At 64.9% G+C, this 461,373-nt stretch carries 393 protein-coding genes, 2 pseudogenes and 1 riboswitch (2 of these 396 only partly in view); of the genes and pseudogenes, 230 read left to right on the top strand and 165 right to left on the bottom strand.

Annotated elements, in window-relative coordinates:
* The 13 genes from BJI69_RS08270 to BJI69_RS08210 form a co-directional block, all read left to right on the top strand.
* Positions 1–789 carry the 3' portion of an SAM-dependent methyltransferase gene (locus BJI69_RS08270; RefSeq protein WP_046969431.1) on the top strand. 48 nt of this gene lie to the left of the window's left edge, so only the last 789 of its 837 coding nucleotides appear in the window; its start codon lies beyond the left edge, outside the window; its stop codon occupies positions 787–789.
* Between the two features lie 48 nt (positions 790–837).
* A complete protein-coding gene (locus BJI69_RS08265) occupies positions 838–1,041 on the top strand; it encodes a hypothetical protein (protein WP_052767375.1) in 204 nt (67 codons plus the stop codon).
* 24 nt (positions 1,042–1,065) lie between these two features.
* The gene (locus BJI69_RS08260; protein WP_046980348.1) at positions 1,066–1,290 is read left to right on the top strand and encodes a hypothetical protein; all 225 of its coding nucleotides are present in this window, start codon (positions 1,066–1,068) and stop codon (positions 1,288–1,290) included.
* Positions 1,291–1,378: 88 nt separating this feature from the next.
* Positions 1,379–1,603 (top strand): hypothetical protein, encoded by a 225-nt coding sequence (locus BJI69_RS08255; protein ID WP_071924907.1) that lies wholly within the window; start codon positions 1,379–1,381, stop codon positions 1,601–1,603.
* 88 nt (positions 1,604–1,691) lie between these two features.
* Complete coding sequence (locus BJI69_RS08250; protein ID WP_071924906.1) at positions 1,692–1,916, top strand: hypothetical protein; 225 nt, start codon at positions 1,692–1,694, stop codon at positions 1,914–1,916.
* Positions 1,917–2,004: 88 nt separating this feature from the next.
* On the top strand, positions 2,005–2,229 hold the full coding sequence (locus BJI69_RS08245; RefSeq protein ID WP_052767256.1) for a hypothetical protein: 225 nt from the start codon (positions 2,005–2,007) through the stop codon (positions 2,227–2,229).
* 89 nt (positions 2,230–2,318) lie between these two features.
* A complete protein-coding gene (locus BJI69_RS08240) occupies positions 2,319–2,546 on the top strand; it encodes a hypothetical protein (RefSeq protein ID WP_046968361.1) in 228 nt (75 codons plus the stop codon).
* Between the two features lie 86 nt (positions 2,547–2,632).
* Entirely contained in the window at positions 2,633–2,857 is a 225-nt protein-coding gene (locus tag BJI69_RS08235; RefSeq protein WP_052767256.1) for a hypothetical protein, read from the top strand.
* Between the two features lie 89 nt (positions 2,858–2,946).
* Positions 2,947–3,165, top strand: coding sequence for a hypothetical protein (locus BJI69_RS08230; RefSeq protein ID WP_052767257.1), 219 nt, complete (start codon positions 2,947–2,949; stop codon positions 3,163–3,165).
* 69 nt (positions 3,166–3,234) lie between these two features.
* A complete protein-coding gene (locus tag BJI69_RS08225; protein WP_052767258.1) occupies positions 3,235–3,444 on the top strand; it encodes a hypothetical protein in 210 nt (69 codons plus the stop codon).
* A 238-nt stretch (positions 3,445–3,682) separates the two neighbouring features.
* Positions 3,683–3,901: a hypothetical protein gene (locus tag BJI69_RS08220; RefSeq protein WP_046968362.1), complete on the top strand. Its 219-nt coding sequence runs from the start codon at positions 3,683–3,685 to the stop codon at positions 3,899–3,901.
* Between the two features lie 221 nt (positions 3,902–4,122).
* Complete coding sequence (locus tag BJI69_RS08215; protein ID WP_046968417.1) at positions 4,123–4,428, top strand: hypothetical protein; 306 nt, start codon at positions 4,123–4,125, stop codon at positions 4,426–4,428.
* Positions 4,429–4,469: 41 nt separating this feature from the next.
* Complete coding sequence (locus BJI69_RS08210) at positions 4,470–6,206, top strand: tetratricopeptide repeat-containing diguanylate cyclase (protein WP_244465289.1); 1,737 nt, start codon at positions 4,470–4,472, stop codon at positions 6,204–6,206.
* Positions 6,207–6,212: 6 nt separating this feature from the next.
* Here BJI69_RS08210 and BJI69_RS08205 read toward each other — a convergent pair whose 3' ends face one another.
* The 3 genes from BJI69_RS08205 to BJI69_RS08200 all read right to left on the bottom strand — a co-directional run bounded on the left by BJI69_RS08205 (position 6,213) and on the right by BJI69_RS08200 (position 10,422).
* Positions 6,213–7,916 (bottom strand): hypothetical protein, encoded by a 1,704-nt coding sequence (locus BJI69_RS08205; RefSeq protein ID WP_244465290.1) that lies wholly within the window; start codon positions 7,914–7,916, stop codon positions 6,213–6,215.
* A gap of 88 nt (positions 7,917–8,004) precedes the next feature.
* The gene (locus BJI69_RS22500) at positions 8,005–8,154 is read right to left on the bottom strand and encodes a hypothetical protein (protein WP_154670739.1); all 150 of its coding nucleotides are present in this window, start codon (positions 8,152–8,154) and stop codon (positions 8,005–8,007) included.
* A gap of 42 nt (positions 8,155–8,196) precedes the next feature.
* A complete protein-coding gene (locus tag BJI69_RS08200) occupies positions 8,197–10,422 on the bottom strand; it encodes a tetratricopeptide repeat protein (protein WP_244465291.1) in 2,226 nt (741 codons plus the stop codon).
* A 247-nt stretch (positions 10,423–10,669) separates the two neighbouring features.
* On the opposite strand from BJI69_RS08200, the gene BJI69_RS08195 reads away from it, so the two are divergent.
* From BJI69_RS08195 to BJI69_RS08165, 7 genes are all read left to right on the top strand, one after another.
* A complete protein-coding gene (locus BJI69_RS08195; RefSeq protein WP_052767259.1) occupies positions 10,670–11,800 on the top strand; it encodes an efflux RND transporter periplasmic adaptor subunit in 1,131 nt (376 codons plus the stop codon).
* A complete protein-coding gene (locus tag BJI69_RS08190; protein ID WP_046968366.1) occupies positions 11,800–15,000 on the top strand; it encodes an efflux RND transporter permease subunit in 3,201 nt (1,066 codons plus the stop codon). Before BJI69_RS08195 ends, BJI69_RS08190 begins: the two co-directional genes overlap by 1 nt.
* Positions 14,997–16,472, top strand: a complete 1,476-nt coding sequence (locus BJI69_RS08185) for an efflux transporter outer membrane subunit (RefSeq protein WP_046968367.1) — start codon at positions 14,997–14,999, stop codon at positions 16,470–16,472. The genes BJI69_RS08190 and BJI69_RS08185 overlap by 4 nt, the downstream gene beginning before the upstream one ends.
* Before the next feature lie 74 nt (positions 16,473–16,546).
* The gene (locus tag BJI69_RS08180) at positions 16,547–17,005 is read left to right on the top strand and encodes a hypothetical protein (RefSeq protein WP_046968368.1); all 459 of its coding nucleotides are present in this window, start codon (positions 16,547–16,549) and stop codon (positions 17,003–17,005) included.
* 114 nt (positions 17,006–17,119) lie between these two features.
* A complete protein-coding gene (locus BJI69_RS08175; RefSeq protein WP_046968369.1) occupies positions 17,120–17,887 on the top strand; it encodes a bestrophin-like domain in 768 nt (255 codons plus the stop codon).
* Positions 17,884–18,228 carry an MliC family protein gene (locus tag BJI69_RS08170; protein ID WP_046968370.1) on the top strand — a complete coding sequence of 115 codons (345 nt, stop codon included), beginning with the start codon at positions 17,884–17,886 and terminating at the stop codon, positions 18,226–18,228. Before BJI69_RS08175 ends, BJI69_RS08170 begins: the two co-directional genes overlap by 4 nt.
* A gap of 177 nt (positions 18,229–18,405) precedes the next feature.
* Complete coding sequence (locus BJI69_RS08165; protein ID WP_046968371.1) at positions 18,406–19,308, top strand: LysR family transcriptional regulator; 903 nt, start codon at positions 18,406–18,408, stop codon at positions 19,306–19,308.
* Here the strand turns inward: BJI69_RS08165 and BJI69_RS08160 are convergent.
* The gene (locus BJI69_RS08160) at positions 19,305–20,231 is read right to left on the bottom strand and encodes an AraC family transcriptional regulator (protein ID WP_046968419.1); all 927 of its coding nucleotides are present in this window, start codon (positions 20,229–20,231) and stop codon (positions 19,305–19,307) included. The genes BJI69_RS08165 and BJI69_RS08160 overlap by 4 nt on opposite strands.
* Positions 20,232–20,326: 95 nt before the next feature.
* Between BJI69_RS08160 and BJI69_RS08155 the strand changes: the two genes are divergently transcribed.
* Entirely contained in the window at positions 20,327–21,157 is an 831-nt protein-coding gene (locus BJI69_RS08155) for an SDR family oxidoreductase (RefSeq protein ID WP_046968372.1), read from the top strand.
* Position 21,158: 1 nt separating this feature from the next.
* On the opposite strand, the gene BJI69_RS08150 is transcribed toward BJI69_RS08155, so the two are convergent.
* Together BJI69_RS08150 and BJI69_RS08145 are read right to left on the bottom strand one after the other, a co-directional pair.
* Positions 21,159–22,196, bottom strand: a complete 1,038-nt coding sequence (locus BJI69_RS08150) for a L,D-transpeptidase (protein WP_125903013.1) — start codon at positions 22,194–22,196, stop codon at positions 21,159–21,161.
* A gap of 77 nt (positions 22,197–22,273) precedes the next feature.
* Positions 22,274–23,488, bottom strand: coding sequence for an FAD-dependent oxidoreductase (locus BJI69_RS08145; protein ID WP_046968373.1), 1,215 nt, complete (start codon positions 23,486–23,488; stop codon positions 22,274–22,276).
* A gap of 132 nt (positions 23,489–23,620) precedes the next feature.
* On the opposite strand from BJI69_RS08145, the gene BJI69_RS08140 reads away from it, so the two are divergent.
* Genes BJI69_RS08140 through BJI69_RS08130 form a run of 3 tightly spaced genes read left to right on the top strand, consistent with a single transcriptional unit; the run spans position 23,621 to position 25,674 of the window.
* Positions 23,621–24,280, top strand: a complete 660-nt coding sequence (locus tag BJI69_RS08140) for a glutathione S-transferase family protein (protein WP_046968421.1) — start codon at positions 23,621–23,623, stop codon at positions 24,278–24,280.
* Positions 24,281–24,295: 15 nt separating this feature from the next.
* On the top strand, positions 24,296–25,003 hold the full coding sequence (locus BJI69_RS08135) for a DUF899 family protein (protein WP_046968374.1): 708 nt from the start codon (positions 24,296–24,298) through the stop codon (positions 25,001–25,003).
* Positions 25,004–25,056: 53 nt separating this feature from the next.
* Entirely contained in the window at positions 25,057–25,674 is a 618-nt protein-coding gene (locus BJI69_RS08130) for a helix-turn-helix transcriptional regulator (RefSeq protein ID WP_046968375.1), read from the top strand.
* 8 nt (positions 25,675–25,682) lie between these two features.
* Here BJI69_RS08130 and BJI69_RS08125 read toward each other — a convergent pair whose 3' ends face one another.
* From BJI69_RS08125 to BJI69_RS08100, 6 genes are all read right to left on the bottom strand, one after another.
* Complete coding sequence (locus BJI69_RS08125; protein WP_052767260.1) at positions 25,683–27,254, bottom strand: methyl-accepting chemotaxis protein; 1,572 nt, start codon at positions 27,252–27,254, stop codon at positions 25,683–25,685.
* A gap of 106 nt (positions 27,255–27,360) precedes the next feature.
* On the bottom strand, positions 27,361–29,154 hold the full coding sequence (locus tag BJI69_RS08120; protein WP_046968376.1) for a GGDEF domain-containing protein: 1,794 nt from the start codon (positions 29,152–29,154) through the stop codon (positions 27,361–27,363).
* A 109-nt stretch (positions 29,155–29,263) separates the two neighbouring features.
* Complete coding sequence (locus BJI69_RS08115; protein WP_046968377.1) at positions 29,264–30,094, bottom strand: SDR family oxidoreductase; 831 nt, start codon at positions 30,092–30,094, stop codon at positions 29,264–29,266.
* Between the two features lie 132 nt (positions 30,095–30,226).
* Positions 30,227–30,835 (bottom strand): histidine phosphatase family protein, encoded by a 609-nt coding sequence (locus BJI69_RS08110; RefSeq protein ID WP_052767261.1) that lies wholly within the window; start codon positions 30,833–30,835, stop codon positions 30,227–30,229.
* A gap of 46 nt (positions 30,836–30,881) precedes the next feature.
* Positions 30,882–31,148 (bottom strand): DksA/TraR family C4-type zinc finger protein, encoded by a 267-nt coding sequence (locus BJI69_RS08105; RefSeq protein ID WP_046968378.1) that lies wholly within the window; start codon positions 31,146–31,148, stop codon positions 30,882–30,884.
* A gap of 160 nt (positions 31,149–31,308) precedes the next feature.
* Positions 31,309–32,202 (bottom strand): LysR family transcriptional regulator, encoded by an 894-nt coding sequence (locus BJI69_RS08100; protein ID WP_046968379.1) that lies wholly within the window; start codon positions 32,200–32,202, stop codon positions 31,309–31,311.
* Between the two features lie 108 nt (positions 32,203–32,310).
* On the opposite strand from BJI69_RS08100, the gene BJI69_RS08095 reads away from it, so the two are divergent.
* Positions 32,311–33,135 (top strand): oxidoreductase, encoded by an 825-nt coding sequence (locus BJI69_RS08095; protein WP_046968380.1) that lies wholly within the window; start codon positions 32,311–32,313, stop codon positions 33,133–33,135.
* Positions 33,136–33,212: 77 nt separating this feature from the next.
* On the opposite strand, the gene BJI69_RS08090 is transcribed toward BJI69_RS08095, so the two are convergent.
* The 3 genes from BJI69_RS08090 to BJI69_RS08080 form a co-directional block, all read right to left on the bottom strand.
* Positions 33,213–34,697 carry an alpha-L-fucosidase gene (locus BJI69_RS08090; protein WP_052767262.1) on the bottom strand — a complete coding sequence of 495 codons (1,485 nt, stop codon included), beginning with the start codon at positions 34,695–34,697 and terminating at the stop codon, positions 33,213–33,215.
* Positions 34,698–34,780: 83 nt separating this feature from the next.
* Entirely contained in the window at positions 34,781–35,536 is a 756-nt protein-coding gene (locus BJI69_RS08085; protein ID WP_046968381.1) for a DUF4339 domain-containing protein, read from the bottom strand.
* A 65-nt stretch (positions 35,537–35,601) separates the two neighbouring features.
* Entirely contained in the window at positions 35,602–36,483 is an 882-nt protein-coding gene (locus tag BJI69_RS08080; protein WP_046968382.1) for a LysR family transcriptional regulator, read from the bottom strand.
* A 99-nt stretch (positions 36,484–36,582) separates the two neighbouring features.
* On the opposite strand from BJI69_RS08080, the gene BJI69_RS08075 reads away from it, so the two are divergent.
* Positions 36,583–37,461 (top strand): SDR family NAD(P)-dependent oxidoreductase, encoded by an 879-nt coding sequence (locus BJI69_RS08075; RefSeq protein WP_046968425.1) that lies wholly within the window; start codon positions 36,583–36,585, stop codon positions 37,459–37,461.
* A 10-nt stretch (positions 37,462–37,471) separates the two neighbouring features.
* Here the strand turns inward: BJI69_RS08075 and BJI69_RS08070 are convergent, their stop codons facing one another.
* Positions 37,472–37,948 carry a VOC family protein gene (locus tag BJI69_RS08070; protein WP_046968383.1) on the bottom strand — a complete coding sequence of 159 codons (477 nt, stop codon included), beginning with the start codon at positions 37,946–37,948 and terminating at the stop codon, positions 37,472–37,474.
* Between the two features lie 129 nt (positions 37,949–38,077).
* On the opposite strand from BJI69_RS08070, the gene BJI69_RS08065 reads away from it, so the two are divergent.
* Positions 38,078–38,668, top strand: coding sequence for a methyltransferase family protein (locus BJI69_RS08065; RefSeq protein ID WP_244890715.1), 591 nt, complete (start codon positions 38,078–38,080; stop codon positions 38,666–38,668).
* Between the two features lie 25 nt (positions 38,669–38,693).
* Here BJI69_RS08065 and BJI69_RS23020 read toward each other — a convergent pair whose 3' ends face one another.
* Positions 38,694–38,828 carry a hypothetical protein gene (locus BJI69_RS23020; RefSeq protein WP_280136195.1) on the bottom strand — a complete coding sequence of 45 codons (135 nt, stop codon included), beginning with the start codon at positions 38,826–38,828 and terminating at the stop codon, positions 38,694–38,696.
* Between the two features lie 93 nt (positions 38,829–38,921).
* Here BJI69_RS23020 and BJI69_RS08060 point away from each other — a divergent pair, with 93 nt between their 5' ends.
* A complete protein-coding gene (locus BJI69_RS08060; protein ID WP_046968385.1) occupies positions 38,922–40,460 on the top strand; it encodes a DHA2 family efflux MFS transporter permease subunit in 1,539 nt (512 codons plus the stop codon).
* 162 nt (positions 40,461–40,622) lie between these two features.
* On the opposite strand, the gene BJI69_RS08055 is transcribed toward BJI69_RS08060, so the two are convergent.
* From BJI69_RS08055 to BJI69_RS08040, 4 genes are all read right to left on the bottom strand, one after another.
* Positions 40,623–42,302, bottom strand: coding sequence for a ShlB/FhaC/HecB family hemolysin secretion/activation protein (locus tag BJI69_RS08055; protein ID WP_053057107.1), 1,680 nt, complete (start codon positions 42,300–42,302; stop codon positions 40,623–40,625).
* Positions 42,303–42,354: 52 nt separating this feature from the next.
* The gene (locus BJI69_RS22730) at positions 42,355–47,256 is read right to left on the bottom strand and encodes a beta strand repeat-containing protein (RefSeq protein ID WP_244465296.1); all 4,902 of its coding nucleotides are present in this window, start codon (positions 47,254–47,256) and stop codon (positions 42,355–42,357) included.
* Positions 47,234–50,635 carry a YDG domain-containing protein gene (locus BJI69_RS22725; RefSeq protein ID WP_052767264.1) on the bottom strand — a complete coding sequence of 1,134 codons (3,402 nt, stop codon included), beginning with the start codon at positions 50,633–50,635 and terminating at the stop codon, positions 47,234–47,236. The genes BJI69_RS22730 and BJI69_RS22725 overlap by 23 nt, the downstream gene beginning before the upstream one ends.
* Positions 50,636–50,865: 230 nt before the next feature.
* The gene (locus BJI69_RS08040; RefSeq protein WP_244465293.1) at positions 50,866–51,798 is read right to left on the bottom strand and encodes a LysR family transcriptional regulator; all 933 of its coding nucleotides are present in this window, start codon (positions 51,796–51,798) and stop codon (positions 50,866–50,868) included.
* 83 nt (positions 51,799–51,881) lie between these two features.
* On the opposite strand from BJI69_RS08040, the gene BJI69_RS08035 reads away from it, so the two are divergent.
* A complete protein-coding gene (locus BJI69_RS08035) occupies positions 51,882–52,586 on the top strand; it encodes an SDR family NAD(P)-dependent oxidoreductase (protein WP_046968388.1) in 705 nt (234 codons plus the stop codon).
* Positions 52,587–52,590: 4 nt separating this feature from the next.
* On the opposite strand, the gene BJI69_RS08030 is transcribed toward BJI69_RS08035, so the two are convergent.
* The 3 genes from BJI69_RS08030 to BJI69_RS08020 form a co-directional block, all read right to left on the bottom strand.
* Entirely contained in the window at positions 52,591–53,571 is a 981-nt protein-coding gene (locus BJI69_RS08030; protein WP_244465294.1) for a copper resistance protein B, read from the bottom strand.
* Complete coding sequence (locus tag BJI69_RS08025; protein WP_046968389.1) at positions 53,568–55,256, bottom strand: copper resistance system multicopper oxidase; 1,689 nt, start codon at positions 55,254–55,256, stop codon at positions 53,568–53,570. The genes BJI69_RS08030 and BJI69_RS08025 overlap by 4 nt, the downstream gene beginning before the upstream one ends.
* An 89-nt stretch (positions 55,257–55,345) precedes the next feature.
* Entirely contained in the window at positions 55,346–56,287 is a 942-nt protein-coding gene (locus BJI69_RS08020; protein ID WP_046968390.1) for a fimbrial protein, read from the bottom strand.
* Between the two features lie 142 nt (positions 56,288–56,429).
* On the opposite strand from BJI69_RS08020, the gene ligD reads away from it, so the two are divergent.
* Positions 56,430–58,991, top strand: coding sequence for a DNA ligase D (ligD, locus tag BJI69_RS08015; protein ID WP_046968391.1), 2,562 nt, complete (start codon positions 56,430–56,432; stop codon positions 58,989–58,991).
* Between the two features lie 47 nt (positions 58,992–59,038).
* Positions 59,039–59,929 carry an acyltransferase gene (locus BJI69_RS08010; RefSeq protein ID WP_046968392.1) on the top strand — a complete coding sequence of 297 codons (891 nt, stop codon included), beginning with the start codon at positions 59,039–59,041 and terminating at the stop codon, positions 59,927–59,929.
* Positions 59,930–60,068: 139 nt separating this feature from the next.
* Here the strand turns inward: BJI69_RS08010 and bla are convergent, their stop codons facing one another.
* The 3 genes from bla to BJI69_RS07995 all read right to left on the bottom strand — a co-directional run bounded on the left by bla (position 60,069) and on the right by BJI69_RS07995 (position 62,863).
* Positions 60,069–60,890: a subclass B3 metallo-beta-lactamase gene (gene bla / locus BJI69_RS08005; protein ID WP_052767265.1), complete on the bottom strand. Its 822-nt coding sequence runs from the start codon at positions 60,888–60,890 to the stop codon at positions 60,069–60,071.
* A gap of 162 nt (positions 60,891–61,052) precedes the next feature.
* Positions 61,053–62,132: a PepSY-associated TM helix domain-containing protein gene (locus BJI69_RS08000; RefSeq protein ID WP_046968393.1), complete on the bottom strand. Its 1,080-nt coding sequence runs from the start codon at positions 62,130–62,132 to the stop codon at positions 61,053–61,055.
* Between the two features lie 89 nt (positions 62,133–62,221).
* Positions 62,222–62,863, bottom strand: a complete 642-nt coding sequence (locus BJI69_RS07995; protein ID WP_046968394.1) for an HD domain-containing protein — start codon at positions 62,861–62,863, stop codon at positions 62,222–62,224.
* Between the two features lie 84 nt (positions 62,864–62,947).
* Here BJI69_RS07995 and BJI69_RS07990 point away from each other — a divergent pair, with 84 nt between their 5' ends.
* Complete coding sequence (locus tag BJI69_RS07990; RefSeq protein ID WP_046968395.1) at positions 62,948–63,940, top strand: GlxA family transcriptional regulator; 993 nt, start codon at positions 62,948–62,950, stop codon at positions 63,938–63,940.
* A gap of 18 nt (positions 63,941–63,958) precedes the next feature.
* Here the strand turns inward: BJI69_RS07990 and BJI69_RS07985 are convergent, their stop codons facing one another.
* Entirely contained in the window at positions 63,959–64,579 is a 621-nt protein-coding gene (locus BJI69_RS07985) for a response regulator (protein ID WP_046968396.1), read from the bottom strand.
* A gap of 51 nt (positions 64,580–64,630) precedes the next feature.
* Here BJI69_RS07985 and BJI69_RS07980 point away from each other — a divergent pair, with 51 nt between their 5' ends.
* Together BJI69_RS07980 and BJI69_RS07975 are read left to right on the top strand one after the other, a co-directional pair.
* The gene (locus BJI69_RS07980) at positions 64,631–65,461 is read left to right on the top strand and encodes a DUF72 domain-containing protein (protein WP_046968397.1); all 831 of its coding nucleotides are present in this window, start codon (positions 64,631–64,633) and stop codon (positions 65,459–65,461) included.
* Between the two features lie 27 nt (positions 65,462–65,488).
* Complete coding sequence (locus BJI69_RS07975) at positions 65,489–66,136, top strand: DUF6348 family protein (protein WP_046968398.1); 648 nt, start codon at positions 65,489–65,491, stop codon at positions 66,134–66,136.
* Between the two features lie 12 nt (positions 66,137–66,148).
* Here the strand turns inward: BJI69_RS07975 and BJI69_RS07970 are convergent, their stop codons facing one another.
* Positions 66,149–66,859 carry an SDR family oxidoreductase gene (locus BJI69_RS07970; RefSeq protein WP_046968430.1) on the bottom strand — a complete coding sequence of 237 codons (711 nt, stop codon included), beginning with the start codon at positions 66,857–66,859 and terminating at the stop codon, positions 66,149–66,151.
* A 102-nt stretch (positions 66,860–66,961) separates the two neighbouring features.
* On the opposite strand from BJI69_RS07970, the gene BJI69_RS07965 reads away from it, so the two are divergent.
* Positions 66,962–67,864 carry a LysR family transcriptional regulator gene (locus tag BJI69_RS07965; RefSeq protein WP_046968399.1) on the top strand — a complete coding sequence of 301 codons (903 nt, stop codon included), beginning with the start codon at positions 66,962–66,964 and terminating at the stop codon, positions 67,862–67,864.
* A 147-nt stretch (positions 67,865–68,011) separates the two neighbouring features.
* Here BJI69_RS07965 and BJI69_RS07960 read toward each other — a convergent pair whose 3' ends face one another.
* Both BJI69_RS07960 and BJI69_RS07955 read right to left on the bottom strand, forming a co-directional pair.
* Positions 68,012–68,464 (bottom strand): putative toxin-antitoxin system toxin component, PIN family, encoded by a 453-nt coding sequence (locus tag BJI69_RS07960; RefSeq protein WP_125903011.1) that lies wholly within the window; start codon positions 68,462–68,464, stop codon positions 68,012–68,014.
* A gap of 4 nt (positions 68,465–68,468) precedes the next feature.
* Positions 68,469–69,476, bottom strand: a complete 1,008-nt coding sequence (locus tag BJI69_RS07955; protein WP_046968401.1) for an LLM class flavin-dependent oxidoreductase — start codon at positions 69,474–69,476, stop codon at positions 68,469–68,471.
* A gap of 198 nt (positions 69,477–69,674) precedes the next feature.
* Between BJI69_RS07955 and BJI69_RS07950 the strand changes: the two genes are divergently transcribed.
* On the top strand, positions 69,675–70,376 hold the full coding sequence (locus tag BJI69_RS07950) for a pirin family protein (RefSeq protein ID WP_046968402.1): 702 nt from the start codon (positions 69,675–69,677) through the stop codon (positions 70,374–70,376).
* Between the two features lie 41 nt (positions 70,377–70,417).
* Positions 70,418–71,839 (top strand): nicotinate phosphoribosyltransferase, encoded by a 1,422-nt coding sequence (locus BJI69_RS07945; protein WP_046968431.1) that lies wholly within the window; start codon positions 70,418–70,420, stop codon positions 71,837–71,839.
* 111 nt (positions 71,840–71,950) lie between these two features.
* On the opposite strand, the gene BJI69_RS07940 is transcribed toward BJI69_RS07945, so the two are convergent.
* Positions 71,951–73,924, bottom strand: coding sequence for an LTA synthase family protein (locus BJI69_RS07940; protein WP_046968403.1), 1,974 nt, complete (start codon positions 73,922–73,924; stop codon positions 71,951–71,953).
* Positions 73,925–74,175: 251 nt separating this feature from the next.
* On the opposite strand from BJI69_RS07940, the gene mprF reads away from it, so the two are divergent.
* The 4 genes from mprF to BJI69_RS22605 all read left to right on the top strand — a co-directional run bounded on the left by mprF (position 74,176) and on the right by BJI69_RS22605 (position 78,348).
* The gene (mprF, locus tag BJI69_RS07935; protein WP_244465295.1) at positions 74,176–76,746 is read left to right on the top strand and encodes a bifunctional lysylphosphatidylglycerol flippase/synthetase MprF; all 2,571 of its coding nucleotides are present in this window, start codon (positions 74,176–74,178) and stop codon (positions 76,744–76,746) included.
* Entirely contained in the window at positions 76,743–77,537 is a 795-nt protein-coding gene (locus BJI69_RS07930) for a virulence factor family protein (protein WP_046968404.1), read from the top strand. The genes mprF and BJI69_RS07930 overlap by 4 nt, the downstream gene beginning before the upstream one ends.
* Positions 77,538–77,659: 122 nt before the next feature.
* Positions 77,660–77,839: a hypothetical protein gene (locus tag BJI69_RS07925; protein ID WP_046968405.1), complete on the top strand. Its 180-nt coding sequence runs from the start codon at positions 77,660–77,662 to the stop codon at positions 77,837–77,839.
* A gap of 347 nt (positions 77,840–78,186) precedes the next feature.
* A complete protein-coding gene (locus BJI69_RS22605; protein WP_169749265.1) occupies positions 78,187–78,348 on the top strand; it encodes a hypothetical protein in 162 nt (53 codons plus the stop codon).
* A 108-nt stretch (positions 78,349–78,456) separates the two neighbouring features.
* Here the strand turns inward: BJI69_RS22605 and BJI69_RS07915 are convergent, their stop codons facing one another.
* Positions 78,457–79,233 (bottom strand): transporter, encoded by a 777-nt coding sequence (locus BJI69_RS07915; protein ID WP_052767266.1) that lies wholly within the window; start codon positions 79,231–79,233, stop codon positions 78,457–78,459.
* A gap of 43 nt (positions 79,234–79,276) precedes the next feature.
* Complete coding sequence (locus tag BJI69_RS07910) at positions 79,277–81,493, bottom strand: glycoside hydrolase family 3 C-terminal domain-containing protein (RefSeq protein WP_046968407.1); 2,217 nt, start codon at positions 81,491–81,493, stop codon at positions 79,277–79,279.
* A gap of 147 nt (positions 81,494–81,640) precedes the next feature.
* Between BJI69_RS07910 and BJI69_RS07905 the strand changes: the two genes are divergently transcribed.
* Positions 81,641–85,930 carry a DEAD/DEAH box helicase gene (locus BJI69_RS07905; RefSeq protein WP_046968408.1) on the top strand — a complete coding sequence of 1,430 codons (4,290 nt, stop codon included), beginning with the start codon at positions 81,641–81,643 and terminating at the stop codon, positions 85,928–85,930.
* A gap of 126 nt (positions 85,931–86,056) precedes the next feature.
* Here the strand turns inward: BJI69_RS07905 and BJI69_RS07900 are convergent, their stop codons facing one another.
* The 3 genes from BJI69_RS07900 to BJI69_RS07890 form a co-directional block, all read right to left on the bottom strand.
* Positions 86,057–88,333 carry a family 20 glycosylhydrolase gene (locus tag BJI69_RS07900; RefSeq protein WP_046968409.1) on the bottom strand — a complete coding sequence of 759 codons (2,277 nt, stop codon included), beginning with the start codon at positions 88,331–88,333 and terminating at the stop codon, positions 86,057–86,059.
* A gap of 147 nt (positions 88,334–88,480) precedes the next feature.
* Complete coding sequence (locus BJI69_RS07895) at positions 88,481–91,213, bottom strand: TonB-dependent receptor (protein ID WP_046968410.1); 2,733 nt, start codon at positions 91,211–91,213, stop codon at positions 88,481–88,483.
* Between the two features lie 118 nt (positions 91,214–91,331).
* On the bottom strand, positions 91,332–92,357 hold the full coding sequence (locus BJI69_RS07890) for a glucokinase (protein WP_046968411.1): 1,026 nt from the start codon (positions 92,355–92,357) through the stop codon (positions 91,332–91,334).
* Between the two features lie 396 nt (positions 92,358–92,753).
* Here BJI69_RS07890 and BJI69_RS07885 point away from each other — a divergent pair, with 396 nt between their 5' ends.
* The 3 genes from BJI69_RS07885 to BJI69_RS07875 all read left to right on the top strand — a co-directional run bounded on the left by BJI69_RS07885 (position 92,754) and on the right by BJI69_RS07875 (position 96,048).
* Positions 92,754–94,043, top strand: a complete 1,290-nt coding sequence (locus tag BJI69_RS07885) for a sugar MFS transporter (RefSeq protein ID WP_046968412.1) — start codon at positions 92,754–92,756, stop codon at positions 94,041–94,043.
* Positions 94,044–94,107: 64 nt separating this feature from the next.
* Positions 94,108–95,136: a LacI family DNA-binding transcriptional regulator gene (locus BJI69_RS07880; RefSeq protein ID WP_046980368.1), complete on the top strand. Its 1,029-nt coding sequence runs from the start codon at positions 94,108–94,110 to the stop codon at positions 95,134–95,136.
* Between the two features lie 249 nt (positions 95,137–95,385).
* Positions 95,386–96,048, top strand: a complete 663-nt coding sequence (locus BJI69_RS07875) for an NYN domain-containing protein (protein ID WP_052767389.1) — start codon at positions 95,386–95,388, stop codon at positions 96,046–96,048.
* Between the two features lie 11 nt (positions 96,049–96,059).
* Here BJI69_RS07875 and BJI69_RS07870 read toward each other — a convergent pair whose 3' ends face one another.
* From BJI69_RS07870 to zwf, 5 genes are all read right to left on the bottom strand, one after another.
* Complete coding sequence (locus BJI69_RS07870; RefSeq protein WP_046969560.1) at positions 96,060–96,902, bottom strand: DMT family transporter; 843 nt, start codon at positions 96,900–96,902, stop codon at positions 96,060–96,062.
* A gap of 191 nt (positions 96,903–97,093) precedes the next feature.
* Positions 97,094–97,738: a bifunctional 4-hydroxy-2-oxoglutarate aldolase/2-dehydro-3-deoxy-phosphogluconate aldolase gene (gene eda, locus BJI69_RS07865; protein WP_181016749.1), complete on the bottom strand. Its 645-nt coding sequence runs from the start codon at positions 97,736–97,738 to the stop codon at positions 97,094–97,096.
* Positions 97,739–97,757: 19 nt separating this feature from the next.
* Positions 97,758–99,569 carry a phosphogluconate dehydratase gene (gene edd / locus BJI69_RS07860; RefSeq protein ID WP_046969561.1) on the bottom strand — a complete coding sequence of 604 codons (1,812 nt, stop codon included), beginning with the start codon at positions 99,567–99,569 and terminating at the stop codon, positions 97,758–97,760.
* Positions 99,570–99,676: 107 nt separating this feature from the next.
* Positions 99,677–100,378: a 6-phosphogluconolactonase gene (gene pgl / locus BJI69_RS07855; protein WP_046969562.1), complete on the bottom strand. Its 702-nt coding sequence runs from the start codon at positions 100,376–100,378 to the stop codon at positions 99,677–99,679.
* Positions 100,378–101,850: a glucose-6-phosphate dehydrogenase gene (gene zwf, locus BJI69_RS07850; protein WP_046969569.1), complete on the bottom strand. Its 1,473-nt coding sequence runs from the start codon at positions 101,848–101,850 to the stop codon at positions 100,378–100,380. The genes pgl and zwf overlap by 1 nt, the downstream gene beginning before the upstream one ends.
* A 238-nt stretch (positions 101,851–102,088) precedes the next feature.
* Between zwf and BJI69_RS07845 the strand changes: the two genes are divergently transcribed.
* The 5 genes from BJI69_RS07845 to BJI69_RS07825 all read left to right on the top strand — a co-directional run bounded on the left by BJI69_RS07845 (position 102,089) and on the right by BJI69_RS07825 (position 110,799).
* On the top strand, positions 102,089–102,841 hold the full coding sequence (locus BJI69_RS07845; protein ID WP_046969563.1) for a GntR family transcriptional regulator: 753 nt from the start codon (positions 102,089–102,091) through the stop codon (positions 102,839–102,841).
* Positions 102,842–102,856: 15 nt separating this feature from the next.
* Positions 102,857–103,891 carry an SIS domain-containing protein gene (locus tag BJI69_RS07840; RefSeq protein ID WP_046969564.1) on the top strand — a complete coding sequence of 345 codons (1,035 nt, stop codon included), beginning with the start codon at positions 102,857–102,859 and terminating at the stop codon, positions 103,889–103,891.
* 18 nt (positions 103,892–103,909) lie between these two features.
* Positions 103,910–105,055 carry an N-acetylglucosamine-6-phosphate deacetylase gene (nagA, locus tag BJI69_RS07835; RefSeq protein WP_046969565.1) on the top strand — a complete coding sequence of 382 codons (1,146 nt, stop codon included), beginning with the start codon at positions 103,910–103,912 and terminating at the stop codon, positions 105,053–105,055.
* Between the two features lie 46 nt (positions 105,056–105,101).
* Positions 105,102–105,338: riboswitch (cobalamin riboswitch) on the top strand.
* 137 nt (positions 105,339–105,475) lie between these two features.
* Positions 105,476–107,359, top strand: coding sequence for a TonB-dependent receptor domain-containing protein (locus BJI69_RS07830; protein ID WP_071924905.1), 1,884 nt, complete (start codon positions 105,476–105,478; stop codon positions 107,357–107,359).
* 239 nt (positions 107,360–107,598) lie between these two features.
* The gene (locus BJI69_RS07825) at positions 107,599–110,799 is read left to right on the top strand and encodes an efflux RND transporter permease subunit (RefSeq protein ID WP_046969203.1); all 3,201 of its coding nucleotides are present in this window, start codon (positions 107,599–107,601) and stop codon (positions 110,797–110,799) included.
* 177 nt (positions 110,800–110,976) lie between these two features.
* On the opposite strand, the gene BJI69_RS07820 is transcribed toward BJI69_RS07825, so the two are convergent.
* The 3 genes from BJI69_RS07820 to BJI69_RS07810 are packed head-to-tail and all read right to left on the bottom strand — an operon-like array spanning position 110,977 to position 113,903.
* Positions 110,977–112,389, bottom strand: a complete 1,413-nt coding sequence (locus BJI69_RS07820; RefSeq protein ID WP_046969202.1) for an MATE family efflux transporter — start codon at positions 112,387–112,389, stop codon at positions 110,977–110,979.
* Positions 112,386–112,946, bottom strand: a complete 561-nt coding sequence (locus BJI69_RS07815; RefSeq protein WP_046969201.1) for a DUF2239 family protein — start codon at positions 112,944–112,946, stop codon at positions 112,386–112,388. Before BJI69_RS07815 ends, BJI69_RS07820 begins: the two co-directional genes overlap by 4 nt.
* Before the next feature lie 54 nt (positions 112,947–113,000).
* Entirely contained in the window at positions 113,001–113,903 is a 903-nt protein-coding gene (locus BJI69_RS07810) for a LysR family transcriptional regulator (protein ID WP_046969200.1), read from the bottom strand.
* A 110-nt stretch (positions 113,904–114,013) separates the two neighbouring features.
* Between BJI69_RS07810 and BJI69_RS07805 the strand changes: the two genes are divergently transcribed.
* Positions 114,014–114,790 (top strand): SDR family oxidoreductase, encoded by a 777-nt coding sequence (locus BJI69_RS07805; RefSeq protein ID WP_046969207.1) that lies wholly within the window; start codon positions 114,014–114,016, stop codon positions 114,788–114,790.
* Positions 114,791–114,913: 123 nt separating this feature from the next.
* Here the strand turns inward: BJI69_RS07805 and BJI69_RS07800 are convergent, their stop codons facing one another.
* Together BJI69_RS07800 and BJI69_RS07795 are read right to left on the bottom strand one after the other, a co-directional pair.
* On the bottom strand, positions 114,914–115,687 hold the full coding sequence (locus BJI69_RS07800) for a DODA-type extradiol aromatic ring-opening family dioxygenase (protein ID WP_046969199.1): 774 nt from the start codon (positions 115,685–115,687) through the stop codon (positions 114,914–114,916).
* 144 nt (positions 115,688–115,831) lie between these two features.
* The gene (locus BJI69_RS07795) at positions 115,832–118,822 is read right to left on the bottom strand and encodes an EAL domain-containing protein (RefSeq protein WP_078023096.1); all 2,991 of its coding nucleotides are present in this window, start codon (positions 118,820–118,822) and stop codon (positions 115,832–115,834) included.
* A gap of 222 nt (positions 118,823–119,044) precedes the next feature.
* Between BJI69_RS07795 and BJI69_RS07790 the strand changes: the two genes are divergently transcribed.
* Positions 119,045–119,578: an acyloxyacyl hydrolase gene (locus BJI69_RS07790; protein WP_046969198.1), complete on the top strand. Its 534-nt coding sequence runs from the start codon at positions 119,045–119,047 to the stop codon at positions 119,576–119,578.
* A 113-nt stretch (positions 119,579–119,691) separates the two neighbouring features.
* Here the strand turns inward: BJI69_RS07790 and BJI69_RS07785 are convergent, their stop codons facing one another.
* From BJI69_RS07785 to BJI69_RS07765, 5 genes are all read right to left on the bottom strand, one after another.
* A complete protein-coding gene (locus BJI69_RS07785) occupies positions 119,692–121,218 on the bottom strand; it encodes a DHA2 family efflux MFS transporter permease subunit (RefSeq protein WP_046969197.1) in 1,527 nt (508 codons plus the stop codon).
* Positions 121,219–121,230: 12 nt separating this feature from the next.
* Positions 121,231–122,442 (bottom strand): HlyD/EmrA/EmrK family protein, encoded by a 1,212-nt coding sequence (locus BJI69_RS07780; RefSeq protein WP_046969196.1) that lies wholly within the window; start codon positions 122,440–122,442, stop codon positions 121,231–121,233.
* 23 nt (positions 122,443–122,465) lie between these two features.
* The gene (locus BJI69_RS07775; RefSeq protein WP_046969195.1) at positions 122,466–123,926 is read right to left on the bottom strand and encodes an efflux transporter outer membrane subunit; all 1,461 of its coding nucleotides are present in this window, start codon (positions 123,924–123,926) and stop codon (positions 122,466–122,468) included.
* Positions 123,927–123,949: 23 nt separating this feature from the next.
* Positions 123,950–124,408: a MarR family winged helix-turn-helix transcriptional regulator gene (locus tag BJI69_RS07770; protein ID WP_046969194.1), complete on the bottom strand. Its 459-nt coding sequence runs from the start codon at positions 124,406–124,408 to the stop codon at positions 123,950–123,952.
* 78 nt (positions 124,409–124,486) lie between these two features.
* Positions 124,487–124,729: a hypothetical protein gene (locus BJI69_RS07765; protein ID WP_046969193.1), complete on the bottom strand. Its 243-nt coding sequence runs from the start codon at positions 124,727–124,729 to the stop codon at positions 124,487–124,489.
* A 143-nt stretch (positions 124,730–124,872) separates the two neighbouring features.
* Here BJI69_RS07765 and BJI69_RS07760 point away from each other — a divergent pair, with 143 nt between their 5' ends.
* The gene (locus BJI69_RS07760; protein WP_046969192.1) at positions 124,873–125,667 is read left to right on the top strand and encodes an AraC family transcriptional regulator; all 795 of its coding nucleotides are present in this window, start codon (positions 124,873–124,875) and stop codon (positions 125,665–125,667) included.
* 86 nt (positions 125,668–125,753) lie between these two features.
* Here the strand turns inward: BJI69_RS07760 and BJI69_RS07755 are convergent, their stop codons facing one another.
* The 11 genes from BJI69_RS07755 to BJI69_RS07710 all read right to left on the bottom strand — a co-directional run bounded on the left by BJI69_RS07755 (position 125,754) and on the right by BJI69_RS07710 (position 138,901).
* The gene (locus BJI69_RS07755) at positions 125,754–126,146 is read right to left on the bottom strand and encodes a hypothetical protein (RefSeq protein ID WP_046969191.1); all 393 of its coding nucleotides are present in this window, start codon (positions 126,144–126,146) and stop codon (positions 125,754–125,756) included.
* Between the two features lie 276 nt (positions 126,147–126,422).
* Complete coding sequence (locus BJI69_RS07750; RefSeq protein WP_046969190.1) at positions 126,423–127,121, bottom strand: response regulator; 699 nt, start codon at positions 127,119–127,121, stop codon at positions 126,423–126,425.
* On the bottom strand, positions 127,118–129,778 hold the full coding sequence (locus tag BJI69_RS07745; RefSeq protein WP_046969189.1) for a sensor histidine kinase: 2,661 nt from the start codon (positions 129,776–129,778) through the stop codon (positions 127,118–127,120). The genes BJI69_RS07750 and BJI69_RS07745 overlap by 4 nt, the downstream gene beginning before the upstream one ends.
* Before the next feature lie 159 nt (positions 129,779–129,937).
* Positions 129,938–130,387 carry a potassium-transporting ATPase subunit KdpC gene (gene kdpC, locus BJI69_RS07740; protein ID WP_244890718.1) on the bottom strand — a complete coding sequence of 150 codons (450 nt, stop codon included), beginning with the start codon at positions 130,385–130,387 and terminating at the stop codon, positions 129,938–129,940.
* Complete coding sequence (locus BJI69_RS22840) at positions 130,348–130,512, bottom strand: hypothetical protein (protein WP_244890714.1); 165 nt, start codon at positions 130,510–130,512, stop codon at positions 130,348–130,350. Before BJI69_RS22840 ends, kdpC begins: the two co-directional genes overlap by 40 nt.
* Before the next feature lie 9 nt (positions 130,513–130,521).
* Positions 130,522–131,940: an outer membrane beta-barrel protein gene (locus tag BJI69_RS07735; protein WP_046969187.1), complete on the bottom strand. Its 1,419-nt coding sequence runs from the start codon at positions 131,938–131,940 to the stop codon at positions 130,522–130,524.
* Positions 131,941–132,016: 76 nt separating this feature from the next.
* Entirely contained in the window at positions 132,017–132,223 is a 207-nt protein-coding gene (locus BJI69_RS07730) for a hypothetical protein (protein ID WP_046969186.1), read from the bottom strand.
* 13 nt (positions 132,224–132,236) lie between these two features.
* A complete protein-coding gene (kdpB, locus tag BJI69_RS07725) occupies positions 132,237–134,315 on the bottom strand; it encodes a potassium-transporting ATPase subunit KdpB (protein WP_046969185.1) in 2,079 nt (692 codons plus the stop codon).
* Between the two features lie 3 nt (positions 134,316–134,318).
* Positions 134,319–136,040, bottom strand: a complete 1,722-nt coding sequence (kdpA, locus tag BJI69_RS07720) for a potassium-transporting ATPase subunit KdpA (RefSeq protein WP_046969184.1) — start codon at positions 136,038–136,040, stop codon at positions 134,319–134,321.
* The gene (gene kdpF, locus BJI69_RS07715) at positions 136,037–136,129 is read right to left on the bottom strand and encodes a K(+)-transporting ATPase subunit F (protein ID WP_071924904.1); all 93 of its coding nucleotides are present in this window, start codon (positions 136,127–136,129) and stop codon (positions 136,037–136,039) included. The genes kdpA and kdpF overlap by 4 nt, the downstream gene beginning before the upstream one ends.
* A 366-nt stretch (positions 136,130–136,495) precedes the next feature.
* Positions 136,496–138,901, bottom strand: a complete 2,406-nt coding sequence (locus BJI69_RS07710; RefSeq protein ID WP_046969183.1) for a S9 family peptidase — start codon at positions 138,899–138,901, stop codon at positions 136,496–136,498.
* A gap of 83 nt (positions 138,902–138,984) precedes the next feature.
* Here BJI69_RS07710 and BJI69_RS07705 point away from each other — a divergent pair, with 83 nt between their 5' ends.
* The 4 genes from BJI69_RS07705 (at position 138,985) to BJI69_RS07690 (ending at position 143,172) form a co-directional block, all read left to right on the top strand.
* The gene (locus tag BJI69_RS07705) at positions 138,985–141,087 is read left to right on the top strand and encodes a prolyl oligopeptidase family serine peptidase (protein ID WP_071924903.1); all 2,103 of its coding nucleotides are present in this window, start codon (positions 138,985–138,987) and stop codon (positions 141,085–141,087) included.
* A 90-nt stretch (positions 141,088–141,177) separates the two neighbouring features.
* Complete coding sequence (locus BJI69_RS07700) at positions 141,178–141,582, top strand: DUF350 domain-containing protein (protein WP_211258537.1); 405 nt, start codon at positions 141,178–141,180, stop codon at positions 141,580–141,582.
* Between the two features lie 10 nt (positions 141,583–141,592).
* Complete coding sequence (locus tag BJI69_RS07695) at positions 141,593–142,072, top strand: hypothetical protein (RefSeq protein ID WP_052767340.1); 480 nt, start codon at positions 141,593–141,595, stop codon at positions 142,070–142,072.
* A complete protein-coding gene (locus tag BJI69_RS07690; RefSeq protein ID WP_046969181.1) occupies positions 142,072–143,172 on the top strand; it encodes a glutathionylspermidine synthase family protein in 1,101 nt (366 codons plus the stop codon). Before BJI69_RS07695 ends, BJI69_RS07690 begins: the two co-directional genes overlap by 1 nt.
* Positions 143,173–143,267: 95 nt before the next feature.
* On the opposite strand, the gene BJI69_RS07685 is transcribed toward BJI69_RS07690, so the two are convergent.
* Complete coding sequence (locus BJI69_RS07685; RefSeq protein ID WP_046980562.1) at positions 143,268–143,837, bottom strand: hypothetical protein; 570 nt, start codon at positions 143,835–143,837, stop codon at positions 143,268–143,270.
* Between the two features lie 110 nt (positions 143,838–143,947).
* Here BJI69_RS07685 and BJI69_RS07680 point away from each other — a divergent pair, with 110 nt between their 5' ends.
* The 4 genes from BJI69_RS07680 to hemC all read left to right on the top strand — a co-directional run bounded on the left by BJI69_RS07680 (position 143,948) and on the right by hemC (position 147,404).
* Complete coding sequence (locus BJI69_RS07680) at positions 143,948–144,616, top strand: alpha/beta hydrolase (RefSeq protein ID WP_046980561.1); 669 nt, start codon at positions 143,948–143,950, stop codon at positions 144,614–144,616.
* A 44-nt stretch (positions 144,617–144,660) separates the two neighbouring features.
* Positions 144,661–145,728: a sensor histidine kinase gene (locus BJI69_RS07675; protein WP_046980560.1), complete on the top strand. Its 1,068-nt coding sequence runs from the start codon at positions 144,661–144,663 to the stop codon at positions 145,726–145,728.
* Entirely contained in the window at positions 145,706–146,419 is a 714-nt protein-coding gene (locus BJI69_RS07670) for a LytR/AlgR family response regulator transcription factor (protein WP_046968058.1), read from the top strand. Before BJI69_RS07675 ends, BJI69_RS07670 begins: the two co-directional genes overlap by 23 nt.
* Before the next feature lie 64 nt (positions 146,420–146,483).
* Positions 146,484–147,404, top strand: coding sequence for a hydroxymethylbilane synthase (gene hemC / locus BJI69_RS07665; protein ID WP_046968059.1), 921 nt, complete (start codon positions 146,484–146,486; stop codon positions 147,402–147,404).
* 121 nt (positions 147,405–147,525) lie between these two features.
* On the opposite strand, the gene BJI69_RS07660 is transcribed toward hemC, so the two are convergent.
* Positions 147,526–148,581 carry a DUF481 domain-containing protein gene (locus BJI69_RS07660; protein WP_078023095.1) on the bottom strand — a complete coding sequence of 352 codons (1,056 nt, stop codon included), beginning with the start codon at positions 148,579–148,581 and terminating at the stop codon, positions 147,526–147,528.
* Positions 148,582–148,621: 40 nt separating this feature from the next.
* A complete protein-coding gene (locus BJI69_RS07655) occupies positions 148,622–149,551 on the bottom strand; it encodes a hypothetical protein (RefSeq protein ID WP_046968060.1) in 930 nt (309 codons plus the stop codon).
* A 224-nt stretch (positions 149,552–149,775) separates the two neighbouring features.
* Between BJI69_RS07655 and BJI69_RS07650 the strand changes: the two genes are divergently transcribed.
* Positions 149,776–150,768 (top strand): helix-turn-helix transcriptional regulator, encoded by a 993-nt coding sequence (locus tag BJI69_RS07650; protein WP_046968061.1) that lies wholly within the window; start codon positions 149,776–149,778, stop codon positions 150,766–150,768.
* A gap of 13 nt (positions 150,769–150,781) precedes the next feature.
* Positions 150,782–151,729: a patatin-like phospholipase family protein gene (locus BJI69_RS07645; protein ID WP_181016748.1), complete on the top strand. Its 948-nt coding sequence runs from the start codon at positions 150,782–150,784 to the stop codon at positions 151,727–151,729.
* Positions 151,730–151,815: 86 nt separating this feature from the next.
* Here the strand turns inward: BJI69_RS07645 and BJI69_RS07640 are convergent, their stop codons facing one another.
* From BJI69_RS07640 to BJI69_RS07610, 7 genes are all read right to left on the bottom strand, one after another.
* Positions 151,816–152,529, bottom strand: coding sequence for a glycosyltransferase (locus tag BJI69_RS07640; protein WP_046968062.1), 714 nt, complete (start codon positions 152,527–152,529; stop codon positions 151,816–151,818).
* A 79-nt stretch (positions 152,530–152,608) separates the two neighbouring features.
* A complete protein-coding gene (locus tag BJI69_RS07635; RefSeq protein WP_046968063.1) occupies positions 152,609–153,346 on the bottom strand; it encodes a DUF3379 family protein in 738 nt (245 codons plus the stop codon).
* A complete protein-coding gene (locus BJI69_RS07630; RefSeq protein WP_046968064.1) occupies positions 153,343–153,876 on the bottom strand; it encodes a sigma-70 family RNA polymerase sigma factor in 534 nt (177 codons plus the stop codon). Before BJI69_RS07630 ends, BJI69_RS07635 begins: the two co-directional genes overlap by 4 nt.
* 38 nt (positions 153,877–153,914) lie before the next feature.
* On the bottom strand, positions 153,915–154,787 hold the full coding sequence (locus BJI69_RS07625) for a ParB/RepB/Spo0J family partition protein (RefSeq protein ID WP_046968065.1): 873 nt from the start codon (positions 154,785–154,787) through the stop codon (positions 153,915–153,917).
* 10 nt (positions 154,788–154,797) lie between these two features.
* A complete protein-coding gene (locus BJI69_RS07620) occupies positions 154,798–155,649 on the bottom strand; it encodes a ParA family protein (protein WP_046968066.1) in 852 nt (283 codons plus the stop codon).
* A gap of 119 nt (positions 155,650–155,768) precedes the next feature.
* A complete protein-coding gene (gene rsmG / locus BJI69_RS07615; protein ID WP_046968067.1) occupies positions 155,769–156,398 on the bottom strand; it encodes a 16S rRNA (guanine(527)-N(7))-methyltransferase RsmG in 630 nt (209 codons plus the stop codon).
* Positions 156,399–156,468: 70 nt separating this feature from the next.
* Positions 156,469–156,903: an SPFH domain-containing protein gene (locus BJI69_RS07610; protein WP_125903009.1), complete on the bottom strand. Its 435-nt coding sequence runs from the start codon at positions 156,901–156,903 to the stop codon at positions 156,469–156,471.
* A gap of 275 nt (positions 156,904–157,178) precedes the next feature.
* Here BJI69_RS07610 and BJI69_RS07605 point away from each other — a divergent pair, with 275 nt between their 5' ends.
* The 12 genes from BJI69_RS07605 (at position 157,179) to BJI69_RS07550 (ending at position 173,132) form a co-directional block, all read left to right on the top strand.
* On the top strand, positions 157,179–158,447 hold the full coding sequence (locus BJI69_RS07605) for a hypothetical protein (RefSeq protein ID WP_052767228.1): 1,269 nt from the start codon (positions 157,179–157,181) through the stop codon (positions 158,445–158,447).
* Positions 158,444–158,821: a hypothetical protein gene (locus BJI69_RS07600; protein ID WP_125903008.1), complete on the top strand. Its 378-nt coding sequence runs from the start codon at positions 158,444–158,446 to the stop codon at positions 158,819–158,821. Before BJI69_RS07605 ends, BJI69_RS07600 begins: the two co-directional genes overlap by 4 nt.
* A gap of 112 nt (positions 158,822–158,933) precedes the next feature.
* Positions 158,934–159,203, top strand: a complete 270-nt coding sequence (locus tag BJI69_RS07595; RefSeq protein WP_046968069.1) for a hypothetical protein — start codon at positions 158,934–158,936, stop codon at positions 159,201–159,203.
* Positions 159,203–159,466, top strand: coding sequence for a hypothetical protein (locus BJI69_RS07590; protein WP_046968070.1), 264 nt, complete (start codon positions 159,203–159,205; stop codon positions 159,464–159,466). The genes BJI69_RS07595 and BJI69_RS07590 overlap by 1 nt, the downstream gene beginning before the upstream one ends.
* A gap of 4 nt (positions 159,467–159,470) precedes the next feature.
* The gene (locus BJI69_RS07585) at positions 159,471–161,084 is read left to right on the top strand and encodes a PepSY-associated TM helix domain-containing protein (protein ID WP_046968071.1); all 1,614 of its coding nucleotides are present in this window, start codon (positions 159,471–159,473) and stop codon (positions 161,082–161,084) included.
* A gap of 422 nt (positions 161,085–161,506) precedes the next feature.
* On the top strand, positions 161,507–162,496 hold the full coding sequence (locus BJI69_RS07580) for a LacI family DNA-binding transcriptional regulator (RefSeq protein ID WP_046968072.1): 990 nt from the start codon (positions 161,507–161,509) through the stop codon (positions 162,494–162,496).
* Between the two features lie 210 nt (positions 162,497–162,706).
* Positions 162,707–165,730, top strand: a complete 3,024-nt coding sequence (locus BJI69_RS07575) for a TonB-dependent receptor (protein ID WP_046968073.1) — start codon at positions 162,707–162,709, stop codon at positions 165,728–165,730.
* Positions 165,731–165,897: 167 nt separating this feature from the next.
* Positions 165,898–167,379 carry a glucoamylase family protein gene (locus tag BJI69_RS07570; RefSeq protein WP_046968074.1) on the top strand — a complete coding sequence of 494 codons (1,482 nt, stop codon included), beginning with the start codon at positions 165,898–165,900 and terminating at the stop codon, positions 167,377–167,379.
* Entirely contained in the window at positions 167,376–168,665 is a 1,290-nt protein-coding gene (locus BJI69_RS07565) for a sugar ABC transporter substrate-binding protein (RefSeq protein WP_342016346.1), read from the top strand. The genes BJI69_RS07570 and BJI69_RS07565 overlap by 4 nt, the downstream gene beginning before the upstream one ends.
* Positions 168,662–169,540: a carbohydrate ABC transporter permease gene (locus BJI69_RS07560; RefSeq protein WP_046968075.1), complete on the top strand. Its 879-nt coding sequence runs from the start codon at positions 168,662–168,664 to the stop codon at positions 169,538–169,540. The genes BJI69_RS07565 and BJI69_RS07560 overlap by 4 nt, the downstream gene beginning before the upstream one ends.
* Entirely contained in the window at positions 169,537–170,358 is an 822-nt protein-coding gene (locus BJI69_RS07555; RefSeq protein WP_046968076.1) for a carbohydrate ABC transporter permease, read from the top strand. Before BJI69_RS07560 ends, BJI69_RS07555 begins: the two co-directional genes overlap by 4 nt.
* 5 nt (positions 170,359–170,363) lie before the next feature.
* The gene (locus BJI69_RS07550) at positions 170,364–173,132 is read left to right on the top strand and encodes a glycoside hydrolase family 15 protein (RefSeq protein ID WP_046968077.1); all 2,769 of its coding nucleotides are present in this window, start codon (positions 170,364–170,366) and stop codon (positions 173,130–173,132) included.
* 28 nt (positions 173,133–173,160) lie between these two features.
* On the opposite strand, the gene BJI69_RS07545 is transcribed toward BJI69_RS07550, so the two are convergent.
* The 9 genes from BJI69_RS07545 to BJI69_RS07505 all read right to left on the bottom strand — a co-directional run bounded on the left by BJI69_RS07545 (position 173,161) and on the right by BJI69_RS07505 (position 180,270).
* Entirely contained in the window at positions 173,161–173,532 is a 372-nt protein-coding gene (locus tag BJI69_RS07545) for a hypothetical protein (protein WP_046968078.1), read from the bottom strand.
* Between the two features lie 215 nt (positions 173,533–173,747).
* A complete protein-coding gene (locus BJI69_RS07540) occupies positions 173,748–174,578 on the bottom strand; it encodes a pirin family protein (protein ID WP_046968079.1) in 831 nt (276 codons plus the stop codon).
* 262 nt (positions 174,579–174,840) lie between these two features.
* A complete protein-coding gene (locus BJI69_RS07535) occupies positions 174,841–175,512 on the bottom strand; it encodes a YecA/YgfB family protein (protein ID WP_046968080.1) in 672 nt (223 codons plus the stop codon).
* Entirely contained in the window at positions 175,509–176,276 is a 768-nt protein-coding gene (gene xth, locus BJI69_RS07530) for an exodeoxyribonuclease III (protein ID WP_046968081.1), read from the bottom strand. Before xth ends, BJI69_RS07535 begins: the two co-directional genes overlap by 4 nt.
* 49 nt (positions 176,277–176,325) lie before the next feature.
* Positions 176,326–178,374: a M3 family metallopeptidase gene (locus tag BJI69_RS07525; protein ID WP_046968082.1), complete on the bottom strand. Its 2,049-nt coding sequence runs from the start codon at positions 178,372–178,374 to the stop codon at positions 176,326–176,328.
* Positions 178,375–178,422: 48 nt separating this feature from the next.
* The gene (locus BJI69_RS07520; protein WP_046968083.1) at positions 178,423–178,956 is read right to left on the bottom strand and encodes a gamma carbonic anhydrase family protein; all 534 of its coding nucleotides are present in this window, start codon (positions 178,954–178,956) and stop codon (positions 178,423–178,425) included.
* 40 nt (positions 178,957–178,996) lie between these two features.
* Positions 178,997–179,305 carry a hypothetical protein gene (locus BJI69_RS07515; RefSeq protein ID WP_052767229.1) on the bottom strand — a complete coding sequence of 103 codons (309 nt, stop codon included), beginning with the start codon at positions 179,303–179,305 and terminating at the stop codon, positions 178,997–178,999.
* Positions 179,306–179,382: 77 nt separating this feature from the next.
* Positions 179,383–179,916, bottom strand: coding sequence for a hypothetical protein (locus BJI69_RS07510; RefSeq protein ID WP_046968084.1), 534 nt, complete (start codon positions 179,914–179,916; stop codon positions 179,383–179,385).
* A 156-nt stretch (positions 179,917–180,072) separates the two neighbouring features.
* Positions 180,073–180,270, bottom strand: coding sequence for a darcynin family protein (locus tag BJI69_RS07505; RefSeq protein ID WP_046968085.1), 198 nt, complete (start codon positions 180,268–180,270; stop codon positions 180,073–180,075).
* Positions 180,271–180,297: 27 nt separating this feature from the next.
* Between BJI69_RS07505 and BJI69_RS07500 the strand changes: the two genes are divergently transcribed.
* Together BJI69_RS07500 and BJI69_RS07495 are read left to right on the top strand one after the other, a co-directional pair.
* A complete protein-coding gene (locus tag BJI69_RS07500) occupies positions 180,298–180,489 on the top strand; it encodes a TetR family transcriptional regulator (RefSeq protein WP_211258515.1) in 192 nt (63 codons plus the stop codon).
* A 96-nt stretch (positions 180,490–180,585) separates the two neighbouring features.
* On the top strand, positions 180,586–181,044 hold the full coding sequence (locus BJI69_RS07495) for a membrane protein (RefSeq protein WP_046968087.1): 459 nt from the start codon (positions 180,586–180,588) through the stop codon (positions 181,042–181,044).
* 20 nt (positions 181,045–181,064) lie between these two features.
* Here the strand turns inward: BJI69_RS07495 and BJI69_RS07490 are convergent, their stop codons facing one another.
* Positions 181,065–183,368, bottom strand: coding sequence for a TonB-dependent receptor (locus BJI69_RS07490; RefSeq protein WP_046968088.1), 2,304 nt, complete (start codon positions 183,366–183,368; stop codon positions 181,065–181,067).
* A 243-nt stretch (positions 183,369–183,611) separates the two neighbouring features.
* On the opposite strand from BJI69_RS07490, the gene BJI69_RS07485 reads away from it, so the two are divergent.
* A complete protein-coding gene (locus BJI69_RS07485; protein WP_046968089.1) occupies positions 183,612–184,226 on the top strand; it encodes a LysE family translocator in 615 nt (204 codons plus the stop codon).
* 52 nt (positions 184,227–184,278) lie between these two features.
* Positions 184,279–184,590, top strand: coding sequence for a hypothetical protein (locus BJI69_RS07480; RefSeq protein WP_125903007.1), 312 nt, complete (start codon positions 184,279–184,281; stop codon positions 184,588–184,590).
* Positions 184,591–184,600: 10 nt separating this feature from the next.
* On the opposite strand, the gene BJI69_RS07475 is transcribed toward BJI69_RS07480, so the two are convergent.
* The 3 genes from BJI69_RS07475 to BJI69_RS07465 are packed head-to-tail and all read right to left on the bottom strand — an operon-like array spanning position 184,601 to position 186,322.
* Complete coding sequence (locus BJI69_RS07475; protein WP_046968091.1) at positions 184,601–184,864, bottom strand: YkgJ family cysteine cluster protein; 264 nt, start codon at positions 184,862–184,864, stop codon at positions 184,601–184,603.
* Between the two features lie 20 nt (positions 184,865–184,884).
* Positions 184,885–185,715 carry a shikimate dehydrogenase gene (gene aroE, locus BJI69_RS07470; RefSeq protein ID WP_046968092.1) on the bottom strand — a complete coding sequence of 277 codons (831 nt, stop codon included), beginning with the start codon at positions 185,713–185,715 and terminating at the stop codon, positions 184,885–184,887.
* A gap of 58 nt (positions 185,716–185,773) precedes the next feature.
* Positions 185,774–186,322, bottom strand: coding sequence for a lipocalin family protein (locus tag BJI69_RS07465; RefSeq protein WP_052767230.1), 549 nt, complete (start codon positions 186,320–186,322; stop codon positions 185,774–185,776).
* Positions 186,323–186,429: 107 nt separating this feature from the next.
* Between BJI69_RS07465 and BJI69_RS07460 the strand changes: the two genes are divergently transcribed.
* A complete protein-coding gene (locus BJI69_RS07460; protein ID WP_046968093.1) occupies positions 186,430–186,648 on the top strand; it encodes a hypothetical protein in 219 nt (72 codons plus the stop codon).
* 176 nt (positions 186,649–186,824) lie between these two features.
* Here the strand turns inward: BJI69_RS07460 and BJI69_RS07455 are convergent, their stop codons facing one another.
* Positions 186,825–188,309, bottom strand: coding sequence for a RimK family protein (locus BJI69_RS07455; protein WP_046968094.1), 1,485 nt, complete (start codon positions 188,307–188,309; stop codon positions 186,825–186,827).
* 243 nt (positions 188,310–188,552) lie between these two features.
* On the opposite strand from BJI69_RS07455, the gene BJI69_RS07450 reads away from it, so the two are divergent.
* The 14 genes from BJI69_RS07450 to rbsB all read left to right on the top strand — a co-directional run bounded on the left by BJI69_RS07450 (position 188,553) and on the right by rbsB (position 199,882).
* Positions 188,553–189,023 (top strand): GNAT family N-acetyltransferase, encoded by a 471-nt coding sequence (locus BJI69_RS07450; RefSeq protein WP_046968095.1) that lies wholly within the window; start codon positions 188,553–188,555, stop codon positions 189,021–189,023.
* 43 nt (positions 189,024–189,066) lie between these two features.
* Positions 189,067–189,282, top strand: a complete 216-nt coding sequence (lptM, locus tag BJI69_RS07445) for an LPS translocon maturation chaperone LptM (protein ID WP_046968096.1) — start codon at positions 189,067–189,069, stop codon at positions 189,280–189,282.
* A gap of 5 nt (positions 189,283–189,287) precedes the next feature.
* The gene (dapF, locus tag BJI69_RS07440; RefSeq protein ID WP_046968097.1) at positions 189,288–190,118 is read left to right on the top strand and encodes a diaminopimelate epimerase; all 831 of its coding nucleotides are present in this window, start codon (positions 189,288–189,290) and stop codon (positions 190,116–190,118) included.
* Between the two features lie 49 nt (positions 190,119–190,167).
* On the top strand, positions 190,168–190,854 hold the full coding sequence (locus BJI69_RS07435; protein WP_046968098.1) for a DUF484 family protein: 687 nt from the start codon (positions 190,168–190,170) through the stop codon (positions 190,852–190,854).
* Entirely contained in the window at positions 190,851–191,729 is an 879-nt protein-coding gene (locus BJI69_RS07430) for a tyrosine recombinase XerC (protein WP_046968099.1), read from the top strand. Before BJI69_RS07435 ends, BJI69_RS07430 begins: the two co-directional genes overlap by 4 nt.
* A gap of 294 nt (positions 191,730–192,023) precedes the next feature.
* Positions 192,024–192,557, top strand: a complete 534-nt coding sequence (gene hslV, locus BJI69_RS07425) for an ATP-dependent protease subunit HslV (protein ID WP_046968100.1) — start codon at positions 192,024–192,026, stop codon at positions 192,555–192,557.
* Positions 192,558–192,561: 4 nt separating this feature from the next.
* Complete coding sequence (gene hslU, locus BJI69_RS07420) at positions 192,562–193,899, top strand: ATP-dependent protease ATPase subunit HslU (RefSeq protein ID WP_046968101.1); 1,338 nt, start codon at positions 192,562–192,564, stop codon at positions 193,897–193,899.
* Between the two features lie 38 nt (positions 193,900–193,937).
* Complete coding sequence (locus BJI69_RS07415; protein ID WP_046968102.1) at positions 193,938–194,558, top strand: hypothetical protein; 621 nt, start codon at positions 193,938–193,940, stop codon at positions 194,556–194,558.
* 176 nt (positions 194,559–194,734) lie between these two features.
* Positions 194,735–195,088, top strand: a complete 354-nt coding sequence (locus BJI69_RS07410; protein ID WP_046968103.1) for a gamma-butyrobetaine hydroxylase family protein — start codon at positions 194,735–194,737, stop codon at positions 195,086–195,088.
* Between the two features lie 115 nt (positions 195,089–195,203).
* Positions 195,204–196,100, top strand: coding sequence for a ribokinase (gene rbsK, locus BJI69_RS07405; protein ID WP_046968137.1), 897 nt, complete (start codon positions 195,204–195,206; stop codon positions 196,098–196,100).
* Complete coding sequence (gene rbsD / locus BJI69_RS07400; protein WP_046968104.1) at positions 196,097–196,495, top strand: D-ribose pyranase; 399 nt, start codon at positions 196,097–196,099, stop codon at positions 196,493–196,495. The genes rbsK and rbsD overlap by 4 nt, the downstream gene beginning before the upstream one ends.
* Positions 196,495–197,976: a sugar ABC transporter ATP-binding protein gene (locus tag BJI69_RS07395; protein ID WP_046968105.1), complete on the top strand. Its 1,482-nt coding sequence runs from the start codon at positions 196,495–196,497 to the stop codon at positions 197,974–197,976. The genes rbsD and BJI69_RS07395 overlap by 1 nt, the downstream gene beginning before the upstream one ends.
* A 1-nt stretch (position 197,977) precedes the next feature.
* Positions 197,978–198,922, top strand: a complete 945-nt coding sequence (locus tag BJI69_RS07390) for an ABC transporter permease (RefSeq protein WP_046968106.1) — start codon at positions 197,978–197,980, stop codon at positions 198,920–198,922.
* Positions 198,923–198,946: 24 nt separating this feature from the next.
* On the top strand, positions 198,947–199,882 hold the full coding sequence (gene rbsB, locus BJI69_RS07385; RefSeq protein WP_046968107.1) for a ribose ABC transporter substrate-binding protein RbsB: 936 nt from the start codon (positions 198,947–198,949) through the stop codon (positions 199,880–199,882).
* 162 nt (positions 199,883–200,044) lie between these two features.
* Here the strand turns inward: rbsB and BJI69_RS07380 are convergent, their stop codons facing one another.
* Positions 200,045–202,594 carry a DNA translocase FtsK gene (locus BJI69_RS07380; protein WP_052767233.1) on the bottom strand — a complete coding sequence of 850 codons (2,550 nt, stop codon included), beginning with the start codon at positions 202,592–202,594 and terminating at the stop codon, positions 200,045–200,047.
* Positions 202,595–202,746: 152 nt separating this feature from the next.
* Positions 202,747–203,541: an SDR family NAD(P)-dependent oxidoreductase gene (locus BJI69_RS07375; protein WP_046968108.1), complete on the bottom strand. Its 795-nt coding sequence runs from the start codon at positions 203,539–203,541 to the stop codon at positions 202,747–202,749.
* Positions 203,542–203,620: 79 nt separating this feature from the next.
* Here BJI69_RS07375 and BJI69_RS07370 point away from each other — a divergent pair, with 79 nt between their 5' ends.
* Positions 203,621–204,061, top strand: a complete 441-nt coding sequence (locus BJI69_RS07370) for a winged helix-turn-helix transcriptional regulator (RefSeq protein ID WP_046968109.1) — start codon at positions 203,621–203,623, stop codon at positions 204,059–204,061.
* 13 nt (positions 204,062–204,074) lie between these two features.
* Here the strand turns inward: BJI69_RS07370 and rtcA are convergent, their stop codons facing one another.
* The 3 genes from rtcA to BJI69_RS07355 all read right to left on the bottom strand — a co-directional run bounded on the left by rtcA (position 204,075) and on the right by BJI69_RS07355 (position 208,202).
* On the bottom strand, positions 204,075–205,088 hold the full coding sequence (gene rtcA, locus BJI69_RS07365) for an RNA 3'-terminal phosphate cyclase (protein WP_046968110.1): 1,014 nt from the start codon (positions 205,086–205,088) through the stop codon (positions 204,075–204,077).
* 42 nt (positions 205,089–205,130) lie between these two features.
* Positions 205,131–206,351: an RtcB family protein gene (locus BJI69_RS07360; RefSeq protein ID WP_046968111.1), complete on the bottom strand. Its 1,221-nt coding sequence runs from the start codon at positions 206,349–206,351 to the stop codon at positions 205,131–205,133.
* A gap of 294 nt (positions 206,352–206,645) precedes the next feature.
* The gene (locus BJI69_RS07355) at positions 206,646–208,202 is read right to left on the bottom strand and encodes a vWA domain-containing protein (RefSeq protein ID WP_046968112.1); all 1,557 of its coding nucleotides are present in this window, start codon (positions 208,200–208,202) and stop codon (positions 206,646–206,648) included.
* Positions 208,203–208,375: 173 nt separating this feature from the next.
* Between BJI69_RS07355 and rtcR the strand changes: the two genes are divergently transcribed.
* Positions 208,376–209,965, top strand: coding sequence for an RNA repair transcriptional activator RtcR (gene rtcR, locus BJI69_RS07350; protein WP_046968113.1), 1,590 nt, complete (start codon positions 208,376–208,378; stop codon positions 209,963–209,965).
* A 5-nt stretch (positions 209,966–209,970) separates the two neighbouring features.
* On the opposite strand, the gene BJI69_RS07345 is transcribed toward rtcR, so the two are convergent.
* Together BJI69_RS07345 and BJI69_RS07340 are read right to left on the bottom strand one after the other, a co-directional pair.
* On the bottom strand, positions 209,971–211,143 hold the full coding sequence (locus BJI69_RS07345; protein ID WP_046968114.1) for an MBL fold metallo-hydrolase: 1,173 nt from the start codon (positions 211,141–211,143) through the stop codon (positions 209,971–209,973).
* 174 nt (positions 211,144–211,317) lie between these two features.
* Positions 211,318–212,367, bottom strand: coding sequence for an NAD(P)-dependent alcohol dehydrogenase (locus BJI69_RS07340; protein ID WP_046968115.1), 1,050 nt, complete (start codon positions 212,365–212,367; stop codon positions 211,318–211,320).
* A 113-nt stretch (positions 212,368–212,480) separates the two neighbouring features.
* On the opposite strand from BJI69_RS07340, the gene BJI69_RS07335 reads away from it, so the two are divergent.
* From BJI69_RS07335 to BJI69_RS07320, 4 genes are all read left to right on the top strand, one after another.
* On the top strand, positions 212,481–213,377 hold the full coding sequence (locus tag BJI69_RS07335; protein WP_046968116.1) for a LysR family transcriptional regulator: 897 nt from the start codon (positions 212,481–212,483) through the stop codon (positions 213,375–213,377).
* A gap of 100 nt (positions 213,378–213,477) precedes the next feature.
* Entirely contained in the window at positions 213,478–214,704 is a 1,227-nt protein-coding gene (locus BJI69_RS07330) for an MFS transporter (protein WP_046968117.1), read from the top strand.
* 31 nt (positions 214,705–214,735) lie between these two features.
* The gene (locus BJI69_RS07325; protein WP_244465278.1) at positions 214,736–215,275 is read left to right on the top strand and encodes a GNAT family N-acetyltransferase; all 540 of its coding nucleotides are present in this window, start codon (positions 214,736–214,738) and stop codon (positions 215,273–215,275) included.
* A 72-nt stretch (positions 215,276–215,347) separates the two neighbouring features.
* Positions 215,348–216,259 carry a LysR family transcriptional regulator gene (locus BJI69_RS07320; RefSeq protein ID WP_046968119.1) on the top strand — a complete coding sequence of 304 codons (912 nt, stop codon included), beginning with the start codon at positions 215,348–215,350 and terminating at the stop codon, positions 216,257–216,259.
* 18 nt (positions 216,260–216,277) lie between these two features.
* On the opposite strand, the gene BJI69_RS07315 is transcribed toward BJI69_RS07320, so the two are convergent.
* The 3 genes from BJI69_RS07315 to BJI69_RS07305 form a co-directional block, all read right to left on the bottom strand.
* Positions 216,278–217,036, bottom strand: a complete 759-nt coding sequence (locus tag BJI69_RS07315; RefSeq protein WP_046968120.1) for an SDR family oxidoreductase — start codon at positions 217,034–217,036, stop codon at positions 216,278–216,280.
* A gap of 215 nt (positions 217,037–217,251) precedes the next feature.
* On the bottom strand, positions 217,252–217,899 hold the full coding sequence (locus tag BJI69_RS07310) for a glutathione S-transferase family protein (protein ID WP_046968121.1): 648 nt from the start codon (positions 217,897–217,899) through the stop codon (positions 217,252–217,254).
* A gap of 31 nt (positions 217,900–217,930) precedes the next feature.
* Positions 217,931–218,689, bottom strand: a complete 759-nt coding sequence (locus BJI69_RS07305) for an SDR family NAD(P)-dependent oxidoreductase (RefSeq protein ID WP_046968122.1) — start codon at positions 218,687–218,689, stop codon at positions 217,931–217,933.
* A 155-nt stretch (positions 218,690–218,844) separates the two neighbouring features.
* Between BJI69_RS07305 and BJI69_RS07300 the strand changes: the two genes are divergently transcribed.
* A complete protein-coding gene (locus tag BJI69_RS07300) occupies positions 218,845–219,720 on the top strand; it encodes a LysR family transcriptional regulator (RefSeq protein ID WP_046968123.1) in 876 nt (291 codons plus the stop codon).
* 22 nt (positions 219,721–219,742) lie between these two features.
* Here BJI69_RS07300 and mnmE read toward each other — a convergent pair whose 3' ends face one another.
* The 4 genes from mnmE to rpmH all read right to left on the bottom strand — a co-directional run bounded on the left by mnmE (position 219,743) and on the right by rpmH (position 223,432).
* A complete protein-coding gene (gene mnmE / locus BJI69_RS07295; RefSeq protein WP_046968124.1) occupies positions 219,743–221,086 on the bottom strand; it encodes a tRNA uridine-5-carboxymethylaminomethyl(34) synthesis GTPase MnmE in 1,344 nt (447 codons plus the stop codon).
* A 51-nt stretch (positions 221,087–221,137) separates the two neighbouring features.
* On the bottom strand, positions 221,138–222,832 hold the full coding sequence (gene yidC / locus BJI69_RS07290) for a membrane protein insertase YidC (RefSeq protein WP_046968125.1): 1,695 nt from the start codon (positions 222,830–222,832) through the stop codon (positions 221,138–221,140).
* Between the two features lie 70 nt (positions 222,833–222,902).
* Positions 222,903–223,283 (bottom strand): ribonuclease P protein component, encoded by a 381-nt coding sequence (gene rnpA, locus BJI69_RS07285; protein WP_052767231.1) that lies wholly within the window; start codon positions 223,281–223,283, stop codon positions 222,903–222,905.
* Between the two features lie 14 nt (positions 223,284–223,297).
* Entirely contained in the window at positions 223,298–223,432 is a 135-nt protein-coding gene (rpmH, locus tag BJI69_RS07280; RefSeq protein WP_008211413.1) for a 50S ribosomal protein L34, read from the bottom strand.
* Between the two features lie 189 nt (positions 223,433–223,621).
* On the opposite strand from rpmH, the gene dnaA reads away from it, so the two are divergent.
* From dnaA to BJI69_RS07235, 9 genes are all read left to right on the top strand, one after another.
* Positions 223,622–224,971: a chromosomal replication initiator protein DnaA gene (gene dnaA, locus BJI69_RS07275; RefSeq protein WP_046968126.1), complete on the top strand. Its 1,350-nt coding sequence runs from the start codon at positions 223,622–223,624 to the stop codon at positions 224,969–224,971.
* 211 nt (positions 224,972–225,182) lie between these two features.
* The gene (dnaN, locus tag BJI69_RS07270; protein WP_046968127.1) at positions 225,183–226,283 is read left to right on the top strand and encodes a DNA polymerase III subunit beta; all 1,101 of its coding nucleotides are present in this window, start codon (positions 225,183–225,185) and stop codon (positions 226,281–226,283) included.
* 88 nt (positions 226,284–226,371) lie between these two features.
* Positions 226,372–227,454: a DNA replication/repair protein RecF gene (gene recF / locus BJI69_RS07265; RefSeq protein ID WP_046968128.1), complete on the top strand. Its 1,083-nt coding sequence runs from the start codon at positions 226,372–226,374 to the stop codon at positions 227,452–227,454.
* A gap of 67 nt (positions 227,455–227,521) precedes the next feature.
* Positions 227,522–229,963: a DNA topoisomerase (ATP-hydrolyzing) subunit B gene (gene gyrB / locus BJI69_RS07260; RefSeq protein ID WP_046968129.1), complete on the top strand. Its 2,442-nt coding sequence runs from the start codon at positions 227,522–227,524 to the stop codon at positions 229,961–229,963.
* A 326-nt stretch (positions 229,964–230,289) separates the two neighbouring features.
* Positions 230,290–231,603, top strand: a complete 1,314-nt coding sequence (locus tag BJI69_RS07255; protein WP_244465279.1) for a tetratricopeptide repeat protein — start codon at positions 230,290–230,292, stop codon at positions 231,601–231,603.
* 197 nt (positions 231,604–231,800) lie between these two features.
* Positions 231,801–232,463, top strand: a complete 663-nt coding sequence (locus tag BJI69_RS07250) for an energy transducer TonB (RefSeq protein ID WP_071924901.1) — start codon at positions 231,801–231,803, stop codon at positions 232,461–232,463.
* A gap of 53 nt (positions 232,464–232,516) precedes the next feature.
* Positions 232,517–233,287 carry a MotA/TolQ/ExbB proton channel family protein gene (locus BJI69_RS07245; RefSeq protein ID WP_046969086.1) on the top strand — a complete coding sequence of 257 codons (771 nt, stop codon included), beginning with the start codon at positions 232,517–232,519 and terminating at the stop codon, positions 233,285–233,287.
* A gap of 11 nt (positions 233,288–233,298) precedes the next feature.
* Positions 233,299–233,712 (top strand): ExbD/TolR family protein, encoded by a 414-nt coding sequence (locus BJI69_RS07240; protein ID WP_046969085.1) that lies wholly within the window; start codon positions 233,299–233,301, stop codon positions 233,710–233,712.
* A gap of 5 nt (positions 233,713–233,717) precedes the next feature.
* The gene (locus tag BJI69_RS07235) at positions 233,718–234,125 is read left to right on the top strand and encodes an ExbD/TolR family protein (RefSeq protein ID WP_046969084.1); all 408 of its coding nucleotides are present in this window, start codon (positions 233,718–233,720) and stop codon (positions 234,123–234,125) included.
* 184 nt (positions 234,126–234,309) lie between these two features.
* On the opposite strand, the gene BJI69_RS07230 is transcribed toward BJI69_RS07235, so the two are convergent.
* Both BJI69_RS07230 and BJI69_RS07225 read right to left on the bottom strand, forming a co-directional pair.
* Positions 234,310–235,053, bottom strand: coding sequence for a pyridoxine 5'-phosphate synthase (locus BJI69_RS07230; RefSeq protein ID WP_046965930.1), 744 nt, complete (start codon positions 235,051–235,053; stop codon positions 234,310–234,312).
* Between the two features lie 147 nt (positions 235,054–235,200).
* On the bottom strand, positions 235,201–235,830 hold the full coding sequence (locus BJI69_RS07225) for a 4'-phosphopantetheinyl transferase family protein (RefSeq protein WP_046965929.1): 630 nt from the start codon (positions 235,828–235,830) through the stop codon (positions 235,201–235,203).
* Between the two features lie 62 nt (positions 235,831–235,892).
* Between BJI69_RS07225 and BJI69_RS07220 the strand changes: the two genes are divergently transcribed.
* Positions 235,893–239,378, top strand: coding sequence for a hybrid sensor histidine kinase/response regulator (locus tag BJI69_RS07220; RefSeq protein WP_046965928.1), 3,486 nt, complete (start codon positions 235,893–235,895; stop codon positions 239,376–239,378).
* An 8-nt stretch (positions 239,379–239,386) separates the two neighbouring features.
* Here the strand turns inward: BJI69_RS07220 and BJI69_RS07215 are convergent, their stop codons facing one another.
* Together BJI69_RS07215 and acs are read right to left on the bottom strand one after the other, a co-directional pair.
* A complete protein-coding gene (locus tag BJI69_RS07215) occupies positions 239,387–240,055 on the bottom strand; it encodes a response regulator transcription factor (protein WP_046965927.1) in 669 nt (222 codons plus the stop codon).
* 6 nt (positions 240,056–240,061) lie between these two features.
* Complete coding sequence (gene acs, locus BJI69_RS07210; RefSeq protein ID WP_046965926.1) at positions 240,062–242,002, bottom strand: acetate--CoA ligase; 1,941 nt, start codon at positions 242,000–242,002, stop codon at positions 240,062–240,064.
* Between the two features lie 167 nt (positions 242,003–242,169).
* Between acs and BJI69_RS07205 the strand changes: the two genes are divergently transcribed.
* Positions 242,170–243,660, top strand: coding sequence for a hypothetical protein (locus BJI69_RS07205; protein WP_046965945.1), 1,491 nt, complete (start codon positions 242,170–242,172; stop codon positions 243,658–243,660).
* Positions 243,661–243,672: 12 nt separating this feature from the next.
* Positions 243,673–245,337: an MFS transporter gene (locus tag BJI69_RS07200; protein WP_046965944.1), complete on the top strand. Its 1,665-nt coding sequence runs from the start codon at positions 243,673–243,675 to the stop codon at positions 245,335–245,337.
* 81 nt (positions 245,338–245,418) lie between these two features.
* Here BJI69_RS07200 and mug read toward each other — a convergent pair whose 3' ends face one another.
* Complete coding sequence (gene mug, locus BJI69_RS07195) at positions 245,419–245,967, bottom strand: G/U mismatch-specific DNA glycosylase (protein WP_046965925.1); 549 nt, start codon at positions 245,965–245,967, stop codon at positions 245,419–245,421.
* Positions 245,964–246,575: a TetR/AcrR family transcriptional regulator gene (locus BJI69_RS07190; protein ID WP_078023091.1), complete on the bottom strand. Its 612-nt coding sequence runs from the start codon at positions 246,573–246,575 to the stop codon at positions 245,964–245,966. Before BJI69_RS07190 ends, mug begins: the two co-directional genes overlap by 4 nt.
* A 106-nt stretch (positions 246,576–246,681) precedes the next feature.
* On the opposite strand from BJI69_RS07190, the gene BJI69_RS07185 reads away from it, so the two are divergent.
* The 8 genes from BJI69_RS07185 (at position 246,682) to BJI69_RS07150 (ending at position 254,669) form a co-directional block, all read left to right on the top strand.
* Positions 246,682–247,797, top strand: coding sequence for an HlyD family secretion protein (locus BJI69_RS07185; RefSeq protein WP_071924900.1), 1,116 nt, complete (start codon positions 246,682–246,684; stop codon positions 247,795–247,797).
* The gene (locus tag BJI69_RS07180) at positions 247,794–249,290 is read left to right on the top strand and encodes a DHA2 family efflux MFS transporter permease subunit (RefSeq protein ID WP_046965923.1); all 1,497 of its coding nucleotides are present in this window, start codon (positions 247,794–247,796) and stop codon (positions 249,288–249,290) included. The genes BJI69_RS07185 and BJI69_RS07180 overlap by 4 nt, the downstream gene beginning before the upstream one ends.
* A gap of 15 nt (positions 249,291–249,305) precedes the next feature.
* Positions 249,306–250,775: an efflux transporter outer membrane subunit gene (locus BJI69_RS07175; RefSeq protein ID WP_046965922.1), complete on the top strand. Its 1,470-nt coding sequence runs from the start codon at positions 249,306–249,308 to the stop codon at positions 250,773–250,775.
* Positions 250,772–251,722, top strand: coding sequence for an aldo/keto reductase (locus tag BJI69_RS07170; RefSeq protein WP_046965921.1), 951 nt, complete (start codon positions 250,772–250,774; stop codon positions 251,720–251,722). Before BJI69_RS07175 ends, BJI69_RS07170 begins: the two co-directional genes overlap by 4 nt.
* 146 nt (positions 251,723–251,868) lie before the next feature.
* A complete protein-coding gene (locus BJI69_RS07165) occupies positions 251,869–252,156 on the top strand; it encodes a hypothetical protein (protein WP_046965920.1) in 288 nt (95 codons plus the stop codon).
* Positions 252,153–253,685 carry a PepSY-associated TM helix domain-containing protein gene (locus BJI69_RS07160; RefSeq protein WP_046965919.1) on the top strand — a complete coding sequence of 511 codons (1,533 nt, stop codon included), beginning with the start codon at positions 252,153–252,155 and terminating at the stop codon, positions 253,683–253,685. Before BJI69_RS07165 ends, BJI69_RS07160 begins: the two co-directional genes overlap by 4 nt.
* On the top strand, positions 253,682–253,954 hold the full coding sequence (locus BJI69_RS07155) for a DUF3325 domain-containing protein (RefSeq protein WP_046965918.1): 273 nt from the start codon (positions 253,682–253,684) through the stop codon (positions 253,952–253,954). Before BJI69_RS07160 ends, BJI69_RS07155 begins: the two co-directional genes overlap by 4 nt.
* Before the next feature lie 28 nt (positions 253,955–253,982).
* A complete protein-coding gene (locus BJI69_RS07150) occupies positions 253,983–254,669 on the top strand; it encodes an MgtC/SapB family protein (RefSeq protein ID WP_211258449.1) in 687 nt (228 codons plus the stop codon).
* A 9-nt stretch (positions 254,670–254,678) separates the two neighbouring features.
* Here the strand turns inward: BJI69_RS07150 and BJI69_RS07145 are convergent, their stop codons facing one another.
* A complete protein-coding gene (locus BJI69_RS07145; protein WP_046965916.1) occupies positions 254,679–255,452 on the bottom strand; it encodes an alpha/beta fold hydrolase in 774 nt (257 codons plus the stop codon).
* Between the two features lie 316 nt (positions 255,453–255,768).
* Between BJI69_RS07145 and pilV the strand changes: the two genes are divergently transcribed.
* The 11 genes from pilV (at position 255,769) to BJI69_RS07090 (ending at position 269,088) form a co-directional block, all read left to right on the top strand.
* Positions 255,769–256,287, top strand: a complete 519-nt coding sequence (gene pilV, locus BJI69_RS07140) for a type IV pilus modification protein PilV (protein ID WP_052767004.1) — start codon at positions 255,769–255,771, stop codon at positions 256,285–256,287.
* A complete protein-coding gene (locus tag BJI69_RS07135; RefSeq protein ID WP_046965915.1) occupies positions 256,284–257,582 on the top strand; it encodes a PilW family protein in 1,299 nt (432 codons plus the stop codon). Before pilV ends, BJI69_RS07135 begins: the two co-directional genes overlap by 4 nt.
* Positions 257,579–258,163, top strand: a complete 585-nt coding sequence (locus BJI69_RS07130; protein ID WP_052767003.1) for a pilus assembly PilX family protein — start codon at positions 257,579–257,581, stop codon at positions 258,161–258,163. The genes BJI69_RS07135 and BJI69_RS07130 overlap by 4 nt, the downstream gene beginning before the upstream one ends.
* A gap of 11 nt (positions 258,164–258,174) precedes the next feature.
* Positions 258,175–262,143, top strand: coding sequence for a pilus assembly protein (locus BJI69_RS07125; RefSeq protein ID WP_046980004.1), 3,969 nt, complete (start codon positions 258,175–258,177; stop codon positions 262,141–262,143).
* Between the two features lies 1 nt (position 262,144).
* The gene (locus tag BJI69_RS22600) at positions 262,145–262,579 is read left to right on the top strand and encodes a type IV pilin protein (protein ID WP_046965913.1); all 435 of its coding nucleotides are present in this window, start codon (positions 262,145–262,147) and stop codon (positions 262,577–262,579) included.
* A complete protein-coding gene (locus tag BJI69_RS07115; protein ID WP_244465189.1) occupies positions 262,579–263,193 on the top strand; it encodes a GspH/FimT family pseudopilin in 615 nt (204 codons plus the stop codon). Before BJI69_RS22600 ends, BJI69_RS07115 begins: the two co-directional genes overlap by 1 nt.
* Before the next feature lie 76 nt (positions 263,194–263,269).
* The gene (locus tag BJI69_RS07110; protein WP_046965939.1) at positions 263,270–264,334 is read left to right on the top strand and encodes a PA0069 family radical SAM protein; all 1,065 of its coding nucleotides are present in this window, start codon (positions 263,270–263,272) and stop codon (positions 264,332–264,334) included.
* Between the two features lie 110 nt (positions 264,335–264,444).
* A complete protein-coding gene (gene paoA / locus BJI69_RS07105) occupies positions 264,445–265,083 on the top strand; it encodes an aldehyde dehydrogenase iron-sulfur subunit PaoA (RefSeq protein ID WP_046965912.1) in 639 nt (212 codons plus the stop codon).
* Positions 265,080–266,039: an FAD binding domain-containing protein gene (locus BJI69_RS07100; protein ID WP_046965911.1), complete on the top strand. Its 960-nt coding sequence runs from the start codon at positions 265,080–265,082 to the stop codon at positions 266,037–266,039. Before paoA ends, BJI69_RS07100 begins: the two co-directional genes overlap by 4 nt.
* Positions 266,036–268,234, top strand: coding sequence for an aldehyde oxidoreductase molybdenum-binding subunit PaoC (gene paoC, locus BJI69_RS07095; protein ID WP_046965910.1), 2,199 nt, complete (start codon positions 266,036–266,038; stop codon positions 268,232–268,234). The genes BJI69_RS07100 and paoC overlap by 4 nt, the downstream gene beginning before the upstream one ends.
* A 224-nt stretch (positions 268,235–268,458) precedes the next feature.
* A complete protein-coding gene (locus BJI69_RS07090) occupies positions 268,459–269,088 on the top strand; it encodes a hypothetical protein (protein WP_046965909.1) in 630 nt (209 codons plus the stop codon).
* 876 nt (positions 269,089–269,964) lie between these two features.
* Here BJI69_RS07090 and BJI69_RS07085 read toward each other — a convergent pair.
* A complete protein-coding gene (locus tag BJI69_RS07085) occupies positions 269,965–270,459 on the bottom strand; it encodes a hypothetical protein (protein ID WP_046965908.1) in 495 nt (164 codons plus the stop codon).
* Between the two features lie 191 nt (positions 270,460–270,650).
* Between BJI69_RS07085 and BJI69_RS07080 the strand changes: the two genes are divergently transcribed.
* From BJI69_RS07080 to BJI69_RS07045, 8 genes are all read left to right on the top strand, one after another.
* Positions 270,651–270,971, top strand: coding sequence for a metalloregulator ArsR/SmtB family transcription factor (locus BJI69_RS07080; protein WP_046965907.1), 321 nt, complete (start codon positions 270,651–270,653; stop codon positions 270,969–270,971).
* Positions 270,972–270,999: 28 nt separating this feature from the next.
* Positions 271,000–272,424, top strand: coding sequence for a DUF2867 domain-containing protein (locus BJI69_RS07075; RefSeq protein WP_046965906.1), 1,425 nt, complete (start codon positions 271,000–271,002; stop codon positions 272,422–272,424).
* A 70-nt stretch (positions 272,425–272,494) separates the two neighbouring features.
* Positions 272,495–273,910, top strand: coding sequence for an NAD-dependent succinate-semialdehyde dehydrogenase (locus tag BJI69_RS07070; RefSeq protein WP_046965905.1), 1,416 nt, complete (start codon positions 272,495–272,497; stop codon positions 273,908–273,910).
* Positions 273,911–273,970: 60 nt separating this feature from the next.
* Entirely contained in the window at positions 273,971–274,579 is a 609-nt protein-coding gene (locus BJI69_RS07065; protein WP_046965904.1) for a TetR/AcrR family transcriptional regulator, read from the top strand.
* A 97-nt stretch (positions 274,580–274,676) separates the two neighbouring features.
* Positions 274,677–275,357, top strand: a complete 681-nt coding sequence (locus tag BJI69_RS07060) for a type 1 glutamine amidotransferase domain-containing protein (protein ID WP_046965903.1) — start codon at positions 274,677–274,679, stop codon at positions 275,355–275,357.
* A gap of 51 nt (positions 275,358–275,408) precedes the next feature.
* Positions 275,409–277,616 (top strand): YfhO family protein, encoded by a 2,208-nt coding sequence (locus BJI69_RS07055; RefSeq protein ID WP_046965902.1) that lies wholly within the window; start codon positions 275,409–275,411, stop codon positions 277,614–277,616.
* A gap of 126 nt (positions 277,617–277,742) precedes the next feature.
* Entirely contained in the window at positions 277,743–278,477 is a 735-nt protein-coding gene (locus BJI69_RS07050; RefSeq protein WP_046965901.1) for an SDR family oxidoreductase, read from the top strand.
* A gap of 39 nt (positions 278,478–278,516) precedes the next feature.
* Positions 278,517–278,804, top strand: a complete 288-nt coding sequence (locus BJI69_RS07045; RefSeq protein WP_046965900.1) for a DUF1330 domain-containing protein — start codon at positions 278,517–278,519, stop codon at positions 278,802–278,804.
* Between the two features lie 66 nt (positions 278,805–278,870).
* On the opposite strand, the gene BJI69_RS07040 is transcribed toward BJI69_RS07045, so the two are convergent.
* Positions 278,871–279,464 carry an ATP-dependent Clp protease proteolytic subunit gene (locus BJI69_RS07040; protein ID WP_046965899.1) on the bottom strand — a complete coding sequence of 198 codons (594 nt, stop codon included), beginning with the start codon at positions 279,462–279,464 and terminating at the stop codon, positions 278,871–278,873.
* Positions 279,465–279,520: 56 nt separating this feature from the next.
* Between BJI69_RS07040 and BJI69_RS07035 the strand changes: the two genes are divergently transcribed.
* The 3 genes and pseudogenes from BJI69_RS07035 to BJI69_RS23145 all read left to right on the top strand — a co-directional run.
* On the top strand, positions 279,521–280,300 hold the full coding sequence (locus BJI69_RS07035; RefSeq protein ID WP_046965898.1) for an RNA polymerase sigma factor: 780 nt from the start codon (positions 279,521–279,523) through the stop codon (positions 280,298–280,300).
* A gap of 120 nt (positions 280,301–280,420) precedes the next feature.
* Positions 280,421–281,830, top strand: a complete 1,410-nt coding sequence (locus tag BJI69_RS07030) for an amidase (RefSeq protein WP_046965897.1) — start codon at positions 280,421–280,423, stop codon at positions 281,828–281,830.
* Positions 281,831–281,921: 91 nt separating this feature from the next.
* A pseudogene (locus BJI69_RS23145) lies at positions 281,922–282,029 on the top strand (hypothetical protein); the annotation flags it as partial.
* A 431-nt stretch (positions 282,030–282,460) separates the two neighbouring features.
* On the opposite strand, the gene BJI69_RS23140 reads toward BJI69_RS23145, so the two are convergent.
* Positions 282,461–282,610 (bottom strand): pentapeptide repeat-containing protein, encoded by a 150-nt coding sequence (locus tag BJI69_RS23140; RefSeq protein ID WP_425477397.1) that lies wholly within the window; start codon positions 282,608–282,610, stop codon positions 282,461–282,463.
* Positions 282,611–282,678: 68 nt separating this feature from the next.
* On the bottom strand, positions 282,679–283,632 hold the full coding sequence (locus tag BJI69_RS07020; RefSeq protein WP_052767001.1) for a LacI family DNA-binding transcriptional regulator: 954 nt from the start codon (positions 283,630–283,632) through the stop codon (positions 282,679–282,681).
* Between the two features lie 228 nt (positions 283,633–283,860).
* Here BJI69_RS07020 and BJI69_RS07015 point away from each other — a divergent pair, with 228 nt between their 5' ends.
* Positions 283,861–286,293, top strand: coding sequence for a membrane-bound PQQ-dependent dehydrogenase, glucose/quinate/shikimate family (locus BJI69_RS07015; RefSeq protein ID WP_046965895.1), 2,433 nt, complete (start codon positions 283,861–283,863; stop codon positions 286,291–286,293).
* A gap of 170 nt (positions 286,294–286,463) precedes the next feature.
* Here the strand turns inward: BJI69_RS07015 and BJI69_RS07010 are convergent, their stop codons facing one another.
* Complete coding sequence (locus BJI69_RS07010; protein WP_046965894.1) at positions 286,464–286,787, bottom strand: hypothetical protein; 324 nt, start codon at positions 286,785–286,787, stop codon at positions 286,464–286,466.
* Between the two features lie 96 nt (positions 286,788–286,883).
* Here BJI69_RS07010 and BJI69_RS22245 point away from each other — a divergent pair, with 96 nt between their 5' ends.
* The 5 genes from BJI69_RS22245 (at position 286,884) to BJI69_RS06985 (ending at position 290,350) form a co-directional block, all read left to right on the top strand.
* Positions 286,884–287,078, top strand: a complete 195-nt coding sequence (locus BJI69_RS22245; protein WP_125903005.1) for a hypothetical protein — start codon at positions 286,884–286,886, stop codon at positions 287,076–287,078.
* Between the two features lie 192 nt (positions 287,079–287,270).
* Complete coding sequence (locus tag BJI69_RS07005; protein WP_046965893.1) at positions 287,271–287,465, top strand: hypothetical protein; 195 nt, start codon at positions 287,271–287,273, stop codon at positions 287,463–287,465.
* A 90-nt stretch (positions 287,466–287,555) separates the two neighbouring features.
* Positions 287,556–287,867 (top strand): hypothetical protein, encoded by a 312-nt coding sequence (locus tag BJI69_RS07000; RefSeq protein WP_046965892.1) that lies wholly within the window; start codon positions 287,556–287,558, stop codon positions 287,865–287,867.
* Between the two features lie 582 nt (positions 287,868–288,449).
* Positions 288,450–289,802, top strand: coding sequence for a TolC family outer membrane protein (locus BJI69_RS06990; protein ID WP_046965890.1), 1,353 nt, complete (start codon positions 288,450–288,452; stop codon positions 289,800–289,802).
* 41 nt (positions 289,803–289,843) lie between these two features.
* The gene (locus BJI69_RS06985; protein WP_046965889.1) at positions 289,844–290,350 is read left to right on the top strand and encodes a GNAT family N-acetyltransferase; all 507 of its coding nucleotides are present in this window, start codon (positions 289,844–289,846) and stop codon (positions 290,348–290,350) included.
* A 4-nt stretch (positions 290,351–290,354) separates the two neighbouring features.
* Here the strand turns inward: BJI69_RS06985 and BJI69_RS06980 are convergent, their stop codons facing one another.
* Entirely contained in the window at positions 290,355–291,095 is a 741-nt protein-coding gene (locus tag BJI69_RS06980; RefSeq protein WP_046965888.1) for an SDR family NAD(P)-dependent oxidoreductase, read from the bottom strand.
* A gap of 116 nt (positions 291,096–291,211) precedes the next feature.
* Between BJI69_RS06980 and BJI69_RS06975 the strand changes: the two genes are divergently transcribed.
* Positions 291,212–292,102: a LysR family transcriptional regulator gene (locus BJI69_RS06975; protein WP_046965887.1), complete on the top strand. Its 891-nt coding sequence runs from the start codon at positions 291,212–291,214 to the stop codon at positions 292,100–292,102.
* A 460-nt stretch (positions 292,103–292,562) separates the two neighbouring features.
* Complete coding sequence (locus tag BJI69_RS22065; protein WP_052767000.1) at positions 292,563–301,814, top strand: autotransporter-associated beta strand repeat-containing protein; 9,252 nt, start codon at positions 292,563–292,565, stop codon at positions 301,812–301,814.
* A 132-nt stretch (positions 301,815–301,946) separates the two neighbouring features.
* Here BJI69_RS22065 and BJI69_RS06965 read toward each other — a convergent pair whose 3' ends face one another.
* Positions 301,947–303,257: an epoxide hydrolase family protein gene (locus tag BJI69_RS06965; protein ID WP_244465188.1), complete on the bottom strand. Its 1,311-nt coding sequence runs from the start codon at positions 303,255–303,257 to the stop codon at positions 301,947–301,949.
* 294 nt (positions 303,258–303,551) lie between these two features.
* Here BJI69_RS06965 and BJI69_RS06960 point away from each other — a divergent pair, with 294 nt between their 5' ends.
* A complete protein-coding gene (locus tag BJI69_RS06960; RefSeq protein ID WP_078023088.1) occupies positions 303,552–306,551 on the top strand; it encodes a sensor histidine kinase in 3,000 nt (999 codons plus the stop codon).
* A 14-nt stretch (positions 306,552–306,565) separates the two neighbouring features.
* Here the strand turns inward: BJI69_RS06960 and BJI69_RS06955 are convergent, their stop codons facing one another.
* Positions 306,566–307,144, bottom strand: coding sequence for a LuxR C-terminal-related transcriptional regulator (locus BJI69_RS06955; protein WP_046965935.1), 579 nt, complete (start codon positions 307,142–307,144; stop codon positions 306,566–306,568).
* 303 nt (positions 307,145–307,447) lie between these two features.
* On the opposite strand from BJI69_RS06955, the gene BJI69_RS06950 reads away from it, so the two are divergent.
* Positions 307,448–307,963, top strand: coding sequence for a helix-turn-helix transcriptional regulator (locus BJI69_RS06950; RefSeq protein ID WP_071924897.1), 516 nt, complete (start codon positions 307,448–307,450; stop codon positions 307,961–307,963).
* On the opposite strand, the gene BJI69_RS06945 is transcribed toward BJI69_RS06950, so the two are convergent.
* From BJI69_RS06945 to BJI69_RS06930, 4 genes are all read right to left on the bottom strand, one after another.
* Positions 307,960–310,206, bottom strand: coding sequence for an alpha-galactosidase (locus BJI69_RS06945; RefSeq protein ID WP_244465187.1), 2,247 nt, complete (start codon positions 310,204–310,206; stop codon positions 307,960–307,962). The genes BJI69_RS06950 and BJI69_RS06945 overlap by 4 nt on opposite strands.
* 20 nt (positions 310,207–310,226) lie before the next feature.
* Positions 310,227–311,102: an aldose 1-epimerase gene (locus tag BJI69_RS06940; protein WP_052766999.1), complete on the bottom strand. Its 876-nt coding sequence runs from the start codon at positions 311,100–311,102 to the stop codon at positions 310,227–310,229.
* Positions 311,103–311,128: 26 nt separating this feature from the next.
* Entirely contained in the window at positions 311,129–313,924 is a 2,796-nt protein-coding gene (locus tag BJI69_RS06935) for a TonB-dependent receptor (RefSeq protein ID WP_071924896.1), read from the bottom strand.
* 201 nt (positions 313,925–314,125) lie between these two features.
* Complete coding sequence (locus tag BJI69_RS06930) at positions 314,126–314,830, bottom strand: FadR/GntR family transcriptional regulator (RefSeq protein ID WP_046965802.1); 705 nt, start codon at positions 314,828–314,830, stop codon at positions 314,126–314,128.
* A gap of 140 nt (positions 314,831–314,970) precedes the next feature.
* On the opposite strand from BJI69_RS06930, the gene BJI69_RS06925 reads away from it, so the two are divergent.
* From BJI69_RS06925 to BJI69_RS06885, 8 genes are all read left to right on the top strand, one after another.
* On the top strand, positions 314,971–316,050 hold the full coding sequence (locus BJI69_RS06925; protein WP_046965801.1) for an NAD(P)H-dependent flavin oxidoreductase: 1,080 nt from the start codon (positions 314,971–314,973) through the stop codon (positions 316,048–316,050).
* 198 nt (positions 316,051–316,248) lie between these two features.
* Positions 316,249–317,262, top strand: a complete 1,014-nt coding sequence (locus BJI69_RS06920) for an HlyD family secretion protein (protein WP_244465183.1) — start codon at positions 316,249–316,251, stop codon at positions 317,260–317,262.
* Positions 317,259–318,794, top strand: a complete 1,536-nt coding sequence (locus tag BJI69_RS06915; RefSeq protein WP_046965799.1) for a DHA2 family efflux MFS transporter permease subunit — start codon at positions 317,259–317,261, stop codon at positions 318,792–318,794. Before BJI69_RS06920 ends, BJI69_RS06915 begins: the two co-directional genes overlap by 4 nt.
* Positions 318,784–320,241 (top strand): efflux transporter outer membrane subunit, encoded by a 1,458-nt coding sequence (locus tag BJI69_RS06910; RefSeq protein ID WP_046965798.1) that lies wholly within the window; start codon positions 318,784–318,786, stop codon positions 320,239–320,241. The genes BJI69_RS06915 and BJI69_RS06910 overlap by 11 nt, the downstream gene beginning before the upstream one ends.
* Before the next feature lie 3 nt (positions 320,242–320,244).
* Positions 320,245–320,832, top strand: coding sequence for a TetR/AcrR family transcriptional regulator (locus BJI69_RS06905; protein ID WP_046965797.1), 588 nt, complete (start codon positions 320,245–320,247; stop codon positions 320,830–320,832).
* Positions 320,833–320,862: 30 nt separating this feature from the next.
* Positions 320,863–321,522, top strand: a complete 660-nt coding sequence (locus BJI69_RS06900) for a M24 family metallopeptidase (protein ID WP_046965796.1) — start codon at positions 320,863–320,865, stop codon at positions 321,520–321,522.
* Between the two features lie 1,036 nt (positions 321,523–322,558).
* Positions 322,559–324,679 carry a TonB-dependent siderophore receptor gene (locus BJI69_RS06890; protein ID WP_046965794.1) on the top strand — a complete coding sequence of 707 codons (2,121 nt, stop codon included), beginning with the start codon at positions 322,559–322,561 and terminating at the stop codon, positions 324,677–324,679.
* Positions 324,680–324,752: 73 nt separating this feature from the next.
* Positions 324,753–325,742 (top strand): glycoside hydrolase family 43 protein, encoded by a 990-nt coding sequence (locus BJI69_RS06885; protein WP_078023085.1) that lies wholly within the window; start codon positions 324,753–324,755, stop codon positions 325,740–325,742.
* 5 nt (positions 325,743–325,747) lie between these two features.
* On the opposite strand, the gene BJI69_RS06880 is transcribed toward BJI69_RS06885, so the two are convergent.
* The gene (locus tag BJI69_RS06880) at positions 325,748–326,749 is read right to left on the bottom strand and encodes a zinc-dependent alcohol dehydrogenase family protein (RefSeq protein ID WP_046965793.1); all 1,002 of its coding nucleotides are present in this window, start codon (positions 326,747–326,749) and stop codon (positions 325,748–325,750) included.
* Positions 326,750–326,862: 113 nt separating this feature from the next.
* Between BJI69_RS06880 and BJI69_RS06875 the strand changes: the two genes are divergently transcribed.
* Positions 326,863–327,702 carry a LysR family transcriptional regulator gene (locus BJI69_RS06875; RefSeq protein WP_181016746.1) on the top strand — a complete coding sequence of 280 codons (840 nt, stop codon included), beginning with the start codon at positions 326,863–326,865 and terminating at the stop codon, positions 327,700–327,702.
* Between the two features lie 138 nt (positions 327,703–327,840).
* On the opposite strand, the gene BJI69_RS06870 is transcribed toward BJI69_RS06875, so the two are convergent.
* Positions 327,841–329,265, bottom strand: coding sequence for a chitinase (locus tag BJI69_RS06870; protein WP_052766990.1), 1,425 nt, complete (start codon positions 329,263–329,265; stop codon positions 327,841–327,843).
* A gap of 279 nt (positions 329,266–329,544) precedes the next feature.
* Between BJI69_RS06870 and BJI69_RS06865 the strand changes: the two genes are divergently transcribed.
* The 4 genes from BJI69_RS06865 to BJI69_RS06850 all read left to right on the top strand — a co-directional run bounded on the left by BJI69_RS06865 (position 329,545) and on the right by BJI69_RS06850 (position 334,327).
* Positions 329,545–330,129, top strand: a complete 585-nt coding sequence (locus tag BJI69_RS06865; RefSeq protein ID WP_046965791.1) for a TetR/AcrR family transcriptional regulator — start codon at positions 329,545–329,547, stop codon at positions 330,127–330,129.
* Positions 330,130–330,261: 132 nt separating this feature from the next.
* The gene (locus BJI69_RS06860; RefSeq protein ID WP_046965790.1) at positions 330,262–330,756 is read left to right on the top strand and encodes a (2Fe-2S)-binding protein; all 495 of its coding nucleotides are present in this window, start codon (positions 330,262–330,264) and stop codon (positions 330,754–330,756) included.
* A complete protein-coding gene (locus BJI69_RS06855) occupies positions 330,753–333,026 on the top strand; it encodes a xanthine dehydrogenase family protein molybdopterin-binding subunit (protein ID WP_125903003.1) in 2,274 nt (757 codons plus the stop codon). The genes BJI69_RS06860 and BJI69_RS06855 overlap by 4 nt, the downstream gene beginning before the upstream one ends.
* Complete coding sequence (locus tag BJI69_RS06850; RefSeq protein ID WP_046965789.1) at positions 333,023–334,327, top strand: c-type cytochrome; 1,305 nt, start codon at positions 333,023–333,025, stop codon at positions 334,325–334,327. The genes BJI69_RS06855 and BJI69_RS06850 overlap by 4 nt, the downstream gene beginning before the upstream one ends.
* Positions 334,328–334,337: 10 nt before the next feature.
* Here BJI69_RS06850 and BJI69_RS06845 read toward each other — a convergent pair whose 3' ends face one another.
* The gene (locus BJI69_RS06845; protein ID WP_046965788.1) at positions 334,338–335,258 is read right to left on the bottom strand and encodes a patatin-like phospholipase family protein; all 921 of its coding nucleotides are present in this window, start codon (positions 335,256–335,258) and stop codon (positions 334,338–334,340) included.
* Positions 335,259–335,364: 106 nt separating this feature from the next.
* On the bottom strand, positions 335,365–336,390 hold the full coding sequence (locus tag BJI69_RS06840) for a class 1 fructose-bisphosphatase (protein ID WP_181016745.1): 1,026 nt from the start codon (positions 336,388–336,390) through the stop codon (positions 335,365–335,367).
* A gap of 134 nt (positions 336,391–336,524) precedes the next feature.
* Here BJI69_RS06840 and BJI69_RS06835 point away from each other — a divergent pair, with 134 nt between their 5' ends.
* The 7 genes from BJI69_RS06835 to BJI69_RS06805 all read left to right on the top strand — a co-directional run bounded on the left by BJI69_RS06835 (position 336,525) and on the right by BJI69_RS06805 (position 341,972).
* Positions 336,525–336,710, top strand: coding sequence for a hypothetical protein (locus tag BJI69_RS06835; RefSeq protein ID WP_046965786.1), 186 nt, complete (start codon positions 336,525–336,527; stop codon positions 336,708–336,710).
* Positions 336,707–337,345 carry a glutathione S-transferase family protein gene (locus BJI69_RS06830; protein WP_046965785.1) on the top strand — a complete coding sequence of 213 codons (639 nt, stop codon included), beginning with the start codon at positions 336,707–336,709 and terminating at the stop codon, positions 337,343–337,345. The genes BJI69_RS06835 and BJI69_RS06830 overlap by 4 nt, the downstream gene beginning before the upstream one ends.
* Before the next feature lie 69 nt (positions 337,346–337,414).
* On the top strand, positions 337,415–338,119 hold the full coding sequence (locus BJI69_RS06825) for a helix-turn-helix transcriptional regulator (protein WP_046965784.1): 705 nt from the start codon (positions 337,415–337,417) through the stop codon (positions 338,117–338,119).
* 44 nt (positions 338,120–338,163) lie between these two features.
* The gene (locus tag BJI69_RS06820; RefSeq protein ID WP_125903002.1) at positions 338,164–339,900 is read left to right on the top strand and encodes a DUF885 domain-containing protein; all 1,737 of its coding nucleotides are present in this window, start codon (positions 338,164–338,166) and stop codon (positions 339,898–339,900) included.
* Between the two features lie 201 nt (positions 339,901–340,101).
* Positions 340,102–340,503, top strand: coding sequence for an MbcA/ParS/Xre antitoxin family protein (locus BJI69_RS06815; protein ID WP_046965783.1), 402 nt, complete (start codon positions 340,102–340,104; stop codon positions 340,501–340,503).
* A gap of 116 nt (positions 340,504–340,619) precedes the next feature.
* On the top strand, positions 340,620–341,246 hold the full coding sequence (locus BJI69_RS06810; protein ID WP_342016328.1) for an RES family NAD+ phosphorylase: 627 nt from the start codon (positions 340,620–340,622) through the stop codon (positions 341,244–341,246).
* Between the two features lie 18 nt (positions 341,247–341,264).
* Positions 341,265–341,972, top strand: a complete 708-nt coding sequence (locus BJI69_RS06805) for an SGNH/GDSL hydrolase family protein (RefSeq protein WP_046965782.1) — start codon at positions 341,265–341,267, stop codon at positions 341,970–341,972.
* 330 nt (positions 341,973–342,302) lie between these two features.
* Here BJI69_RS06805 and BJI69_RS06800 read toward each other — a convergent pair whose 3' ends face one another.
* Together BJI69_RS06800 and phhA are read right to left on the bottom strand one after the other, a co-directional pair.
* Complete coding sequence (locus tag BJI69_RS06800; RefSeq protein WP_125903001.1) at positions 342,303–342,560, bottom strand: hypothetical protein; 258 nt, start codon at positions 342,558–342,560, stop codon at positions 342,303–342,305.
* Positions 342,561–342,621: 61 nt separating this feature from the next.
* A complete protein-coding gene (gene phhA / locus BJI69_RS06795) occupies positions 342,622–343,509 on the bottom strand; it encodes a phenylalanine 4-monooxygenase (RefSeq protein WP_046965780.1) in 888 nt (295 codons plus the stop codon).
* Positions 343,510–343,648: 139 nt separating this feature from the next.
* Between phhA and BJI69_RS06790 the strand changes: the two genes are divergently transcribed.
* The 9 genes from BJI69_RS06790 (at position 343,649) to BJI69_RS06750 (ending at position 349,527) form a co-directional block, all read left to right on the top strand.
* Positions 343,649–344,128 (top strand): Lrp/AsnC family transcriptional regulator, encoded by a 480-nt coding sequence (locus BJI69_RS06790; protein ID WP_046965779.1) that lies wholly within the window; start codon positions 343,649–343,651, stop codon positions 344,126–344,128.
* An 83-nt stretch (positions 344,129–344,211) separates the two neighbouring features.
* Positions 344,212–345,012, top strand: a complete 801-nt coding sequence (locus tag BJI69_RS06785; protein WP_046965778.1) for a lysophospholipid acyltransferase family protein — start codon at positions 344,212–344,214, stop codon at positions 345,010–345,012.
* A complete protein-coding gene (locus tag BJI69_RS06780) occupies positions 345,009–346,010 on the top strand; it encodes a YheT family hydrolase (RefSeq protein ID WP_046965777.1) in 1,002 nt (333 codons plus the stop codon). The genes BJI69_RS06785 and BJI69_RS06780 overlap by 4 nt, the downstream gene beginning before the upstream one ends.
* A gap of 20 nt (positions 346,011–346,030) precedes the next feature.
* Positions 346,031–346,654, top strand: a complete 624-nt coding sequence (locus tag BJI69_RS06775) for a YbhB/YbcL family Raf kinase inhibitor-like protein (RefSeq protein ID WP_046965776.1) — start codon at positions 346,031–346,033, stop codon at positions 346,652–346,654.
* A gap of 119 nt (positions 346,655–346,773) precedes the next feature.
* Complete coding sequence (locus tag BJI69_RS06770) at positions 346,774–346,932, top strand: DUF1328 domain-containing protein (protein WP_046965775.1); 159 nt, start codon at positions 346,774–346,776, stop codon at positions 346,930–346,932.
* 200 nt (positions 346,933–347,132) lie between these two features.
* Positions 347,133–347,522: an ElaB/YgaM/YqjD family protein gene (locus tag BJI69_RS06765; protein WP_244465182.1), complete on the top strand. Its 390-nt coding sequence runs from the start codon at positions 347,133–347,135 to the stop codon at positions 347,520–347,522.
* Between the two features lie 59 nt (positions 347,523–347,581).
* On the top strand, positions 347,582–348,031 hold the full coding sequence (locus BJI69_RS06760) for an ABC transporter ATP-binding protein (RefSeq protein WP_125903000.1): 450 nt from the start codon (positions 347,582–347,584) through the stop codon (positions 348,029–348,031).
* A 3-nt stretch (positions 348,032–348,034) separates the two neighbouring features.
* A complete protein-coding gene (locus BJI69_RS06755) occupies positions 348,035–348,364 on the top strand; it encodes a hypothetical protein (protein WP_046965774.1) in 330 nt (109 codons plus the stop codon).
* On the top strand, positions 348,361–349,527 hold the full coding sequence (locus BJI69_RS06750) for an AI-2E family transporter (protein ID WP_052766988.1): 1,167 nt from the start codon (positions 348,361–348,363) through the stop codon (positions 349,525–349,527). The genes BJI69_RS06755 and BJI69_RS06750 overlap by 4 nt, the downstream gene beginning before the upstream one ends.
* A 20-nt stretch (positions 349,528–349,547) precedes the next feature.
* Here the strand turns inward: BJI69_RS06750 and BJI69_RS06745 are convergent, their stop codons facing one another.
* Positions 349,548–350,570, bottom strand: coding sequence for a LacI family DNA-binding transcriptional regulator (locus BJI69_RS06745; protein ID WP_052766987.1), 1,023 nt, complete (start codon positions 350,568–350,570; stop codon positions 349,548–349,550).
* Positions 350,571–350,794: 224 nt separating this feature from the next.
* On the opposite strand from BJI69_RS06745, the gene BJI69_RS06740 reads away from it, so the two are divergent.
* From BJI69_RS06740 to BJI69_RS06715, 6 genes are read left to right on the top strand one after another with little or no spacing between them, the layout of a single operon-like run.
* A complete protein-coding gene (locus BJI69_RS06740; RefSeq protein WP_052766986.1) occupies positions 350,795–352,345 on the top strand; it encodes a sugar ABC transporter ATP-binding protein in 1,551 nt (516 codons plus the stop codon).
* Entirely contained in the window at positions 352,342–353,337 is a 996-nt protein-coding gene (locus BJI69_RS06735) for an ABC transporter permease (protein ID WP_046965773.1), read from the top strand. The genes BJI69_RS06740 and BJI69_RS06735 overlap by 4 nt, the downstream gene beginning before the upstream one ends.
* Positions 353,334–354,353: an ABC transporter permease gene (locus BJI69_RS06730; protein WP_052766985.1), complete on the top strand. Its 1,020-nt coding sequence runs from the start codon at positions 353,334–353,336 to the stop codon at positions 354,351–354,353. Before BJI69_RS06735 ends, BJI69_RS06730 begins: the two co-directional genes overlap by 4 nt.
* 29 nt (positions 354,354–354,382) lie before the next feature.
* A complete protein-coding gene (locus BJI69_RS06725) occupies positions 354,383–355,378 on the top strand; it encodes an autoinducer 2 ABC transporter substrate-binding protein (protein WP_046965772.1) in 996 nt (331 codons plus the stop codon).
* Between the two features lie 24 nt (positions 355,379–355,402).
* Complete coding sequence (locus BJI69_RS06720) at positions 355,403–356,293, top strand: NAD-dependent epimerase/dehydratase family protein (protein WP_046965771.1); 891 nt, start codon at positions 355,403–355,405, stop codon at positions 356,291–356,293.
* Positions 356,294–356,312: 19 nt separating this feature from the next.
* On the top strand, positions 356,313–356,996 hold the full coding sequence (locus BJI69_RS06715; RefSeq protein ID WP_046965770.1) for an aspartate/glutamate racemase family protein: 684 nt from the start codon (positions 356,313–356,315) through the stop codon (positions 356,994–356,996).
* A 1-nt stretch (position 356,997) separates the two neighbouring features.
* On the opposite strand, the gene otnC is transcribed toward BJI69_RS06715, so the two are convergent.
* Entirely contained in the window at positions 356,998–357,669 is a 672-nt protein-coding gene (gene otnC, locus BJI69_RS06710; RefSeq protein WP_046965769.1) for a 3-oxo-tetronate 4-phosphate decarboxylase, read from the bottom strand.
* Positions 357,670–357,734: 65 nt separating this feature from the next.
* Between otnC and ltnD the strand changes: the two genes are divergently transcribed.
* The 3 genes from ltnD to otnK are packed head-to-tail and all read left to right on the top strand — an operon-like array spanning position 357,735 to position 360,788.
* Positions 357,735–358,724, top strand: coding sequence for an L-threonate dehydrogenase (gene ltnD, locus BJI69_RS06705; protein WP_244465181.1), 990 nt, complete (start codon positions 357,735–357,737; stop codon positions 358,722–358,724).
* A gap of 10 nt (positions 358,725–358,734) precedes the next feature.
* The gene (otnI, locus tag BJI69_RS06700; RefSeq protein WP_046965768.1) at positions 358,735–359,523 is read left to right on the top strand and encodes a 2-oxo-tetronate isomerase; all 789 of its coding nucleotides are present in this window, start codon (positions 358,735–358,737) and stop codon (positions 359,521–359,523) included.
* The gene (gene otnK / locus BJI69_RS06695; RefSeq protein ID WP_046965767.1) at positions 359,520–360,788 is read left to right on the top strand and encodes a 3-oxo-tetronate kinase; all 1,269 of its coding nucleotides are present in this window, start codon (positions 359,520–359,522) and stop codon (positions 360,786–360,788) included. The genes otnI and otnK overlap by 4 nt, the downstream gene beginning before the upstream one ends.
* Before the next feature lie 7 nt (positions 360,789–360,795).
* On the opposite strand, the gene BJI69_RS06690 is transcribed toward otnK, so the two are convergent.
* The 4 genes from BJI69_RS06690 to BJI69_RS06675 are packed head-to-tail and all read right to left on the bottom strand — an operon-like array spanning position 360,796 to position 367,407.
* Positions 360,796–361,569: an SDR family NAD(P)-dependent oxidoreductase gene (locus tag BJI69_RS06690; protein WP_078023078.1), complete on the bottom strand. Its 774-nt coding sequence runs from the start codon at positions 361,567–361,569 to the stop codon at positions 360,796–360,798.
* A complete protein-coding gene (locus tag BJI69_RS06685) occupies positions 361,566–362,999 on the bottom strand; it encodes an efflux transporter outer membrane subunit (RefSeq protein ID WP_046965766.1) in 1,434 nt (477 codons plus the stop codon). Before BJI69_RS06685 ends, BJI69_RS06690 begins: the two co-directional genes overlap by 4 nt.
* Before the next feature lie 2 nt (positions 363,000–363,001).
* Positions 363,002–366,193, bottom strand: coding sequence for an efflux RND transporter permease subunit (locus BJI69_RS06680; RefSeq protein WP_046965765.1), 3,192 nt, complete (start codon positions 366,191–366,193; stop codon positions 363,002–363,004).
* 5 nt (positions 366,194–366,198) lie between these two features.
* Positions 366,199–367,407 (bottom strand): efflux RND transporter periplasmic adaptor subunit, encoded by a 1,209-nt coding sequence (locus tag BJI69_RS06675; RefSeq protein WP_052766984.1) that lies wholly within the window; start codon positions 367,405–367,407, stop codon positions 366,199–366,201.
* A gap of 194 nt (positions 367,408–367,601) precedes the next feature.
* Between BJI69_RS06675 and BJI69_RS06670 the strand changes: the two genes are divergently transcribed.
* Both BJI69_RS06670 and BJI69_RS06665 read left to right on the top strand, forming a co-directional pair.
* Complete coding sequence (locus BJI69_RS06670) at positions 367,602–368,585, top strand: LysR family transcriptional regulator (protein ID WP_046965764.1); 984 nt, start codon at positions 367,602–367,604, stop codon at positions 368,583–368,585.
* 86 nt (positions 368,586–368,671) lie between these two features.
* On the top strand, positions 368,672–369,781 hold the full coding sequence (locus BJI69_RS06665; RefSeq protein ID WP_046965763.1) for a serine hydrolase domain-containing protein: 1,110 nt from the start codon (positions 368,672–368,674) through the stop codon (positions 369,779–369,781).
* On the opposite strand, the gene BJI69_RS06660 is transcribed toward BJI69_RS06665, so the two are convergent.
* Together BJI69_RS06660 and BJI69_RS06655 are read right to left on the bottom strand one after the other, a co-directional pair.
* Positions 369,754–371,346 (bottom strand): winged helix-turn-helix domain-containing protein, encoded by a 1,593-nt coding sequence (locus BJI69_RS06660; RefSeq protein WP_046965762.1) that lies wholly within the window; start codon positions 371,344–371,346, stop codon positions 369,754–369,756. The genes BJI69_RS06665 and BJI69_RS06660 overlap by 28 nt on opposite strands.
* 10 nt (positions 371,347–371,356) lie before the next feature.
* Complete coding sequence (locus BJI69_RS06655; RefSeq protein ID WP_046965761.1) at positions 371,357–372,151, bottom strand: undecaprenyl-diphosphate phosphatase; 795 nt, start codon at positions 372,149–372,151, stop codon at positions 371,357–371,359.
* Positions 372,152–372,274: 123 nt separating this feature from the next.
* Between BJI69_RS06655 and BJI69_RS06650 the strand changes: the two genes are divergently transcribed.
* From BJI69_RS06650 to BJI69_RS06635, 3 genes are read left to right on the top strand one after another with little or no spacing between them, the layout of a single operon-like run.
* Positions 372,275–373,792, top strand: coding sequence for an efflux transporter outer membrane subunit (locus BJI69_RS06650; protein WP_078023075.1), 1,518 nt, complete (start codon positions 372,275–372,277; stop codon positions 373,790–373,792).
* On the top strand, positions 373,789–375,228 hold the full coding sequence (locus BJI69_RS06640) for an HlyD/EmrA/EmrK family protein (protein WP_078023072.1): 1,440 nt from the start codon (positions 373,789–373,791) through the stop codon (positions 375,226–375,228). The genes BJI69_RS06650 and BJI69_RS06640 overlap by 4 nt, the downstream gene beginning before the upstream one ends.
* A gap of 3 nt (positions 375,229–375,231) precedes the next feature.
* Complete coding sequence (locus BJI69_RS06635) at positions 375,232–376,782, top strand: DHA2 family efflux MFS transporter permease subunit (RefSeq protein WP_046965759.1); 1,551 nt, start codon at positions 375,232–375,234, stop codon at positions 376,780–376,782.
* 134 nt (positions 376,783–376,916) lie between these two features.
* On the opposite strand, the gene acpA is transcribed toward BJI69_RS06635, so the two are convergent.
* From acpA to BJI69_RS06620, 3 genes are all read right to left on the bottom strand, one after another.
* Entirely contained in the window at positions 376,917–378,605 is a 1,689-nt protein-coding gene (gene acpA, locus BJI69_RS06630; RefSeq protein ID WP_046965758.1) for an acid phosphatase, read from the bottom strand.
* 143 nt (positions 378,606–378,748) lie between these two features.
* Positions 378,749–380,326, bottom strand: a complete 1,578-nt coding sequence (locus BJI69_RS06625; RefSeq protein ID WP_162200960.1) for a tetratricopeptide repeat protein — start codon at positions 380,324–380,326, stop codon at positions 378,749–378,751.
* 37 nt (positions 380,327–380,363) lie between these two features.
* A complete protein-coding gene (locus BJI69_RS06620; protein ID WP_181016744.1) occupies positions 380,364–381,929 on the bottom strand; it encodes a tetratricopeptide repeat protein in 1,566 nt (521 codons plus the stop codon).
* A gap of 107 nt (positions 381,930–382,036) precedes the next feature.
* Between BJI69_RS06620 and BJI69_RS06615 the strand changes: the two genes are divergently transcribed.
* The 3 genes from BJI69_RS06615 to BJI69_RS06605 all read left to right on the top strand — a co-directional run bounded on the left by BJI69_RS06615 (position 382,037) and on the right by BJI69_RS06605 (position 385,846).
* Entirely contained in the window at positions 382,037–382,822 is a 786-nt protein-coding gene (locus BJI69_RS06615; RefSeq protein ID WP_046979735.1) for a zinc metalloprotease, read from the top strand.
* Positions 382,823–383,090: 268 nt separating this feature from the next.
* Positions 383,091–384,503 (top strand): type I glutamate--ammonia ligase, encoded by a 1,413-nt coding sequence (gene glnA, locus BJI69_RS06610; RefSeq protein ID WP_046965754.1) that lies wholly within the window; start codon positions 383,091–383,093, stop codon positions 384,501–384,503.
* A 155-nt stretch (positions 384,504–384,658) separates the two neighbouring features.
* On the top strand, positions 384,659–385,846 hold the full coding sequence (locus BJI69_RS06605; RefSeq protein WP_046965753.1) for an OprO/OprP family phosphate-selective porin: 1,188 nt from the start codon (positions 384,659–384,661) through the stop codon (positions 385,844–385,846).
* 14 nt (positions 385,847–385,860) lie between these two features.
* Here BJI69_RS06605 and BJI69_RS06600 read toward each other — a convergent pair whose 3' ends face one another.
* The 6 genes from BJI69_RS06600 to BJI69_RS06575 form a co-directional block, all read right to left on the bottom strand.
* Positions 385,861–387,282 carry an alpha/beta fold hydrolase gene (locus BJI69_RS06600; RefSeq protein ID WP_046979734.1) on the bottom strand — a complete coding sequence of 474 codons (1,422 nt, stop codon included), beginning with the start codon at positions 387,280–387,282 and terminating at the stop codon, positions 385,861–385,863.
* A 155-nt stretch (positions 387,283–387,437) separates the two neighbouring features.
* Positions 387,438–389,117 (bottom strand): alpha/beta fold hydrolase, encoded by a 1,680-nt coding sequence (locus BJI69_RS06595; protein WP_046965751.1) that lies wholly within the window; start codon positions 389,115–389,117, stop codon positions 387,438–387,440.
* A gap of 140 nt (positions 389,118–389,257) precedes the next feature.
* Positions 389,258–390,034, bottom strand: a complete 777-nt coding sequence (locus BJI69_RS06590) for a 3-hydroxybutyrate dehydrogenase (protein WP_046965750.1) — start codon at positions 390,032–390,034, stop codon at positions 389,258–389,260.
* Positions 390,035–390,063: 29 nt separating this feature from the next.
* A complete protein-coding gene (locus BJI69_RS06585; protein ID WP_078023065.1) occupies positions 390,064–391,752 on the bottom strand; it encodes an alpha/beta hydrolase in 1,689 nt (562 codons plus the stop codon).
* The gene (locus BJI69_RS06580; RefSeq protein WP_046965748.1) at positions 391,749–393,263 is read right to left on the bottom strand and encodes an alpha/beta fold hydrolase; all 1,515 of its coding nucleotides are present in this window, start codon (positions 393,261–393,263) and stop codon (positions 391,749–391,751) included. The genes BJI69_RS06585 and BJI69_RS06580 overlap by 4 nt, the downstream gene beginning before the upstream one ends.
* Before the next feature lie 299 nt (positions 393,264–393,562).
* The gene (locus tag BJI69_RS06575; RefSeq protein WP_046965819.1) at positions 393,563–395,740 is read right to left on the bottom strand and encodes a glycoside hydrolase family 3 N-terminal domain-containing protein; all 2,178 of its coding nucleotides are present in this window, start codon (positions 395,738–395,740) and stop codon (positions 393,563–393,565) included.
* Between the two features lie 376 nt (positions 395,741–396,116).
* Between BJI69_RS06575 and BJI69_RS06570 the strand changes: the two genes are divergently transcribed.
* The 6 genes from BJI69_RS06570 (at position 396,117) to lanKC (ending at position 405,126) form a co-directional block, all read left to right on the top strand.
* Positions 396,117–396,848 carry an ABC transporter ATP-binding protein gene (locus BJI69_RS06570; RefSeq protein ID WP_046965747.1) on the top strand — a complete coding sequence of 244 codons (732 nt, stop codon included), beginning with the start codon at positions 396,117–396,119 and terminating at the stop codon, positions 396,846–396,848.
* Positions 396,845–399,280 carry an ABC transporter permease gene (locus BJI69_RS06565; protein WP_046965746.1) on the top strand — a complete coding sequence of 812 codons (2,436 nt, stop codon included), beginning with the start codon at positions 396,845–396,847 and terminating at the stop codon, positions 399,278–399,280. Before BJI69_RS06570 ends, BJI69_RS06565 begins: the two co-directional genes overlap by 4 nt.
* Positions 399,277–400,653 carry a sigma-54-dependent transcriptional regulator gene (locus BJI69_RS06560; protein ID WP_046965745.1) on the top strand — a complete coding sequence of 459 codons (1,377 nt, stop codon included), beginning with the start codon at positions 399,277–399,279 and terminating at the stop codon, positions 400,651–400,653. Before BJI69_RS06565 ends, BJI69_RS06560 begins: the two co-directional genes overlap by 4 nt.
* A 10-nt stretch (positions 400,654–400,663) precedes the next feature.
* Positions 400,664–402,157, top strand: a complete 1,494-nt coding sequence (locus BJI69_RS06555; RefSeq protein WP_052766983.1) for a sensor histidine kinase — start codon at positions 400,664–400,666, stop codon at positions 402,155–402,157.
* Between the two features lie 63 nt (positions 402,158–402,220).
* On the top strand, positions 402,221–402,352 hold the full coding sequence (locus tag BJI69_RS23015) for a hypothetical protein (RefSeq protein WP_280136176.1): 132 nt from the start codon (positions 402,221–402,223) through the stop codon (positions 402,350–402,352).
* A gap of 83 nt (positions 402,353–402,435) precedes the next feature.
* The gene (gene lanKC / locus BJI69_RS06550) at positions 402,436–405,126 is read left to right on the top strand and encodes a class III lanthionine synthetase LanKC (protein ID WP_046965744.1); all 2,691 of its coding nucleotides are present in this window, start codon (positions 402,436–402,438) and stop codon (positions 405,124–405,126) included.
* Here the strand turns inward: lanKC and BJI69_RS06545 are convergent.
* From BJI69_RS06545 to BJI69_RS06525, 5 genes are read right to left on the bottom strand one after another with little or no spacing between them, the layout of a single operon-like run.
* On the bottom strand, positions 405,096–407,393 hold the full coding sequence (locus tag BJI69_RS06545) for a TonB-dependent receptor (protein ID WP_046965743.1): 2,298 nt from the start codon (positions 407,391–407,393) through the stop codon (positions 405,096–405,098). The two genes, lanKC and BJI69_RS06545, sit on opposite strands and share 31 nt — an antisense overlap.
* Positions 407,394–407,439: 46 nt before the next feature.
* Positions 407,440–407,823: a DUF2946 domain-containing protein gene (locus tag BJI69_RS06540; RefSeq protein WP_125902997.1), complete on the bottom strand. Its 384-nt coding sequence runs from the start codon at positions 407,821–407,823 to the stop codon at positions 407,440–407,442.
* Between the two features lie 49 nt (positions 407,824–407,872).
* Positions 407,873–409,507 carry an MFS transporter gene (locus tag BJI69_RS06535; RefSeq protein ID WP_052766982.1) on the bottom strand — a complete coding sequence of 545 codons (1,635 nt, stop codon included), beginning with the start codon at positions 409,505–409,507 and terminating at the stop codon, positions 407,873–407,875.
* Positions 409,504–410,931, bottom strand: coding sequence for an efflux transporter outer membrane subunit (locus tag BJI69_RS06530; RefSeq protein ID WP_046965741.1), 1,428 nt, complete (start codon positions 410,929–410,931; stop codon positions 409,504–409,506). Before BJI69_RS06530 ends, BJI69_RS06535 begins: the two co-directional genes overlap by 4 nt.
* Entirely contained in the window at positions 410,928–411,917 is a 990-nt protein-coding gene (locus BJI69_RS06525; RefSeq protein WP_162200958.1) for an HlyD family secretion protein, read from the bottom strand. Before BJI69_RS06525 ends, BJI69_RS06530 begins: the two co-directional genes overlap by 4 nt.
* A 152-nt stretch (positions 411,918–412,069) precedes the next feature.
* On the opposite strand from BJI69_RS06525, the gene glgX reads away from it, so the two are divergent.
* From glgX to BJI69_RS06490, 7 genes are all read left to right on the top strand, one after another.
* A complete protein-coding gene (glgX, locus tag BJI69_RS06520) occupies positions 412,070–414,172 on the top strand; it encodes a glycogen debranching protein GlgX (RefSeq protein WP_046965739.1) in 2,103 nt (700 codons plus the stop codon).
* Between the two features lie 65 nt (positions 414,173–414,237).
* A complete protein-coding gene (modA, locus tag BJI69_RS06515; RefSeq protein WP_046965738.1) occupies positions 414,238–414,984 on the top strand; it encodes a molybdate ABC transporter substrate-binding protein in 747 nt (248 codons plus the stop codon).
* A 6-nt stretch (positions 414,985–414,990) separates the two neighbouring features.
* Positions 414,991–415,665, top strand: a complete 675-nt coding sequence (gene modB, locus BJI69_RS06510) for a molybdate ABC transporter permease subunit (RefSeq protein ID WP_046965737.1) — start codon at positions 414,991–414,993, stop codon at positions 415,663–415,665.
* Positions 415,662–416,369, top strand: a complete 708-nt coding sequence (locus tag BJI69_RS06505) for an ATP-binding cassette domain-containing protein (protein ID WP_046965736.1) — start codon at positions 415,662–415,664, stop codon at positions 416,367–416,369. Before modB ends, BJI69_RS06505 begins: the two co-directional genes overlap by 4 nt.
* 28 nt (positions 416,370–416,397) lie before the next feature.
* Positions 416,398–417,342, top strand: a complete 945-nt coding sequence (locus BJI69_RS06500) for a lysylphosphatidylglycerol synthase transmembrane domain-containing protein (RefSeq protein ID WP_052766981.1) — start codon at positions 416,398–416,400, stop codon at positions 417,340–417,342.
* Positions 417,339–418,484: a serine hydrolase domain-containing protein gene (locus BJI69_RS06495; protein WP_052766980.1), complete on the top strand. Its 1,146-nt coding sequence runs from the start codon at positions 417,339–417,341 to the stop codon at positions 418,482–418,484. The genes BJI69_RS06500 and BJI69_RS06495 overlap by 4 nt, the downstream gene beginning before the upstream one ends.
* 69 nt (positions 418,485–418,553) lie before the next feature.
* Positions 418,554–419,030, top strand: a complete 477-nt coding sequence (locus BJI69_RS06490; RefSeq protein ID WP_046965735.1) for a T6SS immunity protein Tdi1 domain-containing protein — start codon at positions 418,554–418,556, stop codon at positions 419,028–419,030.
* A 6-nt stretch (positions 419,031–419,036) separates the two neighbouring features.
* Here BJI69_RS06490 and BJI69_RS06485 read toward each other — a convergent pair whose 3' ends face one another.
* The 8 genes from BJI69_RS06485 to BJI69_RS06445 all read right to left on the bottom strand — a co-directional run bounded on the left by BJI69_RS06485 (position 419,037) and on the right by BJI69_RS06445 (position 424,177).
* Entirely contained in the window at positions 419,037–419,336 is a 300-nt protein-coding gene (locus BJI69_RS06485) for a type II toxin-antitoxin system RelE/ParE family toxin (RefSeq protein WP_046965734.1), read from the bottom strand.
* Positions 419,336–419,608 (bottom strand): YlcI/YnfO family protein, encoded by a 273-nt coding sequence (locus tag BJI69_RS06480; RefSeq protein ID WP_046965733.1) that lies wholly within the window; start codon positions 419,606–419,608, stop codon positions 419,336–419,338. The genes BJI69_RS06485 and BJI69_RS06480 overlap by 1 nt, the downstream gene beginning before the upstream one ends.
* 78 nt (positions 419,609–419,686) lie before the next feature.
* Positions 419,687–420,073, bottom strand: a complete 387-nt coding sequence (locus tag BJI69_RS06475) for a VOC family protein (RefSeq protein ID WP_046965732.1) — start codon at positions 420,071–420,073, stop codon at positions 419,687–419,689.
* A 19-nt stretch (positions 420,074–420,092) separates the two neighbouring features.
* Positions 420,093–421,355, bottom strand: coding sequence for an RNA polymerase sigma factor (locus tag BJI69_RS06470; RefSeq protein ID WP_046965731.1), 1,263 nt, complete (start codon positions 421,353–421,355; stop codon positions 420,093–420,095).
* A gap of 51 nt (positions 421,356–421,406) precedes the next feature.
* On the bottom strand, positions 421,407–422,177 hold the full coding sequence (locus BJI69_RS22060; RefSeq protein WP_052766979.1) for a YciI family protein: 771 nt from the start codon (positions 422,175–422,177) through the stop codon (positions 421,407–421,409).
* Between the two features lie 12 nt (positions 422,178–422,189).
* Complete coding sequence (locus BJI69_RS06455; protein WP_046965730.1) at positions 422,190–422,621, bottom strand: VOC family protein; 432 nt, start codon at positions 422,619–422,621, stop codon at positions 422,190–422,192.
* 25 nt (positions 422,622–422,646) lie between these two features.
* The gene (locus BJI69_RS06450) at positions 422,647–423,078 is read right to left on the bottom strand and encodes a YciI family protein (protein ID WP_046965729.1); all 432 of its coding nucleotides are present in this window, start codon (positions 423,076–423,078) and stop codon (positions 422,647–422,649) included.
* A 64-nt stretch (positions 423,079–423,142) separates the two neighbouring features.
* The gene (locus tag BJI69_RS06445; protein ID WP_052766978.1) at positions 423,143–424,177 is read right to left on the bottom strand and encodes a sensor histidine kinase; all 1,035 of its coding nucleotides are present in this window, start codon (positions 424,175–424,177) and stop codon (positions 423,143–423,145) included.
* Between the two features lie 349 nt (positions 424,178–424,526).
* Between BJI69_RS06445 and BJI69_RS06440 the strand changes: the two genes are divergently transcribed.
* The 5 genes and pseudogenes from BJI69_RS06440 to BJI69_RS06425 all read left to right on the top strand — a co-directional run bounded on the left by BJI69_RS06440 (position 424,527) and on the right by BJI69_RS06425 (position 434,960).
* Positions 424,527–430,550: an alpha-2-macroglobulin family protein gene (locus BJI69_RS06440; protein ID WP_046965812.1), complete on the top strand. Its 6,024-nt coding sequence runs from the start codon at positions 424,527–424,529 to the stop codon at positions 430,548–430,550.
* Positions 430,551–430,665: 115 nt separating this feature from the next.
* Positions 430,666–433,032: a penicillin-binding protein 1C gene (gene pbpC / locus BJI69_RS06435; protein WP_046965728.1), complete on the top strand. Its 2,367-nt coding sequence runs from the start codon at positions 430,666–430,668 to the stop codon at positions 433,030–433,032.
* Positions 433,033–433,180: 148 nt separating this feature from the next.
* A pseudogene (locus tag BJI69_RS23135) lies at positions 433,181–433,951 on the top strand (PAS domain-containing protein); the annotation flags it as partial.
* Positions 433,952–434,083: 132 nt separating this feature from the next.
* Complete coding sequence (locus BJI69_RS23130; protein ID WP_425477396.1) at positions 434,084–434,503, top strand: methyl-accepting chemotaxis protein; 420 nt, start codon at positions 434,084–434,086, stop codon at positions 434,501–434,503.
* 31 nt (positions 434,504–434,534) lie between these two features.
* Positions 434,535–434,960, top strand: a complete 426-nt coding sequence (locus tag BJI69_RS06425; protein ID WP_046965727.1) for a VOC family protein — start codon at positions 434,535–434,537, stop codon at positions 434,958–434,960.
* Here the strand turns inward: BJI69_RS06425 and BJI69_RS06420 are convergent.
* The gene (locus BJI69_RS06420; RefSeq protein WP_211258439.1) at positions 434,957–435,718 is read right to left on the bottom strand and encodes a GAF domain-containing protein; all 762 of its coding nucleotides are present in this window, start codon (positions 435,716–435,718) and stop codon (positions 434,957–434,959) included. The genes BJI69_RS06425 and BJI69_RS06420 overlap by 4 nt on opposite strands.
* Positions 435,719–435,956: 238 nt before the next feature.
* Positions 435,957–437,507, bottom strand: a complete 1,551-nt coding sequence (gene norR / locus BJI69_RS06415; protein WP_046965726.1) for a nitric oxide reductase transcriptional regulator NorR — start codon at positions 437,505–437,507, stop codon at positions 435,957–435,959.
* Positions 437,508–437,654: 147 nt separating this feature from the next.
* On the opposite strand from norR, the gene hmpA reads away from it, so the two are divergent.
* The 3 genes from hmpA to BJI69_RS06400 all read left to right on the top strand — a co-directional run bounded on the left by hmpA (position 437,655) and on the right by BJI69_RS06400 (position 440,139).
* Positions 437,655–438,836: an NO-inducible flavohemoprotein gene (gene hmpA / locus BJI69_RS06410; RefSeq protein ID WP_046965725.1), complete on the top strand. Its 1,182-nt coding sequence runs from the start codon at positions 437,655–437,657 to the stop codon at positions 438,834–438,836.
* A 263-nt stretch (positions 438,837–439,099) separates the two neighbouring features.
* A complete protein-coding gene (locus BJI69_RS06405; RefSeq protein ID WP_052766977.1) occupies positions 439,100–439,648 on the top strand; it encodes a fimbrial protein in 549 nt (182 codons plus the stop codon).
* A 194-nt stretch (positions 439,649–439,842) separates the two neighbouring features.
* Positions 439,843–440,139 (top strand): hypothetical protein, encoded by a 297-nt coding sequence (locus tag BJI69_RS06400; protein ID WP_046965724.1) that lies wholly within the window; start codon positions 439,843–439,845, stop codon positions 440,137–440,139.
* A gap of 7 nt (positions 440,140–440,146) precedes the next feature.
* Here the strand turns inward: BJI69_RS06400 and BJI69_RS06395 are convergent, their stop codons facing one another.
* Positions 440,147–443,257, bottom strand: coding sequence for a discoidin domain-containing protein (locus BJI69_RS06395; protein ID WP_078023048.1), 3,111 nt, complete (start codon positions 443,255–443,257; stop codon positions 440,147–440,149).
* Between the two features lie 106 nt (positions 443,258–443,363).
* Between BJI69_RS06395 and BJI69_RS06390 the strand changes: the two genes are divergently transcribed.
* Together BJI69_RS06390 and BJI69_RS06385 are read left to right on the top strand one after the other, a co-directional pair.
* Entirely contained in the window at positions 443,364–443,906 is a 543-nt protein-coding gene (locus BJI69_RS06390) for a DUF2058 domain-containing protein (protein ID WP_046965723.1), read from the top strand.
* Between the two features lie 13 nt (positions 443,907–443,919).
* Positions 443,920–444,906: an NAD-dependent epimerase/dehydratase family protein gene (locus BJI69_RS06385; RefSeq protein WP_046965722.1), complete on the top strand. Its 987-nt coding sequence runs from the start codon at positions 443,920–443,922 to the stop codon at positions 444,904–444,906.
* Positions 444,907–445,021: 115 nt separating this feature from the next.
* On the opposite strand, the gene BJI69_RS06380 is transcribed toward BJI69_RS06385, so the two are convergent.
* Complete coding sequence (locus tag BJI69_RS06380) at positions 445,022–446,374, bottom strand: MFS transporter (protein WP_046965721.1); 1,353 nt, start codon at positions 446,372–446,374, stop codon at positions 445,022–445,024.
* Between the two features lie 153 nt (positions 446,375–446,527).
* Between BJI69_RS06380 and cyoA the strand changes: the two genes are divergently transcribed.
* The 6 genes from cyoA to BJI69_RS06350 all read left to right on the top strand — a co-directional run bounded on the left by cyoA (position 446,528) and on the right by BJI69_RS06350 (position 452,506).
* Positions 446,528–447,589, top strand: a complete 1,062-nt coding sequence (cyoA, locus tag BJI69_RS06375) for a ubiquinol oxidase subunit II (protein WP_211258438.1) — start codon at positions 446,528–446,530, stop codon at positions 447,587–447,589.
* Positions 447,590–447,629: 40 nt separating this feature from the next.
* On the top strand, positions 447,630–449,630 hold the full coding sequence (cyoB, locus tag BJI69_RS06370; protein ID WP_046965719.1) for a cytochrome o ubiquinol oxidase subunit I: 2,001 nt from the start codon (positions 447,630–447,632) through the stop codon (positions 449,628–449,630).
* Between the two features lie 55 nt (positions 449,631–449,685).
* The gene (cyoC, locus tag BJI69_RS06365) at positions 449,686–450,261 is read left to right on the top strand and encodes a cytochrome o ubiquinol oxidase subunit III (protein ID WP_425476856.1); all 576 of its coding nucleotides are present in this window, start codon (positions 449,686–449,688) and stop codon (positions 450,259–450,261) included.
* Positions 450,258–450,665 carry a cytochrome o ubiquinol oxidase subunit IV gene (gene cyoD, locus BJI69_RS06360; RefSeq protein WP_046965717.1) on the top strand — a complete coding sequence of 136 codons (408 nt, stop codon included), beginning with the start codon at positions 450,258–450,260 and terminating at the stop codon, positions 450,663–450,665. Before cyoC ends, cyoD begins: the two co-directional genes overlap by 4 nt.
* A 2-nt stretch (positions 450,666–450,667) precedes the next feature.
* Positions 450,668–451,444, top strand: a complete 777-nt coding sequence (locus BJI69_RS06355) for an SURF1 family protein (protein ID WP_244465184.1) — start codon at positions 450,668–450,670, stop codon at positions 451,442–451,444.
* Between the two features lie 132 nt (positions 451,445–451,576).
* Positions 451,577–452,506, top strand: a complete 930-nt coding sequence (locus BJI69_RS06350) for a DUF535 family protein (protein WP_052766976.1) — start codon at positions 451,577–451,579, stop codon at positions 452,504–452,506.
* Here BJI69_RS06350 and BJI69_RS06345 read toward each other — a convergent pair.
* The 3 genes from BJI69_RS06345 to BJI69_RS06335 are packed head-to-tail and all read right to left on the bottom strand — an operon-like array spanning position 452,503 to position 456,561.
* Positions 452,503–454,983 carry a TonB-dependent siderophore receptor gene (locus BJI69_RS06345; protein WP_046965805.1) on the bottom strand — a complete coding sequence of 827 codons (2,481 nt, stop codon included), beginning with the start codon at positions 454,981–454,983 and terminating at the stop codon, positions 452,503–452,505. The two genes, BJI69_RS06350 and BJI69_RS06345, sit on opposite strands and share 4 nt — an antisense overlap.
* 25 nt (positions 454,984–455,008) lie before the next feature.
* Entirely contained in the window at positions 455,009–456,019 is a 1,011-nt protein-coding gene (locus tag BJI69_RS06340; RefSeq protein ID WP_046965716.1) for a FecR family protein, read from the bottom strand.
* Positions 456,016–456,561, bottom strand: coding sequence for an RNA polymerase sigma factor (locus BJI69_RS06335; RefSeq protein ID WP_125903178.1), 546 nt, complete (start codon positions 456,559–456,561; stop codon positions 456,016–456,018). Before BJI69_RS06335 ends, BJI69_RS06340 begins: the two co-directional genes overlap by 4 nt.
* Before the next feature lie 235 nt (positions 456,562–456,796).
* On the opposite strand from BJI69_RS06335, the gene BJI69_RS06330 reads away from it, so the two are divergent.
* Positions 456,797–458,503: an ArnT family glycosyltransferase gene (locus BJI69_RS06330; protein WP_046965714.1), complete on the top strand. Its 1,707-nt coding sequence runs from the start codon at positions 456,797–456,799 to the stop codon at positions 458,501–458,503.
* Positions 458,504–458,580: 77 nt separating this feature from the next.
* Here the strand turns inward: BJI69_RS06330 and BJI69_RS06325 are convergent, their stop codons facing one another.
* Positions 458,581–459,201: a YrbL family protein gene (locus BJI69_RS06325; protein ID WP_046965713.1), complete on the bottom strand. Its 621-nt coding sequence runs from the start codon at positions 459,199–459,201 to the stop codon at positions 458,581–458,583.
* Between the two features lie 105 nt (positions 459,202–459,306).
* Here BJI69_RS06325 and BJI69_RS06320 point away from each other — a divergent pair, with 105 nt between their 5' ends.
* On the top strand, positions 459,307–461,217 hold the full coding sequence (locus tag BJI69_RS06320) for an LTA synthase family protein (RefSeq protein ID WP_046965712.1): 1,911 nt from the start codon (positions 459,307–459,309) through the stop codon (positions 461,215–461,217).
* 16 nt (positions 461,218–461,233) lie between these two features.
* Here BJI69_RS06320 and BJI69_RS06315 read toward each other — a convergent pair whose 3' ends face one another.
* Positions 461,234–461,373 carry the final stretch of an ATP-binding protein gene (locus tag BJI69_RS06315; RefSeq protein ID WP_046965711.1) on the bottom strand. Its footprint extends 1,951 nt past the window's final position, so only the last 140 of its 2,091 coding nucleotides appear in the window; the start codon falls outside the window, past its right edge — the gene reads right to left on this strand; its stop codon occupies positions 461,234–461,236.

The raw sequence follows: 461,373 nt of genomic DNA, 5'->3' as shown, positions 1-461,373 counted from the left end.
ATCGCCATCGTTGGCATGGGCATGACCCTGGGTTCCCACCTCACCCCGCTGTCCCGCAGCCATATCGAACAGGCTGACGTGATCTTCGCTGGCCTCTCGGACAACATCGTCGAGCAGTGGCTCCAGCGCATGAACTCCGACGTGCGCAGCCTGCAGCCTTATTACAAGGAAGGTAAGTCGCGCCGGAAGACCTATGAAGAATGGGTCGAACTGATGATGGTCGAAGTCCGCGCCGGCAAGCGCGTCTGCGGCGTCTTCTACGGCCACCCGGGCATCTTCGCCTGGTCGCCGCACAAGGTCATCGAGGTCGCCCGCGCCGAAGGCTTCCAGGCCCACATGGAGCCGGGCGTCTCCGCCGAGGACTGCCTCTACGCCGATCTGGGCATCGACCCGGGCACCGTGGGCTGCCAGCACTACGAAGCCGGCCAGATTCTTTTCTATGAGCGCCGCATCGATCCCAGCAGCTACCTCGTCCTGTGGCAAGTCGGCCTGGTCGGCGATCGCTCTCTCGCCCGCTTCACCACCAGCGGCGCATACCGTCAGGTGCTGGTCGATGTGCTGGCCAAGGACTACCCACTCGACCACGAGATCATCATCTACCGCGCGGTGACCCTGCCGATCCAGAAGCCGCGCATCCGCCGCATTGCCCTGCGCGACCTTCCCTTCGTCGACGTGCCGACCGAAGAGACCGTGGTCATCCCGCCGGCCGCCGCGCTCAAGCCAAACCATGAAATTCGTGAGCGGCTTGCTGCGTTGGACAAGCTGGAGCAGGAAGCGGCGACCGCCTGAACTAACCGCTCAAACCATGGCGTCATCAACCACAGTAAGGGGAAGTACATGCTGGACACGATTGACATACTGGAAACGATTGGCAGCGATGCATCGCTGCGCCACGCTCACACGGACGCGCTGAGTGCGGCTCTGGAACAGCTTCACGCCTCACCTGCCCTGACGTCCGCTGCCGTAACGGGCGATAGCTCTGAGCTTTTCGCGGAGCTGGGCGTCAAGCGAATGTTTCTGCCGCAGGTTTCACAAGTCTAACTGCCGCACTTCACGGGGAATACGATGCTGGACACACTTGAAATGCTGGAAGCCATCGGCAGCGACGCGTCGTTGCGCTATGCCTCGACGGCGGAGCTTACCACCGTGCTTGAACGCGGCAAGGCGAGCGAAGCGTTCACCGCGGCTGTTGCATCAGGCGATGCCACCCGCCTGGACGAGGAATTTGGTCACAGGAAGATGTACCAGCCTCAGGCTTCGCAGACGTTCCTTTCGTCCGAACTGGGCTGATTCGTTTGATCGATGGACACCTAGGTGCTGTGATCCAGGTTAGTAGGGTCACCGCATTTTCATATGCACCATCACAGGAAGGAAGGACATGCTCGACACACTTGAAATGCTCGAGGCTATCGGCAGCGACGCATCGTTGCGCTATGCGTCGACGGTAGAGCTCACGACCGTGCTTGAACGCGGCAAGGCCAGCGAAGCGTTCACCGCGGCTGTTGTATCCGGCGATGCCTCCCGCCTGGACGAGGAGTTTGGTTACAGGAAGATGTACCAGCCCCAGGCCACGCAGAGCTTTTGTTCTTCTGAACTTAGCTGATTCGTTTGATTGATGGGCACCAAGGTGCGGTGATCCAGGTTAGTCGGCCCACCGCACTTCCACATCCACATTCGCCGGAAGGAAGGACATGCTCGACACACTTGAAATGCTTGAGGCTATCGGCAGCGACGCATCGTTGCGCTATGCGTCGACGGTAGAGCTCACGACCGTGCTTGAACGCGGCAAGGCCAGCGAAGCGTTCACCGCGGCTGTTGCATCCGGCGATGCCTCCCGCCTGGACGAGGAGTTTGGTTACAGGAAGATGTACCAGCCCCAGGCCACGCAGAGCTTTTGTTCTTCTGAACTTAGCTGATTCGTTTGATTGATGGGCACCAAGGTGCGGTGATCCAGGTTAGTCGGCCCACCGCACTTCCACATCCACATTCGCCGGAAGGAAGGACATGCTCGACACAATCGAAATGCTCGAGGCCATCGGTAGCGACGCGTCGTTGCGCTATGCGTCCACGGTGGAGCTCACCAACGTGCTTGAGAAAGCGCAGGCAAGCGCGGCCTTCACGGCTGCTGTTGCAAGCGGCGACACCTCTCGCCTTGATCAAGAATTCGACGGACGGAAGATGTATGCGCCTCAGGCCGTCCAGACGTTCCTCGCGTCCGACCCGGATTGAATCGCATCGTCAAACCAAGACACGTCACATAAATTACGACTCGGCACGCCTCTCAGGCGAACCTACAATCACAGGAAGGAAGTGGAGACATGCTCGACACACTTGAAATGCTTGAAGCCATCGGCAGCGATGCGTCGTTGCGCTATGCCTCGACCGTCGAGCTGACCACTGTGCTCGAAGCTGGACGGGCAAGCGACGCGCTCACCGCAGCAGTTGCTTCCGGCGACTCGTCCCACTTGGCCCGGGAGTTCGGCAACATCAAGAATTTCTCACCCCAGGTCACCCAGCAGATATTCGTCTCGTCCGACATCGACTGAATCACTCGTTGATTTGCTCACACCGGCGACGTCGGTTTGAGCCACGGACCGTTGTACGCCGCCAACGATCACGGTAAGGAATGGACATGCTCGACACAATCGAAATGCTCGAAGCCATCGGTAGCGACGCGTCGTTGCGCTATGCGTCCACGGTGGAGCTCACCAACGTGCTTGAGAAAGCGCAGGCAAGCGCGGCCTTCACGGCTGCTGTTGCAAGCGGCGACACCTCTCGCCTTGATCAAGAATTCGACGGACGGAAGATGTATGCGCCTCAGGCCGTCCAGACGTTCCTCGCGTCCGACCCGGATTGAATCGCATCGTCAAACCAAGACACGTCACATAAATTACGACTCGGCACGCCTCTCAGGCGAACCTACAATCACAGGAAGGAAGTGGAGACATGCTCGACACACTTGAAATGCTTGAAGCTATCGGCAGCGACGCCTCGTTGCGCTATGCGCCGACGGTGGATCTTGCGAGCGCACTCGAGAACGCCAAGGCAATCGAAGCACTAACGGAAGCCGTTGTGTCGGGCGACATCACCCGCCTTCGCCAAGACTTTGGCGGCTCGCAGATGCATGCGCCGCAGATTTCCCAGAGCTTTTTTGACCGACCCTAACTGTAGCGTCTAGTTAGTGATCGATCTACCGCCAGAAATGACTACGTCAACCACAGGAAAGGAAGCGACATGTTGGATACGATCGAAATGCTCGAAGTCATTGGTAGCGATGCCTCGCTGCGTTACGCCTCGGCCGTTGAACTCACGAACGCGCTCGAACAGGCTGAAGCCACGGAGGCACTAACCGCCGCCGTCGCATCGGGTGATTCCACCCACTTGCTGCGGGAACTAGGTAGCAAGCGCATGTACTTGCCGCAAGTCATCCAGAGTTATTCGTAGTCGAATTTGAACCGCCGCTCTCAATCAGGCTCGCGCGACCGAGGCCCTTAGTTCGGCCGTCGCGCACGGCGACGCTTCGTACCTGGCGCGGGAACTTGGCAACAATCGCATGTATCTCCCACACGCCATCCAGACCTTCTCTCAATCATCGACCATGATCGCGAGGCAGGAGGCGCATTCGGTGTCACTGATGCATTTGCAAGCTCCCACGCCCCCTGACAACCATAGGAAGTGACATATGTTGGACACAATCGAAATACTGGAAGCTATCGGCCGCGACGCCTCGTTACGTCACGCATCCAAGGCGAAGCTCGCCGACGTGCTCTCGAATGCCCATGCCTCTGAAGCCCTTGCTTCGGCCGTCAAGTACGGCGATGCCTCCCATCTGGCGCGGGAATTCGGCACCGCCGCAAATTTCGTGCCGCAGGCCATCCAGACCTTCTTCGCGCCGGGCTAACCCCCCCCGCCCCCGGCGCTACCGTTTGCCATCGCCGCTGAGAAGGGGCTGGAGCCACTGATAGGCGTCCGAACTGCCGCGCGGAAGGCTACTATCACCGGGTGAGCGCGGCCAGCCGCCCGGGCGCCTCGGGTCGGATCCTTGAGTTGCCATGGGCGGCTCAAGAAATCCGCGGTGCTGCCGTCATCGTTTTTGATGCAACCACGCAAACAGGGGACCACATGTCAGACACGATCGAACTACTCGAGGCCATCGGCCGCGACGCTTCCCTCCGCCACGCCTCGTCGGAGCACCTGGCAAACGTGCTCCAGGAGTCGCAGGCTTCTGCGGGCCTGACGGCCGCGGTAGCGTCTGGTGACAGCTCACTGCTGTCCGAAGAGCTGGGACACAAGCACATGGATCTTCCGCAGATTGTCCAGGTACCTGGGCACGACGAGGATGACATGGAGTCAGGTGACGGCGACTCGTCAGACAAACCGTCGAAGCCCGATGACGGAAAGCAGCCGTCTGAAGAATCGACCAAGTAGGAATGGCTCGGCTGCTGAGCCGCATTTGGCCGGGGGTCGCTATGGCGGCCCTGGCCTTTTGCGCGATCACGCAGCCCTCGTTTGCCTCCGCGACCGACCATGCCGGATTCCTGGACGAGACGGAAAGCCTGCGAACCAAGGACCACCCACAGTACGTCCAGCGACTTGCGCAGCTGCATCAGGAGGCCAGCAGCCTGACCACCTCCGAGCAATGGCATTTGCGCTATCTCGATGCGTGGGAGGCCATGTTCGAGGGCGAGTACACCAAGTCTGAAAGCCAATTCAACGAAATCATCGACCATTCTGGTGACCCCGTATTGGCGGCAAAGTCGTCGGCTCTTCTCCTGAATAACCTTGCGATCAATCGGCGCTACGAAGAGGCCTTCGCGCTCGCAAATCGGCTAACGACATCATTGCCCGTGGCGACGGATTCGCTAGCTCGATCAATGCTCGTTTCGAACCTCTCGCAAATGTTCAACATGGCCGGCCAAACGGATCTCGCGATCAAGTACGCGGACATGGCCGAGAACTCGATCCCGGCCGGGGAGACCGACTGCCATCCGGCCCTGATCAAGGCAGCTGCGCTATACAACGGAAAGCGCCTGACCTCGTCCAGCCGTGATCTTCAGAGGGCCGTGGATACATGCGTTGCAGCACGAGAATCAGTCGGCACTAATAGCGCCCTACTCCTGATGGGGAGCCTTTTCCTTGACGAAGGTCAGCCATCGAAGACCATGGCGCTCCTTGACCGCATCGGTCCCAGCCTACGCATCAACCACTACTCTCCACACGATCAATCGGCGCAGCTTCAACGAGCGCAAGCTTATGCAAAGCTGGGCAACGACGAAGAAGCCAGGAAAGCTGCTCTGGCCGTGTTAGCAATGAATGGACCCGACGACATCAGCGAATGGCTTAAAGAAGCCTACGATGTCCTCTATCGCGTGGAGAAGCGGCAGGGAAATACCGCCGCGGCACTCTCGTACTACGAGCATTTCGTTGCGCAGGACAAGGGCTACCTCAATGACATCAGTGTCAGGAGTCTCGCCTATGAAGTAAGCCAGCAGCATCAGATGGTGCAGAATCTCGCAACAGAGAGCCTGAGTAAGCAGAATCGCATCCTTCGCTTGCAGCAATCGCTCGATGCCAACACCGTTTCGACGGGCCGTCTGTATATCGCCCTCCTCCTGGTCAGTCTTGCATCGATCGCCCTCCTGCTTTTCCGCGTTAAGCGATCTCAGCTCCGCTTCAAGCGAATGTCCACGCTAGACGGCCTCACCGGCATCCTCAACCATCAACACTTCATGAGCGAGGCCGAGCGTATCCTGCGGGTTCAGGAGAAGAAGCTCGGTAGTGCCTGCCTTATCTCCATTGATCTCGATCACTTCAAGCAGGTCAACGACACGTATGGCCACGCCATGGGCGACATCGTGCTTCAGCACACAGTGGCAGTCCTTCAGGATGAGCTCCGACCGATCCATATCTTCGCTCGCCTCGGTGGCGAGGAGTTCGGCATCCTCCTCGTAGGATGCACGAGCAGTCAGGCCATGGCGACAGCACAGCGACTTTGCGTCGCTATCGAAGGATCTCCCGTCGAAGATGACGGCCGTGTGGTGTCGCTCTCGGTCAGTGTGGGCGTTGCGTCCACGGATCGCTGCGGCTTCGAGCTGTCACGCCTCTGCCGCGAGGCAGACGCCGCCCTCTACCGCGCCAAGCGCGCCGGCCGCAACCGCGTCGTGGCCGATACCGACACCGAAAACGACACCCTCAGCGCCGCCTGAATCGCGCTACAGCTTGCTGTGCTCCACCTGCCGCTCGCGCTGCATCAACGTCCACTCCGCATGCTCCGTCAGAGCCGCATCCCCCAATGACAGGAGGATCGAACGCTGTTGCGCCGGGTCTTGCGTGCGATCGAGTGCCGCCCGCGCGCTGGCGAATATCCGCTGCATGAAGCGGTACTGGCGGATCAGTTCGCGATCGGCTTTGCGGTAGGAATAGGCATCGCGTACAGCGGCGATGATCGACAGCACGGCCATGATCGTGACCAGGGTCACCTTGGCTTCCTCGCCCAGCTTCAGCGCGAACACGGCGAGGAACACGCTGATGGTGATACCGCCCCACAAACTCACGCGACCGATCGTCTCGGTGATGTGATGCACGCCGCTGCGTTCGGCACTCTTGCGTTCGTAATAATTCAGCTGGCCCGACTTACCGGACTCGCCGACCCACTCGGCGATGACCTCGGCGAGTGCCGCGTCGGTCGGCGCTTCCGGATGCGTCGATGGATAGAGACTGGCGGCGCGCATCACGTTGCGGATCCAGCCGAGCTCGATGTTCTGCTTTTGCAGGAAGTTGTCGTGCGCGAATTCGTGATCCGCACTGGCGACGATGCCGGCGCGGCGCCAGCATGACTGAATGCGCAAGCCTTCCGCGAGCGCGCGGTAATCGAGGTATTTGCGGTGCCATCCGCGACGATGCGCGAGCAGGGCCACGATCCCGCCCGTCCCGAACATGGCGAGGAACAGGTAGATCAGGAAGTTGTTGCCCGGCAGGTGCGCGTAGAAGGTGAAGGCGATCCCCATGAGGCCGGCCAGCGTATAGGTGAGGCGCATGGCCATGATGACGCGGCGTCGGAAGTGCACAGCGAGCCAGTCCGCGGCGTGAAACAGTCGGTCGATCTCCGCGGTTGCGCCGGTCGGCGAGCCGGCCATCTCGCGCGGTGCTTCGTCGATGGTCTCGGCATGCCGGGCGCATTCGCTGTTGAACTCGGCCATGCGCGAGAACATCAGCCGGAAGTCGTCGGGCAGCGTTGCCTGGAACGCCATGTTCTCGGCGCTGCGCCAGCCGGCCTGAAGCGGTTGGAGACCACTCGCCGGCCCGTCGTCGTCGCGCGAGCAGACGATGTGATACAGCAGACTCTCATCGCTCCCCGTCAGCACGTGTCGTGAATGCGGATGTCGCAACACCAGGCCCGGGGGTGCACCGGTGAGGTGGTAATGCACGATCTGCGCGGTGCCGCCCAGCCCCGCGGCTTCATTGCCGTCCCAGATCGTGAGCAGGACGTGGCAATGACTGGCGATGTAGACACCCGCCTTGGCGTACTGACGGTCTCGTGCGGCACCGTGCGAACCGATCACGTGATGTGGCTGCTCCATCAAGCGGGGCAGCAGTACGACCTCGGCACGACTGCACAGTGCTTCGAAATTGGCGCGAACGGCGGGTGTGGAGAAGTCCTCGACGTACAAGGCGCGCGGTAACGGCAGCGGCGCAATCAAGCGTGCGCCAACAGCCAACGCCTCCTCGGCGATCAGTTGATCGCCACCCTCGGCCAATGCCGAAAGCAACACCAGCGGCAACCCGGGAAACTCGGCCCGCACCTGGGTGAAGAAAGCACGCACACGCTGCCGGATCGGCTCGATTTCATCGGCGGGAATATCACGATGACTGGTCACGCCGATCACCAGCGGTGTCATCGCGGGTTTTACGTGCACAGACCCTCCAGGCGGCGGCCGTTGCCGGTCACCGCCGCGGGAACCGATCGGGTTCCTGCCGCCTGGATCGGTGCGTTGTCGCATGGGCCTAGGTGTTCTTGATGCCCGGGCTGGTGGTCACCCTCGACGGGCCACCGCCACGCTCTTCGTCGGCATCACGCTCACGTGCGTTCTCGTTCTCTTCGTCGAGGGGGTCGTTCGGTTGGTCCTGGTCTTGTTGGTTACCTAGCTTGGACATGACGTTCTCCCGATGGATGGGTGGTGATGGCGGACGGTCGTGTTACTCCTTCTCTTGCAGTGGCCCGCCGCCGGTGGCCACGAGTAGTTCGTGCTGGAACGCCTGGTTGACCGGGTAGTCGATACCCTCCCGGCGAAGCACGCGCAGCAGGCCCGCGTCGCGGTAACCGCTGGCCCAGAGGCGTTGGATGATCGGCGTGGCGTCCGGCTTGCGCGCCAGCGACAACAGCGCTTCGACCCGCAGGGCCTGCAGACGGGGATCGCCCTGGCCACTCTTCGCGGCCTGCACGCTGTCCAGCGCTTCGGTGCGCAGTTGCCGGGCCACCTGCGCATCCGTCGTAACGGCCGCCAGTGAGAGCCTTGCGACGATGCCGGCGAGCAGTGTCGAGCGATCGTCGGGCAGCTTGGCCATCAACGGACGGAGCGCCTGCAGCGCGGCGGTCGCATGTTCGTGGGCGTCGTCCTGCTGACCGGCCTCGCGCCCTTGCGCCGACTGCTCCACCAGGGCTTCCGCATACTCCCGCTGCCACGCCGCGTTGTCGGGATCGTGCCTGGCCAGTCCGGCGAAGATCGGAAGCGCCCGTGCGATCAGCGCCGTCGCTTCCGGCAGATCACCGCTGAGACGGCGCAAGCGGGCCAGTTGCGTGGCATACAAGGCCGCGTGTTCCTGGAAGTCGGTGTTGCTGGGGTCGAGGGTGCCCAGGTCCGTCGCCATGTCGACCGCTTGCTGCAATCGTGCCATGCCGGCAACGGTGTCACCCGTGAGGGCCTGGGTGCGCCCGAGGATGGCGCGGACGGTGAGCAGGTTGTCGCGTCGACTCATGTTTTTGGGCTCCGCCGCCGCGAGGCCCGATTGGATGCGCTCGTCCGCGCTGTACTGGGCAACGGCTTCCGCGAGGTCACCGCGCATGAGGGCGAGCTTGCCAAGATTGTTGTGCGCCGAGCCCAGGTACTCGACCCAGTCCGCGTTATGCGGCTGACCAATGACGAGATCCTCCATCTGGGCGAGCATGTGACGGTACTGGGCTGCCGCCTGATCCAGTTCGCCGCGCGCTTCCATGACATGACCGACGTTGTTGTCGAGCGTGGCGCGCTGGAAGGCCAGCTGCGTATTGCCCGGCGCGTGCACCGCGGCGCGTTGCAAGGTCGCTTGACCACGTGCGAAGCTTCGCTGTGCGTCATCGAGCTCGCCCTGTCGCCACTGGGTCATGCCGACGTAAGCCCAGACATCCGCCAGGGCCAGTTGCCGATCGATATTCGTTGGCGCGGCATCGGCCAAGCGCGTGGCGACCGCCAGCGCCGCCCGGTACGACGCCATGGCGGCGGCCAGTTGCCCCTGGTCGAGGCGTACGCTGCCGATCTTCTCCAGCGCCGCGGCGCGCTGCTCCAGGGCCCGGTCGGTCACCTCGTCGAGAGGCTGGGCCTGGAAGTACTTCATGGCCTGGTCGTCCACGGCTTCCATGATGTCCAGGCGCGACACCTGGGCCAGTTTGTCGTTGAGGTCGCCGAGCATGAAGCTGACCAGATCCTCCGCCTCCTTCTGGCGACGCTCGGCCACATGACTCGCGACCACCGCCGCGTGGCGTGAGATGAAGGCGCTGATCGCGAGCGTCGTGGTCACGGCCATCACGCACAGGGCGACCGCGGCGAGCACGGTGGCGCGACGCATCCGCCGATGCAGCTCGCGTTGCTTCAGGTCATCGAAGCCGACTCCGAGCATGCCGGCGACGAGCTTGACGATGGCGTTGAGCTTGCTGTCGCTGCCCTGCCGGATATCTGCGGCAATCGGCTCGATGGGCTCGCTGCCAAGCTCGCCGCCCGCCCCCCAGCGATAGCGCAGGGCCGGCACGAAGCATTCTTCGGCTTCGCGCCCCGGCATGGCGGTGGCGTTCGGCTCGCCGCCGACGATCAGGCAGAAGATCCGATCCTCGCCACCGAGGCGCTTGTACGAGAGCACTTCCTCGTTGACCCAACGCGATGCGGCCGCCTGCGGCGAGCAGACCACCAGCAGGCAGGCGGACTGCGCCAGGGCCACATTGACGGTGCGACCGAGGTCGCCCGCGCTGGCCAGCTCCTCGCGGTCACGGAAGACGGGTGAGAGGCGACGGGGAACGACACCCATCGCCGTGGACTGGCCGACGAGGCGCGCGGGAATGGCGAAGGTTTCGAGGGCGCGATGTAACCAAGCCGCCGGGGTCTTGTCCTGGTGGCTGTAGCTGATGAAGGCGCGGTACCGGTAGTCCGGCCCCATGAAACCTTCGGTCGACACGCGTCATACCCCGCAGGTCGTGACCCGCCTGCCCCAGCGGCCCGAAGGCACACGCTAGCACCGAAATGTGACGCAGCGCACGTTTTCACGTTATTTGCACAGGGCGACCCTGGCCGCTTTGCCCCCGGTCTTCACGCAGCACCATCCGCCAAAAGCCCACCAAACCCTGCTATCCGGCCCCCTGTCCGCATCTGACACTCAGGCTGCCGTTGCATCCTCGCCACGGCCCGCAGTGGGGAAAAGCAACATGCCTGGCATACGACTCATCTATCCGGTGGCCTGCGCCCTGGTCCTGGCCGCCTGCAGCGGACACGGTGCCGCGCCCGCGGCGGGCCCGGCCGAGGTCGACGTGGCCACGGTGGTCTACAAGCCGGTCACCGACTGGCAGAGCTACTCCGGCCGCCTCCAGGCGATCGATCACGTGGACATTCGCGCCCAGGTGCCCGGCACGATCATGGCCGTCTATTTCAAGGACGGCCAGATGGTGAAGAAGGGCGAGCCGCTCTTCCTGATCGACCCGCGCACCTACACCGCCGCCGTGGACCGCGCCGCCGCGCAGCTCGCCGCCGCGCACGCCCATGAGAAGTTCACCTCGGCGGATTCCCAGCGCGCGCAGAAACTCCTGCAGGGCAATGCGATCTCCCGGCGCGACTTCGACGACCGTTCGAACGCCGCCCTGGTGGCGACGGCGGACGTGAAGGCGGCCGAGGCCGCGCTCGAGGACGCCAGGGTCAACCTCGGTTACACGAAGATCGTCGCACCGGTCGATGGACGCATGTCGCGCGCCGAACAGACCGTCGGCAATATCGTCGCGGCCGGCTTCAGTTCACCGGCACTGACCACCCTCGTCTCGATGAATCCGATCTACGCCGGCTTCGACGTGGACGAGCAGACCTACCTCAAATACCTGAGCCAGGCCGCGGACCACGACGTCGCCGTGCGACTCGGCCTGGCCAACGAGACCGGCTTCTCGCGTACCGGCAAGATCGCCTCGGTCGACAACCAGCTCAACAGCACCACCGGCACGATTCGCGTGCGTGCCTCCTTCGACAACGCCGACGGCGTACTGCTGCCCGGCATGTTCGCCCGCGTCGCGGTCGGCGGCGGCTCGGCGCATCCGGCCATCCTGATAGACGACCGGGCGATATCCACGGACCAGGCGAAGAAGTACGTCCTGGTGCTCGACGACAAGGACCATGCGCAGTACCGCGAGATATTCCCCGGGCTGATGGTCGATGGCCTGCGCGTCGTGGACTCCGGGCTCAAGCCCGGCGAGCGCATCGTGGTGAACGGCCTCCAGCGCGTGCATCCGGGTGACCCGGTACACGCCAAGGTCGTCCCGATGGCCGGCGAGGACACCGTGGCGAGTAGCCCCTGATGAATATCTCCCGCTTCTTCATCGACCGGCCCATCTTTGCCGGGGTGCTATCGACGCTGATCCTCCTGGCCGGCGTGATCGCCATGTTCCAGCTGCCCATTTCCGAGTACCCGGAAGTGGTGCCGCCGTCAGTCGTCGTCTACGCGTCGTACCCGGGCGCCAACCCCAAGGTCATCGCCGATACCGTCGCCGCGCCGCTGGAAGAACAGATCAACGGCGTGGAAGGCATGCTGTACATGCAGTCCCAGGCCAGCAGCGACGGCAACATGGCGCTGACGGTCACCTTCCGCCTCGGCATCGATCCGGACAAGGCCCAGCAGCTGGTGCAGAACCGCGTGTCGCAGGCCCTCCCGCGCCTGCCGCCGGATGTGCAGCTACTCGGCGTCACGACGATCAAGTCCTCACCCACGCTGACCCTCGTGGTGCACCTGATCTCGCCCGATGCGCGCTACGACCAGACCTACCTGCGCAACTACGCCCTGATCAACGTGAAGGAGCGTCTGGAACGCCTGAGCGGTATCGGCCAGGTGGTGCTCAAAGGCTCGGGCGACTACGCGATGCGCATCTGGCTGGACCCGAAGAAGCTGGCCGAACGAAGTCTCACCGCCTCCGATGTCGTCGCCGCGATACGGGAGCAGAACGTGCAGGTCGCCGCCGGCGTCATCGGTGGGTCGCCCATGGTCGGTGCCGTGCCCCTGCAGCTGAGCATCAACGCCAAGGGACGGCTGCAGACCGAGCAGGAGTTCGGCGACATCGTGCTCAAGAGCGCCAACGGCGCACTGACTCACATTCGCGACGTGGCGCGCGTGGAGCTCGGCGCGGCCGAATTCGGCTCGCGTGCCCTGCTCGACAATAAGCAGGCCGTGGCGATGTGGATCTTCCAGCTGCCCGGCGCGAACTCGCTACAGTTGTCCGAAGACGTGCGCGCGGCGATGAAGGACTTGCAGAAGGACATGCCGCCGGGCGTCGAATACAGCATCGTCTACGACCCGACCACCTTCGTTCGCTCCAGTATCGAGGCGGTGATCCATACCCTGATCGAGGCGATCTGCCTCGTCGTGCTGGTGGTGATCCTGTTCCTGCAGACCTGGCGTGCCTCGCTCATTCCCTTGCTTGCCGTCCCGGTCTCGATCATTGGTACGTTCTCGTTGTTGTTGTTACTGGGTTACTCGATCAACGCCTTGTCCCTGTTCGGCATGGTGCTGGCCATCGGCATCGTGGTCGACGATGCGATCGTGGTGGTGGAGAACGTCGAACGAAACATCGAGTCCGGCTTGTCGGCGCGCGAGGCGACCTACCAGGCCATGAGCGAGGTGAGTGGGCCGATCATCGCGATCGCACTCACGCTGGTCGCCGTGTTCGTGCCGCTGGCTTTCATGTCCGGCCTCACCGGCCAGTTCTACAAGCAATTCGCCATGACCATCGCGATCTCGACGGTGATCTCGGCATTCAATTCGCTGACGCTTTCGCCAGCACTCGCGGCCTTGCTGCTGAAGGGCCACGACGAACCGAAGGACTGGCTGGCCCGCGTGATGGATCGCGGACTGGGTGGCTTCTTCCGCGTGTTCAACAAGGGCTTCCATCGCGCGTCGGAGGGATACGGTCACGGGGTGACCCGGGTCATCGCACACAAGGGCAGCATGCTCATTCTTTACGTGGTGCTGCTCGGTGGCGCTGTGTTGATGGGCCGCATCGTGCCCGGGGGGTTCGTGCCGGCACAGGACAAGGAATACGTCATCGCCATCGCGCAGTTGCCCAACGGTGCCTCGCTGGATCGTTCCGAAGCGATCACCCGCCAGATGGGTGAGATCGGCATGAAGCAGCCCGGCGTAGACCACGCGGTCCAGCATCCCGGCTTGTCGATCAACGGCTTCGTTAACTCGTCCAGCTCGGTGGTGATGTTTCTCGCCCTGAAGCCGTTCGCCGATCGCCACGGTGCAGGTGAGTCCGCGGGCGCGATCGCGATGGCCTTGAACCAGAAGTACGCCGCGATCAAGGGCGCATATATCGCGGTCTTCCCGCCACCGCCCGTGCTCGGTCTCGGCACCCTGGGTGGTTTCAAGTTCCAGATCGAGGATCGTGGCGCGCAGGGATATACCGCGCTCAACGATGCCGTGAAGGCCTTCCTCGCCAAGGCGGCGAAGGCGCCGGAGCTTGGGCCCACCTTCACCAACTACCAGATCGACGTGCCGCAGCTGAAGGTGGACCTGGATCGCGATAACGCCAAGCAACTCGGCGTCGCAGTGACCGACGTCTTCAACACCATGCAGGTCTTCCTCGGCTCGCAGTACGTCAACGACTTCAACCGCTTCGGTCGTGTGTTCCAGGTGCGAGTTCAGGCCGATGCGCCGTTCCGTGCCCATCCCGACGACATCGGCCTGTTGAAGACACGCAACGCGGATGGCCAGATGATTCCGTTGGCGTCGCTGGTGAAAGTCTCGACCACCTTCGGCCCCGAGTCGGTGGTGCGCTACAACGGCTACACGGCCGCCGATATCAATGGCGGCCCTGCTCCGGGATTCTCGTCGGGTCAGGCCCAGGCCGCCGTCGAGCGCGTCGCCGCCGAGACGCTGCCGCGTGGGTTCAAGCTCGAGTGGACGGATCTCACCTACCAGCAAATCATCGCCGGCAACGCGTCACTGGTGGTTTTCCCGGTGAGCCTGTTGCTGGTTTACCTCACGCTGGCCGCGCTCTACGAGAGTCTGACGTTACCGCTGGCGGTGATCCTGATCGTGCCCATGAGCCTGCTCTGCGCGCTGATCGGCGTGTGGCTGGATCGCGGTGACAACAACATCTTCACCCAGGTGGGCCTGATGGTGCTGGTCGGCCTGGCGTCGAAGAACGCGATCCTGATCGTGGAGTTCGCCCGAGAACTGGAGATACAGGGCCGCTCGATCATCGACGCCGCCATCGAGGCGAGCCGCCTGCGTCTACGCCCGATCCTGATGACATCGATCGCTTTCATCATGGGCGTGCTGCCGCTGGTGCTGTCGTCGGGTGCGGGCTCGGAGATGCGGCATGCCATGGGCATCGCCGTGTTCTTCGGCATGCTCGGCGTGACCTTGTTCGGCCTGATGCTGACGCCGGTGTTCTACGTGATCCTGCGCCATCTCTCCGGTGGTCATCGTCTCGAAGACAAGCACGGCAAGAACGGGCGTGTCATCGGCATCGAAGACGCCGGTCCGGGGAGTCCGACATGAAAACCATGCCAGGGTGGATTTACTGTGGCTTGTTGGTCGTCGGTGTGAGCGGGTGCTCGCTAGCCCCGAAGTACAACGTGCCGCCCGCCGCGGAATCGCCCGCGTTCAAGGAAACCCTGAGTCCCGCCGAAGCAGGGACCTGGCAGACTGCCGTGCCCGCTGAGGATGCGGCGCGCGGGGAATGGTGGAAGGTGTTCAAGGACAGCCAGCTGGATGACCTGGAAAACCAGGCGTTGGCCGCCAACCAGAACCTCGCCGCGGCCGCGGCGCGCGTGCAGGAAGCGCGTGCGATCGAGGGCGTCACTGGCGCCGCGCGCTTCCCGAATCTCTCCGCCGGTTTCGGTCCGTCGCGCCAGCAGAATTCCCCCGACTCGCTCGGCGTGCCAGCCGGAGGTCCCCGCCCAGAGGCGCAGACGGTGTGGCGGGCGCAGGCGAATATCTCTTACGAGGTGGACCTGTTCGGCCGTGTCGCATCGTCGGTCCACGCCGCCCATGCGGATACGCAGCAAAGCGAAGCCTTGTTCCGCTCGGTGCAACTGGCCTTGCAGGCCGATGTGGCGCAGAACTATTTCAACCTTCGCGAGCTCGACGCGGAACTCGCCGTCTACCACCGCGCCGTCGAGCTGCGCACCGAAGCCCTGACCTTCGTACAACACCGCGCGGACGCCGGCGAAGTGAGCGATCTCGAACTGGCCCAGGCTAAGGCGGAGCTGGCCTCGGCCACGTCGGATGCGATGACCGTGGAGCGTCAGCGTGCCGCCTCCGAACATGCCCTGGCCGTCCTGTTGGGCAAGGCGCCGTCGGAGTTCTCGGTGGCACCCCGCCCGCTCGACCCGGTGGTGATCCATATTCCGCCGGGCATGCCTTCCTCGCTGTTGGAACGCCGGCCCGACATCGCCGCCGCCGAACGGGCGATGGCGGCCGAGAACGCGCGCATCGGCATCGCTCGCGCGGCGTACTTTCCGTCGATCGTGCTCACCGGCACCGGTGGCTACGAGTCGTCCGCGTTCAGCGATCTGTTCAAGTGGTCGAGTCGCAGCTTCCTGCTCGGCCCGCTGGTCGGCACGGCGGCGACCCTGCCGATCTTCGACGGCGGCGTGCGCAAGGGCAACCTGGCCAACGCCAAGGCACGCTACGAAGAGAACGTGGCGAAGTATCGCCAGCAAGTCCTCGTGGCGTTCCAGGAAGTCGAAGACAACCTGGCCAACCTGCGCATTCTCGAGAACCAGACACGCGTGCAGGGCGATGAGGTGGCCGCTTCATCGCGCGCCGCCGAGCTGTCGAAGGTTCAGTACGAGGATGGCTCCGTGGCCTATCTCAACGTCATCGATACGGAGCGCGTCGTGCTCCAGGCGCGCCTGACCGCGGTGCGCTTGCGTGGCATCCAGGCCACCTCGACCGTCAACCTGATTCGCGCCCTGGGTGGCGGCTGGGGTGAGGACCCGGCAAACGCATCGCCCGCGACCGATTGATGCGGCGCGGCATGCCATTCACTCCGATGATGTCCGTCCTATAATCAGCGCATCCGCCTCAGGAGACCGCCACCATGGCTGCAACGACGTTGGGTGCGATGCTTCGAATCACCGAGAGATGCGCCAAGGCCGACTGCCTGCGCGACCTCGAGCAACAGGCCAACCTGCAAGGACCGTGTGCCGAAAAGGACCTGCGCCTCGTGCAGGAATTCCTCGACATGGCGAAGACGCAGTTCACCACGCGTATCCTCGCCGGTGCCGAGGTGACGCCGGTGCAGTTGGGCGCCGGCCAGAACACCACGGTCGCGTTGATCCTGCAGACCTTCCGCTGGGCACCGGACTACGACATCCGCAATCCCGCGCATCCGTACAACGCGGCGTGGAAACCCTTCGTCACCTGGTGCGAGGAGAACGACCTCGAGCCCGTGCTACGCAAGTATCACGACGCCAAGGGCAAGGAGCACTGGTACACCCTCAGCGTGCGCTCTGCCCCGGAACACGTGGAACAACAGGCAGCGGCCGCCGCGTCCTGACGAGCCGCCTTTCGTTTCGGAAAAAGCCGTGGGATTCGGAAAGGCATCCGGAGAGCCGGCGGCCACCATGAGGTGCATGGCGATCCGTCGACGCCTCAATGGGGAGCACCACCGATGTATGCGATCGTCGTTTCGCTGGTCGTGCTCCTGCTTGCCTGCGGCAGCCTGTACCTGGGTGGCTGGATAGCCCGGCACATGCCGGAGGATCACCTCGTTTACGAGGCGCAGAAGGCGGCGCAATTCGGCATCAGCATGATGGCCACGCTGGCCGCCCTGGTGCTGGGCTTCACGGTCACCTCGGCGCGGGCGACCTTCGATCGCGCTAATGACGACATCGTCGGCGTCTCCACGTCGATCCTCCTTCTCGATCGCGCGCTTTCCGGCTACGGCCCGGAGACGGCGCAGATCCGTACGGACGTCCGCGCCTTTCTCGCCCATGCCACGGAGCGTGTCTCCCCGAGTGGGGAGATGGAAAAGGTGGTGTTCCGCCTGCCGCATACGAGCTTGAGCTTGATCACCCAGTTGCAGACCTCGATCCTCACCCTGCAACCGGATACGGATGCCAAGTGGTGGTTCCAACGGCGCGCGCTCGACATCACCGCCGATCTCGGCAAGGAACGCATCCTGACGTCCGAGCACGAGCGATCGTCGGAGCCCACGTTTCTTCTTATCGTGGTCACGGCGTGGATCGTGCTGATCTTCATCGGCATGGGCACGTTCGCCATGCACAACGCGTCCGTTCGCCTCGTGCTGTTCTGTGCCGCGCTGGCGTTTTCCGGCTCGATCTTCCTGGTCATGGAACTGGAGGCGCCCTATACCGGCGTACTGCGCGTGTCCGGCGAACCGCTGCTCCAGGCTGCCACGGAACTCGCCCTGCCATGAAAGCCTTCTTGTCCGCCGCCTTCCTGCTCGTCGCGACAGGTGCCGCCTCGGACTCGTTCATCGTGCCGCAGGTGAAGTTTGGGCCGCCTGTCGTTGCGACGTATCACTGCCCTACCGGCAAGCCATTCACCGTGACTTACTGGAACGGCGACAACGGGCAGAGCTTCGCCCTGATGCCGATTGCCGGCAAACCGACGTTGCTGGTGAACACGCTCTCTGCCGATGGCGTGCGTTATGCCGCGGGGTCGATCGTGTGGTGGACGAAGGGGAGTAATGCGGATCTTTACGATGCGCGTGTGGATCCGGAGAAGCCGACGCTGGCGGGGTGTCGGTCGCGGTGAGAGGCTGTTTCTGTTTGGGACTGGGGCTAGCACCCTATCGCCGCTGAAGCGGCTCCCACATTCACAGTGAGAGCTGGCTTTACTGTGGAAGCTGGCTCTACTGTGGAAGCTGGCTCTACTGTGGGAGCCGGCTTTAATGTGGGAGCCGCTTCAGCGGCGATGCTTTACTCTTGGGTGATGAACATCACCCTCGACGAAATCCAGAACTTCATCGCCGTCGTCGATACCGGGTCGATCACCAAGGCGGCCCAGCAACTGGACCAGACCGTGTCCGCGGCGAGCCGCACGCTGGGCCGGCTGGAAGAGAAGCTGCAGACCACCCTCCTCCGCCGCACTACCCGCCGCATCGAACTGACGGACGAAGGCGAAGCCTTCCTCGAACGTGCGCGCGATATCGTCGCCGCCGTCGAGAACGCCGAGGAGCAGATGGCCACGCGGCGCAGCCGGCCCGCCGGTCGCCTTCGCGTCGACGCCGCATCACCCTTCATGTTGCACGTAGTCGTCCCCCTGATCGCCGGCTACCGCGAACGCTTCCCCGACGTCGACCTGGAGTTGCACAGCAGTGAGGGCTACATCGATCTGCTCGAACGACGAACGGATGTCGCACTACGCATCGGCCGGCTCAAGGATTCCACGCTCCACGCGCGTCCGATCGGCAGCAGTCGCCTCCGCTGCCTTGCCAGTCCCGCTTACCTGGAAGCACACGGCACACCTCGCAAGGTGGCCGAGCTGTCGAAGCACTCGCTGCTCGGTTTCACCGAACCCGATACACTCAACGACTGGCCGCTGATCGACGAGAAGAAGCAGCCCGTGCATATCAAGCCGACGATCGGCGCCTCCAGCGGCGAAACGCTGCGTCAGCTGGCGCTGGAAGGAAACGGCATCGTCTGCCTGTCCGATTTCATGACGCGTGAGGATCGCGAGACGGGGCGACTGGTGCAGGTGTTGCCCCGGCACACGATCGAGTTCCGTCAGCCGATCAATGCCGTGTACTACCGGAACACGGCGATCTCCGCGCGCATCGCCTCACTGGTGACCTACCTGGTGGAAGCGATCGGCGAAAACGGCTTCGACCACTAAGTCGGCGCGTCGGCAACGCCACGCCGACGCATCGTCGGGGAACGACCGGTCACCCGTTTGAACGCGTGGCTGAAGGCACTTTCCGAGGCATAGCCCAGGGACTCGGCCAGTCTTGCCAGCGGCACCCGACCCTCAGCCAGCGTGCGCTGAGCCAGTCGCATGCGCCACTCGGTGAGGTAGCGCATCGGCGCAATGCCCGCGACCTTGTTGAAGTAAGCGGCGAAGCCCGCCCGCGACATGGACGAGGCCGACGCCAGTTCGTTGAGCGTCCATGCCCGCGCGGGATCGGCGTGCATCATCCGCAGCACCGGTGCCAGTCGCGCATCGTTCAACGCGCGTAACCAGCCGGCCGGCATGCCTTCGGCGCTCGCCATGTACACGCGCAATACGTGCACGAACATCAGCTGGATCAGCTGCGCGGAGGCCGCCGACTGTCCTGGCCGTTGGTTTTCCCGCTCCTGCAGCAACTGCCCCAACAGCCAGCGGATCGGTTCTGCCTCCGGGGAGTCGCCACGCACGTGCACGAAAGGTGGCAGCACGTCACGCAGCAGCCGTTCGCTCTCCTGTCCCAGTTCGACCATGCCACCGATGAGGAAGAAGTCGTCGCCCTTGCCGACGTGGGTCACTGCATCGCTGTTGGCGGCGCGGACGTCGGCGAGCCAGACAGGTGGAACATCGACGTCGCTGCACAGGCGCGCGGGTCGCGGGGCGATGCGTAACAGCACGTCGCCCTGCACGAGGCGAAACGGCGCGGTGTCCTCATCGCTCACGTGCCAGCAACCGCCACGCACGACGCCCCAGAACTTGATCTGTTCGGCACCAGGAAAGGCCACGGCCCAATCGCCGCCCGCCACCAGGCCGCCTGCGACGACAGCGCGTGCGTCAAGCAACTGGAGGAAATCGGAGAGCGGATCGATGGGCATGACTGGATTTTCACGCATGAATGATGGACCCACAAGCATTCATCGTCTTTGGACGGCGGATTAGTCTGGTCACCTCCCCCACCGAGACCTCCACCATGCCCCAGCGCAACTGGCTTATCACCGGCGCCAACAGCGGCTTCGGCCGCCTCATGACCGAACAGCTCCTGGCGCGAGGCGACCAGGTAGCCTGCACCGTGCGCGATCCCGCCAGCATGACCGAGCTGAAGGCGCGCCACGGCGATCACCTTCTCGTGCACCGCCTCGACCTCACCGATTTCACGGCGATCCGGCCCGCGGTGGACGCCGCGTTCGCGGCGCTGGGACGTATCGACGTCGTCGTCAGTAACGCCGGTTACGGTCTGCTCGGCGCGGCGGAGGAAGCGACCGACGACCAGGTCATCCACCAATTGCAGACCAACCTCACCGGCTCGATCCAGCTGATTCGCAGCGCGCTCCCGTACCTGCGCAGACAGCACGGCGGGCGCATTCTCCAGCTGTCCACCGTCGGAGGCCAGGCGGCGTTCCCGGGCGGCTCGATGTATCACGCGGGCAAGTGGGGCATCGAAGGTTTCGTCGATGCCGTGGCGCAGGAAGTCGCCGTGTTCGGCATTGGTTGCACGCTGGTCGAGCCGGGCGGCGCAAGGACCAACTTTCGCTACGTGAACTCGCGTGTCGGACCGAAGATCGATGCCTACGATGCTTCGCCGTCACGCCACGTCAATCGCATGCTCGAAGAGGGCACTGCGGTGGCGATCGGCGATCCCGCGAAGATGGTCGCGCACATGATCGCGTCGGTAGATCAGAACCCGGCACCCCGACGCCTCGCCCTGGGTTCGGATGCTTATACGGTGATGCACAAGCAGCTCAGCGAACGCCTTGCTGCCCTGGAAGCCCAGCGGGACCTGGCCTTCTCGACGGACGGCTGACTCAGACGCCCGGCGGATTCGAATCTATCACCTGCACCTTGCCGCCCGTCGTTTCCGGCTGCACGCTTTCGTCGGTCGCCAACAGCACCGAACCCGGCGCCAGCAACGGCACGATCTTTTCCATGAACTCGCGCGGCACCGAGACGCGGTCGACCAGGGCTTCGTCCACGACTTTCCCCGCTTCGTCGCCGTGCCCGGGAATGCCGATGGTGATCCAGTTCGGCATTTGCAGACCGGCGCGCTGCGGCGCGTCGGGCATGTAGCCGGAAGCGACGATGAAGGCGTGCGTGCCGACCAGCGGGTCCTTGACCTCGACGCGGCTGCGACCGATTTCGATACCGTTGCGGAACACGATCACACGACTGTCGGCGACGCTGAGCACCATCGAGATGGGGCCGGTGGGCGACGCGTCCGGGTTCCAGCGATAGGGCACGCCATCGGCCAACGGTGCCAGCGGCAGATCGCTGCCGTTGCGCGGATCGATCGGGATGACGGCGCTGGGATGGACGACGGTGACCGGCGCCGTGCCCTCTTCGGCAACGACCACGGTCATGCCCATATTGGTCGCATCGAACAGCAGCCGCGCGAACTCGGTCGGCATGTGCACGCAGCCGTGCGATTCCGGATAGCCCGGCAAGCCGCCCGCATGCAGGGCTACGCCATCCCAGGTCAGGCGCTCCTGGTAGGGCATCGGCGCATCGTCGTACTTCTTGGAGTGGTGGTCCTTGTCCTTTTGCAGGATGGTGAACACACCGGTCGGGGTCTCATGGCCCTTCTTGCCCGTGCTAACCGTTGTCACGCCGATGAGGATGCCATTGCGATACGCATAGGCGCGTTGCTCGGTGATGCTGACGATCACCGCCATCGGGCCGGGCGAGGCACCGCGACCACCCCATATCCACTGTCCGGGCTTCAGGTCACCTGGACGTGTGTCGGCGGGGCTGGACGTTTTCGCGCCCCAGACCGGAATGGGATTGGCGGCGAACGACGCCGTGGAGAGCGACACGAGCAGTACGACGGCAGCGGCAACGCGTTTCATCCGGATCTCCGATGTTCCCCTTCGCGCAGAGCGTAAACCGGGAGCGGCCGCACGCGCGAGTATGGCGTTTGCGCATCCTACGGAGCGGGCAGCTCCTCCGCTTGCACGTCTTCGCCTTGCGGTTTGCGCCGGTGCCCTGCTTCGCCGGTGAGGATGCTCAGCATCGGACCACGTGCGCCGGGCACTTTGCCCAGCGGCCCGAAGAACACGTCGCGACACCAGCCGAGCAGGCTGCGATCGGACTGGAAAAGGGGCGTCAGCCAGCGACTCATGCGCTGGTAGATGCGCACGTGATTGTGCCGTTCGCGGCGGTACGCCGCGAGGGCGTCGTCGAGGGCATCGTGCTCGTCCAGGGCATCGGCAAGCGCAGCGGCGTCGAGCAGGGCCATGTTCACGCCCTGCCCCAGCTGGGGGCTCATGGCATGGGCCGCGTCACCGATCACGACGAGTCGATCGTGATGCGGCTGGCGCAAGACGACATCGCGATAGCGTGCGCGATTGAGCTGCTCGGAGTGTTCGAGATGGGCGATGTGCGGCGCCAGCTCCGGCCAGATACCCGCCACCGTCGTCTTCATCGCTGCGACGCCGCAGTCGTCGAAGGCCTCGACCGCTTCGCCGGGCAGGCTGAAGTAGAACGTCACCCAGCGGCCGTCGTGGCCGGGCCGGGTGCCCACCGGCAGCATACCGATCATGGCCCGCGTGCCCGCGTAACGCTGCAGCAGATGCGTGGGCGCGGCCCAGTCGTCGATGCGCAGCAAGCACCACACCGCGCCCCAGGGGTAGAGTTTTTCCCGGCTGACCTGGTTCTCACAGCGGGAGCGCAACACCGAGTGCGCTCCGTCGGCGGCGATGGTCAGGTCGAACGGACCGTACGACGTGCCGTCGTGGTCGATCACCGAGCGCGTGGCTGCGTCGTAGCCGGCGATATACACGCCTGTGCGGACCTGGGCGGCGTCGTGGTGCGCCTCCCGCAGCAGTTCGAACAGGGCGCCACGGGTCATGCCCAGCCCGAAGCAATCGGCGCGGCGGTCGCGGTAGCGCATGGCCATGACGGGGCGGCCACGGGGTGTCACGCCGTGCAGCTCGTCGATCCGTTGACCCAGGGCCAGGGCGCGGCCGGCGAGGCCAAGGCGCTCCAGCACGGCGATGCCGGTGGGTTGCAACAGGAAACCCGCCCCGACCGGCCCCAGGGTGGGGCTTTTCTCGAAAACGGTGACGTCATGTCCCTGGGCGGACAGCAGGATGGCACTTGCCTGCCCCGCCGTTCCGTAGCCTACGATGGCGACTTTCATCCGTGATCCTCCTCGTTGACGAAGGATAGCAAGACCGATCCAGCGCCGGCGTCCGCCGCGTGTCGAAATGCCCGCTTCCCGTTCGACGTCAAGAAGAAGCCCGTCTTCACGTTTCCGACCGAGGTGCATGCGATGCCATTGAAGTTCTACGCCCATCCGTTCTCGTCGTACTGCCAGAAGGCCCTCGTCGCCCTCTACGAGAACGGCACGCCCTTCGAGTGGAAGATGCTCTCGCCGGAACAACCGGAGAATTACGTGGAGTTCGCCGATCTCTGGCCGCTGCGACGGTTTCCCATCCTGGTCGACGGCAAGCGCACGATCACCGAGGCCAGCACCATCATCGAGTACCTCGGCCTTTACCACCCGGGCCCCGCCCCCATGCTGCCGGACGACCGCAAGGCAGCGCTGGAGGTACGCGCCATGGACCGTTTCTTCGACAACTACATCTCGACGCCCCAGCAGCGGATCGTCTTCGATGTCGTCCGGCCAGGCGGGCAACGCGACCCCTGCGGCGTGACCGAGTGCCGGCAGATGCTCGATACCGCGTATGCATGGCTGGACAAGGTCATGGCGGACCGCCAATGGGCCGCCGGCGAGGACTTCAGCCTGGCCGACTGCGGCGCCGCCCCGTTCCTGTTTTATGCCGACTGGACCCACCCGATCCCCGATGCGTTCACCCATGTGCACGCGTACCGACGACGCCTGCTTGCGCGCCCCTCGTTCGCCCGCGCCGTCGACGAGGCTCGCCCCTACCGTTCGTTGTTTCCTCTCGGCGCACCCGACCGCGACTGATCCAGGAGAGCACGCATGAGCAGCCAACCGCTTATCCCCGCCAGCGAACTAGCGAGCCGCAACCCCGTCCGCATGCCGAACGAGAGCGCCGAGTACCGCCGCGCACGCAACGCGCTACTCGCCGAAGAGATCGAGCTGCGCCGACATATCGAGCGTGTCGCCGCGTTGCGCCGTGCGCTGCCACCGGGCGGCGAAGTGCGTGGCGATTACCGCTTCGAAGGTGTGAACGGCCCCGTCGACCTTGCCGGCCTGTTCGGCGACAAGCAAACCCTGGTCGTTTACAGCTACATGTTCGGGCCGCAGCGCGAACGACCCTGCCCGATGTGTACCTCGTTACTCAGCGCATGGGACGGTGAGGCGCGCGATATCGAACAAAACGTGGCCCTCGCCGTGGTGGCGCGTTCGCCGCTGGCGAAGCTGTTGGCCTTCAAGAAGGAGCGCGGCTGGCAGCACCTCCCGCTCTACACGGATCTCAACGGGGACTTCAGCCGCGATTACCACGCGATTGCCGACGACGGCAGCGACATTCCGGCGTTCAACGTGTTTACGCGTCGCGATGGAACGACCCGCTTGTTCTGGGCAGGAGAAATGGGCGATGAGTCATCGGATCCGGGACAGGACCCCCGGGGCGCACCGGACCTGATGCCGCTGTGGACGGTGCTCGATTCGACGCCGGAGGGGCGGAGAGCTACGTGGTATCCGAGTCTCGATTACCCCGGCTGATCAACAACAAGTCCATTCTGGACAATCCGTATCGCGACCGGGATGATCGGGCCATGGCCGACCTTCTTGCCCCCTACCTCCCCGTCGCCGACGCCATCGCCACGGTGTTCAAGCCGCACGCCGAGGTCGTGATCCACGATCTCGGTACCGGCACGATCCGACACATCGCCAATCGCCTCTCGCCGCGGAAAGCCGGTGACGACTCGCTGGCTGATCTGGACGATCTAGGCTCGCTCGCCGATGCCGTCATCGGCCCTTATCCGAAGACCAACGCGGACGGCCGCTCGCTCAAGTCCATCACGGCCGTCCTGCGCGATGGCCGTCGCAAGCCTATCGGCCTGCTTTGCATCAATGTCGACGTGAGCATGTTCGAAGCGATGCAGGCGATGTCGAAGGACTTCCTGCGCTTCGCCGACGACGCCCCGCGCCCCGCCGCGTTGTTCCGCAACGACTGGCGCGAGGAGGTCAACGATATCGTCGGCCAGTTCCTCGGTGACCGCGGCACCATGCTCGCCAGCATGAGCGTCGTCGACCGCGAGGCGCTGGTCACCTTGCTCGAAGAGCGCGGCCTGTTCGATGTACGCCACGCGGCGACCTACATCACGCAGCTACTCGGCCTCTCGCGCGCGACCTTGTACAAGACGCTCAAGGCCGTGCGCGAGGCGGGCTAGCCGTTTCATCAGGCGGCCTCACCCTCCAACACGAAATACGCCATCTCCTGTCGCAGGATTTCCGCGCTCTCGCGCATCGCGCGGCTGGCGGAGGCCGCCTGTTCCACCAGCACGGCGTTTTCCCGCGTGGTTTCGTCGATACCTTGGATAGCGCCGTTGACGCGCGCGATGTCATCGCTCTGGCCACGGGTAGCGTCCATCACCGAGCCGACCAGGCCGGACAACGCGTTGACCTGCTCGCCGATACCGGTGAGCACGACACCGGCGCGATCGACGGAGGCAGCGCCGGCCTCCACGGCTTGATCGCTATCGGCGATCAAGCCACGGATGTCCTTGGCCGCCGCCGCACAACGTTTGGCCAGCTCGCGCACTTCCGAGGCGACGACCGCGAAGCCACGACCATGCTCGCCGGCGCGTGCGGCTTCGACCGCCGCGTTGAGGGCAAGCAGGTTGGTCTGGAAGGCGAACTGGTCGACGGTGTCGAGCACTTCGGTCATGCGCTCGGTGTGACGGCGGATCTCGCGCATGTTGCCGATGGCGTCCATGGCGACGCGGTGCCCTTCGTCGGTCATCACGCGTGTCTGCGCCACGGCACGGTGCGCCGCGCTCGCATGGCTCAGTCCACCGGCGACGGCACCCGTCATGTCTTCCATCGAGGCCGATGTGGCACGAAGGTGCTCGGACTGGGTGCGCGTGCGGTCGTTCAGGGCATCGTTGCCGTGTTCGATGCCGCTGGCGGCATGGGCCACGTGGTCGGCGCGGTCGCGCACCTGCACGACGACGTTGCCGAGCTGCGCGTCCATGGCAGCCAGGGAGGTCAGCAGCACGCCGATCTCGTCGTTCCGTCCGATGTCGATGCGCGCGCCCAACGTGCCGCGCGCGATGTTCGCTGCCACCTCGGCCGCCTGGCGAAGGCGACGTCCCAGTGAGCGGATGATCGCGATGTCGACCACGCTGGCCAGGAGCAAGGCGATAGCGAGCAGGATGGCCGAGGTAATGCCGCCGCGGCGAATGTCAGCATGCTGTGCTTCCGCTTCGGCCTTGCCGCCGTCCAGGGCGAGCGTGAACAGGTTGGCGAAGTCGCTCTTCAGCGGCACCACGGCGGACTGCACATCGTTCGAGAGCTGCAGCTGGGCGAGATCGTACTGCTCGGCCTTGAGCAGCTCGATCACGTCGTCCACGGCCTTATCCGCTGCCTTGCGGTGTTCGGCGGCGAGGGTAACTCCCTTGCTCTGCGCCTTGCCCAGTCCGCTGGCGGTGAGCGCCTTCCATTGCTTGTCGATGTCGTGGCGATCGCTGCCGATGGCGGTGACCGCGTCGTCGACCGAAGACGGCAGGCGGGTCAGGGTGGCATGTACGAGTGCGTCGAGAAGGTCGTTGTAGTCGTTCTGGATGCGGCCGACGTTGGCCACGGGTGCCAGGGTTTCGTCGACCACGGATTGCAGCCGCAGGTCGGCGGTGCGCAGTTGCAGGCCGCCGACGATCCAGAGGGCGAGAAGAAGAAGGATGGTGGCACCCATGCGCAACAGCAAACGAACGCGCAGGGTCAGCACGGGCAACTCGATTCGGGGAAATCGCATGACGTACTCGGGGGGCGGGGATGCCTCCCTGTTCGGCCGCATATTCGGCAACTTTAGCGTTATTTTTTGCTGATTATGCTTTTATTTCAGTGGCTTGAATATGTCGTTACACGACAGCCGGATGTTGCGCTTCGTAAGTCACCGTATGCAGGCCGCTGCCTGTGTTCTTCGCCACGCGCTTGGCCGACGCGGCGAGGCTCGCCACGGTTTCCGGATCGACCGGATAGGCGTTGACGAAGCACGCCACGCCGACGGCCACCGTGGTGATGGGGAAGAAGCGCTGGTGCCCGTGGCGATCCTCGCTGTCGATGCCACCGCGGGCACGGTCGATCTCGTCGAACAGGTTCCCGCTCATCGCGTTGAAACGCAGGCGCATGCCTTCGCAGCGTGCGGCCCAGTCGTCACCCTGGAAGATAACGAGGAAGTCGTCGCCGCCGATATGGCCGACAAAATCGGCGTCCTGGCGCAGGTCGCCGGTAAGCGTGCTGGCGAGCAGGCGGATCATTTCGTCACCGCGGAAGTAGCCGTACTGGTCGTTGAAGGGCTTGAAGTTGTCGAGGTCGAAATAGGCCGCGGCGAACGGACGGCCTGTCTGTAACAGGCGCACGATGTGTTCGGTCACCGGCAGGTTGCCGGGCAGGAAGGTCAACGGATTGGCGTAGCGCGCCGCCTCTACCCGAATCTCGGTCACCCGGCGCACCAGCGCCTCACCGGTGCCGAGACCGAGGTAACGACCGTGCGAGGTGATGATGAAACCGTCACTGAGATAACGCTGATCTTCGCCGCGCAGGATATCGGCCATGCTTTGCAGCGACATCTCCTCGTCGCAGAGCAGCGGTTCGGGATGCATGAAGCTGGTGCACGGCTTCCGTCCGAACAGCTCGCGCGCGAAGGGCTGCGCCATGCGCTCGGTGAAGGTGCGTCGGTTGACGATGCCGATGGGCAACCCCTGCTCGACGACCGCAATCGCATGCAGACGCGGCTGGGCGGCGAACAGGTCCACGACGTCTTCGTTCGATTGCGTCGGCGACACGCAAGGCGCGTCGATGAGCATGTGGCCGGCCGTGAACGGCCGCGCCGATACTGGCCCGCGCGGTCGCGGAGGGACCGGTACCTGGGTGACGGACAACGCGGCGATGACGTTCGCGGGCGCCTCGATGGTCGAGCCGGCGGAGGGTCGCGCGACCAGGAAGCCTTGCGCGTACGGAATGCCGAGCTCACGCAGCATGAGCAGGTCCGCCTCTTCCTCGACGCCTTCGCCGACGAGCTCGGCGCCCAGCGTTTCCGCCACCGAGATCAGCGCGCGCACGATCGCCAGACGCTCCGCGCTGCGCGCCAGGCCGTTGATGAGGTAACGGTCGATCTTGACGATCTCCGGGTGCACTTCGTTCCACATCTCGAAGTTCGAGTGGCCGTTGCCGAAGTCGTCCAGCGCCACGCGGATGCCGCGCGCGCGAAGAAAGCCAAGCGAGTGCGCCAGCCGCGCGGGATTCTCGACAATGTCGCGCTCGGTGATTTCGATGGTCACCCGACTGAGGTCGAAACCCGGAATGGAGAGGGCCTCGAGCACGTCCTCGGCGCGTACGCCGTCCTGCATGATCGCCTGGGCACTGAGGTTCACCAGCAGACGGCCGGTGAGCGCACGCGCGGCGAAATGGGAGGCGACGCAATGCGCCGCCGCGAGTTCGAATTCGCCGAGGCGTCCCCGTGCCCGCGCGAGGTCGAGGAGGTCGGGTGGCGTCAGGTTGAAGTGCGGCAAGGACGAACGAATCAATCCCTCATGCGCAACCACTTCGCCGGTATCCACGCGAATCACCGGCTGGAAGACCGCCGTCAGCGAATCTCCCGCCAGGGCCTGCTCGATCAACGACGGTTCGCGACCGCCGGTAGGAGTGTTCATGGGCATCGTCATCGGAGGGCCGGGGAACTGCGAGAGGTAACGGCCGGACGCAACGATACTTTAGAAAATCCTTTTGCAATCAGTTATTTCTGTTTTGTTACACCGAACGTTACGCGGCATCGTCGGCGGCGTAGGCGATGTCGCGTTGTGCGCGGAGCTCATCCAGTCGCGCGCTGAGACCCGCGTCGACATGCGCGTAAGCATCGCCGCCCAGAGTCAGGCGACGCGGCATGACGGTCGCGTCGATCGTTTCGATCATCGAGTCGACCATCTTTTCCGGATTGCCGCGCAGCGTGAACGCGCCGGAATCGATGCCGCGACGCAGTTCGCCCGCCGGCGTGTCGTCGTATATCGCCATGGGTTCGGGGCGGACGAGACCTTTGCCGAAGTCCGTTTTCGACGGGCCCGGCTCGACGATGAGGAACTCGATGCCGAAGGACTTCACCTCCTGCAGCACGGATTCGACGAAGCCCTCGATACCCCACTTCGACGCGTGATAGAGGCTGAAGTTGGGATAGGCGATCTGGCCGCCTTCCGAGGATACCTGCACGATGCGACCGCCACCCTGGTCGCGCAGCTTCGGGATGGCGGCGCGAATGACCTGAATAGAACCGATCAGGTTGGTCTCGAGCACGTCACGGATCTGCTCGTCGGTGACCTCTTCCGCCGTACCGAACAGGCCGTAGCCGGCGTTGTTGACGACGACGTCGATGCGCCCCAGGGCGGCGAACGCGGCATCGACGCTGCGCCGGAGGGACGCCGTATCGGTCAGGTCCATCGTCGTGATCCACAGGCGATCGCCGTGCGTCGCCTTGAGATCGTCGAGGGCGCCGGGTTTGCGCAGCGTGGCCGCGACGCGGTCACCGCGAGCGAGCAGCTTCTCGGTCAGGAGACGGCCGAAGCCGGAGGACGTGCCAGTGATAAACCAGGTGGAGTTCATGCGTTACCTCATGGAGTTCGCCACGAAACGCGGCGGTTCACGAGGAAAGCTAGGGGCGAAGGCGCGACAAGACTATCCGCCAGAACGCGGATGAATCGATGCACGAGACAGGACAATCCCGGGACGGCAGGATCAGGCTTCGACGAGCACCTGGCTGTCGAGGTTCCAGCGGTCGACCACATAGGCGCCACCAGCCACCATGAGCGGCGTGTACGCGCAGTTGCCGTGGCGATAGCTGGCGTAGTCGCCGCCGTCGCGCAGGGCGCCAAGCAGAGCCGTGAGGCAATGGCCATGGGTAATGACAGCGACGCTTCGGTACGGCAGCGCGCAAACGGCCTCGAGCGCGGGAAGCGCCCGCTGTGCGACCTCGTGCAAGGATTCGCTACCACCCGCTGCGGCGAGCGGATCGTGACCACGAACGACCGCGGCCCATTGGGGATCCTCGACGAGGGCCTCGGCGACGGAACGGCCTTCGAGTTCACCAAAGGCGCGCTCGACGAAGCGCTCGTCGACGCTGACCTCGCAGCCGATGATCTCTGCAACGACCTGGGCGGTGTGCAGCGCGCGGCCGAGTGTCGACGAGACCACATGCTCGACACCGCGCGCGGCGAGCGTACGGCCGAGGGCGCGTGCCTGCTCGATACCGGCCGCCGTGAGCGGGCTATCGGCACGGCCCTGCGCACGACCCGCGATGTTCCATTCCGTCTCGCCATGGCGGGCGAGGATCAGGTGTTCGAGCATCGCGTGGGGTCCGTGCAGGGGTGGGGAGCGGCGTAGTTTAGTCCCTTCACCGCAGCTGGCTATCCTTGCTGCCGCGACGGTTGTAGCCGCTGAAGCTGGCTTCGTCGCGATCGGCCTGCTCCTGGCAGGTCACGCACAAGCGCACGCCCGGCACCGCCTTGCGGCGTGCCTCGGGAATCGGCTGGTCGCATGCCTCGCAGCGCTCGAGGCTCGGCCCCTTGGGCAGGTGGCTGCGCGCCCGCTTCACCGCGTCGTCGATGGTCGCGTCGATCTGGTCCTGCACGGCGGTATCGCCCGCCCATCCGGTTGCCATGGGTCACCTCCCGGTGGCTTGCCTCAAGCTACCGATATGGTGCCAAGTCCTTGGTTCCAAAGGGCGTGACAGACTGGTGAGGAACCTCGCTTTATGTGGAACCTCTCTTTGATGTGGGACCTCTCTTTATGTGGGAGCCGATTCATCGGCGATGCTCCTGTCAGCCCGGAGACGCCCGCACAAAGTCCACGAACGCCTTGAGCACCGCAGGCAACTGTCGCCGCCCCGGGTAATAAAGAAACAACCCTGGGTGGTACTGGCACCAGTCTTCAAGGACGCGAATCAGGCGCCCTGCCGCGATATCGTCCTCAACGGCCTTCTCGAACACGAACGCGAGGCCGGCACCATCCAGCGCGGCCTGCGCACAAAGGCTCATCTCGCGCAGGATCAGCGGGCCGTCGACGTGGATCTCCAGCTCGATACCGCCGCGTTCGAAATCCCAGTGGTACATCGCGCCGCTGGGAAAGCGTTGTCGGATGCACGGCAGGCCACGCAGGTCCTCGGGCGTCACGGGTTTGCCGTACCTCGCGAACACCTCCGGCGTCGCCACCACCGCCGAGCGCATGCGCGGGACCAGCGGCACGGCGATCATGTCGCCCTCGATGCGCTCGCCGAAACGCACGCCCACGTCGAAGCCTTCCGACACCACGTCGATCAGCGCGTCGTCGCTGACGATCTCCACCTCGACGTCCGGGTGGGCGGCGATGAAGCGGGTCACCAGGGGCATGACCGCGAGCCGCGCGGCGATGAGACCGACGCTGATGCGCAACTTGCCAGCCACCCGACCCTGCGAAGCATTGAGGTCGTCGAGGGCGTCGTCGATGTCGCGAAACGCCGGACCAATCCTGCCGACGAGGCGCTCGCCGGCCTCGGTCAGCGCCACGCTGCGCGTGGTGCGATTGAGCAGCCGGACGCCGAGGCGTTCCTCGATACCGCGAATGGTGTGGCTCAGCGCCGACGGCGAGACGCCGAGATCCACGGCGGCCCGGCTGAAGCTGAGTTGCCGGGCGACGGCGAGAAAGCTCACGAGGTCGGCTGGCTTGATGCCGCGCATTACTGAATGCTCCTCATAAACCCATGCGATTCTTTTGGGATTATCACATGAAAGATCCCGGCCCAGACTCTCTCCACGCACTCACCCCACCCGCTAGGAGAAGTCATCATGCGTACCTGGTTCATTACCGGCGCCGGCCGTGGCTTTGGCGCCCTGATCGTTGAAGAAGCCCTATCCCGCGGCGACAACGTCGTCGCTACCACCCGCGATCCCTCCGGGCTGATCGCACGCTATGCGGATCAGCCTCGTCTGCTGGCCCTGCCGCTCGACGTGACCGACGAGCAACAGGCCCACGCAGCCGCCGCCGAGGCCGTGCGCCGCTTCGGCCGGATCGATGTGCTGGTCAACAACGCCGGTTATGGGCTGCTCTCGGCCGTGGAGGAAGCCAGCGCCGAGGAGATCGTCAATCAGTACCGGACCAACGTCTTCGGCGTGCTGGCCGTGACCCGTGCCGTACTTCCGCACATGCGCCGCCAGCGCGCCGGTCACGTGATGAACATCTCGTCGATCGGCGGTTACAGCGCCTACCAGGGCTGGGGTGTTTATGGGTCGACCAAGTTCGCCATCGAAGGCATCACCGAAGCGATGGCCATGGAGCTGAAGCCGCTGGGGATTCATGCGACGGTGGTCGAGCCGGGGTTCTTCCGCACCGACTTCCTCGACGAGCGCTCGCTGCATCGATCGGCCAACGTGATCGAGGATTACGACGAAACCGTGGGTGCGATGCGCCGCCTGGCGACGGAGGTGAACCATGCGCAGCCGGGCAATCCCGCGATGCTGGCCAAGGCGCTGATGGTGCTGGCCGATGCCGAGCGGCCGCCGGTGAGGTTGCCGCTGGGAAGCGATACGGTGGCGCGCATCGAGGCGAAGCATCGCTCGGTCGCCGAGGAGTTGGCGCAGTGGCGGGAGCTGGCGTTGTCGACGGATTTTTGATCGGTCGAAAGCAATCGCCGATGAATCGGCTCCCACAGGGGTTAGGTGTGGGAGCCGATTTATCGGCGATGCCGGCGTCAGCCGGCGCGAGGCTCGTCGTAGATACCGAACTCGGTAATGCCCGGCTGCTTGCCGACAACGCTCAAGCGCACACGACTCGCCGTGGTCCGCTGCACGTCATGAAACTGATAGTGCGCAGGCTTCACGCCAGCGACGACCTCCACCCATGCACCATCCCGCTCCACCTCGACCTTGTAGCTCGCAATGCGGCTCGTCTCGCCATACTCCTCCGCGCCGAGGGCCTCGACGATCGATAGCGTGTTGAACGACACCGGCTGTTCGAAGCGCACCTCGATCCAGGCGTCGGTCTTGCCACGATCGGCCAGCCAGTAACTGCGGAAGTTGTCGTCGAAAGCCTGGTCCGGGCCGACGGCCTCGTCGCTCGCGCTGGCCCATGCGGGCTTGCCGGCGGCGAGATCCGGCGTGGTGATGGTGACCGAGCGTCCGATCGTCGGTGCCGGTCCGCTGTTCTTCCACAGCCCGCCGATCTCAGCGAGACGGGCGACCGCGTTGTCGTCGAAACGACCGTCGCGGTTCGGCGCCACGTTGAGGATCAGGTTGCAGTGGTTGTCGTTGAACGGTCGCAGCCAATCGTCGACGATGGTCCTGGCCGACGCGAGTTCCGAGGTCGGATACGCCTTCTTCCAGAACCAGTCGCTCTGCAAGGTCGTGCCCGATTGCGAAGGCACCGGGCTATTCGGCGGAATCTTCTGCCCCGCGTGTTGTTCGTACTGCTTGATGTCGGTGTAGTAGAGCGCCGTGCCCGGGTAGCTGCCTGCATTGTGGTCGGTGACCAGGCAGTCGGGCTGCAGTGTCTTCACCAGATCGTAGATCTCGCGGTACGGCAGTTCGGCATAGGAGATGCGCGACCAGGCCGCGTTCCAGCCGTCGAGGATCAGTGCGGTAAGAGGACCGTACTGGGTCAGGATCTCGGTGAGCTGCGCCTTGATCAGCGCGATCTTCTCCGGCGTGACCGTGCGTGCGCGGATATCGGCGCGCAGGTCGAGAATGGAAAAATACAGGCAGACCTTCAGGCCCGCCTTGCGGAACGAATCGACGTAACGTCGAACCACGTCATGCGGATACGACGACTGCATGATGTTGGCACTGCCGGTTTTCGTCGGCCAGAGACAGAAGCCGTCGTGGTGCTTGGTGGTAAAACACGCGTAGCCCATGTTCGCCGACTTGGCCGCCCTCGCCCACTGGTCCGTGTCGAGATGCTTCGGATCGAACAGTTTGGGTGAGAGCGTCGGGTCGCCCCATTCGCGCTCTTCGAACGTAGCCATGTTCAAGTGGATGAACATGCCGAAGCGCAGGTCGAGGAAGGCTTGCTGCAGCGTCTGAAGCCGTTGCGGATCGACCGCGACATGCCCGCCCACGGGCATGGGCGATGGCTTTGGCGCCGTCGGGCCGGATGCGGCCAACGCCTGCGTGGCGGACCACGTTCCACTTCCGATGACGCTGGCTATCGCCAGCGTCTTGGCAAATTCACGTCGGTTCAACGGCCGCACTCCGCATGGGATGACGACCGACTTTCGCTGGCATCGCCGTGGCTGTCAAACGGCAGCGGGATATTCCGTGACGTTCAGCGGAATAATTGCACTGCGATCAGGACCAGGAGAAAGATCAGGACCAGAAGCACCGCGTACAGCGCCCAGAAGATACCCTTGGGCGCGTCTTCGATGACGCCGGTGCGCTGCCAGTTGGCGATGCGGGTCAGTTGCCCCTGGAGATACCAGGTCGTGAAGAAGAACAGCGTCACCCCGCCGATGTCCATGGGCAGGCCGCGTTCGATGCCGAAACGCTTCAGCGACGAGGACATCGAGAAGTAGCCCGCGTAGATGAATACGATATCGACCAGTTGCAAGCCATAACCCAGCGCCGTGTAGCGATTGCCGAGTCCCGCGGCAAAGCCACATGCGATCCCGATGATGAAGTACGTCGTCGCACTGCTACGTGGGTCGATCTTCTTCACCCATGTCGACTGCACGAACATCCAGACCAGGACGAAGATGCCCAGCGTCAGTACGCTGAGCAAGGCGACCCAGCCCCAGTGCAGCGACGGTGCGACAGGTACATCGTCGCGCGGGACAACGGCGACTGGTGCGCGCGGCGTCAGCCCTGGCGGCGGCGCTTCGAACGACGGTGGCTCAGCGACGGCGTCGTCCACCGGGTTCTCACGCAGGAAGGTGTCCAGCGGCAGCCATTCCATCATGCCTTCGCGCCAGCAGAGCGTGCCGCTGTCGAGGATGCCCTGCTGCTGCCAGCGTTTGACGGTTGCGCCGGTGTACGGCCCGAACCGTTGGCCGTTCAAGCCAAGCCAGATCTGTGCGTCTTCCAATCGCCTGCCCCTGTTTCCGTGTGGTGGTCACCGCGCGGCCATCATACATAGCGACGGCTACCGCGTCAGAGGGTGTCGAAATGCGTCGGTGACGCGTCGCGGAAGTGGTCGACGAGCATGCCGACAAAGGCCGAGACCTTGCCCGCCACGTGCCGTTGCGGTGGATACAGCGCCCATACTTCGATGGACCGGCCCTCCACCTCGCCCCAGGAGGTCAATGCGCCGCTGGCGATGTCGTCGCCAATCAGCGAGGCCGGCATCATGGCCGCGCCGACGCCTTCGCGCACGGCGTCATACACCAGGGCCATCGACGAAAGGCGGACGATCTCCTGCGGCAGCATCGTCGTCGGCCGCCCTTCGGCAACGAGCCGCCATGCCGACAGCTGGCTGCCACCCAGCATGATGGCCGGGAACGTTCCGCCGTCCGCGGGCTGTGGCAGCGACGGTGCTGCGGCGACGACGAGACGGTCACGCAGGAAGCAACGACCGGCGAGGTCGGTCGAGGGCGCCGGGTTCGCGCGGATCACGACATCGAAGCCCTCCTTGAGCGGGTCGACGAAGCGATCGTCGACGACCACCTCGAGATGCACGGCCGGGAAGTTCATCGCGAACCGGGCCGCGAGCCGCCCGAGGCCGCGGTGCGCGAACAGCACCGGCGCGCTGACGCGAAGCGCGCCACGCGGCGCACCCGCCCGGGCCACCAGCCCCTCGGCGACGTCTTCGATGCGACCGAGCATGGCGTGTGCCTCGGCGTGCAAGGTGGCCCCCTCTTCGGTCAGCCGGAACGGCCGGGCGCCGCGCTCGATCAACCGGACGCCGAGCGCGTCTTCCAGCTCCCGAACCCGTCGGGACAGGGTCGCCTTGGGCCGTCCCGTGGCGCGGCTGGCCGCGCCGAAGCCGCCGTGAAGCGCCACGACATCGAAATCGGCCAGGGCGAGCAGATCCATACGTGTTCCATGAGTGAGACAAAGTGTCCCGATTCTGCGTCTTTCGTCCTCGATATGGAACGCCCACTCTTGGATTCATCCACCAACCAGGAGTTGATCATGAGCATTCTCGTTACTGGCGCCACGGGCAACATCGGTTCCGCCGTCACCGCGCGACTGGCCGAGGCCGGCGCCGAGGTGCGCGCCCTCACCCGCAACCCGGACACGCTGAAGGCGCCCCAAGGCGTTCGCGCCGTGGCAGGCGATCTTACCGATGTCGCTTCCGTACGCGCCGCACTCGAGGGCGTCGACACCCTCTTCCTGCTCAATGCCGTCACGCCCGACGAGCTGACGCAGGGGCTGGCCACACTCGGCCTGGCCCGTGACGCCGGCATTCGCCGCATCGTCTATCTCTCGGTACTCAATGGTGATCGCTTTGCCGACGTGCCCCATTTCACCGTGAAGTACGCCATCGAGCGCGCGATCGAGCAGTTCGACCTGCCCGCGACCGTGCTGCGCCCCTCGTACTTCATGCAGAACGACGCGAGCCTGCAGGTGCCGCTCACCGCGCACGGGGTGTACCCGATGGCGCTCGGCAAGGTCGGCGTGTCGATGGTGGATATCCGCGACATCGCGGATATCGCGGCAGCCGCGTTGCTCCGTCGCGAGCGTGCTTCCGGCGCGCTGCCGCGCGAAGTGATCGAACTGGCAGGGCCCGACGCACTCACCGGTGAATCGGCCGCGCGACTCTGGAGCGAGATACTCGCCCGCCCCGTCGCCTACGGCGGTGACGACCTCGATGCCGCCGAGGCCGCCATCGCGCGCAACGCGCCGTCCTGGGCGGCGTACGACCTGCGTCTGATGCTCGCCCGCTTCCAGTCGGACGGCATGCTGGCCAAGGCGTCCGCGACGGACATCATGACCTCGCTGCTCGGCCGCGCACCGCGCAACTACCGCGATTTTGCACGTGAAACCGCGGCCACCTGGAAGCAGGCGTAACGCGGAGGGCTCAGGCTGCCGCCTTCATCGCCGCGATGTCGATCTTCTTCATCTGCATGAGGGCGGCGACCGAGCCAGGGTTCTGCACCAGGGCTTCGATGTCGTCTGGGACGATCTGCCAGGACAGGCCGTACTTGTCCTTGAGCCAGCCGCAGGCTTGGGCCTGCGGATCGCCACCGGCGGAAAGCTTGTCCCAGTAGTGGTCGATCTCCGCTTGGTCGTGGCAGCGCACGACCAGCGAGAGCGCCTCGGTAAACGTGAAGATCGGGCCACCGTTGAGCGCGGTCACCTGTTGGCCGTCGAGCTCGAAAGCGGCCGTCATGACCGAGTCCACCGGGCGGCCGGACGCTTGCGCCGCCTCCCGGGTGTAGCGGGTGACGCTGGTGACCCGCGAGTTCGGGAAAATCGAGACGTAGTAGTTCGCGGCCTCTTCGGCCTGGGTATCGAACCAGAGGAAAGGCGTGATGCGCTGAAAACGACCTGACATGGGAGGCTCCTCCAGGGCCGCGACATGGGCCCTCATGGAAACGTCGAATAGGCCAAAGGCGGATCGACAGGACTTAAGGCAGGGGCCGGCGCGCCCCGCCATCGCCTAGCATGCTCCGGGGAAAGGAGCATGGCGATGACAACGGAACAATGGCTCACGCAGGGCATCGACACCGCCTGGCGGATCCTGCTGGTGTGGTGGCTATGGAGCGCCTGGGGTAACAAGACCGCCGCGCGCGGCGAGCCGTGGTTGACCCGGCTAGCCTTTTACTGGCTCCCGCTGGCGGTCGCTTTCGTCCTGCTCGGCCCCGGTGAATGGTATGGCCATACCTGGCTGCGTGAGGGCATCGTGCCGCACACGGTGCCTTTTTTCGCCATCGCTTTCGTGCTCGTCGTGACGGGTGTCGCGCTGGCGATCTGGTCTCGAGTGCTGCTCGGACGCAACTGGAGCAGCGTGGTGCAGATCAAGCACGATCATGTGCTGATCGAGGCTGGCCCTTACCGTTACGTTCGCCATCCCATCTATACCGGCATCCTGCTGGCCTTCATCGGCACGGCCGTGAAGGTGGGGGATGTGCGCGGCATCTTCGCGGTGCTGATCGTGTTCGCTTCGTTCTGGCGCAAGCTGCGCATGGAGGAGCGCATGCTCGGCGAGACGTTTGGCGAGGCGTACTCGGCATATAAACGCCGAACCAGGGCGTTGATACCCGGCCTTCTCTAGAACGCCCCGGCGCCGTATGCAGCGCTCAGGCGATCGGGTCGGTCTTGTGCTGGGGATCGCCTGAGCCCGTGTTGACGGGCTCGACAGGCTTGGGACCGTCGCCGTGCGTGGGGTCGCCGGAGCCGGTGGTCGGTTCATCGTAAGTGTCGCGCTCTTTCATGGCAGCCTCCGCGTCGCGAAACCCAAGCAGATCACTAGCGCTGTCAACGTCACGTCCAAGGCGGCCATGCCCTTGTCACGCTAGGCTGTAGCGATGAGCAACCCCGATACGCCTCCTTGCGACGACCCGACCGGCAGCGACGCGGTCCCTTGTAGCGAATCCGCCCGACGCTGGACCCTGGTCGCCGCCGTGGTCGGCTCGGGCATGGCCTTCGTCGACGGCACCATCGTGAACGTCGCCCTCCCCGCCATCCAGCGCGCCATGAACGCGACCACCGCCGACGCGCAATGGGTGATGGAAAGTTATGCCCTGCTCGTCTCCGCCCTGCTGTTGGTGGGTGGGGTGCTCGGCGATCACTATGGGCGACGGCGTGTCTTCGTCATCGGCGCGGTGGTGTTTACGCTCGCTTCGCTGGGATGCGCCGCGTCGGCGAATGTGGCATGGCTGATCGGCATGCGCGCCCTGCAGGGGGCGGGGGCGGCCTTGCTCATTCCGGGTAGTCTCGCGTTGCTCAGCTCCGCCTACCCGAAGGAGCGACGGGGTGCCGCCATCGGGACGTGGTCGGCGTTCAGTGGCATCACCGCCGCCATCGGTCCCGTCCTCGGTGGCTTCCTCGTCGAACACGCGTCGTGGCACTGGGCGTTCCTGGTCAATCTCCCGCTGGGCATCCTGCTGGTCGTCGTCTGTTTCTGGCGGGTGCCGGAAAGCAAGGGGATGAATAGCGGGCACATCGATATCGCCGGAGCCGTCCTCGCGACGATCGGCCTGGCGGGCGTCGTTTACGCCTTCATCGAGGCGCCGTTGCAGGGATGGTTTTCCGCAGGCGTGATGATCTCCGTGATCGTCGGAATCGTCGGACTGGTGGCCTTCGTCATCGTCGAGATGCGCATCGCCGCGCCGATGCTGCCCCTCGGTCTGTTTCGCGATCGCGACTTTGCCGGCGCCAACGTGCTCACCCTGCTGCTCTACGCGTCGCTCGGCGGCAGCATGTTCTTCGTTCCCCTGAACCTGATCCAGGTGCAGGGTTATGGGGCGACGGCGGCGGGCGCCTCGTTGCTGCCCTTCATCGCCATCATGTTCCTGCTCTCGCGATGGACAGGGCGACTCGTCGATGTCGTCGGCGCACGCCTGCCGCTGATCGTCGGCCCGACCATCGCCGCCGCGGGCTTTGCGCTCTACGCGCTGCCCGGCGTCGGCGGTTCCTACTGGACGACGTTCTTCCCGGCCGCCTGCGTGCTCGGCCTGGGCATGAGCATCACCATCGCACCGCTGACGACCACCGTGATGAACGCGCTCGACCCCGCGCTGGCCGGCACGGCCTCGGGTGTGAACAACGCCGTCTCCCGCGTGGCCGGCCTGCTCGCTATCGCGGTGTTTGGCATCGTGCTGACGCAGGGCTTCGACGCAGCGCTGCAGACCGGACTGAAAGACGTGCCGGCCGATGTCGCGCAGAGCGTGATGGCACAGAAGGCGAAGCTGGCGGGTATGCAGCTGACGAACGAGGCGGCGCGGCAGGCGGTCGATGCCGCGTTCGTCGCGGGATTCCGGCGCGTCATGGTGCTGTCGGCCGGCTTGGCCGTGCTATCCGCCGTCGCAGCCGGCCTCATGATCCGCCCCGTCAAGAAAACATAGGGACGGATTCATCGGCAAATGTGGGAGCCGCTTCAGCGGCGATGGGTGCTCGCGGAAAATCTGGCCCGCTGCGGCGGGATCGCCGATGAATCGGCTCCCACAGGGTAATCGCGAGCACCCTATCGCCGATGAATCGGCTCCCACACGGAGCGAGGCAGCGCTTTAGAAGCCTTTCTGGATCTGCACCCAGGCGCGCGTGTCGTGGGACTCACCGGCGAGTTCGGGACGCACGCCGATCGGGTGCGACACGTCGGCGCTCAGCGACCACTGGTCGTCGCCCTGCCAGCGCATGCCGAGGCCGATGTCCTGCATATGCGCGCTGTTGGTACCCGGTGCGAACCGGTCCTTGTAGATCGTCACGTGGCCGGCGTCGGCGAAAGCCAGGGCCGTCAGACTACCGGGCAGGCCGAGGTGCAGGCTGCGACGGAACTCGAGGTTGACCATCTGGCCCTGTGTACCCGCCAGCACGCCGGTGTCGTAACCGCGGACGTTGTTGGCACCGCCGAGATAGAACTGCTCGGCGGTATCGAGGTTCTTGTTTGCCCACTGGCCCTGGAAACCGAGATACACCGCATTGTTCTCGGAAAGCTGCTGCAGACGGCTGATCGAGGCGGTGTACTTCAGGTAGTGCCCTCTCGTCTGCGTGCTGATCGCATCGATGAACTGCGCGAAGGCATCGTCGAATCCGAGCAAACCGTAGGTTGCGGAAACATTGAAGTTGGTGACGCCATGCGTATCGCGCTGATCGCCCGCGAGGGTGCCGGTCCAGCCATAGGTGTGGCGCAGCGTGCGCAAGCCGACGATGTCGATCGAATCGTTGAGATGACGACGATCGTAGCCAAGCTGGCCGTACAGGTTTCCATCGGTGGACCGAATGAACGGATGACTGATGAACAGGCTGGCAACCTGGGCCGTGCCGTGCGCATCGAGCACCCGCAGATCACCCTTGAGCTTGTAGTCGAGTGAGGAGACGGAGGCACCGAGCACGGTACCTTCGCCGTTGAGGAGATACCGATAGCCGAGGCGGCCGTAGTTCATGTTCGAGCCCGCGGATAACGCAGTGGCATCGAGCAGGTCGCCCTGGTGGAACAGGCCGTTGACGTTGAACGTGCCGGTGAGCCGCGCACGGCCGGTGTACTGGTTGCCGTAGTCGTCGAGCGCGACCAGGCCGGTGTAGCGCGGACGATCGTCGGCGCGAACGGCGAGGTCCGAGGTGCCCGGCTCGTCACCGGGACGGAGTGCCGACGTCTCCATCACACCGGGAATGTCGCCGAGCAGGAGCAGGCTGCGATCGAAACCGTGCGCGCTGATCGGTGCACCACTGGTGAGCGGATCGAGCGTCGCCTTCAAGGGACCGTCGTGCGTGGCGCTATGGTTCTCGAACACCACCTTGCCCAAACGCGCCTCCTGCACGGCGATGCGCACGGTGCCACCGCTGAGCGTCTGCGCAGGAACATAGGCCAGCGTAAGCGGGTAACCCTTCGCGCGGTACTCGGCGGTGATGCGATCGGCCAGCGCATTGAGCTCGCGCAGCGTGATGTCCTTGCCTTCGCCAGACGCGACCAGCGCATGCAACTGGTCCACAGGGATCAGGGTGGCCCCGGTGATCTCGATGGTCGTCACGTGGAAGGGCGCGCTGTCGCCCTGGTCGGCTCTGGCCTGGGGTGTCAGCTTGAGACCGGTGTCGTCGGACTTCGACGGCGGCGGGGTCACGGGCACCTGCCGCAACAGATCGCCGCTCTGCGGCGGACGGACTTGCGCGCCAGCCGTGGAAGCGAGCGCGAGGAGGATGCATGCACCGAGAACGTTCGCGGCGCGCTTGGAGAGAATGGCCATGGTCATCAGGAGTTCGATACGAAGGAGGGAATGAAGGCGTGCGGCGCGGAGCGAGGCATCACTGCATCGCGTCCGCCGGAAGCCGCACGCCGCCATCGACGACCTGCAACGACAGGCCCGGGACAAAGTCGGCGCGCTGCACGTTCTTCTCGAGCGGCTGGCGGGTCTTCTTGTGGTTTCCGGAGAACGGACCGACCGTGACATTCGACGCGACACCGTAAGGCGTCGCGATCTGGTCCGGGCCGAGCACCGAGTCGAGCTGCACCAGGGTGATCGCCGATGCGCCCTGCGACGAGCTCTGGTTGATGCTGGCCGTGGTCTCCGCCGTCGTGTTGAACGCGTAGTTACCCGCGTCCGGACCCGTCGCATAGATACCGGAGACCGACACCGCCTTGCCGACACCGACCGTGGAGTCGCCGAACAAGGCACTGGCCGTACCGAAGGCGATCACGTCACCGGGCAGGATGCCCTGGCTCGAAAGCACGGCGCGATCCGACGTGTTGCCATCGAAGAACTTGTCCGTGCCTTGCGCGCCGACGACAACCGGCCGCTTGGTGATGCTCGCCGTGGTGGTGGGATTGACGATGAGCATGTAGTTGCCGGCGTCGCCACCCGAGATCGTGCCGTCGACATTCACGGTCTTGCCGTTGCCTGCGTTCTTGTCGACGAAAGCACCGTTGGTCGCCAGGCTGACCTGGTCGCTGCCGAGCACGCCGCTCAACACACCGTGCGTGACTGCCGCCGTATCGCCGTCGTACACCTTGTCGTCCGCGGTGATACCGGCGTGGATGCCGAGCGGGGTGACGGTAGCGATATGGTTACCGCCGACGAGCGTGTAATTGGAGGCCAGGCCCGCGCCATCGTCGTTCAGCGCCAGCGAGCCGAGTGCCGCCAGCGCCAGGTCGGTCGCCACATTCTTGCTGCCGAGCACACCCTGGCCGCTGAGGATCAGGCTCTCACCGGCCACGCCAGCGATCACGCCCGCGCTGCCGAACATGCCGGCCGAGGCGACGGTGCTGCCATCGTAGACGCGGGTACCATCGAGGTTGAGCACGACCTTGTAGATGTCGGCCGTCGTCGTGGCGTTCGTGGTCAGCGTGTAGTTACCCGCATCCACACCCGTGAGCACGCCGGCCACGTTCACGCCCTTGCCATTACCGGCGTTCTTGTCGGTAAAGGTTCCCGTGCTGCTCACGCCCAACTGATCGCCGGCAATCATCCCGGTGACCGTGCCGCTGGTCTGCGCCGTGGTGTTGCCGTCGTACGTCTTGTTGCCGGCGACGATCGTGCCGGTGATGGCGAGCGGGGTGATGTTGGCTGTGGTCTGCGCGACGTGGTTGAACGTGTAGTTGCCTGCGTCCGTGCCGCCGCTGACGATGCCAGCCACGGTCACGGTCTTGCCGTTGGCCACGTTCTTGTCGCTGAACGTGGCGGGATCGCCACTGAAGGTCACCACGTCGGTGCCCAGGATCCCGCCGCTACCGAGCGTGGCGGTGGCACTGTTGTTGCCGTCGTAGACCTTGTCGCTGGCGGTCGCACCCACCACGATGTTGAGCGGGGTGATGTTCGCCGTCGTCTTCGTCGTTGCGTTGAACAGATAGTTACCGGCATCGGCACCCGAGGCCGTGATACCCGCCACGTCCACTTCCTTGCCGTCGGCGACGTTCTTGTCGAGGAAGCTGGCCGAGCCGGCGGTGAAGGACACCGTGTCGCCGGTGATCACACCGTTGCTGTCCACGAGGGCATGGGCGGACGTGTTGGCGTCGTAGACCTTGTTGTCCGCCGTGGCACCGACCGTGATCGTCAACGGCGTGATGTCCAGCGTGGACGTACCGATGGCATAGTTGCTGGCCAGGCCGCTGTCATTGCCCAGCGTCATGTCATGGGCGCCGTCGAATACCTTGCCGTTCTGGACGTTCTTGTCGGCGACGTTGGAGCTGCCGTTGAGCGTGAGCGTCTCCCCGTTCGTGCCGTTGACCACGCCATTGCCGAACAGCAACGAACTGACGTCGGTGCGACCGTTGTACACACGCGTGCTGTGCAGGTTGATGATGAACGGTGTGATGTCGGCCGTGGTGGTCGTCGTCGTGTTCAGCAGGTTGTAGTTACCCGCATCGCCGCCACCCACGGTGATACCGTCGACCTGGATCGTCTTGCCGATGCCCACGTTCTTGTCGTTGAACGCGACCGAGCCGTCACCAAGAATGATGTCGTCGCCGGACACGGCATTGCTGCTGAGAACGAGGAGGGGATCGGCCGTCGTGCCGTCGTACACCTTGTTGTGACCCAACGCGCTTACCGTCAGGTCCAGCTTGCCGATGTTGGCCAGCGCCGTGCCGTTGGTAAAAGTGTAGTTCCCGGCGTCGCCACCGGTGATGCCCATGCTGCCGGTGACGGTCTTGCCGTTGCCGACGTTCTTGGTATCGAAGGTGCCCGCGTTCTGGTTGGTCAGCGAGACGTCGTCACCCGTGATCTTACCGCTGGTGAGCGATCCGTTCGCCATGACAAGTCCGGCGTTCGTAAGGGCAGCGAGCGTGTTGCCATCGTAGGTCTTACTGAAGGCATCGAACGTCGCGGTCAGCGGCCGTGCCGTAATAGTGAGCTTGTCCGTACCGCCGGCCAGCGTGTAGTTACTGGAAAGGCCACCGTTGGTGCCATCGGCGATGTTGAGGGTGCCGAGGTTGAAGTCCTTCTTGGTGCCGACGTTCTTGTCGGCCGTCGCGCCCTTGCCCGCAAGGACCAGCGTCTCGCCGGCCAGGCCGGTCGACAGGACGCCGCCCGGAGCGAGCGTATTGGCGTCGGCATCGAGGGTGCCATCGTAGATGCGTGTTCCGCTCAGGTTGAGCACGCGCTGCGTAATGTTCGCCGTCGTCGTCACCGTAGTGTTGTCGACCACGTAGTTTGCGGCATCGGCACCCGTGCTGCCGATACCGGTGACGGTCACCGTCTTGTTGTTTCCAACATTCTTGTCGCCGAACGTCGCGGAGCCGTAAGTAAAGTTGACGGTGTCGCTGCCAAGAACGCCGCCGTTTACCTTGGTACCCGGATCGTCGACAGTCGCGTCGTACTGACGGTCCTTGCCGGTGGCACTAACAGTGATGTGCAGCGCGCTGATCGATGCCGTCGTCGTGCCCTGGGTGAACGTGTAATTGCCGACATCGTTGCCGGTGATCGACATGTCACCGGTGACGGTCTTGCCGGTGCCGACATTCTTGTCCGAGAAGTGCGCACTGTTCGGATTGACCAGGGTGATGTCGTCGCCGCTGACCAGGCCGTTGAGCGTCGCCGGCACGTTCACCACGGCGATCGTGTTGGCGTTGTAGATCTTGTCAGCGGCCAGAAAGTCCGCGGTCAGCGCTTTCGGCGTGATCGTCACCCAGTCGACACCACCGACGAGCGTGTAATTGCTTGCAAGACCACCGTTACCACCGTTGGTCAGCGCAAGATTACCGAGGTTATCGAAGGACTTTTCTTCGCCGACATTCTTGTCGACCAGGGTGCCACTGCCGCTGACGCCGAGGGTTTCCCCGTTCACGCCCTGCAATACGCCGAACAGCGAGCTGTCGGCCGTGGCGGTGCCGTCGTAGACGCGCGTGCCGGTCAGGTCGATCACCTTCGACTGGATCACGCCCTGGTTGCCCGCGCCTGCGGTCGGAAGGATGTAGTTCGAAAGATTGGTACCGGCGTTTGCAACGAAGTCGGAGGTGACCAGTGTGGAGACGACATCGAGGCCGGTGCCGACATTCTTGGTTACGTAGTTCGCCGTGGCGGACTGCGGCACGGACGCGCCCTGGCCGCCGACGAAACCGTCCAGCTCGTAGTCGGCGGCGGTCAGCGTCGCCGAGTCCGTGCCGTCATACACCTTGGTCGGGCTACCGATGATCACGGCGGTCAGCTGCTTGGGATTGATCGTCGCCGTCAGCCCCGCGGGCTGCTGCAACTGGTAGTTGTTCGAGCTACCGCCATTCAGGATGAAACCACCCACGGAGACACCCAGGTTGGTACCTGCATTTGCCGTCGCGAACCGACCGGACGCGCCCGTACCGTCGAAACCGACCGTGTCGCCGCCGAACACGCCGTGCAACGCCGCATTACCTGCGATGGTGAGCGTCGCATCCGTCGTGTTGTCGTACGTCTTGTCGTTGGCCGTCACGCCGCTCAGCGTCAGGATGGCGCGCGTGATGTTGGCGGCCAGCCCCGTAACTGGCTGCAGGATGTAGTTCGCCGCCGCGCTGCCGGTGATGCCAAAGCCGGTCGCCGTCACGGCCAGGCCGGTGCCGACGTTCGCCTGGCTGAAGTTCGCCGAGACGCCGGACAGGTCCAGCGCGAGCTTGCTGGCATTGCCCGCATCGGTGCTGACCAGGCCGGCGAGGCCGGCCCGGGTCAGGTTGAGCGTGTCGGTCGTGGTGGTGTCGTAGCTCTTGTTCGTCGCGAAGACACCGGTGACGAACAGCGGTGCCTGGTTGATCGTGCCGGTGCCGGTCGCCGTGAGATCCACGTTGTAGTTGGACAACAGCGTGCCGTTGCCGAGGACGTAGTTGCCCGGCGTCAGCGTCGCGGTGACCGTCCGGCCATTCGAGGCGCTCGCATTCGCGCTGTCGTAGCTGGCCGTCGCACTGGGGTTGATCGTACCGCTCTCGCCGTTTACCCAGCCGCCGACGAGGAAGTTACCCGAGGAAAGCGCCGCATCGGTGCTCCCGTTGTAGGTCTTCGTCGGGTTATTCGTGACGGTGACCGTGAGCTGTGCCGGCGTGATGTTGCCGATGCCCAGGACGGGCGCATTGATCGCGTAGTTCGCCAGGTTGGTGCTGCCGCTCGGCGTCAGGTCGGAGGTCGCCAGCTGGGCCGACAAGGCCAGGTTCGTCCCCACGTTCTTCTGGCCGAACGTCCCGTTGATCGTGTGCGCGACGACCGCGTTGTCGCTGCCGATCCAGCCGCTAAGCGTGAAGTTGCTCGGCAGCAGACCGATGTTGAACGTGCCGTCGTAGATCTTGCTGGCGTTGACGATGCCGACATCGAGGACGGTTTCCGGTCAGCGGCGCGGGGATGATCGAGCCCGACCCCTGGTAGCTGGTCGGCAAGAGGTAGTTGCTCAGCAGGGTGCCGCTTCCGGCGGTGAAGTCCGCACCGGGGAGGCTGCCTGCGCTGACGCCGCGCGCGCCGGCATTGGGATTGTCGTACGTGCCGGCCACCGTGCCGCCGAAGCTTGCACTGATGCTCTGACCCGAGAGCAACCCGACCAACTGAAGATTCGACGAAGCCAACGAAGCGTTGGTGGTGCCGTCGTACACCTTGGTCGGATTACCTACGATCTGGCCGGTCAGCTGCAGTGGATTGATCACGCCCAGGCCGAGACCCGTCACCGTCGAGGCGAAGGTGTAGTTGGACATCGACGTGCCACTGCCCGGCACGAAGTCGGACGGCTGCAGGTTGGCGGTGACGTTGATGCCGGTGCCCGCGTTGGCGGTGGCGTACGTGGCCGAGCTCTGGCCCACGCTCGCACTCTGGCCGTTGACGAAGCCACTGATATTGAAGTTGCCGCTGCCCAGCGAGACGGCATTCGTGCCGTCATAGGTCTTGGTCGGGGTTCCGGTCATGCCGATGGTCAGCAGCTTCGGCGTGATGTTCGCGGTCAGCGCGGGCGCGGCCAGGATGTAATTGCCTGCCGCCGCGCCGACGAGCGCGAAGCCACTCGCGGTCACGTCGAGGCCCGTGCCCACGTCGGTCTGACCGAACATGGCGGTCGCGCCTCCCACGTTGAGCGTCACATCGTCGCTACCTACCTTGCCATTGAGTGCATTGGCGGTATTGCCGATGCTCAGCGTGGCATTCTTGGTGTTGTCGTAGGTCTTGTCGTTGGCCGAAACCACGGTCGGATCGATGGTGAGTGTCTTCGGCGTGATGTTGGCCGTGAGGCCCGTGGGCGCGATCAATACGTAGTTGTTCGCCTTGTCGCCGGTCAACCCATAACCACTGACTGCCACGCCGATGCCGTTGGCGACGTTCGCGTCGGCGAAGAGACCGACGATGCCACTGGTGACGAGCTGCACCTGGCCGCTGTCGGGCTGGATCACACCGAATAGTTTGGCGCCACCGGTGATGATCGAATCACTGGTGTTGCCGTCATAGATCTTGTTGCTGGCCAGCAGGCCGCTGATCAATAGCGGCGCCCGATTGATCGTACCCATGCCGGTGGCGGCAGTCGGCAGGATGTAGTTGGCGAGGTTGGTGCCTGCGTTCGCCGTGAAGTTCGTCACGGAGAACGTCGCGTTGAGCGCCACCGCGCCTGCATCGGAGCCGGCATAGGCGATCGAACTCGGCTGTTTCACCGTGGCGCCCTGGGAGCCGATGAAGCCGTCGATCTGGTAATTGCCCGAATTCAGCGTCGCGGTAGCCGTGCCATCGTACGTTTTCGTCGGGTTGTTGACGATCTGGGCGGTGAGCGGCGCGGGTGTGATCCGGCCGACCTTCGCCGTTACCTGCGAGCCGCCCAGCGCGTAACCGTAGACAGGAATCGTGCCCGTGCTGTCGGTGATGATGAAGTTGCCGATCGCGCCCGGCGAGGTCACCGAGATGTTCGACGCGGCATTGACGGTGGCGTAGCTGCCGCCGGTGGCGCTGGCGATCTTGTTGCCATCGGCCAGACCGGTGGCATTGAAGTTAGCCCCCGTGAAGCTCGCCGCATCGGTGTTGTCGTAGACCTTGCTGACCGTACCGGTCAGCCCGGTGATCGCCAGCGTCGGTGCCAACCTGTAGAGAAAACCATTGCCCGTACCGAGCGGCGCAGCGCCTGCGCCGGCGGCGTACTGGATGAATTGCGGTGCGAGCCCGCCGCGCGTATCCAGCGACGGGTCGGAGGAATAGACCAGCCACCGGCCCGATGCCGAGCTCAGCGCCGCCGCACCGGCGTTGTTGATGAAGTTGTTCGCCGCGGTCAAGGTAACGCCCGCGCCGCCAGCGATCGTGGCGCCACTCGCCAGTGTGATGTTGCCACCCGTGCCAGCGCTGCCGTTGGCCTTGAGCACGACGCCACCCGCACCGGAGATGGGGGCATTGACGTTGATACCGCGGTACGCGTCGAGCGTCAGGGTCGCGGCCGCGTTGTTCCACGTAATCGCCGCGTTGACGTTGATGTCGCCGACGCCGGACGCATTCTTCACGCCGTCGCCCGAGGCACCCGTCGCGGTCGTCGTCTCGCTGACATTGGTGCCGCCGTTGAGCGCCGCCGAGATCGTCCCCGCGGCCGCGCCATCGATCGTCAGGTCATAGGGGTCGACCAGCCACGTACCGGCCTTGCCCATCGGTGCGCTCGCATTGATCGACGCTGCACCGATGTGTGCGAATGCGGCCGAGGTTTCGATGCTGCCGCCATTGCCACCGTTGGGCGCGCTCGCGTCGAGGCTGCCTTCCACGTTGACATGGCCGGCCTGCATGCCGCCGAGCAGCACGATCTGGCCGTTGTGGTTTTCCACCGTCTGCGCGCGGACGACACCGGTGTTGTTCACCGTGCTGGCAAGCAGCGAATCCGCCGCGCCGGCGGTCATCAGGACGCGGCCGCCATCGGCCTGCACCAGCTGGCGATTCTCGACGAGGTTGTCCAGCGTGCTGCGATCCACCTGCAGATGAAGCAGCTGGCTGCCATCGAAGGTCAGCGTGACCGCGCTGCCGCCACCCATGGCGACGGTGCCGAGCTGCGCACTGATCGTGCCCTGGTTCGATACCGTGTTGCCGAGCAGGGCCACGTAGCCGCCGTTGGCTGCGCGGATCGATCCCTTATTGACGATGCTGCCCTTGCCATCGCCGCTGAAGCTGCGCGTGTTCGACGAGAGCTCGCTGTCCGACGTATCCAGCGTGGAGGCGACCAGGCCGCCGACATTCACTTGCGAGCCCTGGCCAAACAGCACGCCATTCGGGTTGATCAGCCACACCTGGCCATTCGCGTTGAGGTGTCCGTAGATCTCCGACGCGCTGTTGCCAAGGATGCGGTTGACCGCGATCGCATCGCGACCCGGCTGGACGAAGTTCACCGTTTCGTTCGGCGCGATGTCGAAGCTCTGCCAGTTCAGCGAGAGATGCTGGCTGTTCTGGTTGATCGTGGTGATCGCGCCGTTCTGGTTGATCGCGCCACTGCCGGAGACGATCTGTCCACCGGTCTGGCCGGCATGCGCGATACCCGTGGCGCCAAGCGCCAACGCGATACACGTTGCGATCGAAGCGACACGGGGGCCCTTCGCGGCGGAAGTGCTGCGTGCCGCTGGACGGCTGTTGCGAGCGAGTTCACTGGCAGCGACCCACTGCGAGGTAGCGGCATTCCAGCACAGGCGATAGATACGATTCATTTCGAGCAACCTTCGGTCGTGGGCGCATGCGACGTGCAGAGGCGTACCCAGCGTTGGCCGAGTCGAGATGGTTGCTATTGGGCCCCCTGCGGGCGGCACCGGATCGTTTCGACCCCGGCGCGTTTTCGGCATGTTAGCCGATAAGTGTGATCGTCATCACATTTAGGCTGTGAAGACGGTCGCATTCATGACATTTGACCCGGGTAAATACCATTCCTTGCCCGGTGCCCTCAGTGCGGGGAAGCCAGTTCCACGCAGAAGTCGACGAAGGCGCGGACCTTGGGCGGAGCGTTCTTCCGCGAGGGATAAAACGCGTACAAGGGGAAGCTTTCCTCGGCCCAGTCCGGGAACAGTTCGACCAGCCGGCCATCGGCGAGCGCGTCCTGCACGCTCACCGCCAGCACCTGCGCGATGCCCGCGCCGGCGATGCACACGGCAAACATGATTCCGGAGTCGGTGACCAGCAGGGGGCCCGTCGTTTCGACCGGAACCACCTTGCCCTTCCGATGGAATTCCCAATCGAACGGTCGCCGCGTGACCGGGTCGCGGAACTGGATACAGCGGTGCCGGGCGAGGTCCTTCGGCGTCGCCGGGCGACCGTGCGCCGCGAGGTAGGCCGGTGCCGCGACGGTGAGGACCCGGGTCTCGAGTAGCTTGCGGCCGATCAGCGAAGAGGACGGCGGCACGCCGAAGCGAACGGCCACGTCGATACCGTCGGCGACGAGATCGCCCAGCTCGTCACGGGTGACGATCTCCAGCTCCAGCGCCGGATAGCGCTCGAGGAAGGCCGCGAGCTGCGGCGCAATGACCTGACGGGCGAACATGGCGTCCAGGCTGACCCGGAGCCGGCCGCGCACCGCCTGGGAATCGCCGGCGGCAGCCAGTGCCGCATCCTCGATGCCCGACAGCAGGGGGCCTACCTGAGCGTAGAGACGCTCCCCTTCGTCGGTCAGGGTGACCGACCGCGTGGTCCGGTGAAGCAGGCGTACGCCCAGGCGCTCTTCCAGCCGACTCACCGCGCGACTCACACCCGATGGCGAAAGGCCGAGCGCGTCGGCTGCACGGGCGAAGTTGCCCGTCTCGACGACGGACACCAGGACGCTGAGGTTGCCGAGCAGGCGGCCATCGGAGGACATGAGGGGCGACTCGTGATCGTGAGTCACGAAAGATCTTCCTCCACGGACATTCCGTCAATAGAGCGTGGCGCCTATGCTGGGCCCCATTCCCTTTCCCCCGGAGCCTTCCCATGACCGCTTCACACCCACGTACCGCACTCATCCTCGGCGCCAGCCGTGGCCTGGGGCTCGCCCTCGTCGAGGAATACCTGCACCGCGACTGGCATGTCGTCGCCACCGTGCGTGGGGAGACGCCGGCCGCACTGTCCCGTCTTGCCGCCGCATCGGAGGGACGCCTCCGCGTCGAGCGCGCCGATATCGCCCGTGGCAGCGATATCGACGCCCTGCGTCGCACTCTCGACGGCATCGCCTTCGACCTCGTCTTCGTCAACGCAGGCGTGATGACCCAGACGCGCGATGCGAACGGGGCGACGATTTCCGACGAGGAATTCGCTCATGTCATGGCAACCAATGTCCTTGGCCCCATGCGCGTACTCGAGGCTTTCGAGTCCCTGGTGCCCCGTTCCGGCACGCTGAGCGTGATGTCGTCCGGGCTGGGCAGCATCGAGAACAACGTCGACGGGGCGTGGACCGTGTATCGCGCCAGCAAATCGGCCCTGAACCAGATGCTCCGCAGCTTCGCCAATGTGCGCAAGGGCGACCCGCGGGCGGTACTGGCCATCGCACCCGGCTGGGTTCGCACCGACATGGGGGGTGCCGATGCCGCCCTGTCCGTCGAGGAAAGCATTCCGCGCGTCGTCGACGTGATCGAGGCGCATCGCGGCAAAGCCGGCGCGCACTACGTCAATTACCAGGGCCAGATCCTGCCCTGGTAAGAGCTCAAAGCCAGATGCGGATGCCGGCAACCCAGCGACGGTCGGTGATACGACGACCGTCGCTGCGCGCGAGGTCCGCGGTGCCGCCGGTGAGATGCTCCCACGACACGCCGATGTACGGCGCAATACTGCGGCGGATCTCGTAGCGCAGGCGCAGGCTGCCTTCCACGCTCGATACGCCGGCGCGCAACTGGCGCTGGACATCGTCCTTGCCGTACGCGTTCACCTCGATCTCGGGCTGGAGGATCAGGCGCTGCGTAAACAGGAGTTCGTACTCCGCGCGCACGCGTGCGGCGGTACGGCCGCCCTCTCCCGCATAGCCTGTCGCTTCCAGCTCGAACCAGTACGGCGCCAGTCCCTGCACGCCGAAGGCCGCCCAGTTGCGTGTCGGGCCTTCGCCGAAATCGTGCCGCGCACCGAGCTGGGTATCCCAGTACGTTGCGACGGCGTGGCTCCAGAACGCCTCGACATCGCCGTCGCGTGGCCGGTTGCCTTCGCGTTCGCCTTCGCTGCGCAACCAGAGCTTGTCGCTGTCGTTGCCGTACCAGGCATCGGCTTCCCAGGACTGACCGTGCCCGCCCTGCCCCGCGAACGATTCCAGACGATCCACCAGCAACATGCCGACGGGCGCCGTGTCGTCCATGTCTTTCATCGCCATGCCATGCATGCTGCTCGGCGGTACCCCGTCCGACCAGTCGGGGCTGCGCGCGTCGGCGGGTGCCTTGCCGCCCTGCATGGCGCCCATCTTCATAGGGGCCATGCGCGCCATACCCGGCATGGACGACATGTCCTGCATCGACGACATGTCGTGCGGCGGTGTCTCGGCAGGCGGCGCATCGGCGTGCTGCATGCCGGGCATGTCCTTCATGTCGCTCATGCCTTGCATGCCTTGCATGCCCTGCGCAGGTTGCGACCCTTGCGCGTCCTGGGCCAGCACCGGCGCGAGCGCAGCAAGCGCGACGAGGGCAGCAACGACGCGCCTCACGACACCACCACTTCGCGGAACATGCCCGCTTCCATGTGGTAGAGCATGTGGCAGTGGAAGGCCCACCGCCCGGGGTTATCTGCGTTCACCGCGTACGTCACCTGCTGGGCGGGTTGCACGTTTACCGTGTGCTTGCGTACCTGGAAGCGACCGTCCGGCGATTCCACCTCGCTCCACATGCCATGCAGATGGATCGGGTGATTCATCATGGTGTCGTTGACCAGGCGTACGCGCAAACGCTCGCCACGACGGAAATGCACCGGTGTCGCGGCGGAGTACTTCACGCCATCGAACGACCACGCGAAACGTTCCATGTTGCCGGTGAGGTGCAACTCGATCGTGCGGCCGGGTTCGCGTGTATCGAGGGCACCGCCCACCGTGTGGAGGTCGGCGTAGGTGAGCACGCGGTGGCTGCGCTCACGCAAGCCGGCGCCGGGATCGTCGAGATTGGTGCGTGGCATGTCCACGCGCATGTCGACACCGGGGCCGTATTCGGTGCTCGCATGATGGGCCATCACCATCTCGCCGCCCTTGCCGCCCTCCACGCCCATCGAACCCATCATGTCGCTCATCGCCAGGTGGGTTCGCGGATCGAGCGACGGGACCTCGGCCTGCATGCCTTCGTGCGGTGCAAGCGTGGCGCGTGCGAAACCGGAGCGATCGATCGACTGGGCGAAGATGGTGTAGGCGCGATCCTCGCGCGGCTCGACGATGACGTCGTACGTTTCGGCCGCGGCGATACGCAATTCGTCCACCAGCACCGGTTCCACATCCTGGCCATCGGCCGCAACGACGCTGAGGCGCAGCCCGGGAATACGCAGGTCGAAGATCGAATTGGACGAACCGTTGATCAGGCGCAGGCGCACCCGCTCGCCAACCCGGAACAGTCCGGTCCAGTTACCGGCGGGAGCGTTGCCGTTGACAAGATAGGTATACGTCGCACCCGACACGTCGGCCAGGTCGCCCGGATTCATGCGCATGCGGTTCCACATGCGACGCATCGCCATGGCTTCGCCGAAACCCTTGGCACGTGCATCGCGCACGAAGTCGGCGACGGTAGGCTGGGCATAGTTGTAGAAATCACTTCGCGAACGCAGCCTGGCGTAAACACGCTCGGGGTCTTCGTCGGTCCAGTCGCTGATCAGGATCACGTGCTCGCGGTCGACCGCATGACGTTCGCCATCCTTCGGCGCAATGACGATGGCGCCGTAAAGACCGCTCTGCTCCTGGAAACGACTGTGCGCGTGATACCAATACGTGCCTGACTGCTTGAGCGGGAAGCGATAGGTGAACTCGCTGCGTGCCGGTATGCCATCGAAACTCAGGCCCGGCACGCCATCCTGATCGTAGGGAACCACCAGGCCGTGCCAGTGTATCGACGAGACGGTGTCGAGCTGGTTACGCACACGCAGGATGGCGGTCTCGCCTTCGCGCCAGCGCAGGGTGGGTCCGGGCACACCACCGTTCACGGTCACCGCCGTGCGTGCGCGACCGGTGAAGTCGACGGCGGCCTGGCGAATGTCCAGCGTCATCTCGGGGCCGGTCAGCTCGCCCGCCGGTCGCATCGCGTCGGTCGCGGCGGCGGGACGGACGACGCCGAAGCCCAGGCCGACGCCAGCTACCGCCAGGCCCTGGACGAAGCGGCGGCGGGGCAGGTGGATGATGGATTCGCCGTGGTCGCGCATACCGTTGTCTTGACCCGCAACACTGTGAGAGAGCCGAGCGTAGCGAGCATGGTCGGGGTGCGACAACTCTGGAGCAGGCTCCTTGCGGGTTAGCGATAGCTCACGTTGACCACGATGGACGCGTTGGCCTCGCCAGGCGCCAACGTTGGACCGACGCGGCGATATCGCGCGCGAAAGCCGTGGCTGCGCCCGTCGTGCACCGCGGGCAGGATCAAGGGCGACGCGCTGTTGGGTATGGCCTGCGTATCGGGATCGTCACTGCGCAGCTCCACGGCGACGCCGGTAGCCGGATGTGCGCCGGTCACCTTGAACAGCGAGGCGTCCTGCTCGTCCGCGAGGGCACTGAAGCTCATGAGGATCTGGGTGGCGTTCCGGCAACCGGTCGAGACCAGCGTCTGCATCACCCACGGGCTGCTGCCTGTCACCTGAAGGTCGCGGCCATCGACCTTGTTCATGGCGAAGGTCAATCCATGGGAGGTGAAGGCGCAGGTCGGTCGCTCGGGCTGCACCTGCGTGTCGGTCAGATCGACCCAGGCCTGGGCCTGATCGTCCCAGCCGCCCCGCGCCAGCGTGCCCGAGGTGAGTGCACCGCCGGCATCCACGATGTCGGTCTTGATGAGCTGGACGCGAAAATGGGCGTCGTTGAGCACGGCATCGAAGATGAAGGGAATGGACGTGCGCTCGGGAACGAGCAGTTCGCCATGCTGGGAGTTGTGGAAGTAAGTGCGGATACCGACACCCGGAACGTTGGTGGCGTAAATGCCGCCCCCCATCGGGCTGGCCGTGGTGAAGATCCCGAGGCTGGCCGTACGTGTCGGGTAGAGGCACTTGAACCTGGATGATGCCCAGCCGGCGCTGCGTTTTTCGGCGAGCACGCTGCCGACCGGCGCGTCGACGGGGACGTTCACGATGCCGAACGAGAGGACCTGCGGACTGCCTTGGGAAGGATGTTTCAGGCAGCCCGCCCGGGCTGGCGCCATGAAGACGGCGGCAAGCAGGCAGGCGAAGCGAACGAGGCGGGCGCTGGGCATGGCGATGACTTCACGGGGGAGAGACCGTATCGAGTCTGCTCACGCAACCGCGCCGTGCCCATCCAAGGATTCTGAAATCGCGCTGACAGCGAAGTGCCCGGGATGCACGGCTCGTTCACCGTGTCGCGCCAATCATTCGTCCATGAGCCTGCAGGAATATCGCCGCAAGCGGAACTTCACCAGGACACGCGAGCCGTCTCCCGAAGGATCCGCGCGCGGCAAAGGGCGCGCCATCTTCGTTGTCCAGCTGCATCATGCATCGCACCGGCACTTCGACTTCCGGCTGCAGGTCGGCGATGTCCTGCGGAGCTGGGCCGTCCCCAAGGGCCCAAGCTATGACCCGAAGGTGAAGCGCCTCGCCGTCGAGGTCGAGGACCATCCCGTGTCGTATGCCGGGTTCGAGGGCGAGATCGAGGAAGGCTATGGCAAGGGGCACGTCGACACGTTCGACCGTGGCGTCTGGTCCACCGCCGGGGATGTCGAGGCGCAGCTGCTCAAAGGTCACCTCACCTTCGAGCTCTTCGGTAAACGCCTGAAGGGGAGTTGGCATCTGGTGCGTAGCGGAAAGAAGGAGCGCCAGCCGTCGTGGTTCCTGATAAAGGCGACCGACGCCTACGCGAGTGACATCGAGGCCGACGATCTGCTCGACGCGAAAATGCGGAAAAGCACGCGCCGGGCGCAGAAGGCTACCAGCGCGGGGACCGCCACGAAAAAGGTCGCCGCGACGAAAGCCTCTTCCGCGAAGACGAAGTCGCGCCGCGTTTCCGTCGCCACCTTGACCAAGGCGGCCGTCGCGCTCGAGGGAACGCGCAAGGCGAAAGCCTCCACCGATTTCTTCCCACCCCAGCTGGCGCGCTTGCGTGAAACACCGCCGCAAGGTGACGCCTGGTTGCACGAGGTGAAGTGGGACGGTTATCGCATTCTTGCCAGCGTGGCCAAGGGCAAGGTGATGCTGTGGTCGCGCAACGCCCTGCCCTGGAACGATCGCCTGCCGGAGATCGTCGCCGCCATCGAAGGCCTCGGCCTGGAGAGCGCCCGCCTCGACGGCGAACTCATCGCCCTGGATGCGCAGGGCCGCAGCGACTTCAATGCCCTCCAGCGCACCCTGTCCGGCGACATGCAGGCGCCGCTTGCGTACATGCTCTTCGACATGCCCTATCTGCAGGGCTACGACCTCGGCAAGGTCGCGCTCGCGCAGCGGAAGACCTTGCTCGAACGCCTGCTCTCGCATGCACCGCGCCTGCTCTCTTACAGCGGGCACAACCTCGGCGACGGCGACCAGGTGTTTGCCATGGCCATGGAACAGAAACTCGAAGGCATCATCTCCAAGCGCGCCGACGGCGGCTATCGCGCGGGACGCGGCGACGACTGGCTGAAGATCAAGCGCCTGGAGAGCGACGAGTTCGCGGTGGTCGGCTACACCCCGGCCAAGGGTTCCCGCCTGACGTTCGGCTCGCTGCTTCTGGCGAGGCCCGATGCGGATGGCGGCTGGACCTATGCTGGGCGGGTCGGCACAGGCTTTACCGACGAGATGCTGCGTGAGCTGGGCAAGACGCTGACGAAGGCGGGATCGAAGACGCCGAGCGTGCGCATCGATGCCGTCGATCCGACGCTGCGTGGGGCACTCTGGGTGCCGCCGACCGCGGTGGCGGAGGTCTACTACCGCGGCATCGGCAACAAGAATCTCCTGCGCCAGCCCAGCCTGAAGGCGCTACGGGTGGACAAGGCGCCCGGCGACCTGCGCGACTCCGATCGGAAGCCTGCGCCCAAGCGAGGCGCCAAAGCCGCCACCGCAAGCAAGTCCGCAGCCGCAGCCGCCGTCGCCTCGCCGGTCGTCATTACCCATCCCGAGCGCGTCGTCTTTCCCGACGATGGCATCACCAAGCAGCAGGTGGTCGATTACTACCGCGCCGTCATGCCGTGGCTCCTGCCCGCCATCGCCGACCGGCCGACTTCGACCATTCGTTGCCCAGGCGGCATCGCCTCGCCATGCTTCTTCCAGAAGCACGTGATGGCGCGCCTCGAACACGTCGGCACCGCCCGACTCAAAGAGGAGACCGGCGCGCAGGCGGTCTACCTCTATCCCAGGGACGAATCTGGCGTGATCGAGCTGGTCCAGTTCGGCGCGGTGGAATTCCACCCGTGGGGTTCGCACATCGGATCGCCCGACATCGCCGATCGCGTCGTCTTCGATCTCGATCCCGGCGAGGACGTCGAGTGGCGCCGTGTGATCGCCGCGGCGCGCATGGTCCGTGGCTTCCTCGACGAGCTGGGGCTGGTTTCGTTCGTGCGGACCACCGGCGGCAAGGGTCTGCACGTGGTCGTCCCCCTGAATCCGGGGGCCGACTGGGCCACGGTGAAGGGCTTCGCCCGCGGCTTTGCCGAAACGCTGGCGCAGCTGCATCCGCTGGAGTTCGTCGCGACGGCGAGCAAGCGTTTCCGGCGCGGCAAGATCTACGTGGACTATCTGCGCAACGGGCGCGGCGCGACCGCGGTCGCCTCCTATTCCCTGCGGTCCAGGCCGGGTGCCCCCGTCGCCGTGCCGCTGCGCTGGGACGAACTGGGCAAGCTCAAATCCGGCAACGCCTTCGACCTGGCCACCGTCCCGAAACGCCTGGCGCGCCTCAGGAAGGACCCGTGGGAAGGCATCGACGCGGTAAAACAGGACCTCGAAGCGGTCAACGAAACCCTCGCGGCACGCTAGCGGGACGATCCAAGTAAACTGCGGCCTCATTCTTCCGTGACGACCCTATGTTCGTTTCGCTCCCCCGATTCCTGCGCATCCCCCTCGCCTGCCTGCTGCTTTTCACCAGCACGGTGCTGCACGTGGGGCCGCTCCTGCTGCTGACGGCGGTCCGCCTGCTCATTCCGCTGCGCTCGATGCGCAACGCGTTTGCGCCGGTCCTGGTGCTGATCGCCGAGAGCTGGCTGAGCGTCAATAGCTGGCTGTTCGCTGCCTTCACGCGCACGCAGTGGGAGGTGGAAGGCCTGGACGGCCTGAGTACGCGTGAGAACTACCTGGTCGTCTGCAACCACCAGAGCTGGGTGGATATCCCGGCGTTGCAGCGGCTCTTCAACCGGCACATTCCCTTCATGCGTTTCTTCCTGAAGAGCCAGCTGATCTGGGTACCCCTGCTCGGGCCGGCCTGGTGGGCATTGGACTTCCCTTTCATGAAGCGTCATTCGAAGCAGGAACTGGAAGCGAAGCCGGAACTGCGCGGCAAGGATCGTGAAGCCACGCGTCGCGCCTGCGAGAAGTTCAGCCACGTACCGGTATCGGTGATGAACTTCACCGAAGGCACGCGCTTCACCAAGGCCAAGCACGACGCGCAGAAGTCACCCTATACGCACTTGCTTCGCCCGAAGGCCGGCGGCGTCGCTTTCGTGATCGATGCCATGGGCGATGCGATCCGCCAGATGCTCGACGTCACCATCGTCTATCCGGCGGGGCCAGGCACGATGATGGACTTGATCGCCGGCCGTATCCGCGAGGTCCGCATCCACATACGCCGCCTGGCCATCGATCCGCCGATGCGCGGCGACTACGAGAACGATTCGGTGTATCGCGAACGTTTCCAGAACTGGGTGAACCAGCTCTGGGCGGAGAAGGACGCGCGCATCACCGCGATGCTCGCCCGCTAAAGAGCGAGCAAGGTTCATCGACGATTGTGGGAGCCGATTCATCGGCGATTGGGTGCTTGCCGAGACCTGGCCCGCTGCCGCGGGATCGCCGATGAATCGGCTCCCACAATGAATCGGCTCCTACAGGTAGAGCAGCGGGTTATTTCGCGGCTTCTTTTGCCAGCACGTCGTCGAGCCGCTCACGCCCGGCGTCTGCGTACGTTTTGCACGTCTTGCCTTCACCCTGTTCGGGATGCGGTGTGATCAGCAGGTCGCAGGGCAGCGCGGCGACGCGGTCGAACGTCTTGCGGTACTCGGCGACATAGGCCGGGTGATCGCTGAAGCGATAGCCGTCTGCCTTGAACGCGTACAGGCTGTCGGCAAACGCGATGTTCTTGCACGACGCACCTTCGCACGACTGCCACGTCCACGCCGTACCGCCCGGTGTATGGCCCGGCGTGATGTGGGCGGTGAGCGTCAACGGCCCCACGCGCACGACACTGCCGTCGACGATATCGCCAATCGCATCGACCTTCGGATACGGCTTGTCGGTCGGGTCGTATTGGGGATCCTCCGCATACCGTCCGCCGACGCGCATCGCGGCGGCGCCCTTCGCCGTCGCGCGGACGGGTGCGCCACTGTCCTTCGACAGCTGCGCGATCGCACCCGCGTGGTCGTGGTGCGGGTGGGTGTTGAGAATCAGCTTGATGTCTTCGACGCGGAAGCCGAGCGTGCGAATGTTCGCTTCGATGAGTTTCGCGTTCGAAACATACGGGGCATCGATCAGTACATGCCCTTGCGGTGAGGTGATCAGGATGGCCGACAGGCCCTTGGTGCCGACGAAATAGGTGTTGCCGTAGACCACGTGTGGCGCGACCGGCTGGGTCCATGTCGGATTCGCGCCGATGACGACCGGTGCGGGGTCGTGGGCGAAAGCGGGCAGGGCGAGGCAGCAGGCGAGGGCGAGCAGGGTGCGGCGCATATCGGTAGTCCCTGGAAAAGCGGAGGGCAGGATAGGCGAGTGAGTGGGGCGTGGGCGTGCTTTGCAGAGGGCAACGGTGTGGCAGAAGAGCATCGCCGATGAATCGGCTCCCACAGTGAAGCCTCGGACCTCAGAAACCTCGGAGCTGAGGACCTCGGGGGATCAGGTGGCCGGGGATCGGCGTTGGCGGGCGCGCCAGAAGAGGAAGCCGGTCACAAGGAGGAAGAGGGGAAGCAGGCCGGTGAAGCAGGCCACGATGCGCCAGAGCAGGCCGCCCACCGCCGCCGAGTGGATCGGAAACAGGGCGTTGGCCAGGCGCAGGCCCGGGCCGAGTTTTGTCGCGTCGTCGCCACCGATCACGCGCGCGGCCACCGGATCCATCCACAGGGAGCTGCGGCCGTCCTTGTTCCATTCGCCGGGACGACGGACGCGCAACACCAGCGTGCCGTTGTCCTTCTGCGGCAACATCAGGCGGGTGATTTCGGCCTCGGGCGCAGCAGCCTGGGCGGCGGCGAGGACGGCCGGCCAGTCGATGTCACCGTGGCCGGCCGGCAGCTTCGGCGGCTTGGCCGGCGGCGCTTCGCCGAAGGCGGACGCCAGGCCGCTGCGCACCGCGCCGCGGTAGGCCATCGTGGTGCCCGTGCCGATCATGACGATGAGCAGGGGCAGGGCGGCGACACCGACGAAACGATGGAAGCTCGCCCAGCGCAGGACCGGCGGTTGCGTATGCGGCTTGAGGTGCCTGAGGGCCCGACGACGCCCAGGCCAGTAGAGCCACACACCCGAGAACAGCATGAACAGGCCCGTGCACGCCACGACGCCCAGGACAGTCTCACCCACTTCGCCGCTGAGCAGATGCGTATGCCAGTCCATCAGCATGAGCATCACGTCGCCCGTTTTTTCCCGGCGTAGCAGCAGTTCGCCGGTGGTCGCATCGAAGTAGCTGCGGCCACCGCCACGAGACGTCGCTTCCCATACGGGAAGCTCATCGTCCGGCAGGGAAAGCCCGCGCAGGCCCTTGCCATCCGGGGAGGCGAGCAGGGTGGCCAGCGACCGCCCTTGGGTCGCGAGATCCGGCAGGGGGCGTGCGGTGAGCTGGGGATGACCGGCCGCGAACAGCGGGTCCTCCCACAGCAGCACGCTGCCGGAAAAGGTCACCAGCGCCAGCACGAGGCCCAGGCTGAGACCGAGCCACAGGTGCATCGTTTTCAGCGCGGAACGGAAACGGCGCGGGTGCGGCATGAAGACGGCCTTGCGGGATGCGAAAGGCCGTCATCGTAGGTGCGAATGATTATCAGATCAATTAACAGGTTCTTGCGGGCACCCGAGCCTTACGTCGGCCAGTGGTTGTGCAGGATGCACTGGGTGAAGTCGGTGCGCTTGAAGCCCGGCTGCTTATAGGCCATGACATCGGCTTTCACGTTGCCGAAGGTGGTTTCCGGTTTGTTGCGCACGCCGTTGTAGAAGGCGTCGATGATGCCTTCCTTGAAGGCGCCGCCGCGCGGGTGGATCTCGGCGACGGTCTCGCGGTCGCTGGTCGCCACGTTCTCGAAGCCGAGGCCGAGCACGTCCATCTCGACGCCGGCGGTGACCAGGGCGATTTCCGGCTTCATGTGCTGCGGCACGCCGGGCGTGGTGTGCAGCGCAATCGAGGCCCAGACGATGTCGATCTGCGCCTCGTCGATGCCCTTCGAACGCAGGAAATCGCGGGCGACGTTAGCGCCATCGACTTCGAAGCGCTCGGTCTTGCTCGAATAGGCCGGGACCAGGCCCATGTCATGGAACATGGCACCGGCGTAGAGCAGCTCGGGGTCGAAGACCAGGCTCTTGGCCTTGCCGGTCAGGGCGCCGAACAGGAAAACGCGGCGGGAGTGGTGGTAAAGCAGGTCGCTCTCGGTATCGCGGACCAGATCGGTGATCTCGCGGGCGAGGGCGCTGTCGGGAATGGCGATGCCGGCAATGGTGGTGGACATGGCGTTGGGCCTCATGCGGTGGGTGAGCCTATTGGAGCCCCTCCGGCGCCCGTCTTGATTTGACGTGACGTATCATTTTCTGCCATGTTGCGTTCCATGCAGTCGCCGCCTCCCCTCACCATCGTCATCGTCGCCCCACCCGGCGTGCAGATGCTTGACGTTTCCGGGCCCGCCGACGTCTTTGCCGAGGCCAATCGTCAGGCCCGGCGCGAGGTGTACCGGGTGCTCACGGTAGGCACCGCCCCGCTGGCGGTCACCGCCTCGTCCGGCATGCGCTTCCTGCCGGACCGCAGCACCCTGGACACCCTCGACCGGATCGACACCTTGCTGGTCGCGGGGTCGCCCGACCTTTCCCGGGCCGCCACCGACTACAGCCTGATCGACTGGCTACGCCGGCACGCGGCAGTCTCGCGTCGTTACGGTTCGATATGCAGTGGCGCCCTGCTCTTCGCGCAGACCGGCCTGCTCGACGGTCGCCGTGTCACGACGCACTGGAAAGTGGCCAGCCTGCTCGCCGAGCGACACCCCACCCTGGCCGTGGAGGCGGATGCCTTCGTCGTCCGCGACGGTCCCGTGTGCACCGCGGCGGGCGTCACCGCGGGCATGGACCTGGCGATCGCGCTGGTCGAAGAAGACCTCGATCGCGACATCGCCATGGCCGTGGCGGCGGAGTTGGTGGTGTTCTACCGACGCCCCGGCGGGCAACTGCAGTTCAGCCGCCATGGCGAGGCGGCGCCCGCCGGCCGGGGTGCCCTGCAGGAACTACAGCGCTACGTGGCCATGCACCCGGCCGAGGAGCACTCGGTCACCGCGATGGCCCAACGCGTCGGCATGAGTCCGCGTCACTTCGCGAGGATCTTCCGCCACGAAGTCGGCATGACGCCGGCGGAATTCGTCGAGACGATGCGCGTGGAGGCGGCAAGACGCCTGTTGGAAGAAGGGCACGAGACACCCAAGCGTGTCGCCACCCGCTGCGGCTATGCCGATCCCAACGGCCTGCGCCGTGCCTTCATGCGCCGCGTCGGCGTCACGCCCGCCGAGTACCGCAAGCGACACGCGCACGCACGTACGGCGTGATGCCCGGCTTTCCGAACGTCAGAGCTCGATGATGCCCCGGCGCAGGGCAATGGCGACGGCGTGCGTGCGATCGTTCGCCGAAAGCTTGGCGAGGATGCTCTTCATGTGCGCCTTGACCGTTTCCTCGGCGATGCCGAGCGCCACCGCGACATCGCGATTGGCTTCCCCCGTGGCGACGTGCGTGAGCACCTGCGTTTCGCGCGGCGTCAACTCGTCATCGTCGGCATGGCCGGCCATCTCGTGGGCGATCTCCTCGGGCACACGGCGCTTCCCGTCCATGATCTGCCGGATGGTGCTCAGCATGTCCTTGCGCAGCTCGCTTTTGAGCAGGTAGCCCTGCGCGCCGGCACGAAACGCCCGCAGCGCCTGCACATCGCCGCGGTAGGTGGTGAGGACCAGGATGCGTGCATCCGGGAACTCGCCACGGATCGCTTCGATCGCCGCGATGCCACCGATACCGGGCATCTGCAGATCCATCAGGGTGAGGTCGGGGCGATGCTCGCGATAGCGCTCGATCGCCTCCTCGCCCGTGCTCGCCTCGGCGACCAGCTCGAGCTCGTCCTGGCCTTCGATGACGGCGGCAATGCCCTCTCGCAGCAGCGGATGGTCGTCGACGGTCATGATGCGGATAGGCGGCATGGTCGGAGTATAACGACACGGCCTGCACTCCGACCTTGCGAGCATCGACCCATGGCGACCCCGCGCGACAGCACGAAGGCGAAGACCCCCGGCACGATCCGCACCGGGATGGGTGGCTGGGTCTTCGCGCCATGGCGTGGGGTGTTCTACCCGGACGACCTGGTGCAGAAGCGCGAGCTGGAATACGCCAGCCGGCACGTCACCGCCATCGAGATCAACGGCACTTACTACCGTGCCCCGGATGCGGCGACGTACCGAAAATGGGCTGCGGAAACGCCCGAAGGCTTTGTCTTCTCGGTCAAGGCACCGCGCCATATCGTGCAGACGAAACAGCTAGCCACGGCAGGCGAGCGGATCGAACGGTTTGTCGACGGCGCCAGTGCGCTCGGCGACCGTCTCGGCCCGATCCTCTGGCAGTTCCTGGCCACGCGCGTCTTCGACCCCGACGACATGGCGGCCTTCCTCGACCTGCTTCCCGAGAAAGCCGGCGGCATGACGCTGCGGCATGCGGTGGAAGTGCGTAACGAGAGTTTCATGGACGAACGCTGGCTCGAGTTGGCGCGCGACCGCGGCGTGGCCACCGTGTTCACCGATTCGCCCGAGCATCCTTCCTTCGCCGACCTCACCGGGCCCTTCGTATATGCGCGCCTGATGGGCAGCCGGGCTACCGAGAAGAACGGCTATCCGGCGAAGGAACTGAAGACCTGGGCGAAACACGCCGGCACGTGGGCAGCCGGTGGCGATCCCCTGGATCTGCCTCATGTGGGCGAGGCATTGGCCAAGGGCGCGCCCCGGGACGTCTTCGTCTATTTCATCTCGGCGGCCAAGGAGCGTAACCCGGCGGCCGCCGTGGCGCTCGGCAAACTCGTCGACAACGCATAATCTCCCTCTTTTCCAAACGGACGACCCATGGACCGTCTCATCCAGAACACCCTCATCGACCTTTTCGCCGAGCACGGCGTGGCACTCGAGCCCGACGAAGACTGGTTGCTCACCGAAGGCGACGACTACCCGGCCCTGCGCGGCATCTGGCACGAAGGCAAGGACGGTGGCATGGGTCGCCTGGACCTCGATATCGTGCTCGACGAGGAGCGGACCATCGAGGAAAGCTTCGGCGGTGTCGGCGGCGGCAAGGCCGGTTGTCGCGACGCGCTGGACAGTTTTGCGCGCAACGATTTCCACGTCGTCCTGGCGGCCTGCTGGCATACGGTGAACAAGGACAAGCTCGCCGTGCATGAACTGACCGCGGGCATGCATCGCTTCAACGCGTACATCGGCGACTTCACGCTGCGCGGGGAGAAAGACGCCCCCATGGAAATACCCGAGGACGGCCTTTCCGCCCTGGAAGCGGCGATTTCCACGGCACCCCTGACCAACGACGTCCACTGGATCCGCGTGTTCTACGGCAACGTCGGTGACGGCAAGACCCAGGTCGAAGTGTTGCTCGACAACGAGCCCTGGGCCGCCGGGCACAAGGCCGTCGCCTCGGTGGACTGGCCGCAGCACGACCGCTATTACAGCCTGCGTAACTTCATCGCCCTGGTGCCGGTGGACTGAAGCGTCCGCGCCTCAGGCGATGGAACCGCCTCCGTCCACGACGATCGTCGAGCCCGTGGTGAACGGCGTCGCTGCGGCGTAGAGAACGGCGTTGGCGATGTCTTCGGGCTCGCCGGCGCGCTTCGCCGGAAGCTTTTCGGCCACCGCGGCAAACATCGCTTCGCGCTTGTCGTCATCCATGCCGCTCCAAAGCGGTGTGCGGATCATGCCGGGCGATACGGCGTTGACGCGTACCGGCGAGAATTCGAGGGCCATGCCGCGCACCAGGCTCTCAAGCGCCGCGTTGATCGCCCCCTGCAACACCGACGTGGCGCTCGGCCGGACCGAAAGGAAACCCGAGACGATCGTCAGCGAGCCCCCGTCGCGGATCCGCGCCGCGCGGGCGACGCGATACGCACCCCAGAACTTGCTCTCCATGGCGGTGTGCGCATCTTCCAGGGACAACTGACGCACGGGACCGCTCGGCGTCTTTGCCGCCGACACCACGACGTGGTTCCAGGTATGCGCGGCCAGGAAGCTCTCGACCGCCAGCGCGTCGCCCGTGTCCAGCACCTGGGACCGTGAGCCGTCGCCGATCTCCTTCAGCGCCGCCGCCAGCTTCTCGCCGGAACGCGAGGCGATGGTGACGCGCGCACCGGCCGCGGCGAAGGCCTTTGCGGTGGCCAGGCCGATACCGGAGCTGCCGCCGACCACTAGGACGTCCTGGTTCGTGAAGGAGAACATGGTGAGCCTCTGCAAGCGGGAAGAAGGTGGGAACACTATGATCCTTGCCCGAGAGCCGACAAAGGCTCGTGACGCCGAAAGACTCTTGCCCGGGGCCGAAGAATGATCGACAACCTGTTGGAGCTGACTGTGTTCGCCCGCATCGTTTCGGCGGGCAGCCTTTCCGGCGCGGCCCGTGAACTCGACCTCTCCCTGGCCGTGGTGAGCAAGCGCCTGAGTGCGCTGGAAACACGGCTTGGCGTCCGCCTGCTCCAGCGCACCACGCGACGGCAGTCGCTGACCGAGGAGGGCGAGGCCTTCCATGCCCGCTGCGTACGCATCCTGGCCGAAGTGCAGGAGGCCGAGGCGGCGGTGTCGCGCAGCCGCGATGCGGTCGCTGGCGTACTGCGAGTGACCGCGCCACGGGCGTTCGGACGTCGCCGGATCGCACCGCTCACGGTGGCCTTCCGCCTGGAGCATCCCGGACTCAGCGTGCATCTCACACTCACCGACGCCCTGGTGGATATCGTCGACGAAGGCGTGGACCTGGCCATCCGCTTCGGCAGCCTGGCCGACTCGTCGATGATCGCCCGTTCGCTGGCACCTAATTTTCGCGTGCTGTGCGCGGCGCCTTCCTATCTTGCACGGCGCGGCCTGCCGGCCGAGCCCGTGGCCCTGGCCAGTCATGACTGCATCGTGTTCGGCGAGCAACCCACCCGCGAGTGGCATTTCCAGCATGCGGGCGAGCCTGTCTCGGTACGCGTCAGTCCCGCCTTCATCACTAATGACGGCGAGGCCGCTCACACGCTGGCCCTTGCGGGCGGAGGCATCGTGCAGAAATCGATCTGGGATGTCGGCGACGATCTCGGCAGCGGGCGCCTGGTGCGCGTGTTGCCCGATTACGCGATTCCTGCTGCGCCGTTGCAGGCCGTGTATGCGAACGCGCAGCACCTGGCGCCGAAGGTGAGGCGCTTTGTGGATTTCTGTGCGGAGCGATTGAAGGACGAGTGGCGCTGGGGGACGTAGAGCATCGCCGATGAATCGGCTCCCACAGGGAGCAGGGTCTTGCCTAGATTTGTAGGAGCCGATTCATCGGCGATCCCGCGGCAGCGGGCCAGGTTTCGTCGCGGAATCATCGCCACGCTTCGCAGGGATCGCCGGCATAGCCGGCTCCTACAACACCCCAGACCACTCCTCAGGCTTCATGATCGCGAACAAGCCATCGCGCGCCGTCCGTCGCGCCAGCCTAAGCACTTCCGCATCGCGCGAGAACAACACGCTCGCGCCCGATGCCGCGGCAAGCTCCAGGAACTTCTGATCGTCCGGATCGCGGCACCTCGGTAACGCCACGCCAGGTGACGCACCCGGCGTCGCGCCAGCCTCGTCCAACCCGGAACCGTCCAGCAACGTCACCAGCCGATCGAAACGCGACACCGCTTCCTCGCGCTGCGCTTCATCGAGTTTCAACGCCGGATACGCCAGGACGCCCAGCCATTCGTCGCGGCAATCCACGCGTGTCACCGCTTCGACCGTACCCGCGGCGAGCGCCGCGACGAGTGTCGCGGCGCGTGGATCGTCGAACACGAAGGCGTCGAGACAGACATTGGTGTCCAGCACGACGCGCATGCGATCAGGCCGCCGACCGCTCGGCGAGCTTCGCATGCTGGGCGGCGACGATCGAATACGACTCCTTACGTGCCGCATGGTCGAAGATCTGCGCGGTGATGATGAGTTCGTCCGCGCCCGTGCGTTCGATGAACTCGGCGAGGCCATCACGCACCGTGTCTGGCGAGCCGACCACGGCGCAGGACAGCGCGTGATCCACCTGCGCCTTCTCCATCGGCGTCCATACACCGTCCATCGAATGCACCGGCGGCGGCAGCTGGCCCGGCGCCCCACGGCGCAGGTTCCAGAACGCCTGCTGCTGTGAGGTGAACAGGCGACGCGCTTCGGCATCGGTTTCCGCGGCGACCACGTTGATACCGAGCATCGCGTACGGCTTGTCGAGCACCGCGGACGGACGGAACATGTGCCGGTACACCTCGAGCGCCTTCATCATCATGTCGGGCGCGAAGTGCGAGGCGAACGCGAATGGCAGGCCGAGGTGCGCGGCGAGCTGCGCACTGAACAGGCTGGACCCGAGCAACCACAGCGGCACATGGGTATCCATGCCCGGCACGGCACGCACCGTCTGCCCCGGCTGTTGCGGGCCGAGGAACAGCTGCAGCTCCTGCACGTCGTCGGGGAAGCGGTCGTCGCTGGGGCCCATGGAACGGCGCAGGGCGCGCGCCGTTCCCTGGTCGGTGCCCGGCGCGCGACCAAGGCCGAGGTCGATGCGCCCCGGATAGAGCGACGCCAGCGTGCCGAACTGCTCGGCGATCACCAGCGGCGCATGGTTCGGCAACATGATCCCGCCCGAGCCGACGCGGATCGTCTTGGTGCCTTCGGCGATGAAACCGATCACGACCGAGGTGGCCGCGCTGGCGATGCCGGTCATGTTGTGGTGCTCGGCCAGCCAGTAGCGATGGAAACCCAGGGCTTCGGCGTGCTGGGCGAGATCGCGCGAGTTGCGCAGCGATTCACCGGGGTTGGAACCGCGCGCTACCGGGGACAGGTCGAGTACCGAGAACGGAATCATCCGCAGACACCTCTTGAAAGGGGGAGGCGGGCGAACCGCCAATCCGTTCCAGATGGGCGGCGAGGGGGCGGTTTGCAACCCTCACAAGCGATTCCAGGGAAACAATCCGTTCGGCGGAACGATGCTCCACGGCCCGCTGGCGGAGAGGAAAATACACCGATCCACTCACCCAGTCCGGTAATTCCGGGGGAGCTTCACATGATCGACGTCCGCAGCTTCAATAGTCTTGGCGGTGCCAACCACGGTTGGCTCGACGCGAAGCATCATTTCTCCTTCGCCTCGTACAACGATCCGAAGCGGATGGGCTGGGGCGCGCTGCGCGTCTGGAACGACGACACCATCGCCGCCGGCACCGGGTTTCCGCCACACCCGCATTCGGACATGGAGATCATCACGTATGTCCGTGAAGGTGCGATCACCCACGAGGACAGCCTGGGCAACAAGGGCCGTACCGAGGCGGGCGACGTCCAGGTGATGAGCGCCGGCACCGGCATCCGCCACGCCGAGTACAACGCCGAGCCGCAAGCCACCCGCATCTTCCAGATCTGGATCATTCCTGACGGTGAGCGCAAGGCGCCGTCGTGGGGTACCCGTCCGTTCCCGAAGGGCGCACGTTCGGGCCAGTTCGTCACCCTGGCCAGCGGCATGCCCGGTGATGGCGACGCCCTGCCGATCCGCACTGACGCGCGCGTCCTCGGCGCCAGCGTGAAGGCCGGCGAGACCGTGGAATACACGCTGGGTGAGGGTCGCTTCGCGTACATGGTCCCGGCCGAAGGCTCGGTCGAGATCAACGGCAAGACGCTCAACAAGGGCGACGGCGCCGCGATCCGCGACGAGACCACGCTGCGCATCACCGCCTCGGCCGATGCCGAGCTGGTGCTGGTCGACAGCGCGGCGTAAGTGACGCCGGGGGTATGCTGTGGGTCATGACGACCCACGGCATGTCCTACCTCGACAACCCCATCCTCGACACCGACAGCTACAAGGCCAGCCACTGGCTGCAGTACCCGCCCGGCACCGACGCCACGTTCTTCTATGTGGAATCGCGCGGCGGTACCTACGAGAGCACGGTGTTCTTCGGCCTCCAGGCCGTCCTGAAATCACGCCTCGGCCGCCCGGTCACGCACGCGGACGTGGACGCGGCGCGCGATTTTTTCGCCGCGCATGGCGAACCCTTCAACGACCCCGGCTGGCGACGCATCGTCGACGTGCACGGTGGCCGGTTGCCCGTGCGCATACGCGCCGTGCCCGAAGGCAGCGTCGTGCCGACCCATCAAGCCCTGGTGACCATCGAGTCGACCGACCCGGCAGCCGCCTGGCTACCGTCCTATCTCGAAACGCTGCTGCTGCGCCTGTGGTATCCGGTGACCGTGTCGACGATCAGCTGGCAGGCACGACGGACCATCCTGCAGTACCTGGAAAAGACCTCCGACGATCCCGCCGGGCAGATTGCTTTCAAGCTGCACGACTTCGGCGCGCGCGGCGTGTCCAGCGCCGAGTCCGCGGGACTCGGTGGCATGGCGCATCTGGTCAACTTCATGGGCACGGACACCGTATCGGGCGTGCTCGCCGCGCGGGTCTTCTACGGCGAACCGATGGCCGGCTATTCGATTCCCGCCGCCGAGCACAGCACGATCACCAGTTGGGGCCGCGAGCACGAAGTCGATGCCTACCGGAACATGCTCAAGCGCTTCGCGAAACCCGGCGGGCTCGTCGCCGTGGTCTCGGACAGCTACGACATCTACCACGCGATCACCGAGCACTGGGGCAAGACGCTGCGCGAGGAGGTCATCGCGTCCGGTGCGACGCTCATCGTGCGGCCGGATTCCGGCGAGCCGGTCGAAGTGGTCCATCGTTGCCTCAGCCTGCTCAATGACGCCTTCGGCAGCACCGCGAACAGCAAGGGCTTCCGCGTGCTCAACCATGTGCGCGTGATCCAGGGTGACGGCGTCAATCCGGAAAGCATCCGGGCCATTCTCGAACGCATCACCGGTGCGGGCTACTCGGCCGACAACCTCGCCTTCGGCATGGGCGGCGCGCTGCTGCAGAAGCTCACGCGCGATACGCAGAAATTCGCACTCAAGTGTTCGGCCGCGAGGATCGACGGCGCATGGCGCGACGTCTGGAAAGATCCCGTCACCGATCAGGGCAAGATATCCAAGCGCGGCCGCATGACCTTGGTGCGTCACCGCGAATACGGCAGCTACCGCACGGTGGCCTTGCCCGATGACGCCGTGTCGCTGGCGCCGGCCGATCTCGAACCCGGTTGGGAAGAGGCCATGGTGACCGTGTGGGAGAACGGGGAGCTAGTGCGCGACTGGACGTTCGCGGAAGTGCGCGAACGCGCCGCCGCCGGACGCTGAGCTCCCCGCGCTCTTGTAGGACCCGATTCATCGGCGATAGGGTGCTCGCCGAGTCCTGGCCCGCTGCCGCGGGATCGCCGATGAATCGGCTCCTACAGTTTGCGGCGAGGCCTAGGGGGCCGCGGGGGGCGTGGGAGGTGCCGTCCCGGCAGCGCCCTTTTTCGTCATCAGCCCCTTGGTGAACAGGTAGGCGGCTGTCTGGTAGTACGTGATCGCATCCTTCGCATCGACCGGATTGGCCTTCGCGACGGTGGCATCGCCCGAGACCAGGTCGGGTGTCATCTCCTTCACCGGCTCGCGCGGGATCAGCGAGGTAAGACGACCGTCGCGCATGTAGCCGAGCTCCTGGTACGTGCTCAGGAACGTACGCTCACGGCCCGGCTCCAGCTTGAACAGGTCGTAGCCGTAGAAGTGCGAGGTGTAGCTGAAGTTCAACAGGCCGAGCACGGTGGGCGGAATATCGATCTGGCTCATCAGGCGATCGACGCGACCCGGCGCGATGTGCTTGGGCGAATAGATGAAAAGCGGGATGTGGTACTTGTCCACCGGCAGGCTGGTCTTGCCGGCGCTGCTTGCACAGTGGTCGGCGGTGATCACGAAGATGGTGTCGTCGAACCACGGCTTGGTCGATGCCCGCTTGAGGAAATCGGCGATCGCCCAGTCGGTGTAGCGCACGGCGGAGTTCCGCGCGCCCTGCTTCGCATTTACGCGACCTTCGGGGAAGGTGTACGGCCGGTGGTTCGACGTGGTCATGACATGACCGAAGTACGGCTTGCCCTTTGCGTACGACGCGTCCATCCGCTTCATCACGAGGGTGAACAGATCCTCGTCGGCCACGCCCCAGACGTTCTCGGCGTGGATGTCCTTGCTGTTGATGACGTTGCGGTCGACCGCCGTATAGCCATTGCTGGCGAAGAAGTGGTTCATGTTGTCGAAGTAACCGTAACCGCCGTAGACGAACTCGGAGGTATAGCCCTTCCCATTGAACACGTCGGCCAGCGAATTGAGGTTCTCGTTACCCGGGCGCTTGACGATGGACTCGCCCGGCGTCGGCGGCACGGACAGCGACAAGGCTTCGAGCCCGCGCACCGTGCGCGTGCCGTTGGCATAGAGCTGGGTGAAGAACAGGCTCTTCGCGGCCAGCGCGTCGAGGTTGGGCGTGAGCCCCATGTGCTTGCTCACGTTGAGGCCTTCGACGTAATCGCCGGACAGGCTCTCCACGCTGATCAGCACCACATTCAACTTCTTCTCGGCGCCATCGGCGGTGATCGTCCGCGTGATGTCCTTCGGATCGTTGCTGGTGAACGTGGCATTGGACGTCTTCACCAGCTCGCGCAGGTTGCTGAAGGCCTGGTCGTCGGGAATCGTCGGATAGTACTTCGCATAATCCAGCTCGTTGTTCCGGAACGCGGCGAAGAACTGGTAGATGCCGTTGCCGGCCAGTTCGTTCACGTAGTTGTTGGTGGAACGATCCTTCATCGAACCGTCCACGGCGAAGCTCACCGCCACGGTCAGCACCAGCCAGACCCCGACCACGGCCGAGCGACCGGCAAAACGTGAACCGCCATCCCGGGCCCGGAGCGTGCGACGGCTGAAGAAGAGCACCAGCACCGTCGCCAGCAACAGCAGCAGCGACCAGGTGACGATCGGGTAGGACTCCTGGATGTTGCCGACCACTTCGTGCGTGTAGACCAGATAGTCCACGGCGATGAAGTTGAAGCGGGCGCTGAACTCACCCCAGAAGACCAGCTCGGCGGCGCCCAGGTACAACACTGCGAACGTCAGAACGAAACAGAAACCCAGGAAGATCCGGTGGCCCCAGGTCGACAGGTAGGCCCGGCGCGGTAGCAGCCAGAGCACCAGCAGCATCGGCCAGGCGAAGTAGAGGAAGGTGAACAGGTCGTAGGCCAGGCCCACGGCAAACAGGTACAACCACTTGCCCGGCTCGCGGGGGATCTCGTGTCCGGTCTTGATCAGCAGGATGAGGCGGACCAGGAAAGCCACGCCGACGAACAGGACGCCGAACCACAACAGGGGCCGAAAACGCTGGCGCAGGACGCCCGGGGCCGAAGAATCAGAACGCATGGTGCCTCACGGAAGGACGCCAGCCGGAAAGCGGGCAGGGTAGGCCAGGAGGGTAGAGAGGGCGCCTTACGCAAGGCTTTCCCGAACCTTATCGTAAGCTTTTGCTATTGGTGAGAGTAAGAATGAACGTTGGCGCGCTCACGGCCTGCCGCCTGTTCGCGCTCTGTGGCACCCTACACGACCTTACGAGAACCAACGGAGCCGCGGACGCAGTGGAGCACGAGACGAGGGCAGAGCTGCCAGTGAACGACGTGCCCCTGACTAAGCCCGCGCTTTACGCGACCCTGCTGCGTCGCGCAGGCGGGCCGTTGTTGTCCCTCCTGCTGCTGTGCCTGGCGCTGTGGGCGTTGCACGCGATGGCCACTGAGGTCACGTATCGCCAGATCGGTGCCTATGTGCACGGACTGCCGAATACGGACATCGCCCTGGCGATCCTGCTGACGGGCGCCGGCTTCGCGGTCATGACCCTGTACGACTGGTTCGGACTGGCCAGCATCGGGCGACGCCTTCCGGCGAAGCGGGTCGGCTTCATCTCGTTTATCAGCTACGCCTTCTCCAATGCGCTGGGCATGTCCCTGCTCGTGTCCGGTTCGATCCGTTATCGCTTCTACGTGCAGGCCGGGCTGAGCACGGGTGAAGTCGCCCGCGTGGTTCTTTACACGACGCTGAGCTTCTGGCTCGGCCTTGCCGCCCTGACCGGCGTGACGCTGCTGATCGTGCCGATCCCGGCGGACGTGCCGCTGTCGGGCCTGCGCATCCCGCTGGCGATCCTGCTCACCCTGGTCCCGCTCGCCTGGTTCGCCGCCGCGGCGCTGGTGCGCCGGCCGATCCGGGTAGGCCGCTGGGCATTCAGCACGCCGACCCCACAGGTGGCCGCGCGCCAGATCCTCATCGGTGCGCTGGACTGGGGCCTGGCCTCGGGCGTGCTCTACGTTCTGATGCCGCAGGAAATCGTCGGCGGCTTCGGCCACTTCCTGGCCATCTTCGTACTGGCCCAGATGGCCGGCCTGATCAGCCATGTGCCAGGCGGTCTGGGCGTGTTCGAAGCGGTCATGCTGGCCGGCTTCGGCGCGACCGGAAACCATGGCCTCGAAGCGCCGATCCTCGGCTCGCTGACCGCCTTCCGCCTCGTTTACTACCTCCTGCCGCTCGGCGTGGCCACGCTCATGGTGATCTGGCGCGAGATCCGCGCCCTTCGCCACACCGCCCTGATCACCCCGTGGTTCAGTGGCCTGTTGCCGCCGTTCTTCGCCGGGCTGACCCTGATCTCCGGCGCGGTGCTGCTGTTCTCGGGCGCGACCCTGGCGATTCCAGGGCGCATGGAAATCCTGCGCGGCTTCGTGCCCCTGCCCCTGGTCGAGGTCTCGCATTTCCTCTCCAGCGTGGTCGGCATGCTCCTGCTGATCCTCGCGCGCGGGCTGCAGCGCCGCCTGGACGCCGCCTACGTGCTGACCCTCGTGCTGCTGATCGTCGGTGCCGTGTTGTCCCTGCTCAAGGGCATCGACTACGAGGAAGCGACGCTTCTGTCGCTGCTCGCCCTGGCACTGGCCCCGGCACACCGTCACTTCTACCGCCGTGCCTCACTGTTCCGCGCCAGCTTCTCGATGGGCTGGATGGCCGCCATCGCCGCCGTGCTCGGCTGTGCCACCTGGCTGGTGTTCTTCAGCTTCAAGCACGTCGAATACAGCAACAACCTGTGGTGGGAATTCAGCTTCCACCACGGCGGTGCACCGCGCGCCCTGCGCGCCCTGGTCGGCGCGACGGCCGTGGTGATGCTGTTCGCCCTGGCCAACCTTATCCGTCCCGTGCGCACCCGCCGCGCCCTACCCGGCGATGCCGACCTGGCCCGCGCCATGCCCTTGCTCAAGCATTTTTCGTCGGCTCAGGCGCACCTCGCCCTGGTCGGCGACAAGATGCTGATGTTCGCGCCGGACGACCGCGCTTTCATCATGTACGACATCGAAGGCCGCAGCTGGGTGGCCATGGGCGACCCGGTCGGCGAGAACGAAGATGCGCGCCGCGAACTCGTCTGGCGCTTCCGCGAGGAATGCGAACGTGCCGGCGGCTGGCCGTTGTTCTATCAGGTACGCCCCGAAGACCTCGACCTTTACCTCGAAGTCGGCATGAGTCTGTTGAAGATCGGCGAAGAGGCGCGCGTGCGCCTGGAGACCTTCAATCTCGACGGCAAGTCGAAGAAGACCCTGCGCGGTACGGTGAACAAGCTCGCCCGCGACGGTCTGCGCATGGAGATCGTTCCCGTGGAAGACGTTCCGGCACTGCTGCCGCGCCTGAAGCTGATCTCCGACGCGTGGCTGCGCGACAAGAAAGTACGTGAGAAGCGCTTCTCGCTCGGACTCTTCGACGAGCGCTATCTCTCGCGTACCCCGATGGCGGTGGTCTGGCAGGGCGATGAGCCCGTCGCTTTCGCTAATGTTTTCGTGACGGTCACGAAGGAAGAAGCTTCGGTCGACCTGATGCGCCACCTGCCCGACGGACCCTCCGGCATCATGGATTTCCTGTTCATCGAAATGATGGTCTGGGCGAAAGCCGAAGGCTATCGCTGGTTCAACCTCGGCATGGCTCCGCTTTCGGGCCTGCAGAACCGCCGTACGGCGCCGCTGTGGAGCCGCTTCGGCGCCATGGTGTTCGGCCGTGGCGAGCGCTTCTACAACTTCCGCGGGCTGCACCGTTACAAGGACAAGTTCGACCCCGAGTGGGAGCCGCGCTACATCGCCGTCGGCGGCGGTATCGGCTTGCCCCTGGCGCTGGCGAACGTCGCCAGCCTGATCTCGGGTGGCCTGGGCGGCGTGGTGCGTCGATGAAACAAGGGCTGCGCTACATCCTGATCGCCGTCATGGCGGCGGTCATCCTCGGCCTGCTCGCCTGGCACCCGTGGACTCGTGCGTCGATGGAAGTGTCGACCGTGGAACTGCCCGCGCTCAAGGCCGCGCCGGCGGGTCAGGAAGACCTGCTCGTGGTCATCTACTCCGGCGACGGCGGCTGGTGGGATCTCGACCAGCGCCTTGGCGCGGTGTTCACCCAGCGCGGCATTCCCGTCGCGGGTGTGAGCACCTTCAAGTATTTCTGGCGTTATCGCTCGCCCGACGAGTCGGCCCACGACCTCGACCGCCTGTTGGATCGCTACACGGCCCAGTGGAACAAGCAGCGCGTGCTCCTGATCGGCTACTCCTTCGGTGCCGACGTGCTGCCGACCATCGTCGGCAAACTGCGCCCGGACAACCGCACGAAACTCAGCCAGCTCGTGTTGCTCTCGGCCAGCCGTGACGTCAACTTCGAAATCGAGCTCGAAGGCTACATGCAGCAGGGCTGGTGGACGACGCACACGCACAACCTCCTGCAGTGGCTGAATCCGGTGGTCCACACCGATGCCGTCCCGCCGATCCTGGCGCTTGGCGGCAAGCCGCCGATGGCCTGCTACTACGGCACCGAAGATGCGGACGACAGCGGCTGCACCGATCCGAAGCTTCCCGCGTTCGTCACGGTGTACAAGAAAGCCGGCTCGCATCATTTCGACGAGAACTACGAGCAGCTCGCCACCGAGTTGATCGAGCGCATGCCGGCCGCGACGGCCCCGGTCTCCACGTCGCATTAACGCGTTTCGGGCCCTCGGGCCCGTGAAGACCTGTCACGAAACGTTCACGGCCACGCCACCGGAATTTTCTCTTTTCCGGATCAGGCTGGTTGCTCGGGCGGGACGAAGGCAGGAGACGATCGATGCAACGAGAACCGGGAAAGCGAGACTACGGATCCTCCGATTGCGCACGCCTGCGCAACCTTGCGAGCCGTGGCGTGCCCATCACCCAGACCGCGCCGAAGCCGGCCCCGCCGACACCGCCGCGCGACGTGCGCGAACACCGCGTGCGACCGCGCCCCGAGCGCTACACCGGCGCCTGAGCCCTTTCGCATGGGCGGCACCGACGTCAGAAATAAGCAGGCATTTTTAAGATTCCTCCTATATCCGTCCTCGGCGCACCTACGCAAGATAGATCCCGTGTCCCGCCCGGTCGAAAGGCTGACGGGACGACCGAATCGCCGATGACCGATCCGACGGCAGGATGCCGTCAGTCCCTAGTATCAGGATCGATCCCCCCTTCATCGGCGATAACGCCGCGCCGGCTTCGTCGGGCCGCGTTTTGGTGTGGCTCACGCCACCGGACCCAGGGACGTCCTTCATGGCCCTCCGCGTGAGCGCGAGGGCCATGTTTTTGCCGACCCGTGCGGCCCTGGGCTAGCATCGACGCATGGGATGCCTGCCTCTACCGCTGTTCATGCTGCTCGGTCTCGGGATCGGCTATCTGGTCGATTCACGTGCCGGTGCGGTCTGGGGCGGTGGCATCGGCCTGATGATCGGCCTCGTACTCACGGCACTACTCGTCCGCGCCATGCGCAAAGCCAACCGCTAACCGCGCTCTTGTGGGAGCCGATTCATCGGCGAAAACCAGGTTGCCGCAGACCCATCGCCGGCATAGCCGGCTCCCACACAAAGCCGGCGCAAACACAAAGCCCGGGCGCTAGATCTTCTTCCCGAAAAACACTGAGACGCCGATACCGGCGACGACGGAAGGTCCATGCGTACCGATGCGATGCAGCGCATACGCATCGAGCTGCGCATGGTCGCCGATGGTGTACGCCACGCCGCCGCCAGCCTGTAGCTCATTGCCGTCTTCGGCATCGTGGATCGCGTCGGTCTCGACGTAAGCCATCCAGTTTTCACCGAACTTGCGGCCGAAGGTCGGCGCCAGGGTCCAGGTGTTGCGGCCCTGCAGACGATCGACGTTGGCGAACAAGGTCCCCTGCCAGGTGTCGTTCGGCTTCCATTGGCCGGTGACGCCGAGCGTGTACTGTTTCGCGCCGTTGTTGAAATCCTGGTCGCCGTTGGCGAACGTCACCTGGCCGAGCGCTGCCCAGCTGAGACTGCCGGCGTCGGCCGAGCCACCCGGGGCTATCTTGAGGCCGATACTGGTATCGCCATGACCCACGGCATGGCGCCGGGAGTCGCCACCGCGCTCTTCCAACCGGTTCCATGCCGAGCCACCCACCTGCAACTCGGCCGGACCGCCAAGACCGATCCGGATCAGGCTATCGGCGGTGTAGGTCTTGTCGAGCAGTCCGCCCTGACGCTGACGCTCGTAGGTCGGCAGCCCCTGTTCGAGCGCCAGCGTGCCCACCGGGAGCACGCTGGTGGCGAAGCCCGCACCGGGCCGGTCGAAGTCCGGCGGGTCGGCGAAGGCGGGTGCCGATGCAAGGCACAGGAGGGGGGCGACGATCGGAAGGGAGCGCAGGTTCATGCGCGCATTGTGGCTATCCGATGTCGCCGTGTCGTGCAGGGCCTCAGGGTGCTTTCACCACCGGGAAGCTTTCGTCGACCGTGACCGTCGCCTCGGCGGCGATGTCGCTGGCCGAGCGCCCCAGCTTCACCGCATAGCTTCCGGGGGCGACGCGCCAGCGCTTGCCCGCATCGTCGTACCGGGCCAGGGCCAGCGGCTCGAGCGTGATGTCGACGCGGCGACTCGCTCCCGGCTTCAGGGCGACCTTGCTCCAGCCGGCGAGACGTCGCGTGGCGGCGCCGGGCGCGGTGACATACACCTGCGGCACATCGGCGGCCGCCGTCTTGCCGGTGTTCTTCACCGTCACGTGGGCGACCGGACGACCCTTCGCATCCTTGTCCACTTTGAAGTCGCTGTAGGCGAAGCTCGTGTAGGTCAGGCCATAACCGAAGGCGAACAGCGGCTCGCGCTTCGTCTTTTCGAACCAGCGGTAGCCGACATCGGCGCCTTCGATGTTGTAGTCGACGTTGTCGGCCGGCTTGGCCTTCGAATACAGGCCGGCACCCTGGATCGTCGGACGCGGAAGCTGGGCTTCGTCCTTCGGCCAGCTCACCGGCAGGCGGCCCGACGGCGAAGTCTCGCCGTAGAGCAGGCGCGCGATGGCGTCGCCGCCGCCCGAGCCGGGATACCAGGCCTGGAGCACGGCGCCGACGTTGTCGAGCCAGGGCATCTTCACCGCGCCATTGGTTTCCAGCACGACGACGGTCTTCGGATTGGCCTTTGCCACCGCCGCGACCAGCGCGTCCTGGCCATCGGGCAGGCTCATGTCCGGCACGTCGAAGGATTCGGCGGCCCACTGGGTTACGAAGACCACGGCCACATCCGCGGCGGCGGCGGCCTTGGCGGCCGCGGCGGGATCGGTGCCCGGATCGAAGCTGACCTTGCCGCCGAGCTTCTGCATGAAGGTGAGTGGCGCGGAGGCGTGGTAACGGACCGGGCCCGGCCAGCCCGTCGGCTGCAGGCCCGGGACCGGGTCGCCGCCGACGTCGGTGACGGTCGAGGAACCGCCACCGGCCAGGACGCCCTTGTCCGCGTGCGCGCCGATGACGACGACCGACTGGCCCGTGCGCGACAGCGGCAACAGGCCCGCCTGGTTACGCAGGAGCACGGCGCCAGCTTCGAGCGTATCGCGGGCGATCTTGCGATCGGCGTCGTAGGGCACAGGCGTGGTGGGCCTGGTCGGGATGGGGTTGTCGATCACGCCATGGGCGAACAGGCTGCGCATGATCCGCCGGGCCATGTCGTCCAGGCGGGCCTTCGGCACTTCGCCCGAGGCGACGGCAGCGCGCAGCGGCTTGTCGAAGTACACCTCGGCGTCGAACACTTCGCCGGCCGACTCCTGGTCCAGGCCGGCGAGCGCCGCCTTGGCGCCGCTGTGCACGCCGCCCCAATCGGACATGACGAAGCCCTTGAAGCCCCATTCCTGCTTGAGCACCTGGTTGAGCAGCCAGTCGTGCTCGCCGGCGAAGGTGCCGTTGACCCGGTTGTACGAGGACATGACCGAGCCCGGATCGCCGTGCGCGATGGCGATCTGGAAGGCGAGCAGGTCGGATTCGCGCAGGGCGACGGGGTCGATATCCGAACTGAGCGTGTTGCGGCCGGACTCGAGGTCGTTGATCGCGAAGTGCTTGGTGGTCGCGACGATCTTCTGTTCCTGGATGCCCTTGATCGTGGCGCCGACGATGGTGCCGGCCAGAATCGGATCCTCACCCGCGTACTCGAAGTTGCGGCCATTACGTGGATCCCGCACCAGGTTCACGCCGCCGGACAGTAAGACGGCGTAGCCCTTGCCGCGTGCCTCGCCGCCGATCATGCGGCCGCCGGCATGCGCCACGGCGGTGTCGAAGCTGGCGGCGGTGGCCAACCCGGCAGGCAGCGAGATCGCGCCCTTGCCGTCGATGCCAGGCTTATTCACGCCGAGCCCGGCATCGGTCTCGTTGATCGCCGGCAGGCCAAGGCGCGGGAAGGCGGGCACGTAGCCCGCGCCGCTGACCGCGCCTTCCGGCACGCCGTGCTTGTCGCTGGCAAGGCCGAAGTCGGAACGGATCAGGCGAAATTTCTCATCGTCTGTCATGGCCGCGACCACGAGCTCGGCACGGCGATCCACCGACAGCGAGCGGTCCATCCACGGCTTGGCGGGCGGTGAGGCCGCGTTGGCGCTGGCGGCGAGGCCGACGGTGATGGCAAAGGCGAGGGCGGTGCGGCGGGCGGTATCGGGCATGGTCGGGAAGTCGATCCGTTGGGAAGCCTCCACGTTCGTTCAGTAACACGTTTATCGCAACCCACGAGACCGCTTCGCGTTAGTCTCGAACTTGACCCGTGACGCTCCAGACCCCACTTAAGTGGTTCAATGAATTCACAAAAGTCGATGCCACTCGCTGCTTTTCATCCTGCCGTCGCCGCCTGGTTCGGAAACACGTTTCCGGAGCCCACGCCCGCGCAGGTAGCAGCGTGGCCGGCCATCCGGTCGGGCCGGCACACCCTGGTCGCCGCGCCGACCGGCTCGGGGAAGACCCTCACCGCGTTTCTCTCGGCGATCGACATGCTGGTACGCGAGGGCGTGCGCGACGGTGGCCTTCCCGATCGCGCCACCGTTCTCTACGTGTCGCCGCTCAAGGCGCTGTCCAACGACATCCGCATCAATCTCGAAGCCCCACTCGCCGGCATTCGCGACGAACTGCGCAAGCAGGGCCTGCCGGATCTCGAGATACGCACCGCCGTACGCACGGGCGATACACCGTCGTCCGAGCGCGAACGCATGAAAAAGCGTCCGCCACACATCCTGGTCACCACGCCCGAATCCCTCTATGTGCTGCTGGGCTCGGCCTCGGGTCGCGCGATGCTGGGCAACGTGCGCGAGGTGATCGTCGACGAGATCCATGCCGTGGCGGCAAGCAAGCGCGGCAGCCATCTTGCACTGTCGCTGGAGCGCCTGGCGTCCCTGGCGCAACGACGCATCACCCGTATCGGTCTTTCCGCCACTCAGAAGCCGATCGAAAAGGTCGCCGCTTTCCTCACCGGTAACACGAACGAAGACTGCGCGATCGTCGACATCGGCCACACGCGAAAGCGTGACCTCGCACTCGAGGTGCCACCGGTGCCGCTCGAGGCCGTGATGTCCAACGACATGTGGGAGCTCGTCTACAACCGGCTCGCGAACCTCATCGAGCAACACACCACCACCCTGATCTTCGTCAATACGCGGCGCATGGCCGAGCGCGTGGCGCGACACCTGTCCGAGCGACTCGGGCGCGAAGCGGTCACCGCGCACCACGGCAGCCTGTCGCGCGAGCAACGACTGGATGCAGAGCAGCGCCTGAAGAAGGGCGAGCTGCGTGCGCTGGTCGCCACCGCCTCGCTCGAACTCGGTATCGACATCGGCGACATCGACCTGGTCTGCCAGATCGCCTCGCCTCGTTCCATCGCCGCCTTCCTGCAGCGCGCCGGCCGCGCGGGCCATGCCGTGGGTGGCACGCCGAAGGCACGTCTGTTCCCGACCTCGCGCGACGACCTTGTCGAATGCACGGCGTTGCTCGACTGCGTACGTCGCGGCGAGCTCGATACGCTGGTGATACCGCAGCAACCGCTCGACGTACTCGCCCAGCAGATCGTGGCCGAAGTGGCCTGCCAGGAATGGGACGAGGACGCCTTGTACGACCTCGTCCGCCGCGCCTATCCGTTCAGCGCACTCAAACGCGAGACCTTCGACGAAACGGTGCGCATGCTTGCCGAGGGCTTCACCACCCGCGTCGGCCCGCGCGGTGCTTACATCCATCGCGATGCCGTGAACAAGCGCCTGCGCGAGCGCCGTGGCGCCAAGCTCACGGCCGTGACCTCGGGCGGGACGATCCCCGAAACAGGCGACTACAACGTCCTGCTCGAACCGCAGGCCGTCGTGGTCGGCACGGTGAACGAAGACTTCGCCGTGGAGAGTCTCGCCGGCGACGTGTTCCAGCTCGGCAATCGTTCGTATCGCATCATGCGCGTCGAAATGGGTCGCTTGCGCGTCGAGGATGCGCAGGGCCAGCCGCCAAACATTCCGTTCTGGCTCGGTGAAGCGCCCGGACGCACCGATGAACTGTCGATCGGCGTGGCGCGACTGCGTGCGGAGATCTCCGAGTCGTTCGACGAGGGCGGACGCGAGGGTGCGCTGATCTGGCTCACCGGTGAACTCGGCCTGGGCAAGGCCGCCGCCGAGCAGGTCGTCGACTACCTCTTCCGTGCACGCGCAGCGCTCGGCGCCCTGCCGACGCGCGACACCCTGGTGATGGAGCGCTTCTTCGACGAGTCCGGTGGAACGCAGCTGATCATCCACACGCCCTTCGGCAGCCGGATCAATCGCGCCTGGGGCCTGGCGCTGCGCAAGCGTTTCTGCCGCAAGTTCAACTTCGAACTGCAGGCCGCCGCCACCGAAGACGCGATCGTGCTCTCGCTGTCCACCAGCCACAGCTTCCCGCTGGACGAGGTAGCGCGTTACCTGCATTCGAACACGGCCGAGCACGTGCTGATCCAGGCCCTGCTCGACGCGCCGCTGTTCGGCGTGCGCTGGCGCTGGAACGCCACCACGGCGCTTGCCCTGCCGCGTTTCAGCGGCGGCAAGAAGGTGGCGCCACAACTGCAGCGCATGAAGAGCGAAGACCTCCTCGCCACCGTGTTCCCGGATCAGGTCGCGTGTGCCGAGAACCTGGTCGGGGAGCGCGAAGTACCCGATCATCCCTTGGTCAACCAGACGATCGACGACTGCCTGCACGAAGCGATGGACTGCGAGGGACTGCTCGCCATCCTGCGCGGGCTGGAATCCGGCGCCATCCGCATGATCTCGCGCGACCTCGCCACGCCATCGCCGCTCGCCGCCGAAATCCTCAACGCTGCGCCTTACGCCTTTCTCGACGATGCCCCGCTGGAGGAGCGCCGTACGCAAGCGGTGCAATCGCGCCGCTGGAGCGATGCCGAGAGCGCGGATGATCTCGGCCGCCTCGATGCCGACGCGATCGCCTCGGTGCGTGATGAGGCATGGCCCGAGGCACGCAGCGCCGACGAAATGCATGAGGCCCTCATGTTGCTCGGCGCCGTGACCGAGGACGACGTTCGCGAGCACCCGACATGGGCTGGACTACTGAGTGCGCTGGCGAAGAACGCGCGCGCGACCCTGCTGACCCATGGCCACGCGTCGCTATGGGTCGCCGCCGAGCGCCTGCCGACATGGCGCGCCATCGGTCCGGGCGCAGCCATGTCACCGGCGATCGCCGCACCAGCTGAGTTCGAGGCACAGGCGTGGACGCCGGAAGCGGCCCTGATCGACATCGTGCGCGGCCGTCTCAGCGGTCTCGGTCCGGTGACGGCCCTCGCGCTCGCTGGCTCGCTCGGCGTGGCGAGCGGCGAGCTGGATCTCGCCCTGACTTCGCTCGAGACCGAAGGCTATGTGATGCGTGGCCCGTTCTCGCCCGGCACGACCGAGGTGGAATGGTGCGAGCGCCATCTGCTCGCGCGGATTCATCGCTATACGATCGGCCGCCTGCGCCGTGAAATCGAACCGGTCGCACCGCGCGACTTCATGCGCTTCCTGCTCGATTGGCAGCACGTGACGCGCGGCACCCAGGTCGCCGGTCCCGACGCGCTGGCGGGCGTCATCGCGCAACTCGAAGGCTTCGAGGCGGCCGCAGGTGGCTGGGAGTCCGAACTGCTGCCGGCCCGGGTCAGCGACTACAGCATCGGCTGGCTCGATGACCTCTGCCGCGCCGGTCGCGTGGTCTGGAGTCGTCTGCGCCTGGGCACCGGCAGCGGCGGTCCGGTGCGCTCCACGCCGATCGTGTTGTTGCCCCGGCGCCAGTTGCCGATCTGGTCGGCCGCGGCACCCGCCATCACCGACGAACTGCCGCTGTCGTCGCGGGCGCAGGCCGTGGCCGATGCGCTGCGTGACGAGGGCGCGCTGTTCTTCGATGAGCTCGCGACCAGCACACGGCTGCTTCGCACCGAGCTGGAGGATGCGTTGGGCGAACTGGTCGCTGCCGGCCGGGTGACCGCAGACAGCTTTGCTGGCCTGCGCGCCTTGTTGCTGCCCGCGTCCAAGCGCAACGGCAGTCGCCATCGCCGCACGCGCCGGCACTTGATGAGCGGCATCGAGGATGCGGGGCGCTGGGCGCTGGCGCGTCGGCCGACCGAGCTGCGCAACGATGCCGATGGGCTCGAACACATGGCCCGCACGCTGCTGCGCCGTTACGGCGTGGTCAGCTGGCGCATTCTCGAACGCGAGGCGGCGTGGCTGCCGGCGTGGCGTGATCTGCGGCGGGTCTTCCACCGCCTGGAAGCGCGCGGCGAGATTCGCGGTGGTCGCTTTGTCGACGGTCTGGTTGGTGAGCAGTTCGCCTTGCCGGAGGCGCTTCCCGCCCTACGGCAGATCCGTCACCGCGAGCACGACGGCGAGATGGTCTGCATTGCGGGGACCGATCCGCTCAACCTGGTGGGCACGATCATCGCCGGTGCGGCGAAAGTCCCGGCGGTGCTCGGTACACGCATCGCCATCCGCGATGGCATGCCGCTGGCGGCGATGATCGCGGGGAAGTTCGTGACGCTGATGCCGCTGGAAGGCGATGACGAGCGGGAAGCGCGTTCGGCATTGCAGAGGCATGCGACGTTTCCTGTCGCGATGTCGTTTTGAGGCAAGAGCATCGCCGCTGAAGCGGCTCCCACAGGAGGCGGCTCCGACGGGAAGCAGCTCCTACAGGGAGCGGGTCTCGCTCTGTGTGGGAGCCGATTCATCGGCGATGCTCGTTCGGCGATGCGCTTAACGCAGCTGCACATCCCCCAGCACCCAGATCTTCGGCCCCGGCTTGCCGGTGATCACGAAGCACAAGTCGTGCACACCCTCACGCTTGGGCAGGATCCCCTGCAGCGTCGCCCGCCCGTCCTTCGCCTTGTCCAGCGCGATCGTCGAGATCTTCGGGCCGTCGCACGAGTCCTGATGGATCTCGATTTCGCCGGCGCGTGAGCGTGCCTTGCGCGAGACGATGCCCGCGGCGTCCTTCCACAGCGCGTAGTTGTACGGCAGGCGGTCCACCGTCACGTCCACACCGTAGCGGCCGTCGAGCTTCACGCCCTTCCACACCCAGCAGGTGTTCATGATGTCGACCTTGTACACCGGCCGCACGCCGTTCACGGCATCCGGCGATTCGATACGCAGCACCAGCTTGTCGCCGCAGGTGTCGAGCTGGTCGCTGCTGCGACGCAGGAGCGACTTCGCATCGATGGCGTTCTCACGCGGGCCGGCGAGCGCAAAGCCGTTATCGAAGCTGTTGGCACGGACCGTGGTCGGCAACGGCACGTCGAACGGCGAGGTATAGGCCGTGGACTGCGCGCTCGGCGAGGTGCCGTCCGTGGTGTAGCGGATCGTGCCGTAGCCGGTCTGACTGGACAACGTGACCTTCGCCTTGTCGCTGTCGGATGCCACCGCGTTGATGGCCACCGCATAGGCGCCATCGGCGGGAACGATACCCGCCGCGCGATAGCGCGACATCTCCGCCGGCAGGCGCGCGACGAAGCCGTTCCAATCCGCGGTCGGCGACCACGTGCGCTCGGCGAGCGCTGCGATACGCGGGAAAACGGCGTGCTGCGTGCGGTACCAGTTCGGCAGGTACTCGGCGAACACCGTGACCTGTGCACCCAGGACGTGGCTCGCCTTGTCGGCAGCGATATCCGCCGGAACCGGATCGAAGTCGTAGACCATCTTCAGCGTCTGCACCTGCGGGCTGCCCGGCTGCTCATCCGGCAGGGTGGACTGCAGGCGATCCAGGTACAGCGTCGGCGACGGCGCCATGACGACGTCGTGGCCAGCGTTGGCCGCCTTGATCGCGCCCTTGGTGCCACGCCAGGACATCACCGTCGCGCTCGCCGGCACCTTGCCGTCGAGAATCTCGTCCCAACCGACGATACGGCGGCCGTGCTGGTCGAGGTAGGCGCCGATGCGTTCGACGAACCAACCCTGCATCTTCTCTTCGTCATCGATGCCGAGCGACTTCATCCTGGCCTGGACGACCTTGGAATGCTCCCACTCGTCCTTGGCCGCTTCGTCGCCACCGACGTGGATATACGTCGACGGGAAGATCGCCATCACTTCGTCGAGCACGTTCTGCAGGAAGGTAAACGTGCCGTCGTCGACGTTGAACAGCGCCGTGTTGACACCCCAGTCCGTCGAGACACCGAGCTTCTTGCTGCCGGCGCCGAACTGCGGATATGCCGCGACGGCGGCCTGCGCGTGGCCGGGCATCTCGATCTCGGGCACCACGGTGATGTGCCGCTCGGCGGCATAGGCGACGATCTGCTTCGCTTCATCCTGCGTGTAGAAGCCGCAGTACGGGCGCTCCGGGTCGCCGGTGAGCGCGACGTCGGGGCCGACCGGTTTGCGGCAGGCACCCACCTCGGTCAGCTTCGGATACTTGAGGACCTGCAGGCGCCAGCCCTGGTCGTCGGTGAGATGCCAGTGGAAGGTGTTGAGCTTGTGCATGGCCATCTGGTCGAGCAGGTGCTCGATCTCGGTGACCGACTGGAAGTGGCGGGCGGAGTCGAGCATCAACCCGCGCCAGGCGAATCGCGGCGCGTCGACGATATGCACGGCGGGCACGCCGTTCTGCGATGCCGGGTCGGTCAGCAGCTGCCAGTAGGTTACCGCGCCGTAGAACAGCCCGGTTTCGTCGTTGGCGGCGATGCGCACACCGTTGTCGTTGACGTCGAGCGTATAGGCCTCGCGGCCCTTGGTGGTCGTGTCGGTCAGCAGCACGATCGCACCGCTGTGCGGCTTGCCTTCGACAATGGCGATGTCCATGCCGCGCGCCTGGCGGATCCAGCCCTGAAGCTGGGTCGCGACTTTCTTCGCGGCGGCGTTGCCGGGGGCGACGACGATCGAGGTCAGGGGATCGAGGCGGAAATGGCCAGGCAGGCGCTGCAGCGACGCCGGCTGGGGAATGAGCGAGAGCGGTGTGCTATCGACAGGACTGGCATCGTGCCTCGGCTGGCTGGCGCAGGCGGTGAGGCCAAGGGCCATGGCGAGGAAGAGAGTGCGGCGCATCGATAGCTCCTACGGATTCGGGCAACCGCCCGATTGTGCCGGAAACGCACAAAAAAAAGCGGGCCCGATAATGGGTAGTCGGGCCCGTGGGGAATGAAGCTTCGAGGGGTTTGCGGCCTTCCGTGGCCGCTGATCCATGACGCTTTATCAGAGGTCGAAGTGCACCGAAGCCATGTAGCGGCGGCCGGTGGTGTACTTCGCGACCGGCAAGTCCTTCGTGCCGATGTATTGCTTGTACTGTTCGTTGGCGAGGTTCATGCCCGAGAGCGTGACCGAGATCTGCTTGTTGAACTTCCAGCCGATCGTCGCGCCGAGATCGGCATAAGCCTCGGTGGTTGCGGGCGGCGCACCCGCCACGTAGCCACCGGCGAGGTACGCGCTGCGCCAGTTGTAGTTGATGCGGGCACTGAACGGACCGAACTCGTAGTACGGGCTGATGGAGTACGCATTCTTCGAGTTGTACGGCAGCTGGCCACCGGAATCGAGCGTGCCCTTGGCGTAGGTGTAGTTCGCCGTGACACCGAACCCGGTATCCCAGAAGGCCTGCTGGAAGCTGACGTTGCCACCCCGGACCTTACCCGAGCCGACGTTGACCGGACGCGAGATGTCGTAGGTACAGAAGCCGTCAGCCGTGCACAGGCCTGCCGCGAGTTCCTTGGCGAACTGGACCGGATCGGTGGAGGTCGCCGAGTTGAAGTGCTGCTCCTCGACCACGTCCTGGAAGATGTAATCGTCGATCTTCTTGTAGAAGCCCGTGATCGCAAAGTAGGACTGGGGTGCGAAGTACCATTCGCCGGAAAGCGAGTAGTTATTCGACTTATACGGCTTCAGGTCCGGGGTACCGCCCGAGCCGGTCAACACCGTATCGTTGAGGAACAGATTGTTGACCTGCATGTTGTACGGCGCGCGGGCGATGACCTTGGCGGCCGCGGCACGCAGGATGATGTCGTCGGTCAGGTCGTAGGCCACGTTGATCGACGGCAGCCAGTTCTTGCTGGTCTGCGACGCCTTCTGGTAGCTGCCGGCCGGCGCGGGAAGCACCGGTGCACCCGAGTAGTTGTAGCCGAAGCCGTCGGTCTTGGTATCGACGTAGCGCACGCCGAGGTTGCCGTGGAAACCACCGCCGGCGAAGTTCAGCTGGGCGTAGGCCGCGTTGGTCTTCTCGATGAGCTTGTACGTGCCGTTGAGGAACGTACCCGCATCTTCGTTGCCGCCATTGGTTGCGCGGACCCAGGCGTACTGCTTGTCGGGATCGGCACTGACGTGCTCCGCAGCGCCGTCGTAGCCACCCACGCTGCCCAGAATATTGGTCAGGCCGTTGGTGCCCAGATCGGCAAGCGAGGTCGCGCCGTTACCGCCGTAGACGTGCGCGTTCATGCCTTCTTCGTGGCGATTCCAGCGGTAACCCACCTGGAGTTCGTTGAAGAAGTTGTCGAAGTACTTGCTGAAGTCGAGCTGCGCGTACGAGTCACGCGAGTTCGCGCTGTAATCGCCGTAGTTGCCGGGCCAGCCACCGAGGCCGTCCGCGTCACCCATGTGCCAGTTGGCCGGGTTCTTTGCCGCCGCCGGGCTGTCGAAGTTGAAGCCGTGGTTGATGTCCCAGGTGTAACCGCCGGCGTACTGCGGCTCGATCACGGCCTGCGAGATATTGTCGTTGCGGGCCTTGCTGTAGCCAGCCGCGCCGCCGAGCTTCCAACCGTCGCCGTCGTAGGTCGACTTCACGTCGAACGCCGATGTGCGCACCACGGATTTGCGGACATTGCTGTCCATCAGGGTCGGGCCGATGGCCGGGCACCCCGGATTGTCGTTGCCGCAGACATGGCCGCCGGTGACGACGCCATTCGGGCCCTGGGTGAAGCTGGTCACGTTGCCCGGCGCGTTACCCGTGAACGGGTACATCGACTGGTTCCAGTTGTCGAAGTTCTCGCGGATGAACAGGCTGTTGACGTCGATGTTCCAGTTATCCGCCGGCTTCAGCTGGAAACCGAGGGTGGCGGTGTCACGCTTGCGGTTCTGCTGGAACCACGCGGAGTTCACCTCGTCGGGAACCTGCGCGTTCGGGTTGAGCGAACCGTTGGCGATACCCGCGGCCACGGCGGGACTCGCCGCCCACTTCGAGACCGGGCTGTAGCTGAAGATTTCCAGGCCCTGGCGGTCGATCTTCTCTTCGTAATGCTGAAGCGAGCCGATGATGCCGAAGGTATTGGACGTGTTCTTCCAGCTGTACAACGCCGAGGCGGTGGGACGCGAGCCGCCGCTGCCCTGGTCGTTGTAGTTCAGGCCGAACGAGCCGCGCACCGTGTTGGCCGGCAGGTCGAGCGGTTCCAGCGTATGCAGCAGGACCGTGCCGCCGAGGCTGCCTTCGGTCAGGCGTGCTTCGGGCGACTTGTAGATTTCCAGACGACCGATGATTTCCGGCGCGAGCATGGTGAAGTCGAAGCCACGGTTCGGCTGCGCACCGTACTGCCACGGCGTCTGCGAGATCGGCTGGCCGTTGAGGAAGGTAAGGTTGAGGCTGGGGTCGGTACCGTCGATCGAGACGCGGTCGCCCTGGCCGAACTGACGGTCGATCGTGACGCCCGGGATCTGCGTCATCGCTTCGGCGACGTTGGTGTTCGGGAACTTGCCGATGTCTTCGGCGGTGACCGCTTCGACGATGGCGTCGGCGTTGCGCTTGGTGTCGAGAGACTTCTCGAGACTGGCGCGGATGCCGGTAACGGTGATGCCCTCGAGCTGCTGGGCCTTGGCGGCTTCAGCTTTTTGCTGGGCGGTCTGCGGCTTCGCCGGCGGCGGCGTCGCGTCTTGCGCGGCGGCGATGCTGGTGACACAACAGAGTCCGGCGATGATGCTCGCCGTCAGCAGGTTTCTACGATGCGACATGGTGTCCTCCCCTCAGAGGATGTAGCAGTGACGGGTTTCGCGGCCGCGTCATGCTTCGTTGCTATCGAAGGGTCTTTCGACCCGGTTGTTGTACTGAGCTGCGTTCCTTTCCCGCTCTTCAGTGAGCGTTCGAACCGTGCAGGTAGAGACCGGCGGCACCGATCACACCCAACTGTCCGTGGTCCATCAGACGTACCGGCACTTGCTGGAGAAAGGCGCGCATAACGCCCTTGTTGAAGAACCTGGTGGCGAAGCTGCTGGCGAGGAGGCGGTCGCGAACCTGGGGCAGGATGCCGCCCGCAAGGAACACGCCGCCGCGGGCGCCGTAGAGAAGGGCGAGATCGCCGACGAAACTGCCGAGCAGGCCGCAGAAGACGTCCAGCGCTTCCACCGCGGCGGGATCGATCCCGTCGAGGGCGGCGCGCGTGACGGCGGCAGGCTCGGTCAGTGTCGCGGGGGTCCCGCGCAGCGTCGAAATGGCTTCATAAAGATGGACAAGACCCGGCCCCGACAGGGCTGTCTCGTAGGACACGTAGTCGCGGCCACGGGACAGTTCACCGAGGATGGCGACTTCGCGCTCGTTACCGGGCGCGAGGGAAATCTGGCCGGCTTCGGTCGGCAGCACGGTGGCGTGCGGCGAACCCGGCAGGAGAACGGCGGAACCCAGGCCCGTACCGGGGCCCATGACGAGGATCGGACCCACGGCCGGCGTGGCGGCGGTCTCGATGATCGGTGTCGTCTGGTGGTTCTCGAGAAACTGGCAGGCGTAGGCGACGGCTTCGAAGTCGTTGACCACGGCCAGGCCGAGCAGGCCCAGGCTCTCGCGGATATCGCCGATCGAGACCGGCCAGGGCAGGTTCTCGTTGACGATGGCGTCGCCGAGCACGTAGCCCGCGCTGGCCACGGCGCAATGTTCAATGTGGTGCTGGCCATCGAGACGGCTGACGAAATCCTGCAGCACGGCGGTCAGGCTCGGCCAGTCGGCGCAGGCATAGCGCTCGTAACGAAGCACGTCGATGGCCGTGGAACCGGCGGCGCGACGCACCAGGCCGATACGGGCATGCGTTCCGCCCACGTCGGCGGCGATGAACGCCCCGGAACGCGAAGCAAGCACGATTTCCCGTTGTTTGGCCGATTCGCCCACGCCCCGCCCCTTATGACTTTCCGTTCGTCGTCACATGAACTTTCTGTGACGCCCCTGATTTGAGCGGAGTCTGTGAGCCGAATGACAACGTTGTCAACAGGACAAATGGCTAGGACATCGCCCATTCCATCCCGCGCCGCAGCAGGAAACGTTTGCGGAGGACCTCAAAGGCCGTCGATTCCGCCCGTGGCGCGGCCTACGGCATGGCGAATGCATGGTCGATCAGGCGTTTGACGCGCCGCGACATCGAAAGTCGCAAATGGGTGCGAAGTGGGCAGGCCCGCGTAAAAAGCCAATTGACAACGTTACTCACACGAGTCAATAAAGGCGACAAATCAGGGTGTATCCGGCGGTGCCGCCGCACGGATACCGAAAACAACACGAGGGGAAGCACCCATGTCATCCACCGCGGTCGGCGTCGACGAGACGCGACATTCCAGTCTGGTACCGATGATCATCATCGGCGTCCTGTTCTTCATCTTCGGCTTCGTGACCTGGCTCAACGGCCCGCTGATCACCTTCGTGAAGCTCGCTTTCAACCTGGACGACGTGAATGCCTTCCTGGTTCCGATGGCGTTCTACCTGTCCTATTTCTTCCTCGCCCTGCCCTCGTCCTTCATCCTGAAAAAAACCGGCATGAAGAAAGGCATGGGGCTTGGCCTGTTCGTCATGGCGATCGGTGCCGTGCTGTTCGGCCAGTTCGTCACCATGCGCGTCTACCCGGGTGCGCTGACCGGCTTGTTCGTCATCGGCGCCGGCCTTTCGCTGCTGCAGACGGCGTCCAACCCGTACATTTCCATTCTTGGTCCGATCGACAGCGCCGCACAGCGCATCGCCTTCATGGGCATCTGCAACAAGATCGCTGGCGCGCTCGCCCCATTCGTCTTCGGCGCCGTGGTGATGAGCAATATCGGCACGTTCGACAAGCAGATCGCCGCCGCCGGCTCGCCGGGCGAGAAGGATGCCCTGCTCGCCGCGTTCGCTGCCAAGGTGCACATGCCGTACATGGTGATGGCCGGCCTGCTGGTCGTGCTCGCCATCTGGGTGGTTCGCTCCTCGCTGCCTGAAATCAAGCCGTCCGGCGCGAACTCCGAGCGTGCGATCGGCCATGCCAAGGGCAGCATCTTCAGCTTCCCGCATCTCTGGCTCGGCGTGCTCTGCCTGTTCGTCTACGTCGGTGTGGAAGTGATGGCCGGTGACGCCATCGGCACCTACGGCCAGGGCTTCGGCATGACGCCGGAGGACACCAAGCATTTCACCTCGTACACGCTGTTCGCGATGCTGCTCGGCTATATCGCCGGCCTCCTGCTGATCCCGAAGTTCGTCTCGCAGCAGAAGTACCTGGCCTTCTCGGCGGTCCTGGGCGTGATCTTCTCGATCGGCACCTACCTGACCACCGGCTACGCCGCCGTGGGCTTCGTCGCCGCGCTGGGCTTCGCCAACGCCATGATGTGGCCGGCGATCTTCCCGCTGGCGATCAAGGGCCTGGGCGCGCTGACCGAGTTCGGCTCGGCCTTCCTGATCATGGGCATCGCCGGCGGTGCGATCATCCCGGTGCTCTTCGCCCACCTGAAGCAGAGCCACGACTTCCAGGCCGTGTTCCTCTGCCTCATGGTCCCCTGCTACCTGTACATCCTGTACTACGGCGCCGCCGGCCATCGGGTCGGGCAGCACACCAAGGACTAACGTCCGCCTTCGCTACGTAACGGCCATCCGCTAGGATGGCCGTCTTGCTATTGAGGGTCCGAGATTGCGTAGCCCTACCATCAAGGACGTGGCCGAGCGGGCCGGCGTGTCGCTGAAGACCGTCTCCCGCGTCATCAACCACGAGCCATCCGTACATGCGCGCACCCGTGACAAGGTGCAGCGCGCCATCGATGCCCTCGACTACCAGCCCGACCAGGCGGCGCGCAGCTTGCGCGGCGCCCGGACGTATGCGCTGGGACTCGTTTACGACAACCCGAATGCGCATTACGTCATCGCCATGCAGAACGGCGTGCTGTCGGTATGCCGGGAGCGTGGCTTCGGCCTGCAGATCCACCCCTGCGACTCGTCCGCGCCCAAGCTGGCCGAGCAGCTATGCGACCTGGTGCGACGAAATCGCCTCGCCGGCCTCGTGCTCGCCCCGCCGATGTCCGAACAACCGCGGCTGCTGGCGACGCTGACCGAGCACAAGATCCCCTTCGTGCGGATCATTTCCGCCCGCCAGGATCCGAAGGACGGCTGGCCCTGCGTCTTCGTCGACGACCGCGATGCCGCCTATGCGATCACCGAGCACCTGATCCAGCTCGGCCACCACCGTATCGGTTTCCTCTGGGGCGGCAAGGAGCATCGTTCCAGCCCCGAGCGCTACCAGGGCTACGAGGATGCGTTACGCGAATACGGCCTGCCCGTGGACAAGAAGCTGGTGGTCGAAGGTGACTACTCCTTCGACGACGGCTTCCGCGGTGCGCGCAAGTTGCTCGCCCTGAAAGAGCCGCCGACAGCGATCTTCGGGTCGAACGACGAGATCGCCGCCGGCGTGCTCGCCGCCGCGCGTTCGGGTGGCGTCGACGTGCCATGGGAGCTTTCGATTGCCGGCTTCGAAGACAGCCCGTTCTCGAAGCAGTCGTGGCCAGCATTGACCACCGCACGGCAGAACACCGAAGAGATCGGTCGGCATGCGGCTCAACGTTTGATCGCCGAACTGGAACGCGAAGGCGACGAGCACATCATCGAGAACGAAGGCTTCAGCCCCGATCTCGTCGTGCGTGGGTCCACGGCGCCGCGGCGGCTGTGAACCTTACGCAACGTGTCGGCGCAGGCGCCGTTGACTAAGTGTGCGTAGCGTAGATAATTGCGACGGTTCAAGGATTTGAACCTAAGAAACAAAGCGCGCTGCAGGTGACATATAAGCGAGGTTCGCCCTCCACCTGTGAAGTGACGACGGTTCGCGTTTTCGAACCTGAGACACAAGAAAGGCTGCCCTGCGGGTGACATATAAGCGAGGTTCGCCCTCCACCTGCTTGGCGGCTGACTTGGAGAATGGATGCTCACCTATTCCATCATGCTTGATGGCGCCTTTGTAAGACGAAAAGCCGGCAGTGCCGCAAAACCTGCTACGTCGCAGGATGTGGTTCGACTGTCTACGGCTATCCAAAGGCACCCGCTTCTCACTTCTCACCGCCTGCACCGTATTTATTTTTACGATGCGGCGCCATCTACCGAGATCATCGAGAACCCTTTTTCAAAGGAACGACTAGACTTTGGCGCGACCAGGGCCCATCGCGCCAGTGAAGTCATGCATAGCCAGTTGGCGCGCGAAGCCTTTTTCGCGAACAGACTGGGCGAGCTCTCATTCCAAGGATGGGCGCCGAAGATGGATCTTCGCAAAGTCACTGAGGAAAGTCTCACGCTTGGTTCCGCCGATATCAGGCCGGTGGTCGGTCAGAAGGGCGTGGATATGCGAATCGGGCTCGATATGGCGAGCCTGAGTCTGAAGAAGCTCTCCTCGATCATCGTTCTGGTCACTGGAGATAGCGATTTTGTCCCTGCCATGAAGTTCGCGCGCCGAGAAGGTACGCAGGTACTCCTCGTTACACTGGGTCACGGAGTCAAGGAGCAGATGCTTCACCACGCTGACATCGTCCTCCCGACCAGCGTAGCCGACTGGTTTATCCAGTGTGATAACGCGATATGCGAGTCACTATGAGCGACGTGTAATCAGGCGATCGTCATCACGCCAATCGCGGCCACGGCAACCGCCAATCCCGCCCAGTTGAGCCACGAGAGCTTCTCGCGAAATGCCAGCGCGCCGGTCAGTGCGCCAAGCAGCACGACGCCAAGGTTCATCGACGCAAACACCAGCGACGGATCGTTCGGCAGCGCCTGGTGGCCGCGGATGTAGAAAAGGATGTTGGCGAAGTTCGCCGCGCCGAGCACGACACCAAAGCCGATGCTGCGCGGTGACAGTGATGCCTGACGTGTCACGGCGCGAACGATGACTGCGATCCAGCAGAGCACCAGGGCGATCAGGAACGAAGCGAGCAGGGCGCTGGGAAATGGCGCATGCGCCTGGGCGATCAGCTTGAAGCAGATATCGATGGCGCCGAAACCCGCGAACACCGCCAGCGGCGCGAGCCAGCCGGCGCGTTCCACGCGCTCTTTGCGCCACAGGATGCAGGCCACGGCGACCAGCGCAAGGACGATGCCGAGGATCTTCAGCGGCACCAGGGCTTCGCCGAAGAGCAGGAAGGCCGCCGCCAGCGACAGGAAGAGGGAGAGCCGCTGGGCGACGTCGGTACGGACGATGCCGGCGCTGCTGACGGAGCGCGCGAGCATGACGAAGATGGCGGGAAGCAGGATGCCAAGCAGGATCAACGGTACGCGCGCATCGGCCTCCAGAGCCGCCTGCGGGGTCGCGCCTAGGAGCCACATCGCGAGGCCCGCGGCCATGATGTAGTTCGTGGCGACCGCCTGGACGATGTCGATGTTCGCGCGGCGTGCGAGCTTCAGCAGGACCGAGACGGTGACGCTGAAGGCGACGGCCAGGAGGATGTAGATCATGAGGACGGATTACGCGGCGGGGCGAAGCTGGGAAGTTTCGCACGAAGCATCGCCGATGAATCGGCTCCTACACGAGCATCGCCGCTGAAGCGGCTCCCACAGGTCTGCCCAGCTGTGCAGGCTTTGTGTGGGAGCCGATTTATCGGCGATGGGTGCTGGCGATCTCGCGCGGCTCAGCGACCGCGCGCAACTCAGCGACCCAGCTGCGACGCCTCGCGCGCCAGCTTCTCGATCGCCGCGAAATCACCGGCAGCCAACAGGTTGGCCGGCGTCAGCCACGAGCCGCCCACGCAGACCACGTTCGGCAGGGCGAGGAACTCGGCGGCGTTGGCGAGGCTGATCCCACCCGTCGGGCAGAAGGTGATCTGCGGCAGCGGGCTGGCCCAGGCGCCGATCAACTTGCTGCCGCCAGCCGGCACCGCCGGAAAGAACTTCTGGAAACGGTAGCCGCGCTCGAGCAGGTTCATCGCTTCGCTCGAGGTTGCCGCACCCGGCAGCAGCGGCAGTTCGTGGTCGGCGGCGGCATCGAGCAGGCGCGGTGAGCTGCCCGGCGACACCGCGAACTTCGCACCGGCCTTGTAGGCGGCCTCGAGATCGCGCGCGGTCAACACGGTACCAACACCGACGAAGGCGCCTTCCACTTCCGCGGCGATCGCGCGGACGGCGTCGAGCGCGGACGGCGTACGCAGGGTCACTTCGATCGACGGAATACCGCCGGCCACCAGCGCACGCGCCATGCCGACGGCCTTGGAGGCGTCTTCGATGATCACCACGGGGACCACGGGCGCAAGGCGCAAGGTGGATTCGACGAGTTGCTGCTTCGCTTCGTTGCTCATCAGGTACTGCTCCGGAAGATCAAAAGACGCCCGCACCGAGGTCGGCCGTGACGGCGGACTGGCGGAACATGGCGAAAAGCTCGCGACCCATGCCGGTGTGGTGCATGGCAAGGTCGACGGTGTGAGGGATGCGGCGGTTCCACTCGTCGGCGTCGACAAGGACTTCGATCGTGCCGGCGACGGCGTCCAGGCGAACGAGATCGCCCGTGCGAATGCGCGCGATCGGACCGCCGGCTTCGGCTTCCGGCGTCACGTGGATGGCCGCGGGTACGCGGCCCGACGCGCCGGACATGCGGCCATCGGTGAGCAGGGCGACGCGGTGTCCACGATCCTGCAGCAGGCTCAGCGTCGGCGTGAGCTTGTGCAACTCGGGCATGCCGCGTGCGCGCGGGCCCTGGAAGCGGACGACGGCGATGAAGTCGCGGTTGAGCTCGCCGCGGTCGAAGGCGATTTTCACATCATCCTGCTCGTCGAACACGATGGCCGGTGCCTCGATGATCATGCGGTCGTCGGGCACCGAGGACACCTTGATGACGCCACGGCCGACATTGCCCGAGAGCATGCGCAGGCCGCCGTCCTGACGGAACGGCTCGGTGATCGACCGGAGCACGCCGCGATTGCCGCTCTCCTTCGATACACGCTCCCACGCGAGCTTGTCGCCATCGAGGCGAGGCACATGGCGGTACGCCTCGAGACCGTGACCCATGATGGTGTTGACGTCGCCGTGCAGCAGGCCCGCATCGAGGAGCTGATCCATCAGGAAGGCCATGCCGCCGGCTTCGTGGAAGTGGTTCACGTCCGCGTAGCCGTTCGGATAGACCCGCGCCAGCAAGGGCACGACAGCGGAAAGCGCGTCGAAGTCGTCCCAGCGCAACTCAATGCCGGCGGCGCGCGCCATGGCGACGAGATGCAGCAGGTGATTGGTCGAGCCGCCGGTCGCGTGCAGGCCGACCACGCCATTGACGATGGCGCGCTCGTCGACGATGCGGCCGATCGGCAGGTAATGATCACCGAGGCAGTCGGTAGCCAGCACACGCTCGACCGCCGCGGCGGTGAGCGCTTCGCGCAGTGGCGTATCCGGCGCTTCGAAGCTGGCGCCGGGGATGTGCAGGCCCATGATCTCCATGAGCATCTGGTTGGAGTTGGCCGTGCCGTAGAAAGTGCAGGTACCCGAGCCATGGTACGAGCGGGCTTCCGCATCGAGCAGTTCGGCTCGCGAGGCCTTGCCGGCGGCGAAGGCCTGGCGGACCTTGGATTTCTCTTCGTTGGGAATGCCCGAGGGCATCGGGCCCGACGGCACGAAGGCGCTGGCGAGATGACCGAAGCTCAGCGCGCCGATCAGCATGCCGGGCACGATCTTGTCGCAGATACCCAGGTACAACGCACCCTCGTACATGTCGTGCGAGAGCGAGACAGCCGTGGCCATGGCGATGAGGTCGCGCGAGAACAGCGACAGCTCCATGCCGGGGCGGCCCTGGGTCACGCCGTCGCACATCGCCGGCACGCCGCCGGCGACCTGTGCCGTGGCGCCGAACGTGCGCGCGGTGGCACGGATGCGCTCCGGATAGCTCTCGTACGGCTGGTGCGCGGAGAGCATGTCGTTATACGAGGTGACGATGGCGATGTTCGCGGCGTGCCCGTTGCGCAGCGCGTCCTTGTCGTTCTCGCCGCAGGCGGCGAACCCGTGGGCGAGGTTGCCGCAGGACAGATGGTGTCGCTTCGCACCCTTGCCGCGCGCGCCTTCGATTTTCGCCAGGTAGGCGGCGCGCGAGGCGTGGCTACGCTCGACGATTCGCTGAGTCACCTCGGCGAGGATGGGGTGGATGTTCATGGCAGTTCCGCATGGCTACGTAAGGGGGTCGCCGGCCCCCGCCGGGCGACCCGGGCCGCGCGTATGCCGCGCGGCACGATGGCTTGAATGACTTTGGTAAAGCGGTCTCAGGGCGACCAGTAGACGTCGACGGCGGTGCGGTCCTGCTTGAGCACCGCGGCGATCGGCAAGTCTTCGCCGCCGATGACCTTGTCGAGGATCGCTTTCTTGTCGTTACCCTCGATGTGCAGGTAGAGCGCGCGGGTGTCGAGCACACGGGGCAGGCTGAGCGTGATACGCGGCTCACCGGCACCGTCGGCACGCATCGACAGCACGCTCTGCTTGCCGTCGAGGTCGAGTGCCTGGGCGAGATGGTCGCCGCCCGGGAAGAACGATGCCGTATGGCCGTCCGGACCCATGCCGAGCACGACGACATCGAACGGCTTGCCGAGTGCGTCGACACGCTTGCCTACATCGGCCAGTGCGGCATCGACATCGTCCGCATGCGCCTTGTCGAACAGCGGCAGGAAGGTGGCGACGTGCGCTTCGTGGGCGATCAGGTGGTGCTTGACCAGGGCCGCGTTGGAACGGTCGCTGCTTTCGTCCACCCAGCGCTCGTCGACCAGCGTGATGCTGACCTTCGACCAGTCGATTTCCTGCTCGGCGAGTACGGCGAACATCAGCTTCGGCGTGCCACCGCCGCTCACGGCGAGGCTGGCCTTGCCGCGCGCCTTCACGGCCGCGTCCAGCTTGCCGGCGATGTCCTTGGCTAGCGTGTCGCCGAGGGTCAGGCGATCGGCGAATTCATGGCGATTCACTTTTGCGTTCATCAGGCAGCGTCCTCGGCCCAGGTACGGCCATCACGTTCGATGAGCGCCACGGCGGCGCTCGGACCCCAGGTGCCCGCGGTATAGGGCTTCGGCGTGTCGCCGCTGCCTTCCCACGCCTGGAGGATGGGACCGGCCCAGTTCCATGCCGCCTCGACCTCATCGCGGCGCATGAACAGGGTCGGATTGCCGCGCACCACGTCGAGGATCAGGCGCTCGTAGGCATCCGGTTGCTGGATGCCGAACGCCGCGGCGAAGCTCATGTCGAGCGGCACGTGGCGCAGGCGCAGGCCACCCGGACCCGGGTGCTTGATAGTCAGCCACAGCTTCACGCCTTCGTCCGGCTGCAGGCGCAGCGTCAGGCGATTGGGCAGCAGCGGACCGTTGGCGGGATCGAAGATGGAATGCGGCAACGCGCGGAACGTCACCACGATCTCGGACACGCGATTGGGCAGGCGCTTGCCGGTGCGCAGGTAGAACGGCACGCCCGCCCAGCGCCAGTTACCGATCTCCGCCTTGAGGGCGACGAAGGTCTCGGTCTTGGACTGGTCGCTGCCCAGTTCGTCCAGGTAACCCGGGACGCTCTGGCCTTCGGCCGCGCCGGCGCGGTACTGGCCGCGCACGGTGAGCTGGCCGGCGTTGCTGGCGTCGATCGGACGCAGCGAGCGCAGCACCTTGAGTTTCTCGTCGCGCACGGCGTCCGGCGCCAGCGACGACGGCGGCTCCATGGCGAGCATGCACAACAGCTGCAGGATGTGGTTCTGGACCATGTCGCGCAGGGCGCCTGCACGGTCGTAATAGCCGGCGCGATGGCCGACGCCGACGGTTTCGGCGACGGTGATCTGCACGTGGTCGATGTGCTGCGCATTCCACAGCGGCTCGAACAGCGCGTTGCCGAAGCGCAGGGCCAGCAGGTTCTGCACCGTTTCCTTACCGAGGTAATGATCGATGCGATAGGTCTGCGATTCGGTGAAGTACCCGGCCACCGCGTCGTTGATCGCGTTGGCGCTCTGCAGGTCGCGACCGATCGGCTTCTCCAGGACCACGCGCGAGCGCTCGCCGTTGAGGCCGAGCGAACCGAGGCGCTGGCAGATGTCGGTGAAGATGTCCGGCGAGGTCGACAGGTAGAACACGCGGATGTGCGTGGGCTGCGCGGCCATCAGGGCGGAGAACTCGTCCCAGCCGTCGGCCTTGCGGGCATCCAGCGAGCGGTAGCCGATCATCGCGATGAAGGCCTCGAGCTGGGCCTTCGCCACGTGGGCGACGCCCTTCTCGATGGCGGCGCGGACCTGTTCGCGATACCCGGCGTCATCCAGGCCTTCGCGCGCCACGCCGATGATCCGGCTGCTTGGCTGGATCTGGCCGTCGACGAACCGGTGGTACATCGCCGGGAGGAGTTTGCGGACGGCGAGGTCGCCGGTGCCGCCGAAAATGACCAGATCGAACGGCTCGATCGGCAGGAGTTGTGCGCTCACGACAGTGGCCTGTTCAACGTCGAGGGAAGATGCCACCGGATCGTACCAGTGACATACCAGGTCATACCAGCCCCGTACCAATCGCCGCGGCGTTTCGCCGCCTTTGACCGCACGATTGCTCAACGGAAACGTTTCCATTGGCTATTTGGATCGTGCAAACGACTGTTTGAATCCGGCGGTGGTATGCGCGAACTTGCACGCGCTTGCCCCAGTGGTCGGGTATTGGTATCTTCAGGAAATGGAAATCGCCCTCGTCGCCGAATACCAGCGCCTGCAACACGACCCGGCCGCCCGGCTGCCGCTGGCGTACATGCGCCTGCGCCGGGCCATCCGGAACGTGATCGAGAATGGCGAGGTGCAGGTCGGCCACGCACTGCCCAGCGAACGCGACCTGGCCCGGGCCCTCACCCTGTCCCGGGTCACCGTGCGCAAGGCCATCGGTGGCCTGGTCGAAGACGGCCTGCTCACACAGCGTCACGGCGCCGGTACCTTCGTCTCCGAGCGCATCGTCAAGCCGCTTTCGCGGATGACCAGCTTCACCGAAGATCTCCGGGCGCGCGGCCTCAACCCGCGGTCGGAGTTCTTCGAGCGCGCGATCGGCGAAGTCACCCCCGAAGAATCCATGGCGATGAACCTGTCGCCGGGCACCCAGGTCGTCCGCCTGCATCGTCTGCGCTACGCCGGCGACGAGCCCCTGGCCATCGAGCGCAGCGCCGTGCCGCTGTCGCTCCTGCCGGACCCGAACCTGGTCGAGGACTCGCTCTACGAGGCCCTGGACAAGCTGGGCAATCGCCCGCTGCGTGCCTTGCAGCGGCTGCGCGCCGTGGTCCTCGGTCCGGCGCAGACCCGCTTGCTCCGCCTGAGCGCGGGCAGCGCGGGTCTCAGCATCGAACGCCGCAGCTTTCTCGACGACGGCCGGATCGTCGAATTCACCTGTTCCTGGTATCGCGGGGACATCTATGACTTCGTCGCCGAACTGCAAAGCGACTAACGAGCCAACCAGACCATGACGATCCAGCCGCAAGACACCCTGATGTTCCGCGAAGCGCACGAGACCGCCGAGGTCGTCGAGCGGCAACTCGCCAACAACGAAGCCGTGATCGGTGCCCTGGCGGAACGCCTGCGCGCCACGCCACCGCGCATGGTGATCACCTGCGCACGCGGCAGCTCGGATCACGCGGCGATGTACGCCAAGTACGTGTTCGAAACCCAGCTCGGTGTCGTCACCGCCTCGGCCTCGCCCTCGGTCACCTCGATCTACCACGCCGCGCAGCGCCTCGATGGCGCGCTTTATGTCGCCATTTCGCAGTCGGGCAAGAGCCCCGACCTGGTGCGCAATGCCGAGGCCGCGAAGAAGGCCGGCGCCTACGTGGTCGCCCTGGTCAACGTGGTCGATTCGCCGCTGGCCGCTGTGGCCGACGTGGTCGTGCCGCTGCATGCCGGCCCGGAAACCAGTGTCGCGGCGACCAAGAGCTACCTCGGCGCGCTGTTCGCCATCCTGCACATCGCGGCGCGCTGGAGTGGCAAGGCCGAGATCGCCGATGCCCTCACCGCGTTGCCCGCCCAGCTTCGCCACGGTTGGGATGCCGACTGGTCGGCACTGACCGACGGCCTGGTCGACGCGCACAACCTGTTCGTCGTCGGCCGCGGCTTCGGCTTCGCCGGCGCCCTCGAGGCAGCGCTCAAGTTCAAGGAAACCTGCGGCCTGCACGCCGAGGCCTTCAGCGCGGCCGAAGTGAAGCATGGCCCCATGGCCCTGGTCGGCCCGCACTTCCCGGTGCTGTTCTTCGCGCAGAACGACGACACGCTGCCCGGCGTGCTCGACGTGGCCGCCGAGTTCCGTAAGCGTGGTGCCAAGGTCTGGGTCGCGGCGCCGGGCGCCACGGGCGAGGACATCCTTCCGCTGGTCGCCACCGCGCCGATCGCCGCGGTGCTGGTCACCGTGCAGAGCTTCTATCGCGCCACCGCCGCCCTCGCGCTGCGCCGTGGCTTCAATCCCGACGTCCCGCCGCACCTGAACAAGGTGACGGAAACCGTCTGATCTACGGAGTTTCCTCGTATGACCATCGCCCTCGTCAACGGTCGCGTCCTTACCGATAACGGATTCCAGGGTGGTTTCGCCGTCCTCATCGACGACGGAAAGATCACCGGGCTCGCGCTGCCTTCCGATCCGCGCGTGCGTGCCGCGGAACGCCACGACCTGGGTGGCCGCAGCCTGCTGCCGGGCTTCATCGACTGCCAGGTCAACGGCGGTGGCGGCGTGCTGTTCAACGACGCGCCCACCGTCGAGGCCATCCGCACGATCGGCGAGGCGCACGCGAAGTTCGGCACCACCGGCTTCCTGCCCACCCTGATCAGCGACGATGTCGAGGTCATGGCCAAGGCCATCGATGCGGTGAACGAGGCGGTCGCCCAGGGCGTGCCGGGCGTGCTCGGCATCCATCTCGAAGGTCCGTTCATCGCCCCCGAGCGCAAGGGCGTGCACGATCCGGCCAAGTTCCGCATCGCCGATGCAAGCGATGTGGCGATGGTCGCGCGCCGCCACGGTGGCGTGACCCTGCTCACCCTCGCGCCGGAACGGGCCAGCGCCGCCGTCCTGCAGGAGCTGGTCGCCAACGGCGTGATAGTCGCCGCCGGGCACACCGCGGCGGACTACGACACCACGCGCAACGCGCTGGCCACGGGGATCCGCGGCTTCACGCACCTGTTCAACGCGATGACCCCGTTCACCAGCCGCGAACCCGGCGTGGTCGGCGCGGCGCTCGAAGACCCGGCCAGCTGGTGCGGCCTGATCGTCGACGGCCACCACGTGCATCCGGCCTCGCTGCGCGTCGCCATCGCGGCGAAGGCGCGCGAGAAGATGATGCTGGTCACCGACGCCATGCCGCCGGTCGGCTCGGACGATCCGACCTTCGTGCTCAAGGGCGAGACCATCACGGTGAAGGACGGCGTCTGCCAGACCGCCGACGGCACCCTGGCCGGCTCGGCGCTGGACATGGCCACGGCCGTGCGCAACACGATCAACATGGTCGGCGTGCCTTACGACGAGGCCGCGCGCATGGCCTCGACCTACCCGGCCGCCTTCCTCGGCCTCGGTGCCACCCACGGCCACATTGCCGCCGGCTATCGCGCCGACCTGGTCGTCATGGATGACAACCACGAGGTCGTCGAGACCTGGATCGGTGGCGTGCGCGTCGTCGGCTGACGCCGGCCCAGTTGTTAAATCCGCGTGACATGGACCCGGCGGCCCGCTAGAGTGGCGCCGTTCGGGTGTCCCGACCGGCGGTCGCTGGAAAGGATGAAACGGGAAGCCGGTGCGTCGCCTCGCGACTATTCCGGCACTGCCCCCGCAACGGTAAGCGACAGGAAGGCCTGAAGGTCTTTACGGGAACCGGCCAAACGCCACTGCGCAAGCGGGAAGGCGCCGGGTCCCGCCACGGCAGGTGGCTGACGCAAGTCCGGAGACCGGCCCGATGCATTCGCCTCGCGACTATCGCGGGGCGTTTTCTGTTGGGCGATTCGCGGAGGGCGAATCCGGACAGCGTTCCGGGTCGATCCGTGCCCGCATGCCGTTCGCCGTTTGTCCTCCGTGTCGCCTCTAGCGATGCACTAAGGAAACGGCTCCATGAAGAAGACCCTGCTCGCGATGGCCCTGCTGTCGTCCATCGCCGCCGCCCACGCGGCCGATGCTCCTGCCGACCGGCTCGACCCGGTGGTGGTTACCGCCAACCGCGCAGCGACGCCGCTGGATGAAGTGCTCGCCCCGGTCACGCTGATCACCCGCGAGGATATCGAGCGCCTGCAGCCGGTCAGCGTGCAGGACCTGCTCACCGGCCTGCCGGGCGTGGTCATCGCCAACTCGGGCGGTATCGGCCAGCAGACCTCGCTGTTCATGCGCGGCACCAACTCCTCGCACACCCTGGTCCTGCTGGACGGCGTGCGCGTCGGCACGGTCGGCGCCGGCATCCCGGCCTACGAGCAGCTGCCCGTCGACCAGATCGATCACATCGAGATCGTCCGTGGCCCGCAGTCCAGCCTTTATGGCTCGGACGCCATCGGCGGCGTCATCCAGATCTTCACCCGCCACGGCCAGGCCGGCGAAGCGCCGACCCCGTCGCTCTCGGTCACCGGCGGCAGCCATGGCTACACCGACGGCCAGTTCGGTCTCTCGGGTGGTACCCAGCACAGCTGGTACAACGCCAGCCTCGGCGGCCAGTACACCTCCGGCATCAATGCCTGCCGCGTTGGCGCGGGCGACGTGTTCAAGGGCTGCTTCACCAACGAGCCCGACCACGACGCCTACCGCACGTACAACGGCGCGCTCTCCGGCGGCTACCGCTGGGACGACGGCACGGAGCTCACCGGCAGCTGGCTGCGCAGCAAGGGCGACATCGAATACGACGGCGACTTCCAGAACCTGACCCGCCGCACCCAGCAGGTCGCCGGCGCCAAGCTCGCCTTCAACGCCCTGGAAAACTGGCGCATGTCGATCAGCCTGGGCCAGAACCAGGACCGCGCCGACAACTACCTCAACGGCGCCGACAAGACCCTGGACTTCGTGAACTACGGCGTCGACAAGGCACGCGTGGGCTATCTGTATTCCAAGCGCAACCAGGCCTCCTGGCAGAACGATGTCACCCTCGCCCCGGGCCAGACCCTGAGCGTCGGCGTGGACTACCAGCAGGAAAAGCTGAAGAGCGATACGGATTACCTCAAGGACACGCGTGAGAACACGGGCGTGTTCGCGCTGTACCAGGGCGTCTTCGGCGCCAACGAGATCCAGCTTTCGGCGCGTCACGACCACAACAACCAGTTCGGCAACCACACCACCGGCCAGGCCGCGTACGGTTTCCGTTTCGACAACGGCATGAAGGTCACCGCCTCCTACGGCACCGCGTTCCACGCGCCGACCTTCAATGACGAGTACTACCCGTACGGCGCGCCGGTGAACCTGAGCCCGGAGAAGTCGCGTACCGCCGAGATCGGCTTGTCGGCTCGTCCGGGCATCTGGAACTGGGCGGTCAACGCCTACCAGACGCGCGTGAGCGACCTGATCGGCTTCGATGCGAATTTCCTGCCGATCAACGTCAGCAAGGCGCGCATCCGCGGGCTGGAAGGACAGCTGGGCGCGGACGTGGACGGCTGGCACCTGCGTGCCTACGGCACCCTGCAGCAGCCGAAGGACCGTGACAGCGGCGACGAGTACAACAACCTGCTCGCCCGCCGCCCGAAGCGCACGGCCCGACTCGATGTCGACCGCGACCTCGGCGCCTTCACCGTCGGCGGCTCGGTCTATTCGGCGGGCTACAGCTACGACGACGCGGCCAACACCACCCGCCTGGGCGGTTACACCACCGCCGACGTGCGCGCCACCTGGCACGTGGACAGCGACTGGAGCGTGCAGGGTCGTCTGGCCAACGCATTCGATCGCCACTATGAGACGGCGGCTTACTACAACCAGCTCGGGCGGACGTATTACCTGACCGTGCGGTATTCGCCGGCGCGTTGAGGCAATACCCATCGCCGATGAATCGGCTCCCACACAAGACCTGCCTGAACTCTGCAAGGTGGCGGCTTTTATGTGGGAGCCGATTCATCGGCGATTCCCCAGAGATTTGTCTCGATACAAATGAACGCGACACCCCTGCCTTCCGGCAGGGCCCCGACTAAAGGCACACGCGACGCCGACGCTCTGACGTCATAAAGTCCACGGGCGCGGGTATGCTTCCCGCGATCACAGGAAGTGTCGTGAACTTTTTTGCACCATTCATTCGCCGGCCAATCGGTACGTCGCTGCTTGCGGCGGGGCTGACCCTTGCCGGTGCGATCGCGTACATGCTGCTGGGCGTGGCCGCGCTGCCCTCGATCGAGGTACCGGCGGTCTTCATCCAGACCCAGATGCCGGGCGCCAACGCGCAGACCATGGCGTCCACGATCATCGCGCCCCTGGAACGCCATCTCGGCCAGATTCCGGGCGTGGACCAGATGTATTCGAACAGCTCCGAAGGCTCGGGCTTCGTGCGTGTCCGTTTCACCATGGACCGCAGCACCGACGCCGCCGCGCGTGACGTGCAGGCCGCGATCAACGCGGCTGCCGCCGACCTGCCGGCCGGCATGCCCACGCCGCCCCAGTACTTCAAGTTCGACACCGGACAGATTCCCGTCCTGCTCGTCGCCTTCACCTCGAAGACGATGCCGCCGGACAAGCTCTTCGACGTGGTCAATACGTTGATCATGCCCAACGTGAAGCAGATCGATGGCGTCTCCCGCGTGCAGGTGTTCGGCGGCACGCCGCATGCCGTGCGCATCGAGTTGGATACCAACGCCCTCGCCTCCAAGCAGCTCACCGCCAACGACGTCTCCAATGCGCTCAACGCCGCCAACGTGAATTCGCCGCAGGGCGTGCTGTCCGACGGCACCACGCAGATGACGGTGACGGCGAACGATGGCCTGCGTGAGCCGAAGGATTTCGCCAGCATCCTGATCGCCGTGCGCAACAACGTGCCGGTCCGCCTGTCCGACATCGCCAAGGTCACCAGCGGTGAGCAGGACCAGTACCAGGCGGCATGGTTCCAGGGTGAACGCTCGGTCACCATGCAGATCAGCAAGCGACCGGAAGCCAATTCCATCGCCACGGCCGAGGCGATCCGCGCCGCCTTGCCGCGCTTCCAGTCCTCGTTGCCCGCCGACGCCGTGGTCACCCCGATCTTCGATCTCACGCAGACCACCCAGTCGGCCCTGCACGAGGTGAAGGTCGCGCTGCTCATCAGTATCGTGATGGTGGTGCTGGTGATGATGGTCTTCCTGCGTCGCCTCGGGCCCACCCTGATCGCCACGCTCAGCGTGCCGCTCTCGTTGGCCGGTGCGTTCGTGGTCATGTGGATCCTCGGTTACACGCTCAACACCATGTCGCTCATGGCGTTGGTGCTGTGCATCGGCTTCGTCGTGGACGATGCCATCGTCGTGATCGAGAACATCGTTCGCCACATGGAGCAGGGAACCGCGCCGATGCCAGCCTCGCTGGAGGGCGTGCGTGAGATCGGGTTCACCGTCGTTTCGATCACGCTGTCGCTGATCGCCGTGTTCGCGCCGCTGCTGTTCGGCAACAACATGATCACCAAGCTGTTGCGCGAGTTTTCGGTAACGCTTGCCGCCGCCGTGGTGATCTCGGCCGTCGTCTCGCTGACCCTGACGCCGGCGCTGTGCGCCAGGTATCTCAAGCATGACGAGGCCGATCGTAAGGTAAGCCGCTGGGAGCGCGCACTCGAGCGCTTCGATCGTGGCCTTCTCAACACGTACGAACGCGCGCTCGACTGGGCTATGCGGCATCGGCGAGTGATGCGCTGGCAGCCGCTGATCCTTCTGATCGCGACCTTTGCGCTTGGCTTCGCCGTGGTGAAGACCGCCGGCGGCAACTTCATGCCTGACGAAGACACCGGCATGCTGCAGGCCGAGGTGACGGCGGACGCGAACATCTCGCCTGATGAAATGTCCCGCCGCCTCAAGCGGGTCGGCGACATCATGCAGAACGATGCGGCCGTCGCCGACGTGAATACGATTCTTGGTAGCGGCAACGACGGTGCGGCCGTCGGCAACACCGGCCTGATGTTCATTGACCTCAAGCCGAAGGGCAGCGGGTCCGGAGAGCGCAAGGAATCCATCAAGGAGATCATGGAGCGCCTGGGCAAGGAGTACGAGAAGATCTCCAACGTCCAGGTCTTCATGAGCCCCGTGCAGTTCCTCGGTGGTGGTGGCAACAACGGCAACCGCGGTCAGTATTCCTTCCAGCTGATCAGCACCGGCGGCGAGAATCTCCAGCCGTGGGTCATGAAGCTGGTGCGCAAGATGCGCACGATTCCGCAGTTCAAGGATGTCGGCAGCGACTTCGACGTGGTCGGCAAGCAGCAGATGCTCCAGGTGGACCGCGATGCCGCAGGTCGCCTGTCGGTCGGCATGGGCATGGTGGATTCGGCGCTCTATAACGCCTTTGGCCAGCGACAGGTATCGATCATCTATTCCGATATCAACCAGTACTGGGTGGTGCTCACCGCCGCCGCGGCGCAGACCTTGAGCCCCGATGCCCTGTTGAATACCTACGTGAAGAGCGCGACGGGCGTCATGGTGCCGCTGTCGGCGCTGGCGAAGATCGCGCCGGTGGCCACGCCGACCTCGATCACCCACCAGAACCAGCTCGAGTCGGCAGATATCACCTACAACCTCGCGCCGAAGATCTCCCCGGACAAGGGCAACACGATGGTCGAGGAGGCGGTGCGCCAGCTCAACCTTCCCGAAGGCGTACGCATGGATTTCACCGGCACGAACCAGCGCCTGAAGGACGCCCAGTCCAACGGCATGGTGTTGCTGATCGGCGCGATCCTCGCTGTCTATATCGTGCTCGGCATTCTCTACGAGAGCCTCGGGCATCCATTGACGATCATTTCGACGCTGCCGGCCGCGGGTGCGGGCGCCTTCCTCGCCATGCTGATCACGCAGCAGCAGCTCACGCTGATGACGATCATCGCGGTGCTGTTGCTGATCGGCATCGTGAAGAAGAACGCCATCCTGATGGTCGATTTCGCGCTGGTCGCGCAGCGCGAGCACGGCATGTCACCGGTGGAAGCGATCCGCCAGGCCGCACTGGTGCGCTTCCGCCCCATCACCATGACCACCCTGGTCGCGATGGGCGCCGCGCTGCCGCTGGCGATCGGCTTCGGCGTGGGTTCGGAGATGCGTCGCCCGCTCGGTATCGCGATCGTCGGCGGCCTGCTGGTGTCGCAGCTGCTGACCCTGCTGAGCACGCCAGCGATCTACCTGTGGAACCACGACCGCAAGATCCGCGTCGCCCGTCGCAAGCATCGCCGTATGCTGAAGCGCCGGTACAAGGTGTGGGTGAAGATCAGGAAAGGCGACGGCACTCCCGGTATCGCCGCTGAAGCGGCTCCCACATGAGCCAGAGCGCGCTCTGGTAGGAGCCGATTCATCGGCGAACAAGGGAATGTGGGAGCCGATTCATCGGCGAATGGTAAATAACCCCGCTGCGCAGCAGCGCTCCGCCGAGGTTGCTGGCCACAGGCTCCATCGGGGAAGAGCATCGCCGATGAATCGGCTCCTACCAAAGCAAATGCGTCAGACGACGGGTTCGACTGCCGCGACTGGCGGCGGAGTCGCCGGCAGCATATGAGCTTTTTTCCAGGTGCCGCGACGGTAGTACACCGTCGTGATGCCCAGCGAGACCAGTGAGCCGACCGGGAAACTCCACCAGATCGCGTCGGCGCCAATGACCGGCTCCAGCAGCGCGGCGAACGGATAGCGCACCAGCCACATCGAGATGATCAGCACGACCAGGGGCAGCATCACCGCACCCGTCGCACGCACCACGCCGAACATCACGAAGGTCACGCCGAACAGCAGGAACGACCAGACCACGATGTGGTTGAGATGCTGCGCGATGCCGATCGCCGAGCTGTCGCTGCCGAGGAAGAGCGCCAGTGCGGCACGATTGAACAGGTAAATGATGAGCACCAGCGTCCCGGTCAACGCGAAGTTGGTCAGCACGCCTGCACGGCCGATGCCGGCGACACGATCCCAGCGTTTCGCGCCGACGTTCTGGGCCACCATCGACGACACGGCGCTACCGATCGCCAGTGCGGGCATCTGGATATACGTCCACAGTTGCGAGGCGGCACCGAAGGCCGCCGTGGTCTGCGAACCGTGCCGGTTGACCAGGGACATCATGATGATCGCCGACGATGAGATCACGACCATCTGCGCACCCATCGGCAAACCCTTGGCCAGCAGGCTCTTGAGGATGGCGACATCGGGCACGAGCAGGCGGAGCTCGTTGCGATGGATGCACAGGAAATACTTCTTTCGGTACAGCCAGACCAGCAGGGCGAGCAAGGTCCCCGTCTGCGCGATCAACGTCGCCACGGCGGATCCGGCGATGCCCATGCGCGGGATGGGACCGAGCCCGAAGATGAAGAGCGGATTCAGCGCAATGTCGAGGATCACCGACACCAGCATGAAGACGAACGGCGTCCGCGAATCGCCGGCGCCACGCAGGGTCATTCCCAGGAAGGTGTAGAGGTACATCGCCGGGAGAGCGATGAAGATGATGCGCAGGTATTCGATCGCATAGGGCTGGGCATCATGGGGCGTGCCCATGGCGCGAAGCATCGCCGGCGTGGCGATGAAACCGCCGATGGCGACCAGCAACGAGATCACGACGAAGAAGCCGAGCCCCGTGCCGACGACACGTCGCGCTTCGGGGATGTCGTGCGCACCGACCGTCTGTCCGACCATGATCGTCGTCGCCATGCCGATGCCGAAGACCACGCCGAGCAGGAAGAACAGGATCAGGTTGGCGTTGGAGGTCGCGGCAAACGCGGATTCACCGAGGAAGTGGCCGACCCATACGGCGTTGACCGACGCATTCAGTGACTGCAGCACGTTCGCGCCGAGGATCGGCAACGAGAACAGCAGCAGCGTCCGGGTGATCGGACCCTCGGTCAGCGCGGCACGACGTGCCGGGGGCGTCATGCCTCACCGCCCGCGCGCGCGGCGAGGTGGCGCACGTAGTCGCGGATGTCCGTCGGCCACGCTTCGGTCAAGGCGTCGAAGCGTTCGCGATCGCTCCGGTGGAAGGCCCGCGAGGCTTCCTCGTAGTCGGGAAGGTTACCGGCCAGCGCCATCATCACGCGATCCACGGCTTCGCTGGCCTGGCGCAGACGGTCCGCCGGAGCGCGTTCGCGGCTCGCCGTTTCGACCAGGCGACGCAGGGCGACGGAAGCACCACCGGGCTGTGCGGCGAGCCAGCCCCAGTGTCGCGGCAGCAGGGTCACTTCACGTGCCACCACGCCCAGCTTCGGCCGGCCCGGACCGCGTTTGGCCGCGGGTTCGTTGCCCGGCAGCCGGGCGAGAACATCGTGCGTGGTACCGCGGTAGTCGATATCGACAGGTCGGCCCGTGCTGTCGTCGTAGATCATGGGCGACGCATCGGGGTGCGCATCGAGCAGATGCTTGCAGCGCTCGACGACGGCCGACAGCGAGCCCGCGGCAAGGCGCGTCATGCCATGGAAGGCGACGAAGGTGGTCATGGGTGGTCCGATAGCAGGTGCGATCCGGCTATATTACCCGGATCAAATATCCCGTCAATACCTCCGGGTAAAACCTTCCGCTTCGACCCATTCGGCGAAGGCGTGCAAGCGGGCGTTGTGCCGCCGATCGGGCGGATAGACGAGGTAGACCGGCAAGGGCGCAGGCTGCCATGCCGCCAGGACCGGGACCAGTTCGCCCCTGGCCACATGCCCGTCGACGGTGAAGCTCAGGGCCTGGGCCAGCCCAAGACCGGCGATCGCCGCGGCGGTATGCGCGTTGCTCTCGTTAACCTCCACGGCCGCCGTGAACTCGATCTCATACGTCCGCTCGCCTTCGCGAAAGCGCAGCGGGAGCATGCGGCCACTGCGTGCGGAGAAGTAGCCGACGACATCATGCCCATCACGGACGATGTCCTCCGGGACAGAAGGCGTCCCGCGGTGGGCCAGGTAATCCGGCGTCGCGCACATCGTCCAGGACAGCTCGGCGATCTGGCGGGTGACCAGGTTGGGATCGTCGCCCGTGCTGCGGATGGCGCAGTCGATGCCTTCGCTGATCAGGTCGACCGTACGGTCCGTCACCCCGAGCTGGATCCGGATACCGGGGTAGCGCGCGCGAAACGCAGGCAAGGCGGGAATGATCAGGCCCGCCGCGACCGAGCCTCCCGTATCGATGCGCAGGTTGCCGACCGGGTTGTTGCGGCCACCGGCCAAGGTAGTCTCGAACTCGTCCAGCTCCGCCAACCACTGGCGTGTGCGCTCGTAGTACGCCGCGCCCTGTGCGGTCACGGTGACGCGCCGGGTGGTCCGCTCGAGCAGGCGCACGCCCAGTTCGGCTTCCAGTCCCTGGATGAGCTTGGTGACCGTGGACTTGGGCATGCGCAGGGCATCGGCGGCACGGCCGAAGCCGCCCGTCTCCACCAGACGGCCGAAGACGCGGATGGCGAGCAGATGGTCCACGGTTGTTTCCCCAAAGAAATAATGAAATCGCGATTGCATTATTTATCCACGACGGCCGAATAACCATCTTGGGTGAATCGACCGCGACGCGGTTATCGGAGACCAAGACCATGCACACCCTCGCCACCAGCAACATCCACACCACCCGCCACGCGGGCAAGATCGTCCTCGTCACGGGCGGTAGCTCGGGCCTCGGCCTCGCCACGGCGGAACGTTTCGTCCGCGAAGGTGCCACCGTCTACATCACCGGCCGTCGCCAGGCGGAACTCGACGCCGCGGCCGCGACCCTCGGTGTCACCGCGATCCAGGGCGACATCGCCAAGGCCGACGACCTCGATCGCATCTTCACCACCATTCGCGACACGAGCGGTCGTCTCGACATCCTCTTCGCCAATGCCGGCGGCGGCGAGTTCGCACCGCTCGGCCAGCTCACCGAAGCCCACTTCGACAAGTACTTCGGCATCAACGTGAAGGGCACGGTCTTCACCGTGCAGAAGGCGCTGGAACTGATGGGCCCGGGCTCGGCCATCGTGCTCAACGGCTCCATGGTCTCGATCAAGGGTGCGCCGGCCTTCGGCGTGTATGCGGCGACGAAGGCTGCGCTCCGTTCGTTCGCACGCACATGGTCCAGCGACCTCAAGGGCCGCGACATCCGCGTCAATGTCGTCGCACCCGGCACCATCGTCACGCCGGGCTACAAGACGGAGCTCGGCATGGACGACCAGCAGATCGCCGACTACAGCGCTTACGTAGAAAGCGTCACGCCGCTGGGCCGCACCGGCACGCCGGACGAAATCGCCAAGGCCGTGTCCTTCCTCGCCTCCGACGACGCCAGCTACATCACCGGCATCGAACTGTTCGTCGACGGCGGCCAGGCCCAGATCTAACAGGAAAAAGGAACTGTGGGAGCCGATTCATCGGCGAAAAGCCAACGGAGCGGTTTAGCTGAGAGGCCATCGCCGGCATAGCCGGCTCCCACAAAGAGCCCCACAAAGAGCTAACCCAAAGAGCTACAAACCCCAGCCGTACGAGTCCATGGAGAGGACCCCATACGTAATCCCCCCATCGATAACGGTGGGGGCATCCTCACCCGCGGCACCCGCGGCAACCAGGAGCGGCAGGTAATGCTCCTCGGTGGGATGGGCACGAATGGCACTCGGCGCCAGCCGACGGTAGTCGCGCAGCGCGTCGGTGTTGCCCTCGAGCACGGCCTTGCGGCTCCAGGCGGCGAAGTCGCTCGCGTACGCCGCGTTCTCGCCCGAACGCCGTACTTCGTAGAGGTTGTGGGTCAGACTGCCCGAACCGACGATGACCACCCCACGGTCCCGCAAGGGCGCCAACGCCTTGCCCAGGCGAAGCGCACCGGCCGTATCCAGATTGTGCGGCATCGACACCTGGATCACCGGCACGTCCGCCTCCGGGCGCAGGTGACGCAGCGGCACCCAGGCACCGTGATCGTAGCCGCGCTCCGGATCGACGATCGCGACGAAACCCGCATCGATCAACAGCGAGGCCGTCTCGCATGCCAGCCCCGGTGACCCGGGCGAGGGATAGGTGAGCGTGTAGAGCGCCGGTGGAAAGCCACCGAAGTCGTGGATCGTCCCCGGCATGGCGGCGCCGGTCACCCGGATGCCACCGGTTTGCCAGTGCGGCGAGACGACGACGATCGCCGTGGCATGGGCGAGGCCTTCACCGATATCGGTCAGGCGCGGACCAAGCAGACCCGGCTCCAGCGCGAAAGTCGGGGCACCGTGGGAGATGAACAGGGCGGGGGCGCGGAGCATGGCGGACACCTGACGAGGCGGAGGCGGATGCCTCCTTCCTTCAATGTAGGTCGTGCGGGACCGCGGATAAATCGCCGTAGGGAGAACACATTGGCGCGCCCGGGGAAACGACCTGATGGCCCTCACAGGCCCGGCAGGCCCAGGTCAGGTCTGGCGAAGCTCGTGCGCGACCTGACCCAGCTCCTCGAGCCATACGGGTCGCGAGAAGAAGAAACCCTGCATCGACGTGCATTCCTCGTCGAGCAGCCAGCGACGCTGGCGATCCGTCTCGACACCTTCGGCAACCACTTCCAGGTTGAGGCTACGGGCAAGGAAAACGATCGATCGACAGATCGAGGCGTCCACATCGTCCTCCAGCAGCGCACGAGTGAAATGCCGGTCGATCTTGATCTTGTCCAGTGGCAGCCGGGACAGGTAGGTCAGGTTCGAGTAGCCCGTGCCAAAGTCGTCCAGCGCGATGCTTACGCCCATGGCGCGCAGTTCGTGCAGGGTGCGAATAGCGCGCGCCGGTTCGTGCATGAAGGCGCTTTCGGTCAGCTCCAGCTCCAGCGACGACGCGCTGGCACCGGTCTCTGCCAGCGCCTGGCGTACTTCGGCGACGAGGTCGACGTGCACCAGCTGCTGCGCTGAAATATTCACGGCCACCCGGCAGTCGGGCCCGAGCATGGCAGCGATGCGCCGTTGTTGCCGGCATGCCTCACGCAACACCCACTGGCCGATCTGCACGATGGCACCGGTCTCTTCGAGCAGGGGCACCAGCTTGTCGGGCGTCCCCAGATCGCCTGGTGCGGACGGCCAGCGCAACAGCGCTTCCACACCAATGACCCGGCCATCGTCGCCGGCGTGCTGCGTTTGCCAGGCGAGCGCCAGCTCGTTATCGAGATTGGCCCCGGACAGCCGCGACAGGACGGTCAGGCGGGCCATGGCGGTGGCATGCATGTCGGCGGAGAAGCGCTTCCACGTGTGACGCCCCGAGCGCTTGGCGTCGTACATCGCCGTATCGGCATTGCGAATGAGGGTATCGGCATCGGATCCGTCGCGCGTAGCGAAGGCGACACCGATGCTGCATTTCAGGCGCTGCATCGTCCCGCCCACTTCCAGTGGTTCCTCGATGGCACGCTGGATGCGCGGCAGCACGTCGAGCGCACGCGCCGGCGAACAGGTGAACGGCAGCATCGCGACGAACTCATCGCCGCCGAAGCGACCGATATGTCCGAGCCCGTCGAGGACATCGCCCAGTTTGAGTGTCACGTCGCGGAGCACCTGGTCGCCCAGGGCGTGGCCGAGCGCATCGTTGATGAATTTGAAATGGTCCAGGTCGATGAAGAGCACCATGACACCCGAGCCATCGCGTTGCGATTGACGGACGAGGTGCTCGAGCTTCTCGCGGAGCGCGCGACGGTTGGGCAGGCCGGTGAGCTCGTCGTGCGTCGCCTGGTGGTTCAGTCGTTCTTCGTAGCGTCGCTGCTGCGTCACGTCGCGGACGATCGCCAGCGTGCCGCGCCCACGCGAGTCGCGGTAGTCCGACAACGCCAGTTCGGCCTCGAAGGGCATGCCGTCCTCGGGGTTCAGCCAGCCGGTGACGCTGCTGCCTTCCGGTGCGCCGCCACGCATCGCCTCGAGCGCGTCGGCATCCATGAATTCCGCCGCGTGGCGACCGACCAGCGTCGCCCCGTCCTGCCCGAGGCGCTCTTCGGCAAGCAGGTTGGCGTACTCGATCCGGTCGTTGCGGACGATGATCACGGGCAAGGGCATGCGCGTCATCAGCTGGTGGTAAGCGGCTTCGCTTGCGGCGAGATCGCGGTCGGTGTCGCGGAGACGGCGACGCGCGTCGTGCAGCGCGGTTATCTCGCTGATGGTCCCGGCGAGGATGGGTTTACCCTCCTCGTTGGTGATGCGCGCGGCGCGCAGGTTGACCTGCACCTCCCGGCCATCGGGGCGACACAGGCGGTGCTCGAATTCGTAGGGACCATCGCCCTTGGCGAAGAGCTCCAGCCATGCCACCAACGCGGGCTGGTCGTCGGGATGGACGAGCTTGAAATACGTACCCTGCCGCCCGTCCACGCGCTCCGGCGGCAGGCCGGTAATCTCGTGCACCTGCCCGGACCAGGCGATGGCGCGTGAACTCAGGTCCGCTTCCCACAAGCCGATGTGCCCCGTGCGTTGCACGTCGCCCAGATGGCGCGTGCTGCGTGAGAGGGCATCCAGGAGGTGACTCTGTCGGCGGTAGGCGCGATCGAAGACCGCGGCGAAGGCATTGAGCAGGAGGACCAGGGCGAGTGTCGCCAGCATCGACGAGCGCGCCTGGTGGAGCCATTCGTCGAAGATGCCGGCGCGCTCGAGACTTACCTGCACGGCGAAGGGATAACGCGCCGACGCGGCCCATGCGTAGATCCGCAGGTCGTCGGCGTACTGACCGTTCGCCCCCGGCGTCGGCACGGGTCCACGCCAGGAGGCCGCCAGGTCATCGTGATTACCCGCGAAGCGCCGGCCATCCAGCGAAAACACGGCCATGTCCGCACTGCCGCCCATCATCGAATGGCTCATGCCGTCGCGTACCCGCGCCTCATCGATCAGCGTGCCAAACGCGGCCGGCTTCGCCACGCGCGAATCGACCAGGATACGGATGGTCGGGGGCATCCCATCCTGGGCGTCGGCGACGACGACGCCCACGCTTGCGCCCAGCGCGTCGTGCCGAGGGGCCGCGAGGCTCTCACGCCAGTTCATCAGGGGCACGCTGGTGCAGGCGAGCACGCCGCCTTCGGCATCCAGCGCGACAAACGTCGGCAATTCGGGGTGACGGGCCTGCACTTCGGCCAGGCTCATGTGCAAGGGACCCGGGTCGGCACCGGTGACCGCGTTACGCAGCGCGACCAGTGGCCCCAGGCTGGCATCGATGTCCTGGTCGACCATGCGCACCGTGCCACCGGCCGACCCGGCGAGCTGGCGGCGTCCATTGGCCAGCATGCCCCCATAGGCGTCGACCTGCAGGATCGCGACCAGGGTGACGAGGCCCACGGTAAGGCCGAGCGAGACGCCCCAGGTGGTCAGACGGATACGCCGGGTGCGCAGCTTTGCCGCGCCCTTGTCCATCGCGCCTTCCACCGTCACGCCCCCTTGCGCCCCAACACCCATACCGTTCCGCCGACCGAACGGCGGCGGGACCCTGTACGTCTTTAACGGCAGGCGGCCCGGCGTCTTGACCCCCGGGTTTTCACGGGCGTGCTCAGACGAAAGGAGGGTGCAATATCGGCACGAATATTCTTAAGTACCCTCGTTGATTCACGTTCATTCAACACCCATTACCGAACGATCCGGTTCATAAACAAAACGTCCCACCACAAGGACCGCTCCCCCATGCGTTCGTCCCCCTTCGCCCTCGGCCTTGTCGCCGCGCTTTCGCTCTCCGCCGTCGCCCTCCCCGCCGTCGCCGATACGCACCTGGAAATCCAGGGCGGGCGCAGCTACATGGATACGCACGGCACCAACGTGTTCTTCATCGAATCCGTCTTCAACCCGTACCAGATCGGCCAGAGCCGCTTCACCTGGTCGCCGGATGTCTCGGTCGGTTACATCAATGGCCGCAACATCCAGCGCTACGAATTTTCGCAGCCTGGCGTCACCAACAACGTGTGGCTCGGCGCCGCCGGCGCCCGCTTCCACTACGGCACCGACAGCGACTGGTACCAGCCGCTCTTCTTCAGCTTCCAGGTCGCTGGCACCGCGGGCGGTCACACGCAGGCGCTCTCCAGCAGCTACCAGTTCGTCAGCACGCTGGGCTGGCAGATGAAGAACGTGAGCTTCCAGATCCGCCACATCTCGAACGGCAGCTTCAAGGAGCCGAACCGCGGCGAGACGATGGCGCTGGTGGGTATCGGCTTCAATCTCTGATCCTTGTGTTCTGGATGTTGAAAAGCCCGGCACGAGGCCGGGCTTTTTTTTGAAGAGCATCGCCGCTGAAACGGCTCCCACATGTCCAGCAGGTCCGCGTTGGCTTGCCGGGCTTAGTGGCCTGACGCGGCTGGACCGGCCTTGGCGGCGAACGGTGGCTTTGCGAGCCAGACGATGAAGACCAGGCCGATGAACACATAACCGAGCAGGTGGAAGACCTCGTTGAACGAGATCTGGTAGCCCTGGTTGGTGATCATCGCGTTCAGCGCCGAGGTCGCGTATTGCGAATCGCCGTGACCGATCGTCGTCAGTGCCTGCTGTGCCGTCGGATCGAATGGCGTGATCGTCTCGGTCAGCCGTTCGTGATGGACCACCGCCCGCCGGTCCCACAGGAACGTGGTCAGCGACGCCGCGAAACTGCCACCCAGCGTACGCAGGAAGGTGGCGAGGCCGGAGCCCGACGCGATCTCTCGGGGCTGCAGGTCCGATAGCAGGATGCTGAGGATCGGCATGAAGAACAACGCCACGCCCAGGCCCTGGATCAGCTGCACCATCGCGACACTGTAGAAGTCGATGTCGAGATAGAACTCCGAGCGCATGAAGCACGTCGCGCCCATCACCAGGAACGCTCCCGACGCCAGCACACGCAAGTCGAACTTATGCGCATAGCGACCGACGAAGGGCGTGAGTATCACCGGGATGATGCCCAACGGTGCCGCGGCGAGACCGGCCCAGGTCGACGTGTACCCGACGTTGCGTTGCAACCACTGCGGCACCAGCAGGCCGATCGCGAAGAACGCCGCGTAGGCGAGCACGAGACATAGCGTGCCCATCGCGAAGTTGCGATGCCGGAACAGCTTCAGGTTCACGATCGGGTCCTTGTCCGTGAGTTCCCAGATCAGGAACACGGCCAGGCCGACGGCAGCGATGATCGCGGTGACGATGATGAAGGGCGACGAGAACCAGTCCTCGTCGTTGCCCTTGTCGAGCACGACCTGCAGCGCACCCACACCGATGATCAGCGTGATCAGGCCCACGTAATCCACCTTGGGCTTCTCGGTGACTTCCGGACGTCCCTTCATCTGGTTCGCCACGACGAAGCTGGCGAAGATGCCGATCGGCACGTTGATGAAGAAGATCCACGGCCAGGTGTAGTTGTCCGTGATCCAGCCACCGAGGATCGGGCCCGCGATGGGCGCGACGACGGTGACCATCGCCAGAAGCGCCAGGGCCATACCTCGTTTGGCGGGTGGATAGATCGAGATCAGCAGGCTCTGCGTGATCGGATACATCGGGCCCGCCACCGCGCCCTGGATGGCGCGGAAGATGATGAGCATGGTCATGCTCTGCGCGATACCGCACAGGAACGAGGCCATCGAGAACAGCAGCGTCGCCATGACGAACAGCTTCGTTTCACCGAAGCGGCGCGTCAGGAAGCCGGTCAGCGGCAGCGCGATGGCGTTGCTGACCGCGAACGAGGTGATCACCCACGTGCTCTGGTTGGAGCTGACACCCAGGTTGCCCGCGATGGTCGGCAACGATACGTTGGCGATCGTCGTGTCGAGCACCTGCATGAACGTCGCAAGGGATAGGCCGATCGTGGACAACGCCAGGTTTGGCGGTCGAAATTCGGTGCTCATGAGACCGTCTCCTTACTTCGGAGCTTTCTGCTGCTCGCCTTCACCCGCCGATGCGTTCTCGTGGATGACGCGCGCGATATCCGTGTCGGCGTCGGCAAGCTGCTTGTCGTAGATCGGCGTGGAGAACTCGGCCTTGGTCGGCGCCTGCGTCGAGAGCAGCGGGCCGCTCTGGTCGTGCAGGTTCACCGTGACCTTGGTCGAAAGGCCCAGGCGCAACGGCTTCTCTTCGAGCTGCTTCGGGTCGGTGAAGACCACGCGGACCGGCACGCGCTGGACGATCTTGATCCAGTTGCCCGTGGCGTTCTGCGCCGGCAGGATCGAGAACGCGCTGCCGCTACCGATACCGAGGCTGCGGATCTTCGCCTTGTAGACGGTCTTGCCGCCGTACACGTCCGCAGTCACCTCGACCGGCTGGCCGATGCGCATCTTGTTCATCTGGGTTTCCTTGAAGTTCGCGTCGATCCACACTTCGTGGAGCGGCACGACGGCCATCAAGGCGGCACCCGGCTGCACGCGCTGGCCAACCTGCACGGTGCGCTTGGCGACATAACCGTCCACCGGCGCGACGAGCGTGGCGCGAACATCGTCGAGATAGGCAGAGCGCAGCTTGGCGGCCGCGGCGCGGACGTCCGGATGCGAGGCGACGACGGTGTCGTCGACCAGCACCTTGTTGCTGCTGTAGGCCTGCTTCGCCGACGACAGGCTGCTCTCGGCCGAGGTCAGCGTATCGGCGGCATGCGACAGTTCTTCGGCGGAGATCGCACCGGACTTGGCGAGATCGCGACGACGGTTATAGTCCTGACGCGCACGATCCACCGCAGTCTGGCGAACGGCCACGTCGGCCTGCGACGAGGTCACGTTGTTGTACAGGCCGCGCACCTTGCGCACCGTGTTGGCGAGGTTGGCGCGGGCGCTTTCCAGCGCGACTTCGGCGTCGCTCGGATCGAGCTTGACCAGCACATCGCCCTGGTGGACGAGGTCGCCGTCATCGGCGCCGATCGAGGTTACCGTACCGGCGATCTGCGGGGTGATCTGCACGACGTTGCCGTTGACGTAGGCGTCATCGGTGTCTTCTTCCCAGCGACCGTCCACGAAGTACCAGACCGTCCAGCCGATCGCGGCGAGCACGATGACGGCAACCAGGAGCTTGAGGAAGAAGCCGCGACGGCTCTTCGGTGGCGGCGCAACGACGGCGCCGGATGGGGCAATGGATTCTTGTGACATCGGAAGCGGCCTCGGTACGATTTTTAATGAGTGGCGGGCGTGGCGGCGACGACGGGCTGGTCGTCGGCCTCGGGGCGGAAACCACCGCCGAGCGCCTGAATGAGTTGGACGGACGTGTCGACCTGCTGCGCCTTCAGCGACGCCATGCGCTGCTGGGCTTCGAGCAGCTGCTGGCGCACCACGAGCGATTCCAGGTAGCTGCCGACACCGGCCTTGTAGCGAAGCTGCGAGAGGTCGTACGCCTGCTGCGCCGCATCCTGTGCGCGCTGCTGCGCCTGGATCTGCGTGCCGAGCGAGTCGAGGCCCGAGAGGTCGTCGGCCACGTCGTTGAGCGCGCCGACCAGCGTCTTGTTGTACTGCGCGACAGCGAGGTCGTACTCGGCATCCTTGCCCGACAGGTTCGCGCGAAGACGACCGCCATCGAAGATCGGCAGGCTCACCGCCGGCAACACCTGCCAGAAGCGCGCACGCGACGAGAACAGGTTGTCCGAACCACCCGCGGCCTGGGCGGCGAGGATGCCCAGCGAGACGTTGGGCAGGAACTCCGTTTTCGCCGCGACGATGTCCTTCGATGCCGCCTCGACGCGCCAGCGCGCGGCGACCAGGTCGGCACGATGGCCGATCAGGTCGGCGGGCAGGTTCGCCGGGATGGCCACGGCGGACGGCGCCAGCGCGGCGGGACGGGTGATGTCCATGCCGCGGTCCGGACCCTTGCCCAGGAGCATGCTGAGCTGGATACGCGCGGTGTCGATGGCGCGCGCGGAAACGGCGATCTCGCGCTCGGCCGAGGCGACTTCGCTATCGGCCTGCTTCACCTGCGTCTGGTTGTCGACACCGGCGGCGACACGCTGCACGGTCAGCGTCTGCGAGGCCTTGCTGCGATCCAGTTCGGCCTTGGCCACGTCCATCTGGGTGAACGCGTAGCCGAGCTGCACGTAGGCACGGGCGACGTTGGTCGAGATCTCGATGCGCGCGGCGCGAGCATCGATTTCCGTGGCGCGCTGGCTGCCGAGGGCCGCTTCCCACGCGGCACGCTTGCCGCCCCACAGGTCCAGGTCCCAGCTGAAGTTGCCGTAGCCGAACTTGGTCCACGAGAAGTGGTTACCCGGCGGCGACGGCAGCAACGAACCCGGCAGGTGCGCGCCCGCGGCGCCGGCACCGACGTTGAACGTCGGATCGCGTGCGGCGTCGGCGCCACTGGCCTGCGCCTGGGCCTGACGCACGCGCGCATCGGCGGTGGCCAGATCCGGGTTGTCCTTCAGGGCCTCCTCGATCAGCGAGGTGAGCTGGCTGTCGCCGAGCCCCGTCCACCAGTCGGCCGACGGCCAGCCGGCCGGCGAAACGGCCACCTTGGCCAGGGTACGGTCGGCGTGGAGAGTGGTCGGGTCGGTGAGCTGACCCTGCGGATCCAGTCCACGGCTGGTGACACAGCCGGAAAGAATCAACGCGGCCCCGACGGCCGCCACGAGTGTGTGCAGACGCATGCGTATTGCCTCGGACGTTTAGTTCAGTCTTTGTCGCGGAGCGCGTTGAGCACGCGCTCCAGGTAATCGTGCAACTGATCGCGTTCCGTCCCGGTGAGGCCCTTCTGGGCCCGCTCGAGCGTCGCGATGTTGCTTTCGTGCAGATGCTTCCAGAGCGCCTCGCCAGCTTCGGTCAGCTCGATACGCAGGGCTCGACGGTCCTGCTCGTGCTGCTTGCGCCGCAAATAGCCCTTGGCCTCGAGCTGGTCGAGCTGGCGGGTCATGGCGCCGCCGTCCAGATCCACCGCCCGGGCCAGCTCCGTGGCCGTCATGGCGCCGTGGGTGGCCAGGCGCTTGAGGACATGGAACTGGGTGAACTTCAGGTCGACGCCCAGTGCGGCGAGATCGGACTCGATCGCACGGACGATTTCACCGCGCACCATGCCGATGAGGGCACCCAGGGAGTCGCGGCCGTCGTACGAAGGGCATGTGGGATTGTTCATGGACACGCATTCTATTGCCCGAAATATAGTTGTCAAGGCAAATATGTGTCCGCCGGATATTTCAGGTTTCTCGGATATTCATCCTTCGTCGGCCAGCAGGGCCGCCAAGGCGGGGTCGCGCACCTCGAAAAGATCGAAGACACCCAGCGCCTTCAGGGTCGGCAATTGAGCCAGCAGGCGGGGTTCCAGGCGGCGGACCTGCTCCTCAGGGGTGGTGGGATCGAGCATGGCGTGGGCGCAGGCGACAAAGGTGACCAAGGCGTCGCCCGCCTCCTGACCTTCGCTGAATTCGGTTAAATCGGTGGTGACGAGACGGATCATAGGGATCTCCGCTTCAGGGTCACGGGCGCCGGTCGTCGGCGGATGCCGGGCGCAGGACAGTTGCTTGGGGTTGCAAATGATAGTCATGGAAGCAATCGGCCTGATATCGTTAGTCGGCCAACTTATGTCGAGATCGGGCCAAAATGCACGACGAAACCCTTCACCGATTGCTGGAAAGCGCCGACGGTCCGCCCCTGATTGCCTACGAGGCGCGCGGCGAAATTCCCCTGCGTGAAACGGACTGGCACAGCCATGTGCGCGGCCAGTTTTTCTATGTGGAACAAGGGCTTTTCATCACACGTACGGAGCATGGCTCCTACCTGCTGCCGCCGCATCGCGCCGGCTGGATGCCGCCGGGGATGATGCATACCGTGAGCATTGCGGGCCCGAGCCACGCCTGGGGCGTGTTCATCGCACCCTGCGCCGCGTCGGTCCTGCCCGACCGCCCCTGCGTGGTCGGGGTCAATGACCTGTTCCGCGCCATCGTCAAACGGGCCGCCACCTGGCCGGCCGACGCCGTGACGGTCGAGCCCGAACGCGAACGCCTGTTCGCCGTGCTGCTCGACGAACTGCGCCGTGCCCCGGTGGAATCGCTGCACCTGCCGATGCCGATCGATCGCCGTCTTCGCCGCGTCGCCATGGCCATGTACGAGAACCCGCACGACACCCGTGGCATCGACGACTGGGCGAGCTGGGCAGGCATGTCCTCACGCACGCTCACGCGCCTGTTTCGCCAGGAGACCCAGTGCAGCGTGGCGCAGTGGCGACAGCAGGCTCGGCTGGCGCGTGGGCTGGAACGGCTGGCTCATGGCGAGCCTGTCTCGGTGGTCTCCGATGCGCTCGGATATGCGACGCCGAGCGCGTTTGTGGCGATGTTCCGGCGAGCGTTTGGCGATTCACCGGGGCGGTATCTGGCGCGGCAGGCTAGCGAGGCTTAGCCGCGAACTGGCCCGCTGCCGGGATCGCCGCTGAAGCGGCTCCCACAGGAGGCGCTCGATACAAGTCGGCTCTTGTGGGAGCCGCTTCAGCGGCGATGGGTGCTTGCCGTTGCCTCCGCCACTGGCTTGCACATCCACAGTCCCTCGAAGGTGTAACGGTCGCCGCTGCTTCGCTCGAGAACATCGACCGCGATGCGGCCATGCCGCCATGGGCCGTGACTCCCTTGCGCGCCGGTGTCGTGGCACGAACGCAAGGGCGCAAACGCACCCCGTTCCGGATGGGTCAGAGCGGACTCCTGCGCCACGCATTCGGCCATGGCTTCGTCGTAACTCGGCAGGGTGAGTTCGCCGGTCCGGAAATGTTCGTTGCTGCACACGGGTGACGCGCTCAACGCCGGTGTTGCGGTGACGAGTCCGGAGAACAGGCTGGCAGCCGCAGCAAGACGCTGAAGGGTGGCGTGGGTTCGGGATGGTGTCATGACGCGCTCCTTGGTGAGAGGGGCGGAAGGTCATGGGTTCATCGTGGCGGAGGAATCAGAATAGTCTGAAAAAGCGGGCGCGTTTCGCGGGATGAGGGGTGCGTCACAGTTGGGCGAGCTCGAGAGTGATGTCCCGTGTTCTGGCGCTTTCAGGCCTGCCGTTTTTGCGAGCACCCTTTCGCCGATAAATCGGCTCCCACCCTGATTAGGTGCCGTTTCTGCGAGCACCCGTTCGCCGATGAATCGGCTCCTACAGGGGGCGGGTGTCGAATTTGGTCAGGTGGCGGGGAAGCGGTAGCCGACGCCGGGTTCGGTTTTCAGCCAGCGCGGCGTCGAGGGATCGTCGCCCAACTTGAGACGGAGCTTGCCCATGACGATGCGCAGGTAATGCGTGTCCTGGGTGTGCGTGGCACCCCAGACTTCGCGGAGGATCTGTTGCTGGCTGACGACGCGACCTGGGTGGCGGACGAGCAGCGACAGCACGGCGAACTCCTTGCGCGTGAGCGCGATCGGCGCGCCGTCGAGCAGCACTTCGCGCCGCGCAAGATCGATGACGAGGCTACCGTCGTCGTAGCGTACCGGCGCATCGGCCTGACCGCCCTTGGCGCCCTGGCGCAGCAGCACACGCAGACGTGCCATCAGCTCCTGGATGCCGAAGGGCTTGGTCACGTAATCATTGGCGCCGTGATCGAGCGCGCGGACTTTCTCGCTCTCCGAATCGCGCACGGAAAGCATCAGCACGGGCACTTCACTCCACATGCGGATCTCGCGCAGCACATCGTGGCCTTCCATGTCCGGCAGGCCGATGTCGAGCACGACGACATCGGGCGACTGCGTCGCGGCGAGCCCAAGGCCTTCCTCTCCGTTGGCGGCGAGCAGCACCTGGTAGCCCTCGGCGCGCAGGCCGATATCGAGGAAGCGGCGGATCTGCGCTTCGTCATCGATGACCAGGACTCGTGGAGCGGTGGGGTTCATGCGTTGGATTCGGGGGGCGGCGACAGCGGCAGCGAGACCCGAATGGTCGTGCCTCCGCCCACGTGGGGCAAGGCCTCCACGCTGCCGCCATGCGCACCGATCATGCCGCGGCAGATGGCCAGGCCGAGGCCCGTGCCTTTGCCACCGCGATCGCCGCGCGTTACCGAATAGAACATGTCGAAGATCCGCGCCCGCTCGTCTTCCGGGATACCCGGACCCCGATCGGCCACGTCGACGAGCAGCCGGCCTGCTTCGGAGCGGACCGTGACCCGGATCGGTTCCTCGGGCGGCGTGAAGCGGCCGGCGTTCTCGAGGATGTTGAACAGGGCCTGCTCGATGAGCGCCGGATGCACGTGCAGGAGCACGGTATCCGTCGGCAGGTGCACGTCGATCCGCACGTCGGGAAAGAGCTTGCGCATGCGCGATACGGCGGCGGCCACGATCTCGCCGGCGTCGACCCAGTCGCGATGGAGCTGCAAGGTGCCATGGCCGAGCCGGGTCATGTCGAGCAGGTTCTGGATGTAGCGGTCCAGGCGCTGGCCCTCGCCGAGGATCGCCTGGAGCAGTTCGTGCCGCTCGTTCGCGGGCAGCTGCGCGTCGTAGCTGAGCAGGGTGCCGGCCGAGCCGATCATCGAGGCCAGTGGCGAACGGAGATCGTGCGAGACGGACGAGAGGAGGGCGCTACGCAGGCGTTCGGTCTCGCCCTGCACGCGCGCGCCTTCCAGTTCGTGGGCGAGCCGCGCGCGGTCGAGCGCCTGGCCGATGTCCTGCACCATCGCCAGCGCGAGGCTGCGCCGGTCGGCATCGGGCTCACGCGCGCTGAGCGGAAAACGCAGGGCGACGACGCCCGCGCGCTGGTGTTCGGCGCCGAGTGGCAGCATCCAGCACGAGGCCGCGTGCAGGGTATCGGTGTAGCGGCCGGCGGGCTCGGCGTGGCTTTCGCACCATTCGGCGGCAGCGAGGTCCTGGGTGGACAAGGCGAACGCATCGGGCACCGAATTCATGACCTTGAAGTGACCGTTGGCATCGCGCGCAAGCATCGCGATCTCGATCGACAGCGCCCGGGCCAGCGCAGAGGCGCCGGCCTTGCGAATGCTGTCTGCGTCGGCGCTGGTCGCCAGTTGCTGGCCCAGTGCGACCAGGGCGCGGGCGCGCACCTGGGCCGCACGCAGCGACGTGACCTGTCCGGCCAGCCGTGTCGCCAACCGGCTGCAGACCAGGGCGACGACAAGGAACAGCACCACCGCCAGCACGTCGTCGGCATTGGCGATCGCCAGCGTGTAACGCGGTGGGGCGAAGAAGAAGTTGTAGCCGAAGAAGCATAGCAGCGCCGTATAGACCGCGACGGCCATGCGCGTGCGCACCGCAACGACGAGCACGGCAGTGAGGAAAATCAACGAGAGGTTGGCCACCGACAGGAAACGGTCGGCAACGAAGGACAGCGCCATCGCGATGGCGGTCGCGCCGGTGGCGAAGGCGTACTCGCGGCGCGATCCGTGGCCGTCCTTGAAACGCAGGCGGCGACGCGCACGTGCGCGCTCGGCCGGTGTGGCGACGATGGTCAGTTCGAGGTGGGCGCCGCGACGCAGCAGCTGCTGGGTGAGCGAGAAGCCCAGGCGCCGCGCGATCGGCCGCTCGCGCGTGCGGCCGACGATGATCTGGCCCACGCCTTCGCGATCCGCCCAGGTAAGCAGTTCGTCGGCCACGGCGTGACCGCGAAGGATCACACCCTCGCCACCGAGGCGACGGGCCAGGCGCATGGCGGCATCCACGCGTTCGCGCCGGTCGGCATCGAGGCCACCGCGATCGACGAAGACCACGCTCCATGGCGACCCTCGTCGTTCCGCGATACGTCGCGTGATGCGCACGAGGTACTCGCTCTGGCCCTGGCCATCGATGGCCGCCATGCAACGACGACGTACCGGCATCGCATCGCCGCGGGCGAGCATGATCTCGCGCAGGTCGCTGTCGACGTGCGCGGCCACGGTTTCGACCGCGAGTTCGCGCAGGGCGGCAAGATTGGTCGGCGAGAAATACTTGTCGAGCGCGACCGCGGCGGTTTCCGGCACGTACACCTTGCCCTGCTTGAGCCGGCCGATCAGTTCGCGGGGCGGCAGGTCGACCAGCACGATGTCACGCGCACGGTCGAGGAAGGCGTCGGGGACGGTCTCGCGTACGGCCACCCCGGTGATCCGGCGGATCTGGTCGTTGAGGCTCTCCAGATGCTGCACGTTGAGCGCCGTATACACCTCGATGCCCGCATCGAGCAGCTCGGCGATGTCCTGCCAGCGACGCGTGTGACGGCCACCGGGCAGGTTGGTATGCGCGAGTTCGTCGACCAGCAGCACGGCCGGTCGGCGCAGCAAGGCAGCCTCCAGGTCGAACTCGCGGAAGTCCCGGCCGGCGTAGCGCACGGGCCGGGTCGGCAGCACTTCCAGGCCCTCGACCAGGGCGACCGTGTCGGAGCGGCCATGGGTTTCGACCAGGCCGACGACGACGTCGATACCCTGACGTTTGAGATCCCGTGCCGCGGAAAGCATCGCGTAGGTCTTGCCGACGCCGGGTGCGGCGCCGAGGAAGACCTTCAGCCGCTGGCCGTCTTCGTCGCTGGCCGTACTGAGCAGCGCGTTGGCTCGGGCATCGCGGTCGTCAGTCATGGGGGTGGCCGGGGAGGTGGGGCTGCATGGTGCAAGGGTAATGGATGGGGTGAGGCGATCTGGTTATCGCCGATGAATCGGCTCCCACAAGGAACAGCAGCGGCGATGCTCTTGTGGGAGCCGCTTCAGCGGCGATGGGTCCGCGACAACGATCGATGGTTACCGCGCCGCCTCATCGACGGCAAGGTTGAGCTTCAACACATTCACCCGCGGCTCCCCCAGCACACCCAACTGACGCCCGTCGGTATTCGCTGCCACCAGCGCCCGAAGCTTGGCCGGGTCGAGGCGACGCGCCCGCGCCACTCGGGCCAGTTGGTACTCAGCCGCCGCCGGGCTGATCTCCGGATCCAGGCCGCTGCCCGAGGCCGTCACCAGGTCCACCGGTACGGCCGCCGTGTTGCCCGGATCGGCGTCACGCAAGGCGACGATGCGATCGCTCGCCGCCTTGGCCAGCGCCGGATTGGTCGGTCCGAGATTCGAAGGCGTGGACGCTGCCCCGTTGTTCGGCGTGGGCGTCGTCGCCGACGGGCGGCTCCAGAAGTAACCGGGCGCCGTGAACGACTGGCCGATCAGCGCGGAGCCGACCGGCTTGCCGTCACGTTCGACCAGGCTTCCCGCCGCCTGATGGGGAACAGCAGGGCCGAGAGCCCACCGACCACCGCCGGGTAGGCCACGCCGGTGACCGCGGTCATGAGCAGGAGCAGGACGATGGCATTACGCAGCAAGGTGGTCATGGGTGTTCCTCAGTAGTGCAAGATCGCGTCGACGATGGCGGTGGCCTGGTAATCCTTGCGGCCGCCGTCGTAGGCATTGACGTCGTATGACCGGTCGTAACGGATTTCAGGGCGGATCTCGAGATCCTGGGTCACCCAATGCGTCATGCCGAGCGTGTGGCTCGTGTACTTCGTCGGATAGCCGGTGCGCTGGCCCTTCTGGTCGTTATAGAACTCGTTACGGAATGAGATCATGTTCTTGGGATCGAGCTCGACGTTGAAGTAGTTCACGATGCCGTACTCACCCGCCTTGCCCGGGTACGGCGACGAGCCGGCAACCTTCGGGTCGAAATCCTCGCCATAGCCTGGGATATTGCGGCCGTACATGTAGTAAGCCTCGGTGAGCATGTGCACGTTGTCACTGAAGCGATGGCCCCAGGTGGTGACGTACATCTGCACGTTGTTGTAGTTGTAATCGGAATTGTTGAAGCTGTTCACGCAGGGATAGAGCATGTCGTTGTTATCGGACGACACGTAGCGCACGCAGGCCTGCAAGGTCGGGCGCGCCGAATGGTTCCACACGGCGGTGTCGTTGCCGCCATTGATACCTACCTGCACCGTCCACTGCTGGTTGAGGCGCGTCGTCGTCATCACGCCCATCTGTGTGTACGGATCCACGGTGTAGAGGATCGAGTGGGTGACCAGGTAGTTGTTCGGCGAGAACTGCGCTTCGATGTCGGGCAACGACAGCCAGCGACCGATACGGATATCCATGCCCTCGGCCACGTGCGGCAGGTAGATATCGCCGTAGAACAGCATCGGGTCGTAGCCGTAGATCTTGCCGTTGAGCGGCTCGTTCGGCTTGGGATTGTTGAGCAGCTGGTTACTGAAGACACCCTTCGCCGTGGTGAAGTGGTAGTCGTATCCGTAGAGGTTGTCGAGGTGGAAGCCCCAGTCCACGTGATCGGTCTGCACGGTGTCGGCGAGGCGCTCGATGCGGAACAGCGCCTGGTTGAACTCGACGCGATTGGGGCGCACGGCGTACGACACGGGATAGTTCGTGCGCGACGAGGTGCTGATGTTCGCCGAGGCATTCAACCAGCCGTAGACCTCGATGCGGTTGTCCTTCATCCACTTACCCACGCTGTTGCAGGCGAGTGCCTTTTCGAGCGGGTACTGCGAGTTCAGGTTCGGCACACCGATCGGGTAAGCGACACCGCCTAGCTGCCATTCCGCCGAGGGGAACGGCGGTGACGAGAACGGCGAGGCCATGCCGCGGCGTGCCGGCGCCTCAGCGTTCGGATCGGCAGGCTGGGCGTCTTCGCGGTAGGCCGCGGCGAAACGGGAAGCAAAACCCTTGGAGCAATCGTCACTGCCCGAGGCCATGGCCTTGGTGACAGGCGCGAGTGCGCAGATAGCGGCGAGGAGAGCATAACGAGTGGTACGCATGGCGTTTTTACCGATCCCTTTCGGGACCCCTTTATCGGTGGGATGGAATGATTCGAATGTTTCAGAACCGGGTGTTTCAGATACCGGCGTAACCGCCGAGCGTGTACTCGTCGTCGTTGGGCGGTGGCACCGGAACGATGCGCGGCTTGATGACAGCGACCGGAGCGACCTGTGCGACCGGCGCGCCCGCAACGGCGACGTCGTGATCCGCGGCGACGACGCGGACTTCCATGTCCAGGTCGGCGTGGTCTTCGATGAAAACGGTGAGCTTCACGGAATGCATGGGGCGACCTCGGTCAGGCCAGTCCGAAGAGGACCAGCAACATGTCGATCAACTTGATGCCGATGAAGGGCACGACGATGCCGCCGAGCCCGTAGACGAGCAGGTTGCGTCGCAGCAGCGCGCCGGCACCAAGCGCGCGATAAGCCACGCCCTTCAGCGCGAGCGGAATGAGGCAGATGATGATCAGCGCGTTGAAGATCACCGCCGACAGGATCGCGCTGCGCGGCGTGGCCAGGTGCATCACGTTGAGCGCGTTGAGCGCCGGATACGTCGTGGCGAACGCCGCCGGGATGATCGCGAAGTACTTGGCGATGTCGTTGGCGATGGAGAACGTAGTGAGCGCGCCGCGGGTGATCAGCATCTGTTTGCCGATGCCGACGACCTCGATCAGCTTGGTCGGGTTGGAATCCAGGTCGACCATGTTGCCGGCTTCTTTCGCCGCCTGCGTGCCACTGTTCATCGCCACGGCGACGTCGGCCTGGGCCAGCGCAGGCGCGTCGTTGGTGCCGTCGCCGCACATCGCGACCAGGCGGTTCTCGGCCTGCATGTCGCGGATGAGCTTGAGCTTGGCTTCCGGCGTGGCCTCGGCGAGGAAGTCGTCGACACCGGCCTCGGCGGCGATCGCCGCCGCGGTGAGCGGGTTGTCGCCGGTGATCATGATGGTGCGGATGCCCATCTTGCGCATCTCGGCGAAGCGCTCCTTGATCCCGTCCTTGACGATGTCCTTGAGCTCGACCACGCCCAGGGTCAGCGAGCCGTCGACCACGATCAGCGGCGTGGCACCACGACGGGCGACATCTTCGGCCATGCGACGGACCAGGGGCGGCAGGTGGCTGTCCTGCCCGTCGAGGTAGCGCTCGACGGCATCCATCGCGCCCTTGCGGATGTGGCGGGTGCCGACATCCACGCCGCTCATGCGGGTCTGCGCGGTGAACGGCACGAACTCGGCGCGACGATCGTCGTGGCGGCGCTCAGCCAGGCTGACGCTGACGTACTTCGCCGCCAGGGTGACGATACTGCGACCCTCCGGCGTTTCGTCGGCGCGCGAAGCCAGCTCGGCGGCTTCGGCCAGTTCGCGTTCCTCGATGCCCGGGGCCGGATAGAAGGCCACGGCCTGGCGGTTGCCCAGCGTGATCGTGCCGGTCTTGTCGAGCAGGAGCACGTCCACGTCGCCGGCGGCTTCGACCGCACGGCCGGAGGTGGCGATCACGTTGGCGCGGATCATGCGATCCATGCCGGCGATGCCGATAGCCGAGAGCAAGGCGCCGATCGTGGTCGGGATCAGGCAGACTAGCAGGGCGATGAGCACGGTCAGGCTGATCGGCTCACCCGCACCCGCCGCTTGCACGCTGTAGATCGAGTAGGGCAGCAGGGTCGCGCAGGCCAGCAGGAAGATCAGGGTGAACTTGGCCAGCAGGATCGTCAGCGCGATCTCGTTCGGCGTCTTGCGCCGTGAGGCGCCTTCGACCATCGAGATCATGCGATCGAGGAAGCTCTCGCCCGGGTTGCTGCTGATACGCACCACGATCCAGTCTGAGAGCACGCGGGTGCCACCGGTGACCGCGCTGCGGTCGCCGCCGGATTCACGGATCACCGGCGCGGATTCGCCGGTGATGGCACTCTCGTCCACGCTGGCGGCGCCCACCACGATCTCGCCGTCGCCCGGGACGATCTCGCCGGCTTCGACGAGCACATGGTGGCCCAGGCGAAGCTCGCTGGACGGCGTGAACACGATGGGTGCGTGGCGATCGGCCGAGGCGAGCTTCTTCGCCATCACGTCACGACGGGAACCGCGCAGCGCATCGGCCTGGGCCTTGCCGCGCCCCTCCGCCAGTGCTTCGGCGAAGTTGGCGAACAGCAGGGTGAACCACAGCCAGAGGCTGACCCAGAAGATGAACGCGGTCGGTGCTTCGGCGTGGCCGGTGAGGGCCTGCACCCAGAGCAGCGTGGTCGCCACGCTGCACACGAAGACCACGAACATCACCGGATTGCGGAACTGCAGGCGCGGCGAGAGCTTGCGGAACGCGTCGACGAGGGCGCGAGTCACCAGCGCGCGATCGAAACCGCGCGGGGTATGGGCTTGGGAAGTCATGGATCAGTGGCCCGTGGCGGACATCAGTTGTTCGGCGATCGGCCCGAGGGCGAGTGCCGGGAGGAAGGTCAGTGCGCCGACGACGATGACGACGCAGGCAAGCAGGGTGACGAAGAGCGGTGTATGCGTCGGCAGGGTGCCGGCGGTCTCGGGCACGTGTCCCTTGGCAGCCAGCGAGCCGGCCATGGCGAGCATGGCGATCGCCAGCGGGAAGCGGGCCAGGAACATGCAGATGGCCAGCAGGACGTTCCAGAAGGGCGTATTGGCGGAGAGACCACCGAAGGCGCTGCCGTTGTTGTTCGAGGCCGAGCTCACGGCGTAGAGGATCTCGCTGAAGCCGTGCGCGCCCGGATTGGATACGCCTGCGATACCGGCCGGTGTCATCACCGCGATAGCTGTGCAGATCACCACCAGGGCGCAGGGAATCAGCACGGCGAGGCTCGCCATCTTCATTTCGTGCGCTTCGATCTTCTTGCCCAGGTACTCCGGCGTGCGACCGACCATCAGTCCGGCGATGAACACCGCGACCACGGCGAAGGCGAGCATGCCGTAGAGACCCGAACCGACACCGCCGAAGATCACTTCACCCAGCTGCATCAACCACATCGGCACCAGGCCACCCAGCGGCGTGAGCGAGTCATGGGCCGCATTCACCGCACCGCACGAGGCTGCCGTGGTGATCGCGGCAAACAGGCCCGAGGCGGCGATGCCGAAGCGCGTTTCCTTGCCTTCCATGTTGCCGCCGGCCTGCGTGGCCGAGGCCTGCGCATCGATGGCCAGCCCGTGCAGCGCCGGATTGCCGGCCTGTTCGGCGGCCACGAGTCCCAGCGTCAGCGGCACGAAAATAAGCAGCATGGTGGCGAGCAATGCCCAGCCCTGGCGGCGGTCGCCGACCATGCTGCCGAAGGTGTAGCAAAGTGACGCCGGAACAAGAAAGATCGCCAGCATCTCGACGAAGTTGGAGAACGGCGTCGGATTCTCGAACGGATGCGCGGAGTTGGCGTTGAAGAAACCACCGCCATTGGTGCCGAGCATCTTGATCGCGATCTGCGAGGCCGCCGGGCCCATCGGCAAGGTCTGCTGGCCGTGCTGCAACGTCGCGACGTCCACGTAGGCCGACACGTTCTGCACCACACCCTGCGAAACCAGCAGCAGGGCGATCACCAGGGAGAAGGGGATAAGCACGTAGAGGGTGGCGCGGGTCATGTCGACCCAGAAGTTGCCGACGGCCGCGGCACCGCGGCGGCTGAAGCCGCGAATCACCGCGATCAGCACGGCGATGCCGGTCGCCGCCGAGAGGAAGTTCTGCACCGCCAGGCCGATCGCCTGGGTGAAGTAGCTCATCGTCGACTCACCGCCGTAACCCTGCCAGTTCGTATTCGAGGCGAAGCTGACGGCCGTGTTCATCGCCGAATCCGGCGTGATCGCGCCGAAGTGCTGCGGGTTCAGCGGCAGCCACTGCTGGGTACGCTGGAGGATGTAGACGACGGCGAGGCCAGCCACATTGAACGCGAGCATGGCGATGGCGTAGCGCTTCCAGCTCATGTCCTCGTCGGCACGAATGCCGGAGAGACGATAGAGCAGGCTCTCGGCGCGTGCACCGAAGCGGTTGACGCGGTTGGGCGTCTCGGCGAACACCTGGGCCATGTAGTGGCCGACGGGTTTCACCAGGACGAGAAGGACGGCCAGGTACAGGCCGACCTGGAAGAAGTCGTTCGCGGTCATTCGAACCACTCCGGCTTCAACAGGGCGACACAGAGGTAGCCGACAAGGGCGACCGCGACCACGGTGGCGATGATCAGGGAAAAAGTCATGGCGGGTTCCTCAACGACGACCGAGTCGGTCGCAGATCATGAGGAAACCGATCGTCAACGCCGTAAGGACGATAACGAGAAGGACGTACAGGAGTTCCACGGGTGCATTCCGTCGAAGAAGACGGCGCATTGTTCTCCCGCGGCGATATGAGGGGCGTATCGCGCCCCGCGAGGCGCGTAAAGCCTGCGTAAATTTTCAACGCAGTAGCTGTTGTGGGAGCCGATTCATCGGCGAAAAGGGAAATGTGGGAGCCGATTCATCGGCGAAAAGCCAACGAAGCGGCTTAGCCGCAAGCCCCCCATCCCAAATGAGCTCTGGCCCGCTGCCGCGGGATCGCCGATAAATCGGCTCCTACAGGGGGCGTGTTAGCGCCCCAGGTTCTGCTGGAACAGCTCGTCGATGCGGCGGTATTCGTCGTACCAGGAGTCCGCATGGACGAAGCCGTGGCGCTCCAGCGGGTACAACGACATCCAGAAGTTCTTCTTGTGCAGCTCGATGAAGCGCTGGTACAGGCGGACCGTGTCGCTGGCCAGCACGTTGTCGTCGATCAGGCCGTGTTCCATCAGCAGCGGGTCGGACAGCTTGTCCGCGTACATGATCGGCGAGCTGGTCGCGTACGCCTCGGGATCGAGCTGCGGATCGTTGAGGATGTTGGCCGAGTATTCGTGGTTGTAGCTGGTCCAGTCGGTGACCGGACGCAGGGCGGCGCCGGCGGCGAACTCACCCGGGGCGCGCAGCAATGCCATCAAGGTCATGAAGCCGCCGTAGCTGCCACCGTAGATGCCCACGCGCTTCGGGTCCACGTGCTGGTTCTTCACCAGCCAGGCCTTGCCGTCGAGCAGGTCGTCCAGTTCCGGATGGCCCATGTTGCGGTAGATCGCGGTGCGCCAGTCGCGGCCATAACCTTTCGAGGCGCGGTAATCCATGTCGATCACGACATAACCGCGCTGGACCAGCAGGTTGTGGAACATCTGCTCGCGGAAGTACGCCGGGTATGACAGGTGGACGTTCTGCAGGTAGCCGGCGCCATGAACGAAGATCACCGCCGGGCGGGATGCCGTGGCGCTGCTGTCGGCCGGTCCATAGAACTTCGCCCAGATCGTGCCGGCGCCATGGCTCGACGGGACCTGGACGATCTTCGGCGCGATCCAGTCGTGGGCCTTGTAGCCGGGCTTGCGCGTGTCGGTGAGCTCATGGACGGCGGCGCCGTCGACGCCGATCGTCGCCAGCTGCGAAGGCACGTACGAGGACGAGTGCAGGACGGCGAGCGAGCGGCCATCCGGCGACAGGCTGAAGTCGTCCAGGCCTTCGAAGTGCGTGATGCGGGTCAGCGCGCCACCCGTGGACGGCACGCTATAGATGTCGTAGCTGTACGGCGCGACCTGGTTGGTACGCACGTAGAAGGTCGAACCGTCCGGGCTGAGCACCGGGTGGTCGGTTTCGAACCGGCCGCTGGTGATCGCCGTGGCCTTGCCGCCCAGCGGGCGCGTGTAGAGCTGGGCGAAGCCCGATTCCTCACTGAGGTACCAGAGGCTGCGGCCGTCGCGAAGCCAGCCGAAGTCGTTGCCGTCCCAGTTGATCCAGGCCTTGTCGGTCAGGCGGTGCTGGCTGACCAGCGCATGCTTGTCGAAGTCGACGGTGGCGATCCAGCGGTCCTTGTTGTCGATGGCCCGCAACTGCACGGCCACGTTGCGACCGTCGTCGCTCCAGACGATGCCCGGGCTGTATTCGCCATTGACGATGACCGGACGAACCTTCGGTGCGGCGAGTGCGTCGGCACGGTCGCCTTTGCCGTCCTTGCGCAGCGCGGCGACGGTTTTCGCGCGCAGCTCGGCCAGCGGGTCGTCGCCGATGCCCGGGAGCTTGGCCGTGTCGAGGTCATAGCTGGTGTGGGTGCGCAGATCGAGGAGCCGCAGGGACTGCGGCGCCGGATCGTTGCGTCCGACATAGGCGCGCGTGGCCTCGGTCTCGGCGTAGCCGGAGTCGGTGACGTAATGGGTGAGGTCGGCGATCTTGCCGCCGTCGGCATCCTTGTCCTGGGTGACGACGACCATCCAGCGCCCGTCCGGCGACAGCGAGGTATCGGTCACGCTGGTCTTCTTGCCGAGCCAGAACGGCTGCGGCGCCTGGCCCGGATCGGCGGCGGCCAGGGCTTCCGCGTCGGCCTTGACCGCGTCGTCGTCCGCGCGCAGCTGGCGCAGCGTCTTGAAGATGGCCTGCTGGTCGTCCTTCAGGTCGTCGGACTTCTTCGTCTTCGGGTCGTCCTTCTCTTCGAGCAGGGCGGCTGGTGTCACCGGGCCGCCGGCGACCGCGTACGTGAACCAGTTATTGCCGCTGCGGAAGGAGAGCAGGCGGCCATCCACCGAGAAGTGCGGATCGCGCTCCTTGGCGGCCGACCGGGTGACCTGCACGGTGGCGCCCGTGCCGAGGTCGCGCAGAAAGACGTCGCCGTGGCGGACGAAGGCTGCGTGGCGATGCTCGTGGTCGAACACCAGCTTGCTGCCGTCCGCGCCAGCGGCAGTCTTGGGGTCGAGCTGCACCGGCGTACCGCCCGTCGCCGCGACGCGATAGAGGTCGCGCACGGGGCTGCCGTCATGCTTCAGCGAGTAGTACAGCTGCGTGCCGTCGACGCTCCAGTAGGCGTCCTCGACCGCTGCGCCGATCCAGTCCGGGTCGGCCATGATGGTTTCCATGTCCAGCGGCGGCGGTGGCGCGGCGAAGGCCGGTGCGGCGGTGAGGACGGTGAGCAGGGCGGCGGCGAGTACGCGCATCGAACGTTTCCCGGGTCTGGCAAATCGGTCGAGGATAGCGCGCCTTTGCTACGCTCGGGGCCCCTCCACCGGAGTCGTCCCCCATGCGTGACCTCGTCCCCCGCCTGCTCGCCGCGAGCCTCTTCGTTGCCTTCAGCGCCCACGCCGCCACCGGCACCCCGCCGCCGACCCCGAAGCACGTGGTCGCCGAGACGCTTGCCGGGCAGCCGGTCAACGATCCCTACCGCTGGCTGGAGAATCCCGACGCGGCCGATGTGACAAAGTGGATCGACGCGCAGAACGCGTACACCGAAGCGACCATCGGCGCGATGCCGCTGGGCAAGACGCTGAGTGCGCGTATCCGCGAACTGGCGATCACCTCGACCACGCGTTCGTCGCCGACCCTGGCGGGCGGCACCTTGTTCTACTTCGAGAACACACCGCCGCAGCCGCAGCCGGTCCTGGTCGCCAAGGCCTGGCCGGACGGCCCCACGCGTACCCTGGTCGACCTCAACCAGGGCGACGGCAACACGGCGATCACCGAATACTGGCCGTCGCCGAGCGGCCGCTACCTCGCCTATGGCACCGCCGAGGGCGGCAGCGAACTGACCACCATCCACATCCTCGATACGACCAGCGGCAAGCCCCTCGGCGATGTCCTCCCGCTGGCCGGTGGCGGGACGACACCCCAGGCACTGGCCTGGGATGCCGACGAAAAGGGCGTGACCTACGCGCGCTTCGAAACGCCGAAGGCCGGACAGGCCCTGCGCGAGTTCGACGCCGTGCTGGCCCATCACACCCTCGGCGAGTCCGCCAGCAAGGACCGCACGGTCTTCGGCAAGGGCTATTCGCACGTCGCCGAATACATCCTGCTCGAAGGCAGCGCCGGCAAGTCGGTCGCACTGCTGGCCAACGAAGGCGACGGCGGCCCGGCCGAGGTCTACCTGCGCGAAGGCAAGGGCAACTTCACCCGTGTGCTCGGCCACGACGCCGACGCGCGCTCGGCGGCCTGGGTGGGCGACCGTCTGTTCGTCGTCAGCTTCGCCGGGGCACCGCGCGGCAAGATCGTCGCCGTGGGTGCGGGCGGCAAGACCACCCCCGTGCTCGAGCAGGGCGAGGGCGCGATCCAGCGCGTGACGCCGCTCGGCGACGGCTTCCTGGTCGTGCGTAGCGCCGGCCCCGACTGGTGGGCCGACCAGTACGACGCCAAGGCGGGCTTCGTGCGCCGCGTTCCGCTGCCGGCCACGGGTGTGGCCATCGGCGGCATCGCCTCGGAATCCGGCCAGAACAAGGCGCTGATCTCCTACGCCGGCTGGACCACGCCCACCCATTGGGCGGAGTACGACGGCGCCAGCGGCTCGCTGAAGACGATCTTCGAAGTGAAGCCGGCCGCCGACTATTCGAAGGTTCGCGTCACCCGCGTCGACGGTGTCTCGAAGGACGGCAGCAAGGTGCCTGTCACCGTGATCTCGATGGACGGCATCACGCCCAACGGCAAGCGCCCGACCATCCTCTACAGCTACGGCGGTTTCGGCATCCCGGTGACGCCGGGCTTCATCGGCGCCAACCTCGCGTGGCTCGAACGCGGCGGCGTGCTGGCTTACGCCAACATCCGCGGCGGCAACGAGTTCGGCGAGGCCTGGCACGAGCAGGGCCAGAAGCTGCGCAAGCAGAACGTGTTCGACGACTTCTACGCCGCGGCGCAAGCCATGGTCACCTCGAAGTGGACCGACACCAGGCACCTCGGCATCCTCGGCGGCAGCAACGGCGGCCTGCTGATGGGCGCGGCGCTCACCCAGCATCCCGACCAATACCGCGCCGTGGTCGGTGCCGTCGGCATCTACGACGTACCCCGGCACGAAACCGCGTTCGCCAACGGCCAGTACAACGTCAGCGAGTACGGCACGGTGACCGACGATGCCCAGGCGAAGTCGACCCTGGCCTGGTCGCCCCTGCATAACGTGAAGAAGGGCACGGCGTATCCGGCGGTGCTGCTGACCACGGGTGCGAACGATCCGCGCGTCGCACCGTGGCAGTCGCGCAAGTTCGCCGCGTCGCTGCAGGATGCGACGACGTCGGGGCAGCCGGTGTTGCTGCTGACGCGGATGAATGCGGGGCACGGTATCGGTGCGCCTTTCAGCCAGCGCGTCGGTAATGCGGCGCTGTCGATGACGTTCTTCGCGACCGAGCTGGGATTGGGGGAGTAGGAGCCGCTTCAGCGGCGATGGGTGCTGGCGACGATTTCGCCTATGCTTACGACGCGGCCAGGGGAGGCCGCGTCATACAAGGAAGCGTTCGTGATCGTGTCGGACCTGTTCACCCTGCCCGCCTTCGTGGCCTATCTCGCCCTGGGCATCTTCTACTTCGTCGCCTTCGTGGTGACCTACATCTGGATCACACCGCAGCGCGAGATGGCGCTGATTCGCGACGGCAATCTCGCCGCGGCGATCAGCCTCGGCGGTGCGGCGCTCGGCTTCGTGCAACCACTGGCCAGCGCCATCGCGCACAGCGTGAGCCTGACCGACCTCGCCCTGTGGGGTCTGGTCGCCTGGATCGTGCAGTTGCTGACCCACTTCGTGCTTCGCCTGCTGGTGCGCGACCTGCGCCGGAAGATCGAAGAAGACGTCCGGTCGGTCGCCCTGTTCGTCGCGATCGTCGCCATCTGCGTCGGCACGCTCAACGCCGCCGCGATGTCTTACTGAGGCAGGCGACATGTCGAACAAAGGGAAGTCGAAGCCTGTCATTCCGCGTAAGAGCCCGTCACTCAAGCCTGCCGCCGAATATCGGCATCCGTCGTTCTACCCTCCGCAGGAACCGCTGACGCGCAAGCGTACGGTCGCCATCACGCTCGGCGTACTCGGCGCGGCTGCAGTGGGCTTTGCCACGCTCGGCGGCAAGGACGTGCAGCGCAACAGCTACACGTCGCAGGAAGACTGCGAGCACGACTACGCCACCGGGCAGTGCACGCGTGAACAGCCGGTCGGGAGCAGCGGTTACTCGGGTGGCGGCTACCACTACTACGGCCCCTGGTATCGCAGCGACTGGCGCAGTGGGACCTTCAAGGGCGATCCGGGTCCCGGGCGCAGCTATGCGTCCGGGCTAGGTAGCTCCGGGCATGGCCCGACCGGCTTCGATTTCGGCAGTCGCGGTGGCTTCGGCTCGAGCGGCCACGTGTCGGCACGGGGCGGCTGATGCGGCGCGAAGCGATCGCGCCGCGCGAGGACTGGAAAGCCCGGGTCGAGGCACTGGGTTTCGGCTTCCACACCATCGATGGCCAGGCCTACTGGCGTGAAGACGCGTGCTATGTCTTCGACGAAGCCGCCGTGGATACGCTCGAAGCGGCGACCGCGGAGCTGCATGGTCTCTGCCTCGAGGCCGTCGACCGTATCGTGCGCACCGGCCGCTATGCCGACCTCGGTCTCGACGAACGCGCGGCGCAACTGATCGAACGCAGCTGGTTCGACCGCGATCCCGCGCTCTACGGTCGCATGGATCTTTCTTTCGACGGCCACTCGCCGCCGAAACTCCTCGAGTACAACGCCGATACGCCGACCTCGCTCTTCGAGGCGTCCGTCGTGCAGTGGTATTGGCTCGAAGACGTCGCGCCCGAGGCCGACCAGTTCAACTCGATCCACGAGAAACTGATCGAACGCTGGCGTGCCGTCGGCGGTGGCCCGCGTGTGCACTTCGCCGCGTGCTACGACAACCCCGAAGACGCGACGACCTGCGACTACCTGCTCGATACCTGCATGCAGGCCGGCCACGCGACGGAAGCCCTCGACATCGAATCGATCGGCTGGTCCGGCAAGGCTTTCATCGATCTCGCCGACCGACCGATCGACCGCCTGTTCAAGCTGTATCCGTGGGAATGGCTGATGAGCGAAGCCTTCTCCCAGCACATTCCCGCCAGCGGAACACGCTGGATCGAACCACCGTGGAAGATGCTGCTGTCGAACAAGGCGATCCTGCCGCTGCTCTGGGAGTATTTCCCGAATCATCCGAACCTGTTGCCGGCGAGCCGGCGTCGCGAAGACGTCGAAGGCGCGGTGGTGGAGAAGCCGTATTGGGGTCGCGAAGGCGAGGGCATCGTCGTACTGGATGCCCACCAGCGTGGGTCAGGCTCGCCGTTCCAGATCTATCAGGCCCTCGCGCCGCTGCCTGTCTTCGATGGCAGGCATGCACTGGTCGGTTCCTGGATGATCGGTGACGAGCCCGCGGGCATCGGTATTCGCGAGGACGACGATCGAATTACGCGGAATACGAGCTGTTTCGTGCCTCATCTGTTTCGATGAATGCAGGTTCGCGCAGTGGGCGGCCGCCATCCTGGCTCTTGCATGCATCGTTTTTGCGGTACTGACGTTCCGGTTGGTTGCGTCCCGTCGCTATCTCAACGATGCGGCGGGTCGTACATCACGGTGACGTAGTACGTGACGTGGCCCACCGGATTGTCACGGCGGAAACTCGCGAAGACGAATGCATCGGGAGGTTGGTTGAACGGAGCCATTTGCGACTTGCCCGTCACGGCGACATTTCCTTGGGCGACGGCGCCTACGAGGTCGGGTTCTGGCAACGCCGTGGGCGGATCGAAGACGACGTCGGGGAGTTCGATGGCTCCATACTTCGACTTCAGGGCACGATAGGTGTTTGCCCAGACCTTGCCGGCGTCCTTGATGTCTTCGCCCTCGTAAAGGTACACGCCTATTCGGACGAGCTTTCCGTCCTTGAAGAAGAACTGTACGTTCTCTTTTCGGCCATCGAACGTGCCGTTGTAGGTCTCGATATCACCGTTGGTGAATGACTTGTACGGACCCGCGTCTAGCTGCGACGTGACCTCCTGCGGCGTCATTCCGAAATGCCAGGGCGGCAGGCCACCGGTTGGCGGCAAGGTTTGTGCCGTAGTCATTGCGCTGAAGGCGAGCGACAGGGCGAGGCCGATCGAGGCTAGGGTATTCCGCATGCTTCGCGTTCCTCGGAATATTGCGGTTGATGGGACGAGCATCGCCGATGAATCGGCTCCTACAAAGAGCTGCGATGTACCATATTTGATCGCCTCCAGGAAAAGTCATCATGCCGCTGCCCACCGTCGAAACCGAAACCCGCCCGTCGCCGACCTGGTCGGTCATCTGGCTGCACGGCCTCGGTGCCGACGGCAACGACTTCGCGCCGATCGTGCCGGAGCTGGTCGATGCGGCGTGGCCGGGTGTGCGCTTCGTTTTCCCGCATGCGCCCGTGCGACCCGTCACCGTCAACAACAACGCGCCCATGCGTGCGTGGTACGACATCAAGGGTCTCGCCATCGCGGACAAGCAGGATGCCGAAGGCATCCGCGCCTCGATCGCCGAAGTCGAAGCGCTGATCGCCCGCGAAGAAGAGCGCGGCGTGCCCGCGTCGCGGATCATCCTCGCCGGCTTCTCGCAGGGTGGCGCCATGGCGCTCTCCGCCGGCCTGCGCCACCGCGAAACCCTGGCCGGGCTGATGATCCTGTCCGCCTACCTGCCCCTGCACGACACCATCGAAGCCGAGCGCGCCGGCGCGAACCACGCCACGCCGATCTTCTGGGGACATGGCACGGCCGACCCGATCGTTCCGCTGGTGCTGGGTGAGCAGTCGCGGCAGGCCCTCGAGTCGCTCGGTCATCGCATCGACTGGCACAGCTACCCGATGGCCCATCAGGTGAGCCTGGACGAGATCGCCGATGTGCGCGCCTGGCTGACCGAGCGCTTCGCCAACGCGTGATCGCCTGCGCGGCGGGGTGAACGGGCATCCGGCATACTCGCCGCATGCCCGCCAACCCTTCCCAGACGTCCGTCGCATCGCGTCCACCTTCGGCGCCACTGCCCGATTTCTGCAGCCTGCCGGTGCTGTTCGCCTTGCTCGTAGTGGGTGCGCTGACGGTCTCCCTGATGTGGCTGGCGCCCGGCGGAACGGGCACCCTGCGCGATTACTGCATCGCCGTCCTGTTCACCAGCTGGTTGTCGATCCTGCTGACCGTGGCACTGTGCAAGCTGCGCACAGGCATGCAACGGCTGCCCGGATTGCTGCCTTACGCGGCGGTCTGGCTCCTCCTGGTCGCCACGGTCGGGCTGAGCGCGGGCGTGATGGGCTGGATCGATCGCAGTCTCGTTTTCGGCATCACGCCGTCGCCGACGTTCCGCTTTGTCCGCGACAGCATGCTCGCCACCGGCCTGCTCGGCGCCGGCCTGCTGCGCTACTTCTATGTCGTCGCGCAGTGGCAGGCGCGCGTCGCCGCCGAAGCGCAGGCGCAGGTCGCCGCCCTGCAGGCGCGCATCCGCCCGCATTTCCTGTTCAACAGCATGAACGCGGTGGCCGCCCTGATCCGGGTCGATCCGGACGCGGCCGAGCGCACCGTCGAGAACCTCGCCGAGCTCTTCCGCGCGGCCCTGGGCAGCGACACCGAATCCGTGGGCACGCTTGGCGACGAGTGGAGCCTGGTCGACCGTTACCTGGAGATCGAGTCGCTGCGCCTGGGGCACCGGCTGCGCGTGGAGCGCGATATCGACGTCCCGCCCGGGCTACCCATGCCCCGCATGCTCCTGCAGCCGCTCGTGGAGAACGCCATCCGCCATGGCGTGCAACCCAGCCGCAGCGGTGGCACGATCCGCCTCGGCGGGCGCCGGGTGCCCGGCGGCGTGGAGATCGTCGTCGATAATCCGATCGCGGATGGCGCCCCGACGCCGGGCACCGGGCATGGCTTGCGCAACGTGCGCGAGCGCGTCCGTTTCCACTACGGTGAGCGCGCCAGCGTGCGCGTCGACACCGGTGCCGATCGCTTCATCGTGACCGTTTTCCTGCCGGAGTCCGCGAATGCGCGTCCTGATCGCCGATGACGAACCGCTTGCGCGGGCGCGGCTCGATTCGCTGCTGGCCCGCCGGGCCGATGTGGAGGTGGTCGGCAGCGTCGCCGACGGCGAGGCGGCGCTCGAGGCCTGCGCCTTATTGCTTCCCGACGTCATCCTGCTCGATATCGAGATGCCCGGCCTCGGCGGCACGGCGGTCGCCCGGCGCCTCGCCGAAGTGCCCATGCGGCCTCAAGTGGTGTTCTGCACCGCCTACGAGCAGCACGCGCTGAGCGCCTTCGACCTGGGTGCCACGGATTACCTCTTGAAGCCCGTGCGCGCGGAGCGGCTGGACGAAGCCCTCGATCGCGCGGCGACCCGCTTGCAGCCGCCCGTCGCGGCACACTCGGCATGGTTGCGCGCGCGCAGCGGTGCCGACGAAGTCCGTGTGCGCCTGGATGATGTGCTCTACCTGCTCGCCGACGAGAAGTACGTGGCCGTCCACCATGGCGGAGGCATGTGGTTGATCGACGACTCCCTGCGCCAGCTCGAAACGGCGCATGGCGAGCGGCTGGTTCGTCTGCATCGCAATTGCCTGGTGCCACGCGCCCGCCTGCTTGGCCTGAGAACGTTGAGCGATGGCCGTGTGCTTGCCCGCTTGTCCGGTACCGAGGTCACGCCCGAGGTTAGCCGGCGCAACCTGCCCGCCGTGCGCCATCTGCTGCGCACCGACGCTGGCTGAGCGTGCAAGAGCGGGGCGAAACGCGGGACAATCGCGCCTCGACCGATCGCCCGCCAGGATAGAAATGACCGCACCGCTTCGCATCGCCACCCGCAAGAGCGCCCTGGCCCTCTGGCAGGCCGAGCACGTGGCCACCCTCCTGCGTCAGGCACATCCCGGGTTGCAGGTGGAACTGGTCCCGTTGTCCACTCGCGGCGACGAGATCCTCGATCGCTCGCTGGCGACCATCGGCGGCAAGGGCCTGTTCCTCAAGGAACTGGAGGTCGCCATCCTCGACGATCGCGCGGATATCGCCGTGCATTCGCTGAAGGATGTGCCAGCCGAGCTGGAACCGGGCTTCGTGCTTTCGGCCATCCTGCCGCGCGCGGATGCGGCCGACGCCTTCATCAGCAATCACTACGCCAACCTCGCCGAACTGCCGCACGTCGCGCGGGTCGGCACCTCGTCGTTACGCCGTCAGGCGCAATTGCGCGCCGTACGGCCCGACCTGCAACTGCTCGACCTGCGCGGCAACGTCAACACGCGGCTGGCCAAGCTCGATGAGGGCCACTACGACGCCATCATCCTGGCCTGTGCCGGCGTGGAGCGTCTCGGCCTGGGCCAGCGCATCACCGCGCGACTGGCCAGCCCCGACTGGCTGCCTGCCCCGGGCCAGGGCGCGATCGCGGTGGAATCGCGCGCCAGCGATGCCCGCGTCGCCGAGTTGATGGCTGCTCTCGGCGATCCCGAGACGCAGATAGCCGTCGACGCGGAGCGCGCCATGAACGAACGATTGGGCGGCAGCTGCGCCGTGGCGATCGGTGCCTGGTGCGTGGTGGCCGAGTACGGCCTCACGCTGCACGGCATGGTGGGCAACGCGCATACCGGCGAAATCCTGCGCGCGCAAGCCGATGCGAAGGCCGATACGCCCGTGGCGCTGGGCCATGAAGTGGCCGCGATGTTGATCGGGCTGGGGGCGGAGGCGTTTCTTTCGCCGCAGCGGTGAGGGTGCCTTGCCCGCTGCCGCGGGATCGCCGATAAATCGGCTCCTACCGAGCGGGTGCCGCTCTTCGTAGGAACCAATTTATCGGCGATGGGGTGCTGGCGACCAGCTACCCGCAAACCACTCAGAAGTTATAAACGAGGTTCGTCGTCATCAACTTATCGGTGCTTACCGTACCCGGCTGCGTGTCGCTGTTGTAGCGGATCTGGTAGCCGAGTTTCAGCGCCATCTTCTTGGTCATGCTGACCGACAGGCCGATATCGTTCTGGTAGTACTGGTTCTTCGAGCCTGCTTCGATCAGCAGCGTGTCTTCGAGCGCGGTGTTCTCGGTGAGGCGGTACTTGCCGTTGATCAGGCTACGGCCGACCACTTCACCTTCGGTGTTCGGGGTGTAAGGCACCGAGACGGCGGCGCCGGTCACCGGATCCACCACTGGCGTGCCGTCGGCATTGAGTTCGGGACGCGTGGACTTGGCCGGCTGGTATCGCTTGTAACCGGGACCGACTTCGAAGGACAGCTCAGCGCGGTCGTTCTTCAGGGCGATATAGCCGTAACCGACCGAGACGATGCCCTGCCAGAGGTTGGCGCCGAAATCGTCGTGCTCGTAGCGGGCGGCGGTCACGATGTAGCTGCGCGGATCGAACTTGTAGCCTACCGATGCACCGGTGTCGTAGCGGTTAGCGGTGGTGCTGAAGCGGTCGACGGTGTTGCCATCGGCATCGGTCACGGAGGTTTCGCCCTTCGAGCGCAGGCCGTTGAGGTAGATGTTGTTCTTCCAGAGCTCGTTTTCCTGGCTCAGGCCGAGCTTGGCGTTCGCGTTTTCCGTGTGCGAGTTACCGCGCGACGACGCGAAACCGAATTCGCCGGAGCCGGTCCAGCCGCCGTTCTGGGCCGCGTCGGGCGCAGCGGGCGCAGGCGGCGGGACGTTGGCGTCGAAGGGTGCCGCCGCGGGAGCCGGCGCAGCCACCGGGGTCGTCGTTGTCGTCGTGGCAGCCGGCGTCGTGCCGGTCGCTGCCGTCGTGGTGGTCGTCGTCGTGGCAGGCGTGGTGGCCGTAGCCGGCGTGGTCGTCGTCGTTGTCGTTGCGGCGGTACCGGCGCTCTTGGTGGCGCTGGCGTCCTGCGCCGACGCGGTGAACGGCAGCGCGGCAAGGACGAGCGTGGCGATCAGGGATTGTTTCATCGTCTACCCGTATGTGGAGGAAAGTTCAGGAAAAGGGTGGTCAGGCCGCCACGAGCTGCGCGTACGCCCGCCCGTAGAGCCGCTGCTCGAGACATTGACCGATAACGCAGCTTAACGCGGCCAGACCGGCGGCCGGCGCCAGGAGTCTCCCCGCAGGGTGAGACACCAGCAGGAGACAGGGCAGGCCGACCGAAAGCACCGCGACGCCGACCCGGCCGATCAGGAGGCGCGCCGCGCCGCCACCGGTGGTGAACCGCTCCGCCACGCCGCGCTCCTCGGCCAACTGGCGCAGCGCGCGCCAGCGCATGCCCTCGACGATGCCCAGCGCCAGCGCCACGGCGAGAAGGCCGAGTCGCCAGGGGGTGGGGGGATCGATTGCCGTTTCGCTTTGTAGTGCGATACAGAGCCAGAGCCAAAGGCCGCCGGCGAACAGGGCGGACACCGTGCGCCCGAGCGGCCGGGCATTGGCGAGGGCGGCCACCGCCGGGAGCAGGCGGCGCGCAGCGCTCCGCGCGGTGTACACGAGGGTGGCCAGGGTACACAGGGCGAGAATGGCGCCCGCCAGGCGAGTGGCCCAGAAATCGTTTTCGCCGCGCGCCAGGCCGGCAAGGGCCAGCATCGGCAGGTAATTCACCATGGCGACCAGGCCCTCGATCGTCGGCATCATGCGCTTGGCGGGATTCCAGCCATGCCAGTCCGGGGCGAACGCCAGGCGCAGGCAGGTGGCGATGAGACCGAGGCTGACGAAGACCAGGCCGATGCTCAGCGGGACGAGCACTTCGCCGCGCCCGTCGGGATAGACGCCCAGCGTCAGCGAGATGCCGAGCACCATCCAGAGCCCATAGCCGGCCGCCGTCGCCGTCTGGATGACAACGAAGGGGGCGGTGAACAGGATGTCGGCGCGAGGAGCGTCGCCCGGTGGTTCGTGCGGACCCACCAGGGCCGGGCCTGCGTGCTTGGGTTCCGCCATGGTCGGGGGAGGCCTTCGGCGAATCGCAAAGCAGCATTTTTGCGCCTAATGGTCCCCGGCGCAAACCGGCGGTCGCAAGACCCCACGAAGAGGCCGAGTCTCATGTCCCTTGCGGACGGCCATCGCCACCGCCATGCTTGAGCTGCGTAGCCTGAGCCGCGTAGATACGGGCATCACGCCCGCGCGGACACACTTCCCGAAGCATCATCCAGCCGGCGACACCCATGGACCGCTACGAGCGCATTCTTTCCCTGCATCGACTGCTGAAATCAGCGCACTATCCCGTGCCGCTGTCCCGGCTGATGGACGAGCTCGAATGCTCGCGCGCCACGCTCTATCGCGATGTCGCGTTCCTGCGCGACGCGCTGGGCGCCCCCGTGCAAAGCGTCGCCGGCGAACAGGCCTCGTTCCGCTATGACGCCTCGGAGGCCGACAGCTTCGAGTTACCCGGCCTGTGGCTGACCAGCGACGAGCTGGCCGCACTGATGGCCCTCAACGAGCTCATCGGCCGCTCCGATCCCGGCGTGCTCGCCGGCGCGCTGGCGCCGTTCAAGGCGCGCATCGAGCGACTGCTTTCCGACCATGGCAGCGGCAAGGCCTTGCCGGTCGACCGCATCCGGGTGATTTCCTGGGGCGCGCGCAAGATGGACCAGCAGGTGTTCCGGATCGTCGCGGGCGCGACGCTCGAGCGTCGCCAGCTCACCTTCCGCTACCGCGCGCGCACGACGAATGCCGATTCCAAGCGCACCGTGTCGCCGCAGCGCCTCACCCACTATCGCGACAACTGGTACCTGGATGTCTGGGACCACGATCGCGAAGCGCTGCGCAGCTTCGCCGTCGACCGCATCGCCGATCCGCAGTCGCTCGAGGCGAAGGCAAAGGACGTCGATGACGCCGAGCTCAACGACCTGCTCGCCTCCAGCTACGGCATCTTCGCCGGGAAGCCCAAGGCCTGGGCGACCATTCGCTTTTCCTCGCATGCCGCACGCTGGGTGGCCGACGAACACTGGCACTCGCAACAGAAGGGCGAATCGCTGCCGGATGGCCGCTACGAACTCAAAGTGCCGTATTCGAACTCGCGCGAATTGCTGATGGACGTCCTCAAGTACGGGCCGGACGCCGAGATCGTCTCGCCGCTGCCGCTACGCGAAGAAATGAAAATCCTGCTCCAGCTGGCCCTGACCGGCTACCAGAACAGCTCGAACAACCACCACTGAGCGCCGCCGCTGCATGAGTGAGATCGATATCGCGGATCCGGGCGCCTTGCCCGCCGTCAGTGGCATGCCGCGAAAGCCACGCGTCGCCCTCGCGCTCGGCGCAGGGGCAGCCAAGGGACTCGCTCATATCGGTGCGATCGAGGTGCTGGAGGAACGCGGTTTCGAGATCGTCGCCATCGCTGGCACGTCGATGGGCGCCTTGATCGGCGGCATCTACGGCATGGGCAAGCTGGACGTCTATCGTGACTGGGTCTCCGCCCTGGCGCGGTTCGATGTGCTGCGCCTGGTCGACTGGAGCTTTTCCGGCGGTGGCTTCATCAAGGGCGACCGGATCATGGCGGCCTTGCGCGAGCTCATCGGCGAGGTGAACATCGAAGAGCTCAACATCTCCTACACCGCGGTCGCCACCGATCTGGATCGCGAACGCGAGGTGTGGCTGACGAAGGGTCCGCTGTTCGATGCGATCCGCGCATCCATCGCTATTCCGACCCTGTTCCGTCCCTACATCCACGACGGGCGCCGCCTGGTCGATGGCGCGCTGCTGAATCCGCTGCCGGTGCTGCCGTTGATGCGCGAAGACGCCGATTACGTCATCGCCGTGAGCGTGGACGGTGCCGCCGAGCTGCAGAAACCGCCGGAGAAGGACGTCACGGTGACCACCGACGAGGGCTACGCCGCGAAACTCGGCCGACTGATCGGCCGCGTGCTGCCTTCGGTGGACGGCAAGCCCAAGCTCAGGGACCCAGGCGCTTTCGACCTGATGACCCAGGCCATGGACCTCATGCAGGCCAACCTCTCGCGCCTGCGTCTCGCGGCGTACCAGCCGGACGTGCTGGTCGAGATCCCACGCAATGTGTCGACGGTGTATGAGTTCTACCGCGCCCGCGAGTTGATCGAGCTGGGGCGGGAGCGGACGGCGCGGGCGCTGGATGCGTGGCAGCCCAGGATGTTGTTGCGCTGAGCGTCGGCCAAGAGCATCGCCGCTGAAGCGGCTCCCACAAAAAGCCTGCTCTGTGTGGGAGCCGCTTCAGCGGCGATGCTCCGGCCTCACACCTCTTCGGTGCGCGTGACCTTGGCCCGCCGCATCAACCAGGCCACACCGCGCAGATCGGCCAAGCCGACCCACAACCGGTCGAGCATCCCGTACTTCGACGTCCCCGCCGTGCGCGGACGATGACCCACCGGCACGCTCTGGCTGGCGAAGCCCGCGCGCTTCACGAGCGCCGGCAGATAACGGTGCATGTGGTCGAAGTAGGGTAGGCGCAGGAAGGTTTCGCGCTCGAACAGCTTCAGTCCGCAACCGGTATCCGGCGTGCTGTCCTGGAGCATGCGCGAGCGCACCGCGTTGGCGACCTTCGAGGAAATGCGCTTGTTGAAACTGTCCCGCCGGGTGACGCGCCAGCCGGCGAACAGCTTGAGCGCCGGCGCGGCCGCGCGCGCGTCGAGCAACTTGGGGATATCCGCCGGATCGTTCTGGCCATCGCCGTCGAGCGTCGCAATCCACGGCGCGCGGGCGTTGCGCACGCCATTCCACACGGCCGTGCTCTGCCCGCTACGGGTCAGGTGGCGGATAACCCGCAGCTCGGGGTATTGCGCTTTGGCGGCGGTCAGCACGGCGACGCTGTCATCGGTGCTGTCGTCGTCGACGTAGATGATCTCGAAATCGATCCGGCCACGCAGGGCCGACGCGATCTCGGCGAGGAGGGGCGGGATGTTGTCGCGCTCGTTGAAGACGGGCACGACTACGGCGAGGTCGGTCATCGCGATTCCGGGGCTGGCTCGATCGGGGCGGCATTATCGCCCAACCGGCCCGGGATGGGGCCGGGCCCGCGGCTTTCGTTCAGATCTGGCCGATGGTTTGCGGGGCCGGACCTTCGATCGCCGCGCGCCACCCACGCTCGACGGCGTCCATCGCGCTCCGGCTGGCTCCCTGCTGGGCCAGCACCACGAGCGTGCCGCTACGCAGCGGCATCTGCCGGCCTTCCCAGCCGTCACGCTCGAAGCTGCCGGGCTTGGTGTCCATCTTGCCCGGCATATACAGGGCGACGACCGGCTCGTCGTTCATGCGGGTCACCAGGTGCACCACCGGATACGGGCCCACCGTGCAGTCATGCACGTAGGTGACGCCCGCCGGCATCGGCCCCTTGAGACGGGTTGCCCGGCCGACGAAACCGGCCTCGACCTGGGCGTCCGTCATGGGCTGGGTGAGGCTTAACGAGCCGATCTCTCCCGGCATATGCGCCACGGCGAGGGCCGGCAGCGAGTTGAGATCATTCTGACGCCACATCATGCCGACGCCGGCAAAGGCGAGGACGACCGAGGCGGCCATGGCCATCCAGACGCGGCGCCTGCCGACCTGCCGACGGCGTTCACCCGTGGCCTGGGCAAGCAGGATGCGATCGACCAGGCCCTCGGGAAGGGGAATGGCCAGGGCAGCTTCGAGGTCATCGTCGAACCGCTGGGCGCGCTGCCAGAAGGCGGCACAGCCGTCCTTGCAGCTATCCCGATGGGCGAGCAGTTCAGGGGCGCGCGAGCGCGGCTCGGCACCGATATGGCGGCGGAATTCGAGGCAATTCATTTCCGGCCTCCTTCAGCCGCGGCGCGTCCGCCGAGCAGGTCTTTCAGACGCTGGCGGGCACGGAACAACTGGGTCATCACCGCGCCCGGCTGCTGGTCGGTAGCGGCCGCGATCTCATCGCAGCTCATGCCACCGAGCACCTGCATGGCCAGGGGTTCACGATACTTGTCGGGCAGCTTGAGCATGGCGTCGCGCACCTGGGCGGCGTCGCCACTGCGCTCGGGGCTGGCAAAGGCGGCTTCTTCGGGCACGGTGTCGTCCAGCTCCACGGTGTCGAAGCGCTTTCGTTCGTACATGCGCGCGTGTTCGCGGCGCAGGATGGTAATCAGCCAGGGCTTGGCGGATTCGGCGTCACGCAGGGAGTCGAGATTCTTCCAGGCACGCAGGAAGGTCTCCTGGACCAGGTCCTGGGCCACGGATTCGTTGCGCGACAGCCAGAAGGCAAACCGGTAGAGGTCGGCCGACAGGGCGCGCACCATCGCTTCGTATTGGCGCTGCTTCGGGTTCACGTCCTTAATGACCGGAGGCATGCCGATTTCCTTTCAGGCCCGACCTGTCAGGGCCGCGCTCAGCGGACCTTGGTCAGGATGCCGTCGAGCTCGTCGAGGCTGTGGTAATGGATGACCAGCTTGCCCTTGCCGCCGCGGCCGTGCGCCAGTTCGACCCGGGTGGCGAACCGCTCCGCCAGCTCGCGTTCGAGGTTGGCGATGTTCGGGTCCGTCGGGTTGGCCTTGGCCTTGCCCTTCGGCGCCAGCTGCGCCTTGCGGGCGGCCTCTTCCAGTTCGCGCACGGTCCAGCCGTGGCGTGCGGCTTCCAGCGCCAGCGGCTCGGCGATCGTGTGCGGCAGGGTGAGCAGGGCGCGGGCGTGGCCCATTTCCAGCTTGCTCTCGTCCAGCAGCGTCTTGATCGATGCCGGCAGGTCGATCAGGCGCAGGAGGTTCGACACGGCGGCACGCGAACGGCCGACGGCATCGGCGGCCTGCTGGTGCGTGAGGTCGAACTCGTCGATCAGGCGCTGCAGGGCCTGGGCTTCCTCGAGCGGGGTCAGTTCCTGGCGCTGGATGTTCTCGATCAGGGCCATGGCCAGGACGGACTGCTCCGGCACGTCCTTGACCAGGGCCGGGATCTCGCTCATGGAAGCACGCTGCGCCGCGCGCCAGCGACGCTCACCTGCGATCAACTCGTAGCTGTTCTTGCCGATGGCGCGGACCACCACCGGCTGGATCAGGCCCTGGGCCTTGATCGAGGCGGCGAGCTCGTCGAGCGCCTCGTCGTTCCAGTGGCGGCGCGGCTGGTACTTGCCGGCCTGGATCTGGTGGATCGGCAACAATCGCAGCTCGCCTTCCTGCTCGACGATCGACGGACCGGCGTCGGGACCGGCGCCGCCACCCAGCAGGGCATCCAGGCCACGGCCGAGTCCACGTTTCTTCGCTGCTGCCATCGGGAATTCCTTAAGGTGCCGTCGGAGCCGCGTCGGTGGCGTCGGGCGCCGCGTCGTCGGTCTCGGGGGTGTCGCTTGCCGCGTCCTGGGCTGCATACATGGCGCGTTCGCGGCGAATGATTTCGCCGGCGAGGCCGATGTAGGCGATGGCGCCGCGCGACCCGCGATCGTAGAGATGAATCGGCTGGCCGTGGCTGGGGGCCTCGGCAAGACGCACGTTACGCGGAATGATCGAGCGCAGCACCTTGTCGCCAAAGTGCTGGGTGAGCTGGGCCGAGACCTCGTTGCCGAGGTTGTTGCGCACGTCGTACATGGTGCGCAGCAGGCCTTCGACCTCGAGCTCCGGATTCAGGCGCATGCGCACGGCCTTGATCGTATCGAGCAGGCTCGACAGGCCTTCCAGGGCGAAGTACTCGCACTGCACGGGAATCAGCACGCCGTCGGCCGCGGTGAGCGCATTGAGCGTCAACAGGTGCAGCGACGGCGGGCAGTCGATGAGAATGGTGTGGTAGTTGTCCGCGACCTTGGCCAGCTGTTCCTTCAGCCGGTGCTCGCGCGCCATGCCGTCCATCAGCTTCAGCTCGGCGGCCGTGAGGTCGCCATTGCCCGGCAACAGGTCGTAACCGGCCTCGGTGCGTTTGAGCACGCTGCCGATCTCCACCTCGCCCAACAAGACTTCGCAGCCATTCGGCTTGGCCTCGTGCTTGTCCACGCCCGACGCCATGGTGGCGTTGCCCTGCGGATCGAGGTCGACAAGCAGCACCTTGCGTCGCGCGGCGGCCAGGGCCGCAGCGAGATTGACGGAGGTGGTGGTCTTGCCGACGCCGCCTTTCTGATTGGCGACTGCGAGGATGCGGGCCATGGAGGGTCGTTATCTACCGTGCGCGGAAGGGGCGCTAGCGTAGCATTGCCGGGAGCTTGCACCCTAGACAGGGGCCTGCTCCCTGTGGGAGCCGCTTCAGCGGCGAAGGGTGCTAGCGATCACCCCCGGCGAATAACCACCAGATGCCGTTCACCCTCGACGCCCGGCACCGTCAGCACATGAATCCCCTCGACCGTGAACCCGGCCGGCACCCCATCCAGCTCCTCCGCCGGATGCTTGCCCTTCATCGCCAGCCACACGCCGCCCGGCGCCAGCAAGTGACCGCCCCAGCCAAGCATGTCGGCGAGGCTGGCAAAGGCACGGGCGGTGATGCAGTCGAACGTACCTTCGACATCCTCGACCCGGCTCTGCAGGGCGCGGCCGTTGGTCAGCTTCAGCGAACGGATCGCCTCACGGAGAAAGCGGACCTTCTTGCCGTTGGAGTCGACCATCAGCACCTCGCGTGCGGGCTCGGCGATCGCCAGCGGAATGCCGGGAAGCCCCGGACCCGTGCCCAGGTCGGCGAGGGTGGTGCCTTCGACGAACGGCACGATGGCCAGCGAATCGAGCAGGTGACGCGCCACCATCTCGTCCGCGTTGCGCACCGCAGTGAGGTTGTAAGCCGAGTTCCAGCGCTCGAGCAGCTCGCGGTAATCGAGCAGTCGAGCGACGGCGCCCTCGGGCAAGGCGGTACCGAGCGTGGCGATGCCGCGTTCGAGCTGGGTTTGCAGGGCTTCGCGCGCAGTCATGCAGCACCGGGAAAGGTGAGGGGGCGGAAGAGTATGAAAGCGCCGGCGCGAAGGCGCCAGCGCGGGACGATCAGGCGGCGTCGAGCTCGACGCGGGTGACCAGCATGCCGCGCGAACGCAACGAGCCGTTCATCGTGTGCTTGAGCTGGGTACCGACGGCACGACGATCAACCTGATGAGCCGTGCTGGCATCGCGCAGGGCGGCGACGACGTTGCTGCGAATCATTTCCGGAGCTTCGTCGATGACTTCGTCGGCCACTTCGGGCTCGAGCACCTGCCAGTAGACCGTGCCGCCGTCGAAACGCAGCACCTGTCCACCGAGGTCGATCTTGTGGAAAACACGGTCGATCACCGGCAGGACCACGTGGGTTCCGGCGGTAAGCAGCGCGGGCGAGCGGCCGAGGCGGCGCACGCTGTAGACCTGACCTTCCGGAATGCGTCGCACCGAGGCCGCCGCAAGAGCGAAGGCGACGAAGGTGGTGGCAATGAGGATGGTGGTCAACATGGCTGTTATTTCAACGAGTTACCGTGGTTTCCTGTCGCACTGCGTGGCGAGACGCGCCAACGCGATGATTCGTGAGGTGTTAATTCTAATTTAACGGGAGGGTTAACGCTAGTTTTACTTCACCCCTGTATTCAGTTAACGGACGGTTTGGTCAAAACTTGAGCAGCTGGTGATTTGTTGACCAGCGCCTACAACCAAAGAGGTATTTCGGGGCGTTCCCGCCAGGTCTAAGTTCGGCACAAGGAGATCCACCGCTCAGACAAGGAGAAGTCGCCATGCTCAGCACCGCGAAATGGGTATCGTCAGCCCTGGTCGCCATCGTGGCCGCGATGGGTGCGTCCCATCAGGCATCCGCCGCAACGATCGCCAGTCTCGGGCATGCCTCAGGCGCCCAATGCGGCGCCAACGATGTCAATGATGCGGGTGTTGCCGTAGGCGCCTGTCGCCCCGGAAACACCAACGGCCCGACCGTGGCGTGGATCGCCGTCGCCGGTGCCGAAGTTTCCCTGGCGCCCCTGGTCGCCGGGCATTCGTGCAGTGCGAGCGGCATCACGAACGGGGGAAGGATCGCCGGCGCCTGTGCCGATGCGAACAGCGTGGGGTTTGCGGTGTCGTGGAGCGCATCGTCGCCGGCGACGACGCCGGTAAAACTCGCACCCTTACCCGGCTTGCTAGGCACCGGCTTGTTGGCGGATGTCAGCTCCGTCGCGACGGCGTACAACCAGTTCGGTGCGATCGCCGGGCAAAGTATCGCCGGCAATGGCACCTCGACGGCGGTCGTCTGGCCCGCGGGTTCGGGCACACCGGTACCGGTGTCGGCACGAGGCGATAACTGCGCGGCTGTCGACGTACGGGCGCAGACTGTCGCGGGTAACCCAACCGTCCTGCTCAATTGCCCCAGCGGCAGCGGCACGGTCGTCTCGCGGATTGCGACATTGAACGCGTTTGGCGTCTATGTGACCAGCGATCTGGCGAAATTCTCCACGGCCACCTACTGCGTCGCAGGCCCGATCAATGCGTCGTCGCAGGTCGTTGGCAAGTGCGTCTTCCCCGCACCGCCCTTTGCGCGAGCTGCGGTGTGGTTCTCCACCGCGAGCAGCGCTGCCGTCCTGTCCCTGCCCAATTTCCCAGGCGACACGGTCGGGCAAGCGAGCACCGGCCTTGCGCTCAACGATGGCCATCACATGGTGTTCCGGTATCGGACCAGCGACGGACGCTCCAACGCGGGATACATCAATCTCGCCAGTGGCACTCCCGACTTCAACGTTCCGATCGACCTTCCGGCGTTGCATCCCGGCACCAACGTCGTCGCAACAGGCCTTGGAGCGAACGACCTCGTCCTGGTGATGGGCGTCAACGACGATGAGCACGGCCAGGCTGCTGTGTGGGATCCAGCTACACCGACCGTGCTGACTCCCGTGCCGCTTTACGGCGGCGGCACCGGCAATGCCGTGACCAGCATGTCGAGCAGTGGCTCCTATGCCGTGGGCGTTGCAGTAGACAGCGGCCATGTAGCCAACGCCGTGGTGGTGACACTGCCATGAACACACATAAGCTCAGGTTTGCGCTCGCCGCATGGCTGGCGGGTTGCGCTTTGGTTCCGATGGGGCCAGCGGAAGCGCGATCATCCTCAGAGATGAGGTACTACTCTCAGAGGTATGCCGCGTACGTCGGCAAGCATTTCGGTTTCAGGCTCACCAGCAGTGATGTAGCCAGTGTGTACGCGGACGTTGTCAACGGTGGTGATGGAACAGCCACCCTGACGGAAGCGCTGATCAGGGCAGGACTCGACGCCGACAGTCCATTGGCCTGCGAAGGGTTGGTGAGGTCACGACTGCTTGCCGAAGCCAGTACGTTCGGCACAGAGGTCGATGGCGAGGCCATCGAATCCGCCGTCATCTCCACCTGCGGCATCTAAGGCCGTGCATTTCGGGTAGCCACGGGTCTCGGCGCAACGCTTCAACTCAACGATTGACCACGCCGACCTAAATGATAATAATTATCAATCAGCCCGGCCTGGCAATGCACACATGAATGTCCTTGGTTGCGTGGCGGCCCTCATCGCCATGGCCCTCGCTTATCTCGCGGCGCGTAACCAGCGACTGCTTGCACGCCCGCTGGGGCGCAAGGCCCGCACGGCTGCATGGATCTTCGCCATGCTCGCCTTTGTCGCCTGGGTCGCCTGCGAAACCTCACTCCCAGGCATCTTCGCTGCGCTCACCGCGCTGATGCTCGGCGCGGTCGCTGTTCCTTATGTCGTTTGGCTGCTGCGTCCCGCCTCCGAACGGAAACCCCACTGATGCTGGCCAAGACCTTCGCCGGCATCCTGCTCGGCCTGCCGCTGGCGCTGGCCCTTGTCGCCGTGGCGATCTGGATCTGGCCGGGCTCGAGCGAATCCGTAACCCTGCCCTTCCTGATCGCCTTCTTCCCGGTCTGGACCGGGATCATGGGCGGTACGTATATGTTCCGCAGTGGTGCCCGTGCCTGGGCCTGGTTGGCCGTGGCGAACCTCGCCGCGTTCGGCGCGCTGTTCCTTGCCAAGCACACGATGCCGGGGCTCTGATCCGATGAAAGCCTCGACCATACGTACCTTCACCGTCGTGCACACCTGGACCGGCCTGCTCGCCGGCTTCGCGCTGTTCATCGCGTTCTATGCCGGCGCGTTAACCATGTTCCACGACGAGATCGACACCTGGGCCTCGCCCCGGGCCGAGATGGCCCGAGCCGACACGATGGATCGCGTCGAGACGATGCTCGAGGGCATCGTCGCCACGCATCCCGGTGCACGTGAGCAGATTGGCGTGACCTTCCCTGCCGATCATCCGTCGCACGAGGTCGCCGCCTACTGGATGGACAAGGACGGCACCTGGAAGACGCAGACGCTGGACGAGAGCAGCGCGCGCGATGCCGAAGACCATGAGCACGCACTGGCGGACTTCGTCTACGAGTTGCACTACGACCTGGGCATCCCGGCGATCGGCATCTACCTGATGGGCATCGTCAGCGTGATCTACGGGCTGGCCTTGCTCACCGGCCTGTTGATCCACCTGCCCAACCTCGTGCGCGAGCTCTTCGCGCTGCGTCCGGGCCATAACCTCAAGCGGCTATGGCAGGACGCGCACAACGTCATCGGCATCCTCAGCCTGCCCTTCCACATCATTTTCGCCATCACCGGCGCGCTGCTCTGCCTGACCATGGTGATGCTGATGGCGTTCAACACGGTGGCTTTCGACGGCAAGCTGCTACCGGCGTTCGAGCGCATGACCAGTGCTTTGCCGGAAACCGCGGCGAAGGGCGGCAGCGCCGTCATGCTCACGCCGGCCGAGCTCGGTGCCCGTGCCCGCCAGGCGGCGCTCGCCTCGGGTGCGGCGAACTTCGAACCCGACTACATGCGTTACGTGCATTACGGCCAGCAAGGCGCGGCCGCCGAGGTACGCGGCACCTCCACCAAGACGCTCGGCGAATACGGCATGGTCTCGCTCGACGCCACCGATGGCCACGTGCTGCGAGTGCAGGTAAGTGGCGCGCGCGATGCCAACCACGCCACCTACTCCGCCATTTTCGGCCTGCATTTCGGCTCGTTCGGCAACGTGTCGCTGCGCTGGCTGTACTTCCTGCTCGGGCTGGCCGGTGCCTTCCTCTTTTATTCGGGCAACCTGCTCTACATCGAGACACGTCGCAAGCGTCGCCAGGCCGAGCAGCCGATGAAGGTGCGCGCCATGGCCACGGCGACCGTGGGCGTGTGCATCGGCTCCTGCTTCGCCATCTCGGTGACCTTCCTCGGTAATCTCATCGGCCCGCTGTTCGGCGCCACGCCCGAAGCGATCGTCCAGCCCGTCTGCTTCACGGCGTTTGCCGCTGCCGTGATCTGGACCTTCTGGCGCCGTCCGGCCAGGGCGGCCGTGGACCTGCTCTGGGCCACCGCCCTGGTCAGCGTCGCTGTTGGCGTGCTCGATATGGCGATCCATGCCGACCGCCTGATGCGCACGCTGGCCGAGGGGCGCTTCGCCGTCCTCGGCGTCGACCTCGTCGCCATGGCGATGGGAGTTGGCTTCGCCTGGCTCGGCATCGCTACACGCAGGCGTGCGGTCGAGGGCGATCCATGCAGCGTTTGGTCGTCGAAGCGTTCCGTCGTCACTTCGGCCACCGCAGCCACCGCAGCCACCGCCCAGCAAACCTGAGATTCGGCTCTGTGTGGGAGCCGCTTCAGCGGCGATGGATGCTAGCGGTGATCTGGCCCGCTGCCGCGGGATCGCCGATGAATCGGCTCCTACGTCATGTCGTAAGAAGTCGCGATCCAGGATGTAACGCGCGTTACTAAACGAGGCAATCATTCACTTCCGTGACGGGCTCGTCACCTTTGACTGCTGCGTCGCCGCAAACGTTTACGTACCACTCAAACCGCTGACGTCGCACAGATTTTTAACAGGTGCAGACAAGTGGTATCACGTAACGTCCAGATTACTACTGCACTGCAACAAGCCGTTGTTTTCGAACGCTTTACAAGCTGACATGAAAACGTTTACGTTCCGCGCCGTCAGCCCTCCGGGGTCAGGGGAAAGGGTAGAAACGCGTGAGTGTGACCATCAAAGACGTCGCGAGAATGGCCAACGTATCCGTGGCTTCCGTCTCCCGTGCCCTGAACGGCCATGGCGGCGTCACCGCGGAAACCCAGAAGCGGATTCGTGAGGTTGCGACCCGCCTCCGCTATGTTCCGCACAATGCTGCGCGCAGCCTGATCACCCGCCGCACCCAGACCATCGGCGCCCTCCTGCCCGATCTGCACGGCTCGTTCTTCTCCGAACTCATCCGCGGTATCGACCTGGCCGCACGCGCCCGCGGCCTGTACCTGCTGGTCTCCAGCTCCCACGGCGATGCAACGGAGGCGGCCATCGCCCTGCGCGCCATGCAGGGTCGCGTGGACGGCCTGCTGGTGATGTCGCCGCATGCGGACGAGGCCTTCCTCGACGAGAACCTGCCGATCGTCCTGCCGACCGTGCTGATCAACAGCCACGTGCGCTCCGAACGGCATGCCTCGCTGGACGTGGACGACTTCGGTGGTGCCCGCGCCATGACCGAACACCTGCTCGGCCTGGGTCGCAAGCGCATCGTCTTCATCGCCGGTCCGGAAGTGAACCACGACGTGCAGGAGCGCATCCGCGGTTATCGCGATGCCCTGTCGACCGCCGGCCTGGGTGGCCGTGCCGCCGTGCTGCATGGCGACTTCACCGAGGAATCCGGTTATCACGCCGGCAAGCAGGCCCTGGCCATGGTGCCGCGTCCCGATGCGATTTTCGCCGCGAACGACATGATGGCCATCGGCTGCCTGTCCGCCCTCGCCGAAGCGAAGGTGCGCACGCCGGACGACATCGCCGTGGTCGGTTTCGATGACATTCCGATGGCGCGCTACGTGTCGCCGCCGTTGACGACGGTGCGCATCCGCATCGCCGAACTGGGTGAAGCCGCTCTCGAGCGCCTCGCCGCCATGATCGAAGCACCCGATGACGCCGCTCCCGAGCCGCATGTCGTCAGCACCGAAATCGTCGTTCGCGCCTCATGCGGCGGGAACGACACGGTAAGACGGCGGGCCTGACGCCCGTCGGAATACACGGCTTGCCGAGCCGTGGCTGGAACATCAGGGACGGCGTCAATCACAGGACATCCGAACGAACTTCCGGTCCGCATCCGCGGAACGGGCGGGAAAGCACGGGGGCGTAACGCTCTCAAAAAAATAGTCGACCACCGTGTTTCACGCCCCGCCGGGCCGGACAGCACCGCTAGAACCATTTGGGAGAGGGGATTCATGAAGGCTTCGTCGCAACTGAAGAAAAAACTGCTGGTCAGCGTCATCGCTGCCGCCGTCGCAACCGCGATCGCACCGGGCGTCGTATTTGCGCAGACCGCCAACGCCACGCTGCGTGGCAAGGCCACGCCGGGCGCCAACGTCACCGTGTTCAACCCGCAGACCGGCCTGACCCGCCACGCGACCGCTGGCGCCGACGGCTCCTACGTGATCAACGGCCTGCCGCCGGCGACGTATCGCGTGGACGCGGGTCCGGCCACGGAACAGAACATCACCTTGACGGTTGCCTCCACGGCTACCGTGAACCTGGCAGCCCCGACCTCCCAGGGCACCACCGCCAACGCGGCCAATGCGACCGCGATGGAAGGCGTCACCGTTGCCGCCACGACGATCCAGGAAGTGAAGACGCCGGAAGTCGGCCAGACGATCTCGCTGCACCAGATCGCGACCATTCCGCAGGCCTCGCGTAACTTCCTCGAATTCGCCGATACCGTGCCGGGCATGGTCTTCAGCGTCGATGCCAAGGGCAACACGTCGCTTCGCGGCGGTGCACAGAACACCAGCTCGACCAACGTCTACATCGACGGCGTGAGCCAGAAGAGCTACGTGAAGGAAGGTGGGGTGTCCGGTCAGAGCGGCAGCCAGGGCAACCCGTTCCCGCAGCTGGCGATCGGCGAATACAAGGTCATTACCTCGAACTACAAGGCCGAGTACGACCAGGTTTCGAGCGCAGCGATCACCGCCGATACGAAGTCGGGCACCAATGAGTTCCACGGCGAAGTGTTCGGCACATACACCAACGACGCCTTCCGCAACCGCACGCCGATCGAGAAGTCTTCCGGCAAGAAGGTCGAATCCGAATCGAAGGAATACGGCTTCGCGCTTGGCGGCCCGATCATCAAGGACAAGATGCATTTCTTCGTGGCCTACGAAGAGAAGAAATTCGACACGCCGATCTCCGTCGTGCCGAACAGCGTCAACAATCCGAACGCTGGCGCTCTCCTGCCGGCTTCCGCACAGGCGGAACTTGGCCCGGCCAATATTCCTTTCAACGAAAAGCTCTACTTCGGCAAGATCGATTGGGAACTGACCGATCGTGACCGCATCGAGATCAGCACACAGGTGCGTCGCGAGACCCAGGTGTCGAACGTCGGCAGCGGCGTGACGGCTTCGGCCGGTCTCGACAACAACAACCACGATACGCGCGGCACGTTCAAGTGGGCCCACAGCGCAGACAGCTGGTACAACGAGCTGATCTTCACCTATGAGAATGCGTACCTGCGGGCCGTTCCTACGGTCGTCGGCAATGGTGCGACCTACACCTACCAGCCGCAGCAGGACGCCACGATCCTGACCACGGGCTCGGCCGATCCGCGCGGCATCTCGGACAAGAGCCAGGAAGGTCCGAGCATCTCCGACACGTTCACCTTCAACGACCTGGAATGGCACGGCGATCACGTCGTCAAGTTCGGTTACAAGTACAAGTCGATCGAGCTGAAGGCCGCGGATGCCGCGGCCTCGAACCCGCAGTTCTTCTACGACGTGAATCCCACCGGCACCTCGGCCCAGCCGTGGAAGGTGTTCTACGCCACGCAGCTCCCGGGTGTGGATGGCGTGGCCAACACGACGTCGCGTCAGTACGGCATGTTCGCGCAGGACGACTGGACGGTTAACGATCACCTGACCCTGAACCTCGGTGTGCGCTGGGACTACGAAGTCACACCGCAGTACACGAATTACGTGACCCCGCAGCGCGTGCTCGACGCGCTCAATTCGCAGGATCCCTACGCGGGTGCACCGGTCGGCCAGACCTACGCGGAATCGCTCGCGAAGGGCGGTGTCAACGTCAACGATTACATCAGCACGGGTAACAACCGCAAAGCCTACAAGGGTGAGTGGCAGCCGCGCCTCGGCTTCTCGTACGACATCTTCGGCGACGAAGAGCACGTCATCCACGGTGGTGCGGGTCGCGCGTACGACCGCAATCTGTTCGATTACCTGCAGGTCGAGCAGACCAAGCTGACGCTGCCGCAGACCACGCTCAACTTCAACCTGCCGACCCACCCGTGCGATACGGGCGCGTCGAACTGCGTACCGTTCAACCCGGCTTACCTGGCGGGTGGCCAGGGCGTGTTGAACAGCCTGCTTTCCGGCGGCAACTCCGGCCAGGAAGTGGACATGCTCAACAATCACCTGAAGGCGCCGTACTCCGACCAGTTCAGCCTCGGTATGTCCAACACCGTCGGCGACTGGCAGACCGACGCGACGGTGACCCGCGTGCTGTCGCGCGACGGCTTCGTCTTCACCCTGGGCAATCGCTACCCGAACGGTCAGTTCTGGCAGAACGGCTCCCAGCCGTGGAGCAACGGCGTGCCGAACATGGGCGGCCTGATCATCGGTAACAACGGCATCTCGACGCGCACCACGCAGGTCCTGCTGTCGGCCAACAAGCCGTACACCGTGGAGTCCGGCTGGAGCACCAGCCTGGCGTACACGTTCTCGCACGCCAAGCAGAACCGCGATATCAACGAGCACTACTCGTTCGACGAAGCCTCGATCAACGACTACCCGTTCATCACCTCGAACGCCGTGGCGAAGCATCGCTTCGTCGGCACGGGTGCGGTCGACCTGCCGTGGGGTATCAACGCCTCGATCAAGCTGACCCTGGCAACCCCGTTGCCGAAGAACGATATCGCCTGCTACGGCGCGATCCTGCCGACCGGCAGCGGCTGCAACCCGGTTTCCGGCACGCCGAACGGCTCGAAGTTCCTGGTCGGTGGCGATATCTGGGGTTACCGCGATATCGATATCCAGTTCACCAAGGACTTCATCATCACGGGCGACACCAAGATCTACGCCCGCTTCGACATCCTGAACCTGTTCAACTGGCAGAACTTTGCCGACTACACCACCGCATGGGGTTCGGGCGGCGTGTTCAATCCGAACGGCGTGACGTACAACAAGCAGGGCAACATCACGTACCTGCCGCGCACGGCACGCTTCACCATTGGCATGAAGTTCTGATCGACTGGCGCATCCGGCCTGCCGGATGCGCCATACTTTCGGCGCCCGCGAGTCTCCCCGCGGGCGCTGCTTTTGTACGGCAAGCAAAGTCCTCCGGGACTTTTATTTGTCTTGTTGGCGTAAACGTTTACATGCGCCACGGTGGGAAGTACCAAAGGATTCGTTCGATGAAAGCCACTACGATCAAGCGCCTCGCCCTGACCCTCGGTGTCATGCTCGCCACGACTGCTCCCCTTGCCTTTGCGCAGAAAGAACCTGCGAAGGCCAAACACACCTCGGCTGCGACGCTCAAGGATCTCCATGCCGTCCCGCCGATGGTGGTCGAGTTGGAGAAACGCACTTTCCAATGGTTCTGGGACAGCGGCAACCCGACCAACGGCCTCATTCCCGATCATTACCCGAGCCCCTCCTTCGCTTCGATCGCCTCGGTCGGCTTCGGCCTGACGGCGTACGGCGTGGGCGTGGAGCGGGGTTACATCACGCGCGACCAGGCCGCGGAGCGCACGCTGGCCACGCTGCGGTTCTTCCATGACGCCCCGCAGAACGACGCCGAAGACGGCGCCACCGGCTACAAAGGCTTCTTCTACCACTTCCTGAACATGCAGACTGGTCAGCGCGAAGCGCGCTGGACGGAGGTCTCCACGGTCGATACGACCCTGCTGCTGGGCGGCATCCTGTTCGCCCAGAGCTACTACGACCACGACGATCCGAAGGAAGCGCAGATCCGCCAACTCGCCGACGACATCTACCGTCGCGTGGAATGGACCTGGGCGCAGAATCATGGTGCGCTGATCAGCATGGGCTGGACGCCCGGCGGCAAGATGATTCCGCACGACTGGGCCGGCTACAACGAAGGCATGCTGGTCTACATCCTGGCCCTGGGCTCGCCCACCCACCCGGTCGGCGACGATGCCTGGCAGGCCTGGACCGCGACGTACGACAAGACCTGGGGCGAGTTCCACGGCCAGACCTTCCTCAACTTCGCGCCGCTGTTCGGTCACCAGTACAGCCATACCTGGGTCGACTTTCGCGGCATCCGCGACGCCTGGGGCCGCGACCACAACATGGACTACTTCGAGAACAGCCGCCGCGCCGCGTACTCGCAGCAGGCTTATGCGGTGGCCAATCCCGGCGGCTGGAACGGCTACGGCAAGAACATCTGGGGCCTCACCGCGAGCAACGGTCCCGGTGGCCTGATCGTCAAGCAAGGTGACAAGGAGCGCACCTACGCCGGCTACACCGCGCGTGGCGCCGGCCTGGATTACATCTCCGACGACGGCACCATCGTGCCCACGGCGGCCGGTGGCTCGATCGCCTTCGCGCCCGAGATCGCCATCCCCGCCCTCGAGGAAATGAAGAAGAAGTACGGCCAGTACATTTATACGAAGTACGGCTTCGTCGACGCCTTCAACCTGACCTTCGACACCAAGACCGAAGTGCGCACGGGCAAGCTGGTGCCGGGCTTCGGCTGGGCCGATACCGTGCACCTGGGCATCGACCAGGGCCCGATCGTCCTGATGATCGAGAACTACCGCAGCGATTTCGTCTGGTCGGTGATGAAGAAGAACCCGTACATCCGCAAGGGTCTGCAGCGCGCCGGCTTCACCGGCGGCTGGCTCGACGCCGATACGGCCGCCAACCTGTGGTGAGTCGCGTCACCGGTGTTCTCCGCGCCGTCGCGGTGCTGGCTCTGGCCGGCGCCGCGACGGCCGGTTGTGCGAAACAGGAAGAGGGCACGCGGACCCTGCAGTTCTGGACCATCGGCCGCGAAGGCGAGGCGGTGGAAAAACTGCTGCCCGAGTTCGAGCGCGAACACCCGGGGCTGCACGTGTCCGTGCAGCAGTTGCCACTCACGGCCGCGCACCAGAAGTTGCTGACGGCCTATGCCGGCGATTCCACGCCGGACATCACGCAGTTGGGCAATACCTGGGTACCCGAGCTGGTCGCACTGGATGCCATCGAACCGCTCGACGCGCGCGTCGCTTCATCGAAGGTGGTCGAGAAGAACGATTACTTCCCCGCGATCTGGTCGACCAACGTCATCGACGGCAAGGTCTACGGCGTGCCCTGGTATGTCGATACGCGACTGCTGTTCTATCGCAAGGATCTCCTCGCCAGGGTCGGCTACGACCATCCGCCGCGCGACTGGCCCGAGTGGCAGGCGATGATGGCGAAGCTGTCGCAGCCGCCGGGCAAGACGTACGGCGTGCTGCTGCCGACCAACGAGTTCGAGCAGTTGCTCGCGCTTTCGCTGCAGCAGGACGAACCCCTGCTGCGAGACGACGGGCGCTACGGCAATTTCCGCAGCGCAGGTTTCAAGAAGGCCCTGGCTTTCTACGTGTCGCTGTTCAAGAACCAGCAGGCGCCGATGATGACGAACGTCGGCGTCGGCAACCCGTGGGCCGCGTTTGGCCAGGGCTTCTACACGTTCTATCTGTCGGGCCCCTGGAATATCGGCGAGTTCCGCAAGCGCCTTCCCCCCGAACAACAGGGCGACTGGGCCACCACACCGCTGCCGGGCCCGAATGGTCCCGGAGCATCGAACGCGGGTGGCTCCAGCCTGGTGATCTTCCGTGCGTCGAAGCACAAGGACGACGCCTGGGCGCTGATCGAGTTCCTCTCACGCCCGGCGATCCAGGAGCGCTTCTACCAGATCCTCGGCGATATGCCGCCGCGTCGCTCGTCGTGGGAGGCCCCGGCCTTGCGTGACGACGACAAGGCCACGGCGTTCCGCGATCAGCTCGAGCGCGTGAAGCCCACGCCACCGGTCGCCGAATGGGAGCGCATCGTCACCGAGATGCAGCTCGTCGCCGCGCAGGCTGCCCATGGCGACATCAGCATCGACGATGCCGCGGCCGAGATCGATCGCCGCGCCGATCGCCTGCTCGAGAAGCGTCGGTGGATGCTCGACCACGGCCACAAGGCATCGCCATGAATACCTCCCGTGCCGCCTGGCTGTTCATCACGCCCGCGCTGATCATCCTCGGCCTGTTCTTCCTGCTGCCGGTGATCGCGGCGCTGATCCTCTCGGTCACCGACTACGATCTCTACGCCCTGGCAGATATCCGCAACCTGCGCTTCGTCGCGCTGCAGAACTACTGGCAGCTGCTGCAGCGTCCCTTGTTCTGGTCGGCGCTCGGTCATACCGTGTACTTCGTGGTGGTGGGCGTCCCGCTGTCGCTGTTCGCGTCGCTCGGCGCGGCGATGCTGCTCAACTCGCCGCTCGCACGCTTCAAGCCCTTCTTCCGCACGGCGCTGTTCGCGCCGGTGGTGACCACCGTCGTCGCGGTCGCTGTGATCTGGCGTTACCTGTTCAATACCAAGTACGGCCTGGTCAATTACGCGCTGGACTCGATCGGCATGCCGACCGTGGACTGGCTGGGCGATCCGCACTGGGCCATGCCGACGATCATCCTGTTCGCGGTATGGAAGAACTTCGGCTACAACATGATCATCTTCATGGCAGGGTTGCAGGCGATTCCGGGCGATCTCTACGAGGCCGCGCGCATCGACGGTGCTTCCGCCTTCGCGCAGTTCCGGCACATCACCTTGCCCATGCTGAAGCCGACCATGCTGATGGTGAGCATCCTCACCGTGTCCGGTTACTTCCAGTTGTTCGCCGAGCCTTATGTGATGACCGAAGGTGGCCCGCTGCAGAGCACGACCTCCGTGCTGTACCTGATGTACGAAGAAGGCTTCAAGTGGTGGAACCTCGGTTCGGCGTCCGCCGTGGCCTTCATCCTGTTCGTCATCATGTTCGCGGTGACCGCGACGATGCTGCGGCTGTCACGCCAGGGAGAGAAGGCATGAGTCCGCGTCTGGCCAAGGCCCTCATCAACGGCTTGCTGATCGGCGCCGCGGCGATCGCCATCGCGCCGCTGCTGTACATGCTGTCCGTTTCGTTCATGCCGCAGGGTGAGGCGAGTGCGTTGCCGCCGCCCATCCTGCCGACCCATCCGACGCTCGCCAACTACCGCCAGCTGTTCCTCAACGCCGGCATGGGTCGCTACCTGGTCAACAGCCTGCTGATCTCCACGGCGATCACGGTCGTCTCGCTCGCCTTCAACCTGATGGCCGGCTATGCCTTCGCCAAGCTGGAGTTCAAGGGGCGCCAGCGACTCTTCCAGGTACTGCTCGGCGCGCTGGTGATCCCGGCGCAGGTGGCGATGCTGCCGCTGTTCCTGCTGCTGAAGTACATGGGGCTGGTCAACACCTATGGCGCGGTCATCGTGCCGGCACTGGCGACGATTTTCGGCATCTTCCTCGTGCGCCAGTACGCCAGCGGCATTCCGGATGACTTGATGGAAGCCGCGCGGATCGACGGTGCCGGTGAGTTCCGTATTTTTGCCACCATCGTGATGCCGCTGCTGAAGCCGATCATGGTCACCCTGGCGATCTTCACTTTCCTGGCCGCATGGAACGACTTCATGTGGCCCTTGATTGCGCTGACCGGGCAGGAGCACTACACGCTGCCGATCGCGCTCGCGTCGCTATCGCGCGAACACGTGCAGGACAGCGAACTGATGATGGCCGGCTCGGTGGTCACCATCCTGCCGGTGCTGGTGCTCTTCCTTGCCCTGCAGCGCTACTACCTCGAAGGCCTGTTGATGGGCAGCGTCAAGGGATAAGCCGTATGTCGCGTTTCGCTTCACTCACGCTGGCCCTCGCATGCCTGTCTCTCGCCGTGCCCGCGTTTGCCGCGGACAAGGCGCGTACCCTCGACGACTTCAATACGACGACGGGCTGGTCGGCGATCCATACCGACGATGTGTCGGCGTCGCTGCGTGCCGCGCCGGGACGTGCGGGCAACGCGATCTGCCTTGCCTACGACTTCAACGGCGTGTCCGGTGCCGCCTCCATCCGCAAGACACTGCCGATCGACTATCCGGACGGCTTCGCGCTCAGCTTCGATGTGCGCGGCGCGATGCCGCCGAACACGCTTCAGCTGAAGCTGATCGACGACAGCGGCGACAACGTCTGGTGGTTCCAGCAGACGCACTTTGCCCCGGGTGACGCGTGGAAGCGCGTCGAAGCGACGAGCCGCCAGGTCGAGTTCGCCTGGGGTCCGGTCAAGGACCGTACGCTTCGCCATACGCGCGATGTCGAGTTCGTGGTGTATGCGGAGGCGCAACCGGGGAAGGCCACGAACCGTGGCGAGGTGTGCTTCGACAATCTCCGCCTCACGCCGCGGCGCCCGGCCGCGGTAGCCGTGCCACCGCCAACGCCGAATGCCGTGTTCGAGGCACGTGCGAAGCAGGTGCGCCGCGGACTGTATCCGCGCGGTTTCTCGGGTGAGCAGTCCTACTGGACGATCGTCGGCGTCGACGGAGGCAGTCGCGATTCGGCCTTGATCTCCGAAGATGGCGCGGTGGAAGTGGTTCGTGGCGGCTTCTCCCTCGAGCCGTTCCTGATCGAAAACCGCAAGCTGATCACCTGGGCGGATGTCGCCGCAACGCAGTCGCTGCGCGAGCGCTATCTTCCGATGCCTTCGGTGCACTGGGCTGTCGACGGGCTGACGCTGACGACCACCGCGTTCGCGCAGGGGCCGGCAGGAGCGTCGCATCTGGTGGTGAGCTACCGTGTGGCGAACGACAGCGACACGGCGCGCGATGTCACGCTGGCTTTGGCGGCGCGACCGTTCCAGGTCAATCCGCCGACCCAGTTCCTCAATGCGCCCGGTGGCACGAGCCCGATTCGCGACCTGGCGTGGGATGGCCGCGCCTTGACCGTCAACGGGGAACGGTCGGTCGTGCCGTTGCAAGCGACCACGGCGTTCGTCGCCAGTGCCAACCAGCCGAAGACCCTGAGCGAGCGACTGGATGCGGGTGAGCGCCCGGCCGCTCGTGCGCTTCACGATGATGCGGGCTTTGCGCAAGGCGCCTTGCTCTACGACCTGCATGTACCGGCGAAGGGTCATGTGGATCTTGGCGTGGTCGTGCCAGTGAAGCAGGGCGACATCATGGCCATGCCCGCCGACGCGGGGGCGTGGCTCAGCGCGCAGGCCGATAGCGTCGCAGCGATCTGGCGCGACAAACTCGATCGCGTCGGCATCACGGTGCCCGAGGCGGCGCAGCCGATCGTCGACACGATGAAGAGCGGTATCGCGCAGATCCTCATCTCGCGCGATGGGCCGGCGTTGCAGCCCGGTACGCGTTCGTACTCGCGAACGTGGGTACGCGACGGCGCGATGATGCTCGAGGGTTTGCTCCGTACCGGCCACGACGACGTGGCGGCGGATTTCATCCGTTGGTACGCGCCGCATCAGTTCTCCAGCGGCAAGGTGCCTTGCTGCGTCGATGCACGCGGTTCCGATCCCGTGCCGGAGAACGACAGCCACGGCGAGCTGATCTTCAGCGTCGCCGAGATCTGGCGCTATACGCACGACCGCGCGACGGTCGACGCGCTCTGGCCACACGTCGAAAAGGCCGTGGCTTACATGGAGTCGCTGCGCGCCAGCGAGCGCCAGCCGTCACGGCTTCAGGGTCCGGATCGTGCGCTGTATGGGCTGATGCCAGCGTCGATCAGCCACGAGGGCTATTCGACCAAGCCGATGCATTCGTACTGGGACGATTTCTGGGCACTCAAGGGCTACGACGATGCGATCGAACTCGCCTCGGCGCTCGGGCATTCGGACAAAGTGCCTGTGTACATCGCGTCACGCGATCAGTTCCGCGACGATTTGCACGCTTCCATCGACGCGGCCGTGAAAGCCCATGGCATCGACTACCTTCCCGGGTCCGCCGAGCTCGGCGACTTCGACGCCACCTCCACCACGATCGCACTGTCGCCGGGCGGCGAACAGGCGCGTCTGCCGAAGGCACTCCTCGAGCGCACGTTCGAGAAGTATTGGGAGGCTTTTGTCGCGCGACGCGACGGCACGCTGGCCTGGGAGGACTACACGCCGTATGAGGTGCGCACGATCGCGACCTTCGTACGGTTGGGCTGGCGGGAGCGCGTCGACGGCCTGATCGCCTTCTTCTTCGCCGACCGCCGGCCGGCAGCGTGGAACCAGTGGGCGGAGGTCGTCGGCCGCGACCCGCGCAAGCCACGCTTCGTCGGCGACATGCCCCACGCGTGGATTGCCTCGGACTTTGTCCGCTCGGCACTCGATCTGTTCGCGTACGACCGCACCTCGGACAACAGCATGGTCCTGGCGGCTGGCGTGCAACCGGCGTGGCTGGAAGGCGAGGGTATCGCCGTTCGCGACCTGCGCACGCCGTACGGCCGTCTTGGGTACACGCTGACGGCGAAGGGCAGGAACGTCACGCTGACCCTGACCCAGCCGATCCATCCACCCGGCGGACTGATCCTCTCGCTACCTTCGGGCGAGGTAAAAATCCCCAAGGACGCCAAGGACGCCAAGGTCGCCAAGGTCGCCAAGGTCGTCAGCGTAAAGCTATAGCCCTCGTACGGGGCCCGAACGCTGCCCGTCAGTGCGTCGCCACCCGCGTCCGCAGCAGCGCATCCACCGCCTGCTGCCACTCGGCCGATCCCAGCTTCGCCTGCGGAGCCTCTTCGCCCAGCTTGGTGTTCACCGCCTGGTCCCAGGCCTCGGTGCCCGGGTTAGGCCCGTGGCCGTCGTCGCTGATGGCGAGGGTCTTGTCGACCCAGGCCAGCCACTCCGGGGAACCGAGCGCCGGGTTGGCAGGCGCCGTCTTGCCCGGTGCCGGGGTCGCCGTCGCGGTCGCCGCCGTCGATGTCCCCGCGGCCGGATGACTCGTTGGGGCAGGCCCCTCTGACGGCGAACACGCCGCGATGATGAGAGCCGCCGTAATGGGTATCACCGTGAGCAGAAAGCGCATGGTCAATGAATTCCTCGCGAAGCCGATGGGCCGATGCTAAGGAACCTTCCCCGTCCGGGACTTAAATGGGACGGGGAACTTCGTCTGCCTGTTCAGGTAACCGGACCCGCTGCCGCGGGTTCGCCGATGAATCGGCTCCCACAGGAAGCAGCAACGCGCTGTTGTGGGAGCCGATTTATCGGCGATGAGCGCTCGCCGCAGTGCCAACCGGCGGCTCAGAACTTGCCGGCGCGAAAATCCGCAATGGCCTCGTGAATCTGCGCCGGGGTGTTCATCACGAACGGGCCATATCGGGCCACCGGCTCCGCCAGCGGCCGCCCGGCGACGAGCAGCACGCGTGTGGCGGCGTCGGCCGCGAAGCTCACCGTGTCGCCCTTCGACAGCACCGCCAGCTCACTGCGGGCCAACGATTCACCCGCGACCGTGGCGCTCGTCCCGTCGAACACATACGCAAAGGCGCTGTGCCCTTCAGGCAGGTCGAGTTCGAAGCGCGCGCCCGGATCGAGAGCGATATCGAGGTAAACCGGTTCAGTTGCCACGGCCGACACCGGCCCCTTCGCACCGGCCAGTTCGCCGGCGATGACGCGCACCGTCACTCCCTCGGCCGGCTGCACCCGTGGAATATCGGATGGCGCGATGTCCTGGTAGCGCGGTTCGACCATCTTGTCCGTCGCCGGCAGGTTCACCCAGAGCTGGAAGCCCCACATCAGGCCTTCTTCCTGCTGCGGCATTTCCGAATGCAGGATGCCCCGGCCAGCAGTCATCCACTGCACGCTACCGGGCCCCAGGTCGCCCCGATTGCCATGGTTGTCGCCGTGCTGCATGCGGCCGGCGAGCATGTAGGTCACGGTTTCGAAGCCGCGATGCGGATGCTCGGGAAAGCCTTCGATGTAGTCGTCGGCCTGGTCGGAGCGGAATTCGTCCAGCAACAGGAAGGGGTCCAGCATGTCGAGGGCAGGCTGGCCGATCACACGCTTGAGCTTCACGCCGGCACCGTCGGCGGTATCCATGCCGCGGACGCGACGGACGATGCTTCGTTGGGTCATGACGGTTCTCCGGTAGCAGATGCCACCCAAGATGACGCCAATCGCGAGCCGGGCCAAGACGCACAGGGTGAACGATGCGTTCCTGTGGGAGCCGCTTCAGCGGCGAATCGAAACCCGTGGGAGCCGATTCATCGGCGAATGGTAAATAAACCCGCTGCGCAGCAGCGGTCCCCCCGGGTTGCCAGCCTCGGCCCCCGCCGGAGGAAGAGCATCGCCGATGAATCGGCTCCGACAAATAAATCGGCTCCCACAAGGTGCGGGCTCAGTGCACCCAGTGGCCGGAGCGCTGGCGGGGTGGGCCTTCATCGCCGTCGACGCGCGGGCGGGTCATCGCCGCCAGTTCGTCCTCGGTCGGGGCGTTCTGGCGCCAGTATTCACCGACCGCGTTGAGCACGTCGGGCAGCTGGCCGAGGCACTCGTCGTATTCCTCGTCGGTGAGTTTCTCGAACTCCGCATCGGCCTGGAGCACGCCTTCATCGACGGCCAGGGCCATGATCGGACCGAGCAGCTGCATCAGCGTGGGGTCTTCGGCGAGCCGGTTTTCCCACAGCTGCGCACGCATATCGATGCCGCGACTGAAGCCTTCACACCAGCCGGCCGCGGAAAGCATCGGGCCCTCCTCGGTGTCGATCTCGCCGAGGATGGGCTCATAGGCGTCCACGTCGAGTTCCGCGCTGATCGAATCGTTGAGCTTGGCCAACAAGGCAAGCAGCCGGTTGCCCTCGTCTTCGTCTTCGAACGCGTCGTGCAGGATCTCGTGCAACCACTCTTCCGGCTTCACCTCGAGCGGCCCGATGGCGATCGCCGAGAGCAGGCCATGCAAGCCGTCGAGCATCAGGTCGCCGTCGCCACCGTGCGCACGAAGATAGGTATCGAGGACTTCGAGCTCGGCGTCATCCAGCGAGCTGGGCCATTCGGACTTGGGTGTGTTCAAAGCATCAACTCCAGCGCGACGGGCGCATGGTCGGACGGTTGCTCCCACTTGCGCGGGGCCTTGTCGATGATCGACGAGGTTGCCGACGATTTGAGCGCATCGCTGATCAAGATGAGGTCGATCCGCAGGCCCATGTTGCGGCGGAAGCCGGCCTGGCGGTAGTCCCACCAGCTGAAGAGACCGGCTTCCTCGTTGAACAGGCGGAAGCTGTCATGAAGGCCGATATCGAACAGCGCCTGCAGCGCGGCGCGCTCCGGCGGCGAGCAGAAAATGTCTTCACCCCAGGCCACGGGATCGTAGACATCGCGATCGTCGCGGCAGATGTTGAAGTCCCCGAGCACGACCAGCCTGGGATATTTCGTGGCCTGTTCCTGGAGGAAGTCGCGGACCTTCGCCAGCCAGTGCAGTTTGTAGGTGTACTTCTCGTCGCCCAGGGCCTTGCCGTTGACCACGTAGAGATTGACCACGCGGATGTCGCCAACGGTGGCGGCGAGGATGCGACGTTGGGGGTCGTCCAGGCCTTCAATATCGGTGACGACATCCGTCAGTTCGTTGCGAGCGAGGATGGCCACACCGTTGTAGGTCTTCTGCCCGGAGAACACGGCCTTGTAGCCCATGGCCGCGATCTCGTCGACGGGGAACTTGTCGTCGGTGAGCTTGGTTTCCTGCAGCGCGATGATGTCCGGCTGCGCCTCACCCAGCCACTGCTGGAGATGGGGCAGACGGACCTTCAGCGAATTGACGTTCCACGACGCGATCTTCATGGCGCCATTGTAAAGGAACGGCCGCGCGACGGTCCGCGCGGCCGGTACCTCAGACGACCAGGCCGTAGCTCTTCAGCAGGGCATCCGGTTGCGGCTCGCGGCCGCGGAAGGCCTTGAACGAAACCAGCGCCGGCCGTGTCGCGCCCACGGCGAGAATTTCCTCGCGGAAGCGCTGGCCGGTTGCGCGGTCCAGCACGCCGGCTTGCTCGAACGGCTCGAACGCGTCGGCCGACAGGACCTCGGCCCACAAATAGCTGTAGTAGCCAGCCGAGTAACCACCCGCGAAAATGTGGGTGAAGGCGTGCGGGAAACGCTGCCAGGCCGGCGGGTGCATGACGGCCACTTCGTGCCGAACTTGCTCGAGCACGTCGAGCGGGCGCGCACCCTGGGCGGGGTCGTACTCCAGGTGCAGGCGGAAGTCGAAAAGGGCGAACTCCAGCTGGCGGACGAGGAACAGACCGGCGTGGAAATGACGCGCATCCAGCATTCGCTGGTACAGATCGTCGGGCAACGGTTCGCCCGTCTCGTAGTGCTTCGCGAACAGGCGGAGCGCCTCGCGATCCCAGGCGAAGTTCTCCATGAACTGACTGGGCAATTCCACGGCGTCCCATTCGACGCCATCGATGCCGCCGACCGACGGAATATCGACCTCGGTCAACATGTGATGCAGGCCGTGGCCGAATTCGTGGAAGAGGGTGAGCAGGTCGTCGTGGGTCAGCAGCGCGGGGGCGCCATCTGTCGGCGGCGGGAAGTTGCAGGTCAGGAAAACAATGGGCAGCTGGAAATGCTCCCCGTCGCGGAAGCGCGACTCGCAGGTATCCATCCAGGCGCCGCCACGCTTGCCCGAGCGTGCGTAGAGATCCAGGTAGGCGCCGGCGAAAATCGAACCGTCCGCATTCATGACGTCGTAGTAGCGGACGTCCTTGTGCCAGGTGTCGACGTCGTCGCGAGCAGCGAAACGGACGCCGTACAGGCGTTCGACCACGGCGAAAAGGCCATCAATGGCGCCAGACGCCGGGAAGTACGGCTTGATCTGCTCCTCGTCCAGCGCATAGCGCTGCTGACGCAGACGCTCGGAGGCGAAACCGACATCCCAGGGTTCGAGGTTGTCCAGCTTCAGTTCGTCCGAGGCGAAGCGGCGCAGTTCTTCCAGTTCCTTCTTCGCCACCGGCTTGGCCCGGGCCGCCAGGTCATGGAGAAAGGCGAGCACGATATCGGGCGAGGTGGCCATCTTGGTCGCCAGGGACTCCTCGGCGGCATTGGCGAAGCCGAGCAACTGGGCCGCCTCGTGGCGCAAGGCCACGATTTTCTCGATGCGTTCGGAGTTGTCGAACTTGCCCTTGTCCGGACCCTGGTCGGAGGCGCGGGTCTGGTAGGCGTAGTACACCGCCTCACGCAGATCGCGATTCTCCGCGTAGGTCAGCACGGCCTGGACGCTGGGCTGCTTCAGGGTCACCAGGTAACCGTCCAGCGATTCCTCGCGGGCGTATTCGCGCAGCACGGCGCGGCCGGAAGCGGGGATCCCGGCGAGGTCGCGCTCGTCGGTGATGTGCTTGCGCCAGGCCTCGCTGGCGTCGAGCACCGCGTTGGAGAACTCGGTGGTCAGCTTGGACAGCTCGACCCCGATCTCGCGAAAACGGCTGCGCGCAGGCTCTTCCAGGGCGACCCCAGACAGGCGGAAATCACGCAGGGCGTGCTCGACGGCTGCCCGGGCTGCGACGGGCAGGTCGGCAAAGTCGCTGCGATCCGCCACGGCCTGCACGGCGGCGTACAGATCGCGGTTCTGGCCGACTTCAATCCCATGATCGGTAAGCTTTTCTTCCGCCGCGCCGTGCGCTTTGCGCAGGGCCTCGGAGTCGGCCACCGAATGCAGGTGACTGACCGGCGACCACGCCCGGGAGAGCACCTGATCCAGCCGCTCCTGCGCCAGCAGAACATGGTCGAAATCGCGCACGGCATCGGCGGCGGCGATCCGGTCGAGGGCGACGCGCTGCTCGGCGATCAGGCTGTCGATCGCCGGCTCGATGTGTTCCGGGCGGATCGCCGAGAAGGCCGGCAGGCCGTTCGGGTCCAGAAGGGGGTTGGTGCTGCTGTCCATCGGTGATCTCCTGTCAGGCGTCCAGCGTGGTGTTGCGGCCCAGCCAAATCAAGCCAGATAGTCGTCTTTCAGGCGCACATAGTTGGCCGCCGAGTAATAAAGCTGGGCCACCTGAGCCTCGCTGAGCACCCTGACCATCTTCGCCGGATTGCCTAGCCAGAGCTCCCGCTCGCCGACGATCTTTCCGGGCGGAACCACCGCCCCCGCGCCGACGAAGCCATTTTTCCGGATGACCGCGCCATCCAGCACGGTGGCATGCATGCCGATGAGGCAGCCGTCCTCGATGGTGCAGGCGTGGATCACGGCGCCGTGACCGATGGTCACGTCTTCGCCGATGATCGTCGGGAAGCCACCGGGCGAGTACGGCCCGTCGTGGGTGACGTGGATGATCGCGCCATCCTGCAGGTTGCTGCGGGCGCCGATGCGGATGTGATGGACATCGCCCCGGGCGACGGCGCCAGGCCAGATGGAGGCGTCGTCGCCCAGCTCCACGTCACCGATGACGGTGGCCGCGGGGTCGACGTAAACCCGCGCGCCGAGGCGGGGGTGGATGCCCTTGAAGGGCCGGATCGAGGTAGGCATGGCGCCATTCTAGTCGGACGCGCCATGCCTACCGTGGGCGTTACATGAACGAGCCACCCACGATGCGACCCTCGGCATCGAGCTTCGGGAAGTAGCGGCTGTTGTTCTGGCGCATTTCCCGGGTGGTCATCATGTCCGGCGTGACCAGCACGACGTCCGGATAGGCGGCGTGGAACTGGGCGGGCGTGGGCTTCGTGGCGATAAAGGCATCGAAGGCCTTCAGATCGGTGACGAACCCGGCGACCGGCTTGGGCTGGGCAGCGGGCACGGTCTGCGGAGCGGACTGACATGCCACGAGGGCGGCGGCGCCGAGCACGGCGGTAAAGAAGAGGACGGCGAGACGATGCATGGGAGGCTCCTTGCCTGAGGGAGCCTCAATTATGCCGTGGCCTCCAGGGCCGGATCATGAACGGATCGTGTCTTCGCCTAACCGTTTCGCCGACGAATTGCGTCAGCCTTCGCCTCGTCCTCGGCGGTGACGACGCGCTGCTGGGCGTCGAGCTTCGCGCCCAGGATGATCAGCGTGTAGTTGGTCGGATCGTAATCGCGCAACAGCGCGATCTCACGACGCGCCTCTTCGAGTTCGCGACGGTTGATCTGCCGTTCGATTTCCTGCGAGGCGAACGGCAACGTTTCGCGAAGCGCATCCTGTGCCGTGGCGTTCTTCGGATCCAGCTGACTGACGCTGAGGTAGTACTCGTAGGCGTTGTTACCCTGAGGCGCGACGAGGCGGCCTTCCTTTGTGGCATCGCGCGCCAAGCCGAGAAGAATGTCGATTTCCGGCGCGGCGCCCGACGAAGCGCCGGCATCGCTGCTCACGGCGCCCGAGGCGTCTGTGGATGACGTCGCCTGATGGCCGCGAAACGCGACGAGGCCGACGATGACCGCGAGCGCGACCACACCAACGGCAATAGCGAGAACCGTGCGTCGGGGAAACGCCGCGGTAAGTGTCTGGGACATGGGGGTGGTTCCGTGGCGCACCCGCAACCAGGCCGTCCCCCTGTTGGACGACCCCAGCGGGCTTGTCATCTTGGCGGCGGATTGTTGCAGTCACGTTGCGGCCGGTCAGATCATGGACACAGGATTACGGCTCATGCCGCGAGCGGCTCGCGACCGTCATGCCCCACGTAGGCATTCTCGACACCCGGCAGGGAAAAAGCGAAAGCGCACGGTCTCGCGATGCGCATCGATGATCGGCTGGAACACGTGCTTCAGGTGCCCGAGGCGCTCGTCGGGCGACATACCGAGCCATTCGGGCTGGGTCTTGACCAGCATGAAAACGGTGAGCGGGAAGGTGCCGCGAGTGCTGTTCATGGGCTTTCCTGTGTGATGTCATGGGATGTGCCTCACATTCTGGAGCGCGAGGGCAGTGCCGGTTACACCACCAATGCGGTCGCCGAGCGCGCCGGAGTGAGCATCGGATCGCTCTACCAGCGCGCCGTCGTGGACGCCGCCGGACAGCGCGGCGATACCGACGCGCAGGCACTGGAGACACGGGTGATGAAGGCCGTGAGCGGCTACCTGGGCGGCTGACGTCCCCGACGGCCGTGTCGCCGCGCTAGATTTGGGCAAGCCACAGGCGTCCGGCCACGTTTAGATGTGCCCACTGCCCGGGAAAGGAACGCCTCCATGATCTTCGTCCTTGCTCTGCTCATCGGCGTCGTTGCCGGCCTCCGCGCGATGATGGCTCCGGCCGCCGTCGCCTTCGCCGCCCGTTTCGGCGGCCTCGCACTCGCGGGCACGCCCCTCGCCTTCATGGGCTACGCCTGGACGCCCTGGATCTTCGGCATCGCCGCGCTCGGCGAACTGATCACCGACCAGCTGCCGTCCACGCCGAGCCGCAAGATTCCCGTCCAGTTCGGCACCCGTATCGTGACCGGCGCCCTGTCCGGCGCCTGCATCGGCGCCGCTCACGATGCCCTGGTCATCGGCCTGGTCGCCGGTGCCATCGGTGCCGTCCTTGGCACGTATGGCGGCTCGGCGGCCCGCACGAAGATGGCCGCTGCCTTCCGCAGCGACCGCCCCGCCGCCATCGTCGAAGACGTCGTGGCGATCGCTCTCGCGGCCCTGGTCGTCTTCCTGGCCTGATTACCGCGGTTGCGTCGCGGTCAGAACTTCGCGTTGAGGTTCACGAAGTACTGGCGCGGCGCACCGGCCATCAGGGTCTGGTTGTAGCCGTCCGGATCGGAGGCGACGTAGCCGTTCGTGCCGGTCGAAGCGAAGTAGCGCTTGTCGAGCAGGTTGGTCACGTTGAAACCGATGCTCATCTCCTTGAGCACCGACAGGTTGCCGATGTCGTAGGCGAGACCGGCATCGACCACCCAATACGACGGCACGGACGAATCGTCGGTGTAGGTGATGTAGCGGCGGCCGGTGTACTTGCCTTCGACGTTCGCGCGCCAGCCCGCGATCTCGTAGCTCACCGAGCTGGAGAACATCGTCTTCGGCACGCCGACCACGTACTTGCCCGCCGTGTGGACGGTGCCCGAGTTCTGGTAGTCGTCCTGGTACTTGGAGTTGTTGTACGAGAATGAGTTGAGCCAGCTCAGGCCCTGCACCGGCTTCCAGAGGAAGGCGACGTCCGCGCCGCGACTCTTCACATCGCCCACGTTGTTCAGCGACGCGGCGCAGGTGACCACCGCCGGGCACGGCGTCGTCGCCAGCAGGCGGTTTTCGAAGCGCGTGTAGAACAGGCCCAGCGAAGCCTCGAAGGTTTCGCCATGGGCGCGATAACCCGTCTGCCAGGTCTGTGATTCTTCCGGCTTGAGGTGGTCCTTCGCCGCATCGAACGCGGCCTGCGATGTGCTGAACGGTGTGATGCCGAAGGCGGAGATGTTCTTCGCGTAGGAGGCGTAGATATCCTGGTTGGCGTCGAGCTTGTAGTCGACGCCGGCCTGCGGCAGGAAGCCCTTCTTCGCACGCATCTGGCCCTGCGCAAAGGCCGTCGTCGGCACCAGCGAGGTCGCGTCCGTGGTGACGCGCAGCGACTTCGCACCAAAGTTGATCGTCAGCTGGTCGTCGAGGAGATGGATGGTGTCCTCGGCGTAGCCCATCCGCGTCTTGGTTTCATAATGCTGCAGGAAGGCGCGCAGGAACGGATCCTGGTCGTTGTAGACCGTGTACAGCGCCGTGTACTGGCCGCTCAGGGTGAAGTAGTTGCGCTCCTGGTTGGTGTTGGAGTCCTCGCCCCAGATGCCCACCTCGATATCGTTGTTGCCAACGCTGAACTTGAGCGCCGAGGTGATGCCGTAGCGATCCAGGCCGTAGTCCGTGGTGCGCATCGAAATCGGAACGGTCGGCGACGAAGCCTGGTAGGGCGTAGCCCACTGACCTTCACCGCGATCCGCGTGGTAATAACCGGTCGTGTCGAGCGTCGCGCCGCCGAGGTTGAACGAGCCGGACAGGCCGGTCAGGGTGTCACGACGAATACCGCCGCCCGCGTAGTACGTCGCGTCGCCCTTGTCGTAGTCGGCCGGCAGGCCATTGAGCGATGCCGGGTATTGTCCCTTGCCATTGAGCGCGTTGGCGATCTGCACGGCCGAGTTCCAGTCCGGCTGCAGATAGTCCCAGTTCCAGCCCAGCGCGCGCTGGCTGGTCAGGGACAGGTCCATGTAGTCGTATTCCTTGCGCTTGCTGCTGTCGACAAACAGGCTGATACGGTTGCCGTCGCCCCACTGATACAAGGCTTTCAGGTTCGCCTGGTTCGACTTCTGGTCGCCGTAGCCCTTCCACTTGTCCGTGTCGGCGTTGGCGAACGACACGTACATCGAGAAGCCGTGGTAATCGCCCGAATCGACGCGCGCGAACGTGCGATGGGTCGAATCCGAGCCGATCACCTGGTTCAGGCGAACGCCGGGCTTCATGTCCGGATCGGCCGAGTAGAACTGCACCGTGCCGCCGAGATTGGTGTTCGAGGCCGTACCGAGCGCACCCGCGCCCTGGGCTAGTTCGACCGTCGCAAGGTTTTCGGTGGTGATGGCGCGCGTCACCTGCAGGCCGTCGGTCACGCCATAGCCCATCGTGCCGAGGGGAATGCCGTCCAGCGTGAAGCCCAGGCGCGACTGGTCGAAGCCATGCAGCGTGATCTGGGTCGACCACTCGTAGGCGCCCCAGGGATCGGCGGACTGGAACTGCACGCCTGGCAACTTGTCGAGCGCTTTCAATGCGCTGGTGCCGGGCGTCTGCTGTTTGGTGATCTCCTCGACACCGATGCTCTGGATCTGTCGCGTTTCACCTGGCGCGATCACGGAAACGGCATCGAGCTGCTTCGCGTCCTTGGTGGTCGCGGCGGCGTTGTCCGCGGCGGGTGCGGCCTTGTCGTCATCGGCGGCGTGGACGAAACCGGCATGCAGCGACAGTGCAAGTGCGGTGGCGAGGGCGGTGCGACGGAGCGAAGCACGTGCGAACGTCATCGGGTCGATCCCCTGGAGGTGTAAAACCAGAGAGAGTCGCGGCTGCGCATGTATCGCCGTTTACTTGCAGATGACGGCTGGTTGACGGTGGATCAAAGCGTGATCCCGTTATCTTCGCGCTGGTTTTGTCCAAGGCGCGGTTTTCATCCAAGTGGGTTTCGGACTTCTGGACGTCCGTAAGCTGTGACGCTTCCCGAAACGCGCTACAGTCGAACGTCATTCGTCATTGCGCACCGGGCCCTCATGATCGACTGGACCGCCGTCACCACCGTCCTTTCCGTCTACGTCGTCGGCGTGATCATCCCCGGCCCGAATTTCGTCGCCGTGGCGCACAAGGCCGCCTCGACCACCACCCGCGAGGCGCTGGCCCTGGTCGCCGGCGTCGCGGTGGTGAACCTGTTCTGGGCGAGTTGTTCCATCCTGGGCGTCGGCATCGTCTTCGCGACATTCCCGTGGATCGCGCTGGCCGTGAAGATCACGGGTGCGGCGTATCTGGTCTGGTTCGGCGGTCGCCTGATCCTCAAGGCGGGGAATGCGGGCACGAGTCTGCCGCCGGCCAGCGGGCGGAGCCTTGGGCAGGCGTTCCGCACCGGCGTCGCCACGAATATCGCCAACCCGAAGTCGATAGCCTTTTTTGCGGCCGTGTTCGCCGCAGCCGCACCCAGGCATGTCTCGATGCCCACCTTTCTCGGCATGCTCGCCACCGTGGCGATCGTGGCCTCGGCCTGGTACGGCATCGTGGCCATCGTGTTCGCCACGCCGAGCGTGGCGACACGTTATCGGCGTGGAAAGGCCTGGATCGATCGCTTCTGTGGTGGCGTGATCGTCGCGCTGGGAATTCGCCAACTGGTTCGCTGAAAAACACCGGTCATACGGCCAGCCTGAGCTCGGGCAAGAGCAGGAGGTTCCGATGCGTCTCACAATCCAACTCATGGGGCCCGCCGCGGCGGTCCTGGCGCTGGCGGGATGCGTCACCGCGCCCGCGGAAGTCGCCGTCATCCCGACAGTCGCCCCGATCGCCGTTTCCTGCCAGACGGAGGCGATCACCGACCAGCCCTGCATCGCCATGGCTCGCAAGCGTTGCAACACGCCGACCGTGGATACGATCCGCCTGGTCCTGGCGAAACAGGTTCCTGCCGACGCGCAGACCACGCCAAAAACGGTCTATGAGTACCAGGCGACCTACGCCTGTCCGGAACAGCCCGTCGCCGCGCTGCCCTGAACCGCGGAAGTCAAAGCGCCGCCGTGGCCCGTTCCAGCCCGGCGATGAAGTGCATCGCGTAGTCGCGATCCGGGCCACACATCTCTTCGTCGGGCCGCAGTCCACCGCAGACCTTCGGCCGTTCAGGCCGGCCGAAGATGGCGCAGCGATTGTCGTCGGTCAGCTGCACGCAACGCACACCGGCCGGCTTACCGTGAGGCATGCCGGGGATCGGCGAGCTGATGGAGGGCGCGATGCAGCAGGCACCGCAGCCCATGCGGCAGGACAACGACATGCTGATGTTCCGGCGTGAGATCAGTATCGCTGGCGCAGAAGGTTATAGACAGGATCCGTATCCGGTCGCTGACCATGCCAGCGCTCGAACGCATCCGCGGCCTGCTCGACGAGCATGCCCAGGCCGTCGCGGAAATAGCGCGTGCCTGCGGCTGTGGCCCAGCCCTTGAAGTCCGCGGCGGCGGCGCCGTAGCAGAGGTCGTAGCAGGTGCTGTGATCCTGCAGGATCGACATCGGCAGGTCGAAGCTGCCGCCGATGACACCAATCGACGTGGCGTTGACGACCAGGTCGAAGCACTTGCCTTCCAGGTCGTCCCAGTAACGGGTATGGCAACGGGCCGGCTCGCCGATGGCGTCGGCCAACTCGTCGGCGCGATCGGGGCTGCGGTTGACGATGGTCAGGGTCTGGACGCCCGCGTCCATCAGCGCCCAGGCAACGGCACGTGCCGCGCCGCCGGCGCCGAGCAGGAGGGCGTCGTGCCCACGCAGGTCGAGCGAATGACGTTCGGTGATGTCACGGACGAAGCCGCTGCCATCGGTGTTGTGTGCCTGGAGCTTGCCGCCGACCAGCGGCGTGAGCGTATTGGCGGCCCCCGCGCGAATCGCGGCTTCCGAGCGCTCGGCCGCGACATTCAGCGCGGCGATTTTGTGCGGCATGGTGACGTTGGCACCAAGGCCGCCTTCGGCGAAGAAGCGGCGCACGGCCGGCTCGAACTGATCCGGCGCGGCATCGATGGTCTCGTAGCTCAGACGGATGCCGAGCTGGTCGGCGAAGGCCTGGTGGATCTGCGGGGACAGCGAATGCGCGATCGGGTGACCGAACACGGCAAAACGGTGCGCTTCAGCGCTCATGGACACTCCTGGATCGACGCCGGACGGAACCTGCCCGGTAGGCCAATTCTAACGCCGCCTACGGGTAACCGGGCTTGCCGACCTCGTCGGGCGATTGCGGCACCCGGCGCATCTGCTCGACCGGGAACCCCTGCTGACGCGCCACGTCGAGCAGACGCTGATAGACGGCATCGTCGATGCGACGGTCCTTCGACATGATCCAGAGCAGTTTGCGCGACGGCAGGCCGACCATGCTGACGCGGTAGTCGTCGGAAAGGGCGAGGATCATGTAGTCGGAGCGGAAGGGCCAGAGCAACTGCACCTTCCAGCGGCTGGCATCCTTGGGGTCGGGGAGCCAGGCCTTGCCGTGCCAGGTCTTTGCCGGCTGATCGAAGCCCTTGCGGTAGTGGTAGATATTGTCGATCTGGCCATCGGGCCGGAGCGTGTATTCGTCGGCCGTGGCCACCTTGCCGCGTTCGGCAAAGTTGGGGATGTTCCCCATGACGTACCAGGTGCCCATGTAACGGGGCAGGTCCACCTGGCCCACCGTTTTCAGCGGGGCATCGGCGGCACAGCCGGCGGTCGCCATGCCGGCGGCGAGAAGGAGAGCCAGGGAGAGTCGGGTCATGGCCCAGCGTGGGCGGCGCCGTGTCACGGTGGGGTCAACGGGTCGCGATCCCTGAGACGGGGGGTGCCTAGCCTGAGCCCTACCGACCCCCGTCCCGGAGTTACGCCATGAACGACACGCTCTCGCCCCGTCGCCTCCGCGCCCTGATCGCCCTCGGCTGGCTGGCGGTCGGAACCCTGGTCCTGCTGGTGACACCGCTCTCGGCGCATAGCGAATCGCTGGGCTGGACGCCGGCGTTCTGGCTGATGCTGGCGCCGGCGAGCGTGCTGGTGGCCATGAGGCCGGGCCTGCCGCTTTCCCTGTTGGCTGCGCTGTTCCGGCGTTGACCGGCGCTCCATGTAGGAGCCGATTTATCGGCGAATCGAAGCCTGTAGGAGCCGATTCATCGGCGAATGGTAAATAAACCCGCTGCGCAGCAGCGCTCCTCCTAGGTTGCTTGCCTCAGGCCTCACCGGAAGGAAAAGCATCGCCGATGAATCGGCTCCTACAAAGAGCCTCGGCGTCAGGTGTTGATACCTAGGCGCTTCAGCTCCAGCCGGCGCAGGAACTCCTGCATGATCCGCAGGTAGAGGTCTTCGCCGAGGTAGCCATCCTCGACGCCGGCATCGATCGACGGGTTGTCGTTGACCTCGATCACCACCGGCTTGTCGCCGACCTGCTTGAGGTCGACGCCGTAAAGGCCGTCGCCGATGGTCTGCGTCGCCTTCAGCGCGAGCTTGACGACCTCGGCGGGCGCCTCGCGCACCGGCACCGTGCGGAAACCGCCGGACTTGGCCGTGCCCTTGGCGCCGTGGTTGTAGATCTGCCAGTGCCCGCGCGACATGTAGTACTGGCAGGCATAAAGCGGCTCATGGTTGAGTACGCCGATGCGCCAGTCGAACTCGGTATAGAGGTACTCCTGCGCGATCAGCAGCGCGCTGTGCGAGAACAGCTCGGCAGCTGCCTTTTCCAGCGCCTCGCGCGTCTCTACCTTGACCACACCACGCGAGAACGAGCCATCGGGAATCTTCAGGACGATGGGCAGGCCGAGGCGGTCGGGCAGGTCGCGAACGCGCCTGGGGTCGTCGCGATAGATGATCTCGGTGATCGGCGTGGCGAGCTTGCGGGCGACCATCAGGTCGTTAAGGAAGATCTTGTTCGTGCAGCGCAGGATCGACGTCGGGTCGTCCATCACCACCATGCCTTCCTTTTCCGCGCGATGCGCGAAACGGTAGGTATGGTTGTCGCTGGCCGTGGTTTCACGAATGAACAGGCCGTCGTATTCGGCGAGGCGCTGATAATCGTTCTTGCCGATCGGGTCGACCTCGATGCCCAGGTGCTTGCCCGCTTCGATGAAGTGCTTCAGCGCCTTCTTGTTCGACGGCGGCATGCTTTCGTTCGGATCGACCAGCATGGCGATGTCGTAACGGAAACGACGGCGCGCCTTGGGCTTGCGCCAGAGTTTGCGGGAAAACTTGTCCAGCGCCTGGGCAAAGGCATCTTCCTGGGCGTCATCCAGCGTATGCAGGCCGACGGGCTTGATCGACGAGACCTGCCACACGCGATCGCGCTCGAATTCGATGCGCATCAGGGGGCAGGGGAACATCTCGAAGATCTGCCTCGCAAGATCCTGCAGGTCCTCGTAGGCCGTCTCGCCGAAGTAGACCAGCACGCCGAAATCGGTGGTGTCGCGACCTCCCGCCGGCAGGAAGTTGGCGAGTTTCTGGTTGAGGTCGTCGATATCCAGGCCGTAGAGCGAGCGGCGGCGCAGGTCGTTCACCGTGCGCACCGACGGAATCACCTTGTGCCCGCGCGCTTCGGCCAGCAGGGACACGTAGTAACCGGTGCCCAGGTACTTGTAGCTGCGGCACAGATTGACGACGTGCGTGCGCTCGTCGTCGCTCCCGACGGGCTCACGGAGGTAGTCCATGGCGCTGACGACATCGGTGGATGGGTAGTAGGAGCCCCAGTCCGAGGCTTTTTCCACGACGATGACGAGCCGGCTCATGAGACCTCGACAGACGACGAATACCTGCACTGCGACCCCACATGGAGCCGTTCGTTTCGTCGGTGGCGCAGTGTGGTCCTCCGGCGCCACGGCGCACAAGCGCCAGCGCTGAAGCCCGTTTAAACGAGTTCATGAAAAAGTCATTGATCAGCCCGGGCACGAGGTCTACAGTGCCGCGCTTGCCGATTCTCCCCGTCCGGCTCCGCAGCCGTCATCCCCCTCGCGCCGGAGTTTCCATAGCGCATGCGTCCACCCCCGGTAACCGCCGCGGTTCGCGTTCGTCGCGCCGAGGTCAGCGATCTCGACGATCTGGTCGCCCTCGAGGAATCGAGCTTCGCGCAGGACCGACTGAGCCGTGCCCAGTATCGCAAGCACCTCGACAGCGAGAGCGCCCTGGTGCTCGTTGCCAGTGCCAACCGTCGCCGCTTCCTCGGCACCGCGGTCGTCTTCTTCCGTAAGGGCAGCACGGTCGCCCGCCTGTATTCCATTGCCGCCAAGCCGCAGGCCCAGGGCAAGGGCGTGGGCTCCGCGCTGATCGAGGCTTCGGAAGAGACGGCGCGCTCGCGCGGCTGCCGTGCGCTCCGACTCGAGGTGCGCAAGGACAATGCCGTGGCCATTCGCCTGTATGAGCACCGTGGCTACCGGATCATCGGCGAGTACGCGCGCTACTACGCCGACGGCGCCGATGCCCTGCGCTTCGAAAAGCCGCTCTGAGCACGGCAGGGCTATACTGGCCGCCGTTTACGGGGAATCGCCCATGCGCCGACTGATCCTGCCGTTCGCCATCGCCGCTACCGCTGCCGCCGTGCTCTCCGCTTGCGGCCAGAAGGGCGACTTGTTCATGCCTCCGCCGCCGGCCCCCGGCACGACAGCCAGCCCGCAGGCGGCGCATCCGGCCACCGCTTCGACGGTCGAAGGCCCGGCCAAGGCCAGCAGCACCATCACCCCGTTCAACTCCGTCATTCACCAGTAACGACGATGCCCAATCGCTTTACCAAGATGCATGGGATCGGCAACGACTTCGTCATCGTGGACTGGCGCGAGGACGCGGGGCGGACGCCCAACGCGGCCCGCATCGCGGCCCTGGCCGATCGCCACACCGGCATCGGCTTCGACCAGCTGATCAGCATCGAGCCGGCACGCGATCCGTCCTGCGAGTTCTATTACGGCATCTGGAATGCGGACGGTTCGCCGTCGGGCCAGTGCGGTAATGGCGTTCGCTGCGTCGCTGCCTGGCTGTACCGCGACGGCGTGATCGAGCGCGACACCGACGTTCGCCTGGAAAGCCCGTCCGGCCCGGTCACGGTGCGGGTCCTCGACGAGAGCCGCGTCGTGGTCGACATGGGCGAGCCCGATTTCGATCCGGCCTCGCTGCCATTCGCCGCGTCCGCGCTGGCCGCCACGTATACCCTCGACGTCGTCGGCGAACGGATCACCTTCGGCGCCGTCTCGATGGGCAATCCGCATGCTGTCGTGTTCGACGACGACCTCGCCGATCCACGTATCGACCTGCTCGGCCCCGCGCTCACGGCCCATCCGGCCTTCCCGCTCGGCGTGAATGTCGGCTTCGCTCAACGCCTGGGGCCTGACCGGCTCCGTCTGCGCGTGCATGAACGCGGCAGCGGTTGGACCCGCGCCTGCGGCACCGGTGCCTGCGCCGCGGCCGCCGTGGCCCAGTCCCTCGGCATGGCTGCTCCGGTGGTGAACGTGGAACTGCCGGGCGGCACCTTGACGATCGAATGGCACGGTCCTGGCCACACACTGTGGATGACCGGCCCGGCCGCCTTTGTTTTCGAAGGCGAAGTGTGACGTTCGCGTGCGAACGGGGCACACTGACGACAAACAGGAAGCAAACCCCATGACCGACACCGCGATCGACGGCGACATCAAGCCAGCCACCGTGGCGTCCTACCTGCGGCGACACCCGGATTTCCTCGCCGACTACCCCGAGCTCGCCAACGCGCTCACCCTGCCAAGCAGCAACGGCCCGGCGGCGTCGCTCGCCGTGCACCAGTTGCGCGGCCTGCGTGAGAAGAATGCGGAGCTCGAGACACGGCTGAAGGAACTCGCCTCGATCGCCGGGGACAACGAGAAGCTGATGCGCCGTGTCCACGGGCTGATGCTGGCCTTGCTCAGCGCGAAGGACATCGAAGAGACCGTGCGCAGCGTGGTCCGCCGCCTCACCGAGGATTTCCAGTCCGAGCGGATTCGCCTGGTCTTCTTTGGCGACCTTGCCGGCCTGCCCGACGAGCCGTGGCTGCTTCGCGAGCCGCGCGGCAGCTCGGGCTTGCCCGAGTTCACTTCGTTTCTCGAGCACGCCGACCCCGTTGCCGGCCGACTCGCACCGGACAAGCTGCACCGTCTGTTCGGCAACGAAGCCCCGGATGTCCGTTCGGCGGCCCTGATGCGCGTGGGTCCCGACGCCTTGTTGGCGATCGGCAGCGCCGACGCCGACCGCTTCCATCCGGGTATGGGCACCCTGTTCCTGGACATGATTTCGACCACGGTCGGCTCGGCAATCGAACGGGCACGGAAGGCGGCGTGAGTCCACGCGAGGCCGTCGAGGCCTTCCTTCGGCACTTCGCTGCCGAACGTGCGCCGTCGGTCCACACGCTGGCGGCGTATCGCCGCGACCTGGAAAAGCTGCTCCGCTTCATGGAAGCCGACGGACTGGCGAGCTTCGATGCGCTCAGTCCGGATCGTCTACGCGGAATGATCGCCCGCGAACATCGAGGCGGCCTGCAGCCCAACAGCATCCAGCGCCTGCTTTCGGCCTGTCGCACCCTGTTCCGTTACCTCACCCGGGAGGGCCAGCTGGCCCACGACCCGGCCGCGGCGGTGCGTGGGCCGAAGGTGCGCCGCAAGCTGCCGCAGGTGCTGGACGCCGATGAGGCCAAGGAGCTGGTCGAGACCACGCTCGGCGGGACGCTGGCGCCGCGGGACTCCGCGATGATGGAACTGTTCTATTCCAGTGGCCTGCGTCTGTCCGAGCTCACCGGCCTGCACTGGGGCGACCTCGACCTGGAAGACGGTCAGGTGCGCGTGCTCGGCAAAGGCAGCAAGACGCGCATCCTGCCGGTCGGCCGCTTCGCCATCACGGCCCTGAAGGCACTCGCCGCGCTAGGCGGCGCGGGACCGGAGCAGCCCGTGTTCAAGGGCCGCGGCGGGGCACCGATCAGCGCCCGTGCGGTGCAGATGCGGCTGGCCAAGCTATCCAGCGGCCAGACCAAGCGGGTACATCCCCACATGCTCAGGCATACCTTCGCCAGCCACATGCTGGAGTCCTCCGGCGACTTGCGCTCGGTGCAGGAACTGCTCGGCCACGCCGACATCGCCACGACCCAGATTTACACCCACCTCGATTTCCAGCACCTGGCCAAGGTCTATGATGCTTCGCATCCAAGAGCGAAGCGAAAATAGGTACATGTGGGAGCCGATTCATCGGCGAATAATGAATAAACCCGCTGCGCAGCAGCGCCCCCAAGGTTCCTGGCCCCACCCCCGACTACAAAGCCGGCTCGGTGGGAGCCGATTCATCGGCGAATAACAAATAGACCCGCGGCGCAGCCGCGCTCCTCCCAGGTTGCTGGCCCCAGTCCCCACCAAAGCAAGAGCTCGCCGCTGAAGCGGCTCCCACACACAGCTCCTCCCCCCAAGACTTGCTACGCCGCTGCCCGGCCCCCACCTCTAGCCGACTCCCCAAAGGAACGCGCTATGGAACCGATGCACGCCACGACCATCGTCTGCGTCCGCCGCGACGGCAAGGTCGTCATCGGCAGCGACGGCCAGGTCACCCTCGGCAACACCGTCATGAAGGCCAACGCGCGCAAGGTGCGCCGCCTCGGCAAGGGCGACGTCCTGGCCGGGTTTGCGGGCGCTACCGCGGACGCGTTCACCCTGTTCGAGCTGTTCGAAGAGAAGCTGGTCAAGCACGGCGGGAACCTCACGCGTGCCGCCGTGGAAATGGCCAAAGAATGGCGCACCGACCGCCGCCTGGGCCGCCTCGAGGCCATGCTGGCCGTGGCCGACAAGGAGGCCTCCCTGCTGATTTCGGGCAACGGCGACGTGCTCGAACCCGATCACGGCCTCATCGCCATCGGCTCGGGGGGCCCGTATGCGCAGTCCGCCGCGCTCGCGCTGATGGGGAATACCGAGTTAGATGCACGCACGATCGTAGAGAAAGCGCTCAAGATCGCAGGCGATATCTGCATCTACACCAACCACAACACTTCCATCGAGGAGCTCTGAGCCGATGTCCGAACTCACGCCCCGCGAGATCGTCAACGAACTCGACCGTTACATCATCGGCCAGCAGGACGCCAAGCGCGCCGTGGCCATCGCGCTGCGTAACCGCTGGCGCCGCATGCAGCTGGAACCGGGCATGCGCGAGGAAGTCACCCCGAAAAACATCCTGATGATTGGCCCGACCGGCGTCGGCAAGACGGAGATCGCCCGCCGTCTTGCCACCCTGGCCAATGCGCCCTTCGTGAAGGTCGAAGCCACCAAGTTCACCGAAGTGGGCTATGTCGGCAAGGATGTGGAGTCGATCATCCGCGATCTTGCCGATGTCTCGTACAAGCTGGTCCGCGACCAGGCCAAGGGTCGCGTGCGCAGCCAGGCCGAAGATGCCGCCGAGGATCGCCTGCTCGATGCGCTGCTTCCGCGCCGCCAGGCCACCGGCTGGGACGACACGGGCACCCAGACGCCAACCATCGACAGCGACACCCGGCAGAAGCTGCGCAAGCAGCTGCGCGAGGGCGATCTGGACGATCGCGAGATCGAGCTGGATTTCGCCACCAACGTCGGCGTCGAAATCATGACCCCGCCCGGCATGGAAGAAATGAGCCAGCAGCTGGGCAAGATGTTCCAGAACCTCGGCGGCTCGAAATCGCAGAAGCGCAAGATGACGATCCGCCAGGCTCGCCCACTGCTCATCGAGGAAGAGGCCGGCAAGCTGCTCAACGACGACGACCTGCGCACCCGTGCGGTGGACATCGCCGAGCAGAACGGCATTGTCTTCATCGACGAGATCGACAAGGTCGCCCAGCGCTCGGAGTGGGGCGGCGCGGGCGTGAGCCGTGAAGGCGTGCAGCGCGACCTGTTGCCGTTGGTGGAAGGTTCGACCGTGTCGACCAAGTACGGGGCGATCAAGACCGACCACATCCTGTTCATCGCGTCGGGCGCGTTTTCGCTGGCCAAGCCGTCGGACCTGATCCCCGAGTTGCAGGGTCGCCTGCCGATCCGCGTCGAACTCAGCGCGCTGTCGGTCGATGACTTCAAGCGCATCCTGCGCGAGCCGCACAACGCGCTGACCAAGCAATATGTTGCGCTGCTCAACACGGAAGGCGTCACGCTGGAGTTCACCGAGTCCGGGATCGACCGACTGGCCGAGGTGGCTTTCCAGGTCAACGAGCGTACCGAGAACATCGGTGCGCGACGCCTGCACACGGTCATGGAGCGCCTGCTGGAACGCATTTCCTTCGAAGCAGCTGACAAATCCGGCGAAAAGCATGCCATTGACGCCGAATATGTCGACAAAACACTGTCTTCGCTCGTCAAGGACGAGGATTTGAGCCGTTACATCCTCTGAACAATGAGGGCCCCCCCTCTGGTAAACTATTGACGTATATGGGCAAGGTTATTCAACTCAAAACCAACGGCCAGCGTGCGAGCTTGCGTGAAGCGCAAGACAGCCAGCAGCTGGTACGTCTGTGGCGCGACGAACTCGAACACGGCAGCTTCTGCGGCTACGTGGGCGGAGTCGGCCGCGAATTTTTCCTGCTGTGGGTCATCGGCGACGGTGTCAGCTATGACGGCATGTACATCATGCGGCATCGCGACATTTCCGAATTCGAAGCACCCGACAAGCACAGTACCTTCCTCGAGAAGGCGCTCGCGCTGAAGGGCATCCGCCCGACGCCGCCGGCCGACTTCCCGCTCGACGACATCCAGCAGGTGGTCCAGGCGGCCGCTGCGCACGCGCCTGTCATTGGCGTGCATGTCGACAGCGAAGACGAAGCGGAGGTCTGTTACATCGGCCGCCTCGTCAGCGTGGAGGAAGAAGGCTTCAACATGCAGGAGATCACCCCGGACGCGGAATGGCTGCGTGAGCCGTCGTTCTTCTCGTGGGACGAGATCTCCACCATCAGCATGGAAGATGCCTACGCCACGTCGCTCCTCGCCGTGGCCGGCGACCCGCCGCCGCTCGAGCAGGGCGACACCGGTGGCGGCTTCGGCAGCGCACACTAAGCGAAGACTCGCACGACTCACTCTGCTCGGTAGGAGCCGATTTATCGGCGAAGGGTGCTCGCGGTAGAATGCGGGCGCCCATCTCCGCAGGGATCGCCGATAAATCGGCTCCTACCGAGCAAGAGCATCGCCGATGAATCGGCTCCTACGGTTTTCTGATTCAAGGCCACCGGCCCATGTCCCGCCCGCGCCCCCTCGATATCGTCCTGCATTCGGCCTCGCGCATCCTCGAGGTCAGTTTCGACAACGACGAACGATTCCGGCTTCCCTGTGAGTATCTCCGGGTGAACTCCCCCAGTGCTGAAGTCCAGGGCCATGGCCCCGGCCAGAAGGTGCTGGTTGCCGGCAAGCGCAACGTGGGCATTACGGCGCTCGAACCCACCGGCCACTATGGCGTCCTGATCCGCTTCGACGACGGCCACGCCAGTGGCATCTTCGGCTGGGACACGCTGTACGACCTCGGCCGTGCCTACGACACCTCCTGGCCTGCCTATCTTGCCGAACTCGAGGCCAAGGGCCTGTCCCGGTAATGGAAAGCACGCGCATCAAAGCATCCTGCGTGGCCAGGGCGTATATTTGCGCGCCAACCCCATCACACCGGCGAACAACGGACGTTCCGAAGTCATCACCGCGGAGCTACAAGGCATGACGCGAATCGTCGTCGTCGGAAGCATCAATATGGACCTGGTCACGCTCGCGCCGCGCTTTGCCGGCCCTGGCGAAACGCTGACCGGCGACCGTTTCCTCACCATCCCCGGCGGCAAGGGCGCGAACCAGGCGGTCGCCGCCGCGCGTCTCGGTGCCTCGGTGTCGATGGTCGGTTGCGTCGGCGACGACGCTTTCGGCAAACAGCTTTACGATGGCCTCGTGACCGAAGGCGTCGACGTGACCCACGTGACGCGGGTTGACGGGATCGGCAGCGGCACGGCATCGATCACGGTCGCCGGTGGCGAGAACAGCATCGTCGTGGTGCCCGCCGCTAACGGTCGCGTCACGCCCGCCCAGGTCGAGGCCGCCCGCGACATCATTCGTGGTGCCGATGCGGTGCTGGTCCAGCTGGAAATTCCCCTCGACGCGGTCGACGCCACGCTGCGCATCGCGCAGGACGAAGGCGTTCCCGTCATTCTCAATCCCGCCCCCGCGCAGTTGCTGCCGGTCGAGTGGCTGTCGCGCGTGCGCTTCCTCACGCCGAACCAGCACGAACTCGCCACCGTGCTCGGTGCGCATGGCGAAACCGATTTCCGCGAACTCATGCGTCGCGCTCCCTGCCCGGTCGTCCTGACCCGTGGTGAGGACGGCGCCTGGTTCCGCGACAAGGACGACGAGCCGCGGCACCAGAGCGGTTTCAAAGTCGACGCGGTGGACAGCACCGGCGCCGGTGACACTTTCAACGCCGCGCTCGCGGTGTACCTCGCCGAGGGCCTCGACGTGGCAGTGCGCAAGGCTTGCGCGACTGCGGCGATCGCCGTCTCTCGCCTGGGTGCCCAGGGCGGCATGCCGCGTGCCGACGAGGTCACGGCGTTCCTGGAGACACATCAATGAAGCGCAGTGGTCTGCTTCACGCGGAGCTCAACCGCGTGATCGCGGCGATGGGTCATACCGACACCCTGGTCATCGGCGATGTCGGTCTGCCGGTGCCTCACGGGGTTCCCTGCATCGATCTGGCGGTGCTGCCCGGTACGCCGGATTTTTCCACGGTATTCGAGGCGGTCTATGCCGAACTCGCCGTCGAAAGCGTGACCGTCGCCAGCGAAATCCATGCGCGCAACCCGGCGCTGGTGCAGCTTGCCGCCCGACTGGGCAACGACGGCCTGGCCGTGAACGAGGTTTCGCATGAAGACCTCAAGCAGCTCAGCGCACGCGCCGTCGCCGTCGTACGCACCGGCGAGACCTCGCCCTATGCCAACGTGATCCTGCATGCCGGCGTGACCTTCTGATGGCCGCGCAGCTCGTCAACATGCACGACATCCACAAGGCCTTCGGCCCGGTGAAGGTACTCGAAGGCGTCGACTTCGAGCTGGTCGCCGGTGAAGTGCATGCGCTCATGGGTGAGAACGGCGCCGGCAAGTCCACCCTGATGAAGACCCTCACGGGGATCTACGCGCCGGACTCCGGCACGATCCAGGTGGACGGCAAGCCTGTCTCGATCACCACGCCGGCCGACGCCGAGAAGTACGGCATCGCGATCATCCATCAGGAACTCAACCTGATCCCGGCCCTCAGCATCGCGGACAACCTGTTCCTCGGTCGCGAGATCCAGCGCTTCGGCCTGCTCGATCGCAAGGCGATGACGAAGAAGGCGATGGAGTGGCTGGCCCAGGTCGGCATGGAGCGGCTCGATCCGGACACCCGCGTCGAGCGCCTGTCCGTCGGCACGCAGCAGATGGTCGAGATCGCCCGTGCGCTCGGCCAGAACGCACGCGTGCTGATCATGGATGAGCCGACCGCCGCGCTCACCGAACACGAAACGACCACGCTGTTCAAACTGATCCGCGCGCTTCGCGAGAAGGGCACGGGCATCGTGTACGTGTCGCATCGCATGGAAGAGATCTTCGCGCTGTGCGATCGCATCTCGATCCTGCGCGACGGCAAGTTCGTCGGCACCCGTCCCGTGCCGGGCCTGGCCTTCGACGAAGTCGTGAAGATGATGGTCGGCCGCACGCTCGAAGCGCGCTTCCCGACCCGCACGTCGACCCCGGGCAAGGTTCGCCTGCAGGTGGAACACATCAGCGGCGGCATGGTGAAGGACGTGAGCTTCGACCTGCGTTCCGGCGAGGTGCTTGGCGTGGCCGGTCTGCTCGGCGCAGGGCGAACCGAACTGGCACGCCTGCTTTTCGGCCTCGACAAGCCCTCCGAGGGCCGCGTGCTGCTCGACGGCGAAGTGGTCACGGCGACCAATCCCAACCAGGCGATCCATGCCGGTTTCGGTTTCCTTACCGAAGACCGCAAGGCTCAGGGTCTCGTGCTCGACCTCAGCCTGCGCGAGAACATCAGCCTGCCACGCGTGCCCGCCCACATCGGCCTGGTCGATCGCGGCGGTGAGAAGACGCAGACGAAGGGTCTGATCGAAGCGTTGAAGATCCGCACGCGCGACATGGAGCTCAACGTGAGCGCCCTGTCGGGCGGAAACCAACAGAAGGTCGTGCTGGCCAAGTGGCTGGCACTCAAGCCGCGCGTGCTCATCCTCGACGAGCCCACGCGCGGTGTCGATGTCGGCGGCAAGGCCGAGATCTATCACATCATCAATCAACTCGCGGAGCAGGGCGTGGCCATTCTCATGATTTCCTCGGAACTGCCGGAGGTGCTCGCCATGAGCGATCGCATCCTGGTCATGCACGAGGGGCATGCAACGGCCCTGCTCGAAGCCCACGGTGCCACCCAGGAAACCGTGATGACTGCCGCGACCGGAGGCCACTGACATGACGCTTCAACTCAACTGGAGCCAGGCCAAGGCGCTGTTCCAGCGCCTCGGCTCGGTGATCGGACTGCTGCTCCTCTTCATCGTGCTGTCGGTGCTGAGTCCGGACTTCCTGACCACGGGCAACCTGCTCACCGTGTTGCGCCAGGTGTCGATCAATGCACTGATCGCCTTCGGCATGACCTTCGTGATTCTCTCCGGCGGCATCGACCTTTCCGTCGGCGCGATCCTCGCCTTCACCGGTGCGATCACCGCCGGCCTGATGGCCGCCGGTCACGGCATGGTGCTTTCGGTCGGCGCCGGTCTCGGCCTGGGCCTCGTGCTCGGCATGGTCAACGGCGCGCTGGTGTCCTGGGGCAAGGTGGCTCCGTTCATCGCGACCCTCGGCACGGTCACGCTGCTTCGCGGCCTCACCCTGTCTTATACGCAGGGCAGCCCGATCCCGGTGACCAATCCCGGCTTCGCCATGCTCGGCGGCGGCTACATCGCCAACCTGATTCCGTTGCCCGTCATCTGGATGGCCGTTGCCTTCATCCTCTGTGGTTTCCTTCTGCGCGGCACGGTGTTCGGCCGTCACGTGGTGGCGATCGGCGGTAACGAGGAAGCGGCGCGTCTCTCCGGTGTCCGCATCTCGCCGATGAAGCTCGGCATCTACGGTCTTTCCGGCCTTCTCTCCGCATTCGCGGGCGTCGTGCTTACCTCGCGGCTGTATTCGGCCCAGGCGACCGCCGGTGCAGGCTACGAGCTGGACGCCATCGCCGCGGTGGTGCTCGGTGGCACCAGCCTGGCCGGCGGCCGCGGTTGGCTCTTCGGCACCCTGATCGGCGCATTGCTGATCGGCTTCCTGAACAACGGTCTCAACTTGCTCGGCGTAAGCTCTTTCTACCAGCAGGTGGTGAAGGGCATTGTCATCCTGATCGCTGTCCTGCTCGACAGGCGGCAGTAAAAACAAAAACGAGGGAAATACACCATGCGTAAAGTCACATTCCTGGCCGCGGCAGCGGCAACGCTGCTCGCAGCCTGCTCGCAGCAGGGTCCGGGCGAATCCGCGCCGGCCGCCGCCTCCACCGCTGGCGGCGCCGCCGCTTCGGGCACGCCGGTGATCGGCCTCGCGCTGTCGACGCAGAACAACCCGTTCTTCGTCGAGCTGAAGGATGGCGCCCAGAAGGCCGCCAAGGACGCCGGCGTCCAGCTGGTCGTCGTCGATGCGCAGGACGATCCGGCTCGCCAGATCTCCAGCGTCGAAGATCTGATCCAGAAGCGCGTCTCGGTCATCCTGCTCAACCCGACCGACTCTTCGGCCCTGGCCGGTGCCGTACAGTCCGCGCAGCGCGCGAACATCCCGGTAATCACGCTCGACCGCGGCGTCGACGGCGCCGAAGTCGCATCGCACATCGCGTCGGACAACATCGCCGGCGGCAAGATGGCGGCCGACTTCCTGGCCAAGGAACTCAACGGCAAGGGCAACATCATCGAGCTGCAGGGCGTCGCCGGCACCTCGGCCGCGCGTGAGCGCGGCAAGGGCTTCGACGATCAGATCGCCACGACCGGCATGAAGGTCGTCGCGCAGCAGCCGGCGAACTTCGACCGTGCGCAAGGCCTCTCGGTGAGCGAGAACCTGCTCCAGGGCAACAACGACGTCCAGGCGATCTTCGCGCAGAACGACGAAATGGCCCTCGGTGCGGTGCAGGCCCTGGCTGGCAAGAACAAGAAGATCCTCGTCGTCGGCTTCGACGGCACGCCGGACGGCAAGACCGCCGTACAGAGCGGCGCCATGGCGGCCACGGTCGCCCAGCAGCCGGAAGAAATCGGCAAGCTCGGCGTCGAGACGGCGAAGAAGCTCATCGACAAGCAGCCGGTCGACAAGTCGATCGCCGTGCCGCTGAAGCTGCTGACCAAGCAGTAAGCGTCTCGTGTGAAAAGGCCGGGCCCCCTCACGGTGGCCCGGCCTTTTTTATGCGCGATGTTCGGATGGGGAGCTTTATTGTGGGAGCCGCTTCAGCGGCGATGCTCCTGGCAGGGAAGAGCATCGCCGCTGAAGCGGCTCCCACAAAAAGCCAGCGGCGGCTTAGTCCGAAGGACCCGGCGCGATGACTTCGCGCTGCCCGTTGATACCCATCGACGACACCAACCCTGCCGCTTCCATCGCCTCGACCAGACGCGCCGCGCGGTTGTAACCGATGCGGAACTGGCGCTGCACGAACGAGATCGACGCACGACGCGAACGCAGTACAAAGGCCGCCGCTTCGTCGTACAACGGATCCAGTTCGGCGTCGATGCCGTCTTCGCCAGGTTCGCCATCGACCGCGTCGCTCGGCGGACCGGCAAGGATCTCGTCCTTGTAGTCGGGCTCGCCGAACTGCTTCAGCCACGCCACGATGCGATGCACTTCCTCGTCGGCGACAAAGGCGCCGTGGATGCGCTGCGGATAGCCCGTACCTGGTGGCAGGAACAGCATGTCACCCTGGCCGAGCAGGCTCTCGGCGCCCATCTGGTCGAGAATGGTGCGCGAGTCGATCTTCGATGACACCTGGAAGGCGACGCGGGTAGGGATGTTCGCCTTGATCAGTCCGGTGATCACGTCGACCGAGGGGCGCTGTGTCGCGAGGATCAGGTGGATACCCGCTGCACGCGCCTTCTGCGCCAGCCGTGCGATCAGTTCTTCGATCTTCTTGCCGGCGACCATCATCAGGTCGGCCAGCTCGTCGATGATCACCACGATCATCGGCAAGGTATCCAGATGCTCCGGTACTTCGGGATGCGCCGGGAACGGATTGAACAGCGGCTTGCCCGCGGCGCGCGCCTCGCGCACCTTCTGGTTGAAACCGGCGAGGTTGCGCACGCGCAGATCCGACATCACGCGGTAGCGGTTTTCCATCTCGGCGACGCACCAGTTCAGCGCGTTGGCGGCGAGCTTCATGTCCGTGACCACGGGCGCCAGCAGGTGCGGAATGCCCTCGTAAACCGAGAGCTCCAGCATCTTCGGATCGATCATGATCATGCGGACGTCTTCAGGCGTGGCCTTGTAGAGCATCGACAGGATCATCGCGTTCACCGCGACCGATTTACCCGAGCCCGTCGTGCCGGCAACCAGCATGTGCGGCGCCTTGGCCAGGTCGGCCACCACGGGCTCGCCGGTGATGCCTTTGCCCATCGCCAGGGTCAGCAGCGAATCGGACTCGCGATATTCGGCGGAGTCGAGGATTTCGGACAACGCGATCATCTGGCGTTGTTCGTTCGGCAACTCCAGGCCCATGCACGTCTTGCCGGGAATCGTCTCGACGACGCGGATCGTGGTCCGTCCGAGGCCACGTGCGAGATCTTTCATCAGCGCGACGATCTGGTTGCCGCGGACGCCCACGGCGGGCTCCACTTCGTAACGTGTGATCACCGGGCCTGCCGACGCCCCGACGACCTGCACCGGCACCTTGAACTCGCGCAGGCGCTGTTCGATCAGCTCACCGGTATCGCGGAGGTCCTGTTCGGAGATGGCGAGCGCGGCGTTCGAGCTGGGTGAGGCGGGAGCGAGGAGATCGAGCGGCGGGATACCGACGGCGCTGACGCTACTGCCGCTGCGCAACGGTCTCACGGGCGTGAGTGCGAAGGTGCGGACCGGTTCGGCGTGGGGTTCATCGTTCGCCGCCACCGCGAAGCGCGAGACGGGTGCGACCGGTGAGAGCACGGGCAGCGGCGGGGCCACCTCAACCGGCGAATCGACCTCGACCGTCCTCACCTGCTCGACCGGGAGCGTCGACGGTTCGTACACCGAACGTTGTTCTTCGGAGCGGCGTTCTTCTTCAGCGCGGCGAAGCGCCGTATAGGAATGTTCTTCCGCGCGTGCAGGACCGGAGGTTGCGGCAACGGGGCGCTCGTCCGTGCGATACGAGTCGACTACGGTGGCGGGCGAGGGCTCCGGCGATGCGGCTGCCAGGGCACGCGGCGCAAGCCACGGCTCTCTGATCACCGTGTCCGGCTTGACGCGATGGCGCGGCATGACCGGCGTCGCGATGGACGGTCGTACGGGATCATTCGACACCGGCTCGGCGCGCGTCGTGTCGCGTCGAAGGGCGGCGGGAACCGCCTTGGCAACAGCTGCCGGCTTGGCCGGCGCCGCTTTTGCACGACGACGCGCGGCGGGCACACGATCGGCACGGCGGACGGCGGAAGCAGGGCGACGGCCGGTGGCGCGCGAGGCCGTGCGGGTCAGGAGGCGACGCGTACCTTCGATCGCCAGTGCACCCATCGGCTCGAGAAGAGCGTTCAAGCGCACGATGAAGGACGACCACGACACGCCGAGGTACCAGGGAAGGGCGACGACCATCGCCACGATGGCGAGCAGCGAAGTCAGCGCGGCGCCGGGAAATTCACCGAACGCACTGCCGAGCCAGCGACACACCACACCGCCGACCGAAGGATCGTCGGTGTAATGGGAGATCACGATGCCTTCGAGCGTCGTGCTCGCGAGCAACACCAGAACGAAGCCCGACCAGAAGCGAATCGCTCCGGGACCGACCGTGGGCGGACGACGCCGACGGACCAGCGCGGCGCCGATGCGCCAGAGCAGGGGGAGTAGCCAGAGCGTGGACAGCCCGAAGGCGCCAAAAACGAGTGAGGGCATGCCGAACCGCAAGAGAATCGAGCGAGCCCCGTAGTTTAGCGCGCATTCGTGCGGGTCGATGTGTAAAGGTGGGATAAGCCGCTGTTCACGCTCGCAAGCGTGACCGGCCGGCGCGGTGGAGTCTGCGCCGGCCGTCTTTCGACGCTGTGTGATTACGCGCGGTAACGCGGCGCCACTTCCTTACGCGACAGGTTCGGGGCCATCGCATGGCGAGCCGCCTCGTAGGCCAGATACTGACCTTCGTCGTGCAGCGGCGGGATGGTCACCACTTCGCCACGGTCGAAGCCGAGGAGGCCCGCGTCGACCAGGTCGGCGGTTTCCATGACCATGCCCGGAAGCAGGGCATCGACGTCCTTGCCCGACTTCTCCCAGATCTCCGAACGGGTGGCGCCCGGCAACACGGCCTGGGCGTGCACGTTGGTGCCCTTCAGCTGGGCCGCCAGGCCGAGCGTGATGTTGACCACGTGGGCCTTCGAGCCGCTGTAGATGCCGTCGAAGAGGTCCGGCGCAAAGGCCAGGACAGAGGCGATGTTGATGATGCCGCCCTTGTCGCGCGCCTTGAAGACCTTGGCAGCGGCGGCGGAGAGCACCGTCGGGGCCGTGATGTTGATGGCGATGAGCTGCTCGATCGCGGCGGTGTCGTTGTCGAGGATGCTGCCTTCGAGGGAAATACCGGCGTTGTTCACCAGCAGGGTGATCGAGGCGTCTTCCTTGAGGCGCTTCTCGACGAGGGCGACGTCCGCCTTCTGGGTCAGGTCGGCCTTGAGGGCCTCGACCTTGCGGCCGGTCTTTTCGCCGATCGACTTCACCAGGGCTTCCAGGCGATCCAGGCGGCGGGCGACCAGGATGAGGTCGTAGCCGCGGGCGGCAAGGCGCTCCGCATAGACCTGACCGATGCCGGACGAGGCGCCTGTGACGATGGCCGTGCCTTTGGTTTCAGTGCTCATGGTGTCTCTCCGATGGGGTGGGTAGCAAAGTGATAGTAACTACGTTGCCATACGATAGTGACTTGGATATCATAATGCAATGGACATCGACAAACTTTCTTCAGGCACCTGTGCGATCTCCCGCGGCCTCGCCTTTGTCGGCGATACCTGGAGCGTGCTCATCCTTCGGGATGCCAGTCGTGGCATGAGCCAGTTCGACCAGTTCAGGACCAGTCTCGGCATCGCGCCGAACATCCTGTCCCGTCGATTGAAAGCCCTGACCGAGGCGGGCGTCTTGGAAAAGCGCCGCTACAGCGAGCGCCCGCCGCGCGACGAATACGTGCTGACGCAGGCCGGGCGGGACTTCATCCCGATCATGGCGGCGATCGGCGAGTGGGGCCGCACCTACAACGGCGGCGGCCCGGCCATGAGCCATCTCGCCAGCGACGAGACCGGTGAGCCGATCAGGGCGGTCGTAGTCGACGAGTGCACCGGCAAGCCGCTGGGCGCGACGCCGATGCATCTGGTGATGCCGGACTGACGGTTGCGATCCGTTACCGCGAGACGGCGATGGACCAACGGCCACCGCCCTCGTCGTCGAAGCTGAACTCGACCGGCAGGAATTTTTCGATCAACGCCGCGTTGCTGCGCGCGTGAGCGGACGGAAGCGTGGTGCTGAAGCTTCCTTCCCCGGCAAGCGCCATGGGCAAGAGCAGCTGATCGGCGAGATGCTCGTCGACGGCAACGTCGGCAGCCAGCCATGCCGAAGCCGCCTTGCTGACGCCTTCCGCCACGTGCTCGGCGGTCACGCGCTTGATGCCGAACCCGGTGAAGACAGCGGTACTGTGCTCCGCGCGAAAGCGAATGCTCAGCGCATTGCCGGGACCGATAGGCGACTTCACCTGACGCACGGACACTTCGGCCTCACCGAGGCCAAGACGGCGGCGCGCCACCTCCAGCTCGCGTTGGCCAATCCCTAACGGTATCGCCGAAAGGATCGCCCGCGCATGCCGCTCGACAACCTCGCCTCGGTGAGGAAGGTGAAGGGCGCTGGGCTTCGCGCTCGGACGCAGGTCGAACGTGATGCGGCCACCGCCCGCCGGATAGAAGCCGTGCCCTCCCATGCTGAAGTCGCCATCGATCCCCATGCGCTCCATCAACGGCAAGAAAGCCTCGTCGATGAAGTCAGCGGTGGGCGCCTGCGGATTGTGCGTGCCGCCTTCGATGGTCAGGTGAGCTGCAACGCCGTGCATCCACAACGCGGGCAGTACCGTCTGCAGGACCAAGGTGGTTGAGCCTGCGGTACCGATGGTCCAGCGGTGTTCGCCCGCATGAATACCCTCTGGCGTGAAGCGCAGCTCGGTGGATCCGGTGCTAGCGCCTTCGACCGTGGCCTTGCCCACCGCGCGCGCCGCATCCACGGCCGTCAGGTGTTGCCGCAACAGACCAGGACGCTCGCGCCGCGCACGAATGCCGGTCATGGCGAAGGCCTCGCCCGTACACAGGCTGAGTGCCAACGCCGTGCGGAGCAGCTGTCCGCCACCCGCCTGGCCATCCAATTCAATCATTTCCTTCTCCAGTCCTGGCCCCGTCCGACGGGGCGACTTCCTTCAACCCTTCACACAGACGACCTGGCGCAAAGTGTGGACGATTTCAACGAGATCCTCTTGCGCCGCCATCACGGCTTCGATGGACTTGTACGCCGCCGGCGACTCGTCGATCACATCGGCATCCTTGCGGCACTCGACATGCGCCGTCGCCTTGCGGTGTTCCTCGAGCGTGATCTGCTTCTTCGCCTGGGTGCGGCTCATCACACGCCCGGCGCCGTGGCTGCAGCTGTTGAAACTTTCCTCGTTACCGAGGCCACGCACGATGAAGCTCTTCGCTCCCATGCTTCCCGGGATGATGCCGAGCTCACCCTTCCTCGCACTCACCGCCCCCTTACGGGTAACCAGGACGTCCTTGCCCAGGTGCTTCTCGCGGCTCACGTAGTTGTGGTGGCAGTTCACCGCCTCCGACCACGCGTCGAACGGCTTGGCGATGATCTTGCGCGCCGCCTCGATCACGTGACGCATCATGATGGCCCGGTTCGTCCGCGCAAAACGCTGCGCCCAGTCCACGGCGAACACGTAGTCGCCGAAATGCTCGCTGCCCTCCGGCAGGTACGCCAGATCCTGGTCGGGCAGGTTGATCATCCAGCGGCGCATGTCCTGCTTGGCGAGCTCGATAAAGTGGTTGCCAATGGCATTGCCCACGCCACGGGAGCCGGAGTGCAGCATGAACCACACGCGCTGCTCCTCGTCGAGACAGATCTCGACGAAATGGTTGCCCGTGCCGAGCGTACCGAGGTGGTGCAGGTTGTTGGTGCGTGCCAGCTTCGGATACTTCGCCGTGATCAGCGCAAATTCCGCGACCAGTTCGTGCCAGCCATCCTCCGTGGCTTTCGGTGGCGTGGCCCAGGCGCCTTTATCGCGCTTTCCCACTGTACGGCCGTGCGGTACCGCCGCCTCGATCGCATGGCGCAGATCGCGCAGGTCGTCCGGCAGATCCGACGCGGTCAGCGTCGTCCGCGTAGCGATCATGCCGCAACCGATATCGACGCCGACGGCCGCCGGGACGATCGCACCGATGGTCGGCACCACCGAGCCGACCGTGGCGCCCTTGCCCAGGTGGACGTCGGGCATCACGGCCAGCCAGCCATGGATGAAGGGCAGCTTCGCAATGTTGATCAGCTGCTGGCGTGCTTCGGCTTCCAGCGGCACACCGCGGGTCCACAGCTTGATCGGTGCGGCACCCGGCTCGTTGATGACTTCGTAAGCGGTCGTACTCATATCGTCTTCCTTGTGAATTCGTATCTTGCATCAAGCGGCAATAAAGACGGAACGGCTGCTCTACCCCTGAGCTACGGCCGGGCGGCCGGCGGGAATCGAACCCGCGACACGGTAGTTCCGTTGGCATCCGCTGGTTTGAAAAGGTGCGGCGACAAAAGTGGTGAAGCATCGATGTTGCATGTGAGGGGCTCGAACCCTCTAGCCCGAAGGCTTACCCAGTAGCTCCACCGGCATTCGCCGCAGGTTGAAATCGTTGGCCCCGACGGGCCCATTCCCGTCGGGGGATTACCTCGTTCAGAGCGGTGTCGCTTCGATCCGCTCTATCCATTGACCCGCCGTGTCGCCACGCGCGGCGTCGGCCAGCAGTTCGAACACGGCGTCGCTGAAGCCGGCGATGTGCGTGACGCCTGCCGTTCCTTCGACTGTCTGGCTGGTGGCATACGGCTGCAGGTCGATGCAGACAAGGCGTGCCTTCGGGTTGATCGCCCTGACGGCCTGCCACTGGCGCATCGTCTCGGTGGCGCCCACTCCGCCACGCGTGTCCACCCAGCTCTGGTTGTCGGACACGATGACCACCAGATCCACTTTCGCCTTCTGCATTGCCAACTTCGCTATCGGTGCACTTACCGCCGTGCCGCCGCCGATCATGCCGGCGAGGGTTTTCGCCTGGGTCATCACGCTGTCGCGCCGGTTGAGCCGCACCTCCCGCACTTCCGTGTCGAACGGCATGACCCGGATCGCCGGGTTGGCGCGACGTAAGGAGGCGACCATCAGTGCCGCGACTTCGACACAGGTCACCACCGTCGTTGCGCCCTTGCGGTAACCCGTGACAGGCGAGGCCATCGAGCCCGACACGTCGACCGCGACCACCACCTTGCCGTGAAGCTTCGGCACGGAGCGGGTCGCGATCTCCATCGCATCCTGCAGGGCGTCGACGATCCGCTCCGGCATATCGGCCGAGACATTCCGATAGGCAACCATCAGCTGGTACGGCAGCACTCGTGCCTGTGCGATCGCCTTCGGATCGCGCAGTCGCTTCGCCACCACCCCGACGACTTCCTTGTCGGAAAACACGCCATGCCTGGCGAACGTGTTGAGGTTCATTCGCGTCGCCTGCCAGGTGCCGCGCATGGCGATGCTTTTCCACTGCGCCTTGCTCAGCGGCAACGAGGTCAGGTACGGGAACGGCATGTCCGGCAAGTCGCCGCGCGGGTCGCTCTTGAATACTTCGTAGGCACGCACGCTCTCCGGCAACGCGGCCGGCGCATACGAACGTCCCAAGAGCCAACCGTACAACGCGTCCCGCGTCGCATCCTCGGGACGCGGGTGAACCATTCGAACGACGTCCGCGAGCGATGGATTGCCGCCGACCGCCGCGCCGAGAACGCCCTCCGTGGAGGCCGAGGCCAACCATTGGCGGACGAGGCGTTTCGGGCGCGAACCTAGCGACTTGCGCCCCGTCACGCCGCTACGGACGATCTGAATGAAGTTGCGCAGCATGCGGCCGTTGTCGATCACCCGGGCGAAGGCTTTCTCGAGCACGTCACCGTCCCGGTTGGCGAGGTGAGCGAGCAGCAAGGCCGGCATGTCTTTCATATGCGACTGCTGGCGGGCATGGATCGCCACCCTGGCGACGAACTCCGCGGGCACCGACTCGCATAGAGCCAGCGTGGCGGCGAGTTGCGTCGCCGCATCGGCGTAGTAAGTCCCGTTGAGGCAACCCGTGGCCGCATACAGGGCGAGGGCCGAACGCGGGTCCCGAAGGTAGGCGTCGCCATCGGCTTCGTTGACCGCATTGGCCGCCGGCGCCTGGGCACCGCGAGAGCTCTGGAAAAGTTGAAGGTTGGCCATCGTGGCGATCTCCTTGGGTTGAGCCTAAGAGAGCAGGAGCCGTGCCAACCGCGCCAGATTGATATCAACCTATTGATAAACAGCAGATTTTATGATTTGTGATTCGTTATGGGCCAATGCCAGACTGATCATTTACGATATAGCCTTCTCGTGTCTTATCTACTGGGATCGTGATGAAGACCAAGGTGGTGATCGGGTTTGTTGGCACCCAGCTGGATGCGGGCGATGGCCCGGGTCGTTGGGAACGGTGGCGTCCTACGGTGTCGCTCGGCCTGCATGAGGACTTCCTGGTCGGTCGGATGGAACTGCTCGTCGACGAGCGGCGCAATGCAAAGACCAGCCGCCTCATCCGCGAGGATCTCGCCCAGGTCTCGCCCGAAACCGACGTACGCATTCACGACACCTATATCGCCAACCCGTGGGACTTCGAGTCGGTCTACGAGACGCTGTACGCCTTCGCACAAGGCTATGCGTTCGACCCTGACAACGAGGATTACTACGTACACATCACGACGGGCACCCACGTTGCCCAGATCTGCCTGTTTCTTCTGACCGAAAGCCGTCACCTGCCCGGCCGCCTCTTGCAGGCGTCGCCGCCGAGAAAGCAGGGTGTCGCCGCCAGCGTGGGCGAACTGAGCATCATCGACCTCGATCTGTCGCGCTACGACCGACTGGCCCAACGGTTCGAAGGCGAGCAGCAGGAAGATCGCAGCCACCTGAAGAGTGGCATTGCGACACGCAACGCCGCCTTCAATCGCATGATCGAACAGATCGAAACCGTGGGTAGCCGCTCGGTCGCGCCGATCCTGCTGATGGGACCCACCGGCGCGGGCAAGAGTCAGCTCGCCCGTCGCCTGTTCGAACTTAAGCAGGGCCGCCGCGAGGTGACCGGCCGCTTCGTCGAAGTGAACTGCGCCACGTTGCGTGGCGACGGCGCGATGAGCGCCCTGTTCGGCCACGTGAAAGGCGCCTATACCGGCGCCGCCGGTGAGCGTGCCGGTTTGCTGCGCAGTGCGGACAAGGGCTTGTTGTTCCTCGACGAGATCGGCGAGCTGGGCGCGGACGAGCAGGCCATGTTGTTGCGCGCCCTCGAAGACAAGCGCTTCCTTCCCGTGGGCGGCGATCGTGAGGCAAGCAGTGATTTCCAGTTGATCGCCGGTACCAACCGCGATCTGGGCAAGCGTGTCGCCGAAGGTCGTTTCCGTGACGACCTTTATGCACGCCTCAACATCTGGTCCTTCCATCTGCCGGGCCTCGCCGAGCGCATGGAGGACATCGAGCCCAATCTCGACTACGAACTGGAGCGCTACGCACGGGACGAGAACCGACGCGTCACTTTCAACAAGGAAGCGCGCGAGGTCTATCTCGCCTTCGCGATGTCGAGCGACGCACCGTGGTCCGGCAACTTCCGCGATCTCGGCGCGTCGGTGACACGCATGGCGACGCTGGCACCCGCAGGGCGAATCAACCGGGCGTGCGTGGACGAAGAGATAGGGCGCCTGCGGCGCTTATGGCGGCAGGAAAGCGAGGGCGACGCGTTGCGAGAACTCCTGGGCGAGGCCGTGAATGATCTCGACCTCTTCGACCGCCTCCAGCTTCGCGAGGTGATCGCCGTTTGCCAGCGCTGCCGCAGCCTCTCGGAAGCGGGCCGACAACTGTTCGCCGCCTCACGGAGCAAGCGTGCGAGCACGAACGACGCCGACCGTCTTCGCAAGTATCTGGCCCGCTACGAGCTGAGTTGGGACGTTATCGCGAGGCGCTGACGCGATCACGGGCAGGTCGACACGTCGAACTTCTGCGCAGGATCGCCATGCGTCGAAGCGACGATCGGCTTTTCCTTCGCCGTCGCCACATGTTGCGACGGCCACCAGCGCGGAATCACGGGATGCATCGTCGGTTCCACCGCCTGCCCCGGCTTCGGCACGAGCACGTCGGCATGGCTGCACTTCGCCGCGGCGAGGATGCGCTCCGGTGGTTCGGTCCAGGCGTGATGCGCAAGCTTGATCAGTCCCCAGTGCACGGGGATGAGCACCTTACCGCGCACTTCTTCATGCACCTTCATCGCCTGCTCGGGACCGAGGTGCCAGTCGGGCCACTGCGCGTCGTATTGGCCCGACTCAATGAGGCTGACGTCGAACGGACCGTATTTCGTGCCGACATCGGCAAAGGTGTCGTTGAAGCCGGTATCGCCGGAGTAGAACACGCGGTGCTTGTCGCCGATCAACGCGTAGCCCGTCCACAGCGTGACGTCGCTGCGGGCGGAGAGACGGCCCGACGCATGCCGTGACGGCGTGGACACGATCCTGAGGTTGCCCACCGTGGCGTCCTGCCACCAGTCCAGCTCGGTGATGCGTTCGGCGGGCACGCCCCAGCCACGCAAATGGGAGCCGACACCAAGCGGCACGATGAAGCGCACGCCAAGGGCATTGAAGGCCTGGATAGACGCGCGATCGAGGTGATCGTAGTGGTCGTGCGAGACGATGACCGCATCGATATGCGGCAGGTGATCGATGGGAACCGGCGGTTCGTACCAGCGCTTCGGACCCAGCCATGAGAAGGGCGAAGCACGCTCGCTCCACAGCGGATCGACGACGATGTTCGTGCCATCGATTTCGATCAGCATCGATGAATGGCCGAACCAGGTCACACGTAAGCCGGATGCCGGGGGCGTCCTGTATACCGCGGACGAATCCACGGTCGGCACGGGCGCATCGGGCTCTTCGCCGGGTGCCGACGCCAACATCTGCAGGACACCGCCTTTGACGTTGGTATACATCGGCAGCGGGTTTTCGAACTTGCCGTTGCGCCACTCGGGCGACCTGGCGTCTTTCGCGGTTTGCGCGGCGTCGGGCAGCGTGCCGATGTTCGGCCACGCGCTGATGGCGACGAAGGCCACGAGAAGGGCGAGCAGGATGAGGGTGTAGCGGAGGAAGCGCTTCAAACCGTGTCCTTAGCGGTGTCCGGGCTTGAAGATAGTTCACGGCACACAGGGAAAGCTATCGCGTGCCGAAAAGCATCGCCGATGAATCGGCTCCTATATGAGCGGTGGGCTGCTTTTGTAGGAGCCGACTTGTCGGCGATGGGTGTTGCATCAGGCTCCGATGGTGGCGTCAGATCACGCCGGCATCGTCGCCATGTCGATCACGAAGCGATAGCGCACATCGTTCTTCGCCAGGCGCACATAGGTCTCGTTGATCGAAGCCATGTCGACCACTTCAATGTCGGAGACGATGTTGTGCTCGGCGCAGAAGTCCATCATTTCCTGGGTCTCGGCCATGCCGCCGATGGCCGAACCGGCGATCGTGCGACGCGGGAGCATCAGGCTGCCACCGACGACGCCGTCGAGCGGCGTGAGCGCGCCGACCAGCACCATGGTGCCGTCCAGCTTGAGCAGGTTGGTGTACGGGTTGATGTCGTGGGACACCGGCACCGTGTTGAGCAGGAAGTCGAAGCTGGCGCCCTGTGCCGCCATCGCGTCCGCGTCGGTGGAGAGCAGGACGGCATCAGCGCCGAGGCGCTTCGCGTCTTCGCCCTTCGAGGCCGAGGTGGTGATCATGGTGACATGGGCGCCGAGGGCCTTGGCGAACTTCACGCCCATGTGGCCGAGACCGCCGAGGCCGATCACGCCAACCTTCTGGCCCTTGCCGACCTTCCAGTGGCGCAGCGGCGAGTAGGTGGTGATGCCGGCGCAAAGCAGGGGAGCCGTGGCCTTGAGGTCGAGCTTCTCGGAGATCTTCACCACGAAGCGCTCTTCGGTGACGATCTCGGTGGAGTAACCACCCTGGGTCGGCGTGGTCTTGTCCTGCTCGGTGCCGTTGTAGGTGAAGCTGGTGTGGGTCAGGCAGTACTGCTCGAGATCCTGCTTGCAGGATTCACAGGTACGGCAAGAGTCGACCATGCAGCCCACGCCGGCGAAGTCGCCGACCTTGAACTTCTTCACGGCCGAGCCGACGGAGACCACGCGGCCGACGATCTCGTGACCCGGGACCATCGGGAACACCGAATTGCCCCAGTCGCCCTTGGCCTGGTGCAGGTCGGAGTGGCAGACACCGCTGTAGAGGATCTCGATACGGACGTCGTGCTCACCCGGCTCGCGGCGCTGGAACGTGAACGGAACGAGGGAGGTCGTTGCGCTTTTGGCGGCAAATCCGCGGACATCGATCATGGGAGTCGTCCTTATCGTTGGGGGTTTGATCGGTAGTCCACAACAATACGTCGCGGGCTTTGGCGCGGCCAGCGGGGATTCCGGGATGAACCGTTGAGTTATCCTGCACAATCATGCGCCCAGACAATCTTTCCCACCTCGCCGCCTTCGCCTCCGTCGCCCGCCACGCCAGCTTCCGCAAGGCGGGGGCCGAGCTGACGCTGTCCACCTCGGCTATCAGCTATGCCATCCGAGGACTGGAGGAACGGCTCGGCGTGATGCTGTTTCACCGGACCACGCGAAGCGTCTCGCTCACCGAGGCCGGGCAGCGGCTGCTGGAACGGCTGGAGCCGGCCCTGCGCGATGTCGGCGATGCGCTGGAGGAGATGAACGACTTTCGCGCGGCGCCCTCGGGCACGCTCCGGATCAACATGCCGCGCATCACCGCCCAGCTGATCCTGCCGCCGCTGCTGCCCCGGTTCCTGGCCGCGTATCCCGACGTCCGCTTCGAAGCCGTGGATAACGACGGCCTGATCGACATCGTCGCCTCAGGCTTCGACGCGGGCATCCGCTTCCTCGAGCAGGTCCCCGAGGACATGATCGCCGTGCCGATCGGCGGAGCCCATCGAAGTGTCTGTGTCGCCACGCCAGGGTATCTGGCCGCCCACGGCACACCCTTGCACCCCAACGAGTTGATGCGCCACGAGTGCATCCGGTTCCGCTTTCCCAGCGGGCGCATCTATAAGTGGGAATTCGAGCAGGGCGGACGCAAGCTCGACGTGGATGTGCCGGGACGGCTCACCTTCGCGGACTTCCGGCTCTCCCTGGATATGGCGCTGACCGGCGTCGGCCTGACCTTCGTCCTCGAGGACCAGGTGACCGATCTGATCCGCGAAGGCCGGCTGGTCCGGGTGCTCGAGGACTGGTGTCCGTCGTACCCGGGTTTCATGCTCTATTACCCGCGGCAGCGCCGGGTGACCTCGGCCCTACGGGCCTTCATCGACCTGGTCCGGGATGATCGCGGTGATTGAGACTCACCCCGTCAGCGCTTGGTGCAAGCGCGTGCAAGGCGTATCCTAGGGCCATGTTGCGGTGCACCACGCACCCGACCCCCAACGTCCCGAGTCCCCCATGTCCGCTTCCGCACCCGCTCTTGATCCGGGTACCCCGCCCGTCCGCGCGCCGCACGTCGGTCTGGTGATCCTTGCGCTTGCCGTTGGCGGCTTCGCCATCGGAACGACCGAGTTCGCCTCGATGAGCATGCTGCCCCTGTTCGCCGAGGGCCTCGGTATCGACGCGCCGACCGCCGGCCACACGATCAGCGCCTATGCGCTTGGTGTCGTGGTCGGCGCGCCCGTGATGACGGTGCTGGGCGCACGCGTGCCGCGTCGCCGGCTGCTGCTCATCCTCATGACGATGTTCACCGTGTTCAACGGCCTGACCGGTCTTTCGCCGAACTACCACTGGATGCTGGTGTTCCGCTTCCTCGCCGGCCTGCCTCATGGCGCCTACTTCGGCGTGGCCGCGCTGGTCGCCTCGTCACTGGTACCGGCGAACCGGCGTACACGCGCGGTCGGCCAGATGTTCCTCGGTCTCACCGTCGCGACGATCGTCGGTGTACCGCTGGCCAGCTGGCTGGGCCAGGCCGTAGGTTGGCGCTGGGCGTTCGCCCTGGTCGCCGTGCTCGGCGTGCTGACGATGACGGCGGTTGCCGTCTTCGCGCCGAACACGCCTTCGGATGCCAAAGCCAGTCCACTGCGCGAACTCAGTGCGCTGAAGCGATCGCAGGTCTGGTACACGCTCGCCATCGGCGCGATCGGCTTCGGCGGCATGTTCGCGGTCTATACCTATCTCGCCGACATCCTGATCAATGTCACGAAGATGCCGCTGTCCTCGGTGCCTTGGGTGATGGGCGTGTTCGGCGTCGGCATGACGATCGGCAACATGGTGGTGCCGGTGTTCGCCGATCGCGCGCTCATGCGCACCGCCGGCGTACTGCTGGTGTGGAGCATGGTGATCCTCGCGGTTTTCCCGTTCACCGCCGGCAACATCTGGCTGCTCAGCCTGGATGTGTTCTGCATCGGCATTGGCGGCGCCCTGGGTACCGTGCTGCAGACGCGTCTGATGGATGTGGCAGGCGATGCACAGGGTCTCGCCGCATCGCTCAACCATTCGGCATTCAATACAGCGAATGCACTGGGCCCCTTCCTTGGTGGCCTGGCTATCGCGGGTGGTTACGGCTGGACCTCACCTGGTTGGGTCGGCAGTCTGCTCGCCGTTGCGGGACTCGGTATCTGGGCGGCATCCGTGGCCGCCGAGAAGCGGACGATCTCTGGCGTGGCCGCCGAACCCTGCTGACTGCCGCCGTGCGCCGTTGTAGATTCATTGAATGATGATCCACCCTACCGAACCGACCTCGTTCGACCTTCGCGTCGCAACCATCGCGCAGGCAGCCGCGCTCGCCGACGTGATGGAACGCACCTTCCGCGCCACGTTCGGGGACTCCACCACCGACGGTCACATGGCGGAGCATTGCCGAAGCAGCTACGGCGAGGCGCTCCAGCGCGCCGAGATCGGTGATCCGGATACGACGACCTTGCTCGTCAAGGACGGCGATGTCATCGCGGGCTTCGCGCAGGTGCGCCCTGGAAATCGCCCGAACGGCGTGACCGCCTCCCAACCTGTCGAGATCCATCGCATCTACGTCGATGTGCCCTGGCATGGCAAGGGCGTGGCAGCCATGCTCATGGAGGCTGCACTACGCGACGCCGTCAAGCGTGGTGCAGATGGCGTATGGCTAGGTGTCTGGGAAGATAACGCAAGAGCCATCCGCTTCTACGCCAAATGGGGGTTTGTCGCCGTGGGTGAGCACATCTTCCATGTCGGCGGTGATGCCCAGCGCGACGTCCTCATGAGCCGGGCGCTGTAACGGACTGGCCGAACAGAATTCCGCTATCGTCGATGCGGGCAATCACTCCATCCGCGGGTTCGGGATTCCGGCATGAAAGACATCTTCGCGCTCAAGCTCTACACGCGCGTCGCGCGCCTCGGCAGCTTCTCCGCCGCCGCGCGCGAGTGCGGACTGTCGCAATCGCAGGCGTCGCGGATCATCGCCGATCTCGAATCGGATCTTGGCGTGCGTCTGCTCTCGCGAACAACGCGCGCGGTAGTACCGACCGAGACCGGTTCGGAATTCCTCGCGCGCATGGAACCGATCCTTCTCGCGCTCGACGATGCGGAACACAGCGTGCGAGACGCCGGCGAGCTGCGCGGCTTGTTGCGCATGAGCATGCCGACGAGCTTCGCCATGCGGGAAATCATTCCACGCCTCGCGTCGTTCGCAGCCAGACATCCCAAGGTGGAACTGCAGCTGTTGCTGGAGGACCGTCGCCAGGATCTGGTCCGCGATGCCGTGGATGTCGCCATACGTGCCGGCTCGCAGCCTGACCCGAGTGGAACGGCGAAGACGCTGGTGGTGATCGACCGCATGGTCGTCGCCTCACCCGCCTATCTGGCAGAAGCGGGCACGCCGACATCGCCCGACGAGCTGGTCGGTCATCGTATCGTCTCCGGACCCGCATCGGTCGTGCCGAGCGGCTGGCAGTTCGAGCGCGACGGCACATGGACGACGATCGAGCTCGAATCACACTTCAGCACGAATGAAAACGAGGGTGCCGTGGCTGCCGCTGTCGCCGGGATGGGCATCACGTCGACCACGAGCTGGGCCTGCCGCCAGGAGCTGGCCGACGGCTCACTGGTACGTCTGCTGGCCGACTGGAAGACGGTGGATATCCCCGTATACGCCTATTTCCCGCTGGGACGCGCGACACGCGCCGCAGCGCGTGCCGTCGTCGAGCATCTCGTGGCCGAGTTGGCCATCGATGCCGGTCTGGGCGGTCGCCTGCCTTCCTGACGGGCGACCGCGTCGCGATCAGCCGCCGCCGAAGATGGCGGAGACCTGGGTGTTGAAGCCGTTGACGAAGGCGTGTTCCGCCGGACCCGCGTTGTCGCGCATCGGGCGGGCTGCATCGACCAGGATCTCGTCGGCATCCGTTTCCAGCACAGCCATCGTCTCGGCGATGAACTGGTCGAGCGGCATGGCGAGTTCGGCTTCCTGGCTGTTCATCAGTTCGGTACGGACCCACGGCGGGGCGATCTCGAGCACCTTGACGCCGTCTTCCTTCAGAAGAAAGCGCTGCGACAGCACATACGAGTGCAGGGCTGCCTTGGTTGCGGAGTACACGGCCGTGAACGCGAGCGGGACGAAAGCCAGCACCGAGCTGTTGTAGACCACAGTCGGGTTGGGCTGGGTCTTGATGTGATCGATGAGTGCCGAGGTGAGACGCAGCGGGCCGACCAGGTTGGTCGTGATCGTCGAGACCAGCTGCTTGTCGTCGAGGCGACCCACCGCGTGATCGAGCTCCATGATCCCGGCGTTGTTGATCAGGACGTTGAGACTGGGGAATTCCGTGATGAGTTGCTTAGCGACTCGCTCGATGTCCGCGGCATCCGAGACGTCGAGCTGCACGGCACTCATACCCGGATTCGCAGCAACAACGGTGTCGAGATGACCGCGGCGACGACCGCCGATAATGACCTTGTTGCCCTTGGCGTGAAGCGCTTCAGCCAGACCGCGACCGATGCCCGAACCGCCGCCCGTGATGAAGATGGTATTGCCGCTGATTTTCATGGTGTGTCCTCGGTGAGTTGGCCGCCGCCTCGGGGTCGAGGTCGGCGACGCGTTTCGTTGAGGACAAGTTACCGACGAACCAGGAAGGGCAGTAGCCATTCATTTCCGCTTTGACTTATGTGGGTCCCACATCAATCGGTATGAAGCGGCATCCTGTGGGGCCCGCTTCATGTGGAAGCCGCCTCATGTGGGAGCCGCTTCAGCGGCGATGCTCCTCAGGCGGCAGCACTACTCCGGCCACTGACACGCGCATACCAGCGTTGGGTCGCAACGTTCGCTGCCGGTACCGGCATATCGATAGCCTTCGTCGCGAAGTCGACGGTCACCAGCGCCGTAATATCAGCCACGGTATATCGCTCACCGGCAACGAAGGGCACTTCCGCCAGCCGCGCCTCGAGGTCTCCATAGAAATTCGTGACGCGCTGCTTGCTTCGCTCCACGAGCGCCGGAATCTGCTCGTAATCGTGCGGTCCCGCGATAGCGCGACCTTGCAGGCCGGGAAGCACGTTCCGAATCGCTTCCATCACCGACGCGAAGCCTTCGAGTTCGAAGCGGCGCTCCCACATCGTGATGAGCGCGTTCTCCGCAGCCGTCGTACCGAAGAGCGGATGATCGGGATAGGCGTCTTCCAGATAACGCTGGATAGCCGGTACTTCACCAATGGACGTACCGTCTTCCAGGACGAGCGTTGGCACGACGCGACGCGGATTGATCGCGCGGTAGGCGTCACCGTGCTGTTCGCCCTTGCCCAGATCGATGGCGACCGTCGGGATCGTCAATCCTTTCTCAGCGATGAAGATGCGAACACGACGCGAGTTCGGTGAGCTATTGGACTGGTAGAGCGTGGGAGTTTTGCTGTTCATGAGATGTCTTCGAATAGATGTGGGGAGTGAATCAGAGCTTTGATCCGCCATCGACGTGCAGCGTGTCACCGGTCACCCAGCGCGATGCATCGGAAGCGAGGAAGGTGATGACGTCGGCGATATCGTCGGCGGTCGCGATTCGCTTCAAGGCCTGGATGCTGAGCGTGAAGTCGCGGCCTTCGTCGCTCTTCGCGAAGCTCGACATGTCGGTCGGCACGACGCCGGGTGCGACGGCGTTGACGCGGATACCACGCTCGCCGAGTGCCGCTGCGAAATGCTTCACCAGCGTGTCGATCGCGCCCTTCGTTGCCGAGTAGGCCGACAAGGTACCGACGGCGGCATCGGCGGCGAGAGACGAGAGAAGGACGACAGTGCTGTCCTTGCACATCACCGGAAGCAACTGCTGCACGAGGAAGTAAGGGGCGCGCACGTTCACAGCAAAGAGGTCGTCGAAGTTCTCGACCGTGGTGTCCTCGATCGTGGCCGACACGGCGATACCTGCGTTGGCGACGAGCACGTCGAGGCGACCGCCGATGATCTCGCGCACCTTGGCGGCGAGCTGGTGAGGGCCTTGCGCAGCGCGAAGATCCGCACCGACCTTCTCGGCCTTACCACCTGCCTGCCGGATTTCCTCGACCACGGCCTGGGCTTCCTGCTCGCCACGGCTGTAATGGACGAGGACCTGGGCGCCGGCCTTGGCGAGGGCCAACGCGCTGGCCTTGCCGATACCACGCGAAGCACCGGTCACCAGGGCGGTCTTGCCGGTCAAATCAAAAAGTTGGTTGCTCATGACGTATTCCTCAGAGATATGGCTTTTGAAGGGATCGAATGCGCCGGAGAGTAAGCGAATGGTGTTGATCGGCGGCTTGGTGGGCAATTTATGCCTCTATGGCGCGCCTGAAAAAGACTTTGTAAGCTTGTGGACATACTTCTTAGGCATGGCCCATGGAACTTCGGCACCTTCGCTACCTGATCGCCGTCGCCGAAACGGGCAGTCTTACCGAGGCGGCCGAGAAGCGGCTGCATACCTCACAGCCCTCACTTAGTCGGCAGATACGCGACCTCGAAGATCAGGTCGGCGTTGCGTTGCTCACGCGTAGCGCGCGAGGCGTCGTCCTTACCGAAGCAGGCAAGGCATTCATCGATCACGCGCGCCTGGCGTTATTGCAAGTGGACGCGGCCGTCGAGGCGGCACGTCGCGCCGCGCAACCGACCAAACGTCGCTTCGCGCTCGGTTTCCTCACCGGCCTGGAAATGAAGTGGTTACCGCGGGCGATGCAGTTGCTACACCAGGACCTCGCGACCATCGACGTCACGGTGTCGAGTGACTACTCGCCCGACCTTGCCGACGCCGTCGCACGCGGCAGGCTGGACGTGGCCTTCATGCGCGCAGAGCCCGGTCACGATCTCGAATACCGGGTGATTGGCCAGGAAGCGTTGGTGATGCTCATGCCGAGCGATCACAGACTGACGAAGCGCAAGGTCGTCGAGCCAAAGGACATGGTCGGCGAGCCGTATGTCGCCATGGGCAACAAGGCGAGAGTATTGCGCGCGGTGATCGACGATTACCTCGCACGATCAGGCGTCGATATCGAACCCGCGCAGGACGTCGACAATCCCGCGATGGTGATGTCCCTCGTCGCTTCGACGCGCGGACTCGCATTGATTCCGGCGTACATCCAGGACTTGATGCCGTGGTCGGTTACCAGCCGACCGCTGAAGAATCCGCCGATGCTTGATCTTGTCGTGGGGTACAGCAGAAGCAACACATCGCCGATTCTTGAGGAATTTCTCTCTCGCTTGAATAGCGCCACGTCCTAAGCATAGGTTGATGCGGCTTCACTCACTTGCCGATACAGAACGAACTGAAAATCGCCCCGAGCAGGTCGTCCGACGAATACGCGCCCGTGATCTCGCCCAAGGCCTGCTGCGCGTGACGCAACTCTTCCGCAGCGAGTTCCCCGGCGTGCGAACCGTGCAACGCGTCCGCCGTTCGTGAAAGGTGTTCATCAACCGACTCGAGCGCGACGACATGGCGGCGCCGTGCACTGAATGCACCATCGCTGGCACCCGCGGTCGCGAGATCCTTCAACATCGCGCGAAGTGCGTCCAGGCCGTCGCCTGTCAGCGCCGATAGCCAGAGTGTGTCGTGACCCTCGTGCGCGTCGCGATGCGCCGGCACATGCGCGATATCGATCTTGTTGATGACGACAATGCGAGCGGATTGTGCCGGTGTCCCTTTGAAGAAGGCGAGATCCGCTGACGCATGTTCCGCTTCGGTGACAAGGATGGCGACATCGCAACGTTCGAGCTGCGCACGCGCGCGTCGGATACCTTCGCGTTCGACCACGTCGACCGAATCGCGAAGCCCCGCCGTATCCGCCAACTCGAGCGTCACGCCATCGATGCTGATCGACTCGCGCAGCACATCGCGCGTCGTACCCGCGATGTTCGTCACGATGGCGCGCTCCTGCCCCGCAAGCGCGTTCATCAAGCTGGACTTGCCGGCATTCGGCCGACCGACGATCGCCACCGTGATGCCGTCGTTGAGGCGAACGCCACGACGCGTTTCCACGAGTAATGCATTCAGGTTCGTGCGCAAAGATGCGAGTTGCTCACCAATCACCGGATCGGCGAGGAAGTCGATCTCCTCTTCCGGGAAATCAATCGCTGCTTCAATGTGGACGCGTAGTGCAATCATCTCCGCAAGCAAGTCATCGACACGCGCGGAGAACACACCTTCCATCGATCGAAGTGCGGCACGTGCGCTCGCTTCCGACGTGGCGGCGACAACGTCGGCCACTGCCTCAGCCTGTGCCAGATCGAGCTTCCCATTGAGGAACGCACGTTCGGTGAATTCGCCGGGGCGCGCGAGCCGCGCACCGAGCTGAATGCAACGGCGAAGCAGCGCATCGAGAAGCACGGCGCTGCCATGCCCCTGCAACTCGAGCACATGCTCGCCTGTGTAGGAGGCGGGGCCGGGGAAGTGAATCAGGATCCCGCGATCGATGAGCTCACGGTCGCCGTCGCGAAACGCAGCGAAGTGGGCATGACGTGGCGACGGTTCGCGACCGAGGAAGGCTTTCGCAATCTCGGGAACCAGACGCCCCGAAACGCGAACGGCGCCGACCCCGGCCGCGCCGGCGCCGGTAGCGATGGCCGCGATGGTGTCGTCGCCGTGATTCATGGCCTGCCTTCGATAGCCAAGCGGCGCGTCTTTCGACGCGCCGCCCGGGGGTTATGCGGTCTTGGCCTTGATGTCGGCCCTGTCGACGCTGCGGTTGATGTACCACTGCTGGAGCAAGCTGGTCGCACCGTTGATCGTCCAGTAGAGCACGAGGCCCGAGGGGAAGAAGGCGAAGAAGACGCCGAAGATCAACGGCATCACCTTCATCATCTTGGCCTGGGTCGGGTCCATACCCGCCGTCGGCATCATGCGCTGGGTGAGCAGGGTGACGATGAAGTACAGCACCGGCAGCACATAGAAGGGATCCGGCGCGGACAGATCGTGGATCCAGCCGAAGAACGGCGCGTGGCGCAGCTCGATGGATTCCGACAGCACGCGGAGCAGGCCGATGAAGATCGGGAAGGTGATCAGGATGGGCAGGCAGCCCGCCATCGGATTCACCTTCTCCTTCTTGTACAGCTCCATCATCGCCTGCTGCATCTTCACGCGATCGTCGCCGTAACGCTCCTTGAGCGCGGCGACGCGCGGCTGCAGCTTGCGCATGCGCGCACCCGAGCGGAACTGCGCATCGGTGAGCTTGTACAGCGCGGCCTTGATCAGCAACACGAGCAGGATGATCGCGACGCCCCAGTTACCGCTGATCGCATGCAGCTGCGACAGCAACCAGTGCAGGGGCTGGGCGATGATGGTGAACCAGCCGTAGTTGCTGGTCAGCTCGAGGCCTGGGGCGATGACGTCGAGGGTGCCCTGCAGCTTCGGACCGATATACAGGCGAGCAATGCTGTCGGCGGCCTGACCCGGGGCAACCTGGATCGCCGGACCGAAGGCACGCACGAGGTAACGCGGCGTCGCCGAGTTCGGATCGACGATGTTGCTGCTGTACGTCACAGCCTCGTTTGCCGGCGGAATCCAGGCGACGAAGAAGTAATGCTGCAGCATGCTTACCCAGCCGCCAGTGATCTGGCGGTTGAGCGGCTTCTTGGTGAAGTCGACGAAGGGAAGCGACTCGAACTTGCTCTCCGGGCTATACCAGGCGGCGCCGAAGAAGCTGTGCTGCGCCGGATCGGTATAGGCCTTGAACCAGTTGACCTTCTCGGCGGGTACGCGCTGCAGCTGGTGGTAGGCGTTACCGTTCCAGACGGCCGTCGAGCCGTTCTCGATACGCTGGTCGAGGTCGACCACGTAATCGGTGCGCTTCAAGGTGTAGCGCTTCGTCACCTTCACGCCGGACGGATCCGTCCAGGTCAGATCGACGCTGACCGACTTCTGGCCGTCGGCGAGGACGTTCTCGGTCTTCTCGGCGTGGAAGAGCGCGCGGTGATCCGGGGCCGCGCCGGTGCTGCTGACCAGCCCGTCCTGGGCGGCGAAGAAGTGCGCGCCTTCGTCGTCGAGGAGGCGAACTGGCGGCGACGTCGGGTTCTTCTTGGTTTCCGGCTCGGTCGGATAAGCCAGCAGTTCCGAACGGACGATGCTGCCACCGCGGGTATCGATGGTCAGGCGAAGCAGGTCATTAGACAGCGTGACCAGTTCAGCCTTGCCGTCTGCCGGGGCACCGGAGTCGTTCGGGACACCGGCCGGGCTCGTCGCGCCAGGCACGGCAGCGTCCGCGCCGGTCTGTCCAGCCGTGGTCTGGCCCGTGGGCGCAGGGGGAGCCGGAGGATGGACGTAGTCCTTCTCCCATTCCGTCCACAAGAGATACGCCACGAACATGAGCGCGAAGAAGAGGAGCGTGCGCGTTTGATTCATTGCAGGGCCAGATCCGGATGACGCCTTGGACCCTTAACGGGGAAAGGCGGGGACGACGGTGAGAAGAAGGTCAACGCGCGATTGTGCCGTCGGCGCCTTCGCGCTTCAACGGCCGGACCTTGCGCAGGAGCATGTCGAGCTCGGCCAGCAAGGCTTCGCCGGTCTCTTTGACCGCGCTGTCGCGCGCCATGACCAGGATGTCGACGTGGGGTAGGGCAATGCGCGCGCGGCGAAACGCCTCACGTGCCAGGCGCTTGATCCGGTTACGGTCGACCGCGCGCTTGGAACAGCGCTTGGAGATGGCCAGGCCAAGCCTTGCCGTGTCGACGTCGTTATTTCCGAAGCGCAAAAGAAAACAGCGGCCGCCGAGGCGACCGCTGACAGTTCGCAATGCTGCGAAGTCGGCGGCGCGGCGGAGCCGCGCATCACGCGGCAGGGCTGCGGCTCGCACGACAGGCGAACCTATTACGGGATCAGGCGCTTACGACCCTTCGCGCGGCGCGCGTTCAGGATCTTGCGACCATCGGCCGTCGCCATGCGGGCGCGGAAACCGTGGGTGCGGGCGCGCTTGAGCTTGCTGGGCTGGAAAGTCCGCTTCATGACTCTTAATCCGGGTGAAGAATGAATATGGCCGGAAAGTATGGCCGACATTCCGCTGAGGTGTCAACCGCTTGGCCGCGGGACAGCGGCGGGGGCGCGGCAAGGCGAACCCCGAGGGAGGGGCGGATCGCTGGTAGACTTCGCCGTCCACCCCGCGCGCAAGCGCCCTTTCTGTGGCAAGAATACCCGATGAGTGATCTTTGGAGGCGCTGTCTCGAGCGTCTTGAAGGCGAATTGAGCGCCGAGGACGTCCAGACCTGGTTGATGCCTTTGCAGGCCAGGGAAGACGCCAGCGGGCTGCATCTTTACGCCCCGAATCCGTACTCGCTGGACACCGTCCGCGATGAGTACCTGAAACAGATCCAGACGATCGCCGAACACCTCCTGGGACATCCGGTGCCCGTGCGACTGGAAGTGGGCTCGTCCGCCGCACGAGCTGTACCCCAGCGTCCGGTGGCGTCGTCCCCGGCGGCGGCGCCTGCGCGCCCTGCCCGCGAGGCCGCGCCCGAAGCGCCCCACGTGCATAACCTCGATCCGCACTACACGTTCGATACCTTCGTCGAGGGTAAGTCGAACCAGTTGGGCAAGGCCGCGGCGATGCAGGTGGCGATGAATCCTGGTCGTGCCTATAACCCCTTGCTTCTTTATGGCGGCACGGGCCTGGGTAAGACCCATCTCATGCATGCGGCTGGCAACCTGCTCATGCAGAACAACCCGGACGCCAAGGTGCTTTACCTGCGCTCCGAGCAGTTCGTCAGCGGCATGGTCAAGGCCCTGCAGCAGAAGAGCATGGACGAGTTCAAGCGCCGCTTCCGCACGGTGGACGCGCTGCTGATCGACGATATCCAGTTCTTCGCCGGCAAGGACACGACGCAGGAAGAGTTCTTCCACACGTTCAATGCCTTGTTTGAAGCAAAGCAGCAGATCATCCTCACCTGCGACCGCTATCCGAAGGAGCTCGACAAGCTCGAGCCGCGGCTGAAGTCCCGTCTGGGCTGGGGTCTCTCGGTGGCGATCGAACCGCCGGACTTCGAGACGCGCGCAGCGATCCTCCTTTCCAAGGCAGCCGACAAGGGCATGGAAGTGTCGGAGGACGTGGCGATGCTGCTGGCCAAGCGCATCCGTTCCAACGTGCGTGACCTCGAGGGCGCGCTCAACACGCTGGCGGCTCGCGCTAACTTCTACCGTAAGCCGATCACCACGGACTTCGCGGAGGAGACCCTACGCGACCTTCTCAATACGCACGCACAGGCTGTGACCGTACCCAACATCCAGAAGATGGTGGCCGATTACTACCAGGTTCGCCTGTCTGACCTGCTCTCCAAACGCCGTGTACGCTCCCTGGCGCGTCCCCGTCAGATAGCCATGGCCCTGTCCAAGGAACTGACCGACCACAGCCTCCCGGAGATCGGGGAAGCCTTTGGCGGCCGTGACCATACGACCGTGCTCCACGCTTGCCGGACGATCCGCGGTTTCTGTGAGAAAGATGTGCGTATGCGTCAGGACTGGGAACAGCTCATCCGCATATTGACGGGCTGAGAACCTGTGGATAATAGGTGGATGGACGGAGGATGGTTTTGACCCTCGAAGTTATCCACAAGCCACCCACATGAAAGCGCCCAACAGGTCCAGTCGATATCAAACAGTAAGCAACTGAAATAGTTAAAAAATTCAGTCTTCTCCAGATATCCACCGGCCCTACTACAACCACTATAAAATCTTAAAAACTTAAAAGCAGGAGAAGGGGCGCATGCAATTCAGCATCCAGAGGGAAGTTCTGCTCAAACCTCTGCAGCAAGTGGTAGGCGTCGTAGAACGTCGACAGACCCTGCCCGTACTGGCCAACCTTCTGGTTCGTGCCTCCGGTAGCGAGGTCTCGTTCACCGGTACCGACCTCGAAGTCGAGATGGTCGCCACCACGGCCGCCGATGCGGTCCAGGAAGGCGAAATCACGATTCCGGCTCGCAAGCTGTTCGACATCGTTCGTGCGCTACCCGATGGCGCCAAGATCGATATCAAGCTCAACGGCGAACGTATCGCGCTCAACGCAGGCCGTAGCCGGTTCACCCTGGCCACGTTGCCCGCTACGGAATTCCCGGTCGTCGATGAAATCGAACTGGTCGAGCGTGTCTCGCTGCCGGAAGAAGTCCTTCGCGATCTGATGGACCGCACGGCCTTCGCCATGGCCAACCAGGACGTCCGCTATTACCTCAACGGCATGCTGCTGGATCTCCAGGAGCACACGCTGCGCTGCGTCGCTACCGATGGCCATCGCCTGGCACTCAAGGAAACCAAGCTCGAGAGCTCCGTTTCCGCACGTCGCCAGATCATCATTCCCCGCAAGGGTGTAAATGAGCTGATCGGCCTGCTCGAGTCGGGGGAGGGCACGGTCGAACTGGAGTTCGGCCGTAACCATCTTCGCGTTCGCCGCGGTGGAGTCATGTTCACCTCCAAGCTCATCGATGGTCGTTTTCCAGACTACGAAGCCGTTATCCCTCTCGGTGCCGATAAATCAGCGACGATCGAACGCGATGTGCTGAAAAGCGCTTTGCAGCGCGCAGCCATCCTGTCGAACGAGAAGTACCGCGGCGTGAAGCTCGAGCTGACGCCAGGCCGCATCAAGATCGTCGCGCACAACCCCGAGCAGGAAGAAGCCCAGGAAGAAGTCGAAGCCGAAACCGTCGTCGACGATCTGGCCGTGGGCTTCAATGTGGGTTACCTGCTCGATGCGCTGAGCGCGCTTCGTGGCGATAAGGTTCGGATCAACCTGCGCGATGCCCAGTCCAGCTGTCTTCTCCAGGAAGAGGGCAATGACGAGGCGCGTCACGTGGTGATGCCGCTTCGCCTCTGACGGCCAGGCAAGCTAGAGTTCGGCCCACGACGCCGGGGATGTCTTCGACACCCCGGCGTCGTTCGTTTTGGACGGGAACCTGTTTGGCATGAAGTTCGACTCGCTCAGAATCGCCGGTTTACGTTGCCTTGATGGGGTAACTCTGTCGCCGGCCGCCGGGATCAATGTTTTCGTCGGTCCCAACGGTGCCGGGAAGACCAGCGTGCTGGAGGCGGCCTATCTGCTTTCGCATGGCCGCTCGTTTCGTGCCGGATCGCGGGATGTTCTTCTCAAGCGCGGCGCTGCAACGCTTTCAGTGTTTGCTGAGGTCCATTCGGATGACGGGCGGATCCGGCGTCTTGGCCTTGGCCGTGAGAGCGGACGTTGGGTAGCACGGGTCGACGGGGATGCCGCTGCGTCATTGGGCGCTCTCGTCCAGGAATGCGCCGTGGTGTGTTTCGAGCCGGGCTCGCACGACCTGATCGCCGGGGCGTCGGATGAACGGCGTCGGTTCCTCGATTGGGGCCTGTTCCACGTGGAACATTCCTTCGTGGGGCAGTGGCGGCGCTATCAACGCGCGCTGAAGCAGCGGAACGTACTGCTGCGGAATGGCGGGCCGGCCGAACCCAGTCTCATCGAGCCCTGGGAATCCGAACTGGCAGGAGCGGGGGAGGCAATCACCACCATGCGCCGTGACTACATCGCGCGGCTTCTACCTCACATCCAGGGTTTTATGGGAAACGTCCTGCCCGAGCTCGGTGCGTTCGCGCTCCGCTACAAGCCGGGCTGGGACGAAACCGCCGATCTTCTAGCCACGCTGACAGAGCGGAGGCACCGCGATCTGGCTCGTGGCCACACCACGGTTGGCCCGCACCGCGCCGACTTCACCGTCAGCTTCGAGCACGCACCGCTGCGGGAACACCTGTCCCGTGGGCAGGAGAAGCTCTGCGCTCTGGCATGCCTTCTTGGGCAGGCGTCACTGCACGCTGAAATCCGCGGAGAGTGGCCTGTGGTCTGCCTCGACGACCTTGCATCGGAGCTCGATCGTACCCATCAAGAGTGGGTCGTCGCCCAGCTTCTCGGCCGTGACGTCCAGGTCTTCGTGACGGGAACCGAGATCCCATCCGCCCTCATCGAGCAGCCGGTCACTGTGTTCCACGTGGAACAGGGTGTCGTCTCGGCTTTGCTATAATCGATCGACTGTCCCGAGCCATTGCGCATCGCCCGGGACCGAAACCTGCGCCACCACCAGGCATCGCATGAACGAACCTCTCGATCCGACCAATTCGAACGCCTACGATTCCGGCAGCATCAAGGTCCTCAAGGGCCTGGACGCCGTTCGTAAGCGCCCAGGCATGTACATCGGCGACACCGACGATGGCACCGGTCTGCACCACATGGTCTTCGAAGTCGTCGACAACGCGATCGACGAAGCCCTGGCCGGTTACTGCGACTACGTCACGGTCATCATCCACCAGGACGGTTCGGTCAGCGTGGCCGACAACGGTCGCGGCATTCCGGTGGAAACCCACCCGGAAGAGGGCAGGTCGACGGCGGAAGTCGTCATGACCGTGCTCCACGCCGGCGGCAAGTTCGATGCGAACTCGTACAAGGTCTCGGGCGGCCTCCATGGCGTCGGCGTCTCCGTGGTCAACGCGCTCAGCGAAAAGCTGTGGCTGACCATCTGGCGCGACGGCAAGGAAAATCGCCAGGAATATGCCCACGGCGACCCGATCGCCCCGATCGCCGTGTTTGGCGACACCAATCGTCGCGGCACGATGGTCCGGTTCCTGCCCAGTCCGCAGACCTTCACCAACAACATCGAGTTCCATTACGACATCCTGGCGAAGCGCCTGCGCGAACTGGCCTTCCTCAACTCGGGCGTCACGATCGAGCTGGTGGACGAGCGCAATGAGCGCAAGGACATCTTCGCCTACGAAGGCGGCATCAAGTCCTTCGTGCAGCACCTGTCCCAGTTGAAGAATCCGCTGCACCCGAACGTGATCAGCTTCAGCTCCGAGAGCGAAGGGATCGTGGTCGAAGTGGCCATGCAGTGGACGGACGCGTACCAGGAAACGATGTTCTGCTTCACCAACAACATCCCACAGCGCGACGGTGGCACCCATCTCACCGGCTTCCGCGCCGCCCTGACGCGCACGCTGCAGAACTACATCGAGAAGGAAGGCCTGGCCAAGAACGCCAAGGTCGCCCTGTCCGGCGACGACATGCGCGAAGGCATGATTGCCGTGCTGTCGGTGAAGGTGCCTGACCCGAAGTTCTCCTCGCAGACCAAGGATAAGCTGGTCTCCAGCGAGGTGAAGACGGCGGTCGAGCAGGTCATCAACGACAAGCTGGCCACCTTCCTCCTCGAGCATCCGGGCGAGAGCAAGGCCATTGCTGGCAAGGCCGTCGACGCGGCACGCGCCCGCGACGCGGCGCGCAAGGCTCGCGAAATGACCCGCCGCAAGGGCGCGCTGGATATCGCCGGCCTGCCGGGCAAGCTCGCCGACTGCCAGGAGAAGGATCCGGCGCTGTCCGAACTGTTCCTGGTCGAGGGTGACTCCGCAGGTGGCTCGGCCAAGCAGGGCCGCAACCGCCGGACCCAGGCCGTGCTGCCGTTGAAGGGCAAGATCCTCAACGTGGAGAAGGCGCGCTTCGACAAGATGATCTCGTCGGCCGAAGTCGGCACGCTGATCACCGCGCTCGGTACGGGTATCGGCAAGGACGAATACAACCCGGACAAGCTGCGCTACCACCGCATCATCATCATGACCGATGCGGACGTGGACGGATCCCACATTCGTACGCTGCTGCTCACCTTCTTCTACCGCCAAATGCCCGAGCTGATCCAGCGCGGCCACGTCTACATCGGCCTCCCGCCGCTGTACAAGGTGAAGCAGGGCAAGCAGGAGATGTACATCAAGGACGATGCCGTCCTGAATGACTACCTGATCTCCAGCGCCGTCGACAACGCGTCGCTGACGCCGGAAGAGGGCGCCCCGGGCATCGGCGGCGAAGCCCTCGAAAAGCTGCTGCACGACTACCAGACGGCGCTCGACCAGATTGCCCGCCTGAGCCATCGCTTCGACGTGGCCTCGCTGACCGCGATGCTCGAGCACGCGCCGATGGTCGACGCGGTGTGGACGGACGCGGGTCTGATGCAGGGTTGGCTCGACGGTCTGGCCAAGCGCCTGAGCGCGAGCGGGCTCGGCAAGCCGACCTACACATTGCGCTTCCGCCCGGCACTGAACGAGCAGGGTGCGGCGATCGAAGTCGAACGCATGCAGCACGGCCTGAGCCACACCTGGATCATGCCGCAGGCCTTCTTCGGCGGCATCGAGTTCCGTTCGATACTGGCCATCTCGCAGCAGCTGGCGGAACTCCGCCTGCAGCCGGGCGCCGTGGTTCGTCGCGGCAACGGTTCGCGAGGCGTCCTCAACTTCGCCGACATCCGCACCTGGCTGCTGGACGAAGCGAAGAAGGGCCGGACCATCCAGCGCTTCAAGGGCCTGGGCGAAATGAATCCGGAGCAGCTGTGGGAAACCACGGTGAATCCGGAAACCCGTCGCATGCTCCAGGTCGGTGTCGAAGACGCCGTCGCCGCGGACCAGATGTTCTCGATGCTGATGGGCGAGGCGGTCGAACCGCGTCGCGAGTTCATCGAATCGAACGCGCTGAAGGTTGCCAACCTCGACGTCTGACGTCGAGGCGACGCTCATACCGATTCACGCGTCTCGAAGCGCCCGGCGGCAGCGATGCTCCGGGCGCTTTTTTTTGCTCCATACGCCCGCGAATTGAACCTGTTGTCTCTCCGGCCCAACCTCCTATGAGGTGGGATGAAAACAGCGTTTTCAAGGGCCGAAAGTTGGCCTAATTTCGTCAGCGCCAACGTTCATATAACAAGTCATTGTTTTGACTCACCATTTTTGCGGCACTGCGACTTGTTCTTAGGAATAGAATCGGGTTAACCTCTGTAGTCCCCCGGAGCACGTCACTGTGCGACGACTCCTTCAGCCGAGGTCAGTCAATGAAACAGGGTTCCTTGATCAAGATGGTGCTCGCTACTGCGATCGCCCTTTCCCTTGCCAGTGGCGCTGTCGTCGCGAAAGACGCCGCACCCAAGGATAAGAAAGAAGCGCTGTATCCGAACGCCACCCGGACGGAACCCAAGCTCGATCTGAAGAGCGACAAGGACCAGAAGGCGCTGAACGAAGGCCTCGACGCCGCCAACAACGGCGAGAAGGACAAGGCACTGCAGATCCTGCAGCCGCTTGCCGACGGTACGGCTACCAGCAGCAAGTACGCCCAGGCGCTCGCCCTCCAGGGCATCGCCAACATGAAATACAACGACGGCGACATCAAGGGCGCGATCACCACGCTCAAGCAGGCGCTCGACATCGGCGTCATGCCGAACGACACGTACTTCCAGCTGAAGTACATGTACACGCAGTTCCTCGTCGCCGACGAGCAGTACGCTCCGGCCCTGCAGTCGCTGCATGAATGGCGCGACCAGGGTAAGAAGGAAACGGCCGACTCCTACGGTCTCGAGGGCAACATCGATTACCGCCTCGAGAAGTATCCGGAAGCGATCGCCGCCATCACCAAGGCGAAGTCGATGCCGGACGCGAAGCCGCAGGGCTCGTGGGACCAGATCCTCACGTCCAGCTATGCAGAGACCGGCCAGGGCGACAAGGCCGCCGAGCTCGCTTCGGCCGAACTGGCGAAGAACCCGAACGACCCGACGGCGATGCAGAACGCTGCTTCGGCGCTGATCCAGGCACAGAAGTACCCCGAGGCGATCGCCCTGCTCGAGAAGGGTCGCGCCGCCGGCGCATTCCACGCCGACGAAAACGGCGCCAAGCTCTACGTGAACCTCGCCAAGGTCTACCTGATCGACGGCCAGGAACACAGCGAGCGTCAGGAAGGCAACGCCAAGAAGGCGGTCGCCGTCCTCGAAGACGGTCTGTCGAAGGGTGTGGTCAAGCCCTCCGCCGAGGTCTACAAGCTCCAGGGTGATGCCGCCATCACCGGTGGCGACGAGAGCGGCGCTCTCGCGGCTTACCAGAAGGCAGCACCACTCGCGACCAACGGCGACGTCTCGCTCAGCGTGGCGCGCCTCCAGCTCCAGAAGAATCAATACGGCGCCGCTGAAAAGTCGGCGACAGATGCCATCAGCAAGGGCGTTCAGCATAAAGGCCAGGCCTATATGGTGCGCGCGGAAGCCAAGCGTGGTCAGAAGAACAAGCAGGGTGCTATCGCGGACATGAAGCTCGCGGCTCAGGATCCTGAAACGTCTGCCAAGGCCAACGCCTGGTTGAGCAAGGCAGAGAACACTAAGTAAGCGTTTGTAAAGTACCGGAAGGGATGGTTTGGCACTGCCACGATTCTTCCCTTCAGGTGCTATACAAATGCCATATGCTGGTGTAATTTGCTTATCTTTCCGCTTGCAGAAACCAGCGCTTTCGGCAATGTCAATCGCCGAGCGCCGGAAGAGCAGTGCGGGTTCACTTCCGCTTGATTAGCTCTTGATAGTGACTGATGGCCTCAAGTAACGAATCAACCGGCCAAGCGCCGTTTAGTTGGGGGCGCACCAGCGCGTTGGCAGTCGCCATCGCTCTGCACTCGTTCGCCTTCCTGCTGCTGGTAGCGCCCATGGCGCCGCCGAAGTCGCAGGAAAAGCAGAAAGAGAAGGTAGTTCAGGTCGACTTTATTGAACCGCCGCCGCCGCCCCCGCCCCCCCCGCCGCCGCCGCCGGAGCCCCCCAAGCAGCCGCCGCCGAAAATCGTGCAGATTTCGAAGCCGCCCCCGACACCTCCGCCGCCGGCTCCACCGCCGCCGGCAGTAGACGAGGCGAGTTCGAATCCTGTTCCGGCTCCGCCGCCGGCACCTCCCGCGCCGCCAGCACCGCCGGCGGATATCGCGCCGAGCGAAAATCTGTCGTACCGTCAGCGCAACCCGCCGAAGTATCCGCCGCAGGCGGTTCGTCAGCGGCATGAAGGTACTGTGGTACTTCTGGTCCTCGTAGGTGTCGACGGTTCGCCGAAGGACATCAAGGTTGACCAGTCGAGCGGTTTCCGCGAATTGGACAAGGCAGCAGAAGACGCCGCCAGGAATTGGAAATTCAACCCGGGCAAGCGAGGCGGTGCTGCCGTCGAAGGCTATGCACGTGTCCCCGTTACGTTCAACCTAAACCAGCTGTAAGTCTCCTCGCTTACAGCTATTAAGTTCACGCTTGACTTCCCAAGGGTAGCGTTATGTTGCAAGACACCTCCGCTCAGCCTGCTAATCCAGGTCAAAACTCCAATGCCGACGCCCTCAAGCAGATGGGCTTCGACCACCTGATCCACAACTTCGACTTCCTCGGTTGGATTGTGTTCGTGGTACTGATCGCGATGTCGGTGCTCTCGTGGTACTTCATCGTCGCCAACTTCATCCGTAACAGCATGGTGCGTTCGCGCGCCGACAAGGTTATCCAGGGTTTCTGGAACACCTCGTCGACGCAGGAAGCCATTCGTGTGCTCGAAGAGCAGCCGAAGGGCGAACCGTTCTCGAAGATCGCTCTCGACGCCGCTTCGGCCGTCGCTCACCACCAGGCAGCTGCCGGTGGTCGCCTCGCCGAGACCCTGTCGCGTTCGGAATTCATCGATCGCGCCCTTCGCCAGGCCGTTGCTCGTGAGAGCCTGCGTCTGGAAGGCGGCCTGACCCTGCTCGCTACGGTCGGTTCGTCGGCACCGTTCATCGGTCTTCTCGGTACGGTGTGGGGTATCTACCACGCACTTATCGGTATTGCCGCTTCCGGTTCCGCGTCGATGGATAAGGTCGCCGGTCCCGTCGGTGAAGCTCTGATCATGACCGCGTTCGGTCTGTTCACCGCTATCCCGGCCGTGCTTGCGTACAACTTCTTCATGCGCTCGAACCGCCTGACCTACGCCCAGTTCGACGAATTCGCGCACGACCTGCACGACTTCTTCGCCACGGGTGCCCGCGTCGAAGGCACCGGTCCGGTCGTCTCCGTCAAGAAGTGAGGAATTGACCCATGGCTATGAGTAGCGGGGGCAACAGCGGCGGCCCGATGTCGGAAATCAACGTCACGCCGCTCGTCGACGTGATGCTGGTTCTGCTGATCATCTTCATGATCACGGCTCCCCTGATGTCCCATAAGGTCCAGATCGATCTGCCGAAGGCTAATCCGAATGTTAAGGATGACACCCCGGTCGATCCGATGGATCTCGCGATCAAGCCGGACGGTACGTACTTCCTCAATGACGGCGAAGTCAGCGAGGCTGAGCTGAAGGCACAGTTCGCGGTTGCGGCGGCGAAGTCGCCGCAGCCGGAGCTCCAGATCCGTGCAGACCGCACCACGGAATACAGAGTGGTGAAGAAGGTCCTTGGCGATGCCAAGGATGCCGGCATGGTCCACGTCGGCTTTATGTCGACCGGCAAGGAGTAACGAACATGGCATTCTCCTCAGGCAACTCTGGTGGCCCGATGGCCGACATCAACGTGACGCCGCTCGTCGACGTCATGCTGGTGCTCCTCATCATCTTCATGATTACGGCTCCGATGCTGTCGCATAAGATCAAGATCGATCTTCCGCAGCCGAATCCGAACGTCGTCAACCCAGAGAATCCGCCGGATCCCGTCCGTTTGCAGATTCGCCAGGATGGCTCGCTCTATTGGAACGATACGCCGGTTGACGAACTGGGCCTCAAGGCTCAGATCGCGGTGATCGCCCAGCAGTCGAACCAGCCGGAACTGCAGATCGATGCGGATGACGCGGCTCAGTACGAGGTCGTGGCACGCGTGCTTTCCGACGCCAAGGGCCAGGGCCTGACCAAGATCGGTTTCGTTAACTCGAACTGATGGCGGTCGTCCGGTAAGAACTGAAAAACCCCGCTTCGGCGGGGTTTTTTTATGTCCGCTAACTGGGGGGCGGAAACCCTGCTTTCTGTGGGAGCCGATTCATCGGCGATCGGGTGCTTGCCTCACCCTGGCCCGCTGCCGCGGGATCGCCGATGAATCGGCTCCTACAACGGCAGGCGGCGCCTTAGGACAGGATGTCGAGGTAGTTCTTGACGGTCTTCGACAGGCCTTCGTACAGCGCCTCGCTGATCAGCGCGTGCCCAATCGATACCTCAGCCAGGCCGGGAATCGCCGACTTGAACGTACCGAGGTTCGCCTGGCTCAGGTCGTGACCGGCGTTGACCGCCACGCCTGCCCTCTGCGCTCTCTGCGCGGTGTCTGCGAACGACGCGAGCTCCTTGCGCGCGTCGCCTTCCGCGAAAGCTTCAGCATAGGGGCCGGTGTAAAGCTCGATGCGTTGGACACCGATCGCGGCAGCCTCGGCAAAACCCTCGCCGCCGGCGTCGACGAAGACGCTGACACGGCACCCGAGTTCGCGAAACGCCGCGACCACCGGCTTGAGCGTCTCGATGTCCCTGGTCAGGTCGAAGCCGTGATCGGAGGTGATCTGCCCGTCGCCGTCGGGGACGAGCGTGACCTGCGTCGGCCGCACCTCGCGCGCCAGTTCGATCAGGCCGGGATAGGCACCGCGCGGACCGGCAAACGGATTGCCTTCGATGTTGTATTCGACACGGCCGCGCAACAAGCCAGCCAGGGTACGAACATCCGACGGCGTGACGTGGCGCATGTCGGGGCGCGGGTGGACGGTGAGCCCACCGCAACCGGCGTCGATACAGGTGTTGGCGGCCGTCGCGATGTCCGGCTCGTGGCCGCCGCGCGAGTTGCGCAGGACGGCGATCTTGTTCAGGTTTACGCTGAGTAGGGTCATCGTTTATCCATAAAAAAACGCACGTCGCCATCGCGACGTGCGTAATGACTGTCGTCCCAGCATAACGCGCCCACTCCATCTGGCGCACGGCTCACACACACACACGCGCACTCACAGAACATCAGACACATCTCGATGAGAAAAGGTTCAAAGCGCATATGTGAAGACGCGGATCCTGCGCTCACTTCCGCGCCATGCCACCGCGGCAAGACAATCGTCCCCCATATCGAGGGCATCGATCCCCCACGCGGAAGCCGGTCCGATCTCACCCTCGAAAGCGACCGGTACCACCGATGCGTCGTCCAGCCTAAAAGCCACGCGATGCAGTCCGTATGACAGGCCGCCGCCGTTAGCCTTCAATACGGCTTCCTTGGCGGTCCACAAACGGAGGAAGGCGCGCAGTCGAAGCGCCTCCGGCAACGATGCCAACATGGCCGTTTCGTCGGGGGCAAAGAAGCGTGTCGCCAGCTCAAGCGCCCGTGGCCTGGGCCGAACGCGCTCGACGTCCACACCGATCTCGAAGCCTTCCCGACCGCGGCCCACGGCGAACAACGCCCTCTCGCCACTGTGGGACCAGTTGAACCCAAGGCTGCCGAAGGCACCCGGGAAATGCGGCTTCCCGTGTTCGCCACGCACCACCGCGGGCGCGCCCGGGCCGGCATACGCCGCCAGCAGGGATGTGAAGGGCAGCTCGCCGCGGTCGGCGCTCCACGCGGTCTGCCAGACATGGATCTCGTCATCGGCGAGCGGTGGCACATCGGCAAGGGTCGAAGTCATTTGCGCATTCTATTCGCGCGAGGCCCTAGAATCAGGGTCGTACAGAACGCGGAGCACTCATCGTGATCGCAGGCTGGCTTTTGCTGCTGGTCGCGCTTGCCTATGTCGGCATGTTGTTCGCTATTGCCTATGTTGGCGACCGTCGGCCGCTCTACCCTCGCCAGCCCAGGTTGCGGCCGCTCGTCTATAGCCTCGCCCTGGCCGTCTATTGTTCCTCATGGACGTTCTATGGCGCCGTGGGCACGGCGGCGCGATCGGGCCTGGCTTACCTGCCGATCTATCTCGGTCCGTTGCTGCTGTTCGTCTTCGGCTTCGGCTTGCTCGAGCGCCTGGTGCTGGTTGCCCGACAACGCAACATCACGTCCATTGCCGATTTCATCGCGGCGCGCTTCGGCAAGTCGCATGGCCTCGCGGCCCTCGTCGCGATCATCGCCGTTGTCGCGATCATTCCGTACATCGCGTTGCAATTCAAAGCGGTGGCCATGTCCTTCGCCGTGCTCGGCGCGGGCAACTCGGCCTGGTGGTTCGGCGACACGGCGCTATGGTGCGCCGCCCTGCTCGCCGTGTTTGCGATCCTGTTCGGCACGCGCAACATCGATGCGACCGAGCACCATCACGGCCTGATGCTCGCCGTGGCGGTGGAGTCGCTGGTCAAACTGCTCGCCTTCGTCGCCATCGGTGTCTATGCCTATCTGCACGGGCCGGGCATCGCGCAGACCCTGCATGCGCCCGTGCTGCAGATCGAAAAAGGCAGCATGCCGCCCGGCTTCGTCGCGCAGACCCTGCTCGCGTTCTGCGCGATGTTCTGTCTCCCCCGGCAGTTCCAGATCGGCGTGGTCGAGTGCGAAGATCCGCGCGACCTGCGCAAGGCGCGCTGGTTGTTCCCGCTCTATATGGTGTTGATTTCGGCAGCCGTCCTTCCCATCGTCAGCGCCGGTCTCAGCCTTCCCCAGGTGACCAACGCTCACGTCGACGCATGGGTATTGAACCTGCCCATCGCGCTGGGCGACAGCGGCATCGCCCTCCTCGCGTTTGTCGGCGGCTTCTCCGCAGCCACCGGCATGGTGATCGTCGCAGCGGTCGCGCTGGCGACGATGATAAGCAACGACCTGGTCATGCCGGCGTTGCTGCGCATCCGTCGATTCGATCTCGAGCGGCGCGGCGATCTCTCCGGCATCGTGCTTCTCGTCCGTCGCGTCTCCATCGTCGTCCTCGCCGCGCTCGCCTACGTCTACTACCGCATCATCGCCAACGCCGAGAATCTCGCTGCGACCGGCCTGCTCTCCTTCGCCGCGGTGGCGCAATTCGCGCCGGCGATCGTGTCGGCCTTGTATTGGCGTGGCGCGAGTCGCGTCGGCGTCTACGTCGGACTGCTGGCCGGATTCGTCGTCTGGGCATACACGCTCCTGTTCCCCGCGATGACGCGTGCAGGATGGATGCGTAGCGGCTGGGTCGATAACGGGCCCTTTGGCATGAGCTGGCTCAAGCCGAACGAACTCTTCCACCTCAGTGGTTGGGAACCGGTCACTCACGGCACCTTCTGGTCCCTGCTGTTCAATGTTTCATGCCTGGTCTTCATCTCGCTACGTTTCAGGCCAAGCGTCGCCGAGCGTCTGCATGCCGCCCTGTTCGTCGACCCCTACGTGCGCAGCGTCACGGGCGCAGGCGACTGGAAAGGTCGCGTTACCGTGCGGGACCTGGGGACGATCGCCGGCCGTATCGTCGGCGAGCGGGTCACCGCCCGTGCGTTCAACGAGTACGGCGAACGTCACGGCGTTACGCTGACACCGACGGATTCGGCAGACCGGCCGTTGATCCAGTTCACCGAGCGCCTGCTGGCCAGCGCGGTCGGTGCGGCGAGCGCCCGGCGCATCCTGATGGGCGCCTTGTCAGGCACCGGTCTGGATATCGCCGAGGCAATGGCCTTGATGGACGAAGCGTCCCAGGAGCTGCGCTTCAATCGCGAGCTCCTGTCGACCACGCTCGAGAATGTGTCGCAAGGCATCAGCGTGGTCGATGGCGAGATGCGGCTGGTCGCCTGGAACCGACGCTATGTCGAGTTGTTCGATTATCCGGAAGGCATGGTCTATGTCGGTCTCCCCGTCGCGGACCTGATCCGCTGGAATGCCGAACACGGTGAATGCGGTCCGGGCGAAGTGGACGAGCACGTCGGCAAGCGTATCCGCTACATGCGCGCTGGGTCGCCGCATGTTTTTCAGCGCATTCGACCCGACGGCACCGTGATTGAAATGCGTGGACGTGCGCTGCCGGGCGGTGGCTTCGTCACGACGTTCACCGATGTCACCGCATACAAGTCGGTCGAACAGGCACTGATCGATGCCAACGAGACGCTCGAGCAACGCGTCGAAGTGCGCACGGCCGAACTGTCCGAGGCTTTGACCGCGACGGCGATCGCCCGCCGCGAGGCCGAAGCCGCGAACGCGTCGAAGACGCGATTCCTCGCCGCTGCCAGTCACGACCTGCTGCAACCGCTCAACGCCGCGCGCCTGTTCACCTCCGCCCTGCGTCAGCATCCCGGCCTCGACAGCGATGTGGCGCAGCTCGCCGAACGTATCGATGCCTCGTTTCGTGCAGCTGAAGATTTGCTGGATGCGCTACTCGACGTGTCGCGACTGGACGCGGGAAGTTATCGCCCGGAGGTCGCGCCGTTCGCGCTCGCCGACCTGTTCGATTCGCTGCGACAGCAATTCGCCGTGGTCGCCGAGCAACGCGGACTGAGCCTGCATGTCGTGCCGACGACCCTGTCGGTACGTTCCGATGCGCAGTTACTTCGCCGTATCGTTGCCAACTTCCTGTCCAACGCCCTGCGCTACACGCGCGTCGGTGGTGTGCTGTTGGGCGCGCGCCGGCACGGCGACGAGATCCGCATCGAAGTGTGGGATACAGGACCCGGGATAGCGAACGAACAGCAGGTGCGCGTCTTCGGCGAGTTCCAGCGACTGGAGCGTCCGTCACCCTGGGGTGAGAAAGGACTCGGGTTGGGACTCTCCATCTGCGATCGTCTGGCCGGCATTCTTCATCATCGCCTGGCCCTGCAATCGCGCGTCGGTCGCGGAAGCTGCTTCAGTATTTCGGTGCCGCGCACAGCGCAGGTATCGCGCAAGCGCGCGCCGGCGATGGCGCGTCCCGGTGGCGGTGAACAATTGCCGTTGACCGTCCTCTGCATCGACAACGATGAAACCATTCTCGAGGGCATGAAGGCGTTGTTGGGTCGCTGGGGCGTGGACTGCCGCGTGGCCATCGATGTCGACGGTGCGTTGCACACCTTGTCGACCACGCACGTCGACCTGATCCTCGCCGACTACCATTTGAGCGACGACATGGATGGTCTGGCCGCACTGCGCGTCCTCGGTGAAAAGCTCGGAACGCTACCGCCGGCAGCGATGGTCACGGCGGATGGAAGCACGGAACTGAAGCAGCGCGCGCGAGCGTTGGGTTATCCCTTGCTGCACAAGCCGGTGCGCCCGGCGGCGCTTCGTGCTCTCCTGGTTGCGTTGGTGAAACGCGCCGGGACAAACGCGGCCTGACAGAGCCGTCAGGCTTCCGGGGCGTTGTTGGGAAACGCTTCCCTCTCCACGTCGAGATGACTTGCGGCGAGCGCCACCTGGGTTCGGTTCGACACGCCGAGCTTGCGCATGATCGCGGTCATGTGTGCCTTGACCGTCGCTTCAGACACCGTGAGTTCGTAGGCGATCTGCTTGTTGAGGAGGCCTTCGGCGATCATGTTGAGCACGCGGAATTGTTGCGGCGTGAGCGAGGCAACGCGTGCTGCCACGGCTGCCTCGTCGGGTTTCAGCTCGACGCTGCCGCCGACCAGCTTGTGCGGAAGCCACACGTCGCCATCGAGCACGGCCCGCACGGCCTCGACGATATCGTCCACCGCCGCCGACTTTGGAATGTACGCGGAGGCGCCATGCGCTAACGCGCGCCGGGCCACCTGCGCCTCCTCGTGGCCGGAGACCACAATGGTGGGCAGGCCGGGATACTGGCCGCGTATGTGGGCGAGCGCGGAGTAGCCGCGCGCACCCGGCATATGCAGGTCCATCAATAGCAGGTCGGCGTCGGGCAGCGATTCAATCAGGGCAAACAAGGCCGGCACGCTGTCCGCCGTGTGCACCGTGGCATCAGGCAACGCTGCCAGGACCGCACGCTGCAAGGCGTCACGGAACAGCGGATGGTCGTCGGCGATCAGGACATCGGACATGGAGTGCTACTTGATCAGTCGTTCTTCCACCAGGCTCTTCACCACCGAAGGATCGGCGAGCGTCGAGATGTCGCCCAGCTGGTCGGGCTGGTTCTCGGCAATCTTGCGCAGGATGCGACGCATGATCTTGCCCGAACGTGTCTTCGGTAAACCCGGTGCCCACTGCAGGAAATCCGGTACGGCGATCGGACCGATTTCCTTGCGTACGCCGGCGATGAGTTCTTTGCGCAGCTCCTCGCTGCCGGTCTCGCCCGCGACCAGGGTGACATAGGCGTAGATGCCCTGGCCCTTGATGTCGTGGTGGCAGCCGACCACGGCGGCTTCGGCCACCTTGTGATTGGCGACCAGTGCACTTTCCACTTCGGCCGTACCGATGCGATGACCCGAGACGTTGATCACATCGTCCACGCGGCCGGTGATCCAGTAGTAGCCGTCTTCGTCGCGACGTGCGCCGTCACCCGTGAAGTAGTTACCCGGATAGGTCTTGAAGTAGGTATCGACGAAGCGCTGGTGATCGCCATACACCGTGCGCATCTGGCCGGGCCAGGAATCGGTGATGACCAGATTGCCGCTGCATGCGCCTTCCTGCGGCTTGCCATCGGTATCCACGATGGCGGGCGTGATGCCGAAGAACGGCAGTGTCGCCGAGCCCGGTTTCAGGTCGGTCGCACCGGGTAGCGGCGTGATGAGGATGCCGCCGGTTTCGGTCTGCCACCAGGTGTCGACGATCGGGCAGCGTTCGTCGCCCACCACGCGGTAATACCAGTTCCAGGCTTCGGGGTTGATCGGCTCGCCGACCGTGCCGAGCAGGCGCAGGGACTTGCGCGAGGTCTTCTTCACCGGTTCCTCGCCCTCGCGCATGAGCGCGCGGATGGCGGTCGGTGCCGTGTAGAACAGGGTGACCTGGTGCTTGTCGACGACCTGCCAGAAGCGGCTGAAATCCGGATAGTTGGGCACGCCATCGAACATCACCACGGTCGCGCCGTTGGCGAGCGGCCCGTAGACCACGTAGCTGTGGCCGGTGATCCAGCCCACGTCGGCCGTGCACCAGTAAACGTCGTCTTCGCGGACGTCGAAAATCAGCTCGTGGGTCATGCTCGCATAGACGAGATAGCCGCCACTGGTGTGCAGCACGCCCTTTGGCAGGCCCGTGGAGCCCGAGGTGTAGAGCGTGAACAGCGGATCCTCCGCGTTCATCGCCTCCGGCAGGCAGTCCGTGGACTGCCCTTCCATCAAGGTGTGGTACCAGCGGTCACGCGGAGACTGCAGGTTGATCGCACCACCCGTCCGGCGAACGACGATGACCGTCTCCACACTGTTGGTATGCGGACGGGTGAGCGACTCGTCCACGTTGGCCTTGAGCGGGATTTTCTTGCCGCCGCGGCAGCCTTCGTCGGCAGTAATCACCAGCTTGGCGCCGGAATCCGCGATGCGGCCGGCGAGCGAGTCCGGCGAGAAGCCGCCGAAGACGACCGAATGGATGGCGCCGATGCGTGCGCAGGCCAGCATGGCCACCGCGGCCTCCGGGATCATCGGCAAGTAGACGATGACGCGATCGCCCTTGGCCACGCCGAGGTTCTTCAGCGTGTTGGCGAACTTGCAGACCTCGCGGTGGAGCTCGCGGTAGGTCAGGCTGCGCGACTCGTTGGGGTCGTCGCCCTCGAAGATGATCGCGGTCTTGTCGCCGCGCTTCTCCAGGTGACGGTCCAGGCAGTTGGCGGCCACGTTGAGGGTGCCGTCCTCATACCACTTGATGTACAGGTCCTTGGGGTCGTACGAGACGTTCTTGATCTTCGTCGGCGGCGTGACCCAATCGAGCCGGCCGCTCATGTCTTTCCAGAAGCCCTCGGGATCCTCGACGGACCGGGCATACATGCGCTGGTAGTCGTCCTTGCGGATATGCGCCCTGGCGGCAAAGGCGGGATCGACCGGGTGGATATCGGACATGCGTTCTTCCTGCAGATTGGCTTGTGGCTATGCCACGAAGTGTAACGTCGCGGCGCAACATAAGATGGCGACCCTGCTACGACTTTGGTCGAGGTTCGACCTTTGGCGAATGGATGCCCGGGCCCGGGTGTCACATGCTCGGCTCGCCAATGGTTGGGGAGACCATGATGAAGACGAACCGTTCCGGTGGCCGCAAGGCCATCGCCCTGAGTGTCGCCTGCGCCTTGATGCTGCCGATGGCCGCATTGCCGGATATGGCCCACGCCCAGTCGAAATCGAAAAAGACGACAAGTCACGAGGCGGAACTCGAAGCCCGCGTGAACTCGCTCGAGCAGCAGCTCGCCGAGCTCAAGGCGATGATCCAGGAGCAGAAGGCCGCGACCACGCAGGCCACGTCCACGGCCCAGGCCGCGCAGACCCAGGCCCAGGCGACCGACGAAAAGGTCAGCAAGGTCGAGAAGGTCGTCGCGACCGTACCGGCGAAGCCAGCCTTCAGCACCGGCACCGCGCCGGGTGTCTCGCTGGCCCTGCACGGTTTCATCGACGTCAGCGCCTTCAGCCAGAATCGGGCCTACACCTACGGTAACGGCCAGAACGCCGAATACCCGATTCCGTCGGATGGCGCCGGCCATGCCAATGGCCGGGTCAGCGGCGTCGACGTCCGCAACACGCGCTTCTGGCTCGACTTCGCCGGTGCCAAGTTCAACGAGAACTGGAACGGCAGCGGTCGCATCGAGATGGACTTCTTCGGCGGTTTCAACGGCACGGGTGCCTACGCGGGTTCGCAGCCCGAGCAGCGGCTGCGTCAGGCGTACTTCGATATAAGCAATCCCAACTCCGGCACGACGATCCGCGTCGGCCAGATGTGGGACCTGATGTTCCCGCTGGATTACATCCCGCAGTCGCTCTCGCATATCGCCTTCCCGCTGGGTTACGGCAGCGGCGTGATCGGCTGGCGCTTCCCGGGCGCGATCTTCATGCAGGATCTCAACCACGGCGCCGAAGGGACCAAGTGGCGGCTGGATATCGCGGCCTTGCAGGGCACCTGGAACGGTCGTGCCGGCGGGACCGATACGAACAACTTCCTTACCCAGGGCAATGCGGGCTTCAGGCCGCAGTTCGAAGCACGCCTGACCGCCAAGGGCGGCAACTGGGCCGCGTTCCTCGCCGGTCATTACAGCAAGATCGACCTCAGCGGTGTCGAGGGCAATACCCCGACGCCGATCAAGAAGAACCTCTCCAGCACGGCCGTCGAACTCGGCGGCATGTGGACGCCCGGTCAGTTCATCCTGAAGACGGCGGTGTACTCCGGCAACGCGATCGGCGAGATCTTCGGCAACCTCTCGCAGTTCGGCGACATCAAGGAGAAGGGTGGTTACCTGCAGGCCGGTTACAAGTTCGACTCGCACTGGACCTTGTATGGCTTCGCCTCGATGGCCAAGCCCAACACGAACGACGTGTTGCGCTGGCGTGCCGCCAACACCGTCGGCCTGCTGAAGAACCGCCAGACGGCGGGCAGCCTGCAATACACCACGGGACCGTTCGATTTCAGCCTGGAATTGATCCACTCCAACCTCGACTCGACCACCGTCAACGGCCTTGGCCGCGAAAAGACCTCGGGTAACGAACTCACCCTCAACGGTATGTACCGGTTCTGATTGGAGAGCGACATGGCGACTACGGCTAGCGGCCTTCGTGCCGACGGCAGCATCGGAACCAGTCACAGACGCGTGATCCTCGCGTCGAGCCTGGGCACGGTTTTCGAGTGGTATGACTTCTACCTTTACGGCTCGCTTGCCGCGATCATCGGCAAGCAGTTCTTCACCGGCCTGAACGAGACCAGCCAGTTCATCTTCGCGCTGCTCGCCTTCGCCGCCGGTTTCGCCGTGCGTCCCTTCGGTGCCATCGTGTTCGGACGCGTGGGCGACCTGATCGGCCGCAAGTACACGTTCCTGATCACCATCATCATCATGGGTACCTCGACCTTCCTGGTCGGCGTGTTACCCGGTTACTCGACGATGGGTGTCCTCGCGCCGGTGCTCCTGATCGCCCTCCGTCTGTTACAGGGACTGGCGCTCGGCGGCGAGTACGGTGGTGCGGCGACGTATGTCGCGGAGCATGCACCTCAAGGCAAGCGGGGCCTGTATACGAGCTTCATCCAGATCACGGCGACCTTCGGCCTGTTCCTCTCGCTGCTGGTGATCCTGGGCACGCGCCTGGGCCTGGGCACCGAAAGCTTCGAAGCCTGGGGTTGGCGTATCCCGTTCCTGATCTCCGCCGTGCTCGTGGGCGTGTCGGTCTACATCCGACTGCAACTGCACGAGTCGCCGGTGTTCCAGCAGATGAAGGCCGAGGGCAAGCAGTCCAAGGCGCCGCTGACCGAAGCCTTCGGCCAGTGGAAGAACCTGCGTCTGGTGATTCTCGCCCTGCTGGGCGCCACGGCCGGGCAGGCGGTGGTCTGGTACACGGGGCAGTTCTACTCGCTGTACTTCCTCACCCAGAGCCTGAAGATCGACGGCACGACAGCGAACCTGTTGATCGCCGCAGCGCTGCTGATCGGTACGCCCTTCTTCGTGTTCTTCGGTTGGTTGTCCGACAAGGTGGGCCGTAAGCCGGTCGTGCTGGCCGGCTGCCTGTTGGCGGCACTGACGATGTTCCCGATCTTCAAGGGTCTTACGCACTTCGGTAACCCGGCGATCGAAGCGGCCGCTGCGACGGCGCCGGTGGTGGTCACCGCCGATCCGAATGCCTGCTCCTTCCAGTTCGATCCGGTCGGCAAGAAGACCTTCACCAGCTCCTGCGATGTCGCCAAGAGCGTGCTGGCGAAGAAGGGTATCCCGTATACCAATGCCTCCGCGCCGGCCGGTACGCTGGCCACGGTGAAGATCGGTGACGAGGTGATCGAGTCGTTCGAAGGCGCCGGTCTGGAGAAAGCGGACTTCACCGCCAAGGGCAAGGAGTTCACCGGAAAGATCGCGGCACAGGTCAAGACCGCAGGCTATCCGGAGAAAGCCGACCCGAGCCAGTCCAACTACCCCATGCTCATCGTGCTGCTGGCCATCCTCGTACTCTACGTGACGATGGTCTACGGCCCGATCGCCGCGTGGCTGGTGGAGATGTTCCCGACGCGTATCCGCTACACCTCGATGAGTCTGCCGTATCACATCGGCAACGGCTGGTTCGGCGGTTTCGTGCCGACCATCGGCTTCATGCTGGTCGCCTGGAAGGGCGACATCTACTACGGCCTCTGGTATCCGGTCGTCGTGGCCTTGATGACCGTCGTGATCGGCTTGTTCTTCGTCCGCGAAACCAAGGATGTCCCGCTGGAGCATTAATCAAGACATGTAGGAGCCGATTCATCGGCGAATGGTAAATAACCCGCGCTGCGAAGCAGCGCTCCTCCCAGGTTGCTGGCCTCAGTCAGCATCGAAGGAAGAGCTCGCCGCTGAAGCGGCTCCCACATGAGCCGCTACAAACAATTCGCGATAGGCATCGACGAGTTGTTCAAGCGAGAAAGCCCGATTCCGCCCGCTGGGATTGGGTAGCACCCACACCGTGGCGCCTTGCAACGCCGTTGCCTGGCGCCCCCACGATATCTCGCGTGCTCCGGTGAGCGCGGCGTAGCCGGCCTTACCGAGAAAGGCGACGAAGCGTGGCGCATAGGTCGCGACTTTCGTTTCGAAGCCGGCCGCCGCCTCGACGAAGTCCTGCTTCGATAACTCATCGGCGCCTGCGGTCGGTCTTTCGACCACCGTGGTGAGTCCGCAGCCATAGTCGAGGATCCGCCGGGCGTCCTGCGGCCGGAGCTCCTCCGCGGTGAAGCCGGCCAGGTAGATCACCCGCCAGAACCGGTTCCCGCGCCCTTCGAAGTGATGCCCCGACGCAGCGGCCGCCAACCCGGGGTTGATCCCGCAGAACAAAACGGATAACCGCCCGGCGATGACATCGGGCAGGCCGGTATTCATCCGCAGATGACGCCGACGGCCTTTACCGCGAGCTTCCTCAACTCGTCACGCGGAGCACCCGCGCGGGCGCGCATGGCGATCGTGTGCATGGTCGCGGAGACCAGCATGGCGAGCGCCTCCACGTCCGCATCCTTCTTCAACTCACCGGCATCACGCGCCTCACGCAGCCGCGTTTCGAAGTCGGCGTCGAGCTTGCGAAAGCCACGGGTGACGATGTCCTGAATCTCCGGATCGCCGAGTGCCTCGGTGATCGCCGTACCGACGACGAAGCAGCCGCGCACGTGCTCGTCACCAGAGAAGTAGATGTCCAGCGCCGCGTCGTACACCCGCATGAGCACCTCGGGGAGGGCGCCAGCACTCGACAGTGCGACGCCCATCGTCGCGAACTTGAGCCCCCAGTAATCCTCGAGCGCCCGGATGTAGATCGTGTGCTTGTCGCCAAAGGCGGCGCGAAGGCTCGGCCGGTTCATGCCGGTTGCCGCCGAAAGGTCGTCCAGGGAGGTGCCGGCATAGCCGGTTTTCCAGAAAGCATCCGCGGCGCGGCGCAGGGCGACGTCAGGCTCATAGGCCCGGGGCCGGCCGCGCGGGCGTTTCTCGTTCGTTTCCATTTTTGTACCGCCATGCATAAAAACCCTTGAAGTCGGGTCTGCCCAAACATATTATACGAAACGGTACAAAATTCAATTCCCCTGGTCTCACCGGTATTTGCATCTTATGAACAGCAACAACCCCGACAACGTCCCAGGCGGCCCGGGCCCGGCGGGCCAGGCGAACCCGACACGTCCCAGCCTGGCCAGCCGGCTGCGCTGGCCCCTGATGGCTGCGCTCCCCCTCCTGATGATCGGGGTGGGTGGCGCCCGGTTCCTTAGCGGCCATGGCGATGTCGAGACCGACGACGCTTTCGTCCGTGCGGCGAAGGACTCGATCAACGCCCGGGTCTCCGGCCAGGTGGTCGATATCGCCGTGCACGACAACCAGCGCGTCCGCAAAGGACAGCTGCTGTTCCGCGTCGACCCGCAGCCCTACCGGATCGCGGTCGAACAGGCCGAAGCCCGTCTTGGCACGGCGCGGCTCCAGATCGAGGCGCTCAAGGCCACGTATCGCCAGCAGCTGGCCGAGGTGCAGTCCGCCAGGGACTCCGCGGACTTCGACGGCAAGGAATTCGAGCGCAAGAAGGCTCTGCTCGCCTCCGACTTCGCCTCGCGCGCGTCCTTCGAGCGGGCGGACACCGATGTCAGGGTGGCAAGGCAGCACATCGCCTCGGCGCAGCAGGCGGTGTCCAACACGATCGCCAGCCTCAACGGCGATCCGGATATCGACGTCAACCAGCACCCGACCGTGCTCGAAGCCAGGGCACAGCTCGACCGGGCGAAGCTCGACCTCTCTTACGCCGACGTCGTCGCTCCGGACGACGGCATCGTTACCCGCGTGGACGACCTGCAGGTGGGCGACTTCGTCAGCGGCGGCACGACCGTCTTTTCGATGATGTCGACTCGGGATGTCTGGATCGAAGCCAACTTCCGCGAAACCGGACTGACGCACATGCGCACCGGTCAGACCGCCACCATCGAAGTCGACGCGTATCCGGGCCAGCGTTTCAAGGCGCACGTGATCAGCATGAGCCCGGGCACGGGTTCCGAGTTCGCCGTGCTGCCCCCCGAAAACGCCACCGGCAACTGGGTCAAGGTGGTGCAGCGCCTGCCGGTGCGCCTGGAACTCGACGCGGTCGATCCGAAGTGGCCGCTCTACTCCGGTATCAGCGTGACCGCGCAGGTGGACACGCGCAGCGAAGCGACCACGACATCGGCAGCGGCAGGCGTCGCGCCGTGAACACCGGCGTTGCACCCCACAGCACGCCAGGCGCGCATCGCGTCCTCATCGGTGCGGGCCTGATGGCGACCTATATGTCGGCGGTGAATATCTCCATCCCGAATGCGGCGCTGCTGCACATCCAGGGTGGGCTATCCATGTCGGATGACGAGGTGGGCTGGATTTTCTCGTCCTACATCGCGGCAAGCGCGATCGTCATGCCGACGACGCACTGGCTGGCCGGTCGGTTCGGCAGGAAAGTGATGTTCCAGACCTCGATGGCGCTGTTCGCGCTCGCCCTCGTGGTGGTAACTCTTGCCACGACGCCGCTGCAGTTCGTCGCTGCACGCCTCTTCCAGGGTGCGGCCAGCGCCATGCTGGCGCCCTTGTCGATGGCGATCCTGCTCGACGAGCTGCCGCCGCTGCGTCATGGCCGCATCGGCATCGTCTGGGCGGTGACCGCCTTGCTCGGCATCCTCAGTGGCCCGGCGATCGGTGGCTACCTGAGCGAGTTCCATGGCTGGCACACGATCTTCTATGTGAGCCTCCCCGCGGCCGTGATGGTTTTCGTCGCGATGGGTTTGTTCCTTCGCGAGAAGAAAGCCGCGAGCAGCGCGCGTTTCGACGTCTTCGGTTTCGTCACTTTCAGTGTAGGGATCGCGGCGCTGCAGATGTTCCTGGACCGTGGCGAGCGTCTGGAGTGGTTCTGTTCGCCCGAAATCTGGGCAGAGGCGATCGCGTCGGTCGTCGGCTTCTACCTCTACGTCGTGCACGTCATGACCCGGGAGGAGCACTTCCTCAACCGCGCCATGTTCAAGGACCGTAACTTCACCGTCTCCGCCGCCATGTACTTCGTGTTCGGCTTCGTGCTGCTGCCGACCCTCGCGCTGACCTCGCCGATGCTCGAAGAGCTGATGGGCTATCCCGCCGATACGGCCGGCTATCTGGCGATTCCTCGCGGAGCCGCGCTGATCGGTGCCTTGATCCTCACCTGGCGCCTGCCGAAGGCGATCGGCAACCGCTGGGTCATCGTCGCCGGCATGGCGCTGGTGGTGTACGGCAACTGGCACATGCTCGGCTACTCGCCCTTGATGGATCGCTGGCCGGTGATCATCGCCGGTGCCTTGCAGGGCGGCGGCCTCGGCATCCTCATGCCGGCACTCACTCGCGCTGCCTTCAGCACGCTCAGCCCCGCGCTGCGTTCGCAAGGCACGGCGTTCTTCAACCTCGCGCGCCTCTACGGAAGCACGATCGGCATCGCGATCGTGCAGGTCTACTTCTACAACAACACGCAGGCCGTGCACCTCGCGCTGGCGAAACACGTGCGGCCTTACGGTCCCGTCGCCCACGCGACCGGCGCGCTCGCTGGCGCGCACCTCGCACAGATCAACGAGCTCGTGACCGGTCAGGCAGCGATGGTCGCCGTGATCGGCCAGTTCAAGCTGCTGATGATCGCGATGCTCATCGTGAGCCCCCTCGTTCTCTTCCTTCGTCCACCGCGCCCGGTCAACTGACTTCCGGAGTCGACCATGAAACTCGTCAAAACGGCACTTGCCACCACTACCTTCGCGCTGCTCGCCGGCTGCATGGTCGGGCCCGATTTCGAAAAGCCTGCGGCACCTGCGTCGACGCATTACGACGTGAAGGCCGAGCAGGCGCTCGCCGGCAACACGGCGCAGCACATCGATTTCGACAAGCGGATCGATGGTGACTGGTGGTCATCGCTGGGTTCACCGAAACTCGATCAGGTCATGCGCAAGGTGATCGAAGGCAACCTCGGCCTGGAGGCGGCCGATGCGACGATCGCGCAGGCCAACGAGGCCGTGACCTCGGTCCGCGGCGCGTTGAGCCCGCAGGTCGATCTCGCGGCGCAAGGCGGACGCCAGCGTGGTGCTGGCGCCACGGGCTTCGCTACCTCCAACTTCTACGCCGTGGGCCCACGGGTGAGCTTCGACCTCGATCTGTTCGGCGGCACACGCCGCCGCATCGAAGAACAGGCCGCACTTGCCGATTCGCAGCGGCATCGCTTCGACGCGGCCTACCTGACGGTGACAGGCGATGTCGCCACCCAGGCCCTGACGCTGGCCTCGGCGCGCGCGCAGATCGCCGCGGTCGAGAGCCTGCTCGCCAATGACCGGAAGAACCTCGAGCTGGTACAGACCGCACACCGGTACGGCAGCGCCACCCAGGTCGACGTGGCTACGGCGACGACGCAACTCGCCCAGGACGAAACCCTGCTTCCGCCGCTGGCGCAGCAGCGTGACACCGCCGCCCATGCGCTGTCCGTCCTGGCCGGCAAGGGTCCGGCCGACTGGGTACCGCCGGACTTCGATCTCGCCGACTTCGCGCTTCCCGCGCAGCTACCGGTCACGCTGCCCTCGGACCTCGCGCACGATCGCCCCGACATTCTCGAGGCGGAATCGCAGCTCCATGCCGCGAGCGCCGCGATTGGCGTCGCGACCTCCGATCTGTACCCGCATCTGAGTCTCTCCGGATCGCTCACGCGGGTCGGACCAGCGCCCGGCCTCGGCACGTTGTGGGGTCTCGCGGCCGGCCTGACCGCGCCGATCTTCAACGGCGGCACGCTCAAGGCGAACCAGCGCGGTGCGGTGGATGGTTACAAAGCCGCGCTCGCGACCTACCAGCAGACCGTCGTGTCCTCGCTCGGTCAGGTGGCCGATGTGCTGCAGGCGATCAACCACGATAGCGAGGAAGTCGCTGCGCAAGATCGTGCGCTCACCTCCGCCGCACTCAGCCTCGCCTTGAATCGTGAAGGCTACAAGGCCGGCGAGACCGGCGTCTTGCAGGTGATCGACGCCGAACGTTCTTACCAGCGCGCGCTGATCGGCCAGATCCAGGCGAAGACCGCGCAATTCCAGGACACCGTGCAGCTATCCGTCGCACTTGGCGGTCATTCCGACGAAGCATTCCAGCGCAGAGCGGCGTACCGTGACGAGCGATCGATGGCAGGTGGCCCCACTAACGGAGGAAAACCATGAGTGCCCTTGATACGTTTCGCCATACACGCATTCCCCTCGCCCATGGCACGGGGGCTATCCCTGCCGTCGGTTTCGGCACCCTGATTCCCGACCGCGAGAAGGGACGGGCCGCCATCAAGAAGGCACTGGAGGTAGGCTTTCTCCACCTCGATGCCGCCGAGGCTTATCGCAACGAAGACGTCGTCGGCGATGTGATCAAGGAGGCGATCGACAACGGCGTCGTTCGCCGCGAAGACCTTTTCGTAACGACGAAGCTGTGGAACAACAATCATCGACCGGAGCGCGTCAAGCCTGCGCTCGAGGCGAGCCTGCGTCGCTTGCGGATCGACTATGCCGACGCGTACCTGATCCACACGCCATTCGCCTTCGCCCCCGGTGACGATCAGTATCCGAAGGGTGCCGATGGCGGTCCGCTCTACGACAAGGGCATCACCCTGCTCGATACCTGGCGTGCGATGGAAAGCCTCGTCGACGAGGGGCTGGCGAAGGTCATCGGTCTGTCCGACGTGAAGCTCGAGGCGGTGAAGGAGATCGTCGCCAACGCACGCATCAAGCCGGCGATCGTGCAGGTGGAATCGCATCCGTATCTTCCCGAGTGGGAGTTGCTCGAGTTCTGCAAGGCGAACGGTGTCGTGCTGCTCGCCTTCGCGCCGCTCGGCCATGGCATGGAGCCGCGCGTGCCCGATGACCCGGTGTTGAAGACGATCGCCGCGCGCATCGGCGAAACGCCGGCGCACGTCGCGCTCGCCTGGGCCGTCCAGCGCGGCACCGCCTTCCTCACCACCTCGACCAACCCCGCTCACATACGCGAGAACTTCGAGATCTCACCCTTACCTCCCGAAGCGCTCCAGGAGATCCGCGAAGGCATCACCCTCAACGACCTCCGCCTCAACGATGTCGTCCACACCGGCCTCCCCGGCTTCATCCCGCGCGATAACCGCAAATAAGAACGTGTGGGAGCCGATTCATCGGCGAAGCTCTTCCTTGACGAACCAGCGGCCCAACCCTAGGATGCGATTCATTCTCATTTAACGGCCGGGCCGCCTTGCTTCATCTCCGACGAGACGCCCCGTTCCCCGTCTCCAGGATCGTCATGAGGGGCACCTCCCCACCCGTACCTCGTCGTGGCCATGGCGCCACGATCGCTCGCATCGCTCTCGCCATCGTCGGCGGCTATGTCACGGTTTCCCTGTGGACCTTTCTCCTCGGTCGCCTGATTCCCGGCGACCGTCCCGGTGCCGGTTTCACGGCGACGATGCTCTCGTTCCTGCTCTATGCCGGCTGCTTCGTCTGGGTCTTCGGCGCAAAACGCGTCGGCCGCACCGCGCTGGCCATGACCGCTCTTTCCGCGATCGCCGCACTCGGCATCGCGCTGACGTGAGCGTGGGTTTCCGCCAGGCACAAGCCGCCTTGCACACGTGGTCGGGCCTCATCGTCGGCTGGGTGCTGTACGCGATGTTTCTCGCCGGTACGGTGAGTTTCTGGCGCGAAGAGATCACGCGATGGGCGCAGCCCGAGATCGGCAGCCACCAGTCGGCCGAGGTGGATGTCGCCAACGCACAACGTTACCTGCAGGCACACGCGGCAGCTGCGGCGGAGTGGACCATCGCGCTACCCGATGCGCGCGCCGCGGGGGTTTCAGTAACGTTCCGCGACAAGGCTACGCCGCGTAACGCGGTACGAACGCCGGTCGTCCTCGACGCCCATGGCGACCCGGCCGACGTCCGCGCCACGGAAGGTGGCGACTTCTTTTACCGCCTGCATTTCGACATGCACTACATGCCGATCCTCTGGGGACGCTGGCTCGCCGGCCTCTGCGCGATGGCGATGCTCATCGCCATCGTCAGCGGCGTGATCACGCACAAGAAGATCTTCGCCGACTTTTTCACCTTTCGCCCGCGCAAGGGACAGCGCAGCTGGCTGGATGGCCACAACGCGCTCGCCGTGCTGGCGCTACCCTTCCACCTGATGATCACCTACACCGGCCTCGTCACCCTCATGACGTTGTACATGCCGTGGGGTGCCAACGGTTCGAACGGCAGTCGCAATGCGCTGTTCGCGGAGATCATTCCCACCTACACGACGCCGGCCGCTACGGGGACCGCGACGCCGTTGATCGATCTGCGTGTCGCGTTGGACACGGCGGGAAAGCTCTGGGACGGTGGCCACGTCGCGACGTTGAAGATCACACACCCAGGCGATGCGTCGGCACGCATCGTCGCTGAACGCGCCGCGGCGGACCGGGTCAGTTCCAACCAGGTAACGGTGCAGATGGACGGAACCACCGGCGACGTCATCGCCGGGTCTCGCCCGGAGAGCGCCGGTGTGCTCACACGTGGCGGGATGATCGGCGTGCATGCCGGTCGATTCGCTTCGCTGGAAATGCGCTGGCTTTATTTCCTGCTCGGCGTCGCCGGCACGGCTATGGTCGCGACAGGGCTCGTCTTGTGGACCGTGAAGCGACGCGCCCAGCTGCCCGATCCGGCACGACCGCACTTTGGCTTTCGCCTTGTCGAGCGGCTTAACGTCGCGTTCGTCGCCGGTATGCCGTTGGCAATGTCTGCCTTCCTCTGGGCCAATCGACTCCTTCCTCATGCGATGGCCGAACGCGCGGCGTGGGAGATCCATACGATGTTCATCGTCTGGGCCCTTGCCTTGTTGCACGTGTGTTTCGTCTCGCCGCGCCGTGGCTGGATCATCCAGTTCGCGCTGGCCGGCGTGTCGCTCGCCGCACTCGCGCTGGGCGACGTGGCCTTCGTGCGAACGGACTTCGTCTGGATCGACCTCGTCATGGCGGCCCTGGGCACGACGTGTCTGGCCATCGCCTGGGGCGTGGGAAGGCATATGCCCGCCACGCAGAGGACACGCAAGACCATGGCGACGACTCGACCCGAAGACGCGAACGCATGAGCCTGCTGCTCGCTATCGTCGCGTTCGCTTGCCTTGCCGGCGCGATGAATCGTCATCACGTCGAGGTGATCGGCGGGAAGCCGTCGCATTCACGCGTGCGGCTGCTTCGGCTGGCCGGAACGGTGGCACTGCTTGGCATGGTTGCGCTGGAAATGACGCGGGAAGGTGCGGCATTTGGCGCGTTGCTCGCCCTCGGTTACGCCAGCGTCGGCGCTGGCATCGTGCTTCTCGCACTCACGGTCACGAGATCTTTATCGCCGGGTCGCTAGAGTCGATCGGGTGATTGGACCTCTCGACTTGCTCCTTCGGCTTCTCACCGCTGCCCTACTCAGTGGCGTGATCGGCATCAATCGTGGTCGCCTGGAGTGGACGGCCGGCCTGCGCACGCACATGCTCGTGGCCGTCGGCGCAGCGCTTGCCATCATCGTCTCGGCGTTCGGCTTTAACGATGTGCTGAATAATCCGCACGTCGTCCTCGATCCCTCGCGCATCGCCGCGCAGGTGGTGACCGGCGTCGGATTCCTCGGTGCGGGCACCATCCTGTTCGTCGAGCGCGACCAGATCGTCCGCGGGCTCACAACGGCGGCCAGTCTATGGGCCGTGGCCTCCGTAGGACTCGCAGCGGGTAGTGGCATGTACGTCGGTGCTGTCATGGCGACCGGCATCATCTGGGTGATCCTTGCCCTGCTCAAGCCGCTCGAACGGCGGCTCACGGGCAAGCCCAAGCGTCGTCCTCGCCTCACGGCGCGCCTCACGGGTTCGAGTGCGTTGAGCGTGTTCGAGGCGGCGCTCGCTGAACATCATCTTCCTTTTGCGAAGACGATTCTTCGGCGGGAACCGGATGGCGACGACGTCGTCACCGTGTTGTTTACGCGGCCTGTCCGCAAGGACCAGCTCGCCGTCCTTGCCGATACGCTGCGCGATCTCGAGGGTTTCAAGAGCGTCAGCTACGACGCGCCCGATGACAAGGCGCGTCGTCACTGAGGTCGTCGGTTACTCGCCCTTGGCGGCGGCTTCGATCAGCTTCGCGACTTCCGCCGGGTGCGACACCATCACGACGTGCGACGCGCCCTTCACCACGACGGTCTTCTTCGACTTCGCGCGGTCGGCCATCCAGGCCATCGCCTTCGGCGGGATGTTCTTGTCGGCGTCGCCGTAGATGTGCCACGACGGCACATGCGTCCAGGCCGGCGTGGTCTCCGCTTCGTTCAGCGCGATGTCGGTGATCGGGCGCTGGCCGGCGGCCATCAGTGCGGCGTCCTTGGCGGGTACGTCGGCAGCGAACTGCGCGGGGAACTTGTCCTGCTGGATGTAGAGATCGTTACCACCCGTCGACAACGGCACGGGCGGCGCGAGCGTCGGGCCCAGCGTGCTGCCCGGGAATTTGCCGGACAAGCCCGCCGCGGTTTCGCCGGCCTCCGGCGAGAACGCCGAGACGTAAACGAGGGCCTTGACGTTGTCATGGCCCTCGGCGGCTTCACTGATCACCGAACCGCCATAGGAGTGACCGACGAGGACGACCGGCGTCTTGATGCTGCCGACCAGATTGGCCACCTCGGCGGCATCCGTCTTCACGCTACGCAATTCGTTGGGCGCCGCGACGACGGTGTAGCCGTCCTTATGGAGCTGACCGATCACGCCGTTCCAACTGGACGAATCGGCGAAGGCGCCATGGACCAGGACGATGGTGGGTTTTTCGGCGGCGAAAGCGGCCGGGCTGACGGCGATGGCGGCGAACAGGGCGGTACGGATAAGGGAACGGAACATGGAGGAGCTCCTTGTGCATGCTGAGGGGGATGAGAACGTGCCGTCCTGCCTGACGGGCCGGACCGGTGACGCCTGCTCCCAGTAAACCGGGCGAGGCGAATTTTCATTTCAATAGTGCGCGGTGAAATATCACGCTATCTATCCGCCAGAGGATCATATATGTGTACACATTTGTGAATATTGAAAGAAAGGCGCATGAAAACGTTGAGAAATTCGCGACAAGTTGCCGAAAACACCTAGCCCCCACCGAATCGACGTACCCCCCTCGAAGTCGCTGGCCTATACCTGAAGCGCGCTCACGCACTGAAGGGATCCTATGGCTTCGGCGAGACATGTCAGAGGCCTGTCCCTGATCGAGGTCCTGATGGCTGTGCTGATTTTCAGTGTCGGCCTCATCGGACTGTCTGGCTTGTTGATCACGTCGCTGCGTTCGAACCAGTCCGGGTACCAGCGCACCCAGGTCGAGTTTCTGGCGATGAGCATGGCCGATCGCATGCGCGCCAATCCCCTGGCTGTCTGGTCGGGCGCTTACAACGCCACGGGCTACCCGCTCACCGGCACCCAGGCCTGTACGACGGCGAGCGCCTGTACTCCCGCCAAGCTCGCACTGCGCGACCAGTACCTGTGGAGTAGCCAGCTCAAGACCTTCCTGCCCAATCCCACGGCATCCATCGCCTGCACCAACGGCGTCACGCCGAACGCGGCCCAGCTGCTGGTGCGCGCTCCCTATGCCGGCAACTGCGTCATGCGCATCAACTGGAGTGAGCGAAGTGCGGGCGATAGTGGCCACCAGGACGTCACTACGCGCACCTACGTATGGAACTTCCAGCCATGAAGAGCCGGCAAGGCTTCTCCCTGGTCGAGCTGATGGTCGCCATGGTGCTTGGGCTGCTTGTCGCCGGTGGCATCGTCACTGTGTTCCTCGCCACCTCGAACAGCAGTCTCGTGCAGACCCAATTGGCGAAGCTGCAGGAAGAGGGTCGCTTCGCCATCACGGCGCTGACGACCGACCTGCGCATGGGCAACGCGCAATACTGCTCGAACATGGGTGGTCAGTCGGCCAGCCTCTCCAACGGTGTCCTCTCACTGGATCGCTACCTGCGTGCACCGCAGGTCCTGGTCTCCGGTGCCATCTTCCAGGGCGCGCTCAACGACAATACGACCCTCTGGGGTGCCACCAGCGGAACCAATACGTATCCGGCGTCGCCCGTCGCGGCCTTCACCATGCCCTCGTTCGTCTCGCTGCGCGGCTACGACTGCACGGTGACGAAATGCACACCGGTCGATCCGTCGACCGCCTCGGGCGCCGGCATTCCCGCGCAAGGAACCGCCATCGGCAACCGGATGCCGGGCAGTGGCGTGGTCACGCTGCGCTACCTCGACGGCGCGCGCGGCTGGGTGCTCGACGGCGTCAACAGCACGATCGCCCTGAGCGGCAACAACGTGGCAAGCATCACGGTCGTGCCCCAGGCCGGCGAACCGCCGCTGTTGAACTTCACCAAGGGTGACCTGCTGATGCTCGCCGACTGCAATGCGGCGCAGGTGTTTGCAGCCACGGCGTCCGGCAATACTTTTACGCCTGGCTCGAACTACAGCCAGGTCGCCAGGCCATCCGGAGTGAGCCCAAAACTCTTCGACTTCAATCGCGATTTCCAGACCGTGTCGTACTTCCTGCAAGTGGTCGACGACAACAACGGGCACAAGACCGGCGCGCTGATGCGTCGGGTCAACGGCGTCAGCGGCGAGGTCGTCCGTGGCATCGAGCGCCTCGACTTCCTCTATGGCGTCATGGATGCCACCGGGAACACCAGTTACCGCACCGCCGCGGACATCGACAGCGCGACAACCTGCCCTTCATCCACTGTCGTCGTCGCGGGTAGCGATCCGGGATGCCTCTGGCGTTCGGTGCAGAACATCGAAGTGCATATCCTCATGGATGGCCAGGTGCCGCTGTATTCGTTGACAGCGCCCGAAATGCAATACCAGTACTACGGCGATACCGGCGTCGCCGGCATGTCCGCGCCCGACGACAGCAAACGCACGGTCATGCCAAGCCAGCAAGGCATCGACAATCACATGCTGCGTCGTGAATTCACGGCGGTGGTGTCCCTGCGGAACTACAACCCATGAACGCGCAACGCGGCGCGGTGCTCATCCTGGCACTCATTTTCCTGCTGCTGCTGACTATCCTCGCGCTCAGCACGACGAGTCGGTCGCTGTTGCAGGAACGTATGGCCGGAGCGATGCGCAACGCGCAGCAGGCGGAGTGGTCGGCCGAGAACGCCTTGCGCGGCGTGGAGTGGAATATCTTCAACGGAAACAGCGTTGCCTGCTACAACTCGAGCAATCCCCCGACGGTCAGTGCCAAGGTCACGGCGTTCCGGCGATCGTCGGTATGGCTCACCACGGGCGCGACCGAATACAAGGGCGCCGGCGTCGCGATCGACTACAGCGCGGCCTCCGCCGACGCGGCACTCTCGACCGCGGTCATGGCCCACAACCCCTGGTACACGGTCGAGTACCTCGGCCAGGACCGCTCACCCGCCAATGGCGGCAGCCCGGCGGTCGAGGCGGGATCAGGGAGTAGCGGAACGACGAGGTTCTACCTGTACCGCATCACCGCACGTGCGACCGGCGGCAGTCCGAACACCATTCGCGTCGCGGAGTCGACATTCGTTACGCCGAACCAGCTCGTATGTACGCTGACCTGAAGGCGACCCCCATGAAGAAATCCTCCATCTCGTGGGCCGCCCTCCTTCTGGTTCTGCTCGCGTGGCTGCTGCTCGCGCTTCCGGCCACGGCGGGTACGGTTACCGTGAGCAAGACGCCACCCGGCGTCACCTCGAAGGTGGCGCCGAACATCGTGGTGACCTTCGATGACTCGGGATCGATGAATGCGACGTCGATCCCGGACACGATGGATGCCAACTACGGCAACAAGTATTACTACTCCGCCCTTGGCAACCCGATCTATTTCGACCCCACCGTGACGTATGTGGTGCCGCCGGATGCCAGTGGTGCACCGCTGGGCACGCCGACCTTCAAGGCGGCCTGGCGAGATGGTTACTGTGCAAACACGCTGACGAAGAAATGCTGGTCGCCTGTCAACGGCAAATACCTCGACCCGATCGTCGTCGATCTCAGCAAGTCGTTCTACGCGGGATTCCTGGCCAACATTCAAGCGGGAAACGTGTGTTCGCGCAACGCCAATGAGCTCACGACGTGGTACGCCTCAGGTAGCTGTTCGCAGATGGATATTCCCGCGTCCGTGCGGGGGACAACCACGGCGACCAACGTCACCCAGTCAAGTTCGAGCCGTACGTGCGGCCTATTCGTGAGTTGCTCGCCCTTCGGTGGTGTCAACGGCACGAAAACCGTCACCACTACCACCACGAATCCTGATGGAAGCGTGAGCGTCAGCGTGTCCGTTGGCACGTGTACGACGGTGCTTGCCATTACCAGTTGCAGCAGCATCGTTACCACGGTGACCACGACAACAACGATAACGACCCAGGACACGGGCGGGTTCTATTACGTCTGCACGCAGCCGGCCAATGACGCCACGTGTACCTATCACCTCGTCGCCAACGAATCGGCAGCCATCCAGCAGAACTTCGCTATTTGGTACAGCTACTACCGGTCGCGCAACCTCAACGCGCGCGCCGCAGTCGGTCGGGTGTTTGCCAGTCTCGGCGACGGCTCGGTGCGCGTCGCCTGGCAGACGTTGCAGACGCAGACCTCCAAGGACAACTACAACACCTCCGCTACCGGTTATACCGGGCAGAGATATAGCCCGCTGATCGCATCGAGCGCGATCCTCGAACTTGCCAATGCAGCGAGCTGCACGCCGACGAGTACGAGCGACACCTGCTGGCGCAGCCAGTTCATGAACTGGGTCTATGGTGTACCGGCCAGCGGCGGCACGCCGACACGCAAGGCGACCCAGACTGCCGGCGAGTTCTATAAACGCGACCTGACCTTCGGCAATGCCCAGGACCCGTACTGGAATGGCAGCACCAGCACACCGGGCGAACTGACGTGCCGGAAGAACTTCAACATGCTGGTCACCGACGGCTACTGGAACAGCGACAGCCTGGACTCCGTGACGCCGAATGACTCGTCCACCCTGACGTTGCCCGACGGCACCTCCTACAAGACGAGCGGCACGGCGTCGAAAATATTCTGGAACCAGTCTGGGACCACCAATCCGTCGCTGGCCGACATCGCGTTCTTTTACTGGGCGACGGACCTGCGTACGAACATGGTCAACAACGTGCCGGCGTATTATCCGGACCTGACCACAGGCATCACGGGGACGGCAACGACCGTCAGCTCCACGGCACCGGGAACCAACAGCGAGGTCTATTTCAATCCGGCGAACGATCCCGCCACCTGGCAGCACATGTCGCAATACATGGTGACCATGGGTATCTCCGGCAGCCTGGCCTTTCCAACCGATTACACCGCGTTGCGGAAAGGCACGAAGGCCTGGCCCACGCCCGTCGTTGCTGGTGGCGCCACCAATATCGACGATACCTGGCATGCCGCATTGAACAGCCGCGGTGGATACTTCAGTGCTGCCGATCCCACGTCGCTCGTCAACAGCCTGAGCACGATCCTCTCCTCGGTCATCGCCAGCAGTTCGACGTCACTGACGCTCAGCCTCAGCACGAACGTGCTCACCGCGAACGCGGTCGCTTATTACGCCGGCTACAACACGACCGACTGGAGTGGTTCGTTGACCGCGCGAGCGATCGGCCTGAACGGAATCGTGGGCGACACGTTATGGGCCGCCGAGACACTGCTTACGGCGCGGCTGGCCAGCGATCCCCGCTTCATTGCGACGAGCACCGGTCCCGGCGCCGGCACGGGTATCACCTTCGCCTATACGACACTCAGCAGCGCTGAGAAGGCCGCGCTCGATTCGTCCGATGGAACGGGGTCGACGGCTACGACCGACGGCCTGGGTGCGAAGCGGGTGGACTGGCTGAGCGGCGTGCGTACCCTGGAAGGCACGACCTTCCGCACGCGAACGTCACTGCTCGGCGCGATCTTCGGATCGCAGCCGGCCTATGTCGGTGCGCCCAACAGTGGCTATGGCGACTCGTTTTCGGCGGGATCGCCCGAAGCCAAGGCCGTCGCGGCCGATCCTACGCTCAGCTATACGGCTTTCCTGACCAAGTGGGCAACGCGTCCGCCCGTGGTTTACGTGGGCGCCAACGACGGCATGTTGCACGCGTTCGACGCGCGCCTCAAAACCGTGACCGGTGCAAACCCGGGCCGCGAGCTCTGGTCGTATGTGCCGGCCAGCGTTTATCCGAATCTTTCCGCGCAGACACGGCTGACCAATTTCAGCTTCACGCCGACCGTCGATGGCAGCCCGATCACCGGCGATGTGTTCTTCAACAGCGCGAGTTCGCTGAACAACTCGACGAAGGGCTGGCATACCTTGCTCGTCGGCTCGCTACGACTAGGGGGGCGAGGGGTCTTCGGCATCGACATCACCGATCCGTCCGCGGCCACGCTCAACACCAGCACGGCCGTGGCGTCGAAGGTACTGTGGGAATTCAACAGCGACAGCGTCTCCACCGTCGGCACGCCGGCCAACCTCGGCTATACCTTCGGCACGCCGGTGATCACCCGGGTCGCCTATAACAACTCGGATTCGCCGGCGACGGTCGGACGGTGGGTTGTCCTGGTTCCCGGTGGCTACTTCCCGGATGGAAGCACCGCGCCCGCGGCCAGCAATACCTATAGTTCGCTCTTCGTCCTCGATGCCCAGACCGGCGCCCTGCTGAAAGAGATCCGTACGCCAACCGGATCGGGTTCGGTCGCGAGCCATGGACTCACTACGCCGTCCGTCGGCGACTACGATGGCGACCAGGTCGCCGACGTCGCTTTCGCCGGCGACCTCGACGGCAACCTGTGGCGCATCGATCTGTCTGCCGCGACGCTTGCCGCCACCGCCCAATCGCAGGGCGTCAGCCTGTTGTTCAAGCCGGCTACGGCCAATGCGCAGTCGATCACCACGTCGCCGCGGTTGCTCGCCGACCCGACCTCGACGTACTTCATGGTGATCTTCGGCACGGGTCGCTACCTGAGCACCGCGGACAGTGCCGACATCACGGTCGAGGCGCTGTATGGCGTGCGCGATCCGGGCGCGGCGGTGACCACGCCGATCACCGTAGCCGGCGGCAACCTGGTCAAGCAGACCATGGTGCTGGATGCAAAGTCGGGCGCCATCGGCGTCACCAACAACACCGTGCCGGCAACGCGTTCCGGGTGGTACCTGCTGCTCGATACGGCCGCCGGGGAACGTGTGGTGGTGACACCGGCACTCGACTCGAGCAACAACACGGTCACGTTCAGCACCCTGATCCCAACGGCGACCGATCCCTGTACGACATCGAGTTCCGGCTCGATCATCGCCCTGGATGGCACGACCGGCGGTGCCGCCTTCGGTGTATCGATTGGCTCCGCCGTCAGCTTCGGTAACGGCTACACGCTCGCAGGCGCGCATGTGCTTGGCGCGGCCAGTTCCGGTTCGCTCTACACGGCGGCCAGCCTCAGCGGAGGCACCTCCTACCTGCCGGGCCAGATACCCGCCTCGGGCGCCGGCGGGACACCTGTCAACGAGAGCATTCCCACCGCGCGGCGTCGCTCATGGCGCATCCTCAATGGAGAGAACTGACATGCAGGCCCGTCGCCGCGGCAGCGGTTTCACCTTGCTCGAGCTGATGGTCGTCCTGGTGGTCATGGGTGTCCTCGCCGCGCTCGCGATCACGTCATATAGCCGCTACGGTTTTCGCGCGCGTCGGGCCGACGGACAGAAGTTGCTGATGGCGATCGCCAGCGCCGAAGAGCGTTACTACGCGCAGCACAACGCGTACGCGGACCTCGCCACGATCGGCTACTCGACGACCGCCACCGCCACGTCCGAGAACAGCTATTACACGGCGGCCGTGACCGTCACGACGATCAATGCGGTGACGGCCCAGGCCTTCACCGCGACAGCGACGCCGGTGCCAAAAGGTTCCCAGGCGAAGGATACGTGCGCGGCACTCACCATCACCGACACCGGATCCAAAGGCGCCACCGGCAGCACCACGAACGGCACGTGCTGGTGATGATGGCCAGGCCGCGCCATCGTCGCGAACGAGGATTCGGCCTCGTCGAACTCATGGTGGCGATCATGGTGGCCGCCATCCTCGTCGCCATCGCGGTGCCATCGTTCCGCACTACGCTGCAGAAGCATCGCCTGCGCGTGTCGGCCGACAATCTCCAGGCAGCGGTCCAGTACGCACGCACGGAAGGCGTGCTGCGCGCGACCTACGTGTCGATTTGCGCTAGCGCCGACGGCGCGACCTGCTCGGGCGCTGCGACATACGAAACCGGCTGGCTCGTCTATGTCCACCCGGTCGCCACCACCAAGGCGAGCGACACCTATACGGCGACGGCGTCGGCAGGCATGCAGATTCTTCGTGCCGGCCCGGCCTTGAATGGCGTGTCCGCGCGTGCCGTGGATGGAGCCGTCATCACTTTCGGCCAGCAGGGCCAGCTGGAGCCGGTCGCCACCCGTACGAACGCCAGCCAGCCGATGGCCTTCGTGCTCTGCGCCGGCGGTGGTGTAGGCAGCCTTGGCACTAATACGACGAAAATCCCCGGATCGCGCATCGGCATCAGTCCCTACGGCGGCATCGCGTTTACCAAGCTGTCCAGCAAGGACCTGTGCACCCCTTGATGGGTGGCCGCGTCGAGGATCGCGGTCCCTGAGATTCCCATGTCGTACATTTGTACGTATGTCCGATCCCCTGCCCATGACCCGCCTCCACAAAGGCCGCGGCGCCGCCTCCAACCCCGAAGGACGGTTCGAATCCACGCGCTTCCAGGCCGAGGACGACGGCTGGCATCGGGAGGATGACGAAACCCGGCCAGCCACCGAGGTCCGCGAAGAGCTGGCGCGCAGCGTCATCACCCGGAACGACTCGCCCGATGTCGGCTTCGACCAGGCGACCAATCCGTATCGCGGTTGCGAGCACGGGTGCATCTACTGCTACGCGCGTCCCTCGCACGGTTACCTCAACCTCTCGGCCGGTCTCGACTTCGAGACGAAGCTGTTCGCCAAGACGAACCTGGAAGAAGTGCTGCGCGGCGAGCTAGCCAAGCGGAGCTACGTCTGCAAGCCGATCAACATCGGCAGCAACACCGATCCGTACCAGCCGATCGAGAAGAAGTGGCGGCTCACGCGCGCGGCGCTCGCGCTGCTCAACGAGTGCCACCACCCGTGCACCATCGTCACCAAGAACGCGATGATTGAGCGCGACCTGGACATCCTCGTGCCGATGGCCGAGCGGAATCTCGTGCACGTGTTTATTTCAATCAACTCGCTGGATAACAAGCTGGCGTCGAAGCTGGAGCCACGGGCGAGCGCACCGCATCGGCGGATGAAAGCGGTGGAGACGTTGAGTCGTGCGGGTGTTCCTGTCGGGGTGCTTGTTGCGCCGATCATTCCGGCGCTCAACGAGAAGGACGTTGAAGCGATCATCGAGCAGGCGGGTGCGGCTGGCGCGCGGTCGATCGGTTACACGTGCGTGCGCCTACCGCACGAGCTCAAGCAGCTGTTTCGCGAGTGGCTGGAGTTGCATTACCCGGATCGCGCGTCGCACATCATCAGCCTGATTCAGCAGATGAATGGTGGGAAGGATTACGACTCGAACTTTGCGACGCGCATGCGCGGGCAGGGGGTGTTTGCGGACATCATCCGGAAGCGGGTGCAGGTGGCGACGCGGAAGGCGGGGTTGGATCGGGCTTGGGATACGGTGTTGGATGTGTCGCGGTTTGTGCCGCCGAGGATTGTGTCGCCGCAAGGCGAGTTGTTCTAAACAGTCGTTATGAAGCGACGTATATAGCCCTTCGGCTTTCACGTCGGCTGATTCGTTATCGCCGTATGCTCCGAACTTGGGGCACCGACTTACCCTCAGGAAGCAGACGCATGAGTAACTTCAGCGATTGGAAGTTCACGCGACGCGAGGTTATGAAACTGGGCGCTGCGTCCGTTGGCGCACTGGCCGCTACCCGCTTGCCCGCCGCGCCGGCGATGGACGGCGGCCGTAAGCCAGTCACCGCATCGGTTGCGATGGACATCAACGGCAAGGCCGAAACACTTACGTTGGATACCCGCACCACGCTGCTCGATGCGCTTCGCGAGCACATGCATCTGACGGGTACCAAGAAGGGTTGCGATCACGGTCAATGCGGCGCGTGCACGGTCATCGTGGACGGACGACGTATCAACTCATGCCTCACGCTGGCCGTGATGCACCAGGGCGCGAAGATCACGACCATCGAAGGTCTGGGCACGCCGACCGACCTGCACCCGATGCAGGCGGCGTTCGTGAAGCACGATGGTTACCAATGTGGCTATTGCACGCCGGGACAGATCTGCTCGGCCGTCGCGGTGCTGGACGAGATTCGCAACGACATCCCCAGCCACGTGTCCGCCGACCTGACGACGAAGGCGCAGTTCACGACAACGGAACTGCGTGAGCGCATGAGTGGCAACATCTGTCGCTGTGGCGCGTACTCCAACATCGTCGAAGCGATCACCGAAGTCGCCGGGAGCGCCGCATGAAGCCCTTTTCTTACGAGCGCGCGACCAGTCCCGCTGCCGCTGCCGCCGCCGCTGCGAAAATCGATGGTGCAAAGTTCATCGCCGGCGGGACCAACCTGCTCGACCTGATGAAGATTGGCGTTGAAGAGCCCATGCACCTGATCGACGTCAATGGTCTCGCGCTGGACACCATCGAGCCCACGGCGGAAGGCGGTCTTCGTATCGGCGCGCTGGTGCGCAATACGGACCTCGCCGCCGATCAACGCGTGCGACGCGATTACGGGCTGCTATCGCGCGCGCTCCTGGCAGGGGCTTCCGGTCAGCTGCGCAACAAGGCAACGACGGCCGGTAACCTGCTTCAGCGCACGCGTTGCCCTTACTTCTATGACACGAACCAGCCATGCAACAAACGGCTACCGGGCAGCGGCTGTGCGGCCATCGGCGGCTCCAGTCGCTCCCTCGCCGTTATCGGTGGCAGTGCGTCGTGCATCGCCGTGCAGCCCAGTGACATGGCGGTGGCCATGCGCGCGCTGGATGCCGTGGTGGAAACCGTTCGTGCCGACGGCCAGGTCCGTCGTATCCCGATCGCGGAGTTTCATCGCTTGCCGGGCGCTCGGCCTCATGTGGAAACCGTCCTGGAGCGTGGCGAACTGATTACCGGCGTGACGCTCCCGAAGCCGGTGGGCGGCGTGCACGTCTATCACAAGGTTCGGGACCGTGCCTCTTACGCCTTTGCCCTGGTGTCGGTCGCGGCGATCGTGCAGAAAGACGGCTCGGGGCGCGTTGCACTCGGCGGCGTGGCACCGAAGCCATGGCGGGATGAATCGGCGGAGCACTACCTGCCGCAGGGTGCAAAGGCCTTGACCGCGCATCTGCTTGCCGGGGCCGCGCCCACTGAAGAAAACGCGTTCAAAGTGGTTCTCGCCGAACGGACGCTTCACGCCGTGCTCGCCGAAGCAAAGGGAGACGCCTCGTGAAGTTCGACAAGCCAGCGACAACCAATCCCATCGACCAGATGAAGGTCGTCGGCCAGCCGCTCGATCGCGTCGACGGTCCACTGAAGACGACCGGCACGGCGCATTACGCGTACGAGCAACACGAGGCCGTACCGAACCATGCCTACGGATACATCGTGGCATCGTCCATTCCCAAGGGGCGAGTCACGGGGATCGACCTCACTCGTGCGCGCCGTGCACCCGGCGTGCTCGCCATCGTCACCGCGCAGAACGCAGGGAAGTTAGGCAAGGGCAAGTACAACACGGCGGCCCTGCTCGGCGGTCCGACGATCGAGCACTACCACCAGGCGGTGGCCCTGGTCGTGGCGGAAACCTTCGAGCAGGCACGCGCCGCCGCCATGCTCGTCAAGGTCGATTATGCGCGTACCCCCGGTACCTTCGACCTGAGCCAGGCGACCGCGTCGGCCACCAAGCCGGAAGACGAAGAAGCAGATACCGCCGTCGGCGACTTCGCCGGTGCGTACGCTGGCGCCGAGGTGAAGTTCGACGGTCGGTACACCACGCCCGATCACTCGCACGCCATGATGGAACCGCATGCTTCCATCGCCTCGTGGACGGGCGACAAGCTCACGTTGTGGACGTCAAACCAGATGATCGCCTGGGGCGCCGGCGATGTAGCGACGACGCTCGGTGTGCCGAAGGAAAACGTGCGCTTGATCGCTCCCTATATTGGCGGGGGCTTCGGCGGCAAACTGTTCGTACGCAGCGATGCGCTGCTGGCAGCACTCGGCGCACGCGCCGCCAAAAGGCCGGTGGCGGTGACCCTGCCGCGCCCGCTCATCTTCAACAATACGACGCATCGTCCCGCCACGATCCAGCGCATTCGTATCGGCGCGACGAAGGACGGCACGATCACGGCCATCGGTCATGAAAGCTGGTCGGGCGACTTGCCCGGCGGCAAGCCTGAAACCGCTGTCGCGCAAACCCGGCTGCTCTACGCCGGTGCTAATCGCATGACCGCGATGCGGCTTGCCGTACTCGATCTGCCCGAAGGCAACGCCATGCGTGCACCGGGTGAGGCATCGGGCTTGATGGCGCTAGAAATCGCCATGGACGAAATGGCCGGGCAGCTCGGTATGGACCCTGTCGAGTTCCGCATCAGGAACGACACCCAGGTCGATCCTGAAAAGCCGGAGCGGCCATTCTCGCAACGCCAGTTAGTGCAGTGCCTGCGCACGGGTGCGACCCGGTTCGGTTGGGACAAGCGTGTCGCTCGCCCTGCTTCCACGCGTGATGGCCGATGGCTGGTCGGTATGGGCGTCGCCGCGGCGTTTCGCAACAACCTGACCGCGAAGTCGGGTGCGCGCGTACGCCTGGACCGGGAAGGGCGTGTCACCGTGCAGACCGACATGACCGATATCGGCACGGGCAGCTACACCATCATTGCGCAGACCGCGGCGGAGATGCTCGGCCTTCCCATCGATCGCATCATCGTGCAGTTGGGTGATTCCAGTTTCCCTGTGTCGTCAGGTTCTGGCGGCCAATGGGGCGGCAATAGCTCCACGGCAGGTGTCTATGCGGCCTGCGTAAAGCTGCGCGATACGATCGCCCAGAAGCTCGGCATGAATCCGTCCGATACCGTCTTCGAAGCGGGCAACGTGCGATCCGGGCAGCGTTCGGAATCGCTCGCCAGCGTGGCCGCCGGCGGCGATATCGTGGTCGAGGACAGCATGGAATATGGCGACCTCAGCAAGCGATATCAGCAGTCGACCTTCGGTGCGCACTTCGTCGAAGTCGGTGTAGACGCCGCCACGGCCGAGATTCGTATCCGCCGCATGCTCGCGGTATGCGCCGCCGGCCGCATCCTCAACCCCAAGACGGCACGCAGTCAGGTGATCGGCGCCATGACCATGGGTGCTGGCGCCGCCTTGATGGAGGCGTTGGTGGTCGACAAGCGGCTCGGCTTCTTCGTCAATCACGACCTGGCCGGTTATGAAGTGCCCGTGCATGCGGATATCCCGCACCAGGAGGTCGTGTTCCTCGACGAAACCGATGCGATGTCTTCGCCGATGAAGGCGAAGGGCGTGGGCGAACTCGGTCTGTGCGGCGTGGCGGCGGCCATCGCCAACGCGGTGCACCACGCCACGGGCATACGGGTGCGCGATTACCCGGTCACCCTGGATAAGCTGTTGGGGAGCATGCCCTCGCTGGGCTGAAGGTGCCGTTCGGAAACTCGACGACTGTCATATCGGCCGATTTGCAGATCACCGCTGGCTCGACCGGCTGCGTTAACGAGGCCGGAGACCCGCGGCTCGGACTCCCTATCCAGAAGGCAACACCCGCAAAGCAGGCGGGACTGAGCTTTGGTATCAAGAAGATGCCTGTTACCTTCAATCACCTGCCGGAAGGCTATCAGTGTCCAACACGCTAGGATGTAGCGATGCTAAAGCAATCGATATGGTTTGCGGCACTCGCGCTCTGCGTCAACGCGGGCACATGCATGGCGAAAGGAAATCTCTGGGCGGCCGCGGGCCAGACCTTTCAGTTCTCCAACAATATCGGAGAGTGGAAGTCACCCGATGGGTCCGCGCAAATTCGCAGTGATGACACCGATGTCACGTTGAAACTCTACGGCTCTGTTCTTGACATTGCAGACATATATGGCAGTCCCTGGTTGTCCGAAGCGGTTTGGTCGGGAGAAGCCCGAGGCGTGTTCGTAAACGCCAGTGACGGCGGTACTGTTGGTACGTGGAGAACGCGCGCCTTCGTGGAAGCAGGGGGCCGCGTGCGCGAAATTGCCGTTCAAAAAGCGATCAGAACGGCGCACGCAATCACGTCAACGTGCACCTTGAATGTGGTATCCGTGGGCTGGATCGATTCCGGCGACGCGCTCTTAGTTATGGAGCAAGTGCCGAACTCATCTGGATGCTCACATATGAGTAAGGCGGTGTTCTTCGTTATCGACGTTAAGACCGGCAAGATTCGTGAGACTCTTACGCCAACAGAGGCCAAAGCGCGATACTCGGACGTGTTCGGTGCTCGGGTCGATGACACGCTCACGCTTCAATGAGTTATCTGGCTCAGCAGGTTCGAGCTAATAAGGCGACCAAGGCATTAAGTTTGATGGAATGAAGCGCGTCCGGCGGTCTTGAGTGAGACGCCAAGACATGGATCTGAGCACTGTTACCATGACGAACATGTAGCCAAGTGCTTAAAGTGGCATTGAAAGAAGCGGGTGCTGGGACAGAATCGTCTCAAGCTGTCGCTGTCCACGTGATCAGGAGCAGTGACCTCGTCGGGCCGTGCTGCGCGGTGAGCCCTTGATCCAGAGTTTACTAAGCCGGCAGTCGTCTCTAGTGCTCCTTCCGCTGTGCGAGTGGGCGCCGGACTCTATAGAGACACGGCTAATTGTCCAACTCATACTCGGTTCGCTTACCGACGCGTCTACGGTGTCAAAGCTGGAGCCGCGCGCGAGTGCGCATCGACGGATGAAAGCGGTGGGAACCTTGAGTAAGGCCGGCGCGCCGTCGAAACGAACGGCAAGGCGCGTGAGATCCCGGTTAGCAAACTGATTAAAACTAAGCACGCGCTCAAGTCGGACTGCAAGTACCTGAACATTGTGTCCGTTGCTTGGATCGATGCGGGAAACGAGCTCTTAGTCCTCGAGCAAGTCCCCAATTCATCCGGATGTTCGAGCATGAATAAGGCGGTGCGGAAGGAAGGGCACGCTATTCTGACGTCTTTGGAGCTCGCACAGCCGGCACCTTATCGAAAGAACCCAACAGGTGATTGCGGACTAGCGACTAGGTGCTCGCAGAGTTGTGCTGTGGCACGACAGCTTATCGACGAGCTACTGCTGACCGTGAACTTTAGGCGACGATACCGTGCGGTCGGATAGGAAAGCCAGCCACGGCGAGGAAGTCACCGCGAATGAAATGGTATGTGTTCATCGAGGCAGCAGCTGTCTGTCGGGCTCCGATACATCGCAAAGCTTGAATGGGTCCGTCATGAATTTATGATCTCGCCGATCCTGAAACTGGATGACATATGTCTTGGCATAATCCTCGGGCTTCAATTCGTAGAATGGGATCGCAAGTTCGGTGGCGTCACCGGGGCCGATCGACAACGCGTCTATCACCATGTTTCCGTGCCCAGTAGCACGATCCCAGTCTCTCGAACCATCTTCATTCAAAATCTGGAAACTGAGCCAGTTGAGCGAATACGGCGGTTGATGCTCACTCGAGTCGATCGACAGCTTGAGTTCCGCGCGACTGTCGTTTCGCACGGTGACGTGTACCTCAGTCGTGTGCGAGGTCGTTTTGCACTGCCCATCGGCGGTGTTCACCGCAAGGTGAACCCGAGCAGGGTCGATCGTCCCGCAACCAACGATAGCCACGACGGATGCTGCCGCTCCGACACGCATCATTCTACCGACGTCCATCGGTCCCTCCTAAACGACACCATTGCCCGTTGGCGATGAATAGGCCTTGCGACCAAGGATAACTCAGTCATCCGCACCGACCGCGACAGCGCAACGCAGTCTGGGCCAATTGGAAAGTCCGATCCCCGTGTTGACTTAGCCGGTCCGATGCGTTTAGATAGTTAGCAACTTCGCTAATTAACGAATTATCCATGGCCATCGACAAGGTCTTCGAAGCCCTCGCCTCCCGGCCACGCCGCGAGATCCTCGCCTATCTGTCCGCCACCGAGCTGACCGCCGGCGAGATCGCGAGTCGCTTCGACATGAGCGCACCGTCCATTTCGCGGCACCTTTCCGTGCTGGAGGGCGCGGGTCTGGTGTCCAGCGAGAAGCGCGGCCAGTTCGTGGTCTATCAGCTCAACCGGGACAGCCTGGTCAACACGCTCACCGGCTTCGCCTTCGAGATCTGCCCCGTGGGCAAGCCGCTCAAGCGCGAGTCGAAGAGGCTTTCCGCGAAGAAACAGCCGGGCTGACACCCGCCCCATCGGTAGAGGGATCGCCATGTCATCGCACGCCGAGTCCGTCGCATCGTTCCCCAGCATCAGCATCCCCTCCGTTGCCGGCGGACCGCCGGTCGAGGTGTCGCTCATCGCCCAGTTAGGGCATGGCGCCGGGAGCCAGCTGGTGGCCGCCTCGTCGTTACGCCAGCGGGCGCACGTGGCGTTCGTGGATGAGCTCGACGAGCCCTCGGCGAAACTGGCCGGCACCCACTTCGAACATGATGACCCCAGCTCGCTGTATACCTTCGCGGTCGGCTCTAAAGGACATCCGTTCCACCGCCATGCCGGGCATCGCATCTTCACGGCCGTGTCGGGAAGCAGCGGCGCTCTGCTGCGCTTCTGCACCGCCACGCCGGTACAGCTTGCCGACGACCCCGCGAACTTCCTGCGCGCCCTGCGCCACGTGGAGATCCCGCCGGATTCGCTGTTCACCGTCCGCTTCGGCGGGGGCACCTGGCACCAGTTCCAGCCGCTGCGCGCGGGCTCGGGTCATCCCGCGTTCTTCGCCCTGTCGTGCCATACGAACGAGCTGGGTGGCGAGCTCTCCGAGGAAGCACGTCGGGTGGTTCTCGACGACGGCGCGAGCATCCCCTCGCTGACCGAGTTGCTGCCAGAGGCCGTGCAGGCCCTGCTCGACGGCATGGCAACCGACCACATGCACGTACCGACGGCGTCGCTGTCGCTCGAGGCCGCGCCGGGATCGTTGCAGGTCACGCTGTGCGGCTTCGCGCGGCGCACGTTGGGCAAGGTTCGGGCGTTGATCGCCGGCTGGGGCCACGCCGGTGGTTTTCTCTCGCGCACCGAAGGTTGGCAGACGGTGGTGGAGCTCGACGCGCCGGATGCGGATTCGCTGTTGCGCGAACAGTTCGCCGGCGACTTCGACCACGAAGACAGCTTCCGGCTCGTGCTTGCGGAGTGCCAGCCTCGCCATGCGCGCGCGTCGGTACTGCTCGCCGACCTGCTCGACGCCTTCGTGCAGCACCCGCCAGGCAGCGTGTCGCGGCTGATGGCGTTTCGCAATCTGCTGGTCACGCCGCTGGGACTGCGCCGCTCGCCGCTCGCCTGCCCGGTATCGTCCTTGCTCGCGCCGCTCGACAAGCACGTCTTCGCGGGACGTTTCCCGGTGCTCGACCAGCGGATCGACGACGGCGACAGCTTCGCGCAGGTGATGCTCGGCGCGGACGACAAGCACCTGTCGTTTCGCTCGTGCGTGGCGCTGCGTGTCGTCGACGGTCGCGTCGACATCACGCTGGGAACCCGCGTGCGTTGCCGTAACGCGTTCGGCCACGTGTACCTGGGCTTGATCGACCGGGTGCATCGGCGCTACATCAGTCCACTGATGCTGCGCGCCGCGGCGATGCACGCCTTTGCCTTGCAGAACGAAGCGCAGCGCTTGGTCGGTGTCCGTGGGTACGTGGCGAGATAACGCCTTACCGCTCACATTCAGATCTCCATAATAGGTCTCGAAGCTGCTTCCCGCCCTCATGGAACCTGTCATGACCTCACCTTCGAATCATCCTGCGAATGCTTACGCCGACGGCGGTATCTCCCGCAATCCGGCGGACGACACGTTTATCGCGGCGTATCCCTACCAGACCGCCGATGACGTCGAGCGCATGCTCGACGAGAACGCGTCGGCATTTCGCCAGTGGCGCGCCACGCCGATGGCCGAGCGGGTGGCGGCCTACCATCGCCTGGCGTCCACGCTGCGGGACCGTTTGGAAACCCTCGCGCTGATCATCACTAGCGAGATGGGTAAACCACTCGTCGACTCCCGTGCCGAGGTTGAAAAATGCGCCGCCACGCTGGACTGGATCGCGGAGAACGGCCCGGGGATTCTCGCCGACGAACCGGTGCCGGTCGACGGGGACGATCAGGTGCATGTGTCATATCTTCCGATCGGCAGCATCCTCGGCGTGATGCCGTGGAACTTCCCCCTCTGGCAGGCGATTCGGGCCTCGGGGCCGATCATGCTCTCGGGCAACGGTTTCATCCTCAAGCATGCGCCGAACGTCATGGGTGCCGCCTACGCATTGCAACAGGCTTACGAGACCGCCGGTTTTCCGAAGGGTCTCTTCGTCAACCTGCATGCGGACAACGAGACGGTTGCACGCGTCATCGAGGACCCGCGGGTCGCTGCAGTCACGGTGACCGGAAGCATGCGCGCGGGTGCCGCCGTGGCCTCGACGGCAGCGAAGGTGCTCAAGAAGAGCTTGCTGGAACTAGGCGGCAGCGATCCGTTCATCGTGCTGGCCGATGCAAACATCGATCTTGCCGTGGAGACGGCGGTCCAGGCGCGTTTCCAGAACACGGGGCAGGTTTGCCTGGCCGCCAAGCGCTTCATTCTGGAAAAACCGATCGCTGCGGAATTCACCCGCAAGTTCGTCGAAGCGGTGAAAGCCCTGACGATGGGTGACCCCACCGACCCGTCGAACAAACTCGGTCCCATGGCCCGGACTGACCTGAGGGACGAGCTGCATAGCCAGGTCGAGCGGACCCTGGCGCAAGGTGCGTCCTTGCTTCTGGGCGGCAAGAAGGTCGAAGGCCCGGGTAATTTCTACGAGCCGACCGTGCTGGGTAACGTCGGTCCGGGCATGACGGCTTTCGACGAGGAAACCTTCGGCCCCGTCGCGGCGATGACCGTCGCTGACAACGTCGAACACGCCATCGAGCTGGCCAACACGAGCGACTACGGACTCAGCGGCAATCTGTGGACGGCCGACACGGCCCGCGCGCAGCGCATTGCGCGGCGCCTGGAGACGGGTGGTGTGTTCATCAATGGCTTCAGCGCCTCCAACGCCAGGATTCCCGTAGGTGGCGTGAAGAAGAGCGGCTACGGACGCGAGCTGTCGCACTTCGGGCTGCGCGAGTTCACCAACGCCCAGGCTGTCTGGACGAAGACAGTCGAGTGATTTACGGTCAGGATTAACGAGGAGTAGACGACCGGTCTAATTCTATGTATAGTCCGTCCCATGAGTCCCGCCACCGCCACCACCGAATCCTCCGACGTCCGCCAGAAAATCCTGGCGACGGGCCAGCGCATCATGGGCGGCAAGGGCTTCTCGGCGGTCGGGCTCAACGAGATCCTGGTCGCAGCGGGCGTGCCGAAGGGTTCGTTCTATCACTACTTCGGTTCCAAGGAAGCGTTCGGCGAGGCCATGCTCGAGGCGTATTTCGAGGATTACTTCGCCGATATGGACCGTGTGCTGCGGCAGGCAGGCGGCTCGGGTGCGCAACGTCTGGCGAACTACTTCCAGGCCTGGGAGGACAACCAGTCCTTCGAGAACTGCCAGGGCAAATGCCTTGCGGTGAAGCTTGGGGCCGAGGTCGCGGATCTGTCCGAGGCGATGCGCACGTCGATGAAGCGCGGTACCGCGGGGATCGTGGAGCGCATGTCGGTGGCTATCGAGGCGGGGGTGGCCGATGGGTCGCTGTCGATCGACCAGCCAGCGCCTGCGATCGCGCAGAGCCTGTATCAGTTGTGGCTCGGCGCAAGCGTCATGGTGAAGATCGTCCGCGATACCGAGCCGTTCCATAAAGCGATGATCACCACGCGAAACATGCTGCATATCCCGTCCTGAGGGGCGCCGCATCCGGCACTTCATCCGAAGTGCTTTTTTTCGGCCCATTCACTAGACGACCGGTCTACTTAACTCAACCGCAATCAAGGAAATCACCATGAAAGTTCTCATCGTTCTGACCTCCCATGACCAGCTCGGTAACACCGGCCGCAAGACCGGCTTCTGGCTCGAAGAGCTTGCCGCCCCGTATTACACGTTCAAGGACGCCGGCGTCGACGTGGTCCTCGCGTCACCCAAGGGTGGCCAGCCGCCACTGGATCCGAAGAGCAACGAGCCATCGTTCCAGACCGACCTCACCCGTCGCTTTGAAGCCGACGCCGCCGCCAACGCCCAGCTCGCCGCCACCGTCCGCCTCGACAGCGTTTCGCAGGCCGACTTCGACACCGTGTTCTATCCGGGTGGTCATGGCCCGCTGTGGGATCTCGCCGAGGACACGCACTCCATCGCCCTGATCGAGTCGTTCATCGAAGCAGGCAAGCCGGTGGCCCTGGTGTGTCATGCACCTGGCGTGCTTCGTCACGTCAAGGCATCCAACGGCAGACCACTGGTCGAAGGCAAGCAGGTCGCCGGTTTCACCAACAGCGAAGAGGAAGCCGTCGGCCTCACGAAGGTCGTCCCGTTTCTGGTCGAGGACGAGCTGAAGGCCAAGGGCGGCATCTATTCGAAGGGGCCGGACTGGGCCTCGTACGTGGTCACCGACGGGCTGTTGATTACCGGCCAGAACCCGGCCTCGTCATCGGAAGCGGCGACGATACTGATGAAGCGATTCGCCGCTTGATCTAGGTAATAATGCGCGTCGCGCGGATCTCGCTGCTTCGAAACGGACCTCATGCCATCACGCTCGTTCGCGCGCCTCGTCGGCGTGCTGGTCTTTGCCTGGGCCGCGCTGAACCTCCCGCTCCTGCTTGGCCTGCGCGTCCTTCCCGGGGACGCCATGAACGAGTTCTACCCGATGGTGTACTTCAACGTACACAGCCTTCGGACAGGTCTCGCCCCGTGGTGGAACCCGCTGATCTTCGGCGGCTATCCGCAGATCGCGGATCCGCAGGCGATGCTGTTCTCGCCCCTGCTCATGGCCTGGATGCTGCTGCGTGCGGACCCCGGTATGACGTGGTTCGTCTGGGCCACCCTGCTGCACGTATTGATGGGCGGCATCGCGTTTATGGCCCTCATGCGTCGCTTCAAGGCGACGGACGTCGGCGCCCTGCTGGGCGCCATCGTCTTCATGGCCGGTGGCGTCGCGGCTTCCCGTATTCAATACGTGCCGATCGTCCTCGCCTACAGCTTCCTTCCCGTCGCGCTGCTGGCGCTGCGCTGGTTCTTCGACGGGCCGACCCCGGGGCGCGGAATCATCGTGGGACTCGCCGCTGGCGCCATCCTCGTCGAGCCGGTGCAACTCACCTACCTCATCGGGCTGATGCTGGTTCCGTATGCCGTCTGTGTCGCGATGGGCCGCTGGTCATCCTTGACGCCGCGCCTGCGCTGGACGGTGGTCGGCGGCGGCGCCTTGGCTGGCATCGTCGCCCTGGCCATGGCGCTGCCCCAACTGCTACTCAGTTACGCCTTCGTCACCGTGTCCAATCGTCCGGTGCTCCCGCTCGAGGCGGCGACGTCGATGTCGGTCGACTGGCGGGCGTTGCTCACGCTGTTCCACCCGAACGCCTTGCAAAGCCTGCGCGGCAAATACACGGGTGCGGTGGACCCGATCGAAACCTTCCTCTACATCGGCGCGCTGCCCTCGCTGCTCCTGATCGTCGGACTGAAGAAGGCATGGGCCGTACCCGTGCAGCGACGCCACCTCATGTTTCTCGGCGTGGCCGCCGTCGCCGCGATCCTCTACATGCTCGGTGGCCACACGCCGGTTTACGGCTGGCTGTACCACGTGCTGCCGGGGATCAAGCAGTTCCGGCGTCCTTCGGATTCGGCGTACCTGTTGATCGTCGCGCTGGCGACAGCCGTCGCGTTCGGCGCGTCCCATATTGACCTGTCGGACCGCCGCCGATGGACGGGGATCCTCGCCGCCACCACGGCATGGCTGCTTCTCGCCAGCGCGGGGATGCGAGGGACCGGCGAAGGCTGGCAGGCCGCAAGCATCGTCGCGCCGATCACGGCGGCCGCGGTGCTTTGGTACGCGCGACGTTCACGGGATGCTGGCCGCCTGGCGCTCGCTCTCGTGTTGCTCGTGGTCGTCGACTACCGTTGCTTCAACCTCAACGGCGAATTCAATCAGCGTGGCGACAGCGGAAAGAAATTCCGCGAAAACCCGGCAGCGACGTTCATCGCGTCGCGCATCCGTGATACGCCTCAGGGCCAGCTGCTTCCGCGCATCGAAGCGGTCGGTCTTGGCTCGGGATGGAAGAATCTCGTCGTACTTCGCAATCTTCCCGCCGTAAATGGGTACGGCCCGCTGCGCTGGGTGCTTTTCGACCGGTGGTACGGTCCGTACTCGGATGGGGATGGTCCGCGCCCGACCACGCCCTACAATGCGGATCCGTCCAGCGCCCTGAACCGCCTGCTCGGCGTGGCCTACATCGTGCAGCCCGCAGGTAGCTCGTCCGCCGCAAGGATCTACGCGGACGACAAGACCGAGATCATCCAGCAGACCGCCTTGCCCCGCGTGCTTACGCCGAGCAAGGCGGTGGCACTTCTCGCGGGCGCCGTGCCGTCGGCCGTCGATTTTGCCTCCACCGACTTCGCCAGCACGCTCATCTTTACACCACGGGATCAGGCTGACGCCGACTTGCTTACTCACGATATGAGCGCCTGTACCGGAAAGCTCCAGGTGCAATCGTCGCAGTCGACCAATGTGCAGACCGACATCAAGACGTCGGGTGCAGCCTCCGGATGGCTCGTGGTATCGGAAGAGGATTTTCCAGGCTGGGTCGCCCGGGTCGATGGACAGGAGGTGCCCCATCACCGGGCGGACGGCATCGTCAGCGCGGTATGCGTGCCCGCGGGCGATCACACCGTCTCCTTCACGTACCAGCCGTGGCGGATGGTCAGCGAAGTGATAAGCCGCCCGTCTGCGTGGCAATAATCGGGATGCTGCCTCGCGTCGGGCAGTAAGCCGGCACTTTATTTTTCCGGGTCCACCCCGATGTCGACTCAGAGCGACCGCTGACCTGGCGGTTTCCTGTACCTAACTCTGGATCAAGGACACGAAATGAATGCTACCCAGAAAGTCGCGCTGGTCACGGGCGCAACCCGTGGCATCGGCGCCGAAACCGTTCGTCAGCTTGCCGAGCAGGGCGTGCTTACGCTTCTCGCCGGGCGCGATGCGGGCCGCGCCGAGGCGGCTGCAAAGAAACTGAAAGACGAGGGCCTGCCGGTCGAGTCCATCGTGCTCGATGTGACGAATGCCGAGAGCATCCAGAAGGCTGTCGCCGATGTGACGTCGCGTTTTGGCCGGCTCGACATCCTCGTCAATAACGCGGGCATCCTGCTCGACTCGATGGACAAGGCACCGTCCGAACAAAGCATCAAGGTTTGGCGCGAGACGTTCGACACCAATGTTTTCGCCGTCGTGGAAGTCACCCAGGCGTTCCTTCCGCTGATCAAGGCCGCACCAGCCGGCCGCATCGTCAACGTGTCCAGCCTGCTGGGTTCGGTCACGAATCACCTGGATCCGGAATCGAAGATCTATCACTTCAAGGTTCCGGCCTACAACGTCTCGAAGAGCGCCGTGAACGCCTGGACGGTGCAGCTGGCTTACGAGCTCCGCGACACGAAGGTCAAGGTCAACGCCGTGCACCCCGGCTACGTCAAGACCGACATGAACGGTGGCGAGGGCGAGATCGACGTACCGACCGGTGCGAAGAGCAGCGTCGGCATGGCCTTGCTCGGTGCCGACGGCCCCACGGGAAGTTTCACCTATCTCGGCGATACGATCGCCTGGTAAGGGTGGTCCCTCTTCATCACAGATCGAGGCATCGACATCATGACGACCTATGTCGTGTTCACGCGGGAGCGCACTACCGACCCGGAGGAAATGGCGGTGTATGCCGAGAAGGCGAAGCCTGCCGGCGCGGGTCACCCCATAACGCGACTCGCCTTTTACGGCGATATCCAGACGTTGGAAGGTAGCGCGATCGAGGGCTCGGTGATTCTGAGCTTTCCCAGCAAGGAAGAGGCCCTGGCCTGGTACAACAGCCCCGCCTATACCGAAGCGAAGGAGCATCGGTTGAAGGGGTCGGAGTATCGGGTGTTCATGATCGAAGGGGTCTAAGGCGCCGCTTCGATTCGACAGCCTCACAATGAAGTCGCTGCCGATTCGGGCAGCGGCTTCTGGCGATCAGCGCCCCGGAATCTCGTCGCGACGGACGATGATCCTTGAGACCAGGCCGTACTCCACGGCCTCTTCTGCCGACATCCACTTGTCGCGCTCGATATCCTCACGCACACGTTCGATCGGCTGGCCACTCTCACGTGCAATGACGGCCGCGATACGCTCGCGTGCCTTCAGGATCTCCTTTGCCTGGATGGCGATATCGCTCGCCGCGCCGCCCGCACCACCACTGGGCTGATGAATCAGGAAGCGGGTCTGCGGCAGGCAGAACCGACGTTCGCGCGGCGCACCGAGATACAGGTGATTGGCAGCGCTGCCGACCCAGCCGGTGCCGATCATGTTCACGGGCGAGGAGATGAAGCGCACCGCGTCATGGATCACGTCACCCGATTCGAGGTGACCGCCGGGCGATGACACGATCATGTCGATCGGCTCGTGCGATTCGGCATCGAGGGCGAGCAGGCGGCGCACCGTTTCCGAAGCCATCGCATCGGTGACCGTACCAAAGACCATCACGGTGCGGGCGCGGAAGGTTTTCTCTTCCAGAAACGCGCTGTTGTGCGCAGGGCGCGGGGCGCTTTCCTTCTCATTGGTAAACATTGGGGCTCACTCCAGTGTGGTAGGTTCATTTCCTATACGAACGAGCCGCCATAAACGTGACATCCCCTGCACAGGAACATCCTCTCGCCGTTGACGGCACTCTTCGCCGGCGTCTGATCGGACTGGCCGGGCATTGGCTTGGTGACGGCAGCGCGGCTGAAGATGCCCTCCACGACGTTTACCTGCGTACCGCGGATCGCGTCTTACCCGACTCGGCCTCCGGCCGGGAAGCCTGGCTCGTCACGGTGCTCCGCCATCTGTGCTTCGATCAGTTGCGTCGTCAGGCGCGCTACCAGGCCGTGCTGACACGGGTGGCGGGCGATGGCGCCCTGGCATGGGGCGGTGACCAGCCGGACTATCTGGCGGTCCAGGCCCAGCGCGTGGACGAAGCCTTGCTCACCCTGGTGCATCACCTGCCGGCCGACGATGTCGCGGCATGGCTGCTTTACGAGCTTTTCGGTTTCAGCCATGCGGAGCTTGGCGCCCTCGCAGGATGCAGCGAGCTTGCATCGCGTCAACGGCTTCATCGCATGGCTGGCCGCCTCGATCGCGCCGTTCCGCCGGATAGTCTCGACGATGAGGACCGGGCTGCGTTATTCGCCCTGTGTCAGCAGGCGGTCATCAGGCACGAGACGGCCGCACTGGCGACCCTGGTGCGGACCGCCGCGCCACAGTCGATGGCTGCCATGGGAAGGGCCACGGATCGCGGCTTCGGAGCGACGGTCCCGACCACTGCATGGGTGCAGGTTGGCGACCAGATGGCCCTGCGCATCCAGGCGGGCGATGGCCCGGCCACGTGGATACCGCTCGGCGAGGCCAGCGTCGAACTCGTCTGAGTGGCAAGGACCCTTGAGAATCCGCCGATGTACCAATTACCTGTCAACTGACAGGTAGGGGTTGACGACGCCAAGACTTCAGCGCAGTATCTACCTAACACTTGACAGGTAGATACCGACATGACCTCTGAAATCACCCGTTTCGACGCCACCGCACTGGCCGCCCTGATCCGCCGCCGCGAACTCTCCCCCGTCGAAGTCATGCAAGCGCACCTCGACCGGATCGAAGCCACCAACCCGAGGGTCAACGCCATCGTCTCCCTCGCGGACGACGCGCTCGATGCCGCCAAAGCCGCCGAGCGCGAGGTCATGGCCGGCGCTGACCTCGCTCCGCTTCACGGTGTTCCATTCACCGCCAAGGATTCCATCGATACCGCCGGCGTGCTGACCCAGCGAGGCTCACCGATCTTCAAGGGACGCATCCCGGAGGCTGACGCCACGAGCGTCGCCCGCCTGAAGGACGCCGGGGCGATCCTGCTGGCGAAGACGAATCTTCCCGAGTTCTCTTACTGGATCGAGAGCGACAACCTGCTTACCGGTCGTACGAACAACCCATGGAACCTCGAGCGCACGCCCGGTGGATCCAGTGGTGGCGAGTCCGCCGCGATCGCGGCAGGCATGTCGCCGCTGGGCCTGGGTACGGACCTGGCCATTTCCATTCGCGGACCGGCGGCACAAACCGGCATCACCTCGCTCAAGCCGACCCACGGTCGTATCCCGATGACGGGCATCTGGCCGCGTGCGCCACGCCGCTTCTGGCATGTCGGCCCCATGGCGCACAGCGTCCGCGATATCGCGCTGGCGTATTCGCTGATGGTCGGTCCCGACGGCTCGGATGCATTTGCGACGAGCACGATCGCCTTCGACAACGGTGTCGGTACCTCGCCTGCCGGTCCATTACGCGTGGGTTGGCTGGTCGAACCGGGCTTCGGGCCGATCGATCCCGAAGTAACGGCGACGGTTCGCGCCGCTGCGGAGGCGCTGCATGGCACGGGCGTCATCGTCGAAGAGGTGCGTATCCCGGCTCTCGAGAGGGACTTCGCGCTCGATGTGTTCAGCCGCCTCCACGTCATGGAAATGAAGCCAGCCTTCGAGGAAGCGACAGCCGGCCGGCGCGACGACGAGCTCTACCTGATGGCGAAGACCATGCTGGCCTTGCCGGATACGTCGATGAAGGATTTCATCGATGCCGAACAGGCTGCCGACCGCCTGCGAGACGGTTTTGCCGAGTACTTCCAGCGTTACGACGCCTTGCTTACACCCGTCCAGCCGCTGCCGGCGCAGAAGCACGGCATCCCCGAGTTCAGCATCAACGGCCAGACCGTGGACGCCACGTATCTGATGGGCTCGACCGTCCCGCTCAACATAACGGGACTTCCCGGCCTGACGTTACGGTTCGGTACCAGCCACGACGGCATGCCGATCGGCATCCAGCTGGTCGCCAAGTGGCAGGCCGAGTCGACCCTGCTGTATCTGGCCTCCCTCCTGGAATCGGTCAGCCCGGTTCGTGACCTGCATCCGTCCCTCTGAAGACGCCATACGCTACCTGTCGATTGGCAGGTAGCGCCGGAGTACTTACAATGCCCCGTAGCTCGTTTCATTCCGAAACGGCGGCGAGGCCATGGCAATGAGTGCGAATGCGAAGGAAGCGATCCTCGAGGCGGCCCGTCTCGCCGCGCAATTGCACGGCTACGGTGGCCTGAATTTCCGCGACCTTGCGGCCGACGTAGGTATCAAGGGCGCCAGTATTTACTACCACTTCGCGAGCAAGGCCGATCTCGGTGCCGCCGTCGCACGACGTTACTGGGAAGACACGGCGGCAGGCCTGGACGCCATGCTTGCTGAAGCCGGTGACCCGCTTGTCGCGCTCGACCGCTATCCGGATATGTTCCGCACGACACTGCACAGTGACAATCGCCTGTGCCTCGCCAGTTTCCTGGCCGCCGAAGTCGAAGATCTACCGTCGGTAGTGAAGACGGAAGTCCTCTCCTTTGCTGACATCAACATCGCCTGGCTGAGCAAGGTGTTGAAAGCGGCAAACATCGCCGTACCCGAAGGTGCCGATCAACGCGCTCGTGCGATCTACACCGCCATCGCGGGTGCACAACTCATCGCGCGCAGCCGGACGGACATGTCGCTTTATGACTCCGTGGTCGACAGCTACCGGGCGGCCGGGCTGCTGCCGCAGGTGGCGAAGCCAGCGAAAGCGACACCGATCAAAGCGGCACCAATCAAAGCGGCACCAATCAAAGCGGCACCAATCAAAGCGGCACCAATCAAAGCGGCACCAATCAAAGCCGCACCAATCAAAGCCGCACCGATGAAAGCAGCGCCGATGAAAGCAGCGCCGAAAAAAACACCGGCGCAGAAGAAAGCCGTTAAGGCGTGACCGCAACGTCGCGTGGCCGCGTCGTTCCCCGCAACACCAGCCGCGGCGGAATGACGATCGGCCGGCTCGGCGCCGCCTCGGCGAGAAGGGTCACGCTACCCAGGGCAAGCGCATCCATATCCTGATGAAACGTCGTCAGGTCAGGCCCGCGCCACCCGGCCATGGGGATATCGTCGAAGCCGACGACCTGGATATCGCCAGGAACGGATAAGCCGAACTCGATGCGAATCGCGTCCAGCGCGCCAATGGCAACCAGGTCGTTCACGCAAAAGATGCCATCCGGACGACTCCCGGACGACAGCAGTTCGAGAGCCGCCGCATACCCTTCCTCGTAGCTGAAGCCCGCAACGACGTGCTGCGGCGGGGCCACTTGCCTATCGTTGATCCGCTTGAGGAAGCCACGCTGGCGCTCGGTCTGTGCGGTACTTTCGCGACCGGCGAGATACGCCAGGGTGCGGCAACCACCATCGATGAGGAGATCCGCCGCCAGGGCGCCCGCGGAGCGATTGTCGGTGGACACCGTGCGCAGGTTGCCGAACTTCTTCGAGTTCACCGCGACGATAGGGATGCCTGCGCCTTCCAGCTTCCGCGCCACGCGCGTCGAGCGAATGGCCAGGGCGCTGATCACCCCGTCGATCCGGTATCGCGACAACTCGCCCACGATGTCGTCGAGGTTATCGTCGCTGCTCGTATCGACGAGCATGGTCTCGATCCGGCGTTCGCGAAGCAGGGACGTGACGCAGCGCAGGAACTCGGTGAAGAACGGATTGTAGAAGCCACCGACGACGACCGCGACGATGCCCGATCGGCCCGTCTGCAGGATCGCAGGCAAGGCATTCGGCTTGTAATGCAATTCCGCGGCCGCCTTGAGTACACGTTCGCGCACGTCCGCGGACACGGCGGCGCCTGCGCTGAACACGCGGGAGACGGTCGACTGCGACACCCCCGCAAGGCGCGCGACGGCGGTGGAAGAGGCGTGCGCGCGTGGTGCGCCAGCAGGGGGCGGTGGGGACCGTGACATCCGCGGAGGTTAGCATTTCCTTGCACGGAGCCATCACGCGGCGTACGCTTGAATAGCTATGCAGCGCGGCGTTTCGTCAGAGCCGTGCCTCACGTATTCCGGGCCCAGACGGAAGGGGGCCTCGTATCCCACATTCTCACAAGGATCGAAATGAACACATCTGAGAGTGCCCTCGCACGATGGGGCAGGCGTCTGCTCGCGCTCGTGTTGGGCTTGTTTGGCCTTTTCATGGTGGTCGGCGGCGCATGGCTGATCAGCCTCGGCGGAAACTGGTACTACGCGATCGCCGGCCTGCTCAGCATCGCCAGCGCCCTGGGCCTGGCTCGTCGAAGCCCGCGCGCGACGCTCTGGTTCGGCATCCTGTTCGTGCTGACGCTGGTATGGACGATTTGGGAGTCCGGCGCCGATTACTGGGGTTGGGTCCCGCGCTTCGCGTTGATCTTGATCTTCGCCATCGCGTTCTCCTTCCTTCTGCCGACGCTGCATGCGCGGTTGTCGCGCGGCACCGCGCGAGCCGTGCCCCTGGCGCTGGTGGCCGCCTTCATCGTTGCTGGCTGCCTGGCCTTCGTGCCGCACCACGTCACCGCAGCGAGCAATGTGCCGGCCATCGCCGACAATCCGTTCGTCGCCGACACCGGCCCCGCCGTCGAGAGCGGCCTGCCGTCGACCGACTGGCCCGCCTATGGCGGCAACCAGGCCGCGCAGCGCTACACCTCGGCGAGCCAGATCACGCCCGCCAACGTGAAAGACCTGAAGGTCGCATGGACCGCCACCGTGGGCGACATTCCGTCCGATACGCGTTGGGGCGTGCAGAACACGCCGCTGAAGATCGGCAACATGGTCTACGTCTGCGGCTACCTCAACAAGGTGTCCGCGCTGGATGCCGCGACGGGTGAGCACAAGTGGGACTTCGATCCGGGCATCACCGCCGCGTCGGTTCCGTACACGCCGTCCTGCCGATCGATGTCGTATTACGAAGATCCGACGAGTGCCAGCGCCCCGGGCGCGACCACCAGCGCGATGTGCAATCGCCGGATCATCTTCGGTACACTCGACGCACGCGTGATCGAACTCGATGCGCAGACCGGTCAGCGTTGCACCGACTTCGGCAAGAACGGCGAAGTCAGCCTCACCGAAGACATGGGCAAGGTCTACCACGGCTACGTATCCATCACCTCGCCGCCGGTCGTCATCCGCGACACGATCGTTGTCGGCCACACCACGGTCGACGGCCAGCGTGCGTTCGGTCCTGCCGGCGTGACCAAGGCCTTCAACGTCAAGACCGGCGAGCTCAAGTGGGCCTGGGATGCGGCGGCGCCGAACGATCCCGCACCGCGCAAGGGTGACGATCTCTACAAGCGCGGCTCGCCCGATGTGTGGACCTCGTTCACCGGCGACAACAAGCTGGGCCTGGTCTTCCTCCCCGTGGCGAACGCTTCCGGCGACTACTACTCGAGCACCCGCTCCGCTGACGAGAACAAGTACTCGCCGTCGCTGACCGCGCTCGATGTCGAAACCGGCATGCCGCGTTGGACCTTCCAGAACACGCATAACGACGTCTGGGATTACGATCCGGGTTCCCCGCCGACGCTGCTCGATTATCCGCAGGCGGATGGCAGCAAGGTCCCGGCGATCATCTTCCCGACCAAGAACGGCGAGTTCTACGTGCTCAACCGCGAGACCGGCAAGTCGCTGTTCGGCGTGGAAGAGCGCCCGGTGCCACAGGGCGGCTTCGAGCCTGCTGCGCGCAGCAAGACCCAACCGTTCTCGAAGTTCGCTTCGGTTGCGCAGCCGGATCTTACCCCGGCAAGCATGTGGGGCATCACGCCGCTCGACCAGCTGGTCTGCCGTATCCAATTCGCGCAGGCCGACTACCGCGGCAAGTTCACCCCACCCGACGTGACCAAGCCGATCATCGATTATCCCGGCTATAACGGCGGCGTCGATTGGGGCGGCGTGGCATTCGATCCGGCCCGTGGCCTGATCATCGCCAACTACAACGACATGCCGAACTACACCCGTCTGGTTCCCCGCAAGGAAGCCGACAAGCTGGGCTGGAAGGCGAAGGACGTCCTCAACGATCCCGTCGCCGACGCAAAGGCCGAAGGCGCTGGCGATCCGCAGGAAGGTATCCCGGTGGCCGTCGACGTCAATGCGGGTTGGCAGCTGAAGTTTACCGGCATGCTCTGCAAGGAGCCCCCGTACGGCGGTATCCGCGCGATCGACATCCGTGACGGTCGCACCGTCTGGGATCGTCCGCTCGGCACCGCGCGCGAGAATGGTCCGTTCGGTCTGCCCACCGGCCTGCCGATCGACATCGGTACGCCGAACAACGGCGGCTCCGTCGTGACCAAGTCCGGCCTGATCTTCATCGCCGCCGCGACGGACAACCTCATCCGCGCCATCGACATCACCACGGGCAAGACGATCTGGTCCGCGACGCTGCCGGCCGGTGCGCAGGCGATGCCCATGGTCTACGAGCAGGATGGCCGCGAGTACGTCGTCATCACCGCGACGGGTCACCACTTCATGCATACGCCGAAGGGTAATTACGTGGTGGCTTACGCGCTGCCGAAGCACTGATAGCACCGAGACGTGAAGGGCGATAGCCCTTCGTGAATCGACCCCCGGAAGTTGGACATCTGTCCAGGCTCCGGGGGTTTTCTTTTGGGCGCTAGAAGCTGGGTTCCAGCGGCCGGTCGCCGCTGTACTTCACGTCCTCGCCTTTCACATCAGAGGGTGAGAGATGCCGATCACGCACGGGGACGCGCCGTTCCTTGTCGCTCCGCCAGCTTGCTGATGACGACGAAGGCTCCCACGCCATAGACGACGAATCCGACCGGGAAGCTGAGAATGAAGCCTAGGAACATCAGCAGCGTTCCTTCGCGGAGCGGATCGTCTGGCGTTCCGATGTCCAGCGACGCGACGCGCGACTGTAGGAACGTGTTCTGCCAGAACAAAACGTTCGATAAGCCCTCATAGCCGACTTCATTGGCCTCGAAGGAGAGCCAGGCAAGGGCGAGCGTCAACGCCACACCGATGATTAGCGCCAGAAGAATTCGCCTGGTCAACGTCATGTTGTCTTCTTACCCCCTCAGAACCCGTCCCGCATGATATCTAGGAATCACTCGTGGCTCCCACCGATCCTACGGTACCCGCTCGGGAGGATATGCTTGAACGCCTACAAACATCTCGCGCTGAGAATGGCCCTGATTGCCTTGCTGCCAGCGGCCGTCTACGCGTATACCGTGGACTGGTGGACAGGTATAAAGGTCTATATCGCCTTCACCATCTCCATCCAGCCGATCATCGCCTGGCTTTTTCGGCAGGATATCGCGCGGGCATGGCGCAAGCGACGAGGCATGTAGTGTCGTCACAGTAGGCAGACGAGTCCGACCAGAGATACGCGCGAAATGAGAAAAACAAAGATCGGCCGAAGGATCTTCGGTATCACGGTGTTGTTCGTCTTACTGTCACCCTTTGCGTCTTGCGCCTATATATCGAAAGAGCACAATTCGGCTTTCGACTCGATAAATCTGGGCGATTCCAGGGAAGCCGCCATGGCAGCATTCGATGCGCCGTTTGTCGCGAGACAGGCGGGTCGTGGCTACACGAAGTACGAAGACACCGGTTGCAAGAGTCCCTGCGTCGAACGGCTGTGGTTTGAAAACAAACTGTCACTGGTCGAAGCGTGGTCGATCGACATCGATCGAGAGGGGCGCGTTGTCGACAAGGGTCGATGGGTCTCGCCGTGACTATGCGTACTCCAATCCTTAGCACGGCGCTGGCGCCCCCTACTATATCCAGATTCGCGGCGAGGCCGCCCTTCATACGGACTTCGAGCGATGAATCGATTGGCACTTTTGGCCCTGATGATTACAGTTTCGGCATGCTCTTCTAAAGTGACGCAAGAAGCAGCCGAGTCGTTGAGTTCCGTAAAGGTTGCGAAGACGACCCAGTGCGTCGCTCCCTTGCTCGAAGAAAAGTCGTTCGATCCGGATGAGGGGTATCTGTTCGTGTGGAAATGCCAGCGCGAACGGGACGGTAGCCAGCGCACGCTGGAGGTCACCGTCTCAACAAAAGGGGACGTCGACCTCCGATCCATGACAATGTCACCGGATGACCCGGTGTTCGAATTGCACCTTAAAGACCACTGACCTACGCTGCGTCTCCGACGATTGAATGAAGGTCGAAGAAACGTTGGACAGCACTTATGCTCTTCCGCCATGGCGGCGGATTACCCATTTACTTCTTAATGCGCGCGCTTGGTTCTGCCACAGGGAGACGGGGTCATCGTCAAGTGGGGCGGGCAGCGTGACACCGGGAACATCTATACCTTTGAGTCGACGACCTGCATCGCTGACCTTCTCGTCGCGATAGACAGCGCAGTTTGCCGGCATCTTGTTGCCAGCCTGAGGATGAGTCGGTCGGCGGACGCGGTGAATGACGACGTAGCCATTCTTGGCCAGGGGAATAAGGGCCTGATCTTCAACCACCAAGGCGAAAACCTGGAGATGGTGCTCCGAGAAGCCGCCAGGTTCCTCAAGAAAGAATCTCCCGCATACGTCCCGCCGCACTGACCGCCAGTGTCCGCCGGCTAGCGTCCGCGGACACCCTCGTTTTCCTCGAGAGTCAGCGCCTGAGCCTTTGCAGGCCGGCGTCCGACGCCCTGTCAGCCGGCGGCACGGTTCTTGCTGCAAGCTCGCCAAGCTCAATGGGTGCTCAAGGGAACCACAACGATGCAAACCAGGATTCTGTCGGCCGCGCTTGCCGGTCTGCTCACGATGGCCGGTCTTCCCGCGGTAGCTCACGCGGAAGACCTCATGGACATCTATCGCGAGGCGGTTGCCAACGATCCCGTGCTGGCCAGCGCCGACGCACGCCGCCTCGTCGTGGCCGAGGGCGTACCTCAAGCGCTTTCCGCCCTGCTACCGCAGTTGTCGGCAGGACTGAGCCTGCAGCAGTTCCACCCGAGCTTCTCGAACGGGACGAACAGTGATGGCACGCCGAACACCGGCGGCGACGGCCACAGCCGCGAGCGTGACCTGAACCTGTCACTCAACCAGACCGTGGTGGATCTCTCCAAGTTCGCCCGCGAGCGTCAGGCGAGGCAGACCCAGGAAGCGCAGGAAGCTACGTACGAAGGCGAGCTCCAGGATCTCTACGTCCGCTCGACGAGCGCGTACTTCAACGTGCTGGTCGCCGCGGATCAGGTCGAAGTGTTTCGTTCTTACGAGGACGCGTATAAGCAGTCGTTCGACCAGGCGACCATCAAGTTCGACCAGGGTCTGGCACCGGAAGCCGACCTTACGCAGTCGAAGGCGTATTACTTGCTGATCAAATCGGAGCGCGTGGATGCCGAGAACTCCTTGAAGGATGCGCGACGTGCCCTTCAGCAGCTGACCGGCAAGGAGCCGGGAACGCTGAAGACCCTGCGCGAAGACCTTCCCATGGAGGCACCGACCCCCGACAACGCCGCTGCCTGGGTCGATCAGGCCATGCGCCAGAATCCCTCCGTGATCGCCGCGAACCATCTGGTCAGCGCGGACGAGCACTCGATCAATGCCGCGCGCAGTGGGCATCTGCCCACGCTGAATGCTGCCGTCGGTTATGACAAGGTTGGCGCCTGGTCGAACGCCGCGCGCGGCACGGCCGCCTACGGACCCGGCAGCACGACGGTGGGCCTCGTGCTCACGGTGCCGTTGTTCAGCGGCGGCCTGACCCAGTCCCAGGTGCGCCAGGCCATCCACCAGCGCGACGAAGACCAGAGCGACCTCGAATCGGTTCGTCGCCAGACGGCGCGCGACACGAACAACTACTTCAACCTCGTGGTCGCCGGGATCGGCCAGGTGAACGATGCGCGCGACGCGGTCGACGCCGCGAAGAAGTCACTGGCTTCCCTTCGCGCCGGCTACGACATCGGCACGCAGAGCCTGACCAACGTGGTCGTGGCCATCGAGATCCTGGCGCAGATCCGCACCCAGTACACCGCGCTCCGCCACAACTTCATCCTCAACAAGCTGTTGCTCAAGCGCAGCGTGGGTGCCGCTGAACTGAAGGACGTGGAGGAGATCAACCGCCTGCTGCAGTAAGATCGGCCAGGGGAAAATAACCAGCCGGCGACCCGCATTCCATGGCCATCGAAACAGAACGCCTCTCCATCAGCGAGTTCGGACTCGACGATGCGCCTTTCATCAACGAGCTGCTCAATGAGCCGGACTTCATCCGGCACATCGCCGATCGAGGCGTCCGGGACACCGCCGGCGCCGAGAAGTACCTGTCGGACGGCCCGCTGAAGAGCTATGCCGCGCACGGCTACGGCCTGTACAAGGTCGCCTTGAAGGCCAGCGGCGAGTCGCTCGGCATGTGCGGCCTGATTCGCCGCGACACGCTCGACTTTCCGGACCTCGGCTACGCCTTCCTGGCGCGCCATTATCGTCGCGGTTACGCGAGCGAAGCCGGCGCCGCCGTGCTCGCACACGCTCGAGCGCAAAGGAACGTCGGCAGGGTCGTGGCGATCACCTCGCTGGATAACGACGGATCGATCCGCGTGCTGGAGAACCTCGGCTTTCGTCCCGAAGGCATCATCGACGTACCGGGCTACGACACGCCGAGCCGCTACTTCGTCAACGACCCCTGACGCTTCAGACCTGGCCGATGCCGCCATCGGCCATCAGGTCCGAACCGGTTACGTACGAACTCTGGTTCGAGGCGAGGAAGACCGCCGCGTTGGCGATCTCGTCCGCATGGGCGAGCCGACCGAGCGGGACCATCGCGTGATACATCTTCTCCAGGTCTTCGCGCGTCTCTGTCTGTGAATCGAGAATCGGCGTATCCGTGACGCCCGGGCTGAGTGTGTTGACACGAATGCCACGATCCTTGAACTCGGCTGCCCAAGTGCGTGCATACGAACGCAGCGCTGCCTTGGTCGCCGCATAGGCCGTGTGGCCAGGGATGCCCATGCCGTGCATGGCGGAAGAAACGAGCACGATCGACCCGCCGCCGGTCATCATCGGCAGCATCTTCTGCACGAAAAAGACAGGACCGCGAGCCATGAGGTTGAACGCCTTGTCGAAATGTTCCGGCGTGAGGGTGTCGATCGGTGCCTGCTCGGTGAAGCCGGCATTCGAGACGACGATGTCGACCGCGCGTCCCTCGCCTCGCACGCTCGAGGCCACGCGATCCAGATCGTCGAGATTGGCCGCATCGGCCTGGATGGCTGTCACCTGACCACCGATGCGCTTCACCGCTTCGTCGAGCTGGGCCTGACGGCGGCCGAAGATGACTACATAGGCGCCCTCGGCGACGAAGCGCTGGGCGATCGCCAGACCGATACCGGTGGTTCCGCCGCTGATGACGGCGGTCTTGCCTGCTAGGGATGACATGGGGACCTTCCGAGGGTTCGTGAATGATCCCAACAGGCTAGTCTCCGATGCCGACGATGATAATCCGCGTATCTTCCCTATGATTGATTCCCGAAACGAATCGCTGGAGACCTACGATGGATCGGTTTCACGAGCTCAAGGCGTTCGTCGCCGTCGTCGAAGCGGGTGGCTTCTCCGCGGCCGCACGTCGCATGGGTGAGTCGCAGTCCGCCATCAGCAAGGCGGTGGGCTCCCTGGAGAAACGGCTCGGTGTCGCGCTGTTCATTCGCAGCACCCGCAATGTGAACCTGACCGACCAGGGGCAGCGCTATTACGACCGGACCAAGCCGCTCGTCGCCGAACTGGATGAAGTCGACGGCGAGATGACGCGCACGACGGTCGACGTATCGGGTCTGGTGCGTATCGCGTCGGCCTCCACCTTCGGCCGGCTGCACGTGCTCCCCCTCCTGCCCGAATTGCTGGCACGGCACCCTGGCTTAAAGGTGGATCTCATCCTTTCGGACTTCGCGCGCGACATGGTGGACGACCGCATCGATCTGGCGATCCGCGTTGGCGCCGTCAGTGAACCCGATGCGGTGGTCAGGCGCGTGGCGGGCACGCCGCTCGTCTGCGTCGGTTCCCGCCACTACTTCGAGAAGCATGGGCTACCGAAGACACCCGGCGACCTCGTCCATCACAACTGTCTTCTTTACGGCGGGCTCGCCGAGTCGGCCAACTGGCCCTTCGTCGCTCCCGAAGGCCGGTTCAGCGTCGCGGTACGCGGCAACTTTTCGTCAAACAGCGTGGATGCCATTCGCACGGCCGTGCTGGCGGGCGTGGGCATCGGCATGTTCGCGGGTCTCTCACTCGTGGACGAACTCAGTCACCCGGATGTCGTGACGATACTCGACGACTTCATCGTCGATGTGAGAGACGTCAGCCTCATCTGGCCGAAGCGACGCTTTATTCCCGCGCGCGTTCGCCAGGTCACCGAATTCTTCGCGGAAGCCCTGCCGAAACGCATTTAGTCGCGGCGGAGGGTCACATAGTCACGTTAATCGACGGGGATATTCGGCAAGAATGCCGCCGGCATTCCGGCGTCAAGCTCCCGCCGCTGCATGAGGCACGTGCGTTACGACGGCGCGAAGAAGCGCGATCAACTGCGCCATCGCTGGATTTGTATCGTGATGGCGCAGTGCCGCATGACCGTCGGAAAATGGTCATCACTGCCGTATTTGCGGGGATGTGCAGAAAATGCATGACCGCGTGAAGCGCCTTGAAAAACCACGCCGAACCCCTCGCCGGAATTGTGCACGCGTCGCGGAGAGCGCTCGCATAGGCTGACCGCGCACGTCGGCCTCATTGATCCGGGGCCAGTCCGACGTCTTTCAAATGACGTCCTTAATTAGCGACCCAGGTAACTGGCGTCGTCGCTGAAGTGCGGCCGGAATTCCTGGAACGGGAAGGGTCGCGCCGACCGGGGGTGGTATGAACAAGCGTCACGTAGGAAGCGTTCGTCGTAGTCCGCTTGCCAAGGGGATTTATCTCGCGATCGCATCGGCACTGGCGATGCCATTGCTGAGTGAACCCGCCTACGCCGACTGTACCCAGGCCGGGACGATCGTGACCTGCGCTAACGGTCAGTCGTTCACCAACTACGTGCTTCCCACGAACGGCGTGACGATCAATGTGCAGTCGACGGGAAACCTGTCGGTGCCCCTGCTTCTCGGCGGCGCAGCGCTCACGGCGTCAGGTAACGGCATTACGCTGAACAACGCGGGGATCATCGGGCCTGGAATTACCGGAGGACTCAGCTTGGGTGCGGCCGGTGCCGTGTTGGGTAACGCGAACACCACCAACAACATCATCAACGTTAACAACACCGGCACGATGAATGGCGTGTTCGACGCCACCTCGCTCCTGGGCATAGGCGGGCAAGCACTCGTTGTGCAGAACGCGGCAGGCGGTGTGTCCAACATCGTCAACGACGGCACGTTCGACGTCTCCCTGCTGGGCCTCGGGACGATCACCACGGTGGCGGACGCGCCGGTGATCCTTTCCTATGGCGGCGGCCGAACCAACCTCACCAATTCGGCAGGCCGCACGATCACCGGTCGGATCGGTTTCGCCGCATCGAGTGCGGGACCCAATACCTTCGTGAACGCCGGCACGATCAACGGCAGCGTCTACCTGGGCGATACGCCGACCGGCAACTCGTTCACCGCGGTGAACGGCTCGAGCGTCGTCAACGCCGGCTTGGGCGTGAAACTCGGCATTCTTTCCATCAACGTCAGCCTCGCCGGCGCGGGCAAGGTCGATGGCGGTCTCGGCGCAGACAACCGTTTGCTGCTGCAGAACTCGGCGACGGGCACGGGTTCGGGCAGAGGGGGTATCGTCTCGACGATCAACGCCGCGAACTATCTTCACTTCCAGCACCTGGTGGTGAACAGCGGCACCTGGAACCTGCAGGGCGCGGCCGTCACGGGCGATGCCGCGATTAATGACGGCCTGGTTAACTTCGACAATGCTGGCGTATTCGGCACCGGGACGCTGACGGCGACCGGCGGCGCCATCGCGGCATCGACCGCGGGCCTGTCGCTGGCGAACGCCGTCAATCTCAGCGCGGGCCAGCTCGAGCTGACCGGCACCAATGCCTTCGGCTTCGCGGGCGTGATCTCCGGAGCGGGTGGCCTGACAGTTACCAACACCGCCGTGACCACCCTGGGCGGCGCCAATCTCTTCAGCGGTGGCGTGAACCTCAACGCGGGCGGATTGCTGCTGGGCAATGCGGGTGCGCTTGGCACGGGCACCCTGACGGTCGGCGGCAACGCCACGTTGAACACCACGGGTGCCTTCAACGTTGCCAATGCCGTCGCGATCAACGCGGGCAGCACGCTGACGCTTCCCGGCACGCAGGCGGTTACGTTGAACGGCGCACTTTCCGGCGCAGGCAACGTGGTGAAGTCGGGCGCGGGCACGCTCACGCTCGGCGGAATCGACAGCATGACCGGCGGCTTCTCCCTCACCGGCGGTTCCCTCGCCGTCGGTGCCGGCGGCATGCTGTCACCGTCACAGGCGATGACGCTTGCCGCTGGCACCACGCTCGATATTTCCGGCGCAGGTGCCAACCAGGGCATCGGTTCGTTGGCCGGCCTCGGCGGCACGGTGAACCTCGGCGCGAGGACGTTGACGCTTGGTGGCCTCGGCAATACCAGCTACGCGGGGACGATTGCGGGTACCGGCGGGCTGGTGAAAGTGGGAGCGGGTGTCCAGAGCCTGGGGGGGAACAACAGCTTCTCAGGCGGGGTTGCGCTGAACGGTGGTGGCTTGCTGTTGGGTAACGCGAACGCCCTCGGGTCTGGCGTTCTAAGTGTCGGGGGCACGACGACCCTCGATGTCACCGGTTCCACGACGCTTTCGAACAATGTCAGCCTCAACACCGGCGGATCGCTGAGTCTCCTCGGCGGCCAACCGCTGGTACTCGACGGCACCATCTCCGGCGTGGGCAACCTGGTCAAGAACGGCACCTCGCAGCTGACGCTGCACGGCGTGAACACATTCAGCGGCGGCCTCACCGCGAACGCAGGTGGCCTCCTACTCGGCAACAGCAGCGCCCTTGGCAGCGGCGCGCTAACCGTCAATGGCGCCGTGACCCTGGACGGCGAGACACAGCTCAACCTCGCCAACGATATGAACCTGGGCGCCGGTGGGGTGCTCAACGTGCTCGGTGGTCAACCGCTCACTTTCGGCGGTGTGCTCGCGGGCGCGGGTGGCCTGACCAAGAGCGGCGCGTCGACGCTGACCCTGACGGGCGCCAACACCTTTACCGGTGGGCTGAACATCGCGGCAGGCACCGTGGCAATCGGCGCCGGCGGTCAACTTGCGGCAACCGGCAATGTCACGCTCAGCGCGCCGGGTGCCGGTTTCGATATCTCCGCCGCCACGGGTGCACAGACCATCGGTGCCCTGTCCGGTGTCGCAAGCACCACGATTACCCTCGGCGCCAACGCGCTGACCTTCGGCGACGCGACGAACCAGACCTACGCCGGTGTCATCTCCGGTACGGGTTCGATCACGAAGACGGGGGCGGGCACGCAGACATTGAGCGGCGCCAATACCTTCAGCGGCGGCGTGAATCTCAATCAGGGTGGCCTGCTGGTTGCGAACGCGGGCGCGCTGGGCACCGGTGCGCTCACCGTGAACGGCGCGACCACACTCGACAGCACGGCAGCGCTCACCCTGGGCAATAACGTCAACCTCGCGACCGGTTCACTGAACCTGTTGGGTAGTCAGAACCTCACGCTGAACGGCACGGTGTCGGGCACCGGTAGCCTTAGCAAGAACGGCGCCTCGGTCCTCACGTTGAATGGCACGAACAGCTACAGCGGTGGCACGAATCTCAACGCTGGTGGCTTGGTCGTAGGCAATTCGAATGCCCTCGGCACCGGTGCGCTTAGCGTCGGCGGCGCCGTCACGCTGGGCAGCACCGCAGCGGTTTCGCTCGCCAACGACGTGAATCTCGGTGCGGGCAGTGCCTTGACCCTGCCGGGCACACAGAACATCACCCTGGGCGGCATCATCGCGGGTAGCGGCAGCCTCACCAAGAACGGTGCCTCGCTGCTGACCTTGAATGGTGCGAACACCTTCTCCGGCGGCCTGACCGCCAACGGCGGTGGGTTGCTTCTCGGCAACAGCGGCGCACTGGGAACGGGCGCGCTCAACGTGGGTGGTCCTCTCACCCTGGACGCCACGGCAGCGGTCGCCCTCGGCAACAGCGTCAACCTCGGCGCCGGCAGTGCGCTGACGGTTCTCGGTAGCCAGGATGTCGCCCTGGGCGGCGTCGTGTCGGGCACCGGTAGCCTGGTCAAGAACGGCGCGGCGGTGCTTTCGTTGAACAACGCCAATACCTTCAGTGGCGGCGTAAACCTCAATGGCGGTGGCCTTTCGCTCGGCAACAACGGCGCGCTCGGCACGGGTGTCCTGAATGTCGGCGCGAACGCGTCGCTCGACGCGAGCACCTCGTTGGCTGTTGCCAACAATGTCGCTCTCGCTGCCGGCGCGAACCTCAACGTGCTGGGCAGCCACGCGCTGACCCTGGCCGGTGCGCTCTCCGGCGCCGGTAGCCTGACCAAGAACGGCACCGAGACGCTGACCCTGAGCGGTCCGAACACCTTCACCGGTGGTACGACCATCAACGCCGGCACGCTGGCGCTCGGTGCAGGTGGCAGCCTCGCTGCCAGTGGTGCAGTGACGCTGGCTGGCACCGGCGCCGGCTTCGATCTCTCCGCTGCCGGCGCGCAGACCATCGGCGCCTTGTCGGGCGTCGCAGGGAGCACGATCGCTCTAGGCGGCAATACCTTGAACTTCGGTACCGCCGCGAATACGACCTTCGATGGTGCTATCAGCGGTAACGGTGCGCTCGTGAAAGCGGGTGCCGGCGTACTGACGCTCGGTGGTGCGAGCACGTTCAGCGGTGGGCTGACGGTGAACGCGGGCGGACTCGTCGTCGGCAACGACGCGGCGCTCGGCACGGGCAGCCTGACGGTCGGCGGCGCGACGACGCTCGATGCGAGCGGCCTGGTGACTCTTACCAACCAGATCACGCTCAACGCAGGCCTGACCGTTCTCGGTAGCAACGCGTTGACCCTCAACGGCAACATCATCGGTACCGGCGGCCTGACCAAGGACGGCCTGGCGACGCTGACCTTGAACGGTGCAAACACGTTCACCGGCGGGACGAACATCAACGCCGGCACCCTCGCGCTCGGCGCGGGCGGCAGCCTGGCCAGCAGCGGCGTCGTGAACCTCGCCACGGGCGCCACGTTCGATCTCTCGGCGGGCAATGGCGCGCAGACGTTCGGCACGCTGAGCGGCGGCGGTACCGTCAATCTCGGCGCGAACACGATCAGCATCGGCGATGCGACCAACGGTCTCTTCAGCGGATCGATCGCCGGCACGGGTGGCGTGATCAAGGAAGGCACCGGCACCGAGACGCTCACCGGAACCAACACGTATACCGGCGGCACCTTGATCAACGCCGGCACGCTGGCAATCGGCCCGCTCGGTAGTCTCGCTGCTACCGGTGCGGTGACTCTCGCGGCGTCGGGGACCGGCTTCGATATCTCCACGGGTGGCAACCAGTCGATCGGGGTACTGAACGGCGTGGCCGGTAGCACGGTGACGCTCGGTGGCAACACGCTGACGCTCGGTGGCATCGGTAACGGCGCTTACGACGGCGTGATCGCCGGCACCGGCGGCCTGGTGAAGAACGGCCTCGGCGTGCAGGAGCTCGGCGGCGCCAACACCTTCAGCGGTGGCGTCATATTGAATGCCGGCGGGCTGTTGCTCGGCAACAACGGCGCGCTCGGCACGGGCGCGCTGACGGTCAACGGCGACGCCTCGCTGGACACCAATGCAGCACTCACCCTCGGCAACACCATCGCACTGACCAGCGGCAACCTCGACCTGCTCGGCAGCAACGCACTGACACTCGGCGGCACGATCTCGGGCGCGGGTGGCCTGGTCAAGAACGGTGCGTCGACCGTCACGCTGACCGGCGCGAATACTTACACCGGCGGCAGCACGATCAACGAAGGTACCCTGGCGATCGGCGCTGGCGGCAGTCTCGCCGCGACCGGCGCGGTGAACTTCACTGGCACCGGCACCCTGGATATCTCGGCCGGTGGCAACCAGAGCATCGGCTCGCTGGCTGGCGTTGCAGGCAGCGCGGTCGCGCTGGGTGGCAACACACTCACCCTCGGCGGTGCGACGGACAGCACGTTCAACGGAAGCATCAGTGGCAGCGGCGGACTGGTGAAGAACGGCGCCGGTGTGCAGACGCTGGGTGGCGCGAGCAGCTTCAGCGGTGGTGTCGCGTTGAATGCCGGTGGCCTGATCGTCGGCAACAATGCGGCACTCGGCACGGGCGCGCTGACCGTCGGCGGTGCGTCGACACTCGATTCGGCCAGCGCGATCACCCTCGGCAACGACGTGGTGCTCAATGCCGGCCTGACCGTCCTGGGCACGAACGACCTGACCCTCAACGGCGACCTCTCGGGCACGGGCAGCCTGACCAAGGACGGGCTTGCCACGCTCACCTTGAACGGTGCGAACACCTACACCGGCGGTACCTACATCAACGCAGGCACGCTGGCGCTCGGTGCAGGTGCGAGCCTCTACGCGAGTGGTGTCGTGAACCTCGCCTCGAATGCGACCTTTGACCTCTCGGCCGGAAATGGCACGCAGGCCTTCGGCACGCTGATCGGTAGCGGCATGGTCAACCTCGGCAACAACAACCTGATCGTCGGCGGCCCGACCGATGGCACGTTCAGTGGCGGAATCGCCGGCACGGGTGGTCTGATCAAGGAAGGCACCGGCACGGAGACGCTCACCGGTACGAACACCTATACCGGCGGCACGACGATCAACGCCGGCACGCTGGCGATCGGTGCGGGTGGCAGTCTCGCCGCGACGACCGCGGTCACCCTCACGGCGGCGGGCACGGCGTTCGACATCTCGACCGGTGGTAACCAGTCCATCGGCGCGCTCAATGGCGTCGCAGGAAGCACGGTCTCCCTGGGTGCCAATGCACTCACGCTGGGCGGTGTCGGCAATGCCAACTTCGATGGCATCCTCACTGGCGCGGGCGGAAGCCTGGTGAAGAACGGCGCCGGCACGCAGACGCTCGGTGGCGCGAACACGTTCACCGGCGGCGTCACGCTCAACGACGGTGGCCTCGTCGTCGGCAACAACGACTCACTAGGTACGGGCGCGTTGACCGTCGCCGGCGCGACATCGCTGGACGCGAGCGCGGCCGTGACGTTGGCGAATACGGTGGCGCTCAACGCCGGCCTGACCGTACAGGGCAGCAACGACCTCACGCTCGGTGGCACGATCGCCGGTGCCGGTAGCCTGACCAAGGACGGTGCCGCGACACTGACCCTCACCGGCGCCGACACGTATACGGGGGGCACGATCATCAACGCCGGTACGCTGGCCATCGGCGCCGGCGGAAGCCTGGCATCGACGGGCGCGGTGAACCTGGCAGGCACCGGCACGTTCGATCTTTCGGCGGGCGGTAACCAGGCCATCGGTACGCTTGCAGGCGTCACCGGCAGCACGATCGCACTCGGCGGTAACACACTCACCCTGGGCGCCGGGACCGACACGACCTTCGACGGCAGCATCGTCGGCACCGGCGGCCTGGTGAAGAACGGCGCCGGTACGTTGGGCCTTGGTGGCGCGAGCAGCTTCACTGGTGGCGTGACCTTGAACGCAGGTGGGCTCAGTGTCGGCGACGATGCGGCGCTTGGTACGGGCGCGCTCACCGTGGGTGGCGCCGCGTTACTCGATGCCAGCGCGGCGACCACGCTGGCCAACGACGTCGCACTCAATGCGGCGCTGACCCTTCCGGGCAGCAACGACCTCACGCTCGATGGCGCGATCTCGGGCACGGGCGGTCTGATCAAGCACGGCGCGGTGACGCTCGCCTTGAACGGCAACAACACCTTCAGCGGCGGCACGACCGTCGACGGTGGAACCTTGATCGTCGGCAGCGATACGGCACTCGGTACGGGTAGCCTCGCCATCGATGGCGCGAACCTGGAAGCCGGCGCCGCGGTGACGCTCGGCAACGACGTCACGGTCGGCGGCAACGGCGTGACCGTGCAAGGTCCAGAGAACCTCACGGTGAACGGTAGCCTCAGTGGCAGCGGTGGCCTCGACAAGGAAGGCACAGGCACCTTGAACCTCGGCGGCTCGCTCGCAGGCTTCAGCGGTGACCTGACGGTCAACGGCGGCATCCTCAATGCCAGCAACCCGTACACCGGCGGGATCTCGGTCGGCGCGAGCGGCACGCTCAACCTCGGCGGCAGCGGTAACGCGGTGACGGTGGCCGGGCCGATCGCCGGTACGGTGAACCTCGGCGGCGGCAGCAACCTGACCCTGGGTTACGGTGACCTCCCGGAAGTGACCGGCACGGTCAACGGCACGGCGCCGGGCTCGACACTGAACATCACCGGTAATGGCGAAGCCAGCCTGCCGGGCGGTTCGTTCAACAACATCACCAACCTCGATGTCGGCGCGGGTACGTTGTCGGTGAACAGCGGCACGTCCGTCACCTTCGCCGGTGGCAGCACGATCGGCGGCACGCTGGTGGTCAACGGCACCCTGGGTGGGCCGGCCACGATCAATCCCGGTGGTGGCGTGGTCGGTGGGGGCACGATCACGGGTCCGGTCACGGTGGATGGCACGGTGGCACCGAGTGGCATCGATGGCGCGACGGGTGCTGCCGCGGGCAGCGGCACGGCGGGCACGGTGCTGACCGTGGGCGGCCTCACCCTCGGCGCCGGTTCGACCACGCACATCCGCACCACAACAGGCGGCATCAGCGACAGCATCAACGTCAACGGCCCCGCCGCGGTCGACGGCCAACTGGTCGTCGCACCCGCGGCCGGATCGTATGGACCGAGCACCACGTACACCATCGTCAACGCGAGCGGTGGCATCACCGGCTCCTACGCCAGCGTGACCAAGAACGCCCTGCCGTTCCTGGATGTGGGCGTGACGCAGCAGGGCAACCAGCTGCTCCTCACGCTGAGCCAGGCCGGTCTGGGGGAAGGGACGGGCGGCACGCCGTTCGATCAGTTCCCGGGCCTCAACGGCAACCAGCAACATATGGCTGCGGCCCTGCAACACGTCGCGACCTCGGGCGGCAATCCCCTGCCGACCCTGCTCGGCTATGTACGCGGCCTGCGTGCCGACCAGGTGGTCCAGGCCTTCGATTCGCTCACCGGCGAAACCTATGCCTCCGCCACCAACGCCGAGCTCAGTGGCCAGAGCCAGTACCAGGACTCGCTGTTCTATCGACTCAAGCTGCAGCGCGATACCGGTGAACAGGGCTCCGCCGTCTGGGCCGAACCGTATACCTCGAGCACCAACTTCGATGGCAGTGCCGAGGTCGCCCACACCGACTATCGGATCCATGGCGTGATCATCGGCGCCGACGCGCCGCTGACGCCCGATCTGCGCCTGGGTGTGCATGCCAACCTCGCCAACTCGCGCACCGAGGTGGATCGCCGCGGCGACTACACCGATGTGGACCAGGCGTCGATCGGCCTGCACGCGCTCTATTTCAACCAGCAGCAGTGGTGGGCGGAAGGCCTGGCGTCGTATGGCTGGCAGAATGCGGACAGCAATCGCCGCATCGTCGTGGGTCCGTACGATCCGCAGGCCACCGGTCACTACAACGGCATGACGACCAACGCGGCACTCGAAGGCGGTTACCGCTTCGACGTCGGCAAGGCCATGCACCTGGAGCCCTTCGTCGGTGCGTATTACACGAAGGTCAAGTACGACGCCTTCACCGAGAAGAATGCGGGCGACGCCGATCTGCGGGTGGGCCGCAGCGAGGCGAGCAGCTTGCAGTACGGCGTGGGCGCACGACTGGTCGGCGACGTCGACCTCGGCGTGGAAGGCACTCGCCTGCATCCCATCGTGATGGTTCGCTATCTGCATAACACGAAGAACGACGCGGTGACGGTGAACAATGCCTTCGCCGGTGCGCCGTCGGACAGCTTCGTGGTGGAAGGTTCGCGACCGGTGCGCAACCACTGGCAGGCGGGTGTCGGCGTGAGTTTCGACATCACGCCGAAGGCGAGCACCTTCGTCTACTACAACGCGGATGTCGCCTCGCACAGCACGAGCAACGCGGTGAACCTGGGTGTTCGCTGGAACTTCTGACTAAGCTGCTCCTGCACGAGGCATCGCGCTGCTTCTTGTGGGAGCCGCTTCAGCGGCGATAGGGGTTGACGTAACCTGGCTATCGCCGATGAATCGGCTCCTACAAAAAATCATCTGCCTGCTTATTGGGACTTAGCGGACCGACTTGAACGCGGCGCGCAGTTCTTCCGCAAACAACTGCGGCTGTTCCCAGGCGGCGAAATGCCCGCCCTTGCTCACCTGGTGGTAGTAGAAGAGGCTCGGGTACGCGGCCTTGCTCCAGCTTTCCGGTGCCTTGTAGATCTCGTGCGGGAACACCGTGATGGCGACCGGCACCTTGATCTCGTTGGTGCGCTGGGTGACCGCGCTGAAGTTGTTGTTATTGTTTTCCCAGTAGAACCGCGACGATGACGCGCCGGTGTTGGTCAGCCAGTACAGCGTGATGTCGTTGAGCATCTCGTCGCGCGAGAGCACGTTCTCGGGGACGCCGTTGCTGTCGCTCCACTGGCCGAACTTCTCGTACATCCAGGCGGCCAGGCCCGAGGGCGAATCCGAAAGCGAGTAACCGATGGTTTGCGGACGCGTGACCATCATGGCGCCGTAGGCGGCATTACGACCGAAGAAGGTGCTCAGCGACTCGTAGGCCTCTTTCTCGTCGGCCTTGAGTTCGGCTGGCGCCGGGTCGCCCGCATTGATGCCCTTGACGAGGTTGCCGGGAATCGTGGCCGGCATGTTCAGGTGAATCGCGAGCAGGCCTTTCGGTGCCTGGCGTGCGAGTGCATCGGAAATCACCGAGCCATGGTCGCCGCCCTGTGACACGTAGTGCTTGTAACCGAGGCGCTTCATCAGGACATCCCAGGCACGCGCGGTGCGCTCAGGATTCCAACCCAGTTCCGTTGGCTTGCCGGAGAAGCCGTATCCGGGAATCGAAGGAATGATCACGTCGAACGCGTCGTCCGCACGACCACCGTAGGCGACAGGGTCGGTCAGCGGGCCAATCGTCTTGAGGAACTCGAAGGTCGAACCGGGCCAGCCATGCGTCAGGATGACGGGCAGGGCATGCGGGTTCTTCGAGCGCACGTGGATGAACTGGATGTCGACGCCGTCGATGTTGGTGACGAACTCGGGCAGTGCATTGAGCTGCGCCTCGGCTTTGCGCCAGTCGTAGTCGGTGCCCCAGTACTTGACCAGTGCCTGCACGCGTGCGAGCTGCACGCCCTGCGATTCGTCCTTCACCACTTCCTTGTCCGGCCAGCGGGTTTCCGCGATGCGACGGCGAAGATCGTCGATTTGTTCCTGCGGCACGTGGACATGGAAGGGGCGGATGCTCTCGTCGACCTTCGTCGTGCCGGTAGCGGTGGCCACTGCCTCGAAGGCGTGGGCGGGCTGTGCGTAAACCGAGGGCGCGAGCATCGCAAATCCCACGGCGATGGCGAGGGTGCGCTTAGCGAATGCGGATGACATCATCGTTCTCCTGTTGGCTTCCATAGATAGAGGGAGCAACGACAGGCATGTTTGCCGCTGCGTGTTGACAGTCTATGGAGCGCACCGGACGTCCCTCGTGTCCGGAACAGCAGGGTTTTGCATCACTACGTATCCCCGCCGGCGCCGTATACAAAACGCTACAAACGGCCGGGAACCTCGGTCAGCGACTAAAGCACTACTTGTGCAAAGGACGCCTAAGCAGGCAATCTGGCCCGAGGGCACCCATGCACGGATCCTGGGTAGGTCAACGCACCAGGCTCGGGGGTCCAAGGCATGACGATGTCGGCGCGTGCGCCACGATGGCTCGGCGCCTTCGCCGGGCTGCTGCTTGCCGGCACGGCCGGCGCCTCTCCACCCGTTTCGCTAGGCAGCTACCAGCACACGGCCTTCCAGAAACAGGACGGCGCGCCGGGCGATCTCGCCAGCATCGCGCAGACGGCCGATGGCTTCCTCTGGATGACCGGCACCAAGGGCGTGACCCGCTTCGATGGCGTCACGTTCCAGCCCTTCAGGCCCGCCCCGGGCGAGGCTTTCCGTGCGGCGCAACTCAATAGCGTCTTCCCGGCAGAAGGTGGCGGCCTCTGGATCGCCAACTCCGATAGCGGACCGACGCTGCTGAAGGATGGCCACCTGTCGCATTTCGACGAGCCAAAAGGTGTCGTCGCGTCGATCAACTCGTTCCTGGCGGACCCCGAGGGTGGCGTCTGGGCGATCTCGCCCAAGGGGCTGATCCGCTTCAGGGCCGGCGCCTGGGAAATGGTCGAACCCAATACGGCGGAGCGGTCGACCAGCCGCGCCGTCTTCGACCGGGCCGGTGCCTTGTGGCTGGTCGGGGGCGGGAAAGTGTCGGTCCGGCCCCGCGGTGCGCCGGCCTTCCTCGATGTTTCCGGTGGACCCGACAAGCCGCGATACATCTTTATTGGCGAGTCCGGGCGGCTCTACATCACGACGCGACTGGCCATGACCATGTACAGGGTCGAGGGGACCAGGCTGATCGAGACCGCGGCTCCGCTCCCTGTTCCCGTCAGCGCGTTGCGCGAAGATGGTGAGGGCGCGGTATGGATCACCAGCACGACGCGGGCAGTCGCCTATCTTTCGCCGGAAGCCCTTCGCCGTGCCGAAGCCACGCATGCCGAGCCGGTCCCGGAGTTCATGGACCGCGCCGACGGCCTGACCGGCAGCTACGCGTGGCCGATGATCCGGGATCGCGAAGGCAATCTTTGGGTGGGGACGCAAAACGGCCTGGACCGGTTCCGGCGATCGGCCTTTACGACAGTGAAGCTGCCCGATGGCATCCACGAGGTATCGGCGTCGGTGGATGCCGAAGGTACGGTGTGGGTCGGCAGTGAAACCCATCCCTTGCTGCAGCTCGTCCCGCCGGCGTCATGGCGGGAGACCGAGATTCCGCGCCTCACCATGGCAACGTTCTTCGATGCACGGCGCGGTACGGTATGGGCGGCGGCGGTGGACACGTTATGGTCCATCTCTCAAGGAATGCCGACGCGCGTCGCCGGCGTCCGCGACGACGCGGTACACGCGGCGAACAACTGCGTCGCCAGCGACAGCAAGGGCCGGGTCTACGTCTGCACGAATCGGTCCGAGCACAACCTGCTGATGTGGGACGGCGTCGGCTGGAACGATGCCTCGCCTGTGAACCTGCGTCCGAAAGTCCTCGCCGTGGATGACGATGACAACCTCTGGGTAGGTGCGGCCGGCGAACCTCGCCTTACGCGCATCGCGCAAGGTGTGGCGACAACATTCGGCAAGCCGCAAGGCCTGCAGGAAGGTGTGATCAGGGCCATGTTCGCCGAGCCCGGTAGCCTCTGGATCGGCGGCGACGACGGCATCCAGCACTTCGACGGCAAGCGCTTCACATCGATCGGGGCACTGGACGACGAGGCCTTCGATACCACCACTGGCCTGGTCAAGGACGCGGAGGGCAACCTCTGGATCCAGACGCTCGACGGCGTGCGTGAAGTGGCGGCGGACGATTTGGCCAGAGCGCTGGTCGCGCCCGCCACCTTCGTCCCTTACCGTTCGTTCGATGCGACGGATGGCTTGCCGGGCGCTCCCGATCCGGACCGCACCTTGCCGACGTTGCGCCGGAGTAACGACGGCCTCCTCTGGGCGCAGACCGCCTCGGGGCTTGCCTGGCTCGATCCGAAGCGTATCCCGGAAAACCACGTCGTACCGGTGGCGTACGTGGAGGACGTCACCAGCGGCGCCACGATATATCCGCTCGAGCAGGGAAGGGTGACGCTACCGGCGGCCATGCGCAGCTTCCGGGTGGCGTACACCTCGCCCATGCTCAGCCGTCCCGAGCGTGCCCATTTTCGCTATCGGCTGGTCGGCTACAACGACGCCTGGCAGGATGCCGGTACGCGGCGCGAAGCGGTCTTCACCAATGTGCCGCCGGGTGACTATCGCTTCGAAGTCACCGCCATCAACGAGAATGGTGTGGCCAGCGCGGCGACGGCCATCGCCCGGATCGTCAGGCGGCCGGCCTATTACGAAACGTGGTGGTTCCGCGCACTCGGTGTCCTGCCGTTGGTGTTGATTCTCTGGCTGGCCTACGAGCTGCGCACACGCGCCCTGACCCGCGGCCTTCGCATCCGTGCCGAGGAACGCGAAGCCGTCGCACGCGATATCCACGACACCCTGCTCCAGCGCTTCCAGGGACTCATGCTTACCTTGCAGGCCTGGGCCATCGACGAGAGCATTCCACGCGATCGTCGCGCGGACATGCGCGAGATGTCGGAGCAGACGCGTGACGCACTGCTCGAAGGGCGTGAGCGCATCCTGCTTCTCCGTCGCACGGAGGATCACGGTCTGGCGCTCTACGATCAGATCGCTGCGGAAGGTCGTCGCCTGCAAGCGACGCACGGCATGATCTTCTCGCTCGAGGTGAACGGCACGCCGCGGGCGCTGGCCAAGGCATGCCAGAGCGAACTGCGCGACATCGCCTTCGAAGCCTTGCGCAATGCGTTCTCGCACTCGCACGGCGAGACCGTCGCGCTCGTGCTCAGCTACGCGGAGGACGCCTTGTGGTTGGTGATCACCGACGACGGCACCGGCTTCGACGAATCACTCATGGCGAAGGCGCGCGAAAGCGGCCACTTCGGGCTGGTCGGGTTGCGCGAGCGGGTGTCACGACTCGCCGGCACGCTGAATGTGGAATCGTCGCCCGGCGAAGGCACCGAGATTCACATCAAGCTGCCAGGACATACGGCTTACGCCGGTTATCGCCACCCCTGGTGGTCGATCCGCCGGTAAGCCAGGAGCGAGCGCTACGAATCGAGGAAGCCCCGCTGCACCGCGATCATCACGGCATGCGTCCGGTCCAGAGCGCCGAGCTTGGCCATGATGCTGCGCATTCGCGACTTGACGGTGTCTTCGGAGACGAACAGCGCTTCGGCGATTGCCTTGTTGCTCTGGCCGGCGGCAGCAAGCCGCAGCACGCTGGTTTCGCGAGAGGTGAGGTTGTCCGAGCCCGCATGCCGGGCTATCTCGTGGGCGACCTCGGAAGCGACGACGTGCCGACCCGCCACCGAGGCGCGGATCGCCTTGATGATTTCCTCGAGCGTGGCGGACTTCAGCAGGTAGGACGTTGCGCCCAGGGTCAACGCGCGCATGACGCGCGCATCGCCGGGATAGCTGGTCAGCACGATGAGGATCGCCGTCGGGAATTCGCCACGGATGGCCGCGATGGCTTCCAGCCCGTCCACATGAGGCATTTGCAGATCGAGCAGGGCGACCGTGGGCCGCAGGCGCCGGAACAGCGCAATCGCTTCCGCCCCGTCCGCACCCTCGCCGACGAGTTCCATGTCGGCTTCCTGGCTGATCGCCGCCCGTAAACCACGCCGCATGATCGGGTGATCGTCGGTGATCAATACCCGGATCTTTTCAGACGGATCGATGGGTTCGGTCACCTGGAATCTCCCTGTTCACATCCCATCTTGCGAAGAGCGGCGGCTGCGTTCAATACCCAAATGGATGATTCTTGCTAAAGACCGGCCAGGCGACGACACGAAAGAGTGAATGTCGATCCCACGAACGGATGGCCGGCTGGCCCCGAATGAGGATGCCTTTTGCCCAATGTGCGCCCTAGTCTGTTGGTGTCGGCGAGAAACAGGGGACGCCTGACGCCAATGACCCAAGGGGCGCGGTCCATGACCTCCAGACTTGCTTCGATCGAGGATGCTCTTTCCTCCTTGCTGCTACGAACCATCGAGCGGAAACCCGCTGACGACGCCGTGTTCGAGCACGTCACGATGGCCCTGCATGCCTTCAGGCGGACGTCCTCGACGGAACCGACCGCCGTGCCTCGTAGCAGTCGTGGCGGGCTCGCCTCGTGGCAGTTACGCATGGCCTGCGACAGGCTGGACGACGAGGCCGATCTCGGTGCCGCCGTTCGCAGCGCAGCCGCCGCCTGCCATCTGTCGCGCAGCCACTTCTCGCGCGCCTTCAAGGCGAGCACGGGCCTGTCGCCCACGCACTGGCGGATGGAGCAGCGCGTACGACGCGCCCAGACCTTGCTCGCCCACCCCGACAGGACACTGGTGGATATCGCCGCCGAATGCGGCTTCGCCGACCAGAGCCACTTCACCAACGTCTTTTCGCGGTTCCGTCGGCAAAGCCCGGGCGCCTGGCGGCGCGATGCCGCCAGGCGTTCGGCCCAGGCTTAGCGCTTGCCGTCGCGTTCGAAGACCAGGCCTGCCGCCTGGAGATCGCCCCTCATCAACACGTTGACGCCGTGCTCCATCCAGTACGCGCCACTCGCGACCTCCGGCGTACCCGGTGCGACCGTGCCGTGGATGCTGCGGAACCGGTAGCGCGCGGCGGGCTCGAGGCCGCGCAGACGCAAGGTCGGGAACGGACGCGCCTCCTCACCCTGCCTCTGGAAGGCGAACAACACGGCCTGGCTGCCGTCACCGGCTACCGATTCCGTTGCCGACCACGGAGCACGGTCCTGCGGGGAGAGCAGTCGATACAGGTCACCCTTCTGCACGGTGCCGCGAATGGCCTTGTACTCGGTGATGTAATGACGCGCGGTCGCCTCGTCCGCTGCCGTCCATTCGAGCAGGTTAGCGCCGATGCCCAGGCCGCCCTGCATCGACGAGAGGAAGCGGAAGTCGAGGGAGCTGGTGCGGTTATTCACCCAGTTCGGCGAGCCGGTCACCCAGGCCATCATCGTCGCTGGCGCATAGGCCTGGCTGAAGCCATCCTGGATGGACAGGCGATCGGACGGATCGGTGTTGTCCGATGGCCACACCTCATCGGTGAGCGCCATGATGCCGAGATCCACTCGCGCGCCGCCGCCCGAGCACGATTCGATCTCGACCTTCGGGTGCCGCTTACGCAGCTCGCGGATGATGTCGTAGAGGTTGTCGACGTAGGCGACGTAGACCTTCTGCTGTTCGTCGGGCGACATCTGCGGCCAGCCCGGCTCGGACCAGTTGCGGTTGTAATCCCATTTCAGGAACTGGATGTCGTTGTCCTTGAGCAGGCCGTCCAGTACCTCGAGTACGTGTGCCTTGACGTCTTCGCGGGCCAGGTTGAGCACCATCTGGTGGCGGCCCTCGCTGCGGTCGCGCCCGGGGAAGTTGAGCACCCAATCCGGATGCGCCCGATAGAGGTCGCTGTCCGCGTTGATCATCTCCGGCTCCACCCACAGGCCGAAGCTCATGCCCAGCCCGTGGACCTTGTCGATGAGGGGCTTCAAACCGTTGGGGAACTTGTTGCGGTTGACCACCCAGTCGCCCAGACCGGCACGGTCGGTGTTGCGTGCGCCGAACCAGCCGTCATCCATGACGAAGCGCTCCACGCCGAGCGCGGCCGCCTTCTCGGCGAGGCGGACCTGACCGGGTTCGTCGACCTTGAACTCCGTGGCTTCCCAGGAGTTGTAGAGGACGGGACGTAGCGGGGTCTTCGATCCTTCCGGCAGGATGCGATCGCGTTCGAAGCGATGCAGCAGGCGGGAGGCCTCGCCCATGCCGTCACGCGTATAGCCGGCGTAGAACACCGGCGTATCGAGCGCCTGGCCCGGTGAAAGCTTGTAGCCGAAATCGAAGGGGTTATAGCCACCGACCACACGCACCTGTCCGAGGATGTCCTCGTCCACGCGGATGCTCCACGAGCCGCTCCAGGCGAGGGCGCCGAACCAGACGTCGCCGTGTGTTTCGCTCCAGGCGTTGCCGCGCCCGATGGCGAACCAGGGGTTGTTCTCGTCGCCCGTGCTGCCGCGACGACTCTCGAGCACGGTGGCGCCCGGGGTGATGGCGCGCGTCTGCAGATGCCATTCGCCTGCCCAGGTACCGGTGAGGTAGCGAAGCGAATAGTCGCTGCCACGAGGCAGGTTCCAGGCCGCCGAGGCGGCGCTGTCGACCACGAGCGCCTGCTTGCCGGTGTTCTCGATATGCGCGGAGCGGCCGATGATGCCGGTGGCGGTATCGGCCGTGTAGCGCAGGCTGACGGCGACGCCCACCTGCGCATCACGCAGGAGGATGGAAAGACCGCCGCTCTCGATCGTGTAGCTGTCGTAGCGCAGCACCAGGTCGCGGTTGCCGTCGGCAAGGCGAATCTTCAACGCCGGCGTGGCCGTCATGGCGCCGCCCCAACCGGCGTATTCCTGCGGCGACAGGCTGCCGGCGGGATCGAACGACGACCGTTCCGGCGCCGGCATCGCGGGGCCGAGCGGATCGCCGGAGGCGAGCCGGGCGCCCCAGTAAAGCGTCTGCAGCTTGCCCTCGGAGTCGACGCCCATGGCATAGGTCACGCCGCCGGCATCGAGCCGGAACACGCGATGCGATGCGTCGTAGGTGGGCGAGGTGTTCGCGGCCGATGGCGGCCTGGTCACCGCGATGGCAGGAGTGAGGGCGAGACTGCCCGCGGCGAGCATGGCGAACCGGACGATCCTGGCGTGACGCATCAAGTGTTCCACCTTGTTGTTTATGGGTGCCGCCCCTCTTCGACGGCCTCGGCGCGGAACGCGAAAGCGCGCTCCAGCGATGCACCGGGGCCGAGCAGGGTCATACCGTTTGCCACCGGCCCCCCCGGAAGATGCACGGCATTGATCGGATGGTCCACCGGTTCGAAGCAGAAGAAGTCTTCGTCCGCCGGTGTGTAAAGCACATAGCCGTCCACATCCGCCTCGACATGCAGGCGCAGCGCGAGGTCCGGCCATTCGATGACGGCCTTGCCGGACCAGCCGGTGAACGCGTGGTTGACGCCCTGGGAGGGCAAGTGGCGGCGGGTCGAGAAATCCCATGGAGCAGGCGCGGGGCCGTGGCGAATGGGGAGTGGACCTTGTCCGTCGTTGAGCCAGACGCCCGTCGCCGGTGCAAGCAGCCTCGCGCCCCCGTGCAGTGGAAAGAACGGATGCAGCCCCAGGCCGAACGGCAACGCGGCATCGCCGGTGTTGGTCACGCCCAGGCGTACCTTCAGGGCGTCGCCTTCCAGCTGATAGTGGAGCGTGGCGTGATACGAGTAAGCGTCGCGCGCCTCCTCGATGAGTTCGAGGTGCGCCGCATCCGCGTCATGTTCCCGCACCGTCCAGCGTCGTTGCCAGCCACTGCCGTGGATCGGATAGGCATCGTCATCGCGATTGAGCGGCAGGGAGATCCGTCGTTCCCCTATGAAAAAGCCGCCGTGGGCAATCCGATTGCTCCACGGCAGGAGGGGGTAACAGGCAAGGCGGTTGGGTTCATAGCGACCCGGAGATCGCTCGGGCTCGCCGAGGCAGGGCCGCATGAGCGGCACTTCCTCGAGGCCACCGAGCCAGTCGAAGCGTGCGATGCCACCGCCTACCGACGGTAGCAGGCACACGCTCAACCGGTCGTTGCACAGCTGGATCACAGCGAGGCGCGCACACCGAGGAAGAAGGTGCGGCCATTGGCCTCGGCGTAGCTCTGGCGATCGTCGTACACCTGGTACTGGTAGATGTTCTCGTTGGTCAGGTTGGTGGCATCCATGAACAGCGAGACATGCTCGTTGAGCTTATAGCTGGCGCTGAGATCCAGCTGGCCGTAATCCTTCACCGAGGTCGGCTGGCTCTGGTTGCCGGCGATCGAGGCGAGGTACTTGGCACGCCAGTTGTAGGCCACGCGCATCTCTACCGGACCCTTCTGGTAGTAGAGGCTCGCGTTGTACGAGTTGCCGATGCCCGGCACCGCGAACTTGCCCGCGTTGGCCAGCTTGTCTTCGCTGATCGAGGCATCGCTGGTGACATAGGTGTAGTTCGTCGCCACGCCCAGGCCGTCGAACGGCGCCGGCAGCTTGGTGAACTGGTAGTTGAAGGTGAACTCCGCGCCCTTGATCGTCGCCTCGTTGAGGTTCACCGGCTCGGTCAGCTGGAACGGGAAGCCAAGCAGGGTCGTTTCGGTGGTGATCAGGGTGCTGAAGTTGCTGACCTGCTTGCGGAACAGGTTCAAGGCCGTGTAGCTGGTTTCATTGAAGTACCACTCGATACCCGCATCGTAGTTCTTGGAGAGATACGGCTTGAGCTGCGTGTTGCCACGCGTGACCGTCTGGTCCTGCGGGCGGAAGCTGTACGACGCCGAGGCAGCCAGGTTGCTCAGGTCGGGACGGGTCAGCGTCTTCGATGCCGCGGCGCGGAAGACCACGTTATCGAGCAGGTTGAGCTTGAAGTTCATCGAGGGCAGCCACTCGTGGTAGTTGCCGTTCTGCGCGATCGGACTCAGCGTGCCATAGGTCGGAATGGCATTCGTCGGGTCGTTCGGGTTCACGGCAATGCCGACGATCGGCACCGAGTAAGCATACGAGGTCGTATTCGTCTTCGTGTAACGCATGCCGACATTGAGGGTCCAGGGCATGCCGCCGTCGCCCTCGAGGGTGGCCATGCCGTAGGCCGAGCTGATCCGTTCCTTGATCTGGCTATAGGTATTCGGATCCGGGAGCGCCGTGAAGCCGCCGCCATTGGCATCGAGCTGCGCCTTGAAGGCGTCGGCGTTGGGCAGCTGGTTATACGCGGCCGGCGTCGCCAGGTACGCGAACAGCTTCTTTACGTCGTAGGTGACCCAGTCGCGCGGGAATCCCGGCGACGCGCCGTCGACGAGATTGCCCGCGTGGAAGATGTGCGCATTGACGGCATCGGCCGGCACATCCACCACGTAGCCGCAGTACTCGGCGCAGCCGAAGCTGTTCGGCGTGTTGTAGGTGACTTCGGTCTTCTTGCGATTCGAGTTGGAAATACCGAAGTCGATGCGCGACAACGTGCCGTCGAGGAAGCTCTTGCCGAGATGCAGCTGGTTTTCGAAGATCTTGTCGCTGACGTTCGGGCTCTGCGTGCCCTGGTTGGTCACGTGAGCGTGCAGGGTATTCGTGTCGGTGGTCGGCAGCAGGCCGGTGTAGCTGCCCAGGTGGTCGTCGCCGTTGTTCGTCCAGGTCGGATTGACGCCGACATTGCGGGTGCCGAGCACGACGAAGTAACCATCCTGCGACTGCTTGTTCCAGGCTCCCGATGCCGCGCTGTCCAGATCCAGCTCCATGGACGGATCGATCTGCCAGGTGATGTGACTGCCGAACTGCGTGTTGAAGGCGTCACGCGGATTGGCCTGCTCGGCGTAGTCGTTCGACATGCCGCCCGACTTGTCCATCACGAAGTTCTGCGCGGTGCCGTTCGCACCGGGGGTGATGTTCTGGATGATGCCGGTATTGGTGTACGAGCCGAACGCGTTGTACGTCGAGTCCACCTTGTATTCGGAGAACAGGCCGTCCAGCTTCACGGTCACGTCGTCCAGCGGCTTCCAGTCGATGGCGCCGTTGAACGACGTACGCGTACGTGTTTCGTTGATCACCTGGCCCTGCAGGGTCTGCGGCAACGATACATTGGTGTAGGACGGATTGATCCGCGAGAAATCCTGGTTCTGCAGCCAGCCCAGGGTGTCGATGGACTGCTCGATGTGGTCGCGCTTGTAGTAGACCGCGGAAGCCAGCCAACCGAAGGTGTGGTCGGCATTGGTGTTACCGATGACGCCGGAAACCTTGGGCGTGGTCTTGTCGGCCAGGCCGCCCTTGATGCTGTCGTTGACACCAGCCGCACTGCCCGAGGCGTGCCAGCCGTTGAAGTCGAACGGACGCGCCGTGATGATGTTGACCGTGCCGCCGATACCGCCTTCTTCGAGGTCGGGCGTGCTGGTCTTCTGCACGACAGCTTGCTGGATCACTTCGGACGGCAGGACATCGAAGTCGAACGCGCGATCGGTCGCTGCGGTAGGCATGGTGCGGCCGTTGAGCAGCACGTTGACGAAGTCCGGACCGAAGCCGCGCACGGTGATCTGGTTCGACTCGCCACCGCTGCGATTCACCGAGACGCCGGGTACGCGCTGGAGCGCATCGGCGACGTTCTGATCCGGGAACTTGCCGGCTTCTTCGGCCGACACCGAATCGACCGTGTTCACCGCGTCGCGCTTGGTCGACTGGGAAAGGAACAACGACTGCAGCTGCCCGGTGACGGAGACGCCGTTGAGGTCGGTGACGGCCTTTCCATCCGGTGTTCGCTGGGGATCCTGGGTTGTGGCGGCGGGTGCGTCCTGCGCGTGGACCGGCATGAAACCGCCGATGAAACAGATGCCGAGCATGCCCGCCAGTGCGTTGCGCACCGACAGCGCGAGTACCTTCCGCTGCATTCCTTACTCCCCACAAATGGATGGATGTCGGCGCACGGTTCCCCGGGACGCAAGTCGCCTTGCTTCCGCTTCCGTAGTCACTGGCCGATCAAGATAGTCCCGTGGGTCAATTGTAGTATTTTATTATTATATGTCCGCAAGCTGCGGCGCAGCATTTGTGCGGATTGGCCCCTGAAGGCCTTGGCGCGAGCGACCTGGCGCTCAGCGGCGGCCCTGGCCAAGGATGTTGGCGCGGGACTCCGCGACCATCTCCAGCATGGCTTTCCTCGCCACTTCGGGCTGTCCCCGGCGCACGGCTTCATACACTTTCTGGTGCCGTGGAAGGGCCAGTTTGAAGTTCGCCGCATTCCGTGCGGAGAGCAGGAAGAATGTTCCCAGCGCCGTCTCGATGACCGAAAACAGCGACACCATCAACGAATTGTTGGTCGCATTGAGCAGGATCTCGTGGAAGGCCAGATCGGCTTTGGCCCAGGCGTCGAGGTCTTCCGAAGCCGCCATCGCGTCGTAAGCGGCCTTGAGCTCGACGATCTGGGCGTCCGTTCTCCGTCGGGCCGCGGTCGCCGCCGCGCCGGGCTCGATCAGCTCGCGCATCTCCACCAGCTGTTCGACAAAGCTGTCGGTCGGCATGGACGCGCACCGCCAGGCCAGCACCTCGGCGTCGAGCTGCTTCCAGTGGATCGCCTCGCGGACACGGGCGCCGGTTCGCTGGCGCGACTCGATCAGGCCCTTGGCCACGAGCACCTTCATGGCTTCGCGCAGCGCCGTGCGACTGACCTGCAACTGCTCGGCCAGCAGGTCCTCACGGGGGAGGCCCTCGCCGGGAGCCAGTTGGCCGCTGACAATCAGCTGACCCAGTTCATCGACGACCTGGTTGTGGAGGCTACGCGAGCCCACGGGCTTCACCATGCATTGCTCCTGTGACGATTCGCCCGAGGCATACATCGTACGGGTTGGGAGCGGCGAAAGAGAAGCGACTCTTTGGTATCCTGATACCGAGGCGTCGACGTGCCCTCCCTATCCGTCGATGTCGTACATCAGGAATGGCCATGATTGCCTGGACCGATCGTCGCGCGCTCGACCTGTTCGCCATCGAGCATCCCCTCCTCCTTGCACCGATGGCGGGGTCGGGCGGTTCCGCACTCGCTATTGCCGTGGCGCATGCCGGCGGACTGGGATCCCTTCCCTGTGCATCCATTTCCCTGCAGACGATCGAGGCCGAGGTCAGGCTATTTCGCTCGACCGTGCCTGGTTCGCGAATCAACCTGAATTTCTTCGCGCATACACCAGCCACACCGACGACGGAAGATACCCAGCGCTGGCTTGGCCGGCTCGCCCCGTACTTTGCCGAGTTCGGCGTCGACGTGGCCGCCCTTCCGGCTGCCGGTGGGCGTGCACCGTTCGATGCCCAGATGTGCTCGTTGGTGGAGTCGCTCCGCCCCGAAGTGGTGAGCTTTCACTTCGGCCTTCCGGCGGATGCCTTGTTGGATCGGGTCAAGGCGACCGGTGCGATCGTCCTTGCCTCCGCCACCACCGTCATCGAAGGGCGCTGGCTCGAGAGCCGGGGGTGCGATGCCGTGATCGCGCAGGGCTACGAGGCCGGCGGTCACCGCGGCAACTTCCTTACCGACGACATGGCGACGCAGCCGGGCGTTTTCGCTCTTGTTCCGCAATTGGTGGACGCCTTGAAAGTGCCCGTCATCGCCGCGGGTGGCATCGTCGACGGACGCGGTATGGCGGCGGCACTGTGCCTCGGCGCGTCCGCCGTGCAACTCGGTACCGCCTTCCTGCTCTCCGATGAGGCGACCAGCGTGACTGCCCACCGCAACGCCTTGCGCACCGCGCGTGACGACAATACCGCCGTCACCAATGTGCTCACCGGCCGTCCCGCCCGTGGCGTGGTCAACCGGGTCATGCGTGAGCTGGGCCTCCTGTCGGAGGACGCGCTGCCGTTCCCGCTGGCTGGCGGCCCCCTGACGCCGTTGCGCGCCGCCACGGAACCTGACGGCCTGGGCGATTTCCAGCCCTTGTGGTCGGGGCAGTCGGGCGCCCTGGTTCGTGAGGCCGCGGCGGCACAGATCGTCCAGGACGTCGTGGAACAGGCAGCTCGCCTGCTCCGACTGCCGTAAGGGCAGCCCAGACTGAGACGAACGAAGGCCGCCGCGAGGCGGCCTTTCGTCGTCCGGCAAAAAAATCGCGCCATGCCCTTGAGATTACGCGTATCATCTTCATTAAAAGTACGTTCGTAATTTCACTAACCAGCAGGTACTGCCGTGGCCGCCGTCATCGATTCCCCTGTCCCCCGAGTGGCAGGTCGAAAAAAGAGCTTGAAAATCATCGCCCTGGTCGGTCTGGTCGTCGTGGTCGCTCTGTATGGCGCCCATTGGTGGACGACCGGCCGCTTCATCGAAGACACCGATGACGCCTATGTCGGCGGCGATATCACGGTGATCGGCTCCAAGGTTCCCGGCTACATCCAGACCATCGCGGTCACCGATAACCAGGCCGTCCACAAGGGCGACCTGCTGGTGAAAATCGACGATCGCGACTACAAGGCCGCACTGGAGAAAGCCGAGGCGGCCGTGGCCGCACAAGAGGCGTCGTTGCGTAACCTCGATGCCGTGGCCCAGTTGCAGCACAGCGTGATCGCGCAGACCCAGGCCGGCCTTTCCGCCGCCCAGGCCGAAGCGAACAGGTCGAAGCTCGACGATCAGCGCTACCGTGACCTTGCCGGCCGTTCGGCTGTGTCCGTGGAAAGCGCACAGCGTGCCCAGGCGGACTTCCAGACCGCCCATGCGGCGACCGACCGCGCTTCCGCCGCGGTCCAGGGGGCCCAACGCCAGCTGGACGTGATCGACACACAGAAGCATCAGGTCGAAGCCGCACTGAGCCAGGCTCGTGCCGAGGCCGACATCGCGCGCCTCAATCTTTCCTACACCGAGTTGCGCGCACCGGTCGATGGTGTCATTGGCAATCGTCGCGCGCGTGTCGGTACGTATGCGGCGGCCGGCAGCCAGATGCTCGTCGTTGTACCGGCCCACGGCCTCTGGGTGGATGCCAACTTCAAGGAAGACCAACTGGCACGCATGCACGTAGGGCAGGTCGTCGACGTCCGCGCCGACGTGCTGCCGGGAAAGACCTTCAAGGGCCACGTGACCAGCCTTGCACCGGCTACCGGCGCGCAGTTCAGCGTATTGCCGCCCGAGAACGCCACGGGCAACTTCACCAAGATCGTTCAGCGCGTGCCGGTTCGCGTCACGCTGGACGGTAACGACGGCGATCTCGGCACCTTGCGTCCGGGCCTCTCCGTGACCACGACGATCGACACGAAAGCGCCATGAGCCCGATCGCTCATCTCACCCAGGGCCAGAAGGTCTTCGCCTTCGCGAGCATGTGCCTCGGCATGTTCATCGCGCTGCTCGACATCCAGATCGTGTCCGCTTCATTGCGTGATATCGGCGGCGGTCTCTCGGCGGGTGCCGATGACACGGCATGGGTGCAGACGAGCTATCTCATCGCCGAGATCGTGGTGATTCCGCTGTCCGGTTGGCTGAGCCGTGTGTTCTCGACGCGCTGGTTGTTCGCGGTGTCCGCGGCCGGCTTCACGCTCACCAGCCTGCTTTGCGGCCTGGCCTGGGATATCCAGAGCATGATCGTGTTTCGTGCGCTGCAGGGCTTCCTCGGCGGCTCGATGATTCCGATGGTGTTCACCACGGCCTTCGTGTTCTTCGAAGGCAAGAACCGCGTCGTGGCCGCCGCGACGATCGGCGCGCTCGCCTCGCTGGCGCCGACCCTCGGGCCAACCTTGGGTGGCTGGATCACCGATCACTATTCCTGGCACTGGTTGTTCTTCATCAACCTGATTCCCGGCGCGTTCGTGACCATCGCCGTGCCGATCCTGGTCAAGATCGACGAAGCCGATTTCTCCCTGCTCAAGGTAGGTGACTGGCTGGGCATCGCGCTCATCGCGGCCTTCCTTGGCTGCCTCGAGTACACGCTGGAAGAAGGCCCGCGCTGGAACTGGATGCAGGATGCGACCATCCGCACGACGGCATGGATCACCGCCATCTCCGGCGTGTTGTTCGTCTGGCGCGGCCTCACGGCCGAGCATCCGGTGGTGGACCTGCGCGCGCTCAAGGACCGCAACTTCGCGCTCGGCTGCTTTTTCTCTTTCGTCACCGGTATCGGCCTGTTCGCGACCATCTATCTCACGCCGCTGTTTCTCGGTCGCGTGGAAGGCTACAGCGCACTACAGATCGGCAAGGCGGTGTTCTCCACCGGCGTGTTCCAGATCCTGACCATCCCGATCTACTCGATGCTGGCCAACCGTGTCGACCTGCGCTGGTTGTTGATGATCGGGCTGGCGTTGTTCGCCGCCTCGATGTTCGAGTTCACGCCGATCACGCATGACTGGAGCGCGACCGAACTGCTCTTTCCGCAGGCGCTTCGCGGCATGGGCCAGCAGTTGGCGGTACCGCCGACGGTGACGCTCACCCTGGGTGGCTTGTTGCCGTCGAAGCTCAAGCAGGCCTCCGGCTTGTTCAACCTGATGCGCAACCTCGGTGGCGCGATCGGTATCGCCGCCTGCGCCACGATCCTCAACGACCGAACCAACCTGCATTTCTATCGCATGGCCGAACACCTGACGCCGGCCAACGAAGCCATGAACAACCTGCTACCCGACCCGGCGGATACCGAGAACTACACCGCCGCGCTGCACTCGCTCTGGCAACTGACGTTCCGCGAGGCACAGACGCTGACTTACAGCGACGCCTTCCTTTCCATCATGGTGTGCTTTGTCATCGCAACGGTCATGGTGCCGTTGATGCGCAAGGTGCAGCCGCCCAAAGGACCTTCCGCCGATGCGCACTAACTTCCTCTTCGCCCTGCTGGCCGTGGGGCTCGCAGGTTGCACGGTCGGTCCCGACTACGTCAGGCCGAACGTCGCCACGAATCCGACTTGGCATGAGGCCGATGCGCTGGCCGCCCGGCAGATCGCCGCGCCGGCTCCGTCGCTCGATGCCTGGTGGAAGGGTTTCAACGACCCCGAACTGGTCACCATCGTCGATCGCGTGATGGCGCAGAACCTCGACCTCGCGGCTTCGACCGCACGTGTCGAACAGGCGCGGGCCGCCGCGGCGCATGCGCAGGCCGATCGCATGCCGAGCGGCAGCCTCAACGCGGACGTCGTCCGCCAGCACCAATCCACGAGCAGCCCGCTGGGCAAGATCGCCAGCGCTTTCCCGGGCTACGAGCGTGCGCAGACCATCCAGGACGTCGGCGCGGGCGCGAGTTGGGAACTGGATCTCGCCGGTGGCCTGCGTCGCGGCGCCGAAGCGGCCGACGCGGAGTACCAGGCCGCCGAAGCCAGCCACGTGGGTGTGCGTATTTCCCTTGCCGCGGAAGCTGCGGATGCCTACTTCCGGGTTCGCGGTGCGCAGGAGCGCATCGCCATTGCGGAGGAGCAGATCAAGAACGAATCGGGCCTGGTCGACCTGGTTCGCCTGCGCGCGGAGCATGGCGTCGGTACGGCGCGTGAAACGGCGCAATCCGAGGCGTTGTTGTTGCAGGCCCGGGCGACGATCCCGCCGCTCAGGATCGAGTTGGAGACGCAGCTGAATCGTCTCGACGTGTTGATGGGCGCTCCGCCAGGCACCTACGCCGCGGAGATTGGCGCCGCCAGCAAGTCATACGTCGTGCCCGGCGTGGATGCCGCCGGTGGTCCCGCCGCCTTGCTTCGTCGCCGTCCCGACGTGATTGCTGCGGAGCGCGAGCTCGCCGCCAGTAACGCACGGATCGGTGTCGCCGTATCCGAGTACTACCCCTCGATGTCGCTCTCCGCCTTGCTAGGCTTCAGTACGCTCGGTAGCGGCCACCTGCTTACGGGTGCTGCCTTCCAACCGCAGGGCGCGCTCGGCCTGCACTGGCGCCTCTTCGACTTCGGCCGCGTCGACGCCGAAGTCCAGCAGGCGAAAGGCGCCAACGCCGAGGCCCTGGCGAAGTATCGCGCGTCGATGCTCCGGGCCACGGAAGACGTCGAGAACGCCATCGTCTCGCTAAGCCAACTCGAGGCGCAGCACGCCCTGCTGACCGACGAAGTGGATGCACACACCCGTGCCCGCGATGCGGCACAGGATGCTTACAAGGGTGGGGCGGTCAGCCTGATCGAGGTGCTCGACGAAGACCGTCAGCTGCTGGCCTCGCGTGACTTGCTGGCGCAGGTGCACGCTAACGATGCGCGCTCTGCGGTCGCCGCTTTCCGCGCGCTCGGTGGTGGCTGGGACGCGCCGCACGACGATGTCGCCACCACGGAGCACTGAGCCATGCGCTACGACAAGGATCACAAGGACCAGACCCGCCAGCGTATCGTCGAGACCGCCGCGCTCCGCTTCCGCGAACACGGTATCGAAGGCGAGGGCGTGAAGTCGCTGATGGCAGCGGCCGGGCTCACCAACGGCGCCTTCTACAACCACTTCGAGTCGAAGGAAGACCTGACGCGCGAGGCGGTGACCGCGGCACTGAAGGAGCGCGTCGCGCGGCTGCAGCACTGGATCGACACCGGCGAAGGTCTCGGTGGCCTCATTCGCAGCTACTTCTCCATCCGTCATCGCGATAACCCGGGGCATGGCTGCCCTTCATCCGCGGTAGCAGCCGAGGTGGCCCGTCATTCGGATCCGGTACGTGAGGCATTCACGATCGGGGTGAACGAGTTCCTCGAGCTCGCCGCCACCCAATGGCCATCGCTGCCACCTGATCAAGCCCGGTCGCGTGCGATCGCCCTCTACGGCCTCATGGCCGGCACCATGCAGGTGGCCCGCGCCACCCATGATCCCCTGGTGTCCGAGGAAGTGCTGGCCGCCGGTCGCCGCGCGGCACTCGAACTGGCGGGTATCGAGGCTGACGAGGGATAATCGGTTCCTCGACTTACGCAGGACCGGGCCATGGCCGTCGCGACCGCCGAAAACGTCGGCAAGCGCTTCTCCCTCGAACAGATGCTCGGGGCCCGCGAACAATCGTGGGTCGCCTTGCGCGACATCGCGTCGCGCATCGTGCCGGGCATGAGCGAGCCAGAAGCTGTTGAACTCGCCGGCGAACGTCTTGCCGCTGCCGGCATGCAGCGCATCTGGCACCCGAGCATCCTCCGCTTTGGCGCCAACACCCTGAAGACCTTCCGGCAGCGTTCCGCACCGGACACGGTGCTCGCGGAGAACGACATCTTCTTCATCGACCTGGGCCCGGTTTTCGACGGCCACGAGGGCGATGTCGGTGACACCTTTGTGGTCGGCAATGACGCGACGATGCACGCCTGCGCGAACGCATCGCGCGAGCTGTTCTCGCGCACCGAGGCACGATGGCGCGAAGGTGTCACCGGCGTCGCGCTGTACGACTACGCTACCGCCGAAGCGGATGCCATGGGCTGGCGCCTCAACCACGCCACCAAGGGCCACCGGGTCGGCGACTATCCGCATGCGGTACACAAGGCGGGTGCACTCGGAGGCTTCGATGCCGTGCCGGTGCCGGGGTTATGGATCCTGGAGATCCAGATTGCGCATCCGACCTTGCCGATCGGTGCGTTTTACGAAGACTTGCTGATGGCGTGAAGGGACAATCCCCTACCCAGATCTCAGAAACATCCGCATTGCGTAGCCCTTTTGTTGCAAGTATCTTTCGTCTTGAGCGCGCACCCGGCTCGGCGTTCGTCCGCCCCTAGGGGTCCTCACCAAGAGTGGGATAATCAAGAGATTCCGGTGTACGGGGCCCCGCATTCGTGCGGGGCCTTCGCTTTCTTTGAGCCCTTGGTCAAACCCAGGGTGCGATGTAGCAAGACCTGAAAGCGAATGAGCTTCTCCCTTCCCTTGCGGGACTTGGGTGTTGCGTAAGCGCTCTGCACGATGAGTCGGACACACGGTCGCTCCGACCCGGCATGCTTTCCGGACCACCGCCGCAGTACGAAAAATCTTCGGTAGTCACATGGCGCCTCTTGAAGCGTTATGTCTGCAACGCTCAGGTAGTTGTCATTGCGCGCGTGATAGCACTTTCGCGACGGTAGATCCTTGATGACCTCGGGAAGTCGGTGCGACAACGTGTAGCGGAGGTCGTCGAACGTCCGGCACTCACGCGCATTGGTGTAGATCGTCGCGACGGCGTCGGTGGCACATCGGCCACGGGTGAAGGTGTGCATGGAGAAACCGACTTCAAGATCGAGGTCGATCTCTCCCGAGGTTGCAGATGCCGGCAACGTGATCCTGACCCTGAAGGGATGCAGATGATTCAACGGACGCGCCTTACCCGATGCCTCGACGTAGGGCTGCCACCTCATCAGACCTGTTGCCCAGTTCACTCCCATCGACGAACCCCACTCGGTAAAGCCAGTAGTGGGGCCTATCCGTGTCGCTTTTCGTTATCGGCGCTTTCGGCGATGTGCGTCAGGAAGACGCTCAACGTTCACACATGCGACGCAGAGGCGGTGCTGTCTCAACGGACGGCGATGTATGCAACGACTTTGCGTCTGTCCGCTTTTCTCAAATCGCAAGATTGCGCGATCCGGCGATTTGTTCCATCATTGGAATGATAGTCATTCGCAATTGAGCTCGGACCGAGGGAGAAGGACCCTCCGCCGACCTATAGGACAACACCATGATTTTCCGCAGGAAATCGCTGCCGCTCCTGATCGCCGGGGCGTTGCTCCCGCTTGCCTCGCAGGCTCAAAGTCAGCCGCTTCAGGCTGAGCCGGTCGCCCAGATTTCGAGCGACAAGGCGGTCCAGCTCGCTCCCGTGGCGGTCCAGGGTCTCAAAGCCGACGAGGGTTACACGCGCTCTGACGCCAGCAGCGCCACCAAGACCGACACGCCCATCATCGAAACGCCGCAGGCGATCTCGGTCATCTCGAATACCCAGATGATCGACCAGGGCGTGCTTACGGTGCAGGATGCGCTGCGCTATTCGGCGGGCGTGCGTGCCGATGCTTACGGGGTGGACAGTCGTGGCGACGATGCCTTCCTGCGCGGCACGTCGTTCACGCAGTACCTCGATGGCCTGCGCCAGTTTTTCGGCAACGCCTATGCGCGCACCGAGCCGTATTTCCTCGATCGCCTGGAGATCGTTCGTGGGCCGTCGTCGGTGCTCTACGGCCAAGGCACGACGGGCGGCCTGATCGCGCTGACGTCGAAGCGTCCGCAGTTCACCCCGAGCCGCGAAGTGGACGTTCAGTTCGGCAACAACGCGCGCAAGCAGCTTGCCTTCGACTTCACCGGGCCGCTCGATGAGGCCGGTCACTGGGCTTATCGGCTGATCGGCGTGGTGCGCGACGCGGATGCGCAGGTCGCGCACGTTCGCGATGACCGCAAGGCCATCGCGCCATCGATCACGTGGCAGCCGGATGCCGACACGAGCTGGACGCTGCTCGCCAACCTGCAGTTCGACCGCAGCGGATCGACGCTGAACTTCCTGCCGCATGCCGGCACGCTCCTGCCCAATCCGAACGGACGCATCCGTACCGATCGCTTCGTGAGCGAGCCCGGCTTCGATCGCTACAACACCGACCAGCGCTCGATCACCTCGCTGTTCGAGCATCGCTTCAACGATACGTGGAAGTTCGTCCAGAACGCGCGCTATTCGCACGACAACGTGGACTACCGCTCGCTTTACCCGAACGTGTACTCGAATCCGTCGTACCCGTTCCTCGACGACGCGCAGCGCACGGTCTCACGCTATAGCTATGTCTCGATCGACAGGCATAAGCGCCTGACCACGGACTCGCACGCCGAGGCCGACATCGATCTGGCCGGCATGCATCACCGTATCCTGATCGGCATCGACCTCGCCCATTCGCATACGGACTCGCGCCAGGGTAACGGCTTCGACGAGGTGCCCTTCGATCTGTATGCGCCCGTCTATGGCAATGGCTTCGTCGCCCCCGACATCTTCCCGGTGGCCTCGAGCCGCACGCGCCAGACCGGTGTTTACCTGCAGGACCAGATCAACTGGGGAGAGCACTGGATCGGCACGGTGGGTATTCGTCATGATCGGGCCACCTTGACGACGGGCGACACACGCTCGGTGGATAACGCCACGACGGCCCGCTATGGCGTCATGTATCGGTTCGACAACGGACTGGTACCGTATGTCAGCTATACGGAGTCGTTCCAGCCGCTGGATAGCCTGGACTTCTATAACCGCCCGTACGAGCCACTCCGTGGCAAACAGTACGAAGCGGGCGTGAAGTACCAGCCGGTCGGCAGCGCCACCTTGATCACGGCGACGTATTACGACCTGCGTGAAGAGAATCGTCTGGCGCCGGATCCCACCAACCCGCTGAACCAGGTCCAGGCCGGTCGCGCGAGGACGCGCGGCGTGGAACTCGAGGCCTCGACGCGTGTCGCCAGTCACGTCGACCTCATCGGGACCTATACCTGGACCAAGGCACGGCCCGACGACGGCACGATCGTCGCCGGACTGCCGAAGAACCAGGCCTCGGCATGGGGCGTGTATCACGTCGACGATGCGGATGGCGATGGCCTGAGTTTCGGCATCGGCGCGCGCTACATCGGCGTGAATTACGATGAGACGGGCACGCTCCGTGTGCCCGACAAGACGCTGCTCGATGCGATGGTTGCCTATACGCAGGGTCCGTGGCGATTTGCCGTCAATGCGGCCAACGTCACCGACCAGGCGTACAACGCGAGCTGTCTCGCGCGCGGCGATTGCTTCTATGGTCCGCGGCGCAGCATCGTCGGTTCCGTACGCTATCGATTCTGATACGCCGTCGTCCCCTTTGGACGGCCAGACCGGCTAGGATCGATGGTTCGATAACGTCGAACCGGAGATCGCGATGGGGTTTCGCAAGATGATCGGCAGCGCGGCCATGGCTGCGCTGCTGTCCACGGGTGCGCTGGCTGCACCACCTCCCGGCTATTCGGGGAACCCGGTGTTTCCCGGATGGTATGCGGATCCCGAGGCCGCGATATTCGGCGACCAGTACTGGATCTATCCGACCACGTCGCTCGCCTATAGCGAGCAGGTCGGATTCGACGCATTTTCCTCGCCCGATCTGGTGCACTGGACCAAACACGCCGACGTGCTCGACATGAAGGCGATCCCCTGGGCGAAGAAAGCGTTGTGGGCGCCAGCCCTGGTCGAGAAGGGCGGCAAGTACTATTTCTTCTTCGCCGCCAATGACATCCAGAACGACAAAGAGCTGGGCGGTATCGGCGTGGCGGTGGCCGACAAGCCGGAGGGACCGTTCAAGGACCTGTTGGGTAAGCCACTGGTCGGCGCCTTCCATAACGGCGCGCAGCCGATCGACCAGTTCGTCTTCCGTGACGACGACGGCACGTATTACATGATCTATGGTGGCTGGAAGCACGCCAACATCGTCAAGCTCAAGCCGGATTTCACCGGCGTCGAGCCGATGGCCGATGGCACGGTGTTCAAGGAGATCACGCCAAGCCCCGAGTACGTCGAAGGCCCGCTGATGTTCAAGCGCAACGGGCACTACTACTTCATGTGGTCCGAAGGTGGGTGGGGCGGACCCAACTACTCGGTGGCTTACGCGATCGGCGACTCACCGATGGGACCGTTCAAGAACATGGGGACGATCCTCAAGCAGGACCCGAAGGTTGCCACCGGTGCCGGGCATCACTCCGTCTTCCACGTGGCCAGCGACGACAGCTGGTACATCGTGTACCACCGTCATCCGCTCGGCGACACCAAGGCCAACGACCGCGTGACCTCGATCGATGTCATGTCGTTCGACAAGGACGGAAAGATCCTTCCGGTGAAGATCACCAACGAAGGCGTCAAGGCGCATCCCCTGCGCTGATCCGCTCAGTGGATCGTCACGATCACCTTGCCGGCCGGGCGGCCGCTCTCGACGAGGTCGAGGGCGGCGTTACCATCCGCCAGTCGAAAGCGTTGCGCGGAGAGCACGGGCCGTAGCTTGCCCGTGTCGGCCAGGCGCGTCGCTTCAGCCATGATGTGGCCGTGCTGTTCGCGTCCGTTGCCGGTCAGCAGCGGCATCAGCGTGAACACGCCCGAGTACGTCGCGGCACGGAAGGACAGCGGCGCGAGAGCATGCGTGCCCCAGCCGAGGCTGCTGACGACGTGGCCGCCATAGCGGCGCGCGGCGACGAAGGAGGCGTCGAGCGTTGCGCCGCCGAGGGTGTCGTAGACGATGTCGAAGCCGTCGCCCTGCGTGTTCTCGTTGACGATGGCCTCGATGTCCTTCTCGTGGCGGTCGATGGCGGTCGCACCCATCGCGGCGATCGTCGCCAGCTGGCTGGCGCTACCGGTCGCCACGACACGTGCGCCAAGCGCCACCGCCAGTTGGACGGCCATGCTGCCGACACCGCCTGCCCCGCCGTGCACCAGCACGGTCTGTCCGGCCTGGATCTTCGCGCGATCGACCAGCCCTTCCCAGGCCGTGATGAAGCCGAGCGGCAGCGCGGCCGCGTCTGCGAGGGGCAGTCCCGAGGGGGCGAGGGCAAGGAGTCGCGCATCGACACTCGCGAACTCCGCCATGGAACCCTGCACCCCGCCGACGCCACCGGTCATCCCGTAGACGGCATCGCCTGGTGCGAAGCCCTCGACGCCTTCGCCCACGGCTTCCACCGTGCCCGACATATCGATGCCCAGCACGGCAGGCGCCGGCTGGCGTGCGTGCGCGGCCTGGCCGGCGCGGATCTTGGTGTCGAGCGGATTCAGGCCCGCGGCGAGGATGCGGACCAGTACCTCGCCTGGGCCGGCGATCGGTCGCGGAAGCTGCACGAGGGTGAGGGGCGACCCCGGTGCATCCAGGCGAAGGGCTGACATCGGACGTGAGGTGATCATGCGGAGCTCTGATGGGCGACGGCGTCGTCCTTGGTTCCTAAGGTAGTCCCTCGTTCGTGCATGGAGAATCGCCAGGATTGCACGACATCCATGCATAAATGCATGATGACGGCATGGAATGGAGCGATCTACGCATCTTCTTGGCCGTGGCCCGCAGCGGCACGCTTGGCGCCGCTGGCCGCGAGCTCGGCCAGACCCAGCCGACGATGGGCCGGCGTATCCGCGCGCTCGAGGCCGCCTTGGGGCAGACGCTGTTCCAGCGGACGAGCGAAGGCTTCCTTCTCACCGACGAAGGCGCTGCCGTGCTCGCCCATGCCGAGCGCATGGAGTCCGAAGCGCTTGGCATCGCCCGTGCGGCCAGCGGTCGACCCGGTGAACTGGACGGCAGCCTGCGCGTGTCCTCCTCGGACTGGTTCGGTTCGCACGTGCTCACCCACGCGGTCGCGTCGATGCATCGACGCCATCCCGCGGTGACGATCGAGCTGGTCACGGATGCGCGCCTGCTGAGCCTCGCGCGGCGCGAAGCCGACCTCGTGTTTCGTATCGCGCCCTTCGACGAGCCGGATATCGCCCAACGAAGACTCCTGCACATGCCGTATGCGGCCTACACAGCGACGACGGGCGACGACACCTCGCCACGCCAGCGCATCACGATGGACACGGCCTTCGGCGACATGCCCGATGTCGCGTGGTTAGCCGCGCGCCTGCCAGGAAGCGCGGTCGCGTTTCGTAGCAACAGCCGCGAAGCGCAGGCGCGTGCCTGCGCCCTCGGTGTCGGCATCGCCGTGTTGCCTTGTCCGCTAGGCGATGCGACGCCGGGTCTTCGCCGTATCGATCTGGGCGATGAGGCCCCGGGTCGCGATGTTTGGCTCGGCTATCACACGGACCTGCGCCATCTGCCGCGTCTGCGTGCCTTTGTCGAAGAAGTGCTTCGTGCGACGACGGCGCTGTAGCGCCGCCACTGCCTGCACCTGTGGGAGCCGATTCATCGGCGATGCTTTTCGGTCTCACCGCTCCGTAGGCTTTTCGCCGCTGAAGCGGCTCCCACACGTGCCTGTTCGCCGATGAATCGGCTCCTGCAGGAGGCCGACTTACTTTCTGACGTCGTCGACGATCTCGAGGTGTGGGAATGCCTTGCGCACGCACGCCACGTAGTCTCCGGGTTTCAGCCCGGAAAACGGTGTCTGGTAACCGACCAGCTTGCAGCCGGCCTGTTCGGTCCAGTTGTTCTCCCAATAAATAGGCAAGGCCCCGGCACCCCCCTCGGCAAACTGCTTCATGCCCTTGCAGCCGAGCACTTCATCCGCCGGAACCGGCACGCCCAGCGTCGCGGCGAAGGCGCGGTAATACGTGATGCGATTGGCCGACTGCGCATGTTCGGCGCTACCGCCGCATTCCACCCCGCCGTTGATGATCTGCGTGGTTATGCCGAAACCCGGCACGAGGCCTGCAGAGCGATCCGCTTCGTTGGGATGCCAGGTGCCGTCGATCACGTGCAACATCGACGGCTTGGGCGGCTGCGGGTAGGTGAAGAAGAAGGTCGCGCTGGCGAAGTTGAGCCAGGTGTCCGCCACACGCTCTGGTGCATCCAGCAGCGAGCCCACATCGCCGTACATCGCCTCGGAGAAGGGACCGTAGTTGTAGTTGTACGAGAGCTGCTTCGCGCCGCGACCGAAGTAGCTCTTGAACGCACCATCCGGGTAGGTGCCGCACGGCCAGGTCTCGGCAATCCAGCCGTCGACCTTGCACTCGCCGTTGTAGCCGTCCCGTGCACCCTCGTTCCAGCCCATTTCGCGTACATACGCGAGCGCCTGGCGGTATTCCTCGATCGGACGCCAGGATTCGTGTGCACCAGTTTCCTGGGCGAAGTGCGCGAACATCGTCGCCAGCGTCTTGCGGCAGATGGCATCGGCGTCGCGACCGTCCTTGTAGTCGTCGCAAACGGCCGGGAACTTCGCGACGGCCTGGAGGAATCCACGATAGGTGTACTCCGGCGCACGCAGCGGGAAAAGGTAGTCGAATCGAGTTTCGTCGACGATCGCTTCGACGCGACGCACGTTGACCGGATTGTGCGACCGTCCGGGCGCCACGGCTTCCACGCTGGCGTTGTCCAGCGTGCGAATGGACGCCCTTACGGCGGCCATCAGCGCATCGGCGGTGAGGCGCGCTTCATCGGCGAGCAGCTCGCTCAGCAACACCCGGCCCGGCTGGCCAGGATCCGGTTTGCCTGGGTCGACCGGGTCGCCGCCGGGACAGCCGGTCGGTGATCCCTGCCCGGTGCGTTCCCACGGCGTATCCCAGGGATTCGCGGCGTTATCGACTTCGGCGGGCGTGTGACCGGCTTCCACCCACCACTTGGCCCGGAAGCGGTCGTTCTTGTAGGTGACGACGCAGTTCTCGGTATAGGTGCGGTGCGGATCGTAATCCAGCGCAAGTGAGACGCTGGGTGCCGCGAGCGCGGCGAGTGTGGCGAGCGCGAGGGTAGGGCGGATCGCCCGGTGGTGCGGGATCTTCATGTTGGCCTCCATGCGGCGATGTCTTCTGGATGCGCTGCGCCATGGCAGTGCGTGACCAGAGTATTCGGCCACATTTGGCGGCGAATATCGGATATGTCTGATTTCCCGTGGCCATCTGCGCGCGGAGCGCAGCACGGCGTCACTTTCAGCAAAGCTGTGAATTTCAACGAGTACGCGACACGCCGCACCGCACCATGACAACCGACATTTCAACCCGCAAGGATTGGTTACAATCGGCTCACGGGCAGGGGACGACGTCCCCGATGGGAGTAAGTGAGCATGCGTTACGAGAAAGGTCACAAGGAGCAGACTCGACAGAAGATCGTCGAAGCCGCCTCCGAACGTTTTCGTGCCGACGGTATCGATGCCGTCGGCGTGGTCAGCCTGATGAACGACGTCGGCCTGACCCAGGGTGGTTTCTACAACCACTTCGGGTCGAAGGAAGACCTCGTCCGGGAGAGCGTCGCCAATGGTGCCAGCAGCGCCGCCGAACGGATGGCCGCGCGCATCGCCGCCTCTCGCGGCGAGGGGTACCGGGCGCTGGTCAACGGGTATCTCTCGGTGGACCATCGCGACCATCCGGAGACTGGCTGCGTCGCCGCGGCACTGTCGGCCGAGATGGGCCGCCGGCCCGTCGAGACCCGGGCCGCCTTCACCGAGGGCTTCAGCGAGATGGTCGATGTGATCGCCGGCACGCTGCCGGATACGGTCCGCGGCAAGCGTCGCCGCACGCTGTCGATGGCGGTGTTCGCCTCGATGGTTGGCTCGTTGTCGCTGTCGCGCGCCGTGGCCGAGCCGGCCCTGTCGGACGAGATCCTTGCGCTGGGCCGTCAGTCCGCGCTGGAATTGATCGAAGCGGGTTGACCTCCACGGCGGTGGTTTGGTCCAAATACGTGGATTCCGGCCGCATGCAAAGCGTGATATTCGGCGTAACCTGACAGCCTGTTTGTGAGTCAGCCAATGGGGCCCTCGCGCCCCACCAGCCGAGGAAAATCTATGGTTACGTTGCGCGTGAATGGCGAGGAACGTCAGGCCGACGTCCCGCCGGATATGCCGTTGCTCTGGGTGTTGCGCGACGTGATCGGCCTGACCGGCACGAAGTTCGGTTGCGGCATCGCGCAGTGCGGTGCCTGCACGGTGCACCTGGATGGCCAGCCCGTCCGTTCCTGCCAGCTGCCCGTGTCGGCCGTGGGCGATCGCGCCGTGACCACCATCGAAGCGATCGGCCAGACGCCCGAAGGGGCGAAGGTGCAACAGGCCTGGCTGGCCGTCGACGTCGTGCAGTGTGGTTATTGCCAGTCGGGGCAGATCATGTCCGCGACGGCGCTGCTGGCGCGCACGCCGAACCCGACCGACCAGGACATCGATACCGCGATGGCCGGCAACATCTGTCGTTGCGGCACCTACGTGCGTATCCGTGAGGCCATTAAACAGGCAGCGACAGGTCAGCCCCAGGGTCTCCAGGTCCTCGTCGACGGGAGCGCCGCATGAAGACGCGCATGCCCCCCGACACCGACATCGACAGCGGTCGACGTGCCGTGATGAAACTGGCAGGCGGCGGCCTCGCCGTCGCCTTCCTGTGGACGGCGGGCCTCGGTCCTGCCGTTGCCCAGATGAATCCACGCCGGCAGGCGGCGGATGAGGCGGCCGCCGCAGCGGATGGCAATCCGCCCTTCGCTCCGAATGCATTCATTCGCATCGATGCCGATGGCAGCGTGCGACTGGTGATGCCTAGCGCGGAAATGGGCCAGGCCATCTATACCGGCATCTCGATGATGCTCGCCGAAGAGCTCGGTGTCGGGCTCGACCAGATCAAGGTCGAGCATTCGATCGCGAGCGATGCGCTCTACGGGATCGCCTTGCTCGGCGGCGGCCAGATCACTGGTGGCTCGACGAGCACGCGCGGGCAATGGCAGTCGCTGCGCGAGGCGGGTGCGGTTGCCCGCGAGATGCTCGTCGCTGCCGCCGCCGCGCAATGGCATGTCGATCCTGCCAGCTGTTCGGTGGCGCGCGGCACGATCACCCACGCTGCCTCCGGTCGCACGCTCGGCTTCGGTGCCGTGGCGGAAGCGGCAGGAAAGTTGCCGCAGCCGGCAACCGTCACGCTGAAGGATCCCAAAGATTTCACCGTCATCGGCAAGCCGTTGCGCCGTGTGGATTCTCCCGACAAAGTCAACGGCGGCACGCAGTTCGGCATCGACGTGAAAGTGCCGGGCATGAAGTACGCGGCGGTGCGCACGAGTCCCGAACTGGCCGGCACCCTCGGCAGCGTCGACGACACCAAGGCGCGCGCGATTCCCGGTGTCATCGACGTGATCAAACTCGACAACGCCGTCGCCGTGGTTGGCGAGCACTACTGGGCCGCCCATCGTGGCCTGGATGCGCTGGAGATCGAATGGCGGAAGGGTGTCAACGCGCACCTGGATACCGCCACCCTGGTCGGTGCGCTGCAGGAAAGCTCACGCACGGGTCCGGCACTCGTCGGCCGCCAGCCGAAAGGTGAGGCGGCGGCCGGCGGCAAGGCCGTCGAGATGACCTTCGTCTCGCCGATGCTGGCGCATGCGCCGATGGAACCGCTCAACGCCACGGTGCACGTCACCCCGGGCAAGTGCGAGGTCTGGACGGGGACCCAGGTGCCCACGCGTGTGCAGAAGGAGGCCGCACGCATCTGTGGCATTCCGCTGGAGGCGGTGACGGTCAACAACCAATACCTCGGCGGTGGCTTCGGCCGGCGCCTGGAAACCGACCAGGTCGAGCAGGCGGTCGCCTTCGCCAAACAGGTGGCGTATCCGCTGAAAGTGATCTGGAGTCGCGAGGAGGACATTCGTCACGATCGCGTTCGCCCGCTCTACTTCGATCGCATCTCGGCCACCCTCGGCGACGACGGCAAGCCGACGTCATGGAAGCACCGCATTACCAGCGGTACCGTGCTCGGGCGCTGGTTGCCGGCGGCCATGGGCAAGGACGGCATGGACAGCGACGCCATCGAATCGGCGGCGGACCTGCCCTATGACATGGATAACGTGCTCGTGGAATGGGTGCGTCACGAGATGCCGCCCGGCCTCGTGGTCGGCTGGTGGCGTGGTGTCGGGCCCACCCACAACCTGTTCATCGTCGAGAGCTTCATCGATCATCTGGCGCAAACCGCCGGAAAAGATCCACTCGCCTACCGACGCTCGCTGATGAAGCCGGGCTCGCGACCGCTCGGCGTGCTGGACCTCGCCGCGGAGAAGATCGGCTGGGGCCGGCAGCCGTTGCCTGCACGGGTCGGCCGCGGCATCGCGGTGGCGTCGCCGTTCGGCAGCCATGTCTGCGCCATCGTCGAGGTCGAAGTCACCGCGCAAGGCGTGCTGCGTCTGCGTCGCGCGGTGGTCGCGGTCGATGTCGGCATCGCCATCAATCCGAGCTCCATCCAGGCGCAGGTGCAGGGCGGACTGTTATTCGGACTGAGTGCGGCGATGTTCAACGGCATCACGCTCAAGGACGGCATGATCGAGCAGAGCAACTTCCACGATTACCGCACGTTGCGTATCAACGAAGCGCCGGTGATGGAGGTGTACACCGTGAACAGCAGCGAGTCGCCGGGCGGGCTCGGTGAGGTTGGCACGGCCATCGCGGCGCCCGCGCTCGCCAATGCGATCTACGCCGCCACCGGCGTGCGCCTCAGCGAGCTTCCGGTGACGCGCACGTCGCTGGTGGAATCGGCCGAGGCCCTCAAACACGTCGCCGAGATCGGGACCGGAAAGGGAGACGTCGCATGAAGCGCTTCCTCATCCTCGTCGTGCTGCTCCTGATCATTGGCACGGTGGCGTACTTCGCCCTCAATCGAACGGACTCGGCCGACGGTACGTCACCCATTATCGCCGGTGCGCCCTCGAATGCCGATCCGGTGGTACGGGGCGAATACCTGGCACGCGCGGCCGACTGCATCGCCTGCCATACCGTTCCGGAGACCGGTAAAGCCTTCGCCGGCGGCCTGCCGTTCAAGCTGCCTTTCGGCACCATCTACTCCTCCAACATCACGGCGGATGTCGAGACCGGCATCGGCAGCTGGAGCGACGACGACTTCGTGCGGGCCGTACGCGAGGGCGTGCGCAAGGACGGCAAGCATCTTTATCCGGCCTTCCCGTACACCGCATACACCCAGCTCAGCCGTGCAGACGTGCTGGCGATCAAGGCCTACCTGTTCACGCTGCCGAAGGTGAATCAGCCGGAGCGGCCCAACGATCTCGGTTTCCCCTTCAACCAGCGCTGGGCAATGGGTTTTTGGAACGCGGCGTTCTTCCGCAGCCAGCGCTTCCAGAACGATCCGTCGAAAACGCCCGAGTGGAACGCCGGCGCTTATCTTGCCGGTCCGCTCGGTCACTGCGCGGAATGCCACACGCCGCGCAACCTGGGCTTCGGCCTGAAGCACGGCGAGTCGTTGGCCGGGGCGGAGCTGCAGGGCTGGCGCGCGTGGAACATCACATCCGACCCAACGCATGGCGTCGGCAAATGGAGTGACGAAGCGCTGACGCAGTACCTGCGTACGGGGCATACCGAAGGACACGCTTCGGCCATGGGCCCGATGGGCGAGGCCGTCGCACACAGCCTGCAGTTCCTGAAGCCGGAAGACACCGCGGCACTGGTGACCTGGCTACGTACGGTTCCGGCTCGCGAGGGCAAGGATCCGATCATGGTCGATACGGCACCGAAGGCCATGGTGGCATCCACCGCCGTCGCGCCGGGTGGTGACGTGGAAGGGGTGAACGCGGAGGGCCGACGCCTGTTCGAAGGCGCCTGTGCCAGCTGTCACCAGTGGAATGGCGCGGGCCAGCAGACCCCCTATGCCGGTCTGGCCGGAACGCGTGGCGTCAACGATCCGAAGGGTCTGAATGTCACGCAGGCGATCCTGCATGGGGTGACCATGCGCATCGGCGAAACGGACGTCTACATGCCAGCCTTCGGGCAGGGTTACAGCGATCCCGAAGTGGCCGCGCTGGCCAACTTCGTGATCGGGCACTTCGGTGGCAAGCAAGGGACGGTCACGGCGGACGACGTGGCCAAGCGACGCGACCTGTAAAGCGAATCGGTCAGTGTGCGGGAACCGGCGGTTTGCCCATGGCGGCCGTCTTCTCGGCGATCTTTGCCTTGATTGAAGGAATGGCGGCGAGCGCGGCACGCTCGCCCTCGAGGATGGCCACGTTCTTCTGGTCGAAGTCGGTCGGGCCGATCTGACCGACCTTCGGCCGAATCACGATATCCGCACGGCCAAGCTCCTGCTCGGCCAGCTTGCGACCCATGATGGTGATCGACTGGCCGACGATGCCGACCATGCCCGCAGGATTGTTGCCGTCGGGACGTGCCGAGATATCCACGGCGATCACGATGTCCGCACCGAGCTGGCGCGCGGCATCGACGGGCACGGGACTGACTACGCCGCCGTCGACGAAGTGCTTGCCGTTGATCTCCACCGGCTCGAACACCCCGGGAATGCTGCTGGACGCGCGTACGGCCTGGCCGGCGTTGCCGCGGACGAAGATCGCCCGCTCGCCGGTTTCCAGTTCGGTGGCCACCGCGGCGAACGGCGTGTGCAGCTTCTCGATCGGCGTGTTCTTCAGCAGGTCGTTGACGTAATCCTGCAGCTTCTGGCCCTGCACCATGCCGCCGGAGAAGAAGCGAACGTCGCGGATCTTGCCTTCGTCCAGCGAGAAGGCCGTTTCCTGCAGCTGGAAGGCATCCATGCCGCTGGCGTAGAGGACGCCCACGACGCTGCCGGCGCTGGTGCCGGAGACCACGTCCACATGGATGCCGCTGGCTTCCAGCATCTTGATCACGCCGATATGGGCGAAGCCCTTGGCGGCACCGCCGCCGAGCGCCAGGCCAATCCGCGGCTTGGCGGCCAGCACGGGCACGGCGTTGTCCGGACGGGCATCCGGCTTCGTGCCGCCGAAGCAGCCGCAAAGCAGGGTGGCGAGAACCAGCGGAAGCCAGGTGCGGGCGCGAAGCGTCATGAGGGCGGACCGAGAGGGGGCTGGCGGATCATCGGGCACCGGCGCGGCGCACGAATGACAGGTAAGTGGCGGAAACCGGGCGGCAGGACGCCGCCCGGTCGTTGCTTCAGTCGCGCGTGTCGTCGGCTTCGACGTGGTACCGGGTGGCGATCTCGATCTCGTGCTTCGAGCCGAGGAACACCGGCACGCGCTGGTGCAGGGCGGTCGGCTGCAGGCTCATGATCGGCTCGCGGCCCGTGGTCGCCGCGCCGCCGGCCTGCTCGACGATGAAGGCCATGGGGTTGGCTTCATACATCAGGCGCAGCTTGCCGGTGCCACCCTTGGCGGTGATCTTCGCATCCAGCGGATAGATGAAGACGCCGCCGCGGGTGATGATGCGATGGACGTCGGCCACCATCGAGGCGACCCAGCGCATGTTGAAGTCGCGCCCACGCGGGCCGGTCGCGCCGGCGAGCAATTCGCCGATGTAGCGCTGCATCGGGGCTTCCCAGTGGCGCTGGTTCGACATATTGATGGCGAACTCGGCCGTCTCGTCGGGAATCGTGATGCCCCGGCGCGTCAGTACGAAGCTGCCGTGCTCACGATCGAGGGTGAACTCGTGCACGCCATGGCCGAAGGTCAGCACGAGCACGGTGCTCGGGCCATAGACCACGTAGCCGGCGGCAGCCTGGTCGGTGCCGGGTTGGAGGAAGTCCTCCGTCGTCGGCTCGGTGACGCCATCCGGGCAGCGCAGCACCGAGAAGATCGTACCGACCGACACATTCACGTCGATGTTCGACGAGCCGTCGAGCGGATCGAAGAGCAGCAGGTAGTTGCCCTTGGGATACGCATCGGGGATCGGCTGCGGATCTTCCATCTCTTCCGAGGCGCAGGCGGCGAGGTGACCGCCCCAGGCGTTGGCCTCGAGCAGGATCTCGTTGGAGATCACGTCCAGCTTCTTCTGCGCCTCGCCCTGCACGTTGTCCGAGCCGGCGTTGCCGAGCACGCCGCCGAGGGCACCCTTGCCGGTCGCGACGGAGATGCGCTTGCAGGCGCGTGCCACCACCTCGATGAGGAGGCTGAGCTGGGCGTTGATGTGCCCCTCGCGCTTCTCTTCGATCAGGAACTGGATCAATGAAATCGGTTTCGTCATCGGGACGGACTCAGGCGCTAAACCACCCATTGTCCGGGTGCCGGGTGAACGGCGCCAGAGGGCTGCTGACAGAACGCTGTCAGCAGCCCTCGCGCAGACTGTCCCTCTACCGAAGCAACGGGGAGGGAAGTCGCATGAATCGTTTTCTCGATCGTGTCGCCGTGCTCTACGCGCCGCTCGGGCGCCGGGGACTGTTGATGGATGGGCAATACCGGTTCGCGCCCAACGACGGGCGGCTGCCGTTGCCACGTAACGGCTCCGCGCCCGCCAGGCCGGCTTCGAAGATCGCCACCAAGACCACCAGGGAGTTACACGCATGAATGCCAGTCGGATCAAGTTCCACCACGCGCCGAACAGCCGTTCGGGAAGCACCCTGATGCTGCTCGAGGAGCTGGGCGCGCAGTACGACATCCATGTGATGAACCTGGTCGAGGGCGAGCAGCGCCAGCCGGCGTATCTGAAGGTCAATCCGATGGGCAAGGTGCCCGCCATCGAGCACCTGGGTGGCCTGGTCACCGAACGGCCGGCGATCTTCACCTACCTCGCCGACCTGTTCCCGGAAGCTGGCCTCGCGCCTGGCCTTGGCGATCCGCTGCGCGGTCCGTACCTGCGCTGGCTGTCCTTCTACGGCTCCTGCTTCGAGCCGGCGGTGATGGACCGCTTCATGAAACACGAGCCGGCGCCGACCTCGACCTGCCCCTACGGCGACTTCGATACGGTCATGGACATGCTCGAGGCCCAGCTGGCTACGGGTCCCTGGATGTTCGGCGATCGGTTCACCGCCGCGGACATCCTCTGGGCCAGCGCCCTGGACTGGACCATGCGCTTCGGCATCGTGCCGCGTCGCGATGTGTTCGAGGCTTACGTGGCCCGCCTGATGGCCCGGCCGGCCATCTGCCGCGCCACCGGGCAGGACGCCGCCCTGGCTCGCGCGCAGACCCTCGCGGTCGCGTGAGCGAGTGGATATGCGCTGCCATGACATGCATCGCTTCCCGCGCGCCGCGCGGGAAGCGATGATTCGGGTATGCGCCGCGCCGACCGCCTGTTCCTCATCATCAACGCTCTCCGGGGGCGACGCACAGCCTTGCCTGCCCGCCAGCTGGCCAGCACGCTCGAAGTCTCGTTACGTACCGTCTATCGCGATGTCGCCGACCTCCAGCTCTCCGGTGTCCCGATCGAAGGGGAGGCCGGCGTCGGCTATGTCCTGCGCAAGGGTTCGGACATCCCACCGCTGATGTTCTCGGCCGACGAACTCGAAGCGCTCGTGGCCGGCACCCGCTTCGTCCGGGCGTTCGCGGGCGAACGGCTGGCGCGCGAGGCACAGGCGGCACTTATCAAGATCGAGGCGGTGCTGCCGCCCGATCTTCGCGAGCGCTCGGCGCAATCGAAGATCTTCGCGCCGATCTGGAGAGACCCCTTCCAGAACCAGGTCGCCGTGATGCTCGACCGCCTGCATGCGGCCATCGTCGGGCACTGCGTGCTGTGCCTGGACTACCGCGATGCCGAGGGGCGTACCTCCACGCGCGAAGTGGAGCCGCTCTGCCTCTCCTTCTGGGGTGGCGCGTGGACGCTGGGCACCTGGTGCCGGCATCGACAGGCGTTCCGCAATTTCCGTCCCGATCGCATCGAGGGTTGCCGTGACGAGGGCCAGACGTTTACCGATCAGCCGGGGCGCGACCTGAAGGCCTACCTTGACACCATGCGAGGGCACTACGCGGGACTGGAATGACCGGGAATGCGATGATCGGGGTTTTCCCGTCAACGGTCTCCTGCATGTCTCCCTGGATCCGCGCCATCGCCTTCGCCGGTATGTTCGCCGCTACCGCCCACGCCGCCACGCCCACCGCGTCGCCGGACGAGGCCTTCAAGGGCATCTATACGAAGGAATGGAGCTGGCGTAACGGGCAGGCCGGCATCCTCACCTCGGGTGAAGCGCAGCCTGGTGACGGTCGGCTGGATACGGTGGATGCCGCCAGCCAGGCGCGGCGCCTGGCTTACTGGAACGATGTGCTGGCGCAGCTCGATCGCATCGACCCGCGCAGCCTCAGCGGCACGGTTCGCGTGGACTACGCGGTGTACCACGAGCAGATCTTCAATCTCGCGGCCGCACAGCGCTTTGCCCAGTGGCAGATGCCGTTCAACAGCGACTCGGCGTTCTGGTCCGACGTAGGCTACGTGCTACATGGCGACGACCTGCGCACGCGCGAGGACTACCGGCACTACATCGAGCGCGTGCGGCAGATTCCGGCCTATATGGATCAGGAAATCGCCAACATGCGCCTCGGGCTGGCGCGTGGCTTCACCGTGCCGCGCGACGTGCTCGATGGACGCGATGTCTCGATCGCTGCCGTGGCCGAGCTGAAGAACCCGGAAGACAGTGCGCTCTACAAGCCCTTCAAGACCCTGCCCAAGTCCTTGCCTGCCAAGGACGCCGAAGCGCTTCGCGCCGACGCACGCAGCGCGATCGCCCAGGGCGTGATTCCCGCCTACGGCAAGCTCTTGACCTTCTTCCGCACCGAGTACGTGCCGAAGGCGCGACCCACGCTGGCCGCGGAATCGCTGCCGGACGGCAAGGCGTACTACCGCCAGCAGATCCGCGAGTACACCACGTTGGACCTTTCGCCCGACGAGATCCATGCGATCGGCCTGCGCGAGGTGGCGAAGATCCATGAAGCCATGCTCGAGACGATGAAGGACACCGGTTTCAAGGGGGACTTCCCGGCGTTCCTGCAATTCCTGCGCACCGATCCCCAGTTCTATGCGAAGACACCGGACGAGTTGCTCATGCGCACGGCGTGGGTGGCCAAGCAGGTGGACGGCAAGCTGGGCAAGTACTTCGGCCTGCTGCCTCGCCAGCGCTTTGCGATCGAACCCGTTCCGGCAGACATCGCGCCGTACTACACCTCGGGCCGTGGCGGTGCGGACGTCTATCTGGTCAATACCTATGACCTGCCGTCGCGCCCCCTCTTCAACATGCCGGCGCTGACCCTGCACGAGTCGATGCCGGGTCATGCCCTGCAGCTGGGGCTGTCGGCCGAACAGGACGGGCTGCCGCCGTTCCGTCGTGACGGCTACATCTCGGCCTACGGTGAGGGCTGGGCGCTTTACTCCGAGTATCTCGGCGAGGAAATGGGCATCTACCACACGCCCTACGAGCACTTCGGCTACCTCACCTACCAGATGTGGCGTGCCTGCCGTCTGGTTGTCGACACCGGCATCCATCACCTGGGCTGGACGCGCCAGCAGGCGATCGACTACCTCACGCAGAACACCGCCCTCAGCCAGCGCGAGATCGCCAACGAGGTGGATCGCTACATCAGCTGGCCCGGGCAGGCGCTGTCCTATGAACTGGGCTACCTGAAGATTCGCGAGCTTCGCGAGCGCGCCGAAGCGCAGTTGGGCGAGAAATTCGACCTTCGCGCCTTCCACGACACCGTCCTCGCCCTGGGCTCGGTACCGCTGCCGGTGCTCGAGCAACACGTCGACGCCTGGATCGCCTCCAAGAAATAAGGAAATGTAGGAGCCGCTTCAGCGGCGAAAAGCCAACGAAGCGGCTTAGCCGCAAGCTCCCCCATCCCAGATGAGCTCTGGCCCGCTGCCGCGGGATCGCCGATGAATCGGCTCCCACAAGGGCACATGTCCACCGATCTTTCCGTGACTCAGGTACACCTATGGGGTATATTGCCAAATAACTCCACAGGTAGAGCAGCGATGCATTCAGTCATCCACGCCGAACCCCTACCCACCGGCGACCTCGGCGGTCCCGCATTGCGGGCCTTTTTCGCCTTGGCCGAACGCTGGAAGCTCCGCGTCACCGAGCAGCGCACCCTGCTCGGCGACCCGCCCGAGTCGACGTACTTCAAGTGGAAGAAACAGCAGGACGGCACGCCCTCCCGCGACGTCATCGAGCGAATCAGCTACCTGCTCGGTATCTGGAAGGACCTCCAGATCCTCTTTCCCGATCCCGCCCAGGCCGATGCCTGGCTACGAAAGCCCAATGACGCCTCATTGTTCGGGGGGCGCCCCGCCCTCGATCGCATGCTTTCAGGCAACGTCGCCGACCTCTACGTGGTCCGTCAGTACCTGGACGCCCAGCGCGGCTGGAACGGGTGAGCGCCCCACCCTCAGGCAGAAGCCGCGTCAGCGGCGATGGGGGCTCGCCGCAACCTCCCCTCCGTCGCATCCGCTGGACGCACGCCTACCGCATCGTTCCCAGCCGGTTCCCACCAGTGGGCCTGTTCGACCGGATTGCCGATCCGAAGGACATCGATGCGGTCATGGCGATCGAGTCGCTGACCAATCCACGCCTGCGGGATGAAATCGGCGCCCTGAGCCTGGTTCCACCAGGCCGACGTGTCTCTGGACCCGGTACGACGCCGATCATGGCGGCCTTTGCGCACGTCCCGCCTGAGGGCAGTCGCTTTTCCGATGGGCACTGGGGCGCGTTCTACGCCGCGCACAGCATCGCCACGGCGATCGAGGAAACCGTCTTCCATCGCGAAGCCTTCCTTACGGCCACGCACGAGCCGCCGACCGACGTGCAGGTGCGCTGCTACAAGACGGCCATCGCAGGAAAACTGCACGACATTCGTGGCGGCTGGCCGGCGGAGCACGATCCCGACTCGTACACCGCCAGCATGAGGCTGGCCCGTCGCCTGCGCGACGAGGGCTCGAACGGCATCGTCTACGACAGCGCGCGCCACGAAGGCGGCGAATGCGTTGCCGTGTTCTATCCCGACCTGGTTGCCCCTTGCATACAGGCCGAGCACCTCATTTATCGCTGGAACGGTGCGCGCGTCGAGGCCGTGCTGAAGGTGACACCCGTCGAACGCCAGGGGTTACCTCGTCGACCGTAAGCGGTTACGGTGTTTCGAATGACCCGCCTGACGATCCTCCTCATCCTTTTCGTTTTTTCCTTCGGTGCTCTTGCCAAAGAGGCCGACCACGACCGATGGAATGCCGATATCCAGGCCTTCGAGGCCTCGGACAAAGCCAATCCTCCGCCCGCCAACGCCGTGCTCTTCATCGGCAGTTCGTCGATCCGCTTCTGGAAGACGCTCCCCACGGATTTCCCGGGTTATCGCGTCATCAACCGTGGCTTTGGTGGTTCCGACCTGGACGATTCCACCGCCTTCGCCGAGCGCATCGTGGAGCCTTACCACCCCGCGGCCCTGGTGATGTATGCCGGCGACAACGATCTGCAAGGTGGCGATTCGCCGGAGCAGGTGCGCGACGATTTCGCCGCCTTCGTCGGCAAGGTCCGCCAGGCGCAGCCGCATCTGCCGATCGCCTTCATCGCCATCAAGCCCAGCGTCGCTCGCATCGCCCTGCTGCCGCAGATCCTGCAGGCCGATAAGCTCATCCGTGACTGGGCGATGACGCAGAGCAACGTCGCTTTCCTCGACGTGGTGCCGGCGATGCTCGACGCGCAGGGTCAGCCGAAGCCGGATCTGTTCATCGACGATGGGTTACATATGACAGCGAAGGGCTATGCGCTGTGGGTTGCACAGGTGAAGCCGTGGCTCGCGGAGCACGCGATGGCCGCTGAAGATAAACGCAAGCAAAACGCGACCACCCCATGATGCGGGAACTTCACGCGATCGCCCTTATCTAAGTCTGTGATCGCCGAGAGGCGACCTGTTGTCAGACGACCGGCTTCCATTGGTCCTTCTGTCCCGGGTCCCGCTATTTCCCCTGATAGCCTGGACCCGACACCGACCCCGGCAGCTCCTCCCCTGGCTGCCGGGGTTTTATTTTTTCTGGGAGCCGCTTCAGCGGCGAAAGCTAGGTAGAAGCAAGCACCCATCGCCGGCACAGCCGGCTCCCACAGACATCCAGCTCTCACAGACACAACAAAACGGGCGGGCGAGTCATCGACCCACCCGCCCGCCAGGAAACGCGTCATATCTGAATCAGATGGTGCGGCTGCGACTCGCGTATGGCCGGATGGACGTGTCGAAAGCCCGCCACACGCCGTCGTTTCCTTCGATGTTCAGCACGATGTCGGAGAACGCATGGGTCTGCTCGATCCGCCGGGCTTCGCTTACCGCGCATTCCAGGGCGTCATCCCTCGAACAGAATTCACCGTATTCCGCTTCGTTCTTCTGCAACAGCCAGAGACCCGGACCCACGGACTCGAACGGAATATCGAAGACGACCACGATGGACACACCCTGTTCAGCGGAAAGTAAGCCCATCCTAGAGGCCCATTCGTTAGGGCATCGTTGAGATTCAGTTGTCAGCGCCTGAAGCGAAGCCCTCGCGGGTGCCACGGTGGAAGACGTGGTCGCCTGGAAGAACCTCGCCGGCCGCCACCGCCGAGCTATCGGCAAGCGTGCCGTAGATCGGTGTGAAGTCCGGACGCGTGGCGTCGAACAACTGGGCGAAATCATCGATGACGAAGTAGGTCTGCTGGAAGGTATCGATCCTGTAGCGCGTGTTCATCACACGCTCCAGGTCAAAGCCGATGCGGTTCGGCGCCGGGGAATCGATCGAGTAGATCGACTCGCCCTTGGAACTGACAATGCCCGCCCCGTAGATACGCAGGCCCTTGTCCGTCCGGATCAGGCCAAACTCCACCGTGTACCAGTAGAGGCGTGTCAGGTTCATCAGGGCTTCGGGGCCGATCGCATGCGCCTTCATGCCACCCTTGCCGTACGCCTGCATGTAGTCGGCGAACACCGGGTTGAGCAGCAGCGGCACGTGGCCGAAGAGGTCGTGGAACAGGTCCGGCTCGGAAAGGTAATCGAGCTGATCCGGCTTGCGGATCCACCAGCTGACCGGAAAACGGCGGTTGGCCAGATGGTCGAAAAATACCTCGTCCGGCAACAGGCCTTCCACGGCCACGACTTCCCAGCCGGTGGCGTCGCCCAGCACCTTGTTCAGCTCGGAAAAGCGCGGGATGCCGCCATCGCCCAGGCCGAAGCGCTCCACGCCGTCAAGAAACTCCTGGCAGGCGTACGCCGGCAGCAGCTCACGCTGACGCTTGTATAGCGTGTCCCAGACCTCGTGATCGGTCTTCGAGTAGCTCTCCCACGGCTGCTCCACGGTGCCGGTTGCATAGACGGGCACATAACCGCGATCGGTCTGCTGGTGTTCGACGCGACGGGGGGTGTCCATGGCGGGCCTCCTTGGGGCTGCTGCGGGTTATCGGAAAACCAGCTTAGCGGGGAACTGCCGCAATAGGCTTGTGTTGTTGCGCGCCAAAGGGCGTGTAGTGCAACATTGCATCTCCATTCAGGCCAATGGCGACAGAAACATGCAAGCGACCCTGGACCGCACGGACCTGCGCATTCTGGCCACCCTGCAAACCCACGGCCGGATCACCAATGCCGAACTGGCGGCGGAGATAAACCTTTCCCCCTCGGCCTGCCTGCGTCGCATGCAGAAGCTCGAGGCCGATGGCGTGATTGCGGGTTACGGCGCCCGCCTGGAACCGCGCTCGCTCGGCCTGGGGCTCCAGGCCTTCGTCCGGGTGCAGCTTTCCCGGCACGAGGCCGAGGCGATCGACCAGTTCACCGAGCGCGTGGCCGAATGGGACGAGGTGGTGTCCTGCTACGCCCTGACGGGTGACATGGACTACCTGCTTCAGGTCTACGTTGCGGACCTCGACGGATTCTCACGCTTTCTGCTCGATCGCCTCCTCAACGCGGCGGGCGTCGCCGACGTCAATACGAGCTTTGTCTTACGCACGGTCAAGGCTTCGACGGCCTTGCCGCTCGGTAACGTGGCGGTCTAGCAGATCGCAAGCCCGCGTCTCTTAAGAACAAAGACAACTTCCTCTAGCGGCACAGCCCAGCCATCGTTAATCTTGTGTTCTTGATGGAAGCCACCTCCGCCAACCTGAGCTCCCGCGACCGCATGCGTCCGCTTCGCTATCTATGGCGAATCCCGCTGGTGTTGCTGCATATCGTGCTCGCCATCCTGATCTGCGCCCTCGTGCTGAGCTGGGCCGGCGGCGTGATGAAGAACGGCCGCGAGCCGTTCGCCCACCGTGCGATCCGGCTGTGGTCGGTCCTGCTGCTTCGTATCTTCGGCTTCCGCAGCCGTCGTTTCGGCACGCCACTGGCGGATCCGGTCCTTTTTGTAGCCAACCACACCTCCTGGCTCGACATCACCGTGGTGCATTCGCAGCGCGCCGCCTGCTTTGTCGCCAAGGCCGAGATCGCCGGCTGGCCGCTGGTCGGTTGGATGGCTGCGAGGGGTGGCACGATTTTCCATCGCCGCGGCAGCAACCATTCGCTGGCTTCGGTCATGGCGGTGATGGTCGAACGGCTCCGCGCGGGCCGCGCGGTGGCGGTATTCCCCGAGGGCGGTACGGGCCACAACGGCGTGCTCCGGATCTTCCACGCCCGCATCTTCCAGGCGGCGCTCGATGCCGAGGTGCCGGTCCAGCCGGTCGCGCTGCGCTTCGCGCGCCAGGGTCGCCGCGTCATCGACGCGGGGTTCCGTGAAAACGAGACCTTCATGGGCAACGTCATCCGTCTGTTGGGTGAGGCCCCGCTGGACGTCGAAGTGCACTTCCTCGAGCCCGTGCCGGTATCGGCCGATGGCCGCCGGCGGATGGCCGAGGCATCGCGCGAGCGCATCGCGCTGGCCCTGGACACCGATACGCCCGCATGAGTCTGCCTAAAGGCTCAGACTTCCTGCCGCCGTGGCCGCTGCGCAGCGGGCACATCCAGACCATGCTTTCCTCCAGCGGCGTCCGCCGTCGGTTGCTGCCCAAACGCGCACACCAGGTGCAGGTGGACGCGCGCGAAGTGCTGGTCGACGTGGGCCAGGGCGATCGGCTCAGTGGTCGTTACACGGCCCAGGCCACCGGCCGCGAATCACGCGGACTGGCGATCCTGTTCCACGGCTGGGAGGGCAGCGTCGACTCGACCTACGTGCTGCAGACGGGTAGCCGCCTGCTCGAAGATGGCTGGGATGTGTTCCGCCTGAACTTCCGCGACCACGGCGATAGCCACGGGCTGAACGAGGCGCTGTTCCACTCCTGCCGGATCGACGAAGTGGTCACCGCCCTGGGCGAGATCGCCCGGATGTTCCCCGCGAAGACGATCGGCGTGGCGGGGTTTTCGCTCGGTGGGAATTTCGCGCTGCGCGCGGCCATGCTGGCGCCGTCGCAGGGCGTGCCGCTGGATTACGTCCTCGCGGTCTGCCCCATCGTGGATCCGGCCGAGGGTCTGTTTTCCCTCGAGAAGGAAGCGCCGTGGATCTACCACGCCTATTTCATGCAGAAATGGCGCCGGTCGCTCCGCCTCAAGCAAGAGGCTTTCCCGCAGCAGACGTACTTCGAGCTCAACGAACTCAAGCAGAACATGCGTGAGCTCACGGCCTCCCTGGTCCTGCGCCACACGGACTTCGGTTCACTCGAGGCCTATCTCGACGGCTACTCGATCGCCGGCGACCGGCTCATGAACATGCACGTTCCGGCCACGATCCTGACCTCGAGCGACGATCCCGTCATTCCGATCGGCGCGTTCCATGCCCTGCGCCTGCCGCCGAATATCGAGCTCGATATCGCCAGCTACGGTGGCCATTGCGGCTTCATACGCGATTTCAGCATGACCAGCTTTACGGACGACTACATCGCGGCCCGTTTCAACGCGATCGCCCGCTGAAACCCAACGAGGAGATCCCTATGCGCCTGAAGAGCGACAGCATCGAGAACGGCAAGCCCATCCCGGCCACGTACGCGTTCATGGAGATCGGCGAGCCCATCAAGCCGGCGGGTAACGTCACGCCCCACCTGGCCTGGACCGAAGTGCCGGGCACGGCGAAATCGTTCGCCATTGCCGTCATCGATACGGATGTTCCGTCCAAGGCGGACGACGTCAACGTCGAAGGACGCGAAGTGCCCCGCACCCTGCCACGCGTGGAGTTCGTGCACTGGCTGATGGCCAACATCCCGCTGGAATGCCGGGAACTGGGCGAAGGCGCCTGCGGCGAAGGCATCGTGGCCCGCGGCAAGAAGGATCCGGTCGGCGCGCCGGGCTCGGTCCAGGGCCTCAACAGCTACACGGGCTGGTTCAAGGGCGATCGCGATATGGAAGGCCATTACCACGGGTACGACGGCCCCTGTCCGCCGTGGAACGACTCCATTGCGCACCACTACCATTTCCACGTCTATGCACTGGACGTCGACACGGTGCCGCTCGAAAACGGGTTCTCGCTGGCCGAGCTGCGCGACGTCATCAAAGGACATGTAGTGGACGAGGCCGTCATTACCGGTACCTACTCGCTCAATCCCAAAGTGAAAGCGTGACGGCGAGGTGAAGCGTGAGGCTGAACGACGTTTGAGTTTCGGGGCATAACTTCACGCGGCATGCGCGGGGGCCGGGACTAAATGGGTACCGCGCCTTCCCCTCACTGGAGTACCCGACCATGCTGCACTATGCCCTCGTCTTTCTCGTCATCGCGATCATTGCCGCGGTTTTCGGTTTCGGCGGCATAGCGGGCACGGCAGCCGGCATCGCGAAGATCCTCTTCGTCATCTTCCTGATCCTGGCCATCATTTCGTTCTTCCGCGGCCGTAGCGTCTAGTCCCCATGGGCTGGCGCGGTGTCCTTGTCGCCGCAAGGGGTCTCCCCGCGGCGGACGCCACCGCCCCCATCCCGGTTTGCGCGTGGTCGCGCGATAGTGCGGCCGCGCCATTGCACTGCCTGCGACACCGTGGCAACGATGACCTTTACCTCACTCATCCTGTCCTAACTTGTCCTACCCCGCTCCCGGAGAACTTCGTTATGAACAAGCCCGCCGACCATGTCGCCAATGCCGCAACCGCTGCGGCGAACACCGTAACGGCTGCCGAACGTATCGACGCCAGCGCCGAGCGAGTGAAGCAGGCCACATCCGAGGCCGTCGACCGCACGAAGGATGTCGTGGATCGCGCTGCGGACAAGGTGGAGTCGTCGCTGCACCATGCGACCGACAAAGCCGCCTATGGCGCGACGCTGGCGGCCGAGAAAGCGGAAGAAGCCAAGCTTCGCGGCAAGGAAGCGTATGGCGAAGCGGTCGACACCGCGAACGACTGGCTCGACACCGCGCGCGACTATGTTCGTGAGAAGCCGGTACAGTCCATCGCGCTGGCGATCGCTGCCGGCTGGCTCGCCGGTCGCATCCTGCGTAGCTGATCCACATCTCCCCGGGGGCTAGACGCATGTTGGAAGACGGTCCCTCGGGGCAGAGTGCAGTGGACGAACCAGAACGTGGTGCGGAGACGCCCAAGGCGTCCGGCGTGAAGATGCCCGCCTGGTTCGATGACGTACGCAAGCTGGGGCTGGGACTGAAGCAACTCTTCGGTGCGCAGACCCGGCTGATCGTGGCGGAGTTGGGCCTGGCGCGTAGCGGCATCACGCTGATGCTCTTCATGGGGCTGGCCGCGATCGTGTTCGCCGTGGCCTTGGGGTTCACGCTACTGGCGTTGGCTGGCTGGGGATTGGCCCAATGGTTCGGTTCCTGGGCCTGGGCGCTCGCCGCGCTTGCCGGCATTCAATTGGTCCTGCTCATCGTGGCGATCCTGGTGTTCCGTCGGGCGATGCACTGGCTTACCCTTCCGGCGTCGCGGGCTGAACTGGCTATCCTTGCCCGGGAAGCGGCGACCCAGGGCAAGGCCGAGGGCGAGCTAAGGGCGGAGGACTGATCGATGAGCATCTTCAACAGCTTGGCGAAAGTGACCAAGGCGCGGGCCGAAGTGGCCTTGGCGCGTGAGGCGACCGTCGCACCGGCGGCGGCGCTGATAGCACGCGGCTACGAATATCCGCTCACCGTCCTGGGCATCGCCGCCGGCTCCGGTGTGCTCCTGAGCAGCATCAAGGTCAATCCTCTCGCCGTGCCAGGTGTGAGTGGCCTGGTTGCGGGTGGCACGGCCGACATCATCGGCAAAGTGATCTCGATGGCGGCTGGCAGTTTCCTCGGCGATCTTGCTGGTGGCGCCGCGGATGCCACGGCCGATGTGGCTGACGAGGTCGCGTGAGCGACTTTCCCAGCCCTCTGCCTGCGCCGCTGCCATCCGAGGCGGGACCCGGTGTCGCTGTGTCTTCGCTCGCCATCGCGCGGTCGCGGCGCAAGGCCGGCAGCAGCCGCAGCACACGACGCATCTCGCGTCACTTGCGTGCCATACGTATCTCGCTGACCGGCATGATTCTGCTCGCCGCCGTCTACACGGTGGCGATCGGCAAATCCCTGCTCGTTCCTTTGGTGCTCGCCGCCTTCATCGGCCTGGCGTTGAATCCGATCGTGGTGGCCGCGGCGCGCATTCGCCTGCCGCGCTGGTTCGCCGCTGTCACCGTCATGTTGCTGCTCGGACTGGGCCTTGTCTCCGCCGTGGCGACGTTGTCGACCCCCGCACTGAACTGGTTTCACGAGGCTCCGGCGGCGATGCGTACCTTCGCGCCGAAGATCAAGCCGATGACGCAGCAGATCGAGGCTGCCAGCCGGGCCACGCAGACACTCGTCGGCGGGACGGTCGCGCGTAACGCGCCGCAGGCGGCAAACGACTTCAACTTCACCGCTTGGGACATCGTCGCCGGTGCGCCGAAGGTGCTGGCCAGCGTGCTGACCGTGGCATTGCTTGTGTTCTTCTTCCTCGTCTACGGCGATGAGATCCTCCGGCGAGCCGTCGAGATATCGCCCACGTTCGCGTACAAGCGGCACACCGTAAGCATCGTACGCAGCATCCAGACGGAAGTGTCGAGCTACTTGTTGCTGACCGCGGCCATCAACGCCACGCTGGGACTGGTCACGGCGGGCATGCTTTATCTCTACGGTGTGCCGGATCCGCTGTTGTGGGGTTCGGTCGCTGCGATCGCCAACTTCATTCCGTATGTCGGTGCGATTACCACGACGACGATTCTGTCGATCGTCGGCGTGCTGCACTTCCAGGAACTCGGCCCGGCGCTCCTGCCGGCGGCGACCTTCGCCGGCATCACGGCGATCGAGGGCAACCTGCTTACGCCGATGCTCCAGGGTCGCCGTTCGCGTTTGAGCCCCGTCGCCATCCTGCTGTGGTTGCTGGTCTGGGGCTGGATATGGGGCATTCCCGGCGCCTTGCTCGCTGTTCCGATGCTGACCTGCGTCAAACTCATCACCGCCAAGCTGCGCGGCTGGGAGTGGTTCGCGCACATCATTTCGCGCTGAGGCGACCCCGCGCTGGCGTGTCAGGTGCTCTCCCGCACCTGCAGCTCGAATGACACGTCGACGCGCCGCCGGGCCGGGGTGCGCCCCGAAATCCGTTCGATCAACTGCTGCGCGGCGATCCGGCCGATTTCGTGACGAGGCGACATGATGGTTGTCAGTGCGGGCGTGACCAGGCTCGCAAAAGGCAGTCCGTTGAAGCCGGCGACGGCGATTCGTTTAGGAATGGCGATGCCTTCGCGCTGCGCGCGCAGGATGGCGCCAACAGCGAGATCGTCATTGGCGAAGAAGATCGCGTCGACTTTCGGCTTGATGTCCAGTATCTCCATCAGCGCGTCGCCGCCGCGCTCGGGATTGCTCGGCTCGGTGTACGAGATCGGGTCGCGCCGTGCCAGGCCATGCCTTGCCAGCACGCGGTCCATGCCTTTGTAGCGCTGCGCGGCGCGATAGTCGGCGTCGATCCGGCAGCCGACGAAGACGATCTGTCGATAACCACGCTCGACCAGATGCCGGGTCATCGCCTCGCCGGCCTTGAAATGCGATAGCCCGACGTTCATGTCGATCGGCTGCGCACCGAACTCCATCGTCTCCACGACCGGCTTGCCCCAGCGCTTGAGCAGGTTGCGCGTGCGGTCGAGGTGGCGCATGCCGGCGATGATCATGCCCGGCGGCGACCAGCCGAGAAAGGTGGAGACCGCGGTGTATTCGCGTTCGAGGTCGTACTCGGTATTTCCCAGCATGAGTTGGAAGCCGGCGGTCTGCGCGACTTCCTGGATGCCGGCGACGATCTCGACGAACACGGTATTCGACAGCGAGGGCACGATGACGGGGATGACGTTCGAGCCCGCCGACGCCAGGGCGCCGGCGACGAGGTTCTGTACATAACCCAGTGCATCCACGGCCGCATCGATGCGCGCACGCAGCGCATCCGAGACGGTCTCCGGCTTGTTCAGCGCGCGTGACACCGTCATCGGCGAAACGCCCGCGTGCTCGGCCACGTCTTTCAGTGTCACCGTGCGCTCGGCGGGGACTTTGGCGGGACTCATGGGTTGATCGACTCCTTCGATGTTCGCGCTAACACCCTGATCGAAGCGGGATGATGATGCAAACACCGGCGCTCGGCCAGCCCTCGGTTATTCACTTATTCTTGTGCGCCGCATCATTAAAACCTTTTACATCAACGCGATGAAATGATTGCGCTACCATCTCGACGGGCCTATAGTCCGGCCCACGTGGTACCCCGCATTCTCACGCGTTGGCCGGAGGTGTCGTGATCCAGTTGTCCGTTCCCCGCGACGTCACCGCGCACGCCGTGCTCGGCGCCCGCGGCATCGTCAAGCAGTTCGGCCCCGTGGACGTACTGCGCGGCATCGACCTCGAACTTCGTCCCGGACGCATCCTGACCCTGATGGGCGAGAACGGCGCCGGCAAGTCCACCATGTTCCGCATCCTCGCTGGTCAGTTGCAGCCCACCGCTGGCGAAATCACGCTCAACGGCGAATCGCTTCGACTGAGTTCGCCCCACGCCGCCCACGCCCACGGCATTCACCTCGTGCCGCAGGAGCCGATGCTGCTGCCTGAGTTGACCGTGGCGGAGACGATGTTTCTCGGTCGCCTTCCCATGACCGGTGCGATCTTCCGTCATGTCGACTGGAAGGATGTGCGCCGTCGCGCGCAGGCTGTGTTGCACATGCTCGACCTGGACATCGACATCGACCGTTGCGCGAAGACGCTCAGCATCGCGCAGCTCCAGTTGGTGGAATGCGCGAAGGCGCTGTTGCACGACTGCCGCATCATTCTTTTCGACGAACCGACCTCGCCGCTCACCTCGCACGAGGTGGACAACCTGTTCACGATCATGCGCCGCCTCGCGGCCGACGGCTGCACGCTGAGTTTCATCAGCCACCGCACGGAGGAAGTGCTGGAGATCAGTGACGATGTCGCCGTTCTTCGCGACGGCCGCCTGGTCGACAGTGCGGAGCGTGGCAGTTTCGACCGCGCCCGCCTGCTCTCGACGATGGTCGGGCGGACGCTGCGCGACATACCGAGGCGTGAAGCCAGCTATGTCACCAGGCAAACGGTGCTCGAAGTGGACGACCTCGCCAGCGAGCCCTCCTTTCGCCGGATCGGCTTCCAGCTACGTCGCGGTGAAATCCTCGGACTGGCCGGCCTGGTCGGTGCGGGGCGCACGGAAATCGCCGAAACGATCTTCGGTGTCCGCCGCCCGACGGCCGGCCGGGTCCGCCTCGCGGGCGAGGTGGTGACCGGCAAGCCGTGCCATGACTTGATCCGGAAGGGACTGGTGTATGTGCCGGAAGACCGGGCACGTCACGGTGCCGTCCTGTCGATGACGATCGCGCAGAACGTGACCTCAGGGCTGCTCGAGCGCGTGCGACAATCCGCGGGTCTTCTCAGCGGCGCGGACGAGACGCGCCTCGGTGAGACGGCGGTTCGTGATTTCCGCGTGCGTTGCGCCGGTCTCGATCAACCGCTACGGGAACTATCGGGTGGCAACCAGCAGAAAGTCGTCTTCAGCAAGTGGATTGCCACGGGACCGAAGGTCGCCATCCTCGATGAGCCGACCCGGGGCGTCGACGTGGGATCGAAGGAAGAAATCTACGAACTGATCGAAGCCATGGCGCGTGACGGCATGGCGGTCCTGGTGATCTCCTCGGAAACCGAAGAACTGGTGCGCCTTTGTGATCGCGTGCTTTCCCTCTATGAAGGCGAGTTGGTCGCGGAGCTGACCGGTGAAGGCATCACCGCCGCGGCGGTCAGCGCTTCCTATCTTGGCAGTGCGAACGTGGAGGGCGCGACGTGAGTGCCATCGCCATGCCTTCGCGTCGCCCGGTCGTCGCGCCGCGCTTCGCCATGACACGTGAGTTGATGCTCGTCGCCGTGACGCTGGGTTTGACCGTGATGGTCGGCCTGCTCAACCACGATTTTGTCGGCGCGCAGAACCTGCGCTTCATGTTGCTCAACTCGGTGGTGCTCTCGCTCGTGGCGCTGGGCCAGACCCTGGTGATCGCGATGCGTGGCATCGACCTCTCCGTCGCACCGATCCTGGGTCTGGCGGCGATGGTCTGCGGATTGCTTGCGCAGACGCATGGGCTTTCCCTTGCCGTCGCGCTGCCGCTGGCCCTGTCGATCGGGCTGGTCCTGGGTACGATCAACGGACTTCTTGTCGCGACCATGGACATCCCGCCCATCGTCGTGACGCTCGGAACTTACAGCCTCTACAGCGGGCTGACCTTCCTCTATTCCGATGGAACCCAGGTGGACGCGGTGCCGCCCACCTTCGCGGCCTTCGGCAACGGCCACCTGTTCGGTATCGTTCCGGTGCCGACGCCCGTCGTCGTGCTCCTGGTCGTCCTCGCCCTGTGCTGGTACGTGCTCCGCCACACGGCATTCGGACGAGCCGTCCTGGCTGTCGGCAACAACGCATCCGCCGCCTATGCCGCAGGGCTACCCGTGACCTGGGTACGCATCAGGGTCTACGCGTTGTCGGGTACGCTCGCTGCTTTCGCTGGGCTCATGTTCCTCTGTTACACGGGCTCCGCGACGGTGACCGCCGGCACCGGCGACCACATCGAGCTGCAATCCATCGCCGTATCTCTGATCGGCGGCACCGCGATTGCGGGTGGTCGTGGCAATCTCATCGGTACGGTGCTCGGTAGCCTGTTCCTGTCCGTGGTACTGACGGCCCTGGTCTTCCTGCACGTGCCCCCGATCTGGTACTCGGCGGGTGAGGGCCTGATGATCCTCGCCGCTGTCCAGGCGGGCATCGGCCGCCGTCGGGGATCGCGCGCATGAGCGCCTGGGAACGATCGCTCCTGATCCTGCTCGTCATCGTGACGACGGGCTTCGGCCTTGGGGTACCGGGTTTCTTCGACGACATCTCCGGCTTCCTCAGCATGACGAGCAACTTCCTGCCATTCGGCATCGTCGCGCTGGGGCTCTCATTGGTGATTTTCACCGGTGGCATCGACCTGTCGGTGGGCGCCACGGCCAGCCTCGCCGCCGTCATGGCAGCGCAGTTGTGGGCGACGATGGGCTTGAACATCTGGGTGGCCAGCCTGATCGGCCTCGCCGTGGGTGGCGTCCTCGGTGGCATCAACGCCGCGGTGATCGTCTTCTTGCGGATCGAACCTCTGATTGCCACGCTGGCGACGAGCTTCATCTACACCAGTGCCGCGGTAGCCGTCGCCGGCGATGCTCCGCCGTCGGGTTTCCCCGATGCGTTCAACAGCCTGGGCTCAGGTGCCCTCAGCCTGGGCCACCTCCAGTTTCCCTTCCAGCTGCTGTTGTTCCTCCCTCTGGCCGTGCTGTTCTGGTTGCTGGTCGGGCGCAGTGCGTTCGGACGCAAGCTGGTCACCGTGGGCTACAACAGCGAAGCGGCACGGTATTCGGGCATTCGGGTGCCCCGCGTGCTAGCCGCGGCGTACGTCATCAGCGGAATGATGGCGGCGCTTGCCGGTCTGGTGCTGTCGGCTTATTACAGTGCAGCGCGTGCCGACATGGGTGACGTGCTTCTGCTTACGACCATCGCGATGGTCGTGCTCGGCGGAGTGAGCATCTTTGGCGGCGAAGGCAGCATGGGTGGCGTTATCGTCGCCGTGCTTCTTCTGGGCCTGCTCCGTCAAGGCATGCTCATCGCCGGTTTCTCGGACATGGTGACGTCCATGCTCACCGGCGCGATCCTGATCGGCTCGATCGCCGTGCGTAACCTCTTCAGCACCCGGGCCAGTGGTTTTGGCCGGCGCCTGCTCGCTTTCGTCCGCCGGCCCGCCGTTGCGGGAACCGACATCACCCGACACGACGCGCCTTGAGCGTCGTCATCCATCCGCAGGAGGGAGTCATGATCAACGCCCGTCGCATGCTCGTGCTGGCCGCCGCCGTCACCCTGGCGATCGCATCCGCCGTCTCAGCCCAGACCGTCGACAACTCCAAACGGATCAAGGTGGCGATGGTGCCGAAGCTCGTCGGCCTGTCCGTGTTCAAGGCCAACCAGCAGGGCGCCGAAGCCGCGGCGAAAACGCTGAATATCGATTTCCTCTACACCGGTCCGGTGACCGCATCGGCGCAGGGCCAGGTCGACGTCTTCAACAGCCTTATCGCGCGGAAATTCGATGTCATTACGACCACCTCGAACAATCCGACCCAGCTCGCGCCCGCGCTGAAGCGCGCGATGAAGCAAGGGATCAAGGTGGTTTCCTATGACAGCGACGTCGCACCGGACGCACGCGATTTCTTCATCCAGAATACCGAGTACCCGGCGTTCGGCAAGGCACTTGTCGATTCCGTCGCGAAGTACATCCCCGCGGATTCGGAAGTGGCGATTCTTTCCTCGACCAAGGATGCCACGATCCAGAACGAATGGATCAGTGCGCTCACGGCGTATATGAAAACCGCCTACCCGAAAATGAAGATCGTCACGACGGAGTACGGCCAGTCCGATCCTTCGAAGTCGTTGACCGCCGGGCTCAACATCCTGCAGGCGCATCCGAACGTCGCCGCGATCATCGCGCCCGATGGCGCCTCCGAAGTCGGCGCGGCGGCGGCGGTGCAGAAGCTGGGGCGCACCGGCAAGGTGTTCGTGACCGGTTGCAGCAATCCCGATGCCATCCGCCAGTACATCAAGGCCGGCATCATCAAGGCGAGTCCGTTGTGGGATGAAGTGAAGGAAGGCCAGCTGGTGATGCATGTGGCTCGCCTTGCCGCCAACGACGCGCTCAAGCCGAACGATACCTTTTCGGTTCCTGGCCTCGGCAACTACACCGTCAAGGACAAGGTGATCATCTTCAGCGAGCCGCTGATCTTCACCGCCGAAAATATCGATCAATACAAGTTCTGATTTCCCCATCCCCGAGGAGTTTCCATGAAGCGCGTGATTTTTACCGGCGGTAGCGGCAAAGCCGGTCGCCATGTCGTCCAGTACCTGGTGGACCAAGGCTACCGTGTGCTCAATCTCGACACGAAGCCTCTCGACAATCCTGCTGTCCGAACCCTCATTACCGACATCACGGACTCGGGGCAGGTATTCAACGCGTTGTCGAGCTACACGGGCCTTCACGAGTTCGATCCGAACCTGGCACCGGAGCCGATCGATGCCGTCGTCCACTTCGCCGCGATCCCACGCATCATGATCGTGCCGGACAACGAGGTTTATCGCGTCAACGTGATGGGTACCTACAACGTCATCGAAGCCGCCGCGAAGCTCGGCATCCGCAAGGTGATCATCGCCTCGAGCGAGACGACCTACGGCATGGTGTTCAATCACACGCCGCGCGACCCGGAATACTTCCCCCTCGATGAGGAATACCCGGTCGATCCACGCGACAGTTACGCCTTGTCGAAGATCTGTAACGAGAAGACCGCCCAGGCGTTCGCCGGCCGTACGGGCATGGACATCTACGCGATCCGTATCGGTAACGTCATCGAGCCGCATGAGTACGCGGGATTCCCGGGATTCTTCGCCAAGCCCGACTTCCGTAGACGTATCGCCTGGAGTTACATCGATGCGCGCGATCTGGGCCAGATCGTCGATCTCGGCATTCGCAAGGATGGCCTGGGTTTCCAGATCTTCAATGCGGCCAATAACGATGCCTCATCGGATCTGCCGACCGCCGAGCTGCTACGCCGCTATTTCCCGAACGTGCCGGTCAAGGGTGAGCTCGGCGAGTACGAAACGCTGCTCTCCAACCGAAAGACACGTGAGGTGCTCGGTTTCCAGGAGGCGCACAACTGGCGCCGTTACGTGAAGGCCTGACCCATCGGAGGATGCCACCATGCCCGCCCAGACTACCCTCGTCATCGTCCACACCGGCCCGGTCACCGTGCAGCCCCTGAGTTCGCTCGGGCCCGAATTGCTGCCGGGAGTGCGCATCGTCAACCTGGTCGACGACAGCCTGCTCAAGGACACCATGGCCGCCGGCCATGTCACGCCGGCGGTTACCCGTCGGCTGGCCCAGTACATGATGATCGGCCAGGAGATGGGGGCGACCCTTATCCTCAACGCGTGCTCATCGGTCGGCGAGGCGGCGGATTCGGTGCGCGCCCTGCTTTCGGTACCTGTATTGAAGGTGGATCAGGCGATGGCGGAGCGCGCGGTCGCAAGTGCGACGCGCATCGGCGTCGCCGCCACGGTGCAGACCACCCTCGACCCGACCGCACGCCTGATCGAACGCGTGGCGCGCGAGGCGGGCAAGTCCGTCGAGGTCAGGCGGGCACTGTGCGAGGGTGCCTTCGATGCGTTGCTTGCGGGACGCACGGACGAGCACGATGCGATCGTGGAGCGCCATCTGCGCGAGCTCGCCGCCGATGTCGATCTCATCGTTCTTGCCCAGGTATCGATGGGCCGGGTCGTCGACAGGCCAGGCAGCCGCTTCGACGTGCCGGTGCTCACCAGTCCCCGCCTGGGCATGGAACGCGTGGCGGAACTACTGCGCGGCCGGCTGGAACGTGCCGCGTGAGTCAGTGCTGGTGAGGGTCACGCGCGTCCGACGGACTGGGCGTGCCGAACGTACGGCCCAGATCGGCGACCTGATCGGCCGACAGCACCCGCGGATCGAGATGGCGCAGGAGCAAATGAAGCCTGGCGGTTTCTTCCAACTCCTCGATCGCATTCACGGCGGCGGTGAGCGACGTGCCGGCCACGACGGGACCGTGGTTGGCGAGCAGGATGGACGCGTAGCGTCCAGCCAGTCCGCGGATGGCGTCGGCGACCGCGGGATCGCCGGGACGGTGATAAGGAATGAGCGCCGTGTCACCGACCCGCATGACGTAGTACGGCGTCAGCGGTGGCAGAACGGATGCAGGATCGAGGCCGGGAAGCATGGAGATCGCCACGGCGTGCGTGGAATGCAGGTGGACGACGGCGCCCGAGCCGATCCGCGATTCGTAGAGCGCCTTGTGCAACGGCGCCTCCTTGGTCGGTTTGTCGCCGTCGACAAAACGTCCCTGCGCATCGAAACGGGCGAGGCGGGCGGGGTCGAGAAAACCCAGGGACGCATCGGTGGGCGTCATCAGCAAACCGCCGTCGTCGAGTACGGCACTGATGTTGCCGGACGAACCATGGGTAAGTCCGCGTTCGAACATCGATCGGGCGAAGAGGCAGATCTGCTCGCGCAGGCGTGACTCGCTCATGGGACCGGCTCCTGTGGGTTTCATGATGGTAGCGCAATCAGCAAGGCAAGCACCTGGAGAGCGGTATGGCGATGGGCGGAACGAACACGATCCTCGATGGGGGTCCCGACGGGCTCACCGAGGCGGGCCGATGGGCGGATCTCAACGTCGCTGTCGCTGGCCTGGGCTCGATGGGCCTCGGTATCGCGGCGAGCCTCTTGCGCGACGGCGCACGCGTGACCGGCTTCGATCCCGGCGAGCAGCGACGCGACGCTTTCGCCGCACTCGGCGGTGCCACGGTCACCTCTGCCTCGGCTGCCGCCGAGGGCGCGGATATCGTCGTGAGCGTGGTGGTGAACGCGGAGCAGACGGAGGCGTTGCTCTTCGGCGCCGATGGCGTGGCAGCGCACATGGCGTCCAACGCCGTCTTCGTATCATGCGCGACCCTGGCACCGGCAAAGGCACGTGCGCTGGCACGACAGCTGGAAGCCAGTGGGCGACACTACCTTGACGCACCGATCAGCGGCGGCGCCCAGCGCGCTGCGGAAGGCAGTCTCACCGTCATGGCCTCAGGTAGCGTGGCCGCCTTCGATCGAGCATCCCCGGTACTCGAAGCGATCGCCGGCAAGGTGTATCGGCTTGGCGACGCCGCCGGGCAGGGCGCGGCGTTCAAGATGGTCAACCAGTTGCTGGCAGGCGTGCACATCGCTGCAGCAGCGGAAGCCATGGCGTTTGCCGCCAGCGAAGGCCTCGATCTGCGCGCGGTATATGAGGTGATCACCGCGTCAGCGGGTAATTCGTGGATGTTCGAGAACCGCGTGCCGCACATGATCGACGGCGACTACACCTCGCGCAGCGCGGTCGACATCTTCGTCAAGGACCTGGGCATCGTGATCGATATGGGCCGGGCCAACACGTTTCCCGTGCCCCTGGCCAGTGCGGCGCTGCAACTTTTCGTCATGACCTCGGCGGCCGGCATGGGGCGCGATGACGACGCCTCCGTAGCGCGACTGTATGCGCACATCGCGGGGCTCGCCATGCCGGGCGAGCCCGTCGTCAAGACCGACCGATCCTGAAGGACTTCCCATGCCGCGCTTTGCTGCCAATCTCACGATGATGTTCAACGAGCACGCCTTCCTCGATCGCTTCGACGCGGCCGCCGTGGCGGGCTTCGATGCGGTGGAGTTCCTGTTTCCCTACGACCATCCCGTGGAACAGGTGGTCGAGCGCGTCGAGCGTAACCGTCTGGCCGTCGTGCTGATGAACCTGCCGGCGGGCGACTGGACGGCTGGCGATCGAGGCATGGCGGCGCTTCCGGCGCGTGCGGCGGAGATGCGCGAGGCGTTCGAGCGTGCCACGCCGTACATCCGCGCGTTGCGTGTACCACGCGTGCATCTGATGGCCGGGATTGCGCCGAACGACGACCTCCACTGGCGTGCCTATCGGGAGTCCATTCGCTGGTGTGCGGAACGCGCGGCAGCCCTGGGCGTGGATGTCTTGCTGGAGCCGGTGAACCGTCGCGACATGCCCGGTTATTTCATGAGCGATGTCGAGGCGGCAGTCGTCCTGATCGAGGAGCTGCATCTGCCGAATCTGCGACTCCAGCTGGATCTCTACCATGCACAGATCATCCACGGCGACGTGACGACGCGCCTGCGGCGCGCCATGCCGTTGCTCGGGCATGTCCAGGTGGCCAGCGTGCCCTCCAGGCACGAACCCGACGGCGAGGAACTCAATTACACGTTCCTCTTCAGCGAGCTCGACCGGCTTGGCTACAGCGGCCACGTTGGCTGCGAGTATCGTCCGCGCGGTCGCACGGAGGAGGGTCTCGGCTGGCTCGCACCCTGGACGAACGGATCGAAGGTGGCCGCATGAGCCTCTATCTCGGTGCTATTGCCGACGACTACACCGGGGCCTCGGATCTGGCGAGCACGCTCGCCGGCAACGGACTTCGCGTGGTGCAGACGATCGGGGTGCCCCCCGACGGCATCGACCTGCCCGAGGTAGACGCCGTCGTCATCGCGCTGAAGAGCCGCTCGATCCCCGCCGACATCGCGGTGCGCCAGTCGCTTGCCGCGGACGCGTGGCTCCGGTCGAAGGGTGCGGCCCATGTCTTGTTCAAGATATGTTCCACGTTCGACTCCACCGCGCAGGGGAATATCGGGCCGGTCACCGACGCGCTTGCGGCACCGTACCTCGCCATGCCGATCGTCTGTCCCGCCTTTCCTCGCAATCGTCGCACGGTCTACCAGGGACACCTCTTCGTCGGCAGCGACCGGCTCGACGAGAGTCCGATGAAGGATCACCCGGTCACCCCCATGCGCGATTCGAGCCTGCCCCGGCTGATGCGTGCGCAGAGCCGCCGAGCCGTGGGCACGTTGTCGCTCGCGGTCATTCGTGCCGGCGACGATGTCGTCCGGACGGAACTGTCGCGCCTTCGCCAGGCCGGTTGCGGAAGTGTGATCGCCGACGCCGTCACCGATGCGGATCTCGAGGTACTCGGCCGCGTCGCGTTGGACGATGCCGTCTCCACCGGTGCATCCGGCATGGGTCTGGGCCTTGCACGGGCCATGGTTGTCGGACGGGGTGGACTCGGAACCCCGGAGCCTGCGCGCGCGCCCGACGACCTGCGCGGTTCGCTGGTCCTCGCGGGCAGCTGCTCGATCGCGACGCTCGAGCAACTCGATCTTGCCGAAAGGGAATGGCCCGTGTTGCGGCTAGGTGCCGAAGAACTCATGGCAGGTACGACCAGCGTGAAGGCGGTGGTGGATTGGGCGCGCCGTCATCTGGCCGATGGCCCCGCTTTCGTTGCGACGAGTGCCTCGCCCGACCGCGTCGCTGCCTTGCAGGCGGCGCATGGCGCGCAACAGGTCTCGGCGCTGCTCGAGGACACGCTTGCCGAGATCGCAGCGCAGCTCGCGAGCGAGGGCTTGTCGCGACTGATCGTGGCCGGCGGCGAAACGTCCGGGGCCGTCGTCGATCGGCTCGGCATCGAAGCGTTTCTCATCGGTCGCGAGCTTGCCCCCGGCGTGCCGATGTTGCACGCCCTGGGACGTCGCTACGCGAACCTTCGCCTGGTGCTTAAATCGGGAAACTTCGGTGGGCCCGGATTCTTCACCGAAGCCATCATCGCCGAGTGAAGGTCATCTACCAGGAAAGCTTCGAACGGTCGCGAAAGAAGCCGCCGTTGGCAGCCTCACGCTCGGAGAGAAGCGCGGCCCAGACGATGCCTTCGGCACCTTCGGCCACGGGGCGTCCACCACTGCCGCCGAGCGCCGTGGCCGTCCAGCCTGGACAAACGGCGTTCACGAGTATCCCGCTGCCTTCAAGCTCGCGCGCGGCGACCTGCGTATAGGCATTGAGCGCTGCCTTCGATATCCGGTACGCCGGTGCGGTTTCGCCACACATATTGCTTACTGCGCACTCGCTTGAAACGTTGACGACACGGCCATAGCCATGGCGACGCATCAATGGAAGAGCGGCTGCCGTAAGACACCAGGCGCCGAGCAAGTTGGTGTCAAAAGCACCCCGAATCGCTTCGAGGTCGGGTTTGGACACCCGTGCGTCGTGGTCGAAATAGCCGCCCGCGTTGTTCACGAGGATGTCGAGCCGGCCGAAACGGCCGTCGATGTTGGCGACGGCCGCCTCGATATCGGCAGTGCGGGTGACGTCGAGCTTGATGGCGTAAGCATCGCCGCCCATGTCACGCACCGCCTTCAAGGCCTTCTCACCCTTCCCTGGCTGGCGCATACCCATGAAGACGGTAACGCCGAGCGATGCAAGCTGCTTCGATACCTCAAGTCCGATACCGCGATTAGCGCCGCTCACCAGCGCGATGCGCTGGCTGAGCGGCGGCTCAACGGCGGTCGGGTTCGATCGCTTCGTCTGCACGGGCAGGCGATGAACCTTCGCGGCGCTCATGGGGCTTTCGCAACCTCGCTACACGCGTTGTTGCCGCAGGCCTGCCAGCCACCACCGAGCGCCTTGTACAGCGACACGGCACGTGTATTGATACCCGCCTCGGCTTCTGCAAGCTGGTCCTCGGCCGAGAGCTGGGTACGTTCCGCGTCGAGCAGTTCGAGGTAGTCGGTGCGACCTGCGTCATAGCGAAGCTTGGCCAGCTCGGCGGCGCGACGGCTTTCCTTCGCCTGAACCACGAGCTTCTCGACGCGAATGCGTTGCTGGTTGAAGCCGACGAGTGAGTTATCGACATCCTCCAGTGCGCTGAGCACGGTACGGTCGTAATTCGCCTGGGCCTCCTCGGCGCGCGCCCGCGCGCCTCTCACGCCGGACGCCACGCGCTGTACGTTCAGGCCTGACCACGAGATGCTTGGCGCAAGCTGCCATGCCCGTGAATCGGCGCCGCCAAAGTCATTGCTGCGACCGGCAAGGAAGCCGACGAAACCACCCAGGGTGATATGCGGGAAGTAGTCGGCCTTGGCCACACCGATACGTGCATTCGCGGCGGCGAGCTCGCGCTCGGCGATGCGGATGTCCGGACGACGCTGCAGCACTTCATCCGCACCACCGATGGCGAGGCTGACGTCGATCGGCTTGAGCGTGGCCGGCGAGAGGTCGATGTCGAGCTCGCCCGGGCGCTCGCCAAGCAGAACCGCGATGCGGAACTGGTCGGCCTGGGCCTGGGTTTCGAGCACCGGCAGCTGCGCCTCCACCGAGGCAAGGCGAGCCTTCGCCGAGGCGAGATCCTGCTCCGCCCCGGTGCCGACTTCCACGCGCGCATTGATCACCTTCAGCGAGTCCTGCTGGTTGGTGATGTCGCGCTTGGCCACGTCGATACGCAGCTGGGTGCCGCGCAGGTCGAAGTAGTTGCGAGCGACTTCGGCGAACAAGGTGACCTGCGCATCCTGCAGCGAGGCCTCGCCAGCGCCGGCATCGGCACGTGCGGCCTCGACCGAACGACGGATACCGCCGAACAGGTCGAGTTCCCACGAGGCGTCGAAGCCAGCCTGATACGACGTGATCGTCTGGCGCTGGTCGGTGAAGCCCGGCTGCTGTTCCCGTGCACGCGAATAATCCACGCCGGTCTCGACATCCGGAATCTGCTGCGACTTCGCGGTGCCGAGGGCGGCGCGCGCCTGCTTCAGGCGGGCAACCGCGATCCTCAGGTCCGGGCTGCCCTTCGCCGCGCGGACGATGAGGCTGTCCAGCGTCGGGTCACCGAACTGCTTCCACCACTGCGCCTGGAACGCTTCGTTGGTCTGCTGCGCCGGGTCCACGCCTTGCAGCGTGACCGGTGCTTCCTTTGGTGCGTGGTAGTCGGGGCCCACGCTCGCGCAACCGGCGAGGACGAGGGCCGCGAAGAGTGCCGTCGTACGGAATACGATTTTCATGATCACGACTCCCGGGCCGCGTGTTCGAGCAGGCGACGCTCACGGCGCGCCGCACGGTTCGCTGCCTGGCGTTCGTTCCAGCCGCGGATCAGCACATAGAAGAGCGGGGTGAAGATAAGGCCGAAGAAGGTGACGCCGAGCATGCCGGCAAACACCGCCACGCCCATCGCATGACGCATCTCGGCGCCCGCACCGTGCGAGGTCACCAGCGGCACCACACCCATGATGAAGGCGAACGAGGTCATCAGGATCGGACGCAGTCGCAGGCGGGCCGCTTCGAGCACGGCATCCACACGGTTCATCCCTTCGATTTCGGCTTCGCGAGCGAACTCGACGATCAGGATGGCGTTCTTGCAGGCCAGGCCTACCAGGACGATCAGACCGATCTGGGTGAAGATGTTGTTGTCGCCACCGGTAACGATGACACCGGCAATGGCGGAGAGCAGCACCATCGGCACGATCAGGATGACGGCCAGCGGCAGACTCAGGCTTTCGTACAGCGAGGCGAGCACCAGGAACACAAGCAGCACCGACAGCGGGAAGACGAGCACCGCGGTGTTACCGGCAAGGATCTGCTGGTAGGTCAGCTCGGTCCACTCGTAGCTCATGCCGTTCGGCAGGCTCGTGGCCAGCAGCTTCTCCATCGCGTCCTGCGCCTGGCCGGTGCTGTAACCCGGAGCCGCGCCGCCATTGATCTCGGCGGTGGGATAGCCGTTGTAATGCTGCACGCGATCCGGGCCGTTGGTCTGGCGCATCGTCAGGAACGAACCCAGCGGCACCAGGTCACCGGCGGCGTTGCGGGTCTTGAGGCCCACGACATCGGACGGTTCGTGGCGGAACGACGGCTCGGCGGACACGTTCACCTGATAGGTGCGACCGAAGCGGTTGAAGTCGTTCACATAGAGCGAGCCGAGGTACGCCTGCATCGTCTGGAACACGTCGCCCAGGTCGATGCCTTCGGACTTCGCCTTTTCGCGATCGATGTCGGCGTCGAACTGCGGCACGTTCACCTGGAAGCTGCTGAACAGGTGCGCGAGTTCAGGCGTCTTCTGGCTGGCGCCGATGATGCCCTGGGTCTGCTTGTAGAGTTCGTCGAAACCGAGGTCGCCACGATCTTCGAGCTGGACACGGAAACCGCCGATCGTGCCGAGGCCGTTGACCGGCGGCGGCGGGAAGATCGCGATGTAGGCACCCTGGATCGACGCGAACTTGGCGTTGAGCCGCGCGACGATGGCGTCGGCCGAGAGGTCCTTGTCGCGACGCTCTTCGAACGGCTTCAGCGTCACGAAGACGATGCCCGAGTTGGTGCTGTTGGTGAAGCCGTTGATCGACAGACCGGGGAACTGCACGGCACTCGCGGCACCGGGATCCTTCAGGGCGATGTCGCCCATTTCGCGGATCACGGTTTCCGTGCGATCGAGCGATGCCGCATCGGGCAGCTGCGCGAAGGCGACGAGGTACTGCTTGTCCTGCGGCGGCACGAAGCCGGTCGGCGTGCGGGCGAAGCCGAGCACGCCCAGGCCTACGAGGCCGGCGTACAGCACCAGCATCACCACAGCGAAGCGGAGGATCTTCTTGACGCCACCGACGTAGCCGTTCGAAGCGCGCTCGAACGTCCGGTTGAATGGACGGAAGATCCAGCCGAGGCCGCGGTCCATCATGACCGTGAGCTTGTCCTTCGGCTCGTCGCGGCCCTTCAGCAGCAAGGCGGCAAGCGCGGGGCTGAGGGTCAGCGAGTTGAACGCGGAGATCACCGTCGAGATGGCGATGGTCAGGGCGAACTGGCGATAGAACTGGCCGGTCAGGCCGCTGATGAAGGCGGCGGGGACGAACACGGCACACAGCACGAGTGCCGTGGCGACGATCGGCCCGGTCACTTCGGTCATGGCCTGGCGGGTGGCCATCTTCGGATCGAGCCCGTGCTCGATGTGGCGCTCGACGTTCTCCACGACCACGATCGCATCGTCGACGACGATACCGATGGCCAGCACCAGTCCGAACAGCGACAGTGCATTGAGCGAGAAGCCGACCAGGTACATCACGGCGAAGGTGCCGATCAGGGACACCGGTACGGCGACGAGCGGGATGATCGACGCGCGCCAGGTCTGCAGGAACAGGATCACCACGAGCACGACGAGGATGATCGCCTCGAACAGCGTATGCACCACCGCCTCGATCGAGCCGCGAACGAACACGGTCGGATCGTAGACGATGGTGTAATCGACACCCTGCGGGAAATCCTTCTTCAGCGTGGCCATTTCGGCACGCACTTCGTCGGAAATCGCGATGGCGTTCGAACCGGGGCGTTGGAAGATCGGAATCGCGACGGCTTCGCGGTTGTTCAGCAGGCTGCGCAGGGCGTAGTTGTTCGAGCCCAGTTCCACGCGAGCGACGTCGCGCAGGTGGGTGACCGAACCGGTCGGATCGCTGCGCACGATGATGTTGAGGAAGTCATCCTCGGTGACGAGACGGCCCTGCGTGTTGATGTTGACCTGGAAGGCATTCGAGTTCGGGCCCGGGGGCGCGTTGAGTGCGCCGGCGGCGACCTCGATGTTCTGCTCGCGTACCGCCTTGATCACGTCACCCGTGGTCAGGTTGCGGATGGCCAGCTTCTCCGGGTTCATCCACACGCGCATGCTGTATTCACCAGCGCCGAACAGCTGGACATCACCCACGCCGTCGAGACGGGCGAGCTGGTCCTTGATGCGTGTGCGGGCGTAGTTCGACAGGTAGAGCATGTCGTAACGGCTGTCCGGCGAGGTCAGATGCACGACCATGGTCAGGTCGGGCGAACTCTTGGTCGTCGTGACACCGAGACGCTGCACTTCTTCAGGCAAACGCGGCAGTGCCTGCGACACGCGGTTCTGCGTCTGCACCTGGGCGTTGTCGAGGTCGGTGCCGAGGGCGAAGGTGACCGTGAGGGTCATCTGGCCGTCGCTGGTCGACTGCGACGACGTGTACAGCATGCCTTCCACGCCGTTGATCTGCTCTTCGAGCGGCGTGGCGACGGTTTCAGCGATGACCTTCGGGTTAGCGCCGGGGTAGCTGGCCTTCACCACGACGGTCGGCGGGACGACCTCCGGGTATTCGCTGATCGGCAGCTTGAACACGGCGATACCGCCCGCGATCAGGAACAGCACCGACAGCACGCCCGCCAGGATGGGGCGTTCAACGAAATATTGCGCGATTTTCATGAGGATCAGTCCTGGTTCTGCGCCACGCTGTCGACGCCGGCAGGACGGGCGGCGGCGACGTTACGCGCGCTCTCCGGCACCAGCGAGGCCATCGCCACGCGCTTCGCATTCACTTCCACGCCCGGGCGCACGCGCTGCAAGCCGTTCACGACCACGACGTCCTCGGCATTGAGGCCGGAATCGACGACGCGCAGGCCATCGACCAGGGCACCGGTGGAGACGCGGCGGTACTCGACTTTCTTGTCCTTGCCGACGACGTAGACGAACTTGTTGCCGAGATCGGTGCCGACGGCCTTGTCGTCGATCAGCGCGCGCGGCTGGGTGTTGCCGCTACGCAGTTCCACACGGGCGAACAGGCCGGCCGTGTAGGCACCGTCGGTGTTGGGGAACACGGCGCGCAGGCGGATCGTGCCGGCACCGGCACGGATCTGGTTGTCGACGAAGTCGATCTTGCCGACATGCGGGTAGCCCTGCTCGTCGGCCAGGCCCATCTCGACGTCCGGCGCGTGGCCGTTAGCGCGGCGCAGGCGATCGAGCTTGAGGAAGGTCTGCTCGTCCACATCGAAGTAGACGTACATCGGATCGACGGTGACGACGCTGGTCAGCGTATCGGTCGGGGTCACCAGGTTGCCCGCGGTGATCTGCGCATTGCTGACCTTGCCGTCGACCGGGGCGCGGACTTCGGTGAACGAGAGATTGAGACGGGCATTGTCCAGCGCCGCCTGTACCGAGGCCACCTGCGCCTTGGCGCTGGCGGCGGCGGTATCGAGGCGATCGGCTTCTTCCTGCGAGACGGCGTGCTGCTGAACGAGCTTGCTGCCGCGGGCGGCATTGGCGTCGGCGTTCTTCGCTTCAGCCCTGGCTTGGGCGAGGTTCGCGGCAAGACGATCGCTTTCGGCGCGATAGGGGCGGGGATCGATGGTGAAGAGAAGGTCGCCCTTCTTCACCGTGGCGCCCTCGCGGAAATGCACGGTATCGACGTAGCCACTGACGCGCGGCTTGATCTGGATCGTGTCGACAGCCTGGATGCGCCCGGTGAACGCATTGGCGTCCGAGACGGGGCGCAGCAGGACCTGGGCCACCGTGACCTCGGGAGCCGGCTTGGCAGCTGCCGGTTCGGCGGCGTGGGTCGGCGAGCCGCCGGCGCTGAGCACGAGCGCGGAGACGATCGCGACGGCGAGTGCGGACGAACCGAACAGGAGTTTCTTCTTCATGACGAGGTCCTGAGAGCTTGAAAGGGGGGCGGAAAAGTCGTGCGGCGGTGCAGGATGCAACCTCAACCTTGGTTGAGATCAAGCCGGTCCGTCTCAGGGGGCGTAATCTAGGTCTTGCTCGTCAAGGCTTAAATGGGTCTACAATCATCGCGCCTGTGATTCACAGTCACGAATGAAGATCCCCGGAGTCGGCGATGGAAGACTTTTCCGCTATCAGCGTTTTTGTCCGCGTGGTTGAGGCCAAGAGCTTTTCTTCCGCAGCGCAGCATCTTGAGATGACGCCCTCGGGTGTCAGCCGGGCGATTTCCCGCCTCGAGGAAAGCCTGGGGGCGCGGCTGTTTTTCCGCTCGACACGATCGTTGCGTTTGACCGACGATGGCTCCGCGTTCTATGCACGTTGTAAGGAGATCCTTGCCGATCTTACCGAGGCCACCGAGGCTCTGGGCTACGCCAAGACGAAACCGGCCGGCAAGCTCAGGGTGGCGGCGTCCTCCGCCGTCGGGCGTGCGGCCATCATTCCGAACCTCGCCGAATTCGAGGCGAAGTTTCCCGATATCCGCCTCGAACTGACCATGTGCGACTTCCCGTTCGACCTGAACGAGGAGGGTTTCGATTGCGCCATTCGCATGGGTGAACTGGCCGATTCGAGTCTGATCGCGCGCAAGATCGGTCACTTCAGCAACGTGCTCTGTGCCTCGCCGGCCTATCTGGCACGCCATGGCGTGCCGACCACCATCGAAGATCTGAAGACCCATCGCACGGTGAATTTCGTCCACCCGAGCACGGGCAAGCCGTCGCAGTGGCAGTTCGACTCCCCGAGTGGCCGCGTGTCCGTGGATGTCGACGCCCACATGATGATCAATGACGGCGAGTCGGTGATCCAGGCCGCCATCGCCGGCCTGGGCGTGATCCAAGCGCCGCATTGCCTGGCCGCGAGCGCGCTGGACAAGGGCCTGCTGGAGATCATCATGACCGACACGATCTCGACCGGCTCCAACCTCTGGATCGTCTACCCGCAGAAGCGTCATCTATCGGCCCGCGTGCAGGCCTTCATCGAGTGGACCAGCGAGTTGTTCCAGCGCACCAGCACGCCACAGTGCCAGATCGTGCAGGCGCAGATGGCCGAGCTCGACCGGATCCGCAAGCTTGGCCCGGCGCCCATCGCGGCGGTGGCGTAACCCGGCTTCATAAAACTTCACCCGGACTTCAGGCACTTCACGGCGCCTGACGGTCCACTCGGGGCTCTTTCCATGGAGCCCTGGACATGCGCCTCACCCTCGTTGCCCTGATCCTCGCCGCCGCCCTGCCGGTGGCGGCGACCTCGTACCAGCCGCCCCGCGCCACCACCGATGGCTGGGCCGTCGCCGACGCGGCCAGGCTCGGCTGGGATACCGCCACGCTCGGCAGCCTCGATGACAAGGTGGCCGACGGCAGCTTCAAGCAGATCACCAGCGTGCTCGTGGTCGACCACGGCCGCCTCGTCTACGAGCACTACTTCAACGACGGCTCGGCCGACCTGCTCAACGATGTCCGGTCGGCCAGCAAGAGCCTCACGGCCATGCTCGTTGGCGCCGCCATCCAGCGCGGCGCGATCCCCGATGTGAAAGCACCCGTCTATGCGTTCTTCCCGGAGATCCCCGTCGATCACCCGGACCCGCGCCGGGCGGCGATCACCCTGGAGGACCTCATCACGATGAGCTCGATCCTTGAGTGTGACGACGACAATCAGTACTCCGCGGGCAACGAGGAGCGCATGTACGTCTCCGAGCGGTGGCTCGACTTCGCCCTGAACATCCCGATTCGCGGTTACGCGCCGTGGGTGGCCCGGCCCAGGGACTCACCGTATGGCCGCACGTTCTCGTATTGCACGGCGGGTGCCTTTCTTGCCGGAGCGGTGGTCGAGCGGGCGACGAAGATGCCGTTGGCCCGATTCGCCCACGAGGTACTGGAGCAACCCCTGGGGATCACCCAGGTGACATGGAACACCTCGAGCGAGGGAGTCGGCATGGGCGGTGGCGGTACGCGGTACCGATCGCGCGACCTCGCGAAGATCGGCTCGCTGATTGCCGATGGCGGTCGGTGGCACGGCCAGCAGGTGCTGCCGAAGGCCTGGGTAGCGGCGATGCTGAGCCCGCACGCCCAGGCCCGAGATGACGCCGATTACGGTTACCTGTGGTGGCAGTTCCGCTTTCCGGTGGGCGGCATCGAAACGAAGGTATGGGCGATGAGCGGTAACGGCGGCAACTACGTCTTCGTGCTGCCCGAGCGTGGCCTGGTGGCCGTGATCACCAGCAAGGCCTACAACAAGAGTTTCGCCCATCCGCAATCGCAAGCCATCTTCCGCGACTACATCCTCAAGTCCCTGTCGCGCTGACGCTCGGCGTCGCCCGGCTGCCGTACCTTCAGCTCGGGAGGACACCACGGGGCGGAAAGCACACGCTCCCGCTCGGCCGCCACGCGGCGATCGATCGCCGCCAGTACGGCATCGAACCCAGGGTCGCTCGCGATCGAGGCAAACAGGGGCGAGGCGCGGAGGTAGCCTGCGTCGCGCCAGCCCTTGTCGACGGCATCGGACAGGGCCGCAACTGCCCCTCGTTTGTCGCCGATGGCCTGTAGCAACACCGCAAGCTCCATGCGGCTCGCCGGCCAGGGATCGTCGATAAGACTGGTGCGCGTATCGGCGATCCGCTGCGTGAGCCACCCGGCACTCGCCGGCGTGGCGCCGTACACCGCGGCAAGCGTCGTTGCCAGGCGGGCATCCGGGCGCAGCGCATGGGCTTCGGCAAACGCGTTGGCGGCAGCGATGCGATCGTTACGCCGCAGGGCGAGTTCGCCGTCGAGCTGGGCGAGTTCGGCTCGCGGGGTGCCACGCGTTCGTGCCTGCGCCACCGCGGCGCGCGCTTCGTCGAAGCGGCCGTGCGCGAAAAGAAACGCGGGCCACGCGATATTGGAGAAAACATTGTCGGGCGTCAGGTCGAAGACGTGTCGAAAGCGGACTTCCGCGGCAGCGTCGAAGCCGAGCAGCTCGTATTCGCGTGCCACCTGCACGTCACGGAAGCGCACGCGCCCCGGGTCGCCGCGCATGTCGAGATTGGAACGCAGGGCATCGGCGAGGCGACCCTGTTCCTGATACAGATAAGCGGCCGACGAACGGCTGGCGTCGTCGGCGGGGTCGAGCTGTACGGCGTGTTCGTAGCCGGCAATCGCTCCTGAAATGTCACCAAGGCAATCGTGGGCGTAGCCGAGCGCGGACCACGCGTCGGCAAGGTCGGGTCGCAACGCGGTCGCGCGGCTCGCCAGGCGCAAGGCATCGCGGGCGTCATCCGCACCGGTGTTGTAGAGACAGGTGCGCGCCGACCGCGTGCGGCTCGCGCCAGTCAGTGCATCGGCATCGTCGGGTGCTTCGTGCAAGGCCCGGTCGTAGAGCGCCAGGGCGCGTTCGTTGTTGTCGCGCTGGCCCATGGCTGCGTACCAGTGCGCGCGCTGTAGCAACTCCTGCTGCGCGGTCGGCACCGGCTTCTGCTCGTGGCCGAGGAAGCCAGCACCCAGCGCGACTGCCGCCAGCACACCTACGGCGGCCAGGGCCGGCCAGATCGAGTGTCGTCGGCGCCCGGTGTCCGTCGACGTGCTTTCAGGCAGCGCACCCAGTTGGTAACCACGACCGCGCACCGTGCGGATGTAACGCGGCTGTCGCGCGTCGTCGCCGATCGCCTGGCGAAGCAGTCGCACACGCTGGGTCACGGTTTCCTCGTTCACCACGGCGGGCGCCCATACAACCGCCATCAGCTCGTCGAAGCCGACGACGCGGTCGCCGCGTTCGACGAGACAGGCCAGTAGCTGGAAGCTGAGACCGGTGACGTCGAGCACGACGTCACCGCGTTCGACCCGCTGGCGAGACAGGTCGATCGTGAGATCGAGCAGCCGATAGCGGGTGGTCATCGCCGGCGACTCAGCCGCCTGCGGGAAGCAGGAGCAGCAGGGCGATGCCGAGAACGATCCGATACACCGCGAACACAGTGAACTTGTGCGAACGGATATAGCCGAGCAACCACTTCACCGCGACGAACGCGACGATCGTGGAGACGACGAAAGCGACAGCGAGACCGGTCCAGTCTTCGCCCGCCGCACCGCCTTGCTTGAAGGTCTTCAGCAGCTCGTAGCCCGTGGCCGCATACATGGTCGGAATGCCGACCAGGAAGGCAAACTCGGTGGCGGCAGCGCGATTGCTGGTACCCGCGAGCATGGCCACGAAGATGGTCGAGGCGGAACGCGACGTACCCGGGAAGATGCCCGCAATAATTTGCGCCAGGCCGACGAGGATGGCCACGCGCCACGAAATGGCGACCTGATCGGGCCGGTTCATCGCGACCTTCTCGGCCACGATCATCCAGATGCCGCCGGCGATCAGTGCCCACGCGATCGGGGTGATCGTCTCCGGCAGCTTGAAGCCGAGCTTCGTTACGACCAGGCCAAGCGCGGCCGTGATCAGGAAGGCTACCGCCAACTTCATGACGTAGTCGCGGGTTTCCGGACGGCGCCAGTTCTGGACCATGCTCCAGAGCGTTCGCCAGTAAATGAAGGTCACCGCGAGGATCGCGCCGGCCTGGATCGCCACGTTGAACAAATCCGACCGCGCGCCCAGCCAGCGTTCCGCAATGAGCAGGTGGCCGGTGCTGGAGATGGGCAGGAATTCGGTGATCCCTTCGACGATGCCGAGGAGGATGGCGCTGATCAGGTCGTTCACGGGCTACGGCATTCCAGGCAAGGGGACGGGGCATAGCTTAGCCGCTGGCAGGCGCCATCACGCGGTGCGCACGCGCTGCACTGATATTTTTCCCTGTCGTAAGAAATCCTCACTCGGAATGCCATGGCGTCTTCATCCCCCCGGTTCCGTCGTCGACGTGACGGACGCCGTCTTGCGGTTCTCGGTGCCGCCCTGCTTATGGGCGCTTGTGCGCCGGCCGTGCGGCCACCTTCCTTCGCTCCGCGCGAAGACGTCCCGATCGCCGGTTTGCCAACGACGCAAGCCGGCTGGCCGCAATCGGAGTGGTGGAAGCGCTACGGCGATCCGCAGCTGGACCGCCTCGTCGATCTCGCGATGCGCGGCTCGCCGGACATGGAGCAGGCGGAAGCCCGCTATCGCGCCGCCATGCGTGCCGTCGATTCCGCCAGGGCCGAGCTGAATCCGCAGGTGCGAGGCCTCGTCAGCGGAAACCACGGCTACAGCGATGTGGCGGTCAAGGGTGAGTTACCCGGCGCGGCGGGTAGCGCGCAGCGATTCCAGCTCAACCCTGGCAGCAGCTGGAGCAACAGCGGTGCTGCTGGCGCTCTGGCCACCTGGGACATCGATCTGTGGGGCAAGCAGAAAGACGCCGTGTCCGCCGCCGTCGGGCAGGCACGCGCCGCCGAGGCCGAGCGTGCGTCGGCCGCGACGTCGTTGCAGTACAACGTGGTCAACACCTACTACGACTGGCAGGCACAGCAGGCCCGGCTTGCGGTTGCGCGACACGCCGCGCAAAGCTCGGCCGCTTACCGCGAACTGGTCGAGCTACGTGTCCACGGCGGGCTGGACGATCCGACCAACCTCGACCAGGCCGACGGCCAGCTTGCGCAGCAGCGACGTGCCGTCGCCCAGCTGGAGGGTGCGTCGAGCCTGGACGTCGTCCAGTTGGCGGCCCTGGCCGGCGTCTCGCCCAGGGATTTCGGCACGCTGACGCCATCAGCCTTGCCGACGCCCGACGCGAGCCTGCCCGCCGACGCGCGGCTCGGCCTCCTGGCGCGCCGCCCCGACATCACCGCGGCGCGCTGGCAGATCGAGGCTTCATCGAAAAACATCGACCAGGCACGTAAGGCCTATTACCCCGATGTCAGCCTGATGGCGCTGGGCGCCTTCCTTCGCACCTACCCCGACCTTGGTTCCGGCACGCGCACGGATCTTTCGCTCGGCAACATCGGCCCGTCGATCCAATTGCCTCTCTTCAGCGGCGGCCGCCTGCGCGCCCAGTTCGAGAGCGCGCAGGCACAGCTGGATAGCGCGGTGGCGCAGTACGACGGCGCTGTCGTTCAGGCCGCCGGGCAGATCGCCCAGGGTGTCACCACCTTGCAGATGCTGGACGATCAGCGCGTGCAGGTCGACAGGCAGTACGAGGCGAGCGCGGCACAACGGACCAAGGCGGCGGACCGCCGATCCAAGGGCCTTATCGACGACCGTACCTGGCTCAACGCCGACATGCAGCTCGACCAGCAGCGCGATGCGCGCCTGCAACTCGCCAGCCAGATGCTCTCGGCGAATCTCTCGCTTATCCACGCACTCGGTGGTGGTTACTACGCCGACGATGCTCCCGCTCTTCCGGCTGGCAACGCCGGCAAGGACTCTCCGCGATGACCACAGAAAACGACGAGCCACGCGACGAAGGCGAAGCCGGCACCGCGCCATTGCCCTTCAAGTATCGCTACAAGTACCTGCACAAATACGGGGACGAATCACCGCGCGGCGAGGATGGCGAAACCGAAGGCAAGGACGATGATAAGAAGGACGGCGACAGCGACGACAAGGACGTGAAGGATAAAGACAAGGACAAGGACAAGGACAAGGACAAGGACAAGGACAAGGACGGTAAGGACAAGGACAAGGACAAGGACAAGGACGACCCGAAGGCCAGGCGCAAGAAGGTGATCGTTCTTTCCGTGATCGCCGCCGTGTTCCTCCTCGCCGGGCTGGCCTGGCTGTTGCTCTACATCTTCGTTTTCTCGCAACGCGAGACCACCGACGACGCCTACGTGAAAGGCGACATGGTCACCATCTCGTCGCGCATCGCCGGGACAGTCATCGAAGTCGGCGTGGAAGAAACCGAACGCGTGCATCAGGGCCAGGTGCTGATCAAGCTGGACCCGGTCGACGCCCGCGTGAGCCTGATGAACGCGGAAGGTCAGCTCGCCCAGGCCGTGCGCGAGGCCCAGGCAAAGATGCAGCAGGCCAATCAAGCCGATGCCGCGATCCCCCAGCGCCGTGCCCAGTACGAGCAGGCGCGCGACGACTACAACCGCCGCCATCCGCTGCTCGAGCGTCGCGCCGTGTCGGCTGAAGAAGTCGACACCGGCAAGCGCCAGATGCAGCAAGCCAAGGCCGCGCTGGATGCAGCCGAGCGCGAGGCCGCCGCCGCGCACGCCCAGGTCGACGGCACGACGGTGGAGAACTACCCGGCGGTCATCCAGGCTCGCTCGCAGTTCCGCAATGCCTGGGTCAACAATGGTCGCAATGCGATCGTCTCGCCGATCGAAGGCTATGCCGCACGGCGCCAGGTTCAGGTCGGCCAGCGTATCCAGCCGGGCCAGGACCTGCTGACGGTCGTACCGTTGTCGGACCTCTGGGTGGACGCGAATTTCAAGGAGACCCAGCTGGAGCACATCCGCATCGGCCAGCCGGTAAAGCTCACGACCGACATGTATTCCGACGTGGAGTACCACGGCAAGATCGTCGGTCTGAACGCCGGCACGGGCAGCGCGTTCTCGCTGCTGCCTGCGGAGAACGCTACCGGAAACTGGATCAAGGTCGTGCAGCGCCTGCCGGTCAGGGTAGCGATCGATGCAGAGGACCTCCGCAAGCACCCGCTGCGCATCGGTCTGTCGACCGACGTGAACGTCGATACGCACGACCGCGACGGTCGTGTCCTCTCCGACACGGTGCGAAGCAAGCCGCTCGCCAGCACCACCGTCTACGAGCAGGAGATGGGCGAGGCCGACCAACACGCCGAGGAGATCATCCGCGCCAATACCGTGGATGCGACACCGAAGCCTGTTCCGGCCAGGCACGGCAGCTGATCGATGCCGGGGCAGAACGGTAACGGGGCGTCGAAGTCGCCGCTGACCGGTGGCGCACTTGTGCTGCTAACGGCCGGCGTCGCTCTGGCGACGTTCATGGAGGTGCTCGACATCTCCATCGTCAACGTGTCGGTACGTACCATCGCCGGCAACGTCGGTGTGAGCAGCAACGAAGGGACCATGGCCATCAGCGCGTACTCGATGGCCAGCGCTGTCATGCAGCCGCTGACCGGCTGGGTCGCGCGTCGATTCGGTGAGGTGCGCACCTTCATGACGTCGGTCATGCTGTTCGTCGTGTTCTCGGCGTTATGCGGCTTCTCACAAAGCATGCCCATGCTGATCGTCTTCCGACTGTTGCAGGGTGCGGTATCCGGTCCGATGGTGCCGTTGTCGCAGACCCTCCTGCTCAACAACTACCCAGTCGCCAGACGACCCATCGCGCTGGCGCTATGGGCCATGACGGTCGTGGTGGCGCCGGTGTTCGGGCCGATTCTCGGTGGCTGGATCACCGATAACTACCACTGGTCGTGGATCTTCTTCATCAACATCCCGGTCGGCATCTTCGCCGTCGTGGTCACCTACGCCCTGCTGCGCGATCGCGAATCCAAGGTCGTGAAGGCGCCGATCGACGCGATCGGCCTGTTCTTGCTGGCGGTGGGCATCGGCTGCCTGCAGTTCATGCTCGACAATGGAAACGACGACGACTGGTTCACCTCGAAGACGATCACGGTACTGGCCATTGTCTCAGTGATCTGCCTGACCTTCCTCATCGCCTGGGAGCTGATGCACAAGCATCCCGTCGTTGACCTCCGACTTCTCAAGCGACGCAACTTCTTCGTCGGCGTCCTGTGCCTGTCGTTGGGCATGTTTGCCTTCTTCGGCGGTACCGTCGTCATGCCGATGTGGGTGCAGGAGGTCCTGGGCTACACGGCCACCTGGGCGGGCTTCGTGGTCGCGCCCATCGGCATCCTGGCGATCGTGCTGTCGCCACTGGTGGGTGCGTTCCAGAGCAAGTTCGATCTGCGCGTGCTCAACACGGTGGGCTTCGCCGTCTTTGCCGGTGCATCGTTCTACATGTCGACGTTGAGCACCAACGCGCCCTACAGCGAGATGGCGATCCCGCGTTTGTGCATGGGTGCGGGTATCGCATTGTTTTTCGTGCCGGTGAATCAGATCATCCTGTCTGGGATGCCGGATGAACAGGTGGCGAGTGCGTCAGGCCTATCGAATTTCTTCCGAACGCTGGCAGGCAGCATCGCGACGGCGGTGAGCACGACGATGTATTCGCACCGCACGACGTATCACCATGCCGTGCTGGCGGAGAACGTCAGCGCGGGAAGCCGGAGCACGACGGAGTACCTGGATCGCTTTCAGGCGTTCGGCATTCAGGGCCCGACGGCGAACGCCGCACTGAATCGTATTGTCGACATGCAGGCGGCGACGCTGGCGGTGAACGACGTGTTCTGGGGTTTTGCCTTGATCTTCCTGCTGGCGATGGTCGCAGTGTGGTTCGCGAAGCCGCCGTTTGTGTCGGGAGGAGCGCCGGGGCATTGAGGGTCCCGGCAATCGCCGCTGAAGCGGCTCCCACATGAGCCGATCGCTACCCTTGTGGGAGCCGATTCATCCGTGGGAGCCGATTATCTCTAGGGGCCGATTCATCTGTGGGAGCCGATTCATCGGCGATGCTCTTACCCGGCCACCGAGAAATCCAGCGTTTCCGTAAGATCCCCCGGCGCCGGTCCGCCCGCCGCCACCATCGCATCCTCGCGCGTCTTCAGTCCGGGCAACTTTTCCAGTTTGAAGCGTCGCGTCAGGAAGCGCGCGATCGATCCCGTGTCGTAGATGGTGTGCTCCACATGGCCCTTCTTCGCGTACGGCGAGATCACCAGTGCCGGAATGCGCGTACCCGGCCCCCAGCGATCGCCCTTCGGCGGCGCGACGTGATCCCACCACCCACCGTTCTCGTCGAAGGTGACGACGACGAGCATGTCCTTCCAGTGCGGACTGGTGCGCAGCGCATGCACGACGCCGGCGATATGCCGGTCGCCGGCTTCGACGTCGGAATAGCCGGCGTGCATATTGAGGTCGCCCTGTGGCTTGTAGAACGTGACCGGCGGAAGTTTCCCGGCGGCTACGTCGGCGAGGAAGCGATTGGTCTTTGCTGTCTCGCCGATACCGCCGTCACGCAGGTGTCGCTTGCGTGCTTCCGTGCCAGGCGCGAGCGTGACGAAATAGTTGAGCGGCTGGTGATGCGGCTGGAAGTTGGGCGTCTGGGGGAAATGTTTCTCGTCACCTTCGCCGTCACCCTTGCCGTCGAGCGCAGCCTGAAAACCACCGCCATACCACGCCCAGTCCACGCCCTTGTCCGAGAGGACGTCGCCGATGTGCTTATGCTTCTGCGGCAGCAGCGTATTCGGGCTCGTTGCATCGGCGAGCAACGGGTTCTTCGGATCGACGTTGAAGCCGGGCGAGTAGGGCGGGCCTATGGTATTGACGGCGAAGAAGTCCGGCGTGAGTTGGTTGTGGTGAGCGAATTTGGGCTTGCCCTGCATGGCGCTGGCCGGCGACTCATCGGCCATCTTCAGATGGTAGTCCAGCGGATCGCCGCTCTCGGTGACGGCGATGCCGAACTGGACAGGGCTCTTGTCGGCGTCCGGATAGAACGGCGGTTGCGCGGCCACGAGGTACTGGTGGTTGAGGAATGAACCACCGAAAGCGCCCATAAAGAAGTTGTCGCACAGCGTGTACTGCTCGGCGAGCCGCCACAAGCGAAGATGCACAGGCGCCGACGCGTAGTGACCCATGGTCATCGCGCCGTTGTCGCCCCAGGCGACGAAGCCGTCGTTCTTGCCACCGTTGATCTGCAGCTGGTTGTTGTAGAACGCATGCACGAGATCGCGCGTGACCAGGCCGTGCGGCAACGGGGTGCCGTCACCCGTATGCAAGGCCCAGGGCGCATTGGGCAGCCCTGTGATGTCCTGCTCGCCGACCTTGTACGGCTTGTGATCGACCACCTGCTGGTGTGGCACGAGCCCGCCCCAGATCGGCGGCAGCGTGGTCAGCGGCTTGCCGTCGCGATCGCGCTGCAGATAGCGTTCCGCGGGCACGGCGCTCAAGGGCTGCTGCAAACCGGGGAACTCGGCGAACAGGTTATTGAAACTGCGGTTCTCCGCGTAGATCACGACGACGTGCTGGATGTGCTTTTCCAGCAGCGCGTCGAGTGCCTTGCCGCCGGGTGCTGGCGCAAGAGCTTTCGAATCGCCTGCGGCGACCTCAGCCACGCCGCCCAGTGCGAGCACGGCGCCCGTCGTGGCGAGGCCACCCAACAGGCGGCGTCGGCCGCTATCCGGCGTGTCGTTCTCGGTTTTCTTGGTCATGAGCTCGGTCGCGATAGCGGGGCGCCGGTCGACGAAGCCTGGGGAAGCAATCGCCGGCCATGAGGTAACGCACGCCCATGGTGGGGCCTGCAGGGTAAGCGATGTCGGCGGGCCCGCCAAACCCTGCCGCGTGCTGCCTCCTCCTAATGGTTCCCGGTAACGTTCCCGCGGGGTAACGGCTCGGGATGTTCGGCAAGGTAGGTGCGCAGGCTGTCGGCGGTATTCAGAGCGCCGTCGCGTTGTTCAAAACGATCCAGGAAAACATGGATGGACTTATAGCGCTCCGGATCGTCGGTTTCGATTTGAGCGAAGGCACGTAGCGCATATCCGTCGGCGTCGTCGCCCTCTCGCTGGATGAGCGTGTCGGCGACGTTTTTCGCCTTGTCATAGCGATGCGATGCGTTCAGGTAGAGCCAGCCCAACTGAGCGAGCGTCCAGGTGTCGGCGGGGTCGCGCTCGACCGCGTAAGACAACAGGCGTTCCGCTTCGACGGGTTCCTTCAACGCGAGAAGGGCGACTCCCACATCGCGAGCCACGCTCACCGAATCCGAATGTTTTTGCGCTGCATTCTTGAGTATGACGCGAGCCCATTCGCTGTAGCGGGCCTGCTGGGATGCCATGCCGATGACCCACAGTGCGGTCGATTCGCCGTCATCGAAGCGCCACGCTTCGACAGCGAGGATCAACGACTCGGAGAACGCTTTGCCGAGATAGGCCCGACGGGCCAACCAGGCCAGGTCGGCGGCTGTCGCGACTTCGCCCGCCATCGCCAGGGTCGGCTTTGCCGCTGGCGCGTGCAGCAATGGATCCGTGCGCGCTTTCATCCTTGCCCTGCCGACGACGACCCACAAGAGCGGCTGACGCGGAGCCCTGGCCGCCGCCTCGCTTGCTTGTTTCAAGAGCAGGGCAGGGCTTCCACCCCATGCGCCACCGCTCATGGCCGACTGGATCAGGCGAAGCGCCATATCGTCGGGCGCGACGGCGAGTCCGCGAGCCATGGCGGCCTGCGCATCGTCCTCGTCACCTGCCCGCATGGCGAGGCTGAACATCTCGGCGAACACTAGCGGAATGGGCGGCTGCATCGTCGCCGCGCGATCCAGCTCGGCGCGTGCCAGCGCCGCCTGCTTGCGCATGGCGGTCAAATTCTCTTCAGGCGTGTCATCGTAGGCGTCCTGCCCACGCGCTTGCCAGGCGGCGCTGCTGTATTGGAAACCACTGGCGGCAGCGGCGAATGCGCTTTGTGGACGCTGTCGCTTCCATGCGTCCACGGCGCGGCGCATGTCTGGCGTGGACTCCATCAAGCCCATCCGGTAGAAGGCGCCATCGAGCCTCGACGCCGCCGCGGGATCGTCCGCTTGCGCGCGTGCATCCTCCGCCAGAACCCGATCCACCTCGTCACCCCTGCCCTCGGCGATCCGTTGGCGAAATTCAAGCGAGGTCATGGCTGGCTGGTATCGATAACGGCAATACGCCTCGACACCGTCACGGTGCCAGTGCGAGCCAGGCGGATCAGGCATCTTCAGGCAGCGTTCCAGCGGATCGACGATCTTCGATGCCTCGATGACCTGGGTCATGAAGCTCCGGAACGGAATCGCGGGACGGGTCACCGAGATGACGGCAGTCGATTCGTGGGTGGGTGCGTGACGAAGCGCCAGGGCGCCGCCGATGGCAGCGAGGCCGACAGCGACGATCAAGGCAATGCGAATCCCTCTAGCCGACATGTTTTCGTCCCTCGATGCGAGTGATGGTGCGGTTCGCTCAACCCGCCGACGGTTCCGGATGTGTAGCGAGCCACGCGCGTATCTCCGCGGCAGGACCCTGCTGCTTGGGATCGTCGCCGAAGCGTGCGAGGAAATCCCTGGCCGAGCGATAGCGATTCGGACTGTTCGTGTCCTTGTCCACGCATGCCCGGATGACATAACCGTTGGCGTTGCCGGGGTCGCGCCGCATCAATTCGTCGGCAATCGCGCCTGCCTTCGGGTAGTTGTGTCCCTCGTGCGAGTAAAAGTCGCCAAGCATCGCGAGCACCCAGTCGTCCCTCTCGTGCCCGGTGGCGTAAACCATCAACGACTCCGCCAAAGCAGGCTCACCGAGGTAGCGCAACTCGACCCCTGCGTCAGCGGCGACATCCACGTCGTCCGGATGCTCCTTCGCCGCGCGGATCAGCTCGGCCTTGGCCCATTCACGGTAATAGCCTTGCGTGGCGAGGTAACCCAGCACATAGAGGGCGTCGCCCTGCGAGTTGTCGAACCGTATCGCTTCCACGGCGAGCACGAAGGCCTCGTCGCTCTTCCTTGCGCGGTTGGCGTCGGCGGCAAGCTGGCTCAGGCTGTAGGCCGTGGCCACTTCATCGGCCAACGCCAGAAAGCGGCCGTCGGCGGGGCGCGTGAGGTGCCCCTCTGTCGCAGCCTCGATGTGCGCATTGCCGGCGGCGACCCAGAGCAGAGGCGTGTCCTTGGCGGCGACCGCGGCTTCGTCGGCTTGTCGGGCGACCCATGCCGTGCTGCCGCCCCACTTCCTGCCCGTGAAGTCAGCCTGATCCAGGCGCAGGGGCAGGTTGTTCGGTTGCACCGCGAATCCACGTTCGATAGCGGCCATGGCGTAACGACTATCGCCAGTCAACACGCCCATGCGAAGCATGTCCGCGTAAATCGCCGGGATGGCCGGTGACATCGTCGCCGCGTGATCCAGGTCCCGACGCGCGAGATCGGCCAGCTTTCGCGCCTCGCGCCACTGTTCGCTACTTGTCTTCGAAGCGAAGTCGGCGCCGCGTGCGGCGAATGCGGCCTGCTGGTATTGCATGCCACTGGCGGCGACAGCGAAGACGCTGTCCGGTCGCTGGCGCAACCATGCATCGATGGCGGCACGCGTTTCAGCGCTGGCGTCATGAAAGCCGGCCCTGCTCACCGCCTGGTCGAAGATGGCTGGATACCCGGGGTCGTGCAGCTGCATCTGCAGATACCCGGCAAGCAGTCGGTCGACTTCGGCGCCCTTGCCGGCGGCGATGAGCGCGCGGAATCCCGCGATCTCCTTCATCTCGGTGAGTCGGTATCGGCAATAGGCCGCGACACCGTCCGTATGCCAATGCGAACCCGGCGGGTCGGGCATGTGCAGGCAGCGCTCGACCGGATCGGCGATTTTCGCTGCGGTCTGCACCTGTGCCATGAACGCATCGAGGGTCGGTGTCGCGGTGAAAGCGTGTCCCGCCTGATGGCCTGTCGACGTCGCTTCCGGTGCTGGCCAACTCTTCACCGCCGCCAGCGCAGCGACGGCCAGGAGCAATCCTCCCAAAAGCAGCACGCGTCGGTTTCCCTGCCTTGCCATATCCATCCCCTGTCATGGTCTGCGTTGCCCGGCGATCATAGCCGTAGCCACGGCGCAGGTGATACGACACAATCCGCCGAAATGGCCACGGGGCAGGGATGGACACCATGACGCGATCGACGGGAGGTCTCGCCACGACGGCATCCCTTGCCGTTGTCGCCTATGCCGCGATGGACATGTGTCATGAAGTGCTGGGGCATGGCGTAGCGATGCTGTTCTTCGATGACGCCACGCCTGTCCAACTGACGACGGTCGCCTTGAGCTCGCAGGGCGCGGTCAGTCGCGTGGTCGCCCTGGCTGGTCCGCTGGTGAACCTCATCCTGGGTGCGATTGCGATGGCGTGGTTTCGACGCCTCACGACGTTTGGCCCCGGGTCGTATTTTCTCTGGCTGTTCGCCACGATCAACCTGCTCAATGGCACCGGCTATGCCGTGTACTCGGGGGTGCTCGACTTCGGCGACCTGGCCGTGGTGATTGCCGGATGGGAGCCGCACATCGCCTGGCGTATCGGCCTGGCCGACCTGGGCGCGGCGGGCTACTACATGTCACTTCGCCTCGCTTCGGTATCCCTCGCCAGGCGACTGGATAGCGTTTCCATCGGACGGCACACCCTCCCTCGCCTGACCTGGCCCGCCTACCTTGCCGGCGGCTTGCCGCTCGCTGCGGGTGCAGCGATGAATCCCCTGACGAACCTCTTCTTTCTGGTGGGAGTGACCGGCGGTTTCGGGTGCATGCTCGGTCTGCTTTTCGTGCCGGCTTTGACGGAATCTGCCAGGGCCGAGGCGACTCGTGCCGAGCCTTGGCAAACCTCATGGGGGTGGATCGTCGGTGCCGTGCTCACTGCCGCCATCTTCGTTTTCGTCGTGGGGCCGGGCGTCGCATTGCATGACTGAGCTGGTGCTTCTTCCCGGGATGGATGGGACGGCGAAACTGTTCGATCCCTTTTAGGAACGCCAAGGCGTCTGGTGGGACGGGTGGCCGTACCTGCTCCAGGCCAGTGACTGGTGCAAGCGATGTGCAAATGCACCACTTTGGTGCATTTGCACATCGGCCTCACAGCCGTTCTATGATGCGAAAGCTTGGTCCTGGCGGCCCCGTCGATGGCGGTACTGCTGGCATGGCGATTGCTAAATGGACTCCGCCCACCTACCCGAGGTTTTTATGTCCGCCGCTTCGAAAGTGCTGAACCTGATCCAGGACGAGGAAATCGAGTTCGTTGATTTCCGCTTCGCCGACATCCTCGGCAAGCACCATCACACGACCTTTCCTGCTCACGCCATCGACGAGAGCACCTTTGAAGACGGCAAGATGTTCGACGGTTCGTCGATCGCCGGCTGGAAGGGCATCAACGAGTCCGACATGGTCCTCATGCCGGATCCGGAAACCGCCCACCTCGATCCGTTCAGCGCGCACAAGCAGCTGATCCTGCACTGCGACGTGCTCGAGCCGAGCACCATGCAGGCCTATGGCCGCGACCCTCGCTCGATCGCCAAGCGCGCCGAGGCCTACCTGAAGTCGACCGGCATCGCCGATACGGCCTTCTTCGGTCCGGAACCCGAGTTCTTCATCTTCGATTCGGTCCGCTGGCAGAACGACATGGGCCGCGTGTTCTACGAGATCGGCTCCGAAGAAGCGGCCTGGTCGTCGCGCTACAAGTACGACGGCACCAATACGGGTCATCGTCCGGGCGTGAAGGGCGGTTACTTCCCGGTGGCGCCCGTGGACAGCCTCGGCGACCTGCGCGCCGACATGTGCAAGGTGCTCGAGTCGCTCGGCCAGGTGGTCGAAGTACACCACCACGAAGTCGCCAACGCGGGCCAGTGCGAAATCGGTACGCGCTTCAACACCCTGGTGAAGAAGGCCGACGAACTGATGACGATGAAGTACGTCATCAAGAACGTCGCCCACCAGGCGGGCAAGACGGTGACCTTCATGCCGAAGCCGATCGTCGGTGACAATGGCTCGGGCATGCACGTGCACCAGTCGCTGTCGAAGAACGGCGAGAACCTGTTCGCCGGCGACCTCTACGGCGGCCTGTCGCAGACGGCGCTGTGGTACATCGGCGGCATCTTCAAGCATGCCCGCGCGATCAATGCCTTCGCCAACTCGACGACCAACAGCTACAAGCGCCTGGTTCCGGGCTTCGAAGCACCGGTGATGCTCGCTTACTCGGCACGCAACCGTTCGGCCTCCTGCCGTATCCCGTACGTGTCGAGCCCGAAGGGTCGTCGCATCGAGATCCGCTTCCCGGACCCGATGCAGTCGGGCTACCTGACCTTCACCGTGCTGATGATGGCCGGTCTGGACGGCATCCTGAACAAGATCGACCCGGGTGCACCGGCCGACAAGGATCTCTACGACCTGCCGCCGGAAGAAGAGAAGAACATCCCGCAGGTCTGCGCCAGCCTGGACGAAGCGCTTGTCGCCCTCGACAAGGATCGCGAGTTCCTCAAGGCCGGTGGCGTCTTCACTGACGACTTCATCGATGGCTACATCGCCCTGAAGATGCAGGAAGTGACCCGCTACCGCGCGAGCACCCACCCGCTCGAGTTCCAGATGTACTACGCGATCTGATCGCGTTCACAACTCGGGGTGAGGAGAGAGGGGCGCTTCGGCGCCCCTTTTTTTGCGCTCGGCCCGCAAGAGTTAACGAATTCGCAAGGTCACGCTATAGTCCTTCCCGATGTATCGGCTGGTGCCGCCAGCTGAGCCCTGGGAGGGGCAACCTCATGAAGAAGATCGCCCTCAGTGCCCTGGCGCTGATTGCGCCCGTGTTCGCGTTCGCCACCGACGCACCGGGCAATCAATACGACTGGCGCAGCAACTGGCCGACCCACTACGTGTTCGCCGATGGTACGGATCTTGGTCTGTCCGTGAAGTACCAATACGACGTCGATCGTTTTTCACACGATGACGGGCTTTACGAGGATGCCCAAACGAACCGGCGCAAGGAATTCGGTTTCTTTGTCCGCAAGAAAGGCGTCTACGACGCGACCGTCGTCTTCGACTTCCAGACCCACACCTGGCTGGACACGTTCTTTCGCCTGCAGAGCAAGGCCGTCCTCGGTGACGACTACGGCGCGGTGCGCGTCGGTTTCATGAAGACGCCGGTCGGTTTCGAAGGCAATACCAGCACCGGTTCCACATCGTTCCTCGAGCCGTCGCTGCCCATGCAAGCGGTTTATGCGAACAGGCGTATCGGCGTCGACTGGGCGTTGACGCGCAAGGCTTACCTGGTGCAGTTGGGTTACTACCACGGCGGCAATCTCCAGGGTGATCTCGACGGCCGCATGGTCGCGGGACGCGCGGCGTGGACGCCGCTTAACGAGCCGGGCAACGTCCTGCATCTCGGCGGCTCGGTGTCACGGGAGACGCCCTATGGCACGACCGACGGCCGCGGTCGCTACACACCGCCGAACGTGCGCCTGCGCGCGTTGCCCGAAGCGGGACTGGCCACCCAGCGGCTGATCGATTCCGGCGTGCTGAGCGTGACCGACCATGTCGACCGCCGTGGGCTCGAAGGCCTCTGGATTCACGGGCCCTGGTCGGTGCAGAGCGAGTATCTCGACGCGAAGGTGAAACTCGAGAACAAGCCTGCCTATGACGCCCATGGCTGGTACACCTTCGGAAGCTGGGTCGCCACCGGTGAATCCCGGAGCTACAGCGGCGGCAACGTCGCCGACGTGTCGCCGAAGGGGTCGTGGGGAGCCCTCGAGTTCCTGATTCGATACAGCACGCTGGATCTCGACGACGGCCCGACACTGGGCGGCACGGAACATGACTGGACGCTCGGGGCCAACTGGTATCTCACCAGATACCTCAAGCTGCAGGGAAACTACGTTCGCGCGATCAGCGACCGACGCGACGTTCGCGTCGATCCGCGTGTTGTCGAGGTACGCGCGCAGATCATGTTCTGATCTGCGCGCCGGCTTCAGGGCATCGTGGGTTGCAGGGGCAGGCGGCAATTGCTCAGCTTGGCCGCGGGAAGCGTGCCGTCGACCAGAAAGCGACCGGCCAGCTCGGATACGCAGGCCCGGTCGCGACGCGCAAGCACGCCATGCGCCCGCAGGTTACGTGCGACGACCATGCTCGCGTTAGCGTGCCCCTGGAGCATCATCGCCGCCGGACGCAGGGGGGCTTCGTCGTCGAATTCCGCATGGACCATCAGGAAGGGCGGGGCGCCCACCAGATCCGGGACCGACGAAGGTGCGAACGCCGTGGGCCATTCGCTGCAGACCATGCCCTGGAAGGATTCGTTGCCAACGGCGGACGGCCAGGTGGCGCGTAGGTCGCGCGTACGAGTACGCCAGTAAGAGCGATCGCTGCCCCATGAACCATCGTTGCAACGCGTAGCGAACACGCTGGCTGTCAGCGCCGGGGATGCGTTCGACGCGCGAGGGCCGAATCCGTAAGGATCACCCGACCGATCGGCGTCGAGCCGATCGAGCATCCACCCTGCCGAACGCCGAATGGGCACGTCGACATCGATGTCGACGACGCGTTCGGCGGAGACCAGCGCGTTACGAAGAACCGGTGTCGACATCGTGGCATGGCGAGCCGAGAGCGTTCCAAGGACAAGCACCGCGGCCAGGTCGTCCGCGTCGACGATGTGTCGCGTCCATGTCGCATAAGCCAGCGGGGGCAGTCGTCCGAGCCGTCGGTGGATGGCGGCAACGTCGTCTCCTCCATGGTAGCGTGCGGGGTCGGCGATGAGCGCGGCGACAGCGCGGCGGATCGTTCGCCCGCGCTCTTCGACGCGCGCTTCCATCGCTTCGGCGACGGAACCATCGGCGTCCCAGCTGCTATCGAGCAACATGCGCCCGACATGCCTTGGATAGCGTTCCGCGTAGCGGGAAGCCACCCAGCCGCCGCGTCCGATGCCGATAAGATGGATGGCAGGCTGGCCAAGGGCTTCACGCAGACGTTCCATGTCTTCGATGCGAGGTCCTACCCCGATATGTGCGTGCATGGTGTCGTTCTGGCAGGCGGTGGCGATCGCGAGGGCGAGGTTCCCGGCCGTCGTCATGTTGCCAAGGGTGCCGTCGGTTCCAAGGGAGTCGTGGCGTGGCAGATGTGAGGTCGCGGAAAGGCAGTCCCGGCCGCCGGCGTCGTCCATGCGACGCTGTGCCAGGCCCACCAGATCGAGTCGGCGCGCGGCCTCGCGCCAGTAGCCATCGCCGTCCAGCCACGTCGAGGCCATGGCTGGAACGGCAACGATCGCCGGCTCGGCGAATTCGTCTGGCTCCAGTAACACGACGCCGTCGTGGCGATTGCCACGCTCACTGGCGGCGACGACACGAACGACATCGAGGTCGAGCGTCGCCGCCTCCGGCTGAGCATAATCGCGAGGCACGCGTAACCGTGCGCATTCGGTTCGTGAAGAAACGTCATTCGAGGAGGCCGTGACCGGCCCACAGGGCGTCCAGGTCAGGGGAGCGACGGATTCCGCGGAAACCATCCGCGTCGGCAGGAGGATGGCTGCAAGGAGCACGAGCGAAGAGTGCTTCATCATAGCTCCACGTGGCTGGACGTTTCCGCGGGCTCGTCGATCGCTATCGGCCCCGCACTGGACGAATGTGAGCCGGGCAATGCGTCGACGGGATGATCGAAGATGTCGTCACAGGAGAATGCGCGCGATGGCAGGACGGGCAGCTCACCGGTGAGAAGGTAGTGCGCCGCCGTCCGTTCGATGCAGGACGAGTTCGTGAAATTGAACACGCCATGCAGACTGGAGTTCCGTACCAGAAGCATGCGAGCGTTGGCGAACGCGTGGAGAATGTGCTGCGCGCCTACCAGCGGCGTGGAGGTATCTTTCTCCGACTGAATCAGCAGAAAGGGTGTCGCGAGGCCCAGGCGTGAAAGATCGGGACGTCGGGCGCGAGGCCCGCCCCAACGTGTACAGGCGAGCTCTTCGAGCGTTTGGTCGCCGACGAAGTTGAAGTAGCGTCCGGCGTAGCGTCGGGCCGATTCGCGAATCTCGGCTTCGCTTCGTGTCCAGGGAAAGTCGTTGCAACCCACGGCCACACGAACGAACTCGCCTTCGCGTTCGGTGACATGCGGCGCCGACGTCTCCGTCTGAGGGTAGAGCAAGGGGGCAAGCTGGCTTGCTTCCAGGCGCATGCGTTGGTCGAGCGCCGTGTCATGGCTGAACACGGTATGGTCGATCCGTCGCATCATGGCCTCCTTGGTAAGCAGGCTGTCTGCGATCAGCCACTCCGCCAGGTGAAGCGCGGCGGCCAGGCCAACGGGTGAATCCAGGCGCCCTGCCCAGGCTTCGCGTGCACGGGGCGAAAGATCGTCGATCTCGCTGGCGACGGCGTTGCTACTGTCGCCAAGCCCGTAACGAGCGGGATGGCGCAACACGGGCGCGACGACGTCCTCGTCGAATCGGTGCTGCTGCGCCACCATCGAAAGGTATGCCGCCGAGCGGTATCCATGCATGAGGTCCATGCTCGAGTCGAGCAGCAGGCGACCGGTGTGCGACGGGTACAGCGAGGCATACCAGGCACCCACCAGGCCACCGTAAGAAATACCATAGAAATGAAGTCTCTCGTCGCCGAGCGCGCGACGGACCATGTCCATGTCGTGGGCGTGTTGCTCGGTGTTGACGTAGCGAGCTTCCGGGATCGACGTGCACGCGTCTACCGTGGCCTGCGTGCCGTTGAGGATGACTTGCCAGTTGTTGTCGCCCAGATGAGTTGGCAGGAAAGCGTGAGGCGGGGCGGGACGTGCAGGCGCGCAATGCAGGTCACCGCTGCCGGGCAAGCCGCGAGGGATGACGGCGACCAGGTCGTAGCGCTGCGAGAGTCGACGCTTGTCGACTTCGTCCGGGTTCACACTGCCCATGTCCGACCAGGCCTCACCCATCGACCGAAGCAACCCGCCTGGGTGCGTGCCAGGGCCCCCAATGTTCAAGAAGATAGCGCCTTCACGATGCGTCGGATCGGATGCGCGTACACGGATGACGCCAATGGTCATCGTTCGGCCATCGGGCGCAAGATGGTCGAATGGCGTAGTGATGCTGCCGCATTGCAGGCGATCGCCGAGGGTCGTGGACGCACGGCCCACCCAGCTATCGGCGCAGGTGCCCCAGGCGATGGAAGGCGTCGAGGCAGGGTTGGCGCTAGTGGATGCTGGCAGGCCGGCAAGCGTGGCGAGGGCCACGAGCGATCGATGGGCGAAGTGCATGTGCGTGGGTCCCGGTACGAAGAGACCACGAAATTACGCGGTGATGACCGTCGGTCCCATCGGCGGTCACCGCTGCAAATATCCTCACGTCGCCGGGCCGGTTGTAAGCATCTTCTCGTTCTACGGGAAGTCCGTGACTGTCACTGGATGTGCCAGCCATGCGTCACGACGAGCGACTGACCGGTAAGCGCGTTGGACTCGAAACCCGCCAGGAAGAGTGCGGTGTCGGCGATATCAGTCAGTGTGGTGAATTCGCCGTCTACCGTGTCGCGGAGCATCACGTTACGGATGACCTCTTCTTCGCTGATGCCAAGCTCGCGGGCCTGCTCGGGAATCTGCTTTTCGACCAGTGGTGTCCTGACGAACCCCGGACAGATGACGTTGGAACGGATGTTGTCTTTGGCGCCCTCCTTCGCGATGACGCGCGCCAGACCGAGCAATCCGTGTTTAGCCGCCACGTACGGTGCCTTGAACTTCGATGCCACGTGGGAGTGTGCCGAGCCCATCAGGATGATGGAACCGCCGCGACCCGAAGCGATCATCTGTCGCATCGCGGCCCGTGAGGTCAGGAAGGCGCCATCCATGTGGATGGCGAGCATGCGTTTCCAGTCGGCGAAGGAAAAGTCCACCAAGGGAGAAATGATCTGGACGCCGGCATTACTGACGAGAATATCGACCGGGCCGAGATCCTGTCGCGTACGGGAGAATCCTTCTTCGACCTGGGCTTCATCGGTGACGTCCATTGCGACACCGATGGCACCGCCGCCGAGGATGGACGCGACCTCACCGGCCTTGTCGGCATCGATGTCCGCCACGACGACGGTTGCCCCCGCCCTGGCATAGGACGAAGCAATGGCGCGTCCTATGCCACTGGCGGCACCTGTCACGAGGGCGATTTTCCCGCTGAGACTCTGCATGATCGTATTCCGCGTGGGATGGGAAGACCTTACATCTTTCGTAGCCGATGTTGCAGTTCATCGCGGACGGATTGCTCGTCCGTCAGCTCCCCGGTGTCGCGCACGTGCCGTGTTGGAGGCGAGGGTACGAAATTGCAGCCGGACATGCGTTGGGAAGGCAGTTCGCCTTCGAGCAGGAAGCGGCCGACGGCGCGTTCGATACATGGCGTGGCCGACGTACCGAACAGGCCGTGCCCAGTCATGCCGTGAGCGAGGACCATATAGGCGTTGGGCGAGGCGTTGAAGGCACGCATAGCGCCAGACGTCGGCGTCGCCGGATCGAACTCCGCCTGGACCATGAGCATGGGCGGCGCCTCGGCAAGGGCGGTCAACGACGGACGCCAACGCGGGGGGGAAGGCCAGTGCAGGCAGGTCAGCCCGAGTGTGACGGGTACGCCGTGCGAAGCCGGGTAGCGGTCGCCGATCTCATTCGCCATGTTGCGCAGGGCTTTTGCGCTCTTCAGCCACGGCGTGTCCCCGCAGGCGACCGCATGGTAGACGGACAAGTCTACCAGGGCGGCTGTCTCCGGATCATTGATGCGGCCGCGTTCGATCAGGGGTGCGAACGCTCTCGCGGCGTCGTGGATCTGGCCGTCGACGACGGGATCCTTGCTGAAGCGATAGCCCTTCATTCGCGCGATAAGACGCTCACCCGTGCTTTCACCGTCTTCCCGGACCCAATCGGCCATGGTCAGCGCCGCCACGAGATCTTCCGGTGTGTCGATCAGCGAGGGCCACGCCTCCCGTGCCCGATGAGGCATGTTTCGCATTCGTTCGAGGACGGTACCAGCGTCGGTACCGAGCCCGTAGACGGTGGGCTTGGCAAGGGCAGGGCGCAGTGCTGTTTGCGCGAACAGTGCCTGGCGCTCGTAAGGTTCTTCGGCGACCTGATCCTCGAAGCTGCCGGCGTAGTTCATGGCGGAATCGAGCACGATGCGTCCCGCATGAGCGGGATAAGATGCGCTGTAGAACGCTCCCACCCACGTACCGTAAGAGAATCCGAGAAAGTTGAGCACGGGTTCGTGCAGTGCGATCCGCGCTTGTTCCATGTCACGGACATGTTGCAGGGTACCCACATGGGCGAACAGAGGATCGACGGCACAGCCGGTGGCGTAGGCGCGGCTCTCCCTGACGTAACCTACCCAGTTCCAGTCGGCAAGATCGACGGTGGGGTCGTGTCCATCCTGCGATTCCGCGACGTGGCAGGCGAAGCGCGTGCCGCCGCGCAGCCCCCTGGGAATGACGGCGACAAGGTCGTAGCGGTCGGCCAGGCGACGCTTGTCGCCGTCCAGTGGATGATTGGCAGAGCGAGTCGACCATAGGTAGGCGATGCTCGGCATGAAATCCAGCGGATTGCCGCCAGGGCCGCCGAAGTTGAAGAAGATGGAACCCTGGCGCTGCGAGGTTTCGCCTGCCTTGAAGCGAACGAGGCCAACCGTGAGCGCACCCCGTTCCGGTGCGTCCGCGTCGAGCCAGGCGGGCATGATGCCGCATTCGAGACGCTCCCCGAGTACGGCCGACCAATGCGGGTCCACCAGCTCGGGAGCACATGGCCCCCAGGTCATGGTCGTGAGCATGGTGCCCGTACTCGCGTCGGAGGCGACGCTGGTGCAAGCAGCGACAAGGAAGATGCCAAGGAGCGTGTGGCGCCGTCTTACGCACACAAAGGATGCATTCATGGACGGTCCCCCGCGCGGGGAGCGAACGGTGACCGCAATCCCGACAGTTCCGATCGCAGGACTACGGCGTCGCCGGGGCGTGTGAATCCGTCGTCGGTCTCACCGTGCGCCGCTGGCGTGGCCGTGCAATGGTATTCACGACCCGCGGGCAGGATGCCGGTCAACAGGTAACGGCCAACGGTGTCTTCCACGCAAGCCGAGTCCGTGAAGCCGAAGACACCATGCTCTTCGATCCCCTCGGCGACGAGGAGATGAGTCATCGTCGTACTGGCCAACACCGAGGTTCCGTTCTGCAACGGTGTGACGGGGTCCAGCGAGGCATGCACCATGAGGATGTCACCGGCGGCGCCAACCCTGCTCAAAGGCGGACGCATGGCGTGCGAGCCTCCCCAGAACACGCAGTGATATTCGAGGCCGCGCCCGTTGGTGGCGGGAAGGGTCTCGGCAAGCGTCGCGACCCGCGCCTGGTGATGGGTCACGTCGCCGGCATATGGCATGTCGTTGCACATCACGGCCGAGAAGAGCGAACTCACATCGTCGAACCGGAAAGGCTCGGGCTGGTAGGACACGGGAAAGAGGCGCCACGCGTAACGGATGGCATCGTCTCGTATCGCGGTGTTGGTCGCGTCGTCGCGATGGAAGCGGTGAGCCTTCATGCGTTCGGTCAAGGTCTCGAGGCTCATGTTGGGCTCGGCACGCAACCAGTCCGAGACTGCGAGCGCGCCGATCAGGTTCTCGGGGCTTTTCCAGAATCCGCCCCACGCTCGCCTGACAGGAACGGCCAGCTCGCCGATCCGCGCGAGCACTGAAGGCAGATCCCTCCCCAGTCCGTAGCGCTCGTAATCGTTCGCGGCAGGGCGGCCGACGAGCCGGTCGAACCGGTTCTGCGACGCGATCTTGCTCCGCGTGATATTGGTGTTCCAGTCGGCCGTCCAGTCCATGCCGGAATCGAGGACCATGCGCCCCACGTGCTCAGGGAAGGAGGCCGCATACCAGCTGCCAAGCCATGCGCCGTACGAATAGCCGAGATAGTGAAGCTTGGGTTCACCCAGTGCCCGACGTGCGACCTCCATGTCGTAGACGGTTTGTTCGGTGTTGATGAATGGGTATAGCGGGTTCGCGCGGCAGGCGGCCGCGGTCGCGCGCATGTAAGCGTCCATGGCCTGAATGTTTTCAGGGGAGCGATCCGCGACGATATCGTGGAAATCCGTGGCCTCGTTGTCGGATGTGCACAGGAAAGGCGTACCGCCATTCAGCCCGCGCGGAACGACGGCGATGAGGTCGAACTGCTCGGCGAGTCGTTTCTTGCTGCCGTGCACCGGGTGGTCGACGTAGGCGTTGTCCCAGTACTGCGCGAGCGAGGGCAGGATGTCCATCGGCGTCTCGCCAGGGCCACCAGGATTGAAGAAGATGGCAGCCTGTCGACGGGTGGGATCGCTGGCGGTCACGCGGACCAGGCCCACCTCGATGATGCCGTCATCGGGATGATGGTGGTCGACAGGGACACCCATGGTCCCGCAACGCAAGCGGTCGCCGAGCCGGACAATCGCGCTCTCGCGCACGAGGCCTGACGGGCACGCAGTCCATAGGATCGTCGAGGGCCGCAAGTCGGGAAGACGCCAGTCAGGCACTTCCTGGGCGGCACATGCACCGTGCCAGAGTAGAAGCGCTCCGGCAGCGCGGGAGACTCGTGGATTCATCGTGACGCTCCGTTGCGAGGGGAGAGTCACGGTAGGTCGATGGGGGTCGCGGATGCATCGGTGCGCGCTGCGTCAGCGTGTGGGTCGCGGCCTCCGCCGTGTCGGATACCTCAGCGCGCGAGCAGTGCGAATGTCGCCGATTCGCCCGTCGCGGACGACCCCGAGATCCACACCTGGAAGTCGCCTGGCTCCGCCTCGAACGTTACGCCATCGCGATGCGTGAAGGCGAGATCCGCTCGTGTCAGTTCAAACGACACATCTTCCGATGCACCCGGCGCAAGGAGAATTTTCCGGAACGCCTTCAGCTCGCGAACCGGCCTGACGCGGCTGGCGACACGGTCGTGGATGTAGAGTTGGACGACCTCCTCACCCGCGACATCGCCGATGTTCGTCACCGTGGCGCCGACCACGATCGTGTCGTTCCAACCGACCTGCGTCGCGACCTCGGGCGGTGTGTAGGCAAAACGCGTGAAGCTGAGCCCGTGCCCGAACGGATAGAGCGCTTCGAAAGTGATATCGCGATACCGCGACTTGAACGCCGGCGGCTGGTCGGCGAGCTCCGGTCGGCCTGTGCGCAGGTGGTTGTAGAAGTAAGGCTGCTGTCCGGCGTCCTGGGGAAAGCTGACAGGCAGGCGCCCCGCCGGGTTGTAGTCGCCGAAGACGACGTCCGCGATGGCCGGGCCAGTCTGGCTGCCGAGAAACCACGTGACGAGAATGGCATTCGCCTCGCGCACCGCGCCGGTCAGGGCGAGCGCGCGGCCGTTCTTCAGCAGGACGACCACAGGCGTGCCCGTGGCTGCCACCGCGTCGGCGAGGGCCTGCTGTGCGGCGGGCACGATGATGTTCGTGCGGGACTGCGCTTCGCCGGAGTAAACCTGCGGCTCGCCGATGGCGAGCAGGACGACGTCGGCGCGCTTCGCCGCGGCGACGGCTTCCTCGATGCCTCCCGCGATGGCATCTTCGATCCCGCAGCCGGCGACGACATCGAGACTCGCGCCATTGTCGAGTGCGTCGCGCAGACCCGTCTCGATGTTCACGTGGCGCGCGCTGTCGCCGAAGAGCGTCCAGCAGCCTTCGAGGTTCTCGACGTCCGCACCAAACGGGCCGATGAGCGCGATCTTCTGGCCGTTCTTGCGCAGCGGCAGGACGCCGTCGTTCTTAAGCATCACGATCGAGCGGCGTGAACCGTCGCGCGCGAGGGCGGCGTGCTCGGCGTTCTTCGATGTATCGGCTTCCACGGCGGGGTCGAGCGAGCGGTACGGGTTGTCCAGCAGGCCGATAGCGTGCTTCACGGAGAGGACACGACGCACGCCTTCGTCCAGCACGTCCATGGGGACATCGCCCGACGCCACGAGGTCGGCCAGATGGGCCGCATAGAAGCCGCTCTGCATGCTCATGTCCACGCCGGCGAGGAAGGCGAGGCGCGAGGCATCGCGTTCGTCCGCGGCAAAACCATGCGCGATGAGTTCCATGTCAGCGGTGTAGTCCGACACGACGAAACCTTCGAAACCCCACTCGCCGCGCAGGATATCGGTCATGAGTTCACGGTTGGCCGAAGCCGGCACGCCGTTGATGTCGTTGAACGCACTCATGATCGTGAGCGCGCCGGCATCGAGCGCCGCCTTGAAAGGTGGAAGATGCACGTCGCGCAGCGTTTGCGGCGAGATGTCGACGGTGTTGTATTCCATCCCGCCGGCCACGGCGCCGTAGGCGGCGAAGTGCTTCGGGGTGGCAAGCAGTGAGTCGTCGGCCCTGAGATCGGCACCCTGGAAACCGCGCACGCGCGCAGCGGCGAAGGCTGAGCCCAGCACGACGTCTTCGCCCGCACCTTCGGCCACGCGACCCCACCGCTGGTCGCGCGCGATGTCGACCGCCGGTGCGTATGTCCAGTGGATGCCCGCGGCGGTGGCTTCGACCGCGGTCGCGCGTGCGGTACGTTCGGCGAGACCCGGCTCGAACGTGGACGCTTCGGCCAGGGGGATCGGAAAGACGGTCCGCATGCCATGGATCACGTCGGCGCCAAGCAACAACGGAATGCCCAGCCGGCTCTCTTCCACGGCGACGCGCTGGGCCTCGCGACCCTCCGCCGCACCGACGCCGTTGAACAGCGCGCCAACCCGGCCCGCACGTACCTGATCGAGCACCTCAGCGGCCCCACGGGCATTGGCCTCGGGATTGATATCGGGTGCGAACGGGCGCACGGCATCGGCGAATACGCCCAGCTGGCCGACCTTTTCTTCGACGGTCATGCGGGCGATCAGGTCTTCGATGCGGGGGTTACGGGTCATGGTGGTCTTGGCCTGGAGACGGTCGGCGCGCAGTCCGGCGCCGTAAGCGGGCAAGGATACCGGCATCGGCACGCGAGGTGGTCATGTAAATGACGTTACGTGTAAACGTTTACAGCCTTGGGGCGCATGGTTTGGAGATTGCGGCCACCGCCGGCGGGCGGGCGGACTGCGGATGGGTCGCGAGAGGACCGCCGGGCGGCAGGGAAAGGACGTGGCCGGCCCGGGAAAGACCTGGCCTTCACAATCACGGGGCGTTTCCGGCAAAAGATGAAATCGTGTCCGACGATCACCTGCGCGCGCGCCACAATCGCCGAACGGGGTTAAATCTTCTCAGGTGACGACGGTGCAATCTGCGCTTGCTTCTCCGCTGATCGAGATGCGTGGCATCGGGAAGGTCTTCGACATCGGGACCATGGAAGTTCACGTCCTGACCAACATCCACCTCGATGTCCGCCGGGGCGAGTTCGTTTCGATCGCGGGGCCGTCCGGTTGCGGCAAGACCACGTTGCTGTCCCTCATGGGCGTTCTCGACGCCCCCACCAGCGGCAGCTTCCGGTTCCTCGGTCAATCGATGTCGGGACTGGGTCGCCGCGCGCGGGCACGCCTGCGCAACCAGCACATCGGTTTCGTGTTCCAGGCCTTCAACCTGATCAGTGACATGACGGTCGCCGAGAACGTCGAGTTGCCGTTGTCGTTTCGCGACGGGATGAGCCATCGCGAACGCACGGAGCGTGCGGCAAGTGCGCTGGCGGATGTCGGCATGGCGCATCGCATGCACCACTACCCTGACCAGCTATCCGGCGGACAGCAGCAGCGCGTGGCGGTCGCCCGCGCACTGGCTGGTGAACCTTCGATCCTGCTTGCCGACGAACCCACGGGCAACCTCGACGTGCGTAACGGCGAGATCGTGATGGCGCTGCTCAGCCGTCTGCATGCGTCAGGCCGGACGATCTGCATGGTGACGCACGATGAGCGATTCAGCAGCGTCGCGGACCGTACGGTGCGGTTACTGGACGGCTGCGTGATCGATGAGACGACGTTTCGACAACGACAGCGCGAGGCCGAAGCCGGGCTGGACGAACGACGGAGCACGGAGTCGTTTCCGTGAGCTCGTCAGGCCATAGACAGATAGGTGCCCGTCGCGGTCGCTGGCGTGGTCTGGGCTTCCTGCCCCTGTCGTCGTTGACGCTGGCGATCGGCCTCGCCGCCTTGACCAGCGCCCTGGCGATGGTCGAGTCCCTGTTGAGGGCTCCGCCCTTTCCTCATCACGCCAGCATCGTGGTCTACGGCGAAGAGGATCGCGATCCTGCCAGCCGCGCGGCCTCTCCCCTTCTGTACGATGCGATCGGCCTTCCGCCAGGCGTGGTCTCCCGCGGCGCGGCACAGGTGGCCGAATCCGTGAACGTTCGATCGGGCGAGCGGGAGAGGTTGGCCCGCGCGCAGCGTGTCGATGCCGGCTTTCTGCCCACGCTCGGTGTGACGTCGATCCTCCCCGAGGATCCATCGATCGCATTCGACCGCGGCATCATGCTGTCGTACACGTTCTGGCGTCACTGGATGGGAGGCGATCCGCGTGTGGTCGGGCGTCGCGTCGCCATCAATGGGGTCGCGATGACGGTACGCGGAGTCCTGCCGGCAGACTACCGGTTCTTTTCCGACATCGATGTCCTGACTCCTCTGTCGTTGACGGGCCTCTCCGGCGACGACGCGGCCAATCTTGTCGCTATCGCCCGACTTGCTCCTGGCACGTCCGCTGACCGCGTCGCGCGGTGGATCCAGGCAAGGCTGGTTGCCAGTCGCGTGCCGTTACGTCCGGGATGCCAGTGTCTTCCCGTCTATGCGACGACGCCCCTCGACCTCGTCCTTACCAGCAAGGCGAAACCGGTCGTGTTGCTCTTCTTCTGTTGCTCGCTGCTGGTCCTTGCCGTGGCCGGCGTCAACCTCTCCAACCTCATGCTGACGAGGGCCTTGCGGCGCACGCAGGAGACGTGTCTCGTCATCGCTTTCGGCGGAAGGGGCTGGCAGCCGAGACTTCCGCGGGTTCTCGACGTCATCATGACCAGCGCGGGCGCGTTGATGATCGGCCTTCCCCTTGCGCACGTCATGGTCGTGGCGGTCCGGCCGCTCGTTCCAGCATCCTGGCTCGCCTCCGCGCTGCCCATCGAACTGGACGGGCGCACCTGCGCCGCGGCAGCGCTCGCCTCGGTCGCCGTGACCGTGTCCGCTGCGCTGCTCGGGTCAGTGCACACCAGCCCGGACACCCTGCTACGTATGCAGCTTGCCTCGGGTGGAGCGTCGCCGGCCGGTCTTGCGCAACGTGCAAGACGGCTGATGGTGTTAGTGCAGACGGCGCTGGCGACCGTGTTGCTGGTTCTCGGCGTGGCCATGGTGGCCCAATGGTGGCGGGCCGTGCAGGTTCCGCTTGGCTTTCAGGCCGATGCGGCGGGCTTCGTCGAGATCAGTCCGGACGCCACGCAATTCCCCGTGCTCGATGATGTCATCCATGCCGACGCCGTCATTCGCGCAGCCGCCCTGGGCTTGCCGGGTATCGATGCGGCGGGAATGACCACCTTGCTCCCGATCGGTGCCGGCCTCTTCATGCCCTTTCTGAAGCCCGCCGGGGACACCTCCTATTTGCAGTACGGCATGGTCTCCCCGGGGGCCATGGAGGCGATGGGCATCACCCGGGTCGCCGGCCGCAGCATGGAAGTCGGTGATCGCGCCGCGACGCCGGCTGTAGCGGTGGTCAACCAGGCCTATCTCGATCAGATCGACAGTCATGGCCTCGGCGGGTGGGTGAAACCGGCCTCGCTCCGCGGCACAAACCGCCCGATACGCATCGTCGGTGTGGTGGCCGACGCGCGCTCCGCCGGTGCCGAACACGCCGCGGTACCGACGGTGTACGTGCCGTTCGCTCAGGTCGATCCGGACATCTACGCCTTCATCCGGCGCTTCGTGCCGACCTTCTTCGTGTCGCGTGGCCCAGGCAGCACGGCCGCCGATGATGCAACCCTACGGAAGCTGGTTCGTGGCGTCGTGCCGGGCCTCGTGACGGGTACCCGGCGGTCGTTTCGGCAGCTCGCCGCGCAGGCAACGGCGCAGGCGCGCCGCAATGCATCGCTTGCCGTGATGTTCGCCGGTATGGCGCTGTCGCTCGCGGTGATCGGCCTTTACGCCGTGCAATCGCTGGAGGTGGCACGAGGTCGTCGCGAGATCGCCCTTCGCGACGCCCTGGGCGCCACGCCACTGGACCTGCTCGGCCATCTCCTGTCGCGTGGCCTCGGCATGGCGATGCCCGGTGTCGCTGTCGGCCTGGTGGTCGCCGTCGTCCTCGGCCGGGTCGTCGTGCATCCGGCGCTCGAGCGAGGCGTCATCGATGTCGGCGTGGTTGCCGCCGTCGCGCTATTGATGATTGCCGCGGCATTGGCTGCCGTAGCATTGCCGTCCTTGCACGCCGCCGCGGTGCGCCCGGCGACGATCCTGCGCGGCGAACTGATGTCGCCGCGCGGGTCGCGCCATCGTGAAGGGATACCCCGATGATCCCGCGCCCCCTTCTTGCCCTTCCCGTGCTCATCGTCGACGACCAGGCGGATGTACTCGTATCGCTTCGTCTGCTCTTTCGCTCCCTGGACATCCCTTCCGTGCAGGTCACCTCGCCGGAGGCGGCGCTCGATGCGGCGTCCCGCGCCGACTTCGCCTGTGCCCTGCTCGACCTCAACTACAGCGCCGACACGACGTCGGGACACGAAGGGCTCGAGCTCATCGGTCAACTCCGCGAGGACTTTCCCGAACTCCCGTTAGTGGCGATGACGGCCTGGGGAAGCGTCGACCTGGCTGTCCAGGCGATGCGTCGGGGTGCCGCCGATTTCATCGAGAAGCCGTGGAACAACGAGCGAATGCTGCATACCGTGCGTAGCCAGATCGCCCTTCGCGAAATTCGCGAGGAGAACCGGCGACTTCGCGCCGAGAACGCCCTCGGCAGGGAAATTCCCGACGTTCTTCGCGCATGGGAGTCGTCGGCCATGCGCGAAGTCACGAAGCTGGCGTCGCGTATCGCCGCCAGCGATGCGAACGTACTCATTCTGGGCGAGAACGGCACAGGCAAGTCCCTGCTGGCGCGTGAGATCCATACCATGTCCTCTCGTGCCGATGGACCGGTCATCCGCGTCGACATGGGCAGCCTCCCCGAATCGCGTTTCGTCGATGAGATGTTTGGCGACGACGATCGGCACCCGCGTCCGGGACGCTTCGAGCTGGCACAAGGCGGTAGCCTGATCCTCGAGGAAATCGGTCACATACCGATCGCCCAGCAGGTGAAGCTGTTGCGTGTTCTGGAAGAAGGCGAGCTGGAAAGGTCGGGCTCGGCCCGCACGCACCGGGTCGACGTTCGCGTCATCTCCGTGACCAATGCGGATCTGGATGCGTCGGTAAGGGCCGACCGGTTCCGCCGGGACCTGCTCTACCGTCTGAACGCGATGCAGATACGGATGCCTTCCCTGCGTGACCGGTCGGAAGACATCATTCCTCTCGCGCGGCATTTCATCCTGCGCGAATGCCGTCGCCGCGGACGCGGCAGCATGTTCCTTTCGGTGTCCACCGAACGCGCCATGCGTGCGTACGAGTGGCCGGGAAACATTCGGGAACTGGAACACGCCGTCGAACGCGCGGTGCTGCTGGCCGATGGCGACGAGATCGATGTGGACGGGCTGAACCTGTGCAAGTCGACGGCGTCGGCCCTCGTGCTGGACCGGCTGACACTGCCGGAAGCGGAAGAAATGATCATACGGAGCGCCCTGGAGCGTAACGACCATAATCTCCAGCGCGCCTCCGACGCGCTTGGCATCTCACGCCAGTCCTTGTATCGCAGGCTCGACAAGCACCGCGCCCGCTACGGATTCGAACCCATCGAGTGAGGGCCGGGGCATGAGCCTTCGTTACCGATCGCATGATGCGACAGCGACCCACGACCGCTCCGTGATGCTTCGGATCGACGCCGTCCTTTGGGCGTTGATGTTCGTCACGCCGCTCGTCGCGAGTGGCGCACTCCTGGTCGTGGTCAGTGGCCTTTCGCTGGCGGTCCGCGGCGCCATCTTCGCTGCCGGGCTTGCGCTCAGCGGACTCCTCGGCTGGATCGGCGGAGGCCGTCTGGTGGCGACGCTGGGAACGGTCCTCGACCTTCTGTTCGCCATCCGTGAAGGTGACTACAGCATGCGGGGACGTGTGCGCCCCGGTCGGGATCCTCTCCAGGGCCTGATTGGCGATGTGAACCTGCTGACCGACGATCTGCGCAGTGGCAGGCGAAAACGCACCGAGACGTCCCGCTTCCTCGGCAAGACCCTGGTCGCCTTGCACAGTGCTGTCTTTGTTATCGATGATCGCGAGTGCCTGGCATTCATCAATCCCGCCGCGCGGCGCCTGATCGGGGCGGAGCGTGCTGCCGTGATCGGCCGTGACATGACGTCGCTCGGCCTGGGCGAGCCCCTGCGCGCGGCAGACGGTGCCATCCTCAACTACCGTTTCGCTTCGATGAGCGGCCGCTGGGCCGTGCGCCGCGCGGTCTGGTACAGCGAAGGGCGCGAGCACACGATGGTGATGCTGCACGACCTGAGCGCGGCGTTGAGTGAAGAGGAGAGGCGCGCGTGGCAGCGCCTGATCCGCGTGCTCAGCCATGAGTTGAACAACTCGCTGGGGCCCATCGGCTCGTTGGCGGGAAGTCTATCGACCCTGCTGGACGCCGATGACATCGGTGCGATTCAGGACGAGCTGCGTCTCGGCCTGGAAGTGATCGGTCGACGCGCGCACTCACTGACACGTTTCCTTTCCGGCTACGGCCGGCTGGCGCGACTGCCGCCCCTGCAATCACGGCCGTTTCGCCTGGATATCGCCCTGCGTCGCCTGGCGCTGCTCGAGAGGCGCAAGGCGGTCGACGTGACGGGCCGTGCAGCGGTCACGGTAAACGGCGATGAAGATCAGCTTGGGCAGGCCTTCATCAACCTGATACGCAACGCGGTCGAGGCGACGCTGGAGACGGAAGGTGGCGTGCGCATCGACTGGCGTGCCGAAGCCGGATTCGTGCGCGTGACGATCGAGGACGAGGGCGTTGGATTGCCCCCAAGCGACGGCATCTTCGTTCCCTTCTTCACCACAAAGCCCGAGGGCTCGGGCATCGGACTGAGCCTGACGCGCCTCATCGTCGAGGCGCATGCGGGCACGGTGGACCTCGCCGCACGCAGCGACCGTAAGGGAGCCGTTGCGACGGTCCGGCTGCCCATGCATCCGGACTCGGACGGCGGTGTCCGATTCCGGACAGATCGGGTGACCGAAACCGGTCAGCCAGCGCAAGAAGCCACCCTATCCGGGTGTAAACCCCGGAACGGTACCCCTGCGCCACTGTCCGGCGATACGCAGGCGTCCTAGATTCGCCTCGCGCTTCGCATTTCGGCGACGCGCACGTCCGAGCGCTTAACCAAAGGAGGGCTTATGCCAAGCGTACTCGACCTGCAAGACCTGGCGACCGATATGGCGTGGGATCGCAACGACGGTGGCGAATGGGGAACGACCTGCAGCACGGGGAGTTGCTCGATCTACCACATGGACGGTTTCGTGGAATAGCCGGGACGACGATGGTGCACGAGGCGACGTCCGGGTCGTCTCGTGCACCGGGGTTACACCCCCACATGGAGCAACGGGACATCATGGAGCGACGCGCACAGCTGTTGCAGTACACCTCGGTCGATCGCGAATTTTTCGAGCCCTACGCCAGCCGCATTATTCGGGAAGACGATTTCGTCGCCCCGGCAAAGCGGGTGCTGCCGACTCACTGGACCGTTCATCGATCGGGTATCTGGATGCATTGCCGGCCGGCGAATGCCGTGCTGCCGATGCAAGGCTGGAAGATCCATGTGTCCTCGATCGCCGCCACCGCTCATATCGTGCTTTCGATCGCCGCGGCAACCCTGGCCGCGTCAGGTACCGCGTTCAAATTCGCGGCGGATCGGGTCATGCTCTCCGCCATCAATGGCAAACGCTGGCCGCGCGGCGGATCCGGCAAGTTCATCACCGTATATCCGCGCGATGTCGACGACTTCCGCCAGGTGATCGCCGATCTGCACGCTGCCTTATCGGGCTACGTCGGGCCGTACGTACTCACGGATCGGCGTTATGACGATTCTCGTGTGCTCTATTACCGTTATGGCGGGATCGTTTCAGACTTCCGTATTTCGCCAGGCGGACGCCACGAATGGCTGCTGCGTCGGCCCGACGATCGTGTCGAGGCGGATGATCGGTCGCCGCGATTCCGTCTACCCGACTGGCTGCGCGATCCTTTCGGGACCGACGCTCCGGCGGCGCCGGCATCGCCGGTGCTTCTGGGTGGCGGCCGTTATCGCGTCTACGAAGCCCTGGCCTTTTCTTCCGCAGGCGGTGTCTACCTTGCCGACGACCTCGACGAGGGGCGACGTGTCGTCATCAAGGAAGCGCGCCCGTTCGTCGGCGCGGGCGAAACTGCCAAAGAGAGTCTGCGCAAGGAGTTCCGGTTGCTGCGTTGCCTTGCGCCGCTGCGTATCGCGCCCATGCCGATCGCGCATTTCGAGGAGTGGGAACACAGCTTCCTCGTTGAGGAGTACCTGCGTGGCGACACCTTGCGGCTGTGGCTGGGACGCCGCTATCCCTGGCTGAAGACGCGGGCGACACGGGACGACGTCGCGCGTTTTCTCATCGACGTCGTGACGGTGTACAGCCGTATCGCCGATGCCGTCGAGCGCGTGCATGCGGTGGGCGTGTCGCTGGGGGACCTTTCATTCCACAACATCATCGTCGGTGCCGACGATGACGTGCGCCTGATCGACCTGGAAGCGGCCGTCGAGGAGGGCATGGATGCGCCCATAGGGCTTCGCACGCCGGGCTTTGCATCGGGAAATCCGCCGTCACGCGATCACGCGGGGGCGCGGAAGGAAGACAGCTACGCCTTTGGCGCGAACCTCCTGGCCGCCATGATCCCGATCAACGCGATGCTTCCGCTGGATCGGGCGGCGGCCATGCGTTTCGCCTGCCGGATGAGCGAGGACATGGGCTATCCCGCCGCCGTGACGGACGTCATCGCTCGATTGCTGGATACCAGCGGTTCAAGGCGCCCGTCACCACCGGAAGTCATGGCGGCCTTGCGCCTGTCCCTGGCCGAGGTGGAAACCGGAAGCGAGCCGGTACCGCACCGCCTCGCTGCCGTTCCGCGACTACCCGACCACGCGGACGCGCTGTTCGGCTACGTCACGGCGCAGGCAACTCGTGCGCGTCCCGATCGTTTCGTGCCGGCCGCGCCCGAGGTGTTCGAAAGCCATCCCTGGGGCGTGGCTCACGGTGCCGCGGGTGTCTTGCATGCATACCTGCGCGGCGGGCGTGAACCACCTGCCGGACTGCGCGACTACCTGCTTGCCGGCCTCGACGCATCCACCCCGCGTGGCGTGAGCCTGATGTCCGGCGATGCCGGCATCGCATGGGTGCTTTTCGACGCGGGTGAAGCCGAGCGCGCGGCGACCCTCATCCGGTCGGGACCGCTGGACGATGGCATCCGGCACGCGCCGGGGCTGCATGAGGGCCTCGCGGGCTGGGGCCTCGCCCGGATCAAGGCGTGGCACGAAACGGCGGACGCTGATTTTCTGAAAGCGGCCAGGCAGGCGGGAGACGAGCTGCTGATTGCCGCGATTGCCGGGGACGACGACACCTTGCGCTGGCCGGACGGCGGCCAGCAACCTGTCGGTCTTGCATACGGCGCGGCGGGTATCGCGCTCTTCCTGCTTCATCTGCACGTCGCCACCGGCGAGCCGCGCTTCCTGAGTGGAGCCACGGCGGCACTGGCCTTCGACCTGGCACAACGTCGCGATAACGCGGACGGCGCCGCGACGTGGCCGATGTCCGTTGGTCCGTTTCCCTCCGTGCCCTATCTGCGCCAGGGTACGGCGGGGATCGTCGCCGTGGTGGCCCGCTTCCTCGCCTGCACCGGAGAGGTTCGTTACCGCGACGTGCTGCTCGACAGCGAAGGCGACCTGCTGCGCATCCACGCAATCAGCCCGGGTTTGTTCGACGGCCTTGCAGGTATCGGCGAGACGCTGCTCGATCTCGCACAGTTTCTGCCGGAGCGCGCCAACCTGTACCGCGAAGGAGCACTTCGCGTGGCGCGCGGCATCGAGCCCTTCCTCATCCCGCGCAAGGAAGGGCTGGCCGTGCCCGGCACCGAACTGTTGCGTATCAGTTGCGACCTGGCCACCGGCGGCGTGGGTGTCGGCTCATTCTTCGATCGACTGGGACGCGCCGCGCCGGCCGCGTTCATGCTCGACGAACACCTGCCGACGCCGATTCGTCAAAGCCGGAACTTCGCCTCCACCAGATAGCTGCGCGACGGGTACGGGTAATACACGTAGTAGCGGCGGTTGGTCAGGTTGTCGACACCGGCGCCCAGCTCCACGTGGTCGCTCACTTTCCAGGTCAGCTTGGCATCGAAGGTGAGGAAGGCGCTGGCACCGCCGAACGTGTCCGGGTGGATATCGCTGTGATCGAGCGTATTGTACTGCCGGCCGGAATAGCGCCCGGCGAGCGTTAATGCGACACGCTCGCTGGCGTGATACGTGCCGATGACGTTCGCGCGCCAGCGCGGGATCCGATAGAACTGCTTGCCTTCGGAAGTGGGGTTGCGCGCATTGCTCACCGTCGTCGCCTGGGTGTAAGCCGCATTGGCGGTGAGATCGAACATCGGCCACCAGACGCCGGTACCGTCATAGCTCGCCTCGGCGCCCCGCGTGCGAACCAGACCGACGTTCTGCACGCTGGTCACATTCGGGAACACCGTCGTATCGGTCTGGCTGAAGAGCGTATTGCGCGTATCGCTGCGGTAGATCGTGAAGCGCGCCACGCCGTTCGGGCGATACCACTCCGTGGAGAATTCGCGGGAGAGGTCCTTCTCCGGTTTCAGGTTGGGATCGTTGTTGATCAGCGCGATGCCGTTGAACGTTCCCTGGAACAGCTCGTTCACCGTGGGGAATCGATAGGCGCGTGCGCCGGACAGGCGCAGGGTCACCGTGTCGCTGGCGTCGTAAGCCAGCGATGCCTTGGGCGAGGTATGCGATTCCTTTCGCTCGGGATAGCCAACCGTGGCTGTCGAGGTGGAACGCGAGCCGCCGAAGGCACGCCATTGCTCGTAGCGCGCGCCCACGGTGAGTCGCCAGCGCTCGATCAGCTGCCACGCATCCTGCAGGTACACGGCCTGGGTCTGCGTGCTGCCGCCGTTCGCGGTGGTGAGCGAGCCGGCTTCCCCATTGCGCCAGTTCGCCAGGTTGTAAGTCGCGTTGTCCAGCGCGTAGCCGTCGAAGTGATAACCGAAGCTCACCGTATGCGTATGGGGGCCGAGGTTGTCGGGCGTGTGGCTGGCGCGCAGGTCGAACGTGCGCCAGCGACTGCCGTCGCCGGCGGTGAGCAGGCCCGCGCCGTTGTCGGTCACCGCGTTGGCGACACGGTCGCGATTGCGATCCATGTCGAAGTACGAGGCATCGCCCTCGATGTTCCATCCGCTATCGCGGTGCGTGCCCAGCGAGATGCCGTAGAGATAGTTTCGGCTTTGCCGGGTGCTCGGTGCGAAGAAATTCGCCGGCACGGTGTACTGGCGTCCATCGATCGTCACCGGTCCGGACCATACGGGCTGGCCGTTGGCATCGCGCAGGAACGTCTCCGTACGGTGAGACAGGTCCTGTTTCCAGTAGCCGGCGGTGAGCGCCGCCGTAAGGTCGGGCGTCACGTCATAGGTAAGTCGGGCATGCGCTTCGTCCTGGCTGCTCGCTTCCTGGCCCTCGCTGTTGATGCCGAGCACTTCGCGTGGCACGCCGGTCGCCCCGGTGTCGCCGATGGCCCCGGTGACCGGATTGCGTGCGCCCGCCACCGTCGACCGGTTCTGCGTGCCGTAGACGAGGGGCTGGCCGTTCGCCTGCAGGTGCGATACGCCGATCAGGAAGGCAAAGCGGCCGTCACGATCGCCAATAGTCGCGGTCTGCCGGCTGCCGCCGTAGTCGCGATCGACACCGTAGGTGTGCACATGCTGGGTGAAGGCCTGCACGTCACCGGTCACCTCCAGCTTCTCCGGCATGCGCGTCGTCATCAGCACGGTCGCGCCGATCGCGTTGCCGGGATAGAGCGCGGAATACGCACCGTAGATCACGTCGACGCGCGACAGGTTCTCGGGAAAGGCCATCGACCAGCGTGGCGGGTTGGCCCAGTTGTTACCGAGGAGGTTCGACAGCAGCAGACCGTCGAGATAGACCAGGCCGCGTGCACTTTGCTGGTTGCTCGTGCCACGCACGGAAAACGTGGCGTTCTCATCGCCGGTGAAGCGTTTGCGGATGCCGAAGGAGGGCAGGTACTTCAAGGCATCCTCGGCATTGATCACGTTGAACCGGTCGAGTTGCTCGGCGGTGATCGTTTCGACCGCGGCCGGCAGGTCCGGATCGACCGGCGCACCACGACCGGCTGCGGAAACGCGCACCTCGCGCAAGGTGGTCGCGTGTTGGGGGTCGTCGGGACCATCGGCGGCGTGCAGTGGCAGGCAGGCGGCGCCGAGGGCGCAGGCGACGGCACGCGCGAGGGCGCGTCCATTCGTGGGGAACAGGGTCATGGCGATAAGTCCGTGGGTCGGTGGCGTACGGCGGGATCGGAATCGATCAGGCGTGCGTGTCGACCGGCGGACCTCGTGGCGGGGCGTACAGGATGGCCACCGGCACATGGGCACGGGTGGGCGGAAGCGTGGCAGGCACGTGCGCCGGCGACGGCAAGGCATGGCCGATGTAGAAGGCGCTATCCAGGGCCGGCATCTGCGCGAACAGCGTGCAGTACCCGCAAGCCGCACCGTCGCCAGGGGCATCCGCGTCATGGCCGGTCGCGGCGCCGTGGTGCTCGCCCGGCGAGGTCTCGCACCAGGCACCGAGGTCCGGGAACACGAAGGCGGCCGACACGGTCCGCGAGACCGACGGCGCCAGCACGGTGAGCCAGACGGCGACCAGCGCCATCCATCCCAACCAGCGGTTTCGTGCCAGACCACGACGCACGTCGGCGTCCCCTATGTTTGCAACCCTGGACGTGGGTCCAGGGATGATGTCACGAAGTGGAGTGAACGGGATGCGGCGCGGTGTCACGGTCGTCGGGTGGCAGCGCCGGGACGGCGGGCGGATTGACGAGTACCGGCGGTTCACGCAGGCACAGCACCAGGGCGACTGCCAGCGTGCCGACCACGGCGGCGAGCAGGAAGCCGTCCAGGATCGACAGGGTATAGGCCTGCTCTCGCACGGCGGCGGACAGCAGGCCGGTCCCTCGGGCCGCCGGCCCGCCGGCACCCTGGGTCGAGGCGCCGATGAGCTGTGTGTAGGCGAGGATGCGCTCGTCGGTCATCGGGTCGCCGGCGACGATGTGTTGGCCGATCCAATAGGAATGCACCTGTTCGGCCTTGCGCGTGAACATGACCAGGACCGAGGTGCCCAGCTCGCCGCCGAAGAGTCGGGCGGTCTGGATGATCGCGCCGAAGGTGATGCCATCGGCCGGGCCGACGTGATGGCCGAAGAAATAAATCACCGCCGTCAGCTCCAGCGTCTCCCCCACGGCCTGGAGCAGCAGGGCAAGGCTGAAGTTCGGCTCCGCCCATTCGGAGGTGATGCCGGTGGCCAGCAGGAAGCCGGCGGTCGCGATGGCGAAGCCCGTGCCGATCGCGAAGCGCGCATCGGCGCGATTGAGCAGCCACGCGACGATCGGCGCGATGACCAATTGGGGAAGCGCCACCCACAGCGCCGCGTTTCCGACCTCTTCGGGACGCAAGCCGCGCACCTGGATCAGGTAGTTGGCCACCAGGGTGTTGCTCGCCGTCACCAGGAAGCGCGTCGCCGTCACCAGCAGGATCAACAGGAACACGTTGCGGCGAAGGAGCAGGGTGAAGTCCACGCTCGGCGCGTCGAGCGTCGACTCGTGGAGAAGGAACAGGCCCAGGCAGATGACGCCCAGGGCGAACAAGGTGACGATCAGCGTGGACGAGAACCAGTCGAGACGGTCGCCCTGATCGAGCGCGATGAAGATGAAGGTGAAGGCCGCGCCGCCGGTGAACATGCCGCGGAAATCGCCGTTGCGCAGGTAATCGCGATCGATGGGCAGGCGTCGCAGGCCAAACCAGTAAAGTACGAACAAAGGCACGGCTACGACCGTGTTCTGCCAGAAGATCCAGTCCAGGTTGACGTGGTTCGCGTACCAGCCTTCCAGCGTGGACGCGATGTTGAGGCCGAGGACGATATTCATCGCATAGGCCGCCAGGCCCCATGGCCAGAGACTCTTGGGCAGCGCGGTGAGGATGAAGGCCGCGGTCAGCGGAATGAACGTGCCCGAGCCGAGCCCCGCGAGGCACTGCAGCATGAGCAGGATGCGCAGGTCGGGCGAGAAAGGAATCAGGAATTCCGCCAGGCCGTAGACGACGCAACCGACCAGCAGCACGCGACGTGGCGTGAAGGCGCGACCGAGGAACACGGACAACGGCCCGATCATCATCTGCGACGCGGAGAACGCGGTAGGAATCCATGCGCCCTCGTCGAAGCCGGCACCGACCGCACCGCGTACGTCGGCCAGGCCGATGGACGTCAGCCGTGACGTCAGCGTGGTCGCCAGCGCGCCGATAAGTACGGCGACGATGCCCAGCCAGGGCAGGTTGGTCGGAGGGGCGGGGGCGGCGCTTGCTGCGGGTGCCGTCGCATTCATGGCGATGCCGCCGCCGTGGCCTCGGGCTGGCGTGGGACCGCATCGCCTTCCTTCCACCCACCGCCGAGCGCCTTGATCAGCGAGACCGCGGCGAGCAGCCGTTGCTGGTCGTTCTCGATGGCGGCGCGCTGGGTATTCAGCGCCTGACGCTCGGAATCGACCACCTCGAAGTAGCCGGCCAATCCACGGTCATAGCGTGAGCGAGACAACTTCGCCGCCGCCGTGGAGGCATCGACCGTGGCATCGAGCGCGGTGCCGCGTTCGCGCAACCACGTGGTATCGGTGAGCGCGTCCTGCACCTCCTGGAAGGCGGTGATGCCGGTCTGCCGCCATTTGGCCTCGGCGCCACGGTAAGCGGCTTCCGCGCCTTCAAGCCTTGCGCGATTGCGCCCGCCCTCGAAGATCGGCAGGTTGACTACCGGGCCGAAGGACCAGACCTCGCTCTGGCTATTCGTGAGATCGCTGAGGCGAGGACTGACGAAGCCGCCCGAGGCAGTGAGGCTCACCGAGGGAAAGAAAGCGGTCTTCGCCACGCCGATGCGCGCGCTTGCCGCCGCGAGCGCACGCTCGTCGCTGGCGACATCGGGGCGGTGTTCGAGCAGGGTCGAAGGCAGGCCGGCCGGTACGTCGGGCACGTGGGGTGTCCAGGCCACGGTTGCCACGCTGAATTCCGCGGCGTTACGTGCTTCGAGGACAGCCAGCGCGTGTTCGAGGTTGTCGCGGCGGCGCCGCGCATCGGCAAGGTCGGCACGTGTCTGGCTCAGGTCGGCGCGGGCGCGCAGGACATCGAGATCGCCCACCACGCCGGCGCGGGCACGGCGATCGGCAAGCTTGAGCTCATCCTCGCGCACACCCACCGTACGCGCCAGCACATCGATCTCGCGATCGCTGCTACGCAGGGACAGATAGGTCGACACGGTGGCCGCGGCGAGGCTCAGGCGTACCGCGGCAATCGCGTCGGCGCTGCCCTGGAGGTCCGCACCGGCGGCCTCGACGCTCCGGCGCACGCGGCCCCACAGGTCCACCTCGTAGGCGAGTTCCACCGGCGCCTGCCACACCGTGGTCTCGAGGACGGGGAACCGGTTATCGATACTTCCGGAGGTCCGGGCCCGCGAGTAACCGGGCGCGAAGCTCACATCCGGGTATTGGTCCGCCCGCGCCACACCGAGCAGGGCCCGGCTCTGGTCGAAGCGCGCGAGTGCACCGGCGAGATCCTGGTTGGCGGCCAGGGTCGCGGTGACGTGGTGATCCAGTTCGTCGTCGCCGAACAGTTTCCACCAGGCGTCCGGAATCGCTGCCGTCGAGGCGGAGGGCTCTTTCCAGGCGGCGGGCAGGGGCGTGTCCGGGCGCTGGTAGTCCGGACCGAGCACGCAGCCGCCCAGGCCAGTGACGCATAGTGCCAGCACCAGGACCCGCGCTCTCATGGGCCGCCGTCCGTCGCGTGGATCTTCACGATCGTCGACAGGCCTGGTGCCAGCCGTTCGCGGTAGCGACGCAGGTCGTCGTCGCCGAAGAGGATCTTCACCGGCACGCGCTGGACGACCTTGGTGAAGTTGCCGGTGGCGTTGTCAGGCGGCAACAGGGCGAATTGCGAGCCCGAGGCCGGCGACAGGCTGTCCACGTGGCCGACGAAGGTGACGTCCGGCAAGGCATCGATGGTCATCTTCGCCTCCGTGCCTCGTTTCATGCCATGCAGCTGGGTCTCCTTGAAGTTGGCCACCACCCAGACCTGGTCGGAGACGATCGAGAGCAGGGTCTGCCCGGCGTTGACCCGCGCGCCCACCTCGACGGACCGCCGGCCGACATAGCCACCGACCGGGGCCAGGACCTTGGTGTACCCGTAGGCCAGGTTGGCGTCGTGCAGCGACGCCTCGGCCGTCGCGACCTGTGCCCGGGCCGACTCGGCGGCGGCGGTGGCCGCCACCTTGCGCGCCTCGGCGCTGGCCTTGTTGGCGCGCGCCGAGTCGGAGGCGGCCTTGGCGGCGTCGTATTCCTGCTGGGACACGCCCCGTGGCGTTTCATGGACCAGTTCGCTGTTGCGTTTCAGGTCGAGGGCCGTCTTTTCCACGCTGGCCTGCGCGGCGACGATCGAGGCGTTGGCCTCGACGATCTGCGCCTCGGCACTGGCCACTTGTCCCTTGGCGCGATCGATGTCCGCCCTTGCCTGCTCCACGCGGACATCGAAGTCGCGGGTGTCCAGTTCCAGCAGCACGTCGCCCGCCTTCACATGCTGGTTGTCGTCCACGTGCAGGGCGACCACGGTACCGGTGACGCGCGGGGCGATGGGGTGGAGGCGTCCGGTGATATAGGCATCCGTCGTGGTCTCGGTACGATCCAGCCAGAAAAACAGCACGATGACGAGCGTGCCGATCACCAGCAGGCCTCCAATGATGCGTAACGCGTGTTTCATCCCCGCCAACCTCCATGAATACGGCGCCACGCTGCCACCGGCCCGGTCAACTTGCTTGGCGAATCCTGCGGGGCTCGCCGTGCCGGGCCAGCCCTCACGTTTTCCTGTCGTCGGGCTGGCCATCCTTCAGGACCAACACCGAGAACGCCACCATGCCTGACGCCCGTTACGATGCCGCCTCGCCCGTGCGCGAAGGTTCCCCCTTTCCGCGTGGTGCCACCTGGGACGGCAAGGGCACCAACTTCGCGCTGTTTACCGCGCACGGTACGCGGGTGGAAGTGTGCTTTTATGACGAATCCGGCAACGAGACCGGGCGGATCGACCTGCCCGAGTACACCGACGAGGTCTGGCACGGTTACGTCCCCGGCGTGGGTCCCGGCCAGCTCTACGGCTACCGCGTCCATGGGCCCTACGAGCCCGAGAACGGCCACCGCTTCAACCCGAACAAGCTCCTGCTCGATCCCTATGCGAAGCAGATCGTCGGCGACCTGATCTGGGCCGACGAACTCTATGGGTACACCGTCGGCCATCCCGATGGCGATCTCAGCTTCGACGAACGTGACAGCGCACCCTTCATGCCCAAGGCGATGGTGATCGATCCCTCGTACAAGTGGGTTGAACACGGCAAGCCATCGGTGCCGTGGACACGCACGGCGATCTACGAGGCGCACGTGCGTGGCTTCACGATGTTGCATCCCGACGTGCCCGAGCACCTGCGCGGCACGTTTGCCGGCATGGCTACGCCGGCGGTCATCGACTACGTCCGTGACCTCGGCGTGACCTCGGTCGAGCTGCTTCCGGTGCACGCCTATCTCGACGACCACTACCTGCAGGAAAAAGAGCTTCGCAATTACTGGGGCTACAACACCATCGGCTTCTTCGCGCTGAAGACGCGATACATGTCCGGCGGCGATCCCCGCGAGTTCAAGGACATGGTCGCGGCGTACCATCGCGCCGGCCTCGAGATCATCCTCGACGTGGTTTACAACCACACCGCCGAAGGCAACGAGATGGGTCCGACCCTCTCGTTCAAGGGTATCGACAACGCCAGCTATTACCGGCTCGCCGATGACAAGCGCTACTACATCAACGACACCGGCACCGGTAACACGGTGAACCTCAGCAATGCGCGCGTGCTGCAGATGGTCAACGACTCGCTGCGTTACTGGGCCACCGAGATGAACGTCGATGGCTTCCGCTTCGACCTGGCCACGATCCTTGGCCGTGAGCCCTACGGCTTCGACGAAAACGGCGGCTTCCTCGATTCCTGCACCCAAGATCCCGTACTCAACCAGGTGAAGCTGATCGCCGAGCCCTGGGACTGTGGCCCGGGTGGCTATCAGGTCGGTGAGTTCCCGCCGGGCTGGGTCGAGTGGAACGACAAATTCCGCGATACCGTGCGTGCGTTCTGGAAGGGTGAGGGCGGCACGCTCGCCGAGTTCGCGCGCCGTTTCACCGGCTCCGCCGACCTGTTCGACAAGCGCGGTCGTCGCCCGTACGCATCGCTCAACTTCATCACCGCGCACGATGGTTTCACGCTCCGCGACCTGGTCAGCTACAACGACAAGCACAACGAGGCCAACGGCGAGGACAACCAGGACGGTTCGAGCAACAACCACTCGTTCAACCACGGCGCCGAAGGCAATACGAAGGACGCGGGCATCCGCGCCATGCGCCAGCGACAGTCGCGCAACCTTCTGGCCACGCTGTTCCTCGCCCAGGGCACGCCGATGCTGTTGGCCGGTGACGAACGCGGAAACACACAGAACGGCAACAACAACGCGTACTGCCAGGACAACGAGATCAGCTGGATCGACTGGAGCGACGATCCGACCCAGGGCGGCCTGGCCACGGCGGTGCGCGAGCTGGTCGCCATCCGCGATCGTTTCCCGATTCTTCGGCGCGGACGTTTCCTCGACGGTCGTTACGACGATGTGGCCGAGGTACGCGACATCGTCTGGCTGAACCCGGGCGGTGGCGAGATGCAGCAGGAACACTGGGAGGATCCGCGTGCCCGTTCGATCGGCATCCTGCTCGACGGCCGCAGCCAGGCATCGGGTGTGCGTGAGCGCGGGAACGACCAGACCGTGCTGATCCTCATCAATGCTTTCGATGGAGGCGTCGAGTTCACCTTGCCCGAGGGGGCCTGGACCGTCGCGTTCTCGACCGATCTGGACCTGGCTGTCGATACACCGGCCGAGGATGGCAAGCTGATCGCACCGCCGCGCAGCTTCGTGGTGCTTGCCGCGGGGTAAGCGCAGCGTTGACCCTGCGACGCAGGCGTACCTATATTGCGAGACCTTCCGCCGGGACCGACCCCATGCGCCTTCGTCCCCTTGTCGCGCTCATACTGATCATCGGTTCCGGCGGCGCCGCGGCCGCCGACCTCGTGGTCTCGGCCGCTTCCAGCCTGACCGACGCCTTCCAGGCCGTCGGCAAGGCCTACGAGGGCAAGCATCCCGGTACACACGTGCTGCTCAATTTCGCCGCCTCCGACGTCCTCCTGCGACAGATCGCCAGCGGCGCGCCGGCCGATGTCTTCGCCTCGGCGGACCAGACGGCCATGGACAAGGCGGTGGAGGCGAAGGCCATCGAGCCAGCCACGCGCCAGGATTTCGCCAGCAATCGCCTGGTCCTGATCGTGCCCAAAGGCAGCAAGGCGCGGGTGACCTCGCCGGTCGACCTCAAGGCCGACACCATCAAGCGCGTCGCCTATGGCGACCCCGCCTCGGTGCCCGTGGGCCGCTACACCAAGGCGGCCCTCGAGCAGCAAGGCCTGTGGGACGTCGTGTCGGCCAAGGGCGTCCTGGCACAGAATGTCCGCCAGAGCCTCGATTACGTGGCCCGTGGCGAAGTGGACGCGGGTTTTGTCTTCGCCACCGACGCGAGCATCGTGAAGGACAAGGTCGAGGTGGCCGCCACCGTCCCGACGCCGAAGCCGATCACCTACCCGATCGCCGTCGTTGCCGCTTCGAAGCAGGCCAGGGAGGCGGCCTCGTTCGAGGCCTTCGTGCAGTCGCCCGAAGGGCGCGGCATCCTCGCCGGGTTCGGCTTCCAGGCCCCCTGAGTTCCGGTGGGCGCCATCTGGGTACCGCTCGCGCTCACGCTCAAGGTCGCGCTGTGGGCGACGGCCATCAACCTGCTGCTGGGTGTCGCCGTGGCGTTCGGTCTGTCGCGATGGCGCTCGCCGGCGCGCGAGGTGGTCGATTCCATCCTCACCCTGCCGCTCGTGCTGCCGCCGACGGTGCTCGGCTACTACCTCCTTGTCCTGCTGGGCCGACGTGGCGTCTTCGGTGCCTGGCTGGACCGGCTCGGTATCGAACTGGTGTTCACCTGGCAGGGCGCGGTGATCGCCTCGACCCTGGTGGCTTTTCCGCTGGTGCAGAAAGCCGCACGCGCAGCCTTCGAAGCGGTGGACCCTCAACTGGAGAGCGCCGCGCGCGTCCTCGGCCTGCGCGAGGCGGCCGTGTTTTTTCGTGTCTCCCTGCCGTTGGCGGCACGCGGCATCACGGCCGGTGCGCTGCTGGCGTTCGCGAGGGCGTTGGGCGAGTTCGGCGCTACGCTGATGATCGCCGGCAACCTGCCGGGCCGGACGCAGACCTTGTCTGTCGCGATCTACGCCGCGGTGCAGGCGGGTGACGACGGGACGGCGGGCGTGATGGTCGCCGTGACCTCGGTGACCTGCGTGATCGCCTTGCTGCTCGCCGGCTGGCTGGCGCCGGATCACCTGCGGAGGTCGCGGCCGTGAGCGTGGATATCGCGATACGCAAGACGCTGCGCTCGGATGAGCGTCATTTCGAACTCGACGTGACGATCGTTTCGCAGCAACGACGCATCGTCCTGTTCGGTCCGTCGGGCTCGGGCAAGAGCCTCACGCTTCGTGCGGTGGCCGGGTTGCTCACGCCGGATGCGGGTCACGTGCTCATCGATGGCCGTGTCCTGTACGACGCGGCGTCCCGCGTCGATCTCCCCACCCGTCTGCGTGACGTCGCGTACGTCTACCAGGACTACGCCCTGTTCCCGCATCTCACCGTGGCGCAGAACATCGGCTTCGGCCTGGACCGTGGCTGGCTGAATCCGGGACGGCGTCGAAGGGATGCGCGCGTACAGCGCTGGATCGATAGCCTCGAGCTTGGAAACATCGCCGACAGCTACCCGTCGCGCATCTCCGGTGGCCAGCGCCAACGCGTCGCCCTGGCACGGGCCCTGGCGACCGAGCCGCGGATCGTCGTCCTCGACGAGCCCTTCGCCGCCCTCGATCCCGCGTTGAGGGGACGTATGCGCGCCGAACTGCTGGCGCTGCAGGCGCGCCACGATCTCCAGCTCATGGTGATCACCCACGACCCCGCCGATGTCGATGCGCTGGATGGCCACACCTTCGAAATCCGCGATGGCCGGGTCGTCGGCGCCCCGGCCGCCCCCGGCTCGTGGGATGATGCCCGCCTTTCGTGAACCACCACCCGGCGAACCAGGCAACGCAGTGACGGCAGGGCATGACAACCAGGGCGGCAGGGTCATCGCGACCCATGCCATCAAGTACCTGCTTACCGCGGCCATCGTCGGCGGCGCGATCTTCCTGCTGCATCGGTATATCGCGAGGATGGCGTGGCACGACGTGCTGGCCGCGATCGAGCGGATTCCCCGGTGGCATGTCGTCGGCTCGATTCTGGCGACCCTGGTCAGCTGGGCCTGCCTCACCGCCTATGACGTCTTCGCCGTGGAAACCGTCGTGCCCGGCAAGGTGTCGATGCGGATGAAGATCTTCTCCGGGGTGACCACGCACGCGGTCTGTAACGCGCTCGGCTTTCATGCGATCACCGGGACCGCCTTGCGCTACCGCATGCTTTCCACGCAAGGCGTCAGCGCGCCGGATGTCGCCCGCGTCGTCGGTCTGGTCGGCTTTGCGGTGGGCATGGGTTTCGCGGGTGTCACCGCGATCGCGTTGATGCTCGAGCCGGCCATCGCCCACGGCTGGGGTCGATGGCTCGGCATGGGCCTGATCATTCTCTTCGTCCTGCTGCTGCGCTGGCTGGCGGGCAAGCACGACGAACTGAAACTGTGGAAGTTCACCACGCCGGTGCCATCGGCCCGGTCGGCCGGTGCGCAGATCGTGATCGGTGTGGTCGAGATGATCGGTGCGATCACCGCGATGTACCTCTTGTTACCGACGGACATCGCCGGAAGCTTCCTCGACTTCGCACCGATCTACGTCGGCGCGATCCTCGCTGGCATCGTCAGCAACACGCCCGGTGGTATCGGTGCGTTCGAGGCGATCACGCTCGCCGCGTTCCCACAGGAGCAGCGTGCGCAGGTGCTTGCCGCCTTGCTGGCCTATCGCGCGATTTATGGCTTGGGTCCCTTCGTGTTGGCCTCGCTTGCGCTAGGTGCTTATGAAGTGCGTCGCCGTGCGAGGAAGACGGCATGACGGCGGTACGCGGGCTTCTTCTCGCCGCCACCCTCGTCCTGGCCGCGTGCGCCACGCCGCACGCCCGGCGTACCGATGTGTTGTTCTGGAACCAGCCGGAGCGCGATGCCGCGTTCCGCGCGATGGAAACGCACTACGCCAGTAACGTCGTCCACCACGGCGTCGCTCATCCGCTCCCGGCGGGCGACGCGCTGCAGCCTCGCTTCGCCGATGGCGGCACACTCGACACCTACATGACGGCACATCATGTCGCCGGGGTGATGGTCGTGCAGAACGGTCGCGTGCGTCTCGAGCGCTATGGTCTGGGCGCAACGCCGGAAACGCGCTGGACATCGTTCTCCGTCGCGAAGTCGTTCACCTCGACCCTGGTCGGTGCGGCACTGCGCGATGGTTCGATCCACAGCCTCGATGACAAGGTCACGCGCTATCTTCCCGAGCTCGCGGCGGGCGCGTATCGCGACGTCACCGTGCGCCAGCTGCTGACGATGACCTCGGGCGTCCGTTGGAACGAGGACTACGTCGATCCGAAGTCCGACGTCGCCATGATGTACGAAGGCGCGCGCCAGCCCGGTGTGCCCTTGCTGGTCACTTACATGGCGCCGCTGCCGCGTGAGTTCGCGCCGGGCGAACGCTGGGTCTACAAGACCGGCGAGACCGACCTGATCGGCATCCTGGTCACCCGCGCGACACACAAGACCCTGGCCGCGTATCTGTCCGAAAAGATCTGGAAGCCGTACGGCATGGCGTCGGATGCGTTATGGCTGAAGGATGACGTCGACGGCACGGAAGCGGGTGGGTCGGGCGTCTCGGCCACGCTGGCGGATTATGCCCGCCTTGGACAGTTCCTTCTCGAAGGCGGTATCGCGGGTGGCAAGCCCGTGCTGGCGGACGGCTGGCTTGGCGACGCGACGCACAAGCACGCCGATATCGGCGTGCCCGGACGCGGCTACGGCTACCAGTGGTGGACGTACGACAGCGGCGCTTTCGCTGGCATCGGTATCTTCGGGCAGCTGCTTTACATCGATCCCGCCCGCCATCTCGTGATCGCGCAAATGGCCGCGTGGCCGGTGGCCACCAATGACGAACAGGCCCGGGCGCGCACGGCCTTCGTCGATGCCGTCATCGCCGGCCTGGATCGCTGAGGCGACCCGGCAGAGGGATTGGGCCTAAAATGCCCGGACCCTCCCCCGATACGTACGAAGGCCAGCCCCATGGCGCTTACCTGGAACGACCTCATCAGCACGCCGGACAAGGAAGCGATCGATGCGCTTGCCGAGTCCTGGAACTGGCTCATCGGCGACACCTTCACGCCCCTGCTGTTCACGGCCCTGGGCGACATGTTTTTCGAGGCCGACGCCGGTGGCGTCTTCTGGCTCAATACCGGCACCGCCGAAGTCGAGCGTGTCGCGGACAATGTGGATGCGTTCAACGCCCTGCTGCGTGAAGAGATTGCCGATGACTGGCTTTTGCCGGGTCTCATCGAAGCGCTGCTCGAGGCAGGCAAGACGCGCGCGGAAGGCGAGTGCTACACCTACGTCACGCTGCCGATCTTCGTCGAAGGCGAGTACACGGTGGAGAACTTGAATCCGGTTCCCGCGAAGGAGCACTTCGAACTCACCGGTTCGATCCTTCGTCAACTCGACGATCTGCCCGATGGCGCGGACGTGGACATCGAGGTCAAGCACTGACCTCGATCAATAGAGGAAATCGTCTTCGCGTTGATGACGCAGTGCGACGATCGTCACCCAGCTGCCCGCGATGTCGAAAAGGGCGACGTAACCGGTCGCACCAAACGACACGACCAGTTCGCGCAGAAACGGATTGTCGGGAGACGCCTTGCGGCAAGTGAAAGGAAATGATTCGAGTAGCGCTGAGGCACGGACAATCGCATCGAGCGCGCGGTCGGCCAAGGTCGAGTCGACTCCCTCGATGAAGTCCATGAGGCGGTGAAGGTCCTCTAGCGCTGTATCCGTGTAGCGGACCTCGTAGCTCATTACTTGCCCTTTGCTTTTCGTGACCGAGCAAGGCGCTCGACGATATCCTTATGTACATCCGCCGCCGCGTGATAAACGCCTGTGCGTGCTGCTTCGTCACGTGAGGCAATGCCCCGGGCGATGAATTCACTCTGCATCCGGCGACGATCTATCGCTTCGGACATGGCGGTTTCGACGAACGAAGAAAGCGTTTCGTCTTCGCGGAGGACACTCTCGGCCTGCTGGCGAAAGGCCGGCTCAACGCGGATCGAAGGAATCGTGGCGGACTTCATGGGCTTACTCCTGCATTGCATTTGCGATGCAGCATAGCGCGCTTCGATCTTCCCTGTCACCCAGGCGGTTGCGGGAGTTCAGCCGGACACATAGTTCGAGATTTCGATCAGGTTCTGGTCGGGATCACGCAGGTATACCGAGCAAATCGGGCCTGTCGCGCCGGTGCGGTCGACCGGTCCTTCTTCGATAAGGACACCGAGCGCGTTGAGTTCCTCGATCACCTGGTCGAGCGGTGTGCTGGCGATGAGACAGAGATCGATGGCGCCGGGCGTGGGCGCCTTTGCCTTGGGCTCGAATTCCTTGCCCTGCTGGTGAAGGTTGAACTTTTGCCGGCCGAAGGTGAGTGCTTTGCGACCTTCGCCGAACGTGACGACGTTGAAACCGAGCACGCGCGTGTAGAAGGCGATCGTCGTATCGATGTCGGCGACGGTGAGGACAATGTGGTCGAGGCGGTCTATGTTCATCCGCCCGACGATACGCCACTCATTCGGTACATGCAGCCGCACGCGATGTCAGCAACGCCTGCTCGCGTTCGTTGCGTGTCATCGCGGCAGCGCGGAGGAACGCCTCGCGCGCTTCGGCAAAGCGTCCGAGGCGGAAGAGCAGGTCGCCCTGCACGCTGGGTAGCAGGTGGTAGTCCCTCATCGAGGGCTCATCGACCAACGAGTCCACGATATCCAGGGCGACACCCGGGCCCTCCGACATCGATACGGCGACCGCACGATTGAGCTCGACGACCGGCGATCGCACGACGTCGACCAAGGCCGCGTAGAGCGCAGCGATGCGTGCCCAATCGGTGTCTTCGGCGCGCGCGGCACGCGCATGGCAGGCGGCGATGGCGGCCTGCAAGGCGTAAGGTCCCTTCGCGCCGCCCAAGCGCTCCGCGCGCTGCAATGCCTTCAGGCCGAGGCCGATCAGCAGCCGGTCCCAGCGACCCCGATCCTGTTCCAGCAGGAGGATCGGCTCGCCATCCGGACCGATACGTGCGCCCGCACGCGAAGCGTGCATTTCCATCAGGGCGACCAGTCCGTGCACCTCGGCTTCGGCGGGCATCAGTCCGGCAAGCACACGACCCAGCCGTTGTGCTTCGGCGCAGAGGGCGGGGCGCATCCAGTCGCCGCCAGTCGTCGCGGCATAGCCCTCGTTGAACACGAGATAGACCACGCGGAGCACGGCGGCGAGGCGATCCCTCAATTCATCGCCACGAGGGACTTCGTAAGTGACCGACGCATCGGCGAGGCTGCGCTTGGCGCGGACGATACGCTGCGCAACCGTCGCTTCGGGAACGAGGAAGGCGCGAGCGATCTCGTCGGTGGTCAGGCCGCCGAGCAGGCGCAGGGTGAGCGCGACCTGGGCTTCGATGGAGAGCACCGGGTGGCAGGCGGTGAAGATCAGCCGCAGCATGTCGTCGCCGATATCGTCGTCGAGCGCGTCGATCAGGGTGTCGTCGGCCGACTCGAGCATGCCCTCCATGTCCTTGCCGAGCGCCTCGAGTTTGCGGCCAGCCATCCGCTCACGTCGGATCCGGTCGATCGCGCGATGCTTCGCCGTCTGGGTCAGCCAGGCGCCGGGATTGTCGGGTACACCCGACGTTGGCCACTGCTCGAGAGCTACGACCAGGGCGTCCTGGGCCAGCTCTTCGGCCAGCCCCACGTCGCGCACCATCCGGGCGATGGTCGCGATCAGTCGTGGTGATTCGATCTTCCAGATCGCGTCGATCGTACGGTGGGTATCACGGGCGGTCATGACGTCGGATCAAAGCACCCGACGTCATGCCAGGCAAGCCGCGCTGCCGCATCAGTCGAGGGTGGCCAGCAACTCACGCATGGCGTAGAGGGGGCGTATCTCGAGACGGGCTGCGTCACCATCGGGGAAGGGATAGGTCTGCGTCCAGGCGATGACCTCGTCGATCGAGTCCACGCGCAGCACCCAGAACCCCGCGATCATCTCCTTGATCTCGGCGAACGGTCCGTCGATCACGGCAGCGTGGCCCTTGCCGAAATGCACCCGTTTCGCGTGCCGGCTGGAGGAAAGCCCGAAGCCGGCGATGAGGAACCCGGCCTCGTGGCCGGCCTTGTTCGCTTCCATCATCTTGCCGAGCACCTCGGGACCCGGATCGAAATCCGTTTCGCTGCGGACGTTGGCCTTCAGCATCACCATGTAGCGCGGCTGCTCCGAGTCCCCCTCGGCGGGGTCGCCGAAGCCCGAGAGGCCGCCAGGGCAGCCGATCGGCCGGATTTCTACCTCGGCCGCGCCGTGCGCGTCTTCCTCGGGCCATCCCGATACCCAGGACACCGCCTGCTCCATCGAGTCGGCCTCGATGATGCTGAAGCCGGCGACCAGTTCCTTGGTCTCGGCAAACGGACCGTCCACGACAACGGGCTGGCGGCCGTCGACGAAATGAAGGCGGACGCCGTCGCGGCTCGGCTTGAGACCCTCGCCCGCGAGAAAGCGGCCATCCGCGGCCAGCGTGTCGAGATGCTCGGCCATGGCGTCGACCAGCTCACGGCTCGGCGCGGCGCCGGCTTCGCTGTCGGCATCGGCCTTACGTACGATCAGGAAGCGCATGGGCGTCTCCGGTCAGGGGTTGGGGCGCTTTTCAGCGCCGTTGATCATCCAGCTGACGCCGAATCGGTCGGTGAACATCCCGAACCGTTCGGCCCAGAAGGTCTCGGCGATCTGCATGTGCACGCTGCCGCCCTCGGACAGGCCGGCGAAGACGCGATCGGCATCGGCAGCCTTGTCGAAGCCCAGGGCGACCGACACACCGTGCATCCCCTGGTAAGGCATGTGCGGCGGGCTGTCGGAGGCCATGAGCCACTGCTCGCCGATCTGCAGGCGGGCATGCATCACTTTTTCTTCGGTTCCCGGAGGCATCGAGGGCTGCCCCGGCTGCGCCGGCATGTCCTTGTAGCGGGCCATCATGATGATCTTCGCGCCAAGCACTTTCGCGTAGAACTCGAAGGCTTCCTCGCAGTTGCCGTTGTACGAGAGGTAAGGAGTGACGGTCATGGTGCTTTCCTCGTCGGAATGGGGGTCAGGATTTTGCCGCGACTTCCGCGTGCATGCGTTCAACCGTGGCGCGAGCCTCGGCCGTCAGGGACTCTTCACCGAAGTCGTCCATTTCGAACATGCGACGAATCTCAATTTCCGAGGCTTCGCCCTCCATCGGATTGGGCGCACGCTTCATCCACTCGATGGCCTCGTCGAGCGAGCGAACCTGGATCAGCCAGTAGCCGGCGACCAGTTCACGGGTCTCGGCGAACGGGCCATCGATGACTTCCCGGCGGTCGCCGTCGAAGCGGACACGCGCGCCGTCGCTGCTCGGACGCAGCCCGTCGGCGGCGAGAAGCACGCCTGCCTTCACCATGTCCTCGTTGAACTTGATCATCGCCGTCATCAAGGCCTCGCTGGGCATGTCGCCGGCTTCCGACGCCTTCGTCGCCTTAAGGATCACCATGAAACGCATGCGCCTTCTCCGTCGTCATGGCCGGGACGGGTTCCCGGCCTTCATGACTACGTCGATTGTGCCCTCAGCCAATCGACACGGGCGTACGAATATTTTCAGTCGCGTGGCGCCAGGAGCGGGCCGGTGCCTCGAAACGGCAGCGAACGCCGTCTTCCTCGAAGGTGACGGCGGCCTCGCCGCCGGCCTGACCCGCCAGGACGCGCTCGATGAAGCGGACGCCGAAACCGAGATGGGCGGGTGGCTCTACAGGTCGTCCCCCGGTCTCTTTCCAGGTGATCTGGACGCGTTCCAGGTCGGGGTCGAAGCGCCAGCACAGGGATACCTGCCCGGAACCGACCGCCAACGCCCCGTACTTGGCGGCGTTGGTCAGCAGCTCGTGTACCGCCATGGCGATCGCGACGGCCGTGGCCGAGGCCAGCATCAAGGGAGGGCCATCGATGGTGACGCGGTCATGCCCGGGGTCATGGGGAGCGACGGTCGCCTCCACCACGTTGCGCAAGGCGACGTCTTCCCAGGCGTAGGTGACGAGCAGGTCGTGCGCGCCGGCCAATGCCCGCAACCGGCTTTCGAAGGTCTCCAGGGATGCGCCGACCGGACGATCCTCGCCGAAGCTCTGGGTCGCCATGGCCTGGACCACGGCAAGGGTGTTCTTCACCCGGTGGCTCAGTTCGTTGACCAGGATCCGCTGTGCACGGGCCGCATCCCGGTGGGCCGTGACATCGATGCAGCTCCCCCAGTAACCGGCGAAGCGGTCGTCGCGATAGAACGGCTTGCCGTTATCGAGCAACCAGCGGTACTCGCCATCGTGACGACGCAGGCGGTACTCCATGGAAAAGGGCTCACGTGCCTTGAAGGCGCCCACGTAGGTAGCCAGGCAGCGATCGATATCTTCCGGGTGGACCCCCGTGGCCCAGCCATGGCCGACCTCGTCCTGCATCGAGCGGCCGGTGTAGCTGAGCCACGGCAAGTTGAACCAGTCGCAAAGCTGATCCGTACCCGAGCGCCAGATCATGACGGGCGCGAAATCGGCCAATTCCCGGAATTCCCGGTCACCTGCGATGAGCGACCGCTCGTAAGGACTTTTCGCCTCGTCGTACATCCCTTTCCCCTTCGCTTCCCCTGCCGGCCGACGATATCGCAAGTCGAGGCTCGATTGAACGTCGTTTTGCGACCGTCGTGAGACCCGTCACGGGCTGGCGGATTCGCTGAATTATTCCGATTTCTTCTATTGCGGATTGATTGCTGCACGCAAGCGCCTCGAAAACACCCGAACCCTGGCGCCGCCATGTCAGAATCCGGACGCCGCTGCGACAGGGGTCGCGCGCAGCATCACCCTGGGGATCGCCATCACACTGCCGGAACACCGCCTCGGGCGCGTGGACGGCATCGATGTATCCGCAGGTACGGCATCACGCCGTCACACGAGTCAACCGGATCGGAAGGGAAACATGGATCTGCTTCGTTTCATCGCGTCGTTGCCCGTGCGCCTGCTGCGCGGCCTGCTCTGGCTGCTCGGGACGGCCCTGCGCCCTGTCTTCGGGAACATGTCCTGGTCTGCCCCCGCCTGGGTACCGGCCACCGGCCAGGCCGCCCGCCAGCACCCACTGAAGTTCACCGGGACGATTGCCGGGGTGCTCATCCTGGTCGCCGCCGGATGGTTGGGCTGGCACTGGTGGGAGAACCGACCGAAGCCGGTCGAGCCAAACCGGATCACGTTCGAAGCACCGGCGCCGGAGGTCAGCGATTACGAGCACGCCCCGGTGACCATCCATCCGCTCACGGTCACGTTCTCCGCGTCCGCAGCGAAGCTCGAGTCGCTGGGCAAGCCGGTCACCGACGGCATCGCCATGGATCCGAAGCTGCCCGGCCAGTGGCATTGGGAAAACGACCGCGTGCTGACCTTCGTCCCCGCCGCCGACTGGCCGGTGGGCCGAAAGATCGAGGTCCGTTTCGACAAGGCCAAGGTCTTCGCGCCGCACGTGCTCCTGGCGGATGACCAGTTCACGGTCGCCACGGCGCCCTTTACGGCGCGTGTGGTCAACGGCGAGTTCTACCAGGATCCGCAGGACCCCACCAAGAAGAAAACGATCGTCCAGCTGGGCTTCAACTATCCGGTGGATGCCGCGCAACTGGAAAAGCGCCTCGCGCTCGACCTGCGCAATCGCAACGAAAAGCGTGGTGCGGAGCTCAAGTTCAGCGTCACCTACGACGAGCACCACCTCAACGCCTTCGTCCACTCCCAGCCCCTGCAGCTACCGCGCGACGACGGCTCGGTCGGCCTCAAGATGGACGATGGCGTGCGCAGCAGTCGTGGCGGCGACGGCACCGACAAGGCACTCGAAACCGCGGTGCGCGTACCGGGTCTCTACAGCCTCGCCCTCGACGAGGTCTCGGCGACGCTCGTCGATAACGCCCGTTTCGAGCCGGAGCAGGTCGTGGTGATGAACTTCGGCGGCCCGGTCAGCGATGCCGAACTGGCGAAGCACCTGCATGTCTGGGTCGTGCCGGAGGACGGCACGCATGCCTGGTCGGTCTCCACGATCGGCGACAGCGACCTGCGTTCCTTCGCCCAGATCAAGCCGGACATCGTCCCGACCGAGAACGACTGGTCGGCGGCCCAGAGCTTCCGCTACCACGCCCAGCCGGGCCAGCGGATCTACGTGCGCGTCGACAAGGGGATGACCTCGTTCGGTGGCTACGTGATGGCCAAGCCGCGCGTCGACCTGCTGACCGTGCCCGACTACCCGCGCCTGCTTCGCTTCATGGCGGATGGCTCCCTGCTTTCGCTCAGCGGTGACAAGCGCATCTCGGTCGTCTCGCGGAACATCCCGGGCATGCGTGTCGAAGTCGGCCGTGTTCTGCCGGACCAGTTGCAGCACCTGGTGTCACTCAACTCCGGCAGCTACGCCAAGCCCGAGATGTATGGCTTTACCTCGGACCATATCGTCGACCGCTTCGTGAAGACGGTCTCCTTTCCTGATGAGGGCCCGGGCAAGGCGCATTACGAAGGTTTCGACCTCGGCCAGTACCTCGCTGCCGGCAAGCGCGGCGTGTTCCTGCTCAAGCTCTCGGGGTATGACGAAAAGGCCGTGCAGGAAGCGCGGGATCGCCGGGTCAAGGCAGCCCGTGAAGCCGCGGCCCGCGATGCCGGCGCCGATGCCGATGCTGCCGCGGCGGAGGCCGCGAAGGACGATGACGACAGCGCCAGCGCGCCGTACGACTGGCCGAAGGATGAGCGCCTCGTCGTCATTACCGACCTCGGTGTGATCGCCAAGAAATCCATGGATGGCAGCCAGGACATCTTCGTCCAGTCCATTCGCACCGGCTCGCCGGTATCCGGTGCCTCGGTTGCGGTGATCGCGAAGAACGGCAGCACCCTGTTCACCCAGAACACTGGCGCGGATGGTCGCGCGCACTTCGCCAATCTCAAGGGCTTCACGCAGGAGAAGGCGCCGGCGATGTACGTGGTGCGCCAGGGCGAGGACCTCTCCTTCCTGCCGGTGACGTCGTACGATCGCATACTGGATTTCTCGCGCTTCGATATCGGCGGCGAGCCCAACGCACATAGCCAGGGCCAGCTGTCCGGCTACCTGTTCTCCGACCGCGGCATCTACCGTCCGGGCGATCTCTTCCACATCGGCATGATCGTCCGCGCGAACAGCTGGACACGTAGCGTTGCGGGCATGCCGCTGATCGCCGAGGTGGTCGACCCGCGGGGTACGACGGTGCGCCAGCAGATCGTCTCGATGGACGCAGCCGGCTTCGCCGAGCTCGACCACACCACGGCCGAAACCTCGCCGACCGGCAACTGGACCGTGAACCTGTACATCGCCAAGGACGGTAAGCCGTACTCGCAAATCGGCAGCACCACGGTGCAGGTCAAGGAGTTCCAGCCCGATCGCATGAAGGTCACGGCCAAGCTGTCCACGGCGGTCACCGAAGGCTGGGTGAAGCCGGCGCAGCTGAAGGCCCTGGTCGACGTGCAGAACCTGTTCGGCACGCCAGCGGCCGATCGACGCGTGGAAGGCTCGCTGGTCCTGCGTCCTGCCTTCCCCTCGTTCCCCAGTTACAAGGACTACCACTTCTACGACGTGCGCCGCGCGAAAGAAGGCTTCGAAGAAAAGCTCGCCGACGCGAAAACCGACGCCAAGGGCCATGCGGAGTTTGCGCTGGACCTTTCCAAGTACGCCGACGCAACCTACCAGCTGTATTTCCTCGCCAAGGCCTACGAAGCGGAAGGTGGCCGAAGCGTCGCCGCCGCCACGCAGGGCATGGTGTCGTCGAACGACTGGCTCGTCGGCTACAAGGCCGTCGACAATCTCGACTATGTCAGCCGCGATGCGAAACGCAGTGTCAACCTCGTGGCGATCGATCCGTCTGCCAAACGCATCGATCTCAAGGGGCTGAAACAGGCGATCGTCGAAACGCGATTCGTTTCCGTGTTGACCAAGCAGGATTCGGGCGTCTTCAAGTACGAGTCGAAGGCGCGCGAGACCACCGTGTCCGAAACGCCGCTGACGATTCCGTCGGCTGGCCTCGAGGTGGCGCTACCGACGGACAAGCCGGGCAATTTCGCACTCGTGCTCAAGAACGCCGAGGGCAAGGAAGTCAATCGCGTCGCCTGGTCGGTCGCCGGCGAAGGCAATGTCTCGCGCTCGCTCGAGCGCAATGCCGAGCTGCAGCTGACCTTGTCGAAGAAGGACTATGCGCCCGGTGAAGCAGTGGATATTGCCATCCGGGCGCCGTATGCGGGCAGTGGCCTGATCACCATCGAGCGTGACAAGGTGTACGCCCACGCCTGGTTTCACGCCGAGTCGACGAGCACGGTCCAGCACATCACGGTGCCGGCCGACTTCGAAGGCAACGGTTACATCAACGTGCAGTACGTGCGCGACCCGTCGTCCGACGAGATCTTCATGAGCCCGCTGTCGTTCGGCGTCGTGCCGTTCTCGGTGAACATGGATGCGCGGCGTAACGTCCTGGCCGTGGAGTCACCGCAGCTGGTCAAGCCTGGCGATACCGTCACTTTCCACGTGACCTCGACGACGCCGACGCGCGCGGTGGTCTTCGCCGTGGACGAAGGCATCCTCCAGGTCGCGCATTACAAGCTGGGTGATCCGCTGCAGTACTTCTTCCGCAAGCGCATGCTCGAGGTCTCCACGTCGCAGATCCTCGACCTGATCATTCCGGACTTCCAGAAGCTGATGACGATGGCCGCGCCCGGCGGCGATGCGGACGGTGCCATCGGCCGCCAGCTCAACCCCTTCCGTCGGAAGCGTGACAAGCCGGTGGCCTACTGGTCCGGCATCGTCGACATCGATGGCTCGCGCGACCTCACGTACAAAGTGCCCGACTACTTCAACGGCAAGCTGCGCGTCATGGCGGTGAGTGTCTCGCCGGAGAAGATCGGCACGTTCGAAGGCCAGACCACGGTCCGCGGCGACTTCGTGCTCTCGCCCAATGTGCCGACGACGCTCGCCCCGGGTGACGAGGCCGAGATCAGTGTGGGGGTGGCGAACAACCTCACCGGTCTGGGTGGCAAGGAGGTGCCGGTGGCGGTAAGCCTCAAGCCTGGCCCGCAGTTGCAGATCGTCGGCGACGCAACGAGCACGCTCAACCTCGGCGAGATGCGCGAGGGCGTGGCGATCTTCCGCGTACGCGCCACGGATAAGCTGGGTTCGGGCAACATGACATTCACCGCGGGCTTCAACGGGAAGTCGGCGAAGCAGAGCGTCGACCTTTCCGTCCGGCCTGCCTCGCCGCTACGGACCGACCTCGCCTTTGGTCGTGTCGACGCCCACGGTCGTGCCGACGTGACGTCACTGCGCGACATGCATGACGAGTACGCCAGGCGCGACGCCTCGTTCTCCACCGTGCCCGTCGTGCTGGCGCGTGGGCTTGCCACGTACCTGATCGACTTCCCGCACTACTGTACCGAGCAGGTGATCAGCGCCGCGATGCCGGCCCTGATCCTCGGCAAGCGCCCGGAGTTCGGCGACATCAAGCCGGCGCGCATGATGGACGACGAGACGCCGCCAGCCGATCCGGTCGCGGCGCTGTTCGACGTGCTTCGCGCTCGACAGAACGGCCAGGGCGGCTTCGGACTGTGGACCGCCACGCCGGACACGCATGTGTTCGCCACGGACTACGCGGTCCATTACCTCGTCGAGGCAGGCGATCATGGCGTGGCCGTGCCGGCCGACCTCCTGGCCTCGGCGGACAACGCCCTGCGCCAGATCGCCGCCGACGACAGCGGCGATTCCCTGGTGGAGATGCGCCAGCGCGCGTATGCGATCTACCTGCTGACGCGCCAGGGCAATGTCACCACGAATGACCTCGCTTCGGTGCAGCGTCGTCTCGACGAGGTCTATCCCAAGCAGTGGCGTGACGACCTTGCCGCGGCGTGGCTCGCCGCGTCGTACCAGTTGCTCCATCAGGACAAGCTGGCCAGTGACCTCATGGCTCGTCCGCGCAAGCTGCTTACGCGCAAACCCGCGGACGAGGCCTATCGCTACGAGGACTACTACGACGCGCCGATCCGTGACGCGTCGGTACTCTACCTGTTGGCCAAGCACTTTCCGGAGCAGGCAAAGGCCTTGCCGCCGGAAACGATCGAGAACCTTGTTCGCCCGCTCGCCAGGGGCAACTACAACACGCTGTCCTCCGGCATGATCATCATGGCGCTGGATGCGTGGGCGACGCAGGCCGGTGGTGACGTGAGCAAGCTGTCGATCGGCTCGGTCGCCGCGAGCGGCGCGGTCACGCCGATCGGCGCCGCGAAGGGCTCGTTGGTCGACGCCCACTGGACAGCCGGCGCGCAACGCCTGCGCCTGGTGAACGACGCCGATGCAACCGCATGGTACGGCGTTGCGCAGACCGGCTTCGACCGCAAGCCTTCGACCGATACGCGCAAGGACGGTCTGGAGATTACCCGTACGTATACGGACACCAAGGGGAAATCCGTCGACAAGGTCGAGACCGGTGACGAGATCGACGTGCACGTGAGGGTCCGTTCCACGAGCGATCACGACGCTTACAACATCGCCATCGTCGATCTCCTGCCGGGTGGCTTCGAACCCGTGCTGTCGACGGCTGCGCCGGCGGATGCGACGGAAGCGACGCCGTCGTCGGATGAGGCGACGTCGGACGACTCGGGGACGCAGGAAGGTAGTGACGCTGGTGCCGACAGCGACGGCGCCGCCGAGAGTGAAGAGGACAATACGCCTGCGTGGCACTCGCCCATCGGCAATCCGGAGTCCACCTGGAAACCCGAGTATGCGGACGTTCGCGAGGATCGTGTCGTGGTTTACGGTGTGGCACGGACCGACGTACAGGAGTTCATCTATCGCATCAAGGCGACCAATGCCGGCAAGTTCGTGATCCCGCCGGCCCTGATCGAATCGCTCTACAACCGAGGTGTTCAGGCACGCGCGCCCGGTGGCGGCATCATGACCGTGGAGCGCAAGCCCTAGGCCATCACGCTTTGCGTAGGAGCCGACTCATCGGCGATCCCGCGGCAGCGGGCGAGGATTTGGCGAGCACCCTTTCGCCGATGAATCGGCTCCTACATGACGACGTGCAGTAACGATGAGACTTATTTCCCGCCTCCGCCGGATCAAGTGGCACAACGCGCTCGTCGCGTTGCTGCTGCTTGTCGCCGTGCCGGTGGGTATACGGCTCTGGCCACACGCGCCACTCCGCGCGTGGTTCCCGTCGTCGACGGCCGTCTACGACGCGGATGGACGCCTCCTTCGACTCACCCTTGCCAGTGACGAGCGTTATCGCCTCTGGGTGCCGCTCGAGGACATCTCGCCCGCCCTGGTCGATGGCGTGTTGCTGCACGAGGACCGCTGGTTTCGCTGGCATCCCGGCGTAAGCGCCTGGGGCCTCGTGCGCGGCGCCTGGGTGACGTACGTGAGGCATGGCAATCCGCAAGGTGGTTCGACCATCACGATGCAGCTGGCACGATTGATCTGGCACCTCGACACACGCCATCCCGGTGGCAAGTTCGTGCAGGCGCTGCGTGCCCTCCAGCTGGAAGCGTTCTACTCCAAGCACGACATCCTCGAGGCCTATCTCAACGCCGCTCCTTACGGTCGCAATGTGGAGGGCGTCGGCGCGGCAAGCCTCGCCTACTTCGGCAAGGCCCCGTCGCGGTTGAGTCTTCCGGAGGCGCTGACCCTGGCGGTGATCCCGCAGGAGCCGTCGCGCGGACTGCCTGGCAACGTCAACGGCAGTGCCGTGATCGATACCGCCCTGAAGGCATCACGTGACCGTCTCTTCAGCCGCTGGGTGATGAAGCATCCGACGGACGCGAGCGCCGCACCGTTGTTCGAGCTTCCGCTGCGACTCCGCCCGCTATCGCGCCTGCCGTTCGAAGCGCCGCACTTCGTCGAGCAGGTGCTCGCGGAACGGCGGCTCGATGGCGGCGACGACATGCGTGTCACGACCACGCTCGATCTCGGGCTACAGCACAGTCTGGAACGTCAGGTACACCAGTACGTGCAACGCAGTGGCGATCGCGGCATCCGCAACGCCGCCGCGATCCTCATCGACACCCGGGACATGGGCATCAAGGCGATGGTCGGCTCCGCCGACTATTTCGACTCGTCGATCTACGGACAAGTGAACGGCACGCAGGCCAAGCGGTCCCCGGGCTCCACGCTCAAGCCGTTCATCTACGCCCTCGGCTTCGACCAGGGTCTTCTTCATCCGGAGACGGTGCTGCGCGACGTACCCTCGTCCTTCGGACCGTACACGCCGGAGAATTTCGACGGCCACTTCCTCGGTCCGGTAACGGCGACGCAGGCATTGGTGCGCAGTCGGAACATCCCCGCCGTGCAGATCGCGGCAAAGCTCGCCGATCCGAATCTCTACCAGTTCCTGCACGATGCCGGCATCTCACGCATGGCCAGCGAAAAGCACTACGGGCTCGCACTCGTTCTCGGTGGCGGTGAGGTAACCATGCAGGAGCTGGGTGGCCTGTACGCCATGCTTGCCAATCGCGGTGAGCTGCGCCCTCTGCGTACGTTGGCCGGTCAGCCGCGCACGAAAGGTACGCGCATGCTCAGCGAGGAGGCGAGCTTCATGGTCATGGACATGCTTCGGCAGAATCCACGGCCGGACGATGTGGTGGCGGCGCAGCCGTCGCGGTTGCCGCTCTACTGGAAAACCGGTACCTCGTGGAGTTTTCGGGATGCGTGGACGGCGGGTAGCTTCGGCCCTTACGTTCTCGTGGTGTGGATCGGCAACTTCGACGGCAGCGGCAATCCCGCCTTCGTCGGCGTGGATGCGGCCGCGCCGCTGTTTTTCCGCATCGCCGATGCCCTGCGTGCCGAACGTCCGGGGCTGGCCGAACCCATCCGGCGAAATCCACCCAACCTCCGTCGCGTGCCAATCTGCCTGGCCAGCGGCGACCTGCCGAACGCATGGTGCCCCCAGGTCGGCAGCACCTGGTTCATCCCGGGCAAGTCGCCGATCCGTGTCAGCACGATCCATCGACCCGTCGTCGTGGACAAGGACAGCGGAAAGCCGGCATGCCCGCCCTACGACCCCGAACACACGCGCACGGAAGTCTACGAATACTGGCCTTCCGATCTCGCCCGCGTGTTCGCACAGGCCGGCATGGCGCGCCGCACACCGCCGCCCTTGCCCGATTGCCAGGGCGGCGGTCAGTTGGCGGGCGATCCGCCCAGGATCACGTCGCCTCTGAAGGGAAGCACCTACCAGATTCGCGTGTCTCACCTGGGCAACGAACGTATCGGCTTCGCGGCGACGACCGATGCCGGATCACACACGTTGTACTGGTTTGTCGATGATGCCTATCTCGGCAGTGTGGCCAGTGGGCAGTCGCTGATGTGGGTACCCGAGCGTACAGGGCGCTTTCTCATTCGTGTCGTCGACGATCACGGACGCACGGATTCGCGCAATCTGAGTATCGGCGTCGTCGAATAAACCAGATCCGTTGAACCTGCCAAATGCGGGCGCCCCTTCAGCGGCGATCACACGCAACCGCTGCGCGAATTCGGCAGTCTGCATCAAGCCTTCCCTTCCGGGCGTCGATAACGATGTGCGAACCATCGCCACCGGGCAGGCACACATCATGCGCATCGACATCCTCACGCGTCTTCGTCACTTCTTCGGGAGTTCGCGCACGGACATGCGCGGCAAGATCGCGGCGATCGACCGGACGCAGGCGGTCATCGAGTTCGCGCTCGATGGCACGATCCTCGATGCGAACGCCAACTTCCTCGCCGCGCTGGGTTATGCGCGTGGCGACATCGTCGGTCGGCATCACCGTATCTTCGTCGATGCGGCGGAGGCGGGTAGTGCGGCCTACGCGGACTTCTGGACGCGCCTGGGCAGGGGTGAGCCCGATGTCGGCCTGTACCGCCGGTTCGGTGCCGAGGGACGTGAAGTCTGGATCCAGGCCAGCTATAACCCGGTACTCGATCGTCGCGGACGCCCTGTCAAGGTGGTCAAGTTCGCCACCGACGTGACCGAGCAGCGCCTACGGGCCGCGGATATGGAGGGTCGCCTCGCCGCGATCGACAAGGCCCAGGCCGTGATCAGCTTCAGCCTCGACGGCATCATCCTTGATGCAAACGATAACTTTCTCGCGACCATGGGTTACGTACGCGACGAAGTCATCGGTCAGCACCACCGCATGTTCGTCGATCGCGCGGATCGTGAAAGCGCGGAGTACCTGGCCTTCTGGGCGAAGCTGGGACGTGGCGAGTATGACTCGTCACTGTATCGACGCGTCGACCGGCGTGGTCGGGAGGTATGGATTCAAGGTAGCTACAACCCGATCTTCGACATGGCTGGCCGTCCGTTCAAGGTCGTCAAGTACGCCACGGACGTGTCGGCGCAGACGCGCGCCACGCGAACACTGCATGCCTCGCTTACCGAGCTGGCGGACACCGTGCCGGCCATCGCGGAGCAGGCACGCGTGACGAATGCACTGGCCAACGACGCCAGCCGTTCCGCTGCGGACGGCGGCGCGATGGTCGAGGCCGTCATTGCAACGATGGCGGCGATCCAGGGTGGCGCGCAGGACATCGCCGAGATCGTCGGCCTGATCGACTCCATCGCGTTCCAGACGAATATCCTCGCGCTCAATGCGGCCATCGAGGCGGCACGCTCCGGAAGTCATGGCAAGGGCTTCGCTGTCGTCGCGCAGGAAGTGCGCATGCTCTCGCAACGCAGTGCCGACTCCGCGAAGGATATCCGCACGCTGATCGAGAGCACCCTCGATCGCGTTCGCGAAGGCAGCGAACGCAGTGGCGAGGCCGGCGCGGCGATGCGCGATATCCTCGCGTCGGTCAGCGCCCTTCTGGATCGCGTGTCCGATGTGGCCCGAGCGACGAACTCGCAGGCCGGCGGCATCGACAATGTGCGCCGCGCGGTCGCGGAATTGGCGTAACGTATGGGCTCCCTGACGAGGAGCCTGCGGCATGAACAGCACGATCATTCCCTGTCTGCGTTACCGGAACGCGCTCGATGCGATCGATTTCCTCTGTACCGCCTTCGGCTTCGAGCGGAACGCGGTTTACGTCAATGCGGAGCAGCCTCACCTGGTCGATCATGCCCAGCTGACGCTGGGCGGAGGCATGGTCATGCTCGGCTCCGTGCGCGACGACACACCTTTCAGTCAGCACATGATCCAGCCCGACGAGGCGGGCGGCCGGGAGACCCAGTGCCCGTGCGTCATCGTCGGTGACGTCAAGGCGCACTACGACGTGGCCAGGTCGCACGGCGCGCGTATCGTCGACGAGTACGAAGAGAAGGCATACGGCGGCGCCGGCTATTCCGCGCGGGATCCCGAGGGTCACCTCTGGTACTTCGGCAGTTACGACCCGTGGGCCCCACCGCCGGCTTAGCTCCAGCGGCGACCGCGTTCCAGCATGTACAGGCGGATCTCGTCTTCGGCGATGTCCGCCAGCGCACGGAGGCCTTCCTTCTGCATGGCGTCCAGTCGGCGCGGCGCGCGATCGACGACGCACAGCGAGCCGAGCGTATGACCGTCCGGACCGCGCAGCGGGCAACCGGCGTAGAAGCGAATGTGGGGCTCGCCCGTGACCAGTGGATTGTGCCTGAAGCGCGTGTCCTCCCGTGCATCCTCGATCGTCAGGATCTCATCGCTGAGGATGACGTGATTGCAGAAGGCCTGGTCGCGCGGCGTTTCCTTCATGCTGGTGCCGAGGGCCGACTTGAACCATTGGCGTCGGGCTGTCAGCAGTGAAATGACGGACATCGGCGTGCCGGCGATCAGTCGCGCCAGTGTGGTGATGCGGTCGAAGGCGGGATCCGCGGGCGTGTCGAGCAGACCCGTGCGTCCGACCATTCGCAGGCGCGCCGCCTCGTCGGGAGGCACCGGATAGCTGGGAGAACGTTCGGCGCGGAGCTCCTGCGGCATGGACAGCGCGGTGTCGGACGACATCGCCGTGCGTTCCTCGAGCAGCGCGATAACGGCGCTTTGCCGCATGCGGCGGTGCCCACCGGGCGTTTTCCAGGATTCGAGCGCACCGCTCTCGATCCATTTCTGCGCCGTGCTGACGGAAATGCCGAGGAGGCGCGCGGCGTCTCGCGTCGTGAGCGTGGGATCGTCGTTTATAGGTGGGATGGGCTGAATGACCAAGGCGGCAACGTACGTAAGGGTGAACGGCTTGACGCTAACACAGGCCAACGCTTGTCTCGCTTGGCGAGGCTTGCGTCTTTCGGTGGTCAACGTCGGAAAACACACGCGGCGACGCGTTAATGACGCGATTTTCTGTCACGGATGCGATGACGTTCGCCCGATCATGACCGCACTCGCCTGTCGCCGTCGGCTCGCTTGGTGACTTTGCCGAATCCGCGCACGATCTTGTATGTAGGGATTATTTTGAGATGCCGAGCCGTGCCGCGGAGCGCCGCAGGTTGGCGCGGTCCATCCCGAGCTCGCGCGCTGCCGCCGCCCAGTTCTGCGCGTTTTTTTGCAGGCTGCGCTCGATAAGGGAGCGCTCGTAGCGATCGAGATCGGCGCGCATGGACAGGCCGGTCGTCTCGCTCGAGGGCTCGGGTGACGAAGCCGGCGCTGTCGGGGTCACAGGCAGATCCAGATCGGCGGCCGACAGGGTCAACGAGCGTGCCTTGCCGCCCAGCCGCGATAGCGCCTTCAGTGCGCTGCGGCCGATGGTGTGTTCGAGCTCCCGCACATTGCCTGGCCATGTCCACGCGAGCAGGGCGGCCTGCGCGTCACTGGCCAGGCGCAGGCCCGCCAGGCCGAGCCGACTGCGGTTCTCTTCGAGAAACGTACCGGCCAGAAGGAGCACGTCGTTGCCGCGCTCACGAAGGGCCGGCACCCGTAGCGGGTACACGCTGATGCGGTGGTAGAAATCCGCGCGGCAACGTCCGGCCCGCACCTCGTCGGCCAGATCGCGATTGCTCGCGGCGATGATCCGCACGTCGACGCGATGCTCGCGGTCGGAGCCGACGCGTTGTAGCTGGCCGCTCTGCATCACGCGGAGAAGCGTTGCCTGTGCCGCAAGGGAGAGGTCGGCCACTTCGTCCAGGAACAGCGTGCCGTGATCGGCGAGCTCGAACTTGCCGCGCCGGTCGGTCATCGCGCCGGAAAAGGCGCCGCGCACATGGCCGAAAAGCTCGCTCTCCACGAGATGTTCCGGAAGTGCTGCGCAGTTGACGGCGATCAGCGGCCGGTCCGCGCGCGGTGACGCCGCATGGATCGCCTGGGCCACCAGCTCCTTGCCGACACCGGTCTCGCCGCGGATCAGTACGGTGAGGTCGCTGCCGGCGACCGTGCGGATGTCGTCGGTCAGGTGGCGGAAGGCTGGGCTGCGGCCTGCCAGCACGCGGTCCGGTGCCTGACCGGCGGCAAGGCGAAATCCCTCGGCGCGTGCGCGCTCGTGCTCGGCGGATCGCTCCAGGCCACGCATGCGCTCGGCGACGGAAACCGTGGCCGCGGCCAGGCTGGCGAAGGCGCGCACCGTGGCAAGGTCGGACGGTTCGAAGCGACCGGCCTCCAGTGCGTCGAGGGTCACCAGGCCCCAGGGCTTGCCGTCGATCACCAACGGGCAGCCCATGCAGTCGTGCACATCGAGCGGCAGATGCGCCTCGACCAGGCCGTCGTAAGGGTCGGGGAGGTCGCTGTCGGGTGGAAACAGCGTCGGCCCCTCATGCGCCAGCAAGGCGGCGAAGCGCGGATGGTCGGCGACAAGGAAGCGGCGACCGAGCGTGTCCTCGGTCAGTCCGTCGACCGCGAGGGGCACGAGCTCCCGGCCCTCGAGACGGAGCAGGGCGCTGGCATCGCAGGGTACGAGGGAGCGGAGGGCACCGAGCAGTCGCCGGTAGCGTTCGGCCTCGGGCAGCTCGCGCGACAGGTCGTCGACCAGGGGCAGAAGCGCCGTCAGCTCGGGTATCAGTGCAGTCATATCGACCTCATCAGGGTCATTATGACCCATCTACTCCATGAGTCATTTCGACCCTTCCGTATTCTAACTCCATGAAGTTGCACGCGTGTCGGTCTTGGCATGGGATGTGGATAAAGAAGGCATTCCTAAACACGAGAGACCGACCGCATGCTTTCCGCCGAACACCGCGCCATCGTCCGTTCGACCGTCCCCCTTCTCGAACAGGGCGGCGAGGCGCTGACGACACACTTCTACCGCATCCTTCTCGACGAGCATCCTGAAGTGCGCCCCTACTTCAACCAGGCCAACCAGGCGACCGGTGAGCAACCGCGCGCCCTGGCCAATGGCGTGCTGATGTACGCGCGGCACATCGACCGGCTCGAGGCGTTGGGCGATCTCGTCGGCGCCATCATCAGCAAGCATGTGTCGCTGCGCATTCGTCGCGAACACTATCCGCTCGTGGGTGCGTCGCTCCTTCGCGCCATCCGCGAGGTGCTTGGCGCCGATATCGCTACGGACGCCGTGCTCGAGGCCTGGGGCGTCGCTTACCAACAGCTCGCCGATATCCTCGGCGATGCCGAAGAGGTCATCTATGACCGCGTGGCATCGAGCCCCGGTGGCTGGCGCGACGGTCGCGCCTTCGTTGTCGCCCACAAGGTGCAGGAGAGCGAGGAAATCACGTCCTTCCACTTCGTTCCGGCCGACGGTGGCACGGTGATCGTCCACGAGCCAGGCCAGTACATCGGCCTGCGGCTCCAGGTCGGCGATCAGGATGCACGTCGAAACTATTCGCTATCGGCGGCCTCCGACGAAAGGGGTTACCGAATCAGCGTCAAGCGCGTGCCCGGTGGCCTCGTGTCTAACTACCTGCATGACCGGGTCAGCGTCGGTGACTCCGTCGAGCTCTTTCCGCCATCCGGCCACTTCGTGCTCGAGCACAACGATCGTGCCCTGGTGCTGATCAGTGGCGGCGTCGGCATCACACCGACCCTCGCCATGTTGCAGGCGGCGCTGGCCACCGAACGTCCCATCCACTTCATTCACTCGGCTCGCCACGGTGGCGTGCACGCCTTCCGCGACGTCATCGACGGATTGGCGGCGAAACACCCGCGACTGCGTCGCTATTACTGCTATGAAACACCGCGAACCGGTGATGCCGAACCCGACGCGACCGGTTTCCTCGACAAGGACCTGCTCGCCGCATGGTTGCCGGCTTCCGATGCGATGGATGCTTACTACCTCGGGCCGAAGCCCTTCATGAAAGCGGTTCGCCGTGCCTTGCGCGATCTCGGTGTGCCCGATGCGCGGGCGAAGTTCGAGTTCTTCGGACCGGCATCGTCGCTGGACTGAACGAGACAACGCTTATCACTGTGTTGGTCCTTATGTCTTGAGAAGGATCGCCTAACTGGGGCGGCATCGACCTGGAGAGTGTGTAAGAAAACCCTTCTTTTGAGTATTTTTCCATATGGATGGAAGGGAAAATCTTACACACTCTCTTTCGCGCTCGCGTTGGTCGAGCTCGGCTGCGTGATGCGCGGGGATGAACCCGTGTCTCCCCAAGGCCGACGGCCGCTCCGGTCGTTGATCAACACAAACACTGAAAGGTTAATTGGATGAACCTCAAGGCAACACTTTCCGCCCTGCTCATGGCAGGGCTGGCCGCACCGGCGGCATTCGCGTCCGACGGAACGATCACCTTCGCCGGTGAAATCACTAACGTCACCTGCAGCATCAGCGGAGAAGGCGGCGTCGGTCCGGACTTCACCGTCAACCTCGCCGGTGTCGATGCCTCGAAGTTCGGGGGCATCGGTACGCGTGTCGGCGAAACGGGCTTCCGTATCTATGTCGGCAAGGTCGGTGAGACCACCTGCACCAACACGACGAAGGTGTGGGCGTCGTTCGATCCGGACAGTGCCCTGGTCGATAGCGCGACGGGCATGGTGAAAGTCACCTCCGGTACCGCGAGGGGTATCCAGTTCCGTCTCATGAACGAAAACCAGGATCCGATCGATATCTGGGGCGACCAGAAGGCCATCAAGAAAACGGTGACGGACAACCAGGCGATCCTGGCACACGTCGTCGCTTTCGAGCAGACCGATAGCTCGGTCGCTCCCGGTAAGGCGGGCGGTTCGGTGAAGTACACGATTCGTTTCGAGCCGTAAATGAAACGTCGGTCGCCGGCCTCCATTGGCGACCGACCCGCCCTCAGGAACGTCATGACAGAACAGTCTTCCAGCTTCCGCATGCGGTGGCTTCGCCTCACCGTGGGCCTGCTCGGCGTCGTCGCCTGCGCTAGCCCAGCCGTGGCGACGGTCGTGATGAATGGCACGCGCTTCGTCTTAACTTCAAGCTCAAGGTGAGCGAGTGCAAGGATCCCATCGGCCTGGTCGCACAATTTACCTTCGGGGCCACGTCCGATGCGGACCCGCTGGCGAATGACCTGTTTCGCATGTTCAGTGGCGGGCCGACCCACGTCGGCCTGGAAATCGCCAACGAAGCAAAGCGCACGATCAGGCCAGGACGGCCGTACCAGGCCAATGCGCTGGCCACTGGCGAGAACTTCGAGTTCTACGTGCGTCTTCGCGAGTCGGTGCCTAATGTCGGGGGCGGCGCGTTCGTCCGCCCGGTGACCATTCGCGTGGATTTCCTTTGAGCCGCGATCAATAGTCCGCGACGAGGGTGTGGAACGGCTTCGCCAACCGTAGCCCGTCGGTGTCGTAGACGGATATCGTCTTGCCATCGACCGTCACCTTGGCTGGCTTCGTCCGATCCGGCCAGAACACACGCAACGCGGTGCCCGGCCGGATCCCCTCACCGAGAGTGACGGTCAGGCGCTTTCCATCGCGCCTCGCCGTCATGCTCAACGACCCATAGGCCACCGGCAGGCGCGTCACGGACAAGCCCTTGCCGGCGACCCAGGAGGGCGGCGTCCCCGGCAACAGATAGAGCCCGTCGTCGGCCTCGCGCATCAACATGCCGAAGAGCGTTCGCGCGTACTCCGATCCGATCCACGTATGCGGCATGTCACCGAGGTATCCCGGATGGCGAAGCCGCGAATGGACGACTTCGGCCCACATGTTCCACTCGGGCGGTCGCCGGTCGCGCACGACGTCCATCAGCAGCTCTTCGGCGTCCTTCGGGCGGTCGAGGTAGACATAGGTAAGTACGTTGCGAAGTTCGTACGGCGTATAGGCGAACAGTTCACCCGGAGTCTCGCGCTGGCGCACGTCGGCGATGTAGCGATCGAACGTGCGGCGCAGCGCGTCAGCCGGAAGGACGTCCATCTGCCCTGCCGGATCGAGCGCGATCGAAACACTCGTCGGGTCGCCGTCACCCAGGTCCGCTGCAGCGGGAATCGTGTCGACGCCTTTCCAGGCCATCGTGGTCTCGATGGATTTGCGCAGCGACTCGCGCAGGGCAGCGTACTGCTCGTGCGCATACGTGGCGAGGTCCTTGTCACCCCATTGCTCGGCCAGCCACGCGCCGTCGTGCCAGCCCTTCAGTGCCCAATAGTCGTCCCAGTAGCTGTGCGTGGGACTGGAATACCCTTCGTGGCTGATCGAGGGCGCGATGATGCCGTGGAAGCGCTCGGGGGACGGGAGGTCGCCGAGATACCCCGGAACCATCGTACGTTCGCGCAGTAACTGCATGAAATGCATCGCCGCGCGCACTTTCGGCTCGTAGGAGCGCACGCTTTCCGTTCCGCCGCCGAAGCGCGCCACATCGGCTACCAGGTTGATGAATTCGCCCTGGCTGTCGTACTCGATGTCGGAACCGAAGCCACGATTGATGCTGCCGTCGGCATTCAGGATGGGCGACACCAGTCCGTTCTCGTGCACGGCGTGCGTCGCGTACCAGTCCAGGTAGTCGCGTGCCGTCTTCGTCTCGCCCATGCGCAGCAGGATCGAGGCCGTCGCCGCGCCGTCGCGTATGAAGGAGCGGTTGTAGTTGCGTGGTCCCGCCTGCATGGCGTGACCGGTCTGGTTCACCAGCATGTAGGCCGCCTGGGAACGCAGGATGTTCACCAGGCTCTCGTCAGGCAGCGAGATGCCGACGCCGCCCAAACGCTGCTGCCATTCGTCGGAAACGTGCGCGGAAAGGGTGTCGAAGCTATCGGCGCGGAGCGTGCCGCGATCGATCGACGGCGGCTCCGGTAGGCGACCGCTCGCTTCCGTCGCGGCGTTGCCTAGCGGAAACGCGAGCACGACGTCTCGCTGTTCGCCCGCGGCAAGATGCACCTTGTAATCGAGCACGGCCGCCGCGAGACCGTCGCCGTCATGCGCCCCACGCGTGGAAGGCGATGTTCCGTTGGCGACCATGGCGGTGATCTCCGTCTCGCCATGTTCGCCGAACGGTGCCGCGCCAGCGGCATCCACCGGTGTCAACGAGGCGAGCAGCGTGCGGTTCTCCACGCGTACGTTCGTGTTCGATGCATCGCCGACGATGGCGATGTCGTGGATAGGCGAGGCGCCACCGTTCTGCCATGGCGGATTGACCTGGATGGGTCGCACGACGAGCGACAGGACGCCATCGACGGTGGTGGCACCGGTGTTGCGAAGCCGGTGACGAAGCATCACGACGGGCTGCGATCCGTCTTGCGTGGCGAACGCCTCGCTGGTCACCGCGAGTCCGGACTGGGCCGTCCAGCCAACGGAGGGCATCGGTTTCCATCCATCGCGCAGCGCATGCGTGCGCTCCGAGGTGTCGGAAACGCTCGTGCGCCCGGACGCATCGCGCCAGATGGCCTGCACCTGCGGGCCGCCCTTGTATGGTTCGATGTTGCCGTACTCGTCGAAGATGGATTTCTGCAGGCCAGCCGGGACGCCGACGGCCGTCCAGTACACCTGCTGCATGTGCAGGGAGGAGGGGAACAGCGCGGCGTTGGCGCGGGAGGCGAGCACCTGATAACGCTTCATCGGCGTCATCACCCGCAGCGGGCCAAGCAGTCGCAGCCGCCTCACGGTAGGCGGCGCCCCGTCTTTCGGGCCGACTACCAGGCGAAGTGCGTCGACGTCGTGCGGTTCGCGTGCTGCGAGGTACGAACTGTCGCCCAGGCTGCCGGGATCGCTGTCGAAGGTTGTCCAGCGTGCGTGCGTGTCGCGTCCCTCAAGCCGGGCGCCATCGCGCGGGCCGGCCCACTCGATCTCGAGGCCAGCGATGTTCACCGGCCGGGGCAGGGCGATATCCAGTTGCCGCGTACCGCTCGGGCCCTTGCCGACAATACGGCGGGCATTGCCATCCGCCCACAGCGCGGCGCCGTCGCCCGCACCGTCCAGCCCGGCGATGCGCGCCGAGTCACTGGCAGCGAAGGGTTCGAATTCAAAGACCGACACGCCCCAGTCGGCCGTCCGCGCCGGCGCGGCCAGTCGCACGTAGCGGGCCTCGGCGGCGGGAAACACGAGGTACTCGGTGCCGCCCGGAGAGTCGGTCACGCTGTACACCGTGTGGAAGGTCCGGCCATCGGTGGACGCCTGGATCGAGTACGAGGCGGCAAAGCCGCTGTCCCAATGAATGCGTACGCCGCCGATCCGGGCGACCTTGCCCAGATCCACCTGGAACCACTGCCCCGGGCTGAACGAACCGCCCCAACGCGTCGTCTCATCGGTGTCGATCGCGTGGGCCGGCGCCAGTGCCGGTACCTGCTGCGAGGAGCTGCTGGCCCGCCATTCACTGCGGGGTGGCAGCGTATCGGCGGCGAACGTGGGGGTGGCCACCAGCCCGAGGAGGGCGAGGGTCAGGCGCGTGACGCGCAGGCTGCGGTAAGGGGACATGCGGGATCTACCTCCGGGGAGGTCACCAAGCCTAGGCACGTAACGCCATGTAACCAAGTCTTCGGCGCTAGAATCGGTAGCCTCGCGACCCTACGAATGCCCCGATATGCGTAATCCATTGCAGGAACAGTTGCTCAAGGCCGGTCTGGTCAAGAAGGACAAGATCGCCAAGGTCGTGCGCGAACAGGCCAAGCAGCGCCAGGGCAAGGCGCCCGTCGTTGCCGACGAGGCCCAGGTCGATGCGCGCAAGTTGCAGGCCGAGCGTGCAGAGCGCGATCGCGCCATCGCCGCCGAACGCAATGCCGACGCACGTAAGAAGGAAATCCGGGCGCAGGTCCGGCAGATCGTCGAAACCACCCGGGTGAAGCGCGACGGTGAGATCGCCTATCGCTTCACCGACGGCGAGAAGATCACCAGCCTGCTGGTGAGCGAACCGCTTCGTGCCCAACTCGCCGCCGGCGTACTGGCCATCGCGAAGCTCGACGACCGTTACGAGCTCGTGCCGCGCGCTGCGGCGGACAAGATTCACATGCGCGTGTCCGACGTGGTCGTCTCCGACCACGGCCGCAAGGACAGTGCGCCCCTTCCAGCCGATGACGATGACGACTACTACAAGCAGTTCGTCGTTCCGGACGACCTGATCTGGTAAGGAGCGGTTGCCGATGAGCGTTCTGGTCACCGGCAGCGCCGGACACCTGGGCGAGGCGATCGTCCGCCGTCTTCGCGCCGAGGGGCGCGAGGTCCGCGGGATCGACATCAAGGCCTCGGCATTCACCGATCAGGTGGGTTCGATCACCGACGAGGCCTTCGTGCGCGACGCCATGTCGGGTGCCACGTCGGTCATCCATAGCGCCACCTTGCACAAGCCACACGTTGCCACCCACTCCAAGCGCGAGTTCGTGGATACCAACGTGGCCGGCACGGTCGCCTTGCTCGAAGCCGCCGTGGCGCACGGTGTGAAGGCCTTCGTCTTCACCAGCACGACGAGCGCCTTCGGCGCGGCGCTGTCGCCGCGGCCGGATGAGCCGGCGGCCTGGATCGACGAAGACGTGATGCCGATCCCGAAGAACATCTACGGGGCGACCAAGATCGCCGCCGAGGGCATGGGCGAACTGGTCGCGCGGAAGGATGGCCTTCCCGTCATCGTGCTGCGAACGTCGCGCTTCTTCCCTGAAGATGACGACAATGCCGGCGTTCGTGCCGAGTTCGACACGTCGAACATGCAGGCGAACGAGCTGCTCTACCGCCGCGCGGACATCGACGACATCGTCGAAGCGCATCTGCTCGCGGTGACCCGGGCGCCGGACATCCGTTTTGGCCGGTACATCGTCTCGGCCACGCCTCCGTTCACGCGGAACGACGTCGCCGCCTTGCGGACCGATGCTGCCGCCGTGGTGCGCAGGCTGTTCCCGGATGTCGATGCGCTCTACGGCGCACGGGGCTGGAAGCTGCTGCCGAGCCTGGACCGTGTGTACGACAGCGGTCGGGCGTCACGGGCGCTGGGCTGGACACCCCGTCGCGACTTCGCCTTCGTGCTCGACTGCCTGCGTCGCGGGGAGGATTTCCGCAGCGAGATGGCCCGGGCGATCGGGGTGAAGGGGTATCACGATGCGGTGTTTGATGAGGGGCCTTATCCGGTGGTGGGTTGAGGGGCTCCATCGCCGATAAATCGGCTCCCACAAAAGGCATCGCCGCTGAAGTGGCTCCCACAGGGCTGCGGTGCCCTGTGTGGGAGCCGCTTCAGCGGCGATGCTCTCGCGCCGATCAGACGGCCGGCTTGGACCGGTCCGTCTCCAGCGCCTTGTTGATACGCAGGGCCAGCAGGGTGCAGGCCGCGCCCGAGAGCAGGTAAACGCTCACCGCGCCCAGACCGAAGCGGGTCGACAGGCCCAGGGCCACCAGCGGGGCGAAGGCCGCGCCGAACAGCCAGGCGAAGTCGGAGGTCAGGGCGGCACCGGTGTAGCGGTAGCGCTTGGCGAAATTCGCCGTGACCGTACCCGCCGCCTGGCCGTAAGACAGGCCGAGCAGGGCGAAGCCGATCAGCAGGAAGGCGTCCTGTGCCACCTTGGCGCCACCGAGCAGCCAGGGCGAGGCGATGGCGAACAGGGCAATCAGCACGGCCATGCTGCCCAGGGTGTTGCGGCGACCGAACTTGTCGGCGATGACGCCCGACGCCATGGTGCCCAGAATCGCCAGGAAGGCGCCGATCAGCTGCACTACCAGGACATCGTTGATGTCCTGCGAGCGGTTCAGGGCGATCCATGACAGCGGGAAGATCGTGACCAGGTGGAACAGGGCATAGCTGGCCAGGGCCGCAAAGGCGCCGATAAACAGGTTGTAACCCTGGGCCGTCACCATTTCGATGATGCCGATGGGCTCGAGCTCGCGCTCTTCCAGCAGCTGGGTGTATTCCTCGGTCACGACCAGGCGCAGGCGGGCGAAAAGGGCCACCACGTTGATGGCGAAGGCGACGAAGAAGGGATAGCGCCAGCCCCAGCTGAAGAAATCTTCCGTCGACAGCTGGGTATGCAGGAACAGGAACAGGGAGGCGGCGATCAGGAAGCCGATCGGCGCGCCCAGCTGGCCGAGCATGGCGTACCAGCCCCGGCGGTCCTTCGGGGCGTTCAGCGAAAGCAGGGACGGCAGGCCGTCCCAGGAGCCGCCGAGCGCAATGCCCTGCAAGAAGCGCAGCACCGAGAGAATCACAATGACCGCGTAGCCGTGCGACGTGTTCGCCGGCAGGAACGCAATACAGACCGTGGACGTGCCCAGCAGGAACAGGGCCGCGGTCAGCTTGGTGCTCCGGCTCCAGTTGCGCTGGATGGCCATGAACAGCGTGGTGCCGAGCGGGCGGGCGATGAACGCGAGCGAGAAGATGGCGAAGGCGGCGAGGATGCCGTCCAGCTGGCTCAAAAACGGAAAGAACACCGACGGAAAGACGAGGACGGACGCGATGCCGTACGTGAAGAAGTCGAAGTATTCCGAGGCACGGCCAATGACGACGCCCACCGCGATTTCGCCGGGGGCGACGGGGGCGTGGCTGGTTTCGTGCTGGCGGCGGACATCCTGTTCGGCGCCTTCCGCGGCATTGTGATGGGCGTGTGAAATGCTCGACATCGTATTCGGCCGGTCTTGGAGATGGATGACAGGATAGCCAAAAATCGCAGCACTCGGCTTGTAAGGCCATGGGACAATGTGTCCTATGGCCTTAAAAGCCGGATAGGCGTACTTTTTCGTGTCCCCACGGTTGCCTCCATCATGCGAATGTCCATGAAGATGTTGCGCGGATTGCTTATCCCCGCCCTGATCCTGCTCTTGTCGGGCTGCGATGCCGTGCTGTTCTCGCCCTCCGGCGACATTGCCCGCCAGCAGCGTGATCTCATCATTATTTCCGTGGTGCTGATGTTGATCATCATCATCCCGGTGATCGCGATGACCTTCCTGTTCGCCTGGAAGTACCGGGAAAAGAACAAGAACCACGACGACTACGCCCCGGACTGGAACCACTCCACCGTCCTGGAGCTGCTGATCTGGTCGGCCCCGCTGCTGATCATCATCGCGTTGGGCGCCATCACCTGGACCAGCACCCACAAGCTGGATCCGTATCGCCCGCTGGACCAGATCGGCGCCTCCCGCCCGGTCGCCGAGGGCGTCAAGCCCCTCGTGGTCGAAGTCGTGGCGCTGGACTGGAAGTGGCTGTTCCTCTATCCGGAGCAGGGCATCGCCACGGTCAATGAAATGGCCGCGCCGGTCGACCGCCCGATCGAGTTCCACATCACCGCCTCCAACGTCATGAACGCGTTCTTCGTTCCCGCCATGGCGGGCATGATCTATGCCATGCCGGGCATGGAGACCAAGCTCCACGCGGTGATGAACAAGACCGGTGACTTCGAAGGAATTTCCGCCAACTACAGCGGCGCCGGATTCTCGGACATGCGTTTCCGCCTCCATAGCCTGTCCGATGGTGACTTCGACGCCTGGGTGGCCAAGGCCCGCGCCGATGGCAACACCCTGAGCCGTGAGGACTACCTCAAGCTCGAGCAGCCCAGCGAGCGCGAACCGGTGCACTACTACAAGACCGTGGCGCCTGGCCTGTACAACGCCATTCTCAACCGGTGCGTCGAATCGAACCGCATGTGCCAGAGCGACATGATGGCGATCGACCAGCAGGGCGGTCAGGGCGTGGTGGGCACCTACAACGTCACTTCGCTCGATGCCGCCACCCGCTCGCGCCTGGGTGTCGCCGACGACGGCAAGCGCTACGTGGGTGCGCTTTGCGCTGCCCGCGGCGCCACCGGCGCAGCGATGACACCTGCCGGACGTCCGCTCTGAGCGGCCGCCTTTTCCGATTCAAGCCTCGCCGAGTCCGGTAATGAACACACCCGATCTAGTCAAACTGATCTTTGGACGCCTCACTATCGAGGCGATTCCCTACCACGAGCCGATCCTGATCGGCACGTTCGCGGCTGTCGCCCTCGGCGGCATCGCGCTGCTGGCCGTGCTGACCAAGTACAAACTCTGGGGTTACCTCTGGAGCGAGTGGTTCACCAGCATCGATCACAAGAAGATCGGCATCATGTACATGGTGCTCGGTATCGTGATGCTGCTGCGTGGTTTCTCCGACGCCATCATGATGCGTGCCCAGCAGGCCATGGCCTTCAACGGCAACCCCGGCTTCCTGCCACCGCATCACTACGACCAGGTCTTCACCGCCCACGGCGTGATCATGATCTTCTTCGTGGCGATGCCTTTCGTCACCGGCCTGATGAACTTCGTCGTGCCATTGCAGATCGGCGCGCGCGACGTGGCGTTCCCGTTCCTCAACAACTTCAGCTTCTGGATGACCGTCGCTGGCGGCATGCTGGTGATGGCCTCGCTGTTCGTCGGTGAGTTCGCCCGTACGGGCTGGCTGGCGTATCCGCCGCTTTCCGGGTTGGCGGCCAGTCCCGATGTCGGGGTCGACTACTACATATGGTCACTACAGGTGGCCGGCGTGGGAACGACCCTCTCCGGCATCAACCTGCTCGCCACCATCATCAAGATGCGTGCGCCCGGCATGACCATGATGAAGATGCCCGTCTTCACCTGGACCTCGCTGTGCACCAACGTGCTGATCGTCGCCGCCTTCCCGGTGCTGACGGCCGTGCTGGTACTGCTCTCGCTCGATCGCTACATCGGTACCAACTTCTTCACGAACGACTTCGGCGGCAACGCCATGATGTACGTGAACCTGATCTGGATCTGGGGCCATCCCGAGGTCTACATCCTCGTGCTGCCGCTGTTCGGCGTGTTCTCCGAAGTCGTCGCCACCTTCAGCCGCAAGCGCCTGTTCGGTTACGCGTCCATGGTCTACGCGACCGTCGTGATCACGGTGCTCTCGTACCTGGTCTGGCTGCATCACTTCTTCACCATGGGTTCCGGCGCGAGCGTCAACTCGTTCTTCGGCATCACCACGATGATCATCTCGATCCCCACGGGCGCGAAGATCTTCAACTGGCTGTTCACGATGTACCGTGGCCGCATCCAGTTCGAAGTGCCGATGCTATGGACGATGGGCTTCATGGTCACCTTCGTGATCGGCGGCATGACCGGCGTCATGCTGGCCGTGCCCCCGGCCGACTTCCTGCTGCACAACAGCCTGTTCCTGATCGCGCATTTCCATAACGTCATCATCGGTGGCGTGATCTTCGGCGTCTTCGCCGGCATCAACTACTGGTTCCCGAAGGCCTTCGGCTTCAAGCTGGATTCGTACTGGGGCAAGTGGTCGTTCTGGCTCTGGCTGACCGGCTTCTACTTCGCCTTCATGCCGCTCTACGTGCTGGGCTTCATGGGCGTCACCCGCCGCATGAACCACTTCGAAGACCCGTCGTTGCAGATCTGGTTCATCATCGCCGCGTTCGGTGCGGTGCTCATCGCCGGTGGTATCGCTGCGTTCCTCATCCAGATCTTCGTCAGCATCAAGCGCCGCGAAGCGCTGCGCGACGTGACGGGCGATCCGTGGCACGGCCGCACGCTCGAGTGGTCGACTTCGTCGCCGCCGCCGTCGTACAACTTCGCCTTCACCCCGGTTATCCATGAAGCGGATGCCTGGTGGCAGATGAAGGAGCGCAACGCCGCGCGCCGCACGGAAGGCTACCTGCCGATCCATATGCCGAAGAACACCGCGGCTGGCGTGTACATCGCCGGGTTCGCCTTCGTCATCGGCTTCGCGATGATCTGGCACATGTTCATCATTGCCGGTCTCGCCTTCCTCGGCCTGCTGGTGACCGCGATCGGCCACACCTTCAACTACAAGCGCGACTACTACATCCCCGCCGACGTCGTGGCCCGGACCGAATCCGCCCGCACGGAAGAGCTTGCCGCCCATGTCTGATATCCAAGCCACCTCTACCGCCGCTGTCGCGGACCAGCAGGACCTTCAGTTCTGGATGAAGGAAGACCACCACCCGGAAAACGGCACGTTGCTCGGGTTCTGGATCTACCTGATGAGCGATTGCCTCATCTTCGCCTGCCTGTTCGCCACCTATGGCGTCCTCGGCCGCAGCTACGCGGGCGGCCCTTCGGGCGCCGACCTGTTCGAGCTGCCGCTGGTGGCCATCAACACCACGATGCTGCTGCTGTCTTCCATCACCTACGGCTTCGCCGTGCTGGAGATGCAGAAGAACCGCCGCGGCACGATGATGGCCTGGCTGATCATCACCGGCCTGTTCGGCGCCACCTTCCTCGGCATCGAGCTGTACGAGTTCGCGAACCTCATCCATGAGGGCGCGGGCCCGCAGCGCAGCGCCTTCCTGTCGTCGTTCTTCACCCTGGTCGGCACCCACGGCCTGCACGTGACCTTCGGCATCATCTGGCTGATCACCTTGCTGGTGCAGGTGGGGCGCTTCGGCCTTACCCCGGCCAACAAGCGTCGCATCATGTGCCTGTCCATGTTCTGGCACTTCCTCGACGTGGTCTGGATCGGCGTGTTCACCTTTGTTTACCTGATGGGGGTGCTGCCGTGAGCGCGCACATCGAATCGCACGACCACCACGACGACCACGGTCATGGTGAAGAAGAAGTCAGCCACAGCACCCTGAAGGGCTACATGATGGGGTTCTTCCTCGCCGTGGTGCTGACGGCGATCCCGTTCTGGCTCGTCATGGGCAAGGTCATCCCGAACCCACAGACGCTGGCGATCGTGATCCTCACCTTCGCGGCGATCCAGATCGTCGTGCACATGATCTACTTCCTGCACATGGATACGAAGTCGCAGGGCGGCTGGAACATGCTGGCGCTGATGTTCACGCTGATCCTGGTGGTGATCACGCTCACCGGTTCGATCTGGGTCATGTTCCATCTCAATTCGAACATGATGCCGGGCATGTCCCACGACATGACCGAGCAGCAGGTCAAGAACCTGCCTTGAGCGTGAAGGTGCCAAACGAGACAAGGACGCCGCGCTCACCGCGCGGCGTCTTCGTTCTGGGCCTGCTCGCCGTGTTGGGCGCGGTGGTCTTTGCGGGTTTCGTTGCGCTCGGTACATGGCAGGTCCACCGGCGCGCGTGGAAGCACGACCTGATCGCTCGCGTGGACGCTCGCGTGCATGCCGCGCCCGTGGACGCACCCGGTCGTGGCCAGTGGCCGCAGGTGAGTGCAGCGAACGACGAATACCGCCGCGTGAAACTGAGCGGTAGCTTCCTGCAGGACAAGAGCGTCCGCGTTCGCGCGAGCACCGAGCTCGGCATGGGCTCCTGGTTGCTGACGCCGTTGCGTCTGGCCTCGGGCGATGTCGTGATCGTGAATCGCGGCTTCGTGTCGCCGACGTGGTGTGCCGGCAAGGCCGACTGCACGCCGGGCCCGTCGGGGCCGGCGGCGGTGTCGGGGCTGTTGCGGATCAGCGAGCCGAAGGGCGCCTTCCTGCAGAAGAACGACCCGGCCGGGGACCGCTGGTTCTCCCGCGATGTGGCCGCGATCGCGGCGGCGAAGGGTCTGGGCGACGTGGCTCCCTACTTCGTCGACGCCGATGCGGCCTCGTCGCCCGGACGTGGTGAGGGTAACGACGGTCCGGTGGGTGGGCTGACGGTCATCGCGTTTCCGGACAACCACCTGAGCTACGCCCTCACCTGGTATGCGCTGGCCTTGCTGACCCTGGTCGGTGCCTGGGTGGTCTGGAAGACGTCCCGGGTGGCGGGCGCGCCACGGTAGGAGCCGATTTATCGGCGATGCCTAACCGCGTCGCGAGCACCCATCGCCGATAAATCGGCTCCTACCTTGGAGCCGCCTCCCACATGTGGAGCGGCCGATTTCAATTTCCCGGGCGTCGAACGTCTTTAGGGTATGCATCCGCACTACCCCGATCCCATCACGGTCCCCGACGCCAAGCTTGGCTGGGCACCCGTCCGGCCGGCACGAGGTTCGCTGGCGCTTCTTCTCGATCATGCCCGCCGGCGTGCGACGTTGCGACGGCAGGGGGCGGTGCGGGAACGAAGGCTGCCTTACCTGCTACGCAGCCTGGTCGCCTTCCGTCGCCAGGCCACTTGGCTTGGCCTGGTGGGCGCGTCGCGAGCCATGCGCGATGCGGCTGAGATGAATCCCCGGGTCTACGAGCGCTGGCAGACCCATTACCTCTCCCGCAAGTTCGACCTGCCCATGCGCGCGCGGGTCGTCGAGTCGCACTATCGCTTCATCGCCCGCGAGTTTCCCGAACGCCTGCGCAATCGCCTGCTCCGGGGTCACGACGTCCGTCTCGCCACGCTTCCCCTCGGTGGTGGCGAGATAGCGTATCTCCATGCACGTGCGCCGGAGAGCGAAGCCACCGGCGAGATGGGACTGTACCTGCTCAATGCCGACAAGGAAGTGATCTCGTCCTGCGCCATCACGTTCGGCGGCGTGGAGGGCGTCATCGTCGGTGCGATGCGCGGGTCGTGGGCGTACCTGGGTCGTGGTGCCATCGCGCGCTTCACGCGTGCCACGGCCGGGCTGCGCCCGCGTGACCTGCTGCTGGCCGTGGTGCGGGCGCTGGCGACCTATTACGGGATCGACCGGGTGCGCGGTGTATCGCGCAGCGCGCATCCGCTCGACCGTCGGGCCGGCGTCACCACGGCGTCGTACGACCGGTTCTGGCGGCGCCACGGTGGCACGCCAGGAGAGGGCGGCTGCTACGAGATTCCCTGCCTGGGCTTATCCAGTGGACGTGCGGAGCGCGATGCCTTCCGCCGCGAGGCCTGCGAAGTGACGTTGAAGTCGTTCGCGCGCGCGGCCGCCTAGAAGTCGTAGGTGCCGGTGAGCAGGACCACGCGACCTTGCCGTATGGGGACGAAGGTCTCGTCGAAGTTCACGGCGTACAGCGTGCGCGAGAAGAGATTCTTCACGCCCAGGGTGACGCGCCAGTTCTCGCCGTAACGCGATACGTTGGTCTCGACACTCGCCTGCCCGGGGATGCCGAAATACTGCCCATCGTTCGTCGTGCGGCCCTCGCTGCGGCTGCGCGCGACGATGCCGGCGGCGACGCCCCAGGGTTTCATCGAACCATCGCCGAAGCGATAGCTGGCCCACGTCGCCGCCTGGTGTTTCGGTGCGCCGGTGGGGCGGGTGTCGTCGTGATTGCGAATGCGTGACTCGGTCAGGCTGGCGAGCAGATCTAAACCGGGCGCGATGCGCCCGGTAAACTCGAGCTCGAGGCCGCGATTGGTCTGTCCGGGGCCCGGCGTGGCGAAGAAGGGCGGCTCCGGCGACACCAGGTCCACGCTGTGATCGACGCGGATGCGATAGGCCGCGACGGTCAGGCGTGCCCGCTGATCGAAGAGATCGACCTTCGTGCCCACTTCCAGCTGGCGTGATGTCGCGACTGGCAAGGGCTGGCCATCCTTGCCGAGCGCCGGATCCGGCTGGAAGCCGGTGGACGTGTCCGCATAGAGCGATACGTCGTGCGTCAGCTTGTAGACCACGCCGAGCTTGGGCACCCACCGCTCCTTGCGGACCTTTCGCGGTGAGCCGTCGGACCACCGGGTATCGAGTTCGTAGCGGGTGCGGCGCAGGGCAGCGAGAATGTTCCAGCGATCGCCCAGGGAGATCTGGTCCTGGAAGTAGACGCCTGAATTCGTCTGCCAGGAACCACCCAGGGTTTGCACGGTGGTATTCACCGGCGTGACCAGGGCGTTGTATTTCGCCGACACGGTGCTTCCGGTGCGCAGGTCGTAAGCCAGCGGCCGGGTGACGATCACGGCACTGCGGTCGGCCTCGTCGACCGACGTTCCCTCGGTGATGCTGCCACCACCGCTGTCGCCGGCGTGGGTACGGGCGAGGTCCACGCCGATCAGCACGGTGTGGGTGACGTCACCCGTGCGGAAGGTTCGTGTGAGGTCGTTCTGCCAGGTCCAGTACGTGCCGGAGTAGCGAAAAGTCCTCGCCACGGCCGACGCCCCGCTCCCGAAGGCGGTGAACGGCGTCGAGGAAAGATACGACCAGCTGCTGCCGTTGCTGTGCTGGCGTACATACTGCCCGCGGCTGTGCCATGCCCAGTCGTCGGCGAAATCGTGATCGACTTCGAACACGCCGCGCACCGTCCGGTAGGTGGAGATATCGCCCGGGCTGCCGGGCACCGAGCGCGTCGGCGACGCCGCAGACAGCGATGGACCGAGCAGCACCGTGTGTTCCGGGCCGGGCACGCGGTTGTCGACGAATTCCACGCCACCCATCACACGCGTGCGGTCGCCCTGCCAGGCCAGCGAGGGGGCGACATAGGCGCCGCGCCCGCCGCCGTCACCTTGCGGCGTTTTTTCACCACGCTGGCCCGAGGCGACGACGCGGTAGGTGAGCGATCCGTCTTTCGAGGCGCTGCCAGCCAGGTCGACACCGAGCCGTGCACCGTCGTACTTGCCGACCGAGTAGTCGATCGTGCGTACGGTCTCGGCCTGTGGCCGCTTCATCACGACGTTGATCGAACCGCCGAAATTATTGTTCTGCGACGCGTCACCGAGGATCGCCTCGGGGCCACGGAGGACTTCCACCCGCTCGATGCCGATCAAAGGGGGGAGGTCTTCCGTGCGAGCGATACCGTTGGGCATGCCGTCGGTCATGCCGTGCCCGGCATCGAAGCCACGAATCAGGAAGATCGGCGAGCCGCCGTAGCCGTCCACGTACTGCACGCCGGCGACGTAACGCGCCACGTCGCCGATATCCAGGGCCTGCTGTGCTTCGATCACATCGCGGGTGACGACGGTGACTGATTGCGGAACGTCAGCCAGGCGCGCTTCCGTGCGCGTCACCGTGCGCGTGGTATCGGCCTTGAAGCCGTTGTCCTGGACCAGGCCCTGGACGTCCACGGTGGCGAGCGGCACGACGCTGCCCGGATCGAAGGCGACGGAGGGATCGAGCGGCAGCGGCGTCGCGTTACCGGTCTTCTGCCGTTGGCGCACGACCACGGTGCGCGCGTCGTACGCCTCGCTCTCGAGGTCGGTACCGGCGAGCAGTTCATCCAGTGCCGCGTTCGGCGTGAGCACGCCACTGGCGCCGGACGACCGCCAGTTGGCGATCGTTCCCGAGGCCGTCAGTACCTGGACGTTGCTCTGCTTGCCCCAGGCCAGCAGCGCGGTCGCCAGGGGCTGCGGAGCAATGTCGAACGGGATGACGACGTTCGCGGAACCCTCGGCCGGAGCGTCCGCGGCGCAGGCGACATGGACCGCCCACGCAAGCGCGAGAGCGCCGGTGAGTGCGCGCCGGCGCCCGCGAAGCGAGTACTGCAAGATCTGCCGTCCCAAAGGATGAGTTTCAGCGCGGCTTCTGACTCCGCGTCATCGATGTCTGGCGAGCCAGCTCCAACCGGTCGGCGTAGCTGTCTACCCGGACCGGGAACACCCGCGGCAACGCGGACACCCAACTGTCGATGGTATCGACCTCGACGGTGCCGGTAAACGTCAGCCGGCCCAGGTCGGCGTCGGCTAGCCGGATCGGCCGCGCGCTGTAGCGATTCACGTTCTCGACGACCGAGGCCAGCGGCTCGTTGACGAACTCCAGTCGATGGCTGCGCCACGCCGTCGCCGAGGCCGGCGTCACGTCGAGGATGCGCATGGCCTGGGTCTCGGGATCGAACGAAACTTCACGGCCGGCACCGAGTTCCACGGTGGCGGCATCGCCGTCGGTGGCGGACGGCGACACGCGCACCCGGCCTTCCGTGACCGCCACGGTGACACGGTTGCCCGTCCGGCGGACGTTGAACGCGGTACCCAGGTCGCGGATGCGCAGGGGGCCGGCCGTCACGACGAAGGGCCGTTCAGCGTGCGCGACGCGGAAAAAGGCTTCCCCGGCTTCGAGATCGACGGCCCGTTCGTCGCGACCGTACCTCGCGGTGATCAGGGTCGCGCCGCCCAGTTCGATGCTCGAACCATCGGGCAGGGCGACGTCGCGGTGCCCCGCCCGCTCGCTGGCGTACTGTCGCGGGGATTCCGGGCCTGAGTGGCGCATGGCCAGGAACAGGCCCGCGCCGAGCATGACCAGGGCCACGCCAGCGGCCAGGCCGAGCGCGAGCCGCGGTGGTGACCGGCGCACGGCCAGCGGCGCGTAGCGCGCCACGAAGGCCTCACGCGTGGCGCCATCCATGGCTGCCGCGCTCTCCGCCAGGGCGCAGGCCCGATCGAAAGCCACCGCATGGCGCGGATCGGCTTCGAGCCATTCGCTCCACTGCAGCATGGCCTGTTCGGGCAGGGCGGGGTCACGCAGGCGCGACCACCAGTCCGCAGCGGTGTTGTCGATATGGCGATGACCGATGGATGCGGTGCTCATTGGGGATTCTCCGCGCGATCGCGGCGTTCGCGGCAGTGTGCAAGGGCGTTGGCCACGTGGTATCGGACCATGCGCTCACTCAGTTTCATGTCCCGGGCGATCGTGGCGAAGTCGCGTCCGTCGACCACATGCATGACGAAGGCCCGGCTGGTCTTGGGTGGCAGTTCGTCGAGGGACTGGCGGAGGCCCTGCCATTGCTCGACCGCCGACGCGTGCTGTTCGGGAATCGGGGTGACGTGCCAGTCGTCGCTGTCCGGATCCGCCGGTGCCAGGGCGCGCACGTTACGCATGCGCAGGCGGTCCACGGCGAGGTTGGAGGCGGCACGGAACAGGAAGGCGCGGGGCGAGTCGATCCGGGTCGCCTCGTCCAGCGAGAGCAGCTTGAGATAAACCTCTTGTGCTACCTCCTGGGCATCGGCGAGCGAATTCAGGCGTGCACGAAGGAACGCCACAAGTGCCGCATTGTGTTCACGGAAGAGGGCAACCACCTGCGCGGCACGTTTACCGCCCGCTGGCGCGCCCGCCGCCTCGGAGGGATCCATGGTGTGTGTGACCGCGTTCATGGGGCTGGAAAGGATTCACTATAGGTTCGCACGGTGGGAAATCGACGCCCGTACGGGCAGAACGAGCGCCGATTTCCGCACCGGCGAACACCCTAGACGTCCCAGCAGCGGAAAATTGAAATGGGAATGACCGGCAGGCCCCCCCGCCCCGTGTAAGGGAGTTGTCAGCCGCGGCGGCTAGGATGGCTTCCGACCTGGCTTTCCCCGCGATTCGATGATCTCCCCCGACGAACGAAACCTTCGCCGCGCGTTCGGCTGGTTCATGCTCTTCGCCCTCGTGGTGCTCGCGGCCGGTATCGGCATGCGAGACCCCTGGCCGCCGGATGAACCGCGTTTCGCACTGGTCGCCCGGCAGATGCTCGAATCCGGCCAGTGGCTGTTTCCCCACCGCGGCATGGAACTCTACGCCGACAAGCCGCCCCTGCTCATGTGGACCGAGGCGGTCTGGATGTGGCTCACGGGTGGCTGGCGCGGCGCCTTCCTGCTGACGTCCCTGTTCTCCGGGCTGGGCACGCTGGCCCTGGTCGCCCATCTCGGCCGGCGGCTGTGGCACCCGCGGGTCGGTCTCTACGCCGCGGCGATCGTGCTGACGACGATGGCCTTCGTCGACATGGTCAAGCACGGCCAGATCGATCCCCTTTCGTTGTTCTGGATCACCCTGGCCAATACCGGCCTGCTGCTGCATTGCCTGCGCGGTCCCGACTGGAAGATGTACTGGCTCGGCTGCTTCGCTGCCGGCCTGGGCGTGATCACCAAGGGGGTCGGCGTCATCGCCTTGCTCATGCTGATCCCTTATGCCGTGATGCGCGTTCGCCAGTGGCCCGGCCTCACCCGGACCCAGGGCGACGGCTGGCGCTGGGCCGGTGGCGCCCTGGCCTTCCTGCTGGCGATCGCCCTCTGGCTGGCGCCGATGCTGATCACCGCCTACGGGTTGCGTACGCCCGAGTACCTGGCCTACGTGCAGGACATCCTGTTTCACCAGACCGCCGACCGCTATGCCAATTCATGGATGCACGAGGAAGACCCGTGGTTTTTCCTGCTGGTGATCCTGCGCCTGTGGCTGCCCACCTGGCTGCTGATTCCGTTTCTCGTCCCGCGCTGGCGCGAGGCGCTTCGCCTGCGCGAACCCCGTGTATGGATGCCGCTGGTGTGGTTCGTGCTGATCCTGGTGTTCTTTTCCCTCCCCAGCGGCAAGCGCGCGATCTATATCGTGCCGGGTTTGCCCATGCTGGCGCTGGCCATGGCGCCCTATATCGGCGACCTGCTGAAAACGCGCTGGATGCCGAGGCTGGCCTTCGCGATCACGCTGGTCACCGGCGCGGTCTTCGTCGGCGTAGGCGCATGGGCCTGGATGGGCGCGCCGGCCGCGGCACGCCGCATCGCTGCTGGCTACGAATTGCCCGATAACGGCCGGGCGCTGTGGTTGTGCGTCATCGCGGCCGGGATCGCCTTCATGGTGGCGGCCGCAGTGTGCCGTCCGCGACGCGGCGCCCTTGCGCTCATGCTCGGCGTTGGCCTCGCATGGATCGTCTGGCCGGTCGCGACCTACCCATTGCTCAATGCCAACCAGTCCGCCGCCCAGCTGATGAGCGAGGCCGACGCGCGCATCGGCCCCGAGGGCCAGCTCGCGCTGGTCTCATGGCGCGAGGAAGTGCTCTACCAGGCGCGCCGCCCGGTGGTCGAATTCGGCTTCGTCCGCGACGCCGCATTGCAGATGGCCGATGCCCGCGCCTGGCAGCGTGCCGACCCTGCCCACCGCTGGATCCTGCTCAACGAGGACGCACTGGACAGCTGCGTGATTCGCGAGAAGGTCGTCGACGTGGGGATCGCCAATCGCGTGCGCTCGGCGCTGTTGCCGGGGGACGGGAGTCGGGTGGGGTGTGTGCCGGAGGCGTTATCTGCTGCCCCTGTTGCCGAGTAAGGGCATCGCCGATGAATCGGCTCCTACCAAGAGCGACGGCCCGCTCTACCGCAGGAGCCGATTCATCGGCGATCGCTCTACCGCTTCGGCGCCTCGGCCATCGTCCGCTTGAGCATCCGCTCGTATTTCTTCTTCGTGCGCGACGCGTTATGCGCGCGATTCATCGAGCAGTGCGGCACGATGTTCTTCTCGCCAAAGCCGTCGATCATCACCAGCCGGGGACCGCCGCGCGAGTCCTCGCCGTACACCACATTCCATGCATGCAGGTCCGCGGCGATCACGTTGTGGCTTAGAAGACGTGCGTAGAATTCCTCGAGTTCGAGGCGGGTTTTCTCGCTGAAACCCTCGGCCTGGACCCAGGCATGCAGGGTCGGCGCGAGCTGACCATCGGGCCGGCGCACTTTCTCGACGATCTGGCCCATGCCGATATCGGTCATCTCCAGACCGACGATGCGAGCAAGTGGCGAGGTGGCGTAAGCGCCGACGTAGATGCTCGTGACGTATTCCTTGAACTCGCGCACGAAGTCCTTGTACGGCCCACTTCGCGCGATGCGGCGGTACCATGGCGCCTGGTTCCAGCGTTCCTCGATCGACGCGCTGGTGATCACCTTGATCAGCAGGTCGGGGTCATCCGGGTGCTGGTACACCTCGCGGATGTGGCCGTTGGCGATCGGCTTGGCGTCGGCCAGTCTGAACATCGTCGATCCTCGTGCGGCGCCTGAAAGGCTGCCGTAAGTCGTTCCAGGGGCGCACAGTGTAAAGTCTTCGGGTCGTTACCGCCCCTTGATACCGGATACTCCAACGTGCGCAAGCTCACCTGGCGTTTCATCGTTGCCGCCCTCGTCTTCCTGACGCTTTCCCGCGTCGGCCTGTCCCTGTGGCAATGGTCGCGTGTTCACGATGGCGGTGGTCTCTGGCCGGTGCTGACCGGGGGCTGGCGTATCGACCTCTCGCTTATCGCGATGATCGCCGCGCTGCCCGCCCTGCTGTCGCCCTGGCTGGGTCACCGCGCGTGGCCTACTCGCATCGCGGCCTGGTGGCTGCGCTTCTGGTGGCTGGCCTTCGTCCTGCTGGAAGTCTCCACGCCGCAGTTCATCGTCGAATACGACACGCGTCCCAATCGCCTGTATTTCGAGTACCTGACCAGTCCGCACGAAGTGGCCTCCATGCTGTGGAACGGCTACAAGCTCTCCGTCGCGGCCGGCCTCGTGGTCTTCGCGTTGATCGGCTGGGTGGGTTTCCGGCTGTTGCCGACGCGCCGGCCGGATCGCGCACCGCTGCGGGGATGGATGCGTCCCGTTGCCAGCGTCGTGCTCTTCGCCGTGCTCTTCCTGGCCGGTCGCGGCACCTTGCAGCATCGCCCGCTCAACGCCTCGCAGGTGGCCTTCACCAACGACGCCATGGTCAACACGCTGCCGCTGAACTCCCTCTACAACGTGCTCAACGCGGCACTCGCGTTGGGTAACGAGCGTTCCGCTTCCGCGGTGTACGGCAAGCTCCCCGATGACGAGATGCAGTCGATCGTGCGCCAGGCGGCCGGTCTGGAAGGGCCGCCGCTGGATGCGACGTATCCGAGCCTGCATCGCCAGCAGGCGACGCGCCAGGGCGGCAAGCCGCTCAACCTCGTCATCATCCTCGAAGAAAGCCTGGGCGCGCAGTTCGTCGGCAGCCTCGGCGGGGATGGCTACACGCCCGAGCTGGACAAGCTTTCCAACGAAGGCTGGTGGCTGACCCGCACCTACGCCACGGGTACGCGCTCGGCGCGTGGCCTGGAAGCGGTCACCACGGGGTTTATGCCGACGCCGGCTGAGGCCGTGCTCAAGCTGCCGCGCAGCCAGCGCGATTTCTTCACGCTCGGCGCCCTGCTCGATACCTTCGGCTACCACACGCGCTTTCTCTACGGCGGTGAGGCGCACTTCGACAACATGCGTTCGTTCTTCTTCGGCAACGGCTTCAACGAAGTGGTCGACAGCGCGAGCTTCAAGACCAAGCCGGCCTTCATCGGTTCCTGGGGCGCGTCCGACGAGGACATGTTCAACGAACTGCACCAGCGCCTGCTCGACGACGGCGACAAGCCGACCCTCACCGTGGCCTTCTCGGTATCGAACCACACACCGTGGGAATACCCGGCGGGCCGGATCAAGCCCGAGGGCGAGCCTGCCAGCAATGCGAACGCGGTGCGCTATGCGGATTGGTCCATCGGCCGGTTCTTCGAGCGTGCCAAGCAGTCGCCGTACTGGAACCACACGGTATTCCTGATCGTCGCCGATCACGATGCGCGCGTGTTCGGCGCCAACCTCGTGCCCGTCACGCACTTCCACATTCCTGCGCTGATCCTCGGCGCCGGCGTGCCGGTGAAGAAGGACGATCACATCGTCAGCCAGATCGATCTCGCGCCGACCCTGCTGTCGCTCATCGGCATCAGCAGCGAGCACCCGATGCTCGGCGCCGACCTGACCCAGCGCTACCCGGACCGCGCGATCATGCAGTACGGCGACAACTACGGTTATCTCAAGAATGATCGCCTCATCGTGCTTCGACCGAACCAGCCGGCCACGCAGTACCACTACCTGATCGACGGCGAGAAGCTCGACCTTCAGCCGGTCGACCCCACGCTGGAGAAGGAGGCGCTGGCGCATGCGCTGTGGCCGAGCTGGGCGTACAGCAATCAGCGCTATCGCTTACCGCCGGGTGCGACCGCCAGGAAGCCCTGAGGCTTTCCCTGCACGGTCAGCGTGATCGCGACACCACGCGTTGCACGGCGTCGGCCAAGGTGGCCTGGGAGTACGGCTTGGCCAAGCGCGGTATCTCGATCTGGGGGCCGGCGGGAAGGTCGGCGTACCCGGTCGCCATGATCATCGGCAGGTCCG

The organism is Luteibacter rhizovicinus DSM 16549 (genome assembly GCF_001887595.1).
Taxonomy (GTDB): Bacteria; Pseudomonadota; Gammaproteobacteria; order Xanthomonadales; family Rhodanobacteraceae; genus Luteibacter; species Luteibacter rhizovicinus.
This window is presented reverse-complemented; position numbering and strand designations above follow the sequence as displayed.

Bases quoted from the DNA above. Each gene is read 5' to 3' on its own strand.
- BJI69_RS07805 (WP_046969207.1), top strand. From the start codon at position 114,014: ATGCACACCCTCGCCACCAGCAACATCCACACCACCCGCCACGCGGGC.
- BJI69_RS06875 (WP_181016746.1), top strand. From the start codon at position 326,863: ATGGAATGGAGCGATCTACGCATCTTCTTGGCCGTGGCCCGCAGCGGC.
- BJI69_RS07735 (WP_046969187.1), bottom strand. From the start codon at position 131,940: ATGCGTACCACTCGTTATGCTCTCCTCGCCGCTATCTGCGCACTCGCG.
- BJI69_RS07525 (WP_046968082.1), bottom strand. From the start codon at position 178,374: ATGGACAGCAGCACCAACCCCCTTCTGGACCCGAACGGCCTGCCGGCC.
- BJI69_RS07785 (WP_046969197.1), bottom strand. From the start codon at position 121,218: ATGAGCACCGAATTTCGACCGCCAAACCTGGCGTTGTCCACGATCGGC.
- BJI69_RS07600 (WP_125903008.1), top strand. From the start codon at position 158,444: ATGAACACACATAAGCTCAGGTTTGCGCTCGCCGCATGGCTGGCGGGT.
- BJI69_RS07950 (WP_046968402.1), top strand. From the start codon at position 69,675: ATGATCGACGTCCGCAGCTTCAATAGTCTTGGCGGTGCCAACCACGGT.
- BJI69_RS07980 (WP_046968397.1), top strand. From the start codon at position 64,631: ATGGCGACCCCGCGCGACAGCACGAAGGCGAAGACCCCCGGCACGATC.
- BJI69_RS07250 (WP_071924901.1), top strand. From the start codon at position 231,801: ATGGCCTCAAGTAACGAATCAACCGGCCAAGCGCCGTTTAGTTGGGGG.
- BJI69_RS06870 (WP_052766990.1), bottom strand. From the start codon at position 329,265: ATGAAGATCCCGCACCACCGGGCGATCCGCCCTACCCTCGCGCTCGCC.
- BJI69_RS07065 (WP_046965904.1), top strand. From the start codon at position 273,971: ATGAGTCCCGCCACCGCCACCACCGAATCCTCCGACGTCCGCCAGAAA.
- BJI69_RS07335 (WP_046968116.1), top strand. From the start codon at position 212,481: ATGCGCCCAGACAATCTTTCCCACCTCGCCGCCTTCGCCTCCGTCGCC.
- otnC (WP_046965769.1), bottom strand. From the start codon at position 357,669: ATGAGCGAGTCACGCCTGCGCGAGCAGATCTGCCTCTTCGCCCGATCG.
- BJI69_RS07690 (WP_046969181.1), top strand. From the start codon at position 142,072: ATGCGGCGCGAAGCGATCGCGCCGCGCGAGGACTGGAAAGCCCGGGTC.
- BJI69_RS07165 (WP_046965920.1), top strand. From the start codon at position 251,869: ATGAGGGGCACCTCCCCACCCGTACCTCGTCGTGGCCATGGCGCCACG.
- otnI (WP_046965768.1), top strand. From the start codon at position 358,735: ATGCCGCGCTTTGCTGCCAATCTCACGATGATGTTCAACGAGCACGCC.
- BJI69_RS23015 (WP_280136176.1), top strand. From the start codon at position 402,221: ATGCCAAGCGTACTCGACCTGCAAGACCTGGCGACCGATATGGCGTGG.
- BJI69_RS07635 (WP_046968063.1), bottom strand. From the start codon at position 153,346: ATGAATTGCCTCGAATTCCGCCGCCATATCGGTGCCGAGCCGCGCTCG.
- BJI69_RS06765 (WP_244465182.1), top strand. From the start codon at position 347,133: ATGAACAAGCCCGCCGACCATGTCGCCAATGCCGCAACCGCTGCGGCG.
- BJI69_RS07705 (WP_071924903.1), top strand. From the start codon at position 138,985: ATGCGTGACCTCGTCCCCCGCCTGCTCGCCGCGAGCCTCTTCGTTGCC.
- BJI69_RS06715 (WP_046965770.1), top strand. From the start codon at position 356,313: ATGCCCGCCCAGACTACCCTCGTCATCGTCCACACCGGCCCGGTCACC.
- BJI69_RS07170 (WP_046965921.1), top strand. From the start codon at position 250,772: ATGAGTGCCCTTGATACGTTTCGCCATACACGCATTCCCCTCGCCCAT.
- BJI69_RS06730 (WP_052766985.1), top strand. From the start codon at position 353,334: ATGAGCGCCTGGGAACGATCGCTCCTGATCCTGCTCGTCATCGTGACG.
- BJI69_RS08060 (WP_046968385.1), top strand. From the start codon at position 38,922: ATGAGCAACCCCGATACGCCTCCTTGCGACGACCCGACCGGCAGCGAC.
- BJI69_RS07320 (WP_046968119.1), top strand. From the start codon at position 215,348: ATGAAAGACATCTTCGCGCTCAAGCTCTACACGCGCGTCGCGCGCCTC.
- BJI69_RS08160 (WP_046968419.1), bottom strand. From the start codon at position 20,231: ATGCCCATCGATCCGCTCTCCGATTTCCTCCAGTTGCTTGACGCACGC.
- BJI69_RS08035 (WP_046968388.1), top strand. From the start codon at position 51,882: ATGACCGCTTCACACCCACGTACCGCACTCATCCTCGGCGCCAGCCGT.
- cyoB (WP_046965719.1), top strand. From the start codon at position 447,630: ATGAACACACCCGATCTAGTCAAACTGATCTTTGGACGCCTCACTATC.
- BJI69_RS07125 (WP_046980004.1), top strand. From the start codon at position 258,175: ATGAAGAAATCCTCCATCTCGTGGGCCGCCCTCCTTCTGGTTCTGCTC.
- BJI69_RS08000 (WP_046968393.1), bottom strand. From the start codon at position 62,132: ATGCCGCACCCGCGCCGTTTCCGTTCCGCGCTGAAAACGATGCACCTG.
- BJI69_RS06885 (WP_078023085.1), top strand. From the start codon at position 324,753: ATGGGGTTTCGCAAGATGATCGGCAGCGCGGCCATGGCTGCGCTGCTG.
- BJI69_RS06615 (WP_046979735.1), top strand. From the start codon at position 382,037: ATGACGCGATCGACGGGAGGTCTCGCCACGACGGCATCCCTTGCCGTT.
- BJI69_RS07900 (WP_046968409.1), bottom strand. From the start codon at position 88,333: ATGCGCCGCACTCTCTTCCTCGCCATGGCCCTTGGCCTCACCGCCTGC.
- BJI69_RS06680 (WP_046965765.1), bottom strand. From the start codon at position 366,193: ATGAAAATCGCGCAATATTTCGTTGAACGCCCCATCCTGGCGGGCGTG.
- BJI69_RS08115 (WP_046968377.1), bottom strand. From the start codon at position 30,094: ATGAACTCCACCTGGTTTATCACTGGCACGTCCTCCGGCTTCGGCCGT.
- BJI69_RS07595 (WP_046968069.1), top strand. From the start codon at position 158,934: ATGAATGTCCTTGGTTGCGTGGCGGCCCTCATCGCCATGGCCCTCGCT.
- BJI69_RS07185 (WP_071924900.1), top strand. From the start codon at position 246,682: ATGAACAGCAACAACCCCGACAACGTCCCAGGCGGCCCGGGCCCGGCG.
- BJI69_RS07605 (WP_052767228.1), top strand. From the start codon at position 157,179: ATGCTCAGCACCGCGAAATGGGTATCGTCAGCCCTGGTCGCCATCGTG.
- BJI69_RS06585 (WP_078023065.1), bottom strand. From the start codon at position 391,752: ATGAATGCATCCTTTGTGTGCGTAAGACGGCGCCACACGCTCCTTGGC.
- BJI69_RS07965 (WP_046968399.1), top strand. From the start codon at position 66,962: ATGATCGACAACCTGTTGGAGCTGACTGTGTTCGCCCGCATCGTTTCG.
- BJI69_RS07645 (WP_181016748.1), top strand. From the start codon at position 150,782: ATGAGTGAGATCGATATCGCGGATCCGGGCGCCTTGCCCGCCGTCAGT.
- BJI69_RS07775 (WP_046969195.1), bottom strand. From the start codon at position 123,926: ATGCGTCTGCACACACTCGTGGCGGCCGTCGGGGCCGCGTTGATTCTT.
- BJI69_RS07240 (WP_046969085.1), top strand. From the start codon at position 233,299: ATGGCTATGAGTAGCGGGGGCAACAGCGGCGGCCCGATGTCGGAAATC.
- BJI69_RS06535 (WP_052766982.1), bottom strand. From the start codon at position 409,507: ATGAATGCGACGGCACCCGCAGCAAGCGCCGCCCCCGCCCCTCCGACC.
- BJI69_RS06545 (WP_046965743.1), bottom strand. From the start codon at position 407,393: ATGACCCTGTTCCCCACGAATGGACGCGCCCTCGCGCGTGCCGTCGCC.
- BJI69_RS07175 (WP_046965922.1), top strand. From the start codon at position 249,306: ATGAAACTCGTCAAAACGGCACTTGCCACCACTACCTTCGCGCTGCTC.
- BJI69_RS07685 (WP_046980562.1), bottom strand. From the start codon at position 143,837: ATGCGGAATACCCTAGCCTCGATCGGCCTCGCCCTGTCGCTCGCCTTC.
- BJI69_RS06815 (WP_046965783.1), top strand. From the start codon at position 340,102: ATGCATTCAGTCATCCACGCCGAACCCCTACCCACCGGCGACCTCGGC.
- BJI69_RS07380 (WP_052767233.1), bottom strand. From the start codon at position 202,594: ATGCCCTCACTCGTTTTTGGCGCCTTCGGGCTGTCCACGCTCTGGCTA.
- BJI69_RS07515 (WP_052767229.1), bottom strand. From the start codon at position 179,305: ATGCATCGTCTCGCCGTCCTCTTCTTTACCGCCGTGCTCGGCGCCGCC.
- cyoA (WP_211258438.1), top strand. From the start codon at position 446,528: ATGAAGATGTTGCGCGGATTGCTTATCCCCGCCCTGATCCTGCTCTTG.
- BJI69_RS07610 (WP_125903009.1), bottom strand. From the start codon at position 156,903: ATGTTGACCACCATCCTCATTGCCACCACCTTCGTCGCCTTCGCTCTT.
- BJI69_RS06605 (WP_046965753.1), top strand. From the start codon at position 384,659: ATGAAGAAGATCGCCCTCAGTGCCCTGGCGCTGATTGCGCCCGTGTTC.
- kdpB (WP_046969185.1), bottom strand. From the start codon at position 134,315: ATGACTTCCCAAGCCCATACCCCGCGCGGTTTCGATCGCGCGCTGGTG.
- BJI69_RS07710 (WP_046969183.1), bottom strand. From the start codon at position 138,901: ATGCGCGTACTCGCCGCCGCCCTGCTCACCGTCCTCACCGCCGCACCG.
- BJI69_RS07235 (WP_046969084.1), top strand. From the start codon at position 233,718: ATGGCATTCTCCTCAGGCAACTCTGGTGGCCCGATGGCCGACATCAAC.
- BJI69_RS07590 (WP_046968070.1), top strand. From the start codon at position 159,203: ATGCTGGCCAAGACCTTCGCCGGCATCCTGCTCGGCCTGCCGCTGGCG.
- BJI69_RS07300 (WP_046968123.1), top strand. From the start codon at position 218,845: ATGGAACTTCGGCACCTTCGCTACCTGATCGCCGTCGCCGAAACGGGC.
- BJI69_RS08070 (WP_046968383.1), bottom strand. From the start codon at position 37,948: ATGTCAGGTCGTTTTCAGCGCATCACGCCTTTCCTCTGGTTCGATACC.
- BJI69_RS07155 (WP_046965918.1), top strand. From the start codon at position 253,682: ATGAGCCTGCTGCTCGCTATCGTCGCGTTCGCTTGCCTTGCCGGCGCG.
- BJI69_RS07990 (WP_046968395.1), top strand. From the start codon at position 62,948: ATGTTGCGTTCCATGCAGTCGCCGCCTCCCCTCACCATCGTCATCGTC.
- dapF (WP_046968097.1), top strand. From the start codon at position 189,288: ATGCCCAATCGCTTTACCAAGATGCATGGGATCGGCAACGACTTCGTC.
- BJI69_RS06725 (WP_046965772.1), top strand. From the start codon at position 354,383: ATGATCAACGCCCGTCGCATGCTCGTGCTGGCCGCCGCCGTCACCCTG.
- BJI69_RS07540 (WP_046968079.1), bottom strand. From the start codon at position 174,578: ATGACCCAACGAAGCATCGTCCGTCGCGTCCGCGGCATGGATACCGCC.
- BJI69_RS08150 (WP_125903013.1), bottom strand. From the start codon at position 22,196: ATGAAACGCGTTGCCGCTGCCGTCGTACTGCTCGTGTCGCTCTCCACG.
- BJI69_RS08105 (WP_046968378.1), bottom strand. From the start codon at position 31,148: ATGGCAACCGGATGGGCGGGCGATACCGCCGTGCAGGACCAGATCGAC.
- BJI69_RS07770 (WP_046969194.1), bottom strand. From the start codon at position 124,408: ATGAACAATCCCACATGCCCTTCGTACGACGGCCGCGACTCCCTGGGT.
- BJI69_RS07325 (WP_244465278.1), top strand. From the start codon at position 214,736: ATGATGATCCACCCTACCGAACCGACCTCGTTCGACCTTCGCGTCGCA.
- BJI69_RS07225 (WP_046965929.1), bottom strand. From the start codon at position 235,830: ATGACTTCGACCCTTGCCGATGTGCCACCGCTCGCCGATGACGAGATC.
- glgX (WP_046965739.1), top strand. From the start codon at position 412,070: ATGCCTGACGCCCGTTACGATGCCGCCTCGCCCGTGCGCGAAGGTTCC.
- BJI69_RS06455 (WP_046965730.1), bottom strand. From the start codon at position 422,621: ATGACCGTCACTCCTTACCTCTCGTACAACGGCAACTGCGAGGAAGCC.
- lptM (WP_046968096.1), top strand. From the start codon at position 189,067: ATGCGCCGACTGATCCTGCCGTTCGCCATCGCCGCTACCGCTGCCGCC.
- paoA (WP_046965912.1), top strand. From the start codon at position 264,445: ATGAGTAACTTCAGCGATTGGAAGTTCACGCGACGCGAGGTTATGAAA.
- BJI69_RS07580 (WP_046968072.1), top strand. From the start codon at position 161,507: ATGGCCAACGTATCCGTGGCTTCCGTCTCCCGTGCCCTGAACGGCCAT.
- BJI69_RS07090 (WP_046965909.1), top strand. From the start codon at position 268,459: ATGCTAAAGCAATCGATATGGTTTGCGGCACTCGCGCTCTGCGTCAAC.
- BJI69_RS06840 (WP_181016745.1), bottom strand. From the start codon at position 336,390: ATGACGAAACCGATTTCATTGATCCAGTTCCTGATCGAAGAGAAGCGC.
- BJI69_RS06475 (WP_046965732.1), bottom strand. From the start codon at position 420,073: ATGAACATAGACCGCCTCGACCACATTGTCCTCACCGTCGCCGACATC.
- BJI69_RS08025 (WP_046968389.1), bottom strand. From the start codon at position 55,256: ATGCGCGACCACGGCGAATCCATCATCCACCTGCCCCGCCGCCGCTTC.
- dnaN (WP_046968127.1), top strand. From the start codon at position 225,183: ATGCAATTCAGCATCCAGAGGGAAGTTCTGCTCAAACCTCTGCAGCAA.
- BJI69_RS08110 (WP_052767261.1), bottom strand. From the start codon at position 30,835: ATGCTCGAACACCTGATCCTCGCCCGCCATGGCGAGACGGAATGGAAC.
- BJI69_RS06820 (WP_125903002.1), top strand. From the start codon at position 338,164: ATGTCTCCCTGGATCCGCGCCATCGCCTTCGCCGGTATGTTCGCCGCT.
- aroE (WP_046968092.1), bottom strand. From the start codon at position 185,715: ATGAGCGCTGAAGCGCACCGTTTTGCCGTGTTCGGTCACCCGATCGCG.
- BJI69_RS08215 (WP_046968417.1), top strand. From the start codon at position 4,123: ATGTCAGACACGATCGAACTACTCGAGGCCATCGGCCGCGACGCTTCC.
- BJI69_RS06440 (WP_046965812.1), top strand. From the start codon at position 424,527: ATGGATCTGCTTCGTTTCATCGCGTCGTTGCCCGTGCGCCTGCTGCGC.
- acs (WP_046965926.1), bottom strand. From the start codon at position 242,002: ATGTCCGATATCCACCCGGTCGATCCCGCCTTTGCCGCCAGGGCGCAT.
- BJI69_RS06405 (WP_052766977.1), top strand. From the start codon at position 439,100: ATGAACCTCAAGGCAACACTTTCCGCCCTGCTCATGGCAGGGCTGGCC.
- BJI69_RS23130 (WP_425477396.1), top strand. From the start codon at position 434,084: ATGGTCGAGGCCGTCATTGCAACGATGGCGGCGATCCAGGGTGGCGCG.
- BJI69_RS06905 (WP_046965797.1), top strand. From the start codon at position 320,245: ATGCGCTACGACAAGGATCACAAGGACCAGACCCGCCAGCGTATCGTC.
- BJI69_RS07205 (WP_046965945.1), top strand. From the start codon at position 242,170: ATGAAGACGAACCGTTCCGGTGGCCGCAAGGCCATCGCCCTGAGTGTC.
- BJI69_RS08055 (WP_053057107.1), bottom strand. From the start codon at position 42,302: ATGACCATGGCCATTCTCTCCAAGCGCGCCGCGAACGTTCTCGGTGCA.
- eda (WP_181016749.1), bottom strand. From the start codon at position 97,738: ATGAGCAACGAAGCGAAGCAGCAACTCGTCGAATCCACCTTGCGCCTT.
- BJI69_RS07800 (WP_046969199.1), bottom strand. From the start codon at position 115,687: ATGCTCCGCGCCCCCGCCCTGTTCATCTCCCACGGTGCCCCGACTTTC.
- BJI69_RS07050 (WP_046965901.1), top strand. From the start codon at position 277,743: ATGAATGCTACCCAGAAAGTCGCGCTGGTCACGGGCGCAACCCGTGGC.
- BJI69_RS07885 (WP_046968412.1), top strand. From the start codon at position 92,754: ATGTCATCCACCGCGGTCGGCGTCGACGAGACGCGACATTCCAGTCTG.
- BJI69_RS07310 (WP_046968121.1), bottom strand. From the start codon at position 217,899: ATGAACAGCAAAACTCCCACGCTCTACCAGTCCAATAGCTCACCGAAC.
- BJI69_RS06385 (WP_046965722.1), top strand. From the start codon at position 443,920: ATGAGCGTTCTGGTCACCGGCAGCGCCGGACACCTGGGCGAGGCGATC.
- BJI69_RS07650 (WP_046968061.1), top strand. From the start codon at position 149,776: ATGGACCGCTACGAGCGCATTCTTTCCCTGCATCGACTGCTGAAATCA.
- BJI69_RS08185 (WP_046968367.1), top strand. From the start codon at position 14,997: ATGAAAACCATGCCAGGGTGGATTTACTGTGGCTTGTTGGTCGTCGGT.
- BJI69_RS07360 (WP_046968111.1), bottom strand. From the start codon at position 206,351: ATGAGTACGACCGCTTACGAAGTCATCAACGAGCCGGGTGCCGCACCG.
- pbpC (WP_046965728.1), top strand. From the start codon at position 430,666: ATGAGACTTATTTCCCGCCTCCGCCGGATCAAGTGGCACAACGCGCTC.
- BJI69_RS07520 (WP_046968083.1), bottom strand. From the start codon at position 178,956: ATGCCTACCTCGATCCGGCCCTTCAAGGGCATCCACCCCCGCCTCGGC.
- BJI69_RS06915 (WP_046965799.1), top strand. From the start codon at position 317,259: ATGAGCCCGATCGCTCATCTCACCCAGGGCCAGAAGGTCTTCGCCTTC.
- BJI69_RS07780 (WP_046969196.1), bottom strand. From the start codon at position 122,442: ATGTCACAAGAATCCATTGCCCCATCCGGCGCCGTCGTTGCGCCGCCA.
- BJI69_RS07570 (WP_046968074.1), top strand. From the start codon at position 165,898: ATGAAAGCCACTACGATCAAGCGCCTCGCCCTGACCCTCGGTGTCATG.
- BJI69_RS07510 (WP_046968084.1), bottom strand. From the start codon at position 179,916: ATGTCCCAGACACTTACCGCGGCGTTTCCCCGACGCACGGTTCTCGCT.
- BJI69_RS06675 (WP_052766984.1), bottom strand. From the start codon at position 367,407: ATGAAGAAGAAACTCCTGTTCGGTTCGTCCGCACTCGCCGTCGCGATC.
- BJI69_RS07200 (WP_046965944.1), top strand. From the start codon at position 243,673: ATGGCGACTACGGCTAGCGGCCTTCGTGCCGACGGCAGCATCGGAACC.
- BJI69_RS07465 (WP_052767230.1), bottom strand. From the start codon at position 186,322: ATGACCCGACTCTCCCTGGCTCTCCTTCTCGCCGCCGGCATGGCGACC.
- rbsK (WP_046968137.1), top strand. From the start codon at position 195,204: ATGACGCGAATCGTCGTCGTCGGAAGCATCAATATGGACCTGGTCACG.
- BJI69_RS08170 (WP_046968370.1), top strand. From the start codon at position 17,884: ATGAAAGCCTTCTTGTCCGCCGCCTTCCTGCTCGTCGCGACAGGTGCC.
- BJI69_RS07815 (WP_046969201.1), bottom strand. From the start codon at position 112,946: ATGACCACCTTCGTCGCCTTCCATGGCATGACGCGCCTTGCCGCGGGC.
- BJI69_RS06525 (WP_162200958.1), bottom strand. From the start codon at position 411,917: ATGAAACACGCGTTACGCATCATTGGAGGCCTGCTGGTGATCGGCACG.
- BJI69_RS07870 (WP_046969560.1), bottom strand. From the start codon at position 96,902: ATGATCTACATCCTCCTGGCCGTCGCCTTCAGCGTCACCGTCTCGGTC.
- BJI69_RS08100 (WP_046968379.1), bottom strand. From the start codon at position 32,202: ATGCGCGGCATCAAGCCAGCCGACCTCGTGAGCTTTCTCGCCGTCGCC.
- BJI69_RS07395 (WP_046968105.1), top strand. From the start codon at position 196,495: ATGGCCGCGCAGCTCGTCAACATGCACGACATCCACAAGGCCTTCGGC.
- BJI69_RS22600 (WP_046965913.1), top strand. From the start codon at position 262,145: ATGCAGGCCCGTCGCCGCGGCAGCGGTTTCACCTTGCTCGAGCTGATG.
- BJI69_RS08075 (WP_046968425.1), top strand. From the start codon at position 36,583: ATGAGCATTCTCGTTACTGGCGCCACGGGCAACATCGGTTCCGCCGTC.
- BJI69_RS22065 (WP_052767000.1), top strand. From the start codon at position 292,563: ATGAACAAGCGTCACGTAGGAAGCGTTCGTCGTAGTCCGCTTGCCAAG.
- hmpA (WP_046965725.1), top strand. From the start codon at position 437,655: ATGCTTTCCGCCGAACACCGCGCCATCGTCCGTTCGACCGTCCCCCTT.
- BJI69_RS06495 (WP_052766980.1), top strand. From the start codon at position 417,339: ATGACGGCGGTACGCGGGCTTCTTCTCGCCGCCACCCTCGTCCTGGCC.
- BJI69_RS08250 (WP_071924906.1), top strand. From the start codon at position 1,692: ATGCTCGACACACTTGAAATGCTTGAGGCTATCGGCAGCGACGCATCG.
- BJI69_RS07790 (WP_046969198.1), top strand. From the start codon at position 119,045: ATGCGTTCGTCCCCCTTCGCCCTCGGCCTTGTCGCCGCGCTTTCGCTC.
- hemC (WP_046968059.1), top strand. From the start codon at position 146,484: ATGACCGCACCGCTTCGCATCGCCACCCGCAAGAGCGCCCTGGCCCTC.
- BJI69_RS06960 (WP_078023088.1), top strand. From the start codon at position 303,552: ATGACGATGTCGGCGCGTGCGCCACGATGGCTCGGCGCCTTCGCCGGG.
- BJI69_RS06575 (WP_046965819.1), bottom strand. From the start codon at position 395,740: ATGACCCGTAACCCCCGCATCGAAGACCTGATCGCCCGCATGACCGTC.
- BJI69_RS06330 (WP_046965714.1), top strand. From the start codon at position 456,797: ATGATCTCCCCCGACGAACGAAACCTTCGCCGCGCGTTCGGCTGGTTC.
- pilV (WP_052767004.1), top strand. From the start codon at position 255,769: ATGGCTTCGGCGAGACATGTCAGAGGCCTGTCCCTGATCGAGGTCCTG.
- BJI69_RS07620 (WP_046968066.1), bottom strand. From the start codon at position 155,649: ATGGCCCGCATCCTCGCAGTCGCCAATCAGAAAGGCGGCGTCGGCAAG.
- BJI69_RS22500 (WP_154670739.1), bottom strand. From the start codon at position 8,154: ATGTCCAAGCTAGGTAACCAACAAGACCAGGACCAACCGAACGACCCC.
- BJI69_RS08240 (WP_046968361.1), top strand. From the start codon at position 2,319: ATGCTCGACACACTTGAAATGCTTGAAGCCATCGGCAGCGATGCGTCG.
- BJI69_RS06335 (WP_125903178.1), bottom strand. From the start codon at position 456,561: ATGGATCCCTCCGAGGCGGCGGGCGCGCCAGCGGGCGGTAAACGTGCC.
- BJI69_RS07925 (WP_046968405.1), top strand. From the start codon at position 77,660: ATGCAACGAGAACCGGGAAAGCGAGACTACGGATCCTCCGATTGCGCA.
- BJI69_RS22060 (WP_052766979.1), bottom strand. From the start codon at position 422,177: ATGCGCTTCCTGATCGTACGTAAGGCCGATGCCGACAGCGAAGCCGGC.
- BJI69_RS07375 (WP_046968108.1), bottom strand. From the start codon at position 203,541: ATGAGCACTGAAACCAAAGGCACGGCCATCGTCACAGGCGCCTCGTCC.
- rpmH (WP_008211413.1), bottom strand. From the start codon at position 223,432: ATGAAGCGGACTTTCCAGCCCAGCAAGCTCAAGCGCGCCCGCACCCAC.
- BJI69_RS06390 (WP_046965723.1), top strand. From the start codon at position 443,364: ATGCGTAATCCATTGCAGGAACAGTTGCTCAAGGCCGGTCTGGTCAAG.
- BJI69_RS06470 (WP_046965731.1), bottom strand. From the start codon at position 421,355: ATGACCGCCCGTGATACCCACCGTACGATCGACGCGATCTGGAAGATC.
- BJI69_RS06825 (WP_046965784.1), top strand. From the start codon at position 337,415: ATGCGCCGCGCCGACCGCCTGTTCCTCATCATCAACGCTCTCCGGGGG.
- rtcR (WP_046968113.1), top strand. From the start codon at position 208,376: ATGAAGACCAAGGTGGTGATCGGGTTTGTTGGCACCCAGCTGGATGCG.
- BJI69_RS08225 (WP_052767258.1), top strand. From the start codon at position 3,235: ATGTTGGATACGATCGAAATGCTCGAAGTCATTGGTAGCGATGCCTCG.
- BJI69_RS23020 (WP_280136195.1), bottom strand. From the start codon at position 38,828: ATGAAAGAGCGCGACACTTACGATGAACCGACCACCGGCTCCGGCGAC.
- BJI69_RS07875 (WP_052767389.1), top strand. From the start codon at position 95,386: ATGCTCACCTATTCCATCATGCTTGATGGCGCCTTTGTAAGACGAAAA.
- BJI69_RS07145 (WP_046965916.1), bottom strand. From the start codon at position 255,452: ATGTTCCGTTCCCTTATCCGTACCGCCCTGTTCGCCGCCATCGCCGTC.
- BJI69_RS07970 (WP_046968430.1), bottom strand. From the start codon at position 66,859: ATGTTCTCCTTCACGAACCAGGACGTCCTAGTGGTCGGCGGCAGCTCC.
- pgl (WP_046969562.1), bottom strand. From the start codon at position 100,378: ATGAACGCAAAAGTGAATCGCCATGAATTCGCCGATCGCCTGACCCTC.
- acpA (WP_046965758.1), bottom strand. From the start codon at position 378,605: ATGACCAAGAAAACCGAGAACGACACGCCGGATAGCGGCCGACGCCGC.
- BJI69_RS07370 (WP_046968109.1), top strand. From the start codon at position 203,621: ATGGACATCGACAAACTTTCTTCAGGCACCTGTGCGATCTCCCGCGGC.
- BJI69_RS08155 (WP_046968372.1), top strand. From the start codon at position 20,327: ATGCCCCAGCGCAACTGGCTTATCACCGGCGCCAACAGCGGCTTCGGC.
- BJI69_RS06935 (WP_071924896.1), bottom strand. From the start codon at position 313,924: ATGCAGCGGAAGGTACTCGCGCTGTCGGTGCGCAACGCACTGGCGGGC.
- BJI69_RS06860 (WP_046965790.1), top strand. From the start codon at position 330,262: ATGGTTACGTTGCGCGTGAATGGCGAGGAACGTCAGGCCGACGTCCCG.
- BJI69_RS06380 (WP_046965721.1), bottom strand. From the start codon at position 446,374: ATGTCGAGCATTTCACACGCCCATCACAATGCCGCGGAAGGCGCCGAA.
- BJI69_RS06690 (WP_078023078.1), bottom strand. From the start codon at position 361,569: ATGAGCGCCGCGAAGGTTCATCGCCTGCCCGTGCAGACGAAGCGATCG.
- BJI69_RS07960 (WP_125903011.1), bottom strand. From the start codon at position 68,464: ATGCGCGTCGTGCTGGACACCAATGTCTGTCTCGACGCCTTCGTGTTC.
- BJI69_RS07695 (WP_052767340.1), top strand. From the start codon at position 141,593: ATGTCGAACAAAGGGAAGTCGAAGCCTGTCATTCCGCGTAAGAGCCCG.
- BJI69_RS06980 (WP_046965888.1), bottom strand. From the start codon at position 291,095: ATGTCATCCCTAGCAGGCAAGACCGCCGTCATCAGCGGCGGAACCACC.
- BJI69_RS06805 (WP_046965782.1), top strand. From the start codon at position 341,265: ATGACCCGCCTGACGATCCTCCTCATCCTTTTCGTTTTTTCCTTCGGT.
- BJI69_RS06685 (WP_046965766.1), bottom strand. From the start codon at position 362,999: ATGAAAATCGTATTCCGTACGACGGCACTCTTCGCGGCCCTCGTCCTC.
- otnK (WP_046965767.1), top strand. From the start codon at position 359,520: ATGAGCCTCTATCTCGGTGCTATTGCCGACGACTACACCGGGGCCTCG.
- BJI69_RS06720 (WP_046965771.1), top strand. From the start codon at position 355,403: ATGAAGCGCGTGATTTTTACCGGCGGTAGCGGCAAAGCCGGTCGCCAT.
- BJI69_RS07830 (WP_071924905.1), top strand. From the start codon at position 105,476: ATGAAGAAGACCCTGCTCGCGATGGCCCTGCTGTCGTCCATCGCCGCC.
- BJI69_RS08190 (WP_046968366.1), top strand. From the start codon at position 11,800: ATGAATATCTCCCGCTTCTTCATCGACCGGCCCATCTTTGCCGGGGTG.
- BJI69_RS06830 (WP_046965785.1), top strand. From the start codon at position 336,707: ATGAATGCCAGTCGGATCAAGTTCCACCACGCGCCGAACAGCCGTTCG.
- hslU (WP_046968101.1), top strand. From the start codon at position 192,562: ATGTCCGAACTCACGCCCCGCGAGATCGTCAACGAACTCGACCGTTAC.
- BJI69_RS06890 (WP_046965794.1), top strand. From the start codon at position 322,559: ATGATTTTCCGCAGGAAATCGCTGCCGCTCCTGATCGCCGGGGCGTTG.
- BJI69_RS07585 (WP_046968071.1), top strand. From the start codon at position 159,471: ATGAAAGCCTCGACCATACGTACCTTCACCGTCGTGCACACCTGGACC.
- BJI69_RS06755 (WP_046965774.1), top strand. From the start codon at position 348,035: ATGAGCATCTTCAACAGCTTGGCGAAAGTGACCAAGGCGCGGGCCGAA.
- BJI69_RS07045 (WP_046965900.1), top strand. From the start codon at position 278,517: ATGACGACCTATGTCGTGTTCACGCGGGAGCGCACTACCGACCCGGAG.
- BJI69_RS07945 (WP_046968431.1), top strand. From the start codon at position 70,418: ATGTCCTACCTCGACAACCCCATCCTCGACACCGACAGCTACAAGGCC.
- BJI69_RS08195 (WP_052767259.1), top strand. From the start codon at position 10,670: ATGCCTGGCATACGACTCATCTATCCGGTGGCCTGCGCCCTGGTCCTG.
- BJI69_RS06640 (WP_078023072.1), top strand. From the start codon at position 373,789: ATGACCACAGAAAACGACGAGCCACGCGACGAAGGCGAAGCCGGCACC.
- BJI69_RS08065 (WP_244890715.1), top strand. From the start codon at position 38,078: ATGGCGATGACAACGGAACAATGGCTCACGCAGGGCATCGACACCGCC.
- BJI69_RS06570 (WP_046965747.1), top strand. From the start codon at position 396,117: ATGCGTGGCATCGGGAAGGTCTTCGACATCGGGACCATGGAAGTTCAC.
- BJI69_RS07745 (WP_046969189.1), bottom strand. From the start codon at position 129,778: ATGACTGACGACCGCGATGCCCGAGCCAACGCGCTGCTCAGTACGGCC.
- BJI69_RS06450 (WP_046965729.1), bottom strand. From the start codon at position 423,078: ATGCGTTTCATGGTGATCCTTAAGGCGACGAAGGCGTCGGAAGCCGGC.
- BJI69_RS07415 (WP_046968102.1), top strand. From the start codon at position 193,938: ATGGGCAAGGTTATTCAACTCAAAACCAACGGCCAGCGTGCGAGCTTG.
- BJI69_RS07555 (WP_046968076.1), top strand. From the start codon at position 169,537: ATGAGTCCGCGTCTGGCCAAGGCCCTCATCAACGGCTTGCTGATCGGC.
- BJI69_RS07340 (WP_046968115.1), bottom strand. From the start codon at position 212,367: ATGATCGATGTCCGCGGATTTGCCGCCAAAAGCGCAACGACCTCCCTC.
- BJI69_RS08265 (WP_052767375.1), top strand. From the start codon at position 838: ATGCTGGACACGATTGACATACTGGAAACGATTGGCAGCGATGCATCG.
- BJI69_RS06790 (WP_046965779.1), top strand. From the start codon at position 343,649: ATGCAAGCGACCCTGGACCGCACGGACCTGCGCATTCTGGCCACCCTG.
- BJI69_RS06660 (WP_046965762.1), bottom strand. From the start codon at position 371,346: ATGACCACCCGCTATCGGCTGCTCGATCTCACGATCGACCTGTCTCGC.
- nagA (WP_046969565.1), top strand. From the start codon at position 103,910: ATGACCATCGCCCTCGTCAACGGTCGCGTCCTTACCGATAACGGATTC.
- BJI69_RS07005 (WP_046965893.1), top strand. From the start codon at position 287,271: ATGGCAGCATTCGATGCGCCGTTTGTCGCGAGACAGGCGGGTCGTGGC.
- glnA (WP_046965754.1), top strand. From the start codon at position 383,091: ATGTCCGCCGCTTCGAAAGTGCTGAACCTGATCCAGGACGAGGAAATC.
- BJI69_RS07110 (WP_046965939.1), top strand. From the start codon at position 263,270: ATGACCCGCCTCCACAAAGGCCGCGGCGCCGCCTCCAACCCCGAAGGA.
- BJI69_RS06945 (WP_244465187.1), bottom strand. From the start codon at position 310,206: ATGCGTCACGCCAGGATCGTCCGGTTCGCCATGCTCGCCGCGGGCAGT.
- BJI69_RS06325 (WP_046965713.1), bottom strand. From the start codon at position 459,201: ATGTTCAGACTGGCCGACGCCAAGCCGATCGCCAACGGCCACATCCGC.
- BJI69_RS07055 (WP_046965902.1), top strand. From the start codon at position 275,409: ATGCCATCACGCTCGTTCGCGCGCCTCGTCGGCGTGCTGGTCTTTGCC.
- BJI69_RS06880 (WP_046965793.1), bottom strand. From the start codon at position 326,749: ATGATCACCTCACGTCCGATGTCAGCCCTTCGCCTGGATGCACCGGGG.
- ltnD (WP_244465181.1), top strand. From the start codon at position 357,735: ATGGCGATGGGCGGAACGAACACGATCCTCGATGGGGGTCCCGACGGG.
- mnmE (WP_046968124.1), bottom strand. From the start codon at position 221,086: ATGAATCACGGCGACGACACCATCGCGGCCATCGCTACCGGCGCCGGC.
- BJI69_RS07010 (WP_046965894.1), bottom strand. From the start codon at position 286,787: ATGACGTTGACCAGGCGAATTCTTCTGGCGCTAATCATCGGTGTGGCG.
- BJI69_RS07315 (WP_046968120.1), bottom strand. From the start codon at position 217,036: ATGAAAATCAGCGGCAATACCATCTTCATCACGGGCGGCGGTTCGGGC.
- BJI69_RS07895 (WP_046968410.1), bottom strand. From the start codon at position 91,213: ATGTCGCATCGTAGAAACCTGCTGACGGCGAGCATCATCGCCGGACTC.
- rbsB (WP_046968107.1), top strand. From the start codon at position 198,947: ATGCGTAAAGTCACATTCCTGGCCGCGGCAGCGGCAACGCTGCTCGCA.
- BJI69_RS07640 (WP_046968062.1), bottom strand. From the start codon at position 152,529: ATGACCGACCTCGCCGTAGTCGTGCCCGTCTTCAACGAGCGCGACAAC.
- BJI69_RS08130 (WP_046968375.1), top strand. From the start codon at position 25,057: ATGGCCGACCTTCTTGCCCCCTACCTCCCCGTCGCCGACGCCATCGCC.
- BJI69_RS07390 (WP_046968106.1), top strand. From the start codon at position 197,978: ATGACGCTTCAACTCAACTGGAGCCAGGCCAAGGCGCTGTTCCAGCGC.
- BJI69_RS06990 (WP_046965890.1), top strand. From the start codon at position 288,450: ATGCAAACCAGGATTCTGTCGGCCGCGCTTGCCGGTCTGCTCACGATG.
- BJI69_RS07550 (WP_046968077.1), top strand. From the start codon at position 170,364: ATGTCGCGTTTCGCTTCACTCACGCTGGCCCTCGCATGCCTGTCTCTC.
- BJI69_RS06785 (WP_046965778.1), top strand. From the start codon at position 344,212: ATGGAAGCCACCTCCGCCAACCTGAGCTCCCGCGACCGCATGCGTCCG.
- BJI69_RS07085 (WP_046965908.1), bottom strand. From the start codon at position 270,459: ATGGACGTCGGTAGAATGATGCGTGTCGGAGCGGCAGCATCCGTCGTG.
- BJI69_RS06850 (WP_046965789.1), top strand. From the start codon at position 333,023: ATGAAGCGCTTCCTCATCCTCGTCGTGCTGCTCCTGATCATTGGCACG.
- BJI69_RS06985 (WP_046965889.1), top strand. From the start codon at position 289,844: ATGGCCATCGAAACAGAACGCCTCTCCATCAGCGAGTTCGGACTCGAC.
- phhA (WP_046965780.1), bottom strand. From the start codon at position 343,509: ATGGACACCCCCCGTCGCGTCGAACACCAGCAGACCGATCGCGGTTAT.
- BJI69_RS06900 (WP_046965796.1), top strand. From the start codon at position 320,863: ATGGCCGTCGCGACCGCCGAAAACGTCGGCAAGCGCTTCTCCCTCGAA.
- BJI69_RS07975 (WP_046968398.1), top strand. From the start codon at position 65,489: ATGGACCGTCTCATCCAGAACACCCTCATCGACCTTTTCGCCGAGCAC.
- BJI69_RS06340 (WP_046965716.1), bottom strand. From the start codon at position 456,019: ATGAGCACCGCATCCATCGGTCATCGCCATATCGACAACACCGCTGCG.
- BJI69_RS06635 (WP_046965759.1), top strand. From the start codon at position 375,232: ATGCCGGGGCAGAACGGTAACGGGGCGTCGAAGTCGCCGCTGACCGGT.
- BJI69_RS06780 (WP_046965777.1), top strand. From the start codon at position 345,009: ATGAGTCTGCCTAAAGGCTCAGACTTCCTGCCGCCGTGGCCGCTGCGC.
- BJI69_RS07015 (WP_046965895.1), top strand. From the start codon at position 283,861: ATGAACACATCTGAGAGTGCCCTCGCACGATGGGGCAGGCGTCTGCTC.
- BJI69_RS06950 (WP_071924897.1), top strand. From the start codon at position 307,448: ATGACCTCCAGACTTGCTTCGATCGAGGATGCTCTTTCCTCCTTGCTG.
- BJI69_RS07675 (WP_046980560.1), top strand. From the start codon at position 144,661: ATGCCCGCCAACCCTTCCCAGACGTCCGTCGCATCGCGTCCACCTTCG.
- BJI69_RS08095 (WP_046968380.1), top strand. From the start codon at position 32,311: ATGCGTACCTGGTTCATTACCGGCGCCGGCCGTGGCTTTGGCGCCCTG.
- BJI69_RS06930 (WP_046965802.1), bottom strand. From the start codon at position 314,830: ATGGTGAAGCCCGTGGGCTCGCGTAGCCTCCACAACCAGGTCGTCGAT.
- hslV (WP_046968100.1), top strand. From the start codon at position 192,024: ATGGAACCGATGCACGCCACGACCATCGTCTGCGTCCGCCGCGACGGC.
- rbsD (WP_046968104.1), top strand. From the start codon at position 196,097: ATGAAGCGCAGTGGTCTGCTTCACGCGGAGCTCAACCGCGTGATCGCG.
- BJI69_RS08165 (WP_046968371.1), top strand. From the start codon at position 18,406: ATGAACATCACCCTCGACGAAATCCAGAACTTCATCGCCGTCGTCGAT.
- BJI69_RS08230 (WP_052767257.1), top strand. From the start codon at position 2,947: ATGCTCGACACACTTGAAATGCTTGAAGCTATCGGCAGCGACGCCTCG.
- BJI69_RS07070 (WP_046965905.1), top strand. From the start codon at position 272,495: ATGACCTCACCTTCGAATCATCCTGCGAATGCTTACGCCGACGGCGGT.
- BJI69_RS06650 (WP_078023075.1), top strand. From the start codon at position 372,275: ATGGCGTCTTCATCCCCCCGGTTCCGTCGTCGACGTGACGGACGCCGT.
- BJI69_RS07480 (WP_125903007.1), top strand. From the start codon at position 184,279: ATGCGTCTCACAATCCAACTCATGGGGCCCGCCGCGGCGGTCCTGGCG.
- BJI69_RS07040 (WP_046965899.1), bottom strand. From the start codon at position 279,464: ATGTTTACCAATGAGAAGGAAAGCGCCCCGCGCCCTGCGCACAACAGC.
- BJI69_RS22725 (WP_052767264.1), bottom strand. From the start codon at position 50,635: ATGAATCGTATCTATCGCCTGTGCTGGAATGCCGCTACCTCGCAGTGG.
- BJI69_RS07915 (WP_052767266.1), bottom strand. From the start codon at position 79,233: ATGAACCTGCGCTCCCTTCCGATCGTCGCCCCCCTCCTGTGCCTTGCA.
- BJI69_RS06925 (WP_046965801.1), top strand. From the start codon at position 314,971: ATGATTGCCTGGACCGATCGTCGCGCGCTCGACCTGTTCGCCATCGAG.
- BJI69_RS06530 (WP_046965741.1), bottom strand. From the start codon at position 410,931: ATGAGAGCGCGGGTCCTGGTGCTGGCACTATGCGTCACTGGCCTGGGC.
- BJI69_RS06745 (WP_052766987.1), bottom strand. From the start codon at position 350,570: ATGAGTCCCGCCAAAGTCCCCGCCGAGCGCACGGTGACACTGAAAGAC.
- BJI69_RS06485 (WP_046965734.1), bottom strand. From the start codon at position 419,336: ATGAGCTACGAGGTCCGCTACACGGATACAGCGCTAGAGGACCTTCAC.
- modA (WP_046965738.1), top strand. From the start codon at position 414,238: ATGCGCCTTCGTCCCCTTGTCGCGCTCATACTGATCATCGGTTCCGGC.
- BJI69_RS07190 (WP_078023091.1), bottom strand. From the start codon at position 246,575: ATGGAAACGAACGAGAAACGCCCGCGCGGCCGGCCCCGGGCCTATGAG.
- BJI69_RS06955 (WP_046965935.1), bottom strand. From the start codon at position 307,144: ATGCGGCGTGGTTTACGGGCGGCGATCAGCCAGGAAGCCGACATGGAA.
- BJI69_RS06490 (WP_046965735.1), top strand. From the start codon at position 418,554: ATGGCGCTTACCTGGAACGACCTCATCAGCACGCCGGACAAGGAAGCG.
- BJI69_RS08140 (WP_046968421.1), top strand. From the start codon at position 23,621: ATGCCATTGAAGTTCTACGCCCATCCGTTCTCGTCGTACTGCCAGAAG.
- bla (WP_052767265.1), bottom strand. From the start codon at position 60,890: ATGCGCCGCACCCTGCTCGCCCTCGCCTGCTGCCTCGCCCTGCCCGCT.
- BJI69_RS06395 (WP_078023048.1), bottom strand. From the start codon at position 443,257: ATGTCCCCTTACCGCAGCCTGCGCGTCACGCGCCTGACCCTCGCCCTC.
- BJI69_RS08145 (WP_046968373.1), bottom strand. From the start codon at position 23,488: ATGAAAGTCGCCATCGTAGGCTACGGAACGGCGGGGCAGGCAAGTGCC.
- BJI69_RS07030 (WP_046965897.1), top strand. From the start codon at position 280,421: ATGACCTCTGAAATCACCCGTTTCGACGCCACCGCACTGGCCGCCCTG.
- BJI69_RS07475 (WP_046968091.1), bottom strand. From the start codon at position 184,864: ATGTCGTTGTCCTGCCGCATGGGCTGCGGTGCCTGCTGCATCGCGCCC.
- BJI69_RS06625 (WP_162200960.1), bottom strand. From the start codon at position 380,326: ATGTCGGCTAGAGGGATTCGCATTGCCTTGATCGTCGCTGTCGGCCTC.
- BJI69_RS06770 (WP_046965775.1), top strand. From the start codon at position 346,774: ATGCTGCACTATGCCCTCGTCTTTCTCGTCATCGCGATCATTGCCGCG.
- BJI69_RS07575 (WP_046968073.1), top strand. From the start codon at position 162,707: ATGAAGGCTTCGTCGCAACTGAAGAAAAAACTGCTGGTCAGCGTCATC.
- BJI69_RS07485 (WP_046968089.1), top strand. From the start codon at position 183,612: ATGATCGACTGGACCGCCGTCACCACCGTCCTTTCCGTCTACGTCGTC.
- BJI69_RS08175 (WP_046968369.1), top strand. From the start codon at position 17,120: ATGTATGCGATCGTCGTTTCGCTGGTCGTGCTCCTGCTTGCCTGCGGC.
- BJI69_RS07955 (WP_046968401.1), bottom strand. From the start codon at position 69,476: ATGATTCCGTTCTCGGTACTCGACCTGTCCCCGGTAGCGCGCGGTTCC.
- BJI69_RS06910 (WP_046965798.1), top strand. From the start codon at position 318,784: ATGCGCACTAACTTCCTCTTCGCCCTGCTGGCCGTGGGGCTCGCAGGT.
- BJI69_RS22840 (WP_244890714.1), bottom strand. From the start codon at position 130,512: ATGACCACCTTGCTGCGTAATGCCATCGTCCTGCTCCTGCTCATGACC.
- BJI69_RS06595 (WP_046965751.1), bottom strand. From the start codon at position 389,117: ATGCACTTCGCCCATCGATCGCTCGTGGCCCTCGCCACGCTTGCCGGC.
- BJI69_RS07730 (WP_046969186.1), bottom strand. From the start codon at position 132,223: ATGCATTCCGTGAAGCTCACCGTTTTCATCGAAGACCACGCCGACCTG.
- BJI69_RS06480 (WP_046965733.1), bottom strand. From the start codon at position 419,608: ATGAAGTCCGCCACGATTCCTTCGATCCGCGTTGAGCCGGCCTTTCGC.
- BJI69_RS07100 (WP_046965911.1), top strand. From the start codon at position 265,080: ATGAAGCCCTTTTCTTACGAGCGCGCGACCAGTCCCGCTGCCGCTGCC.
- BJI69_RS06350 (WP_052766976.1), top strand. From the start codon at position 451,577: ATGCATCCGCACTACCCCGATCCCATCACGGTCCCCGACGCCAAGCTT.
- BJI69_RS07075 (WP_046965906.1), top strand. From the start codon at position 271,000: ATGTCATCGCACGCCGAGTCCGTCGCATCGTTCCCCAGCATCAGCATC.
- mug (WP_046965925.1), bottom strand. From the start codon at position 245,967: ATGAATACCGGCCTGCCCGATGTCATCGCCGGGCGGTTATCCGTTTTG.
- BJI69_RS07840 (WP_046969564.1), top strand. From the start codon at position 102,857: ATGACGATCCAGCCGCAAGACACCCTGATGTTCCGCGAAGCGCACGAG.
- BJI69_RS07000 (WP_046965892.1), top strand. From the start codon at position 287,556: ATGAATCGATTGGCACTTTTGGCCCTGATGATTACAGTTTCGGCATGC.
- BJI69_RS07490 (WP_046968088.1), bottom strand. From the start codon at position 183,368: ATGACGTTCGCACGTGCTTCGCTCCGTCGCACCGCCCTCGCCACCGCA.
- recF (WP_046968128.1), top strand. From the start codon at position 226,372: ATGAAGTTCGACTCGCTCAGAATCGCCGGTTTACGTTGCCTTGATGGG.
- BJI69_RS07245 (WP_046969086.1), top strand. From the start codon at position 232,517: ATGTTGCAAGACACCTCCGCTCAGCCTGCTAATCCAGGTCAAAACTCC.
- BJI69_RS07355 (WP_046968112.1), bottom strand. From the start codon at position 208,202: ATGGCCAACCTTCAACTTTTCCAGAGCTCTCGCGGTGCCCAGGCGCCG.
- BJI69_RS07655 (WP_046968060.1), bottom strand. From the start codon at position 149,551: ATGGCGGAACCCAAGCACGCAGGCCCGGCCCTGGTGGGTCCGCACGAA.
- BJI69_RS08235 (WP_052767256.1), top strand. From the start codon at position 2,633: ATGCTCGACACAATCGAAATGCTCGAAGCCATCGGTAGCGACGCGTCG.
- BJI69_RS07505 (WP_046968085.1), bottom strand. From the start codon at position 180,270: ATGAACAGCACTCGCGGCACCTTCCCGCTCACCGTTTTCATGCTGGTC.
- BJI69_RS07545 (WP_046968078.1), bottom strand. From the start codon at position 173,532: ATGCGCTTTCTGCTCACGGTGATACCCATTACGGCGGCTCTCATCATC.
- BJI69_RS07750 (WP_046969190.1), bottom strand. From the start codon at position 127,121: ATGAACCCCACCGCTCCACGAGTCCTGGTCATCGATGACGAAGCGCAG.
- BJI69_RS07910 (WP_046968407.1), bottom strand. From the start codon at position 81,493: ATGCCCGATACCGCCCGCCGCACCGCCCTCGCCTTTGCCATCACCGTC.
- rtcA (WP_046968110.1), bottom strand. From the start codon at position 205,088: ATGATTGAATTGGATGGCCAGGCGGGTGGCGGACAGCTGCTCCGCACG.
- ligD (WP_046968391.1), top strand. From the start codon at position 56,430: ATGAGCCTGCAGGAATATCGCCGCAAGCGGAACTTCACCAGGACACGC.
- BJI69_RS07435 (WP_046968098.1), top strand. From the start codon at position 190,168: ATGACCGACACCGCGATCGACGGCGACATCAAGCCAGCCACCGTGGCG.
- BJI69_RS07060 (WP_046965903.1), top strand. From the start codon at position 274,677: ATGAAAGTTCTCATCGTTCTGACCTCCCATGACCAGCTCGGTAACACC.
- BJI69_RS06975 (WP_046965887.1), top strand. From the start codon at position 291,212: ATGGATCGGTTTCACGAGCTCAAGGCGTTCGTCGCCGTCGTCGAAGCG.
- BJI69_RS07795 (WP_078023096.1), bottom strand. From the start codon at position 118,822: ATGGGTGTTGGGGCGCAAGGGGGCGTGACGGTGGAAGGCGCGATGGAC.
- BJI69_RS06845 (WP_046965788.1), bottom strand. From the start codon at position 335,258: ATGACGCTTCGCGCCCGCACCTGGCTTCCGCTGGTTCTCGCCACCCTG.
- BJI69_RS07755 (WP_046969191.1), bottom strand. From the start codon at position 126,146: ATGACACCATCCCGAACCCACGCCACCCTTCAGCGTCTTGCTGCGGCT.
- BJI69_RS06445 (WP_052766978.1), bottom strand. From the start codon at position 424,177: ATGTACGACGAGGCGAAAAGTCCTTACGAGCGGTCGCTCATCGCAGGT.
- BJI69_RS07130 (WP_052767003.1), top strand. From the start codon at position 257,579: ATGAACGCGCAACGCGGCGCGGTGCTCATCCTGGCACTCATTTTCCTG.
- BJI69_RS07630 (WP_046968064.1), bottom strand. From the start codon at position 153,876: ATGCCTCCGGTCATTAAGGACGTGAACCCGAAGCAGCGCCAATACGAA.
- BJI69_RS08255 (WP_071924907.1), top strand. From the start codon at position 1,379: ATGCTCGACACACTTGAAATGCTCGAGGCTATCGGCAGCGACGCATCG.
- BJI69_RS08135 (WP_046968374.1), top strand. From the start codon at position 24,296: ATGAGCAGCCAACCGCTTATCCCCGCCAGCGAACTAGCGAGCCGCAAC.
- BJI69_RS07660 (WP_078023095.1), bottom strand. From the start codon at position 148,581: ATGAAACAATCCCTGATCGCCACGCTCGTCCTTGCCGCGCTGCCGTTC.
- BJI69_RS08010 (WP_046968392.1), top strand. From the start codon at position 59,039: ATGTTCGTTTCGCTCCCCCGATTCCTGCGCATCCCCCTCGCCTGCCTG.
- gyrB (WP_046968129.1), top strand. From the start codon at position 227,522: ATGAACGAACCTCTCGATCCGACCAATTCGAACGCCTACGATTCCGGC.
- kdpF (WP_071924904.1), bottom strand. From the start codon at position 136,129: ATGACTTTTTCCCTGATCATCGCCACCGTGGTCGCGGTCGCCCTTGTC.
- BJI69_RS07930 (WP_046968404.1), top strand. From the start codon at position 76,743: ATGAAACAAGGGCTGCGCTACATCCTGATCGCCGTCATGGCGGCGGTC.
- BJI69_RS07560 (WP_046968075.1), top strand. From the start codon at position 168,662: ATGAATACCTCCCGTGCCGCCTGGCTGTTCATCACGCCCGCGCTGATC.
- BJI69_RS07995 (WP_046968394.1), bottom strand. From the start codon at position 62,863: ATGTCCACCACCATTGCCGGCATCGCCATTCCCGACAGCGCCCTCGCC.
- yidC (WP_046968125.1), bottom strand. From the start codon at position 222,832: ATGAATCAAACGCGCACGCTCCTCTTCTTCGCGCTCATGTTCGTGGCG.
- BJI69_RS06835 (WP_046965786.1), top strand. From the start codon at position 336,525: ATGAATCGTTTTCTCGATCGTGTCGCCGTGCTCTACGCGCCGCTCGGG.
- BJI69_RS07305 (WP_046968122.1), bottom strand. From the start codon at position 218,689: ATGAGCAACCAACTTTTTGATTTGACCGGCAAGACCGCCCTGGTGACC.
- BJI69_RS06620 (WP_181016744.1), bottom strand. From the start codon at position 381,929: ATGGCAAGGCAGGGAAACCGACGCGTGCTGCTTTTGGGAGGATTGCTC.
- BJI69_RS06775 (WP_046965776.1), top strand. From the start codon at position 346,031: ATGCGCCTGAAGAGCGACAGCATCGAGAACGGCAAGCCCATCCCGGCC.
- BJI69_RS08020 (WP_046968390.1), bottom strand. From the start codon at position 56,287: ATGCCCAGCGCCCGCCTCGTTCGCTTCGCCTGCCTGCTTGCCGCCGTC.
- BJI69_RS08210 (WP_244465289.1), top strand. From the start codon at position 4,470: ATGGCGGCCCTGGCCTTTTGCGCGATCACGCAGCCCTCGTTTGCCTCC.
- BJI69_RS07765 (WP_046969193.1), bottom strand. From the start codon at position 124,729: ATGATCCGTCTCGTCACCACCGATTTAACCGAATTCAGCGAAGGTCAG.
- BJI69_RS06665 (WP_046965763.1), top strand. From the start codon at position 368,672: ATGCGCCTCACCCTCGTTGCCCTGATCCTCGCCGCCGCCCTGCCGGTG.
- BJI69_RS07080 (WP_046965907.1), top strand. From the start codon at position 270,651: ATGGCCATCGACAAGGTCTTCGAAGCCCTCGCCTCCCGGCCACGCCGC.
- dnaA (WP_046968126.1), top strand. From the start codon at position 223,622: ATGAGTGATCTTTGGAGGCGCTGTCTCGAGCGTCTTGAAGGCGAATTG.
- BJI69_RS08080 (WP_046968382.1), bottom strand. From the start codon at position 36,483: ATGGATCTGCTCGCCCTGGCCGATTTCGATGTCGTGGCGCTTCACGGC.
- BJI69_RS06580 (WP_046965748.1), bottom strand. From the start codon at position 393,263: ATGGGTGTCCCTGTCGACCACCATCATCCCGATGACGGCATCATCGAG.
- BJI69_RS07760 (WP_046969192.1), top strand. From the start codon at position 124,873: ATGCACGACGAAACCCTTCACCGATTGCTGGAAAGCGCCGACGGTCCG.
- BJI69_RS08260 (WP_046980348.1), top strand. From the start codon at position 1,066: ATGCTGGACACACTTGAAATGCTGGAAGCCATCGGCAGCGACGCGTCG.
- BJI69_RS07135 (WP_046965915.1), top strand. From the start codon at position 256,284: ATGAAGAGCCGGCAAGGCTTCTCCCTGGTCGAGCTGATGGTCGCCATG.
- BJI69_RS07680 (WP_046980561.1), top strand. From the start codon at position 143,948: ATGCCGCTGCCCACCGTCGAAACCGAAACCCGCCCGTCGCCGACCTGG.
- BJI69_RS07460 (WP_046968093.1), top strand. From the start codon at position 186,430: ATGAACGACACGCTCTCGCCCCGTCGCCTCCGCGCCCTGATCGCCCTC.
- xth (WP_046968081.1), bottom strand. From the start codon at position 176,276: ATGAAGATCGCGTCGTGGAACGTCAATTCGCTGAAGGTCCGTCTGCCC.
- BJI69_RS07230 (WP_046965930.1), bottom strand. From the start codon at position 235,053: ATGACCCTACTCAGCGTAAACCTGAACAAGATCGCCGTCCTGCGCAAC.
- BJI69_RS07215 (WP_046965927.1), bottom strand. From the start codon at position 240,055: ATGTCCGATGTCCTGATCGCCGACGACCATCCGCTGTTCCGTGACGCC.
- BJI69_RS08125 (WP_052767260.1), bottom strand. From the start codon at position 27,254: ATGCGATTTCCCCGAATCGAGTTGCCCGTGCTGACCCTGCGCGTTCGT.
- norR (WP_046965726.1), bottom strand. From the start codon at position 437,507: ATGACTGCACTGATACCCGAGCTGACGGCGCTTCTGCCCCTGGTCGAC.
- BJI69_RS07845 (WP_046969563.1), top strand. From the start codon at position 102,089: ATGGAAATCGCCCTCGTCGCCGAATACCAGCGCCTGCAACACGACCCG.
- BJI69_RS06965 (WP_244465188.1), bottom strand. From the start codon at position 303,257: ATGTCATCCGCATTCGCTAAGCGCACCCTCGCCATCGCCGTGGGATTT.
- BJI69_RS08220 (WP_046968362.1), top strand. From the start codon at position 3,683: ATGTTGGACACAATCGAAATACTGGAAGCTATCGGCCGCGACGCCTCG.
- BJI69_RS07625 (WP_046968065.1), bottom strand. From the start codon at position 154,787: ATGGCAGCAGCGAAGAAACGTGGACTCGGCCGTGGCCTGGATGCCCTG.
- BJI69_RS07495 (WP_046968087.1), top strand. From the start codon at position 180,586: ATGATCTTCGTCCTTGCTCTGCTCATCGGCGTCGTTGCCGGCCTCCGC.
- BJI69_RS07905 (WP_046968408.1), top strand. From the start codon at position 81,641: ATGCCACTCGCTGCTTTTCATCCTGCCGTCGCCGCCTGGTTCGGAAAC.
- cyoC (WP_425476856.1), top strand. From the start codon at position 449,686: ATGAAGGAAGACCACCACCCGGAAAACGGCACGTTGCTCGGGTTCTGG.
- BJI69_RS22605 (WP_169749265.1), top strand. From the start codon at position 78,187: ATGGGATGCCTGCCTCTACCGCTGTTCATGCTGCTCGGTCTCGGGATC.
- BJI69_RS06590 (WP_046965750.1), bottom strand. From the start codon at position 390,034: ATGCAGAGTCTCAGCGGGAAAATCGCCCTCGTGACAGGTGCCGCCAGT.
- BJI69_RS06865 (WP_046965791.1), top strand. From the start codon at position 329,545: ATGCGTTACGAGAAAGGTCACAAGGAGCAGACTCGACAGAAGATCGTC.
- BJI69_RS06425 (WP_046965727.1), top strand. From the start codon at position 434,535: ATGAACAGCACGATCATTCCCTGTCTGCGTTACCGGAACGCGCTCGAT.
- BJI69_RS07255 (WP_244465279.1), top strand. From the start codon at position 230,290: ATGAAACAGGGTTCCTTGATCAAGATGGTGCTCGCTACTGCGATCGCC.
- lanKC (WP_046965744.1), top strand. From the start codon at position 402,436: ATGGAGCGACGCGCACAGCTGTTGCAGTACACCTCGGTCGATCGCGAA.
- BJI69_RS08245 (WP_052767256.1), top strand. From the start codon at position 2,005: ATGCTCGACACAATCGAAATGCTCGAGGCCATCGGTAGCGACGCGTCG.
- BJI69_RS06555 (WP_052766983.1), top strand. From the start codon at position 400,664: ATGAGCCTTCGTTACCGATCGCATGATGCGACAGCGACCCACGACCGC.
- BJI69_RS07985 (WP_046968396.1), bottom strand. From the start codon at position 64,579: ATGCCGCCTATCCGCATCATGACCGTCGACGACCATCCGCTGCTGCGA.
- BJI69_RS06855 (WP_125903003.1), top strand. From the start codon at position 330,753: ATGAAGACGCGCATGCCCCCCGACACCGACATCGACAGCGGTCGACGT.
- rsmG (WP_046968067.1), bottom strand. From the start codon at position 156,398: ATGACTGCGCGCGAAGCCCTGCAAACCCAGCTCGAACGCGGCATCGCC.
- BJI69_RS08120 (WP_046968376.1), bottom strand. From the start codon at position 29,154: ATGAACACTCCTACCGGCGGTCGCGAACCGTCGTTGATCGAGCAGGCC.
- edd (WP_046969561.1), bottom strand. From the start codon at position 99,569: ATGAACATCCACCCCATCCTCGCCGAGGTGACTCAGCGAATCGTCGAG.
- BJI69_RS06670 (WP_046965764.1), top strand. From the start codon at position 367,602: ATGGAAGACTTTTCCGCTATCAGCGTTTTTGTCCGCGTGGTTGAGGCC.
- BJI69_RS07670 (WP_046968058.1), top strand. From the start codon at position 145,706: ATGCGCGTCCTGATCGCCGATGACGAACCGCTTGCGCGGGCGCGGCTC.
- BJI69_RS07115 (WP_244465189.1), top strand. From the start codon at position 262,579: ATGATGGCCAGGCCGCGCCATCGTCGCGAACGAGGATTCGGCCTCGTC.
- BJI69_RS08180 (WP_046968368.1), top strand. From the start codon at position 16,547: ATGGCTGCAACGACGTTGGGTGCGATGCTTCGAATCACCGAGAGATGC.
- BJI69_RS07450 (WP_046968095.1), top strand. From the start codon at position 188,553: ATGCGTCCACCCCCGGTAACCGCCGCGGTTCGCGTTCGTCGCGCCGAG.
- BJI69_RS07820 (WP_046969202.1), bottom strand. From the start codon at position 112,389: ATGACGCCCCCGGCACGTCGTGCCGCGCTGACCGAGGGTCCGATCACC.
- BJI69_RS07455 (WP_046968094.1), bottom strand. From the start codon at position 188,309: ATGAGCCGGCTCGTCATCGTCGTGGAAAAAGCCTCGGACTGGGGCTCC.
- BJI69_RS07940 (WP_046968403.1), bottom strand. From the start codon at position 73,924: ATGCGTTCTGATTCTTCGGCCCCGGGCGTCCTGCGCCAGCGTTTTCGG.
- BJI69_RS07330 (WP_046968117.1), top strand. From the start codon at position 213,478: ATGTCCGCTTCCGCACCCGCTCTTGATCCGGGTACCCCGCCCGTCCGC.
- BJI69_RS07410 (WP_046968103.1), top strand. From the start codon at position 194,735: ATGTCCCGCCCGCGCCCCCTCGATATCGTCCTGCATTCGGCCTCGCGC.
- BJI69_RS06560 (WP_046965745.1), top strand. From the start codon at position 399,277: ATGATCCCGCGCCCCCTTCTTGCCCTTCCCGTGCTCATCGTCGACGAC.
- kdpA (WP_046969184.1), bottom strand. From the start codon at position 136,040: ATGACCGCGAACGACTTCTTCCAGGTCGGCCTGTACCTGGCCGTCCTT.